264 protein-coding genes, 2 pseudogenes and 1 riboswitch are annotated in these 328,238 nt (G+C 71.6%); of the genes and pseudogenes, 128 read left to right on the top strand and 138 right to left on the bottom strand.

The features are described 5' to 3' along the window. The 4 genes from VT50_RS11590 to VT50_RS11575 all read left to right on the top strand — a co-directional run. Positions 1-4,073, top strand: a 4,073-nt coding sequence (locus VT50_RS11590; protein WP_476713990.1) for an SDR family NAD(P)-dependent oxidoreductase, incomplete at its 5' end; no start/stop codon positions are given. A 123-nt stretch (positions 4,074-4,196) separates the two neighbouring features. Further along, a complete protein-coding gene (locus tag VT50_RS11585; protein ID WP_046089518.1) occupies positions 4,197-11,111 on the top strand; it encodes a type I polyketide synthase in 6,915 nt (2,304 codons plus the stop codon). Positions 11,112-11,241: 130 nt separating this feature from the next. Then, on the top strand, positions 11,242-12,678 hold the full coding sequence (locus VT50_RS11580; RefSeq protein ID WP_046089514.1) for a class I adenylate-forming enzyme family protein: 1,437 nt from the start codon (positions 11,242-11,244) through the stop codon (positions 12,676-12,678). Beyond that, complete coding sequence (locus tag VT50_RS11575) at positions 12,675-13,649, top strand: ACP S-malonyltransferase (RefSeq protein WP_046089515.1); 975 nt, start codon at positions 12,675-12,677, stop codon at positions 13,647-13,649. Before VT50_RS11580 ends, VT50_RS11575 begins: the two co-directional genes overlap by 4 nt. Positions 13,650-13,770: 121 nt before the next feature. Here VT50_RS11575 and VT50_RS11570 read toward each other — a convergent pair whose 3' ends face one another. Both VT50_RS11570 and VT50_RS11565 read right to left on the bottom strand, forming a co-directional pair. Then, positions 13,771-15,051, bottom strand: a complete 1,281-nt coding sequence (locus tag VT50_RS11570; RefSeq protein ID WP_046089516.1) for a YeeE/YedE family protein — start codon at positions 15,049-15,051, stop codon at positions 13,771-13,773. A 311-nt stretch (positions 15,052-15,362) separates the two neighbouring features. Then, entirely contained in the window at positions 15,363-16,163 is an 801-nt protein-coding gene (locus VT50_RS11565) for a FadR/GntR family transcriptional regulator (protein ID WP_046089466.1), read from the bottom strand. A 157-nt stretch (positions 16,164-16,320) separates the two neighbouring features. Here VT50_RS11565 and VT50_RS11560 point away from each other — a divergent pair, with 157 nt between their 5' ends. Beyond that, positions 16,321-17,124: a carbon-nitrogen hydrolase family protein gene (locus VT50_RS11560; RefSeq protein WP_046089467.1), complete on the top strand. Its 804-nt coding sequence runs from the start codon at positions 16,321-16,323 to the stop codon at positions 17,122-17,124. Then, positions 17,118-18,554, top strand: coding sequence for an APC family permease (locus VT50_RS11555; RefSeq protein ID WP_046089468.1), 1,437 nt, complete (start codon positions 17,118-17,120; stop codon positions 18,552-18,554). The genes VT50_RS11560 and VT50_RS11555 overlap by 7 nt, the downstream gene beginning before the upstream one ends. Before the next feature lie 77 nt (positions 18,555-18,631). On the opposite strand, the gene VT50_RS11550 is transcribed toward VT50_RS11555, so the two are convergent. Further along, positions 18,632-19,498 (bottom strand): AraC family transcriptional regulator, encoded by an 867-nt coding sequence (locus tag VT50_RS11550; protein WP_046089469.1) that lies wholly within the window; start codon positions 19,496-19,498, stop codon positions 18,632-18,634. 251 nt (positions 19,499-19,749) lie between these two features. Between VT50_RS11550 and VT50_RS11545 the strand changes: the two genes are divergently transcribed. Further along, positions 19,750-20,094, top strand: a complete 345-nt coding sequence (locus VT50_RS11545) for a hypothetical protein (protein WP_046089470.1) — start codon at positions 19,750-19,752, stop codon at positions 20,092-20,094. Here VT50_RS11545 and VT50_RS11540 read toward each other — a convergent pair. From VT50_RS11540 to VT50_RS11520, 5 genes are all read right to left on the bottom strand, one after another. After that, on the bottom strand, positions 20,052-20,759 hold the full coding sequence (locus VT50_RS11540) for a pentapeptide repeat-containing protein (RefSeq protein WP_053048770.1): 708 nt from the start codon (positions 20,757-20,759) through the stop codon (positions 20,052-20,054). The genes VT50_RS11545 and VT50_RS11540 overlap by 43 nt on opposite strands. A 20-nt stretch (positions 20,760-20,779) precedes the next feature. Beyond that, positions 20,780-21,313, bottom strand: a complete 534-nt coding sequence (locus VT50_RS11535) for a ferritin-like domain-containing protein (protein ID WP_046089471.1) — start codon at positions 21,311-21,313, stop codon at positions 20,780-20,782. A gap of 255 nt (positions 21,314-21,568) precedes the next feature. Then, positions 21,569-23,719, bottom strand: coding sequence for a xanthine dehydrogenase family protein molybdopterin-binding subunit (locus VT50_RS11530; protein WP_046089472.1), 2,151 nt, complete (start codon positions 23,717-23,719; stop codon positions 21,569-21,571). After that, positions 23,716-24,708 carry an FAD binding domain-containing protein gene (locus VT50_RS11525; protein ID WP_046089473.1) on the bottom strand — a complete coding sequence of 331 codons (993 nt, stop codon included), beginning with the start codon at positions 24,706-24,708 and terminating at the stop codon, positions 23,716-23,718. The genes VT50_RS11530 and VT50_RS11525 overlap by 4 nt, the downstream gene beginning before the upstream one ends. Then, positions 24,705-25,262: a (2Fe-2S)-binding protein gene (locus VT50_RS11520; RefSeq protein ID WP_046089474.1), complete on the bottom strand. Its 558-nt coding sequence runs from the start codon at positions 25,260-25,262 to the stop codon at positions 24,705-24,707. The genes VT50_RS11525 and VT50_RS11520 overlap by 4 nt, the downstream gene beginning before the upstream one ends. 252 nt (positions 25,263-25,514) lie before the next feature. Here VT50_RS11520 and VT50_RS11515 point away from each other — a divergent pair, with 252 nt between their 5' ends. Next, on the top strand, positions 25,515-26,168 hold the full coding sequence (locus tag VT50_RS11515; RefSeq protein ID WP_046089475.1) for a TetR/AcrR family transcriptional regulator: 654 nt from the start codon (positions 25,515-25,517) through the stop codon (positions 26,166-26,168). A gap of 88 nt (positions 26,169-26,256) precedes the next feature. Here VT50_RS11515 and VT50_RS11510 read toward each other — a convergent pair whose 3' ends face one another. The 3 genes from VT50_RS11510 to VT50_RS11495 all read right to left on the bottom strand — a co-directional run bounded on the left by VT50_RS11510 (position 26,257) and on the right by VT50_RS11495 (position 29,419). Continuing rightward, positions 26,257-27,261 carry a Gfo/Idh/MocA family protein gene (locus VT50_RS11510; RefSeq protein WP_046089476.1) on the bottom strand — a complete coding sequence of 335 codons (1,005 nt, stop codon included), beginning with the start codon at positions 27,259-27,261 and terminating at the stop codon, positions 26,257-26,259. Between the two features lie 91 nt (positions 27,262-27,352). Then, positions 27,353-28,129, bottom strand: a complete 777-nt coding sequence (locus VT50_RS11505; RefSeq protein ID WP_046089477.1) for an SDR family oxidoreductase — start codon at positions 28,127-28,129, stop codon at positions 27,353-27,355. A 111-nt stretch (positions 28,130-28,240) separates the two neighbouring features. Continuing rightward, positions 28,241-29,419, bottom strand: coding sequence for a phytanoyl-CoA dioxygenase family protein (locus VT50_RS11495; RefSeq protein WP_046089478.1), 1,179 nt, complete (start codon positions 29,417-29,419; stop codon positions 28,241-28,243). A 108-nt stretch (positions 29,420-29,527) separates the two neighbouring features. Between VT50_RS11495 and VT50_RS11490 the strand changes: the two genes are divergently transcribed. Both VT50_RS11490 and VT50_RS11485 read left to right on the top strand, forming a co-directional pair. Further along, positions 29,528-30,559, top strand: coding sequence for a LacI family DNA-binding transcriptional regulator (locus VT50_RS11490; protein ID WP_046089479.1), 1,032 nt, complete (start codon positions 29,528-29,530; stop codon positions 30,557-30,559). 179 nt (positions 30,560-30,738) lie between these two features. Then, positions 30,739-31,449 carry a DJ-1/PfpI family protein gene (locus tag VT50_RS11485; protein WP_046089480.1) on the top strand — a complete coding sequence of 237 codons (711 nt, stop codon included), beginning with the start codon at positions 30,739-30,741 and terminating at the stop codon, positions 31,447-31,449. 76 nt (positions 31,450-31,525) lie between these two features. Here the strand turns inward: VT50_RS11485 and VT50_RS11480 are convergent, their stop codons facing one another. Together VT50_RS11480 and VT50_RS11475 are read right to left on the bottom strand one after the other, a co-directional pair. Continuing rightward, positions 31,526-31,882, bottom strand: coding sequence for a nuclear transport factor 2 family protein (locus tag VT50_RS11480; RefSeq protein ID WP_046089481.1), 357 nt, complete (start codon positions 31,880-31,882; stop codon positions 31,526-31,528). A 59-nt stretch (positions 31,883-31,941) separates the two neighbouring features. Then, entirely contained in the window at positions 31,942-32,724 is a 783-nt protein-coding gene (locus tag VT50_RS11475) for an SDR family oxidoreductase (RefSeq protein ID WP_046089482.1), read from the bottom strand. A 99-nt stretch (positions 32,725-32,823) separates the two neighbouring features. Here VT50_RS11475 and VT50_RS11470 point away from each other — a divergent pair, with 99 nt between their 5' ends. Both VT50_RS11470 and VT50_RS11465 read left to right on the top strand, forming a co-directional pair. Continuing rightward, positions 32,824-33,348, top strand: a complete 525-nt coding sequence (locus tag VT50_RS11470) for a winged helix-turn-helix transcriptional regulator (protein ID WP_046089483.1) — start codon at positions 32,824-32,826, stop codon at positions 33,346-33,348. 50 nt (positions 33,349-33,398) lie between these two features. After that, positions 33,399-34,436: a pyridoxal-phosphate dependent enzyme gene (locus VT50_RS11465; protein ID WP_420822189.1), complete on the top strand. Its 1,038-nt coding sequence runs from the start codon at positions 33,399-33,401 to the stop codon at positions 34,434-34,436. 42 nt (positions 34,437-34,478) lie between these two features. On the opposite strand, the gene VT50_RS11460 is transcribed toward VT50_RS11465, so the two are convergent. Then, positions 34,479-35,504, bottom strand: a complete 1,026-nt coding sequence (locus tag VT50_RS11460) for a helix-turn-helix transcriptional regulator (protein WP_046089484.1) — start codon at positions 35,502-35,504, stop codon at positions 34,479-34,481. Between the two features lie 64 nt (positions 35,505-35,568). Between VT50_RS11460 and VT50_RS11455 the strand changes: the two genes are divergently transcribed. From VT50_RS11455 to VT50_RS11435, 5 genes are all read left to right on the top strand, one after another. After that, on the top strand, positions 35,569-36,303 hold the full coding sequence (locus tag VT50_RS11455) for an alpha/beta fold hydrolase (protein WP_046089485.1): 735 nt from the start codon (positions 35,569-35,571) through the stop codon (positions 36,301-36,303). A gap of 155 nt (positions 36,304-36,458) precedes the next feature. After that, positions 36,459-37,199, top strand: coding sequence for a GntR family transcriptional regulator (locus VT50_RS11450; RefSeq protein WP_046089486.1), 741 nt, complete (start codon positions 36,459-36,461; stop codon positions 37,197-37,199). Positions 37,200-37,270: 71 nt separating this feature from the next. Then, positions 37,271-38,278, top strand: coding sequence for an ADP-ribosylglycohydrolase family protein (locus VT50_RS11445; RefSeq protein ID WP_046089487.1), 1,008 nt, complete (start codon positions 37,271-37,273; stop codon positions 38,276-38,278). Positions 38,279-38,339: 61 nt separating this feature from the next. Beyond that, positions 38,340-39,833 (top strand): purine-cytosine permease family protein, encoded by a 1,494-nt coding sequence (locus tag VT50_RS11440; protein ID WP_046089488.1) that lies wholly within the window; start codon positions 38,340-38,342, stop codon positions 39,831-39,833. Then, complete coding sequence (locus VT50_RS11435; protein ID WP_078840936.1) at positions 39,830-40,891, top strand: PfkB family carbohydrate kinase; 1,062 nt, start codon at positions 39,830-39,832, stop codon at positions 40,889-40,891. Before VT50_RS11440 ends, VT50_RS11435 begins: the two co-directional genes overlap by 4 nt. Positions 40,892-40,975: 84 nt before the next feature. Here the strand turns inward: VT50_RS11435 and VT50_RS11430 are convergent, their stop codons facing one another. After that, entirely contained in the window at positions 40,976-41,605 is a 630-nt protein-coding gene (locus VT50_RS11430; RefSeq protein ID WP_046089489.1) for a TetR/AcrR family transcriptional regulator, read from the bottom strand. Between the two features lie 215 nt (positions 41,606-41,820). Between VT50_RS11430 and VT50_RS11425 the strand changes: the two genes are divergently transcribed. The 3 genes from VT50_RS11425 (at position 41,821) to VT50_RS11415 (ending at position 43,638) form a co-directional block, all read left to right on the top strand. Continuing rightward, a complete protein-coding gene (locus VT50_RS11425) occupies positions 41,821-42,522 on the top strand; it encodes an SDR family oxidoreductase (RefSeq protein WP_046089490.1) in 702 nt (233 codons plus the stop codon). A 65-nt stretch (positions 42,523-42,587) separates the two neighbouring features. Beyond that, positions 42,588-43,010, top strand: coding sequence for a tautomerase family protein (locus VT50_RS11420; RefSeq protein WP_046089491.1), 423 nt, complete (start codon positions 42,588-42,590; stop codon positions 43,008-43,010). A gap of 25 nt (positions 43,011-43,035) precedes the next feature. Next, the gene (locus VT50_RS11415) at positions 43,036-43,638 is read left to right on the top strand and encodes a DJ-1/PfpI family protein (RefSeq protein WP_046089492.1); all 603 of its coding nucleotides are present in this window, start codon (positions 43,036-43,038) and stop codon (positions 43,636-43,638) included. A 2-nt stretch (positions 43,639-43,640) separates the two neighbouring features. On the opposite strand, the gene VT50_RS11410 is transcribed toward VT50_RS11415, so the two are convergent. From VT50_RS11410 to VT50_RS11400, 3 genes are all read right to left on the bottom strand, one after another. Further along, positions 43,641-44,408 (bottom strand): siderophore-interacting protein, encoded by a 768-nt coding sequence (locus tag VT50_RS11410; protein WP_206269393.1) that lies wholly within the window; start codon positions 44,406-44,408, stop codon positions 43,641-43,643. A gap of 75 nt (positions 44,409-44,483) precedes the next feature. Further along, the gene (locus VT50_RS11405; protein ID WP_046089494.1) at positions 44,484-45,392 is read right to left on the bottom strand and encodes a PDR/VanB family oxidoreductase; all 909 of its coding nucleotides are present in this window, start codon (positions 45,390-45,392) and stop codon (positions 44,484-44,486) included. A gap of 23 nt (positions 45,393-45,415) precedes the next feature. Then, on the bottom strand, positions 45,416-46,045 hold the full coding sequence (locus VT50_RS11400; protein ID WP_046089495.1) for an MSMEG_1061 family FMN-dependent PPOX-type flavoprotein: 630 nt from the start codon (positions 46,043-46,045) through the stop codon (positions 45,416-45,418). A 172-nt stretch (positions 46,046-46,217) separates the two neighbouring features. On the opposite strand from VT50_RS11400, the gene VT50_RS11395 reads away from it, so the two are divergent. Further along, entirely contained in the window at positions 46,218-46,913 is a 696-nt protein-coding gene (locus tag VT50_RS11395) for a TetR/AcrR family transcriptional regulator (RefSeq protein ID WP_046089496.1), read from the top strand. Between the two features lie 42 nt (positions 46,914-46,955). Here the strand turns inward: VT50_RS11395 and asnB are convergent, their stop codons facing one another. Beyond that, positions 46,956-48,788, bottom strand: coding sequence for an asparagine synthase (glutamine-hydrolyzing) (asnB, locus tag VT50_RS11390; RefSeq protein ID WP_046089513.1), 1,833 nt, complete (start codon positions 48,786-48,788; stop codon positions 46,956-46,958). Between the two features lie 369 nt (positions 48,789-49,157). Between asnB and VT50_RS11385 the strand changes: the two genes are divergently transcribed. Beyond that, entirely contained in the window at positions 49,158-50,612 is a 1,455-nt protein-coding gene (locus VT50_RS11385) for a glyceraldehyde-3-phosphate dehydrogenase (protein ID WP_046089497.1), read from the top strand. 68 nt (positions 50,613-50,680) lie between these two features. Here the strand turns inward: VT50_RS11385 and VT50_RS11380 are convergent, their stop codons facing one another. From VT50_RS11380 to VT50_RS11330, 11 genes are all read right to left on the bottom strand, one after another. Further along, complete coding sequence (locus VT50_RS11380) at positions 50,681-51,784, bottom strand: Gfo/Idh/MocA family protein (protein ID WP_046089498.1); 1,104 nt, start codon at positions 51,782-51,784, stop codon at positions 50,681-50,683. A 119-nt stretch (positions 51,785-51,903) separates the two neighbouring features. Then, positions 51,904-52,530, bottom strand: coding sequence for a LysE family translocator (locus VT50_RS11375; protein ID WP_046089499.1), 627 nt, complete (start codon positions 52,528-52,530; stop codon positions 51,904-51,906). Between the two features lie 159 nt (positions 52,531-52,689). After that, entirely contained in the window at positions 52,690-53,460 is a 771-nt protein-coding gene (locus VT50_RS11370; protein ID WP_046089500.1) for a DUF427 domain-containing protein, read from the bottom strand. A gap of 89 nt (positions 53,461-53,549) precedes the next feature. After that, a complete protein-coding gene (locus VT50_RS11365) occupies positions 53,550-53,768 on the bottom strand; it encodes a hypothetical protein (RefSeq protein WP_053048771.1) in 219 nt (72 codons plus the stop codon). Between the two features lie 256 nt (positions 53,769-54,024). Next, a complete protein-coding gene (locus tag VT50_RS11360) occupies positions 54,025-55,200 on the bottom strand; it encodes a CaiB/BaiF CoA transferase family protein (protein WP_046089502.1) in 1,176 nt (391 codons plus the stop codon). Between the two features lie 96 nt (positions 55,201-55,296). Continuing rightward, the gene (locus VT50_RS11355; protein ID WP_046089503.1) at positions 55,297-56,265 is read right to left on the bottom strand and encodes an acetylxylan esterase; all 969 of its coding nucleotides are present in this window, start codon (positions 56,263-56,265) and stop codon (positions 55,297-55,299) included. Between the two features lie 84 nt (positions 56,266-56,349). Continuing rightward, a complete protein-coding gene (locus VT50_RS11350; protein ID WP_046089504.1) occupies positions 56,350-57,189 on the bottom strand; it encodes an amino acid ABC transporter ATP-binding protein in 840 nt (279 codons plus the stop codon). 5 nt (positions 57,190-57,194) lie between these two features. Continuing rightward, positions 57,195-57,980, bottom strand: coding sequence for an amino acid ABC transporter permease (locus tag VT50_RS11345; RefSeq protein ID WP_046089505.1), 786 nt, complete (start codon positions 57,978-57,980; stop codon positions 57,195-57,197). A gap of 41 nt (positions 57,981-58,021) precedes the next feature. Next, positions 58,022-58,819 (bottom strand): ABC transporter substrate-binding protein, encoded by a 798-nt coding sequence (locus VT50_RS11340; protein ID WP_046089506.1) that lies wholly within the window; start codon positions 58,817-58,819, stop codon positions 58,022-58,024. Positions 58,820-58,949: 130 nt separating this feature from the next. Beyond that, positions 58,950-59,177, bottom strand: a complete 228-nt coding sequence (locus VT50_RS11335; RefSeq protein WP_046089507.1) for an SGM_3592 family protein — start codon at positions 59,175-59,177, stop codon at positions 58,950-58,952. 125 nt (positions 59,178-59,302) lie between these two features. Further along, the gene (locus tag VT50_RS11330; protein WP_046089508.1) at positions 59,303-60,400 is read right to left on the bottom strand and encodes a MerR family transcriptional regulator; all 1,098 of its coding nucleotides are present in this window, start codon (positions 60,398-60,400) and stop codon (positions 59,303-59,305) included. 320 nt (positions 60,401-60,720) lie between these two features. Here VT50_RS11330 and VT50_RS11325 point away from each other — a divergent pair, with 320 nt between their 5' ends. The 4 genes from VT50_RS11325 to VT50_RS11310 all read left to right on the top strand — a co-directional run bounded on the left by VT50_RS11325 (position 60,721) and on the right by VT50_RS11310 (position 65,765). After that, positions 60,721-61,752 (top strand): PLL family lectin, encoded by a 1,032-nt coding sequence (locus tag VT50_RS11325; RefSeq protein ID WP_079343816.1) that lies wholly within the window; start codon positions 60,721-60,723, stop codon positions 61,750-61,752. A 146-nt stretch (positions 61,753-61,898) separates the two neighbouring features. Continuing rightward, entirely contained in the window at positions 61,899-62,906 is a 1,008-nt protein-coding gene (locus VT50_RS11320) for an aldo/keto reductase (protein WP_046084164.1), read from the top strand. A 148-nt stretch (positions 62,907-63,054) separates the two neighbouring features. After that, the gene (locus tag VT50_RS11315) at positions 63,055-64,182 is read left to right on the top strand and encodes a CobW family GTP-binding protein (RefSeq protein WP_046084163.1); all 1,128 of its coding nucleotides are present in this window, start codon (positions 63,055-63,057) and stop codon (positions 64,180-64,182) included. A 131-nt stretch (positions 64,183-64,313) separates the two neighbouring features. Further along, positions 64,314-65,765, top strand: coding sequence for an FG-GAP and VCBS repeat-containing protein (locus VT50_RS11310; protein WP_046084162.1), 1,452 nt, complete (start codon positions 64,314-64,316; stop codon positions 65,763-65,765). 61 nt (positions 65,766-65,826) lie between these two features. Here VT50_RS11310 and VT50_RS11305 read toward each other — a convergent pair whose 3' ends face one another. Continuing rightward, a complete protein-coding gene (locus VT50_RS11305) occupies positions 65,827-66,810 on the bottom strand; it encodes an aldo/keto reductase (protein ID WP_046084161.1) in 984 nt (327 codons plus the stop codon). 45 nt (positions 66,811-66,855) lie between these two features. Then, a complete protein-coding gene (gene manD, locus VT50_RS11300; RefSeq protein ID WP_046084213.1) occupies positions 66,856-68,097 on the bottom strand; it encodes a D-mannonate dehydratase ManD in 1,242 nt (413 codons plus the stop codon). A gap of 222 nt (positions 68,098-68,319) precedes the next feature. Here manD and VT50_RS11295 point away from each other — a divergent pair, with 222 nt between their 5' ends. The 3 genes from VT50_RS11295 to VT50_RS11285 all read left to right on the top strand — a co-directional run bounded on the left by VT50_RS11295 (position 68,320) and on the right by VT50_RS11285 (position 70,002). Then, positions 68,320-69,297, top strand: a complete 978-nt coding sequence (locus VT50_RS11295; protein ID WP_046084160.1) for a carbon-nitrogen hydrolase family protein — start codon at positions 68,320-68,322, stop codon at positions 69,295-69,297. A gap of 85 nt (positions 69,298-69,382) precedes the next feature. Continuing rightward, positions 69,383-69,622 (top strand): hypothetical protein, encoded by a 240-nt coding sequence (locus VT50_RS11290; protein ID WP_046084159.1) that lies wholly within the window; start codon positions 69,383-69,385, stop codon positions 69,620-69,622. 2 nt (positions 69,623-69,624) lie between these two features. After that, complete coding sequence (locus VT50_RS11285; protein WP_046084158.1) at positions 69,625-70,002, top strand: hypothetical protein; 378 nt, start codon at positions 69,625-69,627, stop codon at positions 70,000-70,002. Positions 70,003-70,046: 44 nt separating this feature from the next. On the opposite strand, the gene VT50_RS11280 is transcribed toward VT50_RS11285, so the two are convergent. From VT50_RS11280 to VT50_RS11270, 3 genes are all read right to left on the bottom strand, one after another. Continuing rightward, on the bottom strand, positions 70,047-71,318 hold the full coding sequence (locus VT50_RS11280) for an MFS transporter (RefSeq protein WP_075200243.1): 1,272 nt from the start codon (positions 71,316-71,318) through the stop codon (positions 70,047-70,049). Between the two features lie 71 nt (positions 71,319-71,389). Continuing rightward, complete coding sequence (locus VT50_RS11275) at positions 71,390-71,893, bottom strand: MarR family winged helix-turn-helix transcriptional regulator (protein ID WP_053048416.1); 504 nt, start codon at positions 71,891-71,893, stop codon at positions 71,390-71,392. An 84-nt stretch (positions 71,894-71,977) separates the two neighbouring features. Then, positions 71,978-73,228: a YncE family protein gene (locus tag VT50_RS11270; RefSeq protein WP_046084157.1), complete on the bottom strand. Its 1,251-nt coding sequence runs from the start codon at positions 73,226-73,228 to the stop codon at positions 71,978-71,980. Between the two features lie 230 nt (positions 73,229-73,458). Between VT50_RS11270 and VT50_RS11265 the strand changes: the two genes are divergently transcribed. The 8 genes from VT50_RS11265 to VT50_RS11235 all read left to right on the top strand — a co-directional run bounded on the left by VT50_RS11265 (position 73,459) and on the right by VT50_RS11235 (position 83,845). Next, positions 73,459-74,358 (top strand): Gfo/Idh/MocA family protein, encoded by a 900-nt coding sequence (locus VT50_RS11265; protein ID WP_046084156.1) that lies wholly within the window; start codon positions 73,459-73,461, stop codon positions 74,356-74,358. A gap of 285 nt (positions 74,359-74,643) precedes the next feature. Then, the gene (locus tag VT50_RS11260; RefSeq protein ID WP_046084155.1) at positions 74,644-75,387 is read left to right on the top strand and encodes an HAD family hydrolase; all 744 of its coding nucleotides are present in this window, start codon (positions 74,644-74,646) and stop codon (positions 75,385-75,387) included. Beyond that, positions 75,384-77,729 (top strand): glycoside hydrolase family 65 protein, encoded by a 2,346-nt coding sequence (locus VT50_RS11255; protein WP_046084154.1) that lies wholly within the window; start codon positions 75,384-75,386, stop codon positions 77,727-77,729. Before VT50_RS11260 ends, VT50_RS11255 begins: the two co-directional genes overlap by 4 nt. A gap of 66 nt (positions 77,730-77,795) precedes the next feature. Continuing rightward, a complete protein-coding gene (locus VT50_RS11250; protein ID WP_046084153.1) occupies positions 77,796-78,842 on the top strand; it encodes a PHP domain-containing protein in 1,047 nt (348 codons plus the stop codon). A 73-nt stretch (positions 78,843-78,915) separates the two neighbouring features. After that, complete coding sequence (locus VT50_RS39570) at positions 78,916-79,092, top strand: hypothetical protein (protein WP_167396594.1); 177 nt, start codon at positions 78,916-78,918, stop codon at positions 79,090-79,092. A gap of 151 nt (positions 79,093-79,243) precedes the next feature. Next, positions 79,244-81,172, top strand: coding sequence for an NAD-binding protein (locus tag VT50_RS11245; protein ID WP_046084152.1), 1,929 nt, complete (start codon positions 79,244-79,246; stop codon positions 81,170-81,172). Positions 81,173-81,233: 61 nt separating this feature from the next. Further along, positions 81,234-81,426, top strand: a riboswitch (cobalamin riboswitch). A 40-nt stretch (positions 81,427-81,466) separates the two neighbouring features. Then, on the top strand, positions 81,467-81,850 hold the full coding sequence (locus VT50_RS11240) for a (2Fe-2S) ferredoxin domain-containing protein (protein WP_046084151.1): 384 nt from the start codon (positions 81,467-81,469) through the stop codon (positions 81,848-81,850). A 171-nt stretch (positions 81,851-82,021) separates the two neighbouring features. Then, positions 82,022-83,845, top strand: coding sequence for an FAD-binding dehydrogenase (locus VT50_RS11235; RefSeq protein ID WP_046084150.1), 1,824 nt, complete (start codon positions 82,022-82,024; stop codon positions 83,843-83,845). Here the strand turns inward: VT50_RS11235 and VT50_RS11230 are convergent. Continuing rightward, positions 83,755-85,062: an MFS transporter gene (locus tag VT50_RS11230; protein ID WP_078840533.1), complete on the bottom strand. Its 1,308-nt coding sequence runs from the start codon at positions 85,060-85,062 to the stop codon at positions 83,755-83,757. The genes VT50_RS11235 and VT50_RS11230 overlap by 91 nt on opposite strands. Positions 85,063-85,165: 103 nt before the next feature. Between VT50_RS11230 and VT50_RS11225 the strand changes: the two genes are divergently transcribed. Further along, complete coding sequence (locus VT50_RS11225; protein ID WP_046084148.1) at positions 85,166-86,182, top strand: ArsR/SmtB family transcription factor; 1,017 nt, start codon at positions 85,166-85,168, stop codon at positions 86,180-86,182. 42 nt (positions 86,183-86,224) lie between these two features. Here VT50_RS11225 and VT50_RS11220 read toward each other — a convergent pair whose 3' ends face one another. Further along, positions 86,225-87,619 carry a cytochrome P450 gene (locus VT50_RS11220; protein ID WP_046084147.1) on the bottom strand — a complete coding sequence of 465 codons (1,395 nt, stop codon included), beginning with the start codon at positions 87,617-87,619 and terminating at the stop codon, positions 86,225-86,227. A gap of 428 nt (positions 87,620-88,047) precedes the next feature. On the opposite strand from VT50_RS11220, the gene VT50_RS11215 reads away from it, so the two are divergent. The 11 genes from VT50_RS11215 to VT50_RS11165 all read left to right on the top strand — a co-directional run bounded on the left by VT50_RS11215 (position 88,048) and on the right by VT50_RS11165 (position 101,444). Beyond that, positions 88,048-90,828: a phosphoenolpyruvate synthase gene (locus tag VT50_RS11215; protein ID WP_075200242.1), complete on the top strand. Its 2,781-nt coding sequence runs from the start codon at positions 88,048-88,050 to the stop codon at positions 90,826-90,828. Beyond that, a complete protein-coding gene (locus tag VT50_RS11210) occupies positions 90,821-92,527 on the top strand; it encodes an AMP-binding protein (RefSeq protein ID WP_206269392.1) in 1,707 nt (568 codons plus the stop codon). Before VT50_RS11215 ends, VT50_RS11210 begins: the two co-directional genes overlap by 8 nt. Further along, positions 92,524-94,179 carry a hypothetical protein gene (locus tag VT50_RS11205; RefSeq protein WP_046084146.1) on the top strand — a complete coding sequence of 552 codons (1,656 nt, stop codon included), beginning with the start codon at positions 92,524-92,526 and terminating at the stop codon, positions 94,177-94,179. Before VT50_RS11210 ends, VT50_RS11205 begins: the two co-directional genes overlap by 4 nt. A gap of 16 nt (positions 94,180-94,195) precedes the next feature. After that, positions 94,196-94,519, top strand: coding sequence for an acyl carrier protein (locus tag VT50_RS11200; RefSeq protein WP_079343815.1), 324 nt, complete (start codon positions 94,196-94,198; stop codon positions 94,517-94,519). After that, positions 94,516-95,670, top strand: a complete 1,155-nt coding sequence (locus tag VT50_RS11195) for an SDR family oxidoreductase (protein WP_046084145.1) — start codon at positions 94,516-94,518, stop codon at positions 95,668-95,670. The genes VT50_RS11200 and VT50_RS11195 overlap by 4 nt, the downstream gene beginning before the upstream one ends. Next, on the top strand, positions 95,667-96,671 hold the full coding sequence (locus VT50_RS11190) for a nucleoside-diphosphate kinase (RefSeq protein WP_046084144.1): 1,005 nt from the start codon (positions 95,667-95,669) through the stop codon (positions 96,669-96,671). Before VT50_RS11195 ends, VT50_RS11190 begins: the two co-directional genes overlap by 4 nt. Before the next feature lie 15 nt (positions 96,672-96,686). Then, complete coding sequence (locus VT50_RS11185; protein ID WP_046084143.1) at positions 96,687-97,676, top strand: ScbA/BarX family gamma-butyrolactone biosynthesis protein; 990 nt, start codon at positions 96,687-96,689, stop codon at positions 97,674-97,676. A gap of 52 nt (positions 97,677-97,728) precedes the next feature. Continuing rightward, entirely contained in the window at positions 97,729-98,637 is a 909-nt protein-coding gene (locus VT50_RS11180) for a UbiA family prenyltransferase (RefSeq protein WP_046084142.1), read from the top strand. Between the two features lie 5 nt (positions 98,638-98,642). Next, positions 98,643-99,908, top strand: a complete 1,266-nt coding sequence (locus tag VT50_RS11175; RefSeq protein ID WP_046084141.1) for an amidohydrolase family protein — start codon at positions 98,643-98,645, stop codon at positions 99,906-99,908. A gap of 110 nt (positions 99,909-100,018) precedes the next feature. Further along, entirely contained in the window at positions 100,019-100,882 is an 864-nt protein-coding gene (locus tag VT50_RS11170) for an SAM-dependent methyltransferase (protein ID WP_046084140.1), read from the top strand. A 103-nt stretch (positions 100,883-100,985) separates the two neighbouring features. Further along, entirely contained in the window at positions 100,986-101,444 is a 459-nt protein-coding gene (locus VT50_RS11165; RefSeq protein ID WP_046084139.1) for a MarR family winged helix-turn-helix transcriptional regulator, read from the top strand. A 13-nt stretch (positions 101,445-101,457) separates the two neighbouring features. Here VT50_RS11165 and VT50_RS11160 read toward each other — a convergent pair whose 3' ends face one another. The 6 genes from VT50_RS11160 to fae form a co-directional block, all read right to left on the bottom strand. Next, complete coding sequence (locus VT50_RS11160) at positions 101,458-102,306, bottom strand: helix-turn-helix transcriptional regulator (RefSeq protein ID WP_046084138.1); 849 nt, start codon at positions 102,304-102,306, stop codon at positions 101,458-101,460. 162 nt (positions 102,307-102,468) lie between these two features. Beyond that, positions 102,469-103,638, bottom strand: a complete 1,170-nt coding sequence (locus tag VT50_RS11155) for an iron-containing alcohol dehydrogenase family protein (RefSeq protein ID WP_046084137.1) — start codon at positions 103,636-103,638, stop codon at positions 102,469-102,471. Between the two features lie 46 nt (positions 103,639-103,684). After that, positions 103,685-104,620, bottom strand: coding sequence for an NAD(P)-dependent oxidoreductase (locus VT50_RS11150; protein WP_046084136.1), 936 nt, complete (start codon positions 104,618-104,620; stop codon positions 103,685-103,687). 76 nt (positions 104,621-104,696) lie between these two features. Then, positions 104,697-106,217 carry an aldehyde dehydrogenase gene (locus VT50_RS11145; RefSeq protein ID WP_046084135.1) on the bottom strand — a complete coding sequence of 507 codons (1,521 nt, stop codon included), beginning with the start codon at positions 106,215-106,217 and terminating at the stop codon, positions 104,697-104,699. Then, a complete protein-coding gene (locus VT50_RS11140; RefSeq protein WP_046084134.1) occupies positions 106,214-107,326 on the bottom strand; it encodes a mandelate racemase/muconate lactonizing enzyme family protein in 1,113 nt (370 codons plus the stop codon). Before VT50_RS11140 ends, VT50_RS11145 begins: the two co-directional genes overlap by 4 nt. Continuing rightward, entirely contained in the window at positions 107,323-107,862 is a 540-nt protein-coding gene (gene fae, locus VT50_RS11135; RefSeq protein WP_046084133.1) for a formaldehyde-activating enzyme, read from the bottom strand. The genes VT50_RS11140 and fae overlap by 4 nt, the downstream gene beginning before the upstream one ends. 209 nt (positions 107,863-108,071) lie before the next feature. Between fae and VT50_RS11130 the strand changes: the two genes are divergently transcribed. The 3 genes from VT50_RS11130 (at position 108,072) to VT50_RS11120 (ending at position 112,027) form a co-directional block, all read left to right on the top strand. Beyond that, on the top strand, positions 108,072-108,944 hold the full coding sequence (locus VT50_RS11130; protein ID WP_206269391.1) for an IclR family transcriptional regulator: 873 nt from the start codon (positions 108,072-108,074) through the stop codon (positions 108,942-108,944). A gap of 172 nt (positions 108,945-109,116) precedes the next feature. Further along, positions 109,117-110,595, top strand: coding sequence for an NAD-dependent succinate-semialdehyde dehydrogenase (locus VT50_RS11125; protein ID WP_046084132.1), 1,479 nt, complete (start codon positions 109,117-109,119; stop codon positions 110,593-110,595). A 67-nt stretch (positions 110,596-110,662) separates the two neighbouring features. Next, positions 110,663-112,027, top strand: coding sequence for an MFS transporter (locus VT50_RS11120; RefSeq protein ID WP_046084131.1), 1,365 nt, complete (start codon positions 110,663-110,665; stop codon positions 112,025-112,027). A gap of 248 nt (positions 112,028-112,275) precedes the next feature. Here VT50_RS11120 and VT50_RS11115 read toward each other — a convergent pair whose 3' ends face one another. The 6 genes from VT50_RS11115 to VT50_RS11090 form a co-directional block, all read right to left on the bottom strand. Beyond that, positions 112,276-113,265, bottom strand: a complete 990-nt coding sequence (locus VT50_RS11115; RefSeq protein ID WP_046084130.1) for a GlxA family transcriptional regulator — start codon at positions 113,263-113,265, stop codon at positions 112,276-112,278. A gap of 26 nt (positions 113,266-113,291) precedes the next feature. After that, positions 113,292-113,939, bottom strand: a complete 648-nt coding sequence (locus tag VT50_RS11110) for an HD domain-containing protein (protein ID WP_046084129.1) — start codon at positions 113,937-113,939, stop codon at positions 113,292-113,294. Between the two features lie 138 nt (positions 113,940-114,077). Further along, entirely contained in the window at positions 114,078-116,390 is a 2,313-nt protein-coding gene (locus VT50_RS11105) for an FdhF/YdeP family oxidoreductase (RefSeq protein WP_046084128.1), read from the bottom strand. A 51-nt stretch (positions 116,391-116,441) separates the two neighbouring features. Further along, the gene (locus VT50_RS11100; protein WP_046084127.1) at positions 116,442-116,963 is read right to left on the bottom strand and encodes an SRPBCC family protein; all 522 of its coding nucleotides are present in this window, start codon (positions 116,961-116,963) and stop codon (positions 116,442-116,444) included. Between the two features lie 123 nt (positions 116,964-117,086). Continuing rightward, a complete protein-coding gene (locus VT50_RS11095) occupies positions 117,087-117,563 on the bottom strand; it encodes a DUF5709 domain-containing protein (protein ID WP_046084126.1) in 477 nt (158 codons plus the stop codon). 208 nt (positions 117,564-117,771) lie between these two features. Beyond that, positions 117,772-119,907 carry an alpha-galactosidase gene (locus tag VT50_RS11090; protein WP_046084125.1) on the bottom strand — a complete coding sequence of 712 codons (2,136 nt, stop codon included), beginning with the start codon at positions 119,905-119,907 and terminating at the stop codon, positions 117,772-117,774. 205 nt (positions 119,908-120,112) lie between these two features. Between VT50_RS11090 and VT50_RS11085 the strand changes: the two genes are divergently transcribed. The 4 genes from VT50_RS11085 (at position 120,113) to VT50_RS11070 (ending at position 126,943) form a co-directional block, all read left to right on the top strand. After that, positions 120,113-121,288, top strand: coding sequence for an ROK family transcriptional regulator (locus VT50_RS11085; protein WP_046084124.1), 1,176 nt, complete (start codon positions 120,113-120,115; stop codon positions 121,286-121,288). A gap of 122 nt (positions 121,289-121,410) precedes the next feature. Then, positions 121,411-123,243: an alpha-galactosidase D gene (locus tag VT50_RS11080; RefSeq protein ID WP_046084123.1), complete on the top strand. Its 1,833-nt coding sequence runs from the start codon at positions 121,411-121,413 to the stop codon at positions 123,241-123,243. Positions 123,244-123,311: 68 nt separating this feature from the next. Continuing rightward, positions 123,312-125,744, top strand: a complete 2,433-nt coding sequence (locus tag VT50_RS11075; protein ID WP_240529126.1) for a glycosyl hydrolase family 95 catalytic domain-containing protein — start codon at positions 123,312-123,314, stop codon at positions 125,742-125,744. Further along, the gene (locus VT50_RS11070; protein WP_046084122.1) at positions 125,741-126,943 is read left to right on the top strand and encodes an SGNH/GDSL hydrolase family protein; all 1,203 of its coding nucleotides are present in this window, start codon (positions 125,741-125,743) and stop codon (positions 126,941-126,943) included. The genes VT50_RS11075 and VT50_RS11070 overlap by 4 nt, the downstream gene beginning before the upstream one ends. A 69-nt stretch (positions 126,944-127,012) precedes the next feature. Here VT50_RS11070 and VT50_RS11065 read toward each other — a convergent pair whose 3' ends face one another. Next, on the bottom strand, positions 127,013-127,909 hold the full coding sequence (locus VT50_RS11065; protein ID WP_046084121.1) for an alpha/beta fold hydrolase: 897 nt from the start codon (positions 127,907-127,909) through the stop codon (positions 127,013-127,015). An 85-nt stretch (positions 127,910-127,994) separates the two neighbouring features. Here VT50_RS11065 and VT50_RS11060 point away from each other — a divergent pair, with 85 nt between their 5' ends. Further along, positions 127,995-128,582 carry a CGNR zinc finger domain-containing protein gene (locus VT50_RS11060; protein WP_046084120.1) on the top strand — a complete coding sequence of 196 codons (588 nt, stop codon included), beginning with the start codon at positions 127,995-127,997 and terminating at the stop codon, positions 128,580-128,582. Between the two features lie 97 nt (positions 128,583-128,679). On the opposite strand, the gene VT50_RS11055 is transcribed toward VT50_RS11060, so the two are convergent. From VT50_RS11055 to VT50_RS11020, 8 genes are all read right to left on the bottom strand, one after another. Continuing rightward, positions 128,680-129,837 carry an NAD(P)/FAD-dependent oxidoreductase gene (locus VT50_RS11055; RefSeq protein WP_046084119.1) on the bottom strand — a complete coding sequence of 386 codons (1,158 nt, stop codon included), beginning with the start codon at positions 129,835-129,837 and terminating at the stop codon, positions 128,680-128,682. Positions 129,838-129,860: 23 nt separating this feature from the next. Then, positions 129,861-130,745, bottom strand: a complete 885-nt coding sequence (locus VT50_RS11050) for an ABC transporter permease (RefSeq protein WP_206269390.1) — start codon at positions 130,743-130,745, stop codon at positions 129,861-129,863. Then, positions 130,742-131,665 carry an ABC transporter permease gene (locus tag VT50_RS11045; RefSeq protein WP_053048414.1) on the bottom strand — a complete coding sequence of 308 codons (924 nt, stop codon included), beginning with the start codon at positions 131,663-131,665 and terminating at the stop codon, positions 130,742-130,744. Before VT50_RS11045 ends, VT50_RS11050 begins: the two co-directional genes overlap by 4 nt. Next, a complete protein-coding gene (locus tag VT50_RS11040; protein WP_053048413.1) occupies positions 131,626-132,819 on the bottom strand; it encodes an ABC transporter ATP-binding protein in 1,194 nt (397 codons plus the stop codon). Before VT50_RS11040 ends, VT50_RS11045 begins: the two co-directional genes overlap by 40 nt. Next, positions 132,816-133,895, bottom strand: a complete 1,080-nt coding sequence (locus tag VT50_RS11035; protein WP_046084118.1) for an ABC transporter substrate-binding protein — start codon at positions 133,893-133,895, stop codon at positions 132,816-132,818. Before VT50_RS11035 ends, VT50_RS11040 begins: the two co-directional genes overlap by 4 nt. Positions 133,896-133,941: 46 nt before the next feature. Then, positions 133,942-134,673 (bottom strand): GntR family transcriptional regulator, encoded by a 732-nt coding sequence (locus VT50_RS11030; RefSeq protein WP_046084117.1) that lies wholly within the window; start codon positions 134,671-134,673, stop codon positions 133,942-133,944. 99 nt (positions 134,674-134,772) lie between these two features. Beyond that, a complete protein-coding gene (locus tag VT50_RS11025) occupies positions 134,773-135,243 on the bottom strand; it encodes a DUF6924 domain-containing protein (protein WP_053048412.1) in 471 nt (156 codons plus the stop codon). 10 nt (positions 135,244-135,253) lie between these two features. Beyond that, complete coding sequence (locus tag VT50_RS11020) at positions 135,254-137,206, bottom strand: alpha-L-arabinofuranosidase C-terminal domain-containing protein (protein WP_046084116.1); 1,953 nt, start codon at positions 137,204-137,206, stop codon at positions 135,254-135,256. 157 nt (positions 137,207-137,363) lie between these two features. On the opposite strand from VT50_RS11020, the gene VT50_RS11015 reads away from it, so the two are divergent. The 6 genes from VT50_RS11015 (at position 137,364) to VT50_RS10990 (ending at position 142,794) form a co-directional block, all read left to right on the top strand. Next, complete coding sequence (locus tag VT50_RS11015) at positions 137,364-138,737, top strand: ABC transporter substrate-binding protein (RefSeq protein WP_078840532.1); 1,374 nt, start codon at positions 137,364-137,366, stop codon at positions 138,735-138,737. A gap of 10 nt (positions 138,738-138,747) precedes the next feature. Continuing rightward, positions 138,748-139,692: an ABC transporter permease gene (locus VT50_RS11010; RefSeq protein ID WP_046084115.1), complete on the top strand. Its 945-nt coding sequence runs from the start codon at positions 138,748-138,750 to the stop codon at positions 139,690-139,692. Positions 139,693-139,694: 2 nt separating this feature from the next. After that, complete coding sequence (locus VT50_RS11005; RefSeq protein WP_206269389.1) at positions 139,695-140,567, top strand: ABC transporter permease; 873 nt, start codon at positions 139,695-139,697, stop codon at positions 140,565-140,567. Positions 140,568-140,658: 91 nt separating this feature from the next. After that, positions 140,659-141,114: a MarR family winged helix-turn-helix transcriptional regulator gene (locus VT50_RS11000; protein WP_046084114.1), complete on the top strand. Its 456-nt coding sequence runs from the start codon at positions 140,659-140,661 to the stop codon at positions 141,112-141,114. After that, complete coding sequence (locus VT50_RS10995; protein ID WP_046084113.1) at positions 141,111-141,965, top strand: ABC transporter ATP-binding protein; 855 nt, start codon at positions 141,111-141,113, stop codon at positions 141,963-141,965. Before VT50_RS11000 ends, VT50_RS10995 begins: the two co-directional genes overlap by 4 nt. After that, on the top strand, positions 141,925-142,794 hold the full coding sequence (locus VT50_RS10990; RefSeq protein ID WP_046084112.1) for an ABC transporter permease: 870 nt from the start codon (positions 141,925-141,927) through the stop codon (positions 142,792-142,794). The genes VT50_RS10995 and VT50_RS10990 overlap by 41 nt, the downstream gene beginning before the upstream one ends. A gap of 302 nt (positions 142,795-143,096) precedes the next feature. Here VT50_RS10990 and VT50_RS10985 read toward each other — a convergent pair whose 3' ends face one another. The 3 genes from VT50_RS10985 to VT50_RS10975 form a co-directional block, all read right to left on the bottom strand. Then, entirely contained in the window at positions 143,097-143,330 is a 234-nt protein-coding gene (locus VT50_RS10985; RefSeq protein WP_046084111.1) for a hypothetical protein, read from the bottom strand. 42 nt (positions 143,331-143,372) lie between these two features. Further along, positions 143,373-144,650, bottom strand: a complete 1,278-nt coding sequence (locus VT50_RS10980; RefSeq protein WP_046084110.1) for an MFS transporter — start codon at positions 144,648-144,650, stop codon at positions 143,373-143,375. Between the two features lie 114 nt (positions 144,651-144,764). Next, complete coding sequence (locus VT50_RS10975; protein ID WP_240529125.1) at positions 144,765-146,363, bottom strand: FAD-binding oxidoreductase; 1,599 nt, start codon at positions 146,361-146,363, stop codon at positions 144,765-144,767. A gap of 224 nt (positions 146,364-146,587) precedes the next feature. Between VT50_RS10975 and VT50_RS10970 the strand changes: the two genes are divergently transcribed. Beyond that, positions 146,588-147,118 (top strand): GNAT family N-acetyltransferase, encoded by a 531-nt coding sequence (locus tag VT50_RS10970; protein ID WP_046084109.1) that lies wholly within the window; start codon positions 146,588-146,590, stop codon positions 147,116-147,118. A 44-nt stretch (positions 147,119-147,162) separates the two neighbouring features. On the opposite strand, the gene VT50_RS10965 is transcribed toward VT50_RS10970, so the two are convergent. The 7 genes from VT50_RS10965 to VT50_RS10935 form a co-directional block, all read right to left on the bottom strand. Next, entirely contained in the window at positions 147,163-147,597 is a 435-nt protein-coding gene (locus VT50_RS10965) for a VOC family protein (protein ID WP_240529124.1), read from the bottom strand. A 71-nt stretch (positions 147,598-147,668) separates the two neighbouring features. Further along, on the bottom strand, positions 147,669-148,214 hold the full coding sequence (locus tag VT50_RS10960) for an MPN domain-containing protein (RefSeq protein WP_240529123.1): 546 nt from the start codon (positions 148,212-148,214) through the stop codon (positions 147,669-147,671). Positions 148,215-148,495: 281 nt separating this feature from the next. Then, positions 148,496-149,380: a helix-turn-helix domain-containing protein gene (locus VT50_RS10955; RefSeq protein WP_046084107.1), complete on the bottom strand. Its 885-nt coding sequence runs from the start codon at positions 149,378-149,380 to the stop codon at positions 148,496-148,498. After that, entirely contained in the window at positions 149,377-150,144 is a 768-nt protein-coding gene (locus tag VT50_RS10950) for a peptidoglycan-binding protein (RefSeq protein WP_046084197.1), read from the bottom strand. The genes VT50_RS10955 and VT50_RS10950 overlap by 4 nt, the downstream gene beginning before the upstream one ends. A gap of 402 nt (positions 150,145-150,546) precedes the next feature. Further along, positions 150,547-152,076, bottom strand: coding sequence for an L-piperidine-6-carboxylate dehydrogenase (amaB, locus tag VT50_RS10945; protein ID WP_046084106.1), 1,530 nt, complete (start codon positions 152,074-152,076; stop codon positions 150,547-150,549). Between the two features lie 23 nt (positions 152,077-152,099). Next, complete coding sequence (hglS, locus tag VT50_RS10940) at positions 152,100-153,497, bottom strand: 2-oxoadipate dioxygenase/decarboxylase (protein WP_046084105.1); 1,398 nt, start codon at positions 153,495-153,497, stop codon at positions 152,100-152,102. Positions 153,498-153,526: 29 nt separating this feature from the next. Continuing rightward, positions 153,527-154,699: an NAD(P)/FAD-dependent oxidoreductase gene (locus tag VT50_RS10935; protein WP_046084104.1), complete on the bottom strand. Its 1,173-nt coding sequence runs from the start codon at positions 154,697-154,699 to the stop codon at positions 153,527-153,529. Between the two features lie 173 nt (positions 154,700-154,872). Here VT50_RS10935 and VT50_RS10930 point away from each other — a divergent pair, with 173 nt between their 5' ends. Further along, entirely contained in the window at positions 154,873-155,871 is a 999-nt protein-coding gene (locus tag VT50_RS10930) for a LysR family transcriptional regulator (protein ID WP_046084103.1), read from the top strand. 274 nt (positions 155,872-156,145) lie between these two features. Further along, on the top strand, positions 156,146-157,555 hold the full coding sequence (locus tag VT50_RS10925; RefSeq protein WP_206269395.1) for an amino acid permease: 1,410 nt from the start codon (positions 156,146-156,148) through the stop codon (positions 157,553-157,555). 29 nt (positions 157,556-157,584) lie between these two features. Here the strand turns inward: VT50_RS10925 and VT50_RS10920 are convergent, their stop codons facing one another. The 3 genes from VT50_RS10920 to VT50_RS10910 all read right to left on the bottom strand — a co-directional run bounded on the left by VT50_RS10920 (position 157,585) and on the right by VT50_RS10910 (position 162,059). Continuing rightward, complete coding sequence (locus tag VT50_RS10920; protein ID WP_053048408.1) at positions 157,585-160,248, bottom strand: type 1 periplasmic-binding domain-containing protein; 2,664 nt, start codon at positions 160,246-160,248, stop codon at positions 157,585-157,587. 60 nt (positions 160,249-160,308) lie between these two features. Then, positions 160,309-161,061, bottom strand: a complete 753-nt coding sequence (locus tag VT50_RS10915; protein ID WP_046084101.1) for a type 1 glutamine amidotransferase domain-containing protein — start codon at positions 161,059-161,061, stop codon at positions 160,309-160,311. A 74-nt stretch (positions 161,062-161,135) separates the two neighbouring features. Next, entirely contained in the window at positions 161,136-162,059 is a 924-nt protein-coding gene (locus VT50_RS10910; RefSeq protein WP_046084100.1) for a LysR family transcriptional regulator, read from the bottom strand. A gap of 258 nt (positions 162,060-162,317) precedes the next feature. Between VT50_RS10910 and VT50_RS10905 the strand changes: the two genes are divergently transcribed. From VT50_RS10905 to VT50_RS10885, 5 genes are all read left to right on the top strand, one after another. Further along, entirely contained in the window at positions 162,318-163,463 is a 1,146-nt protein-coding gene (locus tag VT50_RS10905) for a Glu/Leu/Phe/Val family dehydrogenase (RefSeq protein ID WP_046084099.1), read from the top strand. A gap of 190 nt (positions 163,464-163,653) precedes the next feature. Further along, a complete protein-coding gene (locus tag VT50_RS10900; protein WP_206269388.1) occupies positions 163,654-164,208 on the top strand; it encodes a CGNR zinc finger domain-containing protein in 555 nt (184 codons plus the stop codon). Positions 164,209-164,295: 87 nt separating this feature from the next. Continuing rightward, a complete protein-coding gene (locus tag VT50_RS10895; RefSeq protein ID WP_053048407.1) occupies positions 164,296-164,856 on the top strand; it encodes a TetR/AcrR family transcriptional regulator in 561 nt (186 codons plus the stop codon). Then, positions 164,853-165,749, top strand: a complete 897-nt coding sequence (locus VT50_RS10890) for an aldo/keto reductase (RefSeq protein ID WP_046084098.1) — start codon at positions 164,853-164,855, stop codon at positions 165,747-165,749. Before VT50_RS10895 ends, VT50_RS10890 begins: the two co-directional genes overlap by 4 nt. Positions 165,750-165,889: 140 nt before the next feature. After that, on the top strand, positions 165,890-166,909 hold the full coding sequence (locus tag VT50_RS10885) for an NADPH:quinone reductase (RefSeq protein ID WP_046084097.1): 1,020 nt from the start codon (positions 165,890-165,892) through the stop codon (positions 166,907-166,909). 28 nt (positions 166,910-166,937) lie between these two features. Here VT50_RS10885 and VT50_RS10880 read toward each other — a convergent pair whose 3' ends face one another. The 7 genes from VT50_RS10880 to VT50_RS10850 all read right to left on the bottom strand — a co-directional run bounded on the left by VT50_RS10880 (position 166,938) and on the right by VT50_RS10850 (position 172,568). Further along, positions 166,938-167,561 carry a TOPRIM nucleotidyl transferase/hydrolase domain-containing protein gene (locus VT50_RS10880; protein ID WP_046084096.1) on the bottom strand — a complete coding sequence of 208 codons (624 nt, stop codon included), beginning with the start codon at positions 167,559-167,561 and terminating at the stop codon, positions 166,938-166,940. Positions 167,562-167,690: 129 nt separating this feature from the next. Continuing rightward, positions 167,691-168,887, bottom strand: a complete 1,197-nt coding sequence (locus VT50_RS10875) for a MalY/PatB family protein (protein WP_046084095.1) — start codon at positions 168,885-168,887, stop codon at positions 167,691-167,693. Continuing rightward, positions 168,884-169,351 carry a DinB family protein gene (locus tag VT50_RS10870; protein ID WP_075200241.1) on the bottom strand — a complete coding sequence of 156 codons (468 nt, stop codon included), beginning with the start codon at positions 169,349-169,351 and terminating at the stop codon, positions 168,884-168,886. Before VT50_RS10870 ends, VT50_RS10875 begins: the two co-directional genes overlap by 4 nt. A gap of 327 nt (positions 169,352-169,678) precedes the next feature. Further along, on the bottom strand, positions 169,679-170,110 hold the full coding sequence (locus VT50_RS10865) for a sulfotransferase domain-containing protein (RefSeq protein WP_046084094.1): 432 nt from the start codon (positions 170,108-170,110) through the stop codon (positions 169,679-169,681). Positions 170,111-170,269: 159 nt separating this feature from the next. Beyond that, positions 170,270-170,929, bottom strand: coding sequence for a response regulator (locus tag VT50_RS10860; protein ID WP_046084093.1), 660 nt, complete (start codon positions 170,927-170,929; stop codon positions 170,270-170,272). Then, complete coding sequence (locus VT50_RS10855) at positions 170,926-172,086, bottom strand: sensor histidine kinase (protein ID WP_046084092.1); 1,161 nt, start codon at positions 172,084-172,086, stop codon at positions 170,926-170,928. The genes VT50_RS10860 and VT50_RS10855 overlap by 4 nt, the downstream gene beginning before the upstream one ends. A 35-nt stretch (positions 172,087-172,121) precedes the next feature. Then, positions 172,122-172,568 carry an ATP-binding cassette domain-containing protein gene (locus VT50_RS10850; protein WP_240529129.1) on the bottom strand — a complete coding sequence of 149 codons (447 nt, stop codon included), beginning with the start codon at positions 172,566-172,568 and terminating at the stop codon, positions 172,122-172,124. Between VT50_RS10850 and VT50_RS10845 the strand changes: the two genes are divergently transcribed. Together VT50_RS10845 and VT50_RS10840 are read left to right on the top strand one after the other, a co-directional pair. After that, positions 172,555-173,094 (top strand): DedA family protein, encoded by a 540-nt coding sequence (locus VT50_RS10845; RefSeq protein ID WP_420822188.1) that lies wholly within the window; start codon positions 172,555-172,557, stop codon positions 173,092-173,094. The genes VT50_RS10850 and VT50_RS10845 overlap by 14 nt on opposite strands. A gap of 96 nt (positions 173,095-173,190) precedes the next feature. Further along, positions 173,191-174,039: pseudogene (locus tag VT50_RS10840) on the top strand (undecaprenyl-diphosphate phosphatase). 51 nt (positions 174,040-174,090) lie between these two features. On the opposite strand, the gene VT50_RS10835 reads toward VT50_RS10840, so the two are convergent. Then, positions 174,091-174,570, bottom strand: coding sequence for an Lrp/AsnC family transcriptional regulator (locus VT50_RS10835; RefSeq protein WP_046084091.1), 480 nt, complete (start codon positions 174,568-174,570; stop codon positions 174,091-174,093). A gap of 153 nt (positions 174,571-174,723) precedes the next feature. On the opposite strand from VT50_RS10835, the gene VT50_RS10830 reads away from it, so the two are divergent. Further along, positions 174,724-177,075, top strand: coding sequence for a transketolase-like TK C-terminal-containing protein (locus tag VT50_RS10830; RefSeq protein WP_046084090.1), 2,352 nt, complete (start codon positions 174,724-174,726; stop codon positions 177,073-177,075). Positions 177,076-177,171: 96 nt separating this feature from the next. Here VT50_RS10830 and VT50_RS10825 read toward each other — a convergent pair whose 3' ends face one another. Then, on the bottom strand, positions 177,172-177,651 hold the full coding sequence (locus tag VT50_RS10825) for a type 2 periplasmic-binding domain-containing protein (protein WP_206269387.1): 480 nt from the start codon (positions 177,649-177,651) through the stop codon (positions 177,172-177,174). A 31-nt stretch (positions 177,652-177,682) separates the two neighbouring features. Here VT50_RS10825 and VT50_RS10820 point away from each other — a divergent pair, with 31 nt between their 5' ends. Further along, on the top strand, positions 177,683-178,114 hold the full coding sequence (locus tag VT50_RS10820; protein WP_206269386.1) for a hypothetical protein: 432 nt from the start codon (positions 177,683-177,685) through the stop codon (positions 178,112-178,114). On the opposite strand, the gene VT50_RS10815 is transcribed toward VT50_RS10820, so the two are convergent. The 8 genes from VT50_RS10815 to VT50_RS10780 all read right to left on the bottom strand — a co-directional run bounded on the left by VT50_RS10815 (position 178,077) and on the right by VT50_RS10780 (position 186,921). Continuing rightward, positions 178,077-179,117, bottom strand: coding sequence for an aldo/keto reductase (locus tag VT50_RS10815; RefSeq protein WP_046084089.1), 1,041 nt, complete (start codon positions 179,115-179,117; stop codon positions 178,077-178,079). The genes VT50_RS10820 and VT50_RS10815 overlap by 38 nt on opposite strands. A 70-nt stretch (positions 179,118-179,187) precedes the next feature. Further along, a complete protein-coding gene (locus VT50_RS10810; protein ID WP_046084088.1) occupies positions 179,188-180,111 on the bottom strand; it encodes an LLM class F420-dependent oxidoreductase in 924 nt (307 codons plus the stop codon). Positions 180,112-180,246: 135 nt separating this feature from the next. Further along, a complete protein-coding gene (locus VT50_RS10805; RefSeq protein ID WP_046084087.1) occupies positions 180,247-181,461 on the bottom strand; it encodes an acyl-CoA dehydrogenase family protein in 1,215 nt (404 codons plus the stop codon). Beyond that, the gene (locus tag VT50_RS10800) at positions 181,458-182,828 is read right to left on the bottom strand and encodes an NtaA/DmoA family FMN-dependent monooxygenase (RefSeq protein WP_046084086.1); all 1,371 of its coding nucleotides are present in this window, start codon (positions 182,826-182,828) and stop codon (positions 181,458-181,460) included. Before VT50_RS10800 ends, VT50_RS10805 begins: the two co-directional genes overlap by 4 nt. Then, positions 182,825-184,189 (bottom strand): LLM class flavin-dependent oxidoreductase, encoded by a 1,365-nt coding sequence (locus VT50_RS10795; RefSeq protein WP_046084085.1) that lies wholly within the window; start codon positions 184,187-184,189, stop codon positions 182,825-182,827. Before VT50_RS10795 ends, VT50_RS10800 begins: the two co-directional genes overlap by 4 nt. 8 nt (positions 184,190-184,197) lie before the next feature. Further along, the gene (locus VT50_RS10790) at positions 184,198-185,091 is read right to left on the bottom strand and encodes a MetQ/NlpA family ABC transporter substrate-binding protein (RefSeq protein WP_053048405.1); all 894 of its coding nucleotides are present in this window, start codon (positions 185,089-185,091) and stop codon (positions 184,198-184,200) included. Between the two features lie 103 nt (positions 185,092-185,194). Continuing rightward, a complete protein-coding gene (locus VT50_RS10785) occupies positions 185,195-185,854 on the bottom strand; it encodes a methionine ABC transporter permease (protein WP_046084084.1) in 660 nt (219 codons plus the stop codon). Then, complete coding sequence (locus VT50_RS10780; protein ID WP_063893164.1) at positions 185,851-186,921, bottom strand: methionine ABC transporter ATP-binding protein; 1,071 nt, start codon at positions 186,919-186,921, stop codon at positions 185,851-185,853. The genes VT50_RS10785 and VT50_RS10780 overlap by 4 nt, the downstream gene beginning before the upstream one ends. A gap of 551 nt (positions 186,922-187,472) precedes the next feature. On the opposite strand from VT50_RS10780, the gene VT50_RS10775 reads away from it, so the two are divergent. The 9 genes from VT50_RS10775 to VT50_RS10735 all read left to right on the top strand — a co-directional run bounded on the left by VT50_RS10775 (position 187,473) and on the right by VT50_RS10735 (position 198,550). Next, a complete protein-coding gene (locus tag VT50_RS10775; protein ID WP_046084083.1) occupies positions 187,473-188,858 on the top strand; it encodes an FAD-binding oxidoreductase in 1,386 nt (461 codons plus the stop codon). Between the two features lie 107 nt (positions 188,859-188,965). Beyond that, positions 188,966-190,141, top strand: a complete 1,176-nt coding sequence (locus VT50_RS10770; RefSeq protein WP_053048404.1) for an aminotransferase-like domain-containing protein — start codon at positions 188,966-188,968, stop codon at positions 190,139-190,141. After that, complete coding sequence (locus VT50_RS10765) at positions 190,138-190,716, top strand: GNAT family N-acetyltransferase (protein WP_053048403.1); 579 nt, start codon at positions 190,138-190,140, stop codon at positions 190,714-190,716. Before VT50_RS10770 ends, VT50_RS10765 begins: the two co-directional genes overlap by 4 nt. After that, positions 190,709-192,325, top strand: a complete 1,617-nt coding sequence (locus VT50_RS10760) for an ABC transporter substrate-binding protein (protein WP_046084082.1) — start codon at positions 190,709-190,711, stop codon at positions 192,323-192,325. Before VT50_RS10765 ends, VT50_RS10760 begins: the two co-directional genes overlap by 8 nt. After that, a complete protein-coding gene (locus VT50_RS10755; RefSeq protein ID WP_078840527.1) occupies positions 192,322-193,305 on the top strand; it encodes an ABC transporter permease in 984 nt (327 codons plus the stop codon). The genes VT50_RS10760 and VT50_RS10755 overlap by 4 nt, the downstream gene beginning before the upstream one ends. Next, on the top strand, positions 193,302-194,126 hold the full coding sequence (locus VT50_RS10750; RefSeq protein ID WP_046084081.1) for an ABC transporter permease: 825 nt from the start codon (positions 193,302-193,304) through the stop codon (positions 194,124-194,126). Before VT50_RS10755 ends, VT50_RS10750 begins: the two co-directional genes overlap by 4 nt. Beyond that, on the top strand, positions 194,123-195,814 hold the full coding sequence (locus VT50_RS10745; RefSeq protein WP_046084080.1) for a dipeptide ABC transporter ATP-binding protein: 1,692 nt from the start codon (positions 194,123-194,125) through the stop codon (positions 195,812-195,814). The genes VT50_RS10750 and VT50_RS10745 overlap by 4 nt, the downstream gene beginning before the upstream one ends. Before the next feature lie 79 nt (positions 195,815-195,893). After that, positions 195,894-197,060 (top strand): LLM class flavin-dependent oxidoreductase, encoded by a 1,167-nt coding sequence (locus tag VT50_RS10740; protein WP_053048402.1) that lies wholly within the window; start codon positions 195,894-195,896, stop codon positions 197,058-197,060. After that, positions 197,057-198,550 (top strand): MFS transporter, encoded by a 1,494-nt coding sequence (locus VT50_RS10735; RefSeq protein ID WP_053048401.1) that lies wholly within the window; start codon positions 197,057-197,059, stop codon positions 198,548-198,550. Before VT50_RS10740 ends, VT50_RS10735 begins: the two co-directional genes overlap by 4 nt. 67 nt (positions 198,551-198,617) lie before the next feature. Here VT50_RS10735 and VT50_RS10730 read toward each other — a convergent pair whose 3' ends face one another. Both VT50_RS10730 and VT50_RS10725 read right to left on the bottom strand, forming a co-directional pair. After that, on the bottom strand, positions 198,618-199,178 hold the full coding sequence (locus tag VT50_RS10730) for a nitroreductase family protein (RefSeq protein ID WP_240529122.1): 561 nt from the start codon (positions 199,176-199,178) through the stop codon (positions 198,618-198,620). After that, a complete protein-coding gene (locus tag VT50_RS10725; RefSeq protein WP_053048400.1) occupies positions 199,175-199,774 on the bottom strand; it encodes a glutathione S-transferase C-terminal domain-containing protein in 600 nt (199 codons plus the stop codon). The genes VT50_RS10730 and VT50_RS10725 overlap by 4 nt, the downstream gene beginning before the upstream one ends. A 753-nt stretch (positions 199,775-200,527) precedes the next feature. Between VT50_RS10725 and VT50_RS10720 the strand changes: the two genes are divergently transcribed. From VT50_RS10720 to VT50_RS10710, 3 genes are read left to right on the top strand one after another with little or no spacing between them, the layout of a single operon-like run. Next, positions 200,528-201,745: an LLM class flavin-dependent oxidoreductase gene (locus tag VT50_RS10720; protein WP_240529121.1), complete on the top strand. Its 1,218-nt coding sequence runs from the start codon at positions 200,528-200,530 to the stop codon at positions 201,743-201,745. Between the two features lie 19 nt (positions 201,746-201,764). Continuing rightward, a complete protein-coding gene (locus VT50_RS10715; protein ID WP_046084078.1) occupies positions 201,765-203,141 on the top strand; it encodes an NtaA/DmoA family FMN-dependent monooxygenase in 1,377 nt (458 codons plus the stop codon). Between the two features lie 39 nt (positions 203,142-203,180). Next, the gene (locus tag VT50_RS10710) at positions 203,181-204,308 is read left to right on the top strand and encodes an MsnO8 family LLM class oxidoreductase (RefSeq protein WP_046084077.1); all 1,128 of its coding nucleotides are present in this window, start codon (positions 203,181-203,183) and stop codon (positions 204,306-204,308) included. Positions 204,309-204,378: 70 nt separating this feature from the next. Here VT50_RS10710 and VT50_RS10705 read toward each other — a convergent pair whose 3' ends face one another. After that, entirely contained in the window at positions 204,379-204,813 is a 435-nt protein-coding gene (locus VT50_RS10705) for a TlpA family protein disulfide reductase (protein WP_046084076.1), read from the bottom strand. Positions 204,814-205,021: 208 nt separating this feature from the next. On the opposite strand from VT50_RS10705, the gene VT50_RS10700 reads away from it, so the two are divergent. Continuing rightward, positions 205,022-205,432, top strand: a complete 411-nt coding sequence (locus VT50_RS10700; protein WP_046084075.1) for a DUF4395 domain-containing protein — start codon at positions 205,022-205,024, stop codon at positions 205,430-205,432. Between the two features lie 152 nt (positions 205,433-205,584). Here VT50_RS10700 and VT50_RS10695 read toward each other — a convergent pair whose 3' ends face one another. The 6 genes and pseudogenes from VT50_RS10695 to VT50_RS40965 form a co-directional block, all read right to left on the bottom strand. Beyond that, a complete protein-coding gene (locus tag VT50_RS10695) occupies positions 205,585-207,066 on the bottom strand; it encodes a PLP-dependent cysteine synthase family protein (protein ID WP_063893162.1) in 1,482 nt (493 codons plus the stop codon). Positions 207,067-207,325: 259 nt separating this feature from the next. Continuing rightward, positions 207,326-208,525, bottom strand: a complete 1,200-nt coding sequence (locus VT50_RS10690; RefSeq protein WP_046084074.1) for a S8 family peptidase — start codon at positions 208,523-208,525, stop codon at positions 207,326-207,328. A 509-nt stretch (positions 208,526-209,034) separates the two neighbouring features. After that, positions 209,035-209,241 (bottom strand): hypothetical protein, encoded by a 207-nt coding sequence (locus VT50_RS41325; RefSeq protein ID WP_420822191.1) that lies wholly within the window; start codon positions 209,239-209,241, stop codon positions 209,035-209,037. Positions 209,242-209,308: 67 nt separating this feature from the next. Further along, a pseudogene (locus tag VT50_RS41320) lies at positions 209,309-209,500 on the bottom strand (thioesterase domain-containing protein); the annotation flags it as partial. A gap of 802 nt (positions 209,501-210,302) precedes the next feature. Continuing rightward, positions 210,303-211,583, bottom strand: coding sequence for an MFS transporter (locus VT50_RS10680; protein ID WP_240529119.1), 1,281 nt, complete (start codon positions 211,581-211,583; stop codon positions 210,303-210,305). Between the two features lie 5 nt (positions 211,584-211,588). Next, the gene (locus VT50_RS40965; RefSeq protein WP_276207302.1) at positions 211,589-211,720 is read right to left on the bottom strand and encodes a hypothetical protein; all 132 of its coding nucleotides are present in this window, start codon (positions 211,718-211,720) and stop codon (positions 211,589-211,591) included. Positions 211,721-212,367: 647 nt separating this feature from the next. Between VT50_RS40965 and VT50_RS10675 the strand changes: the two genes are divergently transcribed. From VT50_RS10675 to VT50_RS10660, 4 genes are all read left to right on the top strand, one after another. Then, entirely contained in the window at positions 212,368-212,724 is a 357-nt protein-coding gene (locus VT50_RS10675) for a hypothetical protein (RefSeq protein WP_046084071.1), read from the top strand. Between the two features lie 14 nt (positions 212,725-212,738). Next, complete coding sequence (locus VT50_RS10670) at positions 212,739-213,944, top strand: hypothetical protein (RefSeq protein ID WP_143645208.1); 1,206 nt, start codon at positions 212,739-212,741, stop codon at positions 213,942-213,944. A gap of 660 nt (positions 213,945-214,604) precedes the next feature. Then, positions 214,605-225,887: a polyketide synthase gene (locus tag VT50_RS10665; RefSeq protein WP_240529118.1), complete on the top strand. Its 11,283-nt coding sequence runs from the start codon at positions 214,605-214,607 to the stop codon at positions 225,885-225,887. Beyond that, positions 225,884-227,230, top strand: coding sequence for a hypothetical protein (locus tag VT50_RS10660; protein ID WP_046084069.1), 1,347 nt, complete (start codon positions 225,884-225,886; stop codon positions 227,228-227,230). Before VT50_RS10665 ends, VT50_RS10660 begins: the two co-directional genes overlap by 4 nt. A 52-nt stretch (positions 227,231-227,282) precedes the next feature. On the opposite strand, the gene VT50_RS10655 is transcribed toward VT50_RS10660, so the two are convergent. Next, positions 227,283-227,969 (bottom strand): GntR family transcriptional regulator, encoded by a 687-nt coding sequence (locus VT50_RS10655; RefSeq protein WP_046084068.1) that lies wholly within the window; start codon positions 227,967-227,969, stop codon positions 227,283-227,285. A gap of 169 nt (positions 227,970-228,138) precedes the next feature. Here VT50_RS10655 and VT50_RS39270 point away from each other — a divergent pair, with 169 nt between their 5' ends. Beyond that, positions 228,139-228,309: a hypothetical protein gene (locus VT50_RS39270; RefSeq protein ID WP_158083198.1), complete on the top strand. Its 171-nt coding sequence runs from the start codon at positions 228,139-228,141 to the stop codon at positions 228,307-228,309. A gap of 9 nt (positions 228,310-228,318) precedes the next feature. On the opposite strand, the gene VT50_RS10650 is transcribed toward VT50_RS39270, so the two are convergent. From VT50_RS10650 to VT50_RS10635, 4 genes are all read right to left on the bottom strand, one after another. Beyond that, positions 228,319-228,957 carry an Rv1733c family protein gene (locus VT50_RS10650; RefSeq protein WP_046084067.1) on the bottom strand — a complete coding sequence of 213 codons (639 nt, stop codon included), beginning with the start codon at positions 228,955-228,957 and terminating at the stop codon, positions 228,319-228,321. An 86-nt stretch (positions 228,958-229,043) separates the two neighbouring features. After that, positions 229,044-229,865 carry a rod shape-determining protein gene (locus VT50_RS10645; protein WP_046084066.1) on the bottom strand — a complete coding sequence of 274 codons (822 nt, stop codon included), beginning with the start codon at positions 229,863-229,865 and terminating at the stop codon, positions 229,044-229,046. Then, entirely contained in the window at positions 229,862-230,230 is a 369-nt protein-coding gene (locus VT50_RS10640; RefSeq protein WP_046084065.1) for a TraR/DksA family transcriptional regulator, read from the bottom strand. Before VT50_RS10640 ends, VT50_RS10645 begins: the two co-directional genes overlap by 4 nt. Positions 230,231-230,291: 61 nt before the next feature. Then, a complete protein-coding gene (locus VT50_RS10635; RefSeq protein ID WP_107424771.1) occupies positions 230,292-230,639 on the bottom strand; it encodes a TraR/DksA family transcriptional regulator in 348 nt (115 codons plus the stop codon). A gap of 391 nt (positions 230,640-231,030) precedes the next feature. On the opposite strand from VT50_RS10635, the gene VT50_RS10630 reads away from it, so the two are divergent. From VT50_RS10630 to VT50_RS10565, 14 genes are all read left to right on the top strand, one after another. After that, positions 231,031-231,993 (top strand): HAMP domain-containing sensor histidine kinase, encoded by a 963-nt coding sequence (locus VT50_RS10630; protein WP_046084064.1) that lies wholly within the window; start codon positions 231,031-231,033, stop codon positions 231,991-231,993. Between the two features lie 2 nt (positions 231,994-231,995). Further along, entirely contained in the window at positions 231,996-232,739 is a 744-nt protein-coding gene (locus VT50_RS10625; protein ID WP_046084063.1) for a response regulator, read from the top strand. Between the two features lie 627 nt (positions 232,740-233,366). Further along, positions 233,367-235,601, top strand: coding sequence for a protein translocase subunit SecD (gene secD / locus VT50_RS10620; protein ID WP_053048398.1), 2,235 nt, complete (start codon positions 233,367-233,369; stop codon positions 235,599-235,601). Between the two features lie 187 nt (positions 235,602-235,788). Then, positions 235,789-236,946 carry a 4Fe-4S dicluster domain-containing protein gene (locus VT50_RS10615; protein ID WP_046084060.1) on the top strand — a complete coding sequence of 386 codons (1,158 nt, stop codon included), beginning with the start codon at positions 235,789-235,791 and terminating at the stop codon, positions 236,944-236,946. Further along, complete coding sequence (locus VT50_RS10610) at positions 236,943-237,398, top strand: cyclic nucleotide-binding domain-containing protein (RefSeq protein WP_046084059.1); 456 nt, start codon at positions 236,943-236,945, stop codon at positions 237,396-237,398. The genes VT50_RS10615 and VT50_RS10610 overlap by 4 nt, the downstream gene beginning before the upstream one ends. Further along, on the top strand, positions 237,395-238,207 hold the full coding sequence (locus VT50_RS10605; protein WP_046084058.1) for an FAD/NAD(P)-binding protein: 813 nt from the start codon (positions 237,395-237,397) through the stop codon (positions 238,205-238,207). The genes VT50_RS10610 and VT50_RS10605 overlap by 4 nt, the downstream gene beginning before the upstream one ends. Before the next feature lies 1 nt (position 238,208). Then, positions 238,209-239,051: an NADH-quinone oxidoreductase subunit B family protein gene (locus VT50_RS10600; RefSeq protein ID WP_046084057.1), complete on the top strand. Its 843-nt coding sequence runs from the start codon at positions 238,209-238,211 to the stop codon at positions 239,049-239,051. After that, positions 239,048-240,403: a Ni/Fe hydrogenase subunit alpha gene (locus VT50_RS10595; RefSeq protein ID WP_046084056.1), complete on the top strand. Its 1,356-nt coding sequence runs from the start codon at positions 239,048-239,050 to the stop codon at positions 240,401-240,403. Before VT50_RS10600 ends, VT50_RS10595 begins: the two co-directional genes overlap by 4 nt. Beyond that, a complete protein-coding gene (locus tag VT50_RS10590; protein WP_046084055.1) occupies positions 240,400-240,921 on the top strand; it encodes a hydrogenase maturation protease in 522 nt (173 codons plus the stop codon). The genes VT50_RS10595 and VT50_RS10590 overlap by 4 nt, the downstream gene beginning before the upstream one ends. After that, on the top strand, positions 240,918-243,233 hold the full coding sequence (gene hypF / locus VT50_RS10585; protein ID WP_078840524.1) for a carbamoyltransferase HypF: 2,316 nt from the start codon (positions 240,918-240,920) through the stop codon (positions 243,231-243,233). Before VT50_RS10590 ends, hypF begins: the two co-directional genes overlap by 4 nt. Positions 243,234-243,251: 18 nt before the next feature. Beyond that, positions 243,252-243,551, top strand: a complete 300-nt coding sequence (locus VT50_RS10580; RefSeq protein WP_046084053.1) for a HypC/HybG/HupF family hydrogenase formation chaperone — start codon at positions 243,252-243,254, stop codon at positions 243,549-243,551. Next, a complete protein-coding gene (hypD, locus tag VT50_RS10575) occupies positions 243,548-244,669 on the top strand; it encodes a hydrogenase formation protein HypD (protein ID WP_046084052.1) in 1,122 nt (373 codons plus the stop codon). Before VT50_RS10580 ends, hypD begins: the two co-directional genes overlap by 4 nt. 64 nt (positions 244,670-244,733) lie before the next feature. Further along, positions 244,734-245,723: a hydrogenase expression/formation protein HypE gene (hypE, locus tag VT50_RS10570; protein ID WP_078840537.1), complete on the top strand. Its 990-nt coding sequence runs from the start codon at positions 244,734-244,736 to the stop codon at positions 245,721-245,723. A gap of 126 nt (positions 245,724-245,849) precedes the next feature. Next, a complete protein-coding gene (locus VT50_RS10565; protein ID WP_078840536.1) occupies positions 245,850-246,482 on the top strand; it encodes a CBS domain-containing protein in 633 nt (210 codons plus the stop codon). 30 nt (positions 246,483-246,512) lie between these two features. Here the strand turns inward: VT50_RS10565 and VT50_RS10560 are convergent, their stop codons facing one another. Then, entirely contained in the window at positions 246,513-247,793 is a 1,281-nt protein-coding gene (locus VT50_RS10560) for an Acg family FMN-binding oxidoreductase (protein ID WP_338058318.1), read from the bottom strand. A 180-nt stretch (positions 247,794-247,973) separates the two neighbouring features. Here VT50_RS10560 and VT50_RS10555 point away from each other — a divergent pair, with 180 nt between their 5' ends. After that, positions 247,974-248,849, top strand: coding sequence for a universal stress protein (locus VT50_RS10555; protein ID WP_046084175.1), 876 nt, complete (start codon positions 247,974-247,976; stop codon positions 248,847-248,849). A gap of 26 nt (positions 248,850-248,875) precedes the next feature. Here VT50_RS10555 and VT50_RS10550 read toward each other — a convergent pair whose 3' ends face one another. Continuing rightward, a complete protein-coding gene (locus VT50_RS10550; RefSeq protein ID WP_046084174.1) occupies positions 248,876-249,754 on the bottom strand; it encodes a universal stress protein in 879 nt (292 codons plus the stop codon). 185 nt (positions 249,755-249,939) lie between these two features. Between VT50_RS10550 and VT50_RS10545 the strand changes: the two genes are divergently transcribed. Beyond that, positions 249,940-252,636, top strand: coding sequence for a cation-translocating P-type ATPase (locus VT50_RS10545; RefSeq protein WP_046084049.1), 2,697 nt, complete (start codon positions 249,940-249,942; stop codon positions 252,634-252,636). 30 nt (positions 252,637-252,666) lie between these two features. Here the strand turns inward: VT50_RS10545 and VT50_RS10540 are convergent, their stop codons facing one another. Then, positions 252,667-253,479, bottom strand: coding sequence for a LysR family transcriptional regulator (locus VT50_RS10540; RefSeq protein ID WP_046084048.1), 813 nt, complete (start codon positions 253,477-253,479; stop codon positions 252,667-252,669). 67 nt (positions 253,480-253,546) lie between these two features. Here VT50_RS10540 and VT50_RS10535 point away from each other — a divergent pair, with 67 nt between their 5' ends. Both VT50_RS10535 and VT50_RS10530 read left to right on the top strand, forming a co-directional pair. After that, the gene (locus VT50_RS10535) at positions 253,547-254,443 is read left to right on the top strand and encodes an NAD(P)H-binding protein (RefSeq protein WP_046084173.1); all 897 of its coding nucleotides are present in this window, start codon (positions 253,547-253,549) and stop codon (positions 254,441-254,443) included. Continuing rightward, complete coding sequence (locus tag VT50_RS10530) at positions 254,440-255,132, top strand: SDR family NAD(P)-dependent oxidoreductase (RefSeq protein WP_046084047.1); 693 nt, start codon at positions 254,440-254,442, stop codon at positions 255,130-255,132. Before VT50_RS10535 ends, VT50_RS10530 begins: the two co-directional genes overlap by 4 nt. Positions 255,133-255,194: 62 nt before the next feature. On the opposite strand, the gene VT50_RS10525 is transcribed toward VT50_RS10530, so the two are convergent. The 3 genes from VT50_RS10525 to VT50_RS10515 are packed head-to-tail and all read right to left on the bottom strand — an operon-like array spanning position 255,195 to position 257,643. Beyond that, the gene (locus VT50_RS10525; protein WP_046084046.1) at positions 255,195-255,983 is read right to left on the bottom strand and encodes an MBL fold metallo-hydrolase; all 789 of its coding nucleotides are present in this window, start codon (positions 255,981-255,983) and stop codon (positions 255,195-255,197) included. Beyond that, positions 255,980-256,543 carry an ester cyclase gene (locus VT50_RS10520; RefSeq protein ID WP_046084045.1) on the bottom strand — a complete coding sequence of 188 codons (564 nt, stop codon included), beginning with the start codon at positions 256,541-256,543 and terminating at the stop codon, positions 255,980-255,982. The genes VT50_RS10525 and VT50_RS10520 overlap by 4 nt, the downstream gene beginning before the upstream one ends. Beyond that, the gene (locus tag VT50_RS10515) at positions 256,540-257,643 is read right to left on the bottom strand and encodes an MBL fold metallo-hydrolase (RefSeq protein WP_053048397.1); all 1,104 of its coding nucleotides are present in this window, start codon (positions 257,641-257,643) and stop codon (positions 256,540-256,542) included. Before VT50_RS10515 ends, VT50_RS10520 begins: the two co-directional genes overlap by 4 nt. Before the next feature lie 172 nt (positions 257,644-257,815). On the opposite strand from VT50_RS10515, the gene VT50_RS10510 reads away from it, so the two are divergent. Then, complete coding sequence (locus VT50_RS10510; RefSeq protein WP_053048396.1) at positions 257,816-258,520, top strand: TetR/AcrR family transcriptional regulator C-terminal domain-containing protein; 705 nt, start codon at positions 257,816-257,818, stop codon at positions 258,518-258,520. A gap of 87 nt (positions 258,521-258,607) precedes the next feature. Continuing rightward, complete coding sequence (locus VT50_RS10505; protein ID WP_240529116.1) at positions 258,608-259,456, top strand: DUF8017 domain-containing protein; 849 nt, start codon at positions 258,608-258,610, stop codon at positions 259,454-259,456. A 118-nt stretch (positions 259,457-259,574) separates the two neighbouring features. Here the strand turns inward: VT50_RS10505 and VT50_RS10500 are convergent, their stop codons facing one another. The 6 genes from VT50_RS10500 to glyA all read right to left on the bottom strand — a co-directional run bounded on the left by VT50_RS10500 (position 259,575) and on the right by glyA (position 267,056). Continuing rightward, entirely contained in the window at positions 259,575-260,498 is a 924-nt protein-coding gene (locus VT50_RS10500) for a pirin family protein (RefSeq protein ID WP_240529115.1), read from the bottom strand. 142 nt (positions 260,499-260,640) lie between these two features. After that, positions 260,641-261,255: a sarcosine oxidase subunit gamma gene (locus VT50_RS10495; RefSeq protein ID WP_046084043.1), complete on the bottom strand. Its 615-nt coding sequence runs from the start codon at positions 261,253-261,255 to the stop codon at positions 260,641-260,643. Beyond that, positions 261,248-264,160 (bottom strand): sarcosine oxidase subunit alpha family protein, encoded by a 2,913-nt coding sequence (locus VT50_RS10490; protein WP_046084042.1) that lies wholly within the window; start codon positions 264,158-264,160, stop codon positions 261,248-261,250. The genes VT50_RS10495 and VT50_RS10490 overlap by 8 nt, the downstream gene beginning before the upstream one ends. Further along, positions 264,157-264,453: a sarcosine oxidase subunit delta gene (locus VT50_RS10485; protein ID WP_046084041.1), complete on the bottom strand. Its 297-nt coding sequence runs from the start codon at positions 264,451-264,453 to the stop codon at positions 264,157-264,159. The genes VT50_RS10490 and VT50_RS10485 overlap by 4 nt, the downstream gene beginning before the upstream one ends. A gap of 69 nt (positions 264,454-264,522) precedes the next feature. After that, positions 264,523-265,743 carry a sarcosine oxidase subunit beta family protein gene (locus tag VT50_RS10480; RefSeq protein ID WP_046084040.1) on the bottom strand — a complete coding sequence of 407 codons (1,221 nt, stop codon included), beginning with the start codon at positions 265,741-265,743 and terminating at the stop codon, positions 264,523-264,525. Continuing rightward, positions 265,740-267,056, bottom strand: coding sequence for a serine hydroxymethyltransferase (glyA, locus tag VT50_RS10475; RefSeq protein WP_046084039.1), 1,317 nt, complete (start codon positions 267,054-267,056; stop codon positions 265,740-265,742). Before glyA ends, VT50_RS10480 begins: the two co-directional genes overlap by 4 nt. 96 nt (positions 267,057-267,152) lie before the next feature. On the opposite strand from glyA, the gene VT50_RS10470 reads away from it, so the two are divergent. The 3 genes from VT50_RS10470 to VT50_RS10460 all read left to right on the top strand — a co-directional run bounded on the left by VT50_RS10470 (position 267,153) and on the right by VT50_RS10460 (position 269,397). Beyond that, entirely contained in the window at positions 267,153-267,818 is a 666-nt protein-coding gene (locus tag VT50_RS10470; protein ID WP_046084038.1) for a GntR family transcriptional regulator, read from the top strand. A gap of 78 nt (positions 267,819-267,896) precedes the next feature. Continuing rightward, positions 267,897-268,334, top strand: a complete 438-nt coding sequence (locus VT50_RS10465; protein WP_046084037.1) for a glutaredoxin domain-containing protein — start codon at positions 267,897-267,899, stop codon at positions 268,332-268,334. A gap of 76 nt (positions 268,335-268,410) precedes the next feature. Then, positions 268,411-269,397 carry an NAD(P)H-dependent flavin oxidoreductase gene (locus tag VT50_RS10460; protein ID WP_075200238.1) on the top strand — a complete coding sequence of 329 codons (987 nt, stop codon included), beginning with the start codon at positions 268,411-268,413 and terminating at the stop codon, positions 269,395-269,397. A 34-nt stretch (positions 269,398-269,431) separates the two neighbouring features. Here VT50_RS10460 and VT50_RS10455 read toward each other — a convergent pair whose 3' ends face one another. Together VT50_RS10455 and VT50_RS10450 are read right to left on the bottom strand one after the other, a co-directional pair. Continuing rightward, positions 269,432-270,391: an arabinose dehydrogenase gene (locus VT50_RS10455; RefSeq protein ID WP_046084035.1), complete on the bottom strand. Its 960-nt coding sequence runs from the start codon at positions 270,389-270,391 to the stop codon at positions 269,432-269,434. Positions 270,392-270,578: 187 nt separating this feature from the next. Beyond that, positions 270,579-271,049 (bottom strand): nuclear transport factor 2 family protein, encoded by a 471-nt coding sequence (locus VT50_RS10450; protein WP_046084034.1) that lies wholly within the window; start codon positions 271,047-271,049, stop codon positions 270,579-270,581. Positions 271,050-271,174: 125 nt separating this feature from the next. Between VT50_RS10450 and VT50_RS41315 the strand changes: the two genes are divergently transcribed. Then, positions 271,175-271,870 carry a serine hydrolase gene (locus VT50_RS41315; protein WP_420822187.1) on the top strand — a complete coding sequence of 232 codons (696 nt, stop codon included), beginning with the start codon at positions 271,175-271,177 and terminating at the stop codon, positions 271,868-271,870. On the opposite strand, the gene VT50_RS10440 is transcribed toward VT50_RS41315, so the two are convergent. The 11 genes from VT50_RS10440 to VT50_RS10390 form a co-directional block, all read right to left on the bottom strand. Further along, positions 271,785-272,024, bottom strand: coding sequence for a DUF6411 family protein (locus VT50_RS10440; RefSeq protein ID WP_046084033.1), 240 nt, complete (start codon positions 272,022-272,024; stop codon positions 271,785-271,787). The genes VT50_RS41315 and VT50_RS10440 overlap by 86 nt on opposite strands. A 114-nt stretch (positions 272,025-272,138) precedes the next feature. Further along, entirely contained in the window at positions 272,139-273,038 is a 900-nt protein-coding gene (locus tag VT50_RS10435) for a class I SAM-dependent methyltransferase (protein WP_046084032.1), read from the bottom strand. Between the two features lie 29 nt (positions 273,039-273,067). Then, a complete protein-coding gene (locus VT50_RS10430) occupies positions 273,068-274,198 on the bottom strand; it encodes an NAD(P)-dependent alcohol dehydrogenase (protein WP_046084031.1) in 1,131 nt (376 codons plus the stop codon). A 3-nt stretch (positions 274,199-274,201) separates the two neighbouring features. Then, positions 274,202-275,722, bottom strand: a complete 1,521-nt coding sequence (locus tag VT50_RS10425; RefSeq protein WP_078840523.1) for an aldehyde dehydrogenase family protein — start codon at positions 275,720-275,722, stop codon at positions 274,202-274,204. 8 nt (positions 275,723-275,730) lie between these two features. After that, positions 275,731-276,507, bottom strand: coding sequence for a (5-formylfuran-3-yl)methyl phosphate synthase (locus VT50_RS10420; protein WP_046084030.1), 777 nt, complete (start codon positions 276,505-276,507; stop codon positions 275,731-275,733). Between the two features lie 192 nt (positions 276,508-276,699). Next, positions 276,700-277,740 carry a vWA domain-containing protein gene (locus VT50_RS10415; protein ID WP_046084029.1) on the bottom strand — a complete coding sequence of 347 codons (1,041 nt, stop codon included), beginning with the start codon at positions 277,738-277,740 and terminating at the stop codon, positions 276,700-276,702. A 157-nt stretch (positions 277,741-277,897) separates the two neighbouring features. Beyond that, complete coding sequence (locus VT50_RS10410) at positions 277,898-279,694, bottom strand: sugar-binding domain-containing protein (RefSeq protein WP_046084028.1); 1,797 nt, start codon at positions 279,692-279,694, stop codon at positions 277,898-277,900. A 78-nt stretch (positions 279,695-279,772) separates the two neighbouring features. Continuing rightward, a complete protein-coding gene (locus tag VT50_RS10405) occupies positions 279,773-280,387 on the bottom strand; it encodes a hypothetical protein (RefSeq protein ID WP_046084027.1) in 615 nt (204 codons plus the stop codon). A gap of 8 nt (positions 280,388-280,395) precedes the next feature. Further along, positions 280,396-281,232, bottom strand: a complete 837-nt coding sequence (locus tag VT50_RS10400; protein WP_046084026.1) for a carbohydrate ABC transporter permease — start codon at positions 281,230-281,232, stop codon at positions 280,396-280,398. Further along, positions 281,229-282,200 carry a carbohydrate ABC transporter permease gene (locus VT50_RS10395; protein WP_046084025.1) on the bottom strand — a complete coding sequence of 324 codons (972 nt, stop codon included), beginning with the start codon at positions 282,198-282,200 and terminating at the stop codon, positions 281,229-281,231. Before VT50_RS10395 ends, VT50_RS10400 begins: the two co-directional genes overlap by 4 nt. Next, positions 282,197-283,537, bottom strand: a complete 1,341-nt coding sequence (locus VT50_RS10390) for an ABC transporter substrate-binding protein (RefSeq protein WP_046084024.1) — start codon at positions 283,535-283,537, stop codon at positions 282,197-282,199. Before VT50_RS10390 ends, VT50_RS10395 begins: the two co-directional genes overlap by 4 nt. Before the next feature lie 380 nt (positions 283,538-283,917). Between VT50_RS10390 and VT50_RS10385 the strand changes: the two genes are divergently transcribed. Then, positions 283,918-284,961: a LacI family DNA-binding transcriptional regulator gene (locus VT50_RS10385; RefSeq protein ID WP_046084023.1), complete on the top strand. Its 1,044-nt coding sequence runs from the start codon at positions 283,918-283,920 to the stop codon at positions 284,959-284,961. Between the two features lie 33 nt (positions 284,962-284,994). On the opposite strand, the gene VT50_RS10380 is transcribed toward VT50_RS10385, so the two are convergent. From VT50_RS10380 to VT50_RS10360, 5 genes are all read right to left on the bottom strand, one after another. Next, positions 284,995-286,527, bottom strand: a complete 1,533-nt coding sequence (locus VT50_RS10380) for a sulfatase-like hydrolase/transferase (RefSeq protein WP_046084022.1) — start codon at positions 286,525-286,527, stop codon at positions 284,995-284,997. Beyond that, positions 286,524-287,879, bottom strand: coding sequence for an MFS transporter (locus VT50_RS10375; protein WP_053048394.1), 1,356 nt, complete (start codon positions 287,877-287,879; stop codon positions 286,524-286,526). The genes VT50_RS10380 and VT50_RS10375 overlap by 4 nt, the downstream gene beginning before the upstream one ends. Before the next feature lie 93 nt (positions 287,880-287,972). Continuing rightward, a complete protein-coding gene (locus tag VT50_RS10370; RefSeq protein WP_046084167.1) occupies positions 287,973-288,965 on the bottom strand; it encodes a LacI family DNA-binding transcriptional regulator in 993 nt (330 codons plus the stop codon). Between the two features lie 37 nt (positions 288,966-289,002). After that, on the bottom strand, positions 289,003-290,073 hold the full coding sequence (locus VT50_RS10365; RefSeq protein ID WP_053048392.1) for a LacI family DNA-binding transcriptional regulator: 1,071 nt from the start codon (positions 290,071-290,073) through the stop codon (positions 289,003-289,005). 33 nt (positions 290,074-290,106) lie between these two features. Then, a complete protein-coding gene (locus tag VT50_RS10360; protein ID WP_046084165.1) occupies positions 290,107-292,194 on the bottom strand; it encodes a SpoIIE family protein phosphatase in 2,088 nt (695 codons plus the stop codon). A 491-nt stretch (positions 292,195-292,685) separates the two neighbouring features. Here VT50_RS10360 and VT50_RS10355 point away from each other — a divergent pair, with 491 nt between their 5' ends. Next, positions 292,686-293,150, top strand: a complete 465-nt coding sequence (locus tag VT50_RS10355) for a DUF6624 domain-containing protein (RefSeq protein WP_240529127.1) — start codon at positions 292,686-292,688, stop codon at positions 293,148-293,150. Between the two features lie 21 nt (positions 293,151-293,171). On the opposite strand, the gene VT50_RS10350 is transcribed toward VT50_RS10355, so the two are convergent. Then, positions 293,172-293,780 carry a TetR/AcrR family transcriptional regulator gene (locus VT50_RS10350; RefSeq protein WP_046084020.1) on the bottom strand — a complete coding sequence of 203 codons (609 nt, stop codon included), beginning with the start codon at positions 293,778-293,780 and terminating at the stop codon, positions 293,172-293,174. A 90-nt stretch (positions 293,781-293,870) separates the two neighbouring features. Here VT50_RS10350 and VT50_RS10345 point away from each other — a divergent pair, with 90 nt between their 5' ends. The 6 genes from VT50_RS10345 (at position 293,871) to VT50_RS10320 (ending at position 301,022) form a co-directional block, all read left to right on the top strand. Then, positions 293,871-294,284: a DUF4345 domain-containing protein gene (locus VT50_RS10345; RefSeq protein WP_079343813.1), complete on the top strand. Its 414-nt coding sequence runs from the start codon at positions 293,871-293,873 to the stop codon at positions 294,282-294,284. 271 nt (positions 294,285-294,555) lie between these two features. Beyond that, on the top strand, positions 294,556-295,566 hold the full coding sequence (locus VT50_RS10340) for an Lrp/AsnC family transcriptional regulator (RefSeq protein WP_079343812.1): 1,011 nt from the start codon (positions 294,556-294,558) through the stop codon (positions 295,564-295,566). Between the two features lie 80 nt (positions 295,567-295,646). Continuing rightward, a complete protein-coding gene (locus VT50_RS10335; protein WP_079343811.1) occupies positions 295,647-296,603 on the top strand; it encodes a polysaccharide deacetylase family protein in 957 nt (318 codons plus the stop codon). Further along, the gene (locus tag VT50_RS10330; RefSeq protein WP_079343810.1) at positions 296,600-297,928 is read left to right on the top strand and encodes an MFS transporter; all 1,329 of its coding nucleotides are present in this window, start codon (positions 296,600-296,602) and stop codon (positions 297,926-297,928) included. The genes VT50_RS10335 and VT50_RS10330 overlap by 4 nt, the downstream gene beginning before the upstream one ends. After that, positions 297,928-298,755 carry an SDR family NAD(P)-dependent oxidoreductase gene (locus tag VT50_RS10325; RefSeq protein ID WP_079343809.1) on the top strand — a complete coding sequence of 276 codons (828 nt, stop codon included), beginning with the start codon at positions 297,928-297,930 and terminating at the stop codon, positions 298,753-298,755. The genes VT50_RS10330 and VT50_RS10325 overlap by 1 nt, the downstream gene beginning before the upstream one ends. Positions 298,756-298,790: 35 nt before the next feature. Continuing rightward, entirely contained in the window at positions 298,791-301,022 is a 2,232-nt protein-coding gene (locus tag VT50_RS10320) for a M20/M25/M40 family metallo-hydrolase (RefSeq protein WP_079343819.1), read from the top strand. A 15-nt stretch (positions 301,023-301,037) separates the two neighbouring features. On the opposite strand, the gene VT50_RS10315 is transcribed toward VT50_RS10320, so the two are convergent. Further along, a complete protein-coding gene (locus VT50_RS10315) occupies positions 301,038-303,845 on the bottom strand; it encodes a LuxR family transcriptional regulator (RefSeq protein WP_079343808.1) in 2,808 nt (935 codons plus the stop codon). Positions 303,846-304,706: 861 nt separating this feature from the next. On the opposite strand from VT50_RS10315, the gene VT50_RS10310 reads away from it, so the two are divergent. Continuing rightward, positions 304,707-305,702, top strand: coding sequence for a quinone oxidoreductase family protein (locus tag VT50_RS10310; RefSeq protein ID WP_079343807.1), 996 nt, complete (start codon positions 304,707-304,709; stop codon positions 305,700-305,702). A gap of 25 nt (positions 305,703-305,727) precedes the next feature. Here the strand turns inward: VT50_RS10310 and VT50_RS10305 are convergent, their stop codons facing one another. From VT50_RS10305 to dpgA, 4 genes are read right to left on the bottom strand one after another with little or no spacing between them, the layout of a single operon-like run. Continuing rightward, positions 305,728-307,383, bottom strand: a complete 1,656-nt coding sequence (locus VT50_RS10305; protein WP_338058317.1) for a thiamine pyrophosphate-binding protein — start codon at positions 307,381-307,383, stop codon at positions 305,728-305,730. Between the two features lie 8 nt (positions 307,384-307,391). Beyond that, the gene (gene dpgC / locus VT50_RS10300; protein ID WP_079343806.1) at positions 307,392-308,726 is read right to left on the bottom strand and encodes a (3,5-dihydroxyphenyl)acetyl-CoA 1,2-dioxygenase DpgC; all 1,335 of its coding nucleotides are present in this window, start codon (positions 308,724-308,726) and stop codon (positions 307,392-307,394) included. Continuing rightward, positions 308,723-309,466, bottom strand: a complete 744-nt coding sequence (dpgB, locus tag VT50_RS10295) for an enoyl-CoA-hydratase DpgB (RefSeq protein ID WP_079343805.1) — start codon at positions 309,464-309,466, stop codon at positions 308,723-308,725. The genes dpgC and dpgB overlap by 4 nt, the downstream gene beginning before the upstream one ends. Positions 309,467-309,488: 22 nt before the next feature. Then, positions 309,489-310,592, bottom strand: a complete 1,104-nt coding sequence (dpgA, locus tag VT50_RS10290; protein ID WP_079343804.1) for a 3,5-dihydroxyphenylacetyl-CoA synthase DpgA — start codon at positions 310,590-310,592, stop codon at positions 309,489-309,491. Positions 310,593-310,936: 344 nt separating this feature from the next. On the opposite strand from dpgA, the gene VT50_RS40350 reads away from it, so the two are divergent. Further along, a complete protein-coding gene (locus tag VT50_RS40350; protein ID WP_240529113.1) occupies positions 310,937-326,746 on the top strand; it encodes a type I polyketide synthase in 15,810 nt (5,269 codons plus the stop codon). Between the two features lie 36 nt (positions 326,747-326,782). Further along, positions 326,783-328,238, top strand: a 1,456-nt coding sequence (locus tag VT50_RS10225; protein WP_240529112.1) for a type I polyketide synthase, incomplete at its 3' end; no start/stop codon positions are given.

Genomic DNA, 328,238 nt, shown 5'->3' with positions numbered 1-328,238 from the left:
GTAAGACCCGGCGCCTAAAGGTGAGCCACGCCTTTCACTCCCCACGCATGGACGCGATGCTGGACGACTTCCGCGAGATCGTCGAAGGGCTCTCGTTCGCCCCGCCGGCCATCCCCTTCGTCTCCAACGTCACCGGGGCACTCGCCACGGAGGCCGAGGTCCGCACCCCCGACTACTGGGTGCGGCACGTGCGCGCGGCCGTGCGCTTCGCGGACGGAGTGCGCAGCCTCGAGGCGCAGGAGGTGCACACCTTCCTGGAGGTCGGCCCGGACGCCGTGCTGTCGGCCATGGCCCAGGACTGCCTGACCGAGCGGTCCGAACGTGCCACCGGCGGCCCGGTGCTGGCGCCGGTGCTGCGCGAGGACCGGCCGGAGCCCCGGGCGCTGACCGCCGCCGTCACCGAACTCCACCTCCACGGCGCCACGGTCGACTGGGAGCGGGTCTTCTCCGGTCGCGGTGCGCGGCGGGTGGACCTCCCCACCTACGCCTTCCAGCGCCAGCGCTACTGGCTCGACTCCACGGCGGCCATCGGTGACGTCGGCTCGGTGGGCCTCGGACCGGTGTGGCACCCCCTGCTGGGCGCCGTGGTCTCGCTGGCGGGCGGCGGCGGAGTGCTGCTGAGCGGGCGGCTGTCGCTCGCCACCCACGCCTGGCTCGCCGACCACGCGGTGCACGGAGTGGCGCTGGTGCCCGGCACGGCCTTCGTGGAGATGGCCGTCCAGGCGGGCGACCAGGTGGGCTGCGGCCGGGTCGAGGAGCTGGTCCTCGAGGCGCCCCTGGTGGTGCCCGGGCGCGGCGGCGTCCAGATCCAGGTCGAGGTGGGTGAGGCCGACGCCCTCGGCCAGCGTGAGGTGAGCGTCTACTCGCGGAACGAGTCGGCCGACGACCGGGCCGACCTGGGACAGCCGTGGGTGCGGCACGCCCACGGTGTGCTGACCCCGCCCGGCCCGGCGGCCTCGTTCGACTTCGCCAAGTGGCCGCCGGGCGGCTCCAAGCCGGTCGACGTCTCCGGCGGGTACGAGCACGCCGCCGAGCACGGGCTGCGCTACGGCCCGGCGTTCCAGGGGCTGAAGCGCGCCTGGCGGCGCGGTGACGCGGTGTTCGCCGATGTGGAGCTGTCCGAGGACCAGCTCGGCACCGCGAAGTACTTCGGTCTGCACCCGGCCCTGTTCGACGCGGCACTCCACGCCATCGGCGTGGGCAACGCGGCACGCGGGGGCGAGGACGCGCCGAGCGCGGGCACCCTGCTGCCGTTCTCGTGGCGGGGCTTCTCCCTGGACGCCGCCGGCGCGGGCGCGCTGCGCGTGCGGGTGATCCCGGACGGGCGGCAGGCGGTGTCCCTGGCGATCGCCGACACCTCGGGCCGCCCGGTGGCCTCCGTCGACTCCCTCGTGCTGCGGCCGATGCAGGCCGACGCGCTGCGCAACGCGGGCCGCGCCGCCGGTGACGCGCTGTTCCGCATGGAGTGGACGGCCGACGCGGCCAAGCCCGCCGAGGGCGTGGCCGCGGGCTGGTCGGCGGTGCTGGGCGACGACCGCCTCGGCGTGGGCGCCGCCCTGGAGGCGTCCGGTGGCACCGCCGATGTGTACACGGACCCGGTGGCGCTCGGCGACGCCGTGGCGGCGGGCACGCTCATGCCCGGCATGGTGGTGCTGCCGGTCGTCTCGGGCGGCCAGGGCGTGGTGGACGAGGTGCACGCGCGGGTCGCCGAGGCGCTGGAGGCCGTCCAGTCGTGGGTGGCGGACGAGCGGTTCGCGGACACCCGGCTGGTGTTGGTGACACAGGGCGCCGTGGACACCGGTGACGGGGTGGAGGACCTGGCGGGCGCGGCCGTATGGGGTCTGGTGCGCTCGGCGCAGTCGGAGAACCCGGGCCGGGTGGTGCTGGTCGACACCGACGACGTCCAGCGGTCGGCGCCGCTGCTCGCCGGGGTGGTGGCCTCCGGCGAGGAGCAGGTGGTGGTGCGCTCCGGCGAGGTCCGTGTGCCACGCCTGGGCCGTGCGCTGCCCCCGGGCGACGCCCCCGGATCGGAGGTGTTCGGTTCCGGCGCGGTGCTGCTCACCGGTGGCACGGGGGTGCTGGGCGGCCTGGTGGCCCGGCATCTGGTCACCCGGCACGGTGTGCGGAAGCTGGTGCTGCTCTCCCGCCGTGGCGCGGAGGCCGAGGGCGCCGCGGGGACCCGGGCCGAGCTGACGGCCGCCGGTGCCGAGGTACTGATCGAGGCGTGTGACGCCGCCGACCGCAAGGCGCTCGCCGCCGTGCTGTCGGGGCTGCCGGACGACTTCGCGCCCAGTGCCGTGGTGCACGCCGCCGGGGTGCTCGACGACGGGCTGTTCGCCTCGCTGACGCCGGAGCGGGTGAGCGCGGTGCTGCGCGCCAAGGTGGACGCGGCGTGGAACCTGCACGAGCTGACGGCGGGGATGGACCTGTCGGCGTTCGTCCTGTTCTCGTCGGCCGCCGGGGTGCTCGGCGCCGCCGGGCAGAGCAACTACGCGTCGGCGAACGTGTTCCTGGACGGCCTCGCCTCATGGCGCCGCGCCCAGGGGCTGCCCGGCGTCTCGCTGGCGTGGGGCCTGTGGGCCCAGGCCAGCGGCATGACCCGGCACCTGGAGCAGGGGGATCTGCGGCGGGTGTCGCGCTCCGGTCTGGTGCCGCTCTCCTCCGAGGAGGGCCTGGAGCTGTTCGACGCGGGCGTCACCTCCGGCGAGGCCGTGGTGATCCCCACCCGGCTGGACCTGGGCGCGCTGCGCGCCCAGGGCGCCGCGCTGCCCGCGGTGTTCCGTGCCGTCGTCCCGGATTCCCCCGTCCGCCGTGCGGCCGGTGCGGCGGTGTCCGAGGCGGGCGACCAGTCCGCCCAGCTGCGGCAGCGGCTGGCCGGGCTGTCGGAGGCCGAGACCGGGGAGGCGCTGCTGGAACTGGTGCGTACCCTCGCCGCCGCGGTGCTCGGGTTCGGGTCGCCCCAAGACGTGGACACCGGCCACGAGTTCATGGAGATGGGCTTCAACTCCCTGACGGCGGTGGAGTTCCGCAACCAGCTGGCCGCCGTCACCGGCCTGAAGCTGAACACCACGGTGGTCTTCGACTTCCCGAGCCCCACGGAGCTGGTGGCCCATCTGCGGCCCCGGATCGCGGCCGGGGTCGCCTCCGCTCCCGCGCCAGGCCGCCAGCTCCAGGAGCCGTCGGCCCCGGCCGCTCCGGCCGCCGCCCGCGCCGCCTCACCCGCGCCCGCCGAGGCGTCCGCGGCGGCACGGGCGGACGCGCCCGACACCCTCGGCTCCCTGTTCCGGGAGGCGGCGGCACAGGGCAAGACCAAGGTCGGGATGGATCTGCTGGTGAACGCCGCGCGGCTGCGGCCCACCTTCGAGGACCCGGCCGACTTCGAGGGGAACATCAGGCCCGTACGGCTCTCCCGGGGAGCCGAATCCCTCAAGCTGATGTGCTTCTCCTCGTATATGGCGCTGGGCGGTGTCCACCAGTACGCACAGCTCGCCGCCCCCTTCCGGGGCGGCCGGGACGTCGCGGCCCTGCCCGCCGTGGGGTTCGTCGAGGGCGAGAGCCTTCCGGCCACCCCGGAGGCGCTGTTCCGCTTCCAGGCCCGGATCGTCGCCGAATACGCCGACGGCGCCCCGGTCGTCCTTCTCGGCTCGTCGGCCGGAGGAATGATCGCCCACTCGGTGGCCGCCGCTCTGGAGAGCCAGGGCACACCGCCCGCGGGAGTCGTCCTGCTGGACACCTACCTGCCGTACAGCGCGAGCATCGGCCAGTTCGAGGACGCCATGCTGGACGAGATGTACGAGCGGGAGGCCCTGGTCTCCATGGAGGGCGTCCGGATGTCCGCCATGGGCTGGTACCTCCATCTGTTCGAGGGGTGGAAGCCGCCGGAGAGCGCGGTGCCCAGCCTTCTCGTCCGGGCGGCGGAACCGATGGGCGAGGTGGCCCCGGACGCGTCGAGCTGGCAGGCGGACTGGCCGGCCGACGCCACGATCGACGTGCCCGGAACCCACTTCACGATGATGGAGAAGCAGGCGGGCACCACCGCACGGGCCATCGAGGACTGGGTGGCCACCCTCTAGCGCAGCACGCGCCCGCCCGCCCCGATGGCCCGCGGGCGGGCGCCCCACGCCGAAGCCGAGATCGGCGCGGCACACACAGCTTTGACGCAGGGTCTTCCACAAGGCAGGAGTTAGGTGAGCACCATGGTGAACGGGTCCAGCGACTCGGGAGAGTCCAACGTGCAGGCTGGGCCGGATCGTGACGACAGCCCCGAACTGCCGTCAGTCGGTCCGGACTTCAGGGAACTGCCGGACCTCGAACGGCGCAGGGTCCTGTTCGACCTGGTGCGCGCACACGTCGCCGCGGCGCTGCGGTCCGAGTCACCGCGCACCCTCGACGCCGAGAGCTCCTTCCTCGACCTGGGTCTTGACTCGCTCGCGGCGGTCAATCTGCACCGCGGACTGGTGGCGGCCACCGGGCTCACCCTCGAGGTGTCGCTCGCCTATGACTACCCGACGCCCAGCGAGCTGGTGGACCACCTCCACCGGCAGATGTTCCCCGTCGCCACGGACGACACCGCCCCCGCGCGTGCCGTCGTGGGCTCCGACGATCCCATCGCGATCGTCGGGATGAGCTGCCGCTTCCCCGGAGGCGTCAACAGCCCCGAGGACCTGTGGAAGGTCGTCTCCGAGGGCGTGGACGCCATCACCCCGTTCCCCACCGACCGGGGCTGGGACCTGGAGGCGCTCTACAGCCCGGACCCGGACCAGCCCGGCACCAGCTACGCGACCGAGGGCGGATTCATCCATGACGCCCCCGAGTTCGACGCGGAGTTCTTCGGCATATCGCCGCGCGAAGCCCTCGCCATGGACCCACAGCAGCGGCTGCTGCTGGAGACCAGCTGGGAGGTCTTCGAGCGGGCCGGTATCGATGTGACCAAGCTGCGGGGGAGCAGGACCGCCGTCTTCACCGGCGCCGAGCACCACGACTACGGTCCCCATCTGCAGAGCACCAAGAGCGGCCTCGAGGGCTATGCGCTGACCGGTATCGCGGGCAGCGTCGCCTCCGGGCGCATCGCCTACACCTTCGGCTTCGAGGGCCCGGCGTGGACCGTGGACACCGCGTGCTCCTCGTCGCTGGTCTCCCTGCACCAGGCGGCGCACTCGCTGCGCCAGGGGGAGTGCGATCTGGCGCTCGCCACCGGTGTCGCCACGATGCCCACCCCGGGTGACTTCATCCTCTTCAGCCGCCAGCGCGGACTCTCCTCCAACGGGCGCTGCAAGGCGTTCGGCGCCGAGGCCGACGGCACGTCATGGGCCGAGGGCGTCGGAGTCCTCCTGGTGGAGCGGCTTTCGGACGCCCGGCGCAACGGCCACGAGGTGCTGGCGATCGTACGCGGCTCCGCCGTCAACCAGGACGGCGCCAGCAACGGTCTGACGGCCCCCAACGGCCGTTCCCAGCAGCGGGTCATCCGCCAGGCGCTGGCCAACGCCGAACTGGCCGCGGACCAGATCGACGTGATCGAGGCGCACGGCACCGGAACCTCGCTCGGCGACCCCATCGAGGCGCAGGCGCTGATCGCCACCTACGGCGAGAGCCGCCCCGAGGGGGACCCGGTGTGGCTGGGCTCCCTCAAGTCGAACATCGGCCACACCCAGGCGGCGGCCGGTGCGGGCGCCATCATCAAGATGGTGATGGCCATGCGCCACGGCGTCCTGCCCAAGACGCTCCACGTGGAGGTGCCCACCCCGCACGTGGACTGGTCGTCGGGCGGGGTGGCGCTGCTCGCCGAGCAGCGCGCCTGGCCGGAGACCGGGCGGCCACGCCGTGCCGGTGTCTCCTCGTTCGGCATGAGCGGCACCAACGCGCACGCCATCATCGAGCAGGCCCCGCCGCCGGAACCCGCACCCACCACGGACGGTGACGCCGACGCGGACACCGCCGCCCAGCCCGTGTCGTGGCTGGTGTCCGCCAGGAGCGAGGAGGCGCTGCGGGCGCAGGCCGCACGGCTGCGCGAGCATGTGGTGCGCCACCCCGACGCCCGGCCGGTCGACGTCGGATGGTCCTCCGCCGTGACGCGTGCCGCGCTCGAGCACCGGGGCGTGGTGGTGGCCGCCGACCGTGAGGGGCTGCTGCGCGGACTCGCCGCGCTCGCCGAGGAGACCGACTCACCGGGCCTGGTGCTGGGCCGGTCCACGGCGCAGCGGGTGGCGTTCCTGTTCACCGGCCAGGGCGCCCAGCGGCTGGGCATGGGCCGTGAGCTCTACGCGACCTACCCGGTCTTCGCCGATGTGTTCGACGAGGCGTGTGACTACCTCGAGGTGCGCCTCGGGACCTCCGTGCTGGACGTGGTCTTCGGACCCGAGGACGGCGACGAGGCCGCGGCCGGTGATGACCACACGGCCGCGACCGGTGACCAGCTCAACCGGACGATGTTCACCCAGGCCGGGCTGTTCGCCTTCGAGGTGGCCCTGTTCCGGCTGCTGGAGTCCTGGGGCATCCGCCCCGACTTCCTGATGGGTCACTCGGTGGGCGAGATCGCCGCGGCCCACGTCGCCGGGGTGCTGTCCCTGGAGGACGCGTGCGCCCTGGTGGCGGCCCGCGGACGGCTGATGCAGGAACTGCCCGAGGGCGGCGCCATGGTGGCCGTCCAGGCGTCCGAGCAGGAGGTGGCCGAAAGCCTGGAGGGCCGCGAGGACCAGGTGTCGCTGGCGGCGCTCAACGGCCCCACCTCGGTGGTGCTCTCCGGCGACGAGGACGCCGTACTCGAACTCGCGGCCCACTGGGAGGCCCAGGGCCGCAAGACCAAGCGGCTGCGGGTCAGCCACGCGTTCCACTCCCCCCGGATGGACGCCATGCTGGAGGAGTTCGGCCAGATCGCCGCCTGCCTGGAGTACTCGGCCCCGGCCATCCCGGTCATCTCCAACGTCAGCGGCGAGGTCGCGGGCGCCGAGCTGGCCACCTCCGAGTACTGGGTCCGCCACGTTCGCGAGGCGGTCCGCTTCGACGACGGCATGCGGCAACTCGCCGACCAGGGCGTGACCACCTGCGTGGAGCTCGGCCCCGACGCCGTGCTGACCGCGATGGGCCAGGACTGCCTGGACGCCGTCGGCGCCGACGCGGCCTTCGTGCCCCTGGCCCGCTCCGGGCGCGCCGAGGCCCAGACGCTGGCGGAGGCGGTCGCCACCCTGTACGCGAACGGCGTCGGCGTGGACTGGGACGCGGTGTACTCCGGGCGCGGCGCCCGCCGGGTGGCCCTGCCGACCTACGCCTTCCAGCACAAGCGGTACTGGCTCGAGTCGGGTGCCGCCGTGACCGGCGACGCCCGGAGCGTCGGCCTCGGCAGGGTGGACCACCCGCTGCTCGGCGGCCTCACCGAACTGGCCGAGGGCGACCGTACGGTGCTGACCGGGCGCCTGTCGCTGCAGACCCACCCGTGGCTCGCCGACCACGCCGTGGCCGGTGGAGTGCTCTTCCCCGGCACCGGCTTCGTGGAACTCGGTCTGCTCGCGGGCACCGAGACCGGGGCGGGGCGGCTCGGCGAACTCACCCTGGAGACCCCGCTCCTGCTGCCGGAGCAGGGGGGCGTCCGCGTCCAGCTCGTGGTCGGCCCCGCCGACGAGTCCGGCGTACGGCCCCTCGGCGTGTACTCGCGCTCCGACAGCGATGAGCCGGGGGAGGAGTGGGTGCGGCACGCCCAGGGCGTCCTCGAGGCCGACAGTGCCGCCGCGGCCACCGACAGCCTGCTGCAGTGGCCCGTCCCGGGCGCCGAGCCGGTGCCGATGGAGGGCTTCTACGAGGGCCTGGCCCAGGTCGGTTACGGATATGGGCCGGTCTTCCAGGGGCTGGAGTCGGTCTGGCGGCTGGACGGCGAGGTCTACGCCGAGGTGGCGCTGCCGGACTCGGCCGCCCAGGAGGCCGGACGGTTCGGTCTGCACCCCGCCCTGCTCGACGCCGCCCTGCACGCGATGGAGATGGGCGACTTCGGCGGCGAGGGCGGGCGCGTGACGCTGCCGTTCTCCTTCACCGGGGTGACCCTGCACGCGGTGGGCGCCGGACGGGTGCGGGTGCGGCTGCGCCCGCAGGGCAAGGACACGGTCGCGCTGCTGGTGACCGACGCCACGGGCGCTCCCGTCGCCTCGGTGGAGTCGCTGGTGGTGCGCGAGGTGGCGGCCGAACGGTTCGCCTCGGGACCGCGCGGCAACGGTGGCGACGGCACGCTGTTCCGGGCCAACTGGGACGTGCTCGCCGCCGCGCGCGGCGCCACCCCCGCCGTGGACGGAGCCTCCACGGCGGTGATCGGCGCCGACCGGGCGCGGGTGGCCGAACTGCTCACCGCCTCCGCCGTCGTCCACACCGAGTACACCGGAGTGGACGCGCTCCTCGCCGCCGTCGATGAGGGCGGTGCGGTGCCGGACGTGGTCTGGGCCTGGTGCGGCACCGGACCGGACGTCGGCGATCTCGCCGAGGCCGCCCGCACATCGGCCCACCGGGCGCTGGCCCTGGCGCAGTCCTGGCTCGCGGAGGACCGGTTCGACGGGTCCCGGCTGGTCGTCGTCACCAGGGACGCGGTCGCGACGGGCCCGGGCGAGGGCGTCGCCGGACTGTCCAACGCCGCCGTCTGGGGACTGCTGCGCTCGGCGGCCACGGAGAACCCGGGCCGGATCCAGCTGGTGGACATCGACCGCCACGCCGAGTCGGCCACCGCGGCCGCCGGTGTGGTGACGGCCGCGATCGCGGCGGGCGAGCGCGAGGTGGCGATCCGCGCGGGCCAGGGGCTGGTCCCCCGGCTCGCCAGGAACGCCGCCGGGCGGGTGCTCGAGACCCCCGCGGGCGCCTCGGCGTGGAAGCTCGGCACCACCGGCGGCGGCACCCTGGACAATCTCTCGCTGCTGCCCGACCCGGCGGCGGAGGCGCCACTGGCCCCCGGTTACGTGAGGATCGCGGTGCGCGCCGCCGGTCTGAACTTCCGTGACGCGCTGATCGCCATCGGGATGTACCCCGACGACCACGCCACCATGGGCGGCGAGGGCGCCGGTGTGGTCCTGGAGGTCGGCCCGGGCGTGACCGACCTGGCCCCCGGTGACCGGGTGATGGGCATGATCAACGCCTCGTTCGGGCCCATCGCGGTCGCCGACCGGCGGCAGATCGTCCGCATGCCGCGCGGCTGGACGTTCGCGCAGGGCGCCTCGGTGCCGGTGGTCTTCCTGACCGCCTACATCGGTCTGGTGGAGCTCGGCAAGCTGCGGGCGGGCGAGTCCATCCTGGTGCACACCGCCACCGGCGGTGTGGGCATGGCGGCCGTGCAGCTCGCCCGCCACCTCGGCGCCGAGGTGTACGCCACGGCCAGCCCCGGCAAGTGGGACACCCTGCGGGCGATGGGATTCGACGAGAAGCACATCGCCTCCTCCCGTGACCTGGAGTTCGAGCGGCGCTTCATGGCGGCCACCGAGGGCCGGGGCATGGACATGGTGCTGGACTCGCTCGCCCGTGAGTTCGTCGACGCCACCCTGCGGCTGATGCCCAGGGGCGGGCGGTTCCTGGAGATGGGCAAGATCGACGTACGCGACCCCGAGGTCGTCGCCCAGGACCACCCCGGGGTGAAGTACACCGCGTACGACCTGGTCGTGGCCGACTACGACTGGGTCCAGCGGATGCTGGTCGAGCTGGTCGAGCTCTTCGAACGCGGCGCGCTGCACCCCCTCCCGGTCACGGCGTGGGATGTGCGCCGGGCCCCGGACGCGGTGCGGTACATCAGCCAGGCCCGGCACATCGGCAAGAACGTGTTCACCATGCCCCACGCCCTGAACCCCGGGGGTTCGGTGCTGGTGACCGGCGGCACCGGCGGTCTGGGCCGCGAGGTGGCGCGCCACCTGGTGGCCGAGCGCGGAGTGCGCCACCTGGTCCTGGTCTCCCGGCGGGGACCGGACGCGGAGGGCGCCGCCGACCTCAAGGCCGAACTGGCCGAGGCGGGCGCGTCGGTGACGCTTGCGGCCTGCGACGCGGCCGACCGCGCCGCGCTGGAGCGGGTGCTGTCCGGCATACCCGCCGACCACCCGCTGACCGCGGTCGTGCACGCGGCGGGCGTACTCGACGACGGTGTCATCGACACCCTGTCGCCGAAGCGGATCGACGCGGTCTTCGAGCCGAAGGTCGACGCGGCGTGGAACCTGCATGAGCTGACGCGGGAGCTGGACCTTGCGGAGTTCGTGATGTTCTCCTCCGTCGCCGGTGTGTTCGGCAGCCCGGGTCAGGGCAACTACGCCGCCGCCAACGCGTTCCTGGACGCGCTCGCCGCACACCGTCGCGGCCTCGGCCTCCCGGCGGTCTCCCTGGCCTGGGGCCCGTGGGAGCAGGCCGGTGGCATGACCGGCACCCTCAGCCAGGCGGACATGGTGCGCATGGCGCGCGAGGGCATGGCGGCCCTGTCCATGGCGGGCGGTCTGCGGCTGCTGGACGCCGGCGGCACCAGCGAGGACGCCCTGCTCGTGCCGATGCGGCTGGAGACCTCGGCGCTCAGCGGCCAGACCGACATTCCCACCCTGCTGCGCGGTGTGGTCCGGGCGCGGAGCAAGGCGGCGGCCGACGGGAAGGCGGCCGCTCCCGAATCGGCCAAGGTACAGCTGGCCGGTCTGTCCGGAGCCGAGCTCGACCGGGCGCTGCTCGACCTGGTGCGCGGCAGCGCGGCGATGGTCCTGGGGCACAGCGGCGCCCAGTCCATCGAGCCCGACCGCTCCTTCCAGAACCTCGGCTTCGACTCACTGGCGGGCGTGGAGTTCCGCAACCGGCTGAACTCGGCCACCGGGCTCCGCCTCCCGTCCACGCTGATCTTCGACAACCCCACGCCCGCGGCGCTCGCCGAGTATCTGCGCGGCCGGGTGGCGACGGACGGCCCGGCCGAGCCGGACGTCGATCCGGAAGAGGCCAGGATCCGTGCCCTTCTGACGTCGATTCCGCTGGAGCGGCTGCGCCGCGCCGGTCTGCTCGACACGCTCACCGAGCTGGCGAGCGGCAAGGAGCAGACCGAGAAGGACACCGAGGAGAAGGAGACGGACTCCATCGACGCGATGGACGACGACGACCTGATCGACATGATGCTCGGGGATCTCGACACCTGACGGTCCGCGAGTCCCCCCGGAGACCTCCGGGGGGACTCGCCGGCCTGGGCCCACGTCCCGCAGAGCGTCGGCGTCGCGGGTGGCTCTCACCCAAGAGACTTCAAGAAGAAGAAAGGCTCAGTGAAACCCGATGACCGCAAAGGTCTTTGCGACGGAAGCGGTGCATTCGCTTCCCGAGTTCGAACAGAGGGCCCTGGCCATCGCCGAAGCGCTCCGCGAGCGCGGAGTCAGCGACGGCACCCGGGTCCTGCTGAAGGCGGGCAACTCCGTCGGCTATGTCGGGGCCCTCCTCGCCCTGATGCACACCGGCGCGTCGATCGTCATGGTCGACCACCAGGAGCGGGCGGAGGCGACACAGCGCATCTGCGACCGGGCCGGGGTCAAGATCTGCGTGGTCGACGACGACACCCCGATGCCCGAGAGCGGCCCGGCCCGGGTCACCGTCTACGAGCTGCTGGTGGCGTCCACGGAACAGACCCCCGCCGAGCGGCGGCTGTCCCTCGACGCCTGGTGCGAGCTGCCCGACGGCCTGATCATGTGGTCCTCCGGGTCCACCGGGGAGCCCAAGGGCGTCGTCAAGACCGGCGCGAAGTTCCTGAAGAACCTGGAGCGCAACGCCGAGCAGGTGGGCCACCGCCCCGATGACGTCCTGCTGCCGCTGCTGCCCTTCTCCCACCAGTACGGGCTGTCCATGGTGCTCATCGCCTGGCTGGTCAAGTGCTCGCTGGTCATCGCGCCCTACCGGCGGCTGGACCGGGCGATGACCATGGCGGGCACCTGCGGGGCCACGGTGGTCGACGCCACCCCGGCCAGCTACCGCAGCATGCTCAACATGATCGGCCGCAAGCCCGCCCTGGCGGACGAGCTCTCCGGTGTCCGCATGTTCTGCAGCGGGGCGGCCCCGCTGGACCCCGGGCTGGTCGCCGACTACGTCAAGCGGTTCGGACTGCCGCTGCTGGACAGCTACGGCAGCACCGAGGCCGGGAACGTGGCCTTCGCGACCGAGGACAACGTGGTCGCCTGCGGGCGGGCCGTCGAGGGCCTGGAGCTGCGGATCGTCGACGACGAGGGCGCCGTGCTCACCTCCGGCGAGGTCGGGGAGATCCAGGTCCACTCGCCCGACCTGATGGAGGGCTACCTGGCGGAGGACGGCACGGTCGCGCCCGTCGACCCGGCCAGGACCGACTGGTACCCCACCGGCGACTTCGGCTATCTCGACGGCGGGGACAACCTCTTCGTCCTCGGTAGGAAGGCCGCGGTGCACCGCAACGGCCACACGCTCTACCCCGAGATCATCGAGCACAAGCTGGCCGCGGGCGGCTGCCTGGCCAAGGTCGTCCCCGTCCCCGATGAACAGCGCGGCTGCCAGCTCCTCTTCTTCGTCGAGGACGAGCAGCAGCGGGAGCCGCGGCACTGGCGGGACCCGATCACCTCCCTGCTGCCCGACTTCGAGCACCCCAACCGCATTCACGTCCTGGAGCGATTCCCCCTGAACCGCAACGGCAAGCCCGACAAACGACAGCTCGAGCAGCTGGCCCTCGACCTGGCGCCGGGAGCGAAGGCATGACGGACCCGCAGATCAGCCGCACGGCGGTGGTCTTCCCCGGAATGGGGCCCTTCCGCTTCACCGACGTGGGCGAGTTCCTGCTGACCAACCCCCATGCCCGGCGGCGGCTCGCGATCGCCGACGAGGTGGTGGGGTACTCCGTGTTCGACCGGTACCGCCAGTCGGACGCCGACGAGGAGGCGCAGTACGCCGCGCACACCCAGATCGCCTTCCTGACCGTCTGTCTCTCCCTCGCCGACTGGGCCGAGGAGACACTGGGCGAGCGGCCCGAACTGTGTGCGGGACCGAGCTTCGGCCAGCGGGCCGCGGTGACCTACGCGGGGTCCCTGCCGTTCGAGGAGACCGTGCGGCTCACCGCCGAGCTGGCGCGCTGCGAGGAGGAGTACTTCCGGCAGGAGCACCGTGAGGCGGTCACCCACTGCGTGATCCACACCCCCGAGGAGCGGCTTCGGGAGGCGCTGGCCGAACTGGACGCCGAGGGGGAGTGGCACGACGTCTCCGGCTATATCGACCAGGGCTTCTACCTGGTGTCGCTGCGCGAGCCCGTGCTCGACCGGTTCAAGAAGCGGATCGGCGAGCTCGGCGGATACAACATGTACACGATGTGGCCGCCCGTGCACGCCCCCGCGTTCGGCGCCCTGCGCCGCAAGGCGGAGGAGGAGGTCATCGGCGGTTTCGAGGTGGCCGATCCCAAGCTCCCTGTCGTCGCCGACCAGAGCGGGGAGCTGCTGACCGACGCGGACGGTGTGCGCACCATGCTGCTCGACACCTTCAACCGCCCGATCCGCTGGCCGGACATGGTGGACACGATGCGGGAGCAGGGCATCACCAAGGTCTGCGTCGCGGGCCCCGACAACCTCTTCGGCCGGGTGAACCGCACCGTGGACACCTTCGAGGTCGTGGCCATCGACGCCCGCAAGGCGATGCGCCCGCGCGTCCGCCGGAGGAGTGCCCGCCGGGCCGGGCGCTGAGGGAGGGCGCTGCCCTCGGGCAGCGCCCTCCCCGTACGGGGCGCGGACGCGGCTCCTCGCCCATGAGGTCAGCGGCCGTGTCGTCGGTCGTCGGCCATGAACCACTCCCGGCCCGCCGCCGTCAGCAGATGCCGTCGCCCGGCTTCGGATTCCCGAGCCCGAAGAGCGGCCGGAGCTTCAGCCCGGCCCAGGTGCCGAGGAGCGCGAAGGCACCCCAGACCCAGCCGTGGAGGCTGCCGGAGGCGATGCCCGCGAGGTAGGCGCCGATGTTGCAGCCGCCCGCCAGCCGGGCACCGATGCCCATCAGCGCCCCGCCGAGCACCGCCGCGGTGGCCGTACGCCACGGCACACCGCGGTGCAGGGTCCAGGTGCCGCCGAGCGCCGCGGCGACCGCCGCGCCGACCATGATGCCGATGTCGGTGAGGCTGGTCTTGTCGGCGAGTACGGGCCCCGCGAGCATCTCCTTGTTCCCGGGCTGCTGCCACCAGCTCCAGCTCTCCGGGTGGCCGCCGAGCGCGCGTACCAGCTCCGCGCCCCACAGGCTGAAGGCACTGGTGACGCCCCATGCGCCACCGGAGACGAGCAGTACACCGGCGCCCAGTACGGCCAGCGCCAGCGCGCCGACCGCCAGCGGCCAGGAGCCGCGCAGCACCCGGGCGGCGGCTCCGCGCGCGGAGGGCACCGGGCCGGTCGGCGGCGGGTTGCGGCGGGCCTGGACGCTACGGCTGACCAGGACGATGGCCGCGAGCACGAGGATGGTCACCGCCCAGGAGCCGAACCAGCCGATGTGGTCCGCCATGACGACCGGCTCCAGCGAGGGCAGGTCCTTCCACAGGTCGAACTGCCAGGCGGCGAGGGTGGCCCCGCCGATGAAGCCGCCGAGCGTGAGCACGATCGACGTCTGCCCCGAGCCGACCGCGAAGAGGGTGCCGGAGGCGCAGGCCCCACCGAGCTGCATGCCGATGGCGAAGAGGAACGAGCCGATCAGCAGCCCGAGCCCCAGCGGTCCGCCCGAGGGCGCGGGCACGGACCCGAACAGTCCGGTCTTCGTGCCGATGAGCAGGGCGAACAGCGTGGCCGTCGTGCCGAGCAGCAGGGCGTGGGCGCGCAGCCCGGTGCCGTTGCCGACGGCCACCAGCTGCTGCCAGGCGGAGGTGAAGCCGAACCGGGAGTGGAAGAGGGCCACGCCCAGGGCGAGGCCGAGCAGCAGCAGGACACCGGGCTTGGCTCCGTGGGCGGACCATACGTACGCGGTCAGCGCCGTGGCGAGCAGCCCGGACACGGCGAGCGGCACCGGCCGCACCGGCGGGGCGGCGGGCGCCTCCGGCCGCGGTACGGAGGTGGGGGAGGGGGACAGCAGTGCGGCGGTCTTCGCCGCATCGGCGGGCGGGGCGGTGGTCACGGGCGGGCTCCGGAGACGGGGGAGAGGGGATGACGCTGGGCGGGAGGGTCCGGCCGGGCGGCATGGCGCCAGGGCGGCGGCGGGCGGTCGGGGAAACCGGCTGGTTCCGGCTCAGCGGCGACAGAGGCCGTCGTCGACGCACCACGCCGAGCTCGCGAACAGCGCGAGACAGAGCAGATGGGCGGGTGCGGACATGCACTCCAGGGTATGGTCCGGTTTTCAAGAACTGGACCCCGGTCTCACGATGCGAGCTGTGGAGTCAGCCACACATGGACTCGCCCACAGACGGACTCGCCCACAGACGGACTCGCTCACGGATGGGCTCGGCCACTGATGCCGGTGGCCCCGGGGCAGCCGTCCCCGCTCCGCTCGGCGCTCTCCGCGAGGCCGACGTACATCGAGTGGTGCAGCTCGGCCACGTGGTCCCTGAGGAGGGCGGCCGCCGAGGCGGCGTCCCGCGCGGCGAGCGCCGCCCTGATGGCCTTGTGCTGCTCGTTGCTGCCGCGGAGGTAGTCCAGCGGATACGGCAGGAAGTACGCGTACAGCTCTCCGCAGACCCGCTCGTACATCGCCAGCGCGGTGGGCAGCCCGGCGCCCTCGGCGAGGGCCAGGTGGAACCGCTTGTCGCTGGCGTGGAACTCGGCCCAGCTCCCGGCCGCGTCCATCTCTCGGACGCACTCGTCGAGCCGGTCGAGCCCCGGGTGGTCCAGCCGCTCGGCGGCCAGATGCGCGAAACCGGCCTCCAGCACGATGCGCTCGTCGATGAGCCGGTGCACCCGCTCGCTGTCCTCCCGGTACGCGGCCACCTGTGCCACGGTGCGGCGGCGCGGCCGTTCCGCGATGAAGGTGCCGCCCGTACGCCCCGGGCGCCGCTGGACGACGCCCTCGCGCTCCAGGGTGCCAAGGGCCCGGCGGACGGTGATCTCACCGACCCCGAGCGCCGCCGCCGTGGCCCGGACATTGGGCAGCCGCTCGCCGGGCGCCAGCAGGCCCAGGTCCACCGCCAGTGAGATCCGGGCCCGTACGGTGTCGACCGCGCTGGTGCGGCGGATCGCGGCGAGGGCGCTGCTGGTCAGTGCGCTCGGTGCGCCGGACGGTTCCTGGGTCGCCATTCCCTCAGCGTAGGCATCCCGCCCCGCGGCCTCCCCGCGGTCCTGGTACGGGGGCCGCCGCTTTGCGGAACCGTAACCTCCGAGGGTTTATCTGATCAAAGTGAGCATGTTTTCATGGCTCGCATTCACCCCTGGACACCCACTGCCGAAGGCACTGATGAAGATCTCCGGACTGCAGACGGCGGGAACGCCCGGCGACGTCGACGCCAACCTCCGCGAGCTGGACGCGGCGTGCCGCCGGGCCGGTGCCGAAGGCGCCGAACTCCTGATCACCACCGAGCTGTTCATCACCGGCTACGACATCGGCGACACCGTCCGGGACCTGGCCCGCACCGATCTGCTCTCCCCGGCCCGCGAGATCGCCGCCGCCCACGGCATCGCGCTCGTCCTCGGAGCCCCCGAGCACGACGACGGCGCCTACTACAACAGCGCCTTCTTCATCGACCCGGCCGGAGCGATCCTCGGCCGCCACCGCAAGACCCACCTCTTCGGCGAACTCGACCGCAGGTACTTCACACCGGGCGACCGTACCGCCCCCGTCATCGACCACGCGGGCGTCCGGATCGCGATGCTGATCTGCTACGACGTGGAGTTCCCCGAGAACGTACGGGCCGCCGCACTCGCCGGTGCGGACCTGGTCGCGGTCCCGACCGCCCAGATGCAACCGTACGAGTTCATCGCCGAGCACCTGCTGAGGGTGCGCGCCTGGGAAAACCAGATCTACATCGCCTACGTCAACCATGACGGCGACGAGGGTTCACTGCGCTACGTCGGCCGCAGCTCCATCGTGAGCCCGTCGGCGACCGTGCTGGACAGCGTCGAACACGGCAACCGGCTGCTCTTCGCCACCGTGGAACCGCACACGGTCCGGACAGCGCGCAAGGCCAATCCCTATCTGGCCGATCTCCGGCCAGACCTCTTCACCCCGTCCGCCCGCGCCACCAAGGACCCGTCATGCTGACCGACCCCGAAGTGCACACATCCACCCCGCAACCCACCCGGACGAACCTCTCGGGGCGGCTCGGCACCGGTGCCATCGTCTTCATGGTGATCGCCGCCGCCGCGCCCCTCACCGTGGTCGGCGGCAACGTCCCGCTCGCCATCGCCGGCGGCCCCGGCGCCGGAGCCCCCGTCGGCTTCGCCCTCGCCTCGCTAGTCCTGCTGGTGTTCGCGGTCGGCTTCGTCACCATGACGCCCCACGTTCCGCAGGCCGGAGCGTTCTACGCGTACGCCACCCGTGGCCTGGGAGACCGCGCCGGAGTGGGTACGGCCGCCGTCGCGCTCGTCGCGTACACGGCGATCCAGGTCGGCGTCTACGGCTATCTGGGATGGGCCGTGAACGATGTCCTCCACACCTTCGGCGGGCCGTCCCTGCCCTGGTGGGTGTGGGCGCTGGCGGCGCTCACCATCGTGGCCTTCCTCGGCTACCGCCATATCGACCTCAGCTCCAAGGTGCTCGGGGTGGCACTCGTCCTGGAGATCGCGGTGGTGCTCGTCCTGGACGCCGGGATCTTCGCCCGGGGCGGCGCCCACGGTGTCAACGCCGAGTCGTTCACCCCGCACGCGGCGTTCTCCGGGCCACTGGGCGTGGCCGTGCTCTTCGCCCTCACCGGATTCATCGGCTTCGAGGCCACCGCCGTCTTCCGGGACGAGGCCCGCGACCCGGAGCGGACCATCCCCCGGGCCACCTATCTCGCCGTCCTGATCATCGGCGGGTTCTACACGCTGTCCTGCTGGGCGCTGGTCCTGGCGGCAGGCACCGATCACGCCCCGGCCGTGGCCCAGAAGACCCTGGACGGGCAGGGCAACATGCTCATGGACACCGCCCAGGCCTACGTCGGCACCGCGCTGCGGGACGTCATGCAGGTGCTGCTGCTCAGCAGCCTCTTCGCCTGTGTGCTGTCCTTCCACAACGTCATCGCCCGCTACACCTTCACCCTCGCCCGTAAGGACCTCCTCCCCACCCGGCTGGGCGCCGTCCATCCCCGCCACCACTCCCCATCCGTCTCCTCGGTCGTCCAGACCGTCACCGCACTCATCCTGGTCGTGTGCTGCGCGGTCGCCGGACTGGATCCGCTGGTGGGCGTCTTCGGCTCCATGGCGGGAGTGGCGACGGTCGGCATGATCCTGCTCATGCTCATCACGTCCATCGCCGTGGTCACCTTCTTCACCCGCAACGCCCCGCTCGCCCCGGGCAGGGTCTGGCAGACCCGGATCGCGCCGGTGCTCGCCGTGGCCGGACTGCTGACCGCGCTGTGGCTGGTCTTCTCCAACTTCACCCTCGTCACCGGCGTCGGTGTGGGCGCGAGCGCCGTCCTCGGCGTCATCCCCTTCCTCGCCCTCATCGCGGGCCTGGTACGAGGGGCCCGCGGCGCGCGGGAGCGCGTCTGAGGACCGCGCGAGGCAGCTGAGATGAGGTCGGCCGCCCTGGCCAGGCACGGGCGGCCGACCGCATCATCCACGGAGCGTCAGACCGCGGTCCGCTCCACGGGGATCCACAGCTCCGCGTCCGCCCGTGCCCCGTCCTGCGACAGCCGGGTGCGCAGGATCTCCGGACCCGGCCTGCTCTGGTACGGGTTGGACGGGAACCACTGCGTGAAGACGTCCCGCCACAGGTACTGGAGCGCCCGTGGGAACGGTCCGGAGTTCTCGAACACGGCCCATGTCCCCGCCGGGACGGTGAGCGCGTCCAGGTCCTCCGGTGCGTCGGCCGAGGTCACCACCCCGTGGTAATAGTCGAGTTCGGTCCCCTCGGCCCGGCTCGGGTCCAGGTTGTCGCTCACCCCCAGGATCCCCTCCGGCTCCTGATCGGACAGGGCGGCGATCCGCCGTATCGTCTCCTGGCCGATCCCCCGGATGAACTCCGCGATCCCCGGATTCACCCCCTCGTGGACGAGCGGCACACGGACCTTCTTGCCGACCACCTGGAACCGCTCCTTCTCCACGACCCGGTAACGCATACTGCTGCTCCCTTCGACGATGAGGCGGAAGGACATCCGCGGCTGGGAGCTCAGCGAGGCACCCGCCCGCCGGGCCTCACCCGGGCCCACACCGTGCATGGCCCGGAAGGCCCGCGCGAACGCCTCCCCTGATCCGTAGCCGTAGCGCACCGCGATCTCCAGGAGCGTCCGCTCCCCGGCGAGCACCTCGGCCCCCGCGAGGGTGAGCCGCCTGCGCCGGATGTACTCCGACAGCGAGAGCCCCGCCAGCGCGGAGAACAGCCGCCGGAAGTGGTACTCCGATGTCATCGCGATCCGCGCCAGCACGGCCACCTCGATCCGCTGATCCAGATGTGACTCGATGTGGTCCAGGGCCTCGTTCAGCCGCTCCAGCACCTCGGTCTCCTTCCTTGACGCTGATCACGTTAGGAAGTCAGCACCCTGCCGGACCCGACATCCTGTGCCCGGTCCGGTCGGGTCCACCGGTCCGCCGCGTACCGCCCCGGCCGTCGCTTTGCCCGGGTTCCGACGTGGGTTCATCTGTACGTCCGTTCGGTCACCGTTTCATCACAAGGCGTCCATGGCCCTCCCACCCCGCCGCGCCCGCGCCGCATGATGCACCCCACCACCATGCACCGGGGAGAAACATGGGCACCCGCACCGCCGAAGCCGTGGCAGCCATCGCCATCACCCTGCTTCTGACCGGCTGTTCCGCCAGCGCTGACGCGCCCGACAAGAGCACACCGAGCGGCACCCCGACCGCTGCAGAGAAGGCCGAGACCACCCGTGCCTGTGTCGATGCCATCGCCGACCGGGCCGCCGCCCACAAGGGCGGAGCGGTCCGCTCCCACCCCGTCCCCGCGCCCTGCGCCCGGCTGTCGGACGCCGACTACCTGGACGCCTACATGAAAGGCCTCGAGCAGGCCCACCGCGCCGAGCGGAAGACCCCTCAGGGCGGGACCGGCAAGGCGGCCGACGGCGGGGGAGGCTGACCCGGGGACCCTTTCGCCGTCCGGTCCAGATGGTCGGCGCAGGAGACCCGTGCGCTCGACCGGGAGCCGTCCGGACAGAGGACGTTCTCCCAACGCGTCGTCGAAATATCGGCGTCCCGCAGCCGTGCGCCGCGCAGATCGGAGTCGGACACCGTGGCTCGGTCCAGATCGGCGCCCCTCAGATCCGCCCCGTTGAGGCCGACGTGGGTGAGGGACGCCGCCCGCAGCTCCACGTCGTCCAGCTGCGCGCCCTCGAAGCTGACGTCGGTGAGCAGAGCCCTGTCGAGCCTGCCGCCGCTCAGATCGGCGCCGCGCAGATCGACCTGCGACAGGGTGGCGGAGCCGAGGTCCACCCGCCGGAGGTCGGCGCCGCGCAGATCGACGTTCTCCAACGACACCCCGGACAGCCGCGCCGCGTAGAGATTGCCGCGGCGCAGATTGGCCTCGGACACCAGCCCGGTCAGGGTGGACCGTTCGAGATTGACGCACCGCAGCTTCTTCTGCCACAGATCGCCACCGGCCACGGTGCGGCTGGAGAGGTCCTTGCCCGCACGGCCGGAACAGCTCCGGCCGTGGGTGTCGTCCTTCCCGCACCCGGCGAGCAGGGCAGAGGACAGGGCGGTCACGATGAGACAGGAGAGCGAGCGGGGCCACCGCGCGGTCATGGGCCGACCCACCGCGGAGGTCAGACGCCCATCAGATCCACCAGATCGTCGGCGTGGTCCTCCTCTTCCTCCAGGATCGACTCCATCAGCCGGCGGGTGGTCGGGTCGTGTTCGCCCAGCCAGCGGATGATCTCCTGATAGCTGGCGATCACGATGCGCTCGGCGAGCAGATTGTTCTCCAGCATCGCCTTGAGGTCGTTGTCGGCCGGGGCGGTGTAGTCGGTGTGGGCGCGCTGGGTCAGCGAGGCGGGGTCGAAGTCGGGGTCGCCGCCGAGCTGGGAGACGCGTTCCGCGGCGCGCAGCGCGTGCTGCATCTCCTCCTTCGCGTGCTCGGTGAACTCAGCGGACACCTGGGCGCGGTCGATGCCGCTGGCCGAGATGGCGTGGCGGGTGTACCGCAGCCAGCACACCACCTCGGTCGCGATGACGTCATTGAGGATGCCGATGACCCGGTCCTTGTCCAGACCGTAAGTGTCCGTCACCGGGCCAGCGGCCATCTTCTGGCGGGCGTCGTTACGGATCCTGGTCACGTCCAGTACGAAGTCGTCGCTCATCGGTGCCCTCTCTGCTCTTCTCAGGTGGGGCGAGTGTTCCCCGCCGGGGGCCGGAGGGGAGCGGGCGGAGCGGGAAGATGACTGGATCGCCGTACAGCGCCAGCCGATCGGCGGTATCCGGCACCGGTGCGGCGGGGGCGAAGCGACGGCTCGGCGCCGGTGCGGTGTCGCTCGAAGCGCGAGCTCGGCGCAGGCCGGGTGGAAAACCTGGCCCGCGCCGAGCACTCGACGGTGGAACTCCCGACGCCGAACGCGTCAGCCCGCGTGGCCGGGCTCCGGCACCTTCGTCCCCGCGGACAGGACCCGGTCCGGACGGATCGGCAGGTCGCGGTGGCGGACACCGGTGGCGTGCCACACCGCGTTGGAGATCGCCGCCGCGGCGCCCACGATGCCGATCTCACCGACGCCCTTGATGCCGACCGGGTCGTCCGGGTCCGGGTCGTCCACCCAGTCCGCCTCGACGAGCGGCACATCGGCGTTCGCGGCGAAGTGGTAGCCCGCGAGGTCGGGGGAGACGAGGCCGCCGGAGGCCCGGTCCCTGACCGCCTCCTCGTGCAGGGCCATGGAAATGCCCCAGATCATTCCGCCGACGAGCTGGTTGCGCGCGGTCAGCGGGTTGACGATGCGGCCCGCCGCGAAGATGCCGAGCATCCGCCGCACCCGGACCTCTCCGCTGGTGATGTCCACGGTCACCTCGGCGAACTGGGCACCGAAGGAGTGGCGTTCCTTCCTGGCCAGTGCGCCGATGGCCTCGGTGGTGTCGGACCGCGCGGTGATCCCCTCGGGCGGGATGTCGCCGCCCAGGGCCAGCCGCTCGCGCAGCTCGCTCACCGCGATCGCCACCGCCCACGCCCAGGAGCGGGTGCCCATCGAGCCACCGGCGAGCATCGCAGGGCCGAGGTCGCTGTCCGCCATGACCACCCGGATCCGCTCCGGATCCACCCCCAGCGCGTCCGCGGCGACCAGGTTGATGGCGGTCCGGGCACCGGTGCCGATGTCCGCCGCGTTGATCCGCACGGTGAAGGTGCCGTCCGCCTCCGCCGTCACGCCCGCCGTGGACGGACCGGCCCCGGAGTGGAAGCTGGCCGCCGCCACACCGGTTCCGAGCAGCCACCGCCCCTCACGGCGCACTCCCGGACGGGGGTCCCGGTCCGCCCAGCCGAACCTGCGGGACCCCTCCTCGTAGCAGGCGACCAGATTGCGGCTGCTGAACGGCAGGCCCGAGACCGGGCCACGGTCGGGTTCATTGCGGACGCGCAGCTCGATCGGGTCGATGCCGGTCTGCTCGGCGAGCTCGTCCATGGCGCACTCCAGCGCGAACGAGCCCGGTGCCTCGCCGGGCGCGCGCATGAAGGTCGGGGTCGGCACGTCCAGCCGTACGACGCGGTCGCTGGTGTAGTGCGCGTCGGCGTCGTACATCACGCGGCCCACCGTGGCGCTTCGCTCGATGAACTCGTGGACGGTCGATGTGACGCACTCGGACCGGTGGTCGAGCACCCGCAGCCGCCCCGACCCATCGGCGCCCAGCCTGACCCGCTGTGCGGTGGGGCTGCGGTAGCCGATCGTCGAGAACATCTGGCGGCGGGTCATCACGACGCGCACCGGGCGGTGGAGGACGGTGGCGGCCATGACGGCGGCCACCTGGTGCGGACGGGTGGTCTTGGAGCCGAAGCCGCCGCCGACGTGCTCGGACCGCACCCGTACCGACTCGGCGTCGAGGGAGAAGATCTGCGCGAGCTCGGCGGCCACCATCGTGCTGCCCTGGTTGGAGTCGAAGACCTCGAGCCGTCCGCCGTCCCAGTGGGCCGTCGCCGCGTGCGGCTCCATGGGGTTGTGGTGCTCTTCCGGGGTGGTGTACTCGGAGTCCACGACGAACGCGGACGCGGCGAGCTCGGCCTCGATGTCCCCCTTCGTCGCCACGGCCGGGCCGAAGGGCGAGTCCGGAGGGGTGTACACATCCGGGTGTCCGGAGGTGAAGCCGATGTCATGCGGCTCCTGGTCGTACCGGACGACCAGCGCTTCCGCGGCCTCCCTGGCCTGCTCGGGCCGCTCGGCGAGGACCAGCGCCACCGGCCAGCCCATGAAGGGGACGCGGTCGTTCTGGAAGACCCCGAGGATCGGGTCGGGCTTCCCGATCATGCCCATGTAGTCCAGGTTGACCCGCGGGGCGTTCTCGTGGTCGATGACCGCGAGGACCCCGGGCATGGCGAGGACCGGCCCGGACTCGACCGCGCTGATCCGGCCGCGGGCCACGGTGGACAGCACCATCCAGCCGTGGGCGAGGTCGGGCAGGGGGATGTCGCCCGAGTAGCGGGCCGCTCCGGTGACCTTCTCCCGGCCCTCCACGCGGGTGCGCGCGGTGCCGAAGGCGCCCGTCGTCGTGGTGGTTCCGGTCGTCGTGGTCATCGGGCGGCCTCCTCGGTGAGTTCGGTCAGCAGGGCCACGACGAGGTTGCGCATCAGCGGCACCTTGTATCCGTTGTGGGGCAGGGTTTCGGCGGCGGCCAGCTCCGCGTCCGCGGCGGCGGCGAACGCCTCGCCGGTCGCCGGGCTTCCGGTCAGCGCCCGCTCCGCCGCCAGGGCCCGCCACGGCCGGGAGGAGACCGCTCCCAGGGCGAGGCGGACCTCCTGGACGACCCCGTCCCGGACGTCGAGGGCGGCGGCGATCGAGCCGATCGCGAAGGCGTAGGACGCGCGCTCGCGTACCTTGCGGTAGCGGGAGTGGGCGGCCACCGGGGCCGGGGGCAGGGTGACACCGGTGATCAGCGCGCCGGACGGCAGCGCGGTCTCCAGGTGCGGGGTGTCGCCCACGGGCAGGTAGAAGTCCGCGAGCGGCAACTCGCCCGGCCCGTCGGCGGTTTCGTACCGTACGACGGCGTCGAAGGCGGCGAGCGCGACCCCCATGTCCGACGGGTTGGTGGCCACGCAGTGCTCGGAGGCGCCGAAGATCGCGTGGTTGTGGTGCTCACCCTCGATGGCCGGGCAGCCGCTGCCGGGGAGGCGCTTGTTGCAGGGCCCGGCCACATCGGTGAAGTAGCCGCAGCGGGTGCGCTGGAGGAGGTTGCCGCCGACGGTGGCCATATTGCGCAGCTGCCCGGACGCACCGGCCAGGACGGCCTGGGCCAGGGCCGGGTAGCGGCGCCGCACCTCGGGGTGGGCGGCGAGATCGCTGTTGGTGACGGTGGCCCCGATGCGCAGGGCCCCGTCCGGCGCCACCTCGATGTGGTCCAGGGGCAGTTCGCGCACGTCGACGAGGCGTGCCGGCCGCTCGACGCCGGTCTTCATCAGATCGACCAGATTGGTGCCGCCGCCGAGGAACCGCGCGTCGGGGTCGGCGCCGAGCACCGAGACCGCCTCGGAGACCTCGAGGACCCGCTGGTAGCCGAACTCCTTCATGCGAGGGCCTCCTCGGTCCCTGCGGTGCGCGCCTCGGCCGCCCGCGCGACCGCCTGCACGATCGACACATAGGCGCCGCAGCGGCACAGGTTGCCGCTCATCCGCTCTCGGATCTCGTCCGGGCTGAGGGGCGGGGGTCCCGCCTCGGGGCGGACATCGGCGGTGGCGGCGCTCGGCCAGCCCGCCGCGTGCTCCTCGAGCACGGCGAGGGCGGAGCAGATCTGCCCGGGGGTGCAGTAACCGCACTGGTAGCCGTCGAGGTCGAGGAACGCCTGCTGCACCGGGTGCAGCTCGTCGCCCTCGGCCACGCCCTCGATCGTGGTGACCTCGCGGCCCTCGGCCGCCACCGCGAGCTGGAGGCAGGAGACGGCCCGGCGGTCGTCGATCAGCACCGTACAGGCACCGCACTGGCCCTGGTCGCAGCCCTTCTTGGTGCCGGTGAGGTCAAGCTGCTCCCGCAGGGCGTCGAGCAGGGTGGTGCGGTGGTCGACGGGCAGCGTGTGTTTCTCGCCGTTGATGGTCAGCGTGATGACGCTGGACGTCGATGGGGCCATGATCAGCCTTCTTTCGCGGGTGTGGGGCGCGTTGAAGTCGTCCGGAGGAGGGGCCCGGGGGCCCAGGGAGGGAGTCCCGGGGATACGGGATGCGGGACAATGCCGGTCGGCGCTCGGTTTCGGCCATCCACACTGGCCGTTTCAGCCGGTAAGGTGGACCTAAGCGGACAGCTGTCCGCTGTGTTTGAAACTTAGCGGACAGCTGTCCGGTGAGCAAGGTCGGCGCCACGGCGGGGTCCGGAGGGAGGACGAGTGCGGGCAGGGCGAGCGGAACGGGCAGCGGCGGCGAAGGACGAGCGTCTGCGCTCGGACGCGCGTCTGCGCTCGGACGCGCAGGCGAACCGCGAGCGGATCCTGGAAGTGGCGCTCGCGGAGCTGACCCGCTCGGCGGACGTTCCGCTGAGCACCATCGCCAAGAAGGCGGGCGTTGGGCAGGGCACGCTGTACCGCAACTTTCCCAGCCGCGAGGACCTTGTCCTGGAGATCTACCGCCATGAAATGCGCCAGGTGGCCGACACCGCGGCTGAGCTGCTGCGTACCCGTGCGCCGGATCAGGCGCTGCGGGAGTGGATGGGGCACCTCGCCCGGTTCGCCATGGCCAAGGCCGGCCTCGCCGACGCGCTGCACAAGGCCATCAGCGCGTCCTGCGGCCAGGAGAAACCGGGACACGGCCAGATGACCGAGGCCGTGGCGCTCCTGCTGCGGGCCAACGAGGAGGTCGGCACCATCCGCCCGGGCGTCACCACCGATGACTTCCTGCTCGCCATCGCCGGTCTCTGGCAGATCGGCCCCGACGAGAACGGGCAGGCGCGCGCCCGACGGCTCCTGGACCTCGTCATGGACGGCCTGCGCGCGGGCGCGCCCGGGGCCGCAGGGCCGGGGGCGGCAGCCGAGCCGGCGGACTGAGCCCGGCCGGGGCCCCGCCCGGCGGCGGGGCCACTGCGTAGCGGGCGGGCCGCGCCCGGTACCTCGATGCGCGGCGGATGGGCCGCCGTCAGGCCGTGCGTACCTCCTCCATGGCCACGGGGCGGTGTTCGCGCAGGGACAGCGTGCAGGCCTCGGCGATCCAGCCCGCCTCGACGGCGTCGGCGACCGTACAGGGCGAGGGCCGCAGGCCCGCCGCGACCTCGGTGAAGGCGGTGAGCTCGGCCCGGTAGGCGGCGGCGAAGCGGTCCATGAAGAAGTGGTGCGGGGTGCCGCCGGGGAAGGTGGCGCCCGGTTCCACGGAGCGCAGCGGCAGCTTGTCCTCCAGGCCCGCGGCCACGCTGTCCGTCATGCCGTGGAGCTCCAGCCGGGCGTCGTAACCGCGCGGGTTGTGGCGGGTGTTGGAGACCACGGCGAGGGTGCCGTCGTCCAGGGTGAGGAGGGCGGCGGCGGTGTCCACGTCTCCGGCGGCCGCGATGTACTCGGCGCCGCGGTTGGCACCGGTGGCGTAGACCTCGGCGACCTCGCGGCCGGTGATCCAGCGGACGGTGTCGAAGTCGTGCACGGCGCAGTCGCGGAAGATGCCGCCGGAGACGGCCACATAGGCGGCCGGGGGCGGCTCGGGGTCCAAGGTGGTGGACCGTACGGTGTGCAGCGGCCCGAGCTCACCGCTGACCACGGCCGCCCGCGCGGCCACGTACCCGGGGTCGAACCGCCGGTTGTAGCCGATCTGGACCTCCACCCCACTGCCCTCCACCGCGCGGAGGACATCGAGGCTTTCCCCGATCGTGCGCGCCACGGGCTTCTCGCAGAAGACCGGTACGCCCGCCCGCACGGCGGCGAGGATGAGTTCGGGGTGGGCGTCGGTGGCCGCCGCGATCACGACGCCGTCCACACCGGCGGCGAGCACGGCCGCGGGGGAGTCGACCGCGCGGGCGCCGAAGCGCTCGGCGGCGGTGGTGGTTGCGGCGGTGACCGGGTCGGTGACCACGAGGGAGTCCACCGCGTCGAGCGTGGAGAGGGTCTCGGCGTGGAAGGCGCCGATCCGGCCCAGGCCCATGATGCCGATGCGCATGGGAGTCGGGTCCCTTTCTGATGGTGCGGGTGGTGACGGTGTGGCTTGCGGACGGGTTCCCTCGGGGCGGTGCTGCTGTCGGTGTGCCGGGTCAGCCGAGTCCGCCGAGGACGATCTGGTCCCAGTCGATGACCGAGCCGGTGACGATCCCGCTGCGGTCGGAGAGGAGGAGGACGACGAGATCGGCGATCTCGTCCACCTGGCCGAGCTTGCCCATCGGCTGGGCGCGGGCCGCCTCCTCCCGCCAGTCGTCGCCCGCGCCGTGGAAGGTGCGCTGGATGACGTCCTCGCCCTCGGTGTCGGTCCAGCCCAGGTTGACGCCGTTGATCCGGACCCGGTCCCAGCGGTGGGCGTGGGCGGCGTTGCGGGTCAGGCCCGCGAGCCCGGCCTTCGCGGCCGAGTACGGCGCCAGGAACGGATGTCCGCCGTGTGCGCAGTTGGAGATGATGTTGACGATGGTGCCTGGGGCCTTCCTGGCCACCATGTCGGCGACGGCCGCCTGCATGGCGAAGAACGGGGCGCGCAGATTGATCGCGACATGCGCGTCGAAGAGCTCGGGCGTGGTGTCAAGCAGCGTCCCGCGCGAGGTGAGCCCGGCGGAGTTGACCAGGCAGTCGATCCTGCCGTGGGCCGCCACCACCCGCTCCACGCTGCCGCGCGCCTGCGCGGCATCGGCCAGGTCGGCGCGGACGAAGGAGGCCGTGGCTCCCTGGTCGGCGAGTTCCCCGGCCAGCGACTCACCGGCGTCGGGGCGGCGCCCGGTGAAGGCCACAGTGGCCCCTTCGCGGGCGGCGGCGCGGACGATGCCCGCGCCGATTCCCTGGCTGCCCCCGTTGACCAGGACGATCTTGTCCTGCAGCAATCCCATCGGCGGTCCGTCTCCTTCGGTGCTGGCGGCGTTCGGCTCTGGCGGCTTCGGCTTCGGCTTCGGCTTCGGCCTCGGCCTCGGCTCTGGCTTTGGCTTCGGCTTTGGCGGGGTTCAGCTCTGGCGGCGCTCGGCACCGGCCCGCAGCTCCGTGCGCAGGGTGTCCGGGGTCCAGTCCCGCTCCAGGGCCCGCCGGAGGGTGTCGGCCTGGGAGTCCGGGGCGAGGCCGCCGACCGGCGGGTCGAGGTCGAGGTTGGTGGGGAAGGGATAGCCCTCGGCGCAGGCCGCGACCACGTTGTTCAGCCAGTCCTCGGTGGCGCCCTCGGCCTTGCGCCTCCGCAGTACGGGGAAGACGGCGTTGGCCACCGCCTCGCGGTCGACGGTCTCCATGGCGCGGCCGAAGGCGGAGGAGATCTGCAGCAGGTTCGCCATCCGCCGGATGTCCGCGGAGCGATTGTGTCCGGCGGCGTGGAAGAGCGCGGGGTTGAAGAAGACCGCGTCACCCGCCTCCAGCGGCAGCTGGACGTGGTACTCGGCGAAGTAGGCCATGAACTCCGGGCGGCGCCAGGCCAGATAGCCGGGCTCGTACGCCTGCGAGTACGGCAGATAGAGCGTCGGCCCGGACTCGACCGGCATGGCGCAGTGGGCCACCGCGCCCTGCAGGGTCAGCACGGGGGAGAGCCGGTGGACATGGGCGGGGTAGGCCGCGGCCCGCGCCTCGGAGAGGAAACCCAGGTGGTAGTCGCGGTGCACGCTCTGGGCCGCGCCGCCCGGGTTGACCTGGTTGATCTGTGAGGTGATCTGGTAGCCCGGGCCGAGCCACGCGGTGGCCACGAGGGCGATGAGATCGTTGGCGTAGTAGTCGGCGAAGACCTCCGGCGCGCTCAGGGCCAGCTTCTCCAGCGCGTTCCACACCCGGTCGTTGGCGCCGGGCTTGGCGAAGTGGTCACCGCGGGCGGTGCCCGCCGCCTGTTCCCGCTCGATCAGCGCCGTGAACGCCTCGGTGGCCCGGTCCAGGACCGACGCGTCGGGGAAGGCACCCTTGAACACCACGATGCCGGGGCCGTCCAGCAGGGCGTGGACCAGTTCGGCCTGTGCCTCCCGGCGGCCGGGCGCCGTGGCGGCCCGGGCCCGCAGACGGTCGCCGTCGTAGACGGGGACGTTGTGCTCCACGGCGTCGGCACCGGGGTGGTCGCGGGGGTCGGTGGTCCGCTCGACCAGGGCGCGGAATGCGTCGAGGGAACAGTCGGCCTCACTGAGCCAGGCATGAGACCTCGGAGCGATGAGGGGCATTGCCTACCGATCCTTCCCGTGGGCTGCGGCTTTCTGCCAGTGTTGTGATCGGCCGAGCGTCGAGCAATCCTCAGCAGCCCATCAAAAATCCCTCAGGGAGGCGCGCCGATGGCCCATCCGTATCCCATCCGGGAGATCGCCCGGCAGGCGGGCCTGAGCGAAGCCACCGTCGACCGGGTCCTGAACAACCGGGGCGGGGTGCGCGACAGCACCACGCGGGAGGTTCACCAGGCGATCAAGGACCTGGACCGGCAGCGCACCCAGGTCCGCATCGGCGGCCGCACCTTCATGATCGACATGGTGATGCAGGCTCCCGAGCGCTTCTCCTCGGCGGTCCGCGCCGCCCTGGAGGCGGAGTTGCCCTCGCTGCGCCCGGCGGTGCTGCGGTCGCGCTTCCACTTCCGGGAGACCGGTCCGGTGGCGGAGCTGATCGCCACGCTGGACCGCATCGCCCAGCGCGGCGGCTGCCAGGGAATCGTCCTGAAGGCGCCCGACGTACCCGAGGTCACGGCGGCCGTCGGCCGCCTGACGGCCGCGGGCATACCGGTGGTGACCCTAGTGACCGATCTGCCCGGCAGCGCGCGCCGGTCCTACGTCGGCATCGACAACCGCGCCGCCGGAGCCACCGCCGCGTACCTCATGGGCCAGTGGCTCGGCGACCGCCCCGGCAATGTGCTCACCACCCTCAGCCGGGGGTTCTTCCGTGGTGAGGAGGAACGCGAGATGGGCTTCCGCAGCGCCCTGCGCAACGCACACCCCGGGCGTACGCTCGTCGAGGTCACCGACAGCGACGGCCTGGACGCCACCCAGCGCGACCTGGTCCTGCGGGCGCTGCGCCGCGACCCGGACATCCGGGCTGTCTACTCGATCGGCGGCGGAAACACCGCGACGATCCGGGCCTTCGAGGAACTCGGCCGCGGCTACGAGGTGTTCATCGCCCACGACCTCGACCACGACAACACCCGGCTGCTGCGCGAGCGCCGGCTGTCCGCGGTGCTCCACCACGATCTGCGGCAGGACCTGCGCCGCGCCTGCCAGATCATCATGCGGGCCCATGGGGCCCTCCCCGACGACGGCCCGTCCCTGCCCTCGCCGATCCAGGTCGTCACGCCGTACAACATGCCGCCCGACGCGGCCTGAGAGGTGGTTGAGGGGTGTCCGGCTGCTGAGGGGTGTCTGAGGGGGCTGATCCCGCCAGTCCGCTTGGCGGGATCCCGTTGAACCATGTCGCTCCTGCCACTGGGAGCCGTTTCCGCCCTCACATAGCGTCGGAACAGGCCAGAACGACTGGCCATCACCGCATATGAGGGAACATTCCTATGCTCGCCCAGATCGTTCTGTTCGACGGCTTCGACCTCCTCGACGCGCTCGCCCCCTACGAAGTTCTGCACGCAGGTGGCAAGGCTTCCGGAGGAGCGCTGCGCGCGGAGCTGGTGTCCGCGGAGGGGCCGCGTGAGGTGGTGAGCGGGGTCGGCGGCGTACCGCTGCGCGCCACGGCCGCCCTGGATCCCGCGAGGGCGGACCTGGTGGTGTTGCCCGGCGCCGCCGGACGGGTCGGAGAGCCCGGCGAGGTCCCCGACCACGGCGCGGATGCGGATGCGGGTGGCGGGCGGCAGGGGGAGTGGCGGGAGGACGAGTTCATCCCCGTCCTGCTGGGCCGCACCCTGAACACCGCCTTGCCGGGGCTGCTGAAGGCCGCCATGGACCGCCCGGAGACGACCGTCGCCACGGTGTGCGGCGGCTCGCTCGTCCTGGCCATGGCCGGTCTGCTCGAGGGCCGCAACGCCACCACCCACCACATGGGCCTGGACACGCTCGATGCCACCGGCGTCAACGCGGTCAGGGCCCGCGTCGTCGACGACGGCGACCTCGTCACGGCCGCCGGTGTCACCTCCGGCCTCGATCTGGGCCTGTACCTGCTGGAGCGCGAGGTGGGGCCGCGGATCGCCCACGCCGTCGAGGAGCTGTTCGCCTACGAGCGCCGTGGCACCCCCTGGCGCCACCACGGGCCGTCGCCCGTCGCCCTGTGACCACACCCCCCGTGCGGGGCCGGTCGGGTGCGGGCGGGTGTCCGATGGCCCCGCGGTGGAGGGCGTCTGAAGCGGCTCAGGGGGCGATGGTGAGGTGGCTGATCAGGCCCTGATGGAGGGTGAAGCGATAGCGGAGGTCGACGGTGCCACCGGGGAAGTCGCCCTCCAGCCGCTGGGTGACGGTGCAGCGGTCCGGGCCCTCGCGCTCGGCCCCGAGGAACGTGGTGGTGTAGGTGAACTCGGAGGTGGCGCGGGCCAGCCACTGCTCGATGGCGGGGATCCCCTCGTAGACGCCGCCGTCGTCGACGACCGTCGCGTCCGGCGCCAGCGTGGCCGAGGCCGTGGCCACGTCGCGTTCGTTGTGTGCCTTCAGGTACCGCTTGACGGTGTCGGGCAGATCGGCGGCGTCGAGGGGTGTGGTGTGATCGGTCATGGCTGCCTCGCTGATGGTGGGGCGGATGATTTTCGGGACGGGGTCGGATGGGACGGTGCTCAGACGGCGGGTACCGTGCCGCCGTCGATGACGTGCTCGGCGCCGACGATGGCGGAGGCCCGGTCGGAGACGAGGAAGGCGACGAGTTCGGCGACCTCTTCGGGCCGGTTGGGGCGCCCGAGGGGGATGCCCCCGAGGGCATCCATGAGGGACGCCAGGGCGGATTCCCGGTCACCGGTCCGCTTGGCGATGCGGTCGATGAGCGCGTCGGCCGCGCTGGTCTGGATGAACCCGGGGGACACCGTGTTCACCCGCACGCCGAGCGGCGCCACCTGGTTCGCCAGGCCCTTGCTGTAGGTGGTGAGCGCCGCTTTCGCGGCGGCGTAGGCCAGCGTGCCGTTCCACAGCGGCATCCGGCGCTGGATCGAGGAGACATGGACCACCACGCCTCCGCCCCGTTCGATCATGCCCGGGATCAGGGCGCGGTCCAGACGGACGGCGCCGAGCAGATTCTGGTTGAGCTCCTGCTGCCAGATCTCCTCGGACACCGTCTCGAAGCCACCGGCGGGCGCGCCGGAGCCGCCGAGCGTATGGACGAGGATGTCCATGCCGCCCAGCCGCCGCCGCGCCTCCCGCGCGATGTGTTCCGCGCCCTCCGGCGTGGTCAGGTCGGCGCCGATGAAGTCCTCGTCGCGGACGTCCTCGGGCCGGGAGCGCGCGGTGGCCAGTACGGTCGCACCGGCCGTCCGCAGCCGGGCGGCGATCGCCGCTCCGCTGCCCTTGGTGCCACCGGTGACGAGGGCACGACGGCCGGAGAGAGAGTCATTGGGGGGTGTGGGCAAGGCTGTCCGTTCCGGAGCGCGCGCAGGGCGCACCCCTTGTGACTGCTAAAATAGAAGCAAGTAACTTTCACATTAGCAGTAACTCGGGAGGGTGTCGCAATGGCAAGCCGGATCAGGCTGGAGGACCGTGAGTGCCCGCTGTCGACCACGGTTCAGCACGTGGGGGAGTGGTGGACGCTGCTGATCCTCCATGACGCCTTCGACGGCTATACCCGCTTCGACCAGTTCCAGCAGAGCCTGAACATCTCCACCAGCATGCTCACCACACGGCTGAAGACCCTGGTGGCGGACGGCCTCCTGGAGCGGCGCCCCTACCAGACCAACCCGGTGCGCCATGAGTACGTGCTGACCGAGCGCGGCCGCTCGCTGCGCCCCGTGGTCGTCGCGCTGGCCGCCTGGGGCAATCAGCACCTCGCGCCGGAGGAGCGCGCCATGATCCTGGTCGACGCCCGCACCGGTGAGGAGGCCCATCCCGTCGTGGTGGACGCGCGCACCGGCCGGAGCCTCGACGACAGCGAGATGTACGTGTTCACCGCGGGCCCGGCCGCGAGTGAGGCGATGCGCGCCCGCTACGTCGAGCTCGAGCGGCAGCGCCTCGCGCCCGGCCCCTCCGCGGCTGAGTAGAGGAACGGCACGTAGTCTCCATGCTGCAGGCTGGCTGGAAGGTGGCGATCGTGTCAGAAGAGCGTCAGGACACCCCGCAGGACCAGGACAACGCGCAGGACCAGGACACCATGCGGGCCGAGTTGATGAGTCGGCCCACACCGCTGGAGGCCGCGCCGCGCCTGGCGCGTGCCATCGGGCTGGAGCCCGGTGACCTATGGGTCAAGCGTGACGATCTGATCGGGCTGGGCGGCGGGGGCAACAAGGTCCGCAAGCTGGAGTGGACGGCCGGGGCCGCCCGTGCCGGGGCCGCCACCACCCTGGTGACCAGCGGGGCCGCCCAGAGCAACCACGCCCGTCTGACGGCCGCGGCCGGGGCCCGGCTGGGCATGGACGTGGTCCTCGTCCTCGCCGGTGCGCCGAGCGAGGGGATGACCGGCAACATCGCGCTCGACGGTCTCTTCGGCGCCCGCGTCGTATGGGCGGGCGAGGTGAGCGAGGCGGAACTCGCGGCGGCCGTCGAGGACGTGGCCCGAAACCTGCGCGAGCGCGGCGACCGGCCCGCGGTGATCCCCTTCGGCGGCTCCAGTGTGCTGGGCGCCCGGGGCTATGCCGCGGCGGGGACGGAACTCCTGGTACAGGAACCGGACTTGGCCACGGCGGTGGTGGCGGTCGGATCGGGCGGCACCATGGCCGGTCTCGTCCACACCCTCGGTGCCGAGCGGGTGCTGGGGGTGCACTGCGGGGCCGTCGCCGACCCTGAGCACACCGTCGGCGACCTGGTCCAGGGGCTGGCGGGACAGCCCCTGGCCACATCGCTGCGGCTGCGGCTGGACCAGGTCGGGCCCGGCTACTCCGCGCTCACCGAGCCGGTCATGGACGCCATCACCACGGCGGCCCGCACCGAGGGCATCGTTCTCGACCCCATCTACACCGGGCGCGCCCTGGCCGGTCTCATCGCGGCCGTCCGCGACGGCCAGGTGCGCCCGGGGCAGCGCACGGTCTTCATACACACCGGCGGACTGCCGGGCCTGTTCGGGCACACCGAAACCCTGGAGCGGGCGCGCTCCGCCGTGGCCGACACCGCCGTACGGTGGCCCGGCGGCTGAGCGCCGCACCGGCACGGCCCGGTGTGTCCGAAGGATCCGGTGTCACTCGGTGGCATCGGCGGTCGCCTCGGCGCACACGGTGAGTCGGCGGGCCAGGGCGCGCACATGGTCGCGCAGCGCGTCCGGACGCTCGATCACGAACGGGAGGTCCAGCCAGGCGAGTACGGAGGGTACCCACTCCAGCCGCTCGGTCCGCAGCTCGACTTGTACCCATCCGCTGCCTTCCGCCGCCCCGGAGTCAGCGGCGGCGTCCCGCGCCGGGCCGGCCGGGAGCTCCCGCACGGTGGCGAGCCCGGGCGGGAGCCGGTGGCGGACCTCATCGGCCGTGCCCCGGACCCGGAGCGACACCTCGTGCGCATACGGCACCCCGGCCAGCCCGGCCAGCACCCGCGCGGCCGGGTCGAACCCCTCGGGCACATCGAACGAGCCCGGTAGCACCGAGGCCGTCTCGATCCGGTCCAGCCGGAACATGCGCACCTCGCCGCTGGCCGAGTCCGCCCCCGTCACATACCAGCGCCCGGAGTGCGCGACGACCCCGTACGGACGCACCGTGCGCTCACTGCGCCGCCCCTTCCAGGCGGTGTAGCCGATGGCGACGGGCCGGCGGTCCCGCGCCGCCTCCGCGAGCAACAGCAGCACCCCGGTCTCCGGGACGACCATGGGACGGGCCGGTGCGGTGAAGTCCGCGGTCGCCAGCAGGGCGTCCAGTCGGCGGCCGAGCGCCTCGGGCAGCACCCGGCGCACCTTGGCCGCGGCGCTCTCCGCCGCCGCGACGGACGTGGTCACCAGCCCGGCCCGGCGGCCCGCGACCAGGCCGAGCAGCACGGCCAGCGCCTCCTCGTCGGTGAGCATCAGCGGTGGCATCCGATAGCCGGGCGCGAGCCGGTACCCGCCGTAGCGGCCGCGCACCGACCGGACCGGGACGTCCAGGTCGATCAGCTGGCCGACATAGCGGCGGACGGTGCGCTCGTCCACACCGAGCCGGGCGGCCAGCTCGGCGACGGTACGGGTGCCACCGGCCTGGAGGATCTCCAGCAGTGCGAGCACCCGGGCGGTCGGTCGGTTCATACCGGGCAAGTATTCCGCGAATACCGGGCGGATCCTGTCCGGTAACCCTCCTAGCGTCTGAGCCATGGCAACCTACGTACTTCTTCCCGGGTTCTGGCTCGGGGCCTGGGCCTGGCGCCCGGTGGCGGATGACCTGCGCGGCCGTGGACACGACGTCCACTCCCTCAGCCTGACCGGGATGGGCGAACGGGCGCACCTGGCCCGGCCGGACACCGACCTGGAGACCCACATCACCGATGTGCTCAACCTGATCCGCTACGAGGACCTGCACGATGTGGTGTTGGTCGGGCACAGCTATGCCGGTGCGGTGGTGGTCCCGAGCGTGGCGGACCGGATGCCGGACCGGATCGGCCGCCTGGTGTTCATCGACAGCGGACCGCTGCCGGACGGAATGTCCCACCTGGAGTTCACCCCGCCGGAGGAGCAGTCGCGCAACGCCGAGCTGGTCCGTACGAAGGGGGACGGCTGGCGGCTGCCGCCCCCGCCGTGGCGGCGGCTGGCCTCCGAGGCGCCCGGGCTGCCGGATGACGTGCTCGAACGGCTGGTGGGGCTGTCGGTGCCGCAGCCGTGGGCCACCGCCACCACCCCGGTCCGGCTGACCGAGGCCTGGGAGGAGCTGCCACGGCTGCATGTGCTGTGCAGCTTCCCGGTGGCGGAGGTCCGGGCGCGGATCGGTGTCGTCCCGGCGTTCCGCCACATGGCGACCGAGGGGTGGGCGTACCGGGAACTGCCCGGCTGGCACTGGCCGATGTTCGACCGGCCCGGTGAGCTGGCGGCGATCCTGCACGACGTGGCCTGACCAGGCTCCCGCCCGTTGCCCACCGATGGCACGGCCCGCTCTGTGGCGGGCCGTGCCATCGGCCTTCCCGCTGCCCTCACCTGAAAGTGATCAGTTCCCGATTCGAGTGCATGCGCCTCTAGACAGGACTAAACATGTATGGCTAACGTCCGGACATGCCTAAACAGGTCCTCAAGCATCAGCGCATCGCCCGCGTCCTGGCCCGTGAGATCCACAGCGGGGCCCTGGAACCGGGCACCAGGCTGCCCGGTGAACACGCGCTCACCCGGCGCTTCGCGGTCAGCAGGGCCACCGTCCGCCAGGCGCTGGACGAGCTCAGCAAGCAGGGGCTGATCTCCACCCACGCGGGCGTCGGCTCGTTCGTCACCTTCGACGGCGGCCTGCTGGACAACCGGCTGGGCTGGACCAGGGCACTGGCCGACCAGGGAGCCCAGATCACCACCGAGGTGCTCAGGCTCGAAGCGGTGCGCGACGCCCGGCTGGCCGGTGAACTGGGCATCGAGGGCGTTGAGTTCATGGCGCTCGACCGGTTGCGGGTGCTGCCCGAGGGCACTCCGGTCGCGCTGGAGCGCAGCCGGGTGCCCATGGTCCCGGCCCTGGCGGACACCCCCGTGGGCGGGCTCCTCGACGGCTCGCTGACCAAGACCCTCGCAGCGGTCGGCATCCGTGCCACCCACGGGGACGAGTGGGCGTCCGTGCGCCAACTGGCAGCCGACGAGGCCACCTTGCTCCGCCGCCAGGTGGGCGAGGTCTGGCTCAACACCCGCCGGGTCAGCCGCGGGGCCGACGGCCGGATCGTCGAGCAGGTGACCAGCCTCCTGGACCCCGCCCGCTTCCAGCTGCACCTCGGCTTCGGCGAGAGCCCCGACGAGACGGCCCTGGGCGGCGGCGAGTGAGACCGCCCGCCACGCCCGCGCCCGCCCGAGCCCGACGTACCCGCGCCTCCGCGCACTGACAGGAAGTCCGAATGAACCACCAGCACGACCGAGCGCTCGGCGCCCTCTACGGCCTGGCGATGGGCGATGCCCTCGGCATGCCCACCCAGATCATGTCCCGGCGGTCCATCGTCGCCCGGTTCGGCACCGTCACCGATTTCGAACCCGGCCCGGAGGACAACCCGGTGAGCGCCGGAATGCCCGCCGGTTCGGTCACGGACGACACCGACCAGGCCGTCATCGTCGGCGGGCTGCTGACCGGGTCCGGCGGCCGGATCGAACCGCTGCGGCTCGCCCAGGAACTCCTGGAGTGGGAGCGCGCCATGAAGGCCAAGGGCTCCTTCGATCTGCTCGGCCCCTCCACCAAGGCCGCCCTGGAGGCGGTGTCCCGCGGTGTGCCGCCGGAGGAGGCGGGCAAGTCCGGTGCCACCAACGGTGCGGCCATGCGGATCACCCCGGTCGGCGTCGCCTTCCCCGACACACCGCTGGAGCCCTTCCTGGACCGGGTCGCGGAGGCGTGCCAGGTCACCCATGACACCTCCATCGGCATCGCCTCCGCCGCCGCCGTGGCCGCCGCGGTGAGCCGTGGCGTCGACGGCGGCGATCTGGAGGACGCCATCGGCGCGGCGATCACGGTGGCCGCCGCCGGCGCCGAACGCGGCCACTGGGTCGCCGGGGCCGATATCGCCACCCGCATCGGCTGGGCCGTGGACCTGGTCCGCGGACTGCCCGAGCGGCAGGCCCTGGACCGCGTCTGCGACCTGGTCGGCACCAGCGTCGCCAGCCAGGAGTCGGTCCCCGCCGCCTTCGCCGTGCTGGCCCTCGCCGAGGGCGAGCCCTGGCGGGCCTGCCTGCTGGCGGCCAACCTCGGCGGCGACTGCGACACCATCGGCGCCATCGCGGGCGCCATAGCCGGTGCCGTCGGCGGCGCCTCGGCGCTGCCCGACGACGCCCTCGCCACCCTGCGCTCGGTCAACGACCTCCACCTGGAACCGCTGGCCAAGGCCCTGCTCGCACTGCGCGCCGACACGGCCGAGTGACCCACACCCCCGCCCCCACATCCGCACCGGAGTGCCCCCGGACAGAAAGACAGGTACCACCATGGCGGCTTCAGAGAACGACCGCGTCGGCTCCGTGGAGACCAGAGGCATCGAGCCGGTTCCCGACGCCGAGCGCCACGGCCATGCGAGCCAGATGTTCTGGACCTGGTTCGCCGCGAACATCAGCATCCTCGGTCTGCCGCTCGGCGCGGCCCTGGTCAGCTTCCGCGGCCTGAACATCTGGCAGGCGGCCGTCGTGGCCATCCTCGGGTCCTTCGGCTCCTTCGCCCTGGTGGGCGCCCTCAGCATCGCCGGAAAGCGGGGCGGAGCACCCGCCCTCACCCTCTCCCGCGCGGTGTTCGGGGTCCGTGGCAACGCGGGGCCCACCCTGGTCACCTGGCTGAGCCGGCTCGGCTGGGAGACCATCAACACCACCACGGCCGCCTTCGCCCTGCTGGCGCTGCTCGACGTGGCCTTCGGCATCCGGCGGAACAGCGTCCTCACCGTGGTGTGTCTGCTGGTCTTCATCGGCTGCACCCTGCTGATCAGCGGCCTGGGCCACGCCACCATCATGTGGATCAACAGATGGGCCAGCTATGTCTTCGGGCTGCTCAACCTGGTCGTGATCGGCTTTCTCGCCGCCACCGTGGACTGGGGCAAGGTCTTCCACGCCCCGGTCGGGCCGGTGAGCTCGATGGTCGTGGGCGTCGGCATGATCGCCGCCGGAACGGGGATCGGCTGGGCCAACACCGGTGCCGACTACGCCCGTTACCTGCCCCGCCGGATTCCCGGTGGCAGGCTGGTGGCCGCTTCCGCGTTCGGCGCCGGTATCCCGCTGGTGGTGCTGATCTCGCTGGGCTCGCTCCTCGCGGCGGGGGAACCCGATCTGGCCTCCGCCTCCGACCCCGTCTCGGCGATCAACACGATGCTGCCCTCGTGGATGTCCATCCCGTATCTGATCGCCGCGTTCGGCGGACTGCTGCTCTCCAACCACCTGTCCGTCTACTCGGCCGGACTCACCATGATCACCCTGGGGATACGGGTCCGGCGCACCCTCGCCGTCGGCCTGGACGTGGTGGTCACCTTCGCGGGCGGGATCTACTTCATCCTGATCGCCAAGGACTTCTACGGCCCGTTCATCACCTTCCTCACCCTCCTCGCCGTCCCCATCAACGCCTGGGTGGGCGTCTTCGCGGTCGACCTGATACTCCGCCGGTCCTACGACGGCGCGGCCCTGATGGACGTCGGACGCTCCAGCCGCTACTGGTTCCGGGGCGGGGTCGCCTGGGCCGCGATGATCGCCTGGGCGGCGGCCATCGTGGTGGGCCTGCTGTTCACCGAGGCCAGCACCAGCGCCACCGACGTGTGGTTCTCCGGGCCGTTCGCCCACAGCTGGATCGGGTCCAACGGGCTGGGATGGGTGGTGACCCTGGTGCTCGCGGCCGTCGTCTACGCCCTGCTGCGGCGGCTCGACGGCGCCGTGCGCGAGGAGGCGTCCGCACAACCTCCCCAGCAGCAGGTGCTGCCCGCCCCGGCCGCCGGGGAGGTCTCATGAGCGGCCACGCCGATGTCCCCAACGCCTCCCGTGACGGCGTCCCCGGCGCCTTCAACCGTGGCGTCCCCGGGGTGTCCCGCGAGGCCGCGGGCGGCGGTCGGCTGGTCCTGCTCGGCAACGCCATCGTCGACCTGGTGATGCGGGTGCCCGCACTGCCCGAGCGCGGCGGCGACATCGTCTCCCAGGACACCACCCTCACCACGGGCGGCGGATTCAACGTCCTCGCCGCCGCTCGCCGTCTGGGGCTCCCGGCCGTGTACGCGGGCGCCCACGGCACCGGCCCGTTCGGCGACCGGGCGCGGGCGGACCTCGCCCGCGAAGGCGTCGAGGCGCCGCTGCCTCCGGTCACGGAGGAGGACACCGGGTTCTGCGTGGCCTTCGTCGACGGCGGTGGCGAGCGCACCTTCGCCACCAGCCTCGGCGCGGAGGCCCGGCTGACCGGGGCCCACGCCACGGCAGTGCTCGCCGCGCTGCGCCCCGGCGACCTGGTGCAGATCTCCGGATACGGGCTCGCCTACCCGGTGAACGGCCCGGTCCTGGCCTCGCTCATGGCACGGCTGCCCGAGCACATCCGGGTCTTCCTCGACCCTGGCCCGCTGGCCGACCAGATCCCGGAGGAGGTGCTTGAGCCCGTTCTGGCGCGCTGTGACTGGGTCAGCTGCAACCAGCGCGAGGGGCGGCTGCTGACCGGCCGGAACGACGCGCGGGAGGCCGCGGCGGCGCTCGCCGCCCGGCTGGGCCGGCGCACCGGTGTACTGCTGCGTGCCGACGCGGACGGCTGCTGGCTGGTCCCGCCAGGCGGAGAGCCCGCGCACGTCCCCGGCCGCCGGGTGACCGCGGTCGACAGCAACGGCGCGGGTGACGCCCACACGGGAGCGTTCCTGGCCCTCCTCGGCCGCGGGCTGGATCTGAACGACGCCGTACGGGGTGCCAACGCGGCGGCCGCCTTCGCGGTCACCCGCCACGGCCCCGCCACCGGGCCGACCGTGGGTGAGCTGCTGGACTTCCTCGACGGCGACCCCCTCGCGGCGCTGCTGTCCTCGGCGCTTCGACGGTAGCCCGCGCCCGGGCCGGATCCTACGCGGGCGCGCCCTCGAGAAGGCGGGCGCCAGATGGGTCCGGGCCCCTGGCGGGAGTGTGCTTCACCCGGCGGTGCCGGACGCGTCCTTCCCGTCGGTGGTGTGCTCATGCCCGCCGAGGACATGGTCGCGTACCACCGTCAGAATGCGGTCCGACAGCTCGTCGCCCGCGCAGGCCCGTGACAGCACCAACGCCCCGACCATGGTGGCCAGTTCGACGAGAACGGAACTCTGGTCGGCCGCCGTGTCGCCGGACGCCCTCGCGTTGCGCTCCATCCCGCCGACCAGGTTGCGCACACCCTCGGTGTACGCCCGCTTGAGCGGGTCACCGGGCTCCGCCCGTGCGGCGTCCACCGCCAGTGCCGCGGCGGCACACCCCAGTCCGGGGTTGTCGCGGTGCCGGGAGGACAGATAGGTGGCCAGGAAGGCGGCCCGGGCGGCGCTCGTGTCCTGGCCCTCGGGAGGTTCCTCCATGGCGGCGAGGCGTTCGGCGAACGCGGCCGAGCACGCCTGGGCGACCAGGTCGTCCTTCGAGGCGAAGTGGCGGTAGAAGCCGCCGTGGGTCAGACCCGCCGCCGCCATCGCCTGCGGCACGGTCACCTTGTCGGCGCCGTGGGTGCGCACCAGGTTCGCGGTGGCCGCGATCACCTGCTCGCGGTGGCGTTCGGCCTCGGCTCGGGACGCTCGGGGCATGGTCGGTACTTCCTTCTGCGTGCGGTGCCGGACTGGGGTACCGGAGGCCAGCCGGACGCCGGTACCGCGTCGATGATATTGGCGCCGGTGTTTGCGGCCCATTTTAGATGATGCTAATAATCTATTCCGTGCGCGCCGCTGGCCGGGGCCTGATGGGCCACGGCCCCTGCCGGTTCCAGCGCGCGGTTCGACACGTTCGACTGAGGAGGTCCGACATGGTCGCGATCGATGGTTCCGTGGTGCTGGTGACCGGAGGCCAACGTGGCATCGGCAAGGCGTATGTGGAGGCACTGCTCCGGCGCGGAGCGGCGAAGGTCTACGCGACGGCGCGGAAGCCCAGTTCCGGTGAGGACCCGCGGGTCGAGGCCGTCTCCCTCGATGTCAACGACGCGGACGCGGTCGCCGCTCTCGCGCACCGGGCCACGGACGTGGACATCGTCATCAACAACGCGGGAGTGCTCCTGCCCTCGCCGCTGCTGACCGCGGACATGGCCGATGTGGTGGCCACGTTCCAGACGAACGTCTTCGGGCCCCTCCGGGTGGCCCGTGCGTTCGCCCCGGTCCTCGCCGCGCGGGGCGGCGGCGCGCTGGTCGATATGCACTCCGTGCTGTCCTGGGGCGCGGGCGCGGCCGCCTACGGCGCCTCGAAGGCGGCCCTGTGGTCGCTCACGAACTCCCTCCGCATCGAGCTGGCGGAGCAGGGGACCCAGGTGGTCGGGGTGCACCTGGGGCTCGCCGACACCGACATGGTCGCCGGGATACCGAGTCAGAAGATCGCCCCGGTCGAGGTCGTGGAGGCGGTCCTGGACGGCGTCGAGAGCGGCGGCAGCGAGGTGCTCGTGGACGCCGTGACCCGGCAGATGAAGGCGGCGCTCGCCGGGCCGGTGGAAGGCCTCACCCTGCTCCTCGGACGCTGAGTCGTCCAGCGCGGACAGCCGTTCCTCACCACCGTTCGACGTCACACGTCCTGAAGGAGAGAGCAATGCCCCTATGGCACGTCTACCATCCGGTCGACGCCTACTCCGCCGAGCAGAAGCGGCGGTTCGCCGCCGACGTCACGGCGTACTACACCCGGGTCGGCCTGCCGAAGTTCTATGTCGTCACCCTCTTCCACGAGGTCCCCGAGTCCTCGTTCCTGGTCGGCGGGGAGCCGACGGACAACACCGTCCGGATCGTGGTCGAGCACATCGCCCGCCACTTGACGGACCCCGAGATGAGGAAGAAGGGCACCGAACTGCTCAACCGCCTGCTGGCCCCTCACACCCTGGACCGCGGGTTGCACTGCGAGTTCCACGTCGATGAGACGCCCCGGGATCTCTGGATGATCGACGGGATGTGGCCCCCACCCTCGCGCAGCGGGGCCGAAGAACTCTGGGCGCGGGAGAACCGCCCGGTGGCGTACTGACCACCGGGTCTGATGGGATCGCGGCATGGCCCAGGAAGACACGCGGAAGATCGGAATCCTGCTGTTCCCCGAAGTGGAGGAGCTCGACGCCATCGGTCCATGGGAGGTGCTGTCCTTCTGGACGCGCAACTTCGCCGGGGACGGCTGGCGGGTATTCTGTTTCTCCGCCGATGGAAGCCCTGTGACCTGCGCGAAGGGGCTCACCGTAGCGGCCCATCACGCGATGGACGAGCTGCCCGCGCTGGATGTGCTGCTGCACCCCGGCGGCCGGGGGACCCGCCCCCAGCTTGAGGACGGCCAGCACCTGGAGTGGGTCCGGGCCCAGCGGCGGTCCGTACCCCTGATGACGAGCGTGTGTACGGGCTCGCTGGTCTACGCGGCGGCCGGGCTGCTGGCCGGACGGCCCGCGACCACGCACTGGGCGTCGCTGGACCGGCTCGCCGAGCTCGACCCGACGATCGACGTACGGCCTGAGGAGCGGTTCGTCGACGACGGTGACCTGATCACCTCCGCGGGGGTCTCGGCCGGTATCGACATGGCCCTTCACCTGGTCGCCAGGCTGGCCTCGCCGGAGCGCGCGCGTCAGGTGCGGCGTGGCATCCAGTACGACCCGCGGCCACCGGTGTGAGCTCAGCCGGGGCTGGAGCGGCCGTGCCGCCAGTAGCCGAAGAACGCGATGTCCGGCTTCGGCACGCCGCGGTCGCGCACCAAGTGGCGGCGCACCCCGGTGGCCAGTCCGGCTTCCCCGGCGACCCAGGTGTAGAACCGGCCCGGGCGCGGGGACGACGCCCTGACCGCGTCGAGGGCCAGCCTGCCGGGCAGGACGTCCGCGCCGTCCCGGGCCAGCCACCGCACCCGCACGCCCTCGGGCGCGGTGATGTCATTACGGATGTCGGCGGTTCCGGGCACCTCCAGGAAGACCTCCGCCACCAGCGACGCGGGAGCGTCTTCGAGGATGGCGAGGATCGCCGGTACGGCGCTCTCGTCCCCGGCGAGCAGCTGCCATTCGGCATGGGCCGGCGGCAGATAGCTCATGCCCATGTCGAAGATGCCCGCCGGGTCCCCGGGCCGGGCCCGGCGGGCCCAGGCGGAGGCCGGGGCGTCGCCGTGCAGGGCGAACTCGATGTCCACCTCACCGAGTTCGGGCCGGGCGCGCCGGATGGTGTAGTTGCGCACCCAAGGTCGGCGTGACTTCGGCAGGAGGAGCACTTCCGCCATCCACGCCTCGCTGGAGAGCTTCGGCATCCTCAGCCCGTCCTGCCCTTCGCGGGGGAAGAAGAGCCGCACGGTCTGGTCGAAGCCCATCGGCCTCAGGTGTTCCAGTTCGGGTCCGCCGAGTGTGATGGTGGAGAAGGCGGGTGTCAGTGGAGTGTTCCGGACCACCTCCAGCGTGATCATTTGCCGTGATTCGGGCGTGCGCATTGTGGGCAACATGCCGTTCCTCGGGTTGGGTTGGGGCCGCTCGCCGTCTGGTCACAGGTCCACGACGAGCCGCGGGGACAGGGCGCGGGACACACAGGCGTACATCCGGCCCTCGGGGGCGCCGATGTCGTCCCGGTGCTCGGGTGCGCCGTCGAGCACGGCCACTTCGCAGCTGCCGCAGACACCTTCGCGGCATCCGGACGCCACGGGGAATCCGGCGTGGGTCAGGACGTCCAGAAGCGACTCGTCGGCGGGCACCTCAACCGTGCGCCCCGACCGGGCACACACCGCCTCGAACGCCGTGTTGGGCGCGAACGACCTGGGCGCCGGGCGGAACCGCTCCGCGTACAGCCGCCCCGAGGGGAACGCGTCCTCCGCGGCGGCGAGCATCGGTCCGGGGCCGCAGGCGTAGACCACGGCACCGGGGCCCAGCTCGGACGCCAGCGCGGCGAAGTCCGGCCTGCCCTGCTGCCGCGTGGCCACGATCCGCACCCGATCGCCGTAGGAGGAGCGCAGTTCGTCGGCGAAGGGCATGGACGCCACCGACTGCCCCAGGTACACGAGCGACGCCGGTGCGCCGGACGCGACCGCCGCCCGCAGCATCGGCAGGATCGGGGTGATGCCGATCCCACCGGCGAGGAAGAGGTACGACGGCGCCGGGAGCAGCGGGAAGTGGTTCCGGGGCAGTGACACATCGAGGGCGCGGCCCCGGCGCAGAAACCGGTGGATGTACTCCGAACCACCCCGGCTGAGGCGGTCGTGCCGCACGGCGACGCGATAGGACTCCCGGTCCGCCGGGTCGCCGCACAGCGAGTACTGCCGGGTCAGCCAGTTCGGCAGCGCCAGGTCGACATGGGCGCCCGGCTCCCAGGGCGCCAGCGGGCCGGCGGCGCCCCGCAGAACGAGAGAGACGGCGTCTTCGGCGACCTGCTCGATGTGGTCGAGGACGGTCTGTTGCATCGTTGGTTCACCTCGTGCCGTGGTCAGTAGAGTTTCCGGTAGCTCTCTTCGAGGGAGCGGGTGAGCGCCATCGGGTCGATGTCCATTCCGAATTGGCTGGCGGCGATCTCACCGACCGGGGGGATCTCCTCGGCGAGGGCCTGGCTCGCGGGATCCCACAGCCGGGAGCGGACGAGCGCGCGGCCACAGTGGAAGTACGCCTCCGCCACCTCGACGACGATCGCCAGCACCGGATCCTTGGCCTCGGTCTGCATCCGGGCCAGCACATCGGGGTCGTCGGTGGGGTAGGCGCGGCCGTTGACCCGCAAGGTCTCCCGCAGCCCGGGGATGAGGAAGAGCAGTCCGATCCCGTCGTTCTCGGCGAGGTTGCGGAAGGAGTCGGCGATCTTGTTGCCGGGGCGGTCGGGGATCGCGAGGGTGTGCTCGTCGAGGACCTTGACGAACCCCGGGTAGTCACCGCGTGGCGAGCAGTCGGCACGCCCCTCCGCGTCCGCCGTGGCCATGGACAGGAAGGGGGAGTGCGCGATGAAGAGCCGGAAGTACTCGTCGATACGGTCCTGGATCTTGGCCTTGATCATGGCTTCGGGCTCCCCGAGCAGGGCGTGGACCTCGGCGGGTGACAACCGCCGGGGGCGTGTGCTGGTCTGCGTCATGAGGACTCCTTCCGGGAGGGGTTGAGCGGAGGGCGCGGGGCGTGCGCCGGTCGCCTCCCGCCTCCCTGCCGACGACGGTGGCTCACCGCTCCGCCGCAGTTCATGGCACTATTGTGAGCAATTACTCAGGTCTCGCGCCACTCGCTTTCACCGGCGCTGCGCAGGAGGTGTCATGACGACCGGCCGTCGCGGACTTCAGCCACGTAAACAGCCACGCCAGGCCCGGGCCGAGCTCACCCGGCAGCGCATCCTCACCGCCGCTGCTCACGTTTTCGCCGAGTACGGCTATGCCGCCGGGACCACCAATCGCATCGCCGAGCGCGCCCGGATCTCGATCGGCTCGCTGTACCAGTACTATCCGAACAAGGATGCGATCCTGGCCGAGTTGCTGGGCCGTCATCTCGACGCCGGGGGCGACGCCATCAGGAGCCGTCAGGACGAGGATGAACCCGACTCCCTGGAAGAGATCTTCCGCGGTTTCGCGCGCCCCCTGATCGCCAACCACCTCGATGACCCGCAGCTGCTCCGCGTCATGATGGAACACGGGCCACGGTCACCCGAGTTGCTCGAGAAGATCGCCCGGCATGAGCGCGAACGGGTCGCCTACACCCAGGACTTGCTGGAACGCCACCCCGAGGTCCGGGTCGAGGACACCTATGTCGCCGCCCGGCTCGTGGTGGCCACGGTCGAGCTCGTCGTCCACCAGCTCATCGCGGCGCCCCACTCCATCGACACCAAGCGGCTGGAGAACGAACTCGTCGCGATGATCACCCGCTATCTCACGGCCGCGCCGAGCGGGACGGACGGGGCTGAGCGGCCACGCGACGAGGGACGGGCACCCGGCGGCCCGGGTGCCCGTCCCTCGTGAGGTGTGAATCGCGTGATGCGTACCGCGGCCGTAACGCGGGTGTCAGTCGATCGTGATGATGGGCTTGCGCAGGTCGAACCACGTCGCCAGGTCGAGGGCGCGTTCGACGGTGGCGCGCTGCTGAGTGGTGATGGCCTCCGCCGGTGCGTCGAGCGCCTCCCTCAGCGTCTCGGCGCGGCACAGCTCGAGGGCCGGGTGTCCGGAGGTGAGGAGGTCGCCCGCCTGCCGCCTGATGGCGGCGAGATAGGCGGGGTCGAAGCTGCCGGGGTATCCGCTCTTCTTGCGGTTGGCCACGGACTCGGGCAGCACATCGCGGGTGGCCTCGCGCAGGATGCTCTTCTCCCGACCGTCGAACGTCTTCAGCGACCAGGGGGTGTTGAAGACGTAGGAGACCAGGCGGTGGTCGCAGAACGGCACCCTGACCTCCAGGCCGACGGCCATGCTCATCCGGTCCTTGCGGTCGAGCAGGGTGTTGACCATGCGGGTGAGGTGCAGATAGCAGACCTGTCGCATGCGCTTCTCCAGGCCGGTCTCCCCGTCCTTGAGCGGGACTTCGTCCAGGGCGCTGAGGTAGTGGTCGCGCAGATAGCTGTCCAGGTCGAGCTTTGCGGTGAGGTCTTGGGACAGCAGGCTCTTGGTGTCGCCGAGCGTCAGCCCTCCGGCGAGCCACGGGAAGGTGTCGGCCTCGCGCCGCTCGTCGTGGAACCACGGATAGCCACCGAAGACCTCATCGGCCGACTCGCCCGACAGGGCCACGGTCGACTGTTCGCGAACGGCCTTGAACAGCAGGTAGAGCGAGTTGTCCCGGTCGCCGAGCCCGACCGGCAGATCCCGCGCCGCGATGGCCGCCTGCCGGACGGCCGGGTCGGACAGGGCGGAGCCGTCGAGCACGATGTCCCTGTGGTCGCACTTCACATGCTCGGCCACGGCGTGCACATACGGCGTGTCGACGCTGGGCGCCACGTCGACCGCGCGGAAGTTCTCGGCCTGCCCGGGGAAGTCCACGGCGAAGCTGCGGACGGTCTCGCCGTGTTCGCCGAGCTTGCGGGCGGCGAGCGAGGTCATGGCCGAGGAGTCCAGCCCCCCGGAGAGCAAGGTGCAGCGGGGCACATCGGCGACGAGCTGACGGGCGATGATGTCCTCCAGGAGCTCCCGCACATGCGCGACGGTCGCCTCCTGGTCATCGGTGTGCTCGGAGACCTCCAGGCGCCAGTACGCCCGCTCGCGAAGTCCATTGCGGTCCACGACGGCGAGGTGGCCGGGGCGCAGCTCCTGCATGCCCTTCCAGATCGCCTGGCCCGGTGTCTTGGCGAAGGAGAAGATCTCCCGCAGCCCGTCCAGACCGACCTCGGAGGCGGCGAGCGGATTGGCGAGGATGGCCTTGGGCTCGGATCCGAAGAGCACGCCGTCGTCGGTCTCGTAGTAGTAGAACGGCTTGATGCCCATGCGGTCCCGGATCATCACCAGCTTCTCGGTGCGGGAGTCCCAGATGGCGAAGGCGTACATGCCGTTCAATTTCTCGGTGAGGGATTCGCCCCACTCGACATAGCCGCGCAGGACGACCTCGGTGTCGGAGTCGGTGGTGAAGCCGTGGCCCCTGCGGCGCAGTTCGTCCCGTAGCTCGGTGAAGTTGTACGCCTCACCGGAGTAGACCATGCTCACGGGCCCGTCGGCCGTGTCGACGGCCATGGGCTGCGCGCCGCCGGGCAGGTCGATGACGGCCAGCCTCCGGTGCCCTAGCGCCGCCCTGCCGGTCACCCACGCTCCGGCCGCGTCCGGGCCCCGGCAGGCCATCGTCTCCGTCATGGTGTCGAGGACCTGGCGGTGGGAGGTCAGATCGCGACGGTAGGAGACCCAGCCGGTGATGCCGCACACAGTGATCATCCCTTTCACTCAGCGGGAGATGGTTGCCTGTGAGAACCATCTACCTCTCCGGAGGGGAACCGCTACGGGGAGCTGATCGCTGGGGCAGTGGTATTTCTCACTGGTAAATTCCTGTTAACGGTAAGTTTCGCCATGAGGGCTGTCTGAAAAACGACGCCTGCTAAATCGCCGTTTTACGGCCGATATCGGTGTCGTCATTCATCGGCGAAATGACGGACGGTATACGAAAGGGGGCCCGGCTCCACGGCCTCCTCTGTCCTCCGTGGGGCTCTTGGCGCATGGGTGCTGGGCGGGGGTGTCGGCGCCCCCCATGACCTGGGGGTTAGCATATGAGCGACACCTAGCTCGAAAGATAAACTTGTGACTCTCAACGAGGACTCGTTCACCAACTGGAAGCACCGCGAGGAGATCGCGGAGTCGATGATCCCCCTCATCGGGAAGCTGCACCGGGAGCGGGACGTCACGGTCCTGCTGCACAGCCGCTCCTTGGTGAACAAGTCGGTCGTCAGCATCCTCAAGACCCACCGGTTCGCCCGGCAGATCGCCGGTGCCGAGCTCTCGGTCACCGACACCCTGCCGTTCCTGCGGGCGCTCACCGCGCTGGACCTCGGCCCCTCCCAGATCGACATCGGCAGGCTCGCCGAGACCCACCGGGCCGATGACCGCGGGCTCTCCGTGGCGGAGTTCACCGCCGAGGCCGTCGCCGGGGCCACCGGGGCCAACAAGATCGAGTGCCGTGAGGGACGCGATGTCGTCCTCTACGGGTTCGGACGGATCGGGCGGCTGGTCGCCCGTCTGCTCATCGAGAAGGCCGGGTCGGGCAACGGGCTGCGGCTGCGCGCCATCGTCGTCCGCGGGGGCGGCGGGCGGGCCGGTGAGGACATCGTCAAGCGGGCCTCGCTGCTGCGCCGCGACTCCATCCACGGCCAGTTCCAGGGCACCATCACCGTGGACGAGGCGAACAGCAAGATCATCGCCAATGGCAATGAGATCAAGGTGATCTACGCGGACGACCCGACGTCGGTGGACTACACGGCGTACGGCATCAAGGACGCCATCCTCATCGACAACACCGGCAAGTGGCGCGACCGCGAAGGGCTGTCCCAGCATCTGCGCCCCGGGATCGACAAGGTGGTGCTGACCGCGCCGGGCAAGGGCGATGTCCCCAATGTCGTCCACGGCGTCAACCACGACACGGTCAAGCCGGACGAGCGGATCCTCTCCTGCGCCTCGTGCACCACCAACGCGATCGTTCCGCCGCTGAAGGCGATGGCGGACGAGTACGGCGTGCTGCGCGGCCACGTGGAGACCGTCCACTCGTTCACCAACGACCAGAACCTGCTGGACAACTACCACACGTCCGACCGCCGTGGCCGCTCCGCGCCGCTCAACATGGTCATCACCGAGACCGGTGCCGCCTCCGCCGTGGCGAAGGCCCTTCCCGACCTCAAGGCGAAGATCACCGGTAGCTCGATCCGCGTCCCGGTGCCGGATGTCTCGATCGCGATCCTCAATCTGCAGCTCGCGCGCGAGACCACCCGCGAGGAGGTCCTGGACCATCTGCGCGACGTGTCCCTGACCTCGCCGCTCAAGCGCCAGATCGACTTCATCAGCGCCCCCGACGCGGTCTCCAACGACTTCATCGGCTCGCGCCACGCCTCGACCGTCGACGCGGGCGCCACCAAGGTCGAGGGCGACAACGCGATCCTCTACCTCTGGTACGACAACGAGTTCGGCTACTCCTGCCAGGTCATCCGCGTCGTCCAGTACGTCTCCGGAGTGGAGTACCCGACCTACCCGGCCCCGGTGGCCTGACGCTCGTCACGCCAGCGGGCCGGACCCCGCGCCCGCGTTACCCGGCGGGGGTCCGGCCCGTGGCGCGTTCAGACGGTGAACAGCGCCTGGGGGCGCTCACACGAACTGGTCAGCGTCACTGACCGGCCCTGCTGGGCCGAGCTCTCCACCGCGCAGAGCGCTTCGAGTACGTGAAAGGCGAAGGCGGCGTTGGCGCGATGCGGGCCGTCCTCGACGGCGTTCGCGAGGTCGCGGACGCCGAGCCCGCGGCGGGCCTGCTCGCGGGTGCCGACGGCGCCGAAGAGCTCGAGGGCCGGGTCCAGAACCGTCCAGTCGCCGTCCCCGTGCCGCCGGACCCGCACATCGCCGTCGAAGTGGTTCGGGTTGGCCAGTGACAGGGTGCCCTGGCTGCCGTAGATCTCGAGGTACGGCAGGTCGCTGTCCCAGACGTCGAAACTCATCTGGGTGGTGGCGATGACCCCGGAGGCGAAGGTGAGCACGGCCCCGGTGTGGGTGGGGACGGTGACCTCGATGGTGTCCACGGTCCGTTCGGGCGCGGTGACCGTGCGCTCGGCAACGCCTATGCGGGCCGCCGCCGAGATGGTGGAGACCGGGCCGAGACAGTTGACCAGGGCGGCCAGGTAGTACGGGCCCATGTCCATCACGGGGCCGCCGCCCGGCTGGAACAGGAAGGCCGGGTTCGGGTGCCACCGCTCGGCCCTGCTGTGCCCGATGAAGGCGGAGGCGCCGATGGGCGTCCCGATCAGGCCCGAGTCGATCGCCTTGCGGGCCGTCTGGGCGGCGCTGCCGAGGAAGGTGTCCGGTGCCGATCCGAGGACGCGCCCGGTGCGGGAGGCCGCCGCGAGGACCGCCTCGCCGTCCGTCACCGTGGTGGCCAACGGCTTCTCGACGTAGACGTGTTTGCCCGCCTCCAGGGCCGTGACGGTGGTACGGGCGTGGTGGACCGGTGGCGTCAGGTTGACCACGATGTCCACCGAGCCGTCGGCGTACAGCTCGCGGTCGTCACCCCAGGCCGGGATGGCGTGGTCGGTGGCCGCCCGCTTCGCCCGTGCCACATCGATGTCGCCCACCCGCACGATCTCCAGCTCGGGGTAGCGGGCGAGACCGGTGACATACCGGCCGAAGATGTTGCCGCTGCCCAGGATGCCGATGCGATGGGTCCGTTTGGCCATGGCCGTGGTTCCTCTCCAAGGAGTGGTCTTGCGGCGGTTGAGCAAGGCGTGTTCGCGTCACCCAACACCTTCGTCGGGTTCGGCCACTCCGAACAAGAGGCCGTGATCGCCCGGCCCGCCTACTTCGGTGCGGCGGCGAGCCGTACGGCCAGCCCCGTGAACACCGTGCCGCTGAAGACGTTGAGCCCCCGCGCCACCCGGCGGCTGCGGCTCAGCAGCCCGGCCAGCTTCCCCGAGAGCAGGCCGATGGACCCGTCGACGCAGAAGCCCATGACCACGAAGGTGACCCCCAGGAGCAGGAACTGGCCCGGCACATGGCCGAGTCGGGGGTTCACGAACTGCGGCAGGAAGGCGATGTTGAACAGGATCACCTTGGGGTTGAGCAGGTTGATGAGGGCGCCCTGCCAGAACGCACGCCGGTGCCCCGGGCCGATGTGTCCGCTCTCCTCGTCCGGCAGCGAGCGGTCACGGAACGCCTTGACGGCCAGGTACAGCAGATATGACACTCCCGCCCAGCGCAGTATGTGATAGAGCGTCGGCAATGCCGCGAACAGGGCCGACAGCCCCATCGCCGCGGCCACCGCGTGCACGAACATCGCACACGCCACTCCGAACGCGGCCATGACCCCGGCGGTGGGGCCGCCCCGGCCGCCCATCGCCACGATGAACATCATGTCCGGACCGGGGGTGACGCAGAGGACGAAGGCGGCGAGGAGGAACGCCGCGAACAAGGATGTGTCAACCATGGGGCCATGGTTCGGGGGTGGAGAAGGAGGCGGCGAGCGAATTTCGCGACGTGAGACGCGGACCGCGCCCGAACGGGCGCGGGGGCGCCCGGGCCCCCCGTAGGTCCTGGGCGTCCTGGACCGGCGCCCGGGGCCCTCCGGGTGGGGAGGCGTTGTCGCCTAGCGGTGGTCCTTCTCCCAGTTCGCCCTGGTCACCGGGGCGGGCCGGGGAAGTGGCCGTCCGTCCAGGTAGAGGTCGACCTTCTCGTTGTAGAAGGCGACCAGACCCGCGATGGGGGACATCTGGTGGGTCGGGAAGTCATAGGCCCAGGCGAGGTCCGGGTGGGTGGCGGTGTCCGTCCGGACGGACCAGTAACCGCTCGTCATGCCCTTGTACGGACAGCTGGTGACGGTCTCGGTGGGCTCCATGCGCGTCCAGTCCAGATACACCCGGTCCAGGTAGTAGCGCGTCGGGAGCCCCGTCTCCACCACCATCACCGAGCTCGGGGCGTCGGCGATCACGGTGCCGTCCAGCTCGACCCGCACGGAACGGCCCGACCGGAGCGCGTCGACGCGGGTGTACGGGCTCCTGGGATGGACGAAGACCTGCTCGTCCTCCTCGAACCAGGCGTCGATGGCCTCCCACCGGAAGCTGACGTGGCCCACGATGCCGGAGGGCGCGTCCTCGCCCCACTCCCAGGCCGCGCCCGGGCGGGTGAGCGAACCCAGCTGGAGGGTCTGGCGGCGCGCTCCGCCGACCTTCAGCGCCAGGCTCCGGCCCTCGTCGACGAGCGCCCCCGCAACGATGTCGTCGCGGGGCACGCAGTACTGCGGATAGCCCGGCCACAGCCACACATAGCGCGCCCGCACGGTGTCGAAGACGGCGCGCCCGGCCACGAAGCCACGGATCCGGCGCGGTACGGGCTCCACATGCCCGACCGGAACGATCATCGCGGGGTAGTCCCGTGCGGCTGGCGTGTCCGGTGTGTCCGGGGTGGCTGATCCGCCCGCTGTGGTTGGCGTGTCCGAGGTGTGCCCTGTCATGCCTCTTCCAGTGCCTCTCCGAAATCGCGCAGCGCCTTGCCGCGCTGGCTGTGGGACAGCGCGTGCCCGATCGCTATGGCCGCCGCCACCGGCCAGTCGATGATCCCGACGGCGGCGATGACGCCGAGTCCGGCGAGGAAGCAGAGCTGTTCCCTCGATGGCAGCTCCACCCGCCGCCCGTCGCACTGGACGGTCACCGAATGGCGCGCGCTCACGTCCTCGGCCGCGGCGCGGGGGCCGCGGGATCGTCTCCTCGCGGCCGGCGCCGATGACTGTCCCCGGGAGGACGCGCTGGTGCGAGGGGCTGTCCTGGTCGCTTCGGCCATTGCTTCGTCCGTTCGATCCGCTCATCGGCCTATGGCGGACATCCGCGCGATGACCCTTCCACCGTAAGCCCACCTCCCGGGCTCGTGCGCGTTGCGGAGTCAGCGCCCTGGCGCAGGTGGCCCGGGCGGGTGGCCGGGCCACCCGTCAGGCGGTTCCCGGTCGCTCCGGGCGGGGGTCCGGCCCGGAGAACTCGGCGCGCACCGCCTCCGTGTGCTGGCCCAGCTCCGGCACCGGCCGCATCGGCGCCCTGCGGCCCGCCACCTCCACCGGCGGCAGCAGACCGCGCAGCAGCCCGACCGGGGAGCCGAACTCACCCCAGCGGTCGCGGGCGTCGAACTGCGGGTGGGCGGCGAACTCCCCGAGGTCGCGCAGCCGGGCGTTGGCGATACCGGCCCCGTCCAGCAGCGCGATCAGGCCCTCGGCGGTGTGGTCCGCGAAGCACTCCTCCAGCTCGGCCGTCAGCTCCTCGTCATGGCCGCGGCGCAGCGGATTGTCCGCGAACCGCGGATCGCGGACCAGCTCGGGGCGGCGGAGCACCCGCTCACACAGGCCCACCCATTCACGGTCGCTCTGCACGCTCAGGAACACCTGACCGCCGTCCCCGCAGCGGTAGGCGCCGTACGGCGAGATGGACGGATGGCGGGCGCCGCTGCGGACGACTCCGGCGCCGCCGTACGCCTGGGCGAAGTAGGGGTGGCCCATCCACTCGCCCAGCGCGTCGAGCAGGCTCACGCTCAGATCGGTCCCGGCGCCGGTGCGCTCCCGCTCGTACAGCGCGGTGAGGATGCCGGTGTAGGCGTACATCCCGCCCGCGATGTCGGCGATCGAGATCCCGGGGCGGGCCGGGGCCTCCGGGCCGCCGGTGATCGACAGCAGCCCCGCCTCGCACTGGACCAGCAGGTCGTACGCCTTCTTCTCGCGGTACGGGCCGCTGTCCCCGTATCCGGAGATCGCGCAGGTGATCAGGCGGGGGTGGGCGGCCCGCAGCGCCCGTGCCCCCAGGCCCAGCCGGTCCACGGCGCCGGGCGCCAGATTGTGTACGAAGACATCGGCGCGGGCGAGCATCGCCTCCAGCAGCGCCCGGTCGCCGTCGTCCTTGACGTCGAGGACGACGCTCTCCTTGCCCCGGTTGACCCAGACGAAATACGCCGACGCGCCCTTGACCTCGCGGTCGTACTCGCGGGCGAAGTCCCCCCGCCCCGGCCGCTCCACCTTGATGACCCTGGCGCCCAGATCGGCGAGCTGACGGGTGGCGAACGGGGCGGCGACGGCCTGCTCCAGGGCGACGACGGTGATGCCTTCCAGTGGCTGCGCGGACACGGGCGGCTCCTTCGGTGCGGGTAGCCCCTGTCTACCCCGTGCCGGGCGGCGATCGAACGCCGCCCGGCACGTGCGGAGTGGTCCGGCGTGCCCGGCTCAGCCCAGCAGCCTCCGCAGATAGGCGATCTGTTCGGCCTGCTGGTGGGTGCCGCCGCCCTCGTGACCGTTGAAGGACCACACCTTGAGCTCCTTCTCACCGGCGTAGTGGTGATGGGCGGCGAAGCCGCAGGAGGTCGGGGTGATCTCATCGCGCAGGGCGGTCGAGAACAGCGCGGGTACGGTGGCGCGGGCCGCGAAGTTCAGCCCGTCGAAGTGGTCGAGCGTGGCGAACACCCGGTCGGCCAGGTCGCGCTGCCCGGCGCAGAACCGCGCCAGTTCACCGTAGGGATCGGCGTCGGTGATCTCGACCGCGCGCCGGATGTGGGTCATGAACGGCACATCCACCAGCGCCGCCGTCAGATCCGGCACCAGCCCCGCCGTCGCCAGGGCCAGCGCACCGCCCTGACTGCCCCCGCTGACCACGATCCGCGCGGAATCCACCAGCGGATGTTCACGGGCGGCCTCCACCGCCCGCACCGCGTCCGTGTACAGCCGACGGAAGTAGTAGTCGTCCGGGGAGAGGACGCCGTGGGTCATCTTGCCCGGAGTCTCGGGCCCGGTGCCGCCGACCGGGTCGGGGGTGACGCCGGGGGAGTGTTGGACCCATCCCTGGCCCCGGCTGTCCATCACGAAGACCGCGTAGCCCACCGACGGCCACAGCAGCCAGTTGTGCGGCAGCCCCCGGCCGCTGTTGTAGCCGAGGTACTGCACCACGCACGGCAGCGGGCCCGCCACGTCCCGCGGGGCCAGCAGCCAGCCGCGTATCCGGTGCCCGCCGAAGCCGGAGAACTCCACGTCGTAGGTGTGCACCCGGGCCAGTCCGGTGTCCTCCTCGGTGAACACCGCGTTCAGCTCGTGGGTGCGGGCCCCGGCGAGGGTCCGTTCCCAGAAGGCGTCGAAGCCGTCCGGCTCGGGCAACGGGGGCTGATAGGTGCGCAGCTGCTCCAGGGGCAGGTCGATGAACACGGTGGGCGGACCTCCGTAGCGATCGGTGCGGTGAAGGAGAACGTAAGGGGTCCGTCCCGATAGGCGCGAGGCCTTTTACGGAGCTCAGCGGTCGATCCGGGCTCCGTGCGGACCCGTGTCCGGCACCTCCCCGACCCGTGCCGCGGCCGGGTTGAGCACCCGGGTGAGAAAGGCCCGGGTGCGGGGGTGCACCGGATCGGACACCACCTGCTCCGGTCCGCCCTCCTCCACGATCACCCCGTCGTCCATGAACACGACCCGGTCGGCGACCTCCCGCGCGAAGCTCATCTCATGGGTGACGACCAGCATCGTCATCCCCTCGTCGGCCAGGGCGCGCATCACCGCGAGCACATCGCCGACCAGCTCCGGATCGAGCGCCGAGGTCGGCTCGTCGAAGAGCATCAGCTCCGGGTCCATCGACAGCGCCCGGGCGATGGCCACCCGCTGCTGCTGCCCGCCCGACAGCTGCGCCGGATAGGCCGACTCCTTGTCGCCCAGGCCGACCCGCCGCAGGGTCTCCCGTGCGATGCGCACCGCCTCCGCCTTGTCGCGGCGCAGCACCCGGCGCTGGGCGATGGTGAGGTTCTCCAGGGCGGTCAGATGAGGGAAGAGGTTGAACGCCTGGAACACCATGCCGATGCGCCGCCGCACCCGGTCGATGTCCACGTCCGGGTCGGTGACCTCGGTGCCCGCCACGGTCACCGCGCCCGAGGTCGGCTCCTCCAGGAGGTTCACACAGCGCAGCAGCGTTGACTTGCCGGATCCCGAGGGGCCGATGACACAGACCACCTCGCCCCGCCGGACGGTGAGGTCGATGCCCTTGAGTACCTCCAGCTCACCGAAGGACTTGTGCAGACCCGCCACCCGGATGGCGATGCCGTCCGCCCCGGCGGTCCCCTCCGCCTCCGTCGTCGTCTCCTTCACCCCGGTCACCTCGCCTTCGCCGCACGGGTCTCGAGCCGCCGCACCACGTGGCCCAGTGGCACGGTAATGATCAGGTAGCACACCCCGGCGACCAGGATCGGGGTGAGGCTGCGATTCTGGTTCAGCGCGTCCCGGCCGAACTTGGACAGTTCGTACTGGTCCAGGGACAGCCCCAGCAGATAGACCAGGGACGAGTCCTTGGTCAGCAGCACCAGTTCATTGGTGAGCGGCGGCAGCACGATCCGGAACGCCTGCGGGATGATGATCGAGGCCATCGCCCGGCTGTGTGACATGCCCAGTGAACGCGCCGCCTCCATCTGCCCCTTGGGCACCGCCTGGATGCCCGCCCGCATCGTCTCCGCGATGTACGCGGCGCCGACGAGCCCCAGCGCCAGCATGACCGTGACATACCGGTCCAGCGCCACCTGGAAGGCGAGCGGCACCCCGAAGCCGAGCGCGATGAACACCAGCAGCGCGGGCACCCCGCGGAAGAACTCGATGTAGGCCACCGCCAGCCAGCGGTACGGCGGCACCTGTGAGAGCCGCATCAGCGCCAGCACCACCCCGAGGACCAGGCCGAAGCCGAAGCCGAGCAGGGTGTAGACGACGGTGTTGACCAGGGCGGTGGTGATGATGTCGGGGAACAGGGACCGGGCGACCTCGGCGTCGAAGAACGCGCGCCGCAGTTCACCCCAGTCGGCGGCCAGGGCGATGGCGAGCAGCAGGACGATCAGCACGGCGTACTGCACCGCCCGTATCGCCCGTACCCGCTGCCGTCGGGTCATTGCCATAAGTGTGCGGACTCCTCAGCTCCGTTGGCCGTCGGCGGGCGTCACTTCTTGGGCGCGGTGCCGAACCACTTCTTGTAGATGCGGTCGTAGGAGCCGTTGGCCCGGGCGTCCTTCAGCACCGCGTTGATCTTCTTGCGCAGTGCGTCATTTCCGGTCCGTACGGCGATGCCGTACTGCTCACCGGTGTCGAACTCGGCCGCCACGGCGGTGTCGGGGTTGTCCTTGACGTAGTCGTAGAGCACACCGTTGTCATTGATGCCCGCCTCGGTCTGCCCGGTCTTGACGGCGGTCAGCAGCAGCGCGAGGTCCTCGAACTGGACCAGCTTCGCGCCCTTGGCGTGCTTCTGGGCGTAGGCCTCACCGGTGGTCCCCTGCTGGACCGCGAGCTTCTTGCCCTTGAGGTCGGCGAGGGACTTAAAGGGCTTGCCCTTGGTGGTGAGCAGCGCCTGGGTGGCCTCGAAATAGGGGGCGGAGAAGTCCAGGTTCTTCTCGCGTACATCGGTGATGGTCATCCCGGCGGCGGCCACGTCGCACTGGTTGGTGTTGAGGTCCTCCCCGGACTGGATGCCCTCGAAGGGCGTGTCCACGATCTCCTGCTTCACATGGAGCGCGGAGGCCACGAGGTCCACCACATCCACATCGAAGCCGACGATCTTCTTGCCCTGTTTGGACTGGAAGGGCGGATAGGGCAGATGGGTGCAGGTGGTGAGCTTGCCGGAGTTCACCAGGCTGATGTCCGAGCCGCCGGACCCCGACGACTTGGTGCTGGTGCACCCGGCCAGCAGGGCGGACACGGCGGCGACGGCTATGACGGGCGGCAATGCGGAGCGAGCGGACACGGCACCTCCGGGGGAAGGGTCGGCGAACGACCACGGATCTCATGATCAGTGAGTCGGGCCGCATCCTCCCACCGGAAGTGGCGCGGTGTCTTTACGCGTGCAATTGCGACCGGATAACGGAGAGGCGAGGTCAGCGCCGCCGGCGCCGTCTGCGGCGCTTGCTCCAGAACCAGCCCGCCGGCGGCTCGTCCGCCCGCCAGGGCTGGGGCTCGGGCCCGCCGCGCCGCCAGCGCGCGGTCAGCATCCGGGTGCGCGCGGCGGGCTCGGTGACCTCGGCGTCCCGTATGAAGTCCGCGTCGAGGACGACGTCGTCCCAGTCGTCGGCGTCGTCCCCTCGGGGTGTGGATCCGGTGCTCACGGGGCACCTCCCGTCGGCCGGTGCCGCTCGGGCACAGAGCGTGTTCCTCGACCGATGAACGCGTGGGGCGCCCGGCGAGTTCCAGCGGGCGCCCCGAGTGCCCGGCCGATGGCCCGAGCGGCGGCTTACGCCGAGGTCAGAGCCCTCTGCTCGGTCACATGGGCCACCACACAGGTGACGTTGTCGGGCCCGCCCGCGTGGTTGGCGAGGGCGACCAGCCCCCGTACGGCCCGGCTGGGGTCGTCCTCCGAGGCGAGCACGCGCCGGATCTCCTCGGTGGGCACGACCCCCGTCAGCCCGTCCGAGCACAGCAGATAGCGGTCCTCGGCGCGGGCGTCCCGCAGGGCGAAGTCCGGCTCGAACGCCGAACCGCCGCCCATGGCGCGCAGCAGCAGCGCCCGCTGGGGGTGTGAAGCGGCCTCCTCGGAGGTGATCCGCCCCTCGTCGATCAGCGACTGGACCACCGTATGATCATGGGTGATCTGGAAGAGCTCACCTTCGCGGAGCAGATAGGCGCGGGAGTCGCCGATGTGGACCAGCCCCAGCCGGGATCCCGACCACACCATCGCGGTGAGTGTCGTGCCGACGTCCCTCAGTGCGGGGTCGGAGGCGGCCAGCGCGAAGACCGACTCCCGGGCCCGGTGCGCGGCCTCTTCGAGGGCGTTGAGCAGTTCTCCGCCCGGAACCCCCGCGTCCAGCGGCTTGAGCGCCTCGATGGCCGCCTCGCCGGCGTGCCGTCCGCCCCCGAAGCCGTCGGCCACGGCGAGCAGGCGCGGACCGGCGTAACCGGCGTCGTCATTGCTCTCCCGGACCGAGCCGGTGTCGGAGAGCACGGCGTAGCGGATGCCCAGCGTGGTGTGGTCGGTGGTGTGGTCAGAAGACATCGTGGTGCCCCTCCCGGACAGATGGTCGACGAGGAAGGCGGCCAGGTCCCTCCGGGCGGCGGTGTCGGCCTCGACCCGCGCCCAGTACGCGCGCACCTCCCGCGCCGCCGCCTCCGGCTCCAGCTCGCACACCGCCCGGATGTCGGCCAGCGGCATGCCGAGCCGCCTCAGCCACGCCACCAGCCGGGCCCGCTCCAGCTGGGCCGGATCGTAGCGGCGGTAGCCGGAGTACGGATCGACGCGGGCGGGCGGCAGCAGCCCGAGCTCGTCGTACAGGCGGAGCGCCTTGGGGGACAGCCGCGACGCCCTCGCGAACGCGCCGATGGTCAGCAGCCCCATGCTCGCCCTCCTCGCCGCCGGGCGCCTCGCCCGGCGACCCCGATGCTCGGGCTTCCCCGAGGGGGAAGGTCAACTGGCGGGGAGACGAAGGGCGCCGCCGGGCTAGCGATCAGTATCGCTCTTCTCGCGTGACGAATTCCAAAACAAGCGGGCCCATCCAATCCAATATCAGTCTCACATGGCAATGAGTCGGTCATATCCATACATCTTGCCTTCTTCGGGTATCCGCCATGCTTGCCCCGGGAATTGACGGTGTATCCGCACACTCTCGTGGCCTCACGAGACCTCACGAGGCCTCACGAGAAGAGGGAGGTCCTCTCATGGTCGTTTCCACCACCCCAGGCACCGTCTGGGGCACCTGGATCAATCTTCAGGGCGGCATCCACTCCGAGCCCGCCCCGGTCGCGTTCGCCGACGACCGGGTGCAGGTCTTCATCCGGGGCGGGTCGAACGTCCTGTGGAGCAGGGTGGAGGCCCGCGACGGCGCCTGGGGGCCGTGGCAGCAGTATCCGGGTCTGTCCGTCGCCGGAATCCCGGCGCCGGTCCGCGGCAAGGACGGAAAGGTCCGGGTCTTCTACCGCACCCCGAGCAACAATCTGGAGGTCATCACCCAGACCTCCATCAACTCCGGCTACGGACCGCCCCAGACCCTGGTCACCGGCATCGGGGACGACCCGGCCGCGGCGCTCGGCGCCGACGGCCGCATCTATGTGTTCTTCCCCGGCACCGACAACGCCCTGTGGTACATCCGCAACCAGAACCTGCAGTACGAGACCTACACCCCCGCCACCTCGCTGGGGGGCGGCATATTCGCCACGCCCTCGCCGATCCTCGACGGCGGAGGGCGGCTCGTGGTGGCGGTCAAGGGCGCGGGCGAGACGCTGTACACCATCCAGCAGCAGACCCCGAACTCCACCCTCTGGGAGCCCTTCTCCCTCAACGCCAGCAATGTGACCAGCCGCCCCTCGGTGTGCCTGGACGCGGCGGGCCGGGTGCAGATCTTCTACCGGGGGTCCGACGGGTCCGTCCGGCGGGTCGGACAGAGCGACGACTACGACACGTTCGGCGCCGCCGTGAGCCTCGGCGCCCAGATCGTCTGGCGGCCCACCTGCGCCCTGGCCCAGGACGGCCGGGTCAACGTGTTCATCAAGGCCACCGACAACGCCTTGTGGGTCGCCGTGCAGAACACCGAGAACGGCACGGCCTACAGCGGCTTCCAGTCCCTCGGTGGGGTCATCGGCTCCGCGGGCGTCGGCGTCCCCATCCTCAACGAGGAGAACCTGCTCTACGTCTTCATCCAGGGCAGCGGAACCGCCAGGGACCTCTGGCTGCAGCGTCAGACCTTCGTCTGATCCACCCCCGCGACGTCCGCGTGTACGGCCGGACACTCAGCGCTAATGAGGTCGCCACTTTGGCCCAAAGCTGACAAGCTCAGGCGGGCGGTCCGTCCCCACGGCCCGCCCGCCCCAACCGCACCGTACGGACAAGGACGACGCGCATGGTCCACCTCGCCGCCGAGAACCGCTACGACTCCATGCAGTACCAGCGCTGCGGCCGCAGCGGTGTGCTGCTTCCGAAGGTCTCGCTCGGCCTGTGGCACAACTTCGGCGACACCCACCCCCTGGAGACCCAGCGCGCGGTGCTGCGCCGCGCCTTCGACCTCGGCGTCACTCATATCGACCTGGCCAACAACTACGGTCCGCCGCCCGGCAGCGCCGAGAGCAACTTCGGCTCGATCTTCGCCCAGGACTTCCGCCCCTACCGCGATGAGCTCTTCATCGCCACCAAGGCGGGGCACCTCATGTGGCCGGGGCCGTACGGCGAGTGGGGTTCGCGCAAGTACGTCCTCGCCAGCCTCGACCAGTCGCTGGCCCGGATGGGTCTGGACTACGTCGATGTCTTCTACTCCCACCGCTTCGACCCGGACACCCCGATCGAGGAGACCATGGTCGCCCTCGACAGCGCGGTGCGCCAGGGCAAGGCGCTCTACGCGGGCGTGTCCAACTACCCGCCGGAGGCGATCGCCGAGGCCGCCGCGATCCTGAAGGAGCTGCGCACCCCGTACCTGATCAACCAGTACCCGTACTCGCTCCTCCAGCGCGGCGTCGAGGGCGGGGTGCTCCAGGCGTCCGCCGAGGCGGGCGTCGGGGTCATCGCCTTCTCGCCGCTGGCGCAGGGGCAGCTCACCGACCGCTATCTGCACGGGGTGCCCGAGGATTCGCGCATGGCGCTCGGCCACTTCCTCAAGCGCGAGACCCTCACCGAGGAGCGGCTGGGCCTGCTGCACGCCCTCAACAAGCTCGCGGAGGGGCGCGGTCAGACCCTCGCCCAGCTGGCGCTCGCATGGGTGCTGCGGGACCCCCGGGTGGTCTCGGTGCTGATCGGCGCGAGCAGCGTCGCCCAGCTGGAGCAGAACGTGGCGGTGCTGGACGCGCCCGAGTTCAGCGACGCCGAGCTGGCCGAGATCGACCGGCTCTCGGCCGAGGCGGGGATCGAGATCCCCTGACGGGCTCCGCTCCGGAAGCGTTAACGACATGTGGCCCGCCGCGCCCGGCGTGGCGGGCCACGGTCACATGCGCGACATGGTCATCGGCGGCCGGATACCATAGGCGGTCCGCCCAGATCACCACGGACCGCCGCACGGAGACACAGCCTTGGCCACACAACGGATTCCGGTCATCCTCGTCACGGGTTTTCTGGGCTCCGGCAAGACGACGATGCTCAACCAGCTGATGCGGGACAGCGCGGACATCCGGATCGGCGTCATCGTCAATGACTTCGGCTCGATCAACATCGACGCCCTGGCCGTCGCCGGACAGGTCGATTCGATGATCCCGATCGAGAACGGCTGTCTGTGCTGCGCGGCGGACGCCACCGAGCTGGACGGGATGCTCGACCGGCTCACCGATCCCGAGCTGCGCATCGATGTCGTGGTGATCGAGGCCAGCGGCCTCGCCGAGCCGCAGAGCATGATCCGCGCACTGCTGTCCAGCGGCAATGAGCGGATCGTCTACGGCGGTCTGGTGGAGGTCGTGGACGCCGCGGAGTTCCCGGACACCCGCCTGCGCCACCCCGAGCTCGAGCGCCATGTCCGTGCCGCGGACCTCGTCGTGCTCAACAAGACCGACCGCGTCGCCGAGGACGAGCGGCATGGTCTGCTGGAGAGCCTTCAGGAGATCGCCCCCGGCGTGCCGGTCGTGAGCGCCGTACACGGACGGGTGGACCCCGCGCTCCTCTTTGACCACCAGCCCCGCGAGACCGCCGAGGAAGGCTTCCGGCAGCTCTCGTTCGCCGATGTATGGGCCGATGCCGATGCCGATGCGCAGGCCGACGGGGCGCACGGCGCCGACGGGTGCGGTGACGACATCCACGGCGACGGCCAAGACCACGGCCACCATCTCCACGCCGCCTACGAGAGCGTGGAGTTCTCCTCGGCCGAACCGCTCCACCCGCGGCGGCTGATGGAGTTCCTCGACAGCCGCCCGCTGGGCCTCTACCGCGCCAAGGGGTTCCTCCACTTCGCGGGCGCGGGCCGGGACCGGAAGTTCGGGCTGCACGCGGTCGGCTCGTACCTCCGCTTCCAGCTCTCGCCCTGGGAGGGCGATGAGCCCCGCACCACCCAGCTGGTGATGATCGGCACCGGGATCCACCCCGACACCCTCACCAAACGGCTGACCGAGTGCGTGGCGGCGCCCGAGGAAGAGATCGACGAGACCCATCTGATGGGCGTACTCCGCTACGCGGACGAGATGGACTCAGGGACTGGCGGGCCGACGGGCTGACGGGCTGAGGGTCTAGGGAAAGCGGTGGAAGCGGCCGTGCAACCCTGAGGCGACGTCACGGGTCCAGCTGGGTGTACATGAGGTAAACGCTCATTCATGAGGCAGACGCTCAGCTACGAGCAGGAGGAAGTGTGCGCCCCCGTTCCCTCATCACCGTCGTGCGCTGCGCGACGGTGGCCGCGCTTGTGACCACCCCCGCCCTACTCGCCGTACCCTCCGCGGGCGCCGCCGGGGCCCGCCCCGCCGCGGCCGCCGCCCCGAAGGTCGACTTCAACAAGGACGGACGCGCCGACCTGGCCGTCTCCGCCCCCACCGGCACGGTGGACGGCAAGGCCGAGGCGGGCTACGTCGCCGTCGTCTACGGCTCCGCCTCCGGTGCGGACACCGCCCACCGCCAGGTCATCAGTCAGGCGACCGAGGGCGTCCCCGGCGACCCCGCCGCGTCGGCGTTCTTCGGGGCCCACACCGTCACCCGCGACCTGGACGGCGACGGCCATACCGATCTGGCGATCCAGACCGGCAAGTCCCCGGCCATCACGGTCCTGTGGGGCTCGCCGAGCGGACTGACCGGCGGCACCCAGCTGCCCGCGGGCAACGGTGACACCTGGGGCGACAGCGTCATCGCGGGCGGTGACTTCAACGGTGACGGCCACGCCGACCTGGCCGACGTGGTCACCACCGACGAGGGCTCGGAGGACGAGAAGACCGGGGTGCGCGTCCGCCTCGGCCCGTTCACCCGGGACGGCGAGGACGGGGGCGGCTCCTTCTCCGACACCGGCCGGTTCGACGCGCCGACCAGTCTGACCGCGGGCGACATCACCGGCGACGGCAAGGACGACCTCGTCTCCACCCACGCCTTCGAGGAGATGTCCCAGTCCAGCCTGTTCTTCAAGGGTGACGACAAGGGGCTGTCGCAGAAGGCCGCCGACCTCACCGACGCCGCCTCCGCGACCATCGGCGACGTCGACAAGGACGGCCACGGCGATCTGGTCCTGCGCACCGTCCCCGGCAACGTCGTCGAGAACCTGCCGTACGACCACGGCACCCTCAAGGTCCTCTACGGCACCGCGTCGGGGCCGAGTACCACCCGCACCACGACCATCGACCAGAACACCGCGGGCGTCCCCGGCGTCAACGAGGACGGCGACCAGTTCGGCTACTCGCTCAGCTCCGGCGACGTCAACGGGGACGGCTACGCGGACATCGCCGTCGGCATCCCGTACGAGGCCCTGGACTCGGTCAAGGAGGCGGGCAGCGTCGTCCAGCTCTACGGCGGCCGGGGCGGGCTGTCCGGCACCGGCGCCCAGGCGTTCACCCAGGACACCGCCGGTGTCCCCGGTGCCGCGGAGGCGGGCGACCACTTCGCCCTGGCTACCGGGCTCGCCGACACCGACGGCGACGGCAAGGACGACCTGGCCGTGGGCGCGCCCGACGAGGACGGTGCCCAGTCCACCAGCGGTGCGGCCTGGGTGCTGCGCGGCCAGACGGACGGCCTGACCGCGGGCGGTGTCGTCTCCTTCGGGCCGAACTCCCTGGGGGCGCCGGAGGCCGGCGCCTCCCTGGGACACGGTTTCCCGCGGTAATCACATGGCCCCGGCACCGGACCGCCCGTCGAGCGCGAGTGGCTGACGCTCCTCCGGGCGGCTACCAGCGATGGTGCACCCGGGCCCGGATCCGCCGGTCGTACAGGTCCCCTACGGCCTCCAGCGTGGCGCCCGGCAGCGGGGGCAGCCCCGCCGCAGCCGCGTTCGCCCGAGCCTGCTCGGGCGAACGCGCCCCCGGGATGACCGAGGTCACGCCAGGCTGCTGGATGATCCACCGGAGCGCCGTCTGTGCGGGGGTGGCTCCCTGCGGTGCCAGCCCGGCGAACTCCACCGCCGCCTCGACGCCCTCCTCGAAGCCCACGCCGGAGAACGTCTCGCCCTGGTCGAACATCTCGCCGTGCCGGTTGAAGGTGCGGTGGTCGTTCTCGGCGAAGACGGTGTCCTTGGTGTACTTCCCCGACAGCAGGCCGGACGCCAGCGGCACCCGCGCGATGATCCCCACACCGGCCTCCCGCGCCGCCGGCACCACCTCCTCCAGCGGCTTGAGCCGGAATGGGTTGTGGATGATCTGCACACTCGCCGTACCCGGACGCGCGATCGCCGCCAGCGCCTCCGCACACGTCTCGACGCTCACCCCGTACGCCGCCACCCGCTCCTCGGCCACCAGCGTGTCCAGCGCGTCGAAGACCTCGGCCGAGGAGTGCACCGGGGACGGCGGGCAGTGCAGCTGGACCAGGTCCAGGGTGTCCACGCCCAGATTGGCCCGCGAACGGTCGGTCCACGCGCGGAAGTTGTCCAGGGCGTAGTTCTCCGCCAGCTGCGGCAGCCGCCGCCCCATCTTGGTGGCCACGAAGATCCCGGCGTCCGGGCGCGACCTCAGATACCGCCCGATGAGCTGCTCGCTGCGCCCGTCCCCGTACACATCGGCCGTGTCGAAGAACGTCACACCCGCTTCGACGGCCGTGTCCAGCACGGTCAGGGCGTCGTTCTCGTCGACCTCGCCCCAGTCCGCGCCCAGCTGCCAGGTGCCCAGCCCCACGACCGAGACCTTCCGGCCGAGCCGGCCGAACTCACGCTGCTCCATGCTCCCTCTTCTCTGCTACGGCGACGCGGCTCACCGTACCTCCGTTCACCAGTCGTGCACCGTGCCGTCCGCCAGCCGGTTCACCGGCAGATACGCGGGCTGGTACGGGAACCGCCCGGCGGCCTCGGTGTCCAGCTCGACGCCCAGGCCCGGGGTGTCGGACGGATGCAGCAGCCCGTCCTCGAAGCGGAAGGAGGTGCGGAAGACCTCCAGGGTGTCGGCGCCGTGCGGCATGTACTCCTGTATGCCGAAGTTGTGGATGGCCAGGTCGAGGTGGAGCGCCGCGGCCATGCCCACGGGGGAGATGTCGGTGGGGCCGTGCATACCGGACTTGATCCCGTAGACCGCGGCCAGGTCCAGCAGCTTGCGCATGGCGGTGACCCCGCCGGTGTGGGTGACCGCCGAGCGCACATAGTCGATCAGCCGCTCGCTCAGCAGCGTGGTGTAGTCGTGGACGTGGTTGAACACCTCGCCGATGGCCAGCGGAGTGGTGGTGTGCTGCCGGATGAGCCGCAGCGCGGCCTGGTCCTCACCGGGCGTGGCGTCCTCCAGCCAGAACAGGTCGTACGGTTCCAGCGCCTTGCCCAGCCGGGCCGCCTGGATCGGTGTCATCCGGTGGTGGCCGTCGTGCAGCAGCGGCAGCTCCGGGCCGAACTCGGCCCGGACGGCCTCGAACACGGTCGGCAGATGGCGCAGATACGCCCGGGTGTCCCAGCTCTCCTCGGCGGGCAGCACCCGGGGCCCCGACCCCCGGCGCGCCGGTTCGTAGTCATAGCGCTCCCCGCCTCCCGCGCTGGCGGAGGCCACCCCGTAGACCGAGGCCAGCCCGGGGATGCCGGTCTGGACGCGGATCGCGCGGTAGCCCCGCTCCAGATGGGCGCGGACGGAGTCGAGCAGTTCGGGGACGTCCCGCCCGGAGGCGTGTCCGTAGGCCAGCGCCCCGCGGCGCGACGCCCCGCCCAGCAGCTGGTACAGCGGCATCCCGGCGGCCTTGGCCTTGATGTCCCACAGCGCGGTGTCGACGGCCGCGATGGCGGCCATGGTCACCGGCCCCCGCCGCCAGTACGCACCGCGGTACAGATACTGCCAGGTGTCCTCGATGCGCGAGGCGTCCCGGTCGAGCAGCAGCGGCACCACGTGGTCCCGCAGATAGGAGGCGACGGCCAGCTCACGGCCGTTGAGCGTGGCGTCCCCCAGACCCGTGACACCGTCCTCGGTGACGATGCGCAGAGTGGTGAAATTGCGTCCCGGACTGGTGACGACGACCTCGGCCGACTCGATCCTCACCGCGTACTCCATTCCTCGTGGCCGGTCCCTTCGGCGATCACGCCGTACGGGCAGCCCTACCCGCTTCCGCCGCCGGGATCCGGAAGTGACGCCCCCTCGCGGACCCACCTCGCGCGCGGGTAGCGTGGCGGCATGCTTTGACACCCGCCCCGCCCCCGGGGTCCACCGGGCGACCTCCTTCGCATAGCCCCGCGCCATCAGGTACCGAAGGAGGCATCCGTCATGACCAACCTCACCGTCGCCCTGCTCCAACTCGCCCCGCCGGGGCCCGATCTGCCGGTGAACCTCGCCCTCGGCGAGGCGGCCTGCCGCCGGGCGCGGGCGCTCGGCGCCGATATCGCGCTCTTCCCCGAGATGTGGAGCAACGGCTACAGCTGCGCCATCCCCGAAGGCTCCGCCGACGGCGACGTCTACCGCCATCCCTCGCTGTGGGACGGCGACCGGGCCCCTGCCGGGCCGTGGCCCGAGCCCGTCTGGCTCGGCGAGCCCATCACCCGCGACTCGCCCTTCGTCACCCGCTTCCGCGAGCTGGCCGCCGAGCTCGAGATGGCCATCGCGCTCACCTATCTGGAGCGCTGGGACGGACCCCCGCGCAACACCCTCTCCCTCATCGACCGCCACGGCCGCCTGGTGCTGACCTACGCCAAGGTGCACACCTGCGCCTTCGACCTGCCCGAGGCCGGGCTGACCCCGGGGGCGGGGTTCGAGGTGTGCGCCCTGGACACGGCGGTGGGCGAGGTGATGACCGGGGCGATGATCTGTTACGACCGCGAGTTCCCGGAGAGCGCCCGCGCCCTGATGCTCGCCGGGGCGGAGATCGTCCTCACCCCGAACGCCTGTGAGTTGGAGATCAACCGGCTCTCCCAGTTCCGCTCCCGCGCGGTGGAGAACATGACCGGGATGGCGATGGCCAACTACGCCGGGCCCGGCTGGGGGCACTCCGTCGCCCACGACGGCGTCGCCTTCGTGGACGGGCGGTCGCGGGACACCCTGGTGGTCGAGGCGGGCGAGGCCGAGGGGGTCTATCCCGCGGTCTTCGACCTCGACGCGCTGCGGGACAACCGGCGCCGGGAGACCTGGGGAGACGCCTTCCGCCGCCCCGCCGCGTACCGGAGCCTGCTGGACCGCGAGGTGCGCGAGCCGTTCGTCCGGATCGGGCCCGACGGCCGTCCGGTCCCGGGCCGTAGCCGTCCCTCATGACCGGAAAGGTTTGTCAAGTACCTACAAAAATACGATCTGAACTGCGGCGATTGCTGACGGGGTACCCGGTGAGTAGGGTGTCCCCATGTCAGCACTCAACGTGGAATTCAGCGATCGGGAACTGGAGGACCTCCGGCAGATCGCCAAGGAGCGCGGTACCACCATGAAAGCCCTCGTGCGCGAGGCGACGGTGGGCGACATCGCGCGTCACCGCGCTCTCCAGGAGGGTGCCGAGGTCTTCCGGCGGTTCTTCGCGGACAACGCCGACGCTTTCGCGGACGCGTTCCCCGACGATGAGCACCGCCAGCCCGGGCAGGCCGCCTGACCATGGCCCCGCTGCTGCATATCGACGTCCCCTGGCTGCTGCAGCGCCATGAGGAGGTCATGCCGGAACAGCCGGCCATCTCGGACTTCTCGGGTCTGGTCGCGGCCGTCGCCCGCCACCGCGTCGACCCGCCGCGCCTGGGCGTCGATCCCGACCCCGCGTGGCGGGCCGCGGCCCTGCTGCACACCATCGCGCTGCTCAGACCGCTCCCGGCGAGCAACGCGCGGTTCGCCGCCGCGACCGCGGTCGCCTATATGCACGCCTCCGGGGAGGGCATCGACCCGCCGTACGGGGCGCTGATCGACCTGGTCCGCGACATCCTCTCGGGGAAGTCCGACGCCTTCGACGCGGCCAGTCACATCCGCTCCTGGCGGATCTGAGAATTCCGCGGATCTGACGGGGCCCGCCGGGGCCCCGTCCCGCGTCAGCCCGCCGAGCCGAGCTCCTCGGCCAGCGCCTGCTTCTCCAGCGTCTCGCGCCGCTCCTCGGCCGGGGTGTGTCCGGCCGCTTCCGCCGCCTGGACGCGCTCGGCCTCGGCGAGCAGCGAGTGGCCGGTGGCCAGGACGCCGATGCCCAGCGCGACCGCCGCCGCCCCGATGTAGAAGGGCAGATGCACCCCGTTGTGCTCGGCGATCTTGCCCGCCGCGTACGGGGCCAGACCGCCGCCGATGAAGCGGACGAACCCGTAGGAGGCGGAGGCGACGGGCCGTTCGACGGGGGCGACGGTCATCACCGCCTGGGTGGTGATGGTGTTGTTGATCCCGATGAAGGCGCCCGCCACGATCACCGCCACGATCAGCGTCGTCCTGGAGTCGGTGAAGAGGCCGATGACGAGGATGTCGAGGGCGAACAGCGCCAGGTTCAGATACAGGGAGCGGGCTATGCCGAGCCGTGCCTGCAGCCAGGGGGCGCCGAAGACCGAGAAGAGTGCGACGAGCACACCCCAGCCGGTAAAGACATAGCCCAGCTCATGGGTGCCCAGGTCCATCGGGAACGGGGCGTAGCCCAGCACCGTGAAGAAGCCCCAGTTGTAGCAGAGCGCGGTCAGCCCCATGGTGAGCAGCCCGCGGTGGCGCAGCGCCTTGATCGGGTCGGCGATCGAGGCCTTGCGCACTGGAGTCGGGGTGGGCTCGACCAGCACGATGGTCGCGATCAGCGCGATGGCCATCAGGACCGCCACGCCGAAGAACGGCCCGCGCCAGCTGATCGCGCCGAGCTCACCACCCAGCAGTGGCCCGATCGCGATGCCGATGCCCAGCGCGGTCTCGTAGAGGATGATCGCGCCGGCGAAGCCACCGCTGGCCGAGCCCACGATGACGGCCAGCGAGGTGGCGATGAACAGGGCGTTGCCCAGCCCCCATCCGGCCCGGAAGCCGACGATGCCGTCGATGCTGCCGGACGCCCCGGCCGCCGCGCTGAAGACCACGATCAGCACCAGACCGGCCACCAGGGTGCGCTTGGCGCCGATACGGCTGGAGACGAATCCGGTGACCAGCATGGCGACGGCGGTGACCACCAGATAGCTGGTGAACAGCAGCGACACCTGGCTGGGCGTGGCGTGCAGCTTGGCGGAGAGGGAGGGCAGGATCGGATCCACGAGGCCGATGCCCATGAAGGAGATCACACAGGCGAAGGCGACCGCCCAGACGGCCTTCGGCTGCTTGAAGGGGTTGGAGGCGCTGGGTTGAGCGGACAAATGATGCTCCGTCGTTCGGGGCCCGAGCCGTGACGACATGGCGAGCCGTGGCGCGGCAGGGTGCCGGGTGATCAAGACGCGGTGTCTCCCGGGGACTTCCGCGCCCGCGCCGCGCTCTCGACCAGCCGCTGGAAGGCGGGGGTGGCGGCGCGGACGGCGTCGGCGAGTGCCTGTTCGTCCTCGGGGGAGAGGGTGGCCAGCAGTTCGGCGAGCCGGTTCGTACGGCCGCGGCGCCGCTCGGCGAGCAGCTCCCGCCCGGCGTCGGTGATGGCCACCAGGACCACCCGCCCGTCGTGCGGATCGTCGACCCGGGTCACCAGATCCTGCCGCTCCAGCCGCTGGATGAGCTGGGTCATCGAGGGCTGGGTGACGCCCTCGTCGGTGGCCAGGGCCGTGAGGCGGGACGGGCCCTCCCGGCTGAGACGGCCGAGGGTCGAGGCCGCGGTGAAGCTGATGTCCCGGTTGGTCAGATGGCGAACCGCGAGGAACGCCAGCTGCTCCAGCGCCGCCGCGACCTCCTCACGGGTGGCGGGGGCGTCGGGTTCCCGGGCGCCGGACTGCTGTGTGTACTCCACATCTAGTTTTATATCATGCCTCTATATAAGCAGGCTATGCAGCTGGTCCCAGGCCACCGCCCCAGCGGAACCGGAAGCGCCGCCTCAGCGGAAGATTCCGGTGTGGCCGAGGGAGTAGCGGCCGGGCTGCGGATAGACCGCGAGCCCGTGCGGGCCGCCGCCGACCGGGATCCGGGCGCGCAACCGCCCGGTGCGGGTGTCGATCGCGTAGACCTCGGCGTTGTAGCGGCCCGAGAGCCACAGCACCTTGCCGTCGGCGGACACCCCGCCCATGTCGGGGCTGCCGCCGCCGGGCAGCCGCCACCGCCGCACCAGCTTGCCGGTCTTGAAGGACAGCACCGAGATGGTGCCCTCGCCGCGGTTGGAGATGTACATGGAGCGGGAGTCGCGGCTGACGTAGAGGCCGTGGGTGCCCTTTCCGGTGGGCATCAGCCGCGGCTTGCCGAAGGTGTCGCCGTTGAGCACCCACAGGCCGTTCGCCACCATGTCGGCGATGTACCAGGTCTTGCCGTTGGGCGAGATCTTGACGTCCTGCGGCATCGCCCCGGCGATCGGCAGCCGCTGCTTGGCGACCACCTTCTTCTTCGCCGTGTCCACCTTCAGCAGCTCACCGGAGAACTCGCACGAGACGATGAAGTAGCGCCCGTCCGGTGAGAAGTCCGCGTGGTTCACGCCGTAGCAGTCCACCGGCACCGACTTGACCACCTTCATGGTGTGCGCGTCCCGGAAGACCAGCGCCCGGTCCATGGAGGCCATCACCACGGCGTACTTCCCGTCCGGGGTGAAGTAGAGGTTGTACGGGTCGTGGACGTCCACCGGGCGGCCCACCCGGCCGTTGGCCGGGTTGATGGGGGTGAGGGTGTTCCCCAGGTCGTTGTTGACCCACAGCGTCTTCAGATCCCACGAGGGCACCACGTGCTGTGGCTGGTGGCCGACCCTGATCGTACGGATCACCTTGAACTTCTCCGGGTCGATGACGCTCACCGTGTCCGCGAGCGTATTGGGTACGTACACCCGCGACGGATAGTCCTTCACCGTCCGGGACAGCTTCCCCGGCCGGTCGGCAGCGTAGAGGTCCTGCGGGTCAAGCGGGGGCGGCATCCCCGGCAGCAGCCGGGCCAACTCGCGCTTCTTCTCCGCCTTCCGCTGCGCCGCGGCCGACGCCTGGAGCGCGCTCTGCCGCGCCGACGCCGACGCCGCCCGGTCCGGCCGGTGCTCGCTGGAGGAGGCGCAGGCCGGAACCGCCGCCCCGCACAGCAGCAGGGCCACCGCGGCCCTGACCGTGGCACGGCGCCGGTGTGCGCGGGACAGGGAGCGCGACGAGCCACGGGCCACGGGTTCCTCCAGCGGTGAGGGTGGGCTTCGGCCGTCACCCGCACCGTGGCCGGCCGTGGCCCCACCCTGGCACCGGCCCCGGCCACCGGCATCCGCCCGCGGCCAAGCGGGGGAGCGGTGTACCGCCGTCGGCCGAAGCGGCGGGGTGGCACCGGCCGGGCCGCCCCGGCGTAGGATCGCCGCCGACACCCGGGGAAGGGCCCGGGGCTTCGCACGGAGGGGGACGGACAGTGCGCTTCGGAGTGCTGGGCACCGGACACTGGGCGGCCGAGACCCACGCGGCGGCGCTCGCCGCGCACCCCGTGGCCGAACTGGCCGGGGTCTGGGGGCGCGATCCGGCGAAGGCGAAGGCGCTGGCGGACCGCTGGGGCACCCGGGCCTACCCGGACGCCGACGCGCTGATCGCCGACGTGGACGCGGTGGCCATCGCCCTCCCGCCGGACATCCAGAGCGGCCTCGCCGAGCGGGCCGCGCTGGCCGGGCGCCATCTGCTCCTGGACAAGCCGCTGGCCTTCAGCACCGAGGAGGCCGACCGGATCGTGCGCGCCGTGGACGAGCGCGGGCTGGCCTCGGTCGTGTTCTTCACCAACCGCTTCGCGGCGCCCGTCGAGACCTTCCTCCAGCGGGCCGCGGCGGACGGCGGCTGGGACGGCGGCCGTGCCACCGCCTTCGCCTCGATCTTCCGTCCCGGCGGCCACTACGGCGACTCCCACTGGCGGCGGGAGCGCGGCGGGCTGTGGGACGTCGGCCCGCACTCGCTGTCCGTACTGCTGCCGGTGCTCGGCCCGGTGGCCGAGGTCACCGCCATCGAGGGGCCGCGCGGCGCGGCGCATGTGCTGCTGCGCCACCACTCCGGCGCCATCGGCACCCTCGCGCTCACCCTGGACGCCCGGCCAGCCGCCCAGGGGTTCTCGTGCGACTTCTACGGTGAGCGGGGGATCGCCGTGGTGCCCGAGCCGGGAACCACGGCGGTGGACGCCTTCGCCACGGCCGTCGACCGGCTGCTGGGCGCCGCCCGCGACGGCGGCGCGGCCGACCCCTGCGACGTACGGTTCGGCCGCGAGGTCGTCGCCATCCTGGAGGCCGCGACCCGCTCCGCGGACGAGGCCCGCACCGTCGCACCCCGCTGAACGGCCCCCGTGCGCTGAGCGGCCGCTGTCCGCACTGGCCGACGAGGCCCGCACGGTCGCGCCCCGCTGTGTCGCCACTGCCCGAGCGAGCGCCCCCGTGCGCTGAGCGGCCGCGGTCCGCACTGGGCCCGCCCCGCACCGAGGGCGTGCCCGCGCCGCGCCATACGCTCGCCTGCCCCGCGCCGACCTCGCGCGATACGCGCGATACGCGCGCCCCGCTGCGCCGGGCGGGGCAAGGCACGCATTCCCCCGCATACTCTTGCGTTCCCGGGGGAATCGGGGGCCATGACCAAGCTCTGCCTGCCCGATGGCATCCGAGCCTGCCTGTTCGACCTCGACGGTGTGCTGACCCGGACCGCGGTGGTGCACGCGGCGGCGTGGAAGCAGATGTTCGACGAGTATCTGCGACGGCGCGACGGCCCGTCCTTCCGCCCCTTCGACTCGGGCCGCGACTACGACGAGTACGTGGACGGCCGTCCGCGCGCCGACGGGGTGCGCACCTTCCTGGCGTCCCGGGGCATCGAGCTCCCCGACGGCGAGCCGGACGACCCGCCCGACCGGGACACCGTGTACGGCCTGGGCAACCGTAAGAACATCCTCGTCCTCGAGAAGATCCGTAAGGAGGGAGTGGAGGCATACCCGGGCTCGGTGCGCTTCGTGGAGGCCGTGCGTGCCGAGGGCCTGCGGACCGCGGTCGTCTCCTCCAGCGCCAACTGCCGCGATGTGCTGATCGCCGCCGGTATCGAGGACCTTTTCGAGGTGCGGATCGACGGTGTGGTCGCCGCCGAGCGCAAGCTGCCCGGCAAACCGCACCCCGACACCTTCCTGGCGGCCGGACGGGAGCTGGCCGTCGGTCCCGAGGCGGCCGCCGTCTTCGAGGACGCCCTGGCGGGAATGGAGGCCGGGCACTCCGGGCACTTCGGCTGTGTCGTCGGCGTGGACCGAGTGGGCCAGGCCGACGCGCTGCGCGCACACGGGGCCGACATCGTGGTCAAGGATCTCGCCGAGCTGCTGGAGGACGACTCGTGATCACCGATTCCTCGTATGTCGTCGACCCCTGGGCGCTGCGGGAGACCGATCTCAGGCTCGATCTGCTGCCCCAGAGCGAATCGGTCTTCGCGCTCTCCAACGGCCATGTGGGCTGGCGCGCCAACCTCGACGAGGGGGAGCCCCACGGCCTCCCCGGCTCCTATCTCAACGGGGTGTACGAACGGCGTCCCCTGCCCTACGCCGAGGCCGGATACGGCTATCCCGAGGCAGGCCAGACCATGATCAACGTCACCAACGGCAAGGTCATCCGGCTGCTGGTGGACGATGAGCCGTTCGATCTGCGCTACGGGCGGCTGCGCTCCCACGAGCGGGTGCTCGACCTGCGGAGCGGACTGCTCCACCGCACCTGCGAGTGGACCTCCCCCTCCGGCATCAGCGTGCGGGTCCGCTCCACCCGGCTGGTCTCCCTCACCCAGCGGGCCATCGCCGCCGTCGCCTACGAGGTGGAGGCCGTCGACGCCCAGATCCGCGTCGTCGTCCAGTCCGAACTGGTCGCCAACGAGCAACTGCCCGAGCGCGCCGGTGACCCCCGGGTGGCCGAGGCCCTGGAGTCCCCGCTGAAGCCCGAGGAGAACGCCGCCAATGACAAGCGGCTGCGGCTGATCCACTGCACCGACGCCAGCTGTCTGCGGATCGCGGCCGCCGCCGACCACCTGATCACCGGGCCGCCGCCCACCCGCTACACCAGCGAGAGTGCCGACGACGTCGCCCGGCTGACCGTCACCTCGGTGCTGGAGCCCGGCCAGGTGCTGCGGCTGGAGAAGCTGGTGGCCTACGGCTGGTCCGGCGCCCGCTCGCTGCCCGCCGTACGGGACCAGGTGGAGGCCGCGCTGGCCGGGGCCGCCAGCACAGGCTGGCGCGGCCTGGTGGACCAGCAGCGCGCCTGGCTGGAGGACTTCTGGTCGCGCGCCGACGTCGAGGTGGACGGCGATGCCGAGATCCAGCAGGCCGTGCGGTTCGCCCTCTTCCATGTGCTGCAGGCCGGTGCCCGCGCCGAGGAACGGGCCATCCCCGCCAAGGGCCTCACCGGCTCCGGCTACGACGGCCACTCGTTCTGGGACACCGACACCTTCGTCCTGCCCCTGCTCACCCATACCTTCCCCGAGTCCGTGGCCGAGGCGCTGCGCTGGCGCCAGTCCATCCTGCCCGCCGCCCGGGAGCGGGCCCAGCAGCTGGGCCACGAGGGCGCCGCCTTCCCCTGGCGCACCATCGACGGCTCCGAATGCTCCGCCTACTGGCCGGCCGGTACCGCGGCCTTCCACGTCAACGCCGATGTGGCGGACGCGGTGGTGCGCTATGTGGCCGCCACCGGCGACGAGGAGTTCGAGCGCGAGACGGCCGTGGAACTGCTGGTGGAGACCGCCCGGCTGTGGCGCTCCCTCGGCCACCATGACCACCACGGCCGCTTCCACATCGACGGGGTGACCGGCCCGGACGAGTACAGCGCCGTCGCGGACGACAACGTGTACACCAACCTCATGGCCCAGTCGAATCTGCGGGCCGCCGCGGACATCGTCGAACGCCACCCGGAGAAGGGCGCCGAACTGGGCGTCGACGACGAGGAGGCCGCCGCCTGGCGGGACGCCGCCGAGTCCATGACCGTCCCGTACAACAGGACCCTGGGCGTCCATGAGCAGTCCGCGGACTTCACCGGCCACCAGGAGTGGGACTTCCAGGGCACGCGCCCGGACCAGTACCCGCTGATGCTCCACTTCCCGTACTTCGACATGTACCGCAAACAGGTGGTCAAACAGGCCGACCTGGTGCTGGCGATGTATCTGCGCGGTGAGTGCTTCACCGAGGAGGAGAAGGCGCGCAACTTCGACTACTACGAGCGGCTGACGGTCCGGGACTCCTCGCTCTCCGCGTGCGCCCAGGCCGTCATGGCCGCCGAGGTCGGCCATCTGCGGCTCGCCTACGACTACTTGGGCGAGGCGGCCCTGATGGACCTCAAGGACCTGGAGCACAACACCCGCGACGGTCTGCACATCGCCTCGCTCGCGGGCACCTGGATCGCCCTGGTCGCCGGGTTCGGCGGAATGCGGCACCGCGACGGCAGGCTGGAGTTCTCACCCAAGCTGCCCGAGAAGCTGGCCCGGCTCGCCTTCACCATGCAGGTGCTGGGCCGGAGGCTGCACGTGGAGATCACCAACCGCTCCGTCACCTACTCCCTGGCCGAGGGCGCCCCCCTGGAGATCCGGCACTACGGGCGGCCCCTCACCGTCTCCGAGAAGACCCCCCGGACCTGCCACATCGACGAGCTGACGGCCCGTCCCGAACCCCATCAGCCCCCCGGCCGCCGCCCGCACCGCCGCGCCTGAGGCACGAACGCCCTATGCCACGGCTCGTCCCCACCACGCCACGTCCCCCACAGCGAGGAGCGTCCGATGGACCCCCTGGAGGCCCTGGACCGGATCGCGTTCCTCCTGGAGCGCGCCCAGGCCCCGACCTACCGGGTGCGTGCCTTCCGCACGGCCCAGTCGGTGCTCGCCGACCTCGACCCCCGGGAGGTGGAGCGGCGTGCCGCGAACGGCACCCTGCGGTCGCTCAAGGGGCTCGGCCCCAAGACCTCGCAGGTGGTCCAGGAGGCGCTGAAGGACCAGGTGCCCGGGTATCTGGCGAAGCTGGAGGCCGAGCAGGCCGAGGCCGGGCGCGAGCCCGACGAGGACGCGGCGAGGCTGTGCGCCGCGCTGCGCGGGGACTGCCATATGCACTCGGACTGGTCCGACGGCGGTTCCCCGATCGAGCTGATGGCCCGTACGGCGGCGCGGCTGGGCCACAAGTGGGCGGTGCTCACCGACCATTCCCCGCGGCTGACGGTGGCCCGCGGCCTCTCGGTGGACCGGCTGCGCGCCCAGCTGGACGTGGTGGCGGAGCTGCGGGAAAAACTCGCCCCGTTCCAGCTGCTCACCGGGATCGAGGTCGACATCCTCCCCGACGGCTCCCTGGACCAGGAGCCGGCGCTGCTGGACGAGTTGGACCTGGTGGTGGCCTCGGTCCACTCCAAGCTGCGGATGGACGCCCGCTCCATGACCCGCCGGATGGTCGCCGCCGTCAGCGATCCGCTGGTCGATGTGCTGGGCCACTGCACCGGACGGCTGCTCGGCGGCAAGCGCCCCGAGTCGGCCTTCGACCACGAGGAGGTCTTCGGCGCCTGCGCGGAGGCGGGCACCGCCGTGGAGATCAACTGCCGCCCGGAGCGGCTGGATCCGCCGCGCAGGCTGCTGCGGGAGGCCGTACGGGCGGGGACGTTCTTCTCCATCGACACCGACGCCCACGCGCCCGGCCAGCTCGACTGGCAGCCGAACGGCTGTGCCCGGGCCGCTGAGTGCGGGGTCCCGACGGAGCGCGTCATCACCACGTGGACGGCCCGGCAGTTGGTGGACTGGACCCGCACGCGCAGGCCTCCACGCCGTGCGAGCCACGGGAGTTGACGGCGGCCATGCGCGAAATGAGCGGAGCGTCGCCTATTTTTGCCGTAGGCCCTGACAACAGGAGGCGCACACGATGAGTGACACGGCTGGGCCACGCGACCAGGACCGGGGGACGGCGGCCCCGGCGCCCGCCGAGCCCCGGGGCGGGGATCCCGCCTGCTGGCTGGAGAGGGTGTGCGCCGACTGCGGCGCGATCCAGGACACCGCCGACTTCACCAGCTGTGCGCGGTGCGGAGCCCCAAGGGAGTGAGCGGCGGCACGCGCCCTTCGGCGGCGGCGCGGTCAACTCCCTTCGACGGCGGACCGGGTACGGTTTGATCACCACGGAACCAACGGGGGGCTTCGCCGTCGTGTTCTCCACCTCCACATCCGCCCGGCCGTCTCCCTCGGGGACGGTCCACATGGTCGTCTGCGGCGACGATGCGCTCGCCCACCGGCTCGCCGCCGAACTCCACGACGTCTACCGGACACAGGTGACCGTCGTCATTCCCGGCGGTGCTCCGCTGGCGGACCCCGCCGGGCAGCGGATGGCGGGATGGCGGCCGGGAGGCCGTACCTCCGCGCTCTTCGGCAGGTTCAGCGCGGCCGTCGGACGGGTGCCGCTGCCCCGGCAGTCCGCGGACGACCCCGCCGGGGACGGGGGAGTGCGGGTCATGGAGGCGCCGGCACTGGACGAGGAGGTGCTGACCGAGGCGGGCGCGGACCAGGCGACGGCGCTGGCCCTGGTCCATGACGACGACGAGACCAACATCCACGCCGCACTGCGGGCCCGCCGCCTCAACCCCCGGCTGCGACTGGTGATCCGGCTCTACAACCGCAAGCTGGGCCAGCACCTGGAGGAACTGCTCGACGAGGCGGCGCGGGTCGCCGATCCCGGCATGGACCCGGCGGAGCTGGACGCCACCACCACCGTACTGTCGGACGCCGACACCGCGGCCCCCGCGCTCGCCGCCACTGCCGTGGCGGGCACCAGCAAAGTGCTCCAGGCCGACGGGCTGCTGCTGCGCGCGGCCGAACGCACCCCGCCCGGCACGGACGAGGTCGCCCGCCCGGGGCTGTGCACCCTCGCCCTGCTCTCGTCCACCACCAGCGACCCCGGCGGCAGCGAGGGCTCCGACAGCAGCGGGGACGAAGGGCCCAGGCTGCTTCCCGGAGACGAGGAGGTGGCCGCCGCCACCGGACGTGACACGGTGGTGCTCGAGACGGTCTCGGCCATCGGCCCACCGCTGCCGCCCCAGCGGCTCGGCCGCCGCAGACTGCCGCTCGCCTCGCTGTTGTCCCGCCGACTGCGCTGGTCCGTCGCCGGAATGGCGATCGCCGTGCTCATCCTCAGCATCATCTCCTGGCGGCTCACCGGAGACGGACTCCTCCACGGGGCCTACCTCACGGTGCTGGACGTCCTGGCGATCGACGACCCGGCGCTCGACGAGCCGACCGGACGCAAGGTCCTCCAACTGCTGTCCGGGCTGACGGGATTGCTCCTGCTGCCCGTCCTGGTGGCCGCCGCGCTGGAAGCGCTGGGCACCTTCCGCACCGCGTCCGCGCTGCGCCGCCCGCCGCGCGGCCTGTCCGGCCATGTCGTGCTGCTCGGACTCGGCAAGGTCGGCACCCGGGTCCTGGCCAAACTCCGGGAGATGGACATCCCCGTGGTGTGCGTGGAAGAGGATCCCGGGGCGCGCGGCATTCCGCTGGCCCGCAGGCTGGGGGTGCCGATGGTCCTCGGCGATGTCACCCAGGAGGGCGTCCTGGAGGCCGCCAAGATCCAGCGGGCCCACGCCCTGCTCGCACTGACCAGCGTCGACACCACCAACCTGGAGGCGACGCTGTACGCCCGCTCGGTCAAGCCCCGGCTGCGGGTGGCCCTGCGCCTGTATGACGACCGCTTCGCCACCGCCGTCTACCGCACGCTGCGCGCGGCCCATCCGCGGGCCCTCACCCGCAGCCGCAGCGTCTCCAGCCTGGCGGCTCCGGCGTTCGCCGGGGCGATGATGGGGCGTCAGATCCTCGGTGCCATACCGGTCGAGCGCAGGGTGCTGCTCTTCGCCGCCCTGAACGTCGCCGGGCATCCGCAGCTGGAGGGGCGTACCGTCGCCGAGGCGTTCGTACCGGGTGCCTGGCGGGTGATCGCGCTGGACGCGGCCGAGCCCGCGGACCGGCAACGCGACCTCGGGGCGGCGCACCCTTATGACGGTGTCATCCAGCAGGAGCCCGCCCTGGTGTGGGATCTGCACCCCGGTTATGCCCTGCGGCCCCAGGACCGCGTGGTGCTGGCGGCCACCCGCCAGGGTCTGGGCGAGATCCTGGCGGGGGCGTCGGTCCGCCGGAACTGACGCCGGGCCGCCCATCGCCCCGCCGGGGCCGGGACCGGGACCAGGACCGCATGGTGCGGCGGTGTCCGGGATGCGATGATGCCGGGCGACAAGGGCGACGGCGGAACGAGGAAGCCGGTGTGAATCCGGCGCGGTACCGCCACTGTGATCGGCGAGCGGATCCCGAACGGGCCACTGTCCGCGTACGCGGGTGGGAAGGCCGGGACGAGCATCGACCCGGGAGCCAGGAGACTCACGCGGTCGCCTCCTCGAGCGACACCGGGGCGGACTTCCCCGGAGGAGAGGTGATGCGGCGTGGCCGCGAGGCCGTCCGACCCACTGCCGTGCCGGGTGACCGTGTGCCGGGACTGCTGCTGCGGCAGTCCCAAGGTGACCGGCGTCGACCACGCCGCACAGCTCGCGCGGCTCGCCGAGGAGGCGCCGGTACGCGTCTCCGAGTGTCTGGACGTCTGCGATCAGGCCAATGTGATCGTGGTGCAGCCGTCCGCCGCCGGACGGGCCGCCGGGGGCAGGCCGGTATGGCTCGGCCTGGTCAACGACCCGGAGGCGGCGGAGGACATCGTGGCCTGGGTCCGGGCGGGCGGCCCCGGGGTGGCACCGCTGCCGGACATCCTCGATCTATACGCGTTCTCGCCGCGTGGGAGCACCTTGGCCGAGCCGACGCCAGGTGGTCCCTGAGCGCCCGAAGTCCCTTACCGCGTACGGGGGTTGCTCTTGCGAGCAGACCTCTGGCGGCCTCGCACCCTGTGGGCTACCGTCGGTAACGTTGCCGGCCGGTAACACGATTCCGTCGCGGCGACCCCCTCCGTATCTCCCGCACCCTCCGAACCCTTTTCCGGAAGGCAGCCCATGGAGAACTCCACAGAGAATTCCGCGTCGCCCGCCGGGATCGGCGGGAGCAGCGCGATCAGCCGCCGTCGCGCCCTGACCGCGGCGGGCGGTGTGCTCGCCGGTGCCGCGCTCGCCCAGATGGCCGTTCCGGCCTTCGCCGCCTCCGGGGCGTCCTCGGAGGTGGACGCCATCGTGGTCGGCCACGGGCTCGCCGGGCTGGTGGCCACGGCGGAACTGACGGCCGCGGGGCGCAAGGTGGTCCTCCTCGACCAGGAGCCCGAGAGCAACCTCGGCGGCCAGGCGTTCTGGTCCTTCGGCGGCCTGTTCTTCGTCGACTCCGAGGAGCAGCGGCTGATGGGGATCAAGGACTCCCCCGAACTCGCCTGGCAGGACTGGCTCGGCACGGCCGGCTTCGACCGCGGTGTCAGCGATCCCGGTGGCCAGGACCACTGGGCCCACAAGTGGGCCGAGGCGTATGTGGACTTCGCCGCCGGGGAGAAGCGGTCCTGGCTGCACGGGCTCGGTGTGCGGTGGTTCCCGATCGTCGGCTGGGCCGAGCGCGGCGGCGGCCTCGCGGACGGCCACGGCAACTCGGTGCCGCGCTTCCACGTCACCTGGGGCACCGGTCCGGCCGTGGTCGAGCCGTTCGAGAAGAAGGTGCGGGCCGCCGCGGAGGACGGCCGGGTGACCTTCAAGTTCCGCCACCGGGTGGACGAGCTGATCGTCACCGATGGCGCGGTCACCGGGGTGAGCGGTTCGATCCTGGAGCCGAGCGACGCCGCCCGCGGCAAGCAGACCTCGCGCACCGTGGTGGGCGACTTCGAGCTCAGCGCCCCGGTGGTGATCGTCACCTCCGGCGGTATCGGCGCCAACCACGACCTCGTACGCCGGAACTGGCCCGACCGGCTGGGCTCACCGCCGAAGTCCATGGTCACCGGCGTTCCTGCGTATGTGGACGGCCGTATGCTGGCGATCACCGAGAAGGCGGGCGGGCGGATCGTCAACCCGGACCGGATGTGGCACTACACCGAGGGCCTGAGAAACTACGACCCGATCTGGCCGGGGCATGGCATCCGCATTCTGCCCGGCCCCTCGTCGATGTGGTTCGACGCGAAGGGCAGGCGCTTCTCCAGCCCCGACATCCCGGGCTACGACACTCTGCACACCCTCGGGTCGATCACCGCCAGCGGCCATGACTACTCATGGTTCGTCACCACCCAGAAGATCATCGCCAAGGAGTTCGCACTCTCGGGCTCGGAGCAGAACCCGGACCTGACCAACAAGGACATCCTGCAGCTCCTCTCCCGCATCTGGCAGACCCCCGAGCCGATCCAGCGGTTCCGGGACAAGGGCGAGGACTTCGTGGTCGCCGACAACCTGCCCCAACTCGTCGCGGGCATGAACAAGTTGACCGGCGACAACCTGATCGACCCGGCGGACCTCACCCGGCAGATCGAGGCACGCGACCGCGAGATCGCGAACCCTTACACCAAGGACGTCCAGGTCATGGGCATCCGCAACGCGCTCGCCTACCCCGGGGACACCCTCAGCCGCACCGCCTCCGCGCACCGGATCCTGGACCCGGGCGCCGGGCCCCTGATCGCCGTGCGCCTCAACATCCTCACCCGCAAGACCCTCGGCGGCCTCCAGACCGACCTCTCCGGCCGCGTGCTGGACGCCTCGGGCCACCCGATCAGCGGTCTGTACGCGGCCGGAGAGGTGGCGGGCTTCGGCGGTGGGGGAGTGCACGGCTACCGCTCGTTGGAGGGTACCTTCCTCGGCGGCTGCCTCTTCTCGGGCCGCGCCGCGGGCCGCGCGGCGGCGTCCGCGACCGCCACCTGACCCCCTCGGCGGCCCGACGGAGGCGTCTGTGGAGCATCCGCGCCTCGCACACCCCGAGGTGGGCGCGGGACCGGCGGATGGCGGGCCAGGGCGAGCGCGGCGAGAACTGCGACGAGTGCGCACACGCCCCACCATCCGGCCCGGTCCCAGGCGCGTACCCCGAGCCAGGAACCCGCACTGCCGCCCAGATAGGCACAGGTCATATAGGCGGTGTTGAGCCTGGCGCGGGCGTCCGGTCGCAGGGCGTACACACGGGCCTGGTTGGCCACCATGCCGGACTGCATCGCCACGTCCAGCAGCAGTGTGCCGACCGTCAGGGCGGCCAGGCCCGCAGTGCCGCCCAGCGCACCCAGGGCGAGGATCGCGGCCGAGAGGAGCACCCCGAGTAGGCAGCTGAGGTTCACCGGGTCGGGCCCCCGGCGGTCCACCAGGCGCCCGGCGAGCGGAGTGCACAGCATGGTCGCCCCGCCGACCAGGGCGAGCATGCCGACGGCCTGGGCACCGAGCCCGTAGCCGGGACCGGTGAGGAGGAGCGCCAGACAGGTCCAGACGGCCGAGAATCCGGCGAAGACGGTCGCCTGGTACCAGCAGGAGCGGCGCAACTCCGGCTCGGTGCGCAGCAGGCGCAGCGGTTCGGCCAGGAGCGCGGGGTAGGACTGCCGCGAGGCCGGGGCCGTGGCGGGGACCGCGAACGCCAGGACGGTGGCGAGCAGCAGGGCCAGCACCGCGGCCACCAGATACGGGGCCCGCCAGCCCAGCCACTCGCCGAGGGTGCCGCTGAAGGTGCGGGCCAACAGCATGCCACCGGTCGATCCGCTGAGCAGGGTGCCGATCACCGCTCCCCGCCGGTCGGCGGCCACGAGACCGGCCGCCAGCGGGCCGACGATCTGCGCCGCCACGGTGGTCAGACCGACGAGAGCGCTGGCGGCGACGAGGGGCGCAAGAGCCGGTGCGCACCCCGCCGCGAACAGCGCCAGACCGGTCAGGCCGAGCAGGAGGACGAGGAACGTACGGTGCGGGATCCGGTCGCCGAGCGGCACCAGCAGGACGATTCCTGCCGTGTAGCCGACCTGGGTGGCGGTCACCACCATGGCGGCCGAGTCGCCCGACACCCGCAATCCGTCGGCCACCAGCGGACCGATGGCCTGCGGGAAGTAGATATTGCCCACCGCCACCGCGCAGGTGACGGCGAGGAGCAGGACCATGCGGCGGCTCATCCGACCGTGGTCCGTGTCCGCGTGGAGCGTCTGACGGAATGTGTCATGGGCCGAAGTCCATGGCACCGCGGCCCGGCTGCCAATCGATGTAGCGTATGGCTTAATGATCAGCTTTGTGCTCGATGTCGAGGACCTGGCAGACACGCAGTTCGCCGTATCGCCCTTGAACGAGACGGTGTTCAGCCTGCGGGTGCTGCACGATCCGGGCCTGTCCGCGGTGCACCTGCCATGGCGCAGAGCCGTGCTCGGCAGACTCGGCGGCCCGGACACCGGCCTGAACGCCAGCCCGGACACCGGTCTGGACACCGGCCTGCTGATGTCCTTGGTGGCGCGGCGACGCACCCTTCCGGACTTTCTGACCCCACGGCCCGCGAGCTTCGCCCCGGCCTTCGAGGACGAACTCGACGCCGTCCGTCAGACCCCTCCCGACCTGGTCCGCCGCGATCTGGTGGCCACGCACGCGCCGGACCCGCTGCCCCCGGCGCTGCGCGCCGCCACCGCCACCGACGATGCGTCCGTCGCCGGGCTCCGCGACACCATCTGTGCCCTCCTGCACCAGTACTGGGAGATCGCCGTCAAGCCGATGTGGCCGCGGATGCGACTCGTCGTGGAGGCGGACATGACCTACCGCGCGCGCCGACTGGCCATGGGAGGCGCCCGCTCGCTCTTCGCCGATATGCACCCCCATCTGCGCTGGCACAACGGGGTGCTGTACATCGACAAGATGATCAGCAGGCACCGTGTCATGGCGTCCGGCCGAGGGCTGCTCCTCCTGCCCTCCGTCTTCGCGCACAAGCCCGCGCCCCCGTTGAGCCCCGAGGAACCCCCGTCGCTGGTCTACCCCAGCCGTGGCGTGGCGACGCTCTGGGCCCCGGCGCCCCCTCACGGCGCGCCCGCCCTCGTACCGCTCATCGGCGCGCCCCGGGCGAGGCTCCTCGGCCTCCTTCAGGAGCCCCTGCCCACGGTTGAGCTCGCCCGCCGCCTCAGGGTGACTCCGAGCGCCGTGTCCCAGCACCTTCGCGTCCTGTACGCCACCGGTCTGGTCACCCGGGCGCGCCACGGACGGCAGGTGCTGTACCGGCGAAGTCCCCTGGGCGACCAGCTCGCGGCCACGGACTGACCGCGCGAACGGCGGCCACGGACCAACCGAGCGAATGACGGCCTATGCGGACGGGTCCCGGTGTACGGGGCACCTCGGCTCCTCGCTCAACGGCGCGCGGTCCAGGGGCCGTTCGCGGGCCACGGCGACGGCGCGCCGTCCCGGGACCAGGGTGACGTGCCACATGCGCTGGGCCTCCGGTGCGGGGTCGGCGGCGGTCAGCTCCACCCTCCGCAGCACCTCCCGCATGATCACCTTCATCTCCATCATGGCGAGTTGCGCGCCGACGCAGTAGCGCCGGCCGCCGCCGAACGGCAGGAACGACTTCTGTGCCGCTTGGGCGCCCTCGCCGAGGAACCGCTCCGGCCGGAACTCCTCGGGATCCGGATACGCCTCGCTGTCCTGGTGGATGAGCGAGAACATCGGGATGGCCACCCACCCGGCCGGGATCTCGTATCCGCCGAGCCGCAGCGGCCTGTCCAGCAGACGCCCCGAGCCGGTGATCACCGGGCGCAGCCGCAGCACCTCCTTGACGACCGCTTCGAGGTAGCTGTCGTCCTCGCCCCGCTCCAACTCCCCGCACAGCCGCCGCAGTACCTCCGGGGAGCGCATCAGCCGTTCGAAGGCCCAGGAGAGGCCGGTCGCCGTGGTCTCGAGCCCGGCCTCCAGCAGGGTGAGCAGCTCATCGCGGATCTCCTGGTCGCTCATCGGGCGTCCCTGGTCGTCCCGCGCCCGCAACAGCCGCCCCAGCACATCGGTGGCGCCGTCGTCCTCCTCGTCCCTGCGCCGGGCGATCTCGGCGAAGAGGATCTCGTCCACCGCCGCGCTGACCTCCATGGTGCGGGTCGTCGGCAGGACGGGTATGCGCATCGCCAGCGGCGACTTCTCCGCCCAGGCCCGCAGCCGCGCGGGCATCAGGAACAGCAGCGGGGAGCCGCTGGCCTTGGACAGGGTGAGGAGTAACGCCCGCAGCCGGGCCAGCTGGGTGACGTCGCGGATCCCGAAGACCAGCCGCAGGGTGATCTCCAGCGTGATGGCCTGCATGCGCTCCTGGAGCGCGAACGGCCTGCCGAGCGGCCACGTCCGGATGTCCTCAGCGGCGATTTCGGCGATGAGGTCCGGATAGCCCGCGATGGACCGGCCGTGCAGGGCCGGGCTGAGCAGCTTGCGGTGCCGCCACCATGGCTCGCCGTCGTTCGTGAACAGCGAATAGTCGCCGAGCCAGGGCACATAGCCCGCGCGCAGCGCCCCGGCCCGGTTGCCGTCACCGTCCGTGCCGTAGATCTGCGCGGCGAGTTCCGCGGTGGACACCACCACCTGGGGCGGGAAGCCGATCAGCCGCATGCGGAACACCGGGCCGTAGCGCCGCCGAAGTGACGCGAAGTAGTGGACCGGGTCACGCATGCGCATGGTCTGCAGAAGGGCGGGCTGCCGGGAGCCGGGAGGCAGGAGGGACATCGGATATCTCCAGTTCTCCAGTGTGTCCGCTCAGTTCTCCGGCGTCTATGAGGTGGTGGCCACCAGTGGGCCACAACTGGCCATTGTGGGCCACAACTGGCCACTCTGCGGCCCACCAGGGAATTCGCCATCGGCGGGGGAGAACAAAGGGCGTGGGGGGCGGGAAACGGGGCGGAGCAATGACAAGGATCTCAGGGTTACCAGCTCACTACTACCCCCCGGCGAACGCCGAGCACCAGGGGTGCCGGGTCGGCAATCACTAGGGGAATGCGTAGCAACCAGCCAAAGCGTCAAGGCGTCATGAAGTGGCCTCACTAGAGATAAGGGGAAGGATCGCCATCCCCAGATCCGGTGGGGTACGGTGAAACTTCCTCGTGATCAAGCGGGGTGTGTTTCGCGATGCGCGTGCCCGGAGGTCAAGTAAACCGATGCGAGCCATAGTCGACGACAGCCTCCCAGGTGAGGCTGCGAAGCTGGCGGGCGGGAAGGGGAGGAATCTCCATGAGCTCTCCAGGAACGGGCTCGCCGTCCCCCGGTGGGCGGTCGTCGGGCTCGATGTGTTCCAGGAATTCATCACCGCACTCGACGAGGCGGGACGTATCGGGGATCTGCTCGCCGAGGTCACTCCGGACAATGTGAAACTAATCTCACGGCAGTTGGCCGAAATCATCGAGTCGGGGGAGCTGAGCGATGACGCCGCGTCGGTCATCGGCGAGGCGTATGCGTACGTGGGCCGCCCCCGGGTCGCGGTGCGCTCATCCGGCGTCGAGGAGGACGGCGCGGAGCTCTCCTTCGCCGGACAGTTCGCCACCTTCCTCAATGTGTCCGGTCTCCCCGACGTGATGGCGCATGTCAAGAAGTGCTGGGCCTCGGCGTTCTCCGAGCGATCGCTGCACTACCGGCTGCGCCACGGGCTGCCGCCGCGCGACGCGGGCATCGCCGTCGTGGTGCAGGACATGGTGGATGCCGGGCGCAGCGGCGTGCTGTTCACCGCCGACCCGGTGACCGGCAACCGGCGGCAATATGTGATCAGTTCGGTGTACGGACTGGGCGAGGGCCTGGTCTCTGGCGCGGTGGACGCTGACACCGTCGTCCTCGACGGCGCCACGGGAGCGGTGGACGACACCGTGCTCGGCGACAAGCGGGAGCGCTATCACCTGGATCCGGCCGGATCCGGATACCTGGTCGCCGAAGTGCCCCGGGCCGACCGGGAGAAGCTGTCGCTGGAGCCGAAGGAGATAGCGCGGCTGCACGAGGCCGGGGCACGCGTCGCGGCGGTCTTCGGCACTCCGCAGGACATCGAGTGGGCGCTCGCGGACGACACCCTGTGGATTTTGCAGGCCCGCCCGATCACCGCGTTACCGGATGCGATCCAGCCATTGCAGGATGATGTAACGCCAGATGACGTAACACCAAGCGAAGGCGAACTCCGGATCTGGGACAATGCCAACATCATCGAGAGCTTCTCCGGAATCGTTTCACCGCTGACCTTCAGCTTCGCGGCCAATGTCTACGGCAGGGTCTACGAATACTACGCCCGAGGTCTCCGGGTACCGCCCACGGCGCTGCGCGAGATCGAGGAATGGGCTCCCCATATGCTCGGATATTTCCATGGCCGGGTGTACTACAACCTGCTCCACTGGTACCGGATGGTGCGGATCGCGCCACTGTACAAACTCAACAGGAAAGTGCTGGAGGTCGCGATCGGCGTCGAGGAACCACTCGACGACGAAATGGCCGAGACTATCTACCCGTACACCTTCTCCTCTTCCTTGCGCGGCAGACTGACGCGCGCGAGGACGGTGGCCGCTTTCGTGCGCCGCTTCCTCACCATGAACCGCTCCGTCGAACGTTTCATGGCGTACTTCTACAAGGCGTACGAGGAGTTCGACAACGTCGACTACGACGCGATGGAGGGCCAGGACGTCTACCGGCGATTCCGCGCCCTGGAGAAGGACCTGCTGGAGAAGTGGGGGCCGATGCAGACCCTGGACGCGGCGATTCTCTGGTCCATCGGCGCACTCGCCCTGCTGAACAAGGCCTGGCTGCCCGACGCCCCCGAGTGGCTCACCTGGAGCGCGGCCAGCCCCGGCTCCCGGGTGGAGTCCATCGAACCCGCCCGCGCGCTGTCGGCCCTCGCCGCCACCGTCCGTGACGACGCCGAACTGAGCCGCCTCATCCAGGAGACCCCGGCCGTGGACACCTACCAGGCGCTGCGGGACGGCGGCCACACCGCGTTCCTCGCCTCGGTGGACGAGTACGTCGCCGCGTACGGTTACCGCAGCCTGGACGAACTCAAGCTCGAAGTGCCCGATCTGCGGGAGGACCCGTCGAGCCTGTTCGCCATGGTGCGTGCCGCGCTGCCCGAGGTGGACGCCCACTCCGGCGAGAAGGCCGACGCCTATCTGGACGAGCACCTGCGCGGACCGCGCCGGACGCTCTACGACATCGTCCGCCGCAAGGCCCAGACCTCCCTCTACAACCGGGAGCGGCTGCGCTTCTGCCGCACCCGTGCCTTCGGCTCGGCGAAGCGGATGCTGCGCGCCATGGGCCGCGATCTCGCCAGGATGCGGGCGATCGACCACTGGAACGATGTCTTCTTCCTGCGCCTGGAGGAGCTGCGGGGCGCCTACGAGGGCACGACGGCGCACACCGATCTGCGGGGCCTCGTGGAGCTGCGCAAGCGTCAGCGGGCCGAGGACGAGGCGCTGTCCGCGCCGTCCCGGTTCATAACCCGTGGGGCCCCTTACTGGCGGGGCAATCTGGAGCGGGCGGGCTTCGCGAAGGGCGGCGCGGCGCGCACCGGCGTCCGGGAGCTGCGGGGCACCCCGTCCTGTCCCGGTGTGGTGGAGGCCCGCGCCGTCGTCACGGACACCCCGGTGGATGTGGACGGCGGGGTCCTGGTGACCTATCGCACGGATCCGGGCTGGGTCGCCGCGCTGCCGTCCGCCTCGGCGCTCATCATCGAGCGGGGCAGCCCGCTGACACATGTGGCGATCGTCGCCCGTGAGCTCGGCATTCCGACGGTCGTCCAGGTCAGGGGCGCGGTCACGGAACTGGCGACCGGTATGCGGCTGAGGCTGGACGGAGGCACGGGAGCCATCACGATCCTGGACGGTGACACCTCGCCCGAAGCCGAAGCCGAAGCCGAAGCCGAAGCCGAAACCGGAGCCGGGGCCGAGAAGGCGAAGGACGCGAAGGGTGAGTGACCCGCTGCTCTCCTGGCTGACGGACCCCCCTCGCATGGCCGGAGACCTCCACGGCCGGGGCATCCACCTCGCCGACGACCGAGGCGGCTGGGCGTTCCACGGATACCCCGAACTCGCCGCCTCCGCACGGCGGGTGGCCGGATCGCTGGCGGCACAAGGCGTGCGCCCCGGCGATGTGGTGTGCGTCCTCCTGCCCACCGGTTTCCCGTGTCTGTCGTCGCTCTTCGGCGTCTGGGCCGCGGGCGCCACGGTGTGTCTCGTTCCCCCTCCCGCGTTCGCCGCCGAGGCCGAGTACGTGGAGCACACGGCCGGGATCCTGCGGCAGACCGAGGCCGCCGTCACCATCACCGCCGAAGCCCTCGCGCCGCTGGCCGCCCGGGTACTGGCGGCAGCTGGCTCCGACCGCGCGCCGTGGATCTGGCGCGATGACGGCGACGAGATCCCGCCCCGCGAACCCGGCGAACTCGCCCTCCTCCAGTTCACCTCGGGCTCCAGCAGCAGGCCCCGCGGAGTCCGGGTCACCTGGGCGAACCTGGAGGCCAACCTCGCGCTGATCCGGAGCGCACTCGGCTGGCGCGCGGGCGACGCCGGGGCCTCCTGGCTGCCGCTCCACCACGACATGGGGCTCATCGGCTGTCTGCTCACCCCCGTGAGCGTCCAGGACGATCTGTGGCTGATGCGCCCCGAACAGTTCATCCGCGATCCGGCCCGCTGGCTGCGGTGCTTCGCCGTCGCCGCGCACACCGCCGCCCCGCCCTTCGCGTTCGAGTACGCCGCCCGACGGCTCGGTGACCGGCTCGCGGACCTGGACCTGTCCGCGTGGCGCAACGCCATCGTCGGCGCCGAACCCATCAACCCCCGTGCGCTGGAGCACTTCGCCGGGCTCGCCGCACCCGCCGGATTCTCCCCGTCGGTCTACCTTCCGTCGTACGGGCTCGCCGAGGCCACGCTCGCGGTGACCGTCCGTACCTCCGGCGCTCCCGCACCGACCCTGCGCGTGGACACCGGCGCGCTGCGCTTCGGCGGCCCCGTCACCATCGCCGACGAGGGCGAGTTCGCGAGCTCCGTGCACCCGCCCTCGGACGACGCCGCGGACGGCTGGCTGATCGGCTGCGGCGGCCCCGGCGACGGGGTGGGCGCCACGGTGGTGGACGACCGGGGACGGCCGCTGCCGGACGGCCACCTCGGCGAGATCGCGGTGACCGGCCCCTCGGTGACCAGCGGCTACCACGCCGGGCGCACCGGCTCCACACGGTTCCTCGACGGCGGCATCAGGACCGGTGACGCCGGGTTTTTCCACCGCGGCGAGCTGTTCGTGCTCGGCCGGATGGGCGACAGCCTCAAGGCCCGCGGACGCAGTGTCTATATGGAGGACCTGGAGGCGAAGGTGGTGTCCGCGACCGGGATCGCCCGGGAGAAGTGCGCCGTCGTCGGTGTCGAGGGCACCGGCGGCACCTCCGTGACGCTGTTCGCGGAGAAGCCCGAGGGCGCGTGGGCGGAGGACGCCACGCTCGTCCTGCGCGGCGCACTCGGCGACGACGTCGCCATCACCGTTGTCACCGGACGCAGCGGGCTGATCAGAAAGACGTCCAGCGGCAAGCCGAGACGCCGCCACATGTGGGAAGAGCTGCGAGCGGGCCGTCTCAAAGACGCGCACGTCCTGGAGACGGCCCATGTCACGACCGGGAGGCCCGTGTGATCCTCAGCGAGGACTATCTGCAGAACCTGCTCGACAAGACCATTCCGCAGATCCACTCCACCGCCGACTGCGCCGTGGTCCTCGAGGGTTCGATCGCCGAGGGCTTCGGCAATTCCTCGTCCGACATCGACTTCCTGCTCATCGCGGACAGCGACGCCGACCTGCCCACCATGCCCTCGCTCCTCTTCCTTGACGGTCGGCGGGTCGAGGTCAGAACCCGCTCGGTGCGGCAGCTCGCCGAGCAGTTCTCCGCGGTCGCGGCCGACACCCGCGGCCACGTGGGCGACCTCCCCGAGGATCTGCTGAACCGCTGTCAGCGTCTGCTGCGCAGCTTCCCGCTGCGTAATCCGGGCCTGGTGGCGAAGGTCAAGGGGCTGATGTCCGCCGACGACTTCCAGGACACGGTGCGGGAGTGGTGGGCACACCACGCGCGCCAGTCCATCCGCTACGCGCTCGCCCTGCGGGAACTCGGCCAGGAGGACGAGGCTGCGGCATGGACCGAAGCCGGCCTGCTGCAGGCGGTGAAGTCCTGGGCGGCGGGGCGGGGAGAGACCTATCTGGAGCCGAAGTGGCTGCCCATGCAGCTGGACCGGATCGGTGACCAGCCGCTGTGTGACCGCTATCGGACCCTCGCCTCGGTGGACGCGTCGGGCCTGGACACTGCCGGGTACATCAGCGAGGGCGTCCGGCTCACGGCCGATCTGGGAGTGGCGGGCGCCGAGCCCGACTCCGAGCGGATCACCGTGGCCAGGGCCCCCGGGGTGACCACCTGGCAGACCGGCGACCGCGTACATGTCGTACGCGACAAGCAGGATGTGTTCGTCCTCGGTGAGCGCGCGGCACGGGCCTGGCGTTCGGTCGTCTTCGGACGCCCCCTGGGGAGCGTCGTGGCCGTGGCGGACGCGTCAGGAGCACCACAGGCGGGTCCGCGGATCGCCCAGTTCCTCCGCTTCGGCCTGGTGAAGGTGGCGTGGAAGGGCGACGGCCCGATCGTCCCCGCCATGCCGCTGGCCGCCCCGTCGGGACCCGTCACACCGCCACCGAGCGTCGCACGGCCCATCGTCACCGTGGGCGGGGCCGCGGTCGGCGGTGCGGAGGGCATCGATCTCGTGCCCATGCCCGCCCGCCGGTTCAGCGCCGCCGCGATGACCCTGGTGTGGTCCAACGTACTGGTGGAGAACGCCCGCGAGGACCTCACCGGCGCCCTGGACCGCGAGCAGTGGAGCGTCGCCGAACTCAGCGCCCGGAGGATACTGCGGGCCGCGCTGCGCGGGGTGCTCAGCGCCCACGGAGTCAACCCGCTGCCGCCGGACTCCGAGGTCGTCCGCAGACTCTCCCTCCTGCCCGGGGGAGCGGACGCCGACGAGATCCGGACGAAGGCCCGGCGCCTGTCGACGCTCACGATCGCGTCCGCGGCCCAGGGCAGCGCGGCGCTCACCGCACTGGACGACTTCGTCGCCCTGGTCCGGCACACGATCGGCGCACACGGCTTCCCGTCCTCCTTCGACTCCTCGGACGGATGGCGGCAGACCCTGGAGATCGGCTACGACTGGCTGCGCCTCGGCGCCCACCTCGACGCGGACCTGCCCATCGACGAGGCGAGCGATCTGCTGTCCAGCGGTGGCGCGCAGCCCCATCTCGCCACCACCTGACGCTGAGGGAGGAACGTTGACGTCAAGCACCAGCACACCATCGCTCAACGAGGACGAGACGCGGAGCACGGTGTACGCGATCGTCGGCGCGATGGCGCCCGTGGGCGAGGCCGCCCTCGCCGATGACACCGAGCTCATCGCGGATCTGGCCTATGACTCGCTCCGGCTCATCGAACTGACGCTGGCGCTGGAGCAGGGCTTCGGGCTCGGGGAGCTCGCCCAGGAGAGGACCGCCACGGTCACCACCCTCGGCGACATCGTCCGCCTGGTGACAGAAGTACGGCAGGAGACCGAGGCGTGGCAGGAGACCGAGGCTCGGCAGCCGGAGGAGGGCCGATGACGGAGCCCTTGAGGATTCTGGTGACCGGCGCGGCCGGGCTGGTCGGCGCGGAGGTCACCGCCCGGCTGGTGGCGGCCGGGCACCGGGTCACCGCCCTGGTCCACAACCAGCCGGTGATCATGCGCAACGACGGCACCCCGCTGGAGCCGGACGCCGTCACCTGCCTGCCGGGCGATGTGACCAGGCCCCGGCTCGGCCTGTCCGAGGCCGCGTACCAGACGCTGGCCGCGGACGGCCTCGACCGCGTCGTGCACTGCGCCGCGATCACCGACTTCGGCCTCCCCGACGAGGTGTACCAGGCGGTCAACGTCGACGGCACCGCCCGTGTCCTGGAGCTGGCCCGCGCCGGGGGCGTGCCCCTCGTGCACGTGGGAACCGCCTATGTGTGCGGTGAGCGCGACGGGCTGATCCGCGAGACCGAGCTGGACGAGGGCCAGCGACTCGCCAACGCCTACGAGGACAGCAAGTTCCGGGCCGAGACCCTGGTGCACAAGGCCCAGGCCGACGGGGTGCGAGCCGCGGTCGTCCGCCCCAGCATCGTCGTCGGCGACGAGCGCACCGGAGCGGTGCGCGACTACAAGAACATCTACGTCGTGCTCAAACTGGCCACGGAGGGCAAGGTCCGCTCCATCCCCGGCCAGTACGAGGCGCGTCTGGACCTGGTGCCCGTGGACTATGTGGCGGACCTCATCACCGAGGTCACCCAACGGTTCGAGGAGGCGGCGGGCCGGACCTTCCACGCGGTGGGCGCACCGCTGACGCTGCGGGACTTCTCCGATGTGATGGCCGAGTACCCGCCGTTCCACGTACCGCGGTTCGTGCCACCGACGAGCTTCGACGCCCAGCGGCTGCCCCGCCGGGAGCGGGCGTACTACGAGCGTGTCATGACGCTCTACGAGAGCTACTTCCGGCGCCGGACGCGCTTCGACGACTCCCATACGGCGGGCCTGGCCACCCGCAGGCCACCGGCGGACGGGCAGGACTTCCTGCGCACGCTGATCGACCACTGCCTGGAGACGGGCTACCTGGGCGCACCGCCCGCCGACGCCACCGAGGTGCTCGCCCGGCTGAACATCACGGGCCCGGACGCCACCCCGGTGGCGCACCGGACCGGCCCGGCCGCCAGCGATGTGAACGGAGCCCGCCGATGACCGACGGCACGACGAACGGGCGGCCCTTCGGCGACGACATATCCCCGGCCCTCAGCTGCGATCCGCGCAAGCGCGTCCTCTTCGGCTCGGACACCTACTTCCTGGAGAGCGTGGAACAGCTCGCCACCCTCACCGCCGACGTCGACGGCTTCCTCCACCAGCACGCCGCGCTGCTGCTCAAGCCCGACGCCGTGGTCAGCAGGCAGCTGCCGACGACCATCGACTGGCTGGCCGGGGAGGGGTTCCGGATCGTGGCCGCGGAACGCACCCGGCTCACCCCCAACACCGTACGGGCGCTGTGGTACTTCCAGTGGAACCTGGCCACACCGGAGCGCCGCCGCCTGGCCGATCTGTTCACCGACACCTGCGACGCGGTGGTGCTCGTGGTGCGCCAGGACGCCGAAGGGGCCGGGGTTCCGCCGGGCGCACCCGCGTCGGTCGTCCTGACCGAGCGCAAGGGCCCGACCGACCCGCTGGCCCGGGTTCCCGGCCAGCTCCGGTACGCGACCGGCCGCTACAGCTATCTGCTCAACCTCGTCCACACCCCCGACGAACCCGCCGATGTGGCACGGGAGTTGGGCATCTACTTCGGCGCGGCGCTCCGACAGCGGGTCTACGCCTCCGCGCTGTCGGGCGAGGACCGGTCCGCCCGGGCGCATGAGCTCGGCGAGCGGCTGCACACCGAGGTGCCCGAGCGGGATCTCTCCTTCGAACCGGCCGCGGAACGGCTCAAGCGGGCCGTGGCGGAGGCCGGGGAAGCCCTGGCCCCCGGCGCCGTCCGGGACGAGCTGCGCGCCGCCCTGCTCACCGCTCGGGACCGGGAGGGCTACCAGCGGCTGATCGAAGCCGTCTGGCGGGCCGGGCTGCCCCTCGATTCCTGGGACACGGTGATCGTCGGCTCCCATGTCCTGCCGATGAAGCGCAAGGGGCTGGCCCCCGTGCTCGGTGGAGTCAGTGTGTCCGACTGGCACCACCACCTGGCCCGGTCGGCGGTCCGGTAACTCAGAGGGGTAAGCATGGACACGGTGGAATTCAGTCAGACGGTGCCGCGTGAGCTCGTCCATCGGCTGAGCCTGGCCGAGGTGTTTCTGACCGGTGTGCTCGCCAGGGACGAGGACACCCTCGACATCGGGGTGCAGATCCCCCGCTCACACGCCTTCTACCGGGACACGGCGGGCTGCCGCCGCGTCTACGACCCGATGGTCCTGGTGGAGGCCGTCCGGCAGTCGCTCCTCATGCTGGGCCACGACCTGTTCGAGAACCCGTTCGGCACCAAGTTCATCCTGCGGGACATCGCCCTGCGCGACGCGGACATCACCGCCTTCGCGGTGGGTGACGCCCCCACCGAGCTGGTGCTGCGCTGCCGCATCGTGCGCCGCTTCCGTGGCCGCGAGGGCCTGACCGGGGCACGGCTGTCCTACGGCGCGCTGATCGATGACCGCGTCGTTGCGACGCTGGAGGGCTCCATGTCCTGGCTGACGCCCGCCCAGTGGCGGGCGAGGCGCGAGGAGGTGCGTGCCACGCTCGGGCTGCCCGTCCAGCCCACGTTCACGGCCATTGAGCCGGGGCCGCGGATCGGGGAGGCGCTGGTCGACCGCAGGGACGCCGCGAACGTGGTCATCTCCCCGTTCCAGCTCCAACACCCGCCGGACGGCGCGGAGATGGGGACCGCTCGACTGCTCGTCGACACCAGCCACCCGGTGCTGTTCGACCACCCCGTGGACCATGTCCCCGGCATGCTGACCCTTGAGGCATTCCGCCAGCTGAGCCTCGCCACCGCGGTGGAAACCGGGGCACTGCCGTCGGCATCGGCCGTCCTCACGGGGCTGAGGGCGAGGTTCACCGGCTTCGGCGAGCTGGATCTGCCGATCATCTGCGAGAGCGTCCGTGCGCCGGGCGACGGGACGGGCGCCGTACTGCGCTGCGCCATGAAGCAGGCCGGACACACCATCGCCGACGGCGAACTGAGCCTCACCCCGGCCCCCACGGAAGCACGGCCGATATGACCGCCGCCCCCGGCACGCCCGACCGGCCCGTCTTCGGGGGCCGGTGGCAGCGTTGAGCGATGTCCTGACCGCCTCCCGGGTGCCCGCCCGGCTGGGCCGTTTCGTCCTGCGGATGTTCCGCCCGCAGATCTATGTCACCTACGGCGTGCTGTGGACCCTGACCCTGGAAGGTTCGGCCGAGGCACTGTCCGGGCCCGCTTCGCACTGGACGCCCTCCGGGGCGACCGTGGTGCGCGCGGTGAGCGTGGTGCTTGCCCTGCTGTTCGCCCGCATGGTCGATGAGCAGAAGGACCTGGAGTACGACCGGCGGCACAACCCGGACCGGCCGCTGGTGACGGGCGCCATCACGGTGGCGGAGCTGCGCGGCGCGATGGCGCTGATCACCGTACTCGTCGTGGTGCTCAACGCATTCGTCTCGGCCCCCTCCGTGCTGCTGATCCTGCTCGCCCTCGGCTACACGCTGTTCCTGGTGGCTCTGGAGCGCTGGTGGCCACGGATCGGCGCGGCCCTCATCGGCAATCTCCTGGTCAGCTACCCGGTGCAGCTGCTGCTCTCCGTCTACCTCTATGTCTCGCTGCTGACCAGCGACGCGATCGACGGCGACGGCCGGGCCGTCCCGCTGATGGCCATGTTCGCCTGCGCCTTCCTCCAGTTCGAGTTCGCGCGGAAGACCGAGTGGCGGCGGGACCCGGAGGCACGGCTGTACTCGGAGGTGTTCGGCCCGCGTGGCAGCGCGGCCGTGTGCCTCGCGCTCGCCGTGGGCGCGGTGGCACTCGCGCTCCTGCTCTTCGGGGCCCGGGGCCTGCTTCCGGCGCTGAGCATCGTCTTTCCCGCCCTCGGCGCCTGGCGCTTCCTCGTGCGCAGAAAGCCATCCGGGCTGATGCTCCCGGCGATGGCCTTTGTGCTCTTCTTCAACCTGCTGTGCTTCTACGGGGCCACAGCGATCGCGATCGGACGGTGAGAGGGATGCGGCCGGTGATCATCGACAAGGTGCGGATCTTCGACGGGACAGTGATGCTGGGCCCCGGGGCGGTGGAGTTCGCCGACGGGGTCATCACACGGGTCCTGACGGAGCCCGCCGCGGCCCCGGGTGGCCCGGCAGGGGCCGAGGTGATCGACGGAACGGGCCTGACGCTGCTGCCCGGGCTGATCGACGCGCATACCCATGTGTTCGGCGCCGAGAGCAATCTCGAACTGGCGCTGGCCTTCGGTGTGACCACCGAGCTGGACATGTTCATGGGCCCGCCGGAGCTCACCCAGGCCCTGTGCACGGCGGCCGGTGAGCGCGCCGGTCTCGCCGATATGCGCAGCTCGGGGCTGGTGGCCAGCGCGCCCGGGGGACACCCGGGCCACGCCATGCCGCTGCTGCCGACGGTGGCCGGGCCCGATGAGGCCGACGCGTTCGTGGCCGCGCGGCAGTCGGAGGGCGCGCACTTCATCAAGATCATCGTGGATGACGGCGCCAACCACGGGATGTCGCTGCCCGCTCTGGACGGGGCGACCGTGACGGCGCTCGCCGGCGCCGCCCGGCGCCGTGGCCTGCTCACCGTGGCCCATGTGTCCGCCGGATGGTCCGCACGGCTCGCCCTGGACAGCGGTGTGGACATGCTGACCCACCTTCCGCTGGAAGCCGCGCTGGACGACGCGTTCGTCAGCCGGGCCGCGGACGCGAAGCGTGTCGCCATCCCCACCCTGGCCATGCTGGAGGCGTCCGCCCCCGAGACCCCCTCCCGGCCCCGTACGGGACGGTCGCTGGCGGACGATCCGCGCATCGTCCGCTATCTGCCGGACCACGCCCGTACCGCGATCGCGGAAGGCCATGAGGGCCTGTGCGTGGAAAAGGTATCCCCCGAGCACCACTTCAGCCACGCCCTGGCGAGCGTGGCCCGGCTGCACCGGGCAGGGGTGCCCGTGCTGGCGGGGACCGACACCAACTACCGCCCGGACCGCGCCTGCCCGGTCGTCCACGGCGCCGGTCTCCACACCGAGCTGGCCCTCCTCGTGGAGGCGGGACTGACTCCGGCGGAGGCGCTCACGGCCGCGACCTCGGCGCCCGCCGCGCACTTCGGCCTCTCCGACCGCGGGGTGATCGCGCCGGGGCGGCGCGCGGACCTCGTCCTCGTCCGGGGCGACCCCACGCGGGACATCACCCGCACCCGGTCGATCGAGGCGATCTGGCGCGGTGGCGTCCGCTTCGACCGTGAGGCGTACCGCGAGCGCACCGCCTCATGAGCGGGGGCGACACCCTCATGGGCCAGCCACGACACGCTCATGAGCCGGAGCGTCCCGCTTCTGAACGGGACAGAAGACATGAGAGACCACCACACGAAGCGGAGGACCACGTGACCGACGGACACGAGCGCCTGGCGGGAGTCAACAGCACCGCGCTGTTCGTGGGCATCACCCGCGCGGCCGAGACCCGGCGCCCGGACCGGCTGTTCGAGGACACCCTGGCCACGCGTTTCGTCGACGCCGCGGGCGCCGAGCAGCAGGCGGTATGGACCGAGGGGCAGGGAAGGCTGTTCACCGAGGTCATGGGCGACTACTTCGCGCTGCGTACCCGGTACTTCGACGACTACTTCATACAGGCGTGCGCGGCGGGCTGCCGCCAGGCGGTCCTGCTCGCGGCGGGCCTGGACACCCGTGCGTTCCGTCTGCACTGGCCGGACGGGATACGCCTCTTCGAACTTGACCAGCCCGGGGTGCTCGACTTCAAGGAACGTGTCCTCCGGGGCGAGGAGCCGCGCTGTGAGCGCGAGGTGATCGCGGCCGACCTGCGCGAGGACTGGCCCTCGCTGCTGGCCAAGCGGGGCTTCCGGGCGGACGTGCCGACGGCCTGGCTGGCCGAGGGGATACTCGTCTATCTGACCGAGCGCGACGCCGACCATCTGCTCGACCGGATCACCGCGCTGTCCGCGCCGGGCAGTCACCTCGGGGTGGAACATGTCACCCGGTCGATGGTGAACACCGACGAGGCCCAGGAGGCGGCGTCGGCCTCACCCGAGGGCATCATGGGCATGCTGTCCTCCCTGTGGAAGAACGAGATGACGCAGCCCCCCGCCAACTGGCTCGCGGACCACGGCTGGAGCACCGCGGAAGAACTCCTGCCCGAGCTGGCCGAGCGCCACGCCCGCCCCGTACCCCCGGCCTTCGACCCGGCCCTCCCCGGCACGGGCCGGGTCCGCCTGCTGACGGCCGACCGCTGACCGGCCACCGCCGCAACGCGGTCACCTTGACTTCAACTTAGGTTGAACTTCTACTGTCGATCTCCTCGTCAATCGAGTGCGCACAACGACGGAGGGACCGACCGTGGAGTACTCCCACAGCGACGCCGAACTGCTCAAGCAGCCCATCGGGTACTGGAGCTGGGCGGCCTCCAAGGCCGTGGTCAGCCGCATCCAGGCCGCTCTCGCCGGGATCGGCGTCACCCAGCCACAGTGGTGGGTCATCGCGCAGGTGGCGCGCGCCGACACGGTCAGGACCCGTGGTGAGGTGTCCGGTCTGCTGCGCAACTATCTCGACGCCGGTCCGGAGGTCATGGAGGCGGAGATCGACCGGACCATCGTCCTGGGCTGGATCACCGAGGACGCCGAGGGACGCCTTCGCATCACGGAGGACGGCCGGGACTTGTTCGACAAGGCCGCGGCCCTCCAGGACGAGCTGTGGGCGGAACGGCACGCGGGCATCTCCGACGAGGAGTACCTGACGACCCTGAAGGTGCTGCAGCGCTTCATCCACAACACGGGCGGGCACGGCTGGCACCACTAGCGCGCTCCGCCGATCAGCGGTGGGGCCGGGAGTCTGGCTGGTGCCGGGTGGCGTGGATGGAACCGAGCAGCTTGAGCGACTGGGCGCTGGGGCTGCCTGGTTCGGCATGGTAGATGACGAGCTGCTGGCCGGGCGCTTCGCGCACGTCGAAAGCCTGGTAGGTGAGGGTGAGGGGACCGACGTCCGGGTGGAGGAGGTGTTTGGCGTCCTGGGTCTTGCCGCGCACGGTGTGGGTGTTCCAGAGGCGGGTGAAGTCCGCGCTGTGCTCAGTGAGGGTGCGGACGAGTTCGCGCAGCCGTGGGCGGTCCGGGTCGAATCCGACTGCCTCGCGCAGGTTGCCGACGGTGGCCTGTGCTGCCTGGTCCCAGTCCGGGTAGAAGTGTCGGCCGCCGGGGTCGAGGAAGACCATACGGGCCAGGTTGTCCGCCGGCTCGAACGGGGCGTAGAGGGCGTCGGCCAGGGCGTTGACGGCGAGGAGGTCCAGGGTCCGGTTCATGACGAACGCCGGAGTGTTCGGGTAGCCGTCCATCAGCTGGCGCAGTGGCGGGCTGACCCGCTCGGCGGCGTGACCGGCGGGCGGTTCGCTTGGCGTGGCCCCGGCCAGCCGGTACAAGTGCGCACGGGCGTCCGCGTCGAGACGCAGCGCGCGGCCGAGGGCGTCGACCACCTGGGATGAGGGACGGCGCTCGCGCCCTTGTTCCAGGCGGGCGTAGTAGTCGGAGTTCACCCCGGCCAGGACGGCGACCTCCTCGCGGCGCAGTCCGGCGACTCTGCGGGCCCCGTAGCTCGCCATGCCGACGTCCTCCGGCCGCAGACCGGCGCGGCATGTGCGCAGGAAGTCTCCCAGGTGGTTGTCGTCCATGCGGCCAGGCTAGGCGGCGGCCCGGTGCGCCGCCTGGGTGTGTCACACCCAGGCGGCCGTTGAGCCAGGACTTCGGGGCCGTGCCCGGATGTTCCGGGCGGCGAGAACCGCCGCCCGGAACATCCCCCGGCGCAAGCGGACCGTTGATCAGCGTGGCGGCGATCAGTATGTGGCGGCGAGGATGTTCAGCACCCGCGTTTCACCGGGCGCCAGCGGATTGTTCTTCGTCACCGGGTCCGTCACCGCCCCGGCGGCGATGGAGGGCAGCATGGCGCGGTCGGCGCCGAGCGTCCTCAGGGGGCGTTTGACCTCGACGGTGCCCGCGATCTCGCGTACCCCTTCGATGGCCGCCCGCGCCCAGTCCCCGTCCGCGGGCGGTGCGAGCCGCATGGCGCGCGCCACCTGTTCATAGGCGCCCCGTGCGGCGGGCGCGTTGAACTCCATCACCTCCTCGAGGACGGCGGCGAGGGCGACGCCGTGGGGCGTGCCGGTGTGCGCGGTCAGCGCGTGGCCGATGCCGTGGACGAGCCCGAGCCCGGAGAGGGTGAGCGCCTGGCCCGCGAGATGGGCTCCCAGCATCAGCTCGGCGCGGGCGTCGAGGTCCGAGCCGTTGTGGTACGCGGTGGGCAGGGCGCGGCTGACCATGGCCACGGCCTGGGTGGCATAGGCGGTGGAGATCGGGTTCGCGCCGCGCGAGGCGAGCGATTCGATGCCGTGGACGAGGGCGTCGATGCCGGTGGCGGCGGTGGCGGGCGCGGGCAGGCCCAGGGTGAGCTCCGGGTCGAGCAGCGCGGCGCGCGGCTTCACCGACGGGTGGCCGATGTACACCTTGCGGCAGGCGGCGGTGTCCTCGATGACCCCGAAGCCGTTGGTTTCTGCGCCGGTGCCGGAGGTGGTGGGGATCGCGATGAGCGGCAGCCCGTCGGCCGCTTCCCAGAGGCCGTCGGCGTCGGCGGCGGTGGCGCCGAGGTTGCCGACCAGCAGGGCGATGCCCTTCGCCGCGTCGAGTACGGAGCCACCGCCGAGGGCGACGACGGCGGCGGTGCCGAACGCACGGGCCCGTGCGGCACCCGCGTCGACGTTGGCGGTGGAGGGGTTGGGCGCCACTTCGTCGTAGACGGCGTGCTCCAGCCCGGCGGCCTCGAGGGCCTTGAGGACCGGTTCGAGGACACCCGCGGCACGCAGACCGCGGTCGGTGACGACGAAGGCGCGATGGTGGCCGGTCGCCGCTATCAGGGCGGGGAGCTGGCCGATGCGGCCGGGGCCGAACTCGATGCGGCAGGTGGGGTCGATGCTCAGCGGTGGGGGACCGCCGGGCCCGGAAGAGGTCATGGGTGCGACTCCTGACGTCGTGGGGCGGGGTGGCGTTCGCTCGTGGTCAGACCGCGAGGGTCGCGTCCAGCGGCACGGTGGCCTGGAGGGCCAGCCGGAACTCCTGCCCGGCCAGGGCCTCATAGAGGCGGACGGGGCTCATCTCACCCGCGAGGTCGCCGTGCTCGGTCCTGGAGCGGCGGAAGATCTGCTCGACCACCGCCGACAGCTCGGTGGGCACGCCCAGGTCGCGACCGAGGTCGATGGCGAGGCCGAGGTCCTTGCAGGCGAGGACCATGGCGAAGGAGTCGTCGTAGTCGCCCTCGGTGAGGATGCGAAGGAAGTCGTGCTCCAGGAAGTAGGACGCGGCGGAGCTCTTGAGCAGGGAATCACGCAGCAGGCCGAGGTCGACGCCCGCCTTGGCGCCCATCGCGAACACCTCCGAGGTGGCCACGAGCTTGCTGAACCACAACAGGTTGAGCAGCAGCTTGACCGTGTAACCGGCGCCGAGCGGGCCGACGTGCAGGATGCGCTGCGGGTCGCCCATCGCCTCCAGCGCGGGCAGCGCGGCCCGGAAGTCGTCCTCGGCTCCGCCGACGAAGATCTGCAGGGTGCCGGAGTCGGCGCCGTGCGACATTCCGCAGACGGGCGCGTCGAGCCGGCGCACCTTCCGGGCGTCCAGCACCTCGGCGGCGATCCGCCCGGCGACGGCCGGGGTCGAGGTGGACATGTCGATCCACAGGGCTCCCGGCGCCAGGGCCGCGGCGGCGCCACCGCGCAGCAGTACGTCTTCGACGACACGCGGCGTCGGCAGGCTGGTGACCAGGAGTTCCACACCGCCCGCGCACGCCGCGGGCGTGTCGGCCCATGCGGCGCCGAGCGCGAGATGCTCCGCGGCGGACTCGGGGCGGATGTCGTGCACGGTGACCTGGTGTCCCGCCTGGATCAGATGGCGGGCCATGTGGCGGCCCATGTTGCCCAGGCCGATGAAACCGATCCTCATCGTTGTCCTCGCTGTGGTGAGAAGAGAAGGTAAGGGGGGAGGGGCGTTATGCAGGTGGTCGTGAACCATGTCCGGTTCAGGCCAGGTTGACCCAGGTGGTCTTCAGCGCGGTGTACGCGTCCAGGGCGTGCAGGGACTTGTCACGGCCCGCACCGGTGGCCTTGAAGCCGCCGAACGGGGTGATGACATCACTGGCGTCGAAGGTGTTGATCCAGACCGTCCCGGCCCGCAGCCGCTTGGCGGCGCGGTGGGCGACGGCCACATCACGGGTCCAGACGGAGGCGACGAGCCCGTAGTCGGTCTCGTTGGCCAGCCGGATGCCCTCGTCGGCGTCGCCGTCGTAGGACACGATGGCCAGGACCGGTCCGAAGATCTCCCGCTGGGCGACGGCGGAGGTGTTCACCACCCCGTCGAGCGCGGTCGGTTCGACATAGCTGCCGCCCGAATCGGCGAGGGTGCGCCCGCCGCCGAACGCCACGGTCGCCCCGTCCGCCACACCGCGCTCGATATGGCCGAGGACCGAGGCCAGCTGCTTCTCGTCGACCAGCGGGCCCATCACGGTGGCCGGGTCCAGCGGGTCGCCCACCCGGAAGGTGTCATCGGTGATCCGGTGCACGGCCTCGAGCAGCCGGTCCTTGACGGAGGCGTGGACCACGACGCGGGAACCGGCGTTGCAGGTCTGCCCGGCGTTGTAGAAGATGCCCCATGCCACCGCCGACGCGGCGGCGTCGATGTCGGCGTCCGCCAGCACGAGCTGGGGCGACTTGCCACCCGCCTCGACGGCCACCTGCTTGCCGTTGGACTCGCCCGCGTACACCTGGAAGAGCCGGGCCACCTCCACCGAGCCCGTGAAGGCGATCTTGTCGACCTCGGGGTGGCGGCCCAGCGCCTGTCCGGCGACCTCGCCCCGTCCGGGGACGACGTTGAACACCCCGTCCGGCATCCCCGCCTCGGTGGCGAGGGCGGCCAGTCGCAGGGCGGCCAGGGACGTCTGCTCCGCGGGCTTGAGCACCACGCTGTTACCGGTGGCCAGGGCCGGGCCCAGCTTCCAACTGGCGATCAGCAGCGCGTAGTTCCACGGGATGACCGCCCCGACGACGCCCAGGGGCTCCCGGGTGATCAGCGCGAGCGCGTCCCCGGGGGTCGGCGCCACCTCGTCGTAGGTCTTGTCGATGGCCTCGGCGTACCAGGCGATGGTCTCGGCGGCCTGGTTCACGTCGATCCGCACGGACTCGGTGATGGGCTTGCCCATCTCCAGGGTGTCGAGGAGGGCCAGCTCCTCGGCGTTCTCCCGGATCAGATCGGCCCAGCGCAGCAGGACGCGCTTGCGCTCCCTGGGCGGGAGGTCACGCCAGCGCCCGTCCTCGAAGGCGGCGCGCGCGCCGCGTACGGCACGGTCCACGTCCTCGGCACCCGCCGCCCGCACCTTGGCGAGCAGCGCGCCGTCGCGCGGCGAGTGGCTGGTGAAGGTGTCGCCGGAGAGCGTGTCGGTGAAGCGGCCGTCGATGAACGGCCGGGTCTCGAAGGCCAGTCGGTCGGCCGCGGCCAGCCACTGGTCATGGCTACGGGAGAGCAGGGCGTCGATGCCGTGCGTCATGTGATCCTCCACCGGTCGATCGCGTCTTCGTCCAGTTCGATGCCGAGGCCCGGCGTCGCGGGCACCTCGAGGTCGCCGTCGCCGCCCACCCGCACCGGGTCGGCGAGCATGAAGTCTCGGCGCTCCGGGGTCCACCCGGGCGGGTCGTAGGGGAACTCGAAGTACGGGCCGCCGCCGACTCCCGCAGCCACGTGCAGATTGGCCAGCACACCGATGCCGTTGGTCCAGCTGTGCGGGGTGAAGTGGCGGTGCTTGAGCTGTGCCACTTCCGCCAGGGTGCGGGCGCGGTGCATGCCGATCGCGAGCACCACGTCCATCTGGTAGATGTCGAGGGCGTCCTCCTCGAGGTAGCGCAGCAGCTCGGTGGGGGAGTGGTGCATCTCGCCCGCGGCGATCCGCACCCCGGGGTTCTCCGCCCGCAGGCGCTTGAAGCCCGCCATGTCGCAGTAGGGCAGCGGCTCCTCGATCCAGAACACATCGAGCTCGGCCAGCCGCCCGATGGTCTTGCGGGTCCGGGCGAGGTCGGTGGCGCCCGCGGTGTCGCCCGCCATGCGCCACGACTGGTTCAGGTCCACCATGAGCTCGAAGTCCGGGCCCAGCTCCTCGCGCACCGCGCGGACCGCGGCGATCCCCTCGTCCACCCGGTCGCGGTCGATGCGGATCTTCATCGCGCGGAAGCCCGCTTCGCGGACCTTCAGCGCGGTGGCCACGCGCTCCTCGGGCGATTTGAGCTCACCGCAGGAGGCGTAGGCGGGCAGCTTCTTGGCCGCGTTGCCGAACAGCTCCGCCACCGGGCGGCCGTGCACCTTGCCGATGATGTCCCACAGCGCCGCCTCCAGCGGCCAGTAGTGGGCGCCGTGGAAGTTGGCGGTCTCGATGGCCTTGACATGCCGGGTGATGTCGAGCGGATCCTCGCCGACGAACAGGTGCTTGTAGGTGTCGAAGCCGTCCATGAGGTCACCGGAGCCGAGCCCGGTGATCCCCTCGTCGGTGTGGACGCGGACGATCGTGGCGTCGAAGTGGCGCCGCGGCTCGGGGTCCCAGGCGGCCCGGAACGGCGGGTCCAGCTCCAGCCGCAGCCGGTCCAGGGTGATGTCCGTGATCTTCATCGGACCAGCGCCCCGGAGGTGGGGGTGTAGAACGGGTTGGCCGGGCCCTCCTCGACGGCCGCGAGGACATCGGCCACGGTCGGGGTGGCGTTCACCGCGGCCCGCACCGCGTCGTGCGCGGCCGAGCGCTGGTTGCGGAAGGACACATCCAGGTCGTCGACCGCCGGGTTCACCCAGATCGCGGCGATGATCAGCAGGTCATCGGCCTCCTCGGCGGGCAGCAGACCGTCCCGGACCGCGTCCGTGACGCCCTGCGCCAGACCGGCCTGGGCGGAGCCCCAGGTGGCGCGCTGGTGCAGCTCACCATCCGCGGCGGCCTTCGTCACGAACAGCGTCAGCGGCTTCACCGGGACCGAGGGCCGCACGATCGTCAGGAACGGGACGTGTCCGGCGCTGGGCGTGGCCAGCGCCGTGGCCCAGGCCGTCTCGACGGGTCCGCCCTTGCGTCCGATCACGACGTTCGTGTGCGCGGCGTTGGCACCCTCCCCGGCGAAGGATTCGCCGATCAGGGCGGTCGGGGCAAAAGGCGATGGCATGGGATCTCCAGGATCTCCGGGAGCGGGGAATCGGCGGACCGACGGGATGAACCTCGCATTCGCCGCAGTTCATCCGGTCCGATGCGGCGAATCTAGAACCGCCGCCACCCCCTCGCAAGCCACCCGCTGGAATCGAAATGCCGGTTGCTCTCCCGACAACCCGGCGGCTGACCTGGGGGTTCCCGGGGCGCGCGCTTAGGATGGCGCGCGTGACGAACCTCCCCCCTCGCGGCCCCGACGGCCCCGAGGACCCCGCCGATCCGCATGGCGCGGGCCCCCGAGCCGACCCCTCCGATGCCGGAGACCCCGCCGCCCCGCGCGGCCACGGGCTGCGCCGTGACATCGACCTGCTGGAGGCGCTCGCCTCCGACGAGGCCCAGAACGCCGGCGGACTCGGCGTGGTACGCCTGGCGCAGCTGGTGGGCCGGGAGAAGACCCAGGTCTCGCGGGCCCTCAAGGCCCTGGCCACCGCGGGGATCGTGGAGCGGGACCCCGACACCCTGGAGTACCGCCTGGGCTGGCGGCTCTTCTCACTGGTCGCGCGGACCTCGCAGAACCGGCTGGTGCGCATGGCCGAGCCGGTGATGCACGCGCTGTCGGCGAACGTGGAGGAGACCAGCCATCTGTGTGTCCTGAGCGACCGTGAGGTGCTCACCCTGCTCTCGGTCTCCGGACACTCCTTCCGCGTCCACGGCTGGGAGGGCCGCGGAGTGCCCGCGTGGCAGACCTCGGCCGGACGTGTGCTGCTGGCCGATGCCACGCCCGACGAGCTGTACGTCCGCTTCGGCACCACCGCCACCCCGCCGATCCCCGAGCTGTGGGCGCTGATCCAGGAGGCGTCCCGCCGGGGGTACGCGAGGGTCAGCGAGGAGTTCGAGTCCGGTCTGGTCGGGGTCTCGGCGCCGGTGCGCGACTTCCGGGGACGGGTCGTGGCGGCGATCAACATCTCGGCGCCCAAGTCCCGGCTCGGCGACCGCCTGGACCAGGCGGGCCGCACCACCGCCAAGGCGGCGGCACGGGTCTCGGCGCTGCTGGGCTGGGAGCCGCGGCACACCCCGGTGCCCCGGGCACGGCTCACCTGAAGGGGGAGTGGCCGGGTGGTCCCGCCCGCCCCCTCCCCGTCGTATGCGGTGAGTTGCCCTGACAGCAACCACCATTGCGATCCGAGGAGCGGCCTTGTCGGCCGTATGACGCGCTCGTAAATTCACCGCGAACCGGACCAGCCCTCGTTCGGAACGGAGAAAAGAGCAGCTCATGAACCACCCCGGCATAGAAACCCTCGTCAAGGCACCGTTCGCCGAAGGCGATGTGTTCATCGCCGGCCGCTGGTGTGCGGCCGAGGACGGACGGACGTTTCCCGTGCACGACCCGGCCACCGCGGAGCCGATCCGCGAGGTGTCCGCGGCGGGCCCGGGCGACGCCCTGGCGGCGGTCGACGCGGCCCAGGAGGCCGCCGCCGGATGGCGGGCGGCGCCACCGCGACGTCGCTCGGAGGTGCTGCACACCGCCTTCGCGCTGATGCGTGAACACGCCGACACCCTCGCCCGACTGATCGTCCTGGAGAACGGCAAGGCGTACCGGGACGCGGTGGCCGAGGTCGGTTACGCGGCCGAGTTCTTCCGCTGGTTCGCCGAGGAGGCGGTGCGGATCGGCTCCTCGTTCGGCGACGCGCCGGGTGGCGGCTTCCGCCACGTCGTACGCAGGCACCCGGTGGGCGTCACCGCCTTCGTCACCCCCTGGAACTTCCCCGCGGCGATGGCCACCCGGAAGATCGCCCCGGCGCTCGCCGCGGGCTGCCCGGTGCTCCTCAAACCGGCCCCGGACACCCCGCTCACCGCCCTCGCGATCGCCGCCCTGCTGAGCGAGGCGGGCCTGCCCGACGGACTGCTGAACGTGCTGCCCACCGACCGCGCACCCGAGGTGGTCTCCGTCTGGCTGCGTGACGAGCGGGTCCGCAAGTTCTCCTTCACCGGCTCCACCGCCACCGGCCGGAAACTCCTGGAGCAGGCGGCGGCGAACGTCGTCAACGTGACGATGGAACTGGGGGGCAACGCGTCCTTCATCGTCTGCGAGGACGCCGACGTCGACGCCGCGGTGCGCGGAGCGATGGACGCCAAGATGCGCGGCGGTGGCGAGGTCTGCATCGCCGCCAACCGGTTCTACGTCCATCATTCGGTGGCCGCCGAGTTCACGAGGAAGTTCGCGGCGGCCATGACCGCGGTGCGCGCGGGAGCGGGTCTGGAGGAGGGCGTCACCCTCGGCCCGATGATCCACCGGACCGCCGTGGAGTCCATCCGCTCCCTGGTCGACGACGCGGTCGGGCGCGGTGCGAGGGTCGCCGCGCGGAGCAGCGTGCCCGACGGCCCCGGCTGCTACCACCCGGCGACCGTCCTGGTGGACGTCCCCGAGGACGCCCGGATCATGAACGAGGAGGTCTTCGGGCCGGTCGCGCCCCTGGCCACCTTCGCCGACGAGGACGAGCTGGTGGCCCGCGCCAACGCCACGGTGCACGGTCTCGCCTCGTACATCTACTCGCGCGACGTGGCCCGGGCGCTGCGCATCGCCGAACGCCTGGAGAGCGGCATGGTCGGCCTCAACCGTGGCCTGCTCTCCGACCCGGCGGCCCCGTTCGGCGGCGTCAAGCAGTCGGGTCTGGGCCGGGAGGGCGGCCGCGAAGGCATCGAGGCGTTCCTGGAAACGCAGTACATCGCCCTCGACTGGCGGGCCGGCTGATGCCCGCTCCCCGCCACCGACCGCTTCCCCGGCTTCCCCTCTCCCCGCCACCAGTAAGGACCCGCGCATGGCAACGACGCCTGTGACCGAGCACAACGAGCCCAGCACACCGCAGGGCGGACCCGCCACCGAACGCGAACGGAAGCGGCTGCACACCAAGCTGAAGCTGGCCACCCAGATCGGCCAGGGAATCGACGGCTACATCATCGGCGGCATCGGCCTGGCGATGGGGGCGATCACCGACGACCTCCATCTGACCTCCGTGGAACAGGGTCTCGTCGGTGCCGCGCCGCTGATCGGCATCTTCGTCGGAGGGCCGCTCTTCGGCAGGCTGGCCGACCGGTTCGGACGACGCCCGGTGTTCCTCATCGACATGCTGATCTTCCTGGTCGGCTCGGTGCTCCAGTTCTTCGTCGTGGACGGCCCACAGCTCTTCCTCATCCGGCTGGTGATGGGCGTGGCCATCGGCGGCGAGTACGCGATCGGCGCGCCGCTGCTGTCGGAGTACGCGGGCCGGCGTGGCCGCGGGCGGCTGCTGGCGAGCCTGGAGATCAGCTGGTACCTGGGGTACGCGCTGGCCACGGTCGTGGGGGCGCTGTTCACCTCCGTCGACGGCGGCTGGCGCTGGTCCCTGGCGAGCAGTGCGGTGATCGCGCTGGTGTGCGTGGCGCTGCGCGGTGGCATCCCGGAGTCCGCGCGCTGGCTGCTGAGCCAGGGGCGCCGGGACGAGGCGGAGGCGCTGATCGAGAAGTACGGCATCGAGGTGGACGTCACCGCGGAACTCGACGAGCGCGAGGAGGTGCGGCGGGACGGGTTCCGTGCGCTCTTCAGCCGGCAGCACATCCGCTCCACGGTGTTCGCCAGCGTCTTCTGGGCCGCGCTCGTGCTGCCGTACTTCGCCATCGGCACCTTCTGGACGGATGTCTTCGAGGCGCTGCACATGGGGGACAACGCGGTGGCGGCGCTGCTCGTCTACTCCTTCACCGCCGTGGCCGGAGTCACCGCGGGGTGCCTGGTCGTGGAGCGGATCGGCCGCCGCAAGCTGCTGATCCCGCCGTTCTGGATCACGGCCGCGTGTCTGGCCCTGGTGGCGGTGTGGCCGTCCTCCACCCCCGTCATCGTCGTCGGCTTCCTGTTCTTCATCTTCCTCAACGCCGCCTCCTCCGCGCTGACCGCGGTCTATCCGCTGGAGGTGTTCCCCACCTCCCTGCGCACCACGGGCGTCGGGTTCGCCACGGCCATGAGCCGGGTGGGCGCCGCGATCGGTACGTTCCTGCTGCCGATGGGACTTGAGAACTTCGGAGCGGAGTTCGTGCTCCTGGTCGGCGCCGGGGTGCTGGTGGTCGGCGCCGTCGTGTCACAGTTGCTGGCGCCGGAGACCACCGATCTGGACCTGGCCCGCGCGGCGCGCACGGCCCGCGAGGGGGCGTAGCGGCAGACGCCGGGCCCGCCCGGTGTGCGGATCGCGCACACCGGGCGGGCGTTCTCATGGCATTCCCGTGCTCATGCGGGCTCTTCAGAACGTGGGCGCCCCCGCGCGCACCCCGGCGGCAGATATATGCAATGTTTGTAGCTTGGAACGGATTCTTCCGCACTGATTCGTGCCACACTGGACGTAGGCCCTCGCCGCTCCCCCGTCGGTGAGGGCCGTTTGCTGTCCGCCCCGTCGGCCGACGTCCCTCAGCGCGTCCGGTCGCCGAGGGTGCTGCGGAAGCGGGCGCGGTAGACCGTCGGCGAGACCCCGAGGGTGTGCTGAAAGACCCGCCGCAGCGACTCCGAGGAGCCGAACCCCGCCTGCCGCGCCACCTCCTCGACCGTACCGGTGCCATCGGCGAGCAGGGTCTGGGCGGCCTCCACGCGGACGGATTCGACATAACGGCCGGGGGCCATGCCCACCTCGGTACGGAACAGCCGCTCCAGATGACGGGCGCTCACCCCGCCCGAGTCGGCCAGCGTGGCGAGCGTGTGGCACTCCGCGGGGTCCGCGGTGACGCGGTCCATCACCCGGCGCACCGCCGGATGCCGTGGTTCACGCGGGGCCAGCCGTGCGCTGAACTGGGCCTGCCCGCCCGGGCGGGCCATGAAGACCACCAGCTGCCGGGCCACATCGCGTGCCACCTCGGCTCCCCAGTCCTCCTCGACCAGAGACAGCGAAAGATCGATCCCCGCGGTGATACCGGCCGACGTGGCCACATGGCCGTCCCGGACGAAGACCGGATGGCCGTCCACCCGCACCCGCGGGTAGGCCGCGGCCAGCTGTGCGGCCAGCTCCCAGTGGGTGGCGGCACGGCGGCCGTCCAGGACACCGGCCTCGGCCAGTACGAAGGCCCCCGCGCACACGGACGCCACGCGCTTCGCCCGCGCTGACAGGTCGGTCACCAGCGCGATCAGATCGTTGTCCGCCACTGCCGAGCGCCAGTTCCTTCTGCCGGGGACCAGGACGGTGCCCAGGCGCCGTGGCAGCGTGCCGGGCGCGCCATCGGCGCCGATCACCAGCCCGGACGAGGTGGCGACGGTGTCACCGGTGAGGGAGACCACCCGTACGTCGTAGTCGGCACCGTAGTGGTTGGCCGTGGTGAAGACCTCCACCGGGCCGGTGACATCCAGCAGTTGGACCCCGTCGAACGCGACGATCACGACGGTGCGCCCGCCACCGGAAGGCCGTGCCACCCGTGCTGCCCGAGCTGCCCGCCGGGCTATTCCGTCCACGGGGAATCCAGGATCGTCTGGACGAAGTCCCCCCGCTCGAAGCCCGGTACGAAGTGCTCCAGAACGTCCGCCTTGACGTTGCCGAACGTCGTCTCCGGCTTGGAACGGATGCCGTCGGTGAACGCCCGCAGAATCCTGTTCTTGAAGTCGGGGCGCGGATGCAGCGCCACGACCGCCTCCCGGTCCTCGGCGGGGAGATCCGCATAGCCGATGCCGAGCACGTCGTACTCGACACCGGCCGTCACCAGCGCCACTTCCGGCTCCATGAACTCGGGGATCCCGGGCGTGGTGTGCAGGGCGATCGCCGTCCACACCCGGCGGACGCTGTCCTCCGGGACGCCATGGCTCCGCAGAAACCGCCTCGCCTCGTTCGCGCTGTCCACCTCGAAACGGCGGCCGCTGGTATGGAACGCCTCGTTCAGGCCCACGTCGTGGAACATCGCTCCCAGATACAGCAGCTCCGGATCGAAGCTCAGATCGCGCCCGAGCCCCTGCAGACTGCCGAAGAAGTACACCCGGCGTGAGTGGTGATAGATGAGCTCGCTCGTCGTGTCACGGATGAGTTCCGTGGCCTCGCGCGCCAGCGTCGTCGTCGGCACCTTCACACCCGCCGCGATAGCGAGGTCAGTCGTCATGTGTCCGCCCTCCGTGTCCGTAGCGGTACGCCCCTGTGGGGCCGCTGCTCACAGCGTCGCGCGGTGGCCGGACCGCCACCATGACGATGGCGCCCCGTATCCCACAGATCGCGACAGGAAGCGCCCAAGCCGACCGGGTCAGCGGCGAGGCGGTCCCTCCGCGGTGGCACGGGCCGCCAGGCGGACCACGATCCCCTTCGACGTTGGTTGGTTGCTGATCTCGGCCACGCTGTCGAGCGGCACCAGGACATTGGTTTCGGGGTAGTACGCGGCGGCACAGCCACGGGCGGTGGGATACGGCACCACCTCGAACTCCTCCGCACGGCGCTCCACACCATCGGTCCACACGCCCACGAGATCCACGAACTGGCCCTTGAGCAGCCCGAGGTGAGCCATGTCCGACGGATTGACCAGTACCACCCTGCGGCGGCCGTGAATGCCCCGATAGCGGTCGTTGTCCGTGTAGGGGATGGTGTTCCACTGGTCGTGTGAGCGCAGGGTCTGCAGCAGCAGGTGTCCCTCCGGGGCATCCGACATGTGCCAGGCGTTACAGGTGAACAGCGCCTTGCCGGTGGGAGTGGCGAACATCCCCTCGTTGACCGGGTTCGGCAGCCGGATGCCACCGGGGCGCGCCACCCGCCGGTTGAAGTCGTGGAATCCCGGGACGATGCGGGAGACGTGGTGGCGGATCGCTCCGTAGTCGGCCTCGAACCGGGCCCAGGGGATACCGGCCTTGCCGCCGAGGGTGTGGCGGGCCAGTCGGCACAGGATGGCGACCTCGCTGAGCAGCAGCTTGGAGGCCGGTTTGAGGCGGCCGTAGGAGGTGTGCACCTCGCTCATCGAGTTCTCCACGGTGACGAACTGCTCGCCACTGGGCTGGACGTCCCGTTCGGTGCGGCCCAGGGTCGGCAGGATGAGCGCGGTCCGGCCGCAGACCGTGTGGGACCTGTTGAGCTTGGTCGAGATATGGGCCGTGAGGCGGCACCGGCGCATGGCCTCCTCGGTGACCGCGGTGTCCGGCGCGGCCCGGACGAAGTTGCCCGCGAGGGAGAGGAAGACCTTGACGCGGCCCTCGCGCATGGCCCTGATCGAGTTCACCGAGTCCAGCCCGTGGGCGCGGGGCGGATCGAAGCCGAACTCGCGCTGGAGCGCGTCCAGGAAGGAGTCCGGCATCTGCTCCCAGATGCCCATCGTGCGGTCGCCCTGCACATTGCTGTGGCCGCGCACCGGGCAGGCTCCGGCTCCGGCCCTGCCGAGGTTTCCGCGCAGCATCAGGAAGTTCACGATCTCCCTGATGGTGGGGACGCCGTGCCGCTGCTGTGTCACCCCCATCGCCCAGCAGACGATGACCCGCTCGCTGCCCAGGACCTCGTCCCGCACCTGCTCGATCTCCCGGCGGGTCAGTCCGGTGGCGGCCAGGATGTCGTCCCAGGCGATGGCGCGGACGTGCCGGGAGAACTCCTCGAAGCCGCTGGTGCTCGAGCGGATGAAATCGTGGTCCAGTACGGTGCCGGGCCGGGCTTCCTCCGCCTCCAGCAGCAGCCGGTTCAGCCCCTGGAACAGTGCGAGGTCGCCGCCGCTGCGGATGTGGAGGAAACGGTCGGCGATACGGGTACCGGCCCCGATCACCCCGCGGACCCGCTGCGGGTTCTTGAACCGGAGCAGTCCGGCCTCCGGCAGTGTGTTCACCGCGATGATGCGGCCGCCGTTGAGCTTCGCCTGCTCCAGCGCGGAGAGCTGGCGCGGATGGTTGGTGCCGGGATTCTGGCCCACCAGGAAGATCAGGTCGGCCTGGTGGATGTCGTCCAGGCTCACCGTGCCCTTGCCCGTGCCCAAGGTCTCGTGCAGCGCGAAGCCACTGGACTCATGGCACATATTGCTGCAGTCGGGCAGGTTGTTGGTGCCGAAGGCCCTGGCGAAGAGCTGCAGCACGAAGGCGGCCTCGTTGCTGGCCCGGCCCGAGGTGTAGAACACCGCCTCGTCGGGGGAGTCCAGCGACGTCAGCTCCTCCGACAGCAACCCCAGGGCGTCATGCCAGCTGATCGGCTCGTAGTGGTCGGAGTCCGGGCGTTTGACCATCGGCGCGGTGAGCCTGCCCTGCTGGTTCAGCCACAGGTCGGAGCGGCGGTCGAGCGCGGAGACCGAGTGCGCGCGGAAGAAGCCGGCGGTGATGCGCCGGGCCGTCGCCTCGTCGTTGATGTGCTTGGCGCCGTTCTCGCAGTATTCATTGCGGTGCCGATGGCCGGGGGCGGGGTCGGCCCAGGCGCAGCCGGGACAGTCGATGCCGGCCACCTGGTTCATGGTCAGCAGCGTCGTCGCGGTGCGCCGGACCGTCGTCTCCTCCAGGGAGTACTCCAGCGCATGGGTCACCGCGGGCACGCCCGCGGCCCACTTCTTGGGCGGGGTGGCGGAGAGCCGTTCATCCGGTTCATGTCTCGGCGCCTTCTTCATCAGGTGTCTCGCTCTCTCGTGACGAGGGTCGCCCCGGGTTTTCGGGGAGGGTCAGCCCACGGGCCAGCGAGGAACCCGGCATCTGGGCGGTTCCGGTTCCGTCGGCTGTACGTGTCCGTTGTGGATGGACCCCCGCCACGCCCCGCTCTCCTCGCCCAGCCCCTCGATGAACTCCTTGAAGCGCCCGAGCTCGCTCCGGACCACCCGGCGGGTGACTCCGGACGAGACGCCCGTGAAGAGCGCCGCGACACCGCGCCCAGGGATGTCCAGGCGTACGGTCATCCGGGCCCGGTCCGGTGTCATGGGGTGGAACGACACCTCACCCCGGTGGGCGGGGCGCCGCGCGAGGCTCTGCCACACGAGGGAGGAGTCCGGCTGCTGGTGCACGATTTCCGCCTGGAACGTGCGGCGCACCGGGCCGAACGCGATGACCCACTCGGTGACCGCGGGCCTGATCTGCTCGACCCTCTTCACCGTGGACATGAACCGGGGAAAGCTCTTGAACTGGGTCCATTGGTTGTAGGCGGTGCGCAGCGGAACCGCGACCTCGATGGTCTCTTCGATGGTGTTCATGGGTCACCTGTCTGTGCTCACACGTGTGCCCTCAGTGTCACCACCGGACCGGCGCGCCGCATATGGATCTTCACCATCAGTGAATAAGAATCTGCAGTCAATTTATTCTTTGACTGTACAAATTCATGCTTCCTCGTCGGGTTCTTCATCCGGGATGGTGTGGACGGCGGCCTCCTCGGCGCCGGCGGCGCCCGCGTCGATGCCTTCGTCCCTGGCGATGACCTCCTTGGTGGTGTCGGAGTGCGCTCCCTCGTCGGGGGCGACGAGCCGGCCCGTGCGGTCCGTTCCCGCCTCGGGGTCGATCGGCTCGCCCTCGCCCTCCTCCACGTCCCCCACCCCGTCGCCCGCCGGGGGTTCGACATCGGGGGTCTCCTCGGCCAGTCGCTCATCGAGCGTTTCGCGCTCGCGCTGTTCGGCCGCCGTCGTGCCGTGCTTGGTGACGCCCAGTGGCTTCTCCGGCGGCGAGTAGCCCTCGTCGAGCATCTTGTCGTAGTCGCGCTCGTCCAGGGAGTCCTCGGCGTCCAGGGGGGCCGCGTCCTCCTGCTCCTCGTTGGTGCCGGTCGGCTGATAGACGTCGTCCGCCCGGTCGTCGCTCATCATCGCTGCCTCCCTCACATGGTGATCTGTTCGGTCGTGGCCGGGTTTCCTGTCCTGCCCATTCCTCACACCGTGGGCGGTCCCGCTTGACCGCTCGTTGTCAGCCCTCCTGGCCGGCGTGGATCAGCCTTCCGGGGCCATTTTGTCACCTTTTGGCCGAGCGGACCCGGCCACCGCCGAGCCGGGTGATCAAGCAGCGCACCACCGGGTGCTACGCCTCGTCCTGCCCGGTCCTGACCAGGTGTACGGCCGTGCTCGCCCAGTCACCGGACGCGAGGTCCGGGCGGAATCCGTACTGAGCGAGCACGGTGGCGTGGTGCACCTCACCGGTGCGGGTGTCGCGGTAGCGGGCGCCGGGGGTGAGCCCGCGCAGCCGTACCGGCGGGCGCGGAACCCCGTGGCGCGGGCCGCGCTGCCAGGCCAGCACCAGCGCCTCGGTGCCGTCCTCGGCGGCGTACTGCACCACGGTCGGCCCCTCGCCGTGCGGCCCTGACAGCCGGTACAGGGCGCCGTGCTGGACGAGGTGACGCACCCGCTTGTACTCCGCCACCAGCTCGGCGCCCTCAGCGAGTTCCGCCTCGGACCAGCGGGCGAGATCCCCGCCGATGCCCAGCAGCCCGCACATCGCCACATGGAAGCGGAACCTCAACGGCACGCTGCGGGAGGTGAGCTGGTTGGGCACATCGGTCACCCACGCGGACATCGTGCGCGCCGGGTGGAGCTGACCGAAGCCGTGCTGGATGACCAGACGGTCCACGGCGTCGGTGTTGTCCGACACCCACGCCTGGTCCGTGCGGGTGAGGACGCCCAGATCCACACGTCCGCCACCGCCGCTGCACGCCTCGATGCGCAGCCCGGTGTGGTCGGCCCGCAGTCGGTCGAGAACGCCGTACAGATTGGCCACATAGCGCGTCCACAGCCGATCGTGACCGTCCGGAGTGCCGGGCCACCCGGCCTCGCTGAAGGCCCGGTTCATGTCCCACTTGAGGAAGTCGATGCCGTGGTCAGCGACCAGCCGGGTCAGCCAGCCGTACGCCCAGTCCGCCACGTCGTCGCGGGCGAAGTTCAGGACGAGTTGGTTGCGCAGCTCGCTGCGGGCCCGGCCGGGGGTGTGCAGGACCCAGTCCGGGTGCGCGCGGTAGAGGTCGCTGTCGGGATTGACCATCTCCGGCTCCACCCAGATGCCGAAGCGCATGCCCAGGCGGTGCACCGTGTCGGCCAGCGGGCCGAGGCCCCGTGGGAAGCGCTCCCGGGCAGGGGCCCAGTCGCCGAGGCCCGCGCGGTCGCTGCGCCGGGCCCCGAACCAGCCGTCGTCGACCACATACAGCTCCACGCCCAGGGCGGCGGCCCGCTCGGCCAGCGCCTTCTGGTTCGCCTCGTCCACATCGAAGCCGGTGGCCTCCCAGGAGTTGTAGAGCACGGGCGCCACCTCGCCCCCGTGCGGGAGGACATGGCGCAGTGTGTACGCGTGCCAGGCCCGGCTCGCCGCGCCGAACCCGCCGTCCGTGAACAGCCCGGCGAACACCGGGGTGGCGAATTCCTCGCCCGGCGCGAGCGGCACGCATACGCCCTCGTGGCCGACGCCACCGGTGAATCCGGCGCGTCCGTCCGGTGTGCGCTGCGCGGTGATGCGCCAGCTCCCGCTCCAGGCGAGGGCCGCGCCGAACACCCGGCCGTGCTCCTCGCCCGCGTCTCCCTCGTCCACCATCACCCAGGGACCGGCGTGGTGGCTGGTGATGCCACGGCGGCTGGTCAGCACGGTCTCCCCGTGCGGCAGGCGCTCGCGGCGCAGCTGGCTCTCCGCGGACCACTGCCCGGTGACGTGGCTGAGCCGGTAGTCGGCCAGCGGCGGCAGGGACCAGGCCGCCGAGTCGGCGCGCACCAGGCTGACCTGCTGCCCACCGTCATTGCGCAGCACCGTCCAGCGCTCGATGACATCCGTGTCGTCCCGCACCCGGTAGTGGAGTGCGATGTGCAGCGGATAGTGGCGGTCGCGGAATTCCAGCCGGAGTTCGCCGACGCCGTCGGAGGGTGTGCGGACCCGGTGCCCGGTCGGCTGCCACTCGAAGCCGCGCGAGCCGTCCGCGTACCGGACCTGGAGGGACGGCACCCCGTAGCGGGTGCCGCCGTCGACCGGCAGCTCCTCACCCACCGCGGGCCGTCCCTCGAAGCTGCTCGCCGCCTCCCCGGCGGGCACGACCAGCTGCTCCGCCTCCCGCAGGGTCAGCCGCGGCCCCCAGGCGAGGTGGCGGGGCGCGCCCGTCTCGTCGATGTGCACGGCGTACGAGGTACGGGGCGTGGTCAGCAGCCAGAGCCCGGTGTCCGGGGCACGGGAGATCGTCGGCATCGGGCCTCGCGTTCGAAGGACGGCGGGGGAGCGGCGGAGGAGGAGAGAGGAGGGGCGTTCAACAAGCCAACGAGACCTTCGATCACATGTCAACACCCTGCCATGAGCCGGACTTTGGAAGCGGGGTCGGGGCTCACAGCCAATTCTCAGGAGATTCTTGCTTCTTTCATTGACAGCGGAAAATAACGAGCCTAGGTTCCCGGCCATGTCCTCGCCCACCGCTGTCGAGCCGTTCCCGGCGCATACGTCGGCCGCCTCGCAGATCTTCACCACGGTCCTGTCGCAGGGCCCCCTCACCCGCCTGGAAGTGGCGCGGCGGGCGGGGCTGTCGGCCGCGGCCGTCACCAGGGCGGTCCGTCCCCTGATCGAGGACGGCTACCTGGCGGAGGACGCGGACGAGGGCGCGCGCCCGGCACTCGGGCGGCCCGCGAGCCTGGTGCGGGTGAACGGCGGCCGGGCGCTGTTCATCGGGGTCAAGGCGACCGGGGACACGATCATCGGTGTGCTCACGGATCTGCGCTGCCGGATCCTCGTCGCCCGGCACATCCCCCTCCCCGCCCGCGACCCCAAGTCGGTGCTGGGGACGGCCGCGGAACTCGTCCGGGAGCTGCTGATCGAGGCGGACGGCCTCGGCGTGCGCGTCGCGGGGCTGGGCATGGCCGTCTCCGGCGATGTGGACCGCGCCGAGGGCGTCGTGCGCTACTCGCCCTTCCTGGAGTGGCGCGATGTGCCGCTCGCCGAACTAGCCGCCATGACCACGGGCCTGCCGGTGACCGTCGACAACGACGTGCGCGCGCTGACCGTGGCCGAGCAGTGGTTCGGGGCGGGCGTGGGGCTGTCCGGCTTCGCCGTCGTGACGGTCGGCGCGGGCATCGGCTGCGGTCTCGTGGTCCACGGCAGGGTGGTGGCCGGGGCCCACGGCGTGGCGGGCGAGATCGGACACGTCACCGTCGACCCGGCGGGCCCCCGCTGCCACTGCGGCAACCGTGGCTGTGTGGAGGCCATCGCGAGCGACGAAGCCATCGTCCGTCAGGTCAGCGCGGCCACGGGGGTCCAGGTGGCCGACGCGGTCGAGGCCGCCGGACTGGCCCACGACGGGGTCGCCGGAGCACGGGAGGTCTACGCACGGGCAGGGGACGCCATCGGCCGCGCCATCGCCACCGTGGCCAATCTGCTCGGCCCCGAACGCGTGATCATCTCCGGTGAGGGCCTTGCCGCCTACGACCTGTTCGCCGACCACATCCGTGACGCCTTCGCCACGGCCGCATTCGGCTCCGCCGCGCAGTGTGACGTACGGACCCGGCCGCTGCCCTTCGACGAGTGGGCCCGTGGAGCCGCGGCCACCGCCATCCAGTCCTTCATCAGATCAGACGCGAACTAGCGCGGGCCGCCATTCCCCCACCGCCGGTTGACACACGGGCAGCCTCCGCCGCCGTACCTCCGCATCCCGCCGCTCCTCCCCGCCACCCGGTTCCTCGGACCACACTCCCAGGAGGTAGACCCATGCGGTCACCCTCGTACCCCGTCATGCCCGTACGCGGGCTGAGATCCCTCGTCGTCCTGGCCCTCGCCGCCGGCCTCGCGACGGCCGCCCCGGCCGCGCAGGCACGGCCCGGCGGCGCCAACGCCACCTCGGCCACCCCGGCGTCCTCGGCCGCTGTCACCGCCGCCAAGCCCTATATGGGCTGGTCCAGTTGGAGCATGCAGTCGTCGAAGTACCCGGGCCTCAATCCGCACGGCGACTACAGCTATCTCACCGAGGCGAACGTCCTCAAGCAGACCGACGCCCTCGCCACCAAGCTCAAGAAGTACGGCTACGAGTACATCAACATCGACGCCGGCTGGTGGCGCGACTACGCGTGGACGCCCGAGTTCGACGAGTACGGCCGGCAGAAGGCCGACCCCGTGCGCTTCCCCAGCGGCATGAAGTCGGTCGCCGACCACATCCACGCCAAGGGCCTCAAGGCCGGTATCTATCTGCCCGTCGGTCTGGAGAAGGAGGCGTACGGCGGGGGCAAGGTGCCGATCTGGAACGCCGAGGGCTGCACCACCGCCGACATCGTCCATGACGACCTGCGTACCACCAATGGCTGGGACAGCGCGTACAAGCTCGACTTCGCCAACCCCTGCGCACAGAAGTACATCGACTCCCAGGCGCGGATGTTCGCCGACTGGGGCTATGACTTCCTCAAGCTCGACGGGGTGGGCCCCGGCTCCTTCAAGAGCGGCGACAACTACGACAACGTCGCCGACGTGGCCGCATGGCAGAAGGCGATCTCCGCCACCGGCCGCCCGATCCACCTGGAGCTGTCCTGGTCCCTGGACATCGGGCACGCCGGGGACTGGAAGAAACACTCCAACGGCTGGCGCGTCGACACCGACGTCGAGTGCTACTGCAACACGCTCGTCAGCTGGGAGAACTCCGTCGACGACCGCTGGGACGACACCCCCGCCTGGACCCGGCACGCCGGACCCGGCGGCTGGAACGACCTCGACTCCCTCGACGTGGGCAACGGCGAGATGGACGGCCTGACCAAGGCCGAGCGACAGAGCTACGCCACGCTATGGGCGATCGCCAAGTCCCCGCTCTACACCGGCGACGATGTGACCAAGCTGGACTCCTACGGGCTGTCCCTGCTGACCAACCGAGAGGTCATCGCCGTCAACCAGGGGGACGCGCCGCCCGCGCGGCCGGTCACACCGTCCGACCCCCAGCAGGTGTGGGCGACCGAGAACCACGACGGCACCTATACGGTCGCCCTGTTCAACCTGGCCGACAGACCGGCCTCGGTGACCGCCGACTGGTCGGCGCTCGGCTTCACCGGCAAGGCCGCGGTCCGGGACCTGTGGAACCACGAGAGCCTTGGCACGCACAAGAACAGGATCACCGAGGCCCTGCCCGCCCACGGCTCCCGGCTCTTCACGGTCACCCCGCGCGGCGACGCGCTCACCTGGGCCGGCATCGAGGCCGAGTCCTCCGCGAACACCCTCGGCGGCAACGCCACCGTCGCCGACTGCCCGGCCTGCTCCGACGGCCACAAGGTCGGCAACCTCTACACCGGGGGCAAGCTGACCGTCAACAACGTCGTCGTGGACAAGGCGGGCACCTACCAGATCAAGGTGGCCTACGTCAGCGGTGACGCCCGCTCCGCCGAAGTCTCGGCCAACGGCGGCGGCGCCACCCGCCACACGTTCCCCTCGACAGGCGACTGGTCCACCGTCGATAGCGTCCACGTACCGGTGGCGCTCAAGGCCGGTTCCAACACCATCACGTTCGACAGCGGTTCCGGCTACGCACCGGACATCGACCGGATCGACGTACCGAAGTCCTCCTGAACACCAAGGGGCCCGGCCGACGGCCGGGCCCCTTGCCGATCTGCCGATCACAGACGCCTGGAGCCGCCATGAACCCCCGCCCCACCGACACCGGCAGAGACCCCGATGGAGACCTCACGGGCCGCCACGGGGACTCCGGCACCGACCCCAGCAGACGCGCCGCGCTGTCCCTCGCGGCGACGGCCGGACTCACCCTGACCCTCGGCGCCCTGCCCGCCTTCACCGCCTCCGCCGCGCCCCGGCGCCCGGCCGACACCCCGCCGCTCACCGGCACCCCACACGACGAGCTGTGGTGGCGGGCCCCCGGCGACGAGGGGTCCCTGATCGAGCAGGGCCTGCCGGTCGGCAACGGCCGCCTCGGCGCCCTCGCGAGCAATGACCCCGGCCGCGAACTGCTGCTGATCACCGACGCCACGATGTGGACCGGCGGTCTCAACGACACCCTCGACGCCGACGGCCAGTTCCCCTACGGACGCGAGGACTTCGGCTCCTTCACCCTGCTGGCCCGGCTCACCGTGGACATCCCCGACCACGAGCTGTCCGGCGTCAACGGCTACCGCCGCACCCTCGACCTCGCGCAAGCGCTGGTGACCAGCTCCTACGTCCGCTCCGGCGTCACCTACCGGCGCCAGATCTTCGCCAGCCACCCCGATGACGCGATCGTCCTGCACTTCACACAGAGCGGCGGCGGTCGCTACACCGGCAGCGTCGCCCTGGAGGGCACCCACGGCGAAAAGCCCGCGAGCGCGGAGTCGTTCGGCGCGTCGTTCCCCAACGGCCTGCGATACGGCGCGGCGGTCACGGCGTACGGCAGCGGCGGCCGGGTCCGTGTCAACGGCACCCGTGTCGACTTCTCCGGCTGCAGGGACCTCACGGTGGTGGTCAGCGGCGGCACCAACTACGCGCCCGACGCCGCCCGGGGCTACCGCGACCCCACCCTCGACCCCGAGAAGCTGGCCCGTACGAAGGTCCTCGCCGCCGCCCGCCACTCGGCGGACACCCTGCGGCGCACCCATGTCGCCGACTACCGCCGTCTGTACGAGCGGTTCGGCCTCTCGCTCGGCACCTCCACGGACGCCCAGCGCTCCCTGGACACCTGGGAGCGCCTTGTCGCACGTGCCCGGGACGGTGTGCCCGACCCCGAACTCGAGGCGGCCTACCTCCAGTTCGGCCGCTATCTCATGATCTCCGGCTCGCGCGACAGCCTTCCCCTGAACCTCCAGGGCCTCTGGCTGGACGGCAACGACCCGGACTGGATGGGCGACTACCACACCGACATCAACATCCAGATGAACTACTGGATGGCCGATCGCACAGGCCTGTCCCCGTGCTTCGACGCCTTCGCCGACTACTGCCTCGCCCAGCTCCCGTCCTGGGCCAAGCTCACCCACGACCTCTTCAACGACCCGCGCAACCGCTACCGCAACTCCACCGGAGAGGTCGCGGGCTGGACCGTCGCCTTCTCCACCAACATCCACGGCGGAAGCGGCTGGTGGTGGCATCCCGCGAGCAACGCCTGGCTGAGCAACACCCTGTACGAGCACTACGAATACACCCAGTCGCGGGCGTATCTGGCGAAGATCTATCCGCTACTCAAGGGCGCCTGTGAGTTCTGGGAGGCGCGGCTGGTCACCACCACCCTCCCCGGCACCTCCCGGGAGGTGCTGATCGACGACAAGGACTGGTCGCCCGAACACGGCCCGCAGGACGCCAAGGGCATCACCTACGCCCAGGAGCTGGTGTGGGCGCTGTTCGGCAACTTCGCCGCCGCGGCGGCCGAGCTGAAGAAGGACACCCGCTACGCGGACACGATCGCCTCGCTGCGGAAGAAGCTGTACCTGCCGGAGGTGAGCCCGAAGACCGGCTGGCTCCAGGAGTGGATGTCCCCCGACAACCTCGGGGAGACCACCCACCGCCATCTGTCCCCGCTGATCGGTCTGTTCCCCGGCGACCGCATCCGCCCCGACGGCTCCACCCCCCAGGCGATCGTGGACGGGGCCACCGCCCTGCTCACCGCGCGCGGCATGAACAGCTTCGGCTGGGCCAACGCCTGGCGGGCCGCGTGCTGGGCGCGGCTGAAGGACGCCGATACGGCGTACCAGTTGGTGGTTGGCAACCTCCGCCCGTCCACCGGCGGCAGCAACGGCAGTGCGTTCAACCTCTTCGACATCTACGAGGCCGAGAAGGGGCGTGGCATCTTCCAGATCGACGCCAACTTCGGCACCCCGGCAGCCATGAGCGAGATGCTGCTGTACTCCCGCCCCGGCCATCTGGAACTGCTCCCCGCCCTGCCCGGCGCCTGGGCCGCGGCGGGCTCGGTCACGGGACTGGCCGCGCGGGGCGGCTTCGTCGTCGATCTGCGCTGGCGGGAGGGGGTGCCGACGTCGGTCCGTATCCACAGCGTCGGCGGCCGTACGACGACGGTGGCCCACGGCTCCACCTCCCGCACGGTCCGCCTGGAGCCCGGCGGGTCCGTCACGCTGAAGGGGCTCGCCCGATGACGGCTCGCCGCGCCACCCTCGGTGGCCTGGGCGCCGTGCTGCTCGCGGTGGCAGCGCTGCACACCACACCCGCCGCGGCGGCGGGTGGCCGACATGATGTGGTCACCTGGGCGGCGAGCGCGGACCGGGTGGGAGACGGGGTGCCCGACCGCGGCTATCGGATGGTCGTGCACACCAGCGTCGGCGGGAGCGAGCTGCGCATCCGCCTCTCCAACGCCTTCGGCGACCGGCCGCTGACCCTCGACAGTGTGTATGCCGGCGTGCAGGAGTCGGGCGCCGAGCTGAAGCGGGGCAGCAACCGGCGGTTAACCTTCGGCGGCGCGCACTCCGTCACCGTCCCGGCCGGCGAGGTGGTGCTCAGCGATGCCCTGCCCGGCAGCCTGCCCCCCGCCACCAACCTGGTCGTCAGCCTCCACACCCCCGGCGCGGCCGGTCCGGCGACGGGCCACGGGATGGCGCTGCAGACCTCGTACACCACCCAGGGCGATCACACCGGGGAGGAGAGCGCCACCCACTGGGCGGACACCACCGGCTCCTGGTTCTACCTCGATGCCGTCACCGTCCGGACGTCCGCCGCCACCGGTGCCGTGGCGGCGCTCGGCGACTCCATCACCGACGGCTGGCAGTCCACCACCGACCTCAACCGCCGCTGGCCCGACTACCTCGCGCGCCGGCTGCGGCAGGCGGCCACCGGTGTCAAGGGGGTGGCGAACGAGGGGATCTCCGGCAACCAGGTCCTCGCCGACGGCGCCGGGCAGAGCGCCCTGAACCGGCTCGACCGCGATGTCCTGTCCCTCCCGGGCGTACGGACCGTGTTCCTCTTCGAGGGGGTCAATGACATCAAGGCGCACACCGGTGTCACCGCCGCCGACATGATCGCCGGATACCGGGGGATCATCGAGCGGGCACACGCGGCCGGGATGTGCGTGGTCGGTGCCACCGTGGGGCCGTTCAAGGGCTGGAGCGAATGGGACCCGGCCGCGGAGGGGGTACGCCAGGAGGTCAACGCATTCGTGCGCGGCGGCGGTGAGTTCGACGCGGTGACCGACTTCGACCGCACCCTGCGCAGCCCCTACGACCCCGAGCGCATCCTGCCGTTCTTCGACAACGGCGACCATCTGCACCCCAACGACAAGGGGATGCAGGCGATGGCCGATGCCATCGACCTCACGGCACTCGACTGCGCCGACGGCCCCTGAGACCAGGTCCACCCGCCGGGCCCGGTGTGCCCGGCCCGGCGGGCGGACGGCGCGGGGCCACGGTGGTGTTCAGGCCCCCGGCACGCGGTCGAGGAAGCCGGCGATCAGCGGGGCGATCTCGGGGAGGTGGTCCTCCAGGGCGAAGTGGCCGGTGGGGAAGAGGTGGAGCTCGGCCTCGGGCACATCGCGCAGATAGGCGCGCGCTCCGGGCTCGGGGAAGAACGGGTCGTTGACCCCCCAGGCGATCAGGGTCGGCGGGCGGTGCTCACGCAGCCATGCCTGCCAGGCGGGGTAGGCGGCGATGTTGGAGCCGTAGTCGTACAGCAGCGAGAGCTGGGCCTCCGCGCGGCCCGGCCGCTCCAGGAAGTAGTGATCCAGCACCCATCCGTCCGGGGCGACCTGCTCGGGCCGGGCCGCACCGCCCTCGTACTGGGTGCGGGTGGCGTCCAGGGTGAGGAAGCCGCGGAGGTCCTTCTCGGCGCCCGGTGTGTCCGGGGTGAGCGACGTCACCCCGCGCATGGTCTCCGACAGCCCCTCCTCGTACGCGTTGCCGTTCTGCACGATCAGTCCGGCGAACCACTCCGGGTGCCGCAGCGCCAGCCGGAAGCCGACGGGTGCGCCGAAGTCGAAGACGTACGCGGTGAAACGGGTCAGCCCGACGCGCTCGATGAAGCGCTCGGTGATGTCGGCGAGCGAGTCGAAGGTGTACGGGAACCCCTCGGGGGCCACGGTGTGGCCGAAGCCCGGGTAGTCGGGGGCGACGATCCGGTAGTGGCGGCCCAGGGCGTCGATGAGGCGGCGGAACTGGTGCGAGGCGGACGGGAATCCCTGGAGGAGCAGCAGGACCGGGGCGTCGGCGCGCTCCGGCAGGGACTCGCGGTAGAAGACCTCCACACCGTCGATCTCGATGTGCCGATGGGCGGTCCGGGCGGGGATGGCGACGCGGGATGTGGCCGAGGACGTCATGTCACATGCCTCCTGATTGGGAAGATGCATTAGTCCTACCGTCATGTCTCCACATGTGTCAAAGCGCCGATGTAGCATTAGTCCCATGTCTGACAGTGAGGCCCTGACCGGCGAACCCCTGGCCCTGGATCTCGTCAACACCCGCCCGGTGGAGGACGGCGCCCGCAAGGACCTGCTCGGAACCCCACACCAGCTGGCCGCATGGCTCGCGCTTCAGGCGGACCGCGTTCCACGGGACATCCGGGCTGAGACGCCGGACGGGAGCGACCTGGCCCCCGTGCATGCCGTCCGGGAGCACACCGAGGCCGTCGTCCGCGCACTCCTCGACGGGACCGCGCCACCCGAATCGGCCCTGCGCGGACTCACCGAGGCGCAGCGGGCGGCACCACCGGTCCGGGAGCTGACCTGGGACGGGACCGCGGTCACCGCCGCCGCCCACCGCGCCGGGCCGCTGGGGGCCCGTATCGCCGCCCTCCTCGCGGAGGCCGCGGCCGACCTGCTCACCGACCCCGCGATGAGCAAGGTCAAGGAGTGTGCGTCGGGTGAGTGCGTGATGCTGTTCCTGCCGTCCCACCCGCGCCGTCGCTGGTGCTCACCCACGCGCTGCGGCAACCGCGCCCGGGTGGCCCGCTACTACCAGCGCCACAAGACGGCCCCCGCGGCGGACGGCTGACCGGCTCAGGACTCCCATGGGCGGAACGCCAGCGGCTGGTCGTGGCCGGGGAGCCGTCCCGCCGCCCCGCGTGGCCGCGGCGCCCGGAGCGTTTGTGTCACTGCTCACCCGGGCGGCGGGCCGGAGGCGGCGGGGGCAGGGGCGCGCCCGAGGTGAAGCGGCCGGGGCGGAAGTCCTTCAGCAGCGGGGACTCATCGCCGTAGAGCTCGTCCGCGACCAGACGGCCGAGCAGCGGGGCCAGGGTGATGCCGCTGTGGGTCGCCACCACGTAGAACGGCACGCCGGTGGCGGGGAAGCCCGCCACCGTGAAGCCGTCGCCCGGCATGGCGCGCTGGCCGACCCGTACCTTCTCCACCACCGTGCCCCCGGTGCCGTTCAGCACCTCGGGCAGGCGGGCCAGCATGGCGGTGGCGATCTCGCCGTCGGGCGGGTACGACGTGGCGGGATCCGCCGTCGCGTCCAGGTCCAGGGCCTGGAGCAGCAGCCGACCGCCGCCGTCCGGGCGGACGTTCAGCCGTGGACCGGTCAGCACGCGGGACAGCCGCGCCGCTTGCGGTGCGGTGGTGGCGAGGAATCCTACCGTGGCCGAGCCCGCGAGATCCGGGTCCGCCATGGGGACATGGGCACCGGCCAGCCCGGCCACGTCCCGTGTCCACCGGCCCGCACAGCTCACCACCGCGTCCGCCGGGTGGCGGCCGCCGTCGGCGCAGATCACCGTGGCGCCGGTCGGGCCGTGCTCGATCGCGGTCACCCTGGCGCCGCCGACCACCGTGGCGCCACGGTCCCTGGCGGCGCCCAGCAGCCGGGACAGCAGCAGCACCGGCAGGGTGTACGCCTCCTCGGGGAAGAAGGCGAACACGGCGTGGGACGGTGCCCGGGCGAGGTCGGGCTCCAGCTCCCGGGCCCGTTCCGCGCTGATCCACTCCACCGGGTAGTCCCTGGACTGCAGTCGCGCCACCCGCCCGGCCAGCACCTCCTTGTGCCGGTCCGTCACCGCCCACTCGAGGTTTCCGGTGGGGAAGAACCACGGCGCGCCGTCCCCGGCCAACTCGTAGTGGGCGCGGATACCGGCGTGGTTGAGCGCGAAGTACGGCTCCGGCTCCTTGTTCGCGCTGTTGACCCAGGCGAACGAGGTCGCCGTGGTGCCCGCTCCGGGGTGAGCCGCATCCAGCACGGTGACCCGGGCGCCACGCGCGGCCAGCTCCGCCGCCACCGCCGCGCCCACCACTCCGGCTCCGATGACCACAACTCGCACGGGAATCCTCCTTGGTACGAAGGTCAGTTCTCGGGATCGGCCCCGAATAGATGCGCGACGCCGACGACGCGCTCGATGATGACGACGGCCACCGCGGCGAACAGCACCATCACGGTGCCGACGGCGGTCACGGTCGGGTCGTAGTTGTACTGGAGGTAGTTGAAGATCCGTACCGGCAGCGTCTGCATGTCCGTGGTCACCACGAACAGCGCGATCGTCAGGTCGTCGAAGGAGGTGATCAGGGCGAAGAACGCCCCCGCGATCAGCGGTCCGCGCACGGCGGGCAGCGTCACATGCCAGAACACCCGCGGCGCCTTAGCGCCCAGCCCGGCGGCGGCCAGCTCCGCCGACCGGTCGAGCCCGGCGAGCCCGGCGAGCACCAGGCGCACGGTGTACGGCACGGTCAGCACCAGATGCGCCAGCAGCAGGGTGAGCGGGCTGGACGCCATGCCGAGCTGGGCGTACCACTGGAGCAGCCCGATGCCGAGCACGATCGTGGGCACCGCGAACGCACTCGAGAACAGCCGGTCAAGCACCGCCTTCCCCGGGAACGGATAGCGGTGGATGGCCAGCCCGGCGGCGAGCCCGAGCGCGCTGGACACCACGGCCGCTCCCGCCGCCACGCCGATGCTGAGCAGGAACGAGTCCAGGAACTCGGGGCGGTTCAGCAGCTCCGCGTACCAGTGCAGGGTCAGCCCCTTGGGCGGGAAGGTGACATAGCTGGTCGTGGTGAGCGAGGAGGCGATGGTCACCAGCACGGGCGCCAGCAGGAACAGCCCGACGAGCGCGGCGAACACGGCTCCGAGCAGCCGCCTCGCCCGCCCGCCCACGCCCGCGGCGATCGGCTTGCCCGAGGCCCCGCTCGCTTCCGTCGCCGTCGCCGTCTCCGCTTCCCTCGCCGTGGTCACGCGAACACCTCCTTGCCGCCACGCCCGCGCAGCAGCCGGGCGTACACGGCCGTCAGAATCGTCGTCACCACGATCAGGACGAAGCCGATCGCCGCCGCGTACGGCCAGTTCAGATTGGACGTCGCCTCGGTGTAGACGAAGTACGGCATCAGCTTCACCGTGGGGCCGCCCAGAATCGCCGGAGTCACGAAGCTGGAGACGGTCAGGCTGAACACGATCAGCGAACCGGCCAGCATCCCCGGCAAGGACAGCGGCACGGTGATCCGCCAGAAGCACGTCCAGCCGCTCGCCCCCAGGCCCTTGGCCGCGGGGGTGAGGGCCGGGTCGATCCGGTCCAGGCTGCCCATCAGCGGCAGCACCATGTACGCGAGCATCACATGCACCATGCCGATCACGACCGCGGTGTCGTTGTACAGCATCTTCGGCGCCTCCAGGCCCATGGCCTGGAACCCATCCGCGATCGGCCCCTTCGGCCCGAGCAGCACCAGCCATCCGTACGCCCTGGTCACCATGGAGATGAGCAGCGGCGACAGCAGCACCAGCGAGAGGTAGTTGCGTGCCCTGGGCGAGCGGCCGCGCAGATAGACGGCGAACGGATAGCCCACCACCAGGCAGCCGAGGGTGGTCAGCGCGCCGATCCACAGCGTGTGCCACAGCACGTCCCGGTAGAACGAATCCCCCAGGAACCGCGTGTAGTTGTGCAGTGTGGGAGCGCCCGCCTGGGTGCGGAAGCTGTTGTACACCAGCATGAACAGCGGTGCGATGAAGAGCAGGGCGAACACGGCGATGGCGGGAGAGGCCAGCAGCAGACCGGTGCGCCACGGGCCGCGCTTCGCAACCGGCCGGGAACCTCCCGGCGCCGGCGCGGAGCCATCGGGCGTCAGGGCCTGGCCGTCAGCGACGCGTGCTGAGCCTGCCATGCGCAGATCACCTCCTCGCCCAGCCCGGGCACCTCGGCACCGAACGGCAGGGTGGCCTCGACGCGTCCCGCGGCCGTGGCCACGACGCAGCGGACCCGGGTGCCGAGGAAACGGGTGGCCTCGACGGTGCCTGGAAGCCCCGGCTCCGCCGCCGCGGGCGCGGATGTGGTCGCCGGGCCGCCCTTTCCGGACACGGCTTCGGGCAGGGCCCGCACCCGTACCGCCTCCGGCCGCACATAGAGCCGTACCGACTCGCCGTCACCGGGCGCGGTGCCCACGGGTGTCGCCGTGACGAGGTGGGTGCCGCCGATCCGGCAGCGGTGCCCGTCGGCGGCCGCCCCCGCCGCGGTGCCATCGAGCACATTGACCTCGCCGACGAACTGCGCCACGAAGTCCGTGGCCGGACGCAGATACACCGTCTCGGGGACGTCCAGCTGGTGGATCGCCCCCTCGGCCATCACCGCGATCCGGTCCGACACCGCCAGCGCCTCGTCCTGGTCGTGGGTGACCAGGATCGTGGTGGTGCCCACCCGCCGCTGGAGGGCGCCGACCTCCTCGCGCAGACGCACCCTCAGCTGGGCGTCGAGATTGGAGAACGGCTCGTCGAGCAGCAGCAGATCGGGCTCCACGATCAGCGCCCTGGCCAGGGCGGTGCGCTGGCGCTGCCCGCCGGAGAGCTGGCGCGGATAGCGCTCGCCCATGCCGTCGAGCCCCACCAGCTCCAGGAACTCGGCCGCCCTGCGGCTGCGCCGGGCCGCGCCGACCTTGCGCATCCGCAGGCCGAACGCGATGTTCTCCGCCACCGTCATATGGGGGAAGAGGGCGTAGGACTGGAACACCATGCCCATGGACCGCCGGTTCGCCGGGAGCCGGGTGATGTCACGGCCGTCCACCTCCACCGCGCCGGAGTCGGGCAGCAGATGGCCCGCCACCATGTTCAGGGTGGTGCTCTTGCCGCATCCCGACGGGCCGAGCAGGGTGAGGAACTCCCCGGGCTCCATCGTCAGATCGATGCCACGGACGACCTCCTTGCCGCCGAGGGACTTGTGGATCCCCTTCAGGACCAGCCGCCCGCGGGTGGATCCCGCCCGGGCCGCGGGATCCGCTTCGGTCGGCGCGCTCTCCGTGCCCACGGTGTCCGTCCCCGCGGTCACTTGCTCTCCACCTGCTTGTTCCACTTGTCGGTCCAGTCGGAGCGGTTCTTGTTGATGGTCTTCCAGTCGAGCTTCAGCAGGGAGTCCACCCTGTCGGTGCCGACGACCTTGTCCTTGAGGGCGGGGTCCTCCCTGACGCCCTGGACCACCGAGCCGTCGTAGGTCGCCTTGGCGAGCGCCCGCTGGACGGACGGCTCCAGCAGATGGGCGACGAACTTCTGGGCCAGCTCCTCATGCGGTGCCTTCTTGACCACGTTCGCCGTGGTCACCAGGCCGATCGCACCGTCCTTGGGGTAGACGAACTCGATCGGGAAGTCCTGCTCCGCCAGCGTCGAGGTCCGCGACACCCCCCACACCGAGGCGGCGGCCTGGCCCTGGAGGAAGTAGTTGGACACATCGGCGGTGGTGTCGAACGTCGCCGCGTTCTTGGCGATCCTCTTGACCGCCGTGAGACCGGGGCCGACATCCTTCTCCGAGCCGCCGTTCGCCTTGGACGCGCCGACCAGCAGCCCCACCCCGTAGGTGTTGGTGATCGAGGGGAGGACCACCTTGTCCCTGAGCTTGGGATTGGCCAGATCCTCCCAGGTGGTGGGCTTGGGGATGCCGTGGTCCTCGAACCACTCGGGGTTGTAGGCGATGCCCGTGGCCGTCAGCCCGAACCCCACCCCCGAGTCGTTCTCCATCCGGGCGATCTTCACCACGTCGTCCACCGGCACCACCTTGGTGTCGATCGACGAGAACAGCCCGGCCTCCTGCGCCTGCGCCTGGGGGCCGTCGTCCACCAGCGCCACGTCGATCTGCGGACTGGCCCGCTGCGCCTTGAGCTTGGCGACGGTGTCGGTGGAGGAACCGGGGATGTAGGTGACCTTGCAGCCGCAGCTCTTCTCGAAGGCGGGCAGGACCGAGTCGCGGAACGCCGTCTCGAACGAGCCGCCGTAGCCGGCCACCACGAGGGTGCCTCCCTTGCCGCCACCGGCGGAGGGGTTGGGGGCGCCACAGCCGGTGACGGCGGCGGTGAGCGCGAGGGCACCGGTCACGGCACACAGGGTGGGCAGGGCTGATCGGGGGGATGGCATGGCTACCTCCTGCGATAGGAGAGGGAAGTGCCGGGGCGAACAGAAGTCAGCGGAGGGGGCCTTGGAGCGAGGTCTCCACGTAGAAGCGGGATGTGTCGGTCGGCAGGATGATTCGGAGGTGTTCGACCACTTCGTCGTTCTCCGCCCAGGTGACCCGCAGCCAGCGGAAGACCGCGGTGCCCGGCTTCAGACCGAAGAGCCCGGCGTGCTCCTCGTCCAGGGCGTACGGCTCCACATAGAGCCGCGAGCGCAGCAGTGGCACCCCGCGGTCGCGGAGGTACATATGGCTCGTGATGGTGACCAGATCCTGGTCGAGCAGGTCGGGGGCGAATCGGAAGGGCAGCACGGCGAGCTCCGTGCTGGTCACGCGACTGCCGTCGGGGCTGAGCTTATGGCGGTCGAGCTGTACGACGGCGTCATTGTCGTCCAGGCCCGGCAGCCGCAGGGCCGCGCCGCCCGAGGGCAGCACCTTGGCGCTGATCACCCGGTGGTCGCCGTGGGTTTCGGGACCGCTGGTCAGCACGCCCGCCGAGCGCAGCAGGTTCTCCTCATCGGTGGTCTGTGCGACGAACGTGCCGTGCCTGCGGTACCGGACGACCAGCCCGGCGTCCGCGAGCTCGCGCAGCGCGCGCTGCACGGTGATCCGCGAGACACCGAACTGTTCCCCGAGCTCGGCCTCGGTGGGCACCCGGGTCCCGGGCTGCCACCGGCCGTCCCGGATGTTGCCCTCCAGCTCCCGGCGGATCTGCTCGTACAGCGGGAGGTCACGTTCGGTCATGCGAAGAGAGTGATCTCACCCAATTGATATGTCAATACGTTGGATGGATATGACCCATGGCCGTAACACAGGCCGCCCCGCGAGGGGCGGCGTACGCGATCACAGGCGGAGGATGCCGTCCGCGGCGAGTGACGCGTGATACGCGAACTCCCAGAAGTCCATGTGTCCGATGGCCAGGTTCACATGCATCGGATTGACGTCCGGGGGCAGGAGACGGAACTCGCGGGAGAGCTCCATGTCGCCCTCCTCCAGCTCCTGGCTCCTGGTCGACACCGCGAGCAGGGTGTGCTCACCCGTCATGGTGGCGGCGTCGGCCAGGAACACGACCTCGAGCGCTGGCTCGGAGGCGGCGACAGCGGAGAGCACATCATCCGGACTCGCCCCGGTGAACGAGGGGTTGTCCACCAGGAAGGTGCGCACCTCGAACCCGTTGCGGTCGGGTTGATCGAGCAGGTCGACGACGGCCCGCCATGCTTCGGCGTCCGAATGGTCCGTGCGCACGACGAGGGCTTCGGACTCGAAGTCCCGATGCGTGGAGTCGGTGGCCGGGAGCATGGAGGGATGGGACATGGGAAATCCTCTACGGACGTTCTGGTGGGAAGCGCAGGAGCGTGACCGAGTGTGCCGCGAAGGTCCAGTTCAGTGAGTCGCCCTTCGCCGTGGCGTGGGACTTCTTGATCGTGACGGCGTCGGGGTGGTCGCCGCTGTTGAAACCGTCGTAGGCCGTGCCCGCCACCACGGACACGTCGGCCGTATCGGCGTGTTGGAAATTCCCCAGCTCGACCCGGGACGTGATGTCCTTGCCCGGTGAGCGGTTGACGACGAGGACGCTGAGTGCTCCGTCCTTGTCGACAGCGGCGGTGGTGACCAGCGCTTCATACGACGAGCCCAGCGGTGTCTCCCGGGTGGAGACCTCGGCGTTGCTCCTCACTTCGCTGTCCACGACGTGTCCGCCGCCGTGGAAGAAGTCGCTGAGCTGCTCGCGCACGATCGCGTCGGGGGTACGCACGAAGCCGGGTGCGCCGCCGAAGAGTGTCCGGGAGAGTCCCGGCTTCTCCCCGATCAGATCGTTGCTCGCGGTCCAGCGGACGCCGAGGTCGGCGAACCGGGCCCACTGCGACGCCATGTAGAGCGCGTGCGACATGGCGTAGGAGAACTGGGGATAGTCGTCGGAGTCGCGCTCTCCTCCGAAGAAGAGGGCGCCGCACTCGGACACCGCGACGTAAGCGCCGTCCTTGCCGTGTTCGTGTAGCTGCGCGGTGAGGTCGGAGACCATCTTGGCGGCGGCCGCTTCGCCGAGCATCTGGTAGTCGTGTCCGGCCCGCTTGTCCGGGAAGCCGGTGGCTTTCAGATCCCGTGAGAAGTTGGTGTAGGGGTGGATGGCCATGCCGTCGTACTTGTCGGCGTGGCCGTGCTCGGCGAGGAGTTCGGGGAAGCCCTTCCCGGCCGCGAGCTTCCCCGCCTCGATGGGCGCCCAGACGGCGAGCACGTCGATCGTGGGATCGACCGCCTTCATCTTGGTGTAGTAGTCGACGAATCCGGCGTGGGGACCGGAGTCGTAGTCGGCGGTGATCTTCAAGCCCTTCTGGGGAATCTTCCCGTGTCGGCCGTCGCCGAAGTGGATCGTGCCGCTGCTCGGGTCGAAGGTGTATACGGGGTCGTCGGCCCCCGCCGAGCCGAGGTTGGCGACGCCGTGCCATGTGGTGTCGCCGACGCGGATGGTCTGGCTCTTGGGGACGACGGGTGGGTACCAGACGGTGAAGGTCTGGTTCGGCTGGCCGTTGCTGACCGAGGCGGTGGGCCGGTGGTCGGTGGGCGTTCCGACGTGCTGGCGCTTCTGCCGCTGGGTGCCGCCGAAGGCGTACTGCCGCATGGCCTTGTCGTCGTCCGCGCTCATCCAGTAGCGCTGGTACTTGCCGAACAGCTCGTTGCCGATCTCCCAGTAGTGCACGCCGTAGGGCTCGGGGTGGCCGTTCCGCGCCCGCAGGTCTCCCCACTTGGTCCCTCGCGGGGCGTTCATGTACGCGACCCAGTCGGCGATTTCCCCCGGGGTCGAGTTGGCGAACGGTGCCATGATCTGCGGCGTCGCGCCAACCTCCCGCATGAAGGCCATGTACTCGTCGGGCCCGAACCGGCTGTCGACGGTGGCGCCGTGCTTTCCCTCGAGCTGGCGGGTCCGGTCAGCTTGCGGGCCTATGGCCCCCTTCCAGTTGAAGAGGTTGGACGAGGTGCCACCGGGATAGCGGATCATCCCGACCCCGGACCTCTTGATCTTCTCGACGATGCCCGGGGCGGGACGGTTGTGCTCCGAGTCCCACATTCCGTAGGCGTCGTCGTACCACTTGGCCCCGTTCACCCCGGTCATATACGGGCTCACCTTGAACGATCGCCCGTGGGCGTCGATGGTGATGACGGGTGCGCCACCCGGGTCGCCTTTCCCCTGCTCGTCCTCGGGGGTGCATCCGGTGCCCGTGACACCGGCCGCCACCGCGACCGCGCCGTACAGGAAGTGGCGCCGGCTCATCTCGCTCATGTTCCCTCTCGCTCCTCACGGCGGGTGTACGACGCGACCTCCTACGAGCTGTGGCGTCTCCGTTGACAGGAACGTAAAAGATGTCTTTGTGGGGTTCTTGTGAGAGGCGTCCGGGCCTGGGGTGAGCGCCGGTGTCTGAGCTGCGGTGTTCGTTTTTATGAGAGTAGTTTATTTAAGGCGTGCGCTAGCCTTCCAGGCTGCCGGGGCGGGCGGAGATGTCCTCCGGGGACCTGATGGACGCCACGGGCATGTCGCGGCCCACCGTGCACGCCGCGGCGCACGGACCCATGTGTTTCAGCTGCGCGACGATGTGACGTTCCACTCGGGCCGCCCCTTCGGGCCCGACGACGTCGTGTTCGTCCTGGACCACCTGACCAAGGACACCACCAGCACTCAGGTCAAGTCCGTTGCCCAGCAGGTCACTTCGGCCGAGCGGACCGGCGATCACGAGGTCACGGTGGGCTTCGGCAAGGCCGTCGGCAATGTGTGGGACATGTTCGGGATGATGGTCCTGATCGACCGCGAGTCGGTGGCCGAGCTCGCCTCGGGACGGGAGATCATCGGCACCGGGCCGTTCACCGTCAATTCCTACAAGCCGGGCTCGTCCATCTCGCTGAAACGCAACCGCCACTACTGGAAACCCGGCCGCCCCTACCTCGACGGCATCGAGATCGCGATCGCCGCGCAGTTGTCCTCCGCCGTGGCCTCCCTGCGCTCCGGACAGACGCATCTGGCCCTCGATCTGTCGCCGCTGGACGCCGCCGGTATCCGCGACCGGCCGGGGTTCCGCCTCGTGCAGTCCGACGCCCACGACCTCACCTACTACATCGGTGCCAACGTCGAGGTCCCCCCGCTGGACAAGGTCGGGGTACGGCAGGCGGTGGCCTGGGCGATCGACCGGGAACGGATCCTCGCCCAGGCGCTGGGCGGCATCGGCCGCCCGAGCAGCCTGCCGTGGTCACCCGGGACGGCCGCGTGGGACCCCGACCGGGCAGCGGCCTACACGCTCAACCCGGAGAAGGCGAAGCGCCTGCTGCGACAGTCCGGTGCGGCCGACGCCACGGTTGACCTGTACTACAGCAACACCCTCGCGACGAACGCCGCGATCGCCCAGATCGTGCAGGCGAACCTCGAGGACGTCGGACTCACCTGCCGACTGCAGCCCAAGCAGGACGCCGAGTACCAGAAGATGTTCGTCAGCGGGAAGATCCCCGGCCTGTTCGTGAACGGCCACGGCTTCGGGCAGCTGACGCCCTCGACCCTCGTCAAGGGCGCCTGGCCGTTCAACGCCCGGCAGAACGCGTCCAACTTCCGCGATCCCGAGTACGGCCGCCTGGCCGATGAGATCTGGACCGGCAAGGGCGACGCCCTGACCACGGCCTACCGGGATCTCAACCAGCTGTTCCTCGAGCAGCAATTCGTCATCGACCTGATCAACAGCACCCATACGTATGCCATTCAGGCGTCGCTCAAAGGTCTGGCCTGGACCATGTACGACGGCATCGACCTCGACCATGCCTATCTGGCATGAGGAGGACCTCATGCTTCGCTACGCCCTCCGGCGTGTCCCCTCGGCCCTCGCGGTGCTCGCCATCGCGTCGGTCGTGGTCTTCGGCGTGCTGCACCTGGCGACCGGCGACCCCGCCGTGCTCGCCGCGGGCCCGGACGCCTCCGCCAGGACCGTGTCCGCCGTCCGGCACCAGCTGGGGCTGGACGCCCCGTTGCCGCAGCAGTACCTGACCTGGCTCGGCGGGGTGCTGACCGGCGACCTCGGCGACTCCTACGTACGGGGCGTGCCGGTCGCCACCCTGATCGGCAACGGCCTCGGCAACCCCCTCGAACTCACCCTCGGCGCCGTTGTCCTGGCGGTCCTGCTCGGCGGTCTGGCCGGGCTCGTCCTCGGCGTGGCCAGGGGCCGCCTCCTCCGTGGCGCGACCGCCGCGGCCACCGCACTGGCCTTCGCGATACCGCCGTACGTCAGTGGAGTGCTCCTGGTGATGGTGTTCGCCATCACCCATCGGATCCTGCCCGCGGGCGGCCATGTCTCGGTGCTCGCGGACCCGGAGATCGGGGTGCAGTACCTGATCATGCCGGCCCTCGCCCTGGCCCTCCCCGCCGCCGCCGTACTCGCCCGCTTCCTGTCGACGTCGATCCGGCGGGTCTTCGGCGAGGACTACATCCGCATCGGCACGGCGAAGGGCCTGCGGCGGCGACGGATCGTGCTGTGCCACGCGCTTCCGAACGCCCTGCCACCGGTGCTGACCGTCCTCGGCATCCAGATCGGCCAGATGCTCGGCGGGGCGATCGTGGTGGAGGCCATCTTCGCCTGGCCGGGGGTGGGTCAGCTCATCATCGACTCCCTCAAGAGCAGCGACTACTTCGTCGTCCAGAACCTGCTGCTCATCACGGTCACGGTGTTCGTCGTCCTGCAGACCGTGACCGATCTGCTGCACGCGGCCGTCGATCCCCGACTCAGGATGGAGTGAGCATGACCACCACCGCCGCCACCGAGACACCGCCGACGGCCACTACCGCCGCAGTCGTCCGTGGCGGAGGCTGGTCGCGGCTGCTGCGCCGGCCGGTACTGAGCATGGGCCTCGCGCTCGTCGTGGTGCTCGTTCTGGCCGGTGTGCTGGCCCCGCTGCTGGCGCCCGCCTCGCCGGCTCGGCAAGGACCGCTCGCCCTCGCCCATCCGTCGGCCGCGCATCCGCTCGGCACCGACGAGTACGGCCGCGACCTGTTCTCCCGGGTGCTGTACGGGCTGCGCCAGGACGTGTTCGCCACCCTCATCGCCGTCCCGGTCGGTGCCCTCGCCGGGATCCTCATCGGCCTCGCGAGCGGACTGGCCCGGTGGCTCGACACCGTCATACAGAGGCTGTTCGATGTGATGCTGTCGTTCACCGCGCTCATCGCGGGCGTCACCGTCGCCATGATCATCGGCTCCGGAGCCACCGCGGTCATGGTGACCATCGCGCTGGTCAACGTGCCGTTGTTCGGCCGGCTCATCCGGTCGTCGGTCGTCGGCGAACGCCAGCGCGACTATGTCGTCGCGGCCACGGCCATCGGTTCGGGCCGGGTGCGGATACTGGTGCGCCACATCCTGCCCAACGGCCTCGACCCGCTGATCGTCCAGTTCGCCCTGTCCATGTCGACCGCGGTCTTCATCGAGGGCGGCATGAGTTACGTCGGCCTCGGCATCCGGCCGCCGGCCCCCTCCCTGGGCTCGCTCCTCCAGGGAAGCATGAACTTCCTCGCGCAGAACCCCTGGTACGCGATCGGTCCGATGGCCGCCGTCACCCTGCTGGTGCTGGGATTCCAGCTGGTGGCCGATGGCCTCACCGCGAGCCTGCTGCGCCGCTGAACCGGGGCTTCCCCGGCGGGATCCGCCCCCCTCTGGCGGGGAGGGCTGGTGTGGTGGGCAATTACCTCTCACTGAGAGGTAAAGTGGGGGCATGGCCACAGAGGAGTTCCCCGACTCGTTCGCCGACGTCCTGGGCGGCGTCCAGCGGCTGATCCGGCGGCGGCTGCGGGCCGGGATGCCGGAGCCGCGGCTGCGCGGTGCCCAGGTGGAGCTGTTGCGGCTGGTCATGGCCCAGCCAGGGGTCCGGGTGTCGGCCGCGGCCAAGGAGCTCTACCTCGCGGGCAACTCGGTCTCCACCCTGGTCAACCAGCTGGTGAAGGCGGGCTATCTGCACCGCGAGACCGACCCCGAGGACCGGCGCTCAGCCCGGTTGACGGCCACCCCCGCCGCCGTGGCCCGGCTGCGGGAGTGGCAGGCCCGGCGCGGGGCGCTGGTCCGTGAGCAGGTGGTGAAGCTGTCGGAGAGCGAACGGGCGGCGCTTGCCGCCGCCGTTCCGGCGCTGCGCAAGCTGGCCGAGAACCTTCATGAGGAGGTGGAAGGGATATGACCGACGCCCCCAGGAGCACCGCCCCGGTCGCGCTCGTCTGCGACGGCCTGCGCTACGCGTTCGGGGAGACCACGGCCGTCGACGACCTGGAGCTGACGGTCCGGGCGGGCGAGGTCTTCGGCCTGCTCGGACCCAATGGAGCGGGCAAGACCACCGCGATCCGCTGCATCACCACCCTGCTGCCGGTCCCCGTCGGCATGGTGCGGGTGTTCGGGCACGACCCGGCGAAGGAGCGGATGGCGGTCCGCAGGCTGCTGGGCTACGTACCGCAGCAGCTGTCCGCCGACGCCGGGCTCACCGGCCGGGAGAACGTGGAGCTGTTCGCCCGCGTCTTCGACGTCACCCGGCGGGAGCGGGCCGAGCGCGTGGCGCGGGTGCTGGCGGCGGTCGATCTCACCGCGGCGGCCGACCGGCTCGCCAAGACCTACTCCGGCGGCATGATCCGCCGTCTCGAGCTGGCCCAGGCGCTGGTCAGCGCGCCCCGGCTGCTGATGCTGGACGAGCCGACGATCGGCCTGGACCCGATCGCCCGGACCAGCGTGTGGGAGCACATCAACGCGGTGCGGGCGGCCACCGGGATGACCGTGCTCGTCACCACGCACTACATGGACGAGGCCGACCAGTACTGCGACCGGGTCGCGCTGATGCACCGAGGCCGCGTCCACGCCCTCGGCACGCCCCATGAACTCCGCTCCGAGCTGGCCGAACGCCGCCGGGCGGAGGGCGAGGCCGAGCCGAAGCCGACCCTGGAGGACGTCTTCCGGGACGTCGCGGGGAGTGGTCTCGACGAGCAGGGAGGAGATTTCCGCGATGTCCGAAGCACCCGTCGCACCGCGTCCCGGGTCGGCTGACGCCGCCGGGCCCGCACCGGACGGCCGCCCCGATCCACTGCTGACCCCGCCACGCGTCCGCACCGGCTGGCGGATGCTGCCCACGCGGGTCGTCGCGATGTGCGTGGTCGAGCTCCAGAAGCTGCGCCACGACCGCACCGAGCTGTACACCCGGGCCGTCCAGCCCGCTCTTTGGCTGCTGATCTTCGGCGAGACCTTCACCCGGCTCAAGGCCATACCGACCGGCGGCACGCCGTACATCGACTATCTGGCGCCCGGCATCATCGCCCAGTCCGCGATGTTCATCGCCATCTTCTACGGGATCCAGATCATCTGGGAGAGGGACGCCGGGATCCTCACCAAACTGCTGGTCACCCCGACCCCGCGAGCCGCCCTGATCACCGGCAAGGCATTCGCGTCCGGAGTCAAGGCGCTGATCCAGGCGGTCGTGGTGATCGCCATCGCGGCGGCGCTCGGGGTGGCGCTGACCTGGAATCCACTGCGGCTCCTCGGGGTGGCCGTGGCGGTGATCCTCGGCTCGGCCTTCTTCTCCTGCCTGTCCATGACCATCGCGGGGATCGTGCTGACCCGCGACCGGCTGATGGGCATCGGACAGGCCATCACGATGCCGCTGTTCTTCGGCTCCAGCGCGCTGTACCCGGTGGCGCTCATGCCCGGCTGGCTCCAGGCCATCAGCAAGGCCAATCCACTGAGCTACCAGGTCGACGCGTTGCGCGGACTGCTGCTCGGCACCCCGCACCACCTCGCACTCGACTACGCCGTCCTGGTGCTGGCCGCGGCGGCCGGAATCACCGCGGCCTCCTCGCTGCTGGGACGGCTGGCCCGCTGACCCGTGCGCCGGGTCACGGACGCAGTCGTGCCCGGGCGAGTGCGGTGGCGGCGTCCGCGGTGGTATACGCCCGCGCGCCTGGAGCATGGCGGCGTGGGCGGGCGTGGCCAGGACATTGTTGGCGCCTCCGGCGATGATGCGGCAGCCCAGCCGCGGCAGCGTCTCGTCGGTCATGACACTGCCCAGCCCGCAGGGCGCCAGCACATCGCATCCGACCGTCGGCGCCGCCTCCGGCGCGACGACCCGAGCGCCGTACCGGGCCGCGACGGCGTCTGCCCGGCCGGGGTCGGTGTCCGCCACGATCAGCCCCGCGGCCAGCAGACCGGCCAGGGCCGATCCAGCACCCCCAGCGCCGTCAGGGGAGAGGGATCCCCGGCCGCGCACACCGGCGAGGTCTCCCGTCCGATCACGCGGATGTCGGCCTGTGTGGTGCCGATGTCGTTGACCGGGATGAACCGGCCAGCGGAGGCCGCGAGGGCACGGCCGTGCGCCCGCAGCAGCCCCTCGTTCTTGTGACGCGCCGGCTCGCCGATCATGATGCTCCAGCCCCCGCCCAGTCCCAGCCCGCCCGTCGGCGGCTACCGGAAGCCCTCGAGTTCGGCGACGCCGGGCTGGTTGATGCGTCGCCGCATCGCGGGGAGGTGGTGGGCGAGCAGCGCGACGCCGAGCATGTCTACGACTGCGAGGGCCGCCAGCGGTATCCAGGTGGCGGCCGGTCCATGGGCGAGAAGCGTGGTCATGAGGGCGGGGGTGACGACATCGCCGATGCTGAAGGCCATCTGGGAGAGCGAGTTGTACCGGCCGCGGCTCGCCGCGGTGGCACAGTCGTTGACGGTGGGGGACACGATCAGGATCTGGACGAGTTCGCCGAGGGTCATCAGGACGACCGCGGCGAGGGCGAGGCACACGCCGACTGCCGAGGGCACGTACGCGCAGCACAGCACCGCCATGAACGCACAGCCGACGATGGCCTGGGAGGCTATGAGACCGCCGCTTCGGCTGCGCCCCGTGATGGCGGCGCCGACCGGCGTGGCGCCCACCGCGCCGAGTACGGCGTTGACCGCGAGGACGGTGCCGGGTATCCACGGCGGCAGGTGCACCGTGTCGACCAGGAAGACGGGTACGCCGAGGCCGAAGGCGAGCGAGAGCAGGGCGAGACCGAAGTTGAGCACGACGAAGCCGAGGAACGGCCGGTCCCGCAGGGTGCTCGCCCAGCCGCTCATGGGGGCGGCTTCCGAGGACACGTCGTGTTCTGGTGTGGCGTTGTCGGGAGCGGCGCGAGCGCCGTCCGAGGTGTCGAGCACGGTCAGGATCGCCGCGGTGGCGAACGACAGGGCGTTGACGGCGACGATCGCGATGTATCCGTTCGTGCCGCCGACCGCGACGGCGAGGCTCGCGCCGAGAGCGCCGAGGCCGAGCCCCGCATGGCGCAGCGAGGTGATCACGGCGAACCAGGACTCCTGGCGCTGTCCCCCGGCGATGTCATGCACCAGCCCCGGATAGGCCACCCAGAAGGCCGAGTTGCCGAGCTGCACGACGACCGCGGCGATGAGCAGATGGCCGAAGGAGTCCACCAAGAGGTAGTTGAAGAACCCGACCGCTTGGGTGAGGTTGGAGAGGACCACCGTGCGGCGCGCGCCGAACCGGTCGCAGAACATCCCGGCACCCGGTGTCGCGGGAATGCGCACCAACGCGCCGATGGACAAGGCCAGTCCGACCCTGCCGAGGGTCAGGTCGGTCGTGGCGGTGAAGTAGAGGATGGAGAACGGCAGGAAGAGACCGGTGCCCAGGGCGTCGATGGACAGTGCGGAGAACAGCCGCCGGTGGCCACGGGTGTCGGGGAGCCAAGCGCGCACCGCGGAACCCCTCGGGACGTCCCAGCCGCACCACGGTCCATGCGACCCCGCCCCGAAAAGGGCAAGATGAGCAACGTAAGAAGGGACTGATCGGCTTGTCAAGCCCGCGGGAGGTCAGGTGCCGATGGCTTGCGGGTAGCTGAAGAAGTTGGTCGGATCGTATCTGTGGTTCACCCGCACCAGCCGGTCGTAGTTCGCCCCGTAGTAGGCCCGCCGCCAGTCCTTCAGGGTGGGATCCGGGAAGTTCTGGTAGGAGTGCGGGGGAGGCGTACCGCCGAAGACGGCGTGGTAGAACTCGGGGAGCCACTGGAGGTTCGCCGTGGCGACGCGGGGCGGATCGTAGTCCGCCCACGAGGTCTCGGCGGCGAGGATGAACACGGCGTTGCGGTGGACGAACGCCGTGGCGTCCGGCGGCACTTGGTTGATCTCGCCACCGAGGGCGAACATGGCGAACCCGGCCCCGTCCTCATTGTCACTGCCGGGCCATTCCAGCAGCTGTTCGGCGGCGGCGGCGACCTGGTCATCGGAGAGGAGCGTCCGGGTGGTCAGCACCGCCGACTTGGCCGCGAACTGCTGGACCGGTGTGGTGGCGCTCAGTAGCACACTCGCCTCACCCGGGGTGACCTCGCGGACCGACGCGCTGTTGCGGGCCCGCTCCTCGGCCGTGCCGATGGCGAGCAGCGGAGCCAGGATCCCGCGCAACTCCGCCAGATCGCCGTAGTACTGGCCGATGGCATTGACGCCCGCGTTGGCGCGGATCTCGTCCCTGGTGTGCCCATGAGTGCCCATGCCGACGCGGAGGTGGAACCGCCTGTCGGCCAGGGTGTCCACGGCGATCCGCTGCGCGGCGGCCATCACCGGCAGCGCCGAGTCCAGGCTCCAGCTCAGCTGGTAGAAGCCCACATCGCCCTGGAACCGCTCGTACTGGAGGGTAAAGGAGGTGTTGACACCGAAGTTGTTCCCCGCGCCGCCGCGGCAGCCCCAGAAGAGGTCGGAGTGCGAGTCCTGACTGGCCTCCACCACTTCGCCGTCGGCCAGCACCACCGTCGTCGAGACCAGCCGGTCGCAGGTCAGGCCGAACATCTTGTCGCTGAAGCCGATCCCGCCGCCGAGCACCAGCCCGGCCACCCCGACCGTGGGGCAGCGGCCGGTCGGCACGAACATGCCGCGGTCCTCCAGCATCGGATGCAGATCGCCGTTGGTGACCCCCGCCCCGACCGTGACGGTACCCGCGTCATGAACGACCTTGATCCGCCCGTACGTCCGGGTCCGGGAGCGGGGACCCGGCACCGGCGTGGAGTCGATGCCGTTCATACGAGCCATGGTGAGCAGCAGACCGGTGGTGGCGGAGTACCCGGCGTAGTTGTGGCCCAGCCCGGAGCGGGGCACGGCGGGCAGCCCCACGGCCCGGGCCCAGCGGACCGCCGTACGGACGTCCCTGGTGGCGCCGCATGCCACGATTCCAGCGGGACGGATCCCGGCGTACCGATGGTTGAACGGAAGCGCCAGCGGCGGATAGCCGGAGTCCCCCGGCCGGTAGAGCGTGGAACGTGACGACAGCGCCCGGGCCAGCAGCTCCCAGTCCCGCTCACTGACTCGCCGCTCCACATCGGGGGATGGGGTGGCGGCGGCGGTCGGTGAGTGCGAAGCCACCATCTCCGTGCCCAGCACACCGACCGTGCCCGCCCGCAGTACGTTCCGTCTGTTGATCAACGTGGCCGCCCTCATATGACGCGCTCCGGAGACGTGTTCGCCTCCGCCCGCGCCAAGTCAACCGATCCCCGGCCAGCGCGGCCGCACATCGGCTGCCGCCGACCGGCCCGGCAACCCGAAAGGATGCGGACCTGCCGCTGAATGCTCCGGCCGGTACGAAAAGCAGAGCTCGGCCGTTCGGGCGGCGCGGTCAGGCGCCACCGCCTTCTGCCTAGACTTCCACCGTGAACGACACCACGGGCACCATACGGATCAGACCGGGCAATCCGCACGACGCGCCAGCTGTGCTGGACATGCTCGACGCCGCGGTGGTCTGGATGAACGATCGCGGCAACACCGAGCAGTGGGGCACGATCCCGTACTCGCGGCGGTCCGGCGGAGTGGCGCGGGTCGAGGGGTATCTGAGCGAGAACGTCCCCTTCGTCGCGGAGTCGGACGGGGCACCCGTCGGAGCCCTGGTGCTGGACTCCGGGCCCAGCCCGCAGATGCCGATCGCCCCGGCCGGTGAACCCGAGCGGTACGTCAGGCTGCTGATCTCCGACCGGCGACACGCGGGCCGTGGCATCGGGGCGGCGCTGCTGCTCCACGCCGCGGAGGAGACCCGGCGGGCCGGGGTGGAGCTGCTGCGGGTGGATTGCTGGGCGGGTGGCGGGGGTGAACTCGTCGCGTTCTACGAGCGCAACGGTTTCACGCCCACCGAGAGCTTCCTGCACGGGGAGTGGCCGGGGCAGGTGCTGGCGCGGCGGGTCGGCTGATGTGCGCGGGGCGCCGCACCGTACGGTGCGGCGCCCCGCGCCCGTTACTCGCCGTCCGTCGCAGCGCCCGTTTCGCCGTCCGCCTCGGCGGCCGGGCGGGGGCCGCCGAAGCCATGGGCGGAGAGGTCGAACCAGTTGCCCTCCGGGTCGATGGCCCGATACTCGGCGAACGGGCGGTTGGTGAAGCGCTCGGCGGGCTCATCGGCGCCCGAGGCGACCAGAGCGGCGGATGTCTCGGAGGTGTCGGCGACGTGGAAACCGAAGTGGTTCATGCCCAACGGGGTGTCGCCGTCGAGCTGGTGCTTGATCAGCGCGAGGGTGAGATACCCGTCGGAGAGGAAGCAGCTGCCATCGGGATCCCGGTGGAAGAGCTCCATCTCGAAGATTCCGCCGTAGAACTCGGCCAGCTTCTCGGGGTCACGGGCGACGATGGCCAGATGCCGCAGTTTGGGCCGGTCCGGGGTGGACGCGTCAGACATGGCAATTCCTCCAGCGGTGGGAAACGGGCGGGGTGGCCGGTCGGGGGCGGGAATCATGAGGGTCATCGGACTCACACGGCGGCCACGGCCCTGGTCCGTATCCGCAGCGGGAGTTCGGCGCATGGCAGATGGGGGTTCTCCGGCGGGGGCGGGGCCCAGGCGGCGAGGGCGTGGTACATGACGCCGCCGCGACGTTCCAGGTAGCAGATGAGGTTGACGGGCCAGCCGGTGTTGCCGAAGGCGTGCTGATCCATCGGGGTCGGGCGCTCGCTGAGGATGAGCTGCCGCTCCTCCGGCGGGCCGATGCGATGCCAGTCGGGGTGCATATGTACGGACCCCAGGATCTCCAGACCGTCGGCCTCGGCCTCGCGCGAGGCCCGCAGCAGGTCGTGGGAGTCGATCCACCAGCCACGTGTCTCGTTCTCGTACGCCGGGCCGAAGAGCGGCACGATCGACTCGGTGAACTCACGGCGCGCGGCCGGGTCGGTGGTGCGGGCGTTGCGGCCGAACGCGACGCGCTCGACGGTCAAGGTCGTCTGGTCCGCCGAGCCCACGAGGAGGGCGAAGCACGGCAGCGGTGTGTCAGAGGTGATGCGCTGGTACTCATCGACGGCCACCTCGAGAAACGCGTCGAGGGCCCGATCCTCTACCAGGACCGTACAACATTCACCTAATTGCGACGCGCGCATGTCAAACCACCTAGGGGTGTGGATGTCGAATGCGGTGGGGGGTGCGGAGCCGTCGTACTGTACCCCGGTATTCTTTTGGACTCAAACGTCATGTGCGGACTTCGGCTCCGTCCGGGCCCCGCGCACGGTGGCCCGCCTGGTCAGCGGGCGAAGGACGTCAGCGGGCGAAGGATGTCAGTGGGTGAAACGCGTCAGCGGGTGAAGCGTGGTCACCGGCCGAAGCACTCCCGGGTGCCGTGGAGTCTCGGTTCGAAACACACCCGCAGCGTGGCGGGGTCCGTGCCGTCGACCATGGGCGTGAAGACGTAGTTCTGTGTGTCGTAGCCGTCGGTGACCTCGGCCCGCTGCGGCCTGCCGCCGTCAGCCGACACCTCGATGACGTTTCCGGTGCGGGAGTGCCAGATCCGTGCCCATGCGGCGGAGCACGCCGCGCTGTATCTGAACTCCAGCCGTGCGCCCGTGGAGGTGCGGAGCGGCTGGCCGAGCGCGCGGACCCGTGAGGGTGTGCCGCAGCCCATCAGTCCCGGGTCCTTGCCGACACAGCCCCGCGCGTGGCAGGCGGGTGGCGGTGGTGCGGTGGACGAGGGTCCGTGCGCCGCGGAGTCCCGCGAGCCCGTGTTCGCCAGGACCGCCACCCACACCACTGCTACGGCGGCCCCGGCCGCACATGCGGCCAGGCCGACGGCGGCCCATCCGCGCAACCCCGCGCCCCTGCCGTGCCGTTGGTCCGGCTCGGCCGGATGCGGTGAGCGGCCCTGGCCGCCTGTCGCCTCCGGGGGCTCGGGCCGCGCGGTCGCGTGTGCGGTCGCGGGGAGCGGCGGGCTGCCCGCCCGGCCGCTCCACTCCCCGTCGGCCAGCTCCCACAGCGCCAGCAGACGTCCGGGCGGCTCACCGGCCATCGTGCACAGCGCCTCGACGGCTTGGCGCGGGGCGAGTTGCTTGCCGTTGAGGTAGCGCTCCCAGGAGGACTTGCTGTAGGTGGTGCGCTCGGCGAGCGCCGCCATGCTCAGGCCGGTACGCGTCCTGAGCTCGCGCAGCCCGGCGGCCAGGCGGGCGCACGCGGATGCGGTGGCGGGCGGGGTGGTGTCCTTCATCGGCGCAGCACCTGCCAGGTGTGCGGGCCGACGATGCCGTCGGGCGGCAGCCCGGCCCTCCTCTGCAGTCGCTTGACGGCCCGGGTGGTGTTCTCCCCGTAGACACCGTCGGCGCCACCGGGGTCGAAGCCCAGGTGGCGCAGGAGGCACTGGGCTTCCACGACGCCCCAGCCCGGCTGGGAGAGTACGGCGGTGCGGGTGGTGCTGTAGCCCGCGTAGCTCCGTCCCCGCTCCCGCTTGATGGCGCAGGGGTAGGTCTTTCCCGGCCGGTAGGTGAAGGTGCCGTGCGAGGGTCCGGCCGCCGCGCCGCGCTCTGTCTCGGCCGCTCCGTTTCCGCCGCCTCCTCCGCCCCTCCAGGGTGCCGCGATCAGCAGTCCGATGAGCAGGGCGCCGAGCGCCACGGCCGCGCAGACGCCGATCAGCACCCGGGGGCGTACGGCCCGTGGTTCCGGTGTCTCCGACGGCACGGGTGGCCCGTCGTCCGCCGTCGCCGCCCTCTCCCGCCACGCGGCCTCGGCCACCTCGTGGAGCACCAGCAGACGGGTCGGCTCGACGCCGCCTACCCGGGCCAGTTCCTCCACCGCCTGCCGTGGTGGCAGCGCCTTCCCGTTGAGGTAGCGCTCCCAGGAGGAGCGGCTGTAGCCGGTCTTGGACTCCAGCGACGACAGTCCCAGCCCGCTACGGTCCTTCAACCGGCGTAACTGCACGACCAGCTGCCGGACCCGGTCATCGAGCGGATCCGGTAATGGCCTCCAACGCGACATGTTCCACCCCATACGCATTGAGTCCCGCGAGCCCGGATTATCCACCTCCCATGAGCTCCGGTCCGCCGCTTTAACCCCTCTTGGTCTTCCACGGCCCGCCCCACCGCACCCCTTCGGGCCGGTGCGCGCTCCGGCCCCGGCCCGGCGCGTCCCGGCGGCGCGTCTGTGCGGATGGTATCCGTGCAGGTCAGCGCGTGGGACGTCCCCCGAACTCCGCAATGCGCCGCAAGCCCTGGCGGGTGGCCGGGGCGGGGCGGCAGTCTCGGTATCGCAAGCCGGGCGGCGCGGTCCACCCCGCGCCGCCCCCACCACCCGCCACACCGCACCACGGCGGCGGTCCGTCCTCCACGGGGGGAAGGACGGACCGCCGCCGTCCCGCGGATGAGCGGGAGAGGTGCCCGGTCAGAGGAAGCTGACACCCTGGGCGAGGGAGAGTTCGCTGGAGTAGTTGATGGTGTTGGTGGCCGAGCGCATATACGCCTTCCAGGCGTCGGAGCCGGACTCCCGGCCGCCGCCGGTGTCCTTCTCGCCGCCGAAGGCACCGCCGATCTCCGCTCCGGAGGTGCCGATGTTGACGTTGGCGATACCGCAGTCGGAGCCCGCGGCGGACAGGAAGATCTCGGCTTCCCGCTGGTCGCGGGTGAAGATGCTGGACGACAGGCCCTGGGGGACGTCGTTGTGCAGCGCGATCGCCTCCTCGAGGGTGTCGTACGTCAGCACGTACAGGATCGGTGCGAAGGTCTCCTCCCGTACGACATCGGTCTGTGCGTCGACGCGGACGAGGACCGGCTCGACGTAGGCGGCCGCGGGGGCGGCCTCGGCCAGGCGCCGGTTGCCGCCCGCGAGGATCTTGCCGCCCTGGGCCTGGACGCGGGTGAGGGCGCTGTTCATGGTGTCGAGGGCCGCGGCGGAGATGAGCGGACCGACCAGTGTGGTGTCCTCGAACGGGTCGCCGATGGGCAGCTTGCCGTAGGCGGTGGTCAGCCGCTCGACGAGGGTGTCGGCGATATCGCGGTGGACGATGAGGCGGCGCAGCGTCGTACAGCGCTGGCCCGCGGTTCCGGCCGCGGCGAACACGATGCCCTGGATGGCGAGGTCGAGATCTGCGGACGGGGCGACGATCGCCGCGTTGTTGCCGCCGAGCTCCAGCAGGCTGCGGCCGAAGCGGGCGGCGACACGGGGGCCGACCTCACGCCCCATGCGGGTGGAACCGGTGGCGCTGACGAGGGCGACCCGTGGATCGTCGACGAGCTTCGCACCGGCCGCGCGGTCACCGAGCAGCAGACGGTGTACGTCGCGCGGCGCGCCGACCTCGTCGGCGGCCTGGGCGAGCAGGTGGTCGCAGGCCAGGGAGATCAGCGGGGTGAGCTCCGAGGGCTTCCAGATCACGGTGTCGCCGCAGACGAGGGCGACGGCGGTGTTCCACGACCACACGGCGGCGGGGAAGTTGAAGGCGGAGATGACGCCGACCACGCCGAGCGGGTGCCAGGTCTCGGCCAGCCGGTGGCCGGGACGTTCGGAGGCGATCGTACGGCCGTACAGCTGCCGGGACAGGCCGACCGCGAAATCGCAGATGTCGATCATCTCCTGGACCTCGCCAAGCGCCTCGGAGCGGATCTTGCCCGCCTCGATGGTGACGAGGTCGGCCAGGTCGCTCTTGTGCTCGCGCAGCAACTCGCCGAGGCGGCGCACGAGTTCACCACGGCGCGGCGCGGGCGTGGCCCGCCAGGTGAGGAAGGCCGCACGGGAGGCCGCGATGGTGTCTTCGGTGTCGGCGTCGGTGGCGGCGGTCAGCCCGAAAAGGTTCTCGCCGGTGAGCGGTGTGCGGGCGGAGAAGTCACCGCCCTCGGCCACGCCGACGCCGATGTGGTCGAGGGCGGTACGGGCGCGGGTGCGCAGGTCGTCCGTGGTGGGCAGTGCGGTGCTGGTCATGGCGGTCCTCCGGGGGTGAGGGGTCAGCTGAGGGTGTCGGTGAGGCCCAGCTCATGGGCGACGTGTGCGAGGGAGTCGTTCCGCTGCCGGGCGTAGAGGGCGTAGGGGTCCAGGACATCGCGGCCGATGGCGCCGGAGAGCCAGTCCGCGTCGTACGCCGTGCCCTGCTGGTCGCTGCGGCGGGTGCCCTCGCCGCTGAGGTTGGACTGGAAGATCCCGGCGGCGGAGCGGGGCAGGAAGTCCTCGTAGACGATGGGCTCGGCGCGCACCCAGCCCTGCCGCAGCAGCTCGCCGACGGTCGTGGGCGGCCTGCTGCCGTCGCGGGGCCGCTCGGGGCGGAGGTGGTAGGTGAAGTAGGCCAGCCCCTTCGCGGCGAGTTCCGGCTCGCTGCCGGGCAGCCGCCGCTCCCACACGCCGCGCGCGATCTCCCCACGGGGAACCGAGGGGTTCTGGGACGCCTTCTCGTCCACCTGGCCGAGGAGTTCGTCATAGAGGGCGCGGCCCTCGCGGGTGAGGGCGATGCCCCGGGCCTCGACCTCACCGAAGCGGACCCTCAGGGCGCCACTGATGACGCTGCCGTTCGGGGTGCGCATCGCGCGGGGTTCGGCCAGCGCCCGGAAGGAGGTCTGCCGCAGTAGCACATCGGGGCCCTTCCAGGCCGGTGGGCCCTGGATGGTGTCGATCATCTCGACGCCGCGGTCGGTCATCCGCCGGTACAGCTCGTCGATGTCGAGGACGCGCGGGGTGAGGTGGTTGATGTGGGTGCTGCGCACCCCGCCGATGTCCGCGGCCACGGCGGAGATCCGCTCCAGGGTCTCGTACCAGCCCTTGTCGACCGGCTCCGCGGACAGCTCGAAAACCTCCACGGCGAGGTGCAGAAACCGCTCGGCCTCCGCCCCGGGCAGCTCCCGCTCCGCGGAGGCACGGTCGGCCAGCGCCAGCAGCTCGGGGGAGAAGAGCTCGCGGTCCGCGAGGAAGGCTTCCAGGCGCGAGCGCAGCTCGGCGTCGAAGAAACGGGGGTCGGCCGGGGTGAGCAGGGAGGTGAACACCCGGAAGGGATTGCGCGCCAGTTCCTCGCCGTCCACCGGCCGGAAGGCGGTGGAGACGACGGGGACGGCACTGGCCGCGGCCTCCCGCAGATCGTAGAAGCCCACCGGATGCATGCCGAGGGCGCCGAAGATCCGGGCCACTTGCCCCAACTCCCGTGGTGTGCCGACACGGATGGCCCCGTGCCGCTCGGCCGTCACCCGGCCGATGGACCCGAGGCGTTCGGCGTCGGCTCCCCGTGCGCGCAGGACGTCCTCGTTGACCTCGCGCGATACGTCCACGAGCGTGGTGTAGGCGGGAACCTCCTGCCCGTACATCTCCGACAGCCGCGCCGCGAACGCGGCCCTCAGCTGCCACTGACTCAGCGTTGCCATGGTTCGGCCTTTCGATTCGGGTTCGCGGTTCACACCACATGTGCTTCGGGGCGGGTCCCGGCGCCGTGGCGGAACCGGTCGGCGCTGAGCGGGGAGACATCGGTGAACGGCTCCCGCTCCAGGTACAGATCGCGCACGACCTCGCCGACCGCGGGCGCCTGAAGGAAGCCATGGCCGGAAAACCCGGCCGCGTACAGGAAGTTGGGAAGCTCACCGGAGCGGCCTATCAGCGCGTTGTGGTCCGGTGTGACCTCGTACAGACCGGCCCATCCGCCGGAGGTCTCCATGGTGGCCAGGGCCGGGGCGCGGTGGCGGGCGACGGTGCGGAACAGCTCCAGCCACTCCGGGGTCCAGGTGGTGTCGAAGCCGTCCTGCTGGCCGGGGTCGGCCAGCCCGAGCAGCAGACCGTCATCGCTGTTGTGGAAGTAGGCGGTCGAGGAGAAGTCGATGGTGAACGGGATGCGCGGGGCGGGTGGCGCGATCGGCGCGGTGAACGCCAACTGCCGCTTCACCGGCCGGACCGGGAGGTTGACCCCGGCCATCTCGCCGATCCGCGCCGACCAGGCCCCCGCCGCGCAGATGACGGTGGAGCACGCGATGCGCCCGTGGCTGGTGTGCACACCGACGACCCGGTCCCCGGCCGTGTCGAGGCCGGACACCGTGGTGTGGGTGGCGACGGTGACCCCGGCCCGCGCCGCGGCCCCGGCGTACCCCTGGACGACAAGGCCGGGGCGGGCGTGTCCGTCGGCGGGGGAGTACGCGGCGGCCACGAGGCCATCGGTGCTGAGGTAGGGACACAGCCGCTGGGCCTCCTCGGGGGCGATCATGCGGCTCGGCACGCCCAGGCCGTTCTGGAGCCGGACCCCCGCCTCGAAGTCACTCGCCTGCTGTGCGCTGTCGAGCAGGAAGAGGTACCCGACGGTGTCGAGCCGGATGTCGGCCCCCGGCCGGTGGTGGAACTCCTGGTAGGCACGCAGGCTGCGGCTGCCCAGCTCGATGTTGAGCGGATCGGAGAACTGGGCGCGCACGCCGCCGATCGGCTTGCCGGAACTGCCGCAGGCGAGGTCGCCGCGCTCGACGACGACGATGTTCGGCACCCCGGCCTCGGCGAGGTGAAACGCGGTGCTCGCACCCATCACACCGCCACCGATGATCACAACGTCGGCGGAGGCGGGAACGGTGCGGAAGGCGGAGGAGGACAACAGACCACTCCCTAGCAGAGGCCACCCCGCCGGGCGAGGACGGGTCCATGCCCGGGGGCGGCAGGGCTGTCAGGACGGAGCGACGCCGATCAGCTATCTCTGCGTCATCGTGCAGCACACCAAACGTTGACGTCCATCAACGGTCCATGCTTCTGATCTTTTAGCATCCCTATATGGACTGGACGAGTGCACAGCTGCGTTCACTGGTGGAGCTGACCAGACGCGGCACCATCACCGCGGTCGCGGAGGCCCTGGGATACACCCCCGGCGGGGTCTCGCAGCAGATCACCGCGCTGGAGAAGGCCACCGGCATGCGACTGCTGCGACGGGTGGGACGCAGAGTGGAGCTCACCGACGCCGGGGCGACCCTGGCCCTGCACGCCGAGCGCATCCTCACCACGGAGGCCGAGGCCGTCGAGGCGCTGGAGCGCACCCGCAACGAGATCTCCGGAACGCTGCGGGTCGGGCTCTTCGCCACGGCCGCCGCCGAGATCCTGCCGCCCGCCCTGCGGCAGGTGCGCGAGAGACACCCCGGCGTGACCGTGCGCAGCCGGGACATGGACGTGGACGAGGTGTACGACGCGGTGGCGGGCGGAAGCGTGGACCTGGCACTGGGTCTCGACTACCCGGATGTGCCCATCCCGAGGGATCCGTCCCTGCGGGTGCGGGAGCTGTCCAGGGAGCGCTTCTCGCTCGCGGTGCCCACCGGGACCATGTCCGGCCGGTCCGGCGGGTCCGGTCGACCGGGCCAGTCCGGCAGGTCCGCCAAGTCCGGCCGCACGAAGGTCTCGCTCGCCGACACCAGGGACCTGGGATGGATCCTGCCGTCGATCGGCAGCTACTACGGCCGTGCCGTGCTCACCGCCTGCCGCCGCGCCGGTTTCGAGCCGCAGGTGCTGCACGAAGTGACGGACACGGCCGCCACCCTGGCCCTGGTCGAGGCCGGAGTCGGAGTCAGCGTGGTGACGGAGCTGATGCTCCGGCTGCGCCCCTCCCGCCTCGATGTCCTGGAGCTGCAGGAGACGATGGAACGCCACATCGTGGTGGTGTACCGCTCCTTCGCCGAACACCGGCCGACGGTGGCCGCGCTGGTGGATGTCCTGCGCACCTCGGCCGGGCGGCGGCCGCCCGGGGGTCAGCAGCAAAGCGGGGACACGCTCCTCACCCGCTGACCAGACCACGAGGAGGCCCAGGATCTCTTGGCCTCAGGAGCGCAAGTTGTCGCGCTGCTGAGTCTTTCGGGTGCGGCGGGCCCTGGGTGATGGTTTCAGGCCAGTGGTGACCCACCCCGCGTACGGTGGCCCCTCGCGCCGCCGCTTGTCTGCCATGGAGCCAGCCATGCCCCCCAACCACACCCCCAAGCCCGGGCTTCCCGCCCTCCTGGGAAGAGGCCCCCAGGGGATCTTCCGGCGCACCCTCCCCTCCGAGCGGCCCGCGGGCGAGCGCATGGTGCGCACCCTCGGGCTCACCCAGCTGACGATGATCGGCGTCGGCGCGATCATCGGGGCCGGTATCTTCAGCCTGGCGGCGGCCGTCGCCAGGGACGTCGCAGGGCCCGCCGTACTGATCTCGTTCCTCGTCGCCGGGGCCGCGTCGCTGTGCGCGGCCTTCGCCTACGCGGAGTTCGCCGGGATGGTGCCGAAAGCGGGCTCCTCCTACACCTACTGCGCCGCGGTCCTCGGGGAGGTCGTGGGCTGGATCGTGGGGTGGGACCTCCTCCTCGAGTACACCGCCATCGTCGCGGTCGTCGCCATCGGCATGTCCGGCTATCTCGGCTTCCTCCTCGACGCCGTCGGCATCCACCTGCCCACCTGGGCGCTGGGCGCTCCCGGTACCGGCGACGGTCACCGGATCGACCTGCTGGCCGTGGCGATCTGTCTGGCCGTCGCCTGGCTGCTGACCCGTGGCACCCGCACCTCGGCCCGTGTCGAGACCGTGCTGACCATCGTCAAGATCGCCATCGTTCTCGTGGTGATCGCGGTGGGCTTCACCAAGGTCGACAGCGGAAACCTCACCCCGTTCGCACCCTTCGGGCTCGACGGGGCCTTCACCGGCGCCGCCACCGTCTTCTTCGCCGTCTTCGGCTATGACGCGCTGAGCACCGCCGCCGAGGAGTCGGTGGAGGCCCGCGAGAAGCTGCCCAAGGCGATGATGCTGTCGCTGGGCATCTCGATGGCGCTGTACGTCCTGGTGTGCATCGTGCTCACCGGCGTCCAGCACTACAGCGAGCTCAACCCGAACAGCGGCATCTCCAGCGCCTTCGCCGACGTGGGGCTGAACGGGCTGGCCAACGTCATCGCCGTCGGAGCGGTCATCGGCATCGTCACCGTGACGTTCTCCTTCATGATGGGCGCCTCGCGCCTGTGGTACGCGCTCAGCCGGGACGGACTCATGCCCTCGTGGTTCGGCGCCATCCACCCCAAGCGCAAGGTGCCGCACCGCGCCACCTGGATCATCGGCATCGTCTCCGCGGTGCTCGCGGGCGCGCTGCCCATCAACGCGGTGGCGGAACTGACCAATATCGGAGTCCTGCTGGCCTTCATGGTGGTCTGTGTGTCCGTACTGATCCTGCGCTACCGGAAGCCGCAGCTCAAGCGCTCCTTCCGATGCCCCGGGATGCCGGTGGTGCCCGTTCTCGGTGTGCTCTTCTCCGGCTGGCTGATGTCGTTCCTGCAGTGGGAGACCTGGGTGCGGCTGGGGGCGTGGCTGGTCGCCGGGCTGCTCATCTACGGCGCCTACGGCTACCGGCGCACCCGCCAGGTGATGCCCGGCGGGTCCGTGGACCTCGACACCCTGGACGACCTGGCCGATACCGAGGGGCCCGAGCCGCACGGCACGCGGGCGCCCCTGCGGTAGTTGGCCACTGCCGACGTCAGGGCGGGGATTCATCCCGGGCGGCCGGGGTTCTGCGGCACCACACACCGGTCGTCCGCGGCCGGTGCCCCCTTCGGCCAGGCCAGGGCCTCGAAGCTCAGCTTGTCCCGCATCGGGTCGAGCCGAACGATGGCCAGCGCCTTGTTGTACGGGTTACCGGCGTTCGTCAGACAGATCCAGCCGCCCGCTCCCTGGACCCGGAACGCGGAGTTCAGATTCTCGTAGTCCTCCTTGATCCGCTCCTTCGACGGGACGGGAGTCCGGGTGGTGGCCGCCGCCTTCGTCAGGGCCTTCGCGGCGGTCAGGATCACATCGTGGGTCTCGATGGCCCGTCCGTCGTCGAACCGCACCGTGCCCAGCCTTCCCGCATGGGACCTGGCCGCGGCGCGCAGCTGCGCCATGGCCCGCTGCGGTTCGACCAGGTGGCGCGGCAGGTCTGCGGGGGCCGCCGCCCGCTTTCCCGCGCGCTTCTTCCAGCGCCCGACCTCCACATCCCAGGCGTCGGGGTGTGCCGGTGCCGCGTACAGGACGTTGACGGTGGGGGTGCCCGCGTCCGGGTCGCCCCGTAGCAGGGCGCGTTCCGTGCCGTCGAGGCGTTCGTCGAGGGTGGTCGCGTCGGAGCCGGAGATGACCGTGTACGACGTCTTCCGGGCGCAGTAGGTGCGGGCCAGCTTCTTCACGAACAGCTCCAGATGGAACGCCCGGCCCGCGAAGTAGACGACGCGCGCCCTGGATTCGCAGAGGTTCATGGCAAAGGTCTCGAACTCGTTCGGGGTGACCCCCGCGGCCTCCGGCCCCTCCGAGGTGAACGTCATGTCCTGGGCCCCGGCACCGCCGCCCCGGGCCCCGGTGAACGCGTCCCGCAGCGACTTGTCGTAGCTGTCGCCCGGCCGGGTGTCGGCCACCAGCGCCGTCTGCGCGCGGGCCAGCCCCGGGTCGTAAGCCAGCAGCGCGGCGGCCTGGTCCCTGGCCGTGGACACCACCCGGGCCAGGCCCGGATAGCGGTAGGGGCCCGGACCGTCGGCGTTGGCGAAGGACTGGGAGGTGACCAGCCCTGCCACGACGGGGATCTTCAGCTCATTGGTCAGATGGCTCATCGCCTCCTGGGTGGAGTCCAGGCTCAGATTGAAACCCACGACCATCCGCAGCTCCGGCTCCTGGTCGACCAGCCGGTCCACCGTGTACCGCCACGTCCGGTAGTCCCGGCCCGGGTTGGCCGCAACCAGCCGGATGGGCGGGGCGGCGTCCGAGCCGTTCGCCCTGAGCTGTCCCAGATAGGCGCCCTGCACCTCGCTGAGGATCTGCCTGCCCACCGCAGGGTTGTCCGACTCCATCGGAATCATCAGCGCCACGGTCGCATGCGCCGTATGCGCGATCCGCTCGTTCTCCGCCTCGATCCCGGCGAAGACCTCGCGCATGCCCCGCAGACCGGGCATGAACACCCCGGTCCCGTCCGAGACGCCGACACAGTCCGCGCCCCGCATCAGCAACCGCTCGCCACAGCCGTCCGCACGCCCCCACGGGGCCCAGTTCAGCAGCCCGGCGAGCACCGCGGACACCAGCGCCACGGTGCCCGCCGACAACATCGCCGGGCCCCATCGGCCCGCCCCGAGCGCGGGAAGCGGAGCCGGCGGCGGCGAGGCGAGACGCACCTGGAGCACCCGGCTCGGCAGCGGTACGTCCTGGCTGCGCCGCCACCGCTCCACCGCCTCGTCCCGGGCGCGGAACCGGTCGGGCACCGCGGCGGTGATCTCCTCGGCCGCCACGGGGGGTTGTCCGCCGCGCGGCGGAGGCGCGGCGCCGGGGGCGGAGGTGGCGATGACGACGGGATGGACCCGCAGCCCGCGCGCCCCGTCGTCATAGGCGGTCAGCAGTCGGTCCCTGATCTGCCGCCGCGCGGCGGACCGGTCGACGTCCGGCAGCAGGACGACCGGACGCCGCGCCCGGTTGAGGCGGCGGAAGAAGCCGTAATGCGCGTCGATGTCCGCGAGCAGCGCCTCGACGAGCAGCAACTGCTTGTCCGCCACCGGTTTCCGCTGCTGGCCGCGCAGCTCGCGGAAGACCTCCAGCTGGGTGACGACCCGGCCCCGGAACCACTTCCTGCGGTACCAGCGCACCGTACGGCGGTGGGGGAACCGGCAGACGTCCGCCACCCTCACCACCACCCCGACCAGCCCGCCCAGCTGCTGGGCCAGCTGCTCGTCCCGGGCCAGCGCCTCGGCCCGCTCCTTCATCTCCTGCAGGGTGTAGCGGCGTTCCTCGGCGATCGCCTGCTTGACCATCCGTGCGATCTTGGTGTTCTGCTTGGCCGGCATCTGGCCGTCGTCCGGGCGCCACACATACAGCGCCGCGAAGGCCGCCGCGAAGCGGGGGAAGGCGATGGGCAGCCGGTAGGCCGGGCGGCCGTCGTATCCGCAGCCCTGGGCGATGGCCAGCAGCTCGGTGACGACCTGCTGCTCCGGTGTCTCCTCCGCCGGAAGCTCATCCGGACAGTTGACCGGCAGCACACCGCGGTGCCGCTCGTGGAAGAGCCGGGGCCAGCCGCGGACGGTGGCCTCCGCACCTTCGAGCTGCAGGACCAGCGCCCCGCTCGAACGGTGGAACCTCAACCCCCCGAAGCGCAGCCGGTCCCTGATCGTCAGCTGCGCCAGCGCCGCGTCCAGCGTCTGTTCCATGTCTGCCCCCGTCCTCGGCAGCCGCGAGGGTAGAGCGGGGGCTCGGGAGGGGTCCCGGCCTCAGGGGGTATTGGCGGTGAGCATCGTGGCGAAGCGCCGGGCGAAGAGATACGCGTCGCCGGGCCAGCGGGCGGAGAGGTAGCGGCCGTCCTCGACGACGAAGGCGGCGGAGTCGTCGGTGGCCCTGCCGCGGCGGCGCAGTTCGACGGGGCCGCGTTCGAACCGGGCGGGGTCGGCCAGGGCCGCCACGACCTCGTGCTGGACGTAGGCCGGATAGGTGCGGTAGTAGCGGCCACGGCGCCAGGCGGTGAGGTAGTAGGCGGTCCGCTCCATGTACGCGGGCAGACAGGTGGTGCGCCGGTCGGCGAGCACGCTGCGGCCGGTGTCCGGGTCGAGGGTGCGGGCCAGGGCGAGAACGCCGTGGCAGATGGCGCCGACGGGGCGCTCCAGTCGCCAGAAGTCGCCGATCTTCTCGCGCAGCACATCCGAGCCGAGGTACTGGCGCATCCCCGGGGCGTGGCCACCGGGCAGGATCAGCCCGTCGTACGCCGCGGGCCGGAGGTCCGCCCAGGCGACGGGGTGGCGGAAGGCGGCCTCGCCGGTCAGCCGCTCGTAGAACTCCTTGGGCTCGGGCTCCGCGCCGAGCTGCCCGAAGAGCACTCCGGTGAGCAGCAGCGGATCGGCGGCCGGCGGCCCGTCGCCGTGTTCGGTGGCGAACACCACCTCGTGGCCGAGGTCGGTCAGCAGCTTCCAGGGCACGGCCACCTCGGTGACATCGAAGTCCCGGTCGGGCAGGGGGAGAAGGATACGCACGGGATCTGCCTACCACAGGTGGCGGCGCCGGTCCCGGGGGACCGGGCGGGATCACAACCGTCCGGTCAGCACACCTAGTCCGGCTGCCCGTCCCGCGCGGCGTGTGCGTACGGCTCGTCCGCCGGCACCGCGCCACGCAGCGCGCGGATCATCGTGCCCAGCAGCGGATTGCTGTTCTCATGGCGGTGCAGGGCCATCACCCGGCGGAACGCCGAGCGCTGCGCCAGCCGAGTCGCCTCCACCGCATCGCCGGGCGAGTGGCCGAGCCCCGGCACGATGGCCACGCCGAGCCCCGCGGACACCAACTCCCGTACGACGCCGTAGTTGTTGCTGCGAAAGGCGACCACGGCCTCGAAACCGGCCGCCGCGCACAGCCGGTCGAGCGAGAGCGCACCGGCCGTGCCCTCCCTGCTGGTGATCCAGCGGGCCTGCGAGAGCCCGGCCAGGCGCGGGCTCAGACCGCTGCCCCGGGCCCCGAGCAGTACAAGGTCCTCGCGGACCAGCTGGTGGCAGGCCAGGCCTTCCGACCACTGCCGGGGGCTCAGCCCGTACTCGTACACCAGCGCCACATCCAGATCACCGGCGTTCAGCGCGGCCACGAGCTCCTCCGGCTCGCCCTCCTCGAGCTGGACCTGCGCCCGCGGGTGGGCCGACGCCAGGGCCGACAGCGCCGGTGGCACGAGCCGGACACTGGCGGTGGGGAAGCTTCCCAGCCGCAGCCGGGCCGTGGCACCGGTGGCCAGCTGGTCCACCTGATGGCCGAGGTCGTCCATGGCCGCCAGCACCGGCACGCTGAGGTCGACCAGCCGGTGCGCCGCGGTGGTCGCCCGGACGCCGTGCGCCTCCCGCTCGAACAGCACCAGCCCCGTCTCCTTCTCCAGGGCCGAGATCTGCTGGGAGATCGCCGAGGGGGTGTACCCGCGCTCACGGGCCGCGACGACGAACGAGCCGGTGCGTACGACGGCCCTCAGGGTGAGCAGGTGCTGCGGCTTGAGCAACGCGTACCTCCCACCGGGGTCCGGAACGGGCCACAGCGTAAGCATCGCTATGGCTCAAAGGTCAATACTTTCGTGCTGCTGGGCCTTGTGGGGCGGGCGGGGGCGCTGGAGGGTGGCCGTGACGGGGCCGGACCCGGCCGATGGACAAAGGAGCTACCGCAGTGACGACGACCGCGCGGGGCCGTGGGGCGTCCCGACACTCCTCGCCCGTGCCGCGCACCACCGGCCCTTCTCCTCAGCAGACAAGGAATCCGCACCGTGACTGACGCGCTGTCGCTCATCGACGACTGGGGGCCCGAGAAGATCGTCGTCGTCTCCCACCGACGCACCGGCATGAAGGGCGTCCTGGTCATCGACAACACCGCCCGCGGCATCGGCAAGGGCGGCACCCGCATGAGCCCGACCGTCTCCGTCGGCGAAGTGGCCCGGCTGGCCCGCGTGATGACATGGAAGTGGGCGGGAGTCGACCTCTTCTACGGCGGCGCGAAGGCGGGAATCGTCGCCGACCCGGCCTCCCCCGACAAGGAAGCGATCCTGCGCGCCTTCGCCCGCGCCCTGTCCAACGAGGTGCCCCGCGCATACGTCATGGGCCTGGACATGGGCCTGACCGAGAACGACGCGGCCATCGTCCAGGACGAGCTCGGCGACCGCGGCGCCGCCGTCGGCACCCCGGGCCACCTCGGGGGAGTGGCCTACGACGAACTCGGCGTCACCGGCTACGGAGTGGCCGAGGCCGCCGACGCGGCGGCCCAGCACCTCCGGCTGCCCCTCGGCGGCGCCCGGGTCGCCATCCAGGGATTCGGAGCCGTCGGCCACGCCGCCGCCGGGCGGTTCGCGGAACTCGGCGCCACCGTCGTCGCCGTCTCCACCGCCAGGGGAGCCCTCCACAACCCCTCCGGACTGGACGTGCCCACGCTGCGGGCGGCGCGGGAAGAGCACGGCGACGACTTCGTCACCCGCCACCACCAGGGCATCGCCGTACCATCCGGCCAGGAGCTCACCGTCGACTGCGACATCCTCGTCCCGGCGGCCCTCCAGGACGTCATCGACGAGACAACCGCCCACCAGATCAAGGCCAAGCTGGTGGTGGAAGGCGCCAATCTGCCCACCTCACCGCGGGCACAGTCCATCCTCGCCGAACGTGGCATCTCCCTGCTGCCCGACTTCGTGGCCAACGCCGGTGGCGTCGTCGCCGCCGCCTTCGCCATGGACGCCCGCTACTCCGGATTCCGGCCCGAGACCTCCACCATCTTCGAGACGATCTCCGAGCGGCTGCGCACCAACGCCGTGACCGTTCTGGAAGAGGCCGAGCGCCGCGCCACCACCCCGCATATCGCCGGGCGCGGACTCGCCGAAGAACGCGTCCGCGCCGCCATGCGCAGCAAGGGCCGCATCGGCCCTTGATCCTTTGCCCCTTGTGTTACCTGCCAAGCGGGTGACGTCCGGCGGAGAGGGCGGGCCGGGGCCGATCACGACGATTCTCCATTCGCCCTGGTAGGGGCAGGGAGAGCCCCGTGTGGGCACGGGCGTCGACATCCAGGGCGTTACCCGGCAATATGGTCACGTGGATGGTCACGTGGATGAGTTCGTCTTTGTGAGCGGTCGTCTCTGTCTCGACTTGGCGGGCACGAAGCTCTGGCGCCGCAGCCTCCGTACGGAGCTGCTGAACTCCCCGAGCGATATGGGCCGTTGGATGCGCCAGGCGGAGCTGCTTGACGACCCCGGCCCCATGGACACCCGGGGGCTGGAGCGGGTCCGCCGCCTACGGGAGGCGATCTACGTCCTGGTGCGTGCCTGGCCCCCCGGAGATGATCCCTCCGGTGCCGGGTTCCGGGACGCCCTCGCCGAGGTGAACGACGCGGCCCGGCTGCCCCTGCCCAGGCATCAGCTCGACGTATCGGGGCGGCTGACGCGGACCGGTGGTGTGGACGAGGTCCTTGGCGCGGTGGCCCGCGACGCCGTAGACCTGTTGAGCTCGGCCCAGTTCGGCAAGACCAAGGAGTGCGCGAACCCCGATTGCACGCGTCTCTTCGTGGACGTATCCCGCTCCGGGGCCCGGAGGTGGTGCGGGATGGCGGAGTGCGGCAACAAGCACAAGGCCGCCAGCTACCGGAAGCGGAAGAAACAGCAGACCGTCATGGAAACCTGAGCCCGAAGCCCGCCTCGCCCGCAAAAGGAACAGAGATTCTGTTAGCTTGCTTCCGCAAGCAGAACCTTCATTCTTTTTGTGGGGTGTGTGGTGCCGCGGCTCACCGACGCGCGCAAGGAACTCCGGCGTGCCCAGATCGCCGAGGCCGCCGTGCGGTGCTTCGGCCGCAACGGCCTGGAGCGGACCTCGATCGCCGACATCACGGCCGAGTCCGGCCTCTCGGCCGGTTCGATCTATGCGCACTACCGCAACAAGGCCGAACTGGTGCAGGCCGCCGCTCGGGCGGTGCTCATCAAGCGCGCCAAGGTCCTCGGCGACTACGCCGCGAGCGACACTCCGCCCGGCCCCGACGAACTGCTCGCCCGCCTGATCGCGGCGATCGACCCCGCAGAGGCCCGGGTCGGCGTGCAGACCTGGGGGGAGGCGACCACCGATCCCGCCATCCGCCACATCGTCGTCGACATGACGGAGCGGATGCGGGCGATGCTGCACGACTGCGTCACCGCGTGGCTGGTCAGGGTCGAGAATCACCGGCCGGACGGGGCCGGGGAGCGCGCCGCGCCGATCGCCCACCAGTTGATGGCGCGCTACCAGGCCGAACTGCTGTACACCGCCCTGCGATCACCGACCGAGGAGACAGCGCCATGACCACCACCCCGACCGCTTCGTTCGCAGGCCGTACCGTGTTCCGGATCGGCTATGGCGCGATGCAGCTCGAGCGCCTGCACGACCGCCGTGCCGAGGCCGTCGCGCTGCTGCGCCGCGCCGTCGAGCTGGGCGTCGACCATGTGGACACCGCCCAGTTCTACGGTTTCGGCTTCGCCAACGAGGTGATCAGGGAGGCGCTGCGCCCCGAGGACAACGTCCTGGTCGTCACGAAGGTCGGCGCCGACCCCAACCCCGGCGGGCAGCTGCCGCTGCGTCTGGCACAGCGGCCCGAGCAACTGCGCGCCAGCGTCGAGGACAACCTGCGCGGCCTCGGCGTCGACCGGCTCCCGGTGGTCAACCTCCGTCGCCTGGACACCGGCCCCGGGCTGCGCCCCGAGGGCGACCAGATCGTCGACCTCGACGACCAGCTCGCGACGATGACCGCCCTGCGCGACGAGGGCAAGATCGGCGCGATCGGCCTGAGCAGCGTCACCCTCGACGGGCTGCGCCGCGCCCTGCCCGCGGGCATCGTCTGTGTGCAGAACGCGTACAGCCTCGCCTCCCGCGAGGACGAGGACATGCTTGACCTGTGCGTGGCCGAGGGCATCGCCTGGGTGCCGTTCTTCCCGCTTGGCGGGGCGTTCCCGGGCCTGCCCAAGGCCACCGAGGAACCGGCCGTTCAGTCCGTGGCCGAGTCCCTGGGCGTCACGCCCTCCCAGGTCGGCCTCGCCTGGCTGCTGCACCACGCCCCGAACGTGCTGCTCATCCCCGGCACCGCCGACGCCGCCCATCTCGAGGCCAATATGGCGGTCGGCGAGATCACCTTCGACTCCGCGACCCTCGCCACCCTCGATGCCGTCGAGTCCCGCCCCAACGAGGCCTCCATCGGCTGACACCCATCGGCTGACCGGAACCAACGCGACCAGGATCGCGAACGGGGTCGTGACCAGAGTCGCGACCGCCCGCCGGACGCCCTGACGGAACGGCAGGCCGCGCCGGGAGACCCCGCTTCACCAGGCTCTGAGGACGGACCATGAAGGCCATCATCCACCGCGACAACGGCGACCCCGACGTTCTCCAGCTCGTCGACCGCGACCTGCCCGCGCCCGGCCCCGGCGAGGTCCGGGTCCGGATCGCCGTGTCCGGGATCAACCCGACCGACTGGAAGGCCCGCTCCGGTGCCACGGGACCCCAGCGCTTCCCCGAGGTCACCCCGCACCTCGACGGTGCCGGAACCATCGACGCCGTCGGCGACGGGGTTGACCCGAGCCGGGCCGGCCAGCGGGTATGGCTGTTCCTGGCCGCCGCCGGGCGGCCCACCGGCACCGCCGCCGAGTTCACCGTCGTGCCCGCGGACCGGGCCGTGCCGCTGCCCGAGGAGGCCGGATTCGACGTCGGCGCCTCACTCGGCGTCCCCGCGCTCACCGCGCACCGCGTGCTCACCGTCGCCGAGGACGGACCGCGGCGGCTGCGGCCCGGGGCGCTCGACGGCAAGGTGGTGCTCGCCGCGGGCGGGGCCGGGGCGGTCGGGCACGCGGTGATCCAGCTCGCCCGATGGGCCGGTGCCACCGTGATCAGCACGGTCAGCGGCCCGGAGAAGGCAAGGCTGGCCACCGCCGCCGGGGCCCACCACGTGATCAACTACCGGGAGGGCGACCCGGCCGCCGACATCCGCGAGATCGCCCCGGACGGCGTCGACGTCGTCGCCGAGGTGGCGCTGGGCGCCAACCTCGCACTGGACATGGCCGTGCTGCGGACCCGCGGCACGGTCTCGGCCTACGGCAACGAGGGGGACAGGCCGGTCGAGCTGGATGTGATGCGGAGCATGGTGCTGAACGCACGCTTCCAGTTCGTGGTGCTCTACACGGTCGGCTCGGACCCCCTCGCCGCGGCCGTTGAGGACGTCACCGCCGCGGTGCGCGGCGGTGCGCTGCCGGTCGGCGAGGAGCACGGCCTGCCGCTGGTCCGCTTTCCGCTCGACCGCACCGCCGACGCGCACCGGGCGGTGGAGCGCGGCGCGGTCGGCAAGGTGCTCGTGGACGTCACGCCGTGACATCCGGTCGACCGCCGCGGAAGCTGGCTCAGAAGCTGGTGAGCAGGTCGTCGAGCGGTGCGGGTACGCGGTCGTCGTCCAGGGCCTCGACGAGGACGCGGCCGTAGTGGATCTTCCGCCCCTTCTTCGTGCTGAGGAAGCGCCGCAACTGCTGCTGTGAGGTGCGGCCCTGCTGTGCGGGCTGGTGCAGGAAGGTCCGCAGGGCGCGCAGATCGCCCTCCGCCCGTACGAGCTCCGCCACCCGTGAGACGCCCAGCGCGCGGATGAGCTCGTCCTCCAGGTCCGCAGCGCAGACGAAGAACTCCTGCCGCGCCGCATCCGCCCGCTCCAGGCCGCGGGTGTAGTAGCGGCGCTCCGCCTCGTCGCACAGCCCCGTGAGGCGGAGGCCCAGACCGGACGGCCCGAGGAGGTGGGCGAAGCGTCCGACGCTCATGGCGCCGCCCATCGGCAGGACGCAGACTCCTTCGGCCGCCAGGTCCCGGCCGCGGCGCGCGGCCAGCGCGCTGACCGCGGCGGCGTCGCTCGGCCCTTCGAGCAGGACGACCGCCCGGACGGGCAGCCGCGCGGCCAGCTCGCACGCGGAGCCCCCGACCCCGGGGTCACCGGCCGCCCATGCGATGACCGCATCCCGGAACGCCCTCATATCAGCCATGAGACGAGTCTCCGGCCCTTCCGGCCGCCACGCCAGGGTATTTCACCCTCCCGGCGCTGATCCCGGAGTCCCGGAGTCCCGGAGTCCCGGAGTCCCGGAGTCCCGGAGTCCCGGAGTCCCGGAGTCGGCTCAGTGGCTTCGCCCCGGCCGCAGCGCCCGGACGAGTCCGTCCAGGATGTCCTCGAGGACGGCATGGGACGTGGCGAAGTTCAGCCGCAGAAAGCCATCGGCGTCCGGGCCGAAGGGGCTGCCCCCGTCGAGCAGGACATCGCCCTCCCTCAGCACTCTCTCCACGGGGGGTTCGCCGATCTCCAGTGGCCGTGCGTCGAACCAGGCCAGATAGGTGGCCTCCGGCAGATGGTGGCGCAGCCGCGGGAGCTCGGCGCTCACCACCTGATGGACCCGCCGGCGGTTGCGGTCCAGCACGGCGAGCAGATCGCGTTGCCAGGTGTCGCCCTCCCGCCACGCGGCCTCGGTGGCGATGACGCTGAGCGGAGATACGGCGCCGTACAGATCGGGTGGTTGGGCGTCGCGCAGCGCGAGCAGCCGGTCCGGGCCGTAGTGGGTGACCGCGCAGCGAATGGCCGCGAGGTTGAACGCCTTGGTGGCGGAGGTGAGGGTGACGGTGCGGGCCGCGGCGTCCGGGGAGAGGCTGGCGAAGGGTATGTGACGATGCGGCTCATGGACCAGCTCGGCGTGGATCTCGTCGCTGATGACCAGCAGATCGTGCCGACGGGCGATGGCGGCGGTCTCCTCCAGCTCCGCACGGGTCAGCACGCGGCCCGTCGGGTTGTGCGGGTTGACCAGCACCAGCGCCTTACAGCCCGACTCCGCCACCGCGGTGTCGAGCGCGGCCAGGTCCATGCGCCAGCCGTCGGCGGAGTCGTGCATCGGGATGGGCACGGCACGCCGGTCCATCGTCGCCAACGTGGCGAGGAACGGTGGGTAGTTGGGGGTCTGGATGGCCACCGCGTCACCCGCGGCCGTCGCGAGGTGCAGGACGAGCTGGAGGCACTGGATCAGGTCGGTCTGCTCGCGTACGCGGTCCGCTGGCGCCTCCCACGCGTAGCGCTCCTGCATCCGCCGTGCGAAGGCGCGACGGAGCGGACTGCCGTCCGGCCAGTCCGGGTAGCCGAGATCGCGGCGTTCGACGGCCTCCCGCAGCGCGGCGACCACTGCCGGAGGGGTGGGGAAGTCCATGTCCGCCACCCATGCGGGGAGCACCCGCGGCCCCGGACGGTGCCATTTGACGCTGTGGCGGGCGCGCAGCCAGTCGAGGCCGAGGTCATCGAAGCCGGGCACCGGCTCGGGCCGGGTGACCCTCATGAACGCGCTTCCCGCGTCAGCAGATCACGGGTGATCTGTATCTGGCCGTGGTGCTGGGCGAGCTCTTCGAGTACGTGCAGTTGGACGCCCGGCACGCTCAGCGGGCGGTCCGGCCCCTCGAACGCGGCGGGCGGTGTGTTGCGCGGGGGCGCCGTCGGTGTCACCGGCTCGAGGTCGGTCGCCATCCGCTCGAAGAGCGCGTCGACGCTCCGCCGGAGCTCCTGTGCGCTTCCCGCGGCGGTGAACTCCGCGGCCCGGTCACGGTCGACCTCCCGCCCGGCGACGATGTGCCCGATCCAGTAGTCGGCGACGCCGACGCAGTGGTACGCGATCGCGTAGACGGAGTTGGCGCCCGGCAGCGGTGGCCGGGCGTTCCCCAGGTCATCACCCAGGTCTTCCAGCGCTCCGAGCATGCCGTCGAAGGCGCGGCGCAAGAAGTACAGATATTCGTTCTGGTCTCGCAAGGCGGGGTCCTCGTCGATGGAGGAGCCGGGATGACACCGGCTACCGTCACCGGCTTATCCGGTGACGTCATCAGAATGAGGTGGCCAAGCTTGCCTGTCAACGCCTCGATGTCCTCATGCTCCGAGGTCGAGCATCACCTCATTGACTGGTGACTCCGCTGCTAGGGTGGAGCACATGGCTCTAGCGGCCCAGTCCAGAAGTGGAATTTTTGTCGATCTATGTGGTGGCGGGGTGCGGGACGGGTGGGTCCCGGTGCAGCCAATCCAAGAACGGCTTCGGAGCGAGCTCGCCGATCCGCTTCCGGTATGTGTCGAGATCGTCCTCGGTCAGAAAGTCCCGACTGCTGCCCGATCGCCCGCTCCGGAAGAACTTCGCCGGATCCTGCTCCGGAAGAACTTCCCCGGATCCTTGAGTATGTCGGTGTCGGGCGCCAGCCGCTCCGCGCGACCCTCCATCGCGTCGAAGGTCGCCGCCTCCACCAGATCGGGCCGGACCGCCTCGTCCACCGTCATGCCCAGCCACTCGGCCAGCGCCGCCAGCTGGCCGGCGAGGTCCGCGCACAAGTCGACGTAGTGCAGGAGCTTCGCATTCGGCTGCTCCTGCCGGTTCCATGCGTCATAGAGGTGGTGGACCGTCTGGTGCAGGCTCTCGGGACCCGCGCTCCCCTGGTCGTCGGTCGGCTGGGGCGGACACCAGTACTGCAGCCCCTCGCTGCCCGTCCCCGTGGGCGCCGCTCTGCTGGAGGTGTCCGCGGCCAAACACGGTGTGCTGTGGACTCCGATGAGGCAGTTATACCTGGATCAAGCAGGTGATCACCAACTTCGACTCTCGTGCAGCTACCTCGATCCCGAGCGGATCGAGGAGGGGGTGCGGCGCCTGACCGCCTTCCTGTCGGAGGAGGACGTCGGCGCGGCGGGTCAGGTCACCAGACCCTGGCGGTAGGCGTAGACGACCGCCTGCACACGGTCGCGGAGTCCGAGTTTGGTGAGGATGCGCGAGACGAAGGTCTTGACGGTCTCCTGGCTGATCACCAGGGTCATGGCGATCTCGCTGTTGGACAGGCCGTTCGCGATGAGGCGGAGCACTTCCAGTTCGCGAGGGGTCAGCGGAATGTCGTGCGGGGCGCCGTCGGGGGGCCGGATCCGGGCGGCGTACCTGCCGACGAGCTGGCGGGTCACCTCGGGGTCCAGCAGGGCCGCGCCGGTGGCCACGGTCCGGATCCCGTGCAGCAGTTGGGACGGCGGTGCGTCCTTGAGGAGAAACCCGCTCGCCCCCGCGCGCAGCGCCTCGTAGACGTAGGTGTCCAGGTTGAACGTGGTCACCACGAGCACCTTGACGGGACGGCGCACCCCCGCGCCCGCCAGCAGCCGGGTGGCCTCGATGCCGTCGAGCACCGGCATGCGGACGTCCATCACCACGACGTCCGGATGCAGCCGGCCGGCGAGGTCGACCGCGGTCTGTCCGTCCTCGCACTCGCCCACCACCTCGAGGTCGGGCTGGGCGTCGATGATCGTCACCAGCCCGGTGCGGACCAGCACCTGGTCGTCGCAGACCAGGACCCGGATCGGCTCGCTCATGACGGGCTCCCCGCGGGTATCCGCGCCCGGACGACGAAGCCGCCGCCGGTCCCGGCGCCCGCGCTGAAGTCGCCACCCAGGACATCGACCCGTTCGCGCAGACCGGCCAGCCCCCGCCCGCTCCCGCCGGGCGAGGCGGGGGCCCGGGAACCGGAGCCGTCCGTGCTGACCTCCACGGTGATCTCCCTCTCGCCGTGGTGTACATGGACCCAAGTGCGGCTGCCGTGGGCGTACTTGAGGGCGTTGGTCAGAGCCTCCTGTACGACCCGGTAGGCCACCAGATCGGCGCTGCCGGTCGACTCCGCCGGTGTGCCCTCCTCGGTGAACTCCACCGGCTGCCCGGACCGGCGGGTCTGCTCCACGAGTGTGCGGAGTCTGCCGACGGTCGGCGCGGTGGCCTCGGTGCCGTGGTCGGGGTTGATCAGGTCGAGCAGATGCCGCAGATCGGTGGTGGCACGTCTGCCGGTCTCGGTGACCGCGGTCAGTGCCTGGTCCAGGCGCTCGGGCGCGGCGGTCAGATAGCGTGCCGCCTCGGCCTGTACGACCATCGCCGTCACATGGTGGGTCACCACATCGTGGAGCTCACGGGCGATGCGGGCGCGCTCCGCGGCGCGGGTGTCCTCGGCGACGCGGCGGCGCCGGTCGGCCTCCACGGCCCGGGTGGAGCGCAGCCACGACCCCATGCCCCAGGCGAGGGCCAGCGCCAGGTAGTACATCACGAACTCGCTCGGCGCCTCGGCACCCGATCCGAGCCGGTAGAGCGCGACCGCCAGCGGCACATACGCCACGGTGCACACCAGCGTGGTGGCGCGCCGGTGCCGCTCCAGATGGGATCCCACGCTCAGCAGCGCGATGGCGATCGCGGTGCCCGCGAAGGAGTGGTAGCCACGGAGCTGGTCGACGGCGAAACCGAGCGACACCAGGGTGAGACAGACCAGCGGCCACCGCCGCCGCACGGCGAGCGGGAAACACTGGAGGGCGACCGCCACGATGGCCAGCGCGTCGAAGTCACGGGGCGGCAGACCGCCCAGCTGCGTCCCGTGGTTGTGGAACGACGGGATGAGTGACCCGGCGAAGATCAGCAGTCCGAGCGGAAGATCCCGGACCGTGACATCGAACCGGTGCCATATCTCCGGGACGCGCCGAACACTGATCATCGGGCGAGTGTAGCGGTGGCGGCGGCCCAAGATCGTCACTCCAGGGAGGACACCTCGCGTAGCTCGCCAGGGGGACACATCAGGCGGACCTGACCGTCCTCGATGTGGTGGATGGTGTCGGCGTAGGCGGTCAGGAGGTTGAGTTCATGGGTGACGAGGACGAGCGTGAGTCCCTTCTCGGCCCGTAGCCGGGTGAGCAGATCCATGATGGCGTCCGTGGTTTCGGGGTCCAGCGCGGAGGTGATCTCGTCACACAGGAGCAGGTCCGGCTCGGCGGCGAGGGCGCGTGCGAGGGAGGCGCGCTGACGCTGTCCGCCGGACAGCTCGTGCGGATGGCGGCGGACCACGTCGGCGGGCAGGCCGACGGCCTCGACGAGAGCGGCTACGCGGTCGGGGGCGCCCTGCTTGGTGGCCGTGCGGTGGAGCCGCAGCGGCCTGGCGAGTGCCGTGCCCACGGTGTGGGCGGGGTTGAGGGCGCCCAGGGGGTTCTGGGGGACGAGTTGGATGCGGCGCTGCTGGTCGGCGCTGCATCTGTCGCTGCCCGGTGTCCTCCTCGCCGCCGCGGCCGGGGCGCTGCTCGGCGCCCAGACCGGCTATCTGATCGGCCGCCGCGCCGGGCGGGCACTGCTCGCCCGTACCGCCAACCGGCGCCTGAGCGACGGAGCGCGGCGTGCGGAGGCGCTGCTCGCCCGCTACGGCCATGGCAGGGCGATCGTGCTCGCCCGGTTCATTCCGGTCGTGCGGACCGTGCTCAACCCGCTCGCCGGGATGGTGCGCGTGCCCGGCCGCACCTTCGCCTTGTGGCAGGTGGCCGGAGGCGTGGTGTGGACGGTGGGCCTGGTGCTCGGCGGCTACGCCCTGGGCGCGAGCGTCCCGAACGTCGACCGCTACCTGCTCCCTCTGGTCGCGGTGATCGTCGCCGTCTCCCTGCTGCCACTGGCCCTGGAAGCGCTCAAGGCCCGCCGGGCCCGCAGGGCGGCGGAGCGGACACCGGGGAGCGCCAAGTGATGCGCCGGCTGCGCGCTGACCTCCACTGACCGCGGCCGCACCACGCCATTCCCCCGCGGACACGGCCCGCTCCCGCCACCACAGAAACGGATCCAGATGAGTGCCATCAGCATCGGCCAGGCGGCTGTCCTCGGCATCGTCGAAGGCATCACGGAGTTCCTGCCCGTCTCCTCCACCGGCCATCTGAAGGTCACCGAAGGGCTGCTTGGCATCCCGGTCGACGACACCTCCGTGGTCGGCTTCACCGCCGTCATCCAGGTCGGGGCGATCGCCGCGGTGCTGGTGTACTTCTTCGAGGACATCGTGCGGATCGTCTCCGCCTGGGGCCGCGGACTCGCCGACCGCGAACAGCGTTACCACCACACTACAAGTTCGCCTGGTGGGTCGTCTGCGCCACCGTCCCGATCGTGGTCGTGGGCCTGGCCGCGAAACCCCTCATCGAGGGCCCGCTCGCGTCCCTGTGGGTGGTCGCCGGTTCCCTCATCGTCGGGTCCGGTGTGATGTGGGCGGCCGACCAGATGGGCCGCCACAAGCGCGGTGAGGACGACACGGGCTTCAAGGACGCCATGCTGGTCGGCTGCTCGCAGATCCTCGCGCTGCTCTTCCCCGGCTTCTCGCGCTCCGGCGCCACCATGTCCACCGCGCTCATCCTCGACCTGGACCGGGTGGCCGCCACCCGCCTGTCCTTCTTCCTCGGCATCCCGGCGCTGACCGGCGCGGGGCTGTACGAGCTGAAGGACGCCGTCGGCGCCGGGGTCGGCACCGCCCCCCTCGTGGTGGGCACCGCCGTCTCGTTCGTGGTCGCCTACGCCTCGATCGCCTGGCTGCTGAAGCTGGCTGCTGAAGTTCGTCGCCAAGCACTCGTTCAACGTCTTCGTCATCTATCGCATCGCCATCGGCCTGCTGCTCATCGGCCTGCTGGGCACCGGGGCGCTCACCGCATGACCGTTTCGCACGCGGCCGTACGCCCGCCACGCCGGATACCGGCCGGGCCGGTCACCGCGCCGCAGCGCGGCGCAGCAGTGGGGTGAGGCGGTGTGGCACCAGCTCGCGCATGGCCAGGGCGGTCGTGGTGCGCTCGATGCCGGGAACGGCGAGGATCCGCCCCGCGATCCGGTACAGGTCCTCCGCGTCCGCGGCGACCACCCGTACGAGCAGATCCGTCTCACCGCTGAGGCCGAAGACCTCCACGACTTCGGCGATGTCCGCCAGGGCTCCGGACACCTCGGCCAGCCGGCGCTGATCGACCCGCGCGGTGACGAACGCGGTGAGGGGGTGGCCCAGCGCGTTCGGGGCGATCCGTCGTTCGAAGGAGCCCAGCGCGCCACCCTGCTCCATTCTCGCCACCCGCGCCTGGACGGTGTTGCGGGACAGCCCCAGCTGCTCGGCCAGGGCGACGACGGTGGCCCGTGGCTGGGCGGCGAGGGCGAGCAGGATCCGCGCGTCGGTGGCGTCCACCCCTCGCTCACTGTTCATAGTGCTCAATCGACGTCCCTCATTCGACCCGGAGCATGAGCAGAATGCTCAACGGAAGAGAAGCATCTTGTGCAGGTGAAGAGCCATCTGTCTACTGACGGAGCACAAAAGCAGTTTTCCATGGCGTGGTGCGGATAGCGGAGGCGGTCGGCGATGGTCCTGGACCCGGAGCTGAGAGCGATCGGCGGCAACGGCACGGGCCGTGCCCGGGCGGAGGAGCTCGCCGTGCTGGAGGCGGTCGGGCGGCGGGTGCTGTGGCTTTCCACCGCGATCATCGACCATGCCAACCGGGTGCGGCCGAATCCCTCGGGGCTGAAGGTCGGCGGGCACCAGGCGTCCAGCGCCTCGATGTCATCGATCATGACGGCGCTGTGGTTCCACGCGCTGACCGCCGAGGACCGGGTGTCGGTCAAGCCCCATGCCTCACCCGTGCTGCACGCCATCAACTACCTGCTGGGCGAGCTGGACGAGTCCTACCTGACCACCCTGCGCGCCTTCGGCGGCCTGCAGAGCTACCCCAGCCGGGCCAAGGACCCCGACCCGGTCGACTACTCCACGGGCTCGGTCGGCATCGGCGCCACCGCCCCCCTGTGGGGCGCCCTCGCACGGCGCTATGTGGAGGGCCACTTCGGCGGGGCCGGAAGGGGACGGCAGTACTCCCTGCTGGGCGACGCGGAGCTGGACGAGGGCGCCATCTGGGAGGCGGTCCAGGACCCGATGGTGCCCAGCCTGGGCGAGGCGGTGTGGGTCGTCGACCTGAATCGGCAGTCCCTGGACCGGGTGGTCCCCGGCATCGCCGCGGACCGGCTGCAGGGCATGTTCGCCGCGGCGGGCTGGCAGGTCATCATCCTCAAGTACGGCCACACGCTGCGGGAGCTGTTCGCACGGCCGGGCGGTGAGGCCCTGCACGCCCGTATCGACGCCATGGACAACCCCGAGTACCAGCGTCTGCTGCGCTGCTCCGCCGACGAGTTGCGGGAGCGCCTGCCCGGCACCGGCTCCACCGCCGGGCCGATCGCGGACCTGATCGCGCCCCTGGACGACGCCTCGCTGCTGGCGGCGCTGCGCAACCTGGGCGGGCACGACATCGGCGCACTGCTGGACGCGTTCGACAGCGTCGACGACACCCGGCCGACCGTCATCTTCGCGTACACGGTGAAGGGCTACGGGCTGCCCACCGAGGGCCACCCGCAGAACCACTCCTCCCTACTGACCGCCGGCCAGATGAAGACCCTGGCCGACCGCCTGGGAACGGACCCCGACCGCCCGTGGGCCGCCTTCGCCGGTGGATCGCCGGAAGCGGCGATGTGCGCGGCGGCGGCCGTGCGGCTGCGCCGCCCCGGGCACCCGTCGCGGCAGGCCCCCGCGGTCCCCGCCGACCTCGCGCGCCCGGCGCCGACCGGCTCCGGCAACACCCAACAGGCCCTCGGACGCGTCCTGCTCGACCTCACCCGGCGGGCGCCTGAGGCGGCCGCCCGGATCGTGACCGTCAGCCCGGACGTCAGCTCCACCACCAACCTCGGCGGCTGGCTCAACAAGGTCGGTGTGTGGTCGCCGACCGAGCGCCCCAACTGGTTCGCCGATGACGCCGAGACGATCCTGCACTGGCGGGAGCGGCCCACGGGCCAGCATGTGGAGCTGGGCATCGCGGAGACCAACCTGGTCGGCCTGCTCGGCGAGCTGGGCGCCACCTGGAGCCGCTGGGGCCAGCCGCTGCTGCCCATCGGCGTCGTCTACGACCCCTTCGTCAACCGGGCCCTGGAGCCGTGGTCGTTCGGCATCTACGCGGGCGGCCAGTCGATCCTGGTCGGCACGCCGTCCGGCGTCACGCTCGCCCCGGAGGGCGGCGCCCACCAGTCGATCACCACCCCCTCGCTCGGCATCGAACAGCCCGGCTGTGTCACCTACGAGCCCGCGTTCGCGATCGACACCGAATGGTGTCTGCTGGCCGCACTCGGCAACCTCGGCCGCCCGGACGGGAGTTCGGCCTATCTGCGGCTGTCCACCCGGCCCGTCGACCAGTCCGCGGCCGATGTGCCCGGTGACCCGGCCGCCCGCGAGCGCCGCCGCCGGCAGGTGACCGCGGGAGCGTACCGGCTGCGGCGGCACGAGAGTCCCGTGGTGACCCTCGCCGCGATGGGCGCCCTGGTCCCGGAGGCGCTGGCCGCCGCCGACCGGCTCGCCGTCCTCGGCCACGGCGCCGATGTGGTCTGCGTGACCAGCCCCGACCTGCTCTTCCGCGCGCTTCAGGCCCGCCGCGGCCTGTCGCAGGACCCGAGCTGGATCCTCGACCAGGCCTTCCCCGCCGACCGGGCCACCCCGCTGGTCACCGTGGTGGACGGCCATCCGCACACCCTGGCGTTCCTGGGCACGGTCCAGAACACGCCCATCACCAGCCTCGGCGTGACCCGGTTCGGCCAGAGCGGTTCGATCGAGGACGTCCACCGCTACCACGGCATCGACACGGACAGCATCGTCACCGCAGCGCTGGACCTCGTCGACTGAGGCCGACATCGACTGAGGCCGACAAGGGCGCCGTGGCGGAGCCACGGCCCCACGGCCCGCGTCACGCGGCGGCCACACCCGCGGAGTACGGGCCGCTCACCGCCGCCGAGAACTGGTCGACGAGGCGTTCCAGCGCCTCCCGTGTGGTGGGGTCCACCACCACGCCCCCGTCCTTGCCAGCACATGCGCGGTGGCCAGTGGGCTGTCGGCGTGGTCGGCGATGACCGGCTTGGGAGTGAGGATGCCGATGTCGTGCACGGTGTCGCCGACCTTCTGTACGGACCGGAGCACCGGCTCGTTCACCGGCAGCAGCTCACTGTTGCCCTGGTCGACCAGGTCCTTGGCGACCGTGGCCGAGGCTCCGCTGGTGCGCTGGATGGTCTTGGCGTACTCCGCGGGGTGTCGGCGGGACGAGGTCAGCGCCCCGCCGAGGCGGCGCGGACAGTCGGTGATGGCCTTCTCCTTCGCCGGGACCTGGAGGGCCTTATCGGAGGCTCCGATGAAGCCGTAGCCGCTCGCCCGCCCGTTCGCCCCGTCGCCGAACGTGACGGCAGGAAGACCCGGTTCACCCTGCACGGCAACCGTACGCCCCGCCCCGGGTACCCCGGTGGGTGAACTCCCCCTGCGCTGGTACGCCGCTCCCGGCTGGGAACCACCCGCCGCGCCCGCCCCGTTGCCCCTGGTGGCCATCAGCGATCCCTGCGTGATCCGCCGCCGCGCCCTGACCGCACTCGCCTCCCACCACACGGCCGCCACCGCGGTCGCCGAGGCCGGATACCTCGCCGGAGTGCTGGACGCGGCCCGCGCCGGGCTCGGCGCCGCCCTGCTCGTCGTCCCCGGCGGCCCGTACCCCGATGGCCTCGCACCACTCCACGGCCTCCCCGCCGTTCCCCCGGTCCGCCTCAGCGCCCGGGCCCGCAGCGGCTGCGACCCCTCCCTGGCCGGAGCCACCATCGAGGCGGTACGAGCCCTCCTCGGCTTCCGCGACGCGGACACCGATTTCAGTCGCGCGGTCGGCGGCGAGTGGCCGGGTCGGTGAGCGACGGGGGCTGATAGCCCTCGTCGGCAGGGCTGAGCGTGATGCCGGGCGGCACGATCTCGTCGATCCGGTCGAGCATGTCCCGCGAGAGACGGACGTCGACGGCGCCGAGCTGGCTCACCAGGTGCTCCTGGGTGCGCGGGCCGATGATCACCGTGGATACGGCGGGGTGCTCCAGCACGAACGCCAGCGACAGGTGGATCAGCGACAGGCCCGCCTCGTCGGCCAGCTCGGCCAGCTGCTCCGCCGCCTCCCGCTTGCGCTGGTTGGCCGCCAGCTCCGGATCGTGGCGGTGCGGCTGGCGCTCCAGACGGCTGGACACGGCGTGTGCCGTGTCCCCCCTGCGGTAGCGGCCGGACAGCCAGCCGCCCGCCAGCGGGCTCCACGGCAGGACACCCAGCCCGTACCGCTCGGCGACGGGCAGCACCGCCCGCTCCGCCGCCCGGGCCAGGATGGAGTACGGCGGCTGCTCGGTGACGGGCCGCTGGCGGTGCAGCCGCTCGGCGATCCACTGGCCCTCGACGATCTGGTGCGGCTCGAAGGTCGTGGTGCCGAAGTAGCGGATCTTGCCCTGCCGTACGAGGTCGTCGAGTGCGCCGAGCGTCTCCTCGAAGTCGGTGGTGGGGTCGGGCCGGTGGACCTGGTAGAGGTCGATGTGGTCGGTGTCCAGGCGGCGCAGGCTGTCCTCGACGGCCTGGTGGATCCAGCGGCGCGAGTTGCCCTGGTGGTTCGGGTTGTCGCCGATCTGCGCGTGGAACTTGGTCGCGAGGAACACATCGGCGCGGCGCCCGCCCGCCAGCGCCTTGCCGACGATCTCCTCGTTCTCGCCCTGGGAGTACACATCGGCGGTGTCGATGACGTTGATGCCCGCGTCGAGGGCCTGGTGGATGATCTCGATGGCGTCGTCGTGGTCGCGGTTGGCCCAGGCGCCGAAGTTCATCGCGCCGAGGGTCAGGGGGCTGACCTTCACGCCGGTACGGCCGAGGGTGCGGTACGTGGTCATCTCTTCGGGGCTTTCCTTCTCTTCGGGGGCTCTTGCGGGGGTGCGGGCCAGCGGGCGGATCCCGGGGTGTTCAGCCCGCGAGCTCCCCCAGGAGCGCCCAGGTGCGGCGCCGGGCATCCGCACCGGCGGCCTCCGTCCCGGAGAACACCACCTCCGTCGCCCCGGCGTCCCGGTAGCGCCGCACCTCGGCGGCGACGGTCCCCTCATCGCCGATCACGGACACATCGACGGCCCGGGTGCCGCCGGAGAGTCCGATGACCCGCGCGTAGGAGGGGATCCGTTCGTAGAACGCGAGCTGTTCGGCCACCGTATCGCGTACCGCGTCGGCATCGTCGGTGACCACACCGTGTACCAGCGCCACGATGCGGGGTGCGGGGCGGCCCGCGGCCTCCGCCGCCGCGGTGACGGCGGGGACGATGTGCTCGGCCAGGGCCCGGGGCCCGGCGAGGTACGGCAGGATGCCATCGGCCAGCTCGCCGCTGGCCCGCAGCGCCTGCGGGCCCATCGCGGCGACGAGCAGCGGCACTCCGGCCCCGGCACCCGGCACCCGGGCGGGCACCGGCGTGGCTGCGGTGAGCAGTTCGCCGTGGAAGTCGGCGGCACCGGTCTCGGTCAACTGCCGCAGCGCGGAGAGGAATTCACGCAGCCGGGCGATGGGGCGCTCGAAGGGGATGCCGAAGCCCCCCTCGGTGAGGAGTTTGGTACCGAGCGCGAGTCCCAGGTGGTACCGGCCGTGCGTGGCCGCCTGTGCGGTCTGGGCCTGGCTGGATACGACTAACGGGTGACGTCCGAAGACCGGGATCGCGGACGTGCCCACCTGCAGATCCGGTACTTCGCGCCCGACGATGGCCGCGAGCTGGGGCGAATCGGCGCCGAAGGTCTGCCCGAACCAGGCGGACCGCAGCCCGGCGGCCGAGGCTTCCCTGGCGAGGTTCACGGTGGCATCGATCTGGTTGTCCGCGTCCGCCGCGGAGAGTGCGACTCCTACAGTCATGTCTCGATAACCCCCGCGACCGGTCGCGTATGCCCCTGCGGATGTGACGGCTGTGTGTCGGCGGTGTCCCCCGGCGGCGCGTGCGCCACGGTGGCCCACCGGGCGGCCCGGGCACGGGCCCAGGAGAACCCCGGCTCAGAAGAACCCCGTCAGCGGCGGCGGCTCCGCGTTGAGGAGGTAGTCGCCCACCACCCGTGCCTTGTGGGCGATCGGATTGTGGCTGACCAGGGTGCGGGCGTTGCGCCAGTGGCGGTCGAAGTTGAACTCGCGCCGGGTGGCCGAGGCCCCGCCCACGTCGTACAGCCGCTCCGCCGCCCGCAGAGCTGCCTGGGCGGCCACCACCTGCGCCTGCGCCACCTCGGTGGCCGCCCCGGCGAGCGCCGGTTCGCCGCCCGCGACGCCGTCCTCGCCGCGGGGACCGGCGATGGCGCGGTCGATGGCGGCCGCCGCGCGCAGCACGGTGGCCTCGGCCCCGTACCCGAGCGCCGCGATCTCGCCCACGGTGTGCTGGACGAACGGGTCCTGGATCGCGTGGTCGACACCGCTGTGGCGGACCGCGCGGGCCCGGTCGCGGGCGTAGCCGATCGCGTCGCGCACCGCGTTCTTGGCGATGCCGGTCTCCACGGCGGCGAGGAAGAGCTGGTGGTACGCGCCGAGATGGGTCCGGCGCACCCCCACGGCCTCGTCCACGACCACCTCGTGCGGGTACACCGCCACGTCCTCCAGCTCCGTGGTGCCGCTCGCCGTCATGCGCTGGCCCATGCCGTCCCAGTCGTCGATCAGCCGCAGCCCGGGGCGGCCGTGCGGGAGCACCACGCGGACCCGCTGGTCGAGGTGGTCCTTCGCGGCGATGACCACCCAGTCGGCGAACAGGCTGCCGGTGCTGTAGTACTTCGTACCGCTCAGCCGGTAGCGGTCGCCGTCGGGCACCAGCGCGGTGTCGATGTCGCCGGGGTGCTTGGCGGCGGTCTCCCCGGTGGCGTTGCCGAAGAGCTCGCCCGCCAGCGCCGCCGCGAACCACCGCTCGCGGTCCTCCGTCCCGCCGTCGCTGATGAGCTTCTCGACGAACCCGAAGTGCGGCCGGAGCGCCTGTGCCACATTGGAGTCCGCCTCCGCGAGGTCGATGACCACCCGGAAGAGGTCCACGAGGCCCGCCCCCGGGCCGCCGTGCGCCACCGGGACCCGCAGGGATCCGATGGTGCTCGCCCGTACCGCGTCCATGGACCCGTACGGCAGTTCCCGCTCGGCCTCGCGGCGCGCCGTGTCGACGGAGAGGGCGGCGGTCAGCTCCGGCACCCGGTCGAGGACGTCCCGCACCGTGGCGGTCCGCGGGGCCGTGGTGGTGTTCATCGGGCCGTGGCCCCTTTCTGTTCTGAAGGCTCGTACGACTTCTGTTCTGAAGGCTCGTACGAGGGCGCCGGTGCGGGGAGCCCCAGGTGGTCGCGGAGGGTGGTGCCCGTATAGCCGTGGCGGAAGGCGCCGCGGTCCCGCAGGATCGGCAGGACGTGGTCGACGAAGGCTTCCAGGCCGTCGGGCAGCGCGTCGGGCAGCAGGGTGAAGCCGTCCACCAGACCGGCCGCCCACCAGTCGGTGAGGTCGTCCGCGATCCGCTCCGGGGTGCCGACGACCGACCGGTGGCCGCCGATGGTGCGGGCGGCGAGCCCGGCCAGGGACAGCCCCTCACGGCGGGCGATCTCGGCATGGGTGCGGAAGAACCCGGTGGGCAGCCGGTCCGGTGGCGGACCCGACAACTGGGCCTCGGTCAGCGGGGCTTCGGGATCGGTGGTGGCCGGGTCGAGGCCGAGGGTACGGGCCACCCGGGCGAGCTGCCGCGCGTCCTCGTGCACACCCGCCTCCAGCGCGGCGAAGCGCGCGCGGGCCTCCGCCTCGGTGCTGCCGAGCACCGGGGTGAGGCCGGGCAGCAGCCGGATGCCGGACACCTCACGTCCGTAACCCCGCGCCTGCTCGGCGAGGCGGGCGCGGTAGCCGCGCGCCGCCTCGTGGTCGAGCAGCGGGGTGTAGACGGCCTCGGCGAAGCGCCCCGCGAGCGCCACGCCCGGTGGCGAGGCCCCGGCCTGCATCGTCACGGGGCGGCCCTGCGGGGAGCGCGGCACATTGAGCGGCCCCGCGACATCGAAGAACTCGCCGGTGTGGCCGGCCGCGTGAATCCGGTCGGGGTCCGCGAAGCGCGCACCGCGGGTGTCCGCGATGAGCGCGCCGTCCTCCCAGGAATCCCACAGCCGGTGCACCAGACCGATGAACTCCTCCGCCCTGCGGTAGCGGGTGGCGGGGTCGAGGACGGTGTCGAGACCGAAGTTCCGCGCCGCGTCGGGGAAGAAGGTGGCGACCGCGTTCCATCCGGCGCGCCCCTGTGCGGCGTGGTCGAGAGAGAGGACCCGGCGGGCGAGGTTGTAGGGCTCGTTGAGGGTGGTGGACCCGGTGAAGACGACCCCGATGCGCTCCGTGGCGGCCGCGAGGTAGGTCAGCAGCATCGACGGTTCCAGGGCCTGCCCGGGGCCCCGGCCGATGTCGCCGTGGAGGGCGGGGATGTCGGCGAGGAACACCCCGTCGAGGGCGCCGTGCTCGGCGGTACGGGCCACCCGCAGATGGTGGTCCGGGTCGACGTAGGCGTCCGGGGCCCGGCCGGGCAGGGTCCAGGCCCCGGGGTGGTTCCCGGCGCCGGTGATGTTGACCAGCAGACTGAGCCGTCGTGTCATCGGACCAGCACCTCCGCCGTGTCGGGTGCGTACCGGACGACCGGGGGCCGGGCCAGGCCGAAGTGGTCGCGCAGCGTGGCGCCCGCGTACTCGTCCCGGAACAGCCCCCGGCGGCGCAGCTCGGGGATGACGTGCTCGGCGAAGGCCGCGAGACCGCTGGGGAGCACATCGGGCATCAGGTTGAAGCCGTCGGCCGCCCCTTGGGTGAACCACTCCTCGATGGTGTCGGCGATATCGGCCGGGCCGCCCGCGACGACACGGTGTCCGAGCCCGCCGCCGAGCCGCCGGATCAGTTGCCGGGCGGTCAGCCGCTCGCGCCGGGCGAGGTCGGTGGTGACGGTGAAGAAGGTCTGGAGCCCCTGGACGCTTTCGGCGGGGCCGATGAGGTCCCACGGCAGTTCCGCGTCCGGGTCGAGGGCGTCGGCGTCGATGCCGAGGAGGGCGGCCAGTCGGTCCAGGCCGTAGCGGAGCGGAATGAGGTCCTGGAGGCCGTTCAGCCGCTCCAGCGCCTCGTCGCGAGTGGCGGCGACCACCGTCGACAGCCCGGGCAGCACCACGATGCCGTCGGGGTCACGGCCGAGCGCGGCGGCGCGGGACTTGACGGCGCGGTAGTACGCCTTGCCCTCGTCCAGGGTCTGGGCGGCGCTGAAGACGGCCTCGGCGTGCGCTGCGGCGAGTTCGATACCGTCGGGCGAGCCACCCGCCTGGACGAGCACGGGGCGGCCCTGCGGCGACCGCGGGGTGTTCAGCGGCCCCCGGACCCGGAAGAACTCGCCCTGGTGGTCGATGGTGTGGATACGGGCCGGGTCGGCGAACACCCCGCGCGCGGGGTCCCCGACGAGCGCGTCGTCCTCCCAGCTGTCCCACAGCGCACCCACGACGCCGACGAACTCGGCGGCGCGCCGGTAGCGGTCGCGGTGGGCGGGCGCCTGGTCGAGACCGAAGTTGCGGGCGGCGGCCGGACCGGCCGTGGTCACCGCGTTGAACCCGGCGCGGCCCCGGCTGAGGTGGTCCAGCGCGGCGAACCGGCGTGCGATGTTGTAGGGCTCGTTATAGCTGGTGGAGGCGGTGGCGATCAGGCCGATACGGCGGGTGTGGGCCGCGATCCCGGCCAGGATCACGGTGGGTTCCAGCGCGTATTCGGGACGGTGGGCGATATCGGGGGTGAGGACGGGGGTGTCGGCGAGGAAGACGGCGTCGAGCTTCGCGGCCTCGGCGATACGGGCGGTGGTGATGTAGTGGTCGAGGGAGAAGGCGGCGCGCGGATCGCCGTCGGGGGCGCGCCACGCACCCGCGAAGATCCCGGACTGGAAGACGTTGACATTGAGGTGCAGGTGTCGCCTGGCGGGCGGAAGGGTCATGGGGCGGCTCACTGTCGCTGGTCGGCGGGGATCTTGGCGGGCTGGGTCTCCACATCGAGGTTGTTCTTGATGAACCGGGCCACCCGGGGGTCGGCGAACGCCGCCTTGAGCCGGGTGATGGCGGGGTCGTCGGCGTAGGCGTCGCCGACGACGAGCTGGATGGCGAAGCGCTCGTCGGCCGGGGGCAGCAGGATGCGCTGCTTGACCGGGATCTTGGCGACCCGGAACTTGTAGGCGTAGTTGATGGCGGCGTCGACATCCGGCAGGGAGCGGGAGATGGCGTCCAGGGACACCTCGTGCCATCGGAAGCCGTGCGGGTTCTCGGCGATGTCGCCCAGCTGCGCGGTGAGCGGGTCCACCTCCTTCTTGAGCTTGATCAGCCCCACCTTCTGGAGGGTCAGCAGCGCCTGGGTCTGGTTCGCCGGGTCGTTGGGCAGGGTGATCCGCGCGCCGTGCGGGAGCTCCCGCACGGCGCGGTACTTCTGCGAGTACAGGGCGAACGCCTGGGTGAAGATGGGCTGGACGGCCCTGGCCTCGTAGCCCTCGTTGGCCACGATCACCTTGAGCCATTCGGCGTGCTGGGTGATGTTCGCGGCCAGCTTGCCGTCCGCGGTCGAGCCGTTGACCTGGTTGGCGTCGTTGACCGGATACGGCTCGACCCTGATGCCGTGGTCCCGGTCGACCCTGGCGGCGACGTACTTCACGATGGCGTTCTGCGGAATGCTCCCCTGGTTGTAGCCGACCTTCAGGGTCTTTCCCAGGGGCGGGTGGTCCTCGCCGCTCACCCGTGCGGCGATCAGCGAGCCGACGGCGAGGGCGACGGCGCTGAGCGCCGCGATGGCGGCGATGCGGCGGGGCAGTCTGGACTTCAGCTCGAAGCCGTGGTCATGGACGAAAGGCATGGGTGTTCCCCGGTGGGATGACGAGGGTCCGGCGGTGCGGGGTGGGCTGGGGGAGGAGGTTCGGGGTGCGGTGGCCGCAGCGGTTTCCGCGGCCTCGATGACCTCAGTGGGACAGACGGCGCACGACGCGGTCGCCGGTGAACTGGATCACCTGAACCATGACGATGAGCGTGACGATCGTGGCGGTCATGACCGTCGTGTCGAAGCGCTCGTAGCCGTAGCTGATGGCGAGGTAGCCGATGCCACCGGCGCCGATGGTCCCGGCGATGGCGGAGAATTCCAGCATGCCGACGATCGCGATGGTCAGGCTTCCCGCCAGCGCGGGCAGCGCCTCCGCCAGTTGCACGGACACGATCACCTGAAGGCGTGAGCCGCCCGCGGCGCGCCCCGCCTCGGTGGCCTCGCGGGGTATCTCCCGCAGGGCCGTTTCCACCAGCCGCGCGAAGTAGGGGATGCCCGCGAGCGACATCGGCACGATCGCCGCGGACACCCCGATGGTCGTGCCCGCCACATACCGGGTGAACGGAATGATCGCGGCCATCAGGATCAGGAACGGCAGCGAACGGCCCAGGTTGACCACCCAGCTCAGCGTGGCCCGCAGCGCCCGGTGCGGGAACAGCGCGCCGGGCGAGGAGTTGTGGAGCACCACGCCCACCGGGGTGCCCACGGCGATGACGATGAGCATGACGGCCGCGACCATCCGCAGGGTCTGCCCGATCGCGGGGAAGAGCAGCGGCCAGAGCTGGTCGAGGTCGGTGCTCATACGACCGCCTCCTCGACCGTCTCCGCGGTGGTCTCGGACGCCGGTCCGGGGGCGGCCGGTTCGTCCGCCGGGACCGGGGACGGCGGTTCAGGCAGTGGTTCGGCGTGGATCCCCCAGCCGCCCAGGGCGGCGGTCAGCTCCTCCGCCCGGTCGTGGCCGACCGCCACGGTCGCACGGCCCGCGGCCCGCCCGGCGATCTCCTCCACCGTCGCGGACAGCAGATGGACATCGAGCCCGTGGTCCGCGCCGAGCCGGGTCAGCCAGTCCGTGGGCACCGCGTGGCCCTGGTAGGTGAGTCGCCAGGTGCCCAGCCCCCGCCGGTCCCGGGAGACCGGCCGGTCGGGGAGGAGCGCGTTGCCCAGCGCGGAGTGCGGGTCGGCCACCAACTGCCGGACGGGCCCAGACTCCACCACCCGCCCCTCGCGCAGCAGGGCGGCGGTGTCCGCCACTTCGCGGACCACCTCCATCTCATGGGTGATCAGGAGGATGGCCAGATCCAGGTCGGTGGTCAGCTCGCGCAGCAGGGCGAGGACGGACCGGGTGGCGGCCGGGTCCAGACCGGAGGTGGCCTCGTCGGACAGCAGTACCTTGGGCCGCAGCGCCAACGCCCGTGCGATGCCCACGCGTTGGCGCTGGCCACCGGAGAGCTGGGCCGGGTAGTCGGCGGCCCGGTCCGCGAGGCCGACCCGCTCCAGCAGCTCGGCGACCCGGCGCTTCTCCTCCCGGGCGGTCACGCCGAGATAGCGCAGTGGCATCGCGACGTTCTGCGCCGCCGTGCGCCGACGCAGCAGATTGGCCGACTGGAAGACCGTTCCGATGGCCCGCCGCGCATCGCGGAGTTCACGTTCCGGAAGGTCCGTCACATCGGTTCCGGCCACCCGCACCCGCCCTGATGTGGGGCGTTCCAGCAGGTTCACACAGCGGGCCAGGGTGCTCTTCCCCGCGCCACTCGGGCCGACGACGGCGCCGATGGTGCCCTGCGCGATGGTCAGATCGACGTCATGGAGCACCGGCCGCGCACGGGTACCGGTGCCGAAGGTCTTGTGCAGTTTCTCTACACGGATCACCGTGTGTACTCCTCGACGCTCTGGGGAGGGTGCGGGCGGGCGCGCCGACGGCAGAGGGAAGGTGGCGGGCCGGCCCCGAGCGGGAATGAGGTCAGTGAGAGAAACAGGCGGCACTGGTGATCACCATGTGATCGACCGTGCGGCGGCGCGTGCAGAGAAGAGTGCGCGACATGGGATGGGATGCTCACACCGCTGTCTGCCGAGGTCAACAGCGGACCGCATGGTGAGATGCGCGGTGTGCCGGGCGGCCGTCCGCCGTTCCGCATGCTGGTCGCTGCTTGACCAGTACACGAATGCCGGTGTTGGGTGGCGCCCATGGCCTCCACGCTTCTGGTGCACCGCCACCACGTCGACCTCGGTCGAGTGGTGAGCGCGCAGTGTTGTTGAGGCATTGACGGCTGCCCGTCGGGGCGCCCTCCTCCCAGCTGTTTCCCCTGTGTGATCCGTCTGCCCGTACGGGGCCGTGCCCCCCGTACGCCGTGCGGCACGACGGGTCCGTCAACTTGCCTGCGTCGGCGCCGAAGAGCCCGCGCACCCATGAGGAAACCACCGTGACCGACACGTTCCCGCGTGAGCTGCGCCAAGCCCTCGCCGAGACCTCCGCACCCCTGCTCGAGGGCGCGGACGCCCTGCCGTACCTCGACGACCGCTCCGGGGCGGCCGGGGCGGCCGGGGCCCGGGCGCTCGCCGTCGTACGCCCCGGTGACGCGGCCGAGGTGGCCACCGTCCTGAAACTCGCCCACCGCCACCGCGTCCCCGTGGTGACCCGCGGCGCGGGCACCGGCCTCTCCGGTGGCGCGACCGCCGTCGACGGCTGTCTGGTGCTCAGTACCGAACGGCTGAACCGCGTTGTGGAGATCTCACCCGAGGACGAGGTGGTCATCGTCCAGCCCGGGGTGATCAACGCCGATCTCAACGCGGCGCTCGAAGGCCACGGCCTGTACTACGCGCCCGACCCGGCCAGCCACGCCATCTCCACCATCGGCGGGAACATCGCCACCAACGCGGGCGGACTGCGCTCCGCCAAGTACGGCGTCACCCGTGACTCCGTGCTGGCACTCGATGTCGTACTGGCCGACGGCACCGCCCTGCACACCGGCCACCGCAGCGTCAAAGGGGTCACGGGCCTGGACCTGACCGCCCTGTTCGTCGGCTCCGAGGGCACCCTGGGAGTGATCGTCGGCGCCACCCTGCGGCTGCGACCGCTCCCGGCGGCCACCGCCACGGTCAGTGCGTACTACCCGTCCGTGCGGGCCGCGCTGGACGGCGTACGGCGGATCTCGCGCACCGGTGTCGTCCCGGCGATCGCCGAGCTGATCGACCACCCCAGCCTCCGCAACATCGACGAGAACACCGGCTCCCGGCTCACCGACGGCGGCCATGTCCTGCTGCTGGTGCGGACCGACGGCCACGCCGCCGCGGCCGAGGCCGAGGACGTCGTCACCGCGCTGCGCCACACCGGCGGGGACGCGCACCGGGTCACCGACGAGGCGGAGGCCGAACGGCTGTGGGAGCTGCGCCGCTCCGGACGCGGCCGGACCCGCCCGCTGTGGACCGTCGGCGAGGACGTCGCCGTACCCACGTCGCAGGTGGCGCGGATGTACGAGGAGGGGGAGCGGATCGGGCGACGGCACGGGCTGGACTTCGCGTCCGTCGCCCACGCGGCCGACGGCAATCTGCACCCGGTGCTCTCCCGGCCGGTGCCCGAAGGGGTTGCACCCACCGCCCCTGCGCCCCCCGAACTGGACGCGGCGGCCGATGAGTTGGTGCGCGCGGCGCTCGCCCTCGGCGGCACCGTCACCGGCGAGCACGGGGTGGGTGTCACCAAGCGGCGCTGGCTGGAGGACGAACTCGGCGCGGCCGGACTCGCCCTCCAGCGCGCCATCAAGGCCGTCTTCGACCCGCTCGGCATCCTCAACCCCGGCAAGGCCATCTGAAAGCCCGCGCCCCCGGCAGGGCCCGCTGAGGGCCCGCCCGCCGAACCCGCCGACAGGCGCTCCGGCCACCCACCGAAACACCGACCCGTCCTTTGGAGACACACCTCATGGCCCTCTCCCGCCGCGGTGCCGACACCACCGCCCTGGGCGGCTTCGGCGACCCGCCACCGACCGGAGTCCCCGGCTTCCTCCCGCTCACCAGCGGCACCCCCGCCGACGCGGCGCTGCCCGTCAAGGAGCTGGCCGAGGCCGCGGCCGGGGTGCTCGGCGGTCCGGCCGCCACCACCGCGTTCCAGTACTCCGGTGTGGAGGGGACACCGGAGCTGCGCGAGTGGATCGGCCGCCACGAAGGGGTCGCCGCGGACCGGGTGCTCGTCACCAACGGGGCACTCCACTCGCTCTCGCTGGTCTTCGACGCCCTGCTCGACCCCGGCGACCTGGTCGCCGTCGAGGACCCGGTCTACCCGCTCGCGCTGCGCGTCCTCGGCCGGTCCCATGTCGGATACCTGCCGGTCCCCACCGGGCCGGACGGCCTGGATACCGACGCCCTCGCGGCGGCGCTCGAAGGCGGGGCCCGCCCCAAGGTCCTCTACACCGTGCCCGACTTCCACAACCCCACCGGCGCCACGCTTCCCGCCCCCGCCCGCGTCCGGCTCGTCGAACTCGCCGAGCGCTACGGCTTCACGGTCGTCGCCGACAGCCCGTACCGCGAACTGCGGTACTCCGGCGACCCCGTACCCCAGCTCAGCACCGACAGCGACCGGGTGGTCCGCGTCAACAGCTTCTCCAAGACCCTCGGGCCCGGTCTGCGCCTCGGCTGGATCAGCGGCCCGCCCTGGCTGCTCCCCGCGGTGGCGCGGCTGCGCGCCAACCAGGACCAGCACCCCTCCACCCTCACCCAGGCCATCGCCACCGCGCTCCTCACCACCCCCGGTCGCTTCGACCGCATCACCGACGACGCGCGGGCGCTGTACGGGCGCAGGGCACGCGCCCTCCACGCGGCGCTCGGCGCGGCGCTCCCGGGCCGTATCGAGGCCGCCCTGCCGGAGGGCGGGCTGTTCCTGTGGGCGAAGGTGCTGGACGACGATCCGGATCTGCGCGCGGCGCGCACCCGCGCCCACGCGCTCGGCACGGACTTCGGCGTCGGCGGCCACTTCTCCCCGCCCGGCGGCAGTGGCTCCCCGGGGTACATCCGCCTCGGCATCGGCGCCGTGGCCGAACAGGACATGGCCACGGCGGTCGGCCGACTGGCCGAGGCACTGCACCCGGAGACGCCCCGATGACCCATACGCCCACTTCCGCCACCGCGCCCGCCGCCACCCCGGCCATCGCGCCCAGTCCCGCGCCCGCCCCGGACGGGTCCGTCCGCTGGGTGGCGCTCGACTGGGACGACCCGGCGGCCGCCGAACTGCGGACGCTGATGGACGCCGAGATCAAGCCCCGCTACGCCGCCTTCGGGCCGCGCCCGCATCTGCCGCCCCCGCCCACCGCCGAGGAAGTGGCCGTCACCTGGGTCGCCTTCACCGGCTCCGGCGAACCCGTCGCCACCGCCTCGCTGCGCGCCCTGCCCGGCGACCGGTGGGAGATCAAGCGCGTCTTCGTCCGCGCCGACCACCGTGGCCGCGGACTGGCCGCGGCGGCCCTGGCCGCCGTCGAGGCGTCCGCGGCCGAACGGGGCGTGGCGGAGCTGATGTTGCAGACCGGTGTCCGGCAGCCGGAGGCCGCCGCCCTCTACACCCGCGAGGGCTGGTACCGCATCCCGCCCTATCCGCCCTACTCCCGCGACCCGTACAGCGTCTGCTTCGCCAAACGGCTGCCCGCCACCGGTGGTGCCGCGGAGCGGGGGAGCCATGCGTGACCTCCGGCCGCTCGCCGCCGTCCTGATCGCCACGCTGCTGCTCGCCGGATGCGCCCCGTCCGGTGCAGGATCCCCCACCTCGGCCTCCGGCACCTCCCTGACCTGGGGTGTCACCACCGAACCGCAGTGCTTCGACCCACACCGCTCCACCCAGCAGAACGCCTTCATCATCATCCGCAACTATGTCGACTCACTCATCGCGAAGAAACCGGACGGCACCTTCGCACCCTGGCTGGCCACCCGCTGGAAGATCTCCAAGGGCGGTACGGCGTACACCTTCCGGCTCCGCGACGATGTGACGTTCAGCGATGGCACCCGCTTCGACGCGAAGGCGGCGAAGGTCAACTTCGACTACGTCGCCGACCCGGCGAACGCCACGGACGCCGCCAGCCTTCTCGTCAACTACCGGCGCAGCACCGCCCCCGACCCGCACACGCTGCGGATCGAGCTGAAGAAGCCCGACTCCTCGCTCCTGGAGTCGCTCTCCAGCGTCAAGCTGGGCTTCCTCTCGCCCGCCTCGCTGAAGAAGGGCGACACCCTGTGTGACGCGAGCCGGTCGCTCGTCGGCACCGGCCCGTTCACCGTCGACGGCTACACCCGTGGCCAGTCCGTGCGCTTCGCCAAGAACCCCCGCTACGACTGGCCGCCCGGCCACTCCGAGCACCGCGGTCCGGCGCGTCTGAACACCGTCACCTATCGCTTCCTGCCCGAGTACTCCACCCGCGCGGGGGCGCTCTCCTCCGGCCAGGTCGACGTGATCGAGGGCGTACAGCCCCTGGACGTACCGCTGTTCAAGGACGTCAAGGGCTTCCAGTACCTCACCGGACCCTCCCGGCAGACCTCCTTCACCCTCAACATCAACTACACCCGGGGGCCCGGCGCCGACATCCGGGTGCGGCGGGCACTGCGCGACGGCGCCGACCTGGACGCGGTGGTGCGCGCCGTCTACCGGGGCACCGTGCCCCGCGCCTGGTCCAACATCGGGCCCGACAACTCCGACTACGACGCCTCGCTGAAGGGCAGCTGGGGCAACGACCCCAAGGGGGCCAACCGGCTGCTGGACGAGGCCGGATGGACCGGACGCGACGGCGACGGCTACCGCACCAAGCACGGCAAGCGGCTCACCATCGAGGTCGGCTACCCGCAGCCGTACGTACGCGACAACCGCGATGTGCTGATCGAGGCGCTACAGGCCGAGCTGCGGCAGAACATCGGACTCGACCTCGACCTGAAGATCAACACCGCCGGGGAGTTCACCGACCAGAAGGCCCACGGCGACTGGACCATCTACCCGAACACGCTCAACCCACTGGACGCGGGCATGGAACTGCGCCAGGTCCTCGGCAGCACCGAGTTCCTCTACGGCAACGTCCGAGGATACGACAGAAAGCTCGACGCCATGATCAACCGGGCCCTGGCCACCACCGACCTGGACGAGCGGCGCCCGCTGCTGGCGAGGATCCAGCGGCGCGCCGTGGACCGGGCGTACATCGTGCCGCTGTTCGCCCCGCACTACCAGATCGCCGCCACCGACGAGGTCCACGGCCTCGGCTTCGAGACCCAGCTCGACTCGCCCGCCAACAACTACGCGGTACGGGTCGGCCGATGAGCGCCGCCACCGCCGCGGCGGAGCCCACCGCCGACACCGGCACCCGAGCGAGCGCCCCCGTGGCCCTGCGGCGGGCCGCCGCGCGCGTCGCCACCGGCATCGGCGTGATGTGGGCCGCCGCCACCGTCGCGTACGTGGTGCTGCACGCGATGCCGGGGAAGATTGAGGACATCCTGGTGGGTGACCAGACCTATCCGGGCGCCCAGGAGGCGGTCGCCGCGGAATGGGGCCTGGACCGACCGCCCCTCGTGCAGTACCTCGACTATCTGTGGCGGCTGGCCCACGGCGACCTCGGCACCTCGTACGCGATGCGGCAGCAGGTCGCCTCCGTCGTCGGCGACCAGCTGTGGCCGACCGTCCAGCTCACCCTGGCGGCCGCCGCGGTGGCCGTCGGCCTCGCGCTGGCCGTGGCCGTCGGCACGGCGGGCCGGGCCCGTCCGCTGCGTGCGCTCGCCTCGGTGGCCGAACTCGTCGCCACCTCCATGCCGGTGTACTGGCTCGGCATCCTGCTGCTGATGGTGTTCTCCTTCGGCCTGGGCTGGTTCCCGCTCACCGCCGACAGCGGTGTGGCCTCGCTGGTGCTGCCCGCCGTCACCCTCGGGCTGCCGATGGCCGGGCTGCTGTCGCAGGTGCTGCGCGAGTCCCTGGAGGCCACGCTGGAGCAGCCGTTCATCACCACCGTCCGCGCACGGGGCGTCGGCGAGACCCTGGTGCGGCTGCGCCACGCCCTCAGACACGCCCTGGCGCCGGTGATCAACCTGGGTGGCTGGATGATCGGCAACCTGCTCGGCGGCGCCGTCATCACCGAGACCGTCTTCGGCCGTCCGGGGCTCGGCGCCGTCACGCTGACCGCCGTGACCAACAAGGACGTGCCGGTCGTGCTCGCCGTCGTCCTGCTCGCCGCGTTCGCGTACGTGGTGATCTCCACGCTCGTCGACATCGTCAACCTGCTCATCGACCCGAGGCTGAGGACCCGATGACCACACGTCGTGGCCCCCTGCGCCACACCCCCACCGCCCTGTGCGCCGCGCTCATCGCCGTACTGCTGCTCGCCGCGGCCTTCCCCGGCCTCTTCGGCGCCGCCGACCCGCTGCGCTCCTCGATGCCCGAATCGCTGCAGGCGCCCAGCGCGCGGCACTGGTTCGGCACCGACCTGCTGGGCCGGGACGTGTTCGCCCGGGTGGTGCACGGGGCCCGCTACTCCCTGCTGCTCGGGGTGGCCGCCATGCTCATCAGCCTGGTCCTCGGCCTGCTGACCGGTGTCCTCGCCGGGCTGTCCGGCCGGGCGGCCGACGAGGCCGTGGCGCGGGCCCTCGATGTGGTCTCCGCGTTTCCGGGCGTGCTCCTGGCGATGCTCGTGGTGGTCTTCACCGGGCCCGGTGTCCTCAACATCGCGGTGGCGATCGGCGTCTCCGGCGTGCCGAAGTTCGCCCGGGTGATCCGCGCGCAGACCCGGTCGGTCAGGGACGCCGCATACGTCACCCACGCCGTCGTCCAGGGCCGGGGCCGCGGCTGGATCCTGGCACGGCACATCGCCCCCAACGTCCTGGTGGCCGTCCCCGTCATCGCCACCATCGACATCGGCACCTCGATCGTGGCCGTCTCCGGGCTGAGCTTCCTCGGCCTCGGACCGCAGCCCCCGGTCCCCGAATGGGGCGTGATGCTCTCCGAGGGCCGCGACATCCTCCGTACCGCCTGGTGGGCCGGGCTCTTCCCGGGTCTGGCCATGACCGTGACGGTGATCGCCTTCACCGTCGTCGGCCGCAGGCTGCAACTCCTCCTGGAAGGCAGGACCCCATGACCGCACATGACGCGGCGGCGCACCGGCCGCTGGTCGAGGTGGACTCACTCAGCGTCTCCTTCCGCGGCCCGGCGGGAACCGTACGGGCCGTGGAAGACATCTCCTTCGCCGTCCATCCCGGCGAGTGCGTGGCGATCGTGGGGGAGTCCGGCTCCGGCAAGAGCGTCACCGCCCGGTCCCTCGTCGGACTGAACGGCCGGGAGGCGGTCCCCGAGGCCGCCGCCCTGCGGGTGGACGGCCGGGACGCGCTCGGCTTCTCGCAGCGGGACTGGCGGGCCGTGCGCGGCCCGTTCGCGGGGCTGGTCCTGCAGGACGCGCTGGTGTCGCTCGACCCGCTGCGCACCGTGGGCCAGGAGGCCGGTGAGGCCATCCGCCACCATCGGCTGGAGCCGCGCGGCCGGGTGCGGGACCGGGTGCTCGAGACCCTGCGCGCGGTGGGCATGCCGGACCCCGAGCGGCGGATCGACGCCCACCCCCATGAACTGTCCGGCGGGCTGCGGCAGCGCGCGCTGATCGCCTCCGCCATCGCCGCGAAACCGCGGCTGATCGTCGCCGACGAACCGACCACGGCACTGGACGTGACCGTGCAGCGGCAGATCGTCCAGGTGCTCGCCGACCGGGTGGCCGACGGCACCGGACTGCTGCTGATCAGCCATGACCTGGCCGTCGTCGCGGACATCGCGGACCGCGTCCTGGTCATGGAGCGCGGCCGGGTGGTGGAGGACGGACCGGCGCACCAGGTGCTGCGGCGCCCCGGCGCTCCTTACACCCGGCGGCTGCTGGCGGCGATCCCCACGGCCGCCTCGCGCGGCGCACGGCTGACCGGTGACCGCCCGGCGACCGGGGTGTCCGCGCCGTCCGCCACCGTACGCCGCCTTCCGCCCGGGCCCGGCGGCGACGTGGTCCTGGAGGCGAGGGGCCTGACCAAGACCTACCCGGTGCGCGGCCGGAGCGGTACGGGCGGGCGGCAGCGGTTCACCGCCCTGGACGACGTGTCCTTCCGGCTGCACCGGGGGGAGGCGCTGGGCATCGTGGGGGAGTCCGGCTCGGGCAAGACCACCTGCGCCGACATCGTGCTCGCCCTCACCCGGCCGGACTCCGGCGAAGTGCGGCTGCACGGCCGTCCGTGGAGCGCGCTGACCGAGCGGGAGCGCAGGGACTCGCGCCGGCTGGTCCAGTACGTACCGCAGGATCCGCTGAGCTCCTTCGACCCGCGCTGGACGGTGGGCCAGGTACTGGCGGAGAACATCCACGGGGCGGATTCCCGAGACCGGCGGCGCGAACTGGCCGCCACCGCCCTGGAACGGGTCGGGCTGAGCGCGGAACACCTCATCCGGCGGCCCCGGTCGCTGTCCGGTGGCCAGCGGCAGCGGGTGGCGATCGCGCGGGCGCTGATGGGTGAACCGGAGATCATCGTGTGCGATGAGCCGGTGTCCGCCCTCGACGTGCTCATCCAGGCCCAGGTGCTCGACCTGATCGCCGACCTGCGTGCCGAACTGGGCACCTCGCTGCTGTTCATCTCGCACGACCTCGGCGTGGTGCACCATCTCACCGACCGCGTACTGGTGTTCAAGGACGGCCGGGTCGTGGAGCGCGGCGACGTCGACGAGGTGTTCGAGGCGCCGGGCCATCCGTACACCCGCGAACTGCTGGCCTCGCTCCCGGGGCAGGAGCTGCGGGCGTCGTGAACCGTGTCCCTCCCGTGGCGGGCCGCCACTCCGGGGTGCCGCGCCCCCGCATCCCCCACATCACCACCGGGAGTCCGGCATGAGCGAACCCGTCAAGCAGGTGCCCCTCGGGGCGGCCTGCCCCGGGGTGGACAACACCGTCTGGAGCGATCCGAACTCCGGCAGCCAGATCGACTTCTCCTCCTTCCGCCAGCTGGCGCAGACCGCCGAGCGCGGGAAGTTCGCGCTCGCCCGGCGGTTCGCCACCCTGGACCACCTCTCCGGCGGGCGCGCCGCATGGGACGTGGTCACCTCATCGGACACCTTCACCGGCGCGAACTTCCGCCGGGGCGGCTTCCTGGACCGCGCCGACCGGTACACCCGCGCAGCGGAGTTCGTCGCGGTCGCCCGCGAGCTGTGGGACGCCTGGGCTCCGGACGCGGTGGCCGCCGACCCCGCCGCCGGGGTCTTCGTCAAGGACGGTGCCATCGCGGAAGTACGCCATCGGGGACCGCAGTTCGACATCTCCGCGCGCCCCACGGTGCCGCGCGGTCCCCGGGCCCACCCCGTGCTGATCCAGGCCGGAAACTCAGGCGACGGCCGTGAGTCCGCCGCCGCGACCGCCGACGCGATCTACACCATCCACGCCGAACTGGCGGCGGGCCAGGCCTTCTACGCCGACGTCAAGGGTCCGCTCGCCGCCTACGGCCGTGCCCCCGGAGATCTGAAGATCCTTCCCCAGGCCACCTTTGTGCTGGGCGACACCGCGGCGGAGGCGCGTGAGCGTGCCCGCCACATCCGCCTCCAGCAGGTCTCCCCACAGGGAGCGATCGCACAGCTCGAACAGGTATGGGGATGCGACCTGTCCGGCTACGACCCCGACGGACCACTGCCCGACGTCGAACCGCTCACCGATGGCGTCAGCGTCCCCCGCGTCCACACCGCACACGCCCACGAGCACGAACGGGTCGCGGTCCTCACCGAGGAGGGCTTCCGCAGCCGTAACAGCGCACCCCGCCCGGAACGGCTGGCCCTGCTGCGCGACGCGCCCGGCCGCGCCGCCGCCGGAGATCTGCTGGTGGCCGTGGACGAACCGAGCGGCACACTGATCGGCACCGCGAGTCTGCTGCGCCCCGGCACCGCGTACACCCGCCTCGCCCTCGGCTCGGCCTTGTCCGTCAGCACGTCCGCGAGGAGCGCCGAGAAACGGCACCGACCGATGAGGACCGCCGTCTTCTCCCGTGACCTCGGCCGGGGCCCGGCATGACGGCCGCCAGCCGGTTCGACACCGGTCGGCGCCGAGTGATCGCCGTCTGCATGGCCGCCGGAACGACCACCCTGCTGGACAACTCCGTTCTCAACATCGCCATCCCCGTGCTGCGCACCTCCCTGCACGCGAGCGCCACCGAAGTGCAGTGGATCGTGGCCGGGTACTCCCTGTCCTTCGGCCTCACCCTCGTCCCCGGTGGCCGCCTCGGCGATGTGCACGGCCGCAAGACGTTCTTCCTCGCCGGTCTCGCGACGTTCACCACCGTCGGTGTGGTGGCCGCGGTCTCCACCCACCCGTGGACGGTCATCGCGGCACGACTGCTCCAGGGCGCTGCCGCGGGCCTGGTCAACTCCCAGGTGATCGGCACCATTCAGGACGTGTTCAGCGGCCATGACCGGGCCCGCGCCCTGGGCCTTTACGCGGTCACCAGCGGAGTGGCGGCCGCGCTCGGCCCGCCCCTGGGCGGGGCGCTGATCGCCGCCGCGGGACCTGGCCTCGGCTGGCGGCTCACCCTCCTGCTGACCGTCCCCTTCGGGTTGGCCACACTGGTGCTCGCCGTACGGTATCTGCCCGCGCCCCGGCCGAACGCGGGCCACACCGACCTGGATCCGGTCGGCACCGTCCTGGTCGGGGCCCTGGCGCTGGTGGTGATGGTGCCGTTCATCCAGACCCCGTCACATGGGGCGGCGGTGACGGGCTCGGCCGCCGCGGGCTGCGCCGTGGCCGGACTCATCCCGGTGTGGCAGCGCCGCCTCATCCGTGCGGGAGGCCGCCCGCTGCTCCACCCCTCGCTGGTGGGGTCCGCGCCGTTCGCACTGGGCACGGCCGTGGCGATGGCGCAGTTCGGCGCCTCGATCGCCGGATCACTGGTGCTCACGATGTTCCTGCAGGACGGCATCGGGCTGCCCGCCGCGGCCGCCGCCGTCGTCACCCTGCCCTCGGCGGTGGCGATGGGCATCTCCTCCGCGCTGGCCTGGCGCGTGGTGCGGCGCATCGGCCGCCACACGGTGACGCTCGGACTCGCTCTCAGCGTGTGCTCCGTACTGGCCAGCGGCCTCGCCGCGCTGTGCGCCCCTGCCCCCGCACTGCCGGTGATCCTCGGCCTGACCCAGTTCTGCGCGGGCACCGCCTCCGGGCTGACCGTCTCCCCGAACCAGGCGCTGGTGCTGCGCCACGCCCCGCGGGAGGCCGCCGGGGTGGCCGGAGGAGTCCTGCAGATGTCCCAGCGCATCGCCGCCGCCGTGGGTGTCTCGGCCATCTCCGGTGTCTATCTGCACACCGCGGCGGTGGGGACCGCCCACCACCGGTCGGCCTACTGGCACACGAGCCTCACCTGTGCGGGCGTACTGGCCGTCGCACTGGCGGTGTCCGTCCTGCGCGGCGCCCGAACGGACACCGGCGTACCCGATCCCTCCGAACCGCCCCACGGCGCGCCACCCCGCGCGGGGAAACAGGGGACACCGGTGCCGCCGGAGGCCCGCCCATAGCCCGTCCGCATCGGTGGCCGGGGCGTTCGCCACGCGGCTGAGACTTCCGCCACTCGGCTCGGACCGTTCAGACCGTGGAGAAGACCTGGTCGAAGTCGAGCCGGGGCCCGCGCGGGCGGTGGCCGTCCGGTGTCGGCCAGCCGATGTTGACCACCATCAGCGCCGAGTGCTCCGTGTCGGCGAAGAACTCTCGGCCGACGCCCTCCGCGTCGAATCCGCTCATCGGCCCGGCGGCCAGCCCGGCGGCACGCACCGCGATGATGAAGTACGCCGCCTGGAGCGCGCCGTCCGGGACGGCCGACGGACGCTCAACGGCCAGCACGGCGACCAGTGGTGCCAGCGCGGTCTTCTCCCGGTTGCCCCGCGACATATGGCGCAGCAGCCTCTCCCGGGCCGCCGTGGAACGCACCAGGACCACGCGCAGCGGTTGCCCTCCGGAGGCGGTGGGGACGGATTCCACCAGATCGTGGATCTCCCTGACGGTCTCGTCGGAGACCGGGCCGTCCGCGAAGGCGTTGGCGGTGTGGGCCCGCAGGAAGAGCAGGTCCTGGGAGGCGGAATCCAGGGCCAGAGGGCTGCCCGTACCGCTGTCAGCGCCACCGTCCGTGTCACTTCGCGGGCCGGTCACGCTGCCTCCTCGGCCACGCCGCGGGTGAGGGCGAGGCCACGCTGGAAGGCGGGGTGGGAGCGCAGTCGGCGCACATAGTCCGCGAGGCGCGGATACCGGGCGGCAAGCGGCGCTCCGTCGGCGGCGCGGTCGCCCAGGTACGCGAGCGCCACCCACAGGTCCACGTCCGCCGCGGTCAGCTCGCCACCGAGGGCGAATGGCCCGGCGGCCAGCCGGGCGTCGAGAGGCGCCAGCACGGCGGGCAGGTCCGCCAGGAGAGCGTGGACGGCGTCGATGTCGGCGGCGAGCGCCGCCGGACGCAGCCGGGCCCCGCCCGCTTCGGCCGGGTCGGCGAGGCGCACGGCGAGATCGCGGAGGATGTCGGGCGTGTGGTTGCTGACCACGCGCCCGCTCCACCGGTCGCACAGCGCGGGCACGGTCTGCGGCCCGTCGTAGTGGTGCCAGGTGGCCTCGTAGGCCCGGCGCAGGGACCCGGCCACGCCGCATGTGGCCCCCGGGGAAGTGACGAGGATGGTGGCGATGGAATCGTCGAGCCGCAGCAGCGCGAGGGTGATCGCGACCCGCAGCGAACGCGGGCAGCCCGGTGACAGAAACACCTCATACCGGTGCGGTGTCGGAGAGAAACCGCCCGCGGTCTCGGTCCCGATGCGGCTGCGGATGCGGTGGTGGGGAGACGCGGGTGGGACGGGGGATGTGTCGGGAGAGGAACGGAGCGCATTCGTCTCGGGCATGACTCTCCAAGGGCGCGTGGCGGGGCCCCGGGCAGCTCGGAACCGGGGCTGCGATCAGAACGGTCGCGATTAGAGGGACCGCGGGCCCGCTGGGTGGTAGGAGCTGCAGATCCGCAGCAGGTCGATGTGCAGCCGCCTGGTCAGGGAACGAGGACGCAGCGGCCGCGTCGGGCGCGAAGATCGCGGCCGACGGGCCGATGCCCGCGTCTCGTCAGTCCGGAACATCTCCACCGATCCCGTCATCGGAGCACCACGCGTCAGCGAGGTCGCCCACACTTTCGTCGGATTACCCATGGGCGCCGTGGAATATGCCGCGGCCCCGCCCGGGTTGACGATTGCGTGGGGTCACCGGCCTCACGTAGCGTTCCGAGATATCAGCCAGGGCCCGAAGGCCCGTCGGGAACGGGAACGGGAGGCGATGGTGTCGCGGCCGATGATCTGCCCGTCCGCGCCGGCTCCGGCCCTCCGCGGTGGTGTCCGGCTGTACTCCCGGCACCACATCGACCTGCTGCGCGTCGCCGGCGCGCTCTGTCGCCGCTGACCTGATCACCCCGAGGACACCGCGCCCTCCCGATGAGGGGCGGTGATCACCCATGGCCGACCAGGGAGGCACCCTTCGTGTCCGATACCTCATCCACACCCTCCACACCCCTGCACCTCGCCGTCGCCCTCGACGGGGCGGGCTGGCACCCGGCGGCGTGGCGCGAGCCGCAGGCCAGGCCCCGGGAGCTGTTCGACCCGGCGTACTGGACCGATGTCGTCACCGAGGCCGAGCGCGGGCTGCTCGACTTCGTGACCTTCGAGGACGGGCTCTCGCTCCAGTCCTCGCGGCGCACCGAACCCGACGGCCGCACCGACCAGGTGCGCGGGCGGCTGGACGCGGTGCTCATCGCCTCCCGGGTCGCACCGCTGACCCGGCACATCGGGCTGGTGCCGACCGTCGTCGCCACCCACACCGAGCCGTTTCACATCTCCAAGGCGATCGCCACCCTGGACTACGTCAGCACCGGCCGCGCGGGGCTGCGGATCCGGGTGTCCAGGCGGCGCCACGAGGCGGAACACTTCGGCCGCCGCACCCTGCCGCGGTTCGGCCCCGAGGATCTGGACACCCCGGTGGTCCGGGAGCTGACCGCCGAGCTCTTCGAGGAGGCCACCGACTACATCGAGGTGGTGCGCCGCCTCTGGGACAGCTGGGAGGACGACGCCGAGATCCGGGACGTCGCCACCGGACGCTTCATCGACCGCGACAAGCTGCACTACATCGACTTCGAGGGCAGGCACTTCAGCGTCAAGGGCCCCTCGATCACCCCCAGGCCGCCCCAGGGGCAGCCGGTCGTCAGCGCACTGGCCCACCAGAGCGTGCCGTACCGGCTGGTGGCGACCTCCACCGACATCGGCTACATCACCCCGCACGACCCGGACCAGGCCCGCGCCACCGTCGCCGAGATCCGCACCGCCCAGGCCGCGGCGGGTCGCGCCGAGGAGCCCGTGCACATCTTCGGTGACCTGGTGGTGTTCCTCGACGACGAACCGGGTGCCGCGGCCGCCCGGCTGGAGCGCCTGGACGCCGTCGCGGGGCAGCCGTACACCAGTGACGCCAAGGTGTTCACCGGCACCCCCGCACAGCTGGCGGAGCTGCTTCTGAGCTGGCAGCCGGCCGGACTGTCGGGCTTCCGGCTGCGCCCCGGTGTGATCGGCCACGACCTCGAGGCGATCACCCGCGGCCTGGTGCCCGAACTCCAGCGCCGCGGCGCCTTCCGCCGGTCCTACGAGGCCGACACCCTGCGCGGGCTGCTGGGTCTCGCCCGCCCCGCCAACCGCTACGCCACCGTCTGAGCCGGAGGGACCACCGACCATGAGCACACCGCTCAAGCAGATCCATCTGGCGGCCCACTTCCCCGGTGTCAACAACACCACCGTGTGGAGCGATCCGGAGGCGGGCAGCCACATCGAGTTCAGCTCGTTCGCCCACTTCGCGCGCACCGCCGAGCGCGCCAAGTTCGACTTCCTGTTCCTCGCCGAAGGGCTGCGGCTGCGCGAACAGGGCGGAAACATCTACGACTTGGACGTGGTGGGGCGGCCGGACACCTTCACCATCCTCTCCGCGCTCGCCGCCGTCACCGACCGCCTCGGCCTCACCGGCACCATCAACTCCACCTTCAACGAGCCCTATGAGGTGGCCCGCCAGTTCGCCAGCCTCGACCACCTGTCGGGCGGGCGCGCCGCGTGGAACGTCGTCACCTCGTGGGACGCCTTCACCGGGGAGAACTTCCGCCGCGGCGGCTTCCTCCCGCAGGACGAGCGGTATTCCCGGGCCAAGGAGTTCCTGGCCACCGCCACCGAGCTGTTCGACTCCTGGCGGGGTGATGAGATCGTGGCCGACCAGACCTCGGGCACCTTCCTCGGCGACGCGCGGGCCGGAGCCTTCGCCCACCAGGGACAGCACTTCGACATCGCCGGGCAGTTCAACGTCCCGCGCAGCCCACAGGGCCGTCCGGTGATCTTCCAGGCCGGTGACTCGGAGGAGGGCAGGGAGTTCGCCGCGGCCGCCGCCGACGCCATCTTCAGCCGGTACAGCACCCTCAAGGAGGGGCAGGCGTTCTACACGGACGTCAAGGGCCGCCTCGCCCGCCACGGCCGCACCCACGACCAGCTGTTGATCCTGCCCGCCGCCACCTTCGTCCTCGGTGACACCGACGCCGAGGCGCGGGAGCTGGCCCACGAGGTACGCCGCCAACAGGTCAGCGGCGCTACCGCGATCAAACACCTGGAGTTCGTCTGGAACCGCGACCTGTCCGCGTACGATCCGGACGGCCCGCTCCCCGACATCGATCCCGACCCCGGTGAGCACACCATCGCCCGCGGCCGCGCCCAGGTGCGGATGTACCGCGATCCACTGGCCGTCGCCCGGGAGTGGCGGGAGCTGGCGGCGGCGAACAAGTGGTCCATCCGTGACCTGGTCATCGAGACCGGCAACCGCCAGTCGTTCATCGGCTCCCCGGCCACGGTCGCCGAGACCATCAACTCCTTCGTCCAGGCCGACGCCAGTGATGGCTTCATCCTCGTGCCGCACATCACCCCCGGCGGTCTGGACGCCTTCGCGGACACCGTCGTCCCGCTGCTGCAGGAGCGCGGTGTGTTCCGCACCGAGTACGAGGGCACGACCCTGCGCGACCACCTCGGTCTGGCCCACCCCGGCACCGAGGCGCACCAGGAACGCGCCGCGTCATGACGTCTCCCGTCCGCCGACCCCGCTGAGGAGAACCCGACCGTGTCCGGCATCCCCCTCGCCGTCCTCGACCTCGTGCCCATCTCCTCCGGCTCCACCGCCACCGAGGCGCTGCGCAACAGCGTCGATCTCGCCCAGCGGACGGAGCGGTTCGGCTATGCGCGCTACTGGTTCGCCGAACACCACCTCAACCCGGGCGTGGCCGGGACCTCGCCCGCCGTCGTGCTGGCCCTGACCGCCGCCGCCACCTCCACCATCCGCCTCGGCTCCGGGGCCGTCCAGCTCGGCCACCGCACCGCCCTGTCCACGGTCGAGGAGTTCGGCCTGATCGACGCCCTGCATCCCGGACGGCTGGACCTCGGGCTCGGCCGCTCCGGCGGACGCCCCACCGAGCGCACCGGCGACGCGGCGCCCACCACGACACCCGTCATCGACGGACGGACGCCGAACGGCCTGCGCATCCCGCCCGGATTCTCCTTCCAGCGGCTGCTCGGGTCGCCACGCATCGCCCTCCAGCGGCGGCTCCTCCAGCAGCCGGGCGCGGAAGCTCAGGACTACGGCGAACAGATCGACGACATCCTCGCGCTGCTGCGCGGTGACTACCGTTCCGCCGACGGTGTCGAAGCACACGCGATCCCCGGCGAACACGCCGATGTACAGGTGTGGATCCTCGGCAGCAGCGGCGGGCAGAGCGCCCGGGTCGCGGCCAGCGGCGGGCTGCGCTTCGCGGCCAACTACCACGTCAGCCCCGCCACCGTGCTGGAGGCCGTCGAGGCGTACCGCGCCGCGTTCCAGCCGTCCGATGTGCTCGACAAGCCGTACGTCAGCGTCTCCGCCGATGTGGTGGTCGCCGAGGACGACGCCACCGCCCGCGACCGCGCCACCGGCTACGGTCTGTGGGTCCGCAGCATCCGCACCGCCGAGGGGGCCATTCCCTTCCCCACCCCCGAACAGGCCCGCGCCCACCCCTGGTCCGACGCGGACCGGGAGCTGGTCGCCGACCGGGTGGACACCCAATTCGTCGGCTCACCCGCGCACGTCGCCGACCAGCTCGAACAACTCCAGGAGGCCACCGGCGCGGACGAACTGCTCATCACCACCATCACCCACCGCCACGCCGACCGGGTGCGCTCCTACGAACTGCTCGCCGAGGAGTGGCGACGCCGCTGAACCGAGGGCCCGGACCGCGATCAAGGGCTTGAACGCCGTGCTGCTTGACGTGGGCCGGGGCCCTTCGCCGTCACGGCGCGGCGGCCGTGGCCCCGGTCGCCTTGTCGATGGCCGCCAGCACCTCCGCGCGCCGGGGCTGTCCGGACGCCCTGCCGACGACCCGGCCGCCCCGGTCGAGCACCAGCACGGTCGGCGTCCGCACGACCCCCAGCCGTTTGACCAGGTCGAGCCGGTCCTCCGCGTCGATCTCCACATGCGTCGCCCCCGGCACCGCCCCGGAGATCTCCGCCAGCAGACGCCGCGTCGCCCGGCAGGGCCCGCAGAGGGCGGTGGAGAACTGAACCAGGGTCGCCCGGTCCCCCAGCTCTGTTCCGAGCTCCACCGCCGACAGGCGCACCGCGCCGTCCCGTTGCCGCGCCCGGAACCTCCCGCCGTACATAGCACGCGCCACTCCGACGACGCTCGCCAGAACGAGCACCGCCACACACACCACCAAGCCGGTCATGCCACCAGTCTGCATTCACCCGTTCCCTCCGGGGACAACCGGCCATCGCCCCCCGACCGTCCGTCCCCTACGATGGCCGCCATGGACTCCATCCGTTCGCCGCGGTTGACCAGCCGCCGTGTGGTCGACCTGTGCCGGGCCACGGCATCCGGCTGTCGCTGACCTCCGCACCGGTCATCGCCGTTCCCGCCCTTCCGGAGTCCTCCCCATGCAGATCGACCCGCGCGGCCCCCGATTCGCCGCCGCGCTCACCACACTCGTCCTGTCCGCGGTGCTGATCACCGGCAGCGGTGCCCTGCTCGCCGCGCAGACCGTGGTCTTCGCGCTCGGTGCGTTCGGCGGCCTGCGGTACTCCCCGTACGGCTGGCTGTACCGGGTCGCCGTCCGTCCCAGGCTCTCTCCGCCCGGTGAGCTTGAGGACGCCCGGCCGCCCCGCTTCGCCCAGGGTGTCGGCGCCGCCTTCGGGCTGCTCGGCACCGTCGGCTATCTCACCGGCGGGGACTGGCTTGGCCTGGCCGCGACCGCTCTGGCCCTCGCGGCGGCCTTCCTCAACGCGGCCTTCGGCTACTGCCTCGGCTGCGAGATGTACCTGCTGGTGCGCCGCGTCCGAAGCGCCTGATCACCCGCCCGCGGGAGCTCTGCGGGTGGAGCTTCGTCAGGCCGGGGGCTGACGCACCGGCTCCACCCCGATGACCTTGCGGTAGGCGCGGGCGCCTTCGCCGTAGTCGTCCACGGCGTAATTGCGATCGTGTACAGCCTCCGGCGCCACCTTCACGACCGTGCGGCTCCGTCACGCCCGCCCACGTCGGGCGGGGTCGCCCGGCCCGCCGGTCCCGCGTCGCGGGCAGCGGGGACGTGGCCGGTGGCCTGCCGCAGGGCGTCGTGGGTGACGGTGCCGGACACCCGGCCGTCGATGAGGACCCAGGCGGTGCCCGCGGCGTCCTCGGCGAGCCGGGCGGCGGCCTCGTCCACGGGCTCGCCGATGCCCACCGCCGGGGGAGAGGGCAGGAGATGGCCGTGGAGCGGGGCGGCGGACGCCGGGGGATCCCCGGCCACCAGGGCGCGGAGCGCATCGGGCCGGACGGCGCCGATGACCTCGGACACATCGGTCGTCGCGTTGTCGCCGGAGCGGGGGAGACGCACCGGGACGAGCGCTCCGGCGGCGGTGAAGTCGCCGCCGAGCGCGTCGGCCACCGTGGCCGTGGACGGAAGGGCGGTGCGGGGGACCGGACGGTCGCCCAGGACGTCGGCGACCGTCGGCCTCCCCGTAAGATCCTCCAGGAAGCCGAAGCGCCGCAGCCACTCGTCGTCGAAGTACTTCGACAGATATCCCCGGCCCGAGTCCGGGAGCAGGACCACCACCAGGTCGTCCGGGGTGAGGGTGGCGGCCACCCGCAGCGCCGCGGCCACCGCCGTGCCCGCCGAGCCGCCCGCGAGGATGCCCTCCTCGCGGGCCAGCCTGCGCACCACCGTGATCGACTCACGGTCCCCGATCCGCTCGAACCGGTCCACCACGGACGGGTCGTACGACTCCGGGTACTCGTCCTCCGCGGTCTGCGGATGGAGATAGTGGCCGATGCTCTCCACGTAGTACGGACTTCCGTCGCCGCCCGAGTACGTGGAGGTCAGCGGATCCGCGCCGATCACCTGGACCAGGCCACCGCTGGCCTCCTTGAGGAAGCCGCCGGTCCCGGTGACCGTTCCGCCCGTGCCGACGCCGACGACGAAGTGGGTGACCCGGCCGCCGGTCTCGGCCCAGATCTCCGGTCCTGTCGTGGTCCGGTGGGCCTCCGGGTTGGCCGGGTTGTCGTACTGGTTGGCGTACCAGGCACCGGGTGTCCGCTCCGCCAGGCGCGCGGCGACGTTGCGCACGTGCTCCGGATGCTCACGGGGGAGCGCCCCCGTGGTGACGACCACCTCGGCGCCGTACGCCCTGAGCGTCTTGATCTTCTCGGGGCTCGTACGGTCCGGGACGACGACGATCGATCCGTAGCCCCGCTGAGCGGCGATCATGGCCAGCGCCATCCCGGTGTTGCCGGAGGTCCCCTCGACGATGACGCCGCCGGGCGCCAGGGCCCCGGACTTCTCCGCCGCCAGGACCATGCCCAGCGCCGCCCGGTCCTTGACGCTGCTGGCGGGGTTGAAGAACTCCACCTTGGCGTAGACGGGGGCGGGCACCCCGGAGGCGATCCTGGTGAGTCTGACCAGCGGGGTGTTGCCGACGGTGTCGAGGAGCGATTCGTGAAGAGTCATGGTTGCGTTCCGCCTGAGTGTGGTCCGGTGCGGGCCGTGGAGTCGAAGGGGTCGGTCAGCTGACAGTCTGGTCCGTTTCACCACCTCCCGCGGCGGTACGGGCGCGGCGACACGCAGCCGCGGTCAGTGGCGGCCTCGGCGATACGGCCGATCCAGGCGGAAAGCCTCATGACCGCCGGACGGCGAAGTGCCGCCCGCCGGGTGGGACCCGGCGGGCGGCGGGGTTGATCATCGGAGGTCCGGTGTGCCGATCAGGGTGTCACTGCACGATCTTGAGCAGCTTGTTGGGCGAGCCGGAACCGATGCCGGAGAGCGCCCCCGAGGTGGCCCCGTTCACCAGCGCGGTTCCCACCTGGGACGGGGACGCGGAGGTGTGGCCCGAGAGGTAGATCGCCGCGGCGCCCGAGACGTGCGGCGCCGCGAAGGAGGTCCCGGAGCCCGTGTAGGTGGCGGTGTCGGAGGTGTTCCAGCCGGCCGTGATGTCCGAGCCCGGGGCGAAGAGGTCCACTGTCGAGCCGTAGTTGGAGTAGCTTGCCCGTGCGTCGGTCTTGGTGGTGGCGCCGACGGTGAGGGCGGTCGGCACCCGGGCGGGGGAGTAGTTCGCGGCGTCGGCGTTGGAATTGCCCGCCGCGATGGAGTAGGTCACCCCGGACGCGATCGACGTGGCCACCGCGTTGTCCAGGGAGGTACTGGCGCCGCCGCCGAGCGACACATTGGCGACGGACGGGCCGGAGTGGTTGGCGGTGATCCAGTCCACGCCCGCGATGACACCGGCCGTGGTGCCGGACCCGTCATTGCCCAGCACCCGGACCGCCACGATCTTCGCCTTCTTGGCGACGCCGTAGGTGGTTCCGGCGACGGTCGTGGCCACGTGGGTGCCGTGGCCGTAGCCGTCCTGTGCCGTGGTGTCGTTGTCCACGAAGTCGTAGCCGTACGACGCCCGCCCACTGATCTGCGTGTGGGTGATCCGCACACCGGTGTCGAGGACGTAGACGGTCACGCCGCTGCCGGCACTGTCGGGGTAGGTGTACGTGCCGCTCAGCGGCAGCCTGGACTGGTCGACCCGGTCCAGGCCCCAGGGGGCGTTGGTCTGGGTCGCGTCGGCATGGACCTTCTGGTCCTGTTCGACCGAGGCGACCGCCGGATCGGCGGCGAGTCTCCTGGCCTCGGCGGGTTCGAGCTTCGCCGCGTAGCCGTTCAGCGCGGCGGTGAAGGTGCGCTTCACCTCGCCGCCGTACCCGGATATGAGGTCCTTGCCCCGGGCGGAGGATGCCTTGACGTCGGCCGTCTTCTTCAGGGTGACGAGATAGCTGCCCGGGACCGCCTCCGCGGCTCCGGCGTTCACGATCGTGCCCTCGGCCGGGGCGGCGTGGGCGGGGAGCACGGTGGCTGCTCCGATGGCCGCCGCGGCGGCGATTCCTGCGGCGATCCGCCGCTTGGTGGTACGCATCACTGCCATCGCGAGGGAGTCCTCCTCGGTCGGTGGCGCGCTGTGGTGCGTGCGCGCTCTGCGGGTGGTGGGCCGTGCGCGGTTCGCGGGGAGCGCATGGTCACGCTTCCGGCTCGTCGAGGATTCGCCGGGCGGTGTGCGGGCGGCAAGGGCTGACATCAACACGACACGCACACGTAGCGGTGGGTCATGTGCCGTTGCGGGCGGTCAAGTTCCCGCAATCACCCGTACACACCGCGTCACATCCGGCGGAGCCCGTGTCCCCTGCGGCGGCTCGGCGCCGCTCAGTCGGCGGGCGGGGCGAAGAGCGCGTCGACCTCGGTGAGCAGTGGCTTCGGGTCCAGGGAGAAGTACATATGGTCGTCGGGCAGCTCGATTCAGTTCGGTGGGCCGCGAGGTGGCCTTCACCCAGAGTTCCGCGTCCGGCCGGGACACCAGCTGGTCGTCGGCGCCGCGCAGCACCGTGAAGGGGACCGGCAGCAGGTCCGTGGAGCTGGGCGCGTACCGGTCGCTGATGCTCAGGTCCGCCCGTAGCGACGGCAGCACCAGCCCGCGCAACTCGGCGTCGTGGAACGCGGGGTGGTCGTATCCCACGACCTCGCGGGCACGCGCCACGAACGCGTCATCGGCCAGCGAGCCGCTTCCCGTGACCGGCCTGGGCAGCAGGGCGCGGCCGCGCCGCTCACGATCAGGCGCTCGGGCAACCGTGGCCCTTCGGCGGCCAGGCGGTGTGCGGTCTCGTGGGCGACGAGCGCGCCGAAGCTGTGTCCGAAGTCCGAAGAGGGCGAACGGCGCGTCCTGGCCCAGCTTCCGCATCCGCTCGACGCACAGCTCGACGACCTCGGCCATGCTGGTGCGGGGCTCCTCGGCGAACAGCTCCTCCCGGCCCGGGTGTTGCACCGGCTCCACTTCGATCCGCCGGAAGGAGTGACGTTTCCACTGGCGGAGGAGGCTGGCGCCGGCTCCGGCATAGGGGATGCACAAGAGTGCCCGGCCTCCAGGTCGATGTCCCCGGTGAACTTTTCGCGCAGTGCGATCGAGAATTGCGGAGACTCCGGTGAAAGGGCGTCCGAGAACCAGATGTCCCGTTGGTAGGCAGTGCGCGGGTACAGCGGGCGATCACTTATCTAGCTCTTCCTCGGCTGGGTCGAGAGAGTGGGCGTCTTGTCGTGGTGCGTGCGTACCGTGGTCGTTCGGGGTGAAGTGGCATCAGAAACGGGCGTGATGAGGCCCGGTCCGGCGGGGCGCGGGGATTCGGGCCGACCGCGGTTTCGGGGTCCGCCGGTGGTCGCGGTCCGGGAATCCGGACCACGCCGCGGGGTTTACATATCGGCCGGGCTCATCCGGTGGTGCGCGGGGCGCCGACGGGAATCCGCCGTGCGGAAGCTGTCGCGTGACGGCTGCCGCCACGACAGTGTCAATCGGCCTGTGGACCGTGGTGCGAGCGTGCGGAAGCCCTCCATGGGCAACGATGCTAGCAACGCGGATCGGAAAGGATGATGTTCTCTCGGCGCCACGAGTGGAAGCATTGTCACAGACGCGACGCGGCGTGTTTCACGCCGTTGCGGTGGACGTGGAGCGTACGACCCCGCCCACGCTGTCTGCCGGTGTCCACTGATGCCGAAACCGCGGTTGGCCGTTAAAACCTTCGGAGTCTCCTGCGCCGTTGATCGGCAACAGCACCGCCGCCGCGCAGGACCACCCCCTGGTGACCGCGGCCGTCCAATTCGCGGCATGGCCAGGGCCGAGGGGCAGGGGGTGTGTCGGGCAGGGTTCTTTCCGGTGGTCAGTGGTGATCTGCGTCGGCGGCTCGGGCGACGGGCGGGGCGGGGGCCGCCCCGGGCGGCAGGAGATGGGGTGCCCCGGCGGCCGTACGCTTCTCCCGGCGTTCCTGGACGAGGAGTCCGGCGCAGGCCACGACGGCGAGGACCATGACCGCGATGCTGTACGCCGTCGTGGTGGTGGAGAGCCCGACCTTCTGCACGGCGAGGCCCGCGACCACCGCGGGCACGCTGAAGCCCAGGTAGGACACGACGTACATGCCCGCCACGAGCCCCGCGCGCTCATCGGGACCGGCCAGCGGCGCGATGGTCTGGAAGGCTCCGAGGAAACCGGTGCCGAAGCCGTAACCGGCGATGACGATGCCGGTGAAGAAGAGCGCCGGGGAGGGGATGGCGAGGGCACCGAGGGTGGCGCCGATGCCGACGAGGAAGGCCACGAAGCCGAGGGTCATGGTGCGGCGCGGTGGATGTTTGCGGCGCAGCAGCGAGCCGAGTGCCCCCGATCCGGTCTGGGCGAAGATGACCAGGCCACCGACGAGGTGGCCGCTCAGATGGAGCGTGCGGACCGCGATGGACGGGCCGAGCGACATGTACAGGCCGCCGACCGCCCACACCGCGAACAGGCAGGGCGCCACGGTCAGGAACAGTGGCCGCGCCTGGTGCGGCACCGCTATGCGCGGCACCAGCGAGGCCACCGCACCCGGACTCCTCGGCGAGGTCTCCGGCAGCAGCGGGACGACGAGCGCCGCGAGCACGAACACCACTAGGAGCAACCCGTAGACGAGGGTCTTCGGTGCGGGCGCGTACTCGACGAGGAGCCCGGATCCCAGCGCGCCGAGTGCGAGGCCGACGAGGGGCACGAGGCTGTTGACCAGCGGGCCGAGACGGGGCCGGTCCGGGGGCTGCAGATCGAGCAGGGCGGAGCTGGTCGCGCCGGTCGCGGCACCGGTGGCCAGCCCCTGGACGGCGCGCGCCGCGAGGAGCGGGCCGACACCGTCGGCGGTGAAGAACAGCAGCATGCTCACCACCTCGACGACCAGGGACGCCCCCAGGACCTTGCGTCGGCCGATGTGGTCGGAGACGCCGCCCACCACGAGCAGCGCCGCGAGCAGCGCGATCGCGTACACCGCGAAGACGGCGGTCAGCATGGTGGCGGAGAAGCCCCACTCGGCCTGGTACACCCCGTACAGCGGCGAGGGCGCGCTCGACGCGAAGAGCAGCAGGGCTTGGACCGTGGCGATCAGCCAGAAGGTGAACCCCCGGGAGAGCCGCGGAAGTTGGCTCATCCGGCTCATGCGCACTCGACGCGGGCCAGCCGGGCGGGCACCCGGGAAACCAGCTCGTCGGCCGCGCCGAGGTTCTCCTCGGGGGCCGGTAACCGCGTCCCGGTCGCTCGGTCGCGCGTTGGGGAGTGAACGGGCATGGGGCATCTCTCCTTCTGTGTGTGAAGATCCTGGGCTCTTACGGTCGATCCGCCGAGGAGGGCACAGGCTCGGCGCGCACGGAGCTCGCGCTTGAGGACCTTGCCGGTCGGGCCGGTCGGGACGTCGCCCTCGGCCACGAACACCGCCGAGAGAGCTCGGAGCCTGGCGGCTTCAAGCTGTCGGTCAGCCGCGCTGAGCAGCTCCTCAGTCTCGCCCAGCGGGCTGTCGGTCTACAACCACACGATGGCAAAGGGAAGTTGACCGTTCATCTGTGGGCCCGGACACGCCGACCACCGCCCGGCTTTGGACCAGCTCGGCGTCGTTTACGATCACCGACATCGCAAGCATGAGGGGAGGATTCTCGGCCGTTCTTCCGTTAAAAGGAGGTACCTCCGGAGCTGCAAGAGGCAGTGTTGTCGCTTGTCGGCGACGGAATCGCCGGATGCCTCAGCATGCGGTTCACTGTCCATTCACACACCTCACACAGAGGTGGCCTCGTGTCCGGAAGGCTGCTCCAGCATCGTTGCCCTCTTCCCTCTACTTGTCACACATCCTTAATCTGGTGAGACGGCTGGGGCCGAGAGGGGGAATGAGAAAGGCGTTTTCAGTGACTGCTCGTCGCCCAGACCGAAATTCCAAGGCCTCTGTGCAGCGCCTGCTGGCTGTACTCATCGTCGCCCAGGTCTGCGCGTTCGTGGCACTCCTCGCCGAGTGGGGGGTGCGCCGCCAGGAATGCCTGGATGAGATCGGTCTGAAATTCGGCGGAAGCTACCACGGTCGGGAAGCCGATTTGTTCACGGTCCGCTGCCATGTCACGGCACAGGGCGCGGAGTTCTCCACAACCACGGGGTTCAGCATGCTGCCCGCATTCGTCGCAGCATGCGGACTCCTGGTGTGCCTCGTGGTCACTCTCGTGATCAGGAACCGGCTCATGGCCGAGGGGCGAAGGGTTTCGGCACAGGATTCGGAGCCTCCGCATCCAGATTCGGAGTCTGAGGAGTGAGAATGCTCAAGCACATGCGACGAAGGACGGTACGGGCGAGAATTTCGGTGTTATCGGCGGTGCTGACCGTCGGAGTACTGGGCCTGCTGCCCGCTCCGGCGTTCGCGCAATCCGCACCGGCCGCGAGCCCCGAGCGGAGCGCCCAGGGAGAGCGCGCGAACCCCGGCGTGCCGCAGAGGATTCGGCTGGATCACCCGGTCTCGGTGGCCGAGGCGCTGACCGCCACGCAGGACACCGGCATCGAGCTTGCCGACCTCCGGTTCGGCGGGAACGGCGTCGTCGGCGGGTATGTGTCCGTACCCGGAGAATCGGCCACCGACCAGGCGGAGAAGGTTGACAAGGCCTTCCGAACCCAGTTCGGCCGAGCCGCTGTCGCGGCTGAAGTGTCCGTACCGGAGAAGACCCCCGCGGCCACCGTCGAACGGCTCCGCGATCTCCTGGCAGGCGCCCCGACCGTACGGGTGGAGAACGGCCCCGTCAAGCTCCCCGAGAAGTCGGAGGCGATGGCGGACAAACTCCGCACGAACGGTGAGAACGGCGCGGGGCCGCTAGCCAACGACTTTGACACCCACCTCCCGTCGTGGTGGGAGTCGGAGGCGTACGAGCGGGACGGACAGGCCGTCATCGAGACCCTCCTGAGCTGGGACTCCGAACGAGGTCACACACCTGCCGACACCCCGGACGACTGGGGCCTCGAAGTGGGCGTCACCCTCTACAACGACGACCTCTCCTGGACCCGCCCGTTCTGTTTCGGCGACGGCGACGCCGACGCTGATTTCTGGGCCACCACATGGGAGACGGGTGGCGTCTGGGGAACGAACGCACCGGACAGCTCCGCGCCGTACCCGGACTACAACCTCTGGACCGACCCCTGCAGCCAGAACGGTCTGGAGATCGGGATCGGCTACCCCCAAAAGCTGAAACCCGACACCAGCTATCAGCTGTTCGTCCAGAAGGACCTCGGCAACCTCGGGGAGTCAGCCATGTCCGGCTCCGCCTCGATCAAGAGCAACGATTGCAACAACGCGGGCGCCGAGCCGTCCACCAACTGCATGGGCCTGAACACTGACCGCGATCCTCCGGATGGCGTTGACGGTGCCGCCGTGTACGTGAACGCCGGCCGGGGGTGGACGGCACCCGGCTGCACCCTCATGATCGACGGCGCCGACGAGCCGATCTACATGGAGAACGGCCAGTTCACCTGCAACAGCAACAGCTGACGTATCGCCCCCTCGGGTGGTGTGGACGAGTGGCGTGATCGCGCTGTCACTCCCCGGCCCGTGCGCCGCGGCGGCGCACGGGCCGGGCGTGGCACCGCGGTCGGCATCGGAGGCGGTCTTCGGCTGCCGGTGTGCCTTCGGTCAGCGTGAGGCCGCCCAACTCGAAGATCTTGCCGTCGTACCTTGCGGTGGCGTTCGCGGCAGGCGAATGATGGGTCGGGGAACCCGGGGGAAACCAGTGCAACGGCGGAGACCACTACCGCTCCCCCCGCACGACAGCAGGCCGCTACAGCCCTGCACTTCTGCACTTCTGCACGACAGCACTTACGCACTTCGGCAGTTCAGCACTCGGCGTACTTTGCAATCCTGACAGCGCGGACGGCTCACGACGCAGCTGATCGCACGACTGCTCGTGGGGCAGACGACCCGCGGTCTCGGGGGGAATCTGCACGGGGGTGCACGCGGCGGAAGCCCGTGCGCGCGCTTGGATCCGGCACCCGCAGGCCCTCATAGGGCTGCCTCGGAGCCGTCCCCCGCCCCCTGACCGGCGGCGCTCACCGGACGCATCGCGGGTCATCACGGGGAGGCACGGCAATGACTTCTATCAGTTCCGTCCTGATCGGTGGCGGGAGCGTACTCGTTCGCTGTGGCGAGGCAGTCATGGCGAATGGACACCGGATCGCAGGCGTGGTGACCGGTGACGCCACCGCCCGGTCCTGGGCGGTGAAGGCGGGTATTCCGCACCATGAACTCGCCGAGGCGGTGGCCCTCGCGCCACGGTTATCCTGCGACCTCCTGTTGAGCGTCGGCAACTACGCGGTGGTGCCCGAAGCGCTGCTGGCCTGCGCGAGGCGGGCAGCCGTCAATTACCACTACGGCCCGCTCCCCGAGTACTCGGGCCTGCACACGCCGTCCTGGGCCATCGCGGACGGGGCACGGGAGTACGGCATCACCTGGCACCGCATGGCCGAGGAGGTCGACGGCGGCGAGGTGCTGGCGCGGGTACCGGTGGCGATCGAGCCCGAGGACACCGCGCTGTCGCTGGGCCTGAAGTGTGACGAAGCCGCCGTCGCCAGCGTGGCCGAACTGATCGACCAGATCGCGGCGGGCCGCGAGACCTCGACCCCTCAGAGCTCCGCGACCCGCCGCTATTTCTCGCGGCACACCCAGTTCGCCGACGAGGGTCTGATCGACTGGAACCTTCCGGCCGAGCGCATCGCCGCCATGGTCCGGGCGACCGACTACGGACCGTTCGCGAGCCCGCTGGTGTGGCCCAAGGTCAACCTCGGCGGGCACGTCCACGCCCTCCGGGGAGCCCGCCACCAGCCCGCCACTGCGGATGACGCCGCCGCCGCGCCCGGTACGGTCCTCTCCTGCGACGAAGCGTCGGGCCTGCGGGTGGCCACAGGCGCCGGAAGCGTCGCCCTGGTCCGGCTGTGCACCCTGGAGGGCGAGGAACGCTCCATCGGCGCCATCGCGGCGGCCCATGGGATCCGGCCCGGCACGGTCCTGGACGTCCCCGGCGAGGACGCGGGCGCGCGCCTGACCGAAGCGGGTGTCAGGGCCTCCAAGGCCACGAGCCGATGGCGTGAGCGCCTGATCAACGGCGGTGACCACCCCTATCGCCTTCCCTATCCGCAGCCGGGCCCGGGGACCCGGGCGCGCGCAGAGAGCGGACAACAGCCGGATCCCGTCCTTGTGCGATGCCACGTCCCGCCCCGGACCGGCGGCGGCGACGGCGACCTGGAAGCGTCCGCGGCGGCCGCCGCGGACCTGGCCGGTGCGCTGGGCATCTTCCTCGGCCGGGCGAGCGGCCGACGGGAGGTTCACCTCGCGATGGCGGCCCCTCGCGATGGCGTCGACGCCGCGCACCGGGACCTGTTCCTTCCCTGGCTGCCCTTGCCGTGCCGGGTCGACGCCGAGGCGACGATCTCGGAGAACCTGCGCGCGGTGCGACGGGAGTTCACCCGCGGCCAGGAACGCGGATGGATTCGCCGCGACGCCGTCGGCCGGGACGAAGCGCTTCGGGAACGCTGGAACAGCGGCGCACTGACACCGGATGTGCTGATCTCCTGGGGCACCCGCGAGGCCGCCGGCCACGGCCCCGGCGGCCGGGACGGACACCGTCCGAAACTGGAACTCCACGTCCAGCGGGACGATGGCCAGGACGGCGGCCAGGAGAGCGCGCTCGTCAGCTTCCACTACGATGCCACTCGCCTGTCAGCCCGGGACGTCGCCCGGCTGGCCGGTCAGTTCACCGCGTGGTGCGGCCGACTACCCGCCGCCGCGGAGCGGCTTCCGGGCACCGCCGACCTTCTCACCGCGGACGAACGCGCGGCCCTCATCGAGGAGTTCAACGAAACGTCCCGCGCCGCCGCGGACCTCCCCGAACAGGGCCTGCACCGACTCTTCGAAGAGGCCGCGCGCGCCCATGCCGAGGACACCGCGGTGGTCAGCGCGGACGTCAGCCTGACCTACGCCGAGCTCAACGCCCGGGCGAATCGGCTCGCCCGTGCGCTGACCGACCGGGGCGTGGGCCGCGGCGACCTGGTCGGCGTGGCCCTGGGCCGCTCGACCGACCTCGTCGTGGCCCTCCTGGCGGTCATGAAGACGGGCGCCGCCTATGTGCCCGTCGACCCCGGGTTCCCGGCAGAACGCATCCGCCAGATGATCGACGACGCCGATCCGATCCTCATCGTCACACCCGCCACCGTGCCCGCGGCCCTCGCCGCCTGGGACACCCGTTGCGTGAGCGTCCACCTGGGTGCCGAGCTGAGCGCTGACGGGGACCTCGCGGTCGAGGTGGGCGCCGGGGACCTGGCCTATGTCCTGTACACATCGGGCTCGACCGGCCGCCCCAAGGGGGTCGAGATCACCCACGGGGCAGTCGGCAACTTCCTGGCCGCCATGCGCCAACGCCCGGGGTGCACCGCCGCCGACCGGCTGCTGGCGATCACCACCGTGTCCTTCGACATCTCCGTACTGGAGCTGTTCCTGCCGCTGCTCTGCGGCGCGACCACGGTCATTGCCCAGGCCCAGGAGACCCTGGACGCCAAGGCCCTGAGCGGGCTGATGGAGCGGCATGCGATCACCATGATGCAGGGCACCCCCTCCACCTGGCAGTTGCTGCTGGACGGGGGCTGGCAGGGCACCCCCACCCTGAAGAAGATCCTCTGCGGCGGTGAGGCGCTGTCCCGCGATCTGGCGGACCGGCTGCTCGCCGCCGGAGACCCGGTCTCGGTGTGGAACATGTACGGCCCCACCGAGACCACCGTGTGGTCGACGGCCTGGGAGGTGGCGGCCCGCGCCGAGGAAGGCGGCATCCTCATCGGCACCCCGATCGACCGCACCCGGGTCTACGTCCTCGGCGAAGACCTCTCGCCGGTGCCGCTCGGCTTCCCCGGAGAACTGTGCGTCGGCGGCGCCGGAGTGGCCCGCGGCTACCGAGACGACCCCGAGCAGACTCGGCTGCGCTTCCCGGACAACCCCTTCCACCCCGGCACCCTCTACCGCACCGGCGACCTGGCCCGCTTCGTCGACTCCGGCAGGCTGACGCTGCTGGGACGCAACGACCGTCAGATCAAACTGCGCGGCCACCGCATCGAGTTGGCCGACGTCGAGGCGGCCGTCAGCCGCCATGAGTCGGTCCACCGCGCCGTGGTGGTCGGCCGTGACGAGCACCTGGTCGCCTACTGCGTCCGCGACGTGGCTCCGGCCAGCGGTCCGGTCCCCGCTCCGGTGGACCAGAGCACCGCCCTGGCCGAATGGGCAGCGGCCTGGGACCGCGCCTATGAAGCGGGCACCGATGCCGCTCCCTCCGGCACCGCCACCGGCACCGGCACCGGCACCGGCACCGGCACCGGCACCAGCGCCGGTCCCGGCACCGCCGACGCCACGTTCAACCTGGCAGGCTGGCGCAACAGTTACGACGGCCTCCCCTTCTCCGACGCTGAGATGCGCGACTGGCAGCGGAGCTCCGTCCGGCGCATCCTCTCCCACGCACCGCGGGACATCTTCGAGATCGGCTCCGGCAGCGGCCTGATGCTGTTCGGCCTGGCACCGCACTGCCGCAGCTACCACGCCGTGGACGCCTCCGCCACGGCCGTCGAGATGACCCGGCGGCACCTGGCCTCCCTGCCGCACGTGACCTGCGAGCAGCGCGCCGCCCACGCGCTCCCCGAGGTGGCCGAGGGCGCCTTCGACACCGTGGTCATCAACTCGGTGGCCCAGTACTTCCCCAGCGCCGACTACCTGACCTCGGTGCTGGAGTGGGCGACCAAGGCGGTCACCAGGGGCCGGGTGTTCCTCGGTGACGTACGCGACCTGTCGCTGCTGGACGTCTTCCACGCCGACGTGGCGCACTTCCGCGCGGCGGGGGAGACCGGCGGGATCTCCGCCGAGGAACTGGCCCGACGCACCGAGCGCGGAATGCGCGAGGAGCGCGAACTGGTGCTCGGCCACGCCTACTTCGCCAGCCTGCCGAACGTGTTCCCGCGGATCAGCCGTGTCGACATCACCCTGCGCGACGGCCGCTACGTCAACGAGATGACGCGCTACCGCTACGACGTCACCCTGCACATCGGTGAGGACGCCCACCCCGCCACCCCGGCGGCGGAGAAGGACTGGCAGGCCGACGGTCTCGACCTGGCCGCGCTCCGCGCCCAGCTGGGTTCGGTCGCCGACCGCCCGCTCCGCCTGAACGGCATCCCCAACGGCCGGCTGGGCGAGGTGTGCGGCCGGGTGGCCTCAGCCCTGGAGAGCAGGGGCGCCAGCACCTCGGCGGTGCCCACGTCCTGGATCGACCCCACCGACCTCGCCGGCGCCGCCGCTGAAGCGGGCCTGGAATTGGCCCTGCTGCCCAGCCGCTCCGGCGGCACCTGGCGGTGTGACGCCCTGTTTTGGCGGCCCGGCCAGACCCCCGACCTCGGTTCGCACGCGGCAGAAGTGCCGGACCGCGACGCTCTCGGCGAGTACGCCAACACATCCGCGGTCGGCGAGCCGCCCAGGACCCCGCTGCACCGTGTGCTGCGCCCCTGGCTGGCCGAGCGGCTGCCGGGGTACATGGTGCCCGCGTTCTTCGTGGAGTTGGACGAGCTTCCGCTGACCCCGAACGGCAAGATCGACGAGAACGCGCTGCCGGACCCGGTGCTGGAGGTAGACGCCACCGCCAGGCCCGCCACCGAGCTGGAGCGGGACATCGTGGCCATCTGGTCGGATGTGCTCGGCCACGACCGGATCGGCGTCAACCAGAACTTCTTCGAGATCGGCGGCACCTCGCTGCGGGTCGTCCGGGTCCAGACGCGGCTGGAGGAGCTGCTGGGACGGCCCCTCCTCGGGGCCAAGCTCTTCGAGCACTTCACCGTCAAGACCCTGGCCAACTACCTGTCCGGCGGCACGCGGACGCGCCAGCAGGCCGTGCCCGACCGCCGCCGGGCCGACCAGGACGAGCCCATCGCCGTCATCGGCATGGCCTGCCGCCTTCCCGGCGACGCCAACACACCGGAGGAATACTGGGAGCTGCTGGAGCGCGGCGGAGACGGGATCGTCGACGTTCCGAGGGACCGCTGGGACGCCGATGCCCTGTACAGCGCCGACCCGGCGGTGCCCGGCACCTCGTACTGCGGCCAGGGCGGGTTCGTCCGTTCCATCGACCTCTTCGACGCCGCCCTCTTCGGCATCTCGCCGCGCGAGGCCCGCTCGCTCGACCCCATGCAGCGCATGGTGCTGGAGACCACCTGGGAGGCGTTCGAGCGCGCCGGCTACACCATGGACCGGCTGCGCGGCAGCCAGACCGGCACGTTCATCGGCATCGGCAAGAGCTCGGCGTGGCGCGAGTACGGCCTCACGACGGCCGGCGGGCTCAGCGACCTCGACGGCTATGTGGGCTCGGGCTCCATGGGCGGCACCATGTCAGGCCGGGTGTCGTACATCTTCGGCCTCGAGGGGCCGACCCTCACCGTGGACACGGCATGCTCATCCTCCCTGGTCACCACCCACCTGGCCTGCAACGCACTGCGCGGCGGCGAATGCGACCTCGCGGTGTCGGCCGGGGTGAGCCTGATGCTCACCCCCGAACTGCACGTCGAGTTCAGCCGCCTGCGCGGCATGTCCACGGACGGCCGCTGCCGGTCGTTCTCCTCCGACACCGACGGCACGGGCTGGAGCGAGGGCTCCGCCACCGTCATCCTCAAGCGGCTGTCCGACGCCCGGCGCGACGGCGACCCCGTCCTGGCGGTGCTGCGCGGCACCGCCGTCAACCACGACGGTCACAGCGCCAGCCTGACCACCCCCAGCGGCCCCGCCCAGCAGCGGGTCATCCGCGCCGCCCTGGCCGCATCCGGACTCCAGCCGGGCGATATCGACTACCTGGAGGCGCACGGCACCGGCACCAAGCTGGGCGACCCCATCGAGGGCACCGCGCTCGCGGAGGTCTTCGGCGGCAGCCACTCGGGGGAGGCGCCGCTGTGGGTCGGTTCGGCCAAGTCCAACCTCGGTCACACCCAGGCCGCCGCCGGTCTGGCCGGCCTGATGAAGGTCGTACTGGCCATGGGCCATGACACCCTTCCCCGGACCCTGCACATCGCCGAGCCCACCCCGGCCGTGGACTGGAAGGGCGCCCGCATGGCGCTGGTCCAGGAGCAGCGCCCGTGGCCGGCCGGGGACGTGCCGCGCCGCGCGGGTGTCAGCTCGTTCGGCATCGGCGGCACCAACGCCCATGTGATCGTCGAGGAGCCTCCGCGACCGGCCGCGAAGGCCGTCGAGGAGGGCGCGCCCGCGCCGCTGCCGTGTACGGTGCCGTTCGTGGTGTCCGGCCACGACGACGCCGCCCTGCGCCAGCAGGTGGAGAACCTGCACCTGCACCTGGGCGGGAACGTCCAGGACGACCTCGGTGACGTGGCCCGCTCCCTGGCCACCACCCGCAGCCACCTCCGTCGCCGCCTGGTGTTCCAGGCCGGCGAGCGGGCTGAACTCCTCGGCGAGCTGGCCTCGTTCGCCCGTACCGGGGAACTGCCCGCGGAGTCGGTGCGCACCGGGAACCACGCCGAGGAACCCCGGCTGGCCCTGCTCTTCACGGGCCAGGGCAGCCAGCTTCCGGGCATGGGCAAGGACGTCTACGACGTCTACCCCGTCTTCCGCGAGGCGTTGGAGGAGGTCGCCGCCCGCTTCACCGAGCTGGAGAAGCCTCTTCTCGAGGTGATGTGGGCCGATCCGGCCGACGAGGACGCGGCCCTGCTGCACCGCACCCACTTCACCCAGCCCGCGCTGTTCGCCCTGGAGGTCTCGCTGTGGCGGCTGTGGGAGAGCTGGGGCGTGCGGCCGGAGCTGCTGCTCGGCCACAGCATCGGCGAACTCGCCGCCGCCCATGTGGCGGGGGTGTTCGACCTGGCCGACGCCTGCCGGCTGGTCGCGGCCCGTGGCCGACTGATGCAGGCCCTGCCCGCCCGCGGCGCCATGGTGTCGGTGGACGTCGGCGGCGAGGAGGCGGAAGCCGCCATCGACGCCCTCGGCCTGCGCGGCAAGCTGGACGTGGCCGGACTCAACACGCCCACGCAGACCGTGCTGTCGGGTGACACCGACGCCGCCGAAGCGATCGCCGCCCACTTCACCGAGCACGGCCACAAGGCCAAGCGGCTGACGGTGTCACACGCCTTCCACTCGCACCACATGGACGGCATGCTCGCCGAGTTCCGGGCCGTGGCGGAGACCGTCCGCTTCCGCCCCGCGGCGGTCCCCCTCGTCAGCAGCCTCACCGGCGAGCGCGCCGCGCCGGGCGAACTGGAACACCCCGACTACTGGGTGCGCCAGGTGCGCCACGCGGCCCGCTTCAGCGACGGCATGCGCAACCTGCGCCGAGAGGGTGCGAACACCTTCCTGGAGCTCGGCCCGCAGCCCGTGCTGTCCGGCCTGGGGGCGTTCTGCCTGGCCGACGAGGGACCGATGTCCTGGGTGCCGTCCTGCACCCCGGGCAAGAACGGCGCCTCGGTCATCCAGCGCGGCCTGGCCGAGCTCCATGTGCGGGGCGTCCCGGTCGACTGGGACGGCTACTTCGCGCCCTTCGGCGGCGGCCGGGTGGCCCTGCCGACCTACGCCTTCCAGCGGGAGCGGTTCTGGTTCGAGCCACCGCTGTCCCGCGCGCCCGGCGCCGGTCTGAACCCCACCGGCCACCCGCTCCTCGGCGGCGGTGCGGAGATCGCCGGCACCGAGCTGTCCCTGTTCACCAACGTGGTGGCGGCGGACCAGCCCGAGTGGGTGGGGGAGCACCGGGTGATGGACACCGTCCTCTTGCCTGGCACGGCGTTCTTCGAGGTCATACGGGCGGCGGGGGACGCGGCCCACGCGGGCGAATGGGACGTGTCGGACGTGGTGTTCGCCTGGCCGCTGGTGATCGCCCCCGGGACGCCGGTGCGCACGCAGGTCACCGTGGGCCCGGCGGTCGGTACGACCCGTCCGGTCAAGGTCTACAGCGCGCCCGAGGGGCAGGACGGGTGGCAGCTGCACGTCGAGGGCTCGCTCACGCCCGCGGAGACGGCCGGTGCCGCTGGCGTCAGCGCGGAGACGCTGCCACCCCGGGGCGCCGAGCCCCTCGACGTGTCCGCCCTCTACCGCGAGCTGGACTCCGTCGGTTACGGCTTCGGCCCGAACTTCCGGGGCATAAAGGAGGCTTGGCAGACGGAAGGGTCCGTGTGGGCCAGGGTCGCGCTGGCGGAGAGCGCGCAGCAGACCGCCGCCGGCTACGTCCTGCACCCGGCCCTGCTGGACTCGGCCATGCAGTCGCTGCTGATGACCCAGCGGCTGCGGAACCCCGACAGCGACGACGTCTTCGTACCGTTCGAGGCCGAGCGCCTGTCGGTGCGGGTGAAGGGTCTGGCGGAGATCTGGGTCCGGGTCGCCGAGTTCGAGCTGGGCGACGGCGAGTTCTGGGGCTCGCTCGACATCCACGACGGCGACGGCGGCCACGTCGGCCACCTCCACCGCCTCCACGCACGCCGAATGGACCGGGCAGTGATGCGACGCCTGGCCGCGGCCGGAGTGGACCGCTTCCAGTTCGACGTCGACTGGCGCCAGCTCGACACCGAGGATGTCGAGCTGGGCGGCTCCTGGGGCATGCTGACCCCCGCCGGGGACGTCCCGTGGGCGCGGGAGGTCAAGACCCTCCTGGTCCGGGCCGGTATCCAGGTGATCAAGGTCCAGGACCTGGAGGACGCCGAGGACCTGGACGGCCTGGTCTGCCTGTGGGACTCCGAGGCGGAGGTGCCGGACCAGGCCCGCGCGTTCGCCGCCGGGGCGCTGGAGCAGCTTCAGGAAGCGATCGGCACCGAGTTCCGCACCCCGCTGGTCTGGGTCACCCGTAACGCGGTGGGCACCGGGGCCGACGACACGGTCTCCGGGCCGGGCGCCGGTCCGCTCTGGGGCCTGATGCGTACCGCCCGCAACGAACACCCCGAACTGAGCCTGCGCCTGATCGACATCGGCGAGGAGGAGGCGGACCGCACGGCCCTCCCCGCCGCACTGATGCTGGAAGCCGAACCGGAGTGCGCCATCCGCGACGGCGAGGCGCTGGCGCCACGGCTGCGGCGGGCGGGCGAGGAGGCGTCGGTCCCGGCCCAGCAGCGGCCCTTCGTACGGCCGGACGGCGCGGTGCTCATCTCGGGTGGCGTCGGCGGCCTCGGCCGACGCGTGGCCGGGTGGCTGGCCGGCACCCACGGCGTACGCGACCTGGTGCTGACCTCCCGCCGGGGGATGGCGGCCCCCGGCGCGCAGGCCCTGGTGGACGAGCTGTCCGAGCTGGGCGCCACCGCCACCGTGGTGGCGTGCGACGCGGCGGACCGCGATGACGTCGCAGCGGTGATGGCACTGTTCGGTGAGAAGCGCCCGCTGCGCGGTGTGGTCCACGCGGCAGGTGTGCTGGACGACGGCGTCCTGACCGCCCTGACACCGGAGCGGCTTGACGCGGTCTTCCGGCCCAAGGTGGACGGCCTGTGGCAGCTCCACGAGCTGACCCAGGACATGGACCTGGACTTCTTCGTGATGTTCTCCTCCATCTCGAGCGTCCTGGGAACACCCGGCCAGGGCAACTACGCCGCCGCCAACGCCTTCCTGGACGCGCTCGCCCACCTGCGCCGCGCCGAGGGCCTGCCGGCCACTTCGGTGGCCTTCGGCCCCTGGGAGGGCGACGGCATGGCCGCGGGACTCAGCGAGTTCGACCGAGTCCGCTTCGCCCAGCTCGGGCTGGACCGGCTGGCACCGGACGAGGGCCTGGAGCTCTTCGAGCTCGCCGTCAGGAGCGGCCCCGCGCTGAGGGTGGCGGCCGCGCTGGACCTGAACCGCGTCCAGCACTACTTCGGGGACCACGGCGGCATACCGCCGCTGTTCCGCGCGCTGCTCGACAGCGACGCCGGCGGACGCCCCCAGCCGGGTGGCGGAACGGACCTGCGCAAACTGCTGGGCGAGGCCCCGCCGGAGGAGTACCCGGCCGTGATGCTGAGCACGGTCCGCGCGGAGGTGGCGAAGACCCTGGGCTTCGCCTCGCCGGAGGCCGTGGGCGTCGACCTGCCGCTCCGGGACATCGGCTTCGACTCGCTGACCGCGGTCCTGATGCGCAACCAGCTCGCGAACCTGACCGGACTCACCCTGCCCGCGAGGATCGCCTTCGGCCACCCCAACCTCATCTCCCTGAGCGACTTCCTCCTGACGAAGCTGCTGGAGGCGGGGCTGGACGCGGCACCCGGGCCCGGCACCGGCACCGGCGCGGTGGCCGCCGAGGCGGCCGATGCCGCGGCCACGGACCTGTCGGTGGCCCGGAGGGGCCACTTGCACCCCGACCTCCGCTTCGACAACGCCACCCCGGCGCCGGAACGCCCGGAGGCGGTCTTCGTCACCGGCGCCACCGGATTCGTCGGCGCACACCTGCTGCACGAACTGCTCGCCTCGAAGGTGGTCGCCCACTGCCTGGTGCGGGCGGACGACGCCCAACGGGCCATGGACCGCCTGGTCGCCGCCCTCGACGACTACGGCCTGTGGAACGAGGAGTTCGCGCCGCTGCTGAACCCGGTGGTGGGCGACCTCACCCAGCCGCTGTTCGGCCTGGACGAGAAGCGCTTCGACGAACTGGCCGACCAGGTGGACGCCATCTGCCACTCCGCCGCCCTGCTGGACTGGATGCGGCCGATGGCGGAATACATCGGCCCCAACATGGTTGGCACCCACGAGGCGTTGCGTCTGGCCTCGCGCGGTCGCGGCAAGGCGTTCCACTTCATCTCCACCTTCGCCACGCTGCCGAGGTACCTGGGGTACCCGGTCACCGAGGACTCCCCGGAGTACGGCTATCAGACCTCCAAGTGGCAGGCGGAGCAGATGGTGGCCGCCGCCCGCTGGCGCGGCGCGAAGGCGTCGACGTACCGGCTGCCGTATGTGAGCGCCTCGACCCGCACCGGGCGGTTCCGGCTCGACCGCGGCGACTTCCTGCACAACCTGATCACCGGCTGCCTCGCGATGGGGAGCTTTCCGTCGCTGGCCGCCGACCTCACGGCGGTGCTGCCGGTCGACTACCTGTGCCGGACCGTCGCCCAGGCGATGACCAGCGACCTTTCACGCATCGGCAGGGACTACGACTTCGTCAACTCCGGCGCCCCGACCTTCGACCGCTTCTTCGAGATGGTCGGGGCCGCCGGCGGCGGGGCGGAGATCGTGCCCTTCGACGCATGGCGGCAGCAGGCGCTGGACTTCGCCGCGGGGCACCGGGCGAGCCCCCTCGCCCGGATCGCCGCCCTGGTGGACGGCCTGACGGCGCAGGGCCTGGTGGACATGTTCGCCGCGCTCCCCGTGGGAGACGCCGTCTTCGGCGCGGAGGACTACCCGTCCCCGCCCGTCGACGAGGAATTCGTCCGTGCCTATGTGCACCGCATCAACACTTCGGACCGAGCGGAGAACACCACGTCATGAGCGACGCGACCCACGCACCGGACGCGACGGTGGACGACGACGCCACTGTCACCGGCACCTACCAGAAGACCGGCACCTTACTGCACTCCTCGGCGGCGGCACACGCCGAGCAACTGTCCCCGGTACTGGACAAGTACCAGGTGGACAAGGGGGAGATGGAGTCGGCACTGCCTCCGCACCGGAAGCTGAACACGAGCTGCTTCCGCCCCGAGGCACACCCCACCCAGGTCGTCAGGATGAACCTGGACGACGACCTGGCGGACAACCTGGCACGCCAGCTGCGCTGCCAGGCGGTGATCCAGGAGAGCTTCGCCGCCGCCTCGATCGGCAGCTACTTCCCGGTCTCCACCATGTTCGAGAACTGCGTGCTGTTCGTGCCCTCGGCGAAGCGCTTCTACGACCTGAACCAGGACCTCGTCCAGGAGCACTTCCCCGAGGTCGAGACCGCGGTGGTCAATGCCTTCATCGTGCCGGCCGAGAAGCGGCCGTACGGCACCCACGCGGCCAGCTCGATCGCCCTGCAGATCCCGTCGCTGGTGAAGAAGCAGCTCGGCTTCCCCACCGAGTACCGCAGCTTCCACACCGCGCTGACCCCGACCCCGCTGAACCGGCAGCCCTTCGTGATCTTCGAGGAGGCCGAGCTGGAGGCCCCGAACCTCCCGTACACCTACGAGAAGATGCTGGAGCACGGCCTTGAGGGCGCGGAGAAGGACGCCGTCGACAAGGCGCTGTACCTCTTCCTCGAGGGGCGGCTGTCCGAGATCGACCTGCCCTCGGTGCGGGACTTCCTCATGGCGATGTACTGGGCGAAGACATACGCCGACACGCCGTCCCCGGGCTACTACTGCGACAGCCGGGTGGGCGACGCCCTGGTCTTCGACAACTACCGGGCACACGCCGACAGCACCCTGCCCCGGACCACCAAGGACCGCCTCACCATCGACCTGCGCTGCTTCAACAAGGTGTTCTACCCGAAGGGCATGACCAGCGGCCTGGACTTCATCGTCGATCCGGACGAGCGCGCCTACCAGACCAGGCGCAAGTGGGCGTCGATCGAGTTCCTGCTCGCCACGCTCGGCTACGAGAGCGTCGACGAGTTCCTGCGCCTGGTGTTCGGCGGCACCCTGCGCGCGGCGGACATCGATCCGTTCGGCCTGATGACCGACCTCCAGTTCGGCATCTACAACAAGTCCGAATACCACCTGCTTGACCAGAACCTCGACGACCACTACGAGCGGGTCGAGGCCCTGTACGACCGCATCGCGAAGGAGGGGGAGTACGTCCTGCCGGAGCGGGCCAGGCAGCGCCTCACGGCGCTGAGCGAGACGGGAAGCGCCGGGTAGCCGCGGGGATCGCGCTCGTGCCGGGGGCTGAGCCGACGGTGGCCGGCCGGGGTCATCCGCCCTGCCGCCGGGGGCCACCTGGCTCGGCCCACAGCGAACGCACATGGCCGAGGTGGCGGGTCATGCACTTCTCGGCGCCCCGCACGTCACCCGCGACCATCAGGTCGAGGAGTTCGATGTGCTCCTCGGCGGACGGGATCAGCTGGTCGCGCTCGTCCAGTGTGGTCAGTCCGTACAGCCGTGAGCGTTTGCGCAGGTCGCCGACGGTTTCAACGAGCCGGTCGTTCCCGGCGAGCGCGAGCAGGGAGAGATGGAACCGGCGGTCGGCCTCCAGATAGCCGATGAGGTCGTGCTCGCGCGCGGCGCGCACGATCTCCTCCGCCACCGGGCGCAGCGCCTCCAGGTCCTCGCGGGCGGCGCTGCGGGTGATCCGGCCGATCATGGGGACCTCGATCAGGGTGCGGATCTCGGTGTACTGGTCGAGGTCGCGTTCGTTGACCTCGGTGACGCGGAAGCCCTTGTTGCGCACCGGTTCGACAAGGCCCTCGCGGGCCAGGTCGAGCATCGCCTCGCGCACCGGTGTCGCGGAGATGCCGAAGTCCTCGGCCAGGCCGGGCGCCGAGTAGACCTCGCCGGGGCGCAGTTCGCCTGAGATCAGCGCGGCGCGCAGGGCATGGGCCACCTGGTCGCGCAGCCGCTCCCTGGTGGTGATGAGGTTGCGCTGCTTGAGGTGGCCCATGGCGGTTGGTGATCCCTTCGTGCCCCGGGCCTTCTCGGCCGAGAGGATCACCAGAGTACAATGTCATGTTGCTCTCACGGGTGCCCATGCGCAGGTGCGACTACGGCCGCCGATGGGGAACGCCCGGGCGCCATCGCCTTGTTCGCGCAGTCGGTGAGTTCCCGTTCGCGTGGGCGGTGAGCGCGGGGGCCCCGCGATCGATCACTTCATCCTCGACCGGGCCGCGGGCGGCGACAACAACCTGACCAATATGGACTGCTGGTTCGGTGAGGTGGACATCTGGTCCGACCAGCGTGCGGACACCTCGGACTACGCCTGCGAGGGCCCCCTCCGCGGCTGACGCCCCCGCTCAGGGGGAAGTGGTCCAGCGCGGCGCGGTCTCGGCCCATTCGGTGTCCCACTCGGCGAGATTGCGCCGTCGCAGGACCACGGCGGCGCCGCGGTAGGCGGCGGCACCGGCGAGGACCACGGTAAGGAAGGCCATAAGCGCCCAGCCCATGGTGCGGCTGCGGATCTGTGCGGTGTCCATGGGCGGTTCGGCGATCGCTCCGTCCGCGTCGACCCACACCTGGACGGAGCTGCCCGCGTCCAGCCCGGGCAGTACGTCGGTCTCGGCGGTGCGGGTCCGTCCGTCCGGGTCGGTGAGGCGGACCGTGGCCGGGTAGCGGTTCTCCCGCGCCTCCGCCGAGCCGGGCTCCGGATGATCCGGGGCGTCGTGGATGAGCACGGCGGTGGTGCGGTGCAGGGCCTGTCGCTGGTGCTCGGCGGTCGCGCGGTAATGCCGTTGGGCGGCGTCACCGGCGGCGAACAGGGCACCGAGCCCCAGGATCGGCACCAGCAGCAACAACGCCAGTGCGATCCGGCCCTGGAGGCGGTCCGTGCACCGGTACAGCGGATTGTGCCGCCAGCGCCACAGCGACAGGGGATGCACAAGCCCGTGGTGCGGGGGATCGGGCGGCGGCTGCGCGGGAGGTGTCGCGCCGGACACGGTGGTTCTCCTTCCGGGGTCGGGGGATGGCGTACCGGAGACCCCGGCCGGCGGGGTCGGCGGGGTCGGCGGAGGAGCGGGTCGGGTCAGGGCGGGGACGTACCACTGGCCGACGGATGGCCGTGCGCGGCCCGAAGGATCTTGGCGGCGCCGCGGATCGCCGCGGTGTGCGGTGCGGGAACCGCCCGCAGGGGTGCGTGGGTGCCGCCGATGAGCCGGTGAGTGAGGTCGGGGCGCAGGGCGCCGCCCCCGGCCAGGAGGGCTCCCCGGGTCAGCGCCTCGGCGGTGTGGGACGTGCGGTCCTGCCGGAGCATTGAGGTGATCATGGTGCTGATGGCTTCGCTGATCTCCGCCGTGGAGCTGGCACCGGCGAGGTCGGTGGTGCCCAGGGCGGTGCGGCGGGCGTCGACGACCAGGCCGTCGAGGAGGAGGACCACCTCGGTGAGGTGGGCGCCGATGTCCACCACGAGCAGCGGGAGGGAGAGGTCGGCGTCCGCGGCCAGGGCGATGGCGCGTGCGGTGGGGACGGTCAGGACCGCACGCGGGCGCAGCACCTCCACGGCCGTGCGGGCCCGCTCCCGATAGGCGGGGCCGTCCAGCACGGGCGCGGTGACCACCACCAGCGGGCGGCCGAGGCGGGGCAGCCGATGGCTGAGCAGCCGGTCGAGCATCCGGGCCGTTCCCGGAACGTCGACGATGGCGCCGCGCTGGATCGGGTACACCGCTCCGGCACCGGGGAAGGTGATGGTGGGCACGTCGAGGATGGTGCCGCGGCCGGCGATCCAGGCGCGGGTGCGGGCGCTGCCCAGGTCGAGGGCGAGGCCGCAGCAGTGTCGGCACCACGGCCGGGGCCGGTGCCGGTGCCCGGCGGGGGAGCCGCCGGCCCGGAAGCGGCGGAGGACGGTCATCGTTCGGCCTCCCGCACCTGCTGGCACCGTGCGCAGTAGCGGGCCTGTGGAACGATCATCAGGCGTTCGCGTTCTACGGGGCGACGGCACAGGTGGCAACGGCCGTAGCGGCCCTCGGCGATGCGCCGCAGCGCCGCCTCCACATCGGCGAGGACCATGCGCGCGGAGGCGGCGACTTTGACGTGTACTTCGGTCTGAGCCGCGGAGCGGCGCCGTAGCAGGTCCTCGGCGCGGGGCGCCGCGGCGATCTGCCGCAGCTGCTCCTGGCGGAACAGCCGCTGTTCATGCAGGTTCTCCCGCAGCGCGGCAAGATCCTCGGGCGACAGGTGCGCAGCACGGTCGCCGATGGTCTGGTGGTTCACCACTTCACCCCTTTGAGCAGGGCGGAGACGAAGACGGGTCGGATGGAGCCGGGATGGCGGCCGGTCAGGCGGTGGCGCGGCCCTGGCAGGCGACGCAGTGCCGGGTGTAGGGGAGGATCTCCAGGCGTTCGGCCGGGACGGGCTTGGCGCAGCCCTGGCAGCTGCCGTAGGTGCCGTCGTCGACGCGGACGAACGCCTCGTCGATCTCGGTGAGGACCCGCTGGATCGCCTCCGTCTGCGCGGACACCAGATGGGCGTCGGTGCTGTGCACGCTCTCGTCGAGGGCACGCAGCTGAGCCAGGCGGCTGTTGCGGGCGTGCTCGAGGCGCTGGCGGGCCTCATGAGAGGTCAGCCGCCCGGGGCGGGGGCCGGTCTGGGCGGTGTCGAGCGGCACGATGAGGTCCCTTCTCATAAGCGCGCTGCGCGCGGCAGTGGCCGCCCGGTTCCGTCGCCGCGGTCGCCATGACCGCGAGCGCTGGCTGGCCGTACCGGACGGCTCGATCGTCTTCGACTCTGCTCGATTCGGCGTCGGAAACCCATCGGGCGCGGACCCCATTTGCCCGGGACAGTGGTGACCACGGGGCGATGGCGGGAAACGGCGCATGGGTATCCGACGCCCCCGGATATGGGGAGCGGGCCCCATCGACCGCGCGCGGTGCCGAAGGCAGGCTGTGTCAGGCTCGGTCGTGATCAGCCGCGGTGGCTCCGCCCGGGGCGCGATGAGCCACGGGGCGATGAGCCGCAGGGCGATGAGCGACAGTAGAGCTGATCACACGCGAAGCGCGGAAGGAGGAGTGTCCCCGGTGTCGCTGTTCTGGCGGATATTCGGGCTCAACGCCGTGGTGCTCGGCACCGCCACGGCGCTGCTGCTGTGGGCGCCGGTGACCGTCTCCGTGCCGGTGCTGCTGACCGAGGCGGGCCTCCTGGTCGGCGGTCTCGCCGTCATGCTGGTCGCCAACGGCACCCTGCTGCGCTGGGGCCTGGCCCCGCTGGACCGGCTGGCCAAGCTGATGACCACCGTTGACCTGCTGCGCCCGGGCCAACGGCTGCCCGTGCCCGGTGCCCGTGGCGGCAGTGAGGTGTCCGAGCTGATCCGCACCTTCAACGCCATGCTCGACCGGCTGGAGCACGAACGCGCCACGTCCAGCGCCCGGGCGCTGCTGGCCCAGGAGGCGGAGCGCCGCCGCATCGCCCAGGAACTGCACGACGAGGTCGGGCAGAGCATGACCGCGATCCTGCTGGTGCTCAAGCGCACCGCGGACGACGCCCCCGAGCCGCTGCGCGAGGACCTGCAGCAGGCCCAGGAGATCACCCGGGAGAGCCTGGACGAGGTCCGCCGCCTGGTGCGCCGTCTGCGGCCCGGCGTCCTGGACGACCTGGGCCTGGTCAGCGCACTGACCTCGCTCACGCAGGACTTCGCCACCCACACCGGGCTGCGTGTCGTACGCCGCCTCGACGCCGACCTGCCCACCCTCGACCAGGAGAGCGAGCTCGTGCTGTACCGGGTGGCTCAGGAGAGCCTGACCAACGCGGCCCGCCACGCGGACGCGCGGCGGATCGGGGTGAGCCTGCACCGCGTCGACGAGTCGGTGGTGCTGGAGATAGCCGACGACGGCCGCGGCATCGAGGCCGCCTGCGAGGGCGCCGGGATCCGCGGCATGCGCGAACGCGCCCTGCTCGCCGAGGCCACCCTGGACATCACCTCGACGCCCGGCGCGGGCACCCGGATCCGCCTCATCGCACCAGCCCCCAGGAAGCAGCCCTGACCATGCCCGATCCGACGCCGCCCGGACCCGCCACGGCCTCGACACCGCCTCCCGTGATCTCTCCCGCGGCCGCTCCCACGGCCTCTCCCACGACCGCGGCGCCGATCCGCATCCTGCTCGCCGACGACCACGCCCTGGTACGCCGCGGCGTACGCCTGATCCTCGACCGGGAGCCCGACCTGGAGGTCGTCGCCGAGGCCGGGGACGGAGCCGAGGCCATCGAGGCGGCCCGGAGCCGGGAGATCGACCTGGCCGTGCTCGACATCGCCATGCCGCGCCTGACCGGCCTTCAGGCCACCCGCGAGCTGGTGGCGCTCAAGCCGGGCCTGCGCATTCTGATGCTGACGATGCACGACAACGAGCAGTATCTGTTCCAGGCGCTGAAGGCCGGGGCCTGTGGCTATGTGCTGAAGTCGGTCGCCGACCGCGATCTGGTCGCCGCCTGCCGGGCCGCGATGCGCAATGAGCCGTTCCTCTACCCCGGCGCGGTCACCGCCCTCATCCGCAACTACCTGGACCGCGTCCGCCACGGCGAGGAAAACCCGGACCAGCTCCTCACCCCTCGCGAGGAGGAGGTCCTCAAACTGGTCGCCGAGGGGCACTCCTCCAAGGAGATCGCCGAGATCCTGTTCATCAGCGTCAAGACCGTGCACCGCCACCGGGCGAACCTCCTGCAGAAACTCGGTCTGCACGACCGGCTGGAGCTGACCCGCTACGCCATCCGCGCCGGTCTCATCGAACCCTGACGTACGCCCCGATCACGCGGCAGGGAACCGAGCAGCCAGCAGGAATCCGAACACCCGGCAGGAAAGGGACGGTGCATGCGCCCAGCACCCCGCACCCTCCCGCCCGCCGGTCACCGACTGGCCGGAACGCTCGTCGCGCTCCTCGCCGTCCTGCTGGCGCTGGTTCCCGCCGATACCGCGCGCGCCACTTCCGGCCCCGTGCCCCACTCGGCCCCGGCGGCCACGGGCGCCGAGCGTCCGGACACCGGTCCCCGGGCGGATGACCCGTGCGCCACCGGCTGCGCGGCCCAGGCCAGGGTCCGCCACGACCACCTCGGTGAGCGCCCGTGCCCACCGGATCACCACGCCACCGACCCCCGCGATGCGGATGGCGCCCCGGCTGTCGGTGCCCGTGCTTCGGCGCGTTCCGCGCGCGTAGTTATCTCTCCCGGCCGATCGGCCCATGACCGTGGCCGGGCCCCTCCGGCGCCCGCAGGTAACTGACGCCACCCATCACCCTTTCTTCCGTCGCGGCCGTGCGTGCCGCTGCCGCGACGTGCCTGCCGGAGGCCCGTGTTGAAACGCCGCGAAAAGTCAAATAGCCGGAATAACCGGAATACCCGGAACAAGCGGAGCAAATTCCCGCGCATGCGTGCGCTGCTCGCCCTCGCCGTGATCGCCGGATCGCTGGCCATCGCCCTCACCACGCCGGTCCGCCTCGGCCTCGACCTGCGCGGCGGCACCCAGATCATGCTGGAGACCCGCTCCACCCCCACCACCCACGCCGACGCCGCGGCCACCGACCGCACCATGGAGGTGCTGCGCGGCCGCATCGACGCCCTCGGCGTCGCCGAACCGACCCTCGTCCGCTCCGGCGACAACCGCATCCTCGTCGAACTGCCCGGCGTTCATGACCCGAAGAAGGCGGCCGATGTGCTGGGCCGCACCGCGCAGCTCACCGTGCACGCGGTCAGCGGCCCGGCCGGGACCACCGACCGCGCCACCACCCCCTCGACGGATCCGGCCGAGGGGCGGGTGCTGCCGGATGAGTCCGGACGGCCCCTGCGGCTGCTGGCCGCCGATCTGACCGGGCGGGACGTCGAGGGCGCCGACGCCCGCTTCGACCAGCAGGGCGGTGCCGGATGGCATGTCACGGTCGACTTCTCCAAGACCGGCAAGGACCGATGGCGAGAGGTCACCGCACGGGCCGCCTGTCATCCGGCCGGTGATCCGCAGCGACGGGTCGCCATCGTCCTCGACAACAAGATCATCTCCTCGCCGCAGGTCGACCCCTCCGTACCGTGCGGGACCGGCATCCCGGGCGGCAGCACCCAGATCACCGGCTCCTTCGACGACGCCGAAGCCCGCGAACTGGCCCTGCTCATCTCCGGTGGCGCCCTGCCCGTACCGGTCGAGACCGTCGAACAGCGCACCATCGGCGCCACGCTCGGCGATGCCGCGATCGAGGCCGCGGCCCGCGCCGCCGTCATCGGCACCGCGCTGACCGCACTGTTCATCATCGCGGTCTACCGGCTCCTGGGCCTGCTCGCGACCGTCGCCCTGGCCGCTTACGGCCTCATCTCCTACGCCGCGCTGGCCGCGCTCGGCGCCACCTTGACCCTGCCGGGCCTCGCCGGGTTCGTCCTCGCGATCGGCATGGCCGTGGACGCCAACGTCCTGGTCTTCGAACGGGCGCGCGAGGAGTACGCGGCCTCTAGCCGCCCCAGCCCCCGCTCGGCACTGGCGGCCGGGTTCCGCGGTGCCCTCAGCGCGATCGCCGACTCCAACATCACCACGCTGATCGCCGCGGGCCTCCTGTTCGCCTTCGCCTCCGGCCCGGTGCGCGGCTTCGGTATCACCCTCGCCATCGGCGTCCTCGCCTCGATGGTCAGCGCCCTGGTGATCAGCCGGGTGCTCGCCGAGTACGCGGCCAACCGCCCCGGGGTCTTCCGCCGTCCCCGCGTCACCGGCATCGCGGGCACCGGCTGGGTCCGTGACCGGCTGCTGCGCCGCGACCCGTTCCTGATGCGCCGTCCCCGCCGCTGGCTGGCCGCTTCCGCCGCACTCGCCGTCGTGGCGGCGTCCGGCGTCCTCGTCCGCGGCCTGGACTTCGGCATCGAGTTCACCGGGGGCCGACTGATCGAGTACGCCACCAGCGCCCCCGTCGACCCCGACCGGGCCCGTACCGCCCTCACCGACGCCGGGTTTCCCCGCGCGGTCGTACAGTCCTCCGGCGACACCGGGCTTACGGTGCGCGCCGAGAACCTGACCAACACCGACGAGGCCACCGTCAACGAAACCGTCAGCGCCCTCGGCGGCGAGACGAAGAAGGTCCGCGACGAGCTGATCGGCCCCAGCATGGGCGACGAACTGCGCCGTAACGCCCTCATCGCCCTCTCCCTCGCCCTGGGCGCCCAACTGCTGTACCTCGCGGTCCGGTTCCGCTGGTTCTTCGGGACGGCGGCCGTCGTCGCGCTCGCCCACGACGTGGTGATCCTCATCGGCGCCTTCGCCTGGCTCGGCAAGCCGGTCGACGGGGTCTTCCTGGCCGCCCTACTGACCGTCATCGGCTATTCGGTCAACGACTCCGTCGTCCTCTTCGACCGCGTACGCGAACTGCTCGGCCGCGACCGCGCCACACCGCTTCCCCGACTGACCAACCGGGCGATCCTGCAGACCCTGCCCCGTACCGTCAACACCGGCATGGGCGCGGCGTTCATCCTCACCGCCCTCGCGGTCCTCGCCGACGACACCCTCGCCGACTTCGCCCTCGCCCTGCTGATCGGCCTGGCGGTCGGCACCTACTCCTCCGTCTTCACCGCCGCCTCACTCACCGTCGAACTGCACCCGCGCCGAAAGCCCCCCGGCAGGGTCCACCGGTGACGCTGCGCGATCGCCGCGCTGATCTACCAGGTGCGGGCGGCCCGGACTCGGGCCGCTGATCGCCCATACAGGCGTGGGGCCCCGCGCATTCGGCCGATCACGGCCGTGTCGGGGCCGTCATGCCCGCCCTCGTGGCGGGATGTGTGCGCAGATGGGTCGTGGTGTCCGTCGATGACCGAGGTGGGTTGTGGTGAGTGCGTCGACGCTTCCTCCGGCCGGGGGAGCAGTGATCGGCACGGACGGGTTGGCCGCTCTGGTCGACGTTCTGCGGGCCCGCGGGTACACGGTGGTCGGACCCACCGTGCGGGACGGCGCCATCGTCCTGCAGGAGCTGGAATCCGCCGCTCAGCTGCCGTACGGATGGGGCGTGGACCTCGAGGCCGGGCGGTACCGGCTGCGGTCGCGTACGGATGGCGCGGCCTTCGCCAACGCGGCCGGTCCGCAGTCCTGGAAGACCTTTCTGCACCCCGCCAGGGTCCGCCAGTGGACGGCCGAACGCGCGGGCGGAGAGCTGGTCATCGAGGCGGATGACACCGCGCCGCCCCGCTTCGCGTTCCTCGGCGTCCGCTCCTGCGATCTGCGGGCCATCGCGGTCCAGGACCGGGTCCTGACCGCAGGGCCGCACTCCGACCCGGTCTATCGGGGCAGGCGGTCCGGGGCGTTTCTGGTGGCGGTCGAGTGCACCGAGCCCGGGGGCACCTGCTTCTGTGTCTCGATGGGCACCGGTCCCGCCGCCGGGCCCGGGTACGACCTGGTGCTGACCGAACTGGTCGATGACGAGGGCCACCGGTTCTGGATCCGCGCCGACAGTACGGAGGGGGCCGAGATCCTGGCGGAGCTGCCCGGCGAACCGGCCTCCGAGGCCGTCCGCCGGTCCGCCGTGGACGCCGTCGGGTCCGCCGCGGAGCGGATGGGCCGCACGATGCCGGACACCGACCTGCGGCGGCTGATGGCGGAAACGCTGGAGGCGCCCCGCTGGGACGACGTCGCATCACGATGCCTGACCTGCGGCAACTGCACCATGGTGTGCCCCACCTGCTTCTGTACCACCACCGAGGACGTCACCGATCTGACCGGGGACCACGCCGAGCGCTGGCGGGTCTGGGACGTCTGCTTCGACCTGGACTTCTCCTATCTGCCTGGCGGCCCCGTACGCGCCTCGCCGCGCAGCCGCTACCGGCAGTGGCTCACCCACAAACTCGGCACCTGGCACGACCAGTTCGGGTCGTCGGGGTGCGTGGGCTGCGGCCGGTGCATCGTCTGGTGTCCGGTCGCCATCGACATCACCGAGGAGGCCGCGGCCCTGCACGACTGGACCCGGCGTACGGAGGACGAGCCGCGATGACCGGAAGGCCCCTGCTGCTGGAGACCCTTCCGCGGGTCCAGCGCGACCGGCTGTTCACGCTCGCCGACGAACGGGACTTCCGCCCCGGAAGCACCCTGTTCGACGAGGGTGGCGTCGCCGACCGGTTCTGGCTGATCCGCTCCGGCGAGGTCGCCCTGGACGTGTACGTCCCCGGCCGTCGGCCCCAGGTGGTCGAAACCCTCGGGCCGCGGCAGCAGCTCGGATGGTCGTGGATCTTCCCGCCGTACCGCTGGCACCTGGGCGCCCGGGCGCTCGGCCCCGTGCGGACCTGGGAGTTTCCCGCGGCCGAGGTGCGTGAGCTGTGCACGGCCGATACCGAGCTCGGGTACGAGCTGATGCTGCGGTGCGCGGCACTGATCGCCGACCGGCTCCAGGCCACCCGGCTGCGGTTGCTCGACCTCTACACACCGCACGGAAACGTCCCGTCGTGACCACCGTTCCACTGCCGTACCGGGTGACCGCCGTCTCGGCGGAGACCGCGGACTGTGTGTCGCTTGGGGTCGCACCGGTGGGGCGGGCGCTGCCTGAGTTCTCGCCGGGCCGGTTCGCCATGGTGTACGCCTTCGGCGCCGGTGAGGTGCCGATCTCGGTCAGTGTGATCGGTGACGGCCACCGTCTGGTGCACACCATCCGCGCGATCGGCGCGGTCACCGGCGCACTGTGCCGACTCGGGGCGGGGGACACGATCGGCCTGCGGGGTCCCTACGGCACCGGCTGGGACCTCGGCGCGGCGGCCGGGTCGGACGTCCTGGTGATCGCCGGTGGCATCGGGCTCGCCCCGCTGCGCCCGGCGGTGCGCCATGTGCTCGACCACCCCGGGCGCTACGGCCGTCTTCATGTGCTGATCGGGGCCCGCACGCCCGAGGATCTGCTCTACGGGGAGGAACTGGAACACTGGCGGCGCGCCCCGGCCCAGGTCGAGGTGACCGTCGACCGGCCCGGCCCCGGCTGGCGGGGCAGCGTGGGCGTGGTCACCACCCTGCTGGACCGGCTCGACTGGCGCCCGGATCGCACCGCCGCGCTGCTCTGCGGCCCCGAGGTGATGATCCGGCACACCGCCCGGGCGCTGCTCGCCCGCGGGCTGCCCGCGGGCCGGGTCCAGGTGTCGCTGGAACGGAACATGCGCTGCGGCACCGGGCATTGCGGCCACTGCCAGCTGGGGCCCCTGCTGCTGTGCCGGGACGGCCCGGTCGTCGGCTACGACACCGCCCGGCCCCTGCTCGCCGTCAGGGAGCTATGACATGGAACCCGACCCCCGCCCCTCCCTCGCGGTGTGGAAGTTCGCCTCGTGCGACGGCTGCCAGCTGACCCTGCTCGACTGCGAGGACGAACTGCTCCCGCTCACCGACCGGGTGCGCATCACCCACTTCCTGGAGATGTCCAGCGCGGAGGACTCCCGGGAGCCCGCCACCCTCGCGGGGACCGGACCGTACGACCTCTCCCTGGTGGAAGGGTCCATCACCACCGTCGAGGACGTCCGGCGCATCCACCACATCCGTCGGATCTCCCGCCGCCTGGTCACCATCGGCGCCTGCGCCACCGCGGGCGGCATTCAGGCCCTGCGCAACTTCGCGGACGTCGAGGAGTTCCGGGCCGCGGTCTACGCCAGTCCGGAGTACATCGCGACCCTGGACACCTCCACCCCCATCTCGGCGCAGGTACCGGTCGACTTCGAACTGCGCGGCTGTCCGATCGACCGCGGCCAGCTACTGGAAGTGCTCACGGCCTTTCTGGCCGGGCGAAAGCCGAACATCTCCAGCCACAGCGTCTGCTTCGAGTGCAAGCGGCGCGGCACGACCTGCATCACCGTCGCCCAGGGTGTCCCGTGCCTGGGGCCGGTCACCCACGCCGGGTGCGGTGCCCTCTGTCCCGCCTACGGGCGCGGGTGCTACGGCTGCTTCGGGCCGATGGCCACCCCCAACCTGGAGGCCATGGTGCGCGAGCTGCGCCACGACGGCATGACCGAGCGGGACATCGTGCGCGTCTTCCGCACCTTCAACGCGGCCTCGCCCGAATACGGCCCCGTACCCGGACTCGCGGCCCAGGAGGCCCCGGGGACCCCAGCGGAAGAAGGGCCCCGATGAGCCACCGCGGATCCCGTGTGCTGCGTCTGGACGCACTCGCCCGGGTGGAGGGGGAGGCGGCCCTCCAACTGGCCGTGCGCGACGGGACGGTCGCCGAGGCGCGACTGCGGGTCTACGAGCCGCCGCGCTTCTTCGAGGCCTTCCTCGTCGGCCGCGGCCATGGCGAGCCACCCGACATCACCTCACGGATCTGCGGAATCTGCCCGGTGGCCTACCAGATGACCGCATGCCAGGCCATCGAGCGGGCCTGCGGGGTGACGGTCGACGGACCGCTCGCGCGACTGCGGCGGCTGCTCTACTACGGCGAATGGATCGAGAGCCAGTCCCTCCACATCCATCTGCTGCACGCCCCCGACTTCCTCGGATGTCCCAGCGCCGTCGAACTCGCCCGTGAGCACCGCGCGGCCGTGGAACGCGGCCTGCGGATCAAACAGGCGGGCAACGCCATCATGGAACAGCTCGGCGGTCGCGCCATCCACCCGGTCAACGTCCGCGTCGGCGGCTTCTACCGCGTCCCCGCACCGGCCGAACTCGCCCCGCTGGCCGAGCGGTTGCGCCGGGCCCATGACGACGCGCTGGCGACCGTGCAATGGGTGGCCAGCTTCGACTTCCCCGACGCCACGTACGACGGCCCGTTCCTGGCGATGCGCGACCCCGGCCGGTACGCCATCGACTCCGGAACCCCGGCCGTCATGGCCGCGGGGGCGGGCTCGGACGCCGCCGCCCCCGTACGCGCTCTTCCGGTGGAGGAGTTCGAGCGCCATGTGGTGGAACGGCAGGTCCCGCACTCGACCGCCCTGGTGTCCGAGCTGGACGGCCACCACTATCTGACCGGCTCACTGGCCCGGTACGCGGTCAGCGGACGGTGGCTCCACCCCTCGGCCCTCGACGCCGCACGGGAGGCGGGGCTGGGCGATCCGGCCACCGGGAGGGTGTGCCGCAATCCGTTCCGGAGCATCATCGTGCGCGCCGTCGAGGTGGCCCACGCCGTGGCCGAGGCGCTGCGGATCATCGACGCCTACGAGCCGCCCGCCCGGCCGTACCTCGCCGTGCCACCGCGCCCGGCGACCGGCCGCGCGGCCACCGAGGCGCCGCGCGGGCTGCTCTACCACCGCTACGCCATGGACGCGGACGGCACCCTCACCCTCGCCCGTATCGTGCCGCCCACCGCGCAGAACCAGGCCGCCATCGAGTACGACCTGCGCCGTCAGGTGCAGTCCCGCCTGGACGGGCCGGGCGAACCGCCCGGTGACGAGGAGCTGACCTCGCTGTGCGAGCGGGCGGTGCGCAACCACGACCCGTGCATCTCCTGCTCCGCCCACTTCCTGGACCTGACGGTGGAGCGCGGATGACGGGCCGGGTGGTGGTCATCGGCGTGGGCAATCCGTACCGCCGGGACGACGGCGCGGGCCCGGCCGTCATCGAGGCCCTGCGCGCCGCCCCGCCGAAGGACGCGGTGCTGACCGACGGCGACGGCGAGCCCGGGAGGATGCTCGGCCTGTGGCGCCGTCAGGACGCCGTCATCGTGGTCGAAGTGGTGCACGCGCACCCCGGGCGGCCGGGGCGGCTGCACACCCTGACCGCGGAGCGGGCCGCGCGATGCGCCGCACCCTCCGCCAGCACCCACGCCCTCGGGCTCGGCGAGACCTTCGCCCTGGCCGCGGCGCTCGACCGGATGCCCAGGGAGCTGACGGTGCACGCGGTGGAGGGGGCGGACTTCGGCCTCGGCCACGGGCTCAGCACCGCCGTGGCCGACGCGCTCCCCGAGCTGATCCGCCGCGTGGCCGGGGCCATCGACGAGGCGCACGACCGGCTCCGGCACACGAGCGCGCTGGCCGACGACCGGGGATCGGAGGCGCCGTGTCCATGAAACAGCCCTCGGTGTCCGGCTCCGCCACGGCGGAGCCGGACACCGAACACTCGCAACGGCCGGTCCGCCGCCTGGTGGCGGTCGGTGGCGTGGTACAGGGCGTGGGCTTCCGGCCCTTCGTCCATGCCGTGGCCACCGAACTGGGCCTCTCCGGACAGGTGGCCAACGGACCGGCCGGGGCACGGATCGAGATCGAAGGCGCCCCCGACACGGTGGCCCTCTTCTGCCACCGGCTGACGGCGGACGCACCCCCACTGGCGGACATCGCCTCGGTGGCCGTCTCCGAGCTGCCGCCGACCGGCGGCACCGGGTTCGCGATCGCGCCGTCCACGGCGGGCCCCGGCCGCACCCTGGTCCCGCCCGACGCCGCCACCTGCGACGCCTGCCTGGCGGAGCTGGCGGATCCGGCCGACCGCCGCCACCGGCACCCGTTCCTCACCTGCACCGACTGCGGCCCGCGCTTCACCATCGCCGCCACTCTGCCCTACGACCGGGCCACCACCACGATGGCGGCGTTCCCGATGTGCCCGGACTGCGCGGCGGAGTACACGGACCCGTCCGACCGGCGGTTCCACGCCCAGCCCGTCGCCTGCTGGGCCTGTGGGCCACGGCTGAGACTCACCGGCCCCGCACGGCGGGAGGGCGGGGCCGCGCTGGCCGAGGCCCGGCGGATGCTCGCGGCCGGGGCGATCGTGGCGGTCAAGGGCATCGGCGGCTACCACCTGGTCTGCGACGCCGCCGCCCCGAGGACCGTGGGCGAACTGCGGCGCCGCAAGGCCCGTGGCGACAAGCCGTTCGCCGTCATGACCCCCGACGCCGACACCGCCGCCCGGCTCGGCCACCTCGGCCCGGCGGAGCGCCGCGTCCTCACCGGGCGGTCCCGCCCCATCGTGCTGCTGCGCCGCCGGTCCCCGACCCCGCTCGCGCCACAGGTGTGCCCGGGGAGCCCGGACATCGGGGTGCTGCTGCCCTACACCCCGCTGCACCAACTCCTGTTCGGCCTTCCTGACGATCCGCCCGGCCCCGGCATTCTGGTGGTGACCAGCGGAAACCTCTCCGGTGAGCCGCTGGTGACCGACGACGGGGAGGCGCGGCGACGTCTGGACGGGCTGGCCGATGCCCGGCTCTGGCATGACCGGCCCATCGCGGTGGCCTGTGATGATTCGGTGGTCCGGGTCCGCGCGGACGGTTCGCCCCTGCCGGTCCGCCGCTCGCGCGGCTTCGCCCCGTCGCGCGTCCGCCTTCCCGTGGCCGTCCGTCCGGTCCTCGCTGTCGGCGGGGACCTGAAGAACACCCTGTGCCTGGCGGAGGGCGACGGGGCTTGGCTGTCCGCCCACATCGGGGACATGGACAGCCTGCCCGCCCAGCACGCCTTCGAGCGTGCCGAGAGCCATCTGCGGGCACTCACCCGCGTCGAGCCGGTCCGCATCGCCGCCGATCGCCACCCCGGCTACCGGTCCGCGCGATGGGCACGGCGTGACGGCCGGCCGCTGACCCTGGTCCAGCACCACCACGCCCATATCGCGTCCGCGATGGCGGAGCACGGGCTGGACGAACCGGTGCTCGGCGTCGCCTTCGACGGCACCGGCCACGGCGACGACGGCGCCGTATGGGGCGGCGAGGTGCTGCTGGCCGACTACGCGGGCTACCGCCGCATGGCGCATCTGGCGTATGTGCCCCTGCCCGGCGGCGACGCGGCGGTGCGCCGTCCCTATCGGATGGCGCTGGCCCATCTGCGCGCGGCCGGCCTCGCCTGGTCGCCCGACCTGCCGTGCGCCGCCGTCTGCCCGCACGACGAACTCCGGCTGCTGGAGGCCCAGTTGGCACGCGGCGTCGCCTGTGTGCCGACGTCCAGCGTCGGGCGGCTGTTCGACGCCGTGTCCTCGCTGGTGGGTGTCTGCCACCGGGCGGGGTACGAGGCCCAGGCCGCCGTGGAGCTGGAGGCCGCCGCCGTGACCGCCGACGGGGTGCGGGACGGCTACCCGTTCGCGCTCGAGGATCCCGCACCGCTGCTGGCGGCGATCGTGGCCGATCTCCGTGCGGACACGGCGGTGCCGCTGATCGCCGCCCGCTTCCACCGGGCGGTCGCCGGTGCGGTCCGCACGGCCTGCCGGAAGGCACATCGGAGCACGGGCGTGCGGACGGTTCTCCTCACCGGCGGATTGTTCGCCAACGCCCTCCTGGACGCGATGTGTACCGAGGGCCTTGCCGAGGACGGATTCACCGTACTCGGGCACACGGTGGTGCCGCCCGGCGACGGCGGTCTGGCCCTGGGACAGGCGGTCGTCGCCGCCCGTATCGCCGACACCTGAGGAACCGAGGAGGAGCACATGTGCCTGGCCGTACCCGGCCGCGTGGTCGGCATCGAGGAACGGGACGGTACGCCGATGGCGCGGGTCGACTTCGGCGGGGTGGTCAAGGACGTCTGCCTCGCCTATCTCCCGGAGATCGGGGTCGGTGAGTACGCGATCGTCCACGTCGGCTTCGCCATCCAGCGGCTCGACGAGGAGTCAGCCCTGGCCACCCTCCGGCTCTTTGAGCGGATCGGGGCGCTGGACGAGGAGTTCGGCGATTCCTGGGTCCGTGCGGCGGCCGAGGCGGACGGGGCGCCCGGGGAGGAGAACCGGTGAAATACCTCGACGAGTTCCAGGACCCCGCCCTGGCGCGGCGACTCCTGGACGACATCACCCGGACGGTCACCCGGCCATGGGCCCTGATGGAGGTCTGCGGCGGTCAGACCCACTCGATCATCCGGCACGGCATCGACCAACTGCTGCCCGGGCACATCGAGTTGATCCATGGGCCGGGCTGTCCGGTCTGTGTCACTCCGCTGGAGGTCATCGACAAGGCGCTGGAGATCGCCTCCCGCCCGGGCGTGGTCTTCTGCTCGTTCGGCGACATGCTGCGGGTGCCGGGCAGCGACCGTGACCTGTTCCGGGTCAAGGGCGACGGCGCGGACGTCCGCGTCGTCTACTCACCCATGGACGCCCTGCGCATCGCCCAGCAGGCGCCGGAAAGGGAGGTGGTGTTCTTCGGTGTCGGCTTCGAGACCACCGCGCCCGCCATCGCCATGGCGGCCCGCCAGGCCAAACGGCTCGGGGTGCGGAACTTCAGCCTGCTGGTCTCCCATGTCCGGGTGCCACCGGCCATCGAGGCGATCATGCGGTCGCCGGACTGCCGTGTCCAGGCCTTCCTCGCCGCGGGACACGTGTGCAGCGTGATGGGCACCCTCGAGTACCCCGCCCTCGCCGACACCCACAAGGTGCCCATCGTGGTCACCGGATTCGAGCCGCTGGACATCCTGGAGGGCATCCGCCGGGCGGTCCGCCAACTCGAACGGGGCGAACACCGCGTCGAGAACGCCTATCCGCGCGCCGTGCGCCCACAGGGCAACCCGGTCGCCCTCGGCGTGCTGGGAGAGGTGTTCACCACCACCGACCGCGCATGGCGCGGCATCGGCACCATCGCGGACAGCGGCTGGCGGCTGGCGGACGCCTACCGCGACCACGACGCCGAGCACCGGTTCGAGGTCACCGGCCCGGCCACCGAGGAGCCCACGGTGTGCCGCGCCGGAGAAGTGCTCCAGGGGCTGATCAAACCCCATGAGTGCGCGGCCTTCGGCACCGCTTGCACTCCGCGCACACCGCTCGGCGCGACCATGGTCTCCAGCGAGGGCGCGTGCGCCGCCTACTACCTGTACCGGCGTCTGGCCACGCCCCGCACGGAGGAGACGGCTTCCATTGACTGACATCACCGCCGACACCACCGGCTGGTCCTGCCCGGTGCCGCTGCGCGACCACCCGGTGGTGGTGATGGGCCACGGCGGCGGAGGAGCGCTCTCGGCGGAGCTCACCCGGCACCTCTTCCTCCCGGCCTACGGCGGCGAGACGCTGGGAGGGCTCACCGACTCGGCCGCCGTCACGCTCGGCGGTGCCCGGCTGGCCTTCTCCACCGACTCCCATGTGGTCCGCCCGCTGTTCTTCCCCGGCGGGAGCATCGGAGACCTGGCGGTCAACGGCACCGTCAACGACCTGGCCATGAGCGGCGCCGTTCCCGCGCACCTGTCCTGCGCGTTCATCCTGGAGGAGGGCACGGAGCTGAGCACCGTCGGGCGGGTCGCCCAGGCGCTCGGGGCGGCCGCCCGCGCAGCGGACGTCACCGTGGTCACCGGCGACACCAAGGTGGTGGACTCCGGCCACGGGGACGGTGTGTATGTGAACACGGCGGGGATCGGGCTGATCCCCGAAGGGGTGGACATCCGTCCGCAGCGAGCGCGCCCCGGTGATGTGGTGATCGTCAGCGGACCGATCGGGCAGCACGGCATCGCCATCCTCAGCGTCCGCGAAGGGCTGACGTTCGGCACCGAAGTGGTCAGCGACACCGCGCCCCTGGCCGGACTCGTCCGGGCGATGCTCGCCGTCACCCCCGACCTCCACGTCCTGCGCGACCCCACGAGAGGCGGTCTGGCCACCGCTCTCCACGAGATCGCCACGGCCTCCGGCACCGGTGTCGCCCTGGACGAGGCGGCGGTGCCCGTCCCGGAGGCGGTCGCCACCGCCTGTGCCCTCCTCGGCCTGGACCCGATGTACGTGGCCAATGAGGGCCGTCTGGTGGCCTTCGTGCCCGGGGAACACGCGGAGGCGGTCCTGGACGCGATGCGTGGCCATCCGCTCGGGCGTGAGACGGCCGTGATCGGCGCGTGCGTGGCCGAACACCCCGGCATGGTCGTGGCCCGTACCGGACTTGGCGGGACCCGGATCGTGGATCTGCCGCTGGGTGAGCAGCTTCCCCGGATCTGCTGAGCGGCGCGGTCCTCGGGTGGCCGGAGGACACCCGAGGACCGGACACTGGAAGGGGAAGAGCCCCCGGAACGCAGCGCGGAGGGAGGAACTCCGGTGTCCGAGACTTTCCACGTCGTGAGCGATGTGATGACCCGGACGGTGGTCGCCGTCGGGCGTGACGCGCCGTTCAAGGAGCTGGTGCAGACGCTGGGCCAGTGGCGGGTGAGCGCCATGCCGGTGCTGGAGGGCGAGGGGCGTGTCATCGGCGTCGTCTCCGAGGCGGATCTGCTGCCCAAGGAGGAGTTCAGGGACAGCGACCCGGACCGCTTCCAGCAGCTGCGGCGCCTTCCCGACCTCGCCAAGGCGGGGGCGCTGACGGCGGAGGAGCTGATGAGCTCCCCGGCGGTGACCGTGCATCCGGACGCCACGCTGGCCGAGGCGGCCCGGATCATGGCCGTCAGAGGGGTCAAGCGGCTTCCCGTGGTCGACGCCGAGGGCAAGCTGCAGGGAATCGTCAGCCGGGGCGATCTGCTGAAGGTCTTCCTCCGCCCGGACCAGGACATCGAGGAAGAGGTCCAGCGCACGGTGGCGTCCTATCTCCTCCCGGGCGCCAGCGTCCATGTCCGGGTGCGGGAGGGGACCGTCACCCTCACCGGACAGCTCCGCGACACCTCGCTGATCCCGGTGGCCGCGCGCCTTGCCCGGGCCGTGGAGGGAGTCGTGGACGTGGAATGCCACTTCCGGGGCGTCGGGCCGGAGGAGGCGGAGCGCACTCCGTGAGGACGATTCCGCCAAGGTGGCGCGGCCGGGTCAGGGCTCGATGTCCAGTACGTCCTGGACCGGCCGCCTGGGGGTCTGGGTGCCCCGGGGGCCGTACCCCAGCCGCAGCACCATCTGCACATAGGCCATGCCCGACGTGGGATCGCGCAGCGGCCAGCGCAGATCGTGCCATTCGAGGGCCTGGGTGACGAACGAGGCGGACAGCCCCGCCAGGGTGGCGCTCAGCAGCACCCGCTCCACCGCCTGGCCGGTGTGCAGCCAGTCCACCGGACGGTCGCGGGAAGTGCTCAGCAGCACCAGGTGGGGGGCGGTCTCGAAGTCGGCGGTCGGACGGCCCGGGACGGTCTTGCCGCCCGCGAAGTCACGCACGGGAGCCTTGCCGATCCGGCGGCGAGGCCCGAAGGCGTACTCCGGAACACCTTCGGTGGCCGATCGCGCGTCGTCCTCGCCTCGGGTGTAGCGGGCCAGGTCCGCGGCGGCACCGGCGTCGGTGAGGTTGCGGGCCTCGGCCTCCAGCGCTAGGTCCACGACGTGCTGGAGATGCCACCCGGAGACGAAGGACAGCGACACGTCTTCCCGGTGTGCGGCGTCGACGAGGGCGGTCCGTACGGACGCGGGGATCTCCCTCTCGGTGAAGGGGTACCGGCTGGTGTGGCGGCTGCGTACGGCCGGGTACAGGGCGGCCGGATCAGCCTCGTCACCGAGCGGGCGGGTCAGGGTCACCGACGCCAGCAGCATCGGGTCGCCGGGGTCGGGCAGCGGCCGGGTCTGCGCCTCCCAGCCCTCGTGCGCCACCGCGACCCGCAGGTTCATCAGGGCGGCGCCACAGCCGATGTGCAGGGCCCGGAGCTCGGGGTCGGCGTGGGGCAGGGCACCCCGGAGATCGGCCCGCAGATGGAAGACACGCCTCCGCCGGAAGTACTGGAAGCGCCACGGCTGGGCGTTGTGCATCGACGGCGCGGCCGTGGCGTCCTCCACCAGCGCCGTGACCACCGCTTCGGAGAGCGAACGAGCACCGTGGTGTGCCGCGGTGGTGGTGCGGTGGCCCGTGCCGGTCCCCTCCCCTTGCCGTTCCGGTTCGTCTTGCCGTTCCGGTTCGTTCCCGATGGGGTGAATGTGTGCGTCCGGGCCGGGGAACACAAGGGTGACCTGGTCGGTGTCCGACCACCTCACCTCGTAGGGAGGTGTCCCGTCGTCATGGTGGAGTCCGACGATCTCACCGTCCCGTTTGGTGGCACCGGTGGTGGGGCTCTCGACGATCAGTTGGTCGCCGACATGGGCACGCATCAGCATCCCGCCTCTCTGTCTCACTTCCACTGTGTCACCGCAGGTGAGCGGTGTCCTGGGGACGGAGAGCCCCGGACCGGGGGGTCGGATGGCCCCGCTGTGGGCCGAGTGGCCGTCCCCCCCCCCACGATCGGCGGGACACGGCCAACCAATGACGGGACGAGGCCATTCAACGACGGGGCGGGGCCATCCTTGGAGATCACCATGAGTCATCCCATCACCGCGGGGGTGGACGGGTCCCCCGAGAGTCTGGCCGCCGCGCACTGGGCGGCGCGGGAGGCGCGGTGTCGCCGTGCTCCGCTGCGGCTGATCCACGCCTGGATGTTGCCGCCGCAGACAGCTCGTACCGCTCAGTCACCCGAGATGCGCAGACTCTGGGCGCAGGAGGCCCTGGAGGACACCAAGGCGCGTCTGCTGGCCGACTGTCCGGGGATGTCCATCGCCACCGAACTGGTCGCCGAGACGCCCGTCGAGGCCCTGGTGGCCCGGGGCGCGGGCTCGGAGATGCTGGTGCTCGGCTCACATGGGCGCGGTGCTGTGGGGGGCTTTCTGCTCGGGTCCGTCGGCCTCCATGTACTCGCGCTGTCCAAGAGCCCCGTCGTGCTGGTGCGGAGGAACGGGGGCGCGCGGACCGGGACCGGCCCCCGCGATGTCGTCGTCGGCATCCAGGATCCGCCGGAGTCGGCCGCGCCGATCGAGTTCGCCTTCGCCACCGCCGCGGCACACGGAACGGGAGTGTGCGCCGTACGGGCCTGGGCGCCGGTGCCCGTGTTCGCTCACGGCCCGCGGTCGCGGCGGCTTCTCGACGAGACGCAGGGCACCGGACCCGGACGGGAGCGCCAGCGGCTGGCGGAAGCCGTTGAACTGTGGCGGGAGAAGTATGCCGACGTCCCGGTGACCGAGCGGGTCGAACGTGGCCACGCCACCGAGGTTCTGCTGGGGGCGGCCGCGGAGGCCGAGTTGACGGTGGTCGGCCGCCCCATTCACCGGCCCCCCGCGGGCCCGCGCCTCGGCCACGTCGCCCACGCACTCCTCCACCACGCCGCGTGCCCCGTCGCCGTCGTGCCCCACGCCCCCTGACGCCACGGGCCGCAGCAGACATGCGCTCACACCTGCTGCGGCACGATCACGACCGGGCAGGCGGAGTGGTGGAGCACGGTGTGGCTGACCCGGCCGAGCTGCAGTCCGGTGTGATCACGGCGCCGGAGGGCACCGACGACCAGCAGATCGGCTTGGACCGAGACGTCCACCAGGACCCGGTGCGCCGCTCCTTCGATGACCTCACGGTGGACCGTGACGTCGTCGTGCTCGTGCGCGGCCGGGTCCAGCACTTCGCTGAGGACGGCCGCCGCCTGCTCCTCGTAGATCAGGCCGCTGGCATCACCCTCCAGCGGCGACTGGCCCGCATGGGGGTGCGCGGGGCGTCGCCAGGAGCGTACGGCGTGCAGTGCGGCGTCCCGCGCCCGCGCCTCACGGAAGGCGAACCGTACGGCCGCCGATCCCTCCACCAGGTCGCCGACCGCGAGGACCACGCGCCGGAGGGCGCCCGCGCGGTTCTCCTCCCCGCCCCGGACCACGGCCACCGGGGAGACGGCACGCGCCGCCACCGCCAGGCTGACCGACCCCAGAAGCGTCCCCGCGATCGCTCCTCTGCCACGGGAGCCAGTGACCACGGCGAACGCCTCATGGCTCTGCTCCAGCAGCGCCATCACGGTGTCCTCGGCCAGGACCTCGGCGGACACCTTCACGTCGGGGTTGCGCGACGTGGCACGTTCCGCGCAGGCCGCGACGATGTTCTCGGCCGCTACGGCCCCGGTCGGACGGTCGGTGCCGAACGAGGGCAGGCGCCCCTCGTACCGCTCCCATCGGGAAGCGCTGACCAGGTGCAAGGGCAGTTCATGGCGTGCCGCCTCGTCCACGGCCCAGTCCAGGGCCTGCAGGCTGGACTCCGATCCATCGACACCCACGACCAGCGGGAGCGCCATCATCCCCACCGCCTTTCCTGCGGTCGACTCATCCGCCGCGAGTACCCCGTGGCCACGTGCACACCGCCCCGCTTCCCCGCTCGGACCGATCAGTTCTGACGGCGGAACCGGCCGGTTCCGGTCCGCGTCGCCCGGTCCCGCGGGCGCCGGATGCGATCCGGGAACATCGGCCACACGATGAAGGCATGCCGACCCCCCGCCCCGCCGAGCGCTTCGCCGCGGGTCTGTCGCGGGAGGAGGCGGCGCGGCGGCTGGAGGAGTACGGGGCCAACGTCGTCGCGCGGGAGCGGCGCACTCCGGTGTGGCGCCGGGTGCTGCAGCAGTTGCGCGACCCGCTGATCGTGGTCCTGCTCGTGGCCGCCGTGCTGACCCTGACCACGGGAGACCTCCCCGACGCCGCGGTGATCCTGCTCGTCATCACGGTGAACACCGTGGTCGGTGTCGTCCAGGAGGTACGCGCGGAACGGGCCGTGACCGCCCTGACGGCCCTCAGCGCGCCCACCGCCCGGGTGGTGCGCGACGGCGGGGAGCGTTCCGTACCGGCAGCCGATGTGGTGCCGGGAGACCTGGTGCTGCTGGGCGAGGGGGACATCGTGCCCGCCGACGGTGAGGTCATCGACGCGGCCCTGCTCCTGGTCGACGAGTCGGCGCTGACGGGTGAGTCCGTACCGGTGGAGAAGACGGCCGGGGCGAACCGGCCGCCGCCCGAGGGCCCGGCGGACACGGTGTCGGGGGACACGGCCCCGGAGGAGACGGCCCCGGAGGAGACGGCCCCGGAGGAGACGGCGTCGGCGGAGACGGTGTCGGCGGGCACGGTGGTCGTCCGCGGCCGTGGACGGGTCCGGATCACCGGCACGGGACCGGACAGCGCGCTCGGCCGGATCGCCGCCCTGATGGGAACCACGCCCGGACTGACCCCGCTGCAGCGCCGGCTGGCCCGGTTCGGCAGGGTGCTGGCGGCCGTCACCGTCGCCCTGTGCGCGGTGGTGCTCGCCCTGGGGCTGGTCCGCGGACAGCCGGTCGAGCTGATGGTCGTGGCCGCGATCAGCCTCGCGGTCGCGGCCGTACCCGAGTCCCTGCCCGCCGTGGTCACCCTCGCCCTGGCCCTGGGGGCACGGCGGATGGCGGAGCGGCACGCCATCGTCCGGCGGCTGCCCGCGGTGGAGACCCTGGGCTCGGTCACGGTGTTCGCCACCGACAAGACAGGCACCCTGACCGAGGGCCGGATGGCCGCGGAGCGGCTGTGGACACCCCGGGGCGAGGCCACCGTCAGCGGCACCGGCTACGCCCCCGAAGGCAGCGTCGCACGCGATGGCCACCAGGTGACCGTGCACGACGCCCCGGACCTGGCCGCGCTGCTGCGCGCCTCGATGCTGTGCAACGACGCCGCGCTGGAGCCCCCTTCGGACGGTGACGGACGGTGGCGTGCGATGGGCGACCCCACCGAGGCGGCCCTGCTCGCGGCGGGGGCCAGACTCGGCCTGGACCCGGCCGCGCTGGAACGCGAGCTGCCACGGACCGACGAGATCCCCTTCGACAGCGCGCGCAAGCGCATGACGACGGTGCACCGCGCGCCCGGCGGCGGACTGCGGGTCGTGTGCAAGGGAGCCCCCGAGGTCATGCTCCGGCCGCCGGTCCTCACCGACCCCCCGGACACCCGGACCCGGGCCGCCGCCCGGGCCGAGGCCCTGGCCCGCGAGGGATACCGTGTCCTCGCCGTCGCCTCGGCCGACCACGACGGGGCACCGCCCCGGAGTCTTGAGAGCTGGGAGTCGGGGCTTTCGCTGCTCGGCCTGGTCGGCATCCTCGACCCGCCCCGCGACTCCTCCCGGGCCACCATCACGGCGTGCGAACAAGCCGGTATCACCCCGGTCCTCATCACCGGCGACCACCCCCTCACCGCACGGGCGGTGGCCGCGCGAGCGGGCATCGTGGCCCGGGAGGACGAGGTCACCACGGGGATGCGGATCCGGCGGGGCACCGCAGGCCCACTGACCGCCTCGCGCATCTACGCCCGGACCACACCCGACCAGAAACTGGACATCGTCCAGGCGTGGCGCGCCTCGGGGCAGGTGGTGGCGATGACCGGCGACGGCGTCAACGACGGTCCCGCGCTGCGCCGCGCGGACATCGGCGTGGCCATGGGACAGCGCGGCACCGAAGTGGCACGCCAGGCGGCCGACCTGGTGCTCGCCGACGACAACCTGGGCACCGTCGTCGCCGCCGTCGAGGAGGGCCGCCGTGTCTACGCCAATGTGCGCCGGTTCCTGCTCTACGCGCTCGCCGGGGGAACGGCGGAGATCCTGGTCATGCTCATCGGCCCGTTCCTCGGCATGCCCCTGCCCCTGCTCCCCGCCCAGATCCTGTGGATCAACCTGCTCACCCACGGCCTCCCGGGTGTGGCGATGGGAGCCGAACCCGTGGAGCCGGGGGTGATGCGCCACCCGCCGCGCCCGCCCGAGGAGAGCGTCCTGGGCGCCGGACTCTGGCCGCGGCTCCTGGTCATGGGGGTCTTCGTCGCCGCTGTCACGCTGGCCGCCGGAGTCTGGGCGCGGGAGGCGGGACGCCCTTGGCAGTCCATGATGTTCCTGATCCTGGGCGCCACCCAGCTCGGCGTCGCGCTGGGCTCCCGGGCCCGCCCGGGCAGCCTCGCCAATCCGTTCCTGCTGCTCGCCGTGGGCACCGCCCTGGCCCTGCAGGTGGCGGGCGTCTACCTCCCGCCCCTGCGCGCCCTGCTGGGCACGGAGCCACTGCCCCTCGTCGACCTCGCGATCGCCGGTGTGCTCTCCGGCCTGGGGCATGTCGTCATGCGCGTACAGAGACGGCTCTTCCCGGCGCGCCCGCCCGGCACCCGCTCAAGGCCCGGCCCGGCTCCCGGCTGAACCGGCCCGGGCGGGCCCGAGACCGGCCGCTCAGGCGCTCCGCAGCGTCGCGGTGGCGATCTCCAGGAAGTCGCGCACCAGTTGCTTCTCGCGCCGGTCCGCGGCGACGGCCAGACAGGTCTCGGCCCCCGGGATGTCCGTGACGGGGAGGTGGACGAGGTCGGGGCGGGAGTAGGAGCGCGCGGCGCTGAGGGAGATGAGCGCGATACCGTGCCCGGCGGCGATGAGCTCGAACTTCTCCTCGATGGAAGACATCGGCCGGTTCGTCGCGTCGAGCATCGTCTCGCCGTCGAGGTCGGCGGTGGTGAGCTCGTCGCGGTGCGCCAGCGGATGCGTCGAGGGCATGCAGGCGACCCTGGGCTCGTGGCCGATGGGAATGGTGCGCAGCCCCGAGGCGTCGAAGGGCTGTCGCAGATACGCGACCTGGGCCCGGCCGTCCCTGAGCGGCGCGTCCGCCTGCCACCAGTGGGCCGGGACGACGTCCGTCTCGACGTCCGGGTGGCCCGATGTGAAGGCACGGATCGCCGCCGACACATGCAGCCCGGGGGAGAAGGCGACCACGAGGCGCTGGGCGCCCCGTTCGGCGTCGTGCACCCGCCGTACCGCCGCGGCGACGGTCCCGAGGATCCGCTGCGCCTCCTCGTGGAGCTGCTTCCCGGCGGCGGTCAGCTCCACGCTGCGGGTGGTCCGTATGAGCAGGGCGCACTCCAACTCCTGCTCGAACGCCTTTATTTGGCGGCTGAGGACCGGCTGGGCGATGAAAAGCCGCTCCGCGGCCCGGCCGAAGTGCCGGTGCTCGGCCACCGCGGCGAAGTAGCGGAGCTTGCGCAGATCGAGATCCATGCCCTCAAGGTATCAATCGCCGGGATAGGTATTGGACGCCACGGTCGCACGGGCCGAGACTCACAACATGATCGTTATCACCGCTCCCACCGGCCAGATCGGCGGCCGGGTCCTGGGAATCCTGCTTGACGAGGCCCCCGAGCGCGGCGAAGAGCTGCGCGTCATCGTGCGCGACCCGGGGAAACTCCCCGACGCCGTCCGCGCCCGCGTCGACGTCGTCACCGGTTCGCACGGCGACGCCGAGGTCGTCGACCGGGCCTTCGCGGGCGCGGACGCCGTCTTCTGGCTGGTCCCGCCCCACCCGCAGGCGCCGAGTCTGGACGCCGCCTACTCCGGGTTCACCCGCGCCGCCGCGAAGGCGTTCACGGCCCACGGGGTCGGACACGTCGTCGGCGTCTCGGCGCTCGGCCGCGGCACTCCCGCCGCCGGCCGAGCCGGGCATGTGACGGCGTCGCTGGCCATGGACGACCTCATCGCGGGCACGGGCGTGGCCTACCGGGCGCTCGCCTGCGGCTCCTTCATGGAGAACCTGCTGCGGCAGGTGGCCTCGATCCGCGACGACGGCGTGTTCACCGACACCGCCACCGCCGACCGCACGGCGCCGATGGCCGCCACCGGGGACATCGCCGCGGCCGCCGCCGGTCTGCTGCTCGACCGCTCGTGGACCGGGACGGGCGAGGTCCCGGTGCTGGGCCCCGAAGACCTTTCCGCGAACGACATGGCGCGCATCATGTCCGAGGTCTTCGGCCGCCCGATCCGCTACCAGCGGCAGTCGCTTGAGGACGTCCGCGCCGCACTCACCGGGCGCGGCATGGGGAACGCGCTCGTGGAGGGCTATCTCGACATGATGCGCGCCAAGGACGACGGCATCGACGAGGGCGTGCGGCGCACCCCCGAGACCACCAGTCCGACCACCTTCCGCCAGTGGTGCGAAGAGGTCCTGAAGCCGGCGGTCCAGGCGTGAGCGCCCCCAGGACCGCTCTCATCATCGGCGCCTCCCGTGCCCTCGGACTCGGCCTCGCCACCGAGTACGCGCACCGCGGCTGGAACGTCATCGGCACCGTCCGGGGCGAGCGGCGCACCGGCCTCCACGACCTGGCCGAGGCGTCCGGGGGCCGGGTCACGGTCGAGTCGGTGGACATGACGGAGCCGGACGAGGTCGCCGCGCTGCGCAAGCGGCTGGCGGGCCGCTCGCTCGACCTGCTGTTCGTCAACGCCGCCATCACCCGGGGCAACATTCCGGTCGGCGACGTTCCGACGGAGATGTTCACCGAGGTCATGGTCACGAACGCGCTCAGCCCGATGCGCGTGATCGAGTCGCTGCGCGAACTGGTCGCCCCGACCGGGACCATCGGCGTCATGTCCTCGCGCCAGGGCAGCCTCAGCCTCAACACCAAGGGCGGCCAGGACGTCTACCGCGCCAGCAAATCCGCCCTGAACCAGCTGATGCGCAGCTACGCCGCCCGGTACGCCGATGCCGCGCACACGCTGCTGCTCATGTGCCCCGGCCACGTCCGTACCGAACTCGGCGGACCGGACGCACCGCTGAGCATCGACCAGTCCATCCCGGGCGTGGTGGACACGATCGACCGCCACAGTGGCGAACCGGGCCTGAAGTTCCTCAACCACCAGGACCAGCCGGTGCCCTGGTAGACCCGGCAGTCCTGGTGGCGGCCGTTCGGCCCGGGTGCGGTGGTGGCACCCGGGCCCTTCCCTCAGCCGCCCCGCATCCGTTCGTACAGGGCGGGGTCGTGGGCGCAGATGACCGTCAGGTCGGGTTCCGCGCGCCGGTGCAGCTCGCCGAGGCGGGCGTGGTTGTCGCGGACGCGTTTCCGGTCGTACGCGACAGCCGCTTCCATGACGCGGAGGGCCATGGGCACGGGGGCGCTGCCGCCGAGGGTGCCCGGGTGGTAGAAGGCGTCGCCCGCGTGCAGGATCCAGTGGCTGCCGGTGTCGACCGCGACGCAGGCGTGGCCACGGGTGTGGCCCGGGAGGGAGACCAGGACGACGCCGGGCGCGACGGAGTCGAGCTCCTTGGCGGCGGCGAACCCGCGCCACGCCTCGCCGTCCGGGCTGTGTTCGACGACGCTCGGGCCGTGGGCCCACTGCGCGGGGCGGAAGCGGAGGCGTTCGCGCCAGGAGGGTGCGTGGAGCGCGCCGTGTGCCTCGGCCGCGGTGACGTGGACGGTGGCGTGCGGAAAGTCGGCGAGGCCGCCGATGTGGTCGGCGTCGAAGTGGGTGAGGACGATGTGGCGGACGTCATCGCGGTGGAAGCCGAGCCGTTCGACCTGGCGGGCGGCGGTTTCTTCGGGGTCCAGGGCCGGTTTGATGTAGTGGCGGACCGGGCCCACGCGGCGGCCGTGGGTGGCGATGTCCATGAAGCCGAAGCCGGAGTCGACGAGCACGAGGCCCTGTGCGTCCGTCTCCAGCAGGAGGACGTGGCAGACCAGCCGCGGTCCGCCGCGCAGGTGCATGGTGCCGCAGTTGAGGTGGTGGACCTTCACGTCAGGTCCGCCTCCGGCGTGTTGACGAGGTCGGGGTGCGGGGTGCCACCGGCCACCTTGAGGAGTCCGCGCAGACAGCGGACGGCCAGTGGCCAGTTGCGCGGGTTGCGCAGGTTCAGGCCGCCGATCAGCTGTTTCAGCAGGGTGAGGCTGTCGAAGTAGATCCGCTCGCAGAGGAGGTTCTCAGCCCCGTCCGCGTCGTCGCCGAAGATGAAGTACGCGGTCATGCGGACACGGAAGCGGTTTCCGGTGGGCGGGATCGCGCCCAGCGGGCCGAGGTGGGTGCCCAGCAGCCAGAATTCGACGATCACGGCGTCGCCGCTGTGCCGCAGGGCGATGATCTCGTGGTCCTGGTCGGGGAAGGCGCGGCGGCTGTCGCGGTAGTAGCCGCGCACGGCCGCCTCGCCGTCGTGGACCGTCATCGTGGGGATCAGTTCGTAGCGCGGATGCGGGAAGGTGGCCAGGACGTCGTCCCACTCCTGGCGGACCTCGTCGTGGAAGTGGTCCAGGACCAGCTTCTGGCGGGACGCGAGGATGTCGTCGCTGATCACGGCGGTCATATGTGGGTCACTGCCTTGTGGGTGAAGGTGGGGCCGGTGCCGGGGCTGGTCCAGGCGGCGGTGAGCTCGCTGGAGGGGAAGAACTGCGGGAAGCGGGGGTCGGCCTGGGCGCGGTCGACGAGCGTCTTCTCGATGATGAGCGAGTTGTACTGCTCGGCGGTGGTCTCGATGGTGTTGGCGTTCAGCACGACCTCCTGCTGCCAGGCGCGGGCCCAGCGGGCGATGCCGGGCATCCGGGAGTGCTCGGGGGCCAGGCACTCGGCGGCGATGGCGTTCTCGCTGGACGCCCAGACGCCGGTGGAGGTGTTCAGCAGGAGGGTCTGGTTGCCCAGCACATGGCCGGGGGTGGAGATGACGGCGACACCGGGGCCGAGGAGCAGCGAGCCGTCGACGGCGAGAAAGGCCTCGGGCCGCACCTCCCGATAGGCGTCGGGCTGGTACCAGGGTCGCTGCAGCGGGTGGAGCTCGGACATGGCCAGCAGCTCGTGCCGCTGGACGATCACCTTGGCGCGGGGGAACACCGGCTCCACCGGACCGTCGCCGAGGTCCGGCTGGGGTGTGCTGGTGCCGATCCACCGGCGCAGGTCCTGGGTGTGGAGATGGTCGAAGAGGAGGTAGTCCACGTCCTCGGGCGCGATGCCGAGCCGGGCCAGATGCCCCAGGACGGTGCCGTGTTCGGTGACCATCAGGGATCGCACCGGACCGGGTGTGCGGCGGACCAGTGCGGCGAAGTACGGGGTGTTGCGGCCGAGTTGGACATCGCTCGGCTCGAACAGGAGTACCCGCCGCCGCCCGTCGCTCTCGGTCCAGCGGATCACGAGCATGCGGTTGGTGATGGCGAGGAACGGGGCGATGGCCCGGGAGGCGCGGAAGAGGCCGAATCGCGTTGGATAGGGCAGGGTCACCAGGTCGCAGGTGGTGACGGTGTCCGGGGTGCCGGTCGCCGCGAACTCGGTACGCAGCTCCTTCGCCCGCGCACGGGCCCAGCCGAGCTGTGCGCCGTAGCCGCCGGGTACGTCCGCGAGGCCGCCGAGGGTGGTGATCGGGGTGCCGAGCGTGGGCATGTCGAGGACATCGGTGTCGTGCCAGGCGAGCTTCATCGATCGGGTCCTTCTCTGGTCGGCCGGGCGGGCTCGGCGGCTCGGCGCAGGTTTCCATGAACTCGGCGAACTCGGTCAACTCCGCTATCGCTCAACCCGACACTTGCACTGCAAGTCTTGTGCGCCGGAACGCTAGACTTGCGGCGCAAGTGATGTCAAGGGAAGGTGACGCATGGCGGCGCGAGGAACCGGCCGTGGCAGGCGGGTCGGACTGACCCGCGAAAAGGTGATCGCGGCAGCGGTGACGATGATCGACCGCGATGGCCCCGACGCCTTCTCCCTGCGCAGACTGGCCACGGAGCTCGGCATCGAGAACATGTCGCTCTACAACCACGTACCGAACAAGGAGGCCCTTCTCGACGGCGTCGCCGAAGCGCTGCTGGCCGGTATCGCCTTTCCCGAGGAGGAGGGCGGCACGTGGCAGAAGCGGATCCGGGCGCACGCCGCCGCCTTCCGCGCCGCCGCCAAGCAGCATCCGAAGGCCTTCCCGCTGGTGCTGACCCGGCCCACGCAGTCGCCCGCCGCCCTGGAGGCCATGCGCTCCACGCTGGCCTGTTTGGACGAACTCCGCCTCGCCCCCGAGGAGATGGTCCACGTCCTGCGCGGCTACACCGCCTTCATGGTCGGCTCGATCATGCGCGAACTGGGGTACGCGATCTATCTGGGCGCCATGGACAGTGATCAGGTCCAGCAGCGCACCGAAGCCATCGCGGCCTCCGGCGACCCGATTCTGACCGCGACCGCGCCCTATCTGGCCGACAGCGATCATGACGCGGAGTTCGCGTACGGACTGGAGCTGATGATCTCCGGCCTGGCCGCCAAGGTCGGCGTTCCCTATGAGGCCCAGGGGCGGCCACGGCCGCGCGTATCAACTTGATGTGATGTGTCACGAGTGGGTATCCGTCTTGCGGTGGGGCGCCCACCTGGGGATGTGTGGCGGCACGGCTCGCCTAGAGTGCCGGGCATGCCTCATTCAAAGATCTTTAAGAACCTGGTTCAGCACTCACGGTCCACCACCACGCCGTCCACCACGCCGTCCCGGCGAACGAGGAAGACCCTGATAGCGGCCGTCGGCATCGGCATGGCCTTCGCGTTGAGCGGATGCAACGAGGACACCGGTACCGGCACGGACAAGGACACCGGCGCCGCGGAGTCGAAGGCGCCTTCCGCGGGGTCGTCCCAGTCCTCCGCCCCGGCAAGCCCCTCGGACGATCAGCCGCTGTTCACGGGGTGGCAGACGCAGAGCTCGCAGAAGCACCACTTCCGTTACGACGTGCCCGGCAAGGCCGAGAAGTGGAAGACCCTCGACAAGGAGACGGCCCTCTCCTACACGGACAAGAACGGCCAGCCCATCGTCGTCATGACCGCGGCGGGCAACTACCGTGAGGGCGGCTGCGCGTCGAGCCCCAACCCCAAGGCCGTCGGTGAGGCGGGGAAGGGACAGCTCGCCACCGTCGGCACCACGGGCGGCGGCAAGGACGGCACGCTCCAGGAGAACGCCCGCAACTGGGCGGGCAACTGGGGCTTCGCCGCGTACGGCGGTCCCGACCACAAGCCCAAGATCAAGGTCAGTGAGCCCAAGCCGTGGAAGCACGGGGGAATCGAGGGCTACACCGCGACCGCCCAGGTCACCGTCACCAACCGCCCGAGCTCCTGCGTTCCGCCGAAGGCCGTCGTGCACAGCATCGCGCAGAAGCTCCCCGACGGGACGATGCACGGCTGGGTGATCTACGCGGACCAGGGAGTTCCGAAGGCGCTGACGGACACTCAGATCACGAAGGTCATGAGTACCGTCCGGTCCACCGGCAGCTGACAAACGGCCGGCTGCCGGGCAGGGCGCACGCCGCCGGGCCACGCAGCCGTACGGGGGCCGCCGGGCGTTCGGGTGCCGGACCCGGAAACGGGTCCGGCCGCGCCTGGGGCGACGGGGATCAGCGGCGCGGGGGATTGCGGCGCGGGGCGAGGGTGGCATGCGGCAGGGCGGGCGCGGGAAGGCGTTCCCCCGATCCTCCCTCGACGCTGCCGAAGCGGTCGGACGAGGCCTCCCAGTCCTCCCGGGCCCGGACGATGTCCTCGTGGCCGCGTCCGATGAAGTTCCACCACATGACGATCTCCTCCTCGAACGGAGCGCCGCCGAGAAGGATCGTCCGCGTCGGCGCGTCCGACTCGTTCACCAGCGTCAGAGCGTCGACGCCGGGGTGGACATAGCCCAGGTCGGCCGGGCGCAGCAGGGTGTCCGCCATGCGGACCTCCCCGCCGTCCACGAGAAGGCCGTGCTCGAAGCCCGGGTCCACGGCGAGGGTGATCGCCGCCCGCGGTTCCAGGGTGACCTGGGCGCCGAGCAGTGGAGTGAACGTGCGCACCGGGGAGAGGTCTCCGGCGAGCGAACCCAGGAAGACCCTGATCTCGGCCCCGTCGATCCGCACGGGTTCGGGTGCGTAGTGCTGGAAGTCCCGCCCGGTGTTCCGGTGCGCCTCGGGCAGCGCCACCCAGAGCTGGGCACCGTGGAGGACGGTGGTGTCCGCGGTGGAGACCTCCGAGTGACTGATGCCGTACCCGCCCGTCATGAGGTTGAGCTCACCGGGCCGGACGACGGCGTGGCTGCCGAGGCTGTCGCGGTGTTCGATCTCCCCGCTGAACAGCCAGCTCACCGTCTGCAGACCGGTGTGCGGATGCGGGGGAACGTCCATGCCACCGGTCGCCGCGACATCGTCCGGACCGTAGTGATCGGCGAAGCACCAGGCTCCGATCAGCGTTCTCGTTCGCTGTGGCAGCGTCCGCCGTACGGACATCGCCCGCGGCCCGCCCAGGGGCACCTCCCGTGCGGCGAGCACTTCGGCTTCCACGTCGCTCACCGAGCCACCTCCCACGCGGTCCAGCTCCAGACTTTCTAGTTCTAGATTCAACTATCATGCCATGGGTGCGGAGCGGAGCCCATCACGGGTACGGAGGCGCGGGGCCGTGAGCGGCCCCGGAAACCTAGAGCACCTGGGACACCTAGGGCACCTCCGGTCCGCGGTACTCGCTCATCGCGTCGATGAGCCAGCGCGCCAGATAGTCGGCGAACGAGGACCGCGGGAGGAGCCGGTACGTCGGTGCGTCGTCGAGCTGCCAGAGCAGCGCCGGGACGGGGCCCACCGTGGTCGACAGCGCCCGGCCGGGGCCGAAGGCCCGGGGGTGGAGGTCCAGTCGGCAGCCCTTCTCCAGCACCTGGCGGGCGGCCGGGCCGCTCAGCTCAAGCGTGGTGCGGTTCGCCGAGACGTCCACGACCGAGCCCGGGTCTCCCGCGAGTGCCTGCCGCAACTCGGCGGTGTCGATGGGCGGTTCGGACAGCACCAGCCATTCGTCGGGGCCCAGCCAGACCGCCGTGTGGGGGCCGGACGCGGTGGTGTGGCCGCACTCCCGCGGGAGCGGCGCCCCCAGGGTCTTCGCCACGCGGTCGGCCGCTTCCGAAGCGGGGTCCAGGCGCAGGTTCACCATGGTGAGGAACGGCCGTTCGGCCAGCGTGACGCCGCGGGCGCCGGTGACGGCGGCCGTGCGCATCCGGTCCGCCAGATGTGCCAGGGGGCTGGTGCGCAGCGCCACCGGGCTCGTGTCGGTCGGCTCAGCCATCTCGCTTGGTCCCTTCGGGGTCGTAGAGCACGGGTTCGGTGACCTGGACGGGGACGAGGTCATCGCCGACCGGGGCGAGGAGCGTGTCCCCGACGCGGTCCCGGCCGGCGGCGACCAGGGCGAGGGCGAACGGACGGCCCAGCGCCTGGCTGTGGTAGCTGGAGGTCACATGGCCCAGCATCGGAACCGGCCCGGCCCCGGGGGTGACGGGCACGTCCGGCGCGATGAGCTGGGCGCCCTCCGGCAGCCGGGTGCTGCGATCGCTCGGCACCAGGCCGACCAGGTGCTTCCGGTCGGTGCGCGAGGTGTCGGGGCGGGAGTACGAGCGCTTGCCGATGAAGTCCTTCTGCTTGGAGACCACCCAGGACATCCCCGCGTCCTGCGGGGTGACGGTGCCGTCGGTGTCCTGGCCGACGATGATGTAGCCCTTCTCGGCCCGCAGGACGTGCATGGTCTCGGTGCCGTACGGAGTGATGTCGTACGGTCGCCCCACCGCGTACACCTCCTCCCAGACCGCCAGGCCGTACCACGCCGCGACGTTGATCTCGTAGGCCAGTTCGCCGGAGAAGGAGATCCGGCAGATGCGGGCCGGGACACCGGAGGCCAGGGTGGTCTCGCGGAGGGCCATGAAGGGGAACGCCTCGTTCGACAGGTCGACGTCGGGGGCGAGATGGGCGACGACCTCGCGCGACTGCGGGCCGACCACGGCGATCGTCGCCCACTGCTCGGTCACCGAGGTGCAGTGGACGTCGAGCTCGGGCCATTCGGTCTGCAGCCACTCCTCCAGCCAGTCCAGGACCCCGGCGGCGCCGCCGGTCGTGGTGGTCATGAAGTAGCGGTTCTCCTCGAGGCGCAGCGTCACGCCGTCGTCGAAGATCATGCCGTCCGGCTTGCACATCACTCCGTAGCGGGCCATGCCTGGCCTCAGCTTCTTGAAGCCGTTGGTGTAGACGCGGCCCAGGAACTCCCCGGCGTCCCTGCCCCAGATCTCGATCTTGCCGAGGGTGGAGGCGTCCATGAAGGCCACCCCCTCGCGGGCGGCGCGGCACTCGCGGGCCACGGCCGTGTCCATGTCCTCACCCGGCCGGGGGTAGTACCACGGGCGCTTCCACTGCCCGACGTCCTCGAACACCGCCCCCTGGGCGACATGCCAGTGGTGGATGGAGGTCATACGCTCAGGGTCGAACAGCTCACCGCGCTCCCGCCCGGCGAGCGCGGCGAAGGCCACCGGCGCGTACGGCGCCCGGTAGGCCGTGGTGCCGATCTCCCCGGGGGACGCGCCCGCGCCAAGGACCTCGGCGATCACACCGATCGCGTTGACGCCGGAGGTCTTGCCCTGGTCGTTGGCGGTGCCGAGCGAGGTGTAGCGCTTGACGTGCTCGACACCGCGCATGCCCGAGCCGGTGGACCGCCGGACGTCGGCGACGGTGACATCGCGCTGCAGGTCGACGAAGTGGGTGTCCCAGTCGCCGGGCTCGCCGCCGGGGGCGGGCACCAGCCACAGCACGCGCGTCGGACCGGTTGCGGACCGCGCCTCGTCCGGCGGCGGCAGGGGGACCGGGAACCCGGCGTCCGTCGCCGCCCGCGCCCCGGCCAGTGCCCCCTCGGCCAGACAGCCGTCGAGGTCGTACGTCCCCCGTGCCGCACCCACGACCCACTGGTCCCGTACGGACCCGTCGGGCACGAACGCCACCAGGTCCGCGTCCCAGCGCAGCCTGCCCTGGCGCTGGCTGTGCAGGTGCACCACCGGGCTCCAGCCGCCCGAGACGGCGAGCAGATCGCAGCCGAACGACTCCTGCGCACCGGTGAGTTGACCCTCCGCGTCCAGGGGCTGGACGGTGACGCCGGTGAGCCGCCCGCCGCCCGCGGTACCGACCACCGCACTGCCCGTCAGCACCCGCACCCCGGTCGCCGTGGCGACCTCGGCGGCCCGGCGGGACAGCTCGGGACGGGCGTCCACCACGGCGGCGATGTCGATCCCGGCGGCGTGGAGATCGGCGACCGTGTCGTAGGCGCTGTCGTTGGTCGTGCTCACCACGGCCCGCGAGCCGGGAGCCACGGCGTACCGGTTGAGGTACGAGCGCACGGCACCGGCGAGCATCACCCCGGGCCGGTCGTTCCCCGCGAAGACCAGCGGACGCTCGTGGGCGCCGGTCGCCAGGACCACCTGGCGGGCCCGGATGTGCCACAGCCGCTGCCGCGAGACGCCCTCGGAGGGACCGGGCGCGTCGGCCCCGAGATGGTCGGTGCGCCGCTGCACGGCCAGCACATAGTTGTCGTCGTACGCGCCGAACGCGGTGGTGCGGGGCAGGACGACGGCCTCCGGGGCGGCGTCGAGCGCCGCGCGGACCTCGGCGACCCACCCCAGGGCGCTCTGCGCGCCGACCCTCTCGGCGTGCCCGGAGAGCAGCGAACCGCCTGGTTCGGGCTGGTCGTCGAGGAGGATCACCCGGGCGCCCGAGCCCGCGGCAGCGGCGGCCGCCGCGAGCCCGGCCGGTCCGGCGCCGATGACCAGGACGTCGGTGTGGACGTACTTCTTGTCGTAGACGGCGGGGTCGGGGGTGGGGTCGAGCCGCCCCATCCCCGAAAGCGCCGTGGCGGACAGGCCGTCGTACAGCTCCACCGCCGTCGCCGGGAGCATGCCCTCCGAGCAGGAACCGTCCAGCTGCACCAGGGCGTTGGGCTCCTCGACGCCCGCGGCGACGATGCCGCGCGGGCGCCCGCGGTAGATCGACGGGGCGACCTCGGCGACCCCGTTCGCCAGCATCGCCGAGGCCACGGTGTCTCCGGGGTGCCCGGTCAGCTCCCGCCCGTCGACGGTGAACCGCAGCACTGTGCCGCGCTCGATGCGGCCCCCGTGCCGGAGCCGGAAGTGCTGGCCGGGCTGGCGGGGCTGGTCGGTCATCGGTTTCCTCCGGCCTGGGGCAGTTCGGGGCGGGGCGCGTCCAGCCGGTAGGAGGCCAGCACCTCGTAGCTGACGGTGTCGCGCAGGACGTTGAACCAGCGGCGGCAGCCGGTGCTGTGCATCCACCGCTCGGCGAAGGGGCCCTTGGGGTTGTCCCGGTAGAAGACGTACGCGGCCCACTGCTCGTCGTCGAGGTCGGCGGGGCGCTCGGGGTAGGGGACATGGGCCTGTCCCCCGTAGTGGTACTCGGCCTCGTCGCGAGGACCGCACCATGGGCAGGTGATCAGCAGCACGGTGTCCTTCTCTCAGCGGGCTCTCAGCGGGCTCTCGGCGGGCGCTCGGCCGGGGTTCTCGGCCGGTGCTCAGTGGGCCACGGCCGCGGCGCCGTGTTCATCGATCAGCGCGCCCGTGGCGAAGCGGTCAAGGGCGAAGGGGGCGTTCAGCGGATGCGGCTCACCCGTGGCGATGGTGTGCGCGAAGGTCCACCCGGCGGCCGGGGTGGCCTTGAACCCGCCGGTGCCCCAGCCGCAGTTGACGTAGAGGTTCTCGACGGGGGTGGTGCCGATGACGGGGGAGGCGTCCGGGGTGACGTCGACGATGCCGCCCCAGGTCCGCAGCACATGCGCGCGGGCGAAGACGGGGAACAGCTCGACGGCGGCGGCCATCTGTTGCTCGATGACGTGGAAGGAGCCGCGCTGCCCGTAGCCGTTGTACGAGTCGACGCCCGCGCCCAGGACCAGTTCGCCCTTGTGCGCCTGGGAGACATAGACGTGCACGTGGTTGGACATCACCACGGTCGGGTGGACCGGTTCGTGCAGTTCGGAGACCAGCGCCTGCAGCGGATGGGACTGCACCGGCAGCCGGAAACCGGCCAGCTCGGCCAGCACACTGCTGTGTCCGGCGGCCGCGAGGCCCACCCGCCCGGCGCGGATGCGGCCACGGCTGGTCTCGACGCCCACCACCCGGTCGCCGTCCTTGAGGAAGCCGGTGACCTCGCACCCCTGGATCAGGTCCACGCCCATCTCATCGGCCCGGCGGGCCAGCGCCCAGGCGACGTGGTCGTGTTTGGCGATACCGGCCCGCGGCTGGAAGGTGGCGCCGAGGACCGGGTACCGGGTGCGGGGTGAGACATTGAGGATGGGGCAGACCTCGGCGACCTCGTCCGGCGCCAGCCACTGGGCGTCCACGCCATTGAGGCGGTTGGCGCCCACCCGGCGCACGCCCTCGCGGACGTCCTGCAGGGTGTGTGCGAGGTTGAGGACGCCGCGCTGGCTGAAGAGGAAGTCGTAGTCCAGCTCCTCCGGCAGCCCTTCCCACAGCCTGAGCGCGTGCTCGTAGATGGCCGCGCTCTCGTCCCAGAGGTAGTTGGAGCGGATGATCGTGGTGTTGCGCGCCATGTTGCCACCCGCCAGCCAGCCCTTCTCCAGGACGGCGACGTTGCTGATGCCGTGGTTCCGGGCCAGGTAGTAGGCGGTGGCCAGGCCGTGGCCGCCCGCGCCGACGATGACGACGTCGTAGGAGGAGCGCGGTTCGGGGTTGCGCCAGAGGAAGTCCGGGTGCTCCGGCAGCGGCTGGGCGGTCATGCCGCGTCTCCGTTCGGGCGGAGGTACAGGGGGAAGGCGGAGGCGAGCTTCTCGACCCGGTCGCGCAGCAGTCCCGCGCGCTCGTCGTCGAGCCGTTCGTCCTTCAGCGCCTGGGCGATGATGTCGGCGACCTCCCGGAACTCGCTCTCGCCGAAGCCGCGGGTGGCCAGGGCCGGAGTGCCGATCCGCAGCCCCGAGGAGACCATCGGCGGACGGGGGTCGAACGGCACCGCGTTGCGGTTGACCGTGATGCCGATGCGGTGCAGCCGGTCCTCGGCCTGCTGCCCGTCGAGCGTGGAGTTGCGCAGGTCGACCAGGACCAGATGGACCTCGGTGCCGCCGGTCAGCACGGTGATCCCGGCCTCGGCCACATCGTCGGCCAGCAACCGCCCGGCGAGGATGCGGGCGCCGTCCAGGGTGCGCCGCTGGCGCTCCGTGAACTCCTCGCCCGCCGCCACCTTGAAGGCCACCGCCTTCGCCGCGATGACATGCTCCAGCGGCCCGCCCTGTTGGCCAGGGAAGACCGCCGAGTTGATCTTCTTGGCCAGGTCGGCACGGCTGAGGATCACCCCGCCGCGCGGGCCGCCGAGGGTCTTGTGCGTGGTGGTCGTCACGACGTCGGCGTACGGCACCGGGTTGGGGTGGAGGCCCGCGGCCACCAGCCCGGCGAAGTGCGCCATGTCCACCATCAGATACGCGCCGACCTCGTCCGCGATCCGGCGGAACGCGGCGAAGTCCAGCCGGCGGGGGTAGGCCGACCAGCCCGCGACGATCATCTTGGGCCGGTGTGCGAGCGCGAGCCGCTCGACCTCGTCCATATCGATGCGCAGATCGGACTCGCGCACGTGGTAGGGCACCACGTTGTAGAGCTTGCCGGAGAAGTTGATGCGCATGCCGTGGGTCAGATGGCCGCCGTGCGCGAGGTCGAGGCCGAGGATGGTGTCGCCGGGGGAGAGGAGGGCGAACATGGCGGCGGCGTTGGCCTGGGCGCCCGAGTGCGGCTGGACGTTCGCGGCCTCGGCACCGAAGAGCTCCTTGACCCGGTCGATGGCGATCTGCTCGACCACGTCGACGTGCTCACAGCCCCCGTAGTAGCGGCGGCCGGGGTAGCCCTCGGCGTACTTGTTGGTCAGGACCGAGCCCTGGGCCTCCATGACCGCCGACGGAGCGAAGTTCTCCGAGGCGATCATCTCGAGCGTGGACTGCTGGCGGCGCAGCTCGGCCTCCACCGCGGCGGCGACGTCCGGGTCGAGTTCGCTGAGCGGGAGGGTGAGGGGGGAGGTGAATGTGCTGGTCGACGGGGTGATTGCCATCTGTCCACCATCCTGAGAGCCAACTAATGGGCAACTGATATATCAGCCTCTGCGGTAAGGTATGAGAGCTTGCGAGACAGGTCAAGGGGGCATTTCATGCAACAGGTGGCGACCGAACCCGCGGGCGAGGAGCCGTCCCTCGCCGAGCGCGCCTATCGCACCATCCGCGACCGGCTCGTCATGCTCGAGATCCGCCCGGGCGAGCCGATCAACGAGGACCAGCTGGCGCAGTCCCTCGGCGTCGGACGCACACCGGTGCGCGAAGCGCTCAAGCGGCTCCAGTACGAGCGCCTGATCACGACCTACCCCCGGCGCGGCACCTTCGCCACCGAGGTCAACATCACCGACCTGGCCCATATCTCCGAGGTGCGCCAGGAGTTGGAGCCCCTGGCCGCCGCCCTGGCCGCGCGGCGCGCCACGGCCGCGGACCGTGCGGCCCTGACGGCCGCCCTGGGGGAGCTGGAGCGCGCGGATTCACCGCAGCGCGACGCCGCCGAGCTGATGCGCCTGGACCTCCAGGTCCACCGCGCCATCTACGCCGCCACCCACAACCCGTACCTGGAGGACACGCTCGTCCGCCACGACAATCTGGCGACCCGCATCTGGTGCCTGTTCATCGACCGGCTCTCCGACATGGCCGGACACGTCGGAGAGCACGGGCCGTTGATCGAGGCGGTCGCCGCCGGTGACGCGGACAAGGCGGCGCAGCTCGCCCACGGCCATGTTGAGGGCTTCGAACGGGCCATTCGCGCCGCCATCTGAGGCGGGCTGCGGCCGTCCGCGGCCGTGGTGCCGGTGATCTGGAGGGCCCCGCGCCGGTACACCGATAGCCTGGCCGCCATGACGCGCGCTTGGATCCTGCCGATAGTCCTCGTGCTCTGCGGCGCGGCCCTCGCCACCGGGCTGATCTCCAGCGGAAGCCCCGGCACGGCCACCGTCCTCCTGCTGCTGTTCGTCACTCTCGCGGGCGTGAACTCGCCCCTGGTCTTCCCACGGTCGATCAGCGCCCCGGAGGCACAACGGCGCAGCGCGGCGGACGGCCGTCCAGTCGTCTACTGGCGACCGGGCTGTGCGTTCTGCCTCCGACTGCGCATCCGGCTGGGCCGCGGCGCCCGCCAGATGTACTGGGTCAACATCTGGCGTGATCCGGCCGGAGCGGCAACCGTAAGGGCGGCCAACGACGGCGACGAGACCGTACCCACCGTCGTCGTGGCAGGTCGGCCCCACACCAACCCCGACCCAGCGTGGGTACGCGAACAGCTCTCCCGCCCGGCGTGACCGGGGGCGGTGCCGGAGGTGGTGGCCCACCGCGTCGCTGGTGGGCTGGGCTCGCCGGGTTCGCTAACGTCGACCCGTGCTGCGTACGAGATTTACCGAAATGTTCGGTATCGGCTATCCGGTGATGTCGGCCCCCATGGGCCTGCACAGCGGCGGGACACTCGCCGCCGCGGTGTCCGCCGCCGGTGGGCTCGGCTCCTTCGCGGGTACGCATCCCTGGAAGGGCCCCGACTGGGTCCGTGAGGAGATCGCGACCATCCGCGCCACCACGGACCGCCCGTTCGGAGTCGGTTTCATCACGCCGTTCCTCCCCTTCACCGAGCCGCTTTTCCACGCCGCCCTGGGGGAGCGGCCAGAGGTCATCGCGCTGTCGTTCGCCGACCCCCGGCCGTGGCTCGCCCGGGCCAAGGAGGCCGGGGCCCGGGTGATGTGCCAGGTCCAGAGTTACGACGACGCGGCGTCGGCCGTCGCCGCGGGTGCCGATGTACTGGTGGCGCAGGGGGCCGAGGCCGGTGGCCACACGGGGACGATGGGCCTGCTGCCGTTCCTGGCCGGGATCGTGAGGCGCTATCCCGACGTTCCGGTGCTGGCCGCAGGGGGCATCGCCGACGGTCGGACACTCGCGGCGGTGCTCACCGCCGGTGCGGACGGTGCCTGGCTGGGCACGGCGTTCCTCGCCACGCACGAGGCGGTCGAGGTGCACGATGTCCACAAGCGCCTGATCGTCGAGAGCGATGGCGGCGACACCGTATGGACACGTGCCTACGACATCGTGTCCGGGCTGCCGTGGCCGGCGGCCATTGGCGAACGGGTCCGCCGCAATCGGTTTACCGATCAGTGGACAGAGCGCGAGGCGGCGCTGCGGGACCGCAAGGAGGAGTTCGCGCCCCCGGAGGACGTCAATCCCCTCGAGGCCCCGCCCGACCCCGACACGAGCTCGATCATCTACGGTCAATCGGCGTTCTTCGTCGATGCCGTCCGCCCCGCCGCGGAGGTGGTCCGGACGATCAGCGACGAGGCCGAGGCGATCCTGGACTCGCGGCCCCGGTCGCTGCTGAGCTGACGGAAGAGTGTGGACGCTGAGGAGGCGGCCGGGGTCAGCCCGTGGGGCGGGTGATCAGACGGCCGCGGACCGTGCCGTGGCGGAGCCGGTCCAGGCCCTGGTTGAGGTCGGCGAAGGGGATCTCCTCCACGAACGGTTCGATCCGGCCCTCCGCGACAAATCCCAGGACCTGGCGGTACTCGTCCTTGCTGGCGCCGTAGGAGCCACGCAGCTGCACACTCTTACGGATCAGGCTGCCGCCGGAGAAGGTGGTGGTCCTGTTGCCGAGGCCGACCAGCACCACGCGGCCGTGGCGGCGTACGGCATCGATCGCGTCGGACGTGGTGGAGCCCACACCCGCGAAGTCGATGATGGCATCGGGCCGCAGGTCCGCCAGCGCGGCGGTGTCGGTGAAGCATGCGCGGGCGCCCGCCGCGCGGGCGGCCTCGAAGGTGTCGGGGTTGATGTCCACGCCGTAGACCGTGGCCCCCGCGATCACTCCCGTACGGACACCGTTGAGGCCGAGGCCGCCCAGCCCGATGACAGCGATCACCTCGCCCGGTTTGGCCTCGGCCTCGGTGCGGACCGCGTGGTAGGCGGTGACGATGGAGTCCGTGGCGACGGCCGCATGGACGGTGGAGACATTGCCGGGCAGCGGGACCAGGGTGGAGGCATGGGCCACCAGGCGTTCCGCGTAGCCGCCGTCGATGCCGATGCCCGGCGCGTAGGCCGCCTGGACCCGCGGATGCGCGATGATCGCGACGGCCACGCGGTCGCCTATCGCATGGTCCTCCACTCCGTCGCCGAGGGCGGAGACGGTGCCCGCGACCTCGTGGCCGAGGGTGAAGGGCGGACGGCAGACGGGCTCTATCAGGCCGTCCATCACGTGGACGTCGGAGTGGCACAGCCCAGCGGCCTCGACGTCCACCACGACCCATCCCGGCCCGGCGACCGGGTCCGGCACCTCGGCCCACTGCAGCGGGGCGCCCGGCGCCACATACCGGAATGCCTTCATCGATCACTCCCGAGACTCGCCGACCGAGGAACGGCCGCAGCCTATCGCCGGGTCACTTTCCGCCAGTGGGCGGGCGGTTGACGGGAAGGAGCCGCCTGCGGAGCGGCGAAGTTCGCCCACACGGCCGTCAGGTTGGCGCCTGGCGGGGCCACGCAGCACCACGCGGACCGCGTCGCCCCGGCGCGGCCTACTGCGCGGCGGCCTGACGCAGATGGCGGCTTACGTCGCCGACGAGGTTGATGCGGACGCGTCGTTCGGCGAAGCGCCAATGCCCGTCGCGGCGTTCGAAGCGATCGTGGTACCGGCCTCCGGCAATGGGCTGCAGGGGCAGATCGGGCAGCGCCTGGAAGACGGTCACATACGAACGCGAGGCGGCCGTGCCCGCCTGTTCGTCGACCTCGATCGCGAGGTTCGTCGTGACGTGCTGGGTCCGCGGAGTTCCATCGGGATAGACGATCAGTGTGTCCCGGAACATCTTCTCGATCGCTTCACGGCCACGTACCGGTGTTCCGCTTCCTGTGAAGGTGGCGTCTGCGAGCAGGGCGCCGAGCCCCGCGAAATCGCCGTCGTCCACGAGCTCGGCGTACCGTGCGATCAGGTTCGCGACGGCCCGATGGCCCGACGGTGGATCGGCGGGCACGTGGGCGGGTGCGGACATGGTCTGCCTCCCAGCAGGAAAGGCGGTGCGCGAGGCACCGGCCCGGTGACAACCGGTGTACGTCTTCATGGATGGTGACAAGCAGTCTGCCTCACCGGTGACACCGGGACTGCTTCACATGCCTGATGGGCGGCAGGGGTAACCCCAGACAGCGTCCGGAGGGCAGCCCATCGACACGTAGGGAGGCGGGCCGGATGGGCCGGTCCCCGGTCCGCTGGTGGGACGGGCGTGAGCGGTTCCTGATCGCACAGGCGACAGCCGAGCCCAACAGAAGGGTGACCACCATACATGCGTCAGGAACACGTCGACGAGGCCGGAGTTGGGCAGAGGAGGTGAACGCCCGAATCATCCGCTCGCAGGGCCTGAGGGACACCAGTACGCCCGGCACCTTCCCGTCCATCAAGGGCCCACACGCCCGGGGCTACGCCGCGTTCGGCACCGACACCAGCACCACGCACGACCTGAACCGGTTCTACACCGCGCTGCTCGGCGGCCGTCTGCTGGCTCCGGCGCAGCTCGACGAGATGACGACCACCAGGCCCGCGCCCGAGCTGGGTGTGAGGTATGGACTCGGTCTGGGCGAGATCCCGTTGCCCTGTGGCGGCAGCTACTTCGGACACCCGGGGGAACTGCTCGGCTATCACCTCTGGAGTGGCGGCAGGTTGAAAGATCGTTCCACGACGTTCCTACGCTTGTGGGTCTCGGTGTCCAGAGCGCGGAGGCGTCCGCCGGTGTCTAGAACGGCATACGGCCACGGGCTCGCCGCCCGGCGGCGCCGCTGCGGCCGACTGCCTTGGAGCTGCTGCGGAAGGGTTTGCTGAGGATCCGTCCCAGGAGACCCGGGGCCTTGCTGCCGGCGCGTGATCCGAGGCCCAGGGTGCGTTGGGTGCCGCGTTCAGGATGTCGGGACAGGCGCGGGACCAAGAAGGCCAGCACGGCCAGAACGACGCAGATGCCGATAATGCCGAAGATCATGGCGAAGTGCTCCTCGTGTGTGGTGTCCCCACCGGGTACCCCGCCGGTCCGGCCGCATGCCGCGGCGGCCGGTCCGGCTACCCCCGGTGTGCTTGCCGGAGCCGAGCCCGCACCTCACTTGTGGGCGAACACCCATCGGTTGCCCGCCAGCGCGTCGTTGTGTTCGGGGCGGGGGCCGCGCCCGAGTCGGCGGGTGTAGTCGAAGGGGGTGTGGACCGTTGTCGTCCAGCCCTTGTCCGTGAGGTCGCCCGCGGAGTCCGGCCGTGGCTCCAGGCTGAAGAGGTTGAGGAGGTCGATGCCGATCTGGTCTTTCGTTGCGGTGTAGAGGGGGCTGTCGCGGTATTCGAGCAGGTCCTTGTCGAGTTTGACCTCGAACGCCAGCGTGCTTCCCGCTGCGCTCAGCCGGTCCACCGTGTGGATGAGGTGCGTTTCGGAGGCGTTGGGCAGGTAGAACAGCAGCCCTTCGGCCAGCCAGGCGCTGGGTGCGGAGGTATCGAACCCGGCGCCGGTCAGTGCCGAGGCCCAGTCGGCACGCAGGTCGACCGGGATCGGCACCCGGGCCGCCTTCGGGGTCGTCGGCAGTCCGCCGATCACCTCGTGCTTGAACGCCAGCACGCCTTCCCTGTCGATTTCGAAGATCACACAGCCGGGAGGCCAGTCGAGCCGGAAGGCCCGCGCATCCAACCCCGCCCCGAGCAGGACCACTTGGCGGATTCCTCCCGTGCGCACCGAGTGGAGGAGGAAGTCGTCGAGGACCCTCGTCCGCAGACCGAAGTACCGGGCGAAGCGTCCCCACAGCGGGTTCGCGTCTCCGTCGGCGACCTGGTGCATGCGCACCGGCCAGTTGGCGGAGGCCGGTGCGGCGTGGACGAAGTGCTCCGCGTAGATGTCTTGTGCCAGGCTGTCGTGGCGGTGGGTCTCGATCGCCCGGGCCGCGGCGACCATGAGAGCGGTCAGGCCGACGCCCCCTTCCACGCCTTCCACACCGGCGTTGTGATGCGCTGTGTCGGTCATATGTCTCCCTTGGCGCGAGTAGAGATCGCTCATCGGCCCTTTCCCGCAGGAATCAGGACGGGCTTGACCACACGGCCCGCGTCGCAGTCGCGTTCCGCTTGGTTGATGTCAGTGAGCGGGTAGGTGCGGATCAGCTGGTCGAAGGGGAACCGCCCGGCCTCCCAGAGCCTGGTCAGCCGGGGGATCAGCAGTCCCGGCACCGCATCCCCCTCGCAGATGTGGGAGATCCTTCGGCCGCGGTCCAAGGTCCCCGGTTCGAGTGGCAGTGGGGTGTGGAGGCGTGCTACGAGGCCGAGGTGGCCGGTCGGGCGCAGGGCCCGAAGGGCATCGTTGATCAGCTGGGGGGAGCCTGTGGTGTCCAGTGCGTACTGCGTGCCGCCGTCGGTCAGTCGCTGGACGCGTTCGTGCAGGCCGTACGCGTCAGGTGAGCCGGGCTGTTCGTCCGGCGCGGCGTGCAGCGGGATCGCGTGAAGCCGCTCCGCGAGGGCCAGCCGCTCGGGGTGGCGGTCCACGGCCACGGCCACTGCCCCGGCGGCGGTGGCCGCCATCACCGCGGCCAGGCCGACCGCTCCGGCGCCGTAGACCGCGATGGTGTCACCGGGGCCGACACCGAAGGAGTGGAAGACCGCCCCGGCGCCGGTGAGGAAGCCGCAGCCGAGCGGTCCGAGGATTTCGATGGGCAGCGTGGGATCGACCCGGACGGCGTTGCGGGCCGGGACCATCGCGTATTCGGCGAAGGAGGACTGGCCGAACCAGCGGGGGGCCAGTGCGCCCCCGTCCACGTCGGTGAACCGCCCCGTGTGCTCCTTGCGCCCTCCGAAGAGGTTGAGCGCTGGGAAGGAGTCACAGTAGGCGGGGGCCGCGCCCATGCAGCTCCTGCAGTGTCCGCAGGAGTCGAAGCTCAGAACGACGTGGTCGCCGGTGCTCAGGCCGGTGTCCGGACCGCCCGTCTCCACCACGGTCCCGGCCCCTTCGTGGCCGAGCACCGCCGGGAGCGGTGAGCGCCCGGCCGAGTGCCGGACCGCGAGATCGGTCCGGCACATCCCGCAGCCCGCGATCTTCACCAGGACCTCGCCGGCGCCCGGCCCCGCGTTGAGCACCACCTCCTCGAGGGCGAACCGGCTCTCGCAGGAGCGCAGTACCGCCGCGGTGAACCTCATCCGTCACGCCTCGACCGGACGGTGCACGACGAACGGGCTGAGGTTGCCGTACAACCCCCACGGCCCGCCCGCCACGCCGACACCGCTGTCCTTGACGCCCGCGAAGGGCTGGGCGAGGGAGGTCTCGGCGTGGTGGTTGATCCACACCGTCCCGCATTCCAGCCGCCCGGCCACCGCCTCCGCACGGTCCAGGTCGGTGCCCCATACCGAGCCGCCCAGCCCGAAGCCGGTGTCGTTGGCCGCCTCGATGGCCTCGTCGAGGCTGACGTACGGCAGCACCGGCAGGACCGGGCCGAACTGCTCCTGCGCGACCACCGGGCTGTCGGGCGGCACATCGGCCAGGATGGTGGGGGCGAAGAAGTAGCCCGGCCGGTCCAGCCGGTGGCCGCCCGCCGCGGCCCGGGCGCCATCGGCCAGCGCCCGGGCCGTGTGGTGCTCCACCCGGGCCAGTTGCGGGGCGTTGCTGACCGGGCCCAGCTGGGAGCCGGGGTCGAGCCCGGGCCCGACGACGGTGGACTTCGCACGCTGGGCGAGGGCGTCGACCACCCGCGAGTAGAGCCGGGCCGGGGCGTAGAGGCGCTTGACCGCCATGCAGATCTGCCCGCAGTTGCGGAACGCCGCCCAGAACAGCCGGTCCGTGATCCGCTCCAGCTCCCCATCCTCCACGTCCTCCAGCAGGATGGCGGCGTCGTTACCGCCCAGTTCCAGGGTGACGCGGGCGAGTGAGGCCGCCGCTGCCCGCGCGACGGCCCGCCCGGTGGGAACCGAGCCGGTGAAGGTCACATGGCGGATGCCCGGATGGGAGACGAGGCGGGCGCCGAGGGGTTCGCGGCCGGTGACGACGGTCAGGACGTCCGGAGGGAGGGCGGTGGAGAGGACGGACGCCAGCAGCCGGGTGGCGAGCGGTGTGAACGGGGACGGCTTGAGCACCATCGTGTTGCCCGCGGCGAGCGCGGGAGCGAACTTCGCCGAGGCGAGCTGGAGGGGAAAGTTCCACGGGACGATCGCGGCGACGGGCCCGAGCGGTCGCCAGCGGATCTCACTGCGTATCGGCCGGTCGTCCGTGATCGGCTGGGTTTCGGCGCTCAGCTCGGCGAAGTAACGCAGGCGGGCCGCCGTGCGGGCGACCTCCGCCTGTGACTCGGCCAGGGGTTTGCCCTGTTCACGGGTGAGCAGCGGGGCGAGGTCGGCCCCGGCGGCCACCACGGCGTCGGCCGCCGCGAGCAGCGCGGTGGTACGGGCGGCGGGGTCGGCGCGCCAGTCGCGCCAGGCGGCATGGGCCCGGCCGACGATGGCGTCCAGCTCGTCCGGCTGCTGGTCGGGAGCCTCGTCGAAGGCCTCGCCGGTGGCCGGATCGAGGACGGCGAACCACTCACCGCGGGTGCCGGACGCGCGGGGACGTGGGCTGGTCGGCACGGTTCCGGACGCGCCGGGGCGCGGGCCGGTCGGCACGGCTCCGGACGTACCAGCGGACAGGCTGGTCGGCACGGTTTCGGTCGGGCCCGGGCGCGGGCTGGTCGGCATACCGGCGGTCAGCCCGCGGTGGCGACGGACGCCGCGTGTTCCCGGGCGTGCCGGTCCATCTCCGCCCGGAAGGCGGCCACCAGCCGCGGCTGGATCCTTCCGGCGTCACGGTCGCCGCCCTCGCAGACCGCGCCGCGCACCCCCACGATGTCGGTGCCGATGCGGGTGAGCGCACCGAGGTCCGCGGCCTTGACGCTGCCCGCGAGGGCGGCGAGCAGACCGCCCTGGTGTGCCTGCCGGACAAACTCCGCACAGAGGTCGGGCGGAAGGTGGTCGAACAGCCCTGTTCCGTCCTTGATCGCGGTGTCGAGCATGGCCGCGTCACAGCCGGAACGGCGGGCGATGTCGGGCAGTGCGAGCGGGTTGACGCAGCCGATCCGGTGGGCGTCGGCGTAGCCGGAGGCGACGACGAACGCGTCTGGCTGGTAGTCCTTCACCGCCCGGACGACGCCGTGCATCACATCGATGGCCTGTTCGGGCGTGGTGCATCCGTAGAGGCCGACCTTGATGTAGGTGGCTCCGGAGACCGTCGCGCCCAGTGCCGCCTGCGCCACTGTGCCGGGCTTGTACGGCACGTCCCCCACGGTGGCGGAGACCGGCTTGTCGGCCGGGACCGCGTCCCGGATCTGCCGGATGACCCAGGGGAAGTTCGCGCCGAGCGAGCCCTCGTCGGGCTTCTTGACATCGACGATGTCGAGGTGTTCCGCCGCCTTCGCGCAGTCGAGGGCCTCAGCGACGCTGTCCGGGGAGATGAGAAGCAACACCGTGGATTCCTTCCACCGCATGCCACCTGCCCAGGGGACAGCCATGCGGAGTCGTGTGGATCACGCGCGGTCCGCTCATCATCGCCGCGTACCGTGGCCCGTGGCAGGGCGCGTGGAGTCCGGACGGGTCATTGCCATGACGCCCCACGCCCCCGGCGCACGGTCCACGCCGGTACGGGCCCCGCCGGCCTGACCGGCGGGGCCGCCGGGGCCTCAGATCATGAGCAGCAGCCGGGTGTGCGGCACCAGCTTGCGGTTCACGCTCGTGCTCTGGACGAATATGGTGAAGTCGTCATTGCGGTCCGGATTGACGCGAACTTCGGTGTCCGGCAGGCCGAGCAGGGACCGGGCCTCCGGCCCCGTGTACACCCGGTCCGTCTTCTTCTCCAGCACCGCGATCTGCTTCCGCGCCTGGATCTTCTCCGACTTGCTCAGCTGGTAGAACGCACAGCCGGTGCGGAAGGTGTGCCCGCACTCGATGACCCATTCCCGGATCCCCGCTTCGCGCGCCACCGGGATCAGCTGGTACTTCGACGGGTCCACCGGGGCGAGACCGGCCGCCTCGATGGTGTCCTTGTTGACCGCCTCCGCACCCGTGGAGAACACCGCCCGCGATCCCCGGATGCCCTGGGCCCGGCCCACCATGAAGTTCTCGGTGGCCTGCTGGATGACCTGCCCCGCCTCCTCCAGGCCCTGTGTGCTCGTGGCGTCCCAGATGGCGATGTTGTCCTTGGGGAATCCGCACTGCATGGCCTCGCGCTTGCCCATCTGGTCCGGCACGAGGACGGCCAGTGTCCAGTTGTCCTCCTGGGTGTCCATCAGCTTGGACACGGCCTTCACCAGTTCACGCGGGCTCTTGTCGGGCGCGTCCGGGCCGCGATGACTCGCGTTCTCCTGGCCGTCCGTCAGTACGAACGTCAGGAAGCTGTGGTCGCCGTACAGTTGAGCCGTCTGCGCCAGCTCCCGCTGCGACTTCAGCGTGGCCGCCAGCAGAGCCGTCATGCCACCGACCCGGTAGAGCTGCTTCAGGGACGGCATCCGCAGCACGTCCTTGTCGTAGATGACGCACTCCACCTTGTCGGCGAAGACGTACACCGTGACGCGGGTCTCCTGGTCCAACTCCTTCGATCGGCGGGCCAGATACGCAATCTGCTGGTCGGCGACTTCGACGACCTTGCCGCGCAGATGTGACATGGATGAACTGGCATCCAGCACAAGAGCGACGTGATTGATGTAGTTCTGGTCTCCGGACATGGCCGCGCCCCCTCGTTGTTTCCTTCTCGATGCTCCTAGACTCCCACCCACCACTGACAATCGATCTTGGGCTGCGACAGCGGAGGCCCGGTCGGCGGGAGCCACGGAGCCACGAGACCCGCCATACAAGGGAGACCCGCCATGCGCACGAGACCCGCTATACCGGGGGTCGGGTGAGGATCCCGCGCAGCTCGGCCAGGGGGAGCTTCGGCTGGCGGTCCGGTGTGAGCAGGCCGTTGGTCTCCTGTTCGGTGTCGGTGAACTGGGTGTAGCAGAAGCCCGCGAGGCCGGAGTCCACCGCGGCGGCCACCAAGGCGCTGAGGCGTTCGGCGAAGTCCTCCTTCGTGGCCACCGTGTCGTAGCCGAACCACTCGGCGCCCTCCGCCGGTTCGAAGGTCGCGCCGCCGAACTCACTGAGGACGACGGGCTGTCCCTGGTGGCGGACGCCGTCCAGGGTCAGCCGCTTGGCGCCGGGCCACTGCTCGGCGATCTCGCCCTGCCGCAGCGAGGCGTGGCCATAGCGCTCGCGCAGTACGTCCGCGCGCTGGGTGTAGTCGTGGACGCCCCAGATGTCGGCGGCGGAGATCTCCCAGCCGTCGTTGGAGACGGCGGGGCGGGAGGGGTCCAGGGCCTTGGTCAGGTGGTAGAGGGCGTCCATGAAGTGGCGCTGTGCGGGGACGAGGGCCGGGTTCGGCACGGACCAGGACTCATTGATCGGGACCCAGGCCACGATCGAGGGGTGGCTCAGGTCGCGGGAGACGGCCTCGGTCCACTCGGCGACCACGCGCTCGACGGTCTGCGCGCCGAACGCGTACGCCGATGGCATCTCCTCCCACAGCAGCAGCCCGAGCCGGTCGGCCCAGTACAGGAAGCGCGGATCCTCGATCTTCTGGTGGACACGCAGCCCGTTGAGGCCGATCTCCTTCGCCAGTTCGACATCGCGGCGCAATTCCTCGGCCGGGGCCGACAGATGTGATGCGGGCCAGTAGCCCTGCTGGAGCGCGAACCGGAGGAAATACGGCTTGTGGTTGAGGAGGAAGACGCCGTCATCCCAGCCGATGTCCCGCAGCCCGAGGTAGGACGCCGCACGGTCGACCGCTGTGTCATCGGCCGCGTCGCGCAACTCCACCACGGCATCGACGAGTTGGGGCCGCTCCGGCCTCCAGAGCAGATCGTCCAGGTCCTGCCCGTGGCGCAGGGCGGGCACCGCCACGTCGAACTCCGCCTCCTGGCCCTCGAGCAGCGTCCGCTGCTCGGCGAGCACCCGCTCGCCGCGCGTGAGGCGGACCGTCACGGTGAGCGGGCGGTGCGGCCAGTGGCCAAGACGCAGGCGGCAGCGGACGCGGGCGTGGGCGACCTCGGAGGTCCAGTGGAGGAGCGCGATGTGCTCGGCCGGGACCTCCTCCAGCCACACCGGCTGCCAGATCCCGGAGGTGCGGTGGTACCAGATGACATGCGGATCCCGGCGCCAGTCCTGCTTGCCGCGGGGCTGCGTGGCGTCGAGCGGCTGGTCCTCGGCGCGGACGACGATCGTCTGCTCCCCGTCCCGCTCGACGGCGTCGGTCAGATCGCAGGTGAAGCCCGTGTGCCCGCCCTCGTGACGTCCCACCGGGCGGCCGTTCAGCCAGACCTCGGCCCGGTGGTCGACCGCACCGAAGTGCAGCAGAAGCCGCCGCCCGGCGGCCGGGCGGGGCACCTCGATCGTGCGCCGGTACCAGAGCACGGGGTGGAAGCCGGTGTCCGCCACGCCAGAGGCGGCGGACTCGGGCGGGTAGGGCACGGTGACGGTGCGGGTGAACGGCGCGGAGACCGCCGGGTCCATCCACCGGTCGGCACGGCCCCGGTCCTCGTCGTCATGGGCGAACTGCCAGGGACCGCCGAGGTCGCGCCAGTCGGGATCGCGGATCAGCTGCGGCCTCGGATGGCCTGCGGCGTCCAGGTGGGGGTACGGCATGCGTGCACTCCGGTGGTGTGGTGCGTGGGCGAGGAGGATGGCGTGTGGGCGAGGCATGGGGAGGTGGCGCGCCGCGGTTCAGCGCTCCAGGACGTCCGCGGGGGACCGGAGGTCCACGACCGTGGCGGCGAACGCCAGCGGGCCCGGCAGCAGCGGGACCAGCAGCGGAATCGACCAGGCCAGGAGCGCGCCGAAGACCACGGCCGCGGCCAGCAGAAGACTGCCGCGCGGGTCCGCGGCCGAGCGGAGCAGCGCCTCGCGTGCGGACAGCAGGTGCGGCGCAGGGAGCGCGGTCGCCCGCAGCGCCACGACCGTGGCGCCCAGGACGAGCAGTGTCAGGGCGGGCGCCATGACGGCCGCTCCGGGCAGTGCGGCGCGCATCAGCGCGGCATCGATCAGGACGACCACCGCGAGCAGCGGCGGCACCAGACCGAGGGCCACCGAGCGCGCGGACAGCTGGGCACGGAGGTGAGTGCCGTACGTACCGGCCCTGACCTGGACGGTGCCGCCCGCGGCCCGCCGGAGGGTCGCGGACGCGGCGGCGAACGCGGCCGGGGCCGTGACGACCGGCAGACAGGCGGCGCTGGTGAGCAGGGAGACGAGCAGCATGTCCGCGAAGAGGGAGAAGCCGGGGCCGAAGACCTCTCCGGGCTCCCGGCGCTCGCGCGGGGGTGCGGTCGGTGTGCGGGCCATGGTCTGCCTCACCCCTTCAGTCCGGAGGTGGCCATGCCCTGTACGAGGTACCGCTGGAAGACGAAGAAGAACAGCACGATCGGCAGTACCGAGATCACCGACATGGCGAACATGGGGCCGTACGCGGAGGTGCTGGACTGGTCGACGAAGCTGCGCAGGGCGAGGGTGATGGTGAACTTCTCCGGTGCGAAGAGATAGATCATCTGCGTGAAGAAGTCATTCCACGTCCAGATGAACGTGAAGATGGCCGTGGTGATCAGCGCGGGACGGGTCAGCGGCAGTGTGATCGACAGGTAGGTGCGGAAGGGGCCGCAGCCGTCGATCCGGGCGGACTCCTCCAGCTCGCGCGGCAGCCCGCGCATGAACTGGACGATGAGGAAGACGAAGAACGCCTCGGTGGCGAGGAACTTCGGCAGGATCAGCGGCCAGTAACTGTCCACCAGACCGAGCCTGTTGAAGATGATGTACTGCGGGATCAGCACCACGTGGTGCGGCAGCATCAGCGTCGCCACCATGAAGGCGAACATCACCTTGCTCAGGCGGAAGCGCAGCCGGGCGAAGGCGTAGGCGGCCAGCGAGCAGGACAGGACGTTGCCGATGACGGCGCCGACCGCGATCAGCAGTGTGTTGCCGAGCAGCCGGGTGACGGTGATGCCAGAGACCCCGTCCAGGGCGGTCGTGTAGTTCGACCACTCCAGGTGGCTGGGCCACAGGTCCAGGCTGGTCACCACCTCATCGGCCGGTTTGAGCGAGGTGGCGAGCAGCCAGACCAGGGGGTAGAGCAGGACCAGCAGACACACGGCCGCGACGGTGTGCGGCAGCCACCGCTTCGTGGCGATGTTCATCGTCCCTCCTCGTCCGCGTAGAAGACCCAGGACCGGGACGTCCGGAAGAGGATCAGGGTGATGGCGCCGATGGCGATCAGCAGCAGCCAGGCCATCGCCGCGGCGTAGCCCATGTGCGAGGCCGTGAAGCCGCGTTCGTACAGGTACAGCGTGTAGAACAGCGTGGAGTCAGCGGGCCCGCCGTCGCCGCCGCTGATGGCGAAGGCCGGGGTGAAGACCTGGAACGAGTTGATGACCTCGAGGACCAGGTTGAAGAAGACCACCGGGGACAGCATCGGCACGGTGATGGACACGAACTGCCGCCAGCGGCCCGCGCCGTCGAGCGCCGCGGCCTCGTAGAGGTCGGGGGAGATCTGCTGCAGCCCCGCCAGGAAGATCACCATGGGGGCGCCGAACTGCCACACGGTCAGCAGGACGACCGCGTACACCGCGAGGTGGGGGTCGCCGACCCAGCCTCCGGTGTGGATGCCGATCGTGTCCAGCACGTCGGCGACCGTGCCGCCGTCGTTGAACAGGGCGCGCCACACCAGGGCGATGGACATGCTCGCCCCGAGCAGGGATGGCGCGTAGAAGGCGGAGCGGTAGAAGGCACGGCCCTTGTTGAGGTTTCTCAGCAGCATGGCCACGCCGAGGGCGAGCCCCAGCTTCAGCGGGACGGCCACCACGACGTACAGCATGGTGGTGCCGACCGACCGCCAGTAGCGGGGGTCGTCGGTGAGCATCTCGGTGTAGTTGCGCAGGCCCACCCAGTGCGGCGGGTCGAACAGGTTGTAGTCGGTGAAGGACAGGTACAGCGATACGGCCATCGGGATCAGCGTCAGGCCCAGCGCGCCGATCAGCCACGGCGAGAGGAACACATAGGCGGGCCACTGCCGTTCACGGACCTGGCGCCGCTTGCCCCTATCCGGGCGCGGACCGGTCGTACGGTCGACGCGTGCGGGTGCTTTTGCCGTCGACACCGTGCTCATGACCTCAGCTCCCGGTTCGCCTCGTCGATGAGTTCGCGTGCCGCCTGGCGCGGGGTGGCCATGCCGTACATCACGCGTTGGTAGCCCCGTTTGAACGCCGCCTGGATCGCGAGGTCGCCGGGCGGCGGTGCGGTCGGCGGGGTGTCCAGGCCGTACTTCTCCATCGTCTGCGCGTAGTCGTAGATCTCCCGCTCCGGCCCCTTGAGCGTGGTGGCGACGCGGGCGGCGATCTTCCGGTTGGGCGGGGTGGAGCGGGAGAAGCCGAGGATGTCGCCCGCCCGTGGGTCATTGAGGAGGAAGTCGATCAACTGGGCCGCCTCCTTGGGGTGCTCGCTGTTCGCGCCGATGCCGAGGAGCATGCTCGGCTTGAAATACGCGCCCTGGTGGCCGTCGGTCGTGGGCACGGGTGCGAAGTGGATGTCCTCGCCGAGCAGGGCCGTGTACCCGGGGAACGGCGCGTCCCAGGTGAAGTCTGCGGCCGCGAGCCGGCGGCCGATGGGGCTGGTCTCGGTGCTCTTGGCCTGCACGGTGTCCTTGGCCTGAGCGATGGCGCCCTCCTTGCGGAGTCCATCGCAGAACGACCAGAAGGCGGACAAGTCGGCCTCGGTGAAGCCGAGTTGGGTCTGGCTCGCGTAGAGGTTGCGGCCGCGGCCGCGCAGCCAGGTCTCGAAGACGTCCTCGTTGGTGCCGCCGTCGTTGGCGCCCGTGAAGGGGCGACCGTCGGGCGACTTCAGCCCCAGCGCGGCGATCCTCAGGTTGGCCCTCTGCCAGTCCTGCCATGTCCAACCCGGCCCGGGCGTGGCGACCCCGGCCTTCTTGTAGACCGCGGAGTCATAGGCGTATCCGGTGATGCCCCGGCCCATGGGCAGGGCGTATGTCCCGCCCTCGTAGGTGCCGGTGCGCAGGAAGCCGTGGTCCATCTCGGAGGTGCGGATGGTCCGTCGCTTGATGAGGGCGTCCAGGGGCATCAGCGCCTCGCCGCCCGCGAACTGGGAGATCTGCCGGTAGTCGAGCTGGACCACATCGGGTATTCCGCCGCCCGCGGCCTGTGTGGCCAACTTCTGCAGATAGGCACCGAACTCACCATTGGATGTGCGGACGGTGACGCCCGGGTGTTCCTTCTCGAAGAGACGTACCGCCTTCTCGGTACGCGCGGCACGGTCGTCGTTCCCCCACCAGGAGAACGTGAGGGTGACGCCGCCCGCGGTGCCGCCGCTCGCGGCGGAGCAGCCGGAGAGCGTGGCGGTCAGGGCCGTACCCAGACCGGCGGCGGCCGCGGCGAGGACGGCCCGGCGGCTCTGGAGGCGGAGCCGGCCGTTCGGAGGCTCGGGCGTCATGCGGGGGCCTCCTCCTTCGGCGTCCGCGGCGCGGGCAGCTGGCTGGAGCGCGCGGTGCCTCCGGTGCCGACCACGGCGGTGCGCAGTGAGGTGGTGGAGCGGTGCGACGACATGCGGACCTCTCGGCAGACGGGTGGGGTGGTGAGCGCGGCGCCGTGGGCGCGGGGTGGGCAGCCCGGACCGCCCGATGGACGGTCGTCGGCCGCCCGTGTGGGGCCTCCGTAGCAACCGCTTGCCATCGATTGATTCCAACGTTGTAACCGCGAGATCTCGCCACGGTCAACCCCTTGTGAGGAACCGGATTCCGAGTCGTCCCGGCGCTGACAGCCCGCCGCAACCTCTGCATAATGCGGAGAAGCACAGGTGAGGAGGTTCGACCAGTGGCCGCGGTGACACTCAAGGACGTGGCGGAGCGGGCCGGGGTCTCGATCAAAACGGTGTCCAACGTTGTACGCAATGCTCCCCGCGTGTCCGAGGCCACGCGGAAGCGCGTACTGAAGGCCGTGCGGGAGCTCGGCTACCGCCCGAATCCATCGGCGCGCCGGCTGCGCACCGGGCACAGCGGCCTGATCGGCCTCGCCGTCCCGGACCTGGCCACGCCGTACTTCGCCGAACTCGCCCAGCACGTACGGGCCGAAGCCGCGCGACTGGACCTGACCGTTCTGATCGAGGAGACATCGGGCGATGCGACGGAGGAACTGCGGCTGGCGACCGGCGTCGGCGCGTCACTGCTGGACGGTGTGATCCTGTCGCCGCTGGGTGTCTCGCCCGATGAACTCGCCGCCGTGGCCAACGAGTTCCCGCTGGTCCTGCTCGGCGAGCGCAGCTATGCGCGTGACCAGGTGGGGGCGGACCACGTACTGATCGACAATGTCGCGGCGGCGCGCGAGGCCACCGCACACCTGGCCGCCCTGGGCCGTACGCGGATCGCCGCCATCGGCGTGGACCGGCTGGCGTCGGCGACCAGTCGCCAGCGCCTGGAGGGCTTCCAACTCGCCCTGCACGAAGCTGGGTTGACATACGACCCGCGGCTCGCGCCCGCCATCGAGGAGTTCGACCGGCGCAACGGCCTGCTGGCGATGCGCGCTCTCGCCGCACTGCCGGCCGGCACGCGGCCGGACGCGGTCTTCTGCTTCAGCGACCTGCTGGCGGTCGGGGCCCAACGGGCCCTGTTCGAAGCCGGATCGCACATCCCGGACGATGTCGCCGTGGCGAGCATCGACGGCTCCGACGAGGCGCTTTACAACACCCCGTCCCTGACGTCCGTGGTTCCCGACAAGGCCGCGATCGCCTCGCTCGCCGTGAAGTGCCTGGCGGGCCGCGTCCGCTCGGACGCCCCCCTGCCGTTCGAGGTGCACACGGCTCCGCACTGGCTGCACGCCCGGGAGTCCACCAACGGCGGGCGCCAGCGGCTCTGTCCCTGATCCGGACCGATCTCTCGCCGGTCAGGACGGCGGTCACGACGATGGTTCCCTTCCCCCGGAACGCCGGTGGGGAGCGAGGTGGTTGCGGGGGTCCCGCTTGAGCCGGTAACCGCCGGGGACCGTCGGCAGCGGATCCTCGGCCCGCATCTGCCACACGGCCAGCAGGGACAGCAGTCTGACCCGTTCGTCGGCGGCCACCGGGTCCGACCAGCGGTCCACCAGTTCCAGCGGGTCCTCGCGCAGGTTGTACAGGCGGAAGTCCCCGACGATGTCGGCGTACAGGGTCCAGTCCCCGCTGCGCACCTTGCGGCGCCGTCCGCTCTGTGTGGCCGCGTTGAGCTCGTCCCAGCGGGGCTCGCCGTCCGGGCCGTCGAAGATGAGTCCGGGCATCTGGTCGGCCACGTCCTCCGGCCCGTACGGGAGCCCTCCCATGCCCTGCTCCACATACACACTGCTGAACTCCTCCGAGGGACAGGGCCGTCCGGTGAGCGCCGGCCACAGGCTGCGCCCCTGCACACCGTCGGGCAGCTCGCGCCCCATCGCCTCGCAGAGCGTGGGCATGAGGTCCGCGAGCGAGACGTGCTCCGGACGTGGCGCGCTGGCGGCCCGCACCGCGTTCCCGCTGATGACCAGGGGGACCCTGGCGAGGATGTCGGGGATCTCCGCGCCCTTGCGCACCAGTCCGTACTCGCCGACGAAGTCGCCGTGGTCGGCGGTGGCCACGACGACGCGCTCGCGTACGCGGTGCCGGTCCTCCAACCCTCCGAGCAGGCGCCGCAGTTCGTCGTCGATGAGCCGCAGCATGCCGAAGTAGTTGGAGCGCGACGGGGCGATGGCTCCCTCGTAGTCGACCACCGCGCGCTCGCCCAGGCCGCGCAAGTACTGCCAGGGGAAGGACTTTCCCGCCAGTGCGTCGGCCCCGGTGCGGGTCGGCGGCAGCGACTCCCCGGGGAACAGCGAGAAGTAGGGCTCGGGCACCTGATACGGATTGTGCGGCTCGGGGATGGACACCGTCAGCAGGAACGGCCGGTCCTCCGGGACACCCTCGGCCCAGGCGAGCGCTTCGTCGACGATGCGGTGCGGGTTCTGGGCCTCGACCGGGAACGGTGTGGGCTTCTCGTGGGTGCGGTGCCGCAGCGCCGCCAGCCAGGTGTCGAACTCCTGGTGCAACGCCTTGGAGGGAGCGGCCACTTGGCCGTCGTGCATGAACTCGACCCAGTGGTCCACGGACGAGGCGTCGAGATAGGTGTGGTTCTTGCCGATCATCGCCGTGGCGTATCCGGCGGCACGGGCCTCACCGAAGAGGTCGGCGCCGCGGACCGCGAGCGGATGCGCCGGGTTCTGGGTGACGCGGTGCGCGCTGGGGAACCGCCCGGTCATCAGGCTGGTCCGCGCCGGGCAGCACAGCGGCGAGGTCGTGTAGGCCCGGTCGAACCATGCCCCGGAGCGCCCCAGCTCGTCGAGGAACGGCGTGGTGTCCAGCGGGAATCCCTCACGGGCGCTGACGTCGGCACGGTGCTGGTCGGTCAGGATGAGGACGATGTCGGGCCGGTGGCGCGCGGTCACGCTCGAGTGGTCCTTTCGGCGAGGGCGGCGCCGTCGGTCGACGGGCCGTCGGTGATACGGAGGCCGGCGCGGGAACCCCGCAGGGCGATGACGGCCGCGCAGGCCGCGCTGAACAGGACCGAGCCGACCACGGTGAGGGCCAGCCACCACGGCGAGCCGTCGGACGCCACGAGCATGGCGTACGCGACCGGTGGGGTGAGACCGCCGAGGATCGAGCCGACCTGGTACACGAACGACACCGCCGTGTAGCGGACCTCGGTGGGGAACAGCTCGGCCAAGAAGGTGCTCTGGACGGCGAATTGGGCCGAGTTGCAGAGCCGGAAGACCGTGATCCCGAGCACCATCCAGAAGAGCGTCCCGGTCTGCAGCAGGGCGAACAGGGGGAAGGTGGTCACGGCCATCGACAGCACACTCCACATGAATGTGCGGCGCACCCCGAACCGGTCGCCGAGCCTGCCCAGGTAGAGCATCAGCGGCAGGCAGATGATGCTCGGGATCATCGTGCCGACGATCCCGATGCTGTCGCTCCGGTGCAGGTAGGTGACGATATAGGCGGTCACCACGGGCCCGACGACATTGCCGGTGATGGCATCGGCCGAGCGCGCGCCCAGCGCGAGGAGCAGCGGCGCCCAGTGGTCGCGCAGGAGTGTGATCAGTGGCGCCTTCTCCACTCCGCGGTTCTTCCTCAGGCGTATGAAGTCCCCGCTCTCGGCGAGGCGGGTGCGCACCACGAGGGTGTAGACCAGGAGGACTCCGCTGAGGAGGAAGGGAACCCGCCACACCCAGGCCTCGTACTGCGCGTCCGAGGAGAGCCAGGTGCACAGCAGGACGAGCCCGCTGCTGAAGACGCCGCCCACGGGGTTGCCGAGCTGCGGGATGGTGCCGAAGAAGCCGCGCCGCTCCTTCGGCACCGACTCGATCGTGGCGAGCGCGGCGCCCGCGTACTCGCCGCCGAGGCCGATGCCCTGCAGCACGCGCAGGAACAGCAGGATGACGGGGGCGGCCGCGCCGATCGTGGCGTAACCGGGCAGCAGGCCGATCGCGAACGTCGGGATGCCCATGAGCAGCATCGTGAGGATCAGGAGCCTCTTGCGGCCGACCCGGTCGCCGAAGTGTCCGAACACGAGGCCGCCGATGGGCCGGGCGAAGAACCCGACGGCGGTCGTCGTGAGGGCCAGCAGGGAGCCGATCGCGCTGCTGTGCGCCGGGAAGAAGACATGGCCGAAGACGAGTGCCGCGGTGGTTCCGTAGAGCCCGAAGTCGAACCACTCGAAGGTCGAGCCGAGAAAGCCCGCGAGTACGGTGCGGCGGGCGGCGGGGGTGATCCGAGGCGGCGGGTCCGGCCTTGGCATACGGCGGCTCCACGGGGATTCCAACGATTACGGTAACCGTTGCACTGGAGTGGACGGTAGGGCCGCGCGACGTTCGCCGTCAATGACCGGGCGTTAGGAAAATGTTGACTCGCGTTCGGTTATGGTGAGCGGCACCTCGACCTGGCTCCGCGGGCGCGCGCCCTCCCGGACCCGGGCCGTGAGCAGGTCGAGCGCGCGCCGGGCCATCGTATGGACATCCGCCCGGACGGTCGTCAGGCTGGGCGAGGAGTACTCCGCATCCTCGTCGTTGCCGAACGCGACCACCCGGACCTGCCCCGGTACGTCCCGGCCCGCCCTGCGCAGTGCGTGCAACGCCCCGTGCGCAAGTGGCTCTTCGAGGGCGAGCACCGCGTCGAACGGCGTGTCCCCGCCCAGGAGTTGAGCGATCGCCACCTGCCCGTCGCGCCGGGAGGACCGTGCTGTCTCCACGATCGGCCACGGGTCGGACCCCCGCCCCGCCGCCGCCAGCGCCCGCCGGTACCCCTCGGTGCGCAGGGCGGCCGCGCTGTCGCCGCCTTCCTTGCGCTCACCACCCAGCAGTGCGACGCGCGAGGCGCCACGGTCGAGGAGCAGCCGCACCGCGGCCTCGGCCGCGGCGGTGTCCCGCGACACGACGCTGTCGAAGGGGCCCGCCACCCGGCGCGATCCCAGCAGCACCGCGGGGCCGGGGGACGGCGGATCCCCCAGGTCCCGCGCGGTGATCGCGGTCGGCATCAGCAGCACGCCGTCCGAGAGGCCCCCGCGATTGCGCAGCACCTCAAGCTCCCGCTCGCGATCGCCCCCGGTGGGCTCCATCACGACGCTGACGCCCTCGGCCTCCGCGAGATCGAAGACCGCGGCGGCGAGGGGTGCGCAGTAGCCGTACCCGAGGCCCGGCAGGGCCAGCGTCACCGTGTCCGTCGCCCGCGAATTGAGGCCGCGGGCCAGGGGGTTGGGGCGGTAGCCAAGCTCCTCGACCGCGGCGCGCACGGCTCTGACGGTCGCCTCGTTCACCTGCCCGGTGGCATTGACGACATTGGACACGGTCTTGACGGACACACCGACGGCGGCGGCCACATCGCGCATGCGCACCACCGTGGGGCGGCCACGGGACGGCTCCGGCTCATTCACTGGCAACGCCGCTCGACTCCCGTTCGACCAGGCGGAACCCGACCGTGTGGGGTCCCGGTTCTGGGAGCACCGCGCCGGTCGTCCGCGCCTGTGCGCGCTCCGCCAGGAGCGAGACGGCGCGGTGCGCCATCTCCTCCCGCCCCGGGTCGACGGTGGTGAGGGTGGGAGCGCAGTATCCGGCCTGTGCGACATTGCCGAACCCGACCACGGCGACGTCCCCCGGCACGGTGCGCCCCGCGTCCCGCAGTCCGCGGAGCGCGCCCAGGGCGAGCGCGTCGCCGAGCGCGAACACGGCGTCCGTCTCGGGCGCCCGCCCGATCAGCGTCCGCACCGCGTCGGCGCCCGCCGCGAAGGTGACCGTGTCCGTGCTCACCACCCGTCGGCGGCTCACCGGCAGCCCGGCGTCGCGCAGACCCGCGACGTACCCGAGGTAGCGCCCGTCGCTCTCCGCGGGCAGCGCCCCACCGGGGGCCACGGCGGCGATGCGGCGGCGCCCGCCCGAGACGAGATGCGCCACGACCGTGCGGGCCGCCTCGAACCGGTCCGTGTCGAAGGAGTCGACACGGCCCGCGGCGAACGACGCCGTGGCCACGATCAGCGGCTTCGTCACCGTCAGCGCCCGCATGTCCGCCGGGCCGAGCGCGACGGGAACGAGCAGGATTCCGTCCACGTGCCGCAGATACGGGTCGTCACAGACACCGCGCTCGCGCCGCACGTCGCCGTGCGTCTGGGTGATGCGCACGGACATCCCGTGCCCCTGGGCCTCGCGCAGCACGGAATCGGCGAATTCGCGGAAGTAGGGGACCGTGACACTCGGCAGGGCGAGCCCCAGCACCTGGGAGCGCCCCGAACGCAGCCGCCGCGCGGCCAGGTTGGGGCGGTACCCGAGCTCGTCGATCGCGTCCTGCACCCGCGCCCGGGTCTCCTCCCGGACATTTCCCCGGCCGCGGGCCACGTTCGACACGGTGCTCATCGAGACACCGGCGACGGCGGCCACATCGCGCAGGGTCGCGGAACCGCGCGCCGCGGAGTCCGCACCCGCCTCAGACGGCCGTCCGCGCACAGCTCACCAAGCCCCTTCCCGCACGACGGAAGTCTAGCCCGCGCCCGCGGCGGGGCCCGGTTCCAGGTGGAGCAGGAGGAGGGCGATGTCGTCGCTGCGGGGGTCGGTGTGTGGGTCGTGGTGGACAAGGGTGTCGGCGAGGGTGGCCATGGGCTGGTCAGGGGCGCGTGCGAGCTGGTCGGCGAGGTGGGTGGTCGCGTCGCCGAGGTCGGTGCCGGGACTTTCCACCAGGCCGTCGGTGTAGAGGGCCAGCACGGCGCCGGGCGGCAGGGGGATCTCGGTGGCCGGGTAGTCGGCGTCGGGGTCGATGCCCAGCAGGAGACCGGGCGGCAGGTGGAGGATCTCGGTGTGGCCGTCGGGGTGGCGCAGGACGGGGGGCGGGTGGCCGGCGGTGGCCAGGTGGGCACGGTGGTGTGCCAGGTCGATGTGGGCGTAGAGACAGCTGGTGAACAGACCGGGGTCGAGGTCGGTGAGCAGGCGGTTGGTGCGGGCCAGGACCTCGCCGGGGGACGCGCCGGCGGTGGCGTGGACGGCGGTGCGGACCTGGCCCATGAGGACGGCGGCGTTCACATTGTGGCCCTGGACGTCGCCGATGGCCGCCGCGACGGTGGTGGCGTCGCAGCGGATGAGGTCGTAGAAGTCGCCGCCGACGTCCATGCCGCGGGCCGTGGGCAGATAGCGGGCCGCTACCTCCAGTCCGGGCACGGTGGGGAGGGTGGCGGGGAGCAGGCCGCTCTGCAGGCTGTGGGCGAGCTGGTGTTCGGCGTCGTAGAGGCGGGCGCGGTCGAGGGCCTGGGCGATCAGCCCGGCGAAAGAGGTCAGGACGGCGCGCTCGTCGGGGGTGAAGTCGTGGGGCCGGTCGTAGGAGACCACACAGCAGCCGACCGGGCCGCTGGGGGCCAGCAGCGGCAGGAAGGCCCAAGCCGCCCTCTTGGTCAGCGGTGGGATGCCGGGGGCGAGCCGTTCCATCTCACGGGGGGAGGCGAAGAAGAGGGGCGCTCCCGTGGTCACGGCGCGCACGGTGGGGGCCGACTCGTCCCGGAAGGGCGGGAAGTCGAGGCGGTCGATGACCTCGTCCGGGTAGCCGCGGTGACCGACGACACGCAACCGGTCACCCTCGGCGACGGACAGGACGAAGCCCTGGGCGCCGAAGGCCGGAAGGACCAGGTCGGCGGTCAGCTCGACCACGTCCCGCACGCTGACGGCCTTGGTGAGCGCGCCCGCCAGGTGCATCAGGTCGTACAGCGTGCCGACCCGGGTCGGTGCGGCGGTGTTCGCTCTGGGCTCCGGCTCCGGGTGGTCCAAGGGTGCGGTGCGGCCGGTGGGGTAGACGCGCACGCTGATGCCGGAGACGTCCGGGCAGAGCTGGAAGGCCAGCCACACGTCCGGCGGGCGCAGGGCGGTGAAGGACGTGGGCCGACGGCCGAGGACCGCGGCCCGGTAGCGGTCTTCGAAGACCGGGTCGTCCAGCCATGGCAGTGCCTCCCACAGCGGTGCGCCGAGCAGATCAGGGACGCTGCCACCGAACAGGTCGGCGGCGGTGGCGCTGATGAAGGCGATCCGGCCCCGCGCGTCCAGCACACAACAGCCCTCCGCGAGGCGGTCGGCGACGTCCGCCGCGGCCCGCGCGGCGGTCCGGGCCCGCGGCGGGGCCGCCACGCGCGGCTCCCCGGGTGATATCGGGTGCCCGTCCGCGGCGGCCTGCCCCAGGAGCGCGCCCGCGCGGTCGCAGGTGGAGCGGATCACGGCGCGCTCATGTGCGTCCAGGCGCGGGGGACGCGGTTCGGGCCACAGCAGCACCAGCACGCCCCGAACGGCGGCACCGGAGGTGAGCGGCGCGGCGGCCATCGCCACGGGATAGGGCCACACCAGCGCCGCCCTCGGGTAGCGGCGCGCGAGCTCCGCCTGGCTGGCGAGCCACACCAGGCGCCGCTCACGGACCGCGGCCGGTACCGGACCCGAGGCCGGAACCAGCAGCCGCTCCCAGAGCGCGGTGACCTTCGGCGGCACCCCGGTCGTCACGGCCAGCCGCAGCACCTGCCCGCCCGGCGGCAGCAGATACACCAGACCCGCCGACGCCCCTGTTTCCCGCGCCGCCCCGCACAGGAGGGCATCCAGCAGCTCCGTACCGGAGCCGACGGCAGGCGTGGCGTCTTCCCTCGGCCCCCGGACCTCTTCGGGGAGGTCGCGCGCCCGCCCGGAGTGGCGCCTGGCCGCCTCGCCGCTGATCCCCAAGGCGGCGCCGATCCGTGCCCGCCAGGCGGCCTGTCGGTGAGCTCGGCTGCAGTACCGCCGGTTGGGCCCGGACCGATCCGGCAGCAACGCATCGCACCATTGGCACCGAACACCACCCATATGGATACGTTACGCCCGTATTGGGGTGACGGCGGCGCGCTCTGTGGCGCCCCTTGGTCATGGTCGTGGCCGGACGGGCGGCTTCTGGGGTAGATCCATTATCCCCGCGCGAACGGGTGGCCGTCACCGTTCTCCGGAATGATCTTTACGCCTGATATGCGCCTTTAGGCTTGCGGCAACAGGCACAACGCACCGATTCGACCTGGGAGTTAAGAGTGGCGCGCGACGTTGCCGCACTGGCGGCGGAACCCACGGAGATGGCCGTGGCGGATCACCGGTCTTCGGTTTACGCCAACAGCGATGACCCCGCCGAGCAGCTGGCGTGGCGGCGACTGACCGCACGGCACGGCGACCGGCTCAACGAGATCATGGACGAGTACGGCTGGCCGACGGCACACATGGTCGGCGAGGAGGCCGCACGCGCGGCATGGCTGATCGCCCAGCACGCCGACCGTCAGCTCGACGTTCAGCGGCGCGCCCTCCAGCTGGTGCGGGAGGCGGTGTCTGCGGGCTCGGCCAGCCGGCGCGAGCTGGCCTTCCTGTGCGACCGGACGCTGGTCAATGAGGGGTGCCGGCAGATCTATGGCACACAGGTCTTCGGTGTGAAGGACGGGGCACCGGTTCCGTGGCCCTGCGAAGAGCCCGAGCGCACGGATGACCTCCGTGCGGAAGTCGGCATCGAGCCCTTCGACGCGTACGTCGCCACATACTCCATGTCCTGACCACGGGGGCGGGCCGGACTCCTATGGCGGCCAGCCGGGCGCGGGGTCCTCGGCGAGCAGCGGCCGGAGGGCGCCGAGAACCGCGCCGACGCAGACGTCGCGCAGCTCGGCGCGGGTACAGGTCTCGTGGCCGAGCCAGTCGACGCAGAGGACCTGGACGAAGACCAGCCAGCTCTTCAGGACGCCGGAGACGGCCTCGCGGGCGGTCTCGTCCGCGAGGGGGAGCACGGCCAGCAGTCGCGCACGGAGCGCGTCCAGCTCGTTCGTCATGATCGTCTGGATCACCGGGTCGCCCGCCAGGACCCGGTTCGCGGCGAGGACCGCGTTGCGGTTCGCCACGAAGTAGTCGAGATGGACGTCCATGCCCTGGACGAGCTGCTCCACCAGGGAGTCGGCGGGGTCGAACCGGGTCTCGGCGAGCAGCTTGTCCGCGGCCTGCTGGTAGACGGCCGCGAACAGGGCGTGCTTGCTGGGGAAATGGCGGTAGAGGAGCGCCCGGGAGACACCGGCCCGCTCGGCGACCTCCTCCATCAGCACATCGGCGTAGGGGTGCGCGGCGAAGAGCCGTGCGCCGACGGCGAGGAGCTGGGCGCGGCGGTCGGCAGGGGTGAGTCGCTGGCGGGGAGGCACGGAGGAAGCTTAGTTGACATGCGTCAACCAGTGCGCCCAGTCTAGTAGACGCATGTCAACTAAGCTTCGCCGGGACGGCTTGGAGGGATGATGGCCAGGACTCTGCGCGTACTCACCCAGGTGATGGGCTGGGCCTGTGTGGCGATCGGCCTGTACCACGTGGCACTGGGCAACGCGGCGATCCCCGGCGCCGGTTCCGCCGGAACGACGGTCGACAGCTGGGGGCGGTTCATGGGGGCCAGCTTCGTCGGCTACGGGCTGGCCTGGCTCTGGGCCGCGCGGCAGCGTCCGATCCCGGCGCTGGCGGTGCGGTGGCTGGCCGGGGTCTTCCTGCTGGGCGGCGCGGGGCGGCTGCTCTCGCTCGCCGTGCACGGCTGGCCGCAGTGGTTCCAGATCGCACTGGCGGTGATCGAGCTCGGCCTGCCGCCGGTCTACTTCTGGCTGGCCGACGCGGAGGAGCGGACCCTGCGCGGCGATCTGGAGGCCGCGCCCGCCGGGCGATGAAGACGCACATGCCTCGCCCCGGGCCGCTCGGACGACGTCCTGGACACCGTTGGAGCACGCCAACCCGAGGGGCCGGAACCGCGAGCGGGAACTTTTTCGGATGCCCGGGCGACGTAATCCGTCACGCTGGGCGTCCCCCGTTCATGCCCACCGGAACTGCGGGCGTTATGCCCTCGTAACCCCGACGCATGCTGGATCACCCGGCTGTGACCAGCGGCGATGCAGGAATCCGTCATTGACGAGCGGAAAAGCGCTGATTAGCGTCCGCCCCATGACCCACCTAGCCCCCGTGGCCACCGTCGACGACCTGGACCGCCGTGTCATCGCGGCGCTCCAGCTCAATGGCCGCGCCCCGTGGAGCGCGGTGGCCCGTTGGGTGGGTACGAGCGAGACGACCGCCCAGCGGCGCTATAAGGCCCTGTGCGAGCGGGGAGTGCTGCGGGTCGTCGGCAGTCTGGAGCTGGACCGCACGCGGGAGGGCTCCTCCATGCTGGTCCGGGTGCAGGCCAGGCCGGGGCGCGGGCTGGACCTCGCGGACCAGCTCGCCGTCAGCCCGGACGTGCGCTTCCTCGCCGTCGTCACCGGTGCCGCCGACCTCATCGTCGATTTCGTTGCCCGGGACAACGAGGAGATGATGCGGATGCTCTTCACCGATCTGCCCGGGGCCGACCTGATCACCAGCACCGAGGCGGTCGCCGTCATCCGTGCGTTCACCTCCGCGTCGATGTGGGACACCGGGCTGCTGCCCGTCGAGGCCGCCGCGGAGCTGCGGCCCGCCTCCCTCGCGTCGTCATGCGAGCGCGCCGACTGGGACGGGGCGCCCAAAGCGCTGACCGGTCTGGAGCAGGAGGTCGCCGCGGCCCTCAAGGAGGACGGCCGCGCCCAGGTCAGCACCCTGGCCCGGAGCCTGGGCCACACCGAGTCCGGTGTGGCACGGGCCATGGACCGGCTCATCTCCCGCGGCATCCTGCAGTTCCGGACCCTCGTCGAACCTTCCCTGCTCGGGTACGACGCGGAGTTCATGGTGTGGCTGTCGATCGAGCCTGACCGGCTCGACGCCGCGGGGCGGCAGCTCGCGCGGCATCCGGGAACCAAGTTCCTGGGCGCGGCCACCGGGCGCTTCAACCTCGTCGGACACATGGTCCTGCCCCGCCGCACCGATCTGCTGCGCTACACCAGCGACATCATCGGGGCACTGCCCGGGCTGATCGCCTCCGACGTGACCTTGCACCTGGCCACCCTGAAGTACTCCTGGCACCGGATGGTCCGAGCAGCCGTCTGAGCCCCCTGCCGGTGGTCGCACCCCGACCCGCCGCACCCTCGCCCGCCCTCTTCCCGTCCCCGATCCTTGTGGAGACCACCATGCCCACAGACGACTTCGGCCTGCCCCCGGAGAGCTGGCGCTGGCCCGAGCACACCTGGCGCGGCCACGTCGACGCGGTCCGCGCCGGACGGCGGCTGGTCCCCGACCGCTGGCCCGGCGGCGCCCGGGTCGCGGTCGCCCTCTCCTTCGACTCCGACCACGAGACGATCCCGCTGCGCGACGGCGAAACCAGTCCCGGCCGGCTCGCCCAGGGCGAGTACGGCGCCCGCGCCGGGGCCCCACGGATCCTGGACCTGCTGGCCCGCTACGGCGTTCCGGCGACCTTCTTCATGCCGGCCGTCTCCGCCCTCGTCCACCCCGAGGAGGCCCGCGCCTACACCCGTGACGGGCACGAACTGGCCGTCCACGGATGGATCCACGAGCGCAACACCCTGCTGGGCCGCGAGGACGAGCGGGAACTCACGGCGCGCGCCCTCGACACCCTCACCACGCTGACCGGCCGGCGCCCCGTCGGCATCCGCACCCCGTCCTGGGACTTCTCGGACTCGACCCTCGACATCATGCTCGAGCTGGGCTTCGCCTACGACTCCTCGCTCATGGCCGACGACGAGCCCTACGAGATCGTCGCCGAGGGTCGCCCCACCGGCCTGGTGGAGATTCCCGTCGACTGGATACGGGACGACGCCCCGTACTTCACGATGGACCGCTACGGCTCCGTCCGCCCGCACAGCCGCCCGCGCGACGTACGGGAGATGTGGACCGACGAGTTCGACGCCGCGTACCGGGACGGCGGCGTCTTCCAGCTCACCCTCCACCCGCACATCATCGGTCACCGCTCGCGCCTCGTGGCGCTGCGGGAACTCCTCGACCACATCGCCGCTCACCCCGGCGTCTGGTACGCGACCCACGCCCAGCTCGCCGACACGGCCCGCGGCGTGCCGCACGGCCGGACCGCGGCCGGTTCCACCGCCGACACCCCGGAGCACACACCATGAACACCGGATCCGCCACGCCCAGCGGCCCCCCGCGCGAGGACGGCGCCGCCCCCGCCACGCCCCGGCTGGGCCGCGCCCGGCGCAAGGCCATCGTCGCCGGAACCATAGGCAACACCGTCGAATGGGTCGACTGGGCGCTGTACTCCATCTTCGCCAAGATCATCGCTGATGAGTTCTTCCCGAAGGGCGACGGTGCGGTGGCCCTGCTGTCCACGCTCGCCGTCTTCGCCGTCGGATTCGTGATGCGCCCGGTCGGTGCCGCCGTGCTCGGCGCCTACGCCGACCGCCACGGACGCAAGAAGGGCATGACCCTCACGGTCGGCCTGATGGCGGGCGCCGGCTTCGTCATCGCGATCACCCCGTCCTACGACAGCGTCGGCATCCTCTCGCCGCTGCTCCTGCTGGTCTCCCGGCTCGTACAGGGCTTCTCCGCCGGTGGCGAGTTCGGCTCCTCCTCCGCGTTCCTCGTCGAGTCGGCGGCCCGGGGCGGGCGCGCGTTCGCCGGGTCCTGGCAGCAGGTGTCGGTCGCCGGCGGTGTGCTCGTCGCCTCCCTCCTGGGCACACTCACCACCTCGGCACTGAGCGACGACGCCCTGCACTCCTGGGGGTGGCGCGTCGCGTTCATCCTCGGCGGCCTGCTCGGACTGGTCGGCCTGTGGCTGCGGGTCTCCGTGGCGGACACCGACTCCTTCACCCAGGCCCAGAGCGACGGCCGCACCCGAACCAATCCCGTCAAGGCCATGTTCGTGGAACACCCCGCGGCCGCCCTGCGCGTCGTCGGCATCACCGTGGCGGGCACCCTCACCTACTACATCTGGGTCAACTACCTTCCCACGTACGCGAATCTGACCACCGGCATACCGCTGAAGACCGCGCTGCTGTCACAGACCCTCTGCCTGGTCGTCTTCGTCATCGCACTGCCCCTCGTGGGCGTGGTCTCGGACCGCGTGGGACGCAAACCGACCATGGCGGCGTTCGCCGGCGGCTTCACCGTCCTGGCCTGGCCCCTGCTGCACCTGCTCGGCAACAGCTTCCTCAGCCTGTTCCTGGTCCAGCTCACCGGCATGCTGCTGATCCTCGGCTACTCCGCCAACTGCGCCGTCATCATGGCCGAGCAGTTCCCGGCGGAGGTGCGCGCCACCGGCATCGCCCTGCCGTACGCCCTGGCGGTCGCGGTCTTCGGCGGTACGGCGCCCTATCTGACGACCTGGCTGCACGAGAGCGGCCACAGCGACCTGCTGTGGGTCTACGTATCGGCGGCCTCACTGATCTCCCTCGTGGTCTACCTCAGGATGCCGGAGACCAAGGACAAGGAGTTCAGCTGATGGCCCACATCCTCGTCACCGGCGCCGCGGGCGGCATCGGCGCAGCGATCGCCGAGGAGTTCGCCGCCCAGGGCGCGTTCCTCACCCTGGTCGACCGCGACCCCGCCGCGCTCCACCGGACCGGGGCAGGCCTGGGAACCCGTACCGCGATACGGGCCGCGGACCTGACCGACCCCGACGCGCCCACGGCCGTCGTCGAGGCGACCTGGGCGGAGCACGGCCCCGTGGACGTCCTCGTCAACGCGGCGGGCGTGTACCCCTCCCTCGACATGGCCGATGTGGACGCACCGGCCTGGGACCGGCTGTTCGCCGTCAACCTGCGTGCCCCGGTCCTGGCCACCGCCGCCTTCGCCCGGCTCGCCACCGCGCGGGGACGGACCGGTTCGGTCATCAACATCTCCTCGGGCGCCGCGCAGCGCGCCCGCCCCGGCGGCGGCCCCTACGCCAGCTCGAAGGCCGCCCTGGAGATGGCCACCCGGGCCGCCGCCCTGGAACTCGGCGCGCACGGCATCCGCGTCAACGCGGTCAGCCCCGGCTTCGTCCCGGTGGCCAGCGACTGCAACCCCGTCTCCGCGGAGTACGCCGCGGCCATCGGCGGCAATCCGCTGGGCCGCCCGGGAACGCCACAGGACATCGCGCGGGCGGTGCGCTGGCTCGCCGGACCCGACGCCTCCTGGATCACCGGCGAGATCCTGCGGGTGGACGGCGGATCCAGCACGGGCGCCCTTCACCTGCCCCGGATCTGGCAGCCCGATGACACCCGCGCCACCGTGTCCGGCCGCGTGCCGACGGCTGAGACCGCGACCGCGGAAGGACGCACCCGATGAACGACACCACCCTCCCGATGAGTGACACCCATCCGATGCATGAGACCCACCCGGAGAAGCCCGGATACACCGTCGTCGGCGCGGGCGCGATCGGCGGCACCCTCGCCTTCGCCCTCGCCCGCGCGGGCCACCCGGTCACCATCGTCGACGCCGACCACACCCATGTGGACGCCATCCGCACCCACGGACTCGTCGTCACCCGCGGCGGCACCCGGGAGAGCGCGCCGGTCACCGCCACCACCCCGGACGAGTTCGACGGCCCCCTCGGACGCGTACTGCTGGCCGTGAAGGCCCAGGCCACCGGTACCGCGCTCGACTGGATCGCGCCCCGCCTGGCCCCGGACGGCTATGTCGTCTCCCTGCAGAACGGCTTCAACGAGCCGTTGATCGCCCACCGAGTGGGTGCCGCCCGCACCGTCGCCGCCTTCGTGAACATCTTCGCCGACGTCATCGAACCGGGCGTCATCCAGGACGGCGGCGCCGGAGCCCTCGTCATCGGCGAGCCCGACGGCGCACCGGTCAGCCCCAGGGTCCGGGACCTGGTGGCCGACCTGCGGAGCTGGGGCCCGGCCGTGGCCAGTGACAACGTCGAGGGATTTCTGTGGGCCAAGGCCGGGTTCGGCGCCATGCTCGCCGCCACCGCCCTCGCCGACGCCCCCATGGCCGACCTCATCGACCGGCACCGCCCCGCCATGGCCGCCCTGACCGGCGAGATCTTCGCCGTCTCCGACCGCCTCGGCGTCACCCTGGAAGCGTTCGACGCCTTCGAACCGCACGCCTTCCGGCCAGGAGCCGACCCCGCCGCCAGGAGCGCCGCCTTCGACCGTCTCACCGCATGGCTGCGCACCCAGACGAAGGACCGCAGCGGCATCTGGCGCGACCTGGCCGTACGCCACCGGCCCGTCGAGGCCCCCACCCACTACACCGACGTCTTCCACCACGCGGCACGCGAGGGTCTCCCCACGACCCTGTTGCGCACGGTCGTGGGCGGGCTCCGCCAACTGGAGGGCGCCGCACACGAGATGTCGGAGTCACGGCTGGCGGAACTGGACCGCCTGGCCCGGGCCCCCGCACCCTCGCTTCCCCCCAACTCCCTCGACTCCGCACGGGCCGAAGCGGTACGGCAATGGCTCGACGCCCACCGCGAGGACATGGCCGCCGACCTCGCCGCCTACACCTCCCAGGGCAGCGCCAGCGATGACCCGGACGCCCTGGACACCTGCCTCGGCTGGCTGCGCGGCTGGCTCGACCGGCGCCTCGGCGAACCGGACGCCGAGAAGACCCTCGCGCGCGGGGAGACCGGGGACATCCTCGTCCGCCGCTACTCCGCCCGGGACACCACCACCCAGGACGACCGCCCGGTACTCCTCCTCGGGCACTACGACACCGTATGGCCGACCGGCACCCTCGACAGCTGGCCCTTCCAGCGAGACGGCGACCGCATCAGCGGACCCGGTGTCTTCGATATGAAGGCCGGTCTCGTCCAGGCGGTCTGGGCACTCAGCGCCCTTGACGCACTCGGCCTGCCCCGCCCGGCCTGCACCGTGATGCTGAACGGCGACGAGGAGACCGGCAGCCTCGCCTCCCAAGACGCCATCGTGGAGGAGGCACGCGACAGCAGGCTCGCCATGGTCTTCGAGGCCGCCGCCGACGGCGCGATCAAGACCGCCCGCAAGGGCGTCGGACTGTTCACCGTCACGGTCACCGGCAGCGAGGCCCACGCCGGACTGGACCCGACCGCCGGAGCCAGCGCCGTGGATGAACTCGCCCACCAGATCCTGCGCTTGGCGGACCTGCGCTCCCCGGACGCGGGCACATCGCTGAACGTCGGCGTGGTGGCGGGAGGCACCCGCGCCAACGTCACGGCGGGGCACGCCGTCGCCCGCGTCGACGTACGCGTCGCCACCGCCGCCGAACAGCGACGCGTCGGAGCCGCCCTCGCCGCTCTGCGTCCCGTCGACCCACGGACCCGCTTGGCGGTCACCGGCGGCTGGAACCGCCCGGTGTTCGAACGGACGGAAGGCGTCGCCGCGCTCGCCGCCCTGGCACGCCGGTGCGCCGCGCTGCTCGGACACGACCTCCCCGAGGCATCGGTCGGCGGAGCCTCCGACGGCAACTTCGTCGTGGCCGAGGGCACGCCGGTCCTGGACGGTATCGGCGCGGTGGGCTCGGGCGCACACGCCCGCTCGGAGAACACCTCGGTGTCGGGCATGGTCACACGAGCGGCACTGGCCGCCACGGTGCTGGCGGCGCTGGCGCTGGAGTGAACCGGTGGCCGCCGCTCACCACTTCGACAGCACAGTGCCCGCTTCGGCGAGCAGGTCGTGTGCGGTGTCCGTCTCCAGGCCGAGGCTCGCGGGCAGTTCCTCGCGCCGTCGTATCTTCAGCTTGCGGAAGACCCGGGTGAGGTGCTGTTCCACGGTGCTGGCCGTGATGAACAGCCTGGTGGCGATCTCGCGGTTGGTGTTGCCTGAGGCGGCGAGGATCGCGATACGTTTCTCGGCATTGGTCAGGCCCGCCGCCCGGCTCGGATCGGGTGTGGGGAGCCGGTCGGGCTCCACCGACGCGAGCGCCGCACCGCACTCCTTCGCGACGTGCTGCGCGAGCCGCGCCTGCATCCGGGCGCGCCGTGGCTCCCCGCACGCACCGTGCGCGGCGCTGATGTCCGCGAGCGCGTAGGCGAGCCCGAGCCGATCGCCCACGTCCTGCTGTAGCTTGATGGACTTCGCGAGGATCTCCCGCCGCTCGGTGACGTCTACGGTGCTTGCCAGCAGCCGCAGCGTGCCGCCGCGGACGCGCAGGTGGTCGCTGTCCACCCTGGCCAGCTGCTCTTCCAGCAGCTGGCGCGCCAGTTCGTCGCGACCGAGTTGGAGCCACGCCTGCGCCGCGCCGGAGCGCCACGGGACCAGAGTGGGGAGGTCGAGGCCCCATGCGGCGGTGAGGTGCGCGCAGACGTGGAAGTCGTCCAGTGCCTTGCGCGGCTGACTGGTCACCAGGTGGTACTCGCCGCTGGCATAGCGGTAGTCCAGGCCGTGCCTGCTTTGGGCGAGCGTGTCCGGCACCGGCTGGTCGAGCAGCCGCTTGGCCTCGGCGTGGTTGCCGGTGGCGAGGTTGGCGAGCACGAGGATGGACAGCGGCAGCCCAATGCCGACGCCCCAGCTGTCGGGGGAGAGCCGGTTGAGCGCTTCCCGGGTGCAGCTCTCCGCCTTGACCAGGTTGCCTTGTCGGAGGTAGATAGCCCCGCGCAGTGCGCCGAGCTTGGCCTGCCAGGTTGGCGCCTGCCGGTGCCCCGCGTCGGCGAGGGCGATATCGCACTGCGTCGCCGCGGCGCCCAGTTGATCCGAGTAGATCAGGATCAACAGCGCGGACTCGATGGCGTCGATGGTCGCATCGCTGAGTCGGTAGGTCTGGAGCACGTGTTTGGCGAGGTCGGCGGCGTTGGGGTCGCCCCGGCTCGCGAGCAGGTCCGACAGCGCTGTGGTCACTCGCAGCCGCAGCTCGACGTCGGGCAGCACCCGTTCCCGGTCGCTCTCGGTCGGTTCGGGGGCCGAGGTCAGATAGGCGGTGAGCGGCGGGTGCGAAGACGCGAGCCAGCTCTGCATGATCCGTAGCTCCGCGGCCTCGTTCGCGGTCGTCCCCGCGTCCGCTGCGGACGCCGAGACGGCGTGCAGCGTGTCGGCGGCCTCGATGTTGCGGCCGTGCCAGGCCAGGTACCGCGCGAGTGCGAGGGCGTGGTCGAGCTCGAGCTGGCCCAGCCGCACCGCCTCGGTCAGTTTGGCCTCGGGCAGACCGGCGGACGACGGTGCCGCCCGCCACTCGATTTCGAGCAGCATCGCCTGGGCGGCCGCCGTTCTGCGGTGGTCGGCGCACGCCCGGATCGCCAGTTTCAGACACTCCTTGGCGAAGGCGATCTCGTCGTCGGCGAAGGCTCGTCGCGCGGCTTCCTGGAGCACGTCGACCACCCATGTGGCACGCGGCGGGTTGGCCGCGATCAGGTGGCGGGCAACGGACTTCGGGTCCGCGCCGTGGTCGTGGAGCAGACGCGCGGCCCGCCGATGCAGATCGGCACGTTCCCGTGCGGGTAGTGCGTTGAGCACGGCCAGCTCGGCTCGCGGATGGCGATACCGACCGTCGGCGAGCAGTCCGGCGCCGGTGAGCACGGCGATCAACGTGGCCACGACGCCGGGCTCGACGGCCAGCAACTGGGCAAGTGCGACCGGGGTGCTGGAGGCGCCGAGCACCGCGATGCCCGAGGCCAGCCGGGCGGCATCCGTGGGGTGGCGGCGCAGGCAGCCGAGCACGGCCCGGTCGAACGCCTCACCGGCGAAGAATTCGATGTCCTCATCGCGCGTGGCGAGCGCTTCGGCGGTGTCGTCGACGAGCGCGCGGAGCAGCAAGGGGCTGCCGCCGCAGGCGGTCATGAACTCCGTACGGGCGCGGGACGCGTGGTCCGTGCCGAACTCCTCGGCGAGCACCTGGTACACGCCATGCTCGGAAAGCGGGCCGATGGAGATCGAACGGGCGGCCGTGAGGCGCAGCATCTCGACGTGGAACAGCGTGTTGGCGTGTGGCGCGACGGTCGTGGCCGTGGCCACGAGCGAGACCGGTGTCGCGCGCAGTCTGCGCATGGCGTACAGCAGGCAGCCGGCCGACGCCGCGTCGATGTGGTGCGAGTCGTCGATGGCGATGATGACGGGCCGCCGCCGTGCGAGTGTCTCCAACAAGGTGTGTACGTCGTGATCGACCTGGACCGCGGCGCCCCCGGCGCGGCCCGACCCACCGGAGAGCATCTCCGAGAGTGTGGCGTCATCGAGACGTTTCAGTATGTCCTCGGGCGAGTCGGGCAGCGACGCACATTCCTGGAGCAGCTGACGTATCGCGGCGAACCGGTGGGTGCGCTCGATGTGCGAGCACGTAGCACTGAGGATGAGGACATCATTTCGAGTGGACTGCTGATGCAGTTCAAGCAGTAAAGTGCTCTTTCCGCTGCCGACGGCACCCTCGATCAGCAGGATTCGGCCCTGCTTGGCGGTGTCATTGATGATTCCGGCAATGGGCGAGAGATCTCTTTTTCGGTCGGCCAGAGTCACGTGCGAAACCTTCCCCCGCGCTTCGCCCTATGCGCCGATCAAGGCGAGCGTGTACTCGTTGAGCATTTTTCGAAGTGGCAACTATCGAAAACGGATTTGGCCCCGGGACGCATCACGGCTTTCTTTGGTGCATCCGGAACATTTCCCCGTGTGGCGCCATTGGTATTTCTAATCAGCATGCAAATATGCGGTTGTGTTGAGCAGCGGAAGTGACCAGTTGACCATACCTGCTCATTGATGCTAGTGGAGCTGCCTTCTTGCGAGGCGCAATGACGTTAGCAGAGCCGTCCCCTTGTAGCGCATCTGATAGGCGTCACCCTTCACGCATGTCTTGTTTGGCTGTTTTAATACCGTTTGCATATAGGGGATGTCGTAGGGGTTACCGGGGACCACTTGCGGGGTGTCGATCGGCCTCTTGAGTTGATCTTGTCGGTCGGGTCTGCGCTCCCCGGCTTGCGCCCCAACGGAAGGCCGTGCTCTCCGCGTTCGGCCAGCGTCGCTGGTCACCGCCCGGTGGCGGGGAGCGCGGGCGTGTGTCCGGCGCCACGGAACGTAAAGTTCTGGGCAATATTTATTTGCGTTACCGTCGGCATTGTTTTAGCAACCGCCAGGCGATCCTATACCTCGCACTGAGGCGCGGGTGCATTCACATGCCGGCCGTGGCTGTGCCGGGGCGACTCCGCAGTGCTGAGGTGCAACCCGTCATGAGTCGGTGTCCGGGTTTGTACGGGGTGGCTCTAGGGGGCTGAAAAGCCGCTCATCTCTGTGCATACTGAGCCCGGTGCTCCAACGGCGGCCGGTGCATAGAATTTGCGCGCGCCGGTGCACCGTCGACGAACTTGCTGTGAAGGGACGGGCACCATGTCGATGCGGATTCTCCGGCACTACTCCTACGGCGGGCCGACGGTTCTCCAATTGGATGAGGAGGAGATCCCCACCCCAGGGCCCGGCGAGGTTCGCTTGCGCGTGAAGGCAACACCGGTGGTGTTCTACGACATTTGCAACCGGCGTGGTGACTTCGCCACCAAGAAGCATTATGAGGACGAGTCGGTGCTCCCGATATCGCCCGGATATCAGGGAGCGGGCATCGTCGAGGAAGTCGGCCCCGAGGTGGATAACGTCCGGGTCGGCGACCGAGTGGCCTGGGCCGCGGGATCGGGGGCGTGCGCCACCCACGTGATCCAGCCGGTCGAGCAGCTCATCCCGATCCCCGATGACATCGACCTCCACCAGGTGGCCGGCGGGCTGTACCAGGCGTATGTGGCGTATTCGCTCACCCACGAGGCCTACCCGCTGCAGCCGGACGAATGGTGTGTCGTGCAGTCGGCCGCGGGCGGTGTCGGTCAGCTGATCTGCCAGCTCGCCAGGGTGCGCGGGGCGCGGGTGATCGGTGTGACGTCCACCGAGGAGAAGGCGAAGGTCGCCGAAGAGAGCGGCGCCAGCGAGGTCATCGTGTCCAGCACGTCGGACGTCGCCGCGGAGGTCAGGCGGATCACCGGCGGCGCGGGCGCACGGGTGGTGTACGACGGCGTCGGCAAGGACGCGTTCGAGACCAACATGGACAGCCTCGGCTTGCGCGGATACCTGGTGATCTACGGCCAGTCCAGTGGGTTCGTGCCGCCGTTCGACCTGATGGCCCTGCAGGAGAAGGGTGGGCTGTACCTGACGAGGTGGAGCCCGCTGTGCTACCTCACCCGCTGGCCGGACGAGAACCACGTGGCCAACCTGTACCGCTGGTTGCGGTCCGGTGAGTTGACCGTGCGCATCGACCGGTCCTACCCGCTGACCGAGGCGTCTGAGGCGCACCGGGTGGTGGAGCAGCGGGAGAGCGCGGGCAGGGTGCTGCTGCTTCCCTAACGGCCGTTGCCGGCCGGGGAGCGCATCACGACTCCGCCACCTCCTGATAGGCGGTGACGGGAACGTCGATGAGCAGCGGTGCCGTCGCCGCCGTGGACTTCGCCACGGCGGCGACGAGCTCATCGGCGTCCCGCACCCGCACCGCGTCGATGCCGAAGAACGCCGCGGCGGCCGAGAAGTCCAACCCGGGCGGGGCGAGGTCCAGCCCGGAGTAGCCCGCCGCGGGCGGCGGACCGTCGCGCCGGGTCCGCAGGGTTTCCTTGAGGGTGCGGTACTCGCCGTTGTTCATCACCACGAACGTCACAGGAACCCGGTACCTGGCGGCGCTCCACAGCCCCTGCAGGCCGAACATCGTGCAGCCGTCACCGAGTACCGCCACCACCGGCCGGTCCGGCTCGCCGAGCGAGCTGCCGATCGCCGCGCCGATCCCGGAGCCGAGACCGCCGCCCACGGTGTGCACATAGGACCGGGGCCGGTCCAGCCGCAGCACCTCGCGCAGCCGGATCCCGGCGGTGATCGCCTCCTCGACCACCACGGCGTCGTCGGGAAGGCCCGCGGCCACCGCGTGCACGGCGGTGAGCGGACTGAGCGGGCAGCGGCCGTACCCGCGCCGAGCGAGAGCGTCGACCCGCGCCCTCCGTTCTGCGGTGCGTACCTTCGCCGCCGCGAGCCGGTCCGCCGCGGCGGGTTGCCGGCCGGTGAGTTCATTGGCGAGCGCGGCCAGGGTCGGGCGGAGACCCCCGGCCATGGCGAGCTCCACCGGGAAGTTCCGGCCCGGCTCGGTGGGATCGGAGTCGAGCTGGATCACCCTGGCACCGGGCGGAATCGGCTGCACCGGTGTGTAGTGATGCGGTCGGAAGGCGTGGCAGCCGACGATGAGGACGAGGTCGTGCCCGCGCAGCGCCGTGTGGATCTCCGCGTGTGTGGCGGTGAGCATCCCCTGGTAGAGCGGATGGGAGAGGGGGAAGTCGATGCCGTCGTTCATCGGCTGGTGGTGAACGGGCGCGCCAAGTGCCTCGGCCACCGCGACCAGTTCCGCGACCGCCCCGTCGCGACCGACGCCGTCACCGGCGACGATCGCCGGGCGCGCCGCTTCGGCGAGCAGCGCGGCAGCCTTGGCGAGGCCGCCCGCGACACCAGGATCCGGCCGCGGTGAGCGGGCGGGCACATCCACCCGCTCGTCGGAGTCCAGCAGGTCCATGGGTACGGAGAGGAACACCGGCCCGGCGGGCGGCTGCTCGGCGAGCGCGAACGCGCGCCGGAGCAAGCGCGGCAGGTCGAACGCGTGCTGCACGTCGAATACCGCTTTGGCCGCGGGCCGGGCGATGCCCACGAGATCTCCCGCCAGCATCGGGTCGTTGATCAGATGCCTGCGGTCCTGCTGGCCCGCGGTGACCACCAGCGGGGTGTGCGAACGGGCGGCGTTGAGCAGCCCGATCAGCCCGTTGGCCAGCCCGGCCGCCACGTGCAGGTTGACGAAGGCGGGCCGACCGGTGGCGCGCGCGTAGCCGTCGGCCATCGCGACCACCGAAGCCTCCTGCAGGCCGAGAACATAACGGAGGTCCGGCGCGCCCGCCATGGCCTCGATCAGGGGCAGCTCCGTGGTACCGGGATTGCCGAAGACCGTGCTGACCCCTTCCTCACGCAGGATCCGGAGCATGGCCTGGATCGGGGTTGCCACGTGACCTCTCAGGTGGTGGAGGGTTTCGCGGCCACGCGGGCCACCTTGGCGAGTACGTCGGGGCTGTAGGCGCGCCGGGACTGCTGTACGGCGAACTCCGCCATGTACGCGTTGAACGAGGCAGGCGGCTCCTCGGCGAGGTTGAGCATCCGGCGGTTGGCGACGACCGCGGGCGCGGACAGCTGCTCGGCCGTCTCCGCGATCGTGTCCTCCATCGCATCCGGGGCGACCAGCCGGTCGGCGAGCAGCGCTGCGCGCGGGTCGGTGGCCTCGATGACGGCACCGCCCAGGATCATCTGCCGGGCGATCCGCGGGCCCACCGCCCTGCTCAGCCGCAGGTTCGCCGCACCTGGCACGATCCCCTCCTTGGCCGCGGGCAGGCTGACGTAGCTGTCCGTGGCCGCGACCACCGAGTCGAAGACCAGCAGCAGCTGGGCCCCGCCGCCGATGGCGAAGGTGTCCACCGCGGCCACCCACGGCTTCTCCACGGTCTCGTCGTGGTCCGTCCGCAGCCCGCGCAGGATCTTGTTGATGTAACCGATCTCTCTGCGCAGGAGGAAGTCCACGAAGGAGATCCGGCCCCGGTGCAGGTCCTTGAGGTTGATCCCGGCGCTGAACACACGCCTGCCGAGGTAGCGCGGATGCGTCATGTGCCCGCCGCGCACCACGCCGACCCGGCACGCCTCGTCCAGCAGCACCAGGTCGACCGCGGTCTCCATGTCGTCGACGGACGGGTCGTCCTCGGCGTTGAGGCAGTGCAGGTTCCGCACGGTGAGGAACGCGGTGTCCCCCTGCCGTTCCAGGTGCACACAGCCGAGCTCGGCCACACCGGTGCGGCGGAACGCCGGCAGCGCTGCCCGCGCCCGTGCGGTCGGCCGCAGCATCGACGCCACGACGTGGGCAGCCGCCTGTGGCGCGGCCAGCAGCGCACCGAAGAACAGGCCCTGGTCGATCTCGCGGCCTTCCTTGTCCCGCTGCGGATGCCTCCGCTCGTCGGCGAGTTGGGCCGCGGTGGGCACCAGCCCGGGGAACCGCTCGGCGGCCGCCCCAGCGAGCTCCGCCAGCCGTACGGAACGCGACCGGCCGTCGGTCAGTTCGGTGTGCACGCGGTCGACGTGGCCGCGCAGGAATTCGGCACGCAGCCCGCGGCACCGCCGGTGGATCTCGTCCGCGGTGTCCTGCTGGTCCGGTGTGCGGTCCGGTTTCGCCGGAAGCGCGGCGAGCAGATCCTCTCCGGCCGCGGTGAAGGACCGCAGCGCGGCGGCGTCGGCGTCCGGTGCGCCGGTGAGTTCGGGGGCGGTCCGGTCCCAGCGGTGCGGCCGGGTGGTCGCCCGCGCGGTCACGACCCGGCTCCGCCGGGCACCACTCCACCGCCGCCACGGCCGGAGCCGCGCACGCGCAACGTCCGGTCGCACGCCGCGAGATGGGTGCCGAGCGCGTCCTCGAAGGTTGTGGTGGTCGCGTCGAGCACCAGTCGCCGCCGGATCGCCAGTTCCTCGCCCGCCAGGCCGTTCAGCACCTCAACCCGAGTGGCGACACCGGCCACGAGGTCGTCGACGACCTCGTCCAGTACACCGAGCCGGTGGGCCTCGTCCGCACCGAATCCGCGGGCGGTGAGCACCAGTCGCCGTGCGGTGGCCACGCCGAGCTGATTGGCGAGCCGGTGCAGGGCCATCCCCGGCCATGCGATGCCGTCGGAGGACGACGGGCTGATCGAGAAGTCCGGGGTGGCCACCCGGTAGTCGGTCGCCAGCAACAATTCCAGGGCCGCCGAGCCACAGCGCCCGGTGGCCGCGCCGATGGTCATCGCCGATGACCGCTCCAGCCTGCGCAGCGCCCTCTCCCACTGGTTCACCCGGTGGATGGGCACACTGCCCGGCCAGGAGGCGGGCGGTGTGTCGGGCGCGGCCGGGCGGAGGTGGACCAGGACGATCGTCCCGTCCCCGGCGTCCTCGGCCTCGCCGCACGCGGCGTTGACCGCGTCGATCTGCGCGGTCTCCAACGAGCCGTCGCAGTCGATGTCGAGGTTGACCTCCGCGAGCGCGCGGAGCCTTGTCCCACCGTCGTCGGGGGTCACGTTCACCGTCCCTCTTCCCGTGTCGTACCTACCATTCGAGCAACGCCGTCTCGATCGTCGAGCCGGGCCCCATGGTCATCAGAATCCCGTGGTCGCCGGGTGCGATGACGCCGTCGTCGAGCAGCCGCTCGTAGGAGACGAGGAACGAGCCGCTGGAGAGATTGCCGTAGTCACGCAGCACGCCCATGGTGTGCCGCACGTCGTACCGGGTCAGCCCGAGATTGATCATCATCGAGTCGATGACCTTCTTGCCGCCCGCGTGCAGGACCCAGTGCGAAATCTCGCCCCGGCGCACATCGGTGTCCTTGAGCAGGAGGTTGACGATCCCCTCTGAGTGCGCGCCGACCACGTAGGGCACGTCCCGGTCGAGGTAGAAGCTGAACTTGCCGTGGCCGTCGTCCCAGTCGTAGCGCATCGCGTCGATGGCCTCGGGAATCAGGCAGCTGGCGAACTTCCGCAGCCGCGGGCCGCGGGTGTCCCCGTCGTCGAGGAGTACCGCGGCGGCGGCGGCGCCGTCGCCGAAGAGGCTGTTCACCACCGAGGTCCGCATCGTCCCGTCGAACACGTACGCCGCCGAGCACGCCTCGACACACAGCAGCACGGCGAGTTCACCGGGGTGCGCCGCGGCCCAGCCGGTGACCGCGTTGAGACCGTTGAGTCCGGCGTTGCAGCCCATGCCCACCACATCGAGGCGGCCGCAGTCCCGGTTCATCCCGAGCTCGGAGATGAGCAGCGCACTGAACCCCGGAGTCAGGAATCCGGTCGACGACACGCAGCACAGATAGCGGACGTCCCCGAGCACCGCGTCCGCCTTCTTCAGGCATTCGTGCAGCGCGCGCGCACCCATGTCCAGGCCCTCGCGGCGGTGCTTGCGCAGCAGCTCGCCCTGCGTCTCGACGCGCCGTCCGCCGTCCGGGGCCATGGGGGGCAGGGTCAGAAACCGCCGGTCGATCGCGCTGTTTCGGAACACCGAGCGAATTCTCGGGTCGGTGATGCGGAAAATGTCGAGCAGTTCCTCCTGGGTGTAGGACGTACCCGGGACCGCGCTGCCGACACTGACTATCCGGGGCGACTCGCCCGGTTTGCCGTCGGCGTTGAGCGAGGCCGGAACTCCTGCTGATACTGCTGTCATGCGTACCTCAGGTCAATCGGGCCGGAATCAACGGCGAGAACCTTTCGGGACCGCTTGCGCTGGCCCTCTGAGTCGGCGCCGAACAACATATAACGCGCCGGGCCATAGTTCCAATGTCTTGTGTGGGGCTTCACATTGCTGCTGGTGAGCGCGGAGTAAGGGGAATTAAGGGGGGCGCGTGAGGGGGTTTACAGCTCAACGGCGCCGATGTGAAGCTGCCGTTGGCAGGCGCTGGGTGTACCCATTTTGTAAACAGGCAATTTTGCTGCCGTCTTGGCGTGGAATGGGGAGATGGATCTCCGTGTATCGGATTCTTTCCGTGATGAGCTCCGTGATGATCACCTATGTTCCGCGCTGACCTGGTCCGGCCGCTCCCCGAATTGCTTCGCGAGCATGCGGCCCAGCACGGCGGCAAAATCGCGTTCGCAGACGAACGGCGCCGAATTGGGTACGCCGACCTCGAACGGCGCAGCGGCAACCTGGCCGGGCACCTCGCCAGCCTCGGGGTGGCGCGCGGCGACCGGGTCGCCGTGCTGCTGGACAACGCCGTGGAGGCCGCGGAGAGCTACTACGCGGTGTGCCGGGCGGCCGCCACGACGGTGCCGCTGAACTCACGGGCTTCCGACGACGAGTTGGCGTACCTGCTCGCGGACAGCGGTGCGTCGGCGGTGATCACTGACGTCGAACACCACGCGCAGGTGCTCCGCACCCTGACCGCGCCGGGCCGGGTGCCGGTGCTGGTCACCGGCGACCGGGTGCCGGCGGCCCTGCTGGGCTACGAGTCGCTCGCCGAATCGACGCCCCCAGTGGCCGCACGGGACGACCTGGGGCTGGACGAGACCGCGTGGATGCTCTACACCTCCGGCACCACCGGACGTCCCAAGGGCGTGTTGTCCTCGCAGCGCAACTGCCTGTGGTCGGTGGCCGCGGCTTACGTGCCCGTGCTCGGCCTCGCGCCCGATGACCGGGTCCTGTGGCCGCTGCCGATGTCCCACAGCCTCTCGCACGTGCTGTGCGTGCACGGTGTCGCCGCGGTCGGCGCCACCGCGTGGATCACCACCGGCTTCGGCGGGCACGACCTGCTCGACCGGGTGCGGCAGGAGGAGTTCAGCTTCCTCGTCGGCGTGCCGACGATGTACCACCACCTGGTCCAGGCCGCGCGCGCCCGCGGGCTCACCGCGCCCTCACTGCGCACCTGCCTGGTCACCGGCGCGGTGGCGAACGGGGACATGCGCCAGGAGTTCGAGGACGTGTTCGGCACCGCGCTGCTGGACACCTACGGCAGCACCGAGACCTCGGGCGCGATCACCGCGAGCCGCCCGGGCGGACCGAAGGTGCCCGGCTCGTGCGGGACCGCGGTGCCCGGCCTCTCGGTCCGCCTCGCCGACCCGGAGACCGGGCTCGCCGTGCCGGACGGCACCGAGGGCGAGGTCTGGGTGCGCGGGCCCAATGTGATGTCCGGGTACCACAACGCGCCCGAGGCGACCACGGCCGTACTGCGGGACGGCTGGTACCACACCGGCGACCTCGCGGTACGCGACGGCGACGGCCACTTCAGCATCCGCGGCAGGCACAAGGAACTCATCATCCGCGGCGGGGAGAACATCCACCCCGCCGAGGTCGAGTCGCTGATCACCACCGTCGACGGGATCGCCGACGCCGCGGTCGCCGGCGTCCCTCACGACGTCCTCGGCGAGGTCCCCGCGGCGTTCGTCGTCCCGGCCGACGGTGTGCCGCCGGACCCGGAGACGATCCTGGCGCGATGCCGGGAACGCCTGTCCTTCTTCAAGGTTCCCGAACTGGTCTACCAGGTGGAGGAGATCCCGAGGACCGGCTCCGGGAAGGTCCGCCGGCACGTGCTCCGGGAGCGGGCCGGAAGCCTGCGCCCGATCGGCGGCACCCGGTCGGACTCACTGTTCCGCATCGCCTGGACGGAGCTGCCCGCCGGGTCACCCGACGGAGGGCCCTGGCGGGTGCTCGGCGACGACACCGGCGCGCTCACCGGGGCGTTGAGGTCCGCGGGCGTGGCGGCCGAGGCACGGGAGACGCTGTCCTCCGCCCTCGACGACGGACCGGCGGTCGTGGCCTGGTGCGCAACCGTAGGGGCCGACGGCGCGTTGCCCGAGCGGGTGCGCCGGGCAACGGCGCGCACACAGTCCCTGTTGCGCCAGTGGACCGAGGAGCCGAGGACCGCGGAGGCCCGGCTCGTCGTGGTCACCCGGGACGCCACCGGCGCCGCCACCGGACCGGTCGACCTGCCCGCGAACGCGGTGACGGGGACGGTGGTCGCGATACGGGCCGCCGCCGGGGACCGCGTCCTCCACGCCGACCTGGACCGGACACCGGAGTCGGCGGCCGCGCTGGCCGCGGTCGCCACGGTGGACGAACCGGTGGTCGCGATCCGCGGGGGAGTGGCGCACGCTCCCCGGCTGACCAGGACCCCGGCACAAGACCCCGGTGAGCCGGACGCGTTCACCGCGGGCACGGTGCTGATCACCGGAGCGACCGGTGCGCTCGGCGCGCTGCTGGCCCGCCACCTCGTCACCCGGCACGGCACCCGTAGCCTGCTGCTCGTCTCGCGCTCCGGACCGGACGCGCCCGGCGCCGACCGGCTGCTCAGCGAACTGACGGAAGCGGGTGCCGAGGCGAGCCTGGTCGCCTGTGACGTCACCGACCGGGACGCGCTCGCCAAGGTGATCGCGTCGGCGCCCGCCGCACATCCGCTGACCGCCGTGGTGCACACCGCGGGGGACCTCCACGAGGACCCGGCCGCCGCCCCGGGCCCGAAGGTCGCCGGCGCCTGGCACCTGCACGAGCTGACCCAAGACCTCCCGCTGCGGGCGTTCGTGATGTTCTCCGCGGCGGACACGGTGCTCGGCGGCTCCGAGCACACCGGAACCGCCGCGGGCAACGCCTTCCTGCAGGGACTTGCCCGGTACCGCCGCATGTCCGGGCTGCCGGGTGTGGCGATCGCCTGGGGATCCTGGGCGCAGCGGACCGGGATCCGCGGCCGGGTCGGCGAAGCCGAGCTCAGCAGACTCGCCCGGGCCGGTGTCGCCCCGCTCGCCCCCGCGGAGGGGCTGGCGCTGTTCGACCTCGTGGCGACGGGCGCGGACCCCCAACCGGTCGCGGCCCGGATGGACCTCTCTGCCTTCCGCGCCCGGCACACCCGACTGCCGGTACCCGCGGCGCTGCGCGGTTTGGTCCGCACCGACGAGCCGTCCGCGACGCCCGCCGGGCCGCCGCCGGCCCACCACAGCCGCGTACTCCTCGATCTGGTGCGCACCGAGACCGCCGCCCTGCTCGGACTGGACTCATCGGCGGACGTCCCCACCGACCGGGCGTTCCGAGACCTGGGCTTCGACTCCCCGACCGCGCTCGAGCTGCGCAACCGGCTGCTCCCGGTCGTCGGCACCACGCTGCCCGCCACGGTGGCGTTCGACCACCCGACCCCGGCCGCGCTCGCGGCACACCTGGCCGCACGGCTGTCCGGCGGGACGGACCCCGCACCGGAACCGGGTCCGCCACCGGCCGTCGCCGAGGATGAGCCGATCGCCATCATCGGGATGGGCTGCCGGCTGCCGGGGGACATCCGCGGTCCGGAGGACCTGTGGCGGGTGGTGACCGGGGACCGCGACGTCATCGGCGACTTCCCCACCGACCGCGGCTGGGACCTCGCCGCGCTCTATGACCCCGACCCCGACACGGCCGGGCGCAGCTACGTGCGCCACGGCGGGTTCCTCTCCGACGCGGGCGAGTTCGACCCGGCGTTCTTCGGGATATCCCCGCGCGAGGCACTGGCCATGGACCCCCAGCAGCGGCTGCTGCTCGAACTGTCGTGGGAGACGGTGGAACGCGCGGGTATCGACCCGCAGACGTTGGGGCGCAGCCGGACCGGCGTGTTCACCGGCGTGATGTTCCACGACTACGGCTCGGGTGCCGGACCGGCCGCCGACGAGGTCGAGGGCCACCGCGGCATCGGCGCGTCCGGCAGCATGGTGTCCGGCCGGATCGCCTACACCCTGGGGCTACGGGGCCCCACCCTCACCATCGACACGGCCTGTTCGTCGTCGTTGGTCGCCCTGCACCTGGCGGGCCAGTCCCTGCGCCGGGGCGAATGCTCGCTCGCCCTCGCCGGCGGCGTGGCCGTGATGGCCACACCCGCGGTGTTCGTCGAGTTCAGCCGCCAGCGCGGGCTGGCGCCGGACGGCCGGTGCAAGCCGTTCGCCGCCGCCGCCGACGGCACCGCATGGTCCGAGGGCGCGGGCCTGCTGCTGCTGGAACGGCTCTCGGACGCCCGCCGCAACGGGCACCGGGTCCTTGCCGTACTGCGGGGCAGCGCGGTGAACTCCGACGGCGCCTCGAACGGGCTGACCGCGCCGAGCGGCCCCGCGCAGGAAGCCGTGATCCGCCACGCGCTCGCCGACGCCGGACTGCGGCCGTCCGACGTGGACGCGGTGGAGGCGCACGGCACCGGCACCCGGCTCGGTGACCCGATCGAGGCGGGCGCGCTGCTCGCCACGTACGGCCGGGACCGCGACCCCGACCGGCCGCTGCTGCTCGGCTCGCTGAAGTCCCACCTCGGCCACGCCCAGGCGGCCTCGGGGGTCGCAGGCGTGATCAAGATGGTGTGCGCGCTGCGGAACGGCGAACTGCCGCGGACGCTGCACGTCGACGGGCCCACCCCGCACGTCGACTGGTCCGCGGGAACCGTGCGGCTGCTGACCGAGCCGACCCCGTGGCCGCACACCGGACGCCAGCCCCGCGCCGCGGTCTCGTCGTTCGGGGTCAGCGGGACGAACGCGCACGTGATCCTCGAACGTGCCGAACCGGAACCGGCGACGCCCGATGACGAACAAGGCCCCGTGGCGCTGCTGCTGTCCGCGCGCGGTGACCGTGCCCTCGCCGCGCAGGCCGCCCGGCTGCGCGCCCGGCTCACCGCCGCACAGGACCTCTCCCTCGCCGGTGCCGGGAGCACGCTGGCGTTCGGCAGGGCGGCCCTGCCGCACCGGGCGGTGGCCGTCGGCGACCGCGTGGACCTGCTGGCCGGGCTGGCCGCACTGGCCGCCGGGGAACCCACACCCACCGTGACCACCGGCACCGCGGGCGAGCCGGGGCGGTTGGCGTTCACCTTCCCCGGACAGGGCTCGCAATGGGCGGGCATGGCGGTTGACCTGCTCGACTCGTCCGCCGTGTTCGCCGACGCGATGGCCGACTGCGCACGGGCGCTCGACGCGTTCGTCGACTGGGACCTCGTCGCGGTGCTGCGCGGTGCGCAGCTGCCGGACTGGGCGGACCGGGTCGACGTGGTCCAGCCGGTGCTGTGGGCGACGATGGTCTCGCTCGCCGCCGTGTGGCGTTCCTTCGGCGTCGTACCGGACGCCGTCGTCGGCCACTCCCAGGGCGAGATCGCCGCCGCCTGCGTCGCGGGCGCGCTGTCCCTCGACGACGCCGCCCGTGTGGTGGCGTTGCGCAGCCGCGCCCTGTCCGTGCTCGTCGGCGACGGCGCGATGACGTCCGTCGCCGCCGCCGCGGGCCAGGTCGAGCAGTGGCTCGTCGACGCCCCCGAACTGTCCCTGGCCGCTGTCAACGGCCCCCGGACCGTGGTGGTCTCCGGTCCGGTCGGCCGGGTCGGGGAGTTCGAAGACCGGCTCGGACTGCTCGGCGTCCGCACCCGGCGGATCGCCGTGGACTACGCCTCGCACTCCGCGCAGATGGCGCGGATCGAGGCCGAGCTCGCCGATGTACTCGCACCCGTCGCACCGCGCCGCGCGACCGTGCCCTGGTACTCCACGGTGGACCGGCGGTGGCTCGACGGCACGGAGGCCGACGCCGCCTACTGGTACCGCAACCTGCGCCAGACGGTCTGGTTCGATACGGCCACCGAGGAGCTGCTGGCCCGCGACCACACCACGTTCGTCGAGGTGAGCCCGCACCCGGTGCTGACCGTGGGGATCCAGCAGCGCGTGGAGAGCGCCGCGGCCCCCGCCATCGTGACCGGCACCCTGCGGCGCGACGACGGCGGCTGGACACGTATGCTCGCCGCCGCCGCGGATCTGCACGTCCGCGGTGTCCGGGTGGACTGGACCCCCGCCTTCCCCGGCGGTGTCCGCACCGTCGACCTGCCCACCTACCCGTTCCAGCGGTCCCGGTTCTGGCTGCGGTCGGCGGGGCCGGCCAGGCCGGCCGGCGAACTCGGCATCGACGCCGCGGGCCACCCCCTGCTCGGTGCGGTGGTGCCGGTCGCCGGCACGGACACCGCGGTACTGACCGGGCTGCTGTCCCCGGACACCCATCCGTGGCTGACCGACCACGCCGTGCTGGGCCACACCGTGCTGCCCGGTCCGGCCTTCGTCGACCTCGCCCTGCACGCCGGCGCCGAGCTCGGCTGCGCCGAGCTGTCCGAACTGACCGTGCACACCCCGCTCGTGCTGCCCGGACGGGACGGTGTGCGGATCCAGGTCACCGTGTCCGAGGCGGACGAGTCCGGGGCCCGCACCGTGGCCGTCCACTCCCGGACCGCGGACGAGACACAGCCGTGGACCCGGCATGCCAGCGGCGTCCTCGCCACGGCGGGCGGGCCCGCCCGCGCGCCCCGGGCAGCCGAGCGGGCATGGCCACCGCCCGGCTCGGTGCCGGTGTCCGTGGCCGACTGGTACGACCGGGTCGCGCGGACCGGTGTCGACTACGGCGAGTCCTTCCACACCGTGCGATCGGTGTGGCGGTACGGCCAGGACGTCCTCGCCGAGATCGCTCTTCCCGACGACCTCCGGTCCGACGCGGGCCGGTTCGCCGTGCATCCGGTGCTGCTGGACGCGGCACTGCAGGCGTGGCGGTGTGCCGCCGATGGCGATAGCGATGGCGATGGCGATGGCGACGGTGACGACGCGAGCGTACGGATGCCGTTCTCCTGGTCCGGGGTGCGGATCGGCGCGACCGGTGCGACGGCCGCGCGGGTGTGGCTGCGGGCGGGCGACGACGGCGCCCTCGCGCTGCGGCTGACCGACCCGGACGGCGCCGAACTGGTCGCGGTGGACTCGCTGGCACTGCGCGCGGTCACCGCGGAGCGACTGGGCGCGCGCCCGGGCTCCCTCCTGGTCGAGCGCTGGGTCGAGGCCGGGCAGCTCGGCGGCGCCGCGGACGCCAAGGTCGTCGCAGCCGTGGACGCCCCCGTCGTCGCACAAGTGCCGCCCACCGACGACGAGGACGTGCCCAACGCGGTCCGCACGGCGCTGCGTTCGGTGCTCGGCACCCTCCAGGACCGGCTCGCCGGCGAACCGGCGTCCTCGCCGCTGGTCGTCCTCACCCACCGGGCCGTCCGCTGTGGGCCACGGGACGCCGCCGCCGATCCGGTCGGTGCGGCGGTATGGGGCCTGGTGCGCTCCGCGCAGTCGGAGCACCCGGACCGGATCGTGCTCATCGACACCGACGGACCGCTCGCACCGGACCGGCTCCCCCCGCTGGCCGGCTCCGGTGAAGCGCAACTGGCCGTGCGCGGCGACCGGGTGCTGGTGCCCCGCCTCGCACGGGCCGCCACCGCCACCGGGGAACGGGAAGCCTGGCACCGGGAGGGCACGGTGCTGGTCACCGGCGCCACCGGCGGACTCGGCGGCGTCATCGCCCGGCACCTGGCCACCGCGCACGGCGTGCGGCGGCTGTTGCTCGCCTCGCGCTCCGGCCCGGCCGCGCCGGGAGCCGAGGCGCTGGTGCGGGAGTTGGACGCGGCGGGCGCCCAGGTGCGGGTGGTGGCCTGCGACATGGCCGACCGGGACGCCGTACGGCAGCTGGTCGCCGAGGTGCCCGCCACGGCCCCGCTGTGCGCCGTGGTGCACGCGGCCGGGGTGGTTGACGACGGCCTGGTGGACGCGCTGACCCCACAGCGGCTGGACACCGTGCTCGGGCCCAAGGCGGACGGCGCCTGGCATCTGCACGAGGCGACGGCGGACCTGCCCCTGACGGCGTTCGTCCTGTTCTCCTCCGCGGCCGGTGTGCTCGGCGCTCCCGGCCAGGCCAACTACGCGGCGGCCAACGCCTTCCTCGACGGACTGGCGGGGCAGCGGCGAGACTCGGGCCTGCCAGCCCTCGCCGTCGCGTGGGGGCTGTGGGACATCGACGCGGGCATGGGCGGCCGCCTGGACGAGGCGGACCGCCGCCGGCTCGCCCGGTTGACCGCGCCGATGCCCCTCGACCACGGGCTCGCCCTCTTCGACGAGGCGCTGCGCCAGGACCAGCCGGCCGTCCTGGCCGCGAAGCTGGATCCGGCGGGCATACGGGCCGACGACGCGCCCGCCGTGCTGCGCCAGCTGGTCCGCCGCCCCGCCCGGCGGACCGCGACCGGTGCACCGGAATCGGCGCTCACCGAGCGGCTGCGCGGGTTGTCCGCCGACCAGCAGACCGCACTGCTGCTCGACACGTTGCGCACCCATGCGGCGCGGATCCTCGGCCACGCCGCGGCCACCGCCATCGACGCCGCCATGACGTTCAAGGAGCTGGGCTTCGACTCACTCACCGGCCTGGAACTGCGCAACGGGCTCACCACCGCCACCGGCGCCCGGCTGCCCGCCACCCTGGTGTTCGACCACCCGACGCCCGAGCAGGCCGCGCGCTTCCTCCGGGAGCAGCTGACCGGTGCCGCGGCAGCGCCCGCCACCCCGGCGGGCCCGGCGGTGGCCACGGACACGGACCCGGTCGTCGTGGTCGGCATGGGGTGCCGGTTCCCCGGCGGGGTGACCTCGCCGGAGGACCTGTGGGAGCTGGTGGCTTCGGGCGGGGACGCGATCGGCGCGGTCCCGGCCGACCGCGGCTGGACGGCCCACGCCGAACTGCGCCGCGGCGGCGGCTTCGTGGACGGCGTCGCGGACTTCGACGCGGGATTCTTCGGGGTGTCGCCGCGCGAGGCGGCGGCGATGGACCCGCAGCAGCGGATCCTGCTCGAGGTGGTGTGGGAGGCGCTGGAGCGGGCCGGGATCGACACGGCCCCGCTACGGGGCAGCGACACCGGCGTGTTCGTCGGCACCCACGGGCAGGACTACGCCCAGCTGCTGGCCAAGGGCGCCGACACCACCGAGGGCTACTCGGTGACCGGCAGCGCGGCGAGCGTGGTCTCCGGCAGGATCGCCTACACCTTCGGGCTGGAAGGCCCGACGGTGACCATCGACACCGCGTGCTCCTCGTCGCTGGTGGCCATCCACCTCGCCGCGCAGGCGCTGCGGCTGGGGGAGTGCTCACTGGCACTGGCCGGTGGCGCATCCGTGATGTCCACTCCCGAGGGCATCGTGGCCTTCGCCCACCAGGGCGCACTGTCCGACGACGGTCGCTGCAAGGCGTTCGGCGCCGGCGCGGACGGGTTCGGGATGGCCGAGGGCGCCGGTGTGCTCGTACTGGAGCGGCTCTCCGACGCCCGCCGCAACGGGCATGACGTCCTCGGCGTCATCCGGGGCAGCGCGGTCAACCAGGACGGCGCGTCGAACGGGATCACCGCGCCCAACGGCCCCGCGCAGGAACGCGTCGTCCGCAAGGCACTCGCCGCCGCGGGACTCCGGCCCTCCGACGTGGACGTCGTGGAGGCGCACGGCACCGGGACCAGCCTGGGCGATCCGATCGAGGCACAGGCACTGCTGGCGACCTACGGCTCGGACCGGGAACGGCCGCTGTGGCTCGGATCGGTGAAGTCCAACATCGGGCACACCCAGGCCGCCGCGGGCGTGGCCGGCGTGATCAAGATCTTGATGGCGATGCACCACGAGACCCTGCCCCGCACCCTGCACGCCGACGAGCCCTCGCCGCACGTCGACTGGTCCACCGGCCGGGTGGAACTGCTGACCGAACCGGCGGACTGGACCGGACACGGACATCCGCGCCGGGCGGGCGTGTCGTCCTTCGGGATCAGCGGGACCAACGCCCACCTCGTCCTCGAACAGGCCCCGCCACCGGCGGCCGGGCCACCCGGTGAACCGGTGGACCGGCCCATGGTGCCGTGGGCCCTGAGCGCCCGGACCGAGCCTGCGCTGCGCGCCCAGGCCCGTGCGCTGCTGCGCCACCTCGACCACGGCGACGACACGCGCGCGGCCGACATCGGACACTCGCTCGCGGGGCGCACCCGCCTCGCACACCGCGCCGTGCTGCTCGGAACGGACACCGGCGCCCTGCGCACCGAACTTGCCGCGCTGGCCCGGGAGAACAGGACACCGCACCAGGTCCGCGGCCGCACAGCGCCCGGCGCACTCGCGGTCCTCTTCAGCGGCCAGGGCAGCCAACGGCCCGGCATGGGACGCAGACTGGCCGAGACCGCGCCGTCGTTCGCCCGCGCGCTGGACGAGGTGTGCGCACTGCTGGACCGCGGCCTGGACCATCCGGTCCGGGACGTGATGTTCGCCGAGCCGGACAGTCCGCTCGCGGCGCTCCTGGACCAGACCGCCTACACCCAGGCAGCACTGTTCGCGGTGCAGGTGGCGCTGTACCGGCAGCTGCACGACTGGGGTGTGCGCCCCGACCACGTCGGCGGCCACTCCATCGGCGAGGTGGCGGCGGCGCACATCGCCGGGGTGCTGTCCCTGGCGGACGCGGCCGCCCTGGTCGTCGCCCGCGGCACCCTCATGCAACGGTTGCCCGCCGGCGGTGCGATGCTGGCCGTCTCGGCCACCGAGGACACGGTCGCGGCGCTCATCGAGGACACCGGGGCGTGCGTCGCCGCGGTCAACGGGCCCGCGGCGGTCGTGGTCGCGGGTTCGGCGGACGAGGTGTCCGCGGTGGCGGAACACTGCCGTACGGGCGGGATCAAGGCCAAGCGGTTGCGGGTGTCGCATGCGTTCCACTCACCGCTGATGGAGCCGATGCTCGCCGAGTTCGCGGACGCGGTGTCCGGCCTCGAGTTCCGCCCGCCCCGGATCCCGATGGTGTCCACCGTGACCGGCGCGGGGCTGAACCCGGCCGAGGTCCGCACCCCCGGGTACTGGGTGGACCAGGTCAGGCGCGCGGTGCGGTTCGCCGACGCGATGGACTGGCTCACCAAGCAGGGCGCCACCACCTTCCTCGAGATCGGCCCGGACGGCGTGCTGTCGGGAATGGCCGGGGAAAACCTCACCGACCCCGCGCTGGCCGTGGTGCCCGCGCTGCGGCGGGACGAGGACGAGTTCACCGCGCTCGTCACGGCCGCCGCCCGGCTGGACACGCGCGGACACGACGTGGACTGGCGGGCGCAACTCGCCGACGCCCGGCCGCGGCGAGTACCACTGCCGACCTATGCGTACCAGCGCTCCCGCTACTGGATTGACCCGACCACATCGGCATCGCTCTACCGGCTGGGCTGGGAGCCCCGACACGGCGGGCACGGATCCTCCCCCGCACGGCTCGCGGCCTCCCCCGCACGGCTCGCGGTGCTCGGCTCCGGCGCGGCCGCACTGGCCGGCACGCTCGCCGCACCGCGCTACGCCGATCTCGCCGAGCTCGCCGCAACCGGGCCGGTGCCCGACCTCGTGGTCATGCCCGTGGCGGCCGGTGCGAAGCCCGACGCCGTCACCGCGGCCGTGAACGGCACGCTCGATGTGATCCGGTCCTGGCTCACCGACCCGCGTCTGGCGTCCGCCCGGCTGATGCTCCTGACCGAGGGTTCGGTCCACTGCGGACAACCCGATGGCGGCGTCGATCTCGCGGGCGCGGGGGTGTGGGGCCTGGTGCGCTCGGCCCAGGCCGAGCACCCGGGTCGCTTCCTGCTCGCCGACGTGGATGACGTGGCTGACGCCGACGGGGTGGCCACCGCCGTAAGGGCCGGGGAACCCCAGGCGGCCGTCCGCGCACACGAGCTCCTTGTGCCCCGGCTGGTGCCCGGCGGCAGTGCGACAGGCGATGGCATGCACTGGGACCCGGCGGGCACCGTGCTGATCACCGGCGGCACCGCAGGGCTCGGCGCCATCCTCGCCCGGCACCTCGTCACCCACCACGGCATACGACACCTGGTGCTGGCCGGCCGTTCGGGTTCCGTCGCCGACGGACCGCTGGCCGAACTGCGGGAGCTGGGCGCCGAGGTGCGGGCGGTGGCGTGCGACGTCACGGACCCGGACGCGGTGCGCCGACTGGTCGCCGAGGTGCCTGCCGGGGCCCCGCTCCGGGGCGTGCTGCACGCGGCCGGGGTGGTCGACGACGGCGTTGCGTCGTCGCTGACCCCCGCGCAGGTCGACGCCGTGCTGCGGCCCAAGGTGCACGGTGCGTGGCACCTCCACGAGGCGACCGCCGGACTGCCGCTCTCGGCGTTCGTGGTGTTCTCCTCCGCCGCCGGGGTGCTGGGGACGCCCGGCCAGGCCAACTACGCGGCGGCCAACTCCTTCCTCGACGGGTTCGCGTACTGGCGGCGTGCCGCCGGTCTGCCCGCCGTGTCGCTGGCCTGGGGGCCATGGGACACCGAGGACGGCATGGCGGCCCGGGTCGACGGCGCACACCGGCGCAGGCTCGCCCGGTCAGGACCCCCGCTGCGCCCCGAGGAAGCACTCGCCCTGTTCGACGAGGCGTGTCGGCGCAACGAGCCGGTCGCGGTCCCGGCCAGGTTCGACCTGGCCGACACCACCACCGACGCGCTGCCGGTCGTGCTGCGCGGACTCCTCCCGACCCCCGGGGCGCGGGAAGCCGAATCCCGCGGATCCGACTGGCTCGCCACGTCGGCCGTCCACCACCCACAGCAGCGTGAGCGGGCCCTCCTCGATCTGGTGCGAACGGAAGCGGCCCTGGTGCTCGGGCACGGGTCGGCCGACCAGCTCGACACGCTGACGGCGTTCCGCGATCTCGGCTTCGACTCCCTGACCGGAGTGGAACTGCGCAACGCGTTGAGCATGGCCACCGGGCTGGCCCTGCCCGCGGCGCTGGTGTTCGACCACCCGACACCGCAGGCACTCGCCCAGCACCTGCACCGGTTGCTCGACGGTGCCGACACCGTGCGGGACCGTGGTACCCCGGCCGACCCGGCCGTGGCCACCGACCCGATCGCGATCGTGGGCGTCGCCTGCCGGTTCCCCGGCGGGGTGTCCTCACCGGAGGACCTATGGGACCTGGTGGCCACCGGCAAGGACGCGATCACCGGGTTCCCCGCCGACCGGGGCTGGGACGTGGACGGCCTGTTCGACGCGGATCCGGAGCGGTCCGGCCGCAGCTATGTGCGGGTCGGCGGGTTCGTAGACGGCGCCGCGGACTTCGACGCCGGGTTCTTCGGCATCTCGCCGCGCGAGGCCGTGGCCACGGACCCGCAGCAGCGGCTGCTGCTGGAGGTGGCCTGGGAGGCGCTGGAGCGCGCCGGGATCGACGCGGGCGCTCTGCGCGGCACGGATACGGGGGTCTTCGTCGGTTCCAACGGACAGGACTACGGCGCGGTGCTGACCGGCTCACCGGACGACATGGAGGGGTACCGCGGACTCGCCAGCTCGGCCAGTGTCCTCTCCGGACGGGTGTCCTACGTGTTCGGTCTGGAGGGACCCGCGGTCACCGTGGACACGGCGTGTTCGTCGTCGCTGGTGGCCCTGCACTGGGCCGCCGGGGCACTGCGCCACGGCGAGTGCTCGCTGGCGCTGGTCGGTGGTGTCACCGTGATGTCCACTCCGGACGCGTTCGTGGAGTTCAGCCGCCAGCACGGCCTTGCGCCGGATGGTCGGTGTAAGGCGTTTTCGGATGGGGCGGATGGGACGAACTGGGGGGAGGGTGTGGGTGTTGTGGTGTTGGAGCGGTTGTCGGATGCGCGGCGTCGTGGGCATGAGGTGTTGGCGGTAATGCGGGGTTCTGCGGTGAATCAGGATGGTGCGTCGAATGGGTTGACGGCGCCGAATGGTCCGTCGCAGGAGCGGGTGATCCGGGCCGCGTTGGCGAGTGGCGGTCTGTCCGCGTCCGATGTGGATGTGGTGGAGGCGCACGGTACCGGGACGAAGCTCGGTGACCCGATCGAGGCGCAGGCGTTGTTGGCGACGTACGGGCAGGACCGCGACCGGCCACTGTGGCTCGGTTCGATCAAGTCGAACATTGGGCACACGCAGGCGGCTGCGGGTGTCGCTGGTGTGATCAAGATGGTGTTGGCGATGCGGTATGGGGTGTTGCCGCGGACGTTGCATGTGGGTGAGCCGTCTTCGCAGGTGGATTGGTCGTCGGGTGCGGTGGAGTTGTTGGGTGAGGCGCGGGTGTGGGAGGTGGGGGATGGTCGTCTGCGGCGTGCGGGTGTGTCGTCGTTCGGGATCAGTGGGACGAATGCGCATGTGATTGTGGAGGGAGTGGAGCCGTCGCCTGTTGCTGAGCGTGGTGAGTCTGTGGGTGTTCCGGTGGTGTGGCCGGTGTCGGGGCGTGGGGTTGAGGGGTTGCGGGCGCAGGCGGCGCGGTTGGCCGAGTTCCTGGATGAGCGTTCTGATGTGTCGCCTGTCGATGTGGGGTTTTCGCTGGCGACGAGTAGGGCGCGGTTGTCGCATCGGGGTGTTGTGGTGGGGTCCAGCACGGACGAACTCGTCGAGGGACTGAAGGTGTTGGCCTCGGGCGAGCCGCAGACTGGTGTGGTCGAGGGAGCGGCCTCGTTGGCCGGACCATTGGGCGTGGTGTTTACGGGCCAGGGTGCGCAGCGGGTGGGCATGGGGCGTGGTCTGTATGGCGTGCTGCCGATGTTCACTGAGGTGTTCGATCGGGTGGCGTCGGGCTTTGAGGGTCTGCTGGATCGGTCGTTGTTGGATGTGGTGTTTGACGATGCTGGGGCGTTGGAGGACACGTTGTACGCCCAGGCGGGGTTGTTCGCCGTTGAGGTTGCGTTGTTTGAGCAGCTGCGGGTGTGGGGTGTGGCGCCGGAGTGTGTGGCGGGACATTCGGTGGGTGAGGTGTCGGCTGCTTACGCGGCGGGTGTGGTGTCGTTGGAAGACGCGTGCCGGTTGGTGGCGGCGCGGGGTCGGGCGATGCGGCGGGCGCGTTCGGATGGGGCGATGCTGGCCGTGGGTGCTACGGAGTCGGACGTTGTTGAGCTGCTGGGTGATGGGGTGGGTCTGGCCGCGGTGAACGGGCCTGCCTCGGTCGTGGTGTCGGGCGACGCCGACCGGGTTGCGGTGTTGGAGGGGGTGTGTCGGGAGCGGGGTTGGAAGGTCAGTCGGCTGCGGGTCTCGCGGGCGTTCCATTCCCACCATATGGACGGGGCGTTGCAGAACTTCGCTGCCGCCATTGATGAGCTCACCTTTGCGCGGCCGAGGATGCCGCTGGTGTCCACGGTGACCGGCCAGCCGGTCGACGAGCGGGTGGCGACGCCCGCGTATTGGGTGGAGCAGGTGCGGGCCACGGTGCGTTTCGGCGATGCCGTGGAGTACATGGCCGAGCAGGGTGGTGTGACCGCGTTCCTGGAAGTGGGTCCGGATGCCGCGCTGACTCCGGTGATTGACAGTGCGGTGGCGGTGCCGACGCTGCGGGAGGGGCAGGACGAACACCGGTCGCTGCTCGCGGCGTTGGCCCAGCTGCACACCCACGGCATCGAACCCGACTGGGCCGCCGTCTACGCACCGTACGCGCCGCGCACCGTCGATCTCCCGACGTACGCCTTCCGACACCGCCGGTACTGGCCGACGACCACGGTCCCCGTTGCCGAGGCCAACGGCACCGCGCCCGTGCCTCGGGACGCGGAGGAGACAGAGACCGAGAGCACACCCGCGTGGCCTGGCATGGTCGCTGGGCTGACCGGGGCGGAGCGCGAGCGGGTTGTGTTGGACCTGCTCACCAAACAGGTGGCCGGGGTGCTCGGCGTCGCACCAGGAGAGGTGGACGACCGCAAGGGCTTCCTGGAACTCGGGTTCAGCTCGCTGACCGGAGTCGAGCTGCGGAACCGGCTGAACGGGCTCACCGGCCTGCGCCTGCCGACCACGACCATCTTCGACCATCCGTCGGTCGCGATGCTGGCGGCGCGGCTCGACGCCGAGCTGGCCGCCGCCGATGACTCGGCATCACCGGTGCTCGCCGAACTCGACCGTCTGGAGGCTGTTCTCGCGGCAGCCCCACCGGAGGACCGGAACCGTCCGCGGGTCGCCGCCCGGCTGGAGCTCCTGCTGGCGCAGTGGAAGCGGCCGTCGGGCTCCGGCGGCGCGGAATCGGCCGAACTGGACTTCGAAACCTCCACGGTGGACGAGGTCTTCGACTTCATCGATGGCGAACTGGGACTTTCGTAGGCCCACCTGACCTGGGTCTCGACCCCTGAGGTGCACATGAACCGAGAAGACAAAATCGTCGACTACCTGAAGAAGGTGACGGCGGATCTACACCGCACTCGTCAGCGGCTCCAGGAGCTCGAGGACAGCGGTAATGAGCCGATCGCGATCGTCGGAATGAGCTGCCGGTTCGCGGGCGGCGTGGGTGGCCCCGCGGACCTGTGGGACCTGGTGGCCACCGGCGGCGACGCGATCGGATTCTTCCCGGAGAACCGCGGGTGGGACACCGAGGCGCTGTACGACCCGGACCCCGACCGGGCCGGGCACAGCTATGTGCGCGAGGGCGGCTTCCTCTACGAGGCCGGTGAGTTCGACCCGGCCTTCTTCGGGATGAGCCCGCGTGAGGCGGCGGCGATGGACCCGCAGCAGCGGCTGCTGCTGGAAGCCGCATGGGAGGCGTTCGAGGACGCGGGCGTGGTGCCCGAGTCGTTGCACGGCAGCGACACCGGGGTGTTCGTCGGCACGAGCATCCAAGACTACGGCTCGTTGTTCTCCCAGGCGCCCGAGGGCGCCGAGGGCTACTTCACCACCGGCAACGCGGCGAGCATCATGTCCGGTCGGCTCTCCTACGTGTTCGGTCTGGAGGGACCCGCGGTCACCGTGGACACGGCGTGTTCGTCGTCGCTGGTGGCGCTGCACCTCGCCGCCCAGGCGCTACGGCAGAGCGAGTGTTCGCTCGCCCTCGTCGGCGGTGTGATGGTGATGTCCACCCCGGACGCCTTCGTCGAGTTCAGCAGGCAGCGCGGGCTGTCCCCAGACGGCCGGTGCAAGGCGTTCTCCGACGCCGCTGACGGCACCGGCTGGGGCGAAGGCGTCGGCATGCTGCTGATCGAGCGGCTGTCGGATGCGCGGCGTAACGGCCATGAGGTGTTGGCGGTCGTGCGGGGTTCGGCGGTGAATCAGGACGGCGCCAGCAGTGGTCTCACGGCGCCGAATGGTCCGTCGCAGGAGCGGGTGATCCGGGCTGCGTTGGCGAGTGGTGGTCTGTCCGCGTCGGATGTGGATGTGGTGGAGGCGCATGGGACCGGAACGCGGTTGGGCGATCCGATCGAGGCGCAGGCGTTGCTGGCGACGTATGGGCAGGGTCGGGATGAGGGTCGGCCGCTGTGGCTTGGCTCGATCAAGTCGAATATTGGGCATACGCAGGCCGCCGCCGGTGTCGCTGGTGTGATCAAGATGGTGCAGGCGATGCGGCATGGGGTGTTGCCGCGCACGTTGCATGCGGATGCGCCGTCGTCGCAGGTGGATTGGTCTTCAGGCGCGGTGGAGTTGTTGGGTGAGGCGCGGGTGTGGGAGGTGGGGGATGGTCGTCTGCGGCGTGCGGGTGTGTCGTCGTTCGGGATCAGTGGGACGAATGCGCATGTGATCGTGGAGGAGGCTGAGCCGTCGCCGGTTGCCGAGCGCGGTGATGGTGCGGACGTTCCGGTGGTGTGGCCGGTGTCGGGGCGTGGGG

It is taken from the genome of Streptomyces antioxidans, from assembly GCF_000968685.2.
Lineage (GTDB): Bacteria > Actinomycetota > Actinomycetes > Streptomycetales > Streptomycetaceae > Streptomyces > Streptomyces antioxidans.
The sequence above is the reverse complement of the archived record's forward strand: the minus strand, read 5'-3'. Positions and strand labels throughout refer to the sequence as shown.

Excerpts from the sequence above, each read along its gene's own strand:
- VT50_RS11585 (WP_046089518.1), top strand. The coding sequence starts at position 4,197 with ATGGTGAACGGGTCCAGCGACTCGGGAGAGTCCAACGTGCAGGCTGGG.
- VT50_RS11580 (WP_046089514.1), top strand. The coding sequence starts at position 11,242 with ATGACCGCAAAGGTCTTTGCGACGGAAGCGGTGCATTCGCTTCCCGAG.
- VT50_RS11575 (WP_046089515.1), top strand. The coding sequence starts at position 12,675 with ATGACGGACCCGCAGATCAGCCGCACGGCGGTGGTCTTCCCCGGAATG.
- VT50_RS11565 (WP_046089466.1), bottom strand. The coding sequence starts at position 16,163 with ATGGCGACCCAGGAACCGTCCGGCGCACCGAGCGCACTGACCAGCAGC.
- VT50_RS11560 (WP_046089467.1), top strand. The coding sequence starts at position 16,321 with ATGAAGATCTCCGGACTGCAGACGGCGGGAACGCCCGGCGACGTCGAC.
- VT50_RS11555 (WP_046089468.1), top strand. The coding sequence starts at position 17,118 with ATGCTGACCGACCCCGAAGTGCACACATCCACCCCGCAACCCACCCGG.
- VT50_RS11545 (WP_046089470.1), top strand. The coding sequence starts at position 19,750 with ATGGGCACCCGCACCGCCGAAGCCGTGGCAGCCATCGCCATCACCCTG.
- VT50_RS11540 (WP_053048770.1), bottom strand. The coding sequence starts at position 20,759 with ATGACCGCGCGGTGGCCCCGCTCGCTCTCCTGTCTCATCGTGACCGCC.
- VT50_RS11535 (WP_046089471.1), bottom strand. The coding sequence starts at position 21,313 with ATGAGCGACGACTTCGTACTGGACGTGACCAGGATCCGTAACGACGCC.
- VT50_RS11530 (WP_046089472.1), bottom strand. The coding sequence starts at position 23,719 with ATGACCACGACGACCGGAACCACCACGACGACGGGCGCCTTCGGCACC.
- VT50_RS11525 (WP_046089473.1), bottom strand. The coding sequence starts at position 24,708 with ATGAAGGAGTTCGGCTACCAGCGGGTCCTCGAGGTCTCCGAGGCGGTC.
- VT50_RS11520 (WP_046089474.1), bottom strand. The coding sequence starts at position 25,262 with ATGGCCCCATCGACGTCCAGCGTCATCACGCTGACCATCAACGGCGAG.
- VT50_RS11510 (WP_046089476.1), bottom strand. The coding sequence starts at position 27,261 with ATGCGCATCGGCATCATGGGCCTGGGCCGGATCGGCGCCTTCCACGCC.
- VT50_RS11505 (WP_046089477.1), bottom strand. The coding sequence starts at position 28,129 with ATGGGATTGCTGCAGGACAAGATCGTCCTGGTCAACGGGGGCAGCCAG.
- VT50_RS11495 (WP_046089478.1), bottom strand. The coding sequence starts at position 29,419 with ATGCCCCTCATCGCTCCGAGGTCTCATGCCTGGCTCAGTGAGGCCGAC.
- VT50_RS11490 (WP_046089479.1), top strand. The coding sequence starts at position 29,528 with ATGGCCCATCCGTATCCCATCCGGGAGATCGCCCGGCAGGCGGGCCTG.
- VT50_RS11485 (WP_046089480.1), top strand. The coding sequence starts at position 30,739 with ATGCTCGCCCAGATCGTTCTGTTCGACGGCTTCGACCTCCTCGACGCG.
- VT50_RS11480 (WP_046089481.1), bottom strand. The coding sequence starts at position 31,882 with ATGACCGATCACACCACACCCCTCGACGCCGCCGATCTGCCCGACACC.
- VT50_RS11470 (WP_046089483.1), top strand. The coding sequence starts at position 32,824 with ATGGCAAGCCGGATCAGGCTGGAGGACCGTGAGTGCCCGCTGTCGACC.
- VT50_RS11460 (WP_046089484.1), bottom strand. The coding sequence starts at position 35,504 with ATGAACCGACCGACCGCCCGGGTGCTCGCACTGCTGGAGATCCTCCAG.
- VT50_RS11455 (WP_046089485.1), top strand. The coding sequence starts at position 35,569 with ATGGCAACCTACGTACTTCTTCCCGGGTTCTGGCTCGGGGCCTGGGCC.
- VT50_RS11450 (WP_046089486.1), top strand. The coding sequence starts at position 36,459 with ATGCCTAAACAGGTCCTCAAGCATCAGCGCATCGCCCGCGTCCTGGCC.
- VT50_RS11445 (WP_046089487.1), top strand. The coding sequence starts at position 37,271 with ATGAACCACCAGCACGACCGAGCGCTCGGCGCCCTCTACGGCCTGGCG.
- VT50_RS11440 (WP_046089488.1), top strand. The coding sequence starts at position 38,340 with ATGGCGGCTTCAGAGAACGACCGCGTCGGCTCCGTGGAGACCAGAGGC.
- VT50_RS11435 (WP_078840936.1), top strand. The coding sequence starts at position 39,830 with ATGAGCGGCCACGCCGATGTCCCCAACGCCTCCCGTGACGGCGTCCCC.
- VT50_RS11430 (WP_046089489.1), bottom strand. The coding sequence starts at position 41,605 with ATGCCCCGAGCGTCCCGAGCCGAGGCCGAACGCCACCGCGAGCAGGTG.
- VT50_RS11425 (WP_046089490.1), top strand. The coding sequence starts at position 41,821 with ATGGTCGCGATCGATGGTTCCGTGGTGCTGGTGACCGGAGGCCAACGT.
- VT50_RS11420 (WP_046089491.1), top strand. The coding sequence starts at position 42,588 with ATGCCCCTATGGCACGTCTACCATCCGGTCGACGCCTACTCCGCCGAG.
- VT50_RS11415 (WP_046089492.1), top strand. The coding sequence starts at position 43,036 with ATGGCCCAGGAAGACACGCGGAAGATCGGAATCCTGCTGTTCCCCGAA.
- VT50_RS11410 (WP_206269393.1), bottom strand. The coding sequence starts at position 44,408 with ATGATCACGCTGGAGGTGGTCCGGAACACTCCACTGACACCCGCCTTC.
- VT50_RS11405 (WP_046089494.1), bottom strand. The coding sequence starts at position 45,392 with ATGCAACAGACCGTCCTCGACCACATCGAGCAGGTCGCCGAAGACGCC.
- VT50_RS11400 (WP_046089495.1), bottom strand. The coding sequence starts at position 46,045 with ATGACGCAGACCAGCACACGCCCCCGGCGGTTGTCACCCGCCGAGGTC.
- VT50_RS11395 (WP_046089496.1), top strand. The coding sequence starts at position 46,218 with ATGACGACCGGCCGTCGCGGACTTCAGCCACGTAAACAGCCACGCCAG.
- VT50_RS11380 (WP_046089498.1), bottom strand. The coding sequence starts at position 51,784 with ATGGCCAAACGGACCCATCGCATCGGCATCCTGGGCAGCGGCAACATC.
- VT50_RS11375 (WP_046089499.1), bottom strand. The coding sequence starts at position 52,530 with ATGGTTGACACATCCTTGTTCGCGGCGTTCCTCCTCGCCGCCTTCGTC.
- VT50_RS11370 (WP_046089500.1), bottom strand. The coding sequence starts at position 53,460 with ATGATCGTTCCGGTCGGGCATGTGGAGCCCGTACCGCGCCGGATCCGT.
- VT50_RS11345 (WP_046089505.1), bottom strand. The coding sequence starts at position 57,980 with ATGGCAATGACCCGACGGCAGCGGGTACGGGCGATACGGGCGGTGCAG.
- VT50_RS11330 (WP_046089508.1), bottom strand. The coding sequence starts at position 60,400 with ATGGGGCTGCTGACCATCGGCGCGTTCGCGAGGGCGTCGCGGCTGTCC.
- VT50_RS11325 (WP_079343816.1), top strand. The coding sequence starts at position 60,721 with ATGGTCGTTTCCACCACCCCAGGCACCGTCTGGGGCACCTGGATCAAT.
- VT50_RS11320 (WP_046084164.1), top strand. The coding sequence starts at position 61,899 with ATGGTCCACCTCGCCGCCGAGAACCGCTACGACTCCATGCAGTACCAG.
- VT50_RS11305 (WP_046084161.1), bottom strand. The coding sequence starts at position 66,810 with ATGGAGCAGCGTGAGTTCGGCCGGCTCGGCCGGAAGGTCTCGGTCGTG.
- VT50_RS11295 (WP_046084160.1), top strand. The coding sequence starts at position 68,320 with ATGACCAACCTCACCGTCGCCCTGCTCCAACTCGCCCCGCCGGGGCCC.
- VT50_RS11290 (WP_046084159.1), top strand. The coding sequence starts at position 69,383 with ATGTCAGCACTCAACGTGGAATTCAGCGATCGGGAACTGGAGGACCTC.
- VT50_RS11285 (WP_046084158.1), top strand. The coding sequence starts at position 69,625 with ATGGCCCCGCTGCTGCATATCGACGTCCCCTGGCTGCTGCAGCGCCAT.
- VT50_RS11260 (WP_046084155.1), top strand. The coding sequence starts at position 74,644 with ATGACCAAGCTCTGCCTGCCCGATGGCATCCGAGCCTGCCTGTTCGAC.
- VT50_RS11250 (WP_046084153.1), top strand. The coding sequence starts at position 77,796 with ATGGACCCCCTGGAGGCCCTGGACCGGATCGCGTTCCTCCTGGAGCGC.
- VT50_RS39570 (WP_167396594.1), top strand. The coding sequence starts at position 78,916 with ATGAGTGACACGGCTGGGCCACGCGACCAGGACCGGGGGACGGCGGCC.
- VT50_RS11245 (WP_046084152.1), top strand. The coding sequence starts at position 79,244 with ATGGTCGTCTGCGGCGACGATGCGCTCGCCCACCGGCTCGCCGCCGAA.
- VT50_RS11235 (WP_046084150.1), top strand. The coding sequence starts at position 82,022 with ATGGAGAACTCCACAGAGAATTCCGCGTCGCCCGCCGGGATCGGCGGG.
- VT50_RS11230 (WP_078840533.1), bottom strand. The coding sequence starts at position 85,062 with ATGAGCCGCCGCATGGTCCTGCTCCTCGCCGTCACCTGCGCGGTGGCG.
- VT50_RS11225 (WP_046084148.1), top strand. The coding sequence starts at position 85,166 with ATGATCAGCTTTGTGCTCGATGTCGAGGACCTGGCAGACACGCAGTTC.
- VT50_RS11220 (WP_046084147.1), bottom strand. The coding sequence starts at position 87,619 with ATGTCCCTCCTGCCTCCCGGCTCCCGGCAGCCCGCCCTTCTGCAGACC.
- VT50_RS11215 (WP_075200242.1), top strand. The coding sequence starts at position 88,048 with ATGCGAGCCATAGTCGACGACAGCCTCCCAGGTGAGGCTGCGAAGCTG.
- VT50_RS11195 (WP_046084145.1), top strand. The coding sequence starts at position 94,516 with ATGACGGAGCCCTTGAGGATTCTGGTGACCGGCGCGGCCGGGCTGGTC.
- VT50_RS11190 (WP_046084144.1), top strand. The coding sequence starts at position 95,667 with ATGACCGACGGCACGACGAACGGGCGGCCCTTCGGCGACGACATATCC.
- VT50_RS11185 (WP_046084143.1), top strand. The coding sequence starts at position 96,687 with ATGGACACGGTGGAATTCAGTCAGACGGTGCCGCGTGAGCTCGTCCAT.
- VT50_RS11175 (WP_046084141.1), top strand. The coding sequence starts at position 98,643 with ATGCGGCCGGTGATCATCGACAAGGTGCGGATCTTCGACGGGACAGTG.
- VT50_RS11160 (WP_046084138.1), bottom strand. The coding sequence starts at position 102,306 with ATGGACGACAACCACCTGGGAGACTTCCTGCGCACATGCCGCGCCGGT.
- VT50_RS11155 (WP_046084137.1), bottom strand. The coding sequence starts at position 103,638 with ATGACCTCTTCCGGGCCCGGCGGTCCCCCACCGCTGAGCATCGACCCC.
- VT50_RS11150 (WP_046084136.1), bottom strand. The coding sequence starts at position 104,620 with ATGAGGATCGGTTTCATCGGCCTGGGCAACATGGGCCGCCACATGGCC.
- VT50_RS11145 (WP_046084135.1), bottom strand. The coding sequence starts at position 106,217 with ATGACGCACGGCATCGACGCCCTGCTCTCCCGTAGCCATGACCAGTGG.
- VT50_RS11140 (WP_046084134.1), bottom strand. The coding sequence starts at position 107,326 with ATGAAGATCACGGACATCACCCTGGACCGGCTGCGGCTGGAGCTGGAC.
- fae (WP_046084133.1), bottom strand. The coding sequence starts at position 107,862 with ATGCCATCGCCTTTTGCCCCGACCGCCCTGATCGGCGAATCCTTCGCC.
- VT50_RS11125 (WP_046084132.1), top strand. The coding sequence starts at position 109,117 with ATGAACCACCCCGGCATAGAAACCCTCGTCAAGGCACCGTTCGCCGAA.
- VT50_RS11120 (WP_046084131.1), top strand. The coding sequence starts at position 110,663 with ATGGCAACGACGCCTGTGACCGAGCACAACGAGCCCAGCACACCGCAG.
- VT50_RS11110 (WP_046084129.1), bottom strand. The coding sequence starts at position 113,939 with ATGACGACTGACCTCGCTATCGCGGCGGGTGTGAAGGTGCCGACGACG.
- VT50_RS11105 (WP_046084128.1), bottom strand. The coding sequence starts at position 116,390 with ATGAAGAAGGCGCCGAGACATGAACCGGATGAACGGCTCTCCGCCACC.
- VT50_RS11100 (WP_046084127.1), bottom strand. The coding sequence starts at position 116,963 with ATGAACACCATCGAAGAGACCATCGAGGTCGCGGTTCCGCTGCGCACC.
- VT50_RS11095 (WP_046084126.1), bottom strand. The coding sequence starts at position 117,563 with ATGATGAGCGACGACCGGGCGGACGACGTCTATCAGCCGACCGGCACC.
- VT50_RS11090 (WP_046084125.1), bottom strand. The coding sequence starts at position 119,907 with ATGCCGACGATCTCCCGTGCCCCGGACACCGGGCTCTGGCTGCTGACC.
- VT50_RS11085 (WP_046084124.1), top strand. The coding sequence starts at position 120,113 with ATGTCCTCGCCCACCGCTGTCGAGCCGTTCCCGGCGCATACGTCGGCC.
- VT50_RS11080 (WP_046084123.1), top strand. The coding sequence starts at position 121,411 with ATGCGGTCACCCTCGTACCCCGTCATGCCCGTACGCGGGCTGAGATCC.
- VT50_RS11075 (WP_240529126.1), top strand. The coding sequence starts at position 123,312 with ATGAACCCCCGCCCCACCGACACCGGCAGAGACCCCGATGGAGACCTC.
- VT50_RS11070 (WP_046084122.1), top strand. The coding sequence starts at position 125,741 with ATGACGGCTCGCCGCGCCACCCTCGGTGGCCTGGGCGCCGTGCTGCTC.
- VT50_RS11065 (WP_046084121.1), bottom strand. The coding sequence starts at position 127,909 with ATGACGTCCTCGGCCACATCCCGCGTCGCCATCCCCGCCCGGACCGCC.
- VT50_RS11060 (WP_046084120.1), top strand. The coding sequence starts at position 127,995 with ATGTCTGACAGTGAGGCCCTGACCGGCGAACCCCTGGCCCTGGATCTC.
- VT50_RS11045 (WP_053048414.1), bottom strand. The coding sequence starts at position 131,665 with ATGGCAGGCTCAGCACGCGTCGCTGACGGCCAGGCCCTGACGCCCGAT.
- VT50_RS11035 (WP_046084118.1), bottom strand. The coding sequence starts at position 133,895 with ATGCCATCCCCCCGATCAGCCCTGCCCACCCTGTGTGCCGTGACCGGT.
- VT50_RS11030 (WP_046084117.1), bottom strand. The coding sequence starts at position 134,673 with ATGACCGAACGTGACCTCCCGCTGTACGAGCAGATCCGCCGGGAGCTG.
- VT50_RS11025 (WP_053048412.1), bottom strand. The coding sequence starts at position 135,243 with ATGTCCCATCCCTCCATGCTCCCGGCCACCGACTCCACGCATCGGGAC.
- VT50_RS11020 (WP_046084116.1), bottom strand. The coding sequence starts at position 137,206 with ATGAGCGAGATGAGCCGGCGCCACTTCCTGTACGGCGCGGTCGCGGTG.
- VT50_RS11015 (WP_078840532.1), top strand. The coding sequence starts at position 137,364 with ATGAGAGTAGTTTATTTAAGGCGTGCGCTAGCCTTCCAGGCTGCCGGG.
- VT50_RS11010 (WP_046084115.1), top strand. The coding sequence starts at position 138,748 with ATGCTTCGCTACGCCCTCCGGCGTGTCCCCTCGGCCCTCGCGGTGCTC.
- VT50_RS11005 (WP_206269389.1), top strand. The coding sequence starts at position 139,695 with ATGACCACCACCGCCGCCACCGAGACACCGCCGACGGCCACTACCGCC.
- VT50_RS11000 (WP_046084114.1), top strand. The coding sequence starts at position 140,659 with ATGGCCACAGAGGAGTTCCCCGACTCGTTCGCCGACGTCCTGGGCGGC.
- VT50_RS10995 (WP_046084113.1), top strand. The coding sequence starts at position 141,111 with ATGACCGACGCCCCCAGGAGCACCGCCCCGGTCGCGCTCGTCTGCGAC.
- VT50_RS10990 (WP_046084112.1), top strand. The coding sequence starts at position 141,925 with ATGTCCGAAGCACCCGTCGCACCGCGTCCCGGGTCGGCTGACGCCGCC.
- VT50_RS10985 (WP_046084111.1), bottom strand. The coding sequence starts at position 143,330 with ATGATCGGCGAGCCGGCGCGTCACAAGAACGAGGGGCTGCTGCGGGCG.
- VT50_RS10965 (WP_240529124.1), bottom strand. The coding sequence starts at position 147,597 with ATGTCTGACGCGTCCACCCCGGACCGGCCCAAACTGCGGCATCTGGCC.
- VT50_RS10955 (WP_046084107.1), bottom strand. The coding sequence starts at position 149,380 with ATGAAGGACACCACCCCGCCCGCCACCGCATCCGCGTGCGCCCGCCTG.
- VT50_RS10950 (WP_046084197.1), bottom strand. The coding sequence starts at position 150,144 with ATGTCGCGTTGGAGGCCATTACCGGATCCGCTCGATGACCGGGTCCGG.
- amaB (WP_046084106.1), bottom strand. The coding sequence starts at position 152,076 with ATGACCAGCACCGCACTGCCCACCACGGACGACCTGCGCACCCGCGCC.
- hglS (WP_046084105.1), bottom strand. The coding sequence starts at position 153,497 with ATGGCAACGCTGAGTCAGTGGCAGCTGAGGGCCGCGTTCGCGGCGCGG.
- VT50_RS10930 (WP_046084103.1), top strand. The coding sequence starts at position 154,873 with ATGGACTGGACGAGTGCACAGCTGCGTTCACTGGTGGAGCTGACCAGA.
- VT50_RS10925 (WP_206269395.1), top strand. The coding sequence starts at position 156,146 with ATGGTGCGCACCCTCGGGCTCACCCAGCTGACGATGATCGGCGTCGGC.
- VT50_RS10920 (WP_053048408.1), bottom strand. The coding sequence starts at position 160,248 with ATGGAACAGACGCTGGACGCGGCGCTGGCGCAGCTGACGATCAGGGAC.
- VT50_RS10890 (WP_046084098.1), top strand. The coding sequence starts at position 164,853 with ATGACCACCACCCCGACCGCTTCGTTCGCAGGCCGTACCGTGTTCCGG.
- VT50_RS10885 (WP_046084097.1), top strand. The coding sequence starts at position 165,890 with ATGAAGGCCATCATCCACCGCGACAACGGCGACCCCGACGTTCTCCAG.
- VT50_RS10880 (WP_046084096.1), bottom strand. The coding sequence starts at position 167,561 with ATGGCTGATATGAGGGCGTTCCGGGATGCGGTCATCGCATGGGCGGCC.
- VT50_RS10875 (WP_046084095.1), bottom strand. The coding sequence starts at position 168,887 with ATGAGGGTCACCCGGCCCGAGCCGGTGCCCGGCTTCGATGACCTCGGC.
- VT50_RS10860 (WP_046084093.1), bottom strand. The coding sequence starts at position 170,929 with ATGAGCGAGCCGATCCGGGTCCTGGTCTGCGACGACCAGGTGCTGGTC.
- VT50_RS10855 (WP_046084092.1), bottom strand. The coding sequence starts at position 172,086 with ATGATCAGTGTTCGGCGCGTCCCGGAGATATGGCACCGGTTCGATGTC.
- VT50_RS10835 (WP_046084091.1), bottom strand. The coding sequence starts at position 174,570 with ATGAACAGTGAGCGAGGGGTGGACGCCACCGACGCGCGGATCCTGCTC.
- VT50_RS10830 (WP_046084090.1), top strand. The coding sequence starts at position 174,724 with ATGGTCCTGGACCCGGAGCTGAGAGCGATCGGCGGCAACGGCACGGGC.
- VT50_RS10815 (WP_046084089.1), bottom strand. The coding sequence starts at position 179,117 with ATGACCACGTACCGCACCCTCGGCCGTACCGGCGTGAAGGTCAGCCCC.
- VT50_RS10810 (WP_046084088.1), bottom strand. The coding sequence starts at position 180,111 with ATGACTGTAGGAGTCGCACTCTCCGCGGCGGACGCGGACAACCAGATC.
- VT50_RS10805 (WP_046084087.1), bottom strand. The coding sequence starts at position 181,461 with ATGAACACCACCACGGCCCCGCGGACCGCCACGGTGCGGGACGTCCTC.
- VT50_RS10800 (WP_046084086.1), bottom strand. The coding sequence starts at position 182,828 with ATGACACGACGGCTCAGTCTGCTGGTCAACATCACCGGCGCCGGGAAC.
- VT50_RS10795 (WP_046084085.1), bottom strand. The coding sequence starts at position 184,189 with ATGACCCTTCCGCCCGCCAGGCGACACCTGCACCTCAATGTCAACGTC.
- VT50_RS10790 (WP_053048405.1), bottom strand. The coding sequence starts at position 185,091 with ATGCCTTTCGTCCATGACCACGGCTTCGAGCTGAAGTCCAGACTGCCC.
- VT50_RS10785 (WP_046084084.1), bottom strand. The coding sequence starts at position 185,854 with ATGAGCACCGACCTCGACCAGCTCTGGCCGCTGCTCTTCCCCGCGATC.
- VT50_RS10770 (WP_053048404.1), top strand. The coding sequence starts at position 188,966 with ATGGCCCTCTCCCGCCGCGGTGCCGACACCACCGCCCTGGGCGGCTTC.
- VT50_RS10765 (WP_053048403.1), top strand. The coding sequence starts at position 190,138 with ATGACCCATACGCCCACTTCCGCCACCGCGCCCGCCGCCACCCCGGCC.
- VT50_RS10760 (WP_046084082.1), top strand. The coding sequence starts at position 190,709 with ATGCGTGACCTCCGGCCGCTCGCCGCCGTCCTGATCGCCACGCTGCTG.
- VT50_RS10755 (WP_078840527.1), top strand. The coding sequence starts at position 192,322 with ATGAGCGCCGCCACCGCCGCGGCGGAGCCCACCGCCGACACCGGCACC.
- VT50_RS10750 (WP_046084081.1), top strand. The coding sequence starts at position 193,302 with ATGACCACACGTCGTGGCCCCCTGCGCCACACCCCCACCGCCCTGTGC.
- VT50_RS10745 (WP_046084080.1), top strand. The coding sequence starts at position 194,123 with ATGACCGCACATGACGCGGCGGCGCACCGGCCGCTGGTCGAGGTGGAC.
- VT50_RS10740 (WP_053048402.1), top strand. The coding sequence starts at position 195,894 with ATGAGCGAACCCGTCAAGCAGGTGCCCCTCGGGGCGGCCTGCCCCGGG.
- VT50_RS10735 (WP_053048401.1), top strand. The coding sequence starts at position 197,057 with ATGACGGCCGCCAGCCGGTTCGACACCGGTCGGCGCCGAGTGATCGCC.
- VT50_RS10715 (WP_046084078.1), top strand. The coding sequence starts at position 201,765 with ATGAGCACACCGCTCAAGCAGATCCATCTGGCGGCCCACTTCCCCGGT.
- VT50_RS10705 (WP_046084076.1), bottom strand. The coding sequence starts at position 204,813 with ATGACCGGCTTGGTGGTGTGTGTGGCGGTGCTCGTTCTGGCGAGCGTC.
- VT50_RS10700 (WP_046084075.1), top strand. The coding sequence starts at position 205,022 with ATGCAGATCGACCCGCGCGGCCCCCGATTCGCCGCCGCGCTCACCACA.
- VT50_RS10695 (WP_063893162.1), bottom strand. The coding sequence starts at position 207,066 with ATGACTCTTCACGAATCGCTCCTCGACACCGTCGGCAACACCCCGCTG.
- VT50_RS10690 (WP_046084074.1), bottom strand. The coding sequence starts at position 208,525 with ATGGCAGTGATGCGTACCACCAAGCGGCGGATCGCCGCAGGAATCGCC.
- VT50_RS10680 (WP_240529119.1), bottom strand. The coding sequence starts at position 211,583 with ATGAGCCAACTTCCGCGGCTCTCCCGGGGGTTCACCTTCTGGCTGATC.
- VT50_RS40965 (WP_276207302.1), bottom strand. The coding sequence starts at position 211,720 with ATGCCCGTTCACTCCCCAACGCGCGACCGAGCGACCGGGACGCGGTTA.
- VT50_RS10670 (WP_143645208.1), top strand. The coding sequence starts at position 212,739 with ATGCGACGAAGGACGGTACGGGCGAGAATTTCGGTGTTATCGGCGGTG.
- VT50_RS10665 (WP_240529118.1), top strand. The coding sequence starts at position 214,605 with ATGGCGAATGGACACCGGATCGCAGGCGTGGTGACCGGTGACGCCACC.
- VT50_RS10660 (WP_046084069.1), top strand. The coding sequence starts at position 225,884 with ATGAGCGACGCGACCCACGCACCGGACGCGACGGTGGACGACGACGCC.
- VT50_RS10655 (WP_046084068.1), bottom strand. The coding sequence starts at position 227,969 with ATGGGCCACCTCAAGCAGCGCAACCTCATCACCACCAGGGAGCGGCTG.
- VT50_RS10645 (WP_046084066.1), bottom strand. The coding sequence starts at position 229,865 with ATGACCGTCCTCCGCCGCTTCCGGGCCGGCGGCTCCCCCGCCGGGCAC.
- VT50_RS10635 (WP_107424771.1), bottom strand. The coding sequence starts at position 230,639 with ATGAGAAGGGACCTCATCGTGCCGCTCGACACCGCCCAGACCGGCCCC.
- VT50_RS10625 (WP_046084063.1), top strand. The coding sequence starts at position 231,996 with ATGCCCGATCCGACGCCGCCCGGACCCGCCACGGCCTCGACACCGCCT.
- secD (WP_053048398.1), top strand. The coding sequence starts at position 233,367 with ATGCGTGCGCTGCTCGCCCTCGCCGTGATCGCCGGATCGCTGGCCATC.
- VT50_RS10610 (WP_046084059.1), top strand. The coding sequence starts at position 236,943 with ATGACCGGAAGGCCCCTGCTGCTGGAGACCCTTCCGCGGGTCCAGCGC.
- VT50_RS10600 (WP_046084057.1), top strand. The coding sequence starts at position 238,209 with ATGGAACCCGACCCCCGCCCCTCCCTCGCGGTGTGGAAGTTCGCCTCG.
- VT50_RS10595 (WP_046084056.1), top strand. The coding sequence starts at position 239,048 with ATGAGCCACCGCGGATCCCGTGTGCTGCGTCTGGACGCACTCGCCCGG.
- VT50_RS10590 (WP_046084055.1), top strand. The coding sequence starts at position 240,400 with ATGACGGGCCGGGTGGTGGTCATCGGCGTGGGCAATCCGTACCGCCGG.
- hypF (WP_078840524.1), top strand. The coding sequence starts at position 240,918 with ATGAAACAGCCCTCGGTGTCCGGCTCCGCCACGGCGGAGCCGGACACC.
- VT50_RS10580 (WP_046084053.1), top strand. The coding sequence starts at position 243,252 with ATGTGCCTGGCCGTACCCGGCCGCGTGGTCGGCATCGAGGAACGGGAC.
- hypE (WP_078840537.1), top strand. The coding sequence starts at position 244,734 with ATGGGCCACGGCGGCGGAGGAGCGCTCTCGGCGGAGCTCACCCGGCAC.
- VT50_RS10565 (WP_078840536.1), top strand. The coding sequence starts at position 245,850 with ATGACCCGGACGGTGGTCGCCGTCGGGCGTGACGCGCCGTTCAAGGAG.
- VT50_RS10555 (WP_046084175.1), top strand. The coding sequence starts at position 247,974 with ATGAGTCATCCCATCACCGCGGGGGTGGACGGGTCCCCCGAGAGTCTG.
- VT50_RS10550 (WP_046084174.1), bottom strand. The coding sequence starts at position 249,754 with ATGGCGCTCCCGCTGGTCGTGGGTGTCGATGGATCGGAGTCCAGCCTG.
- VT50_RS10545 (WP_046084049.1), top strand. The coding sequence starts at position 249,940 with ATGCCGACCCCCCGCCCCGCCGAGCGCTTCGCCGCGGGTCTGTCGCGG.
- VT50_RS10540 (WP_046084048.1), bottom strand. The coding sequence starts at position 253,479 with ATGGATCTCGATCTGCGCAAGCTCCGCTACTTCGCCGCGGTGGCCGAG.
- VT50_RS10535 (WP_046084173.1), top strand. The coding sequence starts at position 253,547 with ATGATCGTTATCACCGCTCCCACCGGCCAGATCGGCGGCCGGGTCCTG.
- VT50_RS10520 (WP_046084045.1), bottom strand. The coding sequence starts at position 256,543 with ATGACCGCCGTGATCAGCGACGACATCCTCGCGTCCCGCCAGAAGCTG.
- VT50_RS10515 (WP_053048397.1), bottom strand. The coding sequence starts at position 257,643 with ATGAAGCTCGCCTGGCACGACACCGATGTCCTCGACATGCCCACGCTC.
- VT50_RS10510 (WP_053048396.1), top strand. The coding sequence starts at position 257,816 with ATGGCGGCGCGAGGAACCGGCCGTGGCAGGCGGGTCGGACTGACCCGC.
- VT50_RS10505 (WP_240529116.1), top strand. The coding sequence starts at position 258,608 with ATGCCTCATTCAAAGATCTTTAAGAACCTGGTTCAGCACTCACGGTCC.
- VT50_RS10495 (WP_046084043.1), bottom strand. The coding sequence starts at position 261,255 with ATGGCTGAGCCGACCGACACGAGCCCGGTGGCGCTGCGCACCAGCCCC.
- VT50_RS10490 (WP_046084042.1), bottom strand. The coding sequence starts at position 264,160 with ATGACCGACCAGCCCCGCCAGCCCGGCCAGCACTTCCGGCTCCGGCAC.
- VT50_RS10480 (WP_046084040.1), bottom strand. The coding sequence starts at position 265,743 with ATGACCGCCCAGCCGCTGCCGGAGCACCCGGACTTCCTCTGGCGCAAC.
- glyA (WP_046084039.1), bottom strand. The coding sequence starts at position 267,056 with ATGGCAATCACCCCGTCGACCAGCACATTCACCTCCCCCCTCACCCTC.
- VT50_RS10470 (WP_046084038.1), top strand. The coding sequence starts at position 267,153 with ATGCAACAGGTGGCGACCGAACCCGCGGGCGAGGAGCCGTCCCTCGCC.
- VT50_RS10465 (WP_046084037.1), top strand. The coding sequence starts at position 267,897 with ATGACGCGCGCTTGGATCCTGCCGATAGTCCTCGTGCTCTGCGGCGCG.
- VT50_RS10455 (WP_046084035.1), bottom strand. The coding sequence starts at position 270,391 with ATGAAGGCATTCCGGTATGTGGCGCCGGGCGCCCCGCTGCAGTGGGCC.
- VT50_RS10450 (WP_046084034.1), bottom strand. The coding sequence starts at position 271,049 with ATGTCCGCACCCGCCCACGTGCCCGCCGATCCACCGTCGGGCCATCGG.
- VT50_RS41315 (WP_420822187.1), top strand. The coding sequence starts at position 271,175 with ATGGGCGGCAGGGGTAACCCCAGACAGCGTCCGGAGGGCAGCCCATCG.
- VT50_RS10440 (WP_046084033.1), bottom strand. The coding sequence starts at position 272,024 with ATGATCTTCGGCATTATCGGCATCTGCGTCGTTCTGGCCGTGCTGGCC.
- VT50_RS10435 (WP_046084032.1), bottom strand. The coding sequence starts at position 273,038 with ATGACCGACACAGCGCATCACAACGCCGGTGTGGAAGGCGTGGAAGGG.
- VT50_RS10430 (WP_046084031.1), bottom strand. The coding sequence starts at position 274,198 with ATGAGGTTCACCGCGGCGGTACTGCGCTCCTGCGAGAGCCGGTTCGCC.
- VT50_RS10425 (WP_078840523.1), bottom strand. The coding sequence starts at position 275,722 with ATGCCGACCAGCCCGCGCCCGGGCCCGACCGAAACCGTGCCGACCAGC.
- VT50_RS10420 (WP_046084030.1), bottom strand. The coding sequence starts at position 276,507 with ATGCGGTGGAAGGAATCCACGGTGTTGCTTCTCATCTCCCCGGACAGC.
- VT50_RS10415 (WP_046084029.1), bottom strand. The coding sequence starts at position 277,740 with ATGTCCGGAGACCAGAACTACATCAATCACGTCGCTCTTGTGCTGGAT.
- VT50_RS10410 (WP_046084028.1), bottom strand. The coding sequence starts at position 279,694 with ATGCCGTACCCCCACCTGGACGCCGCAGGCCATCCGAGGCCGCAGCTG.
- VT50_RS10405 (WP_046084027.1), bottom strand. The coding sequence starts at position 280,387 with ATGGCCCGCACACCGACCGCACCCCCGCGCGAGCGCCGGGAGCCCGGA.
- VT50_RS10400 (WP_046084026.1), bottom strand. The coding sequence starts at position 281,232 with ATGAACATCGCCACGAAGCGGTGGCTGCCGCACACCGTCGCGGCCGTG.
- VT50_RS10395 (WP_046084025.1), bottom strand. The coding sequence starts at position 282,200 with ATGAGCACGGTGTCGACGGCAAAAGCACCCGCACGCGTCGACCGTACG.
- VT50_RS10390 (WP_046084024.1), bottom strand. The coding sequence starts at position 283,537 with ATGACGCCCGAGCCTCCGAACGGCCGGCTCCGCCTCCAGAGCCGCCGG.
- VT50_RS10375 (WP_053048394.1), bottom strand. The coding sequence starts at position 287,879 with ATGCCAAGGCCGGACCCGCCGCCTCGGATCACCCCCGCCGCCCGCCGC.
- VT50_RS10370 (WP_046084167.1), bottom strand. The coding sequence starts at position 288,965 with ATGCGCGATGTGGCCGCCGCCGTCGGTGTGTCCGTCAAGACCGTGTCC.
- VT50_RS10355 (WP_240529127.1), top strand. The coding sequence starts at position 292,686 with ATGGCCGTGGCGGATCACCGGTCTTCGGTTTACGCCAACAGCGATGAC.
- VT50_RS10345 (WP_079343813.1), top strand. The coding sequence starts at position 293,871 with ATGGCCAGGACTCTGCGCGTACTCACCCAGGTGATGGGCTGGGCCTGT.
- VT50_RS10340 (WP_079343812.1), top strand. The coding sequence starts at position 294,556 with ATGACCCACCTAGCCCCCGTGGCCACCGTCGACGACCTGGACCGCCGT.
- VT50_RS10335 (WP_079343811.1), top strand. The coding sequence starts at position 295,647 with ATGCCCACAGACGACTTCGGCCTGCCCCCGGAGAGCTGGCGCTGGCCC.
- VT50_RS10330 (WP_079343810.1), top strand. The coding sequence starts at position 296,600 with ATGAACACCGGATCCGCCACGCCCAGCGGCCCCCCGCGCGAGGACGGC.
- VT50_RS10325 (WP_079343809.1), top strand. The coding sequence starts at position 297,928 with ATGGCCCACATCCTCGTCACCGGCGCCGCGGGCGGCATCGGCGCAGCG.
- VT50_RS10320 (WP_079343819.1), top strand. The coding sequence starts at position 298,791 with ATGCATGAGACCCACCCGGAGAAGCCCGGATACACCGTCGTCGGCGCG.
- VT50_RS10310 (WP_079343807.1), top strand. The coding sequence starts at position 304,707 with ATGTCGATGCGGATTCTCCGGCACTACTCCTACGGCGGGCCGACGGTT.
- dpgA (WP_079343804.1), bottom strand. The coding sequence starts at position 310,592 with ATGACAGCAGTATCAGCAGGAGTTCCGGCCTCGCTCAACGCCGACGGC.
- VT50_RS40350 (WP_240529113.1), top strand. The coding sequence starts at position 310,937 with ATGTTCCGCGCTGACCTGGTCCGGCCGCTCCCCGAATTGCTTCGCGAG.